Origin of the sequence: Ancylobacter mangrovi, assembly GCF_024752355.1 — a bacterium.
Lineage (GTDB): Bacteria > Pseudomonadota > Alphaproteobacteria > Rhizobiales > Xanthobacteraceae > Ancylobacter > Ancylobacter mangrovi.
Genome location: NZ_JANTHZ010000001.1, coordinates 1 through 450,682 on the forward strand (window position 1 = coordinate 1; position 450,682 = coordinate 450,682).

The 450,682-nt window shown below is 68.8% G+C and carries 412 protein-coding genes, 5 tRNA genes and 2 pseudogenes; 193 read left to right on the forward strand and 226 right to left on the reverse strand.

Annotated features, from left to right (window positions below; translation table 11 throughout):
- From tuf (NVS89_RS00005) to NVS89_RS00110, 22 genes and pseudogenes are all read right to left on the reverse strand, one after another.
- Positions 1-950 (reverse strand): elongation factor Tu (gene tuf / locus NVS89_RS00005; RefSeq protein ID WP_258730395.1); only part of this gene is annotated, 950 nt, incomplete at its 3' end.
- A 55-nt stretch (positions 951-1,005) separates the two neighbouring features.
- Positions 1,006-3,081, reverse strand: a complete 2,076-nt coding sequence (gene fusA, locus NVS89_RS00010) for an elongation factor G (RefSeq protein ID WP_258730396.1) — start codon at positions 3,079-3,081, stop codon at positions 1,006-1,008.
- A gap of 27 nt (positions 3,082-3,108) precedes the next feature.
- Positions 3,109-3,579 carry a 30S ribosomal protein S7 gene (gene rpsG / locus NVS89_RS00015; protein ID WP_258730397.1) on the reverse strand — a complete coding sequence of 157 codons (471 nt, stop codon included), beginning with the start codon at positions 3,577-3,579 and terminating at the stop codon, positions 3,109-3,111.
- 11 nt (positions 3,580-3,590) lie between these two features.
- Complete coding sequence (rpsL, locus tag NVS89_RS00020) at positions 3,591-3,962, reverse strand: 30S ribosomal protein S12 (RefSeq protein WP_018390597.1); 372 nt, start codon at positions 3,960-3,962, stop codon at positions 3,591-3,593.
- A 546-nt stretch (positions 3,963-4,508) separates the two neighbouring features.
- The gene (locus tag NVS89_RS00025; RefSeq protein ID WP_258730398.1) at positions 4,509-4,721 is read right to left on the reverse strand and encodes a hypothetical protein; all 213 of its coding nucleotides are present in this window, start codon (positions 4,719-4,721) and stop codon (positions 4,509-4,511) included.
- A 78-nt stretch (positions 4,722-4,799) separates the two neighbouring features.
- A complete protein-coding gene (locus NVS89_RS00030) occupies positions 4,800-5,096 on the reverse strand; it encodes a hypothetical protein (RefSeq protein WP_258730399.1) in 297 nt (98 codons plus the stop codon).
- Between the two features lie 243 nt (positions 5,097-5,339).
- Positions 5,340-9,530, reverse strand: a complete 4,191-nt coding sequence (gene rpoC / locus NVS89_RS00035; protein ID WP_258730400.1) for a DNA-directed RNA polymerase subunit beta' — start codon at positions 9,528-9,530, stop codon at positions 5,340-5,342.
- A 137-nt stretch (positions 9,531-9,667) separates the two neighbouring features.
- A complete protein-coding gene (gene rpoB, locus NVS89_RS00040; protein WP_258730401.1) occupies positions 9,668-13,798 on the reverse strand; it encodes a DNA-directed RNA polymerase subunit beta in 4,131 nt (1,376 codons plus the stop codon).
- Between the two features lie 257 nt (positions 13,799-14,055).
- A complete protein-coding gene (gene rplL / locus NVS89_RS00045; RefSeq protein ID WP_258730402.1) occupies positions 14,056-14,433 on the reverse strand; it encodes a 50S ribosomal protein L7/L12 in 378 nt (125 codons plus the stop codon).
- 51 nt (positions 14,434-14,484) lie between these two features.
- The gene (gene rplJ, locus NVS89_RS00050) at positions 14,485-15,003 is read right to left on the reverse strand and encodes a 50S ribosomal protein L10 (RefSeq protein ID WP_258730403.1); all 519 of its coding nucleotides are present in this window, start codon (positions 15,001-15,003) and stop codon (positions 14,485-14,487) included.
- A 472-nt stretch (positions 15,004-15,475) separates the two neighbouring features.
- Entirely contained in the window at positions 15,476-16,177 is a 702-nt protein-coding gene (gene rplA / locus NVS89_RS00055) for a 50S ribosomal protein L1 (protein WP_258730404.1), read from the reverse strand.
- Between the two features lie 4 nt (positions 16,178-16,181).
- Positions 16,182-16,631 (reverse strand): 50S ribosomal protein L11, encoded by a 450-nt coding sequence (gene rplK, locus NVS89_RS00060; protein WP_258730405.1) that lies wholly within the window; start codon positions 16,629-16,631, stop codon positions 16,182-16,184.
- A gap of 372 nt (positions 16,632-17,003) precedes the next feature.
- A pseudogene (locus NVS89_RS00065) lies at positions 17,004-17,345 on the reverse strand (ribbon-helix-helix domain-containing protein); the annotation flags it as partial.
- 108 nt (positions 17,346-17,453) lie between these two features.
- Positions 17,454-18,068: a DJ-1/PfpI family protein gene (locus tag NVS89_RS00070; protein WP_258730406.1), complete on the reverse strand. Its 615-nt coding sequence runs from the start codon at positions 18,066-18,068 to the stop codon at positions 17,454-17,456.
- A 181-nt stretch (positions 18,069-18,249) separates the two neighbouring features.
- Complete coding sequence (gene nusG, locus NVS89_RS00075; RefSeq protein ID WP_258730407.1) at positions 18,250-18,780, reverse strand: transcription termination/antitermination protein NusG; 531 nt, start codon at positions 18,778-18,780, stop codon at positions 18,250-18,252.
- Positions 18,781-18,791: 11 nt separating this feature from the next.
- The gene (gene secE, locus NVS89_RS00080; protein ID WP_258730408.1) at positions 18,792-18,989 is read right to left on the reverse strand and encodes a preprotein translocase subunit SecE; all 198 of its coding nucleotides are present in this window, start codon (positions 18,987-18,989) and stop codon (positions 18,792-18,794) included.
- A gap of 176 nt (positions 18,990-19,165) precedes the next feature.
- Positions 19,166-19,242: transfer RNA gene (locus tag NVS89_RS00085), tRNA-Trp, on the reverse strand.
- A 287-nt stretch (positions 19,243-19,529) separates the two neighbouring features.
- Positions 19,530-19,814: an Ada metal-binding domain-containing protein gene (locus NVS89_RS00090; protein ID WP_258730409.1), complete on the reverse strand. Its 285-nt coding sequence runs from the start codon at positions 19,812-19,814 to the stop codon at positions 19,530-19,532.
- A 77-nt stretch (positions 19,815-19,891) separates the two neighbouring features.
- On the reverse strand, positions 19,892-20,194 hold the full coding sequence (locus tag NVS89_RS00095; RefSeq protein ID WP_258730410.1) for a hypothetical protein: 303 nt from the start codon (positions 20,192-20,194) through the stop codon (positions 19,892-19,894).
- A 231-nt stretch (positions 20,195-20,425) separates the two neighbouring features.
- A complete protein-coding gene (gene tuf / locus NVS89_RS00100; RefSeq protein ID WP_258730411.1) occupies positions 20,426-21,616 on the reverse strand; it encodes an elongation factor Tu in 1,191 nt (396 codons plus the stop codon).
- Positions 21,617-21,821: 205 nt separating this feature from the next.
- Positions 21,822-21,895, reverse strand: a tRNA-Gly gene (locus NVS89_RS00105).
- Between the two features lie 27 nt (positions 21,896-21,922).
- Positions 21,923-22,007, reverse strand: a tRNA-Tyr gene (locus NVS89_RS00110).
- 236 nt (positions 22,008-22,243) lie between these two features.
- Between NVS89_RS00110 and NVS89_RS00115 the strand changes: the two genes are divergently transcribed.
- Together NVS89_RS00115 and NVS89_RS00120 are read left to right on the forward strand one after the other, a co-directional pair.
- Positions 22,244-23,086 carry a TrmH family RNA methyltransferase gene (locus NVS89_RS00115; RefSeq protein WP_258730412.1) on the forward strand — a complete coding sequence of 281 codons (843 nt, stop codon included), beginning with the start codon at positions 22,244-22,246 and terminating at the stop codon, positions 23,084-23,086.
- Between the two features lie 322 nt (positions 23,087-23,408).
- The gene (locus NVS89_RS00120) at positions 23,409-25,082 is read left to right on the forward strand and encodes an MFS transporter (RefSeq protein WP_258730413.1); all 1,674 of its coding nucleotides are present in this window, start codon (positions 23,409-23,411) and stop codon (positions 25,080-25,082) included.
- A gap of 107 nt (positions 25,083-25,189) precedes the next feature.
- Here NVS89_RS00120 and NVS89_RS00125 read toward each other — a convergent pair whose 3' ends face one another.
- From NVS89_RS00125 to NVS89_RS00135, 3 genes are all read right to left on the reverse strand, one after another.
- Complete coding sequence (locus tag NVS89_RS00125) at positions 25,190-25,531, reverse strand: RidA family protein (protein WP_258730414.1); 342 nt, start codon at positions 25,529-25,531, stop codon at positions 25,190-25,192.
- Positions 25,532-25,627: 96 nt separating this feature from the next.
- Positions 25,628-26,254: an OmpA family protein gene (locus tag NVS89_RS00130; protein ID WP_258730415.1), complete on the reverse strand. Its 627-nt coding sequence runs from the start codon at positions 26,252-26,254 to the stop codon at positions 25,628-25,630.
- Positions 26,255-26,289: 35 nt separating this feature from the next.
- The gene (locus NVS89_RS00135) at positions 26,290-26,640 is read right to left on the reverse strand and encodes a cysteine rich repeat-containing protein (protein WP_258730416.1); all 351 of its coding nucleotides are present in this window, start codon (positions 26,638-26,640) and stop codon (positions 26,290-26,292) included.
- 451 nt (positions 26,641-27,091) lie between these two features.
- Between NVS89_RS00135 and NVS89_RS00140 the strand changes: the two genes are divergently transcribed.
- Positions 27,092-27,166, forward strand: a tRNA-Thr gene (locus tag NVS89_RS00140).
- A gap of 19 nt (positions 27,167-27,185) precedes the next feature.
- Here the strand turns inward: NVS89_RS00140 and NVS89_RS00145 are convergent.
- Positions 27,186-27,431, reverse strand: coding sequence for a hypothetical protein (locus NVS89_RS00145; protein WP_258730417.1), 246 nt, complete (start codon positions 27,429-27,431; stop codon positions 27,186-27,188).
- A gap of 318 nt (positions 27,432-27,749) precedes the next feature.
- On the opposite strand from NVS89_RS00145, the gene NVS89_RS00150 reads away from it, so the two are divergent.
- Positions 27,750-28,520 (forward strand): hypothetical protein, encoded by a 771-nt coding sequence (locus tag NVS89_RS00150; RefSeq protein WP_258730418.1) that lies wholly within the window; start codon positions 27,750-27,752, stop codon positions 28,518-28,520.
- A gap of 91 nt (positions 28,521-28,611) precedes the next feature.
- Here the strand turns inward: NVS89_RS00150 and NVS89_RS00155 are convergent, their stop codons facing one another.
- Together NVS89_RS00155 and NVS89_RS00160 are read right to left on the reverse strand one after the other, a co-directional pair.
- The gene (locus tag NVS89_RS00155; protein WP_258730420.1) at positions 28,612-29,301 is read right to left on the reverse strand and encodes a sulfite oxidase-like oxidoreductase; all 690 of its coding nucleotides are present in this window, start codon (positions 29,299-29,301) and stop codon (positions 28,612-28,614) included.
- Positions 29,302-29,398: 97 nt separating this feature from the next.
- Positions 29,399-30,130 carry a TerC family protein gene (locus NVS89_RS00160; protein ID WP_258730421.1) on the reverse strand — a complete coding sequence of 244 codons (732 nt, stop codon included), beginning with the start codon at positions 30,128-30,130 and terminating at the stop codon, positions 29,399-29,401.
- 443 nt (positions 30,131-30,573) lie between these two features.
- On the opposite strand from NVS89_RS00160, the gene NVS89_RS00165 reads away from it, so the two are divergent.
- The 7 genes from NVS89_RS00165 to NVS89_RS00195 all read left to right on the forward strand — a co-directional run bounded on the left by NVS89_RS00165 (position 30,574) and on the right by NVS89_RS00195 (position 36,829).
- Positions 30,574-31,701: an extracellular solute-binding protein gene (locus NVS89_RS00165; protein WP_258730422.1), complete on the forward strand. Its 1,128-nt coding sequence runs from the start codon at positions 30,574-30,576 to the stop codon at positions 31,699-31,701.
- 133 nt (positions 31,702-31,834) lie between these two features.
- A complete protein-coding gene (locus NVS89_RS00170; RefSeq protein WP_258731485.1) occupies positions 31,835-32,911 on the forward strand; it encodes an ABC transporter ATP-binding protein in 1,077 nt (358 codons plus the stop codon).
- Positions 32,904-33,941, forward strand: a complete 1,038-nt coding sequence (locus NVS89_RS00175) for an ABC transporter permease (protein WP_258730423.1) — start codon at positions 32,904-32,906, stop codon at positions 33,939-33,941. The genes NVS89_RS00170 and NVS89_RS00175 overlap by 8 nt, the downstream gene beginning before the upstream one ends.
- Positions 33,938-34,738, forward strand: a complete 801-nt coding sequence (locus NVS89_RS00180; RefSeq protein WP_258730424.1) for an ABC transporter permease — start codon at positions 33,938-33,940, stop codon at positions 34,736-34,738. Before NVS89_RS00175 ends, NVS89_RS00180 begins: the two co-directional genes overlap by 4 nt.
- Before the next feature lie 40 nt (positions 34,739-34,778).
- Positions 34,779-35,360, forward strand: coding sequence for a hypothetical protein (locus NVS89_RS00185; protein ID WP_258730425.1), 582 nt, complete (start codon positions 34,779-34,781; stop codon positions 35,358-35,360).
- Between the two features lie 109 nt (positions 35,361-35,469).
- A complete protein-coding gene (locus tag NVS89_RS00190; protein WP_258730427.1) occupies positions 35,470-36,468 on the forward strand; it encodes an MBL fold metallo-hydrolase in 999 nt (332 codons plus the stop codon).
- 100 nt (positions 36,469-36,568) lie between these two features.
- Positions 36,569-36,829, forward strand: coding sequence for a DUF3297 family protein (locus NVS89_RS00195; protein WP_258730428.1), 261 nt, complete (start codon positions 36,569-36,571; stop codon positions 36,827-36,829).
- A 64-nt stretch (positions 36,830-36,893) separates the two neighbouring features.
- On the opposite strand, the gene cutA is transcribed toward NVS89_RS00195, so the two are convergent.
- Entirely contained in the window at positions 36,894-37,202 is a 309-nt protein-coding gene (gene cutA, locus NVS89_RS00200; RefSeq protein ID WP_258730429.1) for a divalent-cation tolerance protein CutA, read from the reverse strand.
- A gap of 58 nt (positions 37,203-37,260) precedes the next feature.
- Here cutA and NVS89_RS00205 point away from each other — a divergent pair, with 58 nt between their 5' ends.
- A complete protein-coding gene (locus NVS89_RS00205) occupies positions 37,261-38,079 on the forward strand; it encodes an NAD kinase (RefSeq protein WP_258730430.1) in 819 nt (272 codons plus the stop codon).
- A 36-nt stretch (positions 38,080-38,115) separates the two neighbouring features.
- Here NVS89_RS00205 and NVS89_RS00210 read toward each other — a convergent pair whose 3' ends face one another.
- Positions 38,116-39,252 carry a DUF2336 domain-containing protein gene (locus tag NVS89_RS00210; protein WP_258730431.1) on the reverse strand — a complete coding sequence of 379 codons (1,137 nt, stop codon included), beginning with the start codon at positions 39,250-39,252 and terminating at the stop codon, positions 38,116-38,118.
- A 103-nt stretch (positions 39,253-39,355) separates the two neighbouring features.
- A complete protein-coding gene (locus NVS89_RS00215; RefSeq protein ID WP_258730432.1) occupies positions 39,356-40,345 on the reverse strand; it encodes an RgsD C-terminal domain-containing protein in 990 nt (329 codons plus the stop codon).
- 220 nt (positions 40,346-40,565) lie between these two features.
- On the opposite strand from NVS89_RS00215, the gene NVS89_RS00220 reads away from it, so the two are divergent.
- The 7 genes from NVS89_RS00220 to NVS89_RS00250 all read left to right on the forward strand — a co-directional run bounded on the left by NVS89_RS00220 (position 40,566) and on the right by NVS89_RS00250 (position 50,376).
- Entirely contained in the window at positions 40,566-41,165 is a 600-nt protein-coding gene (locus NVS89_RS00220; RefSeq protein WP_258730433.1) for a nitroreductase family protein, read from the forward strand.
- A 3-nt stretch (positions 41,166-41,168) separates the two neighbouring features.
- Positions 41,169-41,768 carry a flavin reductase family protein gene (locus NVS89_RS00225; RefSeq protein WP_258730434.1) on the forward strand — a complete coding sequence of 200 codons (600 nt, stop codon included), beginning with the start codon at positions 41,169-41,171 and terminating at the stop codon, positions 41,766-41,768.
- Between the two features lie 123 nt (positions 41,769-41,891).
- Positions 41,892-42,602 (forward strand): L,D-transpeptidase, encoded by a 711-nt coding sequence (locus NVS89_RS00230; RefSeq protein ID WP_258730435.1) that lies wholly within the window; start codon positions 41,892-41,894, stop codon positions 42,600-42,602.
- Between the two features lie 120 nt (positions 42,603-42,722).
- Positions 42,723-43,364, forward strand: a complete 642-nt coding sequence (parA, locus tag NVS89_RS00235) for a ParA family partition ATPase (protein WP_258730436.1) — start codon at positions 42,723-42,725, stop codon at positions 43,362-43,364.
- A gap of 159 nt (positions 43,365-43,523) precedes the next feature.
- On the forward strand, positions 43,524-43,814 hold the full coding sequence (locus NVS89_RS00240) for a hypothetical protein (protein WP_258730437.1): 291 nt from the start codon (positions 43,524-43,526) through the stop codon (positions 43,812-43,814).
- A gap of 317 nt (positions 43,815-44,131) precedes the next feature.
- The gene (locus tag NVS89_RS00245; protein WP_258730439.1) at positions 44,132-46,099 is read left to right on the forward strand and encodes an autotransporter assembly complex protein TamA; all 1,968 of its coding nucleotides are present in this window, start codon (positions 44,132-44,134) and stop codon (positions 46,097-46,099) included.
- Positions 46,099-50,376 (forward strand): translocation/assembly module TamB domain-containing protein, encoded by a 4,278-nt coding sequence (locus tag NVS89_RS00250; protein ID WP_258730440.1) that lies wholly within the window; start codon positions 46,099-46,101, stop codon positions 50,374-50,376. Before NVS89_RS00245 ends, NVS89_RS00250 begins: the two co-directional genes overlap by 1 nt.
- A gap of 28 nt (positions 50,377-50,404) precedes the next feature.
- On the opposite strand, the gene NVS89_RS00255 is transcribed toward NVS89_RS00250, so the two are convergent.
- Positions 50,405-51,220: an SDR family NAD(P)-dependent oxidoreductase gene (locus NVS89_RS00255; protein WP_258730441.1), complete on the reverse strand. Its 816-nt coding sequence runs from the start codon at positions 51,218-51,220 to the stop codon at positions 50,405-50,407.
- 187 nt (positions 51,221-51,407) lie between these two features.
- On the opposite strand from NVS89_RS00255, the gene NVS89_RS00260 reads away from it, so the two are divergent.
- The 4 genes from NVS89_RS00260 to sseA all read left to right on the forward strand — a co-directional run bounded on the left by NVS89_RS00260 (position 51,408) and on the right by sseA (position 55,560).
- Positions 51,408-52,856 carry a cryptochrome/photolyase family protein gene (locus NVS89_RS00260; RefSeq protein WP_258730442.1) on the forward strand — a complete coding sequence of 483 codons (1,449 nt, stop codon included), beginning with the start codon at positions 51,408-51,410 and terminating at the stop codon, positions 52,854-52,856.
- Positions 52,857-52,933: 77 nt separating this feature from the next.
- Positions 52,934-53,965: a cysteine synthase A gene (locus NVS89_RS00265; protein ID WP_258730443.1), complete on the forward strand. Its 1,032-nt coding sequence runs from the start codon at positions 52,934-52,936 to the stop codon at positions 53,963-53,965.
- Entirely contained in the window at positions 53,965-54,681 is a 717-nt protein-coding gene (locus NVS89_RS00270; protein WP_258730444.1) for an alanyl-tRNA editing protein, read from the forward strand. Before NVS89_RS00265 ends, NVS89_RS00270 begins: the two co-directional genes overlap by 1 nt.
- 30 nt (positions 54,682-54,711) lie before the next feature.
- Entirely contained in the window at positions 54,712-55,560 is an 849-nt protein-coding gene (gene sseA, locus NVS89_RS00275) for a 3-mercaptopyruvate sulfurtransferase (RefSeq protein WP_258730445.1), read from the forward strand.
- A gap of 77 nt (positions 55,561-55,637) precedes the next feature.
- On the opposite strand, the gene NVS89_RS00280 is transcribed toward sseA, so the two are convergent.
- From NVS89_RS00280 to NVS89_RS00295, 4 genes are all read right to left on the reverse strand, one after another.
- Positions 55,638-56,435, reverse strand: coding sequence for an amino acid ABC transporter ATP-binding protein (locus NVS89_RS00280; protein ID WP_258730446.1), 798 nt, complete (start codon positions 56,433-56,435; stop codon positions 55,638-55,640).
- Positions 56,436-56,478: 43 nt separating this feature from the next.
- Positions 56,479-57,855 carry an amino acid ABC transporter permease gene (locus NVS89_RS00285; protein WP_258730447.1) on the reverse strand — a complete coding sequence of 459 codons (1,377 nt, stop codon included), beginning with the start codon at positions 57,853-57,855 and terminating at the stop codon, positions 56,479-56,481.
- Positions 57,856-57,865: 10 nt separating this feature from the next.
- Positions 57,866-59,056, reverse strand: a complete 1,191-nt coding sequence (locus NVS89_RS00290; RefSeq protein ID WP_258730448.1) for an amino acid ABC transporter permease — start codon at positions 59,054-59,056, stop codon at positions 57,866-57,868.
- Between the two features lie 113 nt (positions 59,057-59,169).
- Complete coding sequence (locus NVS89_RS00295; RefSeq protein WP_258730449.1) at positions 59,170-60,192, reverse strand: amino acid ABC transporter substrate-binding protein; 1,023 nt, start codon at positions 60,190-60,192, stop codon at positions 59,170-59,172.
- Positions 60,193-60,475: 283 nt separating this feature from the next.
- Here NVS89_RS00295 and metC point away from each other — a divergent pair, with 283 nt between their 5' ends.
- Complete coding sequence (gene metC, locus NVS89_RS00300) at positions 60,476-61,666, forward strand: cystathionine beta-lyase (RefSeq protein WP_258730450.1); 1,191 nt, start codon at positions 60,476-60,478, stop codon at positions 61,664-61,666.
- 51 nt (positions 61,667-61,717) lie between these two features.
- Here metC and NVS89_RS00305 read toward each other — a convergent pair whose 3' ends face one another.
- The 23 genes from NVS89_RS00305 to NVS89_RS00415 all read right to left on the reverse strand — a co-directional run bounded on the left by NVS89_RS00305 (position 61,718) and on the right by NVS89_RS00415 (position 89,947).
- Positions 61,718-63,460 (reverse strand): ArnT family glycosyltransferase, encoded by a 1,743-nt coding sequence (locus tag NVS89_RS00305; RefSeq protein ID WP_258730451.1) that lies wholly within the window; start codon positions 63,458-63,460, stop codon positions 61,718-61,720.
- Positions 63,461-63,533: 73 nt separating this feature from the next.
- Complete coding sequence (locus NVS89_RS00310; RefSeq protein ID WP_258730452.1) at positions 63,534-65,819, reverse strand: putative bifunctional diguanylate cyclase/phosphodiesterase; 2,286 nt, start codon at positions 65,817-65,819, stop codon at positions 63,534-63,536.
- A 169-nt stretch (positions 65,820-65,988) separates the two neighbouring features.
- The gene (ureG, locus tag NVS89_RS00315) at positions 65,989-66,636 is read right to left on the reverse strand and encodes an urease accessory protein UreG (protein ID WP_258730453.1); all 648 of its coding nucleotides are present in this window, start codon (positions 66,634-66,636) and stop codon (positions 65,989-65,991) included.
- A 16-nt stretch (positions 66,637-66,652) separates the two neighbouring features.
- Positions 66,653-67,360, reverse strand: a complete 708-nt coding sequence (locus NVS89_RS00320; protein ID WP_258730454.1) for an urease accessory protein UreF — start codon at positions 67,358-67,360, stop codon at positions 66,653-66,655.
- A gap of 3 nt (positions 67,361-67,363) precedes the next feature.
- Positions 67,364-68,149 carry an urease accessory protein UreE gene (locus tag NVS89_RS00325; RefSeq protein ID WP_258730455.1) on the reverse strand — a complete coding sequence of 262 codons (786 nt, stop codon included), beginning with the start codon at positions 68,147-68,149 and terminating at the stop codon, positions 67,364-67,366.
- 124 nt (positions 68,150-68,273) lie between these two features.
- Positions 68,274-69,986 carry an urease subunit alpha gene (gene ureC / locus NVS89_RS00330; protein WP_258730456.1) on the reverse strand — a complete coding sequence of 571 codons (1,713 nt, stop codon included), beginning with the start codon at positions 69,984-69,986 and terminating at the stop codon, positions 68,274-68,276.
- Positions 69,987-70,049: 63 nt separating this feature from the next.
- The gene (locus tag NVS89_RS00335) at positions 70,050-70,670 is read right to left on the reverse strand and encodes an urease subunit gamma (protein ID WP_258730457.1); all 621 of its coding nucleotides are present in this window, start codon (positions 70,668-70,670) and stop codon (positions 70,050-70,052) included.
- Between the two features lie 82 nt (positions 70,671-70,752).
- Positions 70,753-71,667: an urease accessory protein UreD gene (locus NVS89_RS00340; protein WP_258730458.1), complete on the reverse strand. Its 915-nt coding sequence runs from the start codon at positions 71,665-71,667 to the stop codon at positions 70,753-70,755.
- A complete protein-coding gene (urtE, locus tag NVS89_RS00345) occupies positions 71,642-72,337 on the reverse strand; it encodes an urea ABC transporter ATP-binding subunit UrtE (protein ID WP_258730460.1) in 696 nt (231 codons plus the stop codon). The genes NVS89_RS00340 and urtE (NVS89_RS00345) overlap by 26 nt, the downstream gene beginning before the upstream one ends.
- A 3-nt stretch (positions 72,338-72,340) precedes the next feature.
- A complete protein-coding gene (gene urtD, locus NVS89_RS00350; protein WP_258730461.1) occupies positions 72,341-73,162 on the reverse strand; it encodes an urea ABC transporter ATP-binding protein UrtD in 822 nt (273 codons plus the stop codon).
- Positions 73,163-73,172: 10 nt separating this feature from the next.
- The gene (urtC, locus tag NVS89_RS00355) at positions 73,173-74,327 is read right to left on the reverse strand and encodes an urea ABC transporter permease subunit UrtC (RefSeq protein ID WP_258730462.1); all 1,155 of its coding nucleotides are present in this window, start codon (positions 74,325-74,327) and stop codon (positions 73,173-73,175) included.
- Positions 74,324-75,946 carry an urea ABC transporter permease subunit UrtB gene (gene urtB / locus NVS89_RS00360; RefSeq protein ID WP_258730463.1) on the reverse strand — a complete coding sequence of 541 codons (1,623 nt, stop codon included), beginning with the start codon at positions 75,944-75,946 and terminating at the stop codon, positions 74,324-74,326. Before urtB (NVS89_RS00360) ends, urtC (NVS89_RS00355) begins: the two co-directional genes overlap by 4 nt.
- Positions 75,947-76,099: 153 nt before the next feature.
- On the reverse strand, positions 76,100-77,410 hold the full coding sequence (gene urtA, locus NVS89_RS00365; protein ID WP_258730464.1) for an urea ABC transporter substrate-binding protein: 1,311 nt from the start codon (positions 77,408-77,410) through the stop codon (positions 76,100-76,102).
- Between the two features lie 193 nt (positions 77,411-77,603).
- Positions 77,604-78,791 (reverse strand): aminotransferase, encoded by a 1,188-nt coding sequence (locus NVS89_RS00370; RefSeq protein WP_258730465.1) that lies wholly within the window; start codon positions 78,789-78,791, stop codon positions 77,604-77,606.
- Positions 78,792-78,886: 95 nt separating this feature from the next.
- Positions 78,887-79,999 carry a DUF1513 domain-containing protein gene (locus tag NVS89_RS00375; RefSeq protein ID WP_258730466.1) on the reverse strand — a complete coding sequence of 371 codons (1,113 nt, stop codon included), beginning with the start codon at positions 79,997-79,999 and terminating at the stop codon, positions 78,887-78,889.
- 10 nt (positions 80,000-80,009) lie between these two features.
- Positions 80,010-81,134, reverse strand: a complete 1,125-nt coding sequence (locus tag NVS89_RS00380; RefSeq protein WP_258730467.1) for an imelysin family protein — start codon at positions 81,132-81,134, stop codon at positions 80,010-80,012.
- A 10-nt stretch (positions 81,135-81,144) separates the two neighbouring features.
- Complete coding sequence (locus NVS89_RS00385) at positions 81,145-82,347, reverse strand: di-heme oxidoredictase family protein (RefSeq protein WP_258730468.1); 1,203 nt, start codon at positions 82,345-82,347, stop codon at positions 81,145-81,147.
- Positions 82,348-82,415: 68 nt separating this feature from the next.
- Positions 82,416-83,879 carry a multicopper oxidase family protein gene (locus NVS89_RS00390; protein WP_258730469.1) on the reverse strand — a complete coding sequence of 488 codons (1,464 nt, stop codon included), beginning with the start codon at positions 83,877-83,879 and terminating at the stop codon, positions 82,416-82,418.
- Positions 83,880-83,886: 7 nt separating this feature from the next.
- Positions 83,887-85,176 carry an imelysin family protein gene (locus NVS89_RS00395; protein WP_258730470.1) on the reverse strand — a complete coding sequence of 430 codons (1,290 nt, stop codon included), beginning with the start codon at positions 85,174-85,176 and terminating at the stop codon, positions 83,887-83,889.
- Between the two features lie 175 nt (positions 85,177-85,351).
- Positions 85,352-85,639: a hypothetical protein gene (locus tag NVS89_RS00400; RefSeq protein WP_258730471.1), complete on the reverse strand. Its 288-nt coding sequence runs from the start codon at positions 85,637-85,639 to the stop codon at positions 85,352-85,354.
- Between the two features lie 325 nt (positions 85,640-85,964).
- Positions 85,965-87,269: a TIGR03862 family flavoprotein gene (locus NVS89_RS00405; RefSeq protein ID WP_258730473.1), complete on the reverse strand. Its 1,305-nt coding sequence runs from the start codon at positions 87,267-87,269 to the stop codon at positions 85,965-85,967.
- A 175-nt stretch (positions 87,270-87,444) separates the two neighbouring features.
- Positions 87,445-89,265 (reverse strand): single-stranded-DNA-specific exonuclease RecJ, encoded by a 1,821-nt coding sequence (gene recJ, locus NVS89_RS00410; protein WP_258730477.1) that lies wholly within the window; start codon positions 89,263-89,265, stop codon positions 87,445-87,447.
- 58 nt (positions 89,266-89,323) lie between these two features.
- The gene (locus tag NVS89_RS00415) at positions 89,324-89,947 is read right to left on the reverse strand and encodes a TetR/AcrR family transcriptional regulator (RefSeq protein WP_258730478.1); all 624 of its coding nucleotides are present in this window, start codon (positions 89,945-89,947) and stop codon (positions 89,324-89,326) included.
- 216 nt (positions 89,948-90,163) lie between these two features.
- On the opposite strand from NVS89_RS00415, the gene NVS89_RS00420 reads away from it, so the two are divergent.
- Together NVS89_RS00420 and NVS89_RS00425 are read left to right on the forward strand one after the other, a co-directional pair.
- A complete protein-coding gene (locus NVS89_RS00420) occupies positions 90,164-91,153 on the forward strand; it encodes a homocysteine S-methyltransferase family protein (RefSeq protein WP_258730479.1) in 990 nt (329 codons plus the stop codon).
- A gap of 144 nt (positions 91,154-91,297) precedes the next feature.
- Entirely contained in the window at positions 91,298-92,659 is a 1,362-nt protein-coding gene (locus tag NVS89_RS00425; RefSeq protein ID WP_258730480.1) for an esterase-like activity of phytase family protein, read from the forward strand.
- Positions 92,660-92,741: 82 nt separating this feature from the next.
- Here the strand turns inward: NVS89_RS00425 and NVS89_RS00430 are convergent, their stop codons facing one another.
- A complete protein-coding gene (locus tag NVS89_RS00430; RefSeq protein ID WP_258730481.1) occupies positions 92,742-93,605 on the reverse strand; it encodes a DMT family transporter in 864 nt (287 codons plus the stop codon).
- A 251-nt stretch (positions 93,606-93,856) separates the two neighbouring features.
- Here NVS89_RS00430 and NVS89_RS00435 point away from each other — a divergent pair, with 251 nt between their 5' ends.
- Entirely contained in the window at positions 93,857-94,564 is a 708-nt protein-coding gene (locus NVS89_RS00435; protein ID WP_258730482.1) for an alpha/beta hydrolase, read from the forward strand.
- A gap of 79 nt (positions 94,565-94,643) precedes the next feature.
- On the opposite strand, the gene NVS89_RS00440 is transcribed toward NVS89_RS00435, so the two are convergent.
- The 6 genes from NVS89_RS00440 to NVS89_RS00465 all read right to left on the reverse strand — a co-directional run bounded on the left by NVS89_RS00440 (position 94,644) and on the right by NVS89_RS00465 (position 100,047).
- Positions 94,644-94,985 carry a hypothetical protein gene (locus NVS89_RS00440; protein WP_258730483.1) on the reverse strand — a complete coding sequence of 114 codons (342 nt, stop codon included), beginning with the start codon at positions 94,983-94,985 and terminating at the stop codon, positions 94,644-94,646.
- Positions 94,986-95,198: 213 nt separating this feature from the next.
- The gene (gene glpX, locus NVS89_RS00445) at positions 95,199-96,194 is read right to left on the reverse strand and encodes a class II fructose-bisphosphatase (protein ID WP_258730484.1); all 996 of its coding nucleotides are present in this window, start codon (positions 96,192-96,194) and stop codon (positions 95,199-95,201) included.
- A gap of 14 nt (positions 96,195-96,208) precedes the next feature.
- Positions 96,209-97,528: a homoserine dehydrogenase gene (locus tag NVS89_RS00450; RefSeq protein ID WP_258730485.1), complete on the reverse strand. Its 1,320-nt coding sequence runs from the start codon at positions 97,526-97,528 to the stop codon at positions 96,209-96,211.
- A 54-nt stretch (positions 97,529-97,582) separates the two neighbouring features.
- On the reverse strand, positions 97,583-98,800 hold the full coding sequence (locus tag NVS89_RS00455) for an LL-diaminopimelate aminotransferase (protein ID WP_258730486.1): 1,218 nt from the start codon (positions 98,798-98,800) through the stop codon (positions 97,583-97,585).
- 146 nt (positions 98,801-98,946) lie between these two features.
- Complete coding sequence (locus tag NVS89_RS00460; protein WP_258730488.1) at positions 98,947-99,321, reverse strand: hypothetical protein; 375 nt, start codon at positions 99,319-99,321, stop codon at positions 98,947-98,949.
- 75 nt (positions 99,322-99,396) lie between these two features.
- Positions 99,397-100,047: a hypothetical protein gene (locus tag NVS89_RS00465; protein ID WP_258730491.1), complete on the reverse strand. Its 651-nt coding sequence runs from the start codon at positions 100,045-100,047 to the stop codon at positions 99,397-99,399.
- 73 nt (positions 100,048-100,120) lie between these two features.
- Between NVS89_RS00465 and phaC the strand changes: the two genes are divergently transcribed.
- On the forward strand, positions 100,121-102,202 hold the full coding sequence (gene phaC / locus NVS89_RS00470; RefSeq protein ID WP_258730493.1) for a class I poly(R)-hydroxyalkanoic acid synthase: 2,082 nt from the start codon (positions 100,121-100,123) through the stop codon (positions 102,200-102,202).
- Entirely contained in the window at positions 102,202-103,020 is an 819-nt protein-coding gene (locus tag NVS89_RS00475) for a lysozyme inhibitor LprI family protein (RefSeq protein WP_258730495.1), read from the forward strand. The genes phaC and NVS89_RS00475 overlap by 1 nt, the downstream gene beginning before the upstream one ends.
- Before the next feature lie 142 nt (positions 103,021-103,162).
- On the opposite strand, the gene argC is transcribed toward NVS89_RS00475, so the two are convergent.
- Positions 103,163-104,218 carry an N-acetyl-gamma-glutamyl-phosphate reductase gene (gene argC / locus NVS89_RS00480; protein WP_258730498.1) on the reverse strand — a complete coding sequence of 352 codons (1,056 nt, stop codon included), beginning with the start codon at positions 104,216-104,218 and terminating at the stop codon, positions 103,163-103,165.
- Positions 104,219-104,412: 194 nt separating this feature from the next.
- On the opposite strand from argC, the gene NVS89_RS00485 reads away from it, so the two are divergent.
- A complete protein-coding gene (locus NVS89_RS00485; protein WP_258730499.1) occupies positions 104,413-104,706 on the forward strand; it encodes a hypothetical protein in 294 nt (97 codons plus the stop codon).
- Between the two features lie 101 nt (positions 104,707-104,807).
- Positions 104,808-106,847, forward strand: a complete 2,040-nt coding sequence (gene parE, locus NVS89_RS00490) for a DNA topoisomerase IV subunit B (RefSeq protein ID WP_258730500.1) — start codon at positions 104,808-104,810, stop codon at positions 106,845-106,847.
- Between the two features lie 23 nt (positions 106,848-106,870).
- Here the strand turns inward: parE and NVS89_RS00495 are convergent, their stop codons facing one another.
- The 3 genes from NVS89_RS00495 to NVS89_RS00505 form a co-directional block, all read right to left on the reverse strand.
- A complete protein-coding gene (locus NVS89_RS00495) occupies positions 106,871-107,500 on the reverse strand; it encodes a LysE family translocator (protein WP_258730501.1) in 630 nt (209 codons plus the stop codon).
- Between the two features lie 105 nt (positions 107,501-107,605).
- The gene (locus tag NVS89_RS00500; RefSeq protein WP_258730502.1) at positions 107,606-109,456 is read right to left on the reverse strand and encodes a heavy metal translocating P-type ATPase; all 1,851 of its coding nucleotides are present in this window, start codon (positions 109,454-109,456) and stop codon (positions 107,606-107,608) included.
- Positions 109,457-109,598: 142 nt separating this feature from the next.
- On the reverse strand, positions 109,599-110,093 hold the full coding sequence (locus NVS89_RS00505; protein WP_258730503.1) for a GreA/GreB family elongation factor: 495 nt from the start codon (positions 110,091-110,093) through the stop codon (positions 109,599-109,601).
- A gap of 212 nt (positions 110,094-110,305) precedes the next feature.
- On the opposite strand from NVS89_RS00505, the gene NVS89_RS00510 reads away from it, so the two are divergent.
- Entirely contained in the window at positions 110,306-111,904 is a 1,599-nt protein-coding gene (locus NVS89_RS00510; RefSeq protein WP_258730504.1) for a DEAD/DEAH box helicase, read from the forward strand.
- Between the two features lie 12 nt (positions 111,905-111,916).
- Here the strand turns inward: NVS89_RS00510 and NVS89_RS00515 are convergent, their stop codons facing one another.
- The 10 genes from NVS89_RS00515 to NVS89_RS00560 all read right to left on the reverse strand — a co-directional run bounded on the left by NVS89_RS00515 (position 111,917) and on the right by NVS89_RS00560 (position 120,970).
- On the reverse strand, positions 111,917-112,705 hold the full coding sequence (locus tag NVS89_RS00515; protein WP_258730505.1) for a mechanosensitive ion channel family protein: 789 nt from the start codon (positions 112,703-112,705) through the stop codon (positions 111,917-111,919).
- A 106-nt stretch (positions 112,706-112,811) separates the two neighbouring features.
- Positions 112,812-113,186 (reverse strand): TfoX/Sxy family protein, encoded by a 375-nt coding sequence (locus tag NVS89_RS00520; RefSeq protein ID WP_258730506.1) that lies wholly within the window; start codon positions 113,184-113,186, stop codon positions 112,812-112,814.
- A 33-nt stretch (positions 113,187-113,219) separates the two neighbouring features.
- A complete protein-coding gene (gene sufA, locus NVS89_RS00525) occupies positions 113,220-113,603 on the reverse strand; it encodes a Fe-S cluster assembly scaffold SufA (protein WP_258730507.1) in 384 nt (127 codons plus the stop codon).
- Positions 113,604-113,751: 148 nt separating this feature from the next.
- Positions 113,752-114,165, reverse strand: coding sequence for a VOC family protein (locus tag NVS89_RS00530; protein ID WP_258730508.1), 414 nt, complete (start codon positions 114,163-114,165; stop codon positions 113,752-113,754).
- Positions 114,166-114,188: 23 nt separating this feature from the next.
- Complete coding sequence (locus NVS89_RS00535) at positions 114,189-114,578, reverse strand: SUF system Fe-S cluster assembly protein (RefSeq protein ID WP_258730509.1); 390 nt, start codon at positions 114,576-114,578, stop codon at positions 114,189-114,191.
- Complete coding sequence (locus NVS89_RS00540; protein ID WP_258730510.1) at positions 114,575-115,831, reverse strand: cysteine desulfurase; 1,257 nt, start codon at positions 115,829-115,831, stop codon at positions 114,575-114,577. The genes NVS89_RS00535 and NVS89_RS00540 overlap by 4 nt, the downstream gene beginning before the upstream one ends.
- 150 nt (positions 115,832-115,981) lie before the next feature.
- The gene (sufD, locus tag NVS89_RS00545) at positions 115,982-117,295 is read right to left on the reverse strand and encodes a Fe-S cluster assembly protein SufD (protein ID WP_258730511.1); all 1,314 of its coding nucleotides are present in this window, start codon (positions 117,293-117,295) and stop codon (positions 115,982-115,984) included.
- A 10-nt stretch (positions 117,296-117,305) separates the two neighbouring features.
- The gene (gene sufC / locus NVS89_RS00550; protein WP_258731486.1) at positions 117,306-118,064 is read right to left on the reverse strand and encodes a Fe-S cluster assembly ATPase SufC; all 759 of its coding nucleotides are present in this window, start codon (positions 118,062-118,064) and stop codon (positions 117,306-117,308) included.
- 121 nt (positions 118,065-118,185) lie between these two features.
- Positions 118,186-119,661 carry a Fe-S cluster assembly protein SufB gene (gene sufB / locus NVS89_RS00555; protein ID WP_258730512.1) on the reverse strand — a complete coding sequence of 492 codons (1,476 nt, stop codon included), beginning with the start codon at positions 119,659-119,661 and terminating at the stop codon, positions 118,186-118,188.
- A 139-nt stretch (positions 119,662-119,800) separates the two neighbouring features.
- Positions 119,801-120,970, reverse strand: a complete 1,170-nt coding sequence (locus NVS89_RS00560) for a cysteine desulfurase family protein (protein ID WP_258730513.1) — start codon at positions 120,968-120,970, stop codon at positions 119,801-119,803.
- 334 nt (positions 120,971-121,304) lie between these two features.
- Here NVS89_RS00560 and NVS89_RS00565 point away from each other — a divergent pair, with 334 nt between their 5' ends.
- A complete protein-coding gene (locus NVS89_RS00565) occupies positions 121,305-121,970 on the forward strand; it encodes an alpha/beta hydrolase (protein WP_258730514.1) in 666 nt (221 codons plus the stop codon).
- A 111-nt stretch (positions 121,971-122,081) separates the two neighbouring features.
- Here the strand turns inward: NVS89_RS00565 and NVS89_RS00570 are convergent, their stop codons facing one another.
- Complete coding sequence (locus tag NVS89_RS00570; RefSeq protein WP_258730515.1) at positions 122,082-122,462, reverse strand: hypothetical protein; 381 nt, start codon at positions 122,460-122,462, stop codon at positions 122,082-122,084.
- Between the two features lie 220 nt (positions 122,463-122,682).
- Entirely contained in the window at positions 122,683-123,822 is a 1,140-nt protein-coding gene (locus NVS89_RS00575) for an anhydro-N-acetylmuramic acid kinase (RefSeq protein WP_258730516.1), read from the reverse strand.
- Positions 123,823-123,908: 86 nt separating this feature from the next.
- Here NVS89_RS00575 and tyrS point away from each other — a divergent pair, with 86 nt between their 5' ends.
- On the forward strand, positions 123,909-125,168 hold the full coding sequence (gene tyrS, locus NVS89_RS00580; RefSeq protein ID WP_258730517.1) for a tyrosine--tRNA ligase: 1,260 nt from the start codon (positions 123,909-123,911) through the stop codon (positions 125,166-125,168).
- 62 nt (positions 125,169-125,230) lie between these two features.
- On the opposite strand, the gene NVS89_RS00585 is transcribed toward tyrS, so the two are convergent.
- Positions 125,231-128,812, reverse strand: a complete 3,582-nt coding sequence (locus NVS89_RS00585; protein ID WP_258730518.1) for a DUF3971 domain-containing protein — start codon at positions 128,810-128,812, stop codon at positions 125,231-125,233.
- A 142-nt stretch (positions 128,813-128,954) separates the two neighbouring features.
- On the opposite strand from NVS89_RS00585, the gene NVS89_RS00590 reads away from it, so the two are divergent.
- Positions 128,955-129,422, forward strand: coding sequence for a peroxiredoxin (locus NVS89_RS00590; protein ID WP_258730519.1), 468 nt, complete (start codon positions 128,955-128,957; stop codon positions 129,420-129,422).
- Between the two features lie 42 nt (positions 129,423-129,464).
- Here NVS89_RS00590 and prfB read toward each other — a convergent pair whose 3' ends face one another.
- On the reverse strand, positions 129,465-130,595 hold the full coding sequence (gene prfB, locus NVS89_RS00595; RefSeq protein ID WP_258730520.1) for a peptide chain release factor 2: 1,131 nt from the start codon (positions 130,593-130,595) through the stop codon (positions 129,465-129,467).
- Between the two features lie 241 nt (positions 130,596-130,836).
- Here prfB and NVS89_RS00600 point away from each other — a divergent pair, with 241 nt between their 5' ends.
- Positions 130,837-131,448 carry a glutathione S-transferase gene (locus NVS89_RS00600; RefSeq protein ID WP_258730521.1) on the forward strand — a complete coding sequence of 204 codons (612 nt, stop codon included), beginning with the start codon at positions 130,837-130,839 and terminating at the stop codon, positions 131,446-131,448.
- A gap of 17 nt (positions 131,449-131,465) precedes the next feature.
- On the opposite strand, the gene NVS89_RS00605 is transcribed toward NVS89_RS00600, so the two are convergent.
- A complete protein-coding gene (locus tag NVS89_RS00605; protein ID WP_258730522.1) occupies positions 131,466-133,904 on the reverse strand; it encodes a penicillin-binding protein 1A in 2,439 nt (812 codons plus the stop codon).
- A gap of 94 nt (positions 133,905-133,998) precedes the next feature.
- Positions 133,999-135,429 (reverse strand): N-acetylmuramoyl-L-alanine amidase, encoded by a 1,431-nt coding sequence (locus tag NVS89_RS00610; protein WP_258730525.1) that lies wholly within the window; start codon positions 135,427-135,429, stop codon positions 133,999-134,001.
- A gap of 881 nt (positions 135,430-136,310) precedes the next feature.
- On the opposite strand from NVS89_RS00610, the gene NVS89_RS00615 reads away from it, so the two are divergent.
- Entirely contained in the window at positions 136,311-139,049 is a 2,739-nt protein-coding gene (locus NVS89_RS00615) for an Rne/Rng family ribonuclease (RefSeq protein WP_258730527.1), read from the forward strand.
- Positions 139,050-139,170: 121 nt separating this feature from the next.
- Here the strand turns inward: NVS89_RS00615 and NVS89_RS00620 are convergent, their stop codons facing one another.
- Positions 139,171-140,373: a pyridoxal phosphate-dependent aminotransferase gene (locus NVS89_RS00620; protein ID WP_258730528.1), complete on the reverse strand. Its 1,203-nt coding sequence runs from the start codon at positions 140,371-140,373 to the stop codon at positions 139,171-139,173.
- A 144-nt stretch (positions 140,374-140,517) separates the two neighbouring features.
- On the opposite strand from NVS89_RS00620, the gene NVS89_RS00625 reads away from it, so the two are divergent.
- From NVS89_RS00625 to aat, 6 genes are all read left to right on the forward strand, one after another.
- Positions 140,518-141,993, forward strand: coding sequence for a M48 family metalloprotease (locus NVS89_RS00625; protein ID WP_258730529.1), 1,476 nt, complete (start codon positions 140,518-140,520; stop codon positions 141,991-141,993).
- Between the two features lie 39 nt (positions 141,994-142,032).
- Complete coding sequence (locus NVS89_RS00630; protein WP_258730530.1) at positions 142,033-142,806, forward strand: DsbA family protein; 774 nt, start codon at positions 142,033-142,035, stop codon at positions 142,804-142,806.
- Positions 142,807-142,950: 144 nt separating this feature from the next.
- On the forward strand, positions 142,951-143,388 hold the full coding sequence (aroQ, locus tag NVS89_RS00635) for a type II 3-dehydroquinate dehydratase (protein WP_258730531.1): 438 nt from the start codon (positions 142,951-142,953) through the stop codon (positions 143,386-143,388).
- A gap of 30 nt (positions 143,389-143,418) precedes the next feature.
- Positions 143,419-143,895 (forward strand): acetyl-CoA carboxylase biotin carboxyl carrier protein, encoded by a 477-nt coding sequence (gene accB, locus NVS89_RS00640; RefSeq protein ID WP_258731487.1) that lies wholly within the window; start codon positions 143,419-143,421, stop codon positions 143,893-143,895.
- Positions 143,896-143,905: 10 nt separating this feature from the next.
- On the forward strand, positions 143,906-145,258 hold the full coding sequence (gene accC / locus NVS89_RS00645; RefSeq protein ID WP_258730532.1) for an acetyl-CoA carboxylase biotin carboxylase subunit: 1,353 nt from the start codon (positions 143,906-143,908) through the stop codon (positions 145,256-145,258).
- A 167-nt stretch (positions 145,259-145,425) separates the two neighbouring features.
- Positions 145,426-146,103, forward strand: a complete 678-nt coding sequence (aat, locus tag NVS89_RS00650) for a leucyl/phenylalanyl-tRNA--protein transferase (RefSeq protein WP_258730534.1) — start codon at positions 145,426-145,428, stop codon at positions 146,101-146,103.
- On the opposite strand, the gene NVS89_RS22890 is transcribed toward aat, so the two are convergent.
- The 3 genes from NVS89_RS22890 to NVS89_RS00665 all read right to left on the reverse strand — a co-directional run bounded on the left by NVS89_RS22890 (position 146,034) and on the right by NVS89_RS00665 (position 148,615).
- Positions 146,034-146,735 carry a DUF2155 domain-containing protein gene (locus NVS89_RS22890; RefSeq protein ID WP_309486510.1) on the reverse strand — a complete coding sequence of 234 codons (702 nt, stop codon included), beginning with the start codon at positions 146,733-146,735 and terminating at the stop codon, positions 146,034-146,036. The two genes, aat and NVS89_RS22890, sit on opposite strands and share 70 nt — an antisense overlap.
- A 170-nt stretch (positions 146,736-146,905) precedes the next feature.
- The gene (locus tag NVS89_RS00660) at positions 146,906-147,319 is read right to left on the reverse strand and encodes an NADH:ubiquinone oxidoreductase subunit NDUFA12 (protein ID WP_258730535.1); all 414 of its coding nucleotides are present in this window, start codon (positions 147,317-147,319) and stop codon (positions 146,906-146,908) included.
- A gap of 87 nt (positions 147,320-147,406) precedes the next feature.
- Entirely contained in the window at positions 147,407-148,615 is a 1,209-nt protein-coding gene (locus tag NVS89_RS00665; protein WP_258730536.1) for an MFS transporter, read from the reverse strand.
- Between the two features lie 575 nt (positions 148,616-149,190).
- On the opposite strand from NVS89_RS00665, the gene NVS89_RS00670 reads away from it, so the two are divergent.
- Positions 149,191-152,898 carry a vitamin B12-dependent ribonucleotide reductase gene (locus NVS89_RS00670; RefSeq protein WP_258730537.1) on the forward strand — a complete coding sequence of 1,236 codons (3,708 nt, stop codon included), beginning with the start codon at positions 149,191-149,193 and terminating at the stop codon, positions 152,896-152,898.
- Between the two features lie 312 nt (positions 152,899-153,210).
- Here NVS89_RS00670 and NVS89_RS00675 read toward each other — a convergent pair whose 3' ends face one another.
- From NVS89_RS00675 to NVS89_RS00685, 3 genes are all read right to left on the reverse strand, one after another.
- Positions 153,211-153,426, reverse strand: coding sequence for a cold-shock protein (locus NVS89_RS00675; RefSeq protein ID WP_258730539.1), 216 nt, complete (start codon positions 153,424-153,426; stop codon positions 153,211-153,213).
- Between the two features lie 291 nt (positions 153,427-153,717).
- The gene (locus NVS89_RS00680; protein WP_258730542.1) at positions 153,718-153,930 is read right to left on the reverse strand and encodes a cold-shock protein; all 213 of its coding nucleotides are present in this window, start codon (positions 153,928-153,930) and stop codon (positions 153,718-153,720) included.
- Positions 153,931-154,389: 459 nt separating this feature from the next.
- Positions 154,390-156,669 (reverse strand): NADP-dependent malic enzyme, encoded by a 2,280-nt coding sequence (locus tag NVS89_RS00685; protein ID WP_258730543.1) that lies wholly within the window; start codon positions 156,667-156,669, stop codon positions 154,390-154,392.
- 186 nt (positions 156,670-156,855) lie between these two features.
- Here NVS89_RS00685 and NVS89_RS00690 point away from each other — a divergent pair, with 186 nt between their 5' ends.
- On the forward strand, positions 156,856-158,970 hold the full coding sequence (locus NVS89_RS00690; protein WP_258730545.1) for an aq_1923 C-terminal domain: 2,115 nt from the start codon (positions 156,856-156,858) through the stop codon (positions 158,968-158,970).
- 79 nt (positions 158,971-159,049) lie between these two features.
- On the opposite strand, the gene aspS is transcribed toward NVS89_RS00690, so the two are convergent.
- Complete coding sequence (gene aspS, locus NVS89_RS00695) at positions 159,050-160,822, reverse strand: aspartate--tRNA ligase (protein ID WP_258730546.1); 1,773 nt, start codon at positions 160,820-160,822, stop codon at positions 159,050-159,052.
- Positions 160,823-161,008: 186 nt separating this feature from the next.
- The gene (locus NVS89_RS00700; protein ID WP_258730547.1) at positions 161,009-161,479 is read right to left on the reverse strand and encodes a DUF992 domain-containing protein; all 471 of its coding nucleotides are present in this window, start codon (positions 161,477-161,479) and stop codon (positions 161,009-161,011) included.
- A 141-nt stretch (positions 161,480-161,620) separates the two neighbouring features.
- Here NVS89_RS00700 and rnd point away from each other — a divergent pair, with 141 nt between their 5' ends.
- On the forward strand, positions 161,621-162,778 hold the full coding sequence (gene rnd / locus NVS89_RS00705; RefSeq protein ID WP_258730548.1) for a ribonuclease D: 1,158 nt from the start codon (positions 161,621-161,623) through the stop codon (positions 162,776-162,778).
- 107 nt (positions 162,779-162,885) lie between these two features.
- A complete protein-coding gene (locus tag NVS89_RS00710) occupies positions 162,886-163,578 on the forward strand; it encodes a methyltransferase family protein (protein WP_258730549.1) in 693 nt (230 codons plus the stop codon).
- A 40-nt stretch (positions 163,579-163,618) separates the two neighbouring features.
- Here NVS89_RS00710 and ppx read toward each other — a convergent pair whose 3' ends face one another.
- Genes ppx through NVS89_RS00730 form a run of 4 tightly spaced genes read right to left on the reverse strand, consistent with a single transcriptional unit; the run spans position 163,619 to position 169,315 of the window.
- Complete coding sequence (ppx, locus tag NVS89_RS00715) at positions 163,619-165,142, reverse strand: exopolyphosphatase (protein WP_258730550.1); 1,524 nt, start codon at positions 165,140-165,142, stop codon at positions 163,619-163,621.
- A 4-nt stretch (positions 165,143-165,146) separates the two neighbouring features.
- Positions 165,147-167,441, reverse strand: coding sequence for an RNA degradosome polyphosphate kinase (locus NVS89_RS00720; RefSeq protein WP_258730551.1), 2,295 nt, complete (start codon positions 167,439-167,441; stop codon positions 165,147-165,149).
- Positions 167,442-167,459: 18 nt separating this feature from the next.
- On the reverse strand, positions 167,460-168,185 hold the full coding sequence (locus NVS89_RS00725; protein WP_258730552.1) for a P-loop NTPase family protein: 726 nt from the start codon (positions 168,183-168,185) through the stop codon (positions 167,460-167,462).
- A 2-nt stretch (positions 168,186-168,187) separates the two neighbouring features.
- Positions 168,188-169,315, reverse strand: a complete 1,128-nt coding sequence (locus tag NVS89_RS00730) for an AI-2E family transporter (protein ID WP_258730553.1) — start codon at positions 169,313-169,315, stop codon at positions 168,188-168,190.
- Positions 169,316-169,586: 271 nt separating this feature from the next.
- On the opposite strand from NVS89_RS00730, the gene NVS89_RS00735 reads away from it, so the two are divergent.
- From NVS89_RS00735 to purN, 3 genes are all read left to right on the forward strand, one after another.
- Positions 169,587-170,738 (forward strand): benzoate/H(+) symporter BenE family transporter, encoded by a 1,152-nt coding sequence (locus NVS89_RS00735; protein WP_258730554.1) that lies wholly within the window; start codon positions 169,587-169,589, stop codon positions 170,736-170,738.
- 80 nt (positions 170,739-170,818) lie between these two features.
- Positions 170,819-171,898, forward strand: coding sequence for a phosphoribosylformylglycinamidine cyclo-ligase (gene purM, locus NVS89_RS00740; protein ID WP_258730555.1), 1,080 nt, complete (start codon positions 170,819-170,821; stop codon positions 171,896-171,898).
- Between the two features lie 13 nt (positions 171,899-171,911).
- Positions 171,912-172,565, forward strand: coding sequence for a phosphoribosylglycinamide formyltransferase (gene purN, locus NVS89_RS00745; protein WP_258730556.1), 654 nt, complete (start codon positions 171,912-171,914; stop codon positions 172,563-172,565).
- A gap of 11 nt (positions 172,566-172,576) precedes the next feature.
- On the opposite strand, the gene NVS89_RS00750 is transcribed toward purN, so the two are convergent.
- The 4 genes from NVS89_RS00750 to ndk form a co-directional block, all read right to left on the reverse strand.
- Complete coding sequence (locus NVS89_RS00750) at positions 172,577-174,691, reverse strand: molybdopterin-containing oxidoreductase family protein (protein ID WP_258730557.1); 2,115 nt, start codon at positions 174,689-174,691, stop codon at positions 172,577-172,579.
- Between the two features lie 81 nt (positions 174,692-174,772).
- Positions 174,773-175,522 (reverse strand): TerC family protein, encoded by a 750-nt coding sequence (locus NVS89_RS00755; protein ID WP_258730558.1) that lies wholly within the window; start codon positions 175,520-175,522, stop codon positions 174,773-174,775.
- A 177-nt stretch (positions 175,523-175,699) separates the two neighbouring features.
- Positions 175,700-176,404: a TerC family protein gene (locus NVS89_RS00760; RefSeq protein ID WP_258730559.1), complete on the reverse strand. Its 705-nt coding sequence runs from the start codon at positions 176,402-176,404 to the stop codon at positions 175,700-175,702.
- A gap of 368 nt (positions 176,405-176,772) precedes the next feature.
- Complete coding sequence (gene ndk, locus NVS89_RS00765; protein WP_258730560.1) at positions 176,773-177,195, reverse strand: nucleoside-diphosphate kinase; 423 nt, start codon at positions 177,193-177,195, stop codon at positions 176,773-176,775.
- A 293-nt stretch (positions 177,196-177,488) separates the two neighbouring features.
- Between ndk and NVS89_RS00770 the strand changes: the two genes are divergently transcribed.
- The 4 genes from NVS89_RS00770 to NVS89_RS00785 all read left to right on the forward strand — a co-directional run bounded on the left by NVS89_RS00770 (position 177,489) and on the right by NVS89_RS00785 (position 181,098).
- A complete protein-coding gene (locus tag NVS89_RS00770) occupies positions 177,489-177,695 on the forward strand; it encodes a hypothetical protein (protein WP_258730561.1) in 207 nt (68 codons plus the stop codon).
- A gap of 232 nt (positions 177,696-177,927) precedes the next feature.
- Positions 177,928-178,146, forward strand: coding sequence for a hypothetical protein (locus NVS89_RS00775; RefSeq protein WP_258730562.1), 219 nt, complete (start codon positions 177,928-177,930; stop codon positions 178,144-178,146).
- Positions 178,147-178,572: 426 nt separating this feature from the next.
- Positions 178,573-179,106: a DinB family protein gene (locus tag NVS89_RS00780; RefSeq protein WP_258730564.1), complete on the forward strand. Its 534-nt coding sequence runs from the start codon at positions 178,573-178,575 to the stop codon at positions 179,104-179,106.
- A 114-nt stretch (positions 179,107-179,220) separates the two neighbouring features.
- Positions 179,221-181,098: an ATP-binding cassette domain-containing protein gene (locus NVS89_RS00785; protein WP_258730565.1), complete on the forward strand. Its 1,878-nt coding sequence runs from the start codon at positions 179,221-179,223 to the stop codon at positions 181,096-181,098.
- Positions 181,099-181,795: 697 nt separating this feature from the next.
- Here NVS89_RS00785 and NVS89_RS00790 read toward each other — a convergent pair.
- From NVS89_RS00790 to NVS89_RS00800, 3 genes are all read right to left on the reverse strand, one after another.
- Positions 181,796-183,028: a porin gene (locus tag NVS89_RS00790; protein WP_374114504.1), complete on the reverse strand. Its 1,233-nt coding sequence runs from the start codon at positions 183,026-183,028 to the stop codon at positions 181,796-181,798.
- Between the two features lie 272 nt (positions 183,029-183,300).
- Positions 183,301-183,747 (reverse strand): DNA polymerase III subunit chi, encoded by a 447-nt coding sequence (locus tag NVS89_RS00795; RefSeq protein WP_258730567.1) that lies wholly within the window; start codon positions 183,745-183,747, stop codon positions 183,301-183,303.
- Positions 183,748-183,802: 55 nt separating this feature from the next.
- Complete coding sequence (locus tag NVS89_RS00800; RefSeq protein ID WP_258730568.1) at positions 183,803-185,311, reverse strand: leucyl aminopeptidase; 1,509 nt, start codon at positions 185,309-185,311, stop codon at positions 183,803-183,805.
- Between the two features lie 215 nt (positions 185,312-185,526).
- On the opposite strand from NVS89_RS00800, the gene lptF reads away from it, so the two are divergent.
- The 6 genes from lptF (at position 185,527) to rsmA (ending at position 193,330) form a co-directional block, all read left to right on the forward strand.
- Positions 185,527-186,684 (forward strand): LPS export ABC transporter permease LptF, encoded by a 1,158-nt coding sequence (gene lptF / locus NVS89_RS00805; RefSeq protein ID WP_258730569.1) that lies wholly within the window; start codon positions 185,527-185,529, stop codon positions 186,682-186,684.
- Between the two features lie 40 nt (positions 186,685-186,724).
- Positions 186,725-187,810 carry an LPS export ABC transporter permease LptG gene (lptG, locus tag NVS89_RS00810; RefSeq protein WP_258730570.1) on the forward strand — a complete coding sequence of 362 codons (1,086 nt, stop codon included), beginning with the start codon at positions 186,725-186,727 and terminating at the stop codon, positions 187,808-187,810.
- Complete coding sequence (locus NVS89_RS00815; RefSeq protein WP_258730571.1) at positions 187,807-190,278, forward strand: LPS-assembly protein LptD; 2,472 nt, start codon at positions 187,807-187,809, stop codon at positions 190,276-190,278. Before lptG ends, NVS89_RS00815 begins: the two co-directional genes overlap by 4 nt.
- Before the next feature lie 149 nt (positions 190,279-190,427).
- A complete protein-coding gene (locus tag NVS89_RS00820) occupies positions 190,428-191,372 on the forward strand; it encodes a SurA N-terminal domain-containing protein (protein ID WP_258730572.1) in 945 nt (314 codons plus the stop codon).
- A gap of 6 nt (positions 191,373-191,378) precedes the next feature.
- The gene (gene pdxA, locus NVS89_RS00825) at positions 191,379-192,449 is read left to right on the forward strand and encodes a 4-hydroxythreonine-4-phosphate dehydrogenase PdxA (RefSeq protein WP_258730573.1); all 1,071 of its coding nucleotides are present in this window, start codon (positions 191,379-191,381) and stop codon (positions 192,447-192,449) included.
- The gene (gene rsmA / locus NVS89_RS00830) at positions 192,446-193,330 is read left to right on the forward strand and encodes a 16S rRNA (adenine(1518)-N(6)/adenine(1519)-N(6))-dimethyltransferase RsmA (RefSeq protein ID WP_258730574.1); all 885 of its coding nucleotides are present in this window, start codon (positions 192,446-192,448) and stop codon (positions 193,328-193,330) included. The genes pdxA and rsmA overlap by 4 nt, the downstream gene beginning before the upstream one ends.
- On the opposite strand, the gene gmk is transcribed toward rsmA, so the two are convergent.
- The 7 genes from gmk to fabD all read right to left on the reverse strand — a co-directional run bounded on the left by gmk (position 193,303) and on the right by fabD (position 199,785).
- Entirely contained in the window at positions 193,303-193,968 is a 666-nt protein-coding gene (gene gmk / locus NVS89_RS00835) for a guanylate kinase (RefSeq protein WP_258730575.1), read from the reverse strand. The genes rsmA and gmk overlap by 28 nt on opposite strands.
- A gap of 4 nt (positions 193,969-193,972) precedes the next feature.
- Entirely contained in the window at positions 193,973-194,860 is an 888-nt protein-coding gene (locus NVS89_RS00840) for a YicC/YloC family endoribonuclease (protein ID WP_258730576.1), read from the reverse strand.
- Positions 194,861-194,953: 93 nt separating this feature from the next.
- Positions 194,954-196,153, reverse strand: coding sequence for an endolytic transglycosylase MltG (gene mltG / locus NVS89_RS00845; protein ID WP_309486511.1), 1,200 nt, complete (start codon positions 196,151-196,153; stop codon positions 194,954-194,956).
- Between the two features lie 120 nt (positions 196,154-196,273).
- Positions 196,274-197,536 carry a beta-ketoacyl-ACP synthase II gene (fabF, locus tag NVS89_RS00855; RefSeq protein ID WP_258730577.1) on the reverse strand — a complete coding sequence of 421 codons (1,263 nt, stop codon included), beginning with the start codon at positions 197,534-197,536 and terminating at the stop codon, positions 196,274-196,276.
- Positions 197,537-197,608: 72 nt separating this feature from the next.
- Positions 197,609-197,845 (reverse strand): acyl carrier protein, encoded by a 237-nt coding sequence (locus NVS89_RS00860; RefSeq protein ID WP_013165911.1) that lies wholly within the window; start codon positions 197,843-197,845, stop codon positions 197,609-197,611.
- Positions 197,846-198,077: 232 nt separating this feature from the next.
- Complete coding sequence (gene fabG, locus NVS89_RS00865; RefSeq protein WP_258730579.1) at positions 198,078-198,815, reverse strand: 3-oxoacyl-[acyl-carrier-protein] reductase; 738 nt, start codon at positions 198,813-198,815, stop codon at positions 198,078-198,080.
- 19 nt (positions 198,816-198,834) lie between these two features.
- A complete protein-coding gene (fabD, locus tag NVS89_RS00870) occupies positions 198,835-199,785 on the reverse strand; it encodes an ACP S-malonyltransferase (RefSeq protein ID WP_258730580.1) in 951 nt (316 codons plus the stop codon).
- 136 nt (positions 199,786-199,921) lie between these two features.
- Between fabD and NVS89_RS00875 the strand changes: the two genes are divergently transcribed.
- The 8 genes from NVS89_RS00875 (at position 199,922) to alr (ending at position 207,678) form a co-directional block, all read left to right on the forward strand.
- Entirely contained in the window at positions 199,922-200,758 is an 837-nt protein-coding gene (locus NVS89_RS00875; protein WP_258730581.1) for a GGDEF domain-containing protein, read from the forward strand.
- Positions 200,759-200,969: 211 nt separating this feature from the next.
- Entirely contained in the window at positions 200,970-201,446 is a 477-nt protein-coding gene (gene rpsF, locus NVS89_RS00880; protein WP_258730583.1) for a 30S ribosomal protein S6, read from the forward strand.
- Positions 201,446-201,712, forward strand: a complete 267-nt coding sequence (rpsR, locus tag NVS89_RS00885) for a 30S ribosomal protein S18 (protein ID WP_258730584.1) — start codon at positions 201,446-201,448, stop codon at positions 201,710-201,712. The genes rpsF and rpsR overlap by 1 nt, the downstream gene beginning before the upstream one ends.
- A gap of 145 nt (positions 201,713-201,857) precedes the next feature.
- Entirely contained in the window at positions 201,858-202,814 is a 957-nt protein-coding gene (locus NVS89_RS00890; protein WP_258730585.1) for a DUF2232 domain-containing protein, read from the forward strand.
- 37 nt (positions 202,815-202,851) lie between these two features.
- Positions 202,852-203,445, forward strand: coding sequence for a 50S ribosomal protein L9 (gene rplI, locus NVS89_RS00895; RefSeq protein WP_258730586.1), 594 nt, complete (start codon positions 202,852-202,854; stop codon positions 203,443-203,445).
- A 198-nt stretch (positions 203,446-203,643) separates the two neighbouring features.
- Positions 203,644-204,903, forward strand: a complete 1,260-nt coding sequence (locus NVS89_RS00900; protein WP_258730587.1) for a cyclopropane fatty acid synthase — start codon at positions 203,644-203,646, stop codon at positions 204,901-204,903.
- Between the two features lie 161 nt (positions 204,904-205,064).
- On the forward strand, positions 205,065-206,549 hold the full coding sequence (locus NVS89_RS00905) for a replicative DNA helicase (RefSeq protein WP_258730588.1): 1,485 nt from the start codon (positions 205,065-205,067) through the stop codon (positions 206,547-206,549).
- 10 nt (positions 206,550-206,559) lie between these two features.
- Complete coding sequence (alr, locus tag NVS89_RS00910) at positions 206,560-207,678, forward strand: alanine racemase (RefSeq protein WP_258730589.1); 1,119 nt, start codon at positions 206,560-206,562, stop codon at positions 207,676-207,678.
- On the opposite strand, the gene NVS89_RS00915 is transcribed toward alr, so the two are convergent.
- Positions 207,654-207,998 carry a hypothetical protein gene (locus tag NVS89_RS00915; RefSeq protein ID WP_258730590.1) on the reverse strand — a complete coding sequence of 115 codons (345 nt, stop codon included), beginning with the start codon at positions 207,996-207,998 and terminating at the stop codon, positions 207,654-207,656. The two genes, alr and NVS89_RS00915, sit on opposite strands and share 25 nt — an antisense overlap.
- Before the next feature lie 264 nt (positions 207,999-208,262).
- Between NVS89_RS00915 and radA the strand changes: the two genes are divergently transcribed.
- From radA to NVS89_RS00940, 5 genes are all read left to right on the forward strand, one after another.
- Entirely contained in the window at positions 208,263-209,675 is a 1,413-nt protein-coding gene (gene radA, locus NVS89_RS00920; protein WP_258730591.1) for a DNA repair protein RadA, read from the forward strand.
- 102 nt (positions 209,676-209,777) lie between these two features.
- A complete protein-coding gene (locus tag NVS89_RS00925; RefSeq protein ID WP_258730593.1) occupies positions 209,778-210,365 on the forward strand; it encodes a CvpA family protein in 588 nt (195 codons plus the stop codon).
- A 104-nt stretch (positions 210,366-210,469) separates the two neighbouring features.
- Positions 210,470-211,966, forward strand: a complete 1,497-nt coding sequence (gene purF / locus NVS89_RS00930) for an amidophosphoribosyltransferase (RefSeq protein ID WP_258730594.1) — start codon at positions 210,470-210,472, stop codon at positions 211,964-211,966.
- 31 nt (positions 211,967-211,997) lie between these two features.
- Entirely contained in the window at positions 211,998-212,414 is a 417-nt protein-coding gene (locus NVS89_RS00935; RefSeq protein WP_258730595.1) for a VOC family protein, read from the forward strand.
- 17 nt (positions 212,415-212,431) lie between these two features.
- Positions 212,432-213,199: an SDR family NAD(P)-dependent oxidoreductase gene (locus NVS89_RS00940; RefSeq protein ID WP_258730596.1), complete on the forward strand. Its 768-nt coding sequence runs from the start codon at positions 212,432-212,434 to the stop codon at positions 213,197-213,199.
- Here NVS89_RS00940 and NVS89_RS00945 read toward each other — a convergent pair.
- The 6 genes from NVS89_RS00945 to NVS89_RS00970 form a co-directional block, all read right to left on the reverse strand.
- Positions 213,174-214,106 (reverse strand): DMT family transporter, encoded by a 933-nt coding sequence (locus tag NVS89_RS00945; protein WP_258730597.1) that lies wholly within the window; start codon positions 214,104-214,106, stop codon positions 213,174-213,176. The genes NVS89_RS00940 and NVS89_RS00945 overlap by 26 nt on opposite strands.
- Positions 214,107-214,235: 129 nt before the next feature.
- Positions 214,236-215,570: a ribosome biogenesis GTPase Der gene (gene der, locus NVS89_RS00950; protein ID WP_258730598.1), complete on the reverse strand. Its 1,335-nt coding sequence runs from the start codon at positions 215,568-215,570 to the stop codon at positions 214,236-214,238.
- 18 nt (positions 215,571-215,588) lie between these two features.
- Positions 215,589-215,891, reverse strand: coding sequence for a hypothetical protein (locus NVS89_RS00955; RefSeq protein ID WP_258730599.1), 303 nt, complete (start codon positions 215,889-215,891; stop codon positions 215,589-215,591).
- A gap of 9 nt (positions 215,892-215,900) precedes the next feature.
- Positions 215,901-216,650, reverse strand: coding sequence for a tetratricopeptide repeat protein (locus NVS89_RS00960; protein WP_258730600.1), 750 nt, complete (start codon positions 216,648-216,650; stop codon positions 215,901-215,903).
- Positions 216,651-216,824: 174 nt separating this feature from the next.
- Positions 216,825-217,646: a 3-methyl-2-oxobutanoate hydroxymethyltransferase gene (gene panB, locus NVS89_RS00965; protein WP_258730601.1), complete on the reverse strand. Its 822-nt coding sequence runs from the start codon at positions 217,644-217,646 to the stop codon at positions 216,825-216,827.
- Between the two features lie 35 nt (positions 217,647-217,681).
- On the reverse strand, positions 217,682-218,251 hold the full coding sequence (locus NVS89_RS00970; protein WP_258730602.1) for an NnrU family protein: 570 nt from the start codon (positions 218,249-218,251) through the stop codon (positions 217,682-217,684).
- A 217-nt stretch (positions 218,252-218,468) separates the two neighbouring features.
- On the opposite strand from NVS89_RS00970, the gene NVS89_RS00975 reads away from it, so the two are divergent.
- Positions 218,469-218,894, forward strand: a complete 426-nt coding sequence (locus tag NVS89_RS00975) for a L,D-transpeptidase (RefSeq protein WP_258730603.1) — start codon at positions 218,469-218,471, stop codon at positions 218,892-218,894.
- Between the two features lie 61 nt (positions 218,895-218,955).
- Positions 218,956-220,146 (forward strand): GGDEF domain-containing protein, encoded by a 1,191-nt coding sequence (locus NVS89_RS00980; RefSeq protein ID WP_258730604.1) that lies wholly within the window; start codon positions 218,956-218,958, stop codon positions 220,144-220,146.
- Between the two features lie 44 nt (positions 220,147-220,190).
- Here the strand turns inward: NVS89_RS00980 and NVS89_RS00985 are convergent, their stop codons facing one another.
- A complete protein-coding gene (locus NVS89_RS00985) occupies positions 220,191-221,813 on the reverse strand; it encodes a peptide chain release factor 3 (RefSeq protein ID WP_258730605.1) in 1,623 nt (540 codons plus the stop codon).
- A 135-nt stretch (positions 221,814-221,948) separates the two neighbouring features.
- Between NVS89_RS00985 and NVS89_RS00990 the strand changes: the two genes are divergently transcribed.
- The gene (locus NVS89_RS00990; RefSeq protein WP_258730606.1) at positions 221,949-222,239 is read left to right on the forward strand and encodes a putative quinol monooxygenase; all 291 of its coding nucleotides are present in this window, start codon (positions 221,949-221,951) and stop codon (positions 222,237-222,239) included.
- 10 nt (positions 222,240-222,249) lie between these two features.
- Here NVS89_RS00990 and NVS89_RS00995 read toward each other — a convergent pair whose 3' ends face one another.
- The 4 genes from NVS89_RS00995 to NVS89_RS01010 are packed head-to-tail and all read right to left on the reverse strand — an operon-like array spanning position 222,250 to position 224,433.
- On the reverse strand, positions 222,250-222,597 hold the full coding sequence (locus NVS89_RS00995; RefSeq protein WP_258730607.1) for an ArsC family reductase: 348 nt from the start codon (positions 222,595-222,597) through the stop codon (positions 222,250-222,252).
- An 11-nt stretch (positions 222,598-222,608) separates the two neighbouring features.
- On the reverse strand, positions 222,609-223,415 hold the full coding sequence (locus tag NVS89_RS01000; protein WP_258730608.1) for an FAD binding domain-containing protein: 807 nt from the start codon (positions 223,413-223,415) through the stop codon (positions 222,609-222,611).
- Between the two features lie 18 nt (positions 223,416-223,433).
- The gene (locus NVS89_RS01005; protein ID WP_258730609.1) at positions 223,434-223,922 is read right to left on the reverse strand and encodes a (2Fe-2S)-binding protein; all 489 of its coding nucleotides are present in this window, start codon (positions 223,920-223,922) and stop codon (positions 223,434-223,436) included.
- Between the two features lie 34 nt (positions 223,923-223,956).
- Positions 223,957-224,433, reverse strand: a complete 477-nt coding sequence (locus tag NVS89_RS01010; RefSeq protein WP_258730610.1) for an SRPBCC family protein — start codon at positions 224,431-224,433, stop codon at positions 223,957-223,959.
- A 453-nt stretch (positions 224,434-224,886) separates the two neighbouring features.
- Here NVS89_RS01010 and NVS89_RS01015 point away from each other — a divergent pair, with 453 nt between their 5' ends.
- From NVS89_RS01015 to NVS89_RS01060, 10 genes are all read left to right on the forward strand, one after another.
- Positions 224,887-226,110 carry an amino acid ABC transporter substrate-binding protein gene (locus NVS89_RS01015; protein ID WP_258730611.1) on the forward strand — a complete coding sequence of 408 codons (1,224 nt, stop codon included), beginning with the start codon at positions 224,887-224,889 and terminating at the stop codon, positions 226,108-226,110.
- A 168-nt stretch (positions 226,111-226,278) separates the two neighbouring features.
- Positions 226,279-227,142, forward strand: coding sequence for a branched-chain amino acid ABC transporter permease (locus NVS89_RS01020; protein WP_258730612.1), 864 nt, complete (start codon positions 226,279-226,281; stop codon positions 227,140-227,142).
- Positions 227,139-228,077 (forward strand): branched-chain amino acid ABC transporter permease, encoded by a 939-nt coding sequence (locus NVS89_RS01025; protein WP_258730613.1) that lies wholly within the window; start codon positions 227,139-227,141, stop codon positions 228,075-228,077. The genes NVS89_RS01020 and NVS89_RS01025 overlap by 4 nt, the downstream gene beginning before the upstream one ends.
- The gene (locus NVS89_RS01030) at positions 228,074-228,835 is read left to right on the forward strand and encodes an ABC transporter ATP-binding protein (RefSeq protein ID WP_258730614.1); all 762 of its coding nucleotides are present in this window, start codon (positions 228,074-228,076) and stop codon (positions 228,833-228,835) included. Before NVS89_RS01025 ends, NVS89_RS01030 begins: the two co-directional genes overlap by 4 nt.
- The gene (locus NVS89_RS01035; protein WP_258730615.1) at positions 228,828-229,544 is read left to right on the forward strand and encodes an ABC transporter ATP-binding protein; all 717 of its coding nucleotides are present in this window, start codon (positions 228,828-228,830) and stop codon (positions 229,542-229,544) included. Before NVS89_RS01030 ends, NVS89_RS01035 begins: the two co-directional genes overlap by 8 nt.
- Positions 229,545-229,647: 103 nt before the next feature.
- Positions 229,648-231,144, forward strand: coding sequence for a pyridoxal-phosphate dependent enzyme (locus tag NVS89_RS01040; protein WP_258730616.1), 1,497 nt, complete (start codon positions 229,648-229,650; stop codon positions 231,142-231,144).
- Positions 231,145-231,226: 82 nt separating this feature from the next.
- A complete protein-coding gene (locus NVS89_RS01045) occupies positions 231,227-232,147 on the forward strand; it encodes a CoA transferase subunit A (RefSeq protein ID WP_374114518.1) in 921 nt (306 codons plus the stop codon).
- Positions 232,137-232,943, forward strand: coding sequence for a CoA-transferase subunit beta (locus tag NVS89_RS01050; protein ID WP_258730618.1), 807 nt, complete (start codon positions 232,137-232,139; stop codon positions 232,941-232,943). The genes NVS89_RS01045 and NVS89_RS01050 overlap by 11 nt, the downstream gene beginning before the upstream one ends.
- Before the next feature lie 32 nt (positions 232,944-232,975).
- Positions 232,976-233,920, forward strand: a complete 945-nt coding sequence (locus tag NVS89_RS01055) for an LLM class flavin-dependent oxidoreductase (protein ID WP_258730619.1) — start codon at positions 232,976-232,978, stop codon at positions 233,918-233,920.
- Positions 233,921-234,151: 231 nt separating this feature from the next.
- Complete coding sequence (locus NVS89_RS01060) at positions 234,152-234,544, forward strand: hypothetical protein (RefSeq protein WP_258730620.1); 393 nt, start codon at positions 234,152-234,154, stop codon at positions 234,542-234,544.
- A gap of 60 nt (positions 234,545-234,604) precedes the next feature.
- On the opposite strand, the gene cofH is transcribed toward NVS89_RS01060, so the two are convergent.
- Complete coding sequence (cofH, locus tag NVS89_RS01065; RefSeq protein ID WP_258730621.1) at positions 234,605-237,052, reverse strand: 5-amino-6-(D-ribitylamino)uracil--L-tyrosine 4-hydroxyphenyl transferase CofH; 2,448 nt, start codon at positions 237,050-237,052, stop codon at positions 234,605-234,607.
- Positions 237,053-237,057: 5 nt separating this feature from the next.
- Positions 237,058-237,822, reverse strand: coding sequence for a LamB/YcsF family protein (locus NVS89_RS01070; protein ID WP_258731489.1), 765 nt, complete (start codon positions 237,820-237,822; stop codon positions 237,058-237,060).
- A 155-nt stretch (positions 237,823-237,977) separates the two neighbouring features.
- Between NVS89_RS01070 and pxpB the strand changes: the two genes are divergently transcribed.
- The 3 genes from pxpB (at position 237,978) to NVS89_RS01085 (ending at position 240,625) form a co-directional block, all read left to right on the forward strand.
- On the forward strand, positions 237,978-238,736 hold the full coding sequence (pxpB, locus tag NVS89_RS01075; protein ID WP_258730622.1) for a 5-oxoprolinase subunit PxpB: 759 nt from the start codon (positions 237,978-237,980) through the stop codon (positions 238,734-238,736).
- On the forward strand, positions 238,733-239,773 hold the full coding sequence (locus NVS89_RS01080; RefSeq protein ID WP_258730623.1) for a 5-oxoprolinase subunit C family protein: 1,041 nt from the start codon (positions 238,733-238,735) through the stop codon (positions 239,771-239,773). Before pxpB ends, NVS89_RS01080 begins: the two co-directional genes overlap by 4 nt.
- Positions 239,774-239,872: 99 nt before the next feature.
- Entirely contained in the window at positions 239,873-240,625 is a 753-nt protein-coding gene (locus tag NVS89_RS01085) for a GntR family transcriptional regulator (RefSeq protein ID WP_258730625.1), read from the forward strand.
- 220 nt (positions 240,626-240,845) lie between these two features.
- Here the strand turns inward: NVS89_RS01085 and NVS89_RS01090 are convergent, their stop codons facing one another.
- The 8 genes from NVS89_RS01090 to pdxY all read right to left on the reverse strand — a co-directional run bounded on the left by NVS89_RS01090 (position 240,846) and on the right by pdxY (position 249,598).
- Positions 240,846-242,141: an amidohydrolase family protein gene (locus tag NVS89_RS01090; protein ID WP_258730626.1), complete on the reverse strand. Its 1,296-nt coding sequence runs from the start codon at positions 242,139-242,141 to the stop codon at positions 240,846-240,848.
- On the reverse strand, positions 242,138-243,082 hold the full coding sequence (locus NVS89_RS01095; RefSeq protein ID WP_258730627.1) for an ABC transporter permease: 945 nt from the start codon (positions 243,080-243,082) through the stop codon (positions 242,138-242,140). The genes NVS89_RS01090 and NVS89_RS01095 overlap by 4 nt, the downstream gene beginning before the upstream one ends.
- Positions 243,082-244,149, reverse strand: a complete 1,068-nt coding sequence (locus NVS89_RS01100; protein WP_258730628.1) for an ABC transporter permease — start codon at positions 244,147-244,149, stop codon at positions 243,082-243,084. The genes NVS89_RS01095 and NVS89_RS01100 overlap by 1 nt, the downstream gene beginning before the upstream one ends.
- 37 nt (positions 244,150-244,186) lie before the next feature.
- The gene (locus NVS89_RS01105) at positions 244,187-245,734 is read right to left on the reverse strand and encodes an ABC transporter ATP-binding protein (RefSeq protein WP_258730629.1); all 1,548 of its coding nucleotides are present in this window, start codon (positions 245,732-245,734) and stop codon (positions 244,187-244,189) included.
- Between the two features lie 133 nt (positions 245,735-245,867).
- Entirely contained in the window at positions 245,868-246,902 is a 1,035-nt protein-coding gene (locus tag NVS89_RS01110) for a BMP family protein (protein WP_258730630.1), read from the reverse strand.
- 210 nt (positions 246,903-247,112) lie between these two features.
- A complete protein-coding gene (locus NVS89_RS01115; protein WP_258730631.1) occupies positions 247,113-247,820 on the reverse strand; it encodes an NUDIX domain-containing protein in 708 nt (235 codons plus the stop codon).
- Between the two features lie 27 nt (positions 247,821-247,847).
- A complete protein-coding gene (locus NVS89_RS01120) occupies positions 247,848-248,744 on the reverse strand; it encodes a PhzF family phenazine biosynthesis protein (RefSeq protein ID WP_258730632.1) in 897 nt (298 codons plus the stop codon).
- Positions 248,745-248,749: 5 nt separating this feature from the next.
- On the reverse strand, positions 248,750-249,598 hold the full coding sequence (pdxY, locus tag NVS89_RS01125; protein WP_258730633.1) for a pyridoxal kinase PdxY: 849 nt from the start codon (positions 249,596-249,598) through the stop codon (positions 248,750-248,752).
- Positions 249,599-249,807: 209 nt separating this feature from the next.
- On the opposite strand from pdxY, the gene NVS89_RS01130 reads away from it, so the two are divergent.
- Positions 249,808-251,076 (forward strand): amidase, encoded by a 1,269-nt coding sequence (locus tag NVS89_RS01130; RefSeq protein ID WP_258730634.1) that lies wholly within the window; start codon positions 249,808-249,810, stop codon positions 251,074-251,076.
- 133 nt (positions 251,077-251,209) lie between these two features.
- Positions 251,210-251,986 carry an outer membrane protein gene (locus NVS89_RS01135; protein ID WP_258730635.1) on the forward strand — a complete coding sequence of 259 codons (777 nt, stop codon included), beginning with the start codon at positions 251,210-251,212 and terminating at the stop codon, positions 251,984-251,986.
- A 75-nt stretch (positions 251,987-252,061) separates the two neighbouring features.
- On the opposite strand, the gene NVS89_RS01140 is transcribed toward NVS89_RS01135, so the two are convergent.
- The 4 genes from NVS89_RS01140 to NVS89_RS01155 all read right to left on the reverse strand — a co-directional run bounded on the left by NVS89_RS01140 (position 252,062) and on the right by NVS89_RS01155 (position 258,669).
- Positions 252,062-252,787, reverse strand: coding sequence for an LssY C-terminal domain-containing protein (locus NVS89_RS01140; protein WP_258731490.1), 726 nt, complete (start codon positions 252,785-252,787; stop codon positions 252,062-252,064).
- Positions 252,788-252,892: 105 nt separating this feature from the next.
- A complete protein-coding gene (gene metH, locus NVS89_RS01145; RefSeq protein WP_258730636.1) occupies positions 252,893-256,636 on the reverse strand; it encodes a methionine synthase in 3,744 nt (1,247 codons plus the stop codon).
- A 114-nt stretch (positions 256,637-256,750) separates the two neighbouring features.
- Positions 256,751-257,671 carry a methylenetetrahydrofolate reductase [NAD(P)H] gene (metF, locus tag NVS89_RS01150; protein ID WP_258730637.1) on the reverse strand — a complete coding sequence of 307 codons (921 nt, stop codon included), beginning with the start codon at positions 257,669-257,671 and terminating at the stop codon, positions 256,751-256,753.
- The gene (locus NVS89_RS01155) at positions 257,671-258,669 is read right to left on the reverse strand and encodes an ArsR/SmtB family transcription factor (RefSeq protein WP_258730638.1); all 999 of its coding nucleotides are present in this window, start codon (positions 258,667-258,669) and stop codon (positions 257,671-257,673) included. The genes metF and NVS89_RS01155 overlap by 1 nt, the downstream gene beginning before the upstream one ends.
- Before the next feature lie 85 nt (positions 258,670-258,754).
- Between NVS89_RS01155 and tsaA the strand changes: the two genes are divergently transcribed.
- Together tsaA and NVS89_RS01165 are read left to right on the forward strand one after the other, a co-directional pair.
- On the forward strand, positions 258,755-259,348 hold the full coding sequence (tsaA, locus tag NVS89_RS01160) for a tRNA (N6-threonylcarbamoyladenosine(37)-N6)-methyltransferase TrmO (protein ID WP_258730639.1): 594 nt from the start codon (positions 258,755-258,757) through the stop codon (positions 259,346-259,348).
- Positions 259,349-259,505: 157 nt separating this feature from the next.
- Positions 259,506-260,600, forward strand: coding sequence for a L,D-transpeptidase family protein (locus NVS89_RS01165; RefSeq protein ID WP_258730640.1), 1,095 nt, complete (start codon positions 259,506-259,508; stop codon positions 260,598-260,600).
- A 33-nt stretch (positions 260,601-260,633) separates the two neighbouring features.
- Here NVS89_RS01165 and NVS89_RS01170 read toward each other — a convergent pair whose 3' ends face one another.
- A complete protein-coding gene (locus tag NVS89_RS01170) occupies positions 260,634-261,242 on the reverse strand; it encodes an MOSC domain-containing protein (RefSeq protein ID WP_258730641.1) in 609 nt (202 codons plus the stop codon).
- A gap of 166 nt (positions 261,243-261,408) precedes the next feature.
- Here NVS89_RS01170 and NVS89_RS01175 point away from each other — a divergent pair, with 166 nt between their 5' ends.
- From NVS89_RS01175 to NVS89_RS01190, 4 genes are all read left to right on the forward strand, one after another.
- On the forward strand, positions 261,409-261,996 hold the full coding sequence (locus NVS89_RS01175; protein ID WP_258730642.1) for an HdeD family acid-resistance protein: 588 nt from the start codon (positions 261,409-261,411) through the stop codon (positions 261,994-261,996).
- Positions 261,997-262,072: 76 nt separating this feature from the next.
- Positions 262,073-263,236: an OpgC family protein gene (locus tag NVS89_RS01180; protein ID WP_258730643.1), complete on the forward strand. Its 1,164-nt coding sequence runs from the start codon at positions 262,073-262,075 to the stop codon at positions 263,234-263,236.
- Positions 263,237-263,250: 14 nt separating this feature from the next.
- Positions 263,251-264,174, forward strand: coding sequence for an SGNH/GDSL hydrolase family protein (locus NVS89_RS01185; protein ID WP_258730644.1), 924 nt, complete (start codon positions 263,251-263,253; stop codon positions 264,172-264,174).
- Positions 264,175-264,204: 30 nt separating this feature from the next.
- A complete protein-coding gene (locus NVS89_RS01190; protein WP_258730645.1) occupies positions 264,205-265,092 on the forward strand; it encodes an SGNH/GDSL hydrolase family protein in 888 nt (295 codons plus the stop codon).
- Positions 265,093-265,111: 19 nt separating this feature from the next.
- On the opposite strand, the gene NVS89_RS01195 is transcribed toward NVS89_RS01190, so the two are convergent.
- On the reverse strand, positions 265,112-265,792 hold the full coding sequence (locus NVS89_RS01195) for an O-methyltransferase (RefSeq protein WP_258730646.1): 681 nt from the start codon (positions 265,790-265,792) through the stop codon (positions 265,112-265,114).
- 73 nt (positions 265,793-265,865) lie between these two features.
- The gene (locus tag NVS89_RS01200) at positions 265,866-266,150 is read right to left on the reverse strand and encodes a hypothetical protein (protein WP_258730647.1); all 285 of its coding nucleotides are present in this window, start codon (positions 266,148-266,150) and stop codon (positions 265,866-265,868) included.
- Between the two features lie 157 nt (positions 266,151-266,307).
- On the opposite strand from NVS89_RS01200, the gene prmB reads away from it, so the two are divergent.
- On the forward strand, positions 266,308-267,249 hold the full coding sequence (gene prmB, locus NVS89_RS01205) for a 50S ribosomal protein L3 N(5)-glutamine methyltransferase (RefSeq protein ID WP_258730648.1): 942 nt from the start codon (positions 266,308-266,310) through the stop codon (positions 267,247-267,249).
- 15 nt (positions 267,250-267,264) lie between these two features.
- On the opposite strand, the gene NVS89_RS01210 is transcribed toward prmB, so the two are convergent.
- Positions 267,265-268,476 carry a lytic murein transglycosylase gene (locus NVS89_RS01210; RefSeq protein WP_258730649.1) on the reverse strand — a complete coding sequence of 404 codons (1,212 nt, stop codon included), beginning with the start codon at positions 268,474-268,476 and terminating at the stop codon, positions 267,265-267,267.
- A gap of 285 nt (positions 268,477-268,761) precedes the next feature.
- Here NVS89_RS01210 and NVS89_RS01215 point away from each other — a divergent pair, with 285 nt between their 5' ends.
- Entirely contained in the window at positions 268,762-269,751 is a 990-nt protein-coding gene (locus NVS89_RS01215) for a patatin-like phospholipase family protein (RefSeq protein WP_258730650.1), read from the forward strand.
- A 162-nt stretch (positions 269,752-269,913) separates the two neighbouring features.
- Positions 269,914-270,390: a VOC family protein gene (locus tag NVS89_RS01220; protein WP_258730652.1), complete on the forward strand. Its 477-nt coding sequence runs from the start codon at positions 269,914-269,916 to the stop codon at positions 270,388-270,390.
- A gap of 6 nt (positions 270,391-270,396) precedes the next feature.
- On the opposite strand, the gene tam is transcribed toward NVS89_RS01220, so the two are convergent.
- Both tam and ettA read right to left on the reverse strand, forming a co-directional pair.
- On the reverse strand, positions 270,397-271,173 hold the full coding sequence (gene tam, locus NVS89_RS01225; protein ID WP_258730653.1) for a trans-aconitate 2-methyltransferase: 777 nt from the start codon (positions 271,171-271,173) through the stop codon (positions 270,397-270,399).
- A gap of 193 nt (positions 271,174-271,366) precedes the next feature.
- Entirely contained in the window at positions 271,367-273,022 is a 1,656-nt protein-coding gene (gene ettA, locus NVS89_RS01230; protein ID WP_258730654.1) for an energy-dependent translational throttle protein EttA, read from the reverse strand.
- Between the two features lie 387 nt (positions 273,023-273,409).
- Here ettA and NVS89_RS01235 point away from each other — a divergent pair, with 387 nt between their 5' ends.
- The 5 genes from NVS89_RS01235 to NVS89_RS01255 all read left to right on the forward strand — a co-directional run bounded on the left by NVS89_RS01235 (position 273,410) and on the right by NVS89_RS01255 (position 279,582).
- Entirely contained in the window at positions 273,410-274,387 is a 978-nt protein-coding gene (locus NVS89_RS01235; protein ID WP_258730655.1) for a sensor domain-containing diguanylate cyclase, read from the forward strand.
- A 176-nt stretch (positions 274,388-274,563) separates the two neighbouring features.
- Positions 274,564-275,310, forward strand: coding sequence for a trehalose-phosphatase (otsB, locus tag NVS89_RS01240; protein ID WP_258730656.1), 747 nt, complete (start codon positions 274,564-274,566; stop codon positions 275,308-275,310).
- Positions 275,307-277,103: a glycoside hydrolase family 15 protein gene (locus NVS89_RS01245; protein WP_258730657.1), complete on the forward strand. Its 1,797-nt coding sequence runs from the start codon at positions 275,307-275,309 to the stop codon at positions 277,101-277,103. The genes otsB and NVS89_RS01245 overlap by 4 nt, the downstream gene beginning before the upstream one ends.
- Positions 277,088-278,506, forward strand: a complete 1,419-nt coding sequence (locus NVS89_RS01250) for an alpha,alpha-trehalose-phosphate synthase (UDP-forming) (RefSeq protein WP_258731491.1) — start codon at positions 277,088-277,090, stop codon at positions 278,504-278,506. The genes NVS89_RS01245 and NVS89_RS01250 overlap by 16 nt, the downstream gene beginning before the upstream one ends.
- Before the next feature lie 29 nt (positions 278,507-278,535).
- On the forward strand, positions 278,536-279,582 hold the full coding sequence (locus NVS89_RS01255) for a sensor domain-containing diguanylate cyclase (RefSeq protein WP_258730658.1): 1,047 nt from the start codon (positions 278,536-278,538) through the stop codon (positions 279,580-279,582).
- A 29-nt stretch (positions 279,583-279,611) separates the two neighbouring features.
- Here NVS89_RS01255 and NVS89_RS01260 read toward each other — a convergent pair whose 3' ends face one another.
- The gene (locus NVS89_RS01260; protein WP_309486512.1) at positions 279,612-280,466 is read right to left on the reverse strand and encodes an aldose 1-epimerase family protein; all 855 of its coding nucleotides are present in this window, start codon (positions 280,464-280,466) and stop codon (positions 279,612-279,614) included.
- A 153-nt stretch (positions 280,467-280,619) separates the two neighbouring features.
- On the opposite strand from NVS89_RS01260, the gene NVS89_RS01265 reads away from it, so the two are divergent.
- The 3 genes from NVS89_RS01265 to NVS89_RS01275 all read left to right on the forward strand — a co-directional run bounded on the left by NVS89_RS01265 (position 280,620) and on the right by NVS89_RS01275 (position 282,443).
- Positions 280,620-281,972, forward strand: a complete 1,353-nt coding sequence (locus NVS89_RS01265) for an MFS transporter (protein WP_258730660.1) — start codon at positions 280,620-280,622, stop codon at positions 281,970-281,972.
- An 81-nt stretch (positions 281,973-282,053) separates the two neighbouring features.
- Positions 282,054-282,233: a DUF1328 domain-containing protein gene (locus NVS89_RS01270; protein ID WP_258730661.1), complete on the forward strand. Its 180-nt coding sequence runs from the start codon at positions 282,054-282,056 to the stop codon at positions 282,231-282,233.
- Positions 282,234-282,311: 78 nt separating this feature from the next.
- Positions 282,312-282,443: a hypothetical protein gene (locus tag NVS89_RS01275; protein WP_258730662.1), complete on the forward strand. Its 132-nt coding sequence runs from the start codon at positions 282,312-282,314 to the stop codon at positions 282,441-282,443.
- A gap of 28 nt (positions 282,444-282,471) precedes the next feature.
- Here the strand turns inward: NVS89_RS01275 and mbfA are convergent, their stop codons facing one another.
- Positions 282,472-283,449, reverse strand: coding sequence for an iron exporter MbfA (gene mbfA / locus NVS89_RS01280; protein ID WP_258730663.1), 978 nt, complete (start codon positions 283,447-283,449; stop codon positions 282,472-282,474).
- A gap of 158 nt (positions 283,450-283,607) precedes the next feature.
- Between mbfA and NVS89_RS01285 the strand changes: the two genes are divergently transcribed.
- Positions 283,608-283,952, forward strand: a complete 345-nt coding sequence (locus NVS89_RS01285) for an ArsR/SmtB family transcription factor (protein ID WP_258730664.1) — start codon at positions 283,608-283,610, stop codon at positions 283,950-283,952.
- Positions 283,949-284,431 carry an SRPBCC family protein gene (locus NVS89_RS01290; protein WP_258730665.1) on the forward strand — a complete coding sequence of 161 codons (483 nt, stop codon included), beginning with the start codon at positions 283,949-283,951 and terminating at the stop codon, positions 284,429-284,431. The genes NVS89_RS01285 and NVS89_RS01290 overlap by 4 nt, the downstream gene beginning before the upstream one ends.
- 15 nt (positions 284,432-284,446) lie before the next feature.
- On the opposite strand, the gene NVS89_RS01295 is transcribed toward NVS89_RS01290, so the two are convergent.
- The 5 genes from NVS89_RS01295 to NVS89_RS01315 all read right to left on the reverse strand — a co-directional run bounded on the left by NVS89_RS01295 (position 284,447) and on the right by NVS89_RS01315 (position 290,546).
- Positions 284,447-284,833 carry a hypothetical protein gene (locus NVS89_RS01295; RefSeq protein WP_258730666.1) on the reverse strand — a complete coding sequence of 129 codons (387 nt, stop codon included), beginning with the start codon at positions 284,831-284,833 and terminating at the stop codon, positions 284,447-284,449.
- 87 nt (positions 284,834-284,920) lie between these two features.
- Complete coding sequence (gene rpoD / locus NVS89_RS01300; protein WP_258730667.1) at positions 284,921-286,921, reverse strand: RNA polymerase sigma factor RpoD; 2,001 nt, start codon at positions 286,919-286,921, stop codon at positions 284,921-284,923.
- A gap of 172 nt (positions 286,922-287,093) precedes the next feature.
- Positions 287,094-289,025: a DNA primase gene (dnaG, locus tag NVS89_RS01305; RefSeq protein WP_258730668.1), complete on the reverse strand. Its 1,932-nt coding sequence runs from the start codon at positions 289,023-289,025 to the stop codon at positions 287,094-287,096.
- Between the two features lie 161 nt (positions 289,026-289,186).
- Positions 289,187-289,957: a transporter substrate-binding domain-containing protein gene (locus tag NVS89_RS01310; protein ID WP_258730669.1), complete on the reverse strand. Its 771-nt coding sequence runs from the start codon at positions 289,955-289,957 to the stop codon at positions 289,187-289,189.
- A gap of 133 nt (positions 289,958-290,090) precedes the next feature.
- A complete protein-coding gene (locus tag NVS89_RS01315; RefSeq protein ID WP_374114505.1) occupies positions 290,091-290,546 on the reverse strand; it encodes a GatB/YqeY domain-containing protein in 456 nt (151 codons plus the stop codon).
- Positions 290,547-290,787: 241 nt separating this feature from the next.
- Here NVS89_RS01315 and carA point away from each other — a divergent pair, with 241 nt between their 5' ends.
- The 4 genes from carA (at position 290,788) to NVS89_RS01335 (ending at position 297,283) form a co-directional block, all read left to right on the forward strand.
- Positions 290,788-292,008 carry a glutamine-hydrolyzing carbamoyl-phosphate synthase small subunit gene (gene carA, locus NVS89_RS01320; RefSeq protein ID WP_258730670.1) on the forward strand — a complete coding sequence of 407 codons (1,221 nt, stop codon included), beginning with the start codon at positions 290,788-290,790 and terminating at the stop codon, positions 292,006-292,008.
- A 200-nt stretch (positions 292,009-292,208) separates the two neighbouring features.
- Positions 292,209-295,544 carry a carbamoyl-phosphate synthase large subunit gene (gene carB, locus NVS89_RS01325; RefSeq protein WP_258730671.1) on the forward strand — a complete coding sequence of 1,112 codons (3,336 nt, stop codon included), beginning with the start codon at positions 292,209-292,211 and terminating at the stop codon, positions 295,542-295,544.
- A 134-nt stretch (positions 295,545-295,678) separates the two neighbouring features.
- Positions 295,679-296,152, forward strand: a complete 474-nt coding sequence (gene greA / locus NVS89_RS01330; protein WP_258730672.1) for a transcription elongation factor GreA — start codon at positions 295,679-295,681, stop codon at positions 296,150-296,152.
- A gap of 30 nt (positions 296,153-296,182) precedes the next feature.
- A complete protein-coding gene (locus NVS89_RS01335) occupies positions 296,183-297,283 on the forward strand; it encodes a glycosyltransferase family 4 protein (RefSeq protein ID WP_258730673.1) in 1,101 nt (366 codons plus the stop codon).
- Between the two features lie 18 nt (positions 297,284-297,301).
- Here NVS89_RS01335 and NVS89_RS01340 read toward each other — a convergent pair whose 3' ends face one another.
- Genes NVS89_RS01340 through NVS89_RS01355 form a run of 4 tightly spaced genes read right to left on the reverse strand, consistent with a single transcriptional unit; the run spans position 297,302 to position 300,339 of the window.
- Positions 297,302-298,336 carry an ELM1/GtrOC1 family putative glycosyltransferase gene (locus tag NVS89_RS01340; protein ID WP_258730674.1) on the reverse strand — a complete coding sequence of 345 codons (1,035 nt, stop codon included), beginning with the start codon at positions 298,334-298,336 and terminating at the stop codon, positions 297,302-297,304.
- A complete protein-coding gene (locus NVS89_RS01345; protein ID WP_258730675.1) occupies positions 298,333-298,971 on the reverse strand; it encodes a class I SAM-dependent methyltransferase in 639 nt (212 codons plus the stop codon). Before NVS89_RS01345 ends, NVS89_RS01340 begins: the two co-directional genes overlap by 4 nt.
- Before the next feature lie 4 nt (positions 298,972-298,975).
- Positions 298,976-299,866 carry a glycosyltransferase family 8 protein gene (locus NVS89_RS01350; protein WP_258730676.1) on the reverse strand — a complete coding sequence of 297 codons (891 nt, stop codon included), beginning with the start codon at positions 299,864-299,866 and terminating at the stop codon, positions 298,976-298,978.
- Positions 299,863-300,339, reverse strand: coding sequence for an Lrp/AsnC family transcriptional regulator (locus NVS89_RS01355; protein ID WP_258730677.1), 477 nt, complete (start codon positions 300,337-300,339; stop codon positions 299,863-299,865). The genes NVS89_RS01350 and NVS89_RS01355 overlap by 4 nt, the downstream gene beginning before the upstream one ends.
- A 292-nt stretch (positions 300,340-300,631) precedes the next feature.
- Between NVS89_RS01355 and trxB the strand changes: the two genes are divergently transcribed.
- Positions 300,632-301,618: a thioredoxin-disulfide reductase gene (trxB, locus tag NVS89_RS01360; protein WP_258730678.1), complete on the forward strand. Its 987-nt coding sequence runs from the start codon at positions 300,632-300,634 to the stop codon at positions 301,616-301,618.
- A gap of 41 nt (positions 301,619-301,659) precedes the next feature.
- Positions 301,660-302,553 (forward strand): LysR family transcriptional regulator, encoded by an 894-nt coding sequence (locus NVS89_RS01365; protein ID WP_258731493.1) that lies wholly within the window; start codon positions 301,660-301,662, stop codon positions 302,551-302,553.
- A gap of 1 nt (position 302,554) precedes the next feature.
- Here the strand turns inward: NVS89_RS01365 and NVS89_RS01370 are convergent, their stop codons facing one another.
- From NVS89_RS01370 to NVS89_RS01385, 4 genes are all read right to left on the reverse strand, one after another.
- Positions 302,555-303,079 carry a DUF2380 domain-containing protein gene (locus NVS89_RS01370; RefSeq protein WP_258730679.1) on the reverse strand — a complete coding sequence of 175 codons (525 nt, stop codon included), beginning with the start codon at positions 303,077-303,079 and terminating at the stop codon, positions 302,555-302,557.
- 379 nt (positions 303,080-303,458) lie between these two features.
- Positions 303,459-304,490, reverse strand: a complete 1,032-nt coding sequence (gene msrP, locus NVS89_RS01375; RefSeq protein ID WP_258730680.1) for a protein-methionine-sulfoxide reductase catalytic subunit MsrP — start codon at positions 304,488-304,490, stop codon at positions 303,459-303,461.
- A gap of 147 nt (positions 304,491-304,637) precedes the next feature.
- Complete coding sequence (locus tag NVS89_RS01380) at positions 304,638-305,129, reverse strand: DUF992 domain-containing protein (RefSeq protein ID WP_258730681.1); 492 nt, start codon at positions 305,127-305,129, stop codon at positions 304,638-304,640.
- Between the two features lie 109 nt (positions 305,130-305,238).
- The gene (locus tag NVS89_RS01385; RefSeq protein WP_258730682.1) at positions 305,239-306,441 is read right to left on the reverse strand and encodes a pyridoxal phosphate-dependent aminotransferase; all 1,203 of its coding nucleotides are present in this window, start codon (positions 306,439-306,441) and stop codon (positions 305,239-305,241) included.
- A gap of 145 nt (positions 306,442-306,586) precedes the next feature.
- On the opposite strand from NVS89_RS01385, the gene NVS89_RS01390 reads away from it, so the two are divergent.
- The 3 genes from NVS89_RS01390 to NVS89_RS01400 all read left to right on the forward strand — a co-directional run bounded on the left by NVS89_RS01390 (position 306,587) and on the right by NVS89_RS01400 (position 308,934).
- Entirely contained in the window at positions 306,587-307,228 is a 642-nt protein-coding gene (locus NVS89_RS01390) for a glutathione S-transferase family protein (RefSeq protein WP_258730683.1), read from the forward strand.
- Positions 307,229-307,355: 127 nt separating this feature from the next.
- A complete protein-coding gene (locus NVS89_RS01395) occupies positions 307,356-307,661 on the forward strand; it encodes a hypothetical protein (RefSeq protein ID WP_258730684.1) in 306 nt (101 codons plus the stop codon).
- A gap of 115 nt (positions 307,662-307,776) precedes the next feature.
- The gene (locus NVS89_RS01400; protein WP_374114506.1) at positions 307,777-308,934 is read left to right on the forward strand and encodes a PQQ-dependent sugar dehydrogenase; all 1,158 of its coding nucleotides are present in this window, start codon (positions 307,777-307,779) and stop codon (positions 308,932-308,934) included.
- 4 nt (positions 308,935-308,938) lie between these two features.
- Here NVS89_RS01400 and NVS89_RS01405 read toward each other — a convergent pair whose 3' ends face one another.
- The 3 genes from NVS89_RS01405 to NVS89_RS01415 form a co-directional block, all read right to left on the reverse strand.
- Positions 308,939-309,301, reverse strand: a complete 363-nt coding sequence (locus tag NVS89_RS01405; protein ID WP_258730685.1) for a DMT family protein — start codon at positions 309,299-309,301, stop codon at positions 308,939-308,941.
- 59 nt (positions 309,302-309,360) lie between these two features.
- Positions 309,361-310,044 (reverse strand): Fe2+-dependent dioxygenase, encoded by a 684-nt coding sequence (locus NVS89_RS01410; protein ID WP_258730687.1) that lies wholly within the window; start codon positions 310,042-310,044, stop codon positions 309,361-309,363.
- Between the two features lie 94 nt (positions 310,045-310,138).
- Positions 310,139-312,415 carry a TonB-dependent receptor gene (locus NVS89_RS01415; protein WP_258730688.1) on the reverse strand — a complete coding sequence of 759 codons (2,277 nt, stop codon included), beginning with the start codon at positions 312,413-312,415 and terminating at the stop codon, positions 310,139-310,141.
- Between the two features lie 342 nt (positions 312,416-312,757).
- Between NVS89_RS01415 and NVS89_RS01420 the strand changes: the two genes are divergently transcribed.
- Both NVS89_RS01420 and NVS89_RS01425 read left to right on the forward strand, forming a co-directional pair.
- On the forward strand, positions 312,758-313,708 hold the full coding sequence (locus tag NVS89_RS01420) for a tetratricopeptide repeat protein (protein WP_258730689.1): 951 nt from the start codon (positions 312,758-312,760) through the stop codon (positions 313,706-313,708).
- Positions 313,709-314,066: 358 nt separating this feature from the next.
- Positions 314,067-315,227, forward strand: a complete 1,161-nt coding sequence (locus tag NVS89_RS01425) for a hypothetical protein (protein WP_258730690.1) — start codon at positions 314,067-314,069, stop codon at positions 315,225-315,227.
- 67 nt (positions 315,228-315,294) lie between these two features.
- Here NVS89_RS01425 and NVS89_RS01430 read toward each other — a convergent pair whose 3' ends face one another.
- Positions 315,295-315,663: a hypothetical protein gene (locus NVS89_RS01430; protein WP_258730691.1), complete on the reverse strand. Its 369-nt coding sequence runs from the start codon at positions 315,661-315,663 to the stop codon at positions 315,295-315,297.
- Positions 315,664-315,888: 225 nt separating this feature from the next.
- Here NVS89_RS01430 and NVS89_RS01435 point away from each other — a divergent pair, with 225 nt between their 5' ends.
- Positions 315,889-316,824 (forward strand): diacylglycerol/lipid kinase family protein, encoded by a 936-nt coding sequence (locus NVS89_RS01435; protein WP_258730692.1) that lies wholly within the window; start codon positions 315,889-315,891, stop codon positions 316,822-316,824.
- Here NVS89_RS01435 and NVS89_RS01440 read toward each other — a convergent pair.
- Positions 316,793-317,518 (reverse strand): SIMPL domain-containing protein, encoded by a 726-nt coding sequence (locus tag NVS89_RS01440; RefSeq protein ID WP_258730693.1) that lies wholly within the window; start codon positions 317,516-317,518, stop codon positions 316,793-316,795. The two genes, NVS89_RS01435 and NVS89_RS01440, sit on opposite strands and share 32 nt — an antisense overlap.
- Positions 317,519-317,711: 193 nt before the next feature.
- Here NVS89_RS01440 and NVS89_RS01445 point away from each other — a divergent pair.
- Together NVS89_RS01445 and NVS89_RS01450 are read left to right on the forward strand one after the other, a co-directional pair.
- Positions 317,712-317,787: transfer RNA gene (locus NVS89_RS01445), tRNA-Ile, on the forward strand.
- Positions 317,788-318,163: 376 nt separating this feature from the next.
- Positions 318,164-318,958 carry a DUF8426 domain-containing protein gene (locus NVS89_RS01450; RefSeq protein WP_258730694.1) on the forward strand — a complete coding sequence of 265 codons (795 nt, stop codon included), beginning with the start codon at positions 318,164-318,166 and terminating at the stop codon, positions 318,956-318,958.
- A gap of 100 nt (positions 318,959-319,058) precedes the next feature.
- On the opposite strand, the gene NVS89_RS01455 is transcribed toward NVS89_RS01450, so the two are convergent.
- The 8 genes from NVS89_RS01455 to NVS89_RS01490 form a co-directional block, all read right to left on the reverse strand.
- The gene (locus tag NVS89_RS01455) at positions 319,059-319,430 is read right to left on the reverse strand and encodes a DUF202 domain-containing protein (RefSeq protein WP_258730695.1); all 372 of its coding nucleotides are present in this window, start codon (positions 319,428-319,430) and stop codon (positions 319,059-319,061) included.
- The gene (locus tag NVS89_RS01460) at positions 319,409-319,753 is read right to left on the reverse strand and encodes a YidH family protein (protein WP_258730696.1); all 345 of its coding nucleotides are present in this window, start codon (positions 319,751-319,753) and stop codon (positions 319,409-319,411) included. Before NVS89_RS01460 ends, NVS89_RS01455 begins: the two co-directional genes overlap by 22 nt.
- 143 nt (positions 319,754-319,896) lie before the next feature.
- A complete protein-coding gene (locus NVS89_RS01465) occupies positions 319,897-320,313 on the reverse strand; it encodes an aconitase X swivel domain-containing protein (RefSeq protein ID WP_258730698.1) in 417 nt (138 codons plus the stop codon).
- Positions 320,313-321,557, reverse strand: coding sequence for an aconitase X (locus tag NVS89_RS01470; RefSeq protein WP_258730699.1), 1,245 nt, complete (start codon positions 321,555-321,557; stop codon positions 320,313-320,315). Before NVS89_RS01470 ends, NVS89_RS01465 begins: the two co-directional genes overlap by 1 nt.
- Complete coding sequence (locus NVS89_RS01475; protein WP_258730700.1) at positions 321,554-322,831, reverse strand: TRAP transporter large permease; 1,278 nt, start codon at positions 322,829-322,831, stop codon at positions 321,554-321,556. Before NVS89_RS01475 ends, NVS89_RS01470 begins: the two co-directional genes overlap by 4 nt.
- A complete protein-coding gene (locus tag NVS89_RS01480) occupies positions 322,831-323,316 on the reverse strand; it encodes a TRAP transporter small permease subunit (RefSeq protein WP_258730701.1) in 486 nt (161 codons plus the stop codon). The genes NVS89_RS01475 and NVS89_RS01480 overlap by 1 nt, the downstream gene beginning before the upstream one ends.
- A gap of 33 nt (positions 323,317-323,349) precedes the next feature.
- Positions 323,350-324,348, reverse strand: coding sequence for a TRAP transporter substrate-binding protein DctP (gene dctP / locus NVS89_RS01485; RefSeq protein ID WP_258730702.1), 999 nt, complete (start codon positions 324,346-324,348; stop codon positions 323,350-323,352).
- Between the two features lie 43 nt (positions 324,349-324,391).
- Positions 324,392-325,846, reverse strand: a complete 1,455-nt coding sequence (locus tag NVS89_RS01490) for a sulfatase family protein (protein ID WP_258730703.1) — start codon at positions 325,844-325,846, stop codon at positions 324,392-324,394.
- A 68-nt stretch (positions 325,847-325,914) separates the two neighbouring features.
- On the opposite strand from NVS89_RS01490, the gene NVS89_RS01495 reads away from it, so the two are divergent.
- Positions 325,915-326,709: a GntR family transcriptional regulator gene (locus NVS89_RS01495; protein WP_258730704.1), complete on the forward strand. Its 795-nt coding sequence runs from the start codon at positions 325,915-325,917 to the stop codon at positions 326,707-326,709.
- Between the two features lie 43 nt (positions 326,710-326,752).
- Here the strand turns inward: NVS89_RS01495 and NVS89_RS01500 are convergent, their stop codons facing one another.
- The 3 genes from NVS89_RS01500 to NVS89_RS01510 are packed head-to-tail and all read right to left on the reverse strand — an operon-like array spanning position 326,753 to position 332,845.
- Positions 326,753-328,327 (reverse strand): efflux transporter outer membrane subunit, encoded by a 1,575-nt coding sequence (locus NVS89_RS01500; protein WP_258730705.1) that lies wholly within the window; start codon positions 328,325-328,327, stop codon positions 326,753-326,755.
- 41 nt (positions 328,328-328,368) lie between these two features.
- Positions 328,369-331,545 carry an efflux RND transporter permease subunit gene (locus NVS89_RS01505; protein WP_258730706.1) on the reverse strand — a complete coding sequence of 1,059 codons (3,177 nt, stop codon included), beginning with the start codon at positions 331,543-331,545 and terminating at the stop codon, positions 328,369-328,371.
- A gap of 7 nt (positions 331,546-331,552) precedes the next feature.
- Positions 331,553-332,845: an efflux RND transporter periplasmic adaptor subunit gene (locus NVS89_RS01510; protein ID WP_258730707.1), complete on the reverse strand. Its 1,293-nt coding sequence runs from the start codon at positions 332,843-332,845 to the stop codon at positions 331,553-331,555.
- Between the two features lie 203 nt (positions 332,846-333,048).
- Here NVS89_RS01510 and NVS89_RS01515 point away from each other — a divergent pair, with 203 nt between their 5' ends.
- The gene (locus NVS89_RS01515) at positions 333,049-333,606 is read left to right on the forward strand and encodes a TetR/AcrR family transcriptional regulator (RefSeq protein WP_258730708.1); all 558 of its coding nucleotides are present in this window, start codon (positions 333,049-333,051) and stop codon (positions 333,604-333,606) included.
- 10 nt (positions 333,607-333,616) lie between these two features.
- Here the strand turns inward: NVS89_RS01515 and NVS89_RS01520 are convergent, their stop codons facing one another.
- Positions 333,617-334,690, reverse strand: a complete 1,074-nt coding sequence (locus NVS89_RS01520) for a GlxA family transcriptional regulator (RefSeq protein ID WP_258730709.1) — start codon at positions 334,688-334,690, stop codon at positions 333,617-333,619.
- An 87-nt stretch (positions 334,691-334,777) separates the two neighbouring features.
- On the opposite strand from NVS89_RS01520, the gene NVS89_RS01525 reads away from it, so the two are divergent.
- The 6 genes from NVS89_RS01525 (at position 334,778) to ilvD (ending at position 341,616) form a co-directional block, all read left to right on the forward strand.
- Complete coding sequence (locus NVS89_RS01525; protein ID WP_258730710.1) at positions 334,778-335,818, forward strand: ABC transporter substrate-binding protein; 1,041 nt, start codon at positions 334,778-334,780, stop codon at positions 335,816-335,818.
- 83 nt (positions 335,819-335,901) lie between these two features.
- A complete protein-coding gene (locus NVS89_RS01530; RefSeq protein ID WP_258730711.1) occupies positions 335,902-336,945 on the forward strand; it encodes an ABC transporter ATP-binding protein in 1,044 nt (347 codons plus the stop codon).
- 4 nt (positions 336,946-336,949) lie between these two features.
- On the forward strand, positions 336,950-337,789 hold the full coding sequence (locus NVS89_RS01535; RefSeq protein WP_258730712.1) for an ABC transporter permease: 840 nt from the start codon (positions 336,950-336,952) through the stop codon (positions 337,787-337,789).
- A complete protein-coding gene (locus NVS89_RS01540) occupies positions 337,786-338,580 on the forward strand; it encodes an ABC transporter permease (RefSeq protein WP_258730713.1) in 795 nt (264 codons plus the stop codon). The genes NVS89_RS01535 and NVS89_RS01540 overlap by 4 nt, the downstream gene beginning before the upstream one ends.
- 19 nt (positions 338,581-338,599) lie before the next feature.
- Positions 338,600-339,613 carry a proline racemase family protein gene (locus NVS89_RS01545; RefSeq protein WP_258730714.1) on the forward strand — a complete coding sequence of 338 codons (1,014 nt, stop codon included), beginning with the start codon at positions 338,600-338,602 and terminating at the stop codon, positions 339,611-339,613.
- A gap of 170 nt (positions 339,614-339,783) precedes the next feature.
- Positions 339,784-341,616: a dihydroxy-acid dehydratase gene (ilvD, locus tag NVS89_RS01550; protein ID WP_258730715.1), complete on the forward strand. Its 1,833-nt coding sequence runs from the start codon at positions 339,784-339,786 to the stop codon at positions 341,614-341,616.
- 103 nt (positions 341,617-341,719) lie between these two features.
- Here the strand turns inward: ilvD and NVS89_RS01555 are convergent, their stop codons facing one another.
- Positions 341,720-342,934 (reverse strand): methyltransferase domain-containing protein, encoded by a 1,215-nt coding sequence (locus tag NVS89_RS01555; protein WP_258730716.1) that lies wholly within the window; start codon positions 342,932-342,934, stop codon positions 341,720-341,722.
- A gap of 226 nt (positions 342,935-343,160) precedes the next feature.
- Between NVS89_RS01555 and NVS89_RS01560 the strand changes: the two genes are divergently transcribed.
- Positions 343,161-345,230, forward strand: coding sequence for an ATP-dependent helicase (locus tag NVS89_RS01560; RefSeq protein WP_258731495.1), 2,070 nt, complete (start codon positions 343,161-343,163; stop codon positions 345,228-345,230).
- Between the two features lie 30 nt (positions 345,231-345,260).
- On the opposite strand, the gene NVS89_RS01565 is transcribed toward NVS89_RS01560, so the two are convergent.
- Complete coding sequence (locus NVS89_RS01565) at positions 345,261-345,680, reverse strand: DUF779 domain-containing protein (protein WP_258730717.1); 420 nt, start codon at positions 345,678-345,680, stop codon at positions 345,261-345,263.
- Positions 345,681-345,769: 89 nt separating this feature from the next.
- The gene (gene adh / locus NVS89_RS01570; RefSeq protein ID WP_258730718.1) at positions 345,770-347,287 is read right to left on the reverse strand and encodes an aldehyde dehydrogenase; all 1,518 of its coding nucleotides are present in this window, start codon (positions 347,285-347,287) and stop codon (positions 345,770-345,772) included.
- Between the two features lie 237 nt (positions 347,288-347,524).
- On the opposite strand from adh, the gene NVS89_RS01575 reads away from it, so the two are divergent.
- The gene (locus tag NVS89_RS01575; protein ID WP_258730719.1) at positions 347,525-349,399 is read left to right on the forward strand and encodes a sigma-54-dependent Fis family transcriptional regulator; all 1,875 of its coding nucleotides are present in this window, start codon (positions 347,525-347,527) and stop codon (positions 349,397-349,399) included.
- A gap of 63 nt (positions 349,400-349,462) precedes the next feature.
- Positions 349,463-349,720, forward strand: coding sequence for a hypothetical protein (locus tag NVS89_RS01580; protein WP_258730720.1), 258 nt, complete (start codon positions 349,463-349,465; stop codon positions 349,718-349,720).
- A 6-nt stretch (positions 349,721-349,726) separates the two neighbouring features.
- On the opposite strand, the gene mnhG is transcribed toward NVS89_RS01580, so the two are convergent.
- The 6 genes from mnhG to NVS89_RS01610 are packed head-to-tail and all read right to left on the reverse strand — an operon-like array spanning position 349,727 to position 355,736.
- A complete protein-coding gene (gene mnhG, locus NVS89_RS01585) occupies positions 349,727-350,092 on the reverse strand; it encodes a monovalent cation/H(+) antiporter subunit G (protein WP_258730721.1) in 366 nt (121 codons plus the stop codon).
- The gene (locus NVS89_RS01590; RefSeq protein ID WP_258730722.1) at positions 350,089-350,370 is read right to left on the reverse strand and encodes a K+/H+ antiporter subunit F; all 282 of its coding nucleotides are present in this window, start codon (positions 350,368-350,370) and stop codon (positions 350,089-350,091) included. The genes mnhG and NVS89_RS01590 overlap by 4 nt, the downstream gene beginning before the upstream one ends.
- Entirely contained in the window at positions 350,367-350,864 is a 498-nt protein-coding gene (locus tag NVS89_RS01595; protein ID WP_258730724.1) for a Na+/H+ antiporter subunit E, read from the reverse strand. Before NVS89_RS01595 ends, NVS89_RS01590 begins: the two co-directional genes overlap by 4 nt.
- A complete protein-coding gene (locus NVS89_RS01600) occupies positions 350,861-352,492 on the reverse strand; it encodes a monovalent cation/H+ antiporter subunit D (RefSeq protein ID WP_258731496.1) in 1,632 nt (543 codons plus the stop codon). Before NVS89_RS01600 ends, NVS89_RS01595 begins: the two co-directional genes overlap by 4 nt.
- Positions 352,492-352,833, reverse strand: coding sequence for a Na+/H+ antiporter subunit C (locus NVS89_RS01605; RefSeq protein ID WP_258730725.1), 342 nt, complete (start codon positions 352,831-352,833; stop codon positions 352,492-352,494). Before NVS89_RS01605 ends, NVS89_RS01600 begins: the two co-directional genes overlap by 1 nt.
- Complete coding sequence (locus NVS89_RS01610; protein WP_258730726.1) at positions 352,824-355,736, reverse strand: monovalent cation/H+ antiporter subunit A; 2,913 nt, start codon at positions 355,734-355,736, stop codon at positions 352,824-352,826. The genes NVS89_RS01605 and NVS89_RS01610 overlap by 10 nt, the downstream gene beginning before the upstream one ends.
- A gap of 93 nt (positions 355,737-355,829) precedes the next feature.
- Between NVS89_RS01610 and NVS89_RS01615 the strand changes: the two genes are divergently transcribed.
- Positions 355,830-356,057: a helix-turn-helix domain-containing protein gene (locus tag NVS89_RS01615; RefSeq protein ID WP_258730727.1), complete on the forward strand. Its 228-nt coding sequence runs from the start codon at positions 355,830-355,832 to the stop codon at positions 356,055-356,057.
- Between the two features lie 637 nt (positions 356,058-356,694).
- Here NVS89_RS01615 and NVS89_RS01620 read toward each other — a convergent pair.
- The 3 genes from NVS89_RS01620 to NVS89_RS01630 all read right to left on the reverse strand — a co-directional run bounded on the left by NVS89_RS01620 (position 356,695) and on the right by NVS89_RS01630 (position 361,580).
- Positions 356,695-357,024: a hypothetical protein gene (locus NVS89_RS01620; RefSeq protein WP_258730728.1), complete on the reverse strand. Its 330-nt coding sequence runs from the start codon at positions 357,022-357,024 to the stop codon at positions 356,695-356,697.
- A gap of 241 nt (positions 357,025-357,265) precedes the next feature.
- Entirely contained in the window at positions 357,266-358,198 is a 933-nt protein-coding gene (locus NVS89_RS01625) for a response regulator (RefSeq protein WP_258730729.1), read from the reverse strand.
- Positions 358,188-361,580: a hybrid sensor histidine kinase/response regulator gene (locus tag NVS89_RS01630; RefSeq protein ID WP_258730730.1), complete on the reverse strand. Its 3,393-nt coding sequence runs from the start codon at positions 361,578-361,580 to the stop codon at positions 358,188-358,190. The genes NVS89_RS01625 and NVS89_RS01630 overlap by 11 nt, the downstream gene beginning before the upstream one ends.
- Before the next feature lie 474 nt (positions 361,581-362,054).
- Here NVS89_RS01630 and urtA (NVS89_RS01635) point away from each other — a divergent pair, with 474 nt between their 5' ends.
- From urtA (NVS89_RS01635) to NVS89_RS01665, 7 genes are all read left to right on the forward strand, one after another.
- Entirely contained in the window at positions 362,055-363,338 is a 1,284-nt protein-coding gene (urtA, locus tag NVS89_RS01635) for an urea ABC transporter substrate-binding protein (protein WP_258730731.1), read from the forward strand.
- 98 nt (positions 363,339-363,436) lie between these two features.
- Complete coding sequence (urtB, locus tag NVS89_RS01640) at positions 363,437-364,363, forward strand: urea ABC transporter permease subunit UrtB (RefSeq protein ID WP_258730732.1); 927 nt, start codon at positions 363,437-363,439, stop codon at positions 364,361-364,363.
- Positions 364,364-364,373: 10 nt separating this feature from the next.
- Positions 364,374-365,534: an urea ABC transporter permease subunit UrtC gene (urtC, locus tag NVS89_RS01645; RefSeq protein WP_258730733.1), complete on the forward strand. Its 1,161-nt coding sequence runs from the start codon at positions 364,374-364,376 to the stop codon at positions 365,532-365,534.
- A gap of 12 nt (positions 365,535-365,546) precedes the next feature.
- The gene (gene urtD / locus NVS89_RS01650) at positions 365,547-366,314 is read left to right on the forward strand and encodes an urea ABC transporter ATP-binding protein UrtD (RefSeq protein WP_258730735.1); all 768 of its coding nucleotides are present in this window, start codon (positions 365,547-365,549) and stop codon (positions 366,312-366,314) included.
- A 10-nt stretch (positions 366,315-366,324) separates the two neighbouring features.
- Positions 366,325-367,014 carry an urea ABC transporter ATP-binding subunit UrtE gene (urtE, locus tag NVS89_RS01655; RefSeq protein WP_258730736.1) on the forward strand — a complete coding sequence of 230 codons (690 nt, stop codon included), beginning with the start codon at positions 366,325-366,327 and terminating at the stop codon, positions 367,012-367,014.
- 74 nt (positions 367,015-367,088) lie between these two features.
- Positions 367,089-368,324: a formamidase gene (gene fmdA / locus NVS89_RS01660; protein ID WP_258730737.1), complete on the forward strand. Its 1,236-nt coding sequence runs from the start codon at positions 367,089-367,091 to the stop codon at positions 368,322-368,324.
- Positions 368,325-368,487: 163 nt separating this feature from the next.
- Positions 368,488-368,853: an FmdB family zinc ribbon protein gene (locus tag NVS89_RS01665; RefSeq protein ID WP_258730738.1), complete on the forward strand. Its 366-nt coding sequence runs from the start codon at positions 368,488-368,490 to the stop codon at positions 368,851-368,853.
- Positions 368,854-368,877: 24 nt separating this feature from the next.
- On the opposite strand, the gene ggt is transcribed toward NVS89_RS01665, so the two are convergent.
- Positions 368,878-370,656: a gamma-glutamyltransferase gene (gene ggt / locus NVS89_RS01670; RefSeq protein ID WP_374114507.1), complete on the reverse strand. Its 1,779-nt coding sequence runs from the start codon at positions 370,654-370,656 to the stop codon at positions 368,878-368,880.
- A 383-nt stretch (positions 370,657-371,039) separates the two neighbouring features.
- Between ggt and NVS89_RS01675 the strand changes: the two genes are divergently transcribed.
- Both NVS89_RS01675 and NVS89_RS01680 read left to right on the forward strand, forming a co-directional pair.
- Positions 371,040-371,513, forward strand: coding sequence for a YaiI/YqxD family protein (locus NVS89_RS01675; protein WP_258730739.1), 474 nt, complete (start codon positions 371,040-371,042; stop codon positions 371,511-371,513).
- A gap of 32 nt (positions 371,514-371,545) precedes the next feature.
- Positions 371,546-372,292 (forward strand): 3-keto-5-aminohexanoate cleavage protein, encoded by a 747-nt coding sequence (locus NVS89_RS01680; RefSeq protein WP_258730740.1) that lies wholly within the window; start codon positions 371,546-371,548, stop codon positions 372,290-372,292.
- 3 nt (positions 372,293-372,295) lie between these two features.
- On the opposite strand, the gene ppc is transcribed toward NVS89_RS01680, so the two are convergent.
- The gene (gene ppc / locus NVS89_RS01685; RefSeq protein WP_258730741.1) at positions 372,296-375,109 is read right to left on the reverse strand and encodes a phosphoenolpyruvate carboxylase; all 2,814 of its coding nucleotides are present in this window, start codon (positions 375,107-375,109) and stop codon (positions 372,296-372,298) included.
- A gap of 352 nt (positions 375,110-375,461) precedes the next feature.
- Here ppc and NVS89_RS01690 point away from each other — a divergent pair, with 352 nt between their 5' ends.
- The 3 genes from NVS89_RS01690 to NVS89_RS01700 all read left to right on the forward strand — a co-directional run bounded on the left by NVS89_RS01690 (position 375,462) and on the right by NVS89_RS01700 (position 377,976).
- Positions 375,462-375,638: a hypothetical protein gene (locus tag NVS89_RS01690; protein ID WP_258730742.1), complete on the forward strand. Its 177-nt coding sequence runs from the start codon at positions 375,462-375,464 to the stop codon at positions 375,636-375,638.
- 150 nt (positions 375,639-375,788) lie between these two features.
- Complete coding sequence (locus tag NVS89_RS01695) at positions 375,789-376,766, forward strand: Tim44 domain-containing protein (RefSeq protein WP_258730743.1); 978 nt, start codon at positions 375,789-375,791, stop codon at positions 376,764-376,766.
- Positions 376,767-376,866: 100 nt separating this feature from the next.
- Entirely contained in the window at positions 376,867-377,976 is a 1,110-nt protein-coding gene (locus tag NVS89_RS01700; RefSeq protein WP_258730744.1) for a linear amide C-N hydrolase, read from the forward strand.
- A 16-nt stretch (positions 377,977-377,992) separates the two neighbouring features.
- On the opposite strand, the gene NVS89_RS01705 is transcribed toward NVS89_RS01700, so the two are convergent.
- The 3 genes from NVS89_RS01705 to NVS89_RS01715 all read right to left on the reverse strand — a co-directional run bounded on the left by NVS89_RS01705 (position 377,993) and on the right by NVS89_RS01715 (position 381,382).
- A complete protein-coding gene (locus NVS89_RS01705; RefSeq protein ID WP_258730745.1) occupies positions 377,993-378,415 on the reverse strand; it encodes a DUF805 domain-containing protein in 423 nt (140 codons plus the stop codon).
- Positions 378,416-378,615: 200 nt separating this feature from the next.
- Positions 378,616-381,204, reverse strand: coding sequence for an excinuclease ABC subunit UvrB (uvrB, locus tag NVS89_RS01710; protein ID WP_258730746.1), 2,589 nt, complete (start codon positions 381,202-381,204; stop codon positions 378,616-378,618).
- A gap of 46 nt (positions 381,205-381,250) precedes the next feature.
- Positions 381,251-381,382 (reverse strand): hypothetical protein, encoded by a 132-nt coding sequence (locus tag NVS89_RS01715; RefSeq protein WP_258730747.1) that lies wholly within the window; start codon positions 381,380-381,382, stop codon positions 381,251-381,253.
- Between the two features lie 158 nt (positions 381,383-381,540).
- On the opposite strand from NVS89_RS01715, the gene NVS89_RS01720 reads away from it, so the two are divergent.
- From NVS89_RS01720 to NVS89_RS01765, 10 genes are all read left to right on the forward strand, one after another.
- The gene (locus tag NVS89_RS01720; RefSeq protein WP_258730748.1) at positions 381,541-382,227 is read left to right on the forward strand and encodes a cysteine hydrolase family protein; all 687 of its coding nucleotides are present in this window, start codon (positions 381,541-381,543) and stop codon (positions 382,225-382,227) included.
- A 119-nt stretch (positions 382,228-382,346) separates the two neighbouring features.
- On the forward strand, positions 382,347-383,972 hold the full coding sequence (locus NVS89_RS01725) for a regulator (protein WP_258730749.1): 1,626 nt from the start codon (positions 382,347-382,349) through the stop codon (positions 383,970-383,972).
- Positions 383,973-384,197: 225 nt separating this feature from the next.
- On the forward strand, positions 384,198-384,722 hold the full coding sequence (locus tag NVS89_RS01730) for a peptidoglycan-binding domain-containing protein (protein WP_258730750.1): 525 nt from the start codon (positions 384,198-384,200) through the stop codon (positions 384,720-384,722).
- Positions 384,723-384,780: 58 nt separating this feature from the next.
- Positions 384,781-385,134, forward strand: a complete 354-nt coding sequence (locus NVS89_RS01735; protein WP_258730751.1) for a cupin domain-containing protein — start codon at positions 384,781-384,783, stop codon at positions 385,132-385,134.
- Between the two features lie 111 nt (positions 385,135-385,245).
- The gene (locus tag NVS89_RS01740) at positions 385,246-385,503 is read left to right on the forward strand and encodes a hypothetical protein (RefSeq protein WP_258730752.1); all 258 of its coding nucleotides are present in this window, start codon (positions 385,246-385,248) and stop codon (positions 385,501-385,503) included.
- Positions 385,504-385,601: 98 nt separating this feature from the next.
- Positions 385,602-386,162, forward strand: coding sequence for a hypothetical protein (locus NVS89_RS01745; protein ID WP_258730753.1), 561 nt, complete (start codon positions 385,602-385,604; stop codon positions 386,160-386,162).
- Positions 386,159-386,815, forward strand: a complete 657-nt coding sequence (locus tag NVS89_RS01750) for a ribonuclease T2 family protein (protein WP_258730754.1) — start codon at positions 386,159-386,161, stop codon at positions 386,813-386,815. The genes NVS89_RS01745 and NVS89_RS01750 overlap by 4 nt, the downstream gene beginning before the upstream one ends.
- Positions 386,816-386,832: 17 nt before the next feature.
- Positions 386,833-387,702, forward strand: coding sequence for a 23S rRNA (adenine(2030)-N(6))-methyltransferase RlmJ (locus tag NVS89_RS01755; RefSeq protein ID WP_258730755.1), 870 nt, complete (start codon positions 386,833-386,835; stop codon positions 387,700-387,702).
- 253 nt (positions 387,703-387,955) lie between these two features.
- Positions 387,956-388,171 carry a cold-shock protein gene (locus NVS89_RS01760; protein ID WP_258730756.1) on the forward strand — a complete coding sequence of 72 codons (216 nt, stop codon included), beginning with the start codon at positions 387,956-387,958 and terminating at the stop codon, positions 388,169-388,171.
- A gap of 102 nt (positions 388,172-388,273) precedes the next feature.
- Positions 388,274-388,882 carry a glutathione S-transferase family protein gene (locus tag NVS89_RS01765; RefSeq protein ID WP_258730757.1) on the forward strand — a complete coding sequence of 203 codons (609 nt, stop codon included), beginning with the start codon at positions 388,274-388,276 and terminating at the stop codon, positions 388,880-388,882.
- Between the two features lie 84 nt (positions 388,883-388,966).
- On the opposite strand, the gene NVS89_RS01770 is transcribed toward NVS89_RS01765, so the two are convergent.
- Both NVS89_RS01770 and NVS89_RS01775 read right to left on the reverse strand, forming a co-directional pair.
- Positions 388,967-389,611, reverse strand: coding sequence for an outer membrane protein (locus NVS89_RS01770; RefSeq protein ID WP_258730758.1), 645 nt, complete (start codon positions 389,609-389,611; stop codon positions 388,967-388,969).
- A 357-nt stretch (positions 389,612-389,968) separates the two neighbouring features.
- Complete coding sequence (locus NVS89_RS01775) at positions 389,969-390,580, reverse strand: outer membrane protein (protein ID WP_258730759.1); 612 nt, start codon at positions 390,578-390,580, stop codon at positions 389,969-389,971.
- Positions 390,581-390,971: 391 nt separating this feature from the next.
- On the opposite strand from NVS89_RS01775, the gene NVS89_RS01780 reads away from it, so the two are divergent.
- Positions 390,972-391,754 carry an SDR family oxidoreductase gene (locus NVS89_RS01780; RefSeq protein ID WP_258730760.1) on the forward strand — a complete coding sequence of 261 codons (783 nt, stop codon included), beginning with the start codon at positions 390,972-390,974 and terminating at the stop codon, positions 391,752-391,754.
- Here NVS89_RS01780 and NVS89_RS01785 read toward each other — a convergent pair.
- Both NVS89_RS01785 and NVS89_RS01790 read right to left on the reverse strand, forming a co-directional pair.
- The gene (locus NVS89_RS01785; protein ID WP_258730761.1) at positions 391,751-392,686 is read right to left on the reverse strand and encodes a DMT family transporter; all 936 of its coding nucleotides are present in this window, start codon (positions 392,684-392,686) and stop codon (positions 391,751-391,753) included. The genes NVS89_RS01780 and NVS89_RS01785 overlap by 4 nt on opposite strands.
- Positions 392,687-392,771: 85 nt before the next feature.
- The gene (locus tag NVS89_RS01790) at positions 392,772-393,539 is read right to left on the reverse strand and encodes an FkbM family methyltransferase (protein ID WP_258730762.1); all 768 of its coding nucleotides are present in this window, start codon (positions 393,537-393,539) and stop codon (positions 392,772-392,774) included.
- 190 nt (positions 393,540-393,729) lie between these two features.
- On the opposite strand from NVS89_RS01790, the gene uvrC reads away from it, so the two are divergent.
- The 4 genes from uvrC to NVS89_RS01810 all read left to right on the forward strand — a co-directional run bounded on the left by uvrC (position 393,730) and on the right by NVS89_RS01810 (position 397,327).
- Positions 393,730-395,784 (forward strand): excinuclease ABC subunit UvrC, encoded by a 2,055-nt coding sequence (uvrC, locus tag NVS89_RS01795; RefSeq protein WP_258730763.1) that lies wholly within the window; start codon positions 393,730-393,732, stop codon positions 395,782-395,784.
- Positions 395,785-395,925: 141 nt separating this feature from the next.
- Entirely contained in the window at positions 395,926-396,567 is a 642-nt protein-coding gene (pgsA, locus tag NVS89_RS01800; protein ID WP_374114508.1) for a CDP-diacylglycerol--glycerol-3-phosphate 3-phosphatidyltransferase, read from the forward strand.
- Entirely contained in the window at positions 396,564-396,815 is a 252-nt protein-coding gene (gene moaD / locus NVS89_RS01805) for a molybdopterin converting factor subunit 1 (RefSeq protein ID WP_258730765.1), read from the forward strand. Before pgsA ends, moaD begins: the two co-directional genes overlap by 4 nt.
- Positions 396,816-396,868: 53 nt before the next feature.
- The gene (locus NVS89_RS01810) at positions 396,869-397,327 is read left to right on the forward strand and encodes a molybdenum cofactor biosynthesis protein MoaE (protein ID WP_258730766.1); all 459 of its coding nucleotides are present in this window, start codon (positions 396,869-396,871) and stop codon (positions 397,325-397,327) included.
- Positions 397,328-397,424: 97 nt separating this feature from the next.
- Here the strand turns inward: NVS89_RS01810 and NVS89_RS01815 are convergent, their stop codons facing one another.
- Complete coding sequence (locus tag NVS89_RS01815; RefSeq protein ID WP_258730767.1) at positions 397,425-398,324, reverse strand: branched-chain amino acid aminotransferase; 900 nt, start codon at positions 398,322-398,324, stop codon at positions 397,425-397,427.
- A 243-nt stretch (positions 398,325-398,567) separates the two neighbouring features.
- Here NVS89_RS01815 and NVS89_RS01820 point away from each other — a divergent pair, with 243 nt between their 5' ends.
- The 3 genes from NVS89_RS01820 to NVS89_RS01830 are packed head-to-tail and all read left to right on the forward strand — an operon-like array spanning position 398,568 to position 401,314.
- Positions 398,568-399,152 carry a MarR family winged helix-turn-helix transcriptional regulator gene (locus tag NVS89_RS01820; protein ID WP_258730768.1) on the forward strand — a complete coding sequence of 195 codons (585 nt, stop codon included), beginning with the start codon at positions 398,568-398,570 and terminating at the stop codon, positions 399,150-399,152.
- Between the two features lie 12 nt (positions 399,153-399,164).
- A complete protein-coding gene (locus NVS89_RS01825; protein ID WP_258730769.1) occupies positions 399,165-399,899 on the forward strand; it encodes a response regulator in 735 nt (244 codons plus the stop codon).
- Between the two features lie 26 nt (positions 399,900-399,925).
- Complete coding sequence (locus NVS89_RS01830) at positions 399,926-401,314, forward strand: ATP-binding protein (RefSeq protein WP_374114519.1); 1,389 nt, start codon at positions 399,926-399,928, stop codon at positions 401,312-401,314.
- A gap of 27 nt (positions 401,315-401,341) precedes the next feature.
- Here NVS89_RS01830 and NVS89_RS01835 read toward each other — a convergent pair whose 3' ends face one another.
- The 5 genes from NVS89_RS01835 to NVS89_RS01855 form a co-directional block, all read right to left on the reverse strand.
- Positions 401,342-401,695: a tRNA-binding protein gene (locus NVS89_RS01835; protein WP_258730770.1), complete on the reverse strand. Its 354-nt coding sequence runs from the start codon at positions 401,693-401,695 to the stop codon at positions 401,342-401,344.
- Between the two features lie 50 nt (positions 401,696-401,745).
- Positions 401,746-402,432 (reverse strand): TetR/AcrR family transcriptional regulator, encoded by a 687-nt coding sequence (locus tag NVS89_RS01840; RefSeq protein ID WP_258730771.1) that lies wholly within the window; start codon positions 402,430-402,432, stop codon positions 401,746-401,748.
- A 98-nt stretch (positions 402,433-402,530) separates the two neighbouring features.
- Positions 402,531-403,355 (reverse strand): pyrroline-5-carboxylate reductase, encoded by an 825-nt coding sequence (gene proC, locus NVS89_RS01845; RefSeq protein WP_258730772.1) that lies wholly within the window; start codon positions 403,353-403,355, stop codon positions 402,531-402,533.
- A 213-nt stretch (positions 403,356-403,568) separates the two neighbouring features.
- Positions 403,569-404,066, reverse strand: a complete 498-nt coding sequence (locus tag NVS89_RS01850) for a type III secretion system chaperone family protein (RefSeq protein ID WP_258730774.1) — start codon at positions 404,064-404,066, stop codon at positions 403,569-403,571.
- A 243-nt stretch (positions 404,067-404,309) separates the two neighbouring features.
- Positions 404,310-404,585, reverse strand: a complete 276-nt coding sequence (locus NVS89_RS01855) for an accessory factor UbiK family protein (RefSeq protein WP_258730775.1) — start codon at positions 404,583-404,585, stop codon at positions 404,310-404,312.
- 354 nt (positions 404,586-404,939) lie between these two features.
- On the opposite strand from NVS89_RS01855, the gene lgt reads away from it, so the two are divergent.
- The 14 genes from lgt (at position 404,940) to NVS89_RS01925 (ending at position 417,170) form a co-directional block, all read left to right on the forward strand.
- The gene (gene lgt / locus NVS89_RS01860) at positions 404,940-405,788 is read left to right on the forward strand and encodes a prolipoprotein diacylglyceryl transferase (RefSeq protein WP_258730776.1); all 849 of its coding nucleotides are present in this window, start codon (positions 404,940-404,942) and stop codon (positions 405,786-405,788) included.
- Positions 405,785-406,945, forward strand: coding sequence for a class I SAM-dependent methyltransferase (locus NVS89_RS01865; protein WP_258730777.1), 1,161 nt, complete (start codon positions 405,785-405,787; stop codon positions 406,943-406,945). Before lgt ends, NVS89_RS01865 begins: the two co-directional genes overlap by 4 nt.
- The gene (gene pgeF, locus NVS89_RS01870) at positions 406,942-407,703 is read left to right on the forward strand and encodes a peptidoglycan editing factor PgeF (protein WP_258730778.1); all 762 of its coding nucleotides are present in this window, start codon (positions 406,942-406,944) and stop codon (positions 407,701-407,703) included. The genes NVS89_RS01865 and pgeF overlap by 4 nt, the downstream gene beginning before the upstream one ends.
- Before the next feature lie 3 nt (positions 407,704-407,706).
- Positions 407,707-408,864 carry a M24 family metallopeptidase gene (locus NVS89_RS01875; protein WP_258731499.1) on the forward strand — a complete coding sequence of 386 codons (1,158 nt, stop codon included), beginning with the start codon at positions 407,707-407,709 and terminating at the stop codon, positions 408,862-408,864.
- Between the two features lie 137 nt (positions 408,865-409,001).
- Positions 409,002-409,652 carry a hypothetical protein gene (locus NVS89_RS01880; RefSeq protein ID WP_258730779.1) on the forward strand — a complete coding sequence of 217 codons (651 nt, stop codon included), beginning with the start codon at positions 409,002-409,004 and terminating at the stop codon, positions 409,650-409,652.
- A gap of 125 nt (positions 409,653-409,777) precedes the next feature.
- The gene (locus NVS89_RS01885; RefSeq protein ID WP_258730780.1) at positions 409,778-410,731 is read left to right on the forward strand and encodes a ribose-phosphate pyrophosphokinase; all 954 of its coding nucleotides are present in this window, start codon (positions 409,778-409,780) and stop codon (positions 410,729-410,731) included.
- A 145-nt stretch (positions 410,732-410,876) separates the two neighbouring features.
- Positions 410,877-411,821, forward strand: a complete 945-nt coding sequence (locus NVS89_RS01890) for a hypothetical protein (protein WP_258730781.1) — start codon at positions 410,877-410,879, stop codon at positions 411,819-411,821.
- 203 nt (positions 411,822-412,024) lie between these two features.
- Positions 412,025-412,657 carry a 50S ribosomal protein L25/general stress protein Ctc gene (locus tag NVS89_RS01895; RefSeq protein WP_258730782.1) on the forward strand — a complete coding sequence of 211 codons (633 nt, stop codon included), beginning with the start codon at positions 412,025-412,027 and terminating at the stop codon, positions 412,655-412,657.
- A gap of 112 nt (positions 412,658-412,769) precedes the next feature.
- Complete coding sequence (gene pth / locus NVS89_RS01900) at positions 412,770-413,381, forward strand: aminoacyl-tRNA hydrolase (RefSeq protein WP_258730783.1); 612 nt, start codon at positions 412,770-412,772, stop codon at positions 413,379-413,381.
- 87 nt (positions 413,382-413,468) lie between these two features.
- A complete protein-coding gene (gene ychF / locus NVS89_RS01905; RefSeq protein WP_258730784.1) occupies positions 413,469-414,566 on the forward strand; it encodes a redox-regulated ATPase YchF in 1,098 nt (365 codons plus the stop codon).
- 15 nt (positions 414,567-414,581) lie between these two features.
- Positions 414,582-415,295, forward strand: coding sequence for a sulfotransferase family 2 domain-containing protein (locus tag NVS89_RS01910; RefSeq protein WP_258730785.1), 714 nt, complete (start codon positions 414,582-414,584; stop codon positions 415,293-415,295).
- A gap of 105 nt (positions 415,296-415,400) precedes the next feature.
- A complete protein-coding gene (locus tag NVS89_RS01915; protein WP_258730786.1) occupies positions 415,401-415,859 on the forward strand; it encodes a MaoC family dehydratase in 459 nt (152 codons plus the stop codon).
- 7 nt (positions 415,860-415,866) lie between these two features.
- Entirely contained in the window at positions 415,867-416,343 is a 477-nt protein-coding gene (locus NVS89_RS01920; protein ID WP_258730787.1) for a MaoC/PaaZ C-terminal domain-containing protein, read from the forward strand.
- A 29-nt stretch (positions 416,344-416,372) separates the two neighbouring features.
- Positions 416,373-417,170, forward strand: coding sequence for an outer membrane protein (locus tag NVS89_RS01925; RefSeq protein ID WP_258730788.1), 798 nt, complete (start codon positions 416,373-416,375; stop codon positions 417,168-417,170).
- 138 nt (positions 417,171-417,308) lie between these two features.
- Here NVS89_RS01925 and NVS89_RS01930 read toward each other — a convergent pair.
- The 3 genes and pseudogenes from NVS89_RS01930 to petA all read right to left on the reverse strand — a co-directional run.
- Positions 417,309-418,055 (reverse strand): annotated as a pseudogene (locus tag NVS89_RS01930) (cytochrome c1); the annotation flags it as partial.
- Between the two features lie 112 nt (positions 418,056-418,167).
- Positions 418,168-419,442 carry a cytochrome b gene (locus NVS89_RS01935; RefSeq protein ID WP_258730790.1) on the reverse strand — a complete coding sequence of 425 codons (1,275 nt, stop codon included), beginning with the start codon at positions 419,440-419,442 and terminating at the stop codon, positions 418,168-418,170.
- Positions 419,443-419,466: 24 nt separating this feature from the next.
- Entirely contained in the window at positions 419,467-420,033 is a 567-nt protein-coding gene (gene petA, locus NVS89_RS01940; RefSeq protein ID WP_258730791.1) for a ubiquinol-cytochrome c reductase iron-sulfur subunit, read from the reverse strand.
- Between the two features lie 324 nt (positions 420,034-420,357).
- Between petA and NVS89_RS01945 the strand changes: the two genes are divergently transcribed.
- A complete protein-coding gene (locus NVS89_RS01945) occupies positions 420,358-420,822 on the forward strand; it encodes a tRNA (cytidine(34)-2'-O)-methyltransferase (protein WP_258730792.1) in 465 nt (154 codons plus the stop codon).
- Between the two features lie 21 nt (positions 420,823-420,843).
- Here NVS89_RS01945 and hemF read toward each other — a convergent pair whose 3' ends face one another.
- Complete coding sequence (gene hemF, locus NVS89_RS01950; protein ID WP_258731500.1) at positions 420,844-421,779, reverse strand: oxygen-dependent coproporphyrinogen oxidase; 936 nt, start codon at positions 421,777-421,779, stop codon at positions 420,844-420,846.
- A gap of 212 nt (positions 421,780-421,991) precedes the next feature.
- Here hemF and NVS89_RS01955 point away from each other — a divergent pair, with 212 nt between their 5' ends.
- Positions 421,992-423,854 (forward strand): ABC transporter ATP-binding protein, encoded by a 1,863-nt coding sequence (locus NVS89_RS01955; protein ID WP_309486513.1) that lies wholly within the window; start codon positions 421,992-421,994, stop codon positions 423,852-423,854.
- A 1-nt stretch (position 423,855) separates the two neighbouring features.
- Here the strand turns inward: NVS89_RS01955 and NVS89_RS01960 are convergent, their stop codons facing one another.
- From NVS89_RS01960 to NVS89_RS01975, 4 genes are read right to left on the reverse strand one after another with little or no spacing between them, the layout of a single operon-like run.
- Positions 423,856-425,097, reverse strand: a complete 1,242-nt coding sequence (locus NVS89_RS01960; RefSeq protein WP_258730793.1) for a CCA tRNA nucleotidyltransferase — start codon at positions 425,095-425,097, stop codon at positions 423,856-423,858.
- Positions 425,094-425,357 carry a DUF6111 family protein gene (locus NVS89_RS01965; RefSeq protein WP_258730794.1) on the reverse strand — a complete coding sequence of 88 codons (264 nt, stop codon included), beginning with the start codon at positions 425,355-425,357 and terminating at the stop codon, positions 425,094-425,096. Before NVS89_RS01965 ends, NVS89_RS01960 begins: the two co-directional genes overlap by 4 nt.
- Positions 425,357-426,022, reverse strand: a complete 666-nt coding sequence (locus tag NVS89_RS01970) for a CoA pyrophosphatase (protein ID WP_374114520.1) — start codon at positions 426,020-426,022, stop codon at positions 425,357-425,359. The genes NVS89_RS01965 and NVS89_RS01970 overlap by 1 nt, the downstream gene beginning before the upstream one ends.
- A gap of 26 nt (positions 426,023-426,048) precedes the next feature.
- On the reverse strand, positions 426,049-426,675 hold the full coding sequence (locus NVS89_RS01975) for a DUF1285 domain-containing protein (protein WP_258730797.1): 627 nt from the start codon (positions 426,673-426,675) through the stop codon (positions 426,049-426,051).
- 259 nt (positions 426,676-426,934) lie between these two features.
- On the opposite strand from NVS89_RS01975, the gene NVS89_RS01980 reads away from it, so the two are divergent.
- The 5 genes from NVS89_RS01980 (at position 426,935) to NVS89_RS02000 (ending at position 434,571) form a co-directional block, all read left to right on the forward strand.
- A complete protein-coding gene (locus NVS89_RS01980; protein ID WP_258730798.1) occupies positions 426,935-427,945 on the forward strand; it encodes an AAA family ATPase in 1,011 nt (336 codons plus the stop codon).
- A gap of 96 nt (positions 427,946-428,041) precedes the next feature.
- Complete coding sequence (locus NVS89_RS01985) at positions 428,042-428,971, forward strand: DUF58 domain-containing protein (RefSeq protein ID WP_258730799.1); 930 nt, start codon at positions 428,042-428,044, stop codon at positions 428,969-428,971.
- Positions 428,968-431,841, forward strand: coding sequence for a DUF4159 domain-containing protein (locus NVS89_RS01990; RefSeq protein ID WP_258730800.1), 2,874 nt, complete (start codon positions 428,968-428,970; stop codon positions 431,839-431,841). Before NVS89_RS01985 ends, NVS89_RS01990 begins: the two co-directional genes overlap by 4 nt.
- Before the next feature lie 67 nt (positions 431,842-431,908).
- On the forward strand, positions 431,909-433,981 hold the full coding sequence (locus NVS89_RS01995; RefSeq protein ID WP_258730801.1) for a hypothetical protein: 2,073 nt from the start codon (positions 431,909-431,911) through the stop codon (positions 433,979-433,981).
- A gap of 59 nt (positions 433,982-434,040) precedes the next feature.
- Positions 434,041-434,571 (forward strand): dihydrofolate reductase family protein, encoded by a 531-nt coding sequence (locus NVS89_RS02000; protein WP_258730802.1) that lies wholly within the window; start codon positions 434,041-434,043, stop codon positions 434,569-434,571.
- A gap of 16 nt (positions 434,572-434,587) precedes the next feature.
- Here the strand turns inward: NVS89_RS02000 and NVS89_RS02005 are convergent, their stop codons facing one another.
- Positions 434,588-434,800 carry a hypothetical protein gene (locus tag NVS89_RS02005; RefSeq protein ID WP_258730803.1) on the reverse strand — a complete coding sequence of 71 codons (213 nt, stop codon included), beginning with the start codon at positions 434,798-434,800 and terminating at the stop codon, positions 434,588-434,590.
- Between the two features lie 62 nt (positions 434,801-434,862).
- On the reverse strand, positions 434,863-435,384 hold the full coding sequence (locus NVS89_RS02010) for a GNAT family N-acetyltransferase (RefSeq protein ID WP_258730804.1): 522 nt from the start codon (positions 435,382-435,384) through the stop codon (positions 434,863-434,865).
- Between the two features lie 253 nt (positions 435,385-435,637).
- Between NVS89_RS02010 and NVS89_RS02015 the strand changes: the two genes are divergently transcribed.
- The 5 genes from NVS89_RS02015 (at position 435,638) to NVS89_RS02035 (ending at position 440,715) form a co-directional block, all read left to right on the forward strand.
- On the forward strand, positions 435,638-436,201 hold the full coding sequence (locus NVS89_RS02015; protein WP_258730805.1) for a helix-turn-helix domain-containing protein: 564 nt from the start codon (positions 435,638-435,640) through the stop codon (positions 436,199-436,201).
- Positions 436,202-436,213: 12 nt separating this feature from the next.
- Positions 436,214-436,753 (forward strand): GNAT family N-acetyltransferase, encoded by a 540-nt coding sequence (locus NVS89_RS02020; RefSeq protein ID WP_258730806.1) that lies wholly within the window; start codon positions 436,214-436,216, stop codon positions 436,751-436,753.
- Positions 436,754-436,925: 172 nt separating this feature from the next.
- A complete protein-coding gene (locus tag NVS89_RS02025) occupies positions 436,926-438,122 on the forward strand; it encodes an HD domain-containing phosphohydrolase (protein WP_258730807.1) in 1,197 nt (398 codons plus the stop codon).
- Positions 438,123-438,261: 139 nt separating this feature from the next.
- Positions 438,262-439,230, forward strand: a complete 969-nt coding sequence (locus NVS89_RS02030) for a glutathione S-transferase family protein (RefSeq protein ID WP_258730808.1) — start codon at positions 438,262-438,264, stop codon at positions 439,228-439,230.
- A 111-nt stretch (positions 439,231-439,341) separates the two neighbouring features.
- The gene (locus NVS89_RS02035) at positions 439,342-440,715 is read left to right on the forward strand and encodes a carbohydrate porin (RefSeq protein WP_258730809.1); all 1,374 of its coding nucleotides are present in this window, start codon (positions 439,342-439,344) and stop codon (positions 440,713-440,715) included.
- Between the two features lie 58 nt (positions 440,716-440,773).
- Here NVS89_RS02035 and NVS89_RS02040 read toward each other — a convergent pair whose 3' ends face one another.
- Positions 440,774-441,457, reverse strand: coding sequence for a class I SAM-dependent methyltransferase (locus NVS89_RS02040; protein ID WP_258731502.1), 684 nt, complete (start codon positions 441,455-441,457; stop codon positions 440,774-440,776).
- Positions 441,458-441,539: 82 nt separating this feature from the next.
- Entirely contained in the window at positions 441,540-442,727 is a 1,188-nt protein-coding gene (gene mnmA / locus NVS89_RS02045) for a tRNA 2-thiouridine(34) synthase MnmA (RefSeq protein ID WP_258730810.1), read from the reverse strand.
- A gap of 249 nt (positions 442,728-442,976) precedes the next feature.
- Here mnmA and sciP point away from each other — a divergent pair, with 249 nt between their 5' ends.
- On the forward strand, positions 442,977-443,252 hold the full coding sequence (gene sciP / locus NVS89_RS02050) for a CtrA inhibitor SciP (protein ID WP_258730811.1): 276 nt from the start codon (positions 442,977-442,979) through the stop codon (positions 443,250-443,252).
- 24 nt (positions 443,253-443,276) lie between these two features.
- On the opposite strand, the gene dcd is transcribed toward sciP, so the two are convergent.
- The 10 genes from dcd to phnG all read right to left on the reverse strand — a co-directional run bounded on the left by dcd (position 443,277) and on the right by phnG (position 450,632).
- Complete coding sequence (gene dcd, locus NVS89_RS02055; RefSeq protein WP_258730812.1) at positions 443,277-443,834, reverse strand: dCTP deaminase; 558 nt, start codon at positions 443,832-443,834, stop codon at positions 443,277-443,279.
- The gene (locus NVS89_RS02060; protein ID WP_258730813.1) at positions 443,831-444,085 is read right to left on the reverse strand and encodes a hypothetical protein; all 255 of its coding nucleotides are present in this window, start codon (positions 444,083-444,085) and stop codon (positions 443,831-443,833) included. Before NVS89_RS02060 ends, dcd begins: the two co-directional genes overlap by 4 nt.
- A 225-nt stretch (positions 444,086-444,310) precedes the next feature.
- On the reverse strand, positions 444,311-444,898 hold the full coding sequence (phnN, locus tag NVS89_RS02065) for a phosphonate metabolism protein/1,5-bisphosphokinase (PRPP-forming) PhnN (protein ID WP_258730814.1): 588 nt from the start codon (positions 444,896-444,898) through the stop codon (positions 444,311-444,313).
- Complete coding sequence (locus NVS89_RS02070) at positions 444,895-446,034, reverse strand: alpha-D-ribose 1-methylphosphonate 5-triphosphate diphosphatase (protein WP_258730815.1); 1,140 nt, start codon at positions 446,032-446,034, stop codon at positions 444,895-444,897. Before NVS89_RS02070 ends, phnN begins: the two co-directional genes overlap by 4 nt.
- A 7-nt stretch (positions 446,035-446,041) precedes the next feature.
- Positions 446,042-446,746 carry a phosphonate C-P lyase system protein PhnL gene (phnL, locus tag NVS89_RS02075; protein ID WP_258730816.1) on the reverse strand — a complete coding sequence of 235 codons (705 nt, stop codon included), beginning with the start codon at positions 446,744-446,746 and terminating at the stop codon, positions 446,042-446,044.
- A 4-nt stretch (positions 446,747-446,750) separates the two neighbouring features.
- A complete protein-coding gene (gene phnK, locus NVS89_RS02080) occupies positions 446,751-447,539 on the reverse strand; it encodes a phosphonate C-P lyase system protein PhnK (protein ID WP_258730817.1) in 789 nt (262 codons plus the stop codon).
- Complete coding sequence (locus NVS89_RS02085; protein ID WP_309486514.1) at positions 447,536-448,447, reverse strand: alpha-D-ribose 1-methylphosphonate 5-phosphate C-P-lyase PhnJ; 912 nt, start codon at positions 448,445-448,447, stop codon at positions 447,536-447,538. The genes phnK and NVS89_RS02085 overlap by 4 nt, the downstream gene beginning before the upstream one ends.
- Complete coding sequence (locus tag NVS89_RS02090; protein ID WP_258730818.1) at positions 448,444-449,541, reverse strand: carbon-phosphorus lyase complex subunit; 1,098 nt, start codon at positions 449,539-449,541, stop codon at positions 448,444-448,446. The genes NVS89_RS02085 and NVS89_RS02090 overlap by 4 nt, the downstream gene beginning before the upstream one ends.
- Positions 449,542-449,545: 4 nt before the next feature.
- A complete protein-coding gene (gene phnH, locus NVS89_RS02095) occupies positions 449,546-450,154 on the reverse strand; it encodes a phosphonate C-P lyase system protein PhnH (RefSeq protein WP_258730819.1) in 609 nt (202 codons plus the stop codon).
- A 1-nt stretch (position 450,155) separates the two neighbouring features.
- Positions 450,156-450,632: a phosphonate C-P lyase system protein PhnG gene (gene phnG, locus NVS89_RS02100; RefSeq protein WP_258730820.1), complete on the reverse strand. Its 477-nt coding sequence runs from the start codon at positions 450,630-450,632 to the stop codon at positions 450,156-450,158.
- Between the last annotated feature and the right edge of the window lie 50 nt (positions 450,633-450,682).

The window sequence follows — 450,682 nt, forward strand, 5'->3', positions numbered from 1 at the left end:
TCCTTGGTCAGGATGTACGCCTCGGCCTTGAACTTGGTGTGCGGCTTCACCGAACCCGGCTTGCACACGACCTGGCCGCGCTCCACGTCCTCACGCTTGGTGCCGCGCAGAAGCACGCCGATGTTGTCGCCCGCCTGCCCCTGGTCCAGAAGCTTGCGGAACATCTCCACGCCCGTCACCGTGGTCTTGGTGGTCGGGCGGATGCCGACGATCTCGACTTCCTCGCCCACCTTCACGATGCCGCGCTCCACGCGACCCGTCACCACCGTGCCGCGGCCCGAGATCGAGAACACGTCCTCGATCGGCATCAGGAACGGCTGGTCCACCGGACGCTCCGGCTGCGGGATGTAGGCGTCGACCGCCTCCATCAGCTTCAGCACCGCCTTGGCGCCAAGCTCCGGATCCCCGTTCTCGAGCGCCACCAGCGCCGAGCCGCGGATGATCGGGATGTCGTCGCCCGGGAAGTCGTACTTCGACAGAAGCTCGCGAACCTCGAGCTCCACCAGCTCGAGAAGCTCCTCGTCGTCGACCATGTCGCACTTGTTCAGGAACACCACCAGCGCCGGAACGCCCACCTGGCGCGCCAGAAGGATGTGCTCGCGGGTCTGCGGCATCGGGCCGTCCGCCGCCGACACCACCAGGATCGCGCCGTCCATCTGCGCCGCGCCCGTGATCATGTTCTTCACGTAGTCCGCGTGGCCGGGGCAGTCCACATGCGCGTAGTGGCGGTTCGAGGTCTCGTACTCGACGTGCGCCGTCGAGATCGTGATCCCGCGCGCCTTCTCTTCCGGCGCCTTGTCGATCTGGTCGTACGCCGTGAACGTCGCGCCGCCCGTCTCCGCAAGAACCTTCGTGATCGCCGCCGTCAGCGACGTCTTGCCATGGTCAACATGGCCAATCGTCCCAATGTTGCAGTGGGGCTTCGAACGGTTGAACTTCTCTTTGGCCACGGGGCTCTCCGTCGGTCAGTATTCGATGTTGTTATGACTTCGCTCAGTGAAAGGCTCAGGCGTACTTCGCCTGAACCTCCTGAGCGACGTTCGACGGCACCTGTTCGTAGTGGTCGAACTGCATGGTGAAGGTCGCGCGGCCCTGGCTGAAGGAACGCAGCGTATTGACGTAGCCGAACATGTTCGCGAGCGGCACCATCGCATTGATGACGTTCGCATTGCCGCGCATGTCCTGGCCCTGGATCTGGCCACGGCGGGAGTTGAGGTCGCCGATCACCGAACCCGTGTAGTCTTCCGGCGTCACCACCTCGACCTTCATGATCGGCTCGAGCAACACCGGACCGCCCTTCTGCAGGGCCTCCCGGAACGCCGCACGCGACGCGATTTCGAAGGCGAGAGCCGACGAGTCGACCTCGTGGAAGGCGCCGTCGATCAGGGTGACCTTGACGTCCACCACCGGGAAGCCGGCGAGCACGCCCGCGCCCATGACGCTCTCGAGGCCCTTCTGGACGCCGGGGATGTACTCCTTCGGCACCGCGCCGCCGACGATCGCGCTCTCGAACTCGAAGCCCTTGCCGACTTCGTTCGGCTCGACCACGAACTTCACCCGCGCGAACTGGCCGGTACCACCGGTCTGCTTCTTGTGGGTGTAGTCGACTTCGGTCTTGCGGGTGATCGTCTCGCGATAGGCCACCTGAGGGGCGCCGATGTTGGCGTCGACCTTGTAGGTGCGCTTCAGGATGTCGACCTTGATGTCGAGGTGCAGTTCGCCCATGCCCTTGAGGATGGTCTGGCCGCTCTCGTGGTCGGTCGACACGCGGAAGGACGGGTCCTCGGCGGCGAGCTTGGAGAGCGCGATGCCGAGCTTCTCCTGGTCGGCCTTGGACTTCGGCTCGATCGCGATCTCGATGACCGGCTCGGGGAACTCCATCTTCTCGAGGATCACCGGCTTCACCGGGTCGCACAGCGTGTCGCCGGTGCGCACTTCCTTGAGGCCCGCGAGAGCGACGATGTCGCCCGCATAAGCTTCCTTGATGTCCTCACGATTGTTCGCGTGCATCAGCAGCATGCGGCCGACGCGCTCGCGCTTGTCGCGGGTGGAGTTCAGCAGGCCCTGGCCCGTCTCGATCTTGCCCGAGTAGACGCGGCAGAAGGTGATCGTGCCGACGAACGGGTCGTCCATGATCTTGAACGCGAGCACGGAGGCCGGCTCCGCATCGGACGGCTTGCGGTCGGTCTCTTCCTCGGTGTTGAAGTCGATGCCCTTGATCGCGCCGCGATCGATCGGGCTCGGCAGGAAGTCGACGACCGCGTCGAGGAGCGGCTGCACGCCCTTGTTCTTGAAGGCCGAGCCGCAGAACACGGGGTTGAACACGCGACCGATCACCGCCTTGCGGATCAGGCCCTTCAGCGTCGCCTCGTCGGGCTCGACGCCCTCGAGGTAGTTGGTCAGCGCGTCATCGTCGAGCTCGACGGCCGCCTCGACCAGCTTGCCGCGATACTCGGCGGCCTGGTCGGCGAGTTCCGCCGGGATTTCCTCGTCGTGATACTTCGCGCCGAGCTCCTCATTGTCCCACACGACAGCCTTCATGCGGATCAGGTCGATCACGCCCTTGAAGTTGTTCTCGGAACCGATCGGGAGCTGGCAGCACACCGGCTTGCCGGCGACGCGGTCGATGATCATCTCGACGCAGCGGAAGAAGTCGGCGCCGATCTTGTCCATCTTGTTGACGAACACGATGCGCGGCACGTTGTACTTGTCCGCCTGGCGCCACACCGTCTCGGTCTGCGGCTCCACGCCCTGGTTGCCGTCGAGCACGCACACCGCGCCGTCGAGCACGCGCAGCGAGCGCTCCACCTCAATGGTGAAGTCCACGTGGCCGGGGGTGTCGATGATGTTCAGGCGCTTGCCCTGCCAGAAAGCGGTCGTCGCGGCCGACGTGATCGTGATGCCGCGCTCCTGCTCCTGGGTCATCCAGTCCATGGTGGCGGCGCCGTCATGGACTTCGCCGATCTTGTGGCTCTTGCCGGTATAAAAGAGGATCCGCTCCGTGGTCGTGGTCTTGCCGGCATCGATGTGGGCCATGATGCCGAAGTTGCGGTAGTCCTCGATAGCGTGCGTGCGCGACATATCAGATCCTCGTCCCGGCTCTCGTCATCACCAGCGGTAGTGAGAGAAGGCGCGGTTCGCCTCCGCCATGCGGTGGGTGTCTTCACGTTTCTTCACGGCCGTGCCGCGATTGTTCGAGGCGTCGAGCAGCTCGCCCGACAGACGCTCGACCATGGTCTTCTCGTTGCGGGCACGCGCAGCGATGATCAGCCAGCGGATCGCCAGCGCCTGACGGCGCTCGGGGCGAACCTCGACCGGCACCTGGTAGGTGGCGCCGCCGACGCGGCGGGAGCGCACCTCGATGGCCGGGCTGACATTGTCCAGCGCCTGCGTGAACACGCCGAGCGGCTCGGACTTGGCACGGTTCTCGACGAGGTCGAGCGCGCCGTAGACGATCTTCTCGGCGACCGACTTCTTGCCGTCATACATGACGGCGTTCATGAAGCGGCTCAGCACCTCGCTCCCGAACTTGGGATCGGGGGTAACTTCGCGGCGCTCTGCACGGTGACGACGGGACATCGCTCAGATCCTCACTTCGGCCGCTTGGCGCCGTACTTCGAACGGCGCTGCTTACGATTCTTGACGCCCTGGGTATCGAGCACGCCACGCAGGATGTGGTAGCGCACGCCCGGAAGGTCCTTCACGCGGCCGCCGCGGATCATGACCACGGAGTGCTCCTGAAGGTTGTGACCTTCGCCAGGGATGTAACCGATGACTTCGTAGCCATTGGTCAAACGAACCTTGGCGACCTTACGAAGCGCCGAGTTCGGCTTCTTCGGGGTCGTGGTGTAGACGCGGGTGCAAACGCCGCGCTTCTGCGGGCTGGCCTGGAGTGCCGGAACCTTGTTCCGGGCCTTCTGGGCTTCCCGCGGCTTGCGGATCAGCTGGTTGATCGTCGGCACGTCTCTCGCCTTCGTCTCGCTGCGCCAAGGACGCAAGCGTCCCGCGCTAACCCAATTCCGCGGCCGCAACCGCATTGAACTCTCGACTGGCAGGAACTCATCGCCTGACCGCCGGTCCAGCCGGCTTCCGGGGCACCTAGCGAACGAAAGAAGCGCCGCCGGCCAGAACCTGGCCGAGGGCGCTGCACGTTCAGAGGATCACGCCTGGGCTTTCGCCCCTTGGTGCGCGATCTTGCGCCGGATGTGGTCTCGCTTGCGTCCCAGCAGCGTCTCGGAACTATCCGTCTGGACAAGGTGTCCTAACGCGTCAATTCCGACCTGCCTGCCGTGAAAGTAGGCGCCTTCTACGCGCCGACTCGCGTTCCGTCAAGCCCGAAGCTGCAATTTGGCGGCTCACGGCGGCGTGCGAGCGGTTGAGGACATTAGATTCCGCCCGCGGGGGCCGGCACGCAACAAAGTAAGCCGGATAGTCCGGGCGCGCGACCCGGATCGCGGGCGTGGCTTTCGGCACGGGCCCGCCGAATCCGGCGCGCCGGTGCTGCGTCTTCAACGTTCGAGGAGATTTCGGTACTCCTCGCTCAGGACCTCGATCTCCTTGGCCGAGAACGGCCATGCCCCGTCGATGATCCCTTCCCGGATCTCATTGGCCAGAACAGGCCAGAATCGATCCACTAAGTCGCTCGCCTCCTGATCGTCGAAGCCCTTCGCCTTCAGATCGAGGAGACAGATCTCCCGCGCCGTCTGCTCCGTTCTCTGCACCGCCGCTCCTCGTCGACGTCCTGCCCATCCCCATCGGGCAGTTCTGGTGCATCTATAAGCCGTTAAGGCCGATTTGCGCTAGAGGAAGATGTCGATGGAACGATGCGAATCCGCACGAATCGTGAAGGCGAGGCCGGACGCTGTCAGGTCGCCGATATCGATGCCGACGGAGCGCCCATCCTCGAGGACGAGCACGGCGCGGCGCGCGTGGCGCGCCTCCACCATCGTGCCGACTTCCGCCGTCAGGACACCGTCCGCCGAGGACGCCGCCTCGTCCGCGCCCGACCGTCGTACCGTGATTTCGTAGGACGCCGTGGACGAGCCGAAGCCGAGCGTGCGCAGCCAGCCATCACCTTTGACGATCGTCGCCGTCATCGTGTTCCCCCAGAACTGTCCGCGGGAGCGCCATCCGCAAATTTCCGCCTTCGCGGACGCTCCGCCTGGATGATCACGCGGCGAAAGATCGTTCCGCCGCCTGCATGATCCGTGGTTACGCCGGATTGTTTAATGTCGTCTTTCATCCGGTAGACCGGCGCGCGGTAGTTTCAGCCGGTCCGGAACGAAAAAGGGCCGCTCCCTGCGGAGCGGCCCCTCGATTTTTCGGCTCGGCGGCGCCGGTCACTCGGCGGCGGCGGGGCCTTCGATCTGCGGCACGTCGGAGGCAGCGTTGTCCTGCTCGTTCTGCGCCGCGATCAGGTCGTCGCGGGTGGTGGCGGTGACGCGCAGCTTCGACATCTGCGCGCCGGTACCGGCCGGGATCAGGCGACCGACGATCACGTTCTCCTTCAGGCCGGCGAGGTCGTCGGACTTGCCGTTGACCGCCGCCTCGGTCAGCACCCGCGTCGTCTCCTGGAAGGAGGCGGCGGAGATGAAGGACCGGGTCTGCAGGCTCGCCTTGGTGATGCCGAGCAGGACCGGGTGGCCGGAGGCGGGCTTCTTGCCTTCCGCCAGCAGCACCTCGTTCATCTCGTTCAGCTCGGAGGCGTCGACCTGCTCGTTGGTGAGCAGATCGCTGTCGCCGGCGTCGTCGATCTCGACCTTCTGCAGCATCTGGCGGACGATCACCTCGATGTGCTTGTCGTTGATGAGCACGCCCTGGAGCCGGTAGACCTCCTGGATCTCGTTGACCAGATAGGCGGCGAGTTCCTCGACGCCCTTGATCGCCAGGATGTCGTGCGGAGCGGGGTTGCCGTCGACGATGAAGTCGCCCTTCTCGACGAGGTCGCCATCCTGCAGGTGGATGTGCTTGCCCTTCGGGATCAGGTACTCGGCCGGCGAGTCCGTCGAGTCCTGCGGCTCGATGGAGAGGCGGCGCTTGTTCTTGTAGTCCTTGCCGAAGCGGATGGTGCCCGCGATCTCGGCGATGATCGCCGCATCCTTCGGACGACGCGCCTCGAACAGCTCCGCCACGCGCGGCAGACCGCCCGTGATGTCGCGGGTCTTGGCGCTTTCCATCGGCACGCGCGCCAGGACGTCGCCGGCCTTGATCGGCGAGCCCGGGTCGCAGGACAGGATCGCGTCGACCGGCAGCGTGTAGCGGGCGTCACCGCCGCGCGGCAGCTTCAGCACCTTGCCGTCCTCGCCGCGGATGACGATCGCCGGACGCAGCTCCGAGCCGCGGCCCGTACGCCAGTCGATCACGAGGCGCTTGGCGATGCCGGTCGACTCGTCGACCGTCTCGGTCATGGACGCACCTTCGACCAGGTCCTCGAAGCCCACCGTACCCTGAACCTCGGTCAGGATCGGGCGGGTGTAGGGGTCCCACTCGGCGATGCGCTGGCCGCGCTTGATCGCGTCGCCCTCGTCCACCTTCAGCTTGGCGCCGAACTGGATGCGGTGCGCCGCCTTCTCGCTGCCGTCCTGATCGACGATCAGGACCGAGAGGTTGCGGCTCATCGCGATCAGCTCGCCTTCCGAGTTCCGCACCACGTTGCGGTTGCGGATCTTCACCGTGCCCTCGAAGCTGGCTTCGATGAAGGACTGCTCGGAGAGCTGCGCCGCACCGCCGATGTGGAAGGTGCGCATGGTGAGCTGGGTGCCCGGCTCGCCGATCGACTGCGCCGCGATGACGCCGACCGCCTCGCCGATGTTGACCGGCGTACCACGCGCGAGGTCGCGGCCGTAGCAGGTGCCGCAGACGCCGTTCTTGGCTTCGCAGGTCAGCACGGAGCGGATCTTGATCTCCTGCACGCCGGCCTTGGTGATGCGCTCGACATCGGCCTCGTCGATCATCTGGCCCGCGGCGACCAGGACGTTGCCGGTGCCGCCCTCGATCACGTCCTCCGCCGTGGTGCGGCCGAGCACGCGCGAGCCCAGCGTCGCGACGATCTGGCCGGCGTCGACGATGGCACGCATGGCGATGCCGTTGGTCGTGCCGCAGTCACGCACCGTGATGATGCTGTCCTGCGCCACGTCCACCAGGCGGCGGGTGAGGTAGCCCGAGTTCGCGGTCTTCAGCGCGGTGTCCGCAAGGCCCTTTCGGGCGCCGTGGGTCGAGTTGAAGTACTCGAGAACCGAGAGGCCTTCCTTGAAGTTCGAGATGATCGGCGTCTCGATGATCTCGCCCGAGGGCTTGGCCATCAGGCCGCGCATGGCGGCGAGCTGGCGCATCTGCTCGCGCGAACCGCGGGCGCCCGAATGGGCCATCATGTAGATCGAGTTGATCGGCTTCGCCCTGCCCGTATCGGGGTCGGTCTTCACCGCCGAAATCTCGGCCATCATCTCGTCGGCGAGGCGCGCCGAGCACTTGCCCCACGCGTCGACGACCTTGTTGTACTTTTCGCCCTGGGTGATCAGGCCGTCATTGTACTGCTGCTCGTATTCCTTCGTGAGCGCGCGGGTCTCCTCGACCATGTTCCACTTCTTCGACGGGACGACCATGTCGTCCTTGCCGAAGGAGATGCCGGCGCGGAAGGCGTTGTAAAAACCGAGCGACATGATGCGGTCGCAGAAGATGACCGTCTCCTTCTGACCGCAATGGCGGTAGACGGTGTCGATCATGTTCGAGATTTCCTTCTTGGTCATCAACTTGTTGACGACCTCGAAGGAAGTCTTCGCGTTCCTCGGCAGCAGTTCGCCGAGCTTCATGCGGCCGGGCGTGGTCTCATAGACCTTCGAGACCTCGTTGCCGTCCTCGTCCACGCCGATGTAGCGGCCCTTCACCTTGGTGTGCAGGGTGATGACCTTGTTCGCCAGCGCGTGGTCGATCTCGCCCATATTCGCGAACGCCATGCCCTCGCCGGGCTCGTTGTCGCGCATCATGGTGAGGTAGTAGAGGCCGAGCACGATGTCCTGCGAGGGGACGATGATCGGGGCGCCGTTGGCCGGGTGCAGGATGTTGTTGGTCGACATCATCAGCACGCGCGCTTCGAGCTGCGCCTCGATCGACAGCGGCACGTGCACCGCCATCTGGTCGCCGTCGAAGTCCGCGTTGAAGGCGGCGCAGACCAGCGGGTGAAGCTGGATCGCCTTGCCCTCGATCAGCACCGGCTCGAACGCCTGGATGCCCAGACGGTGCAGCGTCGGCGCGCGGTTCAGCATCACCGGATGCTCGCGGATCACCTCGTCGAGAATGTCCCACACCTCGGGACGCTCCTTCTCGACCAGCTTCTTCGCCTGCTTCACGGTCGCGGACAGGCCCTTCGCGTCGAGACGCGAATAGATGAAGGGCTTGAACAGCTCGAGCGCCATCTTCTTCGGCAGGCCGCACTGGTGCAGCTTGAGCTCGGGACCGACCACGATAACCGAACGGCCGGAATAGTCGACGCGCTTGCCGAGCAGGTTCTGGCGGAACCGGCCCTGCTTGCCCTTCAGCATGTCGGCGAGCGACTTCAGCGGGCGCTTGTTGGCACCCGTGATGACGCGGCCGCGCCGGCCGTTGTCGAACAGCGCATCGACCGCCTCCTGAAGCATGCGCTTCTCGTTGCGGATGATGATGTCCGGCGCCTTCAGCTCGATCAGCCGCTTCAGGCGGTTGTTACGGTTGATGACGCGGCGGTACAGGTCGTTCAGGTCCGAGGTCGCGAAGCGGCCGCCGTCGAGCGGCACCAGCGGACGCAGGTCCGGCGGGATGACCGGGACATGGGTCAGGATCATCCACTCCGGCTTGTTGCCGGAGAGCTGGAACGCCTCGACGATCTTCAGCCGCTTGGCGAGCTTCTTCGGCTTGAGCTCGGTGGTCGCCTCGGCGATCTCCTTGCGCAGGTTGCCGGCGATCTTCTCGAGATCCATGCCGCGCAGCAGCTCGCGGATCGCCTCCGCGCCGATCAGCGCGGTGAACGAATCCTCGCCGTACTCCTCCTGCGCCCGCAGATAGTCCTCTTCCGAGAGGAGCTGACGCTCCTTCAGCGGGGTGAGGCCCGGCTCGATGACGCAGTAATATTCGAAGTACAGGATACGCTCGAGGTCCTTGAGCGTCATGTCGAGCAGCAGGCCGATGCGGCTCGGCAGCGACTTCAGGAACCAGATGTGCGCGACCGGGGCGGCCAGCTCGATATGGCCCATGCGCTCGCGGCGCACGCGCGAGAGGGTGACCTCGACGCCGCACTTCTCGCAGATGATGCCCTTGTACTTCATGCGCTTGTACTTGCCGCACAAGCACTCGTAGTCCTTGATCGGCCCGAAGATGCGCGCGCAGAACAGGCCGTCGCGCTCGGGCTTGAACGTCCGGTAGTTGATCGTCTCCGGCTTCTTGATCTCGCCGAAGGACCACGACAGGATTTTCTCCGGACTCGCGATCGAGATCTTGATCTGATCGAAAGTCGGCGCCGGCGTGGCCGGATTGAAGAGATTCATGACCTCTTGATTCATCGCCGTCTCCTTCGGCTGGACCCTGCCCCCGCCGCCGCGGGTCGCCTGGGTCGCTGAAAAGTCTGATCTGGGACGCGTAGGACGCGGTCGGAGGACGCGGGTGCCGTCAGGGGCTCCCGCGTCCTCGGGTCAATCGGTCATTCGGCCGCCGGCAGGCTCTCTCCGGCGCCGGGCACCGGGCTGTGGGTCTTGGAGTTCATCAGCTCCACGTTCAGACCCAGAGAGCGCATTTCCTTCACGAGCACGTTGAAGCTCTCGGGAATGCCCGCCTCGAAGGTGTCGTCGCCGCGCACGATGGCCTCGTAGACCTTGGTGCGGCCGGCCACGTCGTCCGACTTCACGGTCAGCATCTCCTGCAGCGTGTAGGCGGCACCGTAGGCCTCGAGCGCCCACACCTCCATCTCGCCGAAGCGCTGGCCGCCGAACTGCGCCTTGCCGCCCAGCGGCTGCTGGGTGACGAGCGAGTACGGGCCGATCGAGCGCGCGTGGATCTTGTCGTCCACCAGGTGGTGCAGCTTCAGCATGTAGATGTAGCCGACGGTCACCTTGCGGTCGAACTGCTCGCCGGTGCGCCCGTCGAACAGCGTCGACTGCGCCGACTTGTCCAGCCCGGCCAGATCCAGCATCCGCTCGATGTCGCCTTCGCGCGCACCGTCGAACACCGGGGTGGCGATGGGCACGCCGCGCCGCAGGTTCGATCCCAGCTCGACCAGCCCATCCTCGTCCAGGGACTCGATGGTCTCGTCATCACCGTAGATCTTGCCGAACGCGTCCTTCAGCGGGGCAACGTCATGGGTCGCTCGATAGCTCTCGATCGCCCGGTCGATCACCCGGCCGAGGCCCGCGCAGGCCCAGCCCAGATGCGTCTCCAGGATCTGCCCAACATTCATGCGGCTCGGCACGCCGAGCGGGTTGAGCACCATGTCGACCGGGGTACCGTCCTCAAGGAACGGCATGTCCTCGACCGGGACGATGCGCGAGACCACGCCCTTGTTGCCGTGCCGGCCGGCCATCTTGTCGCCCGGCTGGATCTTGCGCTTCACGGCGATGAAGACCTTGACCATCTTCATCACGCCGGGCGGCAGCTCGTCGCCGCGCTGCAGCTTCTCGACCTTGTCGAGGAAGCGCTGCTCGAGACGCTTCTTGGACTCGTCGTACTGGTTGCGGATCGCCTCCAGCTCGCTCATGAGCTGGTCGTCCGCCACCGCGAACTGCCACCACTGGCTGCGCGGATAGTCGGCCAGCACCGTGCGGCTGAGCACCGTATCCTTCTTGAAGCCCTTGGGGCCGGCGACGCCGGTCTTGCCGTCCAGCATCTCGGCGATGCGGCCGAACACGTTGCGGTCGAGGATCGCCTGCTCGTCGTCGCGGTCCTTGGCGAGACGCTCGATCTCCTCGCGCTCGATGGCCTGCGCACGCTCGTCCTTGTCGACGCCGTGGCGATTGAACACGCGCACTTCGACGATGGTGCCAGTAACGCCCGGCGGGACGCGCAGCGAGGTGTCGCGCACGTCGGCGGCCTTCTCGCCGAAGATGGCGCGGAGGAGCTTCTCCTCCGGCGTCATCGGGCTCTCGCCCTTCGGCGTGATCTTGCCGCAGAGGATGTCGCCGGCCTGCACCTCGGCACCGATATAGACGATGCCCGCCTCGTCCAGGTTCTTCAGCGCCTCTTCCGACACGTTCGGAATGTCGCGCGTGATTTCCTCCGGACCCAGCTTGGTGTCGCGGGCCATCACTTCGAACTCCTCGATGTGGATCGACGAGAAGATGTCGCCCTTCGAGATGTTCTCGGACAGCAGGATCGAGTCCTCGAAGTTGTAGCCGTTCCACGGCATGAACGCGACGAGGATGTTCCGGCCGAGCGCCAGGTCGCCGAGATCGGTCGAGGGACCGTCGGCGATGATGTCGCCCTTCTTGACCCAGTCGCCCACGCGCACCAGCGGACGCTGGTTGATGCAGGTCGACTGGTTCGAACGCTGGAACTTCTGCAGCCGGTAGATGTCGACGCCCGACTTCGACGGATCGTTCTCTTCCGTCGCGCGGATGACGATACGGGTCGCGTCCACCTGGTCGACGATGCCGGTACGGCGAGCGCCGATGGCCGCGCCCGAATCACGGGCGACCACGCTCTCCATGCCGGTGCCGACGAACGGCGCATCGGCGCGGACCAGCGGCACCGCCTGGCGCTGCATGTTCGAGCCCATCAGCGCGCGGTTGGCGTCGTCGTTCTCGAGGAACGGGATCAGCGCCGCGGCGACCGACACGAGCTGCTTCGGCGACACGTCCATGAAGTCGACGCGGTCCGGCGTGACCAGCAGCACGTCGCCGGCGTGGCGGCAGACGATCAGGTCCTCGGTGAAGCGGCCTTCCGCGTCGAGCGGGATGTTGGCCTGCGCGACGTAGTACTTCCCCTCCTCCATGGCGGAGAGATAGACCACCTCGTCCTGGACCTGGCTGTCCTTCACGCGCCGGTAGGGCGCCTCGATGAAGCCGTACTTGTTCACGCGGGCGAAGGTCGCCAGCGAGTTGATCAGGCCGATGTTCGGGCCTTCCGGCGTCTCGATCGGGCAGATGCGGCCGTAATGCGTCGGGTGCACGTCGCGCACCTCGAAGCCGGCACGCTCGCGGGTCAGACCGCCCGGGCCAAGCGCCGAGAGACGACGCTTGTGGGTGATCTCCGAGAGCGGGTTGGTCTGGTCCATGAACTGCGAGAGCTGCGAGGAGCCGAAGAACTCGCGCACCGCCGCCGCCACAGGCTTGGCGTTGATCAGGTCCTGCGGCATCACGGTGTCGATGTCGACGGACGACATGCGCTCCTTGATGGCGCGCTCCATGCGGAGCAGACCGACCCGGTACTGGTTCTCCATGAGCTCGCCGACCGAACGCACACGGCGGTTGCCGAGGTGGTCGATGTCGTCGATCTCGCCCTTGCCGTCGCGCAGCTCGACCAGCGTCTTGATGACCGCGAGGATGTCCTCGCGGCGCAGCACGCGCACCGTGTCCTCGGCGTCGAGGTCGAGGCGCATGTTCATCTTCACGCGGCCGACGGCCGAGAGGTCGTAGCGCTCGGAATCGAAAAACAGCGAGTGGAACATCGCCTGCGCGGAATCGAGCGTGGGCGGCTCGCCCGGGCGCATCACGCGGTAGATGTCGAACAGCGCGTCCTCGCGCGTGACGTTCTTGTCGATCGCCAGCGTGTTGCGGATGTAGGCGCCGATGTTCACATGGTCGATGTCGAGGATCGGCAGCTCGTCATAGCCGAGCTCCTCGAGCTGCTTCAGCATCTTCTCGGTGACTTCCTCGCCGGCTTCGACGTAGATCTCGCCGTTCTGGGGATTCACCAGATCCTGGGCCACGTACTGGCCGATCATCTCCTCGTCGGAGATCTTGAGCGCCTTCAGGCCCTTCTCGGCCAGCAGGCGGGCCTGGCGGACCGTCACCTTCTTGCCGGCCTCGATCACGATCTCGCCGGTGTCGGCGTCGACCAGGTCGGCGACGGCCTTGTAGCCCTTCATGCGCTTGGGATCGAACGGCATGCGCCATCCGCCCGCGGCGCGGGTGAAGGAGATGGTGTCGTAGAAGGTGTTGAGGATCTCCTCGCCGTCGAGGCCGAGGGCGAACAGCAGGCTCGTCACCGGAATCTTGCGGCGGCGGTCGATGCGCGCATACACGATGTCCTTGGCGTCGAACTCGATGTCGAGCCAGGAACCGCGATACGGGATGATGCGGGCGGCGAACAGCAGCTTGCCCGAGGAGTGCGTCTTGCCCTTGTCGTGGTCGAAGAACACGCCCGGGGAACGGTGCATCTGCGAGACGATGACGCGCTCGGTGCCGTTCACGATGAAGGTGCCGTTCGACGTCATGAGCGGGATGTCGCCCATGTAGACGTCCTGCTCCTTGATGTCCTTGACGGACCGGGAGCCGGAATCGGGATCGACATCGAACACGATGAGGCGGAGGGTCACCTTCAGCGGCGCGGCGAAGGTCATGCCGCGCTGGCGGCACTCATCCACGTCATATTTCGGCGGCTCGAACTCGTAGCGAACGAATTCGAGCATGGCCGCGCCCGAAAAGTCCGAGATCGGGAAAACCGACTTGAAAACCGCCTGAATGCCGTCGTCCGCGCGACCGCCCTTCGGCTCGTCGATCTGCAGGAACTGGTCGTAGGACGCCTTCTGAACCTCGATGAGGTTCGGCATCTCTGCGACTTCCTTGATCTTGCCGAAAAACTTGCGGACCCGCTTACGACCGGTGAACGTCTGCGCCATGTCGCTCCTCGCTCCGTCCGAGTACCCGTCCGCGCCGCACCACACGAGGGCGAACCCCTCGCGCAGCGAGACGCATGCTGCCGGAACAATCCGACGAGGATGCGGCATGCCGCTCCCCGCCCTGCTCCGCGCCGACGGCTCGCCTGGAGATCCCGCTCGGGGATCGCCGGGGAAGCCGTCGCGCTTCCCTTCATCGCCGCCGGCAAGCCGACGGCAGAGGCCGCCGGCGTACCGGCGGCCCCGAAATCGTCAGAGGCTCACTTGAGCTCGACCTTGGCGCCGGCCTTCTCGAGCTGGCCCTTGAGCTTCTCGGCCTCGTCCTTGGCAACGCCTTCCTTGACGGGCTTGGGCGCACCCTCGACGAGGTCCTTGGCTTCCTTGAGGCCCAGGCCGGTGATGGCGCGGACTTCCTTGATGACCTCGATCTTCTTGTCGCCGGCCGCGGCCAGGACAACGGTGAACTCGGTCTGCTCCTCGGCGGCCGGAGCGGCAGCGCCGCCGGCCGGAGCGGCGGCCACGGCCACGGCGGCCGCGGCGGAGACGCCCCACTTCTCCTCGAGGAGCTTCGCGAGCTCGGCGGCCTCGAGAACGGTCAGGTTGGAAAGCTCGTCAACGAGCTTCGACAGATCAGCCATTTTACTTAAGTCCTTGGATTTCGGTTCGAACCAGAATTTACCGGTAAAGCCTCACGCGGCTTCGTTCTCGCGGCTGTAGGCCCCGAACACGCGGGCGAGCTTCGCCGCCGGCGCGGTGCTGAGCTGGGCGATCTTGGTCGCCGGGGCCTGGATGAGGCCAACCAGCTTCGCACGCAGTTCATCGAGGGACGGCATGGTGGCCAGAGCCTTCACACCATCCACATCCAGGGCCGTCTTGCCGAAGGCCCCGCCAAGGATGACGAACTTGTCGTTCGCCTTGGCGAAGTCGACGGCAACCTTCGGAGCCGCAACGGGATCGCTCGAATAAGCGATGATGGTCGGCCCCTTCAGCAGGGACGCGACGTGCGCGACGTCCGATCCTTCGAGAGCGATCTTGGCGAGGCGGTTCTTGGCCACCTTCACGGTCGCACCGGACGCCCGCATCTGCCGGCGCAGGGCCGACATCTGGGCGACGGTGAGTCCGGAATAGTGGGCCACGACGACGACAGAGGTGCTCTTGAACACCTCGCCGAGCGACGTGACGAGCTCTTCTTTTTGTGCTCGATCCACTTCACTTGCTCTCCGGTGGCGAGGAAGAGGACTTCCCCGCCTGGTTTGCGCCTTGCCCCCTCCCGCGAGCGGGAGGTGACGGTTAGCATCCTGTCCCCTTGGGACCGGAAAACCGGCCAAGGCGCTGGTTCGAGCCGAAATCCAAGTTCCGGCACGCCGGAACCCTGCACTACGGTCGTACCCCGTCTATGCTGGCCCCGGAGCGGGATTAAGCCACCCCGAAGGGAGGCACCGGCAGTCTCGGACAGGACTTTGGCCGGCAGGGCGAGCCCTACCGGCCTCTCCACCCGGTTTTACGCGGGCGAAAGCCTCGAATCTCATCAGCTCCGCGCTCGACCGGAGTCGAGAGCGAAACCGCCCATATAGAGGGTCGATTGGGATTTGTCACCCCTGATAGCACCCGGGACTTGACAAATCCACCCCTTTAAGTTCACGGCGCCGCGACCCGCAAAGGCGGGCCGCGCAGGGCCGCTCAGTTCGCGGTCAGCACCGAAGCCGGCTCGATCTTCAGGCCGGGGCCCATGGTCGAGGACACGGCGATGCGCTGGACATAGGTGCCCTTGGCGCCGGTCGGCTTGGCCCGGACCACCGCGTCGGCGAAGGCGCGGATGTTCTCGGCGAGCTTGTCGGTCGAGAACGAGATCTTGCCGATGCCGGCGTGGATGATGCCGGCCTTCTCGACGCGGAACTCGACGGCGCCGCCCTTGGCGGCCTCGACCGCGCCCTTCACGTCCATGGTCACGGTGCCGACCTTCGGGTTCGGCATCAGGCCGCGCGGGCCCAGCACCTTACCGAGGCGGCCGACCAGCGGCATCATGTCCGGCGTGGCGATGCAGCGATCGAAGTCGATCGTGCCGCCCTGGACGGTCTCGAGCAGGTCCTCGGCGCCGACGATGTCGGCACCCGCCGCCTTGGCCTCGTCGGCCTTGGCGCCGCGCGCGAACACGGCGACGCGCACCGTGCGGCCCGAGCCGTTCGGGAGCTGGCACACGCCGCGGACCATCTGGTCGGCGTGGCGGGGATCGACGCCGAGATTCAGCGCCACCTCGACGGTCTCGTCGAACTTGGCGGTCGCCTTCTCCTTGAGAATGGCGATCGCCTCATCGAGGCCGTACAGCTTCACGGGATCGACGCCCTCGCGGACGGCACGCATACGCTTGGAGATCTTGGCCATCAGCTCAACCCACCACCTGGAGGCCCATCGAACGGGCGGAGCCCTCGATCATGCGAACCGCCGCTTCGACGGTCTCGCAGTTGAGGTCCTTCATCTTCTTTTCGGCGATCTCGCGCATCTGCTCCTGCGAGACCTTGCCGACGAAGCCGCCCTTGCCCGGGGTCTTGGAGCCCGAGCCGGGCTTCTTCTTGGTGTCGAGGCCGGCGGCCTTCTTCAGGAAGTAGGAGACCGGCGGGGTCTTCAGCTCGAAGGTGAAGGAACGGTCCTGATACGCGGTGATCAGAACCGGGATGGGCATGCCCTTTTCCATCTGGGCGGTCTGCGCGTTGAACGCCTTGCAGAACTCCATGATGTTGAGGCCGCGCTGGCCGAGCGCGGGACCGATCGGCGGGGCGGGATTCGCCGAGCCGGCCGGCACCTGCAGCTTCACGTAGCCGGTGATCTTTTTCGCCATGGGGGACTCCTCGACGTCGCGACTGCCGGTCGCAAACGCCAAAGCACGCCGACGCGACGGCGGGTCGCGGGCGGCGCATATTGAGGATCGCGGTAGCGGCGTGCTTCGTTCCGGCTGGCGAACCGGACACGCCTCCCGCGTATGGATGCATCCGGGGATGCGGCCGCCGCCATACAGCAATTCGGGCGGAATGGAAAGTCCCTGCCGCGAATTGGCCTGCGGCGGGGAGCGTCTTCAGATGGGGATTCAGGCGATCGACGGCAAGCCTTCCCGCCGGACGCCTTCGCGGCGGGTGCCTTCGTGCCGGACGCCCTCACGGCTGGCCCCTTCACGGCGAACGTCGTCCGGCGCCGCCCCCTCCTGCCGGCGCGAACGGCGCGCCTCGCGCGCGAGAATCGCATCGGCGTCGAGGCTGCGGATCGGCGTTCCGAGGTCGCGCGGCACGTCGCCCTCGACCTGCAGGGCGAGGTAGCGCCCGCAGCATACCCGCAGGAAGGAGGCGAAGTTCTCCACCTGCCCGTGGGCGAAGGTCAGCTCCTCGTGCAGTCGGGAGAGGAGCTGCGGCAGGCTCATGCCGTCGCGCCGGGCGATCTCCTCCAGCACCTGCCAATAGAGGTTCTCCAGCCGCACGCTGGTCGAGAAGCCGTGCATGCGCACGGATTTGAGGCGCGTCTGCCACAGGCGCGGATCGGCCTCGACGAAGAGCTTGCACATGGCGCCCTCCCTGGCTGCGGGGCGGACGGCCCCGCCCGCATCATAGCCCCTATCGGTGGGCCCGCGAACCGGCACCGGAGCCTCCCGGTGCCGGCGACGCGGGGAGGCTCAGGCTGCCTTGCGCGTGGCGGTGTTCACCTCGCCATGGACGAGCGAGGTGCCGAGCACGGCGAGGAACTGGCCGATCCAGGCCGGATGCGCCGGCCAGGCGGGGGCGCTGACGAGGTTGCCGTCCGTCACCGCGGCGTCGATGGCGATGTCGGCATAGGTGCCGCCGGCGAGCTCCACCTCGGCCCGGCAGGCGGGATAGGCCGAGCAGGTCCGCCCTTCCAGCACCCGCGCCCCGGCGAGGAGCTGGGCGCCGTGGCAGATGGCGGCGACCGGCTTGTCGGCGGCAAAGAAGTGCTGGACGATCTCGATCGCGCGGGCGTTCATCCGCAGATATTCCGGCGCCCGCCCGCCCGGAATCACCAGCGCGTCGTAGCGCGCCGGGTCGACCTCGGCGAAGGTCGCGTTGAGCGCGAAATTGTGCCCGCGCTTCTCGGAATAGGTCTGTTGGCCCTCGAAATCATGGATCGCGGTGGTGACCGTATCGCCCGCCTTTTTGTCCGGGCACACGGCATGCACCGTATGGCCGACGGCGAGCAGCGCCTGGAACGGCACCATCAGCTCGTAGTCCTCGACGTAGTCGCCGACGACCATCAGGATGCGCTTGGCGGCCATCTCATATCCTCCCATGTCCGGCCTTGTTGGCGGAGGAAGGATAGGCCGGGCGTTCCGGGCACGGGTGTTAACCCGCTAACGCGCCGCGACGGCCCGATGCGATGGCCGCCCGACGAAACGAAAAAGGCGCGGACCCTGCCCGCGCCTTCATGCCTGCATTCCGAAGCTTTCGCCCTGCCGGTCAGGTCTTCTCGACCTGGCCGTATTCGAGTTCCACCGGCGTGGCGCGGCCGAAGATCGACACCGCGACCTTGAGGCGCGAGCGGGCGTCGTCCACTTCCTCGACGATGCCGTTGAACGAGGCGAAGGGGCCGTCCGCCACCTTGACCGTCTCGCCGACCTCGAAGGTGACGGAGGGCTTGGGCCGCTCGATGCCTTCCTGCACCTGCTGAAGGATGCGCATGGCCTCCTTCTCGGAGATCGGCATCGGCTTGTTGTCGGCGCCGAGGAAGCCCGTGACCTTCGGCGTGTTCTTGATGAGGTGGAAGGCCTCGTCGGTGAGGTCCATCTTCACCAGCACGTAGCCCGGGAAGAACTTGCGCTCGGCGTCGACCTTGCGGCCGCGGCGCACCTCGACGACCTTCTCGGTCGGAACCAGCACCTGCTCGAACAGGTCGGAAAGACCACGCTGGCCGGCCTGCTCCTTGATGGAGTCGGCGACCTTCTTCTCGAAGTTCGAATAGGCGTGGACGATGTACCAGCGCATCGGCATCGCGTGTCTCCTCAACGCCCGATCTGGAGGATCTGGCCGATCACGAAGCTCAGGATCTGATCCGCGACCAGGAAGAACAGCGAGGCCAGCACGACCATGACGAAAACCATGGCGGTGGTGATCAGCGTCTCGCGACGGGTCGGCCAGGTCACCTTGCGCGCTTCGGCGCGGACCTGCTGAAAGAACTCGACCGGGTTCGTCTTCGCCATGCTCGTCTCGAAATGCCTCTGTTGCGCGAAAGGATCACGCAGCTGCGGAAACCCGTGCGGCGGCCGGAAGGCTTTCGCATCCTCTTCCGTCCACGCGCACGATGCGGGCGTATAGCCCGCCAAACCGCCTCGCGTCAAAGGACGTCTGCGTTTCGCCTGCCATCCTGCGGAATGGATGGCAGGAGTGGAGGGACTCGAACCCCCAACCCCCGGTTTTGGAGACCGGTGCTCTAACCAGTTGAGCTACACTCCTAGACCGGCGTCCCGAGGCGGGAGACGGACGCTCGCCGGCTTCGGACGACGATCGCGCCGCGACCCGCGAAAACCGGTCCGGCGCATCGGCCGCGTGTGTGTAGTGGTACGCGCGCCGCCTGTAAAGAGGACCCGTACCGGGAACGCCATCTCGCCCCTCCCCGCCCCGCGCAACGCCCTTCACGCCCGCTTCGTGCCCGCGCGCGGAGCATTGAGGTGCGCCCTCGATGCGGCCGGAGGCGGCACTCGCGATTCGCCTTGTCGGCGGACGGCGCCGTGACCATCCGTTCAGCGCCGTGCCGCGCCCTTCTCCGCATCACGGGCATCGCGCCAGCGGCGATAGTCCTGCGGCAGGCAGACCGCGCAGGGCCGAAAGCCGGCCGCGATCGCCGTCGCCTCGTCGGCGAAGAAGACCCGGTGCGGCACATAGCCCCCGCGCGCGAGCGCCCGCAGCGCCGCTGCACAGTCGAGCCGGCCATACACCTTGGTCTGGCGATGGCCGCCATAGGTCCCCGGAACGGCGCTTTCATAGACGCGCCGGTCGGCCCCCATCAGCTTGAACATCTTGCCCATCTTTGCCCCACGTTTCCCCTGCCCGGCAGGATCGGGCGAAACGGCGGGTTCGCAAAGCACACGCTTGCCGGCGCGACTCAGTCCGGGCCGGTGTCCTTCGCACCAGTCGCCTCCTTACCCAGCACGCAGTCGCGGTTGAGGCCGGTGCCGGGCGCGTTCTCGAAACGGCAGCGCGTGGTCGGCGGCGTGCCGCAGACGCGGGTCAGGTTCTTGAAGCCGACGCATCGCCCGTCCGGGCCACGATAGCCCGGCCCGCCCCGGCAGCCGCACCCCTTGCAGGGCGGCCGTTCGGGACACCCCGCGCTGGCGGCGGGTATCGGCAGCAGCAGCGCGAGACAGGCGAGGCACAAGCCGATCGGGCGAAGCACGTCACGAAGCATGACCGCCAGCGTTGCCTCAAACCGGCGCGCGCTCAAGTGCAAAACAACTATTGCGTGTATTCCGCCGTCTGCACGCGAACACACGGCTTCACGCCATTCGCCACGCTGGAGTAGCCGCGCAAAGAAAAAGGGAGCGCGAGAGGCGCTCCCTTTCCGATTCTCTCGACGAGGACCGGCCCTGCCCGCCCGCGGGCGGCGCCGGAAGGGACGCGGCTCGCGCGTCCCTCTCGATCACTCGATGATGGCGGCGACGACGCCGGCACCGACGGTGCGGCCGCCCTCGCGGATGGCGAAGCGCAGCTTCTCTTCCATCGCGATCGGAACGATCAGATGGACGTCGACCGAGATGTTGTCGCCCGGCATCACCATCTCGGTGCCCTCGGGAAGCGTCACCACGCCCGTCACGTCCGTCGTGCGGAAGTAGAACTGCGGACGGTAGTTGGTGAAGAACGGCGTGTGGCGCCCGCCCTCCTCCTTGGTCAGGATGTACGCCTCGGCCTTGAACTTGGTGTGCGGCTTCACCGAACCCGGCTTGCACACGACCTGGCCGCGCTCCACGTCCTCACGCTTGGTGCCGCGCAGAAGCACGCCGATGTTGTCGCCCGCCTGCCCCTGGTCCAGAAGCTTGCGGAACATCTCCACGCCCGTCACCGTGGTCTTGGTGGTCGGGCGGATGCCGACGATCTCGACTTCCTCGCCCACCTTCACGATGCCGCGCTCCACGCGACCCGTCACCACCGTGCCGCGGCCCGAGATCGAGAACACGTCCTCGATCGGCATCAGGAACGGCTGGTCCACCGGACGCTCCGGCTGCGGGATGTAGGCGTCGACCGCCTCCATCAGCTTCAGCACCGCCTTGGCGCCAAGCTCCGGATCCCCGTTCTCGAGCGCCACCAGCGCCGAGCCGCGGATGATCGGGATGTCGTCGCCCGGGAAGTCGTACTTCGACAGAAGCTCGCGAACCTCGAGCTCCACCAGCTCGAGAAGCTCCTCGTCGTCGACCATGTCGCACTTGTTCAGGAACACCACCAGCGCCGGAACGCCCACCTGGCGCGCCAGAAGGATGTGCTCGCGGGTCTGCGGCATCGGGCCGTCCGCCGCCGACACCACCAGGATCGCGCCGTCCATCTGCGCCGCGCCCGTGATCATGTTCTTCACGTAGTCCGCGTGGCCGGGGCAGTCCACATGCGCGTAGTGGCGGTTCGAGGTCTCGTACTCGACGTGCGCCGTCGAGATCGTGATCCCGCGCGCCTTCTCTTCCGGCGCCTTGTCGATCTGGTCGTACGCCGTGAACGTCGCGCCGCCCGTCTCCGCAAGAACCTTCGTGATCGCCGCCGTCAGCGACGTCTTGCCATGGTCAACATGGCCAATCGTCCCAATGTTGCAGTGGGGCTTCGAACGGTTGAACTTCTCTTTGGCCATAACTCTCTTCCCTCAGCGACGTCCGGGGGCCGGAAAAATCGCGGCGTGGGATAGGCGGTTTCCGCCCGATCCGCAAGACCTGCGTGACAACAAGCGCAGGCGCGACAATGCGCGGCGCGCGGTGAAGCGCGTCCCACAGCACGGCAGCGACGACAGCCGCATGACAGTCGGAAGGCGCGGATCAGCCCCCGGGACGCGGCAGAACTGGAGCGGGTGAAGGGAATCGAACCCTCGTCATCAGCTTGGAAGGCTGTTGCTCTACCATTGAGCTACACCCGCGCAGGCGACCGACGGGGGCCGCAGACGTGGTGGGGGAGGTAGGACTCGAACCTACGAAGGCATAGCCAGCGGATTTACAGTCCGCCCCCTTTGCCGCTCGGGACACTCCCCCAAGTCACTTCGAGAAGTCACTTGAACACGTCGACTGGTCGCAACCGCCCACGAGAGGAACCGGCTGGACCGCGCGGGAGGCGCAAGGCGATCTCCCGTGCGGCCGGCTTTATGGTGAGGTGCCCCTGCCCTGTCAACCCCGCTACCCGGCACTGTCCCCGGTGACGGCGCGGCTTGGTGCCGGCCGGAGCGCAGGCGCAAATTGCCAAGCGCCCCGGGGCGTGACAGAAGCGCGCCATGATCGATCGTCCGCGCCACCCTCCGCACCGGCCCCAACGTTCGCCCTCGCCGCGCCCCGGCGGGGCGGGCGGGCGCCATGGCGAGCGCGAGCGTCCGGCCGGACGGCCCTTCGGCGAGTGGCCGGACGACGTCGCCATCCTTTATGGCTGGCACAGCGTCAGCGAGGCGCTGCGCAATCCACACCGGCGCTTCCGCAAGCTGATGGCGACGGAGAACGCGCTCAAGCGGCTCAACGACGAATCGGTGCCGCTGTCCGTCGAGCCCGAGGTCGTCCGCCCCGGCGCCATCGACCGGCTGCTCGACCGCGACGCGGTGCATCAGGGCCTGTTCGCCGAATGCGATCCCCTGCCCGCGCTCAGCCTCAAGGAAGCGGCGCAGAACGATCTCCTGCTGGTGCTCGACCAGATCACCGACCCGCACAATGTCGGCGCCATCGTGCGCTCGGCCGCGGCGCTGAAGGTGGGCGCCATCATCACCACCGCCCGCCACAGCCCCGCCGCCACCGGGGTGCTGGCGAAGAGCGCCAGCGGCGGGCTCGAGCACGTGCCGTTTTGCTTCGTCGGCAACCTCGCCCGGGCGCTGGAGGAGCTGAAGGCGCAGGGCGTTCAGGTGGTCGGGCTGGACAGCGAGGGCGCGGCCGACCTCACCGACACCGCGCTGCGCGCCCCGCTGGCGCTGGTGCTGGGCGCGGAGGGCAAGGGGCTGCGCCAGCTCACGCGCCAGACCTGCGACGTGCTGGCGCGGATCGACCTTCCCGGCGCCATCGTCAGCCTTAACGTCTCGAACGCCGCGGTGCTGGCGCTTCACATCGCCCACCGCGCCATCGGCCGCGCGCGCTGAGAGCCCGGCTCCCCGCCCGGCACGGGTGGCGGAACGGGTTACGACCAATTGCCAATCGTCAAGCTGAAGCGTTTTCGTCAAGCTTTCCTCTAAGGCAGCGACGGAATCGAAGAATTGCGCGCGCCTGTCGTCCGGAGAAGGGCGCTGGTAGAGCGGGCCGTCTCCGGGAGGAAACAGCCCGAGCGTAAGGTGTTCCCCCAGGAACTCCCAAACTCGACCAAGACCAACAGCCGAACTCCCCGACGGAGCTCGTCGGGAAACGTGCGTCGTGCGACGCGCGGCTGGACTTCTGCGCGACATAACTTTGGGGAAGGGAACGATCATGAGCGTCTCAACGGCGGCTCCTGCCGCGAAGCCGGGACGGATGACCGGGGAAGAGAGGAAGGTGATCATCGCCTCCTCCGCCGGCACCGTCTTCGAATGGTACGACTTCTATCTGGCCGGTTCGCTGGCGGCCAACATCGCCGCCACCTTCGTGCCGGGCACCAACGACACGGCGAAGTTCATCTTCGTGCTGTTCGGATTTGCCGCCGGCTTCGCTGTGCGCCCCTTCGGCGCCCTGGTGTTCGGCCGCCTCGGCGACCTCATCGGCCGCAAATACACCTTCCTCGTGACCATGACGCTCATGGGCATATCCACCTTCCTGGTCGGACTGCTGCCGAGCTACGCGGCGATAGGCTACGCCGCCCCGGTCATCTTCATCGCCTGCCGCCTGCTGCAGGGCCTCGCGCTCGGCGGCGAGTACGGCGGCGCGGCGACCTATGTCGCCGAGCACGCCCCGCACGGACGGCGCGGCTTCTACACCTCGTGGATCCAGACCACGGCGACGGTCGGCCTGTTCCTCTCGCTGCTGGTCATCCTGACGCTGCGCCTGTCCATGTCGCCGGAAGACTTCGCGGCCTGGGGCTGGCGCATTCCGTTCCTGCTGTCGATCATCCTGCTCGGCTTCTCGATCTGGATCCGCCTGCAGCTCAACGAATCGCCGGCGTTCCAGAAGATGAAGGCCGAGGGCCTGCGCTCCAAGGCGCCGCTCACCGAGGCCTTCGGCCGCTGGTCCAACGCCAAGATCGCGCTCATCGCGCTGCTCGGTGGCACCGCCGGCCAGGCGGTCGTCTGGTACACGGGCCAGTTCTACGCCCTGTTCTTCCTGACCCAGACGCTGAAGGTCGACGGCACGACGGCGAACCTGCTCATCGCCTTCAGTCTGCTCATCGGCACGCCGTTCTTCATCTTCTTCGGCTGGCTGTCGGACAAGATGGGCCGCAAGCCGATCCTCATCGCGGGCTGCCTGATCGCGGCGGCGACCTACTTCCCGCTGTTCGAGAACATCGCCCGCATCGCCAACCCGAAGCTCATCGCCGCGACCGAGAACGTGAAGATCGACATCACCGCCGATCCCGCGAGCTGCGGCACGCTGTTCGACCCTGTCGGCGTGCGTCAGTTCACCCGGCCCTGCGACGTGTTCCGCCGCACGCTGGCGACCAATTCGATGCACTACCAGCTGATGCCCGGCGCGCCCGGCTCGGGCGTCACCGCGACCGTCAACGGCACCGAGGTGACCATTCCGGAGACCGACAAGACCGGCGCCGCGATCGTCGCGGCCGCGCAGGCGGCGGGCTATCCGGCGGCGGGCGACGCCTCGATCCTGAAGGCGCCGAGCATCGGCGGCGTGCTGTCGGATCCGCGGGCGCTGTCAATCATCGGACTGCTCTTCATCCTCGTCCTCTACGTGACGATGGTGTACGGCCCGATCGCCGCGCTGCTGGTCGAACTGTTCCCGACCCGCATCCGCTACACCGGCATGTCGCTGCCCTACCACATCGGCAATGGCTGGTTCGGCGGCTTCCTGCCGCCCACCGCCTTCGCCATCGTGGCGGCCTCGGGCAACATCTTCTCCGGCCTGTGGTACCCGATCGTGATCGCCCTCATGACGGTGGTCATCGGCCTGCTGTTCCTGCCGGAGACCAAGAACCGCGACCTCGAGAACTGGCACTGAGCCTTACGACCCGCCGCCTTCCGCGGCGGGCTGGTTCCAACAAAACAAAACGGCCCCGTCCTGCGACGGGGCCGTTCTTTTTGTCCGGAGCGGACGGGCGGACCCGGTCAGATCGCGGCGGTGACGACGATCTCGACCTTGTAGTCCGGCGTCGCCAGCGCGGCCTCGACGGTCGCGCGGGCCGGCGTGTTGCCGGGCGAGACCCAGCTTTCCCACGCCGCGTTCATCTCCGCGAAGGTCGCCATGTCGGCGAGGTAGATCGTGGTGGAGAGAAGCTTCGACTTGTCGGTGCCGGCGGCCGCCAGCAGCGCGTCGATCTGCGCCAGCACGGCCTTGGTCTGCGCGCCCACGCCGTCGCCGGCGGCGACCTGTCCGGCCAGATACACGGTGGAGCCGTGCACCACGGCCTGGCTCATGCGCGGGCCGGATTCGATTCGCTTGATGCTCATTGCGAAAAACCCTCTTCGTCAAAGGAAAGGCCGGCCGGCGCATGCGCACCGGCCGGCCCGTGGATACGGCAAGCGGCGACGATGTCGCCCCTCACCTCATTGCGGGTTGGTCGTGCCCTTCGGCATCGGCGCGACGGTGCCGATGTTGTAGATCTGTACGCGCCGATTGATCGGATCGTCCGGCTTGGAGGGCACCTGCAGCGCCTCCTGGCCGAGGCCGAGCGCCTGCAGGCGGTCCGGCGAGATGCGGTAGAGCGTGATCAGCGCCTGAACGATGGCGTCCGCGCGCTTCTGGCTGAGCTCCAGATTGTACTTGCGGGTGCCGGTCGCGTCGGTGTTGCCGACCACGACGAACTTGTAGTTCCACAGGATCGGGTGGTGCATCGCATCGGCGATCGAGCCGAGCGTCGCGTAGGACTCCGGACGGATGACCGCGGAGTTCAGCGCGAACTGGATCTGCACCGTGATCTGCGCCAGCTTGTCGAGCTTCTTGGCGATCTCGGACTTGTTGAGCGAGAGCGGCTGGTTCGCCGCCACGGCGTCCTGCGCCATCTTGCGCAGCAGCTCGACGGTCAGGCTGGGATCGTCATTGGTGACGCTCGACAGCCCCTTCATGATCTGCGCGGCGCTGTCGTCGGTCTGGGCGCTGGCGCTGGTGGCGAGCGGCGCGGCGAGCACCGCGGCGAGGGCGAGTCCCCCGAGAATGCGGGTGAAGCGGGTCATGATCAGTCTCTTTCCCCTGGACGTTGCCGTGGCCGTCAATTCGCCCAACCGGCGTTGAGCAGCGTTTCCTTACACACGGGCCGCACGACCTTGGACGAGGCGAGCAGGCAGTCGAGCAGGTTGGCATCGCCCGGCTGGACGCCGGAGCAGAACTGCTGCGCACTGGCGGCGCAGGCCTTCCACGCGCCCTCCTGGGCGGCGACGCGCTTGGCGATCGAGGCCTGCACGGCCGCGAAGTCGGTGAAGCACTGCGGCGGCACCTTGTCCTTGTTGTCCTGCAGGCACTTCTGCACGTCGCCGGTGCCGATGTTGAACTTCGAGCAGTAGCGCTCGATCGAGGGACCGCAGCTCTTGGCGATGAGCGCGCCCGCCTGGGCGTAGCTCATGGTCTGTGCCGATGCCGGGGCCGCAAGGCCAGCCAGCATGAGGGCACCGAGCGCTAGGATCTTTCCCTTCATTTCCCGCCTCCCGAGAAGGTTGGTCGTCTCCGGCGGCGACTCCGCCGGGGAGGGAAGACGCATCGCTCCTGTCGGCACCCCTTCCCGCTGACTCGTCTCGCAGATGCCGGGCCTCGGCGCAATCGCTTAATCCACCATTCTACCGGCACGGTGGGCCGGCCCCGCCGGGCCGGACGAGGCGCGCGACGAGCGGCGGGCGGACGGCGGGAATGGCGCTGCGCGGCGGTCCGTAACCCCGAAAATGCCGACATGGCGGAGCGGCGGCGCAGTGCCGTGCGCCGTTCAGGCGCTTGACCCATAGGCGCAGTTGGGGGAAGACGGCCGTGTCGAGGCTGGCCGCTGGCGCGGGCCGGCCGAGTTCGGCATCCTGCCGCCAAATGCCGGTTTAGCTCAGCGGTAGAGCAGCGGTTTTGTAAACCGAAGGTCGGGGGTTCGATCCCCTCAACCGGCACCAGCATCGCCTGCGATTCGCCTCAGCCGTCATTGCCGAAGGGCGAGGGATGGTCGCGCAGGGCGGGCGGCGGGTCCAGCGTGGTGATGGCCGGTGCCGGCGCGGGGCCCTCGACGAGGTGCTCGCGCGCGAGGCCGGCGAGCCAAAGCGTCAGCCCGATCAGCGCCGCGATACCGACCCACGCGCCCGGATCGGACCTGCGACGGGCACGCGCGATCGCGGCGGCGATGAAGAGAGATCCGAGCAGAACAACGATCCACGGAGCCATGGCGTTTCCCCGATCGTCTGCGACCCAGCGCGCCGGCCTTCGTGCGCGGAACGCGCATCGCGCCCCCTTGTTCCGGCCCGTGATGCGCCCGTGACCCGCGACATCAAGACTCAGCGTCATTTCTTTCGCGTAAGGCACTGAGATTCCCACGAATCAGCTATATTGATTCAAATTTCCGGGGGATTGGACATGCAAGCTAAGTGGCGTGCGCCTGCGTGCTATGTCGGTGTTGCCGTCATATGTGCCTTGTATCTCTCCATCGTGCCGGGTGTCCGGATCACGGATGTCTGCGCCGGCGCGGGGATCGGTGCCGCAGTGATGTGGGCCATCAACGAGTGGGAGACCGGCAAGTGGAACGTGCCGGTGACCACGCAGACCATGGCGCTCGCCGCACAGGCGGTCGCGATCCCGGTGGCGCAGGCAGCGGTTCCCGCCGGGGCTGTCGCTACGGTGCCGGCAGCCGCACCTCAGGCGGCTCCGCCGCAGCCGGCGACGGACGAAGCCGCCGTCGCCGCGCATGGTCCCGAGCCGCGTCAGCGTGTCGATTCGGGCGTCGCCACAGCGGAAACGCTTGAAAAATGGGACATCGACGAGAACGAGCCGAGCTGGGATCCCTCGGCGCTTGCCGAGACCTGGGCCAAGCTGCGCCGCGAACTCTCGAGCGCCGGTCCCAAGCGTGCCACCGCCGTCGCGGCCGATCTTCCCCGCACCGCCCAGCTTGCCAAGGGGCCGGTCGGCGGGGTTCCCAAATCCGGCCCGGCGCCCAAGTCCGGCTCCGTGCCGAAGTCCGGCTCGGCCGGTATCACGCGCCACCACAATACGCCGCCCGCCAAGCCGATGACGGCCAAAGCCGCAGCCGCGAAGCCGGTGACCGCCATGGCCTCGGCCATGCCGACCCTGTCCTCCCGGCTGGCGGCGAACTCCTACGCGCCCGCCCCGGTCAAGGCGTCCTACGTTCCCGGCGGTTCCTTCAGCGGCTACGGCTCGACCCCGACTCCGCCCGCCGGCACGCTGCGCAAGGCGGCTGGCGCGGGAGAGCCGACCAGCGCGCCCGCCTTCCTGCGGCCCGGCACCAGCCGGCCGCGCTGAGGCCGACCACCCTTAAAGCAAAACGGCCGGGCTGAGCCCGGCCGTTTCGATTCAGAGAGCCGCCGGTCGACGGCCGCCGTTGCAGAAGCGCTCACTCGTCGTCCGAGTAGCGCTCCTCCTTCCAGGGATCGGCGTGGTTGTGATAGCCGCGCTCCTCCCAGAAGCCGCGCTGGTCGCTGGTGCGGAACTCGATCTTCTTCAGCCACTTCGCGCTCTTCCAGAAATAGAGATGCGGCACCATCAGCCGCACCGGCCCGCCATGCTCGAGGGTCAGCGGCTGCCCCTCCCAGCTATGGACCAGCAGCGCATCCTCGGCGGCGAAATCCTCCAGCGGGAGATTGGTGGTGTAGCCGTCATAGGACTGGAGCATGACGTGGCTCGCCTCCGCACGCGGCATGACGATGTCGAGCAGGTCGCGGGTCGAAAGCCCCTCCCAGCGGTTGTCGTAGCGCGACCAGGTGGTGACGCAGTGAATGTCCGTCACCTCGCTCGTCTGCTTCTGCGCGCGGAAGGTCGGCCAGTCCCAGGAGACCGGGGTCTCCACCGCCCCCGTCACGTCGAGCCGCCACGTCTCCAGCGGGATGCGCGGCTGCAGGCCGAGGTCGAGCACCGGCCAGTCGCGCACCAGATGCTGGCCCGGCGGCAGGCGCTCGTTCTCCGACCGCGTCACGCGCCCGGTGAGGAACTTGCCCTCGCGGGCCCAGCGCTGCTTGGTGGTGGTGAGCTTGCTATCCGCGGGCAGCGCGTCGTCGCCGCCCGCCGCCTCGTATTCCTCGGCCATGCCCGGAGCTCCTGCGATTGGTTGCTCCATCATAGCATCGTCCGGCGGCGCGTCCTTTCAAGGGGCACGCCGCCGGAGCGTCTGTCGGCCGCCGCCCTCAGGCCGCGTGGCGGCGGCGCTGGATCATGTTCAGCATCTCGACGCCGGCGGAGAACGCCATCGCCGTGTAGATGTAGCCCTTCGAGACGTGGGCGCCGAAACCCTCGGCGATAAGCGTAGTGCCGATCAGCAGAAGGAAGCCGAGCGCCAGCATCACGATGGAGGGATTGCGGTTGATGAAGTTCGCCAGCGGGCCCGCCGCGAACAGCATGGTGAGCACCGCCACGATGACCGCCACCACCATGATCGGGATGTGGTCGGTCATGCCGACCGCGGTGATGATGCTGTCGACCGAGAACACGAGGTCCAGGATCAGAATCTGCACGATCGCCGCGCCGAAGCCCATAGAAAGCGACCCTCCCTCCATGGCGTCCTGCTCGTCCGGCGGCGCCATGGCGTGATGGATCTCCTTGGTCGCCTTCCACACCAGGAACAGGCCGCCACCGATCAGGATCATGTCCCGCCAGGAGAAGGGCTGGTCGAACAGGGTGAACACCGGCTCCGTGAGCTGGACGATGATCGCCACCGTGCTGAGCAGGCCGAGCCGCATGATGAGCGCCAGCCCGATGCCGATCCGGCGGGCGCGCGGACGGATGTCGGGGGGCAGCTTGTTGGTCAGGATCGAGATGAACAGCAGGTTGTCGATGCCGAGCACGACTTCCATCGCGATCAGCGTCACCAGCGCCGCCCAGGCCGCCGGGCTGACGGCAAGTTCGATCAGATAATCCACCGGATCACTCCCCCCAGGTCGAGACACCGTCCCGCATCGCGCGACGCGGCGCGGGCACGGGATCACGGTACAGGAAACAACGCTTCATGAGCGGACACGACTCCAGCCGGCGCGACATCGGAAAAGCGATCCGACATCACGCGAACGCCGGCTCGGCTCGCGTCAGAGGGGCCCGGATCAACGGGTAGGCGGAATTTAGGCCACCCCTGCCGCAACGCCAGCGAAACCGGACATGACAGATTGTCGCACCCCTATCCACGCACCCCTTGCCGGCACCTGCGGCAATGTTGAACGGAATCGACGCCCCTCTTGTCTTCATCCGACAGCATCCCCTGCCCCTACGCGCGGCGCTTTGTGGGCCCGAAAGCTCGTGTCATCGTCCGTTCATCGCGCCTCACTAGAGCGGACGCGGTTCCGCCCCCCGGGGGCTAAGGGAGGTTCAAATGTCTCGTTTTTCCCGTCGCGACCTGATGAAGGCCAGTGCCTTCGCCCTCGCCGCCCCGGTGGTGCTGCGCGCGCATGACGCGCTCGCCACCTCCGGCTCGGTCGACGTCTATGCGTGGGGTGACTATTTCGACAAGAACACCGTGCTGGCCGACTTCACCAACGCCACCGGCGTCAAGGTGAACCTGTCGACCTACGGCTCGAACGAAGAGGCCGAGAACAAGCTTCGCGCCGCCGGCGGCAAGGGCTTCGACCTGCTCTTCCCCTCGGTCGACACCGGCCCGAACTACTACAAGGACAACCTGCTGCAGCCGATCGACGAGAAGAAGTTCAAGGTCGACCAGGTCATCCCCTCGATCTACCGCAACTCGCTCACGCTCGGCGCCGCCTATCGCGGCAAGCGCTACCTGGTGCCCTTCGACTGGGGCACGGAAGGCGTGACCTGGGATTCGACCAAGTTCCCCGGCAAGAAGTCCGGCGAAATCTCCTATGGCGACATGTGGATGCCGGCCAACCCGAAGCAGACCGCCATCCGCCAGAAGTCGGTGTTCAACGGCGTCGCCCTCTATCTCGACGCCAACGGCACGCTGCCGTCGAACCGCGGCCTCGACCTGTACAAGTCCGAGGCTGACTCCCGCCGCGTCTTCGAGGGCTGCCTGAAGTTCATCGTCGAGCACAAGGGCGACATCGGCGCGTTCTGGAACAACGCCACCGAGGCGACCGCGGCCTTCACCGACGCCGGCTGCACCATCGGCCAGACCTGGGACACCACCGGCATCCTGCTCCACCGCAACGTCGACAAGAAGTGGAGCTACGGCATGCCGAAGGAAGGCGGCCTCGCCTGGACCGACACGCTGGCCATGCCGGCCGGCGCGGCCAATGTCGAGCAGGCCTACGCGCTGGCGAACTTCCTCTACCAGCCGGAGATCGGCGCCAAGTTCTCCAACACCACCGGCTACAATTCCTGCGCCAAGGGCTCCTCGGAGTTCCTCTCCGACGAGGCGCGCTCCGCCTTCGAGGCCGCCTATCCGGGCGACACCATCGACAACCTGTTCTGGTGGCCGATGCAGACGGACTTCTACGCCAAGCTGCGCGGCGAGTACGTCGAGAAGCTGACCAACGCCTGACCGGCGTTCCCTCCAGCCAACGTCATCCCCGGGCGGGTCCCGGGGATCCACGCCAGCTCGGATGGCCCCCGACGACGTGGAAGGCCGGGACATGCCCGGCCTTGGCGGCGAACACGGCGCCGATGGCGATCCCATGCGCGGCAAGGACGTACGTCTCGACAAGGTGTCGATCCGCTTCGGCGAGGCGACAGCGGTTCATCCCACCGACCTGTCCATCCATGCGGGCGAGTTCTTCTCCATCCTCGGGCCGTCCGGCTGCGGCAAGACCACGATCCTGCGCACCATTTCCGGCTTCATCCACCCCACCGAGGGCCGGGTGCTGATCGGCGGCGAGGACATGGCGGGCAAGGAGCCCAATGAGCGCCCCACCGCGCTGATCTTCCAGAACCTCGCGCTGTTCCCCTTGATGAGCGTCGCCGAGAACGTCGCCTTCGGGCTCGAGGCGCGTGGCATCGGCAAGGCCGAGCGGCTGAAGCGCGCGCAGGAGCTGCTGGAGTTGGTGGCGCTCGGCGGGTTCGGCGACAAGAAGCCCGCGGACCTGTCCGGCGGCCAGCGCCAGCGCGTGGCGATCGCCCGCGCGCTCGCGGTCGAGCCCTCCGTGCTGCTGCTCGACGAGCCGCTCTCCGCGCTCGACCTCAAGCTGCGCCAGCACATGCGCACCGAGCTGCGCGCGATCCAGCGGCGGGTCGGCATCACCTTCATCTACATTACCCACGATCAGGGTGAGGCGCTCGCCATGTCCGACCGCGTGGCGGTGATGAGCCGGGGCCGGCTGGAGCAGGTCGCGGAAGCCGACATGCTCTACGCCGATCCCGCCACGCCCTTCGTCGCCACCTTCGTCGGCGAGCAGAACGTGCTGCGCGGCCGGGTCGCGACGCTCGCCGGCGGCGAGGCCGGCGTCGACACGCCGGTCGGCCGGCTGCAGGGCCGGACCAGCGGCACGCTGTCGGTCGGCGACGAGGCGCTGGTCATGGTGCGGCCCGAGCGCATCGCGCTCGCCGGCACCGGCGAGAACAGCTTCCCCGCGCGCCTCGTCTCGCGCAGCCTCGAAGGGCCCTCGGTCAATCTCGACTGCGCCGCCGCCGACCAGCAGTTCATGGTGACGCTGCCCAACGGCCCGGCGATCCGCGAGCTGCCCGAAGAGCTCTCGCTCTCCTTCGGCCGACAGGATGCGCTGGTGTTCCCGGTGGGAGCGCTCGCCAATGGGTAGCCTCGCCCGCGCCTACGGCAAGCCGCTCGCAACGCTGATCGCGCTCATCACCGTCATCTGGATCCTCGCCCTGATCCTCGTGCCGCTCGGCGCGATGGTGCAGCAGTCGCTGTGGTGGCGCGACGCCAAGGGCAGCGTCTCGCTGACCATCGACCGGCTCTACAACGACATCGCGGTGCTGGAGCTCGACCAGGGCAACGCCACCGACCCGGCCAAGAAGGCGGCGATCGAGGCCCAGCTCGCGGCCAAGCAGGCCGAGGTGACCGAGCTCGAGGCGCAGGAGAAGAACCCGCCTAAGACCTACGGCTTCGCCAACTTCACCCGCATGAGCTCGCTGCACTTCTACATCTTCGTGCGCACCATCATCTACGCGCTGATGGTGACGCTGCTGGCGCTCGTCGTGTGCTACCCGGTGGCCTATGTGGTGGCGCTGGCCTCGGGGCCGCGCAAGGCGGTCATCCTGATGGTCTGCCTGATCGTACCCTACGCCATCAACGAATTGCTGCGCGTCTATGCCTGGCTGATGATCCTCGACTATCGCGGGGTCATCAACGGCATCCTCGGCTGGCTCGGCATCGTCGACCTCGACAATCGCGGCTGGATCCCGTTCCTCGAGAATCCCTCCGCCGTGTTCCTGGCGATGATCTACACCTACGTGCTGTTCATGGTGTTCCCGATGGTGAACACGCTGGAGACGCTCGACCGCAACCAGATCGAGGCGGCGCGCGACCTCGGCGCCTCGACCGTGCGCATCCATCGCCGGGTGATTATCCCCCACGCCAAGCCGGGCATCGCGGTCGGCTGCATCATGACCTTCATGCTCTCGGCCGGTTCCTATTCGGTGCCCTCGATCATGACCCGCGGCCAGGGCGGGGACTGGTTCAGCCAGCTCGTCTACCGGCAGTTCTACGAGAGCAACAACTGGAACATGGGCTCGGCCTATGCGGTGTCGCTGCTGGTCGTGTGCACGATCTTCATCCTGATCATGATGCGCCTGTTCGGCGTCGGACTGAGGGACATCGCGAAATGAGCGCCTCCGCCGCCGACAGCCGGTCCGCCCAGCTCGTGCTCAACATCTATGTCGGGCTGTTCGTGCTCTATCTCTTCCTGCCGCTGGCGGTGATGTCGGCGGCGGCGTTCAACTCCTACGACTACCCCTCGGTGACGCAGTGGCGCGGCTTCACGCTGGAATGGTTCGTCGCCCTCGCCCACGACCAGCGCCTGCTGCAGGGGCTGGTGAACTCGGTGCTGGTGGCGCTGGGCGTGATCGTGGTGTCGATCCCCGCCGGCCTGTCGGGTGCGCTCATCCTCACCCGGCTCGGCCAGCGCTCCGGCACGATGCTCTATTCGGTGCTGGTCTCGCCGGTGCTGACGCCGGGCATCATCCTCGGCATTTCCAGCCTGATCTTCTGGCGCCAGTTCGGCGTCGCCGGCGGCCTGTTCGTCGCGGTGATGGCGCAGTCGAGCTTCATCGCCTCCTACGCCATGCTGCTGTTCCTCGCCCGGCTGCAGCGCCAGGACCGCACGCTGGAGGAGGCCGCGCTCGACCTCGGCGCCAGCCATACCATGGTGTTCCGGCGCATCACCCTGCCCTTCCTCGCGCCGACCTGCTTCACCGCCGCGGTCGTCGCTTTCCTGCAATCGTTCGAGAACTACAACACGACCGTCTTCGCCATCGGCGGCGAGTGGACGCTGGTGACCGAGATCGCCTCGCGCATGCGCTTCGGGCTTTCACCTGTCATCAATGTCGTGGGGGTGATCTTCGTCGTGGTGACGCTGCTGGCCGCGACGAGCTATGTGGTGTTGAGGGGCAAGCCGAAGCGCTGACCGCGCGGCGCGCCCTGTCAGGTTCGAGGGGCGTTCCAATATGAAGTCTGCCTATGCCGCCGCGGTCGTGGCCGTTCTGTTCGGGGGACCGGCCTTCGCCGCGGAGAACGAACTCGGCGTGTCGATCACGACCCAGCGCGAGCCGAACGACTTCAACGCCAGCAAGGCGACGGTGACCGGCGTCAGCTACGGGCACACCTTCGACAACAACGTCGTCGCCGCGCTCACGAGCAAATATTACGACATCTCCGGCACCGATGCCTGGGACCTGAAATCCGAGGCCGGGCTCGGCTACAAGTTCGTGCTCTCGGAGGCGTTCTCGATCACCGGCATCGCCGCGCTCGGCAGCAATGTGCAGAGCGCGGGGCCGGACTTTCCCTATTACTCGCTGACGGCTTCCGCGGACTGGAAGGTCACGCCGATCGTCACATGGTCGATCGTCAACCTGCGCTACCGCAACGCCTTCGACACGGCCTACGATTTCGACACGCCCGCGGTCGGCACCTCGCTCGGCTTCCGGATCGACAAGGCCAACTCGGTCTCGGTCGGCTTTACCCGCGAATGGGCCAACGGCAAGGTGTCCGACAACGAGATCGGGCTCGGCTACAAATATCACTTCTAGGCAGCCTCTCACCCGAACGTGAAGCGCGGCGCCGTGACCGGCTGACGTAGCGCCACTAGCCTGCGCCGGCCTGCCCCCTCGGGCGGCTCTTGCAGCCATGGAGCCCGCAATGACGAACCTCTCCCGCCGCCACATCCTCGCCGGGGGCGCCGCCCTGCCGGCCCTTGCCGCCACGCTTCCGCTGGCCTCCGGCGTGCTCGCGCCGAGCCCGGCCGCGGCGCAGACCGGCTCCGGCCAGCAGGTGCCGGGCCTCTACCGCTACAAGGTCGGCGACATCGAGGTCACGGTGGCCAATGACGGCGCCCGCAGCTTCCCGCTCCCGGAGGGCTTCGTGAAGAACGCCAGCCGCGACGAGGTGAACGCGGCGCTGGAAGCCGCCTTCATGCCGAAGGACACGATGACGATCCAGTTCAACCCGCTGCTGCTGAGCACCGGCGGCAAGCTGGTGCTGATCGACACCGGCAACGGCCCGCAGGGCGGCAACGCGCCGGTCGGCAAGCTGCCCGCCAACCTCGCCTGGGCCGGGGTGAAGCCGGCCGATATCGACACCGTGGTCATCTCCCATTTCCACGGCGACCACATCAACGGCCTGCGCGCCACCGACGGCGCCCTGGCCTTCCCCAATGCCGAGATCCTGGTCCCGGCGGCGGAGTGGTCCTACTGGATGGACGACGGCGAGATGAGCCGCGCGCCGGAAGGGCTGCAGGGCAACTTCAAGAACGCCCGCCGCATCTTCAAGGACATCGACAGCCGCGTCACCAGGTATGAATGGGACAAGGAGATCGCGCCCGGCCTCACCTCGGTGGAAGCGGTCGGCCACACGCCCGGCCACACCGCCTTCGTGCTGGCGGACGGCGACGAGAAGCTGTTCATCCAGTCCGACACCACCAACCTGCCGGCGCTGTTCGCGGTGCATCCCGAATGGCAGGTGCAGTTCGACATGGACGGGCCGAAGGCGATCGAGACCCGCAAGCGCATCTACGACATGGTGGCGGCCGACCGGCTGCCGATCACCGGCTATCACTACACCTTCCCCGCCCTCGGCCATGTGCGCCGCAACGACGGCGGCTACGAGCTGGTGCCGGCGATCTGGAATCCGGTGCTCTGAGCCGGTAGCCCTTCCTTTCCCGATCCCATCCGACCCGAACTTGGCAAGGTGCGGGGGCGCGGCTATGTCTCGCCTCCGCATACCAGCCCCGAGGACGACCATGACCGACACCGTGCCCGGCACCCTGCCCGACCGACTCTCCAGCGACCCGAACAGCCCGTTCTATGACGAGGAGCTGCTCGCCCGCGGCGTCGGCATCCGCTTCAAGGGGGTCGAGAAGACCAATGTCGAGGAATACTGCGTCAGCGAGGGCTGGGTCCGGGTCGCCGTCGGCAAGGCGAAGGACCGCGCCGGCAACCCGATGACGGTGAAGCTCAAGGGCGCGGTCGAGCCCTATCTGCAGGACAAGCCGGAAGGCTGAGCAGCCACGGAACCGACGGTGCGGGCGGGCGGCCCGCTCGCCCCGTCGCTTATTCGCCCGTCGTTTATTCGCCGGTCTCCTGCTCGATCCAGTCGAGATAGTCGGTGTCCCCGCCCGTGACGGGCAGGAACAGGATCGCCGGCATGTCGTAGGAATGGCGCGCCCTCACCGCCTGCGCCACCGCGTCGGCGAGGTCCTCTCGGGTCGCGAGGATCATCACCACCTCGTCCGCCCGCTCGATCTCGCCGCGCCAGCGATAGATCGAAACCATGCCCGGCATTATATTGACGCAGGCGGCCAGCCCGTCGGCGACGATGGCGCGACCGGCGGCTTCGGCCTCGACGGCGCTCGGCCAGGTCGTATAGACCATCATGGTGCCAAACTCGTCTTCCGGCGCCACCATATCCACCCCCCTGCCCGGGCTCACATGCATGAACGACGTCGCCCGCCCCACCCCGGAATCACCCGCGGATGCTGACGCTGCGCCAGCATATGGCCGAATCGCCTTTGTCGCGAGCGAGGCACCGGACGCGCTCCACGCGCAGGCCCAGCTCGTCGCCCGCTACGGCAACATCGCGCCGGAGGATGCCGACATCGTCGTCGCGCTCGGCGGCGACGGCTTCATGCTGCAGAGCCTGCACCGCTTCCGCGATACCGGCATCCCGATCTACGGCATGAACCGGGGCTCGGTCGGCTTCCTGATGAACTCGTTCCGCCAGGAGGACCTGCCCGAGCGCATCGCCGCCGCGCAGCGAGTCGTCATCCATCCGCTGATGATGGAAGCGACCGACGTGAATGGGCGCCAGCATCGCGCGCCCGCCATCAACGAGGTGTCGCTGATCCGCCAGTCCTATCAGGCGGCCAAGCTGCGCATCGCCATCGACGGCAAGGTGCGCATGGAAGAGCTGATCTGCGACGGCGTGCTGGTGGCGACCCCGGCCGGCTCAACCGCCTACAACCTCTCCGCCCAGGGGCCGATCCTGCCGATCGGCACGCCACTGCTCGCGGTCACGCCGATCTCGGCGTTCCGGCCGCGGCGCTGGCGCGGCGCGCTGGTGCCGGACCGCGCACGGGTCGACATCGCGGTGCTGGAATTCGAAAAGCGCCCGGTCAACGCCACGGCGGACCATTTCCAGGTGCTGAACGTGGTGGCGGTGCGGGCCAAGCTCGACAACGCCTCGTCGATGACCATGCTGGTCGATCGGGATCATTCGATCGAGGAGCGCATCCTGCGCGAGCAGTTCGGCTGAGGCCGAACCGCCGCCCTTTCCGAGAACGCACCGCCGTCAGGCCGCGAGTTCGCGCTGCTCCCGGCGCTCGCGGGCGTCGCGCACGGCATTTTCCTTCCAGCGCTCCAGCACGCCGACCAGCTTGTTGTCGGTCTCGCCCTGCGATGCGTAGCGGTCCAGCACCGTGTCGACGATGCGCCGCTTGAGGCCCGCCTCCTCCTCGTCCGCCTCGTCGACATAATCCTCACGCTGCAGCACCTCGAGCGCGGTGCGGAAGGCGAGATAGGCGCCGGCGGGCAGGCCGATCCGGTTGTAGAGCACGCGGAAGGCGTCGCCCGAGCGGTCCGCCGCCAGCGCCGCGATGCGGTCGGTCGGCAGGCCGGAGAGCACCGAGACGGTCTCGAGGAACATGCGCACCTGCCCGGAGAGCAGCGAGCGCAGCGCGAGCGCGGGCGTGAGCTCGCCCTGGCTTTTCAGGATCTCGACCAGCGCGCGCACATCGGCACCCTCGCGGCCGGCGGTCTCGACCGCGGCGCTGTCGCAGGCCTCGCGGACCACGCGCGCGGCAACGTCGGGCTCGAGCCACTGGCGCTGGGCGACGAAGCTGGACAGCGTTCCCGCCACCGCGCGGATAACAGCCTGATGCGCCGCCGCCGGCAGATCCGGACGCGCCAGCAGCGCCTCGCGGATGGTGCCGACATGGCCGTGGCGCACCACGATGCGCCCGAGCGCGAAGCCGGGAATGTCGGCCGAGACGTTGCGCACCAGCGCGAGGCACGCCTCGGCGTGGCCGGTCTCGGCGAGCGCCGCGGCGACCGGGGCCGGCAGGCCCTCGCGTGAGGCGATTGCGGCCTGGCGCACGGCGTCGCCGCTCTCGCAGAACTCAATCAGTTCGCGCGTGTTCAGCACCGGGGAGTGGGTGAGCATCACCTCGCCCGCCTCGCCGTCGAGCTCGGCCAGCGTCAGCACGATGTCGACGGGCACCAGCGGGTGGCGGCTCAGCGCGCTCGCCAGAGCGAGCCGGACGTCGGGCGAGGGATCGGCGGCCAGCAGCGGCAGCGCGGTCTCGAGCGCGGCGCGGTCCGCGGCACCGAGATCGGCGCTCGTATAGGCTCGCGCGAGAGCGGAGATCGCCTTGGCCCGCGCCGCGTCCGGCGCCGTCCGGGCCCACAGCAGAAACTGACGCACGATCATCTCAATGCCCTCCGTCTCTAGGGGAGAGGCAATGATGAAGGCGTCTTGATTAAGAAAGCGTTGACCATAATACCGCCGGCCCTTGATGGCGCCGGCGGGCCCGTCAGTCGCCCGAACCCTCTGTCAGGTCGGGCGGGGCGGCCTGCTCGCCGACGACCACCTCGATCGGGCCGTCCTTGCCGGCCTCGACGTTGAAGTCCTTGCTGTAGGTCTTGCCCTCGTAGCGGGCGACGGCGGTGTATTCGCCCTCGGCCAGCGCGAGGGTCGGCGTCGAGCCGATCGATTCCTTGATGGCGTCGCCGCCGGGACTGAGCACCGACCATTGCGTGCCCGGCAGCGGCTCCTGTCCGGCGGCGTTCACCAGCCGAAGCGTCACCTCCGCCGCACGGTGATGCAGCGTCGCCTCGGCCACCTTGCCGGCGACGACCGAGACGTCGACCTGGATGGTAGCGTTGCCGTCGCCATAGGTGGAAACGACGTAGTAGTTGCCGGCCGGCAGCACGACCAGATCGCCCGAATTGGCGCCGCGGAAGAACGGGCGGCTCGACGCCCGCCCCTGCAGGAAGCTTCCCTCGTAGATGTCGTAGGTCACCTTCTGCGCCGGGATCGGCTTGTCGGCGACGTCGCTCTCCAGCCGGATCGCGCCGGCCCTGAGGATGAGCTGCTCGCGGCGCGATTCCTGCCCGACCACGATGCGCCGCGCGACGCTCGCCAGCCCGTAGGAGACGTGCACGACGTAGCCACCCGGCGAGAGGAAGAACACCGGCGCCGGCTCGGCCGCCTCCGCCACCAGCGGGTAAGCGCCGGAAGCCTCGGCGCGGTCGGCGAAGACGCGCCAGACCAGCCCGCGCGGGATCAGCGGCTCCTTGTCGCCGAAGCGCGCGCTCATGCCGATGGCGGCCTTTCCGGGCGGCGGCTGCGGCAGGATCGTGTGCGGGTCGCCATGGGCGGGCGTGCCGGCGGCGGCGGGAGGCACCAGCGGCGGCGCCATGCGGTTGGTGGGCGAAATCGGCTCGTCGCCGACGAAGGGCAGCGCCTTCGGGCCCCCGTTCTGGGCGGGCGCGCCCTGCGCCATCGCCGGCATAGTCCCCATGACGACGACTGCCGCAAGGGCAATCCGCAGGGCGGTAAACGCCGGAGCTCGACGGAAGGCGGGGCGATGGCGGGCGGGCTGGACCATGTGGCACTGGTGACCGCAAACGGCGGCAAATTCAAGTCATCTAGAGCCCTCATCCGCATGGCCCGGCTGCGACGCGCGCTGTTGGTCAGCGGCCGCCCGGCGTGCTACCGGCTAGGGCAGAAGGATGCTCTCCATGACCGCTGCACCTGCCGCCTCCCCCCACGCCCCGGCGAACGCCACCCTCTCCCTCCTCAAGACCCGAAAGAGCCCGAAGGTGCTCGACATGGCCGGCCCCGGGCCGACGCCGGACGAGGTCAACGAAATGCTCGCCATCGCCTCGCGCGTGCCCGACCACGGCAAGCTCGCGCCCTGGCGCTTCATCGTGTTCGAGGGCGAGGCGCGCGAGCGCGCGGGCGAAGCCATCGCCAAGGTCTTCCTCGCCGACAATCCCGATGCCGATGCCGAGCGCGTCGCCATCGAGCGCAGCCGCCTCACTCATGCGCCGGCGGTGATCGCGGTCGTCTCGAAGGCCGGGCCGCATGCGAAGATTCCCGAATGGGAGCAGACCCTCTCGGGTGCCGCCGCCGCGACCCTGCTGGTGGTCGCCGCCCATGCGCTCGGCTATTCCGCCACCTGGCTCACCCAGTGGTTCAGCTATGACGCGCGGGTGCGCAGCGCGCTGGGGCTGGCGGAGGACGAGCGCTTCATCGGCTTCGTGCATATCGGCACCCCTGCGCACCCGCCGGAGGACCGCCCCCGCCCCGCTCTCGCCGACATCGTCACGAGGTTCTGATCCATGTTCTACGAGCCCGCCCGCCGCAATCACGGCCTGCCGCACGACCCGCTCAAGGCCATCGTCGCCCCGCGCCCGATTGGCTGGATCTCGACGCTGGCGGAGGACGGGACCGCCAATCTCGCCCCCTATTCCTTCTTCAACCTGGTGAGCGAGAATCCGAGCATCGTGATGTTCTCCAGCGCCGGCATCAAGGATTCGGCGCGCAACGCCATCGCCAGCGGCGAGTTCGTCTGCAACCTCGCGACGCTGGAGCTGATCGAGCAGGTCAACCTGTCCTCGAAGCCCATTCCCTCGGACGAGAGCGAGTTCGAGCTCACCGGCCTCGCCACCGCGCCCTCGCGCGTGGTCAAGCCGCCGCGCGTCGCCGCCGCGCCCTGCGCGCTGGAATGCGTGGTGACCGAGACGCTGGAGGCCAGGGACCGGCACGGCGCCGCCTCCGGGCGCCACCTGATCTTCGGCGAGATCGTCGGCGTCCACCTCGACGAAGCCTTCATCGAGGACGGCCTGGTGCGCACCGACCGGCTCCACGCCCTCGCCCGCTGCGGCTATTTCGACTTCGCCTGGGTCGAGGATCTGCGCTCCCTGCCGCGGCCGGCCTGACCGCATCCGCGGCACCCGCCGGCCAACACCTGCCGCCCGTGTCCGTCTCACGCGTCTGGCAACAACTTATTCACCATAAGCGCATTATTATGTGCCAAGTTGATCGCTGGAGGGTTGCGGATCATGAAAAGTTTCGATCGTCGCGCTGTGCTCGGCTTCTCGCTCGCCGGAGCCGCGATGGCGCTTGGCGGATGCCAGAGGACCACGACCGCCGGCGCGCCGCTGGAGCCGATTTCCTCGGTGTCGAGCTATGCGAGCATGGGCAACACCGCCGACCATTACGGCGAGGTGCCTGACCGCTTCACGATCGCCGCCTTCGACACGTCGTCCATCAACCCGGTCTATCTGCGCCACGAGGTGCCCTACACCACCAGCCAGCCGCCGGGCACCATCGTCATCGATCCGCGCGAGCACTTCCTCTACTACGTGCAGCCCGGCGGGCGGGCGATCCGCTACGGCGTCGGCGTCGGCAAGGAAGGCTTCGGCTGGTCGGGTACCGCGACCATCAATTCCAAGCAGGAATGGCCGGACTGGTACCCGCCCAAGGAAATGATCGCGCGCCGGCCCGACATCAAGCCGCAGCTCTCCCAGCTGCAGAGCGGCATCGGCGTGCCGGGCGGCCTGTCCAACCCGCTCGGCGCCCGCGCCATGTATCTGTGGCAGAACGGCAAGGACACGCTCTACCGCATCCACGGAACGCTGGAGCCCACCACCATCGGCACCAACGTCTCCTCCGGCTGCATCCGCATGATCAACCAGGACGCCATCGACCTCTACAGCCGGGTCGCGGTGGGCACCAAGGTGGTCGTGCTCGGCTCGCGCGCCGGCGTCTGACGCCGGGAGCCTGACCCGGCGGGGGCTATGCCGCCGGCCGTCGGCAGGGTCGCCCTCCGCGAATAATCGTTGCCGCCCGCCCGCTGCAGTGCAAACCTGCGCCGGCGGGGGGCCAGACCGATGAGCGGCCGAATCATCACCATCGCCCAGCAGAAGGGCGGCTCGGGAAAGACGACGCTGGCCGCGCATCTGGCCGTCGCCCTCGCGCGCGCCGGCGGGCGCGTCGTGCTGGTGGACTGCGACCCCCAGGGCAGCCTCGGCGAATGGTTCGAGGCGCGCGAGCAGACGCTCGGCGAGGACGGCACCGGCCTTTCCTTCCGCACCGCCAGCGGCTGGGGCGCCCGGCGCGAGGCCCGCGCCCTCGGCCGCGACTACGACTTCGTCGTCATCGACACCCCGCCCAAATCCGACATCGAATCCCGTCCCGCGATCGAGGCCGCCAGCCTCGTCGCGGTGCCGGTGCAGCCCACCCCCATCGACCTGTGGGCGACACAGCCGACGCTGGAGATGATCGCCAAGGAGGGCATTCCCAGCCTCCTCGTCATCAACCGCGCGCTGGCGCGGGTGGCACTCACGCAGGAGATCACCGAGGCGATCCGCGCGCTCGGCCACCCGGCCGCCGTCACCCGCCTCGGCAACCGCGTCGCCTTCGCCGCCAGCATGGGCGACGGGCTGACGGTGATGGAGACCGCGCCTGGCAGCAAGGGCGCGGACGAGGTCGACGCGCTGGCGCAGGAGATCCGCGCGCAGATCGCCGACTGACCGCCCTCCCGATCCCCCCTTCCGATCCCCACCACGGCCGATTCCATGGCCCGCCCGTGCGACTCCCGGGGAACCTCTCCCGTCCCAACCCGTTGTTTCAGCAACGCGCGCCGCTGTGGCAGCCTGATTGCCCCGGCGCTTAGAGAAGGGAGACGTGACATGAAGAAGCTCATCATCGCCGCTGCCGCCGCGGGCACGCTGGGTCTTTCCGCCGCCGCCGCCAATGCCGACGTGATCGTCGACAGCTATGGCAATCCGGTCGTGGTCGAACGCCAGATGGTGCCGCAGCACGCCCCGGTCATCATCGAGGGCCGCAACGTCGCGGTGCCGCAGCAGGGCCCGACCGGCACCTATTATCGCGGTTACCCGAATCCGGTGCCGGACTGGTACCGCCCGGGCGTCGAGCCCTATATCGGCAAGCAGATCGAGCAGGACCACAAGGGCGGCTGACGCTGAGGTCCCTCGCGAGAATATCGTCTCCGCTTCGTCGGAGATCGTGACCTTCGAAAGGCGCGGACGGCAACGTCCGCGCCTTTTTTCGCTGTTATCCAGGCCCGTGACCGGTTGACCCAGCGACGGTATCGCGGCAATCAGCTTCTATAATTAGGTTTGGAAAGTGAAAATTCATTGCCGTGGCGATAGGTTCGCGGCTTCATCGTGTCTTCGTGCTGCGGCGTGCGAGGCGCCGGTTCGAACCTGACGTCGGATGAAGAGTATTGAAGGGTGGCGTAGCTAGGGTCCTGGGGGGAATGAGACGCGCTCCGTGCGTGCTCCTTGCGCTCGCCTTCGCCACGCTCGCCGCCCCGCATCCGGGCAGCGCCCAGAGTTCGACCCAGACAACCACCGAGACGGACGTCGAGAAGAAGACGGAGCCGGGTCTTTTCAACGACTTGGCGAACCTTTTTAATCCGCAGCGCCTTGCCGATGCCGGCCCGCCGCCGGCCGACGCCACGCCCTATACGGTCAAGATCGAGGTCCATGGCGACAACGACCTGCGCAAGCAGGTGGAGGCGGCCTCCAATCTCGAGACCCTGAAGGCTCGTCCTCCCTCGGGCGCGGCCGGGCTGGTCCGCCGGGCGCTGTCCGACCAGCGCGACATCAACGCCGCGCTCTATTCGGCCGGCTATTACGCCGGCACGGTGCGCATCCTGATCGCCGGCAACGCGCCCGACGCGCCGAACATCTTCGAGATCGTCGAGGCCGCCCGCAAGCGCGGCCCGGTGCCGGTCATGGTCGACGTCCAGCCCGGCGCCCTGTTCCATTTCGGCACCATCCGCGTGCTGGACGCTTCGAGCGGACGCCCGCTCGCCGACGGCCCGACGCTGAACGAGCTGCGCCTGCGCCCCGGCGAGCCCGCGCTCGCGACCGAGGTGGTGCGCTCCGAAGGCATCATCGTCGACTATTACCGGCTGCATGCGCGCCCCTTCGCGCGCGTCGTCTCGCGCGACGTGGTCGCCGACCACGCCACGCACACGCTCGACGTGACGCTGAAGGTCGATCCCGGCCCGCACGCGGCCTTCGGGCGCTTCACCGTCTCCGGCGCGGACTTCCTCACCCCCGGCTTCGTCGAGCAGCGGATCGAGATCCCGCCCGGCACGCCCTATTCGTCGGACGCGCTGAACCGGCTGCGGCGGCGCCTGCTGACCTATGAATCCATCGGCAGCGTGCGCATCAACGAGGCCTCGAAGCTCGACCCGGACGGCACCCTGCCGATCGACATCGTGGTCTCGCCGCGCAAGCCGCGCTATTTCGGCTTCTCGGCCTCCTATTCCTCGACCGACGGCTCGCTGATCGACGTCTATTGGGGCCACCGCAACCTGTTCGGCGGCGGCGAGACGCTGCGCCTCGACGCGCAGGCCTCCTGGTTCGGCGAGCAGCCCGAGGCCGTGCCCGACGCCGACCCGTTCGGCTACAAGATCTCGGCATCCTTCATGAAGCCGGGCATCTACACCGCGCAGGACGACCTGCTGGCGGACGCGGCGGTGCTGCGCGAGGTGACCAACGCCTATGTGCGCGAGGCCGTGACCTTCGTCGCCGGCGTGCGCCACCGCTTCAACGACCAGCTCAGCCTGCAGGTGAGCCTCGACCTCGAGCAGTCGCAGGTGGAGGACACCACCGGCACGCACGACTACAGCATCGTCGGCGTCCCGTTCTATCTGAAGTACGACACCACCGACAGCGAGCTGGACCCCTCGCGCGGCATCCGCTTCTCCGGCACGGCGGAGCCCTACGCCTATCTCGGCGACGCGGGCGCGGGGCCGACAATGGTGGATGTGGCGTTCTCGACCTACCACGCCTTCGACGAGGAGAAGCGCTTCATCCTCGCCGGGCGGGTGGCCGGCGGCAGCGTCATCGGCGCCAACGACATCTACGACGTCCCGCCGCAACGCCGCTTCTATGTCGGCGGCGGCGGCTCGGTGCGTGGCTACGACTACCAGTCGATCAGCCCGCGCAACGAGGACGGCATCATCATCGGCGGTCTCAGCTATTTCGAGGCCTCGGCGGAAGCGCGCATCCGCGTCACCGACACGATCGGCATCGTGCCGTTCTTCGACATGGGCGCAGCCTTCTCGTCGGCCACACCGGACTTTGATGGGCTGAAATATTCCGCGGGCATCGGCCTGCGTTACTATACGGCGGTCGGCCCGCTGCGGCTCGACCTCGCCTTCCCGATCAACCCGGGGCCCGACGACGGCGATTTCGGGCTCTATGTCAGCTTGGGGCAGGCTTTCTGATGAAGCGATTCCTGAAGGTCCTCGGCATCACCCTGCTCGCCCTCGTGGGCGTGGTGCTGCTCGCCTTCGGCGCGATCCAGACCCCGCCGGGCAAGGCGATGCTGGCGCGCCTCGGCTCCTCGCTCGCCTCTTCGGAAGGGCTGAAGGTCGGCATCAGCGACATTCGCGGCTTCGTGCCCTTCGACATGAGCGTCGGGCGCATCGAGGCCGCCGACGCCAAGGGCACCTTCGCCGAGATCGACAATCTGCGCCTCGCCTGGCGCCCGCTGGAGCTGCTGCGGCGCACGCTCGACGTCACGCGCCTCGAAGCCGACGCGCTGAAGCTCGCGCGCCTGCCCGAGCTGCCACCCGCCGCGCCGTCGGAGAGCTCGGGCGGCACCTCCTTCGCGCTGCCGGTGCGGGTCGCGCGGCTCGCCATCGGCGACATCGACATCGCCGAGCCGGTGCTCGGCCATGCCGCGCGCCTGTCCTTCGAGGCCTCGGCCGACGTCGCCTCGCTGGCCCGCGGCCTGTCGCTCGACTTCGACCTCAAGCGGCTCGACGAGCCGGGCAGCGTGAAGGGCCGGGCCGCCTATGCGCCGGAGACCAGCCGGCTCGAGCTCGACATCGCCGCCAGCGAGCCCGCCGGCGGCCTCATCGCCCGCGCCGCCGGCCTCGACGGCCTGCCCGAGATCGCGGCGACGCTGAAGGGCGCCGGCCCGCTGGACAATTGGGACGGCCGTCTCACCCTGAAGGCCGGCGACGTCGCCGAGGCGGGCGGGGTCGCGGGCATCCGCGCCGTGGGCGACGCCCATCGCATCACCTTCGCGCTCGACGCCGACATCGCGCGGCTGCTGCCCGGCGACATCGCTCCGCTGTTCGAGGGCCGCACCGAGCTTTCCGGCGCCGCCACGGTCGATCCGAACCAGGCGGTCGCGCTGGAGAAGGTGAGCGCGCGCGCCGCCGGCTTCGGGGCCGCGCTCAACGGCACGATCAGCCCGGAGCGCGTGTTCGACCTCGCCTTCGACGTCACCGTGGGCGACGCCGCCCGCTTCTCCGCCCTCGCGCCCGGCGTGAGCTGGCAGAGCATGCGGCTCAACGGCACGCTGGAGGGGACGCAGGCCGCCCCCGCGCTGAACGCCAGCCTCGCCGCTGCCGGCCTTTCGGGCATGGGCTACGGCGCCTCGACGCTCGACGCCACCTTCGCCACCACGCCCGGCACTGGCGGCACCCTCGCCCTCGCCGCCAAGGGCACCGCCGGCGGGCTGAGCGCGGAGGACCCGCAGGTCGCCGGCGCGCTCGGCACCAGCGGCGATTTCAGTCTCGCGGCCACCGTTCCCTCGGGCCCCGATTTCGCCAATGCCGTCCTCACCGACGTCGCGCTGCGCCTCAGCGCGCTGACGGCCCGCTTCGACGGGCGGGCGGACGCGCAGACCATCGCCGGCAAGCTCAATGTCGAGCGGCTCGATCTCGCCGCCTTCGGCCCGCTCGCCGGCCGTCCGCTGGCGGGCGTCGCCACGCTCGACGCGGATGTGGACGGCACCACCGACCTCAGCCGGCTGTCGCTCACCGTGAAGGGCAACGCCGACAAGCTCGCCACCGGGCTCGCCCAGCTCGACGGGCTGATCGGCGGCGGGCTCAGCATCGACGGCGCGCTCGCCCGCGACGGCGAGAACGCGATCTCCGTCAACGAGCTGAAGGTGAATGCGCAGGGCCTCGCCCTCGTCCTCGACGGGCGGGTCGCGACCGACCTCGCCGACCTCAAGGCCAAGCTCACGCTCGACAATCTCGCGCGGCTCGACCCACGCGTCTCCGGCGCGCTCGACGCCGACGCCGCCTTCTCCGGCACGCTGGAGAATCTCGGCGTGACGGCGAAGATCTCGATCCCGGACGGCCGGGCGATGGACCACCCGATCAAGGACCTCGCCCTCGACGTGACCGCCACCGACCTGACCGGCAAGGTCGGCGGCCGCTTCCAGCTTTCGGGCGATGTGGCGGGCAAGCCGGCGACCGGCGCCGGCAGCCTCGAGACGCTCGCCGACGACACGCGCCGCCTCACCGGCCTCGACATCGCCATCGGCTCGGTGACCGCGCGCGGCGACGTGGCGCTGGCGCCGAGCAATCTCGTCACCGGCACGCTCGCGGTGAAGGCGGGCAACCTCGCTGACATCTCGGCACTGACGCTCACCGAGGCGTCGGGGCGGCTCGACGCCGACGTGACGCTCGACGCGGCGGACGGGCGCCAGCGCGTCGCCGTGAAGGCCGACGCCGCCGATGTACGCTTCGCCGGCCAGCGCGTGGGCACGGCGAAGATCGACGCCACCGTCGTCGATCCCGCCCGCGTGCCACTGATCAACGGCACGGTGGACCTCGCTGCCGTGGACGTCTCGGGTGTGGTGATCGAAAGCGCCAAGCTCAACGCCAAGGGCAGCACGGCCGGCACCGACCTGACCCTCGACGCGCAGGCGCAGGGCGTGCGGCTGAACACCGCCGGCCGGCTCGACCCGCTCGACAATAACGGCGCGCGGCTGCGCCTCGACACGCTGAACGCGACGCGCGGCAAGGTCACGATCCGCACCACCCAGCCTGTCACCTTCACGGTCGCCGACGGCTCGGTCAGCATCGACAAGCTGGCGCTGACCGCCGGCAGCGGCAGTGCCACGGTCTCGGGCAAGGCGGGGCAGACGCTCGACCTGTCGGTCGACATCCGCGCCCTGCCGCTTTCGCTGGCCGACATGGCGGTGCCCGGCCTCGGCCTTACCGGCACGCTGGCCGCCACGGCGCGCGTGACCGGCACGGCGAGCGCGCCGACCGGCAACTACCAGGTCACGGTCTCCCGGCTCAGCAGCCCGGACATCGCCAATGCCGGCGCCGGCCCGTTCGACATCGCCGCCAACGGCAACCTCGCCAATGGCCGCGCCAGCATCACCTCCACCATCAGCGGCCGCAATCTGCGCGGCGTCACCGTGAACGGCTCGGTGCCGATCGCGGGCGGCAATCTCGACCTCGCCATCCGCGGGGCCATCGATCTCGCCATCATCAACCCGCTGCTCGGCACCACCGGCGCGCGCCTCACCGGCAACGCCAATATCGACGCCACGCTGCGCGGCACCGCCGCCGCCCCGCGCGCGGGCGGCACGGTGCGCATCAGCGGCGGGCGCTTCGACGACGCGGTCAACGGCGTGTCGCTCGACCGCATCGAGGCGGTGATCACCGGCACCGAGCGCTCGGTCACCCTCACCTCCTTCTCCGCCCGCACCTCCAATGGCGGCACGGTGACCGGGCGCGGCAATGTCGCGCTCGATCCCGCTGCCGGCCTGCCGGGCAAGATCGACCTGACGCTCAGCAACGCGGCGCTGGTCAACAGCGACCTGATGCGCCTCGTCGCCGAGGGGCCGCTCAGCGTCGAGGGCGCGTTCCTGCGCGATCCACGCATCACCGGCCGCATCACGCTGCGCGCGCTCGACATCAGCATCCCGGACCGCTTCCCCGGCGGCGTGCAGGACCTCGACGTGCGTCACGTCAACGCCAGCCAGAAGTACCGGCAGGCGCATCCGGCACGCCCGTCGGAGGCGACCGCCAGCGGCCCGAGCAGCGGCGGCATGCCGCTCGACCTCGTGATCGCCGCGCCCAACAACACCGTGTTCGTGCGCGGCATGGGCGTCGACGCCCAGCTCGGCGGCGAGCTTCGCCTCACCGGCACCAGCCACGCGCCGGTGACCAACGGCGCGTTCGAGATGCGCCGCGGCACCTTCGAACTCGGCTCGCGCCGGCTCACCTTCACCCGCGGGCGCATCACCTTCACCGGCAACACCGACCCCGAGCTCGACTTCGTGGCCGAAACCACGGCGCAGGACATCACCGCCCGCGTGCTCATCTCCGGGCCCGCCTCGCAGCCCGACATCACCTTCACCTCGACGCCCACCCTGCCGCAGGACGAAGTGCTCTCGCGGCTGCTGTTCGGGCGCAATGCCGGCGCGCTCAACGCCAGCCAGGCGATCCAACTCGCGCAGATCGTCGCCCAGTTCTCCGGCGGCGGCACCGTGCTCGACAGCGTGCGGCGCTCGCTCGGGGTCGACAATCTCGACGTCGGCGCCGACTCGACCGGCAGGGGCGGACAGGTCGGTCTCGGCCGCCGGCTGAACGACAACATCTATCTCGGCGTGCGCCAGGGCACCTCGTCGAATTCGAGCCGCGTGACGGTCGACATCGACGTCACCCGCAACATCAAGCTGCAGGGCGCGACCAGCGCCAGCGGCGCGGCCGAGGTCGGCATCGGCGCCCAGTGGGACTACTGAGCGCCGCACCGGCCACCGGTTTGCGCGGCTATTCGGCCGCCTCGGCCTTCAGCCCGTAGCGCGCCGCCGCGTGATCGCGCGACACGTTCGGCAGTATCGCCATGCGGGCGGCGACCAGCGCGTCCCAGGCACCGGCATCCGGCAGCGAGGGGATGGTGATCACCTCGCCCATCTCGAGCCCGGCGAGGGCGGCGGCGACCAGTTCGTCCACCTCCATCATCATCTCCGGCGGATAGGACGCGATATTGAGCCCCGAACGATCGAAGAACTCGGTGCGGGTGAGCCCCGGCAGAACCGCCTGAAGCCGCACCGGGCCGTCCTTCAGCTCGTTGTGCAGCGACTGGGTCAGCGCCAGCACGTAAGCCTTGGTCGCGCTGTAGGCGCCGAGAAGGTTCTCCGGCATCAGCGCCACCACCGAGGCGATGTTGACCAGCGTGCCGCGCCCGCGGGCCGCGAAGGCATTGGCCGCCGCCACCGCCAGCCGGCTCAGCGCCACCACGTTGAGCTGGACCATGGCGTCGATCTTGGCGACATCGGCGCCGATCACCGGGCCCTCCGTGCCGGCGCCGGCATTGTTGACCAGCAGGGTGATGGCCGGGTCGCCGGCGATGCGATCAGCGAGCGCGGTGACGTCCGCCGCGCTTTCGAGATCGGCCACCAGCACTTCGAAGCTGCGGCCGGGCGAAGCGGTTGCGAGTTCGCCCGCCAGCGCCTCCAGCCGCCCGCGATTGCGGGCGACAAGGACGAGATCGTAGCCCTTGCGCGCGAGCTGGGTGGCGTAGCTGCGGCCGATCCCGGACGAGGCGCCGGTGACGACGGCGGTTCCAAGTGACTGGGAATTCATGAGGATCTCCAATGTTCGACGGGCGGCATGCCCAAGATGCTTTTACATTATCATCATCATATAAAAAATGCCATGGGGCCTGCCCTTCTCGACCGGAGGGCACGAACTATCTGCTGCCGGGCGGCGTGATCCGCGCCAGGATCCTGATCGTAAAAGCGGTCTCGTCCGCTTCCACAGAAGGTGCGCGATGAACGCTCCCGCCGCCCGCCCCGCCCTGGTCTGGCTCCGCGACGACCAGCGGCTCGCCGACAATCCCGCCCTCGACGCCGCGCGGCGCAGCGTCCGCCCGCTGGTGTTGCTCCATGTGCTGGAAGAAGGCCCGGACATCCGCCCGCCCGGCGGCGCGGCGCGCTGGTGGCTCGGCCGTTCGCTCGCCGCCCTCGCCCGCGACCTCGCCCGGCACGGCGGCACGCTGACGCTGCGCCGCGGCGATGCGCGCGAGATCCTGCCCGCGCTCGTGCGCGAGACGGGAGCCGGCGCGGTCTACTGGAACCGGCGCTATGACAGCGCCGGGGTCGCGACCGACACGGCGCTGAAGGCCGCCCTTCGCGACGAGGGCATCGAGACCGAGAGCTTCAGCGCCACCCTGCTGCACGAGCCCTGGACGGTGCTGACCCGCGAGGACGGCGTCTATCGCGTCTTCACGCCGTTCTACCGCGCCGCACGGGGTCGCGAGGTGCGCCAGCCGCTCGCCGCGAGCCATGCCCGCTGGCACTGGGCCGAGCCCCCCGCCGGCGACAGGATCGAGGACTGGCGGCTCGAGCCGCGGGCGGCGGACTGGGCCGGCGGGCTGCGCGCCACCTGGACACCGGGCGAGGCCGGCGCCCGCGCCGCGCTGGAACGCTTCCTGGAGGACGGAATCGACGGCTATGCCGCCGGCCGCGACCGGCCCGACCGCGAGAACACCTCGCGGCTCTCGCCCTATCTGCGCGCCGGCAACATCTCGCCGCACCAGATACGCGCCGCGCTCCTGCATGCGGAGGCGAGCGGCGAGGCGCGGTCCGCCGATGTCGAGAAGTTCCTCAGCGAGCTCTACTGGCGCGAATTCTCCTACCACCTGCTGTTCCACAATCCGGACCTCGCGACGCGCAACTTCAACGCCCGCTTCGACGGCTTCGCCTGGCAGAGCGACGCCGCGTTCGAGCGCGCCTGGCAGCGGGGCCTCACCGGCTTTCCGATCGTCGATGCCGGCATGCGCCAACTCTGGCAGACGGGCTGGATGCACAATCGCGTGCGCATGATCGCCGCCTCGCTGCTCATCAAGCAGGGGCTGGTGGACTGGCGGCGCGGCGAGGAATGGTTCTGGGACACGCTGGTCGACGCCGATCCGGCCAACAATCCCGCGAGCTGGCAGTGGGTCGCCGGCAGCGGCGCCGACGCCGCGCCCTATTTCCGCATCTTCAATCCGGTGCTGCAGGGCGAGAAGTTCGACCCGGACGGCGCCTATATCCGCCGTTTCGTGCCCGAGATCGCGGCTCTTCCCGCAAAGGTGATCCACAAGCCGTGGCAGGCGCCGGAAGAGGTGCTGCACAAGGCGGGAATCGTCCTCGGCGAGACCTATCCGCGCCCGGCGCTCGATCTCGACACCGCCCGCCGCCGTGCGCTCGAGCGTTTCCAGCGGCTGGGCAAGGATTGAGGACAGGCGGCGGTTGCCGATCCCCACCGGCGCGACTAACGTCGTGAATCCTTTAAAACGCCACGCGTCGTATTCTCATGAACATCAAGAACGGCCTTGTCGAGGCCATCGGCAACACGCCGCTCATCAAGCTCCAGCGCGCCTCCGAGATGACGGGCTGCACCATTCTCGGCAAGGCCGAGTTCCTCAATCCCGGTCAGTCTGTGAAGGACCGCGCCGCCCTGTACATCATCCAGGACGCGGTCGCGCGGGGCACGCTGCGGCCGGGTGGCGTCGTCGTCGAGGGCACGGCGGGCAATACCGGCATCGGCCTCGCGCTGGTCGGCAATGCGCTCGGCTTCCGCTCGGTGATCGTCATTCCCGAGACCCAGAGCCAGGAAAAGAAGGACATGCTGCGGCTCGCCGGCGCCACGCTGGTGGAGGTGCCCGCGGTCGCCTATGCCAACCCCAACAACTACGTGAAGGTCTCCGGCCGCCTCGCCGAGGCACTCGCCAAGACCGAGCCGAACGGGGCGATCTGGGCCAACCAGTTCGACAACGTTGCCAACCGGCAGGCCCATGTCGAAACCACCGGCCCGGAGATCTGGGACCAGACCGAGGGCGAGGTCGCCGGCTTCGTCGCGGCGGTGGGCACCGGCGGCACGCTGGCGGGCACCGCGATGGCGCTGAAGGAGCGCAACGCCCACATCAAGATCGCGCTCGCCGACCCGTTCGGCGCCGCGCTCTACAGCTACTACACGACCGGCGAGCTGAAGTCGGAGGGCTCCTCCATCACCGAGGGCATCGGCCAGGGGCGCATCACCGAGAACCTCAAGGACGCACCGATCGACCTCGCCTACCGCATCCCGGACTCGGAAGCGGTGCAGATCGTGTTCGATCTCCTCGAGCATGAAGGCCTGTGCCTCGGCGGCTCGTCCGGCATCAACGTCGCCGGCGCGATCCACCTCGCCAAGGAGCTCGGGCCCGGCCACACCATCGTGACCGTGCTTTGCGACTACGGCACCCGCTACCAATCCAAGCTCTTCAACCCCACCTTCCTGCGTGAGAAGGGCCTGCCCGTGCCGGGCTGGCTGGAGCGCAAGATCGAGCTGCCGAACGTTCTGGTGTGATGACGACCGCTCTCCTGTTCCGCGACGACGCCTATCTCGCCGAGACCCCGGCCACCGTGGTCGAAGTGACGCCGGAGGGCGGCATCGTCCTCGACCGCACGGTGTTCTACGCCACCGCCGGCGGCCAGCCGGGCGACCGCGGCGTGCTGGTGCGCGCGGATGGGGCTGAGATCGCCATCGCCACCGCCGTCTACGGGCCGGACAAGGCCAACGTGATCCACGTGCCGGCCTTCACCGACGCGGCGAAGCCCGAGGCCGGCGAGGCCGTGACGCTGCGTCTCGACTGGCCGACCCGCCACAAGCGCATGCGCATGCACACGGCGCTGCATCTTCTCTCCGTCGCCCTGCCCTACCCGGTGACGGGCGGCTCGATCGGCGAGGAGGAGAGCCGGCTCGACTTCGACATCCGCGAGGCCGGGCTCGACAAGGACGAGATCACCGCCCGGGTCAACGAGATGATCGCCACCGGCGCGCAGGTGAGCGAGCGCTGGATCAGCGACGAGGAGCTCATCGCCAATCCCGGCCTCGTCAAGACCATGTCGGTCAAGCCGCCCATGGGCACGGGGCGGGTGCGCCTCGTCGAGATCGCGGGGCTGGACCTGCAGCCCTGCGGCGGCACCCATGTGCGCAGCCTGGCCGAGATCGGGCCGGTGCAGGTCACCAAGATCGAAAAGAAGGGCCAGCAGAACCGCCGCGTGCGGCTGGCCTGGGCGTGAGCCTCACGCCCGAAACCCTGGAGTTCCACCATGTCCAGTGACAGTCACTTTGTCTCCACCGAATGGCTGGCCGCCCATCTGGGCGCACCAAACCTCGTCATCGTCGACGGTTCGTGGCACCTGCCGGCGGCGGGCCGGAAACCGCATGACGAGTACCGTCAGGCGCATATTCCCGGCGCGGTGTTCTTCGACATCGAGGCCATCGCCGATGCGGCCAGCCCGCTGCCGCACATGCTGCCGTCGGAGATCGCCTTCTCGGCGGCGATGGAATCGCTCGGCATCGGCCGGCTGATGAAGATCGTCGTCTACGACACCGAGGGCCTGTTCTCGGCGCCGCGCGTGTGGTGGACGCTGCGCGCCTTCGGCGCCATCGACGTCGTCATCCTCGACGGCGGCTTCCCGAAATGGCAGGCCGAGGGACACCCGGTCGAGAGCGGCGACGTCAAGCACCTGCCCTCGCATTTCGAGGCGAAGCTCGACCGCGCCTGGGTCGCCAGCATGGACGACGTGGCGAAGGCGATCGCCGGCGGCACCGCCCAGGTGCTCGACGCGCGCTCGCCCGACCGTTTCCGCGGCGACACGCCCGAGCTGCGCCCCGGCGTGCGCGCCGGCCATATTCCCGGTTCGCGCAACGTGCCGGCCTCGAAGATGGTGAAGGACGGGCATCTCGTCGATCCGCAGACGGTCCGCGCTGCGGTGGCGGCGGCGGGCATCGATCCCGGCCTGCCGATGATCACGAGCTGCGGCTCCGGCGTGACGGCCGCCATATTGTGGCTGGCGTTGGAGAGCATCGGCGCCCAGCCCAAGGCGCTCTATGACGGCTCCTGGACCGAATGGGGCTCGTCCACCAAGCCGGTCGCCACCGGCCCGGTCTTCTGACGCGCCTTCCCCGCCCCTGACGAAAACGGCCGGCCGCGCTCGCGGACCGGCCGTTTGCTTGTCGGCGCCTCGCCCGCTCAGTGCAGGATCTGGCTGAGGAACAGCTTGGTGCGCTCGTGCTGCGGGTTGGAGAAGAACGCCTCGGGCTCGTTCATCTCGATGATCTGGCCGGCATCCATGAAGATGACCCGGTTCGCGACCTGACGGGCGAAGCCCATCTCATGGGTCACGCACAGCATGGTCATGCCTTCCTCGGCGAGGCTGACCATGGTCTCCAGCACCTCCTTCACCATCTCCGGGTCGAGCGCGGAGGTCGGCTCATCGAACAGCATGATCTTCGGCTTCATGCACAGCGCGCGGGCGATGGCGACGCGCTGCTGCTGGCCGCCGGAGAGCTGGCCGGGATACTTGTTCGCCTGCTCGGGGATCTTCACCTTGGTGAGGAAGTGCATCGCCAGCTCCTCCGCGTCCTTCTTGGGCATCTTGCGGACCCAGATCGGCGCCAGCGTGCAGTTCTCGAGAATGGTGAGGTGCGGGAACAGGTTGAAGTGCTGGAAGCACATGCCGACCTCGCGCCGGATCTCGTCGATCCGCTTGAGGTCGTCGGTCAGCTCGATGCCGTCGACCACGATCGTGCCCTGCTGGTGTTCCTCCAGCCGGTTGATGCAGCGGATCATGGTCGACTTGCCGGAGCCCGACGGCCCGCAGATGACGATGCGCTCGCCGCGCTTCACCTTGAGGTTGATGTCCTTAAGGACATGGAACTCGCCGTACCATTTGTGGACGCCGACCAGCTCGACCGCGACCTCGTGGCCGGGGGCCGTATGCACCGCGTGCAGTTGGGCGTCCGGCACGATGGAGTGGGATTCGCTCATTGGACAGGTTCTCCGTCGTTTAACGCCAGAGGCGTGGTCGGCGTCAGTGCCGGTGGGAGGTGTTCAGCCGCCGCTCCACGAAGAGCGAGTAGCGTGACATGCCGAAGCAGAAGAAGAAATAGATCAGGCCGGCAAAGGCGAAGCCCGTATAGAGCGTCACCGGGCTGGCCCAGTTCGGGTCGGTGAAGGAGGCGCGAAGCTGGCCCAGGAAGTCGAAGATCGACACGATGAGCACCAGCGTCGTGTCCTTGAACAGGCTGATGAAGCTGTTCACGATGCCCGGGATCACCAGCGTCAGCGCCTGCGGGAGGATGATGAGGCGCATCATCTGGCTCCAGGTGAGGCCCATCGCCATGGCGCCCTCATACTGGCCCTTGGGGATGGCCTGGAGCCCGCCGCGCACCACCTCGGCCATGTAGGCGGCCGAGAACAGCGCGACGCCGACCAGCGCGCGCAGCAGCCCGTCCGGGTTGGCACCCGCCGGCAGGAACAGCGGCAGCATGTAGGTGGCGAAGAACAGCACCGTGATCAGCGGCACGCCGCGCCAGAACTCGATGAACACGATGGACAGCAGCCGCACGATCGGCATGGTCGAGCGGCGCCCGAGCGCGAGCGCGATGCCGAGCGGCAGCGAGGCCACGATGCCGGTGACCGCGATCACCAGCGTCACCAGCAGCCCGCCCCACTGGCGCGTCTCCACGTAAGGCAGGCCGAAATCGATGTCCCAGATCAGCACCAGCACGCCGAAGGCGGCGAACACCATCAGCGTGTTACGGGCCGCCGAGGGCGCGCTGCCCCCGATCACGCCGATCACCGCCCCGACCAGCAGCGCCACCACGATCGCGGTCAGGATGTAGTCCACCCAGAAGGCGATGTTGATCCCGGCGATGGTGACGTCGCCGACGATCAGGTGGATCAGCCCGAAGCGCTCGAACAGGAAGGCCGAGGCGTCGATGTTGCCGCCCGTCAGCAGCACGAAGGCGACGATCGGGAAGGCGACGAAGAACAGCAGCGCGTTCAGGCGCTTCATCGGCCAGCTCGGCACCAAGAGCGGCACCAGCAGCAGCGCGCCGAGGGCGAAGACGACGTTCGGGCGCCAGCGCTCCTCGATCGGGTAGAAGCCGTAGATGAGCTGCCCGAACTTCGCGCCGATGAAGGGCCAGCACGCGCCCACATCCGGCCCGAGGCAGGCCTCGCGGCTGTCGCCGGTCCATACCGCGTCGATCACCATGAAGCGGAGGAGCGGCGGCACGATCAGGAGGAACAGGCCGACGCCCACGATGGTGAGGATGGTGTTCAGCACGCTCGAGAACAGGTTCTCGCGCATCCAGCCGATGACGCCGATATTGCGCACCGGTGGCGGCAGGGGGGTCTCCATCTCCGCGCGGATGAAGGTTCCATCGTCGAATGTCAGGCTCATCGCCGCCCCCTCACCGTTCCACGAGCGCGACGCGCTTGTTGTAGGCGTTCATGATGATCGAGGTGATTATCGACAGCAGCAGGTAGACGCCCATGGTGATGGCGATGATCTCGATCGCCTGCCCGGTCTGGTTCAGCGCCGTGCCGGCGAACACCGCGACGAGGTCGGGATAGCCGATGCCGACCGCCAGTGAGGAGTTCTTGGTCAGGTTCAGGTACTGGCTGGTCAGCGGCGGGATGATCACCCGCATCGCCTGGGGAATGACGACGAGGCGCAGCGTCTGGCCGTTGCGCAGGCCCAGCGAATGCGCGGCCTCGGTCTGGCCGTGGCTCACCGCCTGGATGCCCGCGCGCACGTTCTCCGCGATGAACGCCGCCGTGTAGGTCGCCAGCGCCACGGTCAACGCCACGAATTCGGGAATAATGCGGATGCCGCCGGCGAAGTTGAAGCCCTTCAATTCGGGATGGTCGAAGCTGATCGGGAAGCCGGTGACGATCAGCGCCACCAGCGGCAGCCCGATCAGGATCGCGAGCCCGATCCGCAGCATCGGCATGCGCTGGCCGGTCTCTTCCTGGCGCGCACGCGACCAGTAGTTGATCAATACGACGGCAAGTATCGCGGCACCGGTCGCCCACACGACGAGGCCGGAGCCCTCGCCGAACACCGGGCGGGGCGCGAAGATGCCGCGATTGGACAGGAAGAACTCGCCGAACACGCTGATGCTCTGGCGCGGCCCCGGAAGGGCGCTGAGCACGGCGAGGTACCAGAACAGGATCTGGAACAGCGGCGGCAGGTTGCGCAGGATCTCGACATAGACGGTCGAGAGCGCCCGGACCACGAAGTTCTTGGAAAGTCGCCCGACGCCGACCATGAAGCCAATGATAGTGGCAAGGAAGATGCCGACGACGGCGACGAGGATGGTGTTGAGCAGGCCCACCACGAAGGCGCGGCCATAGGTCGAGGTCTCGGTATAGGGGATCAGGGTCTGGTTGATGCCGAAGCCGGCGGTGTTCTCGAGAAAGCCGAAGCCGGTGGCGATCTTCTGGTCGGCGAGGTTCTCGCGCGCATTGTCGATGAACATCCATCCGAGCACGACCACGACGATCAGGGCGATCACCTGAAGGCCGATGCTGCGCACCTTCGGGTCGTTGATGAATAGCGACTTAGATTGCCCTTCGCCGGGCATGGCCATATCCGACATGGTCCCCCTTCGCCTCTTTGCGAGGCCAGATCATTGCCCGGGCCGGACTTGGCGCCAGCTTGGCCGGGAAAGGCGGGCCCCCGGCATAACCAGGGGCCCGTTTCATCGAAACGTCAGCGGATCGGCATGCCGTACTGGATGCCGCCCTTGGTCCACAGCGCGTTGACGCCGCGCGGCAGCTTCAGGGGGGTGTCGGGACCGACGTTGCGGTCATACATCTCGCCGTAATTGCCCACGCTCTTGATGATGTTGTAGGCCCAGGCGTTGTCGATGCCCATGCCCTCGCCGTACTTGCCCTCGAGGCCGAGCAGGCGGCGGATCTCGGGATTGGTCGCGGACTTGAGCTGGTCGTCGACGTTCTTGGAGCTCACGCCGAGCTCCTCGGCGTCGATCTGGGCGTAGAGCACCCACTTCACGATGTCGAACCACTGGTCGTCGCCATGCGAGACCACCGGGCCGAGCGGCTCCTTGGAGATGATCTCCGGCAGCACGATGTGGTCGTCCGGGTTGGTGAGCTTGAGACGCTCGCCGGCGAGGCCGGAACGGTCGGTCGTCAGCACGTCGCAGCGGCCCGCGTCATAGGCCTTGACCACCTCGTCATTGGTGGCGAAGGCGATGACCTCGTAGGTCATGTTGTTGGCGCGGAAGAAGTCGGCGAGGTTCTGCTCGGTGGTGGTGCCGGTCTGGGTGCAGACCGAGGCGCCCGAAAGCTCGAGGGCCGAGTTCACCTTCTTGTCCTTGCGGATCATGAAGCCCTGGCCGTCATAATAGGTGACGCCCGCGAAGTTCAGGCCCAGCGAGGTGTCGCGGGTGATGGTCCAGGTCGTGTTGCGCGAGAGGATGTCGATATCGCCCGACTGCAGCGCGGTGAAGCGGTCCTTCGCCGACAGCGGCGTGAACTTCACCTTGTCAGGGTCGCCGAAGACCGCCGCGGAGACCGCGCGGCAGAAATCCACGTCGAGGCCCGTCCAATGTCCCTGGTCGTCCGGGCTCGAGAAGCCCGGAAGGCCCTGGCTGACGCCACACTGGACGAAGCCCTTGGACTTCACCTGTTCCAGCTTGGTGGCCGCCTGAGCGCTCACGGCCGCGAGGCCGAAAGCACCCGCAAGGGCGAACGTGGAGAGGAGGCGTTTCATGTTTCTAGCCTTCTTTCTTCGGTTTTGACGGAGGCATCAGGTCCAACGGGCGCACCTGACGCTAGCGAAAGTCGAAGCAATTCGTGTGCCGGCCGGCGCATCATTTTCCGCGGGCGCCATCCGTCATTCGTCCAACAGAGCGCAGAGAGACGCTCGTCCTGGCCTGCCGCAGCGGACCTAACGTCATGAGAACGCCGTATTTATGCTTGGTCAAGCGCTTGACGATACTTCGCGGGAAAGACTCAATGGCGTTTCAGTAGCAGGCAAAGGACAGCGAGAGGGCATGGCCAAGCAGGCAAGAACCAAGAATTCACCGGCCTATGCCGTCGAAACGGAACTGGTCATCGGCGGTCGCGACCCCCAACACTCCTACGGCTTTGTGAACGTGCCCGTCGTGCGCGGCTCGACCGTGCTCTCGCCGACCGTCGCCGACCTCGAAGGACATACCGGCCGCTACGCATACGGCCGGCGCGGCAACCCGACCACGGAAGGGCTGGAAGAGGCGCTGACGCGGCTCGAGGGTGGCGAGGGTGTGGTGCTGGCGCCGTCGGGGCTCTCCGCGGTCAGCCTCGCCCTGCTCTCGGTGCTCGACAGCGGCGACCATTTGCTGATGGTCGACACCGCCTATCAGCCGACCCGGCGCGTCTGCAACGTGACGCTCAAGCGCTTCGGCATCGAGACCACCTTCTACGACCCGCTGGTCGGCGGCGACATCGCCGCGCTGTTCCGCCCCAACACCCGCGCGATCTTCATGGAATCGCCGGGCTCGCAGTCGTTCGAGATGCAGGACGTTCCCGCCATCACGGCCGCCGCCGCCGAGCGCGGCATCTTCACGCTGATGGACAACACCTGGGCGACGCCGCTGTTCTTCCGGCCGCACGATGTCGGCGTGGACATCTCCATCCATGCCGGCACCAAATATCTCGGCGGGCATTCGGACCTGAACATCGGCACCGTCTCCGGCAATGCCCGCGCCTTCGGGCGGATCAAGGCGACCCATGGCGACCTCGGCATCACCGTGGCGCCGGAGGACGCGTTCCTCACCGCGCGCGGCATGCGCACGCTCGGCGTGCGGCTCGCCCGGCACCAGCAGTCCGGCCTCGCCATCGCCCGCTGGCTGGCCGAGCGGCCGGAGGTGCTGCGCGTGCTTCATCCGGGCTTGCCGAGCGACCCCGGCCATGCGCTGTGGAAGCGCGACTACACCGGCGCCTCGGGGCTGTTCAGCTTCATCCTCAAGCCGGTGCCGAAGGCGGCGGTGGACGGCTTCCTCGACGAGTTGCAGTTGTTCGGGCTCGGCTTCAGCTGGGGCGGGTTCGAGAGCCTCGCCATCCCGTTCGACTGCTCGGCCTACCGCACGGCGACAAGCTGGCAGCCCGGCGGGCCGGCCATCCGCGTGCATGTCGGGCTGGAGGACACGGACGACCTGATCGCCGACCTGACGCGCGGCTTCGCCCGCCTCGCCTCGCTGAGCTGAGCGGGGACGGGCCGGCCGCGCGAGGCCAGTTCGAGCGGCCGGCAGGCGGCTTCAATCGGCGTTGCGGTAGAGCGAGAGCCGCACCCGGCGCCCGGCCGCGGGATCAAAGCCCGCGACCTCGGCGCCGCGCTCGATGTGCAGGCCGAGCCATTCGGCGCGGCGCCCGAACCGCGCCTCCTGGCGCCGCTCGACGAACACCACCCGGCAGCCGGGCTGGTCGAGGAAGTCGGCCGCCCCCTCCCCGTCGACGAAGCGCACCGGGCCGGGCATGGCGAAGAGCAGGCTCGGCTCGCTGAAGCCGGCCGCCGCCACGATCCGCTCGCCGGAGCCTTCGGCGCAGGGCGTGCGGGACGCGAGCGCGGCGAGGCGCGGCGAAATCCACAGGCTCTGCATCTGCGGCAGCACGAGCTGCACCACGCCGAAGCCGGAGACCAGCATGCCGGCGATGGCGAGCAGCGTCGCCTTCTCGATCCCGTAGTCGCGCACGAAGGAGGCCGCCGTCACCAGCGCGTAGAAGCCCGCGATCAGCAGCGGCCAGGCGAGCAGGCTGGTGGTGCCGTCGAACACCGCGAGCCCCAGTAGCGCCAGCACCGCGATCAGCGCGCCGATCACCGGCCACAGCCAGAGCACCCGCACGAGCCGCGTATTGGAAAGCGCCAGCGCCCCGCGCTCGACCGCCACCGCAATGAGGATCGCCAGCGCCGGAAAGACCGGCATGAGCTGGGCCGGCACCTTGGCCGGCAGCAGCTCGAACAGGATCCAGGCCGGCAGCACCCAGGCCACCAGGAAGCGCATGGCGCGCAGCCGTCGCGCCTTCCAGACGATCGGCACCGCCAGCGCCGCCAGCGGCGCGCCCGGCCAGAACATGCCCCAGAACATCAGCAGATAGGTGCCCGGCAGGGCGCGGAACCCGTCGAACACCGGGCGGACCGCGCCGGTCAGCGCGCGCAGGGCGGGATCGCCGTCCGAGCCGCCGAAATGGCGCAGCACGAACCACAGCGCCCCGACCACGAGGCACAGGCCGAGACCGGCCAGCGGGGCGCTGCCGCGCAGCACGCGCGCCGAGCGATCCACCGCGACCAGCGCGCCGACCGCCAGCGCCGGGTAGAGCGGCGCGATCAGCCCCTTCACCATCAGCGCGAGGGCCAGCGCGCTCCAGAGGATCGCCGGCAGTCGCCAGCCGCCGGCGTCCGCGACCGCGTCACGCATGTAGAGCCGGCCGAGCGCGCCCATCATGGCGGCGATGCAGGCGACGAGCGGCATGTCGGGCAGTGCGAGCCGGCCGGCAACGCCGAACGAGGCGGAGGAGACCAGCAGCGTGGCCGCGAACAGCGCCGCGCGGCGGCTGGTGAAGGCGAGCGCCGCCCAGTAGGTCAGCAGCGCCGCGGCGATGCCGCCGGCGAGCGAGGTGAGCCGGTAGAGGCCGATCGTGCGCGGCGCCTTGGCATAGCCCGCCGCCTCGGCCGCCCTGACGATGCCCGCCTGGATCCAGTGCAGACCCAGCGGGCGGGTATGGCGGGCCTCGAGGCCGACACGGACCTCGGCGAGATCGCCGGTCTCGACCATCTGGCGCGACACATAGGCGAAGCGCGCCTCGTCGCGATCGACCGGCGGGATGGCGAACATGCCCGGCAGCAGCGCGGCGAGGCACAGCAGCACGAGGAACAGCCCCGCCCGGCGATGCGAAGACGCGGCGGCGTCGAACAGCGACATGATCCGCGCGGCGACCTGCCAGCCGTCGCGCCGCAGGTGCGTCGCACCGCGCTCCTGCTCGCGCGCCGTCACTGGCTTCATCGAGTCGGCCCCTGAAGAGAGTTTGAGCATAGCTGGCTGGAGGGAAAGATGAAATTGCGCCTAAGGCTTAGTGTCAGACCGCCCGGTCGAGCGAGGCGGAGGCCTGAAGGGCGACCTCCTTGGCGTTCCAGCCCTTCAGCAGGCCCGGAACGCGCGCGGCCGGCAGCGCTTTCGAATACAGGAATCCCTGCGCGAAGTCGCAGCCATTCGAGCGCAGATAGGCGGCCTGCGCCGGCGTCTCGACGCCCTCCGCCACCGTCTCGATGCCGAGGCTCTGGCCGAGATTGATGACGGCGCGCACGATCGCCGCGTCGTCGATGTCGTGCTCGATGTCGTGCACGAAGGAACGGTCGATCTTGATGCGGTCGACCGGGAACTGCTTGAGATGCGACAGCGAGGCGTAGCCGGTGCCGAAATCGTCGAGCGCGATGAACACGCCCGCCTGGTGCAGCGCCTGGAGGCTCTGGCGCACGGTCTGCGCGGTGCGGCCGAGGAACACCGTCTCGGTCACCTCCACCACCAGCCGCTCCGGCGGCACGCCGGCCGAATCGAGGGCGGAGAGGATGCGCTCGGGAAGCTCGCCGCGGGCGAATTCCGGGGAGCTGACATTCAGCGCCACATGGCCGAAGGAGCAGCCGAGTTCCATCCACGAGGCCATGTCGCGCGTGGTCAGGGCGAGCAGCCGCTCGCCGATGGCGACAGACAGGTCGGCATCCTCGAACACCTGCCCGAACTCCTGCGGACCCAGCAGCCCCTTGCGCGGATGGCGCCAGCGCAGCAGCGCCTCGAAGCCGACGATCGCGCCGGTGTTGAGGCAGACCTTGGGCTGGTAGTAGGGCAGGAACTCGCCGTTCTCCAGCGCCAGCCGCACCCGCGCGGAAAGCTGGATCCGGCTCTCCGTCGCCTGCTGCATCTGCGGGTCGTATTCGACCGCGACGCCGCGCCCGGCGGCCTTGGCGCGGTAGAGCGCGATGTCCGCGTTCTTCAGCAGCGTCGAGGGGTCGGTACCGTGGGCCGGCGCCATGGTCACGCCGATGCTGGCCCGGCAGGACAGCGCGGTGCGGCGGTAGACGAAGGGCGAGCTGAGCGCGGCCAGAATGCGCTGCGCCGCCACCATGCCCTCCTGCGGGCCGTCGATGCCGGTCAGCAGGATGATGAACTCGTCGCCGCCGAGGCGCGCGACCGTGTCGACCTCCCGCACGCAGTTGCTGAGCCGGCGCGCCGCCTCGATCAGCAGCGCGTCCCCGGCATCGTGGCCGAGCGTGTCGTTGACGTCCTTGAACTGGTCGAGATCGGCGAGCAGCACGCCGACATGCTTGCCCGAGCGCCGCGCCCGCCGCAGCGCGGCGTCCAGCTTGTCGCGCATCAGGCCGCGATTGGGCAGGCCGGTCAGCGCGTCATGATTGGCCATGTGCCACATGCGCTGCTCGGCTTCCTTCTGCTCGGTGATGTCCTGCAGGATGCCGAAGGCGCGCACCACCCCGTTGCCGTCGACCTCCAGCTCGCAGGACTTGCGCACCAGCCGGTGGTGGCCGTGCGCGTTCACGAAGGGCAGCTCGATCTCGAACGGCTCGCGCTGGTCCAGCGCCGTTTCGAATTTGCGCAGGAACTGCTGGCGCGCCTCGGGCGGGAAATGGGACAGGGCGATCTCCGTCGTCGTCTCCCGACCGGGCGTCAGCCCGTAGATGCGGTACACGCCGTCGGACCAGGTGAGCCGTTCCGAGGCGACGTCGATCTCCCAGCCGCCGACCTTGGCGAGGCGCTCGGTCTGCGCCAGCAGCGTCTGGCGGCGCCACAGTTCGCGGCTCTGCATCTCCAGCAGGCTCTGCCCGGTGCGCCGGTGCTCGAGCTCGCGCTTGGCCCGGCGCGTCGCCTCGTGCAGGCGGAACTGATCGACGATGATGTTGGACAGGTGCCGGACGACGTCGAGCTGCTCCTCGCTGAACTCCCGCGGCTCGGGATCGAACAGGCACAGCGAGCCGATGTTGAGCCCCGGCCGCAGCGCGATCGGCGCGCCGACATAGAAGCGGATATGCGGCTCGCCGGTGACGAAGGAGTTGGAGACGAAGCGCTCGTCCGCGCGCGTGTCGGGAACCACCAGCACGTCCGAGCCGAGAAGGGTCCAGGTGCTGAAGGAATCCTCGCGCGTCGTCCCCTCCATCTCCTCGAAGCCCGACTGCGCCATGAACCACTGGCGGTCGCGGTCGACGAGGCCGACGCAGGCGAAGCTGAGATTGAGCACCTGCCGCGCCAGCAGGCAGATGCCGTTCAACGCGGCGGACCGGCCGGAATTGAGGACGTCGAGAGCATAGAGCTCCGCCAGCCTCTCCGCCTCGTTCTCCGGCACCGGATAGTTCATCGCGCACCTGACAGGGCAGCAGTCGAACCGACGAACGACCCCTCGCCCGCCAAGTCATCCCGGCGCGACGACGGGATTCGACTATGCCGAATACGGTACGGCCGCCGCGCGCAAACCAAACGGCATTTCAGCGTGTTTTCGCGCGCCCGTCCATAGAATCGCTCCCGTTTCAGGGGTGCGCCGCGCCTATGGAGGCTATTTCGTCCAGCCCGCCGGTCTCGACGATGAAACGGGCCACGTCCTCCACCCCCTGGCCGGAGCGGATATTGGTGAAGACGAAGGGCCGCCGGCCGCGCATGCGGCGCGAATCGCGGTCCATCACCTCCAGCGAGGCGCCGACATAGGGGGCGAGGTCGACCTTGTTGATCACCAGCAGGTCCGAGCGGGTGATGCCCGGCCCGCCCTTGCGGGGAATCTTCTCGCCGGCGGAGACGTCGATCACGTAGATCGTCAGGTCGGCGAGCTCGGGCGAGAAGGTCGCCGCGAGATTGTCGCCGCCCGATTCGATCAGGATGAGGTCGAGCGCGGGAAAGCGTCCGCGCATCTCGGCGATCGCGGCGAGGTTGGCGGAGGCGTCCTCGCGGATGGCGGTGTGCGGGCAGCCGCCGGTCTCGACACCCATGATCCGCTCGGCCGGCAGGGCGCCGGCGCGGGTCAGGATCTCCGCGTCCTCCTTGGTGTAGATGTCGTTGGTGATGGCGCACAGATCGTAGCGCTCGCGCAGATGTCGGCACAGCGCCTCCATCAGCGCCGTCTTGCCCGAGCCGACCGGCCCGCCGATGCCGACCCTGAGCGGGCCCGAACTGTCCTGTGCCATCACCTTCCCCTCGCCTTCAGCTTCGAAATAGCCGCGTATACTGCGTCTCGTGGCGCATCGACGCGATGTCGGAGCGCAGCGCCGCCCCGCCGATCCGCTCCAGCGGCACCTCGCCCGCCTCGGTCGCGGCGAGACGGATGGTCGGCAGCAGCGCCGCCAGCACCCGGTTGCCGTCGCTCTGGCCGAGCGGCACCAGCCGCACGGCGGCGGAAATCAGGTTCGCCGCCACCGCGTTGAGGAAGGCGGCCAGCGTCGCCGGCAGCGGCAGGGCATGCGCGGCGGCGGCCGCGCCGACCGCGACCGGATAGGCGACCCGCCCGTCCCACATTGCCGCCATCCGCTCCAGCGCCGCCGACGGCCAGGCGTGGCGGGTGGCGGCCATGAAGGCGTCGCCCTGGTTCAGCGTCTCCATCTGCCGCTCGCGCGAGGGCGCGAAGGCGGCGGCGAGCTCGAGCACCTCGTGCAGGCCCGCCTCGTCCCCGGCCGCCATGGCGCGCCAGCCATGGGCCAGCAGCACCGCGTCCGAGAACGGGCCGCCATGGAGCAGGAGGTCGCCGACCCAGCCGCGCAGCGACGCCGCGTCGCCGACGTCGCCGGTCTCGACCGCCCATTCGAGCCCGTGCGAATAGGCGAAGGCGCCGACCGGATAGGCGGGCGACAGCCAGACGAACAGCGCCAGAAGGTCCGCCGCGCCGGCTCCCGCCGCGCCGTCGGCGTCGCTCATCGCTCACCCACGGCGGTGGCCATGATCGTGATGGGCATGGTCATGATGGGCGTGATCGTGATCGTCGTGGGCATGATGGTCGTGGGCATGCTTGGCGTGGTCGTGCTTGGCGTGATCGTGCTCGCCATGGCCATGATCGTCGTGGTCGTGGCCGCAGCCGCACGCTTCGCCATGTTCGTGGGAGTGTTCATGCTTCCCGGCGTTCGCCTTATGCCCCTCGTCATGGGCGTGCGCATGCTCGTGATCGTGCCCATGGTCGTGGTGGTGGGCATGGTCGTGGTCGCCATGGTCATGGCCGCAGCCGCAGGCCTCGCCATGCGCATGGTGCTCGTGGCCGTGATGGCCGTGCGCCTCGGCCGCCTCATAAGCGCCGCCCTCCGGCTCGAACGCCGCCTCGACGATCTCGACGCTCGCCCCGAGCCCGCGCGCCATCTCCTCCAGCACGCTGTCGCGGGCGATGCGGATGCGGTCGGCGAGCAGCTCGGCCGGCACGTGGCGGTTGCCGAGGTGCCAGGCCAGCCGGGCGAGGTGGTGCGGGTCGGTGGCGACGATCTCCGCCACCGGCTCCTCGGCCGCGACCACGGCGACGGTGCGCCCGTCGTCCAGCGACAGCCCGTCGCCGTCCTTCAGCCGCATCGCCTCCGGCAGGTCGAGCAGGAAGGCGACGTCGGCCTCGCCGCGCATGGCGATGCGGCGGCGGTGGCGCCCGTCATGGGGCAGGACGACGCGGTCGGCCGCGGTGGCGGGATCCCAGGTGCCGGCGGGCAGCAGCGAACGGGCGTGGATCATGATCGTCTCCTCGAGGGCCTGGCCGGCAACGCTGGCGCCGCATTGCGGCCGGATGAGGCCCTGCATGTCGTGGCCGCGCCGCGGCCGGTCAAGCGCCGGCCGGCTCCGGGCCGTCGATTCATCCTTAGAACAGGAAGTAGCGCTGCGCCATGGGCAGCTCGCTGGCGGGCGCACAGGTCAGCAGCTCGCCATCCGCGCGCACCTCGTAGGTCTCGGGATCGATCTCCAGCACCGGGGTCGCGCCGTTGTGGACCATGGACGCCTTGCCGATGCCGCCGCGCACGTTCTCGATCGCCACCGTCTGCTTGGCGAGGCCGAGCCGCGCGCCGACGCCGAGCTCCACCGCCGCCTTCGAGACGAAGGTGTAGCTGGTCGCCGTGCGCGCCTTCCCGAAGGCGCCGAACATCGGCCGGTAATGCACCGGCTGCGGGGTCGGGATCGAGGCGTTGGGGTCGCCCATCAGCGCGGCGACGATCGCCCCGCCCTTGATCACCATGTCCGGCTTGGTGCCGAAGAAGGCCGGCGACCAGACCACGAGGTCCGCCAGCTTGCCCTTCTCCACCGAGCCGATATGCGTCGACATGCCGTGCGCGATGGCGGGGTTGATGGTGTACTTGGCCACATAGCGCTTGGCGCGGGCGTTGTCGTTGCGCTCGCTGTCGCCCGGCAGCAGGCCGCGCTGCTGCTTCATCTTGTGCGCCGTCTGCCAGGTGCGGGTGATGACCTCGCCGAGCCGGCCCATGGCCTGGCTGTCCGAGCTCATCATCGAGATCGCGCCGAGGTCGTGCAGGATGTCCTCCGCCGCGATCGTCTCCTTGCGGATGCGGCTCTCGGCGAAGGCGAGGTCCTCGGCGATCAGCGGGTCGAGATGGTGGCACACCATGAGCATGTCGAGATGCTCGTCGAGCGTGTTCACGGTGAAGGGCCGGGTCGGGTTGGTGGAGGACGGCAGCACGTTGGGCAGGCCCGCCACCTTCATGATGTCCGGCGCATGCCCGCCGCCCGCGCCCTCGGTGTGGAAGGCGTGGATGGTGCGGCCCTTGAAGGCGGCGATGGTGTCCTCGACGAAGCCGCTCTCGTTGAGCGTGTCGGTATGGATCATCACCTGGATGTCGTAGTCGTCGGCCACCGACAGGCAGTTGTCGATCGCGGCCGGCGTCGTGCCCCAGTCCTCGTGCAGCTTGAGCGCGCAGGCGCCCGCCTCGATCTGCTCGACCAGCGAGTCCGGCAGCGAGGCGTTGCCCTTGCCCGAGAGGGCGAGGTTGACCGGGAAGCTGTCGAAGGCGCGCAGCATCATCTCGATGTGCCAGGCGCCGGGGGTGCAGGTGGTGGCGTTGGTTCCCGCCGCCGGGCCGGTGCCGCCGCCGAGCATGGTCGTGACGCCGCTCATCAGCGCGTGCTCGATCTGCTGCGGACAGATGAAGTGGATGTGGCTGTCGAAGCCGCCGGCGGTGATGATCTTGCCCTCGCCGGCGATCACCTCGGTCGAGGCGCCGATGACGATGTCGACGCCGGGCTGGATGGCCGGGTTGCCGGCCTTGCCGATGCCGGCGATGCGCCCGTCACGGATGCCGATATCGGCCTTCACGATGCCCCAGTGGTCAAGGATCAGCGCGTTGGTGATCACCGTGTCCACCGCGCCGCCGGCGCGCGTCACCTGCGACTGGCCCATGCCGTCGCGGATGGTCTTGCCGCCGCCGAACTTCACCTCCTCGCCATAGACGGTGAGGTCCTTCTCCACCTCGATGACGAGCGAGGTGTCGGCGAGGCGCACGCGGTCGCCAGTGGTGGGGCCGAACATCTCGGCATAGGTGGAGCGGGAAATCTTGATCGACATGGAAAAATCCGTCTCGGGCCAACGGGCGGCGAAGGGCGGCGGAAAACGCGGGCGAACGAAGGGCTAGAGCGGGCCCATGACTTCCTGGCGGAAGCCGTAGACCTCGCGGTCGCCGGCGAGGGCCACCAGCTTCACCTCGCGCGACTGGCCGGGCTCGAAGCGCACCGCCGTGCCCGAGGGGATGGCGAGGCGCATGCCGCGCGCCTTGTCGCGCTCGAAGGCGAGCGCGGGGTTGGTCTCGAAGAAATGGTAGTGGCTGCCGACCTGGATCGGGCGGTCGCCGGTATTGGCGACGGTGAGCGTGACGAAGTCGCGCCCGGCGAGGAGCTCGATCTCGCCCTCCTCCAGGATGAACTCGCCCGGCGCGCCGGAACCGTGATGCCAGGGAATGGGCTCGTGCACGGTGACGAGCTTGGTCCCGTCCGGGAAGGTGGCCTCGACCTGGATCTCGTAGATCATCTCCGGCACGCCCGGCATGACCTGATCGACGGTGAGCACCTGCGCGCCCAGCGCCATCAGCTCGGCCACCGTCCTGCCGTCGCGCGCGCCTTCGATCACGACGTCGGTGATGAGCGCCACCGCCTCGGGGTAGTTGAGCTTGACGCCGCGCTCCAGGCGGCGGCGGGCGACCATCGCCGCCATGGAGACCAGGAGCTTGTCCTTCTCGCGCGGGCTCAAATTCATCGGGCGTCTCCGGATACTGAAAAGCTGAGCTTAAATCGGGCGGGGCGTCGGTGCCGGCGTTCGTGCGTCGGCGATGCTTGCATCATGAATGCCAGATGCGCGGGACCTCCGCCACGCCGAGCGCGGCGATGGCCCGGCGGATGGCGGTCTCGAGCGGCGCGCCGTCGCGCGCGAGCAGGCGGACCGACAGCATGCCGTCCCAGGCGCTGGCCCCGGCCTCGAGCGTTTCCGGGCCGCGACCGGCGGGACCGGGCACGTCCGGCGGCTCGTCGGAGGCGCCGTCCGGCAGGCCGAGCGCGGCGCGCACCGCGGCGAGCCTGCCCTCGGCATCGGGCGCGACAAGAAGCAGCGTGGCGAAGGCCGCCCAGCCGCCGGCAGCGGCGCGGCAGTCGAGCGTGGCGGCGATGTCGCCGTCCAGCACCAGCCCGTCGGCATAGATCAGGCGCCCGTCGCGCCGGACCCGCCAACTGTCATGCAGCCGGCCGGTGGAGAAACGCTCGCCGCGCGCGGTGCGCCCGAGCACGACCGGCTCCACCAGCAGCAGCCGTCCGCCGGGCGCGACCTCGGCGGCGATGGAGCGCTCGACCCGCGCACCGTCGAACACGATGGTCGCCTGCGGCATCCAGTCGAGGCTCGCCCCCTCCCCGGCCGAAAGGTCGACCGAGATGCGTGAGAGCGAGCCGTCGGATCGGTAGATCTTCTCCGCCGCCTGCGTCGTGACCACGAGATGGGCACCCGATGCCGCGCGGATGGACGTGTGCGAGGTGTCGCCGCCGGCGAGCCCGCCGCCGGTGTTGATCAGCACCGCCTCCAGAGCGTGGCCGCGCCGGCCCGACAGGGGAAAGCGCGCGCGGGCGAAGCCCGCTTCCTCGATCCGCCCGCGCACCGTGCGCCCGGCCTGGGCCAGCGCCTCGACCGAGAGCCGCCCGTGCCCCCGCCGCTCGACCGGGATCGAGGCGGGACGGGCCGGCTCACACGGCAATTCGGTTGCGTACATCCGGGTCCTCGAGGGCGGCGCCACCGCCCGACATCACCACCGCGCCGCGCTCCATCACGATGAAATGGTCCGCGAGCTCCTTGGCGAAGTCGAAATACTGCTCGACCAGCACGATGGCCATATCGCCCTTGCTCCGCAAGTAGCGGATCGCATTGCCGATATCCTTGATGATGGAGGGCTGGATGCCCTCGGTCGGCTCGTCCAGCACCAGCACCTTGGGCCGCATGGTCAGCGCCCGGCCGATGGCGAGCTGCTGCTGCTGGCCGCCCGACAGGTCGCCGCCGCGCCGGCGCATCATCGAATCGAGCACCGGGAACAGCGAGAACACGTCGTCGGGGATGGAACGGTCCGAGCGCTTGAGCGGGGCGAAGCCGGTCTGGAGATTTTCCGCGACGGTCAGCAGCGGGAAGATCTCGCGCCCCTGCGGCACGAAGGCGATGCCGCGCCGCGCCCGCTCGGAGGGCGCCATGGTGGTGATGTCCTCGCCGTCGAAACGGATCGAGCCCTTCGCGACCGGCGCCTGGCCGACGATGGCGCGCATCAGGCTGGTCTTGCCCACGCCGTTGCGCCCGAGCACGCAGGTCACCTTGCCCGCTTCGGCCTTGAGCGAGACGCCGCGCAGCGCCTGTGCGGCGCCGTAGAACAGGTTGATGTCGTTGACTTCCAGCATGCGTCAGCGCCCCAGATAGACTTCGATGACGCGCTCATTGGCGCTGACCTGGTCGAGCGTGCCTTCCGCCAGCACCGAGCCCTCGTGCAGGCACAGCACCCGCACGCCGAGGTCGCGCACGAAGGTCATGTCGTGCTCGACCACGACCACCGAATGGCCGTTGGCGTTGATCTCACGCAGCAGCTCGGCGGTCTGCGCGGTCTCGGCGTCGGTCATGCCGGCGACCGGCTCGTCGACCAGCAGGAGCTTGGGGTCCTGCGCCAGCAGCATGCCGATCTCCAGCCACTGCTTCTGCCCATGCGAGAGATTGCCGCCGAGGCGGTCGCGATGCTCGGTCAGCTTGATGGTCTCGAAGATCTCGTCGATGCGCTCGCGTTCGGCCGCCGTCTCCTTGCGGAAGATGTTGGCGAGCGCCGCCCGCTGCCCCTTCAGCGCCAGGCGCAGATTGTCGAGCACGGTGTGGCTCTCGAACACGGTCGGCTTCTGGAACTTGCGGCCGATGCCGAGCGTGACGATCTCGGTCTCGTCGAGCTTGGTGAGGTCGGTCCTGCCCTCGTTGAAGTAGACGTCGCCTTTGTCGGGCCGCGTCTTGCCGGTGATGACGTCCATCATCGTCGTCTTGCCGGCGCCGTTGGGGCCGATGATGGCCCGCATCTCGCCGGGATCGACGGTGAAGGAAAGCTCGTTCAGGGCGCGGAAGCCGTCGAAGGTGACGGTCACGCCGTTGAGGTAGAGCAGCGCCTCGGTGAGGCCCGTCTTGGCCGCGCCCAGCCCTTCGGCGGGGGCGTCGGCGGTTTCGGGAGCCAGCGTTTCGATGTCGCTCATGACGCGTCCCTCACTCGGCGGGCCTGGGTTCGGCAACGGGCTCGTCCGCCTCGCCGGTAGCTGCCTTCCGCCGGTCGCGCCACTCGTAGAAGGTGCCGACGATGCCCTTGGGCAGGAACAGCGTCACCGCGACGAACAGCCCGCCCAGCATGAACAGCCAGTAGGGCGCGAGGAAGCCGGAGGTGAAATAGGTCTTGGCGTAGTTCACCAACACCGCGCCGAGCGCCGCGCCCACCAGCGTGCCGCGCCCGCCGACGGCAACCCAGACGATGATCTCGATCGAGTTGGCGGGCGAGAATTCGGACGGGTTGATGATGCCGACCTGCGGCACGTAGAGCGCGCCGGCGATGCCCGCCAGCGCGGCGGACACCACGAAGGCGACCAGCTTGTAGTTCTCCGCCCTATAGCCGGTGAAGCGCACCCGGGTCTCGGCGTCGCGGATGGCGATCAGCACCTTGCCGAAATGCGAGCGCACCAGGTAGCGGCACAGCACGTAGCCGAGCGCCAGCGCCAGCGCGGAGAGCGCGAACAGCGTCGCGCGCGTGCCGTCGGCCTGGATGTTGAAGCCGAGTATGTCCTTGAAGTCGGTCAGGCCGTTATTGCCGCCGAAGCCCATGTCGTTGCGGAAGAAGGCCAGCAGCAGGGCGAAGGTCATGGCCTGGGTGATGATCGACAGGTAGACGCCGGTCACGCGCGAGCGGAAGGCGAACCAGCCGAACACCAGCGCCAGGATTCCCGGCGCCAGCACCACCATGACGGCGGCGAATGGGAACATGTCGAAGCCGTACCAGAACCAGGGCAGCTCCTTCCAGTTCAGGAACACCATGAAGTCCGGCAGGATCGGGTCGCCATAGACGCCGCGCGTGCCGATCTGGCGCATCAGGTACATGCCCATCGCGTAGCCGCCGAGCGCGAAGAAGGCGCCGTGGCCGAGCGAGAGGATGCCGACATAGCCCCAGATCAGGTCGACCGAGAGCGCCAGCAGCGCATAGGTCAGGTACTTGCCGAGCAGCGAGACGACATAGGTCGGCACGTGCAGGGCCGATCCCGGCGCGGTGAGCAGGTTCAGCACCGGCACCAGTATCGCGGCCGCGACCAGAACCGCGATGAAGATGAGACCGCTCGTGCCCAGCAGGGCGGGCGGGCGCGTATCGCTCGTACTCATGCCTCGATCGACCTCCCCTTGAGCGCGAAGAGGCCACGGGGCCGTTTCTGGATGAACAGGATGATGATGACGAGGAGCGCGATCTTGCCGAGCACGGCGCCCGCATAGGGCTCCAGCAGCTTGTTGGCGACGCCCAGCGACATGGCGCCGACCAGCGTGCCCCACAGATTGCCCACGCCGCCGAACACCACCACCAGGAAGCTGTCGATGATGTAGCCCTGGCCGAGATTGGGCGAGACGTTGTCGATCTGGCTCAGCGCCACCCCTGCCATGCCGGCGATGCCGGAGCCGAGGCCGAAGGTCATGGCGTCGACCCAGTTGGTGCGGATGCCCATGGAGGCGGCCATGCGCCGGTTCTGCGTGACGGCGCGCATCTCCAGCCCGATGCGGGTGAGCCGCAGCACCGCCAGCAGCGCGGCGAAGACCAGCATCGCGAAGATGATGATCCACAGCCGGCCATAGGTGATGGAGAGCTGGCCGATGTCGAACGAGCCGGACATCCAGCTCGGCGCGCCGACCTCGCGGTTGGTGGGCCCGAAGATGGTGCGGATCGCCTGCTGCAGGATCAGCGAGATGCCCCAGGTGGCGAGCAGTGTCTCCAGCGGCCGGCCATACAGGAAGCGGATCACCGTGCGCTCGATGATGACGCCGATCAGCCCGGTGAACAGGAAGGCCAGCGGGATGGCGATGATGAGCGAGGCGTCGAACAGGCCCGGATCGTAGGTGCGGATCGCCTGCTGCACCACGAAGGTGGTGTAGGCGCCGAGCATCACCATCTCGCCATGGGCCATGTTGATGACGCCCATCACGCCGAAGGTGATGGCGAGGCCGATCGCGGCGAGCAGGAGCACCGAGCCGAGCGAGAGGCCGTACCAGACGTTCTGCACCACGTCCCACATGGCGAGGCTGTGCTGGATGCCGGCGATCTCCTTCGCCGCGGCTTCCTTCACCTCGGGCAGCGCGTTGTCGGGCAGGCCGCGCAGCACGGCGAGGGCGTCCTGGTTGCCTTCGGCGCCGACCACCTCGATCGCCTTGATGCGCTCTTCCGGCGGCACGCCGTCCATGCCGATGACGATGGCCGAGCGCGCCAGCGTCATGGCCGACTTCACGTGCCGATCGGTCTCCTTGGCGAGCGCCTTCTCCAGCGCCGGCAGGGCGGCCTCGTCGCGGGTACGCAGCACGGCGCCCGCCGCGGAGAGCCGCGTGGCGGCATCGGGGCTGGTAAGGGAGAGCGTGCCGCTGGCGGCCTCGATGGCGCGGCGGATACGGTTGTTCACGCGCACCGGCTTCACCGGGCCCGGATCGGGCACCGGCTGCATGGTGAGCGGGTCGAGCAGCCCCTTGTCGGTCTCGATGAACACCTTGCGCGGCAACGCATTGCTGAACACCAGCTTGCCGTCCGCGAGCGCCTGGACGATGCCGGCGGCGGCCGGGCTGCCGCTGACCGCGAGCTCGCCCAGCGCCGCTTCCGTGGCGCCGTAATTGCCCTGGGTGAACTGGTCGAGGGCGCCGCTGATGTCCTGGGCCGAGGCCCGGCCGGCGCAGAGGAGCGTGGCAAGAGCCAGCGCGGCGAAGAGAAGCGCGCAGGACAAGCTGCGGCAGCGGGCGGGTGAGGTCATCACAATCCGTCGGTGTAGCGCTGCGGACGGCCGGAATGGCGCCTGCGGCGGCGGAAAGGCGCCGATGCCTTTCCCGGGATGTGGAAGCGGAAGCCGGCCGCCCGGAGGCGACCGGCACAGGTCAGACGAGGACGGGCCCCATGCGCGGGCGGCTCACTGGCCGGCGCCGCCGCACTTGCCGGTCTTGACGTTGAAGTTGCCGCAGTTGAGCGGCTTGCGCCAATCGGCGATCAGGTCCTTGGAGCCCTCGAGATAGGGGGACCATTCCTGCGCGACGATCAGGCCCGGGGTCTGCTCGACGATGTCGAACTGCCCGTCATCCTTCACTTCGCCGATCAGCACCGGCTTGGTGATGTGGTGGTTCGGCATCATGGTCGAGTAGCCGCCCGACAGGTTCGGCACCGAGACGCCGATCAGCGCGTCGATCACCGCGTCCGGGTCGGTGGTGCCGGCCTTCTCGACCGCCTTCACCCACATGTTGAAGCCGATCATGGTGGCTTCCATCGGGTCGTTGGTCACGCGCTTGTCGTTCTTGGTGTAGGCGCGCCACTTCTCGATGAAGTCCTTGTTCTCGGGCGTGTCGACCGACTGGAAGTAGTTCCAGGCCGCGAGGTGGCCGACCAGCGGCTTGGTGTCGATGCCGGCGAGTTCTTCCTCGCCCACCGAGAACGCCACGACCGGGATGTCGGTCGCCTTGATGCCCTGGTTGGCGAGCTCCTTGTAGAACGGCACGTTGGCGTCGCCGTTGATGGTCGACACCACGGCGGTCTTCTTGCCGGCCGAACCGAACTTCTTGATGTCCGCCACGATCGTCTGCCAGTCGGACTGGCCGAACGGCGTGTAGTTGATCATGATGTCCTCGTCCTTGACGCCCTTGGACTTCAGGTAGGCTTCAAGGATCTTGTTGGTCGTGCGCGGATAGACGTAGTCGGTGCCCGCGAGCACCCAGCGCTGCACGCCCTCGTTCTCCATGAGGTAGTCGACGGCGGGAATGGCCTGCTGGTTCGGCGCGGCGCCGGTGTAGAACACGTTGCGCTCGCTCTCCTCGCCCTCGTACTGCACCGGATAGAACAGGATGCTGTCCAGCTCCTTGAACACGGGCAGCACGGACTTGCGGGACACCGAGGTCCAGCAGCCGAACACCACGGCCACCTTGTCCTTGGAGATCAGCTCGCGCGCCTTCTCGGCGAAGAGCGGCCAGTTGGACGCCGGGTCGACGACCACCGCCTCGAGCTTCTTGCCGAGCACGCCGCCCTTGGCGTTCTGCTCCTGAACCATGAACAGCACGGTGTCCTTCAGCGTGGTCTCGCTGATGGCCATGGTGCCGGACAGAGAGTGCAGAACGCCGACCTTGATCGTTTCCTGCGCATGAGCGGGGACGCTGGCCGCAGCCAGTGCCACGGCAGCCGCGCCGACAGCGGCGCGGCCGGCTATGCGCCGCGCCTGGGTGAACAGGTTGAGCATATTCTTTCCCTTCTGGAGTTCGCACGCAGGACCCCCGTCCGCGTGCCAGGGAAAGTTTTGCAATGGCCGTGCCAAAGGCCGCCGGCCGCCAGCCCGCACTACGACGAAGGTCAAAAACGACGATGACCGCCGGGCGCGCCCAAAACTTAGGCGTCGCGCCCGATATCAGGCGAAAATGAGTCCATTCCCGGATTTATGTGTATACATTTTCCGGCGAAAGCCGATCCGATGCCTTTCCCGTCGCCTTTTCCAGCCGCCCCAGAGCGCGGTCGAGCGTGGCGTCGGTCTTGGCGAAGCAGAAGCGGACCACGCTCTCCACCGGCTCCTGGGCATAGAAGGCCGAGACCGGGATCGCCGCCACGCCGTGGCGCCGCACCAGATCGAGGCAGAACGCCTCGTCGCGCGCGGCCGGGTCGAGCGGGGCGAGGTCGACATTGAGGAAATAGGTGCCCGACGATGGCAGCACCGGGAAGCCGCGCGCGCTCAGCCCATCCACCAGCCTGTCGCGCGAGCGCTGCAGCCCGGCGCGCATGGAGACGAACCAGTCCCGCTCCTTGGCGAGGCCGTAGGCGACCGCATATTGCAGCGCGGGCGGGGTGGTGAAGGTGAGGAACTGGTGCGCCTTCGACAGGGTGCGCATCAGCTCCGGCGCGGCACAGACGAAGCCGACCTTCCAGCCGGTCATGCCGAAGATCTTGCCGGCCGAGCCGATCTTCACCGCGCGCTCGCGAAGGCCCGGCAGGTCCAGTGCCGAATGATGGGTCAGCCCGTCGAAAATGACGTGCTCCCACACCTCGTCGCTCACCAGCACCGCGCCCGAGCGGGTGCAGAAGCGGGCGAGCAGCTCCAGTTCCTCGCGCGTGAACACGCGGCCGGTCGGGTTGTGCGGGTTGTTTAACAGGACGAGGCGGGTGCGCGGAGTGAAGGCGCGCTCCAGCGCCTCCTCGGTCAGCCGCCATTCCGGCGGCACCAGCCGCACAAGGCGCGGCACGCCGCCCGCGCGCAGCACCAGCGGCAGATAGGCGTCGTAGAGCGGCTGGAACAGCACCACCTCGTCGCCCGGCTCGATCAGCGCGAACAGCGCGCCGGCCAGCGCCTCGGTGGCGCCGGAGGTGACCATCACCTCCGCCTCCGGGTCGAGATCGAGCCCCTGCCAGTCGCGGTAATGCGCGGCGACGGCGTGGCGCAGCTCCGGCACGCCCATCATCGGCGGGTACTGGTTCCACCCCTCGACCACCGCCTCGGCCGCCTTGCGGCGCACATCCTCCGGCCCGGGATCGTCCGGGAAGCCCTGGCCGAGATTGACCGCCGCATGCTCGCGCGCAAGCCGCGACATGGTCTCGAACACAGTGGTCGGCAGGCCGGCGAAGAGGCTGTTCATTTACAGGCGATCCATGCGGAAAGGCGTGAAAGTCGCGCCACCGCTGTTTTATCCGCCCGCCGCCGGCAAAAGGCAACGCCGTCAAAGCGCCGGGCTCAGCCCGCAGCCAGCACCGCGTGGTTGTCGAAGCGCGGCCCGCCCGAGCGGCGAGCGACGACGCCCACCCCTTCCTCGTCGGCGGCGATCAGCGCCACCTCGCCGAGCCCGCTGGTGGCGAGGAACTGCCCGCCCTGGCGGGTCGGCGCGAGGCCGCATCCGTCGACCAGGGTGAGCGAGCCGAGGAAGCGGCCGTCGCGCTTCCACACCGCGACGCGGTTGCCGCGCGGGCTGGCCGCGGCGACGAAGGCGCCGGAGGCGTCGACCGCGACCGAGCCGACATAGGTGCGCAGCCCGCGCCACTCCTCATCGGGAGCGTCGAAGGCGCGCAGCCCCTCGCCTTCCACCGCGTAGACGAGCGGACGCGCCATGCCGTCGGCGAGCAGGTCCTGCGCGGCGATCACGGTGAGCCCGTCCGGCCCGCTGGCGAGATGGCGCAGCGAGAGCGATTCCAGGTCCTCACCCAGCTCCGCTACCGAGCGCACCTCGCCGGTCTGCGGATCAAGACGCGCAACGCTGGCGCCGGCGACCTCGGCGCCGACCGCTTCGGGCGTGTGCGGCTCGACGCCGCCATTCGCCACCACCAGCGCGCCATCGGCGGGCAGCATGTCGTGCGGGCCGATGCCGGCGGAGGCCCATTCCGCCTCGATGGCGAAGTCGGCCTCGACCACGCGGCGCGTCACCACGCCCTGCCCGCTCGCGCGCTCGATCTCGACCGCGAGGAAGCGGCGCCCGCCCTCGATGAAGCGCCCATGGCCGGAGAAGACCCGTCCCTCGCCCGGCTCGAAAGTCGCGAGCACGGCGCCGGAGCGGCACTCGAACAGCACCGCCATGGTGCCGGGACGGCGGGCGACGGCGATCGCCGTGCGCCCGTCCGGGTTGGGTTCGACCCAGTGCAGGCGCTGCGCACCGGCCTTCACCTGCGTGGCGGCGTAGTCGGCGCCGAGCATGACCGGGGCGAAGCCGCCCTCGACGCCTGCGGTCGCCAGCCATTCGGCGTCGAGCGCGTGGTCGTGGGCGTGGGCCGCGCCGCCGAACAGCACGCGCGGGGCGCGGGCGAGATCGCCGAACCGGCCCATGAGGTTGCGGCGGGAGAGATCGAGAATGCCCATGTCTGCCTCCTCAGTCGCCGTCGAGCGCGTTGAAGCCGAGCGGCACGCCGAGCCCGGACGCCAGCGGATCGGCGACGCTCGCCTGCGCCGCCTTGAACACCGCCATGGCGTCGCCGAGCTGCTTGCGGCCGGCTTCGGTCTCGGCGGCCGCGCCGATGTCGTCGGGAAGCGCCTTCGCCGCCGCGTCGGCATCGGCCATATTCTTGTCGATGGTCGCCTGCGTCGTCGCGTCGAGCCCCTCGGCGAGCCGCCGGCCGAGCGCGTCGGCGCTGGTCACGATGGCGACGATGGTCTCCTTGGAGAGCCCGCTGCGGCGCCGGTCGGCGAGCAGCGGCTTGGCCTGGTCGACATTCTTGCCGAGCACCACCAGCAGGCGCAGGTCGTTGACGCGCTGATAGGCGCCGGCGAGGTCCGTCACCATCTGGCTGAGCAGCGCGTTCGGGTCGGGGAAGTACACCGGGTCCGACTTGCCGGCATAGAGCTGGCCGAGCAGACCGGAGCTGCGGTCGCCCCAGCCCTCGCGCAGTTCGCCCGCCAGCTTGGCGAGATTGCCGGCGATGGCGAGGCCGAGCGCGCAGCGGCGCTTCGACTCGGGGCCGGAGACGAGGTCGGCATCCGCGCCCTCGTCAAAGAGCAGGCGCTCCATCGCCGGCAGGCCCTGCACCGCGGCGCTGAGGCGGAAGAAATGGTCCGGCTGGAGCCGCTCGTCGGTCTCGTCGGCGATGATCTCGGCGACCGAGCGGCCGACCGCGTTGCGCCGTTCCGGGAAGAAATTGAACCGGTCGCCGCGCAGCGACAGCATCACCGGACCGAAGGACACGAACTCGACGCCCGACCAGTCGAGCGAGAGCGCGGTGAAGCTCTCCTTCAGCGTCTTCACCCCCTCGGCGGACGGCGCCTTGCAGAACGCCTCCCAGGCGGCGAGCTGCGTCTTCGCGTCGGTCCGCAGCTTGTCGTAGCGCGGCAGCAGCCACTGTTCGACCACCTCCGGGGCGGACACGGCGGCGGCATGGGCGCGCACCGTGAACATGCCGGTCAGGAAGGTCGCCACCGTGGCCACGGCGGGCACGCCCTGCACGGCCTGGCCGAACTGGCCGGCCAGCGCGAGCGCCAGCGCATAAGGGGAACGTTTCATCATCGCCTCGCTAGAGTGAGGACACAAAATCGACCAGCGTCTGCCGGTCGCGCGCATCGAGCGCTTCGAATCGGGTTCGCGCGCCGGCGGCCTCGCCATCGTGCCAGCGCACCGCCTCGGCGACGTTCGCCGCGCGGCCATCGTGCAGCAGGCCGGCGCCATGCGCCAGCGACCGGGAGAGGCCGGCGAGCGGGGCGGTGCGCCACTCCCCCGCCCCCGCGCCCGGCACGCCAGCGCTGTCCGCGAGCCCCTTGCCGAGATCGTGCAGCAGCACGTCGGTATAGAGCGACACCTGGCCGCCGCCTTCGGTCGGCAGCGAGGGACGATGGCACGCCGCGCACCCCGCCGCCGCGAACAGCGCCGCGCCCTTCGGGTCCGGTGTGGCGGCCCGGGCCTTCAGTCCGCGCAGATAGAGCACGATGCGCCGTACGATCGCGTCGGAGATTTCCGGCTCGCCCTCGGCGTCGCGCCCGTGCGGGGCGTTGCGGCAGGCGGTCTGCGCCTCGGTGCAGTCGCCCCAGGGTTCGAGGCGCTCCGGCGTCGACAGGCCGAGATCGAGCGAGAACGCCTCCGCCGTCTGGCTGGCGATGGTGGCGTGGCTCGCCTTCCAGCCGAAGCGGCCGATCGAGGAGCCGCCTTCCGGCGTCTCCAACCGCCGCGCGCGCCCGCGCACGCCGTCGCCGTCGCGATCGTCGGGGTCCTGAAGGGCGAGGATGGTCGCGTCCGAGACCCGCTCCAGCGCCCCGCGCCCGTGCAGCTCCGGCGCCACGCGCAGCGAGATGTGAGTGGCGGAATCGAGCGGACCGTAGCCGAGAGCGTCGGCATGGGGCACGCGCCGGCCATCAACCACCGAGACGCCGATAGCCCCCTCCGCCGGAACGCCCGGCAGCGTCATCGTCTCCAGCCGGTGGCCGTAGACGGGATCGGGCCCGCCATCGTCGCGGAACAGCGACAGCACCAGCCCGAGCCCTTCGGGTCGCCCGGCGGCATCGAGCGCGGTGGCGCCGTGGCCGGAGCCGGGATGGCAGGACGAGCAGGAGCGCGCGTCGAAGAGCGGGCCGAGACCGTCATTGGCGCGGGTCGAGCTCGGCGCCGGCACCCAGGGGCGCTCGAACAGCGCCTTGCCGATGGCGGCGTCGAGGCGGGTATCGTCCGCCATTGCGGAGGTCGCCAGCGCGAGGCCGAACAGCGGCGTGCCGAGAAAGGCGAGCATGGCGGCGACACCCCGCCCCGCCCGGCGCGGGGCCGGGGCAGCCACAGCCTGCCGGCGGCGCGCGTTCATCATATCACCCGGAACCAGCCCATCATCCCGGTCTCCATATGCTCCAGGATGTGGCAGTGGAACACCCAGTCGCCCTGCGCCGCGACGAAGCCGATCTCGACCGCCTCGTTCGGCTGCACCAGCACGGTGTCGGCGAAATGCTGCGGCAGCCGCCCCTTCGATGAGCTCAGCACCGCGAAGGCATGGCCGTGCAGGTGCATGGGATGGGAAAAGCGGGTCTCGTTCTTGATCTGGATCCGGTAGCTGCGGCCCTCGTTCATCACCGCCAGCGGCGGCGGCAGGCCGAGTCGGTTTCCGGTGGCCCAGGACACCTGCCCGATCGACCAGTACGTCGTCGCGCCGACGCAGAAGCTCGCCACCAGCGCCTTGGACAGCGGATCGTCCGGCGGCAGGCCGAGCTGCTTCACCGCCTGGTCGGTCGCCTGCTGCAGGGTGAAGGAATGGAATTCGGCGGAATCGAGGTCGGGAAAGGGCAGCTCCGCGCGCGGCAGCGCCAGCGGCCCCTCCCCCGGATGCGCCTTGGGCGTGCCGGACGCGGCGAGGCTGGCGAAATAGTAGATGTCCGCCGCCGCGTAGTCGCCGACACGCACCGGTGCGCCGTCGGTCGGCATGCGCAGATGGACGTCGATGCGCTGGGCCGGACCCATGCGCCAGATGCCGTCCGGCAGGTCGTCGAGCAGGATCGGATCGAGCGCGTGGCCGTCGACCGCGATCAGCCATGCCTTCGCGCCCTCGACGCCGATGCCCATGACGCGGCTCGCATCGACGTTGAGGATGCGCAGGCGCACGTCGCCGCCGGCGGGCGCAGTGAGTTCGAGCTGCGGCACGCCGTTGACGCGGCGGGTCTGGCCGAAGGTGCCCGCCTTCGAGGCGCCGGACGGCTCGGTCAGCTCGAGGAAGCTGCCGTCGTCGTCGAGACGCCAGTCCTTGAGGCACAGCACCTCGTCGAGGTCGAAGGGCGGATCGCGCTCGTCCTCGACGATCAGCGTGCCGACCAGACCGCGGCCGGACTGGCCGGTCTCGTCGCAATGGGGATGGAAGAAATAGGTGCCGGGGTCGTCCAGCGGCAGGCGGTGGACGAAGCGCTCGCCCGGCCCGACCAGCGGCTGGGTCAGCGGCGGCACGCCATCATATTCGTTCGGCATGCGGATGCCGTGGAAATGCAGCGAGGAGCCCTCGTCGAGCCCGTTCACATAGGTCGCCTCGAGCCGCGTGCCGCGCGGCATGCGCAGCAGCCTCAGCGGCTGGCCGTCATAGGCGTAGACGCGGGTCGCCGGCTTGTCGGGCCCGAGCAGGTGCAGCTCGGTCTCGCCCGAGGTGAGCGTGAGCGTGCGGGTCGGCACGAAGGGCTCGGGCGTATGGGCCCGGCCCGTGCGCGAGGGGGCTATCGCCGCCATCGCGCCCAGAGCCGCGCCCGCACGAAGGAAGGCGCGGCGCGAGAATCCCGCGCCGCTTCTCGTCATGACGGCCTCACTGGCCGACCTTGGAGGGATCGTCCAGGCTGTCGGAGCCCTCGACCTTGATCTGCAGGCCGAGCGCGGCGACCACGCCCTCGAAGGCGCGGGCCTGGGCGACGAGCGAATCGACGCCCTTCTGCACCAGCGCGTTGCCCTCGACATTGCCCTCGCCGATCATCTGGTCATAGGCCTCCTTGCCGCTGTCGCCCTCGTCCTTGATCGCCTTCAGCGCGGCGAGCGCGGCGTCGACCTTGGTCTTGGCTTCATCGGCCGCCTTCGGCGCCTTGGCCGCGGCATAGCCGGCGACGGACGCACCCTCGACCACCGAACCGTCCACGCGGGTGTACTTGCCGCGATAGATGGAGGCGATGCCCAGCTCGTCATAATAGTGCGAGTTGTAGGTGTTGTCGGAGAAGCAGTCGTGCTCTTCCTCCGGGTCGTGGAGGATGAGGCCGAGCTTCATGCGCTCGCCGGCGAGCTCGCCATAGGAGAGCGAACCGAGGCCGGTGAGGATGGTGCCGAGCGCGGCGTTGTCGTCCTGCTCCATCACCGCGGCGCGGGCCTTGCCGTCCTTGCCCCACCAGTTGTGCATGTCGGTGAGGTCGGAGACCAGCAGGTCGGTCGCGGACTTGAGATAGGCGGCGCGGCGGTCGCAATGGCCGTGCGTGCAGTTCTTGGTGTCGTAGTCGGTCGCCGGCCGCTTGCCCGCGCCCGGACCCGTGCCGTTGAGGTCCTGGCCCCACAGCAGGAACTCGATGGCGTGATAGCCGATGGCCACGTTCGACTCGACGCCGCCCGCTTCCTGCAGGCTGTCGATCACCTCGGGCGTGATCGTGGTCGCGTCGATGGTCGTCTTGCCGACGCGGATCTGCGTGTTGGCGATCACGTTGGCGGTGTAGAGCGGGTTCTCGTCCGAGGAATCGCCGTAGCTCTTGTCGACATAGTCGATCAGCCCCTCGTCGAGCGGCCAGGCGTTCACGCGGCCCTCCCAGTCGTCGACGATGGCGTTGCCGAAGCGGTAGCCCTCGCTCTGCTGGTAGGGAACGCGGGCCGCCTTCCACGCGGCCTTCGCCTTGTCGAGATTGGCCTCGGTCGGCGCGGTGAGGAAGGCGTCGACCGCCGTCTGCAGCGCCTGCGCGGTGGTCAGGCTGTCGCCATACATGGCCTCGGCGATGTCGGCGTAGTTCACGACGATGTCGTGGACCTTCGGCGCATCCTCGGCCCGTACCGGACCGGCGACGACGACGGTGCCCAGCGCGACGGCCGCCAGCAGCGGCGCGGCAAATAATGATCTGGCTCGCATGATATCTCCTCCCAGCCGCCAAAGCGGCGCCCGTGTTGGCGGAGACTCCTACGCCAGCGCATCAAACACTCGCAAGTGTTTGAACTTACTTTAGAATTGTTTTACATCAAAACTCCGGCCGCAACTCCCTCCACTGCATGTAATTCTGCAGTAATACTTGAGATAAAATAAATATTCATGACGCAGCGTCAAGCAGCGGCTGCAAGGCTTCGCGCAAATCGTCGTCATGGACTTCGGACAGCGGCTTGAAGAGTTTCGCCGCTTCGGTGCGACGGCCGGGGCGCATCACCAGCACCACGGTCTCCGCGCCGCCGCAGGCCGGGTCGCCGCAGGCGATCTCGGTGATGGAGATGGTGGTTTCCTCGTCGACCCCGAGCAGCGCCCGCGCCCGCGCGGCCAGCTCGCGTGCCGCGTCCGGCGCCGCTTCGGCGCTCTGCCCGCGGCGGAAAAACAGCCGGGCCATTCCGTCCTCCACTCCTCGCCCGGCATGTCGGCCGGGCGTTCGCCCGCGCTTGCGCGCCCCTAGGAGGTACGCCGCCTGCCGGCGTGTCGCAAGCCGGCGCGGCGACGGCCCGGCTCCAAGTAATCACACGCGCGAATAGTTTAGAACTGTAATAATATTCAAAGATAATCGTTGTCGAATGCAGTGCAGCGGCGTATTTCTCCACGCGAAGTCGCCGGCAGCCCTGCTTACCTTCTTTCGGAACGCAGGTTGATCGGCGCCCGCTTCGCGAGGCCATCTTCCCGGCAGGTCTCGTGAACCGCGCGGGACGACGGCACGCGCTCCCTCAGCCGTCGTCCCGCGCTTTCGTTTCCCCTACATCCGCCGCGCTCCATGCCCCTCGCCAGGGGTCGGGCGGCGCGAGGCCGAGATGGGCGAGCATGCCGCATGCCGCCGTATGGCCGGTGGCGAAACATCCCTGCAGCAGGTAGCCGCCAGTTGGCGCTTCCCAGTCCAGCATCTCGCCGGCCGCGAAATTTCCCGGCCGCGCGCGCAGCATCAGCCCGGCGTCGAGCGCCGAGCGGGAAATGCCGCCGGCGGAGGAGATCGCGCGCTCCAGCCCGCTCATGCCGCTCACTTCCAGCGGCACCGCCTTGATGAGCGCGGCGAGCTTTTCCGCCTCCGCCGGCAGCGCCGCGATCGCCTCGCGCAGCAGCCCCGCGGCGGCGGGCGACAGGCCGGCGGCCTTGCGCAGGCGGTTCGCCATGCTCTCGCCCTTGCGGCTGCGCGACAGCCGCGCCGCCAGCGCCTCAAGGGAGAGGTCCGGGCGCAAATCGACGAGGAGACGCGCCCGCCCCTCCCAGGCCGCCGCCTCGCGCAGCCGCGCCGAGAGGGCGTAGACCGCGCCGCCCTCCAGCCCGGTCTGCGCGATCACCGCTTCGCCGCGCACCGTCGCGCCCTCGGCGGACAGCGCGATGCGCTTGAGCGGCGCACCGGCGAAGCGGGTGCGGAAGATCTCCGACCAGGCGATCAGCGCGCCGCTATTGGCCGGTTGCAGCGGCGCGAGCGCGACGCCCTCCCGCTCCAGCAGCGCGGTCCATCGCCCGTCGCTGCCGAGGCGCGGCCAGCTTGCCCCGCCGAGCGCGAGCAGGGTCGCGTCCGCGCTCACCGCCCTCTCGCCCTCGGGGCTCATGAAGAGCAGGTCGCCACCCGGTCCCCAGCCGCGCCAGTCATGGCGCAGCCGCAGCTCGACGCCGAGCCCGGCGAGCCGCGCCAGCCATGCGCGCAGCAGCGGCGAGGCTTTGAAGGCGCGCGGAAACACCCGCCCGCTCGAGCCGACGAAGGTCGGCTGGCCGAGCCCTTCCGCGAAGGCGCGCAGCCGGCCGGGCGGAAAGGCGTCGATCATCGGCGCCAGCCAGTCGGCGGCGCGCCCATAGCGGGCGAGGAAGGCCTCGCGCGGCTCGGAATGGGTGAGGTTCAGCCCGCCGCGCCCGGCGATCAGGAACTTGCGCGCGGGAGAGGCCATGCGCTCGAACACCGTCACACGGCACCCCGCCTGCGCCAGCGCCTCCGCCGCGATCAGCCCCGCCGGGCCGGCGCCGACGATGGCGATGCGCGGATTTTGCGAGTCGCGCGAGGAAGTTGCACTCACCTGTTCGCGATCCGATTCAGGCCGAACCCGGCGAGAAAAGAACCGCGCCGGCAAACGACTGGCGCGGCCGGCCGAGAAACCGATTCCGCCGGCCACGCGTGCGCCGGCCGTCCTTCACGTGTCGATTCAGGAAGGTCGGAATTCGATTCCGGAAGCCGGCGCATGGTCCTGATTGTCATGGCATTTCCAGCGGCGCAACGTCGGTGATGCGCAGGGAGGGCTGCGAGCGCCCCTGCCAGCTGTCGATCTCCAGCACGCCAGCGGCGTGGACCTGCCGTCCGCGCGCGGCGATCAGCGCCTGGCCGAGCGGGGTCGCCGCCGAGCGGAAGGCGATGGCGGACAGTACCGCCCCGTCGGAACCGCGCAGGCGCACCCGCACATGGTCGCCATTGCCGGCCTCGGCATAGACCACCCGGTGCGCGGGGAACGCGAATACCGGCTGCGGGTTGCCGGCGCCGAACGGGCCCGCCTTCTCCACCAGCTCGATCAGCTCGGTCGTCGCCCCGGCGGCGGAGAGCGCGCCGTCGATCATGGTCTCGTCCACCGCGCGGGCCTCGTCCACGGCGTCGGCCAGCGCCTCCTCCAGATAGGCGCGCAGCGCGCCGAGCTGCTCGCGCTCCACGGTGAGGCCCGCCGCCATGGCGTGCCCACCGCCCTTGACCAGCAGCCCGCGCTCGACCGCGCCGCGCACCGCCCGGCCGACATCGACACCGGGGATGGAGCGCGCCGAGCCCGCGCCATGGGTGCCGGTGAAGGCGACCGCGAAGGCTGGGCGCCCGAACTTCTCCTTCAGCCGCGCCGCCACGAGGCCGACCACGCCCGGATGCCAGCCCTGCCCGCTGGCGAGGATGACGGGCGTCGCCCCCTCGCGGCCGAGCGCGGCTTCGGCTTCCGCCTCGGCCTGGGCGACGATGGTGCGCTCCATCACCTGACGCTCGCCGTTCAGCCGGTCGAGCTCGGCGGCGATCACCTGCGCGTCGATCGGATCCTGGCTGAGCAGCAGCTTGGTGCCGAGCGCCGCATCGCCGATGCGCCCGCCGGCATTGATGCGTGGGCCGAGCAGGAAGCCGAGGTGCCACGCCTTGGGCGGCCCGGAAAGCCGCGCCACGTCCATCAGCGCGGTCAGCCCCGGCCGGTGGCGCTGGCGCAACGCGATCAGCCCCTTGGTGACGAAGGCGCGGTTGAGCCCGACCAGCGGCACCACGTCGGCCACCGTGCCGAGCGCCACAAGATCGAGGCTGGCGAGCAGGTCCGGCTGCGGGCGGGCGCCGGTCCACCAGCCGCGCCGGCGCAGCTCGCGCAGCAGGCCGACCGCGACCACGAAGACGAGGCCGACCGCGCACAGATGGCCGAGGCCGGACAGGTCGTCGGCCCGGTTCGGGTTCACCAGCGCCGCCACCTCGGGCAGTGCCTCGCCGGCCTGGTGATGGTCGATCGTCACCACGTCGAGGCCGAGCTCGCGGGCGCGGGTGAAGGGCTCGAAGCTCATCGTGCCGCAGTCGACGGTGACCAGCAGCGTCGCGCCCTGCGCGGCGAGGGATTCGATGGCGGGCACGTTGGGGCCGTAGCCCTCGAAGATGCGGTCGGGAATGTAGAAGGCGGGGTCGAGCCCGCCCGCGCGCAGCACCTCGACCAGCAGCGCGGTCGAAGTGGCGCCGTCGACATCGTAGTCGCCGAACACCGCGACCTTCTCCCCCGCGGTCACCGCGTCGGCGAGGCGGGCGACGCAGGCCGGCATGTCGGTGAGCGAATCCGGATCCGGCAGCAGGCGCTTCACGGTCGGGTCGAGCCAGGCCTCGGCCTCCTCGATGCCGACGCCGCGGCCGGCGAGCACGCGGGCGAGGATCTCCGGCATGCCGAAGCGCTGCACCATCGTGAGGGTGGCCTGCGCGCCGCGCAGATCGATGCGCTCGCGCCAGAAGCGGCCGCAGGCCGAATGCGCGACGCCGAGGAAGGGCCGCGGCGCGGGCGCGGCGGTGGGCTGAACGAGACTCATGCGGCAAGGATAAGCCCGAAGCCGGCCGCCACGTCGAGGGGGCGGGGCCCGTGCGGGCTCACGGAGCGAAGGTCAGGCGCAGGAAATCGCGGAACAGCAGGATCTGGCGCGGCAGTATGGTCGGGTCCTTCAGCGCCCGGCCCATCACCAGCCCTCCCTCGACCAGCGTCGAGAGCATGTCGGCGAGCGCGTCGAGGTCGACCGGCTGGCGCGGCGGGTAGCTGGCGGCGATCGCCTCCAGCCGGGCCCGGAAGCGGCGGCGCCAGGCCAGCACGCTTTCCGCGTTCAGCGCATGGACGGTGCGGTCGAAAAGCTGGTCCTGGTAGCACAGCGTCGCGGCGAGGCAGCCGGGATGGGCCTGCGGCAGCGCGTCCATCATCTCGGCGAACAGCTTCAGGCCGACCAGGAAGCCGTGCAGCGGATCGTCGTTCAGCTCGTCGGCGCGGCGGAAGATGTCGTCCAGCAGTTCCCGGTCGCGCGCGATGTGGCGCTCCAGCAGCGCGCGGGCGAGCTCGTTCTTGTCCCTGAAATGGTAGAAGAAGCCGCTCTTGGTGATGCCGACGCCGGCGATCAGCTCGTCGATCGAGGTCGACGCGAACCCCTTCGCCAGAATCGCCTGCTCGGCGAGGCCGAGCAGGCGCTCGCGCGTGTCGGTGCGGCGCCGAGGTACCTGTTGCAGCATGACGTAACTGTACCACAGGTACAGTAACCTCGCGCGGCCGCTCCTCCGCGCGCCGGCGCCGAAGCGCCTCCTTCGGCGCAAGCGACTGCAAATGCGGACAAATTTCTTTCCCCCGCCTCACTGGACCACGAGACGGCTAGGTCGCGCGCGCCGTTTCTGGCCATCTAGCGGACGGCCGGCGGGGCTTTCCGCCACCCGGAACGGGAGGACATCATCATGACCCATATCGACAATCGCGGGTTCGGCATGGCCCGTGCCAGGTATCGCGACGATCTCCCGCTGCTCGCCGACCGCCTTTTCCTGATGGATGGCGGCATGGAGACGACGCTCATCTTCCACGAGGGCATCGACCTGCCCCATTTCGCCGCGATCGACCTGATGCGCCGCCAGCGTGGCCGCGAGGCGCTGCGGGCCTACTATGCCCGTTTCCTCGAACTTGCCCGCGAACGGCGCACCGGCTTCGTGATGGACGCACCGAGCTGGCGGGCCAGCGCCGACTGGGCGGCGCCGCTCGGCCTGACGCAGGAGGAGCTGGGCTGGCTCAACCGCAGCAGCATCGGCCTCATGTCGCGCCTACGCGAGCGGTTCGAGACGCCCGCGACGCCGATCGTGCTCTCCGGGGTGGTCGGCCCGCGCGGCGACGGCTACACGCCCGGCGCGCAGATGACGGCCCGGGAGGCGGCGGACTATCATGCCTGGCAGATCGGCATTTTTGCGGACACCTCGGCCGACATGGTGAGCGCCTACACGCTCAACTATGTCGAGGAAGCGATCGGAGTCGCCCTCGCCGCGCGCGAGGCGGGCCTGCCCTCGGCGATCTCCTTCACGCTGGAGACCGACGGCCGGCTGCCGAGCGGGCAGGCGCTGGCGAAGGCTATCGAGCAGGTGGACGAGGCGACCGACGCGGCGCCGGTCTACTTCATGATCAACTGCGCCCACCCGACGCATTTCGAGCACATCCTCGCCGGGGGCGGCGCGTTCCTCGACCGCATCCGCGGGCTCAGGGCGAACGCATCGATGCGCAGCCATGCCGAGCTCGATTCCGCGCCGGACCTCGACGACGGAAACCCGGAGGAGCTCGGCCGCCAGTACCGCGACTTGCGGGGCCACCTGCGCCGGCTCAACGTCGTCGGCGGCTGCTGCGGCACCGACTTCCGCCATGTGGAGCAGATCTGCTTCGCCTGCCAGTCGGTCGACGCGGCGTAAGGTGACGTGACGGGGGATGTCGTGCCGGTGCGGCACGACGTGGCGGGGGATGTCACGCCCCCGTCACCCGTCCGTTACGTCAACTACATGAGCGGAGGTCAGGAAGTTCGGCGGCATTGCTGCCGAACCACTGGAGAACCGCTCATGTCCCGCACCTCGCTGCTCGCGAGCGCCGCGCTGGCGCTCGCCGCGCTCGGCGCCGCTTCCGCCGCCCGCGCCGACGACGCCTTTCCCGCGACGCTCGCCGGCCACGCCGTGCTGCCGGCCGAGAGCTTCATCGCGATGCCCGCCGACGCGCCCGCGGACCTCAGGAACGCCGGCAAGTACACCACCGGCAAGCGCGTCGAGACGCTGGGCTCGGTGGAAGGCACCTCCGCCGGCCGGCCGACCGGCGTGTCCCTGCCCTTCGAGGGCCAGCCCCGGCAGGGCAATTCCGGCATCAAGACCATGCCGGACGGCAGCTTCTGGATCCTCACCGACAACGGCTTCGGCTCGAAGGCCAACAGCCCGGATTCGGCGCTCTACCTCAACCGCTACCGGATCGACTGGAAGGCCGGCACGTTCGAGCCGCTGGAGACCATCTTCCTGCGCGATCCGGACAAGAAGGTGCCGTTCCGCATCGTCCACGAGGACACGGATGCGCGCTACCTCACCGGCTCGGATTTCGACCTCGAGAGCTTCCAGATCATCGGCGACACGCTGTGGATCGGCGAGGAGTTCGGCCCCTTCCTCATCAAGGCCGACATGAGCGGCAAGGTGCTGGCGATCTACGAGACCATGGCCGGCGAGATGCCGGTGCGTTCGCCCGACAACTACCAGGTCGCCTCGCCCTCCGCGCCGGACCAGACCGGAAAGTTCAACGCGCGCCGCTCCAAGGGCTTCGAGGGCATGGCCGCCTCCAAGGACGGGCGGTTCCTCTATCCGCTGCTCGAAGGCCCGCTCTGGGACGCCGACAAGAAGGCCTGGCAGCAGACCGCCGACGGCAAGGACTATCTGCTGATCCTCGAATTCGACGTGGCGAACGAGAAGTGGACCGGGCGCTCCTGGCAGTATGTGCTGGAGCAGAACGGCAACGCCATCGGCGACTTCAACATGATCGACGCCACCACCGGCATGATCATCGAGCGCGACAATGGCGAAGGCACCGCCGACAAGGCGTGCGCGCAGGACACCAAGGGTTCGGACTGCTTCAGCGACATCGCCAAGTTCAAGCGCATCTACAAGATCGAGATGACCGACGCCAACGTCGGCGGCCCGGCGCGCAAGATCGGCCATATCGACCTGATGAAGATCGCCGATCCGGACAAGCTGGCGCGCAAGCCGCTCAATGAGGGCGTGCTCACCTTCCCGTTCTTCACCATCGAGGACGTGGACGTGGTCGACGCCACCCACATCGTGGTCGGCAACGACAACAACCTGCCCTTCTCCTCCAGCCGCGACCCGAACAAGGCAGACGACAACGAGCTGATCCTGCTCGAGGTCGGCGAGTTCCTGAAGGCGAAGTGACGGCGTTTCGACGTCCGCCGGCTTGTTTTAGCCGGCATGCATTGGCAGGGGCCGGGGCGGCAACGCTCCGGCCTTTTCCGCGTCAGGCCGTGTCGGGCAAAGCCGCGTCCCGGCGCCGCAGGATCAGCGCCACGCCGAGCACCATCACCAGCGCGCCGATCATCTTGACCGGGGACGGGTCGTCGCCGATCAGCACGATGCCGAACAGCACCGCCAGCAGCGGGTTCAGCATCGAATAGGGCACGACCGCATTGATGGAGTGCCGCCGCAGCAGCCAGTACCACACGCCATAGCCGACGATGGACGAGCCGATGGCGCTGTAGACCACCGAAAACCAGCCGTTCCAGCCCGCCAGCGGCACCATGCTCCAGCGATCGGATTCGACCAGCCACGAGGCCAGCAGGAGCTGGGGCGTGGCGAACAGCGACGACCATCCCATCATCGCCATCGGCCCGACATCGGGCATCGCCTTGATGATGAGGTTGGTCACCGCCCAGGCGGTTGCGCTGACGACGAGCAGCGCGAAGGGGGCCAGCCCCGGCAGCGTCGGCCCGGCGGCGAGTATGGCGATGCCGAGCACCGAAATGGCGAGCCCCGCGAGGCGCATCGCACCGAGCGGCTCGCGCAGGAACAGGCACGCTAGCAGTGTCGCGATCGGCGCGCCGAGCTGGATGATCACCGCGCTGGTCCCCGCCTCGGCCGACTGCAGCGCCACGAACAGAGCGCCGAAATGCAGCGAGCCGAAGGTGAGCGAGACCAGCAGCACGCCGGGCAGGCGCGCCAGCGGAAAGCGCGTGAACGGCACGACGAGCGCGGAGACCAGGATGAAGCGCAGGGCGCACATCAGCATGGGCGGAATCTCGGCGACGCCCAGCTTGATGACGATCATGTTGAGCGCCCACAGACAGACGACGGCGAGCGCGAGAATCGAGTGCCGGATCGGCATGGCAAACCGGAGATGATGCGAGGATGGCGATTCGCACGGGTTTGGCGGCGCCGACGACACGGCAATAGCCCCGCGGCCGCGTGAAGCAAAGGGGGCGCGCCCTCGCGTCGCGCCGTCTCGGATGCGACTTTGGGAGGATGCGTCCGGAGAGAACGGCCCCGGGGCGCGGCGCCTGTGAAGAACCCATAGCATGGCGCCGCCGAGGGCCCTCCGCCGCCGCTCGCGGCTTTTCGCGGGCCGGTACGCGCATTATGGTGCGCGCCATGCTCGACCTCTCGCTCATGGGCCGGCTCAGCTTCCGGCACGCGCCGCCCACCAGGCCCGCCCTTCCGCCCGGCCGGCACGATCTCGGCCTGTTCGACACCCGCGACTATGTGCTGGTGGTGCCGGAGGGAATCGATCCCGCCGCGCCGACGCCGCTGGTCACGCTGTTCCATGGCGGGGGCGGCAGCGCCGAGAAGATCATGCCGATCCTGCGCACCCACGCGCAGACGCGCGGCTTCCTGCTGCTGGTGCCGCAGTCGCTGTTCCCGACCTGGGATATCGTCATCGCCGGCAACGGGCCGGATCGCGAGCGGCTCGACGTCGGCCTTGCCGAAGTCGCCTCGCGCTTCACCCTCGATCCCGGCCATTTCGCCTTCGCCGGCCATTCGGACGGCGGCAGCTACTCGCTCTCCACCGGGCTCAGCAACGGGCGGATCGTCAGTCATATCCTGGCCTTCTCGGCCGGCTTCATGACCGTGCTGGCGCAGGAGGGGGAGCCGAAGGTGTTCATCGCCCATGGCCAGCGCGACACGCAGACGCCGATCGGCACCGCCGGCCGCTCGCATGCGCGCAAGCTGCGCCGCGCCGGCTACGATCTGACCTATGTCGAGCATCCCGGCCCGCACGCCTCGCAGCCGGCCATGGTGCAGCTCGGCGTCGACTATTTCCTGCGCGACGTCGCCCGGCGGGGCTGACGCAGGGCGACTTTGCTCTGCCCGAAAAAGCAAAAGGCCGGCGCGAAGCCGGCCTTTTTTCATCGGGATGCGAGGTCGCTCAGGCGACCTTCTTCACCGTCTTGGCGATCTCGGCCACCCGGCCCTCGTCGCGGGTCGCGAGCTCGGCGAAGGCGGCGGGGCCTTCGTTCAGCGCCTTCTTAACGTCCTCGGCCCAGGTGATGTGCTGGAGCGTGAAGGTCGAGGTCGCCGACGAGCCGAACTTCTTCGCGAAATGGTCGCCGAGCTTGAACGGCACGGGCTCGGAAGCGAGGAAGCGGGTCGTAGGGTGCTCCTTCACGAAGGCGGCGTAGGCCTCGGCGGCCTCGGTGTACTTGCTGGCCTCGATCAGGGCGGTGAGGTTCTTCAGCAGGCCGGGCAGCTCAGAATGCATAGCGGACATGGGTCGTTCCCTTGTAACTGGTCTTCGGCATTCACGAAGAATGCGCCGTGTCACGCCCTTGGTATACAGCACACAGGACGATCGCCAAAGGGTCGAGGCGCCAAAGCGCGTCGTTTCGCCGGTGAAACGGCCCGGTTGGCCCCTCCGGCGGGCGGAAACGAAAACGGGACGCCGAAGCGCCCCGTCCGTCAAGAACGACCGCTGCGGGCCCGCTCAGCCGAGATGGAACTTCGACAGGTCGCGGTGCTCGGCCTCGATCCAGCGCACCGTGCCGGAAGCCGAGCGCATGACCACCGTGTGGGTCTTCACCACGCCCTTCTCGTACTTCACGCCCTTGAGCAGGTTGCCCGTGGTGACGCCGGTGGCGGCGATGAGGCAGTCGCCGCGCACCATGTCGTAGATGGTGTAGATCTTCTTGGGGTCGGCGACGCCCATCTTCTTGGCGCGCTCGCGCTTCTCCTCGGTGTCGAGGATCAGGCGGGTATACATCTCGCCGCCGATGCAGCGCAGCGCCGCCGCCGCCAGCACGCCCTCGGGCGCGCCGCCGGTGCCGATGTAGATGTCGACGCCGGTCTCGTCCGGGTTGGTGGTGTGGATCACGCCCGCGACGTCGCCGTCGGTGATTAGCTGAACCGCCGCGCCGGTGCCGCGCACGGCGGCGATCAGGCCGGCATGGCGGGGACGGTCGAGGATCAGCGCGGTGATCTCGGACGGCTTCACGCCCTTCGCCTTGGCCAGCGAGTGGATGTTCTCTTCCGGCGAGGCGTCGATGTCGATCGTGCCCTTGGGATAGCCCGGGCCGACCGCGATCTTCTCCATGTAGACGTCCGGCGCGTAGAGCAGCGTGCCGCCCTCGGCCATCGCCATCACGGCGATCGAGCCCGGCATGTTCTTGGCGCAGAGCGTCGTGCCCTCGAGCGGGTCGACCGCGATGTCGACCGCCGGCCCCTTGCCGGTGCCGACCTCCTCGCCGATGAACAGCATCGGCGCCTCGTCGCGCTCGCCCTCGCCGATCACGATCCGGCCGGCGATCGGCAGGCGGTTGAGCTCGCGGCGCATGGCGTCCACCGCCGCCTTGTCCGCCGCCTTCTCGTCGCCGCGACCGCGCAGGCCGGCCGATGAAACTGCCGCGCGCTCGGTAACGCGCACCAGTTCGAGCGTCAGGATGCGCTCGAGAGCCTGGCCAGCCTTGACCGTGATTTCAGCCATATTCGGAGCCCCTCTCAGTCTTTCTCGATCCGTATCACCTGCGGCGGCGAGGCGATGACGCCGTCCGCGTCGATCGCCTCGATCGCCCGGCGAACCGCGTCTTCCGTTGTAGCGTAAGTGATCAGCACCACGGGTGCCGGATCCTCCGCGCTGTCTGCCCGGTCGCCGCCATGCGGACGGCCGCGCCGATGCTGCATTATGGACTCGAGCGAGATGTTCTGCTCGGCCATATGACGGGCAATCGCTGCCGCCGTTCCAGGCCGGTCGACCGCCGCGAGGCGGATATAATACCCACCTTCATGACGCTGGATCGTCGGTTTGCCGGCCGGGCGCAGCGCGTCCACACGCCAGCCGAACGGTGTACCGGCGCGGCCGGCCGCACGGTCGCACAGATCGCCCACCACCGCCGAGGCGGTGGCGTCGCCGCCCGCGCCGGGGCCGACCAGCGTCAGCGCCACCGCGTCGCCGTCGATTGCCACCGCGTTGGTGACGCTCGAGACCTGCGCGATCGGCCAGTGCTTGGGCACCATGGTGGGATGGACGCGAAGCTCCACCGCCTCGCCCGAGCGCGCGGCGACGCCGAGCAGCTTGACGCGGTAGCCGAGCTCGTCGGCGGCCTCGAGGTCGGCCAGCGTGATGGTGCGGATGCCCTCGACGTGGATCGCGTCGGGATCGGGCTGGACCCCGAAGGCGAGCGCGGCCAGCAGCGCCAGCTTGTGGGCGGTGTCGAAGCCGTCGACGTCGAAGGTCGGGTCGGCCTCGGCGTAGCCGAGCTGCTGGGCCTGGTCGAGGCAGATGTCGAAGGACAGCCCCTCCTCCTGCATCCGGGTCAGGATGTAGTTGCAGGTGCCGTTGAGGATGCCCGAGACGCGCGCGATCTCGTTGCCGAGCAGCGCCTCGCGCAGCGCCTTGATGACCGGGATGCCGCCCGCGACGCCGGCCTCGAAATCGATGCCGACGCCCTTGGCCTCGGCCATCTTCGCCAGCGTCATGCCGTGATGGGCGAGCAGCGCCTTGTTGGCGGTGACGACGTCGTGCCCGGCGGCGATGGCGGCCTCGACCGCCGCCTTGGCGGCGCCCTCATGGCCACCGATCAGCTCGACGAAGACGTCGATGTCCGGCGAGGCGGCGAGTTCCTCGGCACTGTCGAACCAGGCGACGCCCGAGAGGTCGCAGTCGCGATTGCGGTTGCGGTCGCGCGCGCTGACGGCCACCACCTCGATGGGCCGGCCGATCCGTGCCGCGATCTCGTCCTTGCGGCGCGCCAGCATGCGAACCACACCCGCGCCGACCGTACCCAGGCCGGCGATGCCAATCTTGAGCGACGGCGCCATCACGTATCCGAACTCGATAGAACTGGAAGCAGCGCCACCCGGGAGGACCGGACGTCAGCGCGCCGCAGCGAGAGGGACGACGTTGTGCAATGTTTCCGCGCCGGTTTCAAGGAAGCGGCGGACATTGCGGGCGGCCTGGCGGATGCGTTGCTCATTCTCCACAAGGGCGATGCGCACATACTCGTCGCCATGCTCGCCGAAGCCGACGCCGGGGGCGACGGCGACGTCCGCCTTCTCGATCAGCAGCTTGGAGAATTCGAGGCTGCCGAGGTGGCGGAACTTCTCCGGAATCGGCGCCCAGGCGAACATCGAGGCCTGCGGGACCGGGATCTCCCAGCCCGCCTTGCCGAAGCTGTCGACCAGCACGTCGCGGCGCTTGCGGTAGATGGAGCGCATCTGCGCGATGCAGTCCTGCGGGCCGTTGAGCGCGGCGGTGGCGGCGACCTGGATCGGCGTGTAGGCGCCGTAGTCGAGATAGGACTTCACCCGCCCCAGCGCCGAGATCAACCGCTCGTTGCCGACCGCGAAGCCCATGCGCCAGCCGGCCATGGAGAAGGTCTTGGACATGGAGGTGAACTCGACCGTCACGTCCATCGCGCCGGGAACCTGCAGCACCGAGGGCGGCGGGTTGTTGTCGAAATAGACCTCCGCATAGGCGAGGTCCGACAGGATGATGAGGTCGTGCTTTTTCGCAAAGGCGACCACGTCCCGGTAGAAATCGAGATCGGCGACGCAGGCGGTCGGGTTCGAGGGATAGCAGAGCACCAGCGCCAGCGGCGAGGGAATGGAGTGCGCCACCGCCCGCTCGAGCGCGTGGAAGAACTCCGGCCCCGGCTCGCACGGCACCGCGCGGATCGCCGCGCCCGCCATCAGGAAGCCGAAGGCGTGGATCGGATAGGACGGGTTCGGCACCAGGATCACGTCGCCGGGGGCGGTGATCGCCTGCGCCATGTTGGCGAAGCCTTCCTTCGAGCCGAGCGTGGCGACGACCTGCGTGTCGGGGTTGAGCTTCACGCCGAAGCGGCGCTCGTAATAGGCCGCCTGGGCGCGGCGCAGGCCCGGAATGCCCTTGGAAGCGGAATAGCGGTCGGTGCGCGGCTTGCCGATGGTCTCCTTGAGCTTCTCGGCGACATGCGTGGGCGCGTCGAGGTCCGGATTTCCCATACCGAGATCCACGATGTCGGCACCAGCGTTGCGGGCGGTGGCCTTCACACGGTTGACCTGCTCGAACACGTAGGGCGGAAGCCGGCGGATACGGTGGAAATCGGTCATGGCTCTCAGGCTCCAAGCCGCCCGTCTCGTCAGGGGCGGCGCAACGGGCGCTTCATATCACTGTTCACGCGAGCGCACAGCGAGGGATGTCAGGCCAAGGTGGCATAAGCGTGGTTAAATCAACCCTTCCGGCGCCATTTCCGGCGCTATTGCGACTGCTCGATATCCTGGAGCATCTTCTGCTCGCGATCCTTGGCGAGGTTTTCGAGATCCGACTGCACCTTCTGGGTCTCTTCCGGCGTCATGACCGGCCGGTCGCCGATCTGCTTCGGCGCCCCGAAGTTCGGATAGGGCAGGTCCTGCGGCGCGCCGGTCATGGCCGGATTCGGATTGTTCGGGTCCTGCTTGGGCGCCGCGCCGATCGCCTGCGCCAGCGTCTCGGCCGGCGCGTCGGACGATTTGTCGCCGATGGCCGCGCAGCCGCCCAGAATCAGGGCGACGCCCAGGAGGGAAAGGCACCCCGCGAGGCGCCCGGCAGCCGCGTTGCGCTGGTCCGGCTTCATATCTGGTTCATCCGCCATGCTCACTCTCGCCCCGGCGCCTTCCGGTCAGTTACGCACTCGCTACGCCCGGGCGGCGCGTCTATGATGTCCCACCTATGAACGCACGTACCCGCGGGGACAAGCGGTGAGCAATCGACGTACCACCCGGACGCCAGCCGACGGCTCCACGACGCCCTCCACCCAGGAACGGATTCCGCCCGCCACGCCAAAGGCTTCGGCGAAAAGAGCGGCCTCCGGGGCGGGCAAGTCGGCATCCACCAAATCCGCGCCGGCCAAAGCGGCTCCCAGCGAGGCGACGGGTTCGAAAACGGCATCGGCCGCGCCGCGCGCCGGCAAGGCCACGGCGGGGACGGCCGCGGCGGCGAAGACGACACCCGCTCGGTCGACGAAGATGAACGCGGTACCGTCAAAGCCGCGTGATGCGAAGACGGCGGCGGGTGGACCCGCCCCGACCGACAAGGCCCGGGCGGCGGCCACGGCCAAGCGTACCGAGCGCGCGCCCGCGAAGACCGAGGCGGCCGGCAAGAAGAGGGGCGCTCCGAAGGCCGCGACCTCAAGGCCGTCTGCCGGCAAGGCGGCATCGGGCACGACGGCGGCGGCGAAGGGCACCAAGCCGATGGCGTCGAAGGCTGCCGGCGGCGGAGCGTCGGCAAAGGCAATCACCGCGAAGTCTTCGGCCTCCAAGTCCTCCGGCCCCAAATCGCCCTCCTCCAAGTCTCCCACCCGCACATCGCCCGCCGCCATCGCCACCCCGCCGTCGACGCGGCGGCCGGGGCTCGCCCGCCCGGCGGCCGCCAAGCGGGTCGCGCGGCAGGCCGTGGCCGCCGGAAAGGGCAGCGAGGCGCCGAATCCGGCCGCGCTCACGCCCGACGAGACGCTCGCCCTGCCCCGCTACGCGGTGCGTCCCTCGCAGCGGCGCAGCGCCCGGGAAGCGGTCGTGGCCGCCCGCGCGACCCCGCCACGCGCGGGCGCCGCTCCGCTCGCCGCGGCCAAGCCGACCTCGGGCACGCGCCCTTCCCGCCCCGCCTCACCCCGCCCCGAGGCGGTGACGGCCTCGCCGCCCCCGTCGGCCGTCCCCTCTGCCAAGCCGGCTGACGATTCCCGGAGTGGCGGGGAGGAGGCACAGGGCTCGCCGATCGACTTCGAGGCCTTCGCGGGCAATCTCGCCCGGCTGGTGGAGGAAGGCGGCAAGGCCATGGCCGCCTATCTGCGCCCGCGCGAGGAAGGGCTGGTCAAGGACGACGTCGCCGACGACATCGCCGACGTGATGAAGACGATCGGCAACGTCGCCGAATACTGGCTCGCCGATCCCCAGCGCACGCTGGAGGCGCAGTCGCAGCTCGTCGGCGGCTACCTGTCGCTGTGGGCGTCGACGCTGAAGCGCCTCAGCGGCGAGAAGTCCCGCCCCGTGGCCGAGCCGGCGGCGCGCGACGCGCGCTTCATCGACCCGGAATGGACCAACAACCCGTTCTTCGATGCCCTGAAGCAGACCTACCTGCTCACGACCAACTGGGCCGAGGACATGGTCGAGAAGGCGGAGATCGACGCCCACACCAAGCACAAGGCGGAGTTCTACGTGCGCCAGATCGCCAGCGCGATCTCGCCCTCCAACTTCGTGCTGACCAATCCCGAGCTGCTGCGCACCACGCTCGCCTCCAACGGCGAGAACCTCGTGCGCGGCATGAAGATGCTGGCCGAGGACATCGAGGCTGGCGGCGGCGACCTGAAGATCCGCCAGACCGACGCCACCAAGTTCCGGGTCGGCGAGAACCTCGCCTCGACGCCGGGCAAGGTGATCTTCCAGAACGAGCTGATGCAGCTCATCCAGTACACGCCGCAGACCGAGAAGGTACTGGCGACGCCGGTGGTCATCGTGCCGCCCTGGATCAACAAGTTCTACGTGCTCGACCTCAGCCCGGAGAAGTCGTTCATCCGCTGGGCGGTGGCGCAGGGGCTGACCGTGTTCGTGGTGTCCTGGGTCAATCCCGGGCCGGAGCTCGCCGGGCGCGGCTTCGACGACTACATGAGCGAGGGCGTGCTGACGGCGATCGACGTCGCCAAGAAGGCCTGCGGCACAAGGCACGTCCATGCGGTGGGCTATTGCGTGGGCGGCACCATGCTGGCGATCACGCTGGCCTGGCTCGCCGCCACGGGCCGCGACGTCGGCATCAAATCGGCCAGCTTCCTGACCACGCAGGTCGACTTCACCTATGCCGGCGACCTGAAGGTGTTCATCGACGAGCAGCAGATCGCCCAGCTCGAGCGCAAGATGCTCGAGGCCGGGGTGATGGAAGGCCGCACCATGGCCAACGCCTTCAACATGCTGCGCGCCAACGACCTGATCTGGCCCTATGTGGTCAACAACTACCTGAAGGGGCAGGCGCCGTTCCCGTTCGACATCCTGTACTGGAACTCGGATTCGACCCGGCTGCCGGCGGCCAACCACTCCTTCTATCTGCGCAACTGCTACCTCGACAACCGGCTGGCGCAGGGCACGCTGTTGCTCGCCGGCAAGCAGCTCGACCTGAAGAAGATCAGCCTGCCGATCTACAATGTGGCGACGCGCGAGGACCACATCGCGCCCGCCCCCTCGGTGTTCTACGGCGCGCAATATTACGGCACACCCGGTCGCTTCGTGCTGGCCGGCTCGGGCCACATCGCCGGGGTGATCAACCCGCCGTCGCGCGGCAAGTACCAGTACTGGACCGGCCCGGCGCCGAAGGGGAAGATCGAGGACTGGCTGAAGGGCGCCGAGATGCACCCCGGCTCCTGGTGGCCGGACTGGTTCGAGTGGATCGCGGCGCAGGAGCACCGCCACGTCGCCGCCCGCGTGCCCGGCACCGGCCCCTACCCGGCGATCGAGGATGCGCCGGGAAGCTATGTGAAGGTGAAGGCGTGATGTCCGCCCGCGCCCACGCAGCCGTCGCGGCCGCCGCACTGGCCGGCGCCGTGCTCGTCGTCGCCGGTGTGGCCGCTTCCCCCGCCTCCGCCGCCAGCTTCGACTGCGGCAAGGCGCGCACGCCGGACGAACGCGCGGTCTGCACCGACCCGGCGCTGTCCGCGCTCGACAGCGAGATGGGCGCGCTGTGGTTCGCCTATAGCCGCATGCCGCTGCTGATGGGCGCGAGCGGGGCGCGGCGCGACGATGCCCGCACCTTCCTGTCGGACCGCGCCGCCTGCGGCGCCAACACCCCGTGCCTCACCGCGCTCTACCACAAGCGCAACGCCACGCTGAAGCAGCATCTCGGCGGCGCCATCGAGACCCTGACGAAAGAGGCGAACGCCGATCCCGCCCCCACGGCCCCGGCGCCCCGGCCGGTGATGGACCAGGTCAGCACGCTGTTCGCGCAGTGCCGCAATCTCGGCGGCGAGCTCAAGGGCAATGCCTGGCCGGAGCTGATGAGCGCCGACATCGACCATGACGGCCAGCCGGACTACGTGCTGAACGCGCAGAACCTGCAATGCGACGGCGCCGCCACCGCCTATTGCGCCAACAACGGCTGCGACATCTGGGTCGACCTGTCGACCGCCGGCTACGCGCCTATGAAGCTGCGCGGCAGCCACCCGACGCTGGTGCAGGGCGTGGAGCTGACGACGCTCGACATCTGGGTCGACAAGAGCCAGTGCGCCGACCTGCCGACTGGCGCGGCCTGCTGGGGCACGTGGAAATGGGACGGCTCTGCGCTTAAGGCGAGCTACGCCCCGCGCCCGGGCTGAACGTCAGGCGGCGCGCGGCGATGAGCCGGCTAAGCGACGGGGCGACCGTCAACCAACTCGAACGACAGGACGGCACGCCGGCCGGAGCCGGGTGCCCAGCCCCGGCCGCCGACGAGGTGACTCCCGCCGGCAAGCCCTCCGCTCAGGGAAAGAGCGCGATCTGTTCGAGCCCCGTCGTCTCGGGGAAGCCGAGCACGAGGTTCATGCTCTGGACCGCCTGGCCGGAGGCACCCTTGACCAGGTTGTCGGTCGTCGAGATGACGATGACGCGGTCGGCGGCGCGGTCCTTGATCACGCCGATGAAGCACATGTTCGAGCCCTTCACGAAGCGCGACTGCGGCACCTGGCCGAGCGGGAGCACGTGCACGAAGGGCTCACCGCGGTAGAAGTCCGCCAGCACCCGGTGCACGCCGTCCACGCCGACCCCGGCGGCGGTCTTCACATAGATGGTGGCGTAGATGCCCCGGCTCATGGGAATGAGATGGGGCGTGAAGCTCGGCACCACGGTACGGCCGGCGGCCTTGGAATATTCCTGGTCGAGCTCGGCCATGTGGCGATGGCTGCCGACGCCATAGGCGTGCATGCCGTCCGTCACCTCGGCATAGAGCAGCGATTCCTTGGCCGAGCGCCCCGCCCCGGTCACGCCGCTCTTGGCGTCGACGACGATCTGGTCGGGCTCGATCGCGCCGGCCTCGATCAGCGGCACCACGGGCAGGATGGCGGTGGTGGTGTAGCAGCCCGGATTGGCGACCAGCCGCGCCTTGCGGATATCGCTCCGGTACAGCTCGACCACGCCGTAGACCGCTTCCTGCTGCAGCTCCAGCGCCTGGTGCGGATGGCCGTACCACTGCTCGTAGACGCCGGGGTCGCGCAGCCGGAAATCGGCCGAGAGGTCCACCATCTTGATATGCGGCGCGGTCTCGAAGACGCGCTTGATCACCTGCTGCGTGGTGCCGTGCGGCAGCGCGCAGAAGGCGAGGTCCACCCCCGACCAGTCCACCTCGTCGATGGTGACGAGCTTCGGCAGCACCAGAGTGGCGAACTGGGGAAACACCTCGGCCATGGCCTGGCCGGCCTTGCGGTCCGCGGTGAGCGCGACGATTTCGACGCGCGGGTGGCGCGCCAGCAGACGCACCAGCTCCGAGCCGGTGTAGCCCGAGGCTCCAAGAATGGCGATCCGTGCCTTGCCTTCGCTCATCGTCGCGATCTCCGTCGCTGGCCGCGCGCGCATCGGCATGCGCCGCGTGGGTGAAGGCGCGCCATTACACCGGATGCATGTCCGGCGGAAGACGCGATGCGCGCATGGCCCCTGCGCCGCGCACGCGCGGAACCCGAAGCCACCCGCCGCACTTTGATTGATGCCGTCCCGGCCCCTCTCCCTGGAAACCCCGCATGCTCCCCTTCACCCTGTTCTCGCTCGGCGTCGGCGTCACCCGCCTCGCGCTCGATTCCCAGCTCGTCATCGCCGAGCGCCTGAGCCGCCTGTCGCGCGGCGATCCCGGCGCCGCGGTCGAGGCCGTGCGCATGGTGGCCGAGAAGACGGTGGCGCTCGGCGAGGCCAATGCCCGCATCGTCTCGGCCGCCGCCACCGGGCGGCTCGACAAGGTCGGGCCGGAGATCGTCGCCCTCTATGGCCGCAAGGTGCGCGCCAACCGCCGGCGGTTGGCGCGGGAGCGCGCGAAATAGCAGGGCTGCGTTCATGGCTTGTTCCTGCTAATGCTGACGGCACCCAATCTGTGCTCTAATCGAATCGACCCTCCACCGTCAGCCGAAGGCCCCCACGCTCGATGTCGAACGCCGACGACCTGTTCGCCTCCCCTTCTCCCGAGCCGCGCCGACCCGCCAAGCCGGCGCCGCGCAGCGCCCCGGCGGCCGGCCTGCCCGGCGAGAACGGCTACACCGCCGCGGACATCGAGGTGCTGGAGGGGCTGGAGCCGGTGCGGCGACGGCCGGGCATGTATATCGGCGGCACCGACGAGAAAGCGCTGCATCACCTGTTCGCCGAGGTGATCGACAATTCGATGGACGAGGCGGTGGCCGGCCATGCCAGCTTCATCGAGGTGGAGCTCGGCGCCGACGGCTTCCTCACCGTGACCGACAACGGGCGCGGCATCCCGATCGAGGAGCACCCGAAATATCCCGGCAAGTCGGCGCTGGAGGTGATCCTCACCACGCTGCACGCCGGCGGCAAGTTCGATTCGAAGGTGTACGAGACCTCGGGCGGCCTGCACGGCGTCGGCGTCTCGGTGGTCAATGCCCTCTCCGACATGCTGGAGGTGGAGGTCGCGCGCGGGCAGACGCTGTTCCGTCAGATCTATTCGCGCGGCCTGCCGCAGGGGCCGATCCAGGAGGTCGGCCGGGTGCTGAACCGGCGCGGGACCCGCGTGCGCTTCCACCCCGACGCGCAGATCTTCGGCGAGGGAGCCCGCTTCAAGCCGGCGCGCGTGTTCAAGATGGCGCGCTCCAAGGCCTATCTGTTCGGCGGGGTCGAGATCCGCTGGAGCTGCGACGCCGAACTGGTCGCCGGGACCGAGATCCCGGAGAAGGCGACCTTCCGCTTTCCCGGCGGCCTGAAGGACTATCTCGCCGCCGACATCGCCGGCCACACGCTGGTGCATCCCGACATCTTCGCCGGCAAGACGTCGCGCCCCGGCGGGCACGGTTCGGCGGAATGGGCGGTGGCCTGGCTTGCCGACGCCGACGGCTCGGTCGCCTCCTACTGCAACACGATCCCCACCGCCGAGGGCGGCACGCATGAGGCGGGGCTGCGCTCGGTGCTGCTGAAGGGCCTGCGCGACCACGCCGAGCGCACCGGCAGCGCCAAGCGCGCCTCCATCGTCACCTCCGACGACATCATGTCCGGCTGCGCCGCCATGCTCTCCGTGTTCGTGCGCGAGCCGGAGTTCCAGGGCCAGACCAAGGAGAAGCTCGCCACCGCCGAGGCGACCCGCATCGTCGAGGCGGCGATGCGCGACGCGTTCGACCACTGGCTCGGCGGCAACCCGAACCAGGCGAGCCGGCTGCTCGACTGGGTGGTGGAGCGCGCCGAGGAGCGCCTGCGCCGCCGGCAGGAGAAGGAGGTCTCGCGCAAGACCGCCGTGCGCAAGCTGCGCCTGCCCGGCAAGCTCGCCGACTGCTCGAACAATTCCGCGGCCGGCTCGGAGCTCTTCATCGTCGAGGGAGACTCGGCCGGCGGCTCGGCCAAGCAGGCGCGCGAGCGCCAGACCCAGGCCGTGCTGCCGCTGCGCGGCAAGATCCTCAACGTCGCCAGCGCCGGGCGCGACAAGCTCGCCCAGAACCAGCAGATCGGCGACCTCGTCCAGGCGCTCGGCTGCGGCACCGGCGCGAACTACCGCGAGGAAGACCTGCGCTACGAGCGCGTGATCATCATGACCGATGCCGATGTCGACGGCGCGCACATCGCCTCGCTGCTAGTCACCTTCTTCTTCCGGCAGATGCCGAGGCTGATCGAGAACGAGCACCTCTTCCTCGCCGTCCCCCCGCTCTACCGCATCACCCAGGGCGCCAAGACGCTCTATGCCCGCGACGAGGCGCACCGCGACGAATTGCTGGCGCGCGAGTTCGCCGGGCGCGGCAAGGTCGAGATCGGCCGCTTCAAGGGGCTGGGCGAGATGATGCCGGCGCAGCTCAAGGAAACCACGATGAGCCGCGCCACCCGCACGCTGCTGCGCGTCACCATCGAGGAGGCCGAGCGCGCCGCGACGGCCGACGCGATCGAGCGGCTGATGGGCAACAAGCCCGAAAGCCGCTTCGCCTTCATCTCCGAGCGCGCCGCCTTCGCGAGCGAGGAACTGCTCGACATCTGACGGCCGGCTCGCTGGCGTAAGGCTTAGCGCTGGTCCAGCGCGATGCGCGCGGCGAGGCCGAGGAAGATCACGCCGGTCAGGCGCTGAAACGCGCGGGCGAGGCTGGCGCGGCCTGCCATCCGCCGGCCGATCACGCCGGCGAAGCCGCCGACCAGCGCGTTGACCAGCGTGCCGCCGCCATTGAGGATCGCCCCCAGCAGCAGGAACTGCAGGAATGGCGAGCCGCGCGACGGGTCGACGAACTGCGGCAGGAAGGCCAGCACGAACACCACGATCTTCGGGTTGGTGAGGCTGACCACCACCGCCTGCCGGAACGCCGCCCCCGGGCTCTCCCTCAGCGCATCCTCCGCACGGAGATCGATGCCCGGCGCGCGGAGCGCCTTCACCGCCAGCCAGACCAGATAGGCGACGCCCGCCCAGCGGATCGCCTCGAAGGCGCCGGGATGGGCCGCGAGCAGCGCCGCGAGGCCGAGCGCAGCGGCGAGCGTGTGGATGACGCCGCCGCAGGTGACGCCGAGGCTGGCGGCGATGCCGGCCTTCGGACCGGACTTCATGCCCTGCCCGAGGCAGAACAGCATGTCGTTGCCCGGCGTCAGGTTGAGCGCCAGCGCGGCGGGGGCGAAGATCAGCAGGGTTTCGGCGGAAAGCAGCATGAAACGGCTCGCATTCAATGCGTCGCTTCTGCCCGCCTTTCCACGCACCCGCAAGGTCGACAATGGACAAGGCCGTCAATGGGCATGGCCGACGACCCGCCGCACCTAGCCCGCCGGCGACTGTCCGCCCAGCGCCCGGAGCGCGTTGAGGATCACCGCGACGTCGATCGCCTCCTGCGCCAGCGCCCCCTGCACCGGGCTCAGCAGGCCGGCGGCGGCGAACCCCATGGCGAGGAAGGACAGGCCGATGCCGGCCAGCACGCTCTGCCGCGCGATGGCGAGCGAGCGGCGGGCGATGCCCATCGCCTCGCCCAGCCGGTCCAGCCGGTCGGTCATCAGCACTGCGTCGGCGGCCTCCGAGGAGGCGGCAGCGCCGCGCGCGCCCATGGAGACGCCGAGCGTCGCGGCGGCGAGCGCGGGCGCGTCGTTGACGCCGTCACCGAGCATCATCACCGGCCCGCGCCTGCGCTCCTCTTCGATAATGGCAACCTTGTCCTGCGGGCGGAGCTCGGCCTTCACCGCGTCCACGCCGAGCGCCGCGCCGATGCGCTCGGCGACGTCACGCCGGTCGCCCGAGGCGAGGACGATGCGGCTCACCCCCTGCCGGCGCCAGGCACCGAGCGCGTCCATCGCCTCGGCGCGCAGCCCGTCCTCCAGCAGCATCAGGCCCCCCGGCCGGCCGTCGACGGCGACCGCCACACGCAGCGTGCCCGGCAGGCGGGAGCCGCCCTCCTCGAAGCCCGCGCTCGCCCGGCGCACATAGGAGACGCCGCCGACGCGTACCCGGTGCCCGTCCACCTCGCCTTCCACGCCCTCGCCGGGCGCTTCCTCCACATGGCTCGGCGGGGTGAGCGCGAGACCGCGCGCCTGCGCCGCGTTCACCAGCGCGGAGGCGACCACGTGCTTCGAGGCCTGGTCGACCGAGGCGGCGAGGCGCAGCACCTCGTCGGCGGATGCTTGGCCGAAGGTCTCGATCCTCACCAGTCCGGCGCGGCCATAGGTCAGGGTGCCGGTCTTGTCGACGACCGCGGTGCGGATGCCGGCCAGCGCCTCCAGCGCGCCGCCGCCCTTCACCAGCACGCCGCGCTTCGCCGCCCGCGAGACGCCGGCGATAAGCGCCACCGGCACGGCGAGGATGAGCGGGCACGGGGTCGCGGTGACCAGCACGGCGAGCGCGCGCACCGGATCGCCGCTGACGAGATAGGCGCCGCCCGCGATCACCAGCACCACGGCGAGGAAGACCAGCGCATAGCGGTCCGCGAGGCGGCCGATCGGCGCCTTGGCATCGCGCGCCGCCTCAACCAGCCGCACGATGCCGGCATAGGTGCTCTCCGCCGCCGGGCGCTCGGCCACGAGATCGAACGGCGCGCCGGCATTGAGCGCGCCGCTCGGCACCTCGCCTCCGACGCCATGCGTCACCGGCAGCGCCTCGCCGGTCAGCGCGGAGAGATCGAGCAGGGCCAGCCCCTCCGCGACCCGGCCGTCGACCGGCACCACCTCGCCCTTGCGCACCAGCACGCGATCACCGGGCACGACCGCCTCGATCGCGACTTCCTGCAGGCCGCCCTCGCCGTATTTCATCGCCGCGCGCGGGGCGCGCTCGAGCAGCGCCTCCATCTCGCGCTGGGCGCGCCGCTCGGCGAAGGCCTCGAGATACTGGCCGCCCGCATACATGAGCGCGACCACCACGCCGGCGAGATATTCGCCGAGCAGCAGCGCGCCGCCCATGGACAGCGCGGCGACGATGTCGAGCCCGGTATCGCCGCGCCGCAGGCTGGTGACGATCTGCGCCAGCAGCGCCCCGACCACGGGCAGCGTCGCCAGCGCCCAGACCGCGCCGGCCGCCGGGCCGTGCCCCGCCGCCAGCAGCGAGAAGCCGGCTATCAGACCAAGGGCGGGAATGAGGACGAGCAGCGGGCGGATCGTGCTCATCCACACGCGGCGCAGGCGAACCATGGCGGCGGACGGTTTCAGCGGACGCGGCCCGCCCGAGGCGCCCGGCGCCATGCCGGGCCCGGCGAGGATACAGATTGGAACAATTGAAAAGAAGAGCCTCGCGGCGCCCGGGCACGGTGCGCGTCCCGCCGCGCGGGAGCGTCTAGTCGGGCGTCGCCTCCGGTGCCGGCTCGGCCGTGCGGTCCACGGCGACGATCTCCATCGTGCCGGCGGGCAGCTCGATCTCGTCGCCGACCCACTTGCCGGTCAGCGCGCGGGCGACCGGCGAGACCCAGGCGATGCGCCCGAGCTTGGGGTCCGCCTCGTCCTCACCGACGATCCGGAAGGTGCGCTGCCGCCCGGCTGCGTCCTCGAGCGTCACGGCCATGCCGAAGGTGATCGCCTCGCCCTCCTGCGGGGGATCGACCGGCTCGGCGCTGGCCCGGCGCGCGCTCCAGTAGCGCAGCTCCCGCGAGGCGGCGGCTACCACGTCACGCTCGCCGCGGGCGCTGGCGGCAGCGAGCGCCGCACGCTGGCGCGCCGCTTCGAGCTCGATCAGCGCAAGGCCGCGGCGGGTGACGAGATTGCGCTCGGCACTGACCGGACGCTCCGGCAGCGCCTCGCCGCCGCCGTCTTCCTTCACGAAAGCGCGGCTCATTGCGCGAGGCTCCCGGAGAAGAGGCGCGCGGCAGACCTGCGAAAACTCTTGACAGGACCGATTTCCATTGACTTTCCGAGCATTGTGCCTATGTTGCGGCGCGTCGTCTAATAAATCCGACCGATGCGTTCCGCGCGACGACATTGCAGCCCGTTCCCGGTTACGGCTCGAGGGCGCTGGCAAGCGGTGCGCTGCCGCAGAATTGATCCTAGATGCCTTTTACCGAACTGGGCCTGAGCGACAAGGTGCTCTCGGCCGTTGCCGACACCGGCTATACCGAGCCCACGCCAATCCAGGCGCAGGCGATCCCGCACGTGCTCGCGCGCCGCGACGTTCTGGGCCTCGCCCAGACCGGCACCGGAAAGACGGCCGCCTTCACGCTGCCCATGCTGACCCTGCTTGAACAGGGTCGCGCCCGGGCGCGCATGCCGCGCACGCTGATTCTCGAGCCGACGCGCGAACTCGCCGCGCAGGTGGAAGAGAACTTCACCCGCTACGGCAAGAATCACAAAGTAAACGTGGCGCTGCTGATCGGCGGCGTCTCCTTCGGCGACCAGGACGCCAAGCTGCTGCGCGGCGTCGACGTGCTGATCGCCACGCCGGGCCGCCTGCTCGACCATGTCGAGCGCGGGCGCCTGCTGCTCTCGGGCATCGAGATCCTCGTCATCGACGAGGCCGACCGCATGCTCGACATGGGCTTCATCCCGGACATCGAGCGCGTCTGCAAGCTGGTGCCGTTCACGCGCCAGACGCTGTTCTTCTCGGCCACCATGCCGCCGGAGATCCAGCGCCTCGTCTCGCAGTTCCTTTCCAATCCGGTGCAGATCGAGGCCTCGCGCCCCTCGTCCACCGCGTCGACCATCACGCAACTTCTGGTCGCCTCCGGCAAGGAGGACTACGAGAAGCGCGAGACGCTGCGCAACCTGATCCAGAACGCCGAGAACCTGCAGAACGGCATCATCTTCTGCAACCGCAAGCGCGATGTCGCGGTGGTGCACAAGTCGCTGCAGCGTCACGGCTTCAAGGTGGTCGCGCTGCATGGCGACATGGACCAGCGCTCGCGCATGCAGGCGCTCGACCAGTTCCGCACCGGCGAGGCCAACCTGCTGGTCGCGTCCGACGTCGCCGCCCGCGGGCTCGACATTCCGGCGGTGAGCCACGTCTTCAACTACGACACGCCGCACCACGCCGAGGACTATGTCCACCGCATCGGCCGCACCGGGCGTGCCGGCCGCGCCGGCGCGGCGTTCACCATCGTCACCCCGGCCGAGGTGAAGTCGGTGGCGGCGATCGAGAAGCTGATCGGCCGCACGATCGACTGGAAGGACGGCGCCGGCCTCGACACGGTGAAGCCCTCCGAGCCGCGCGCGCGTGGAAGCGAGCGTGGCGGAGAACGCGGACGTGGACGCGATGGCGACGGCGAGCGTCGCGGCGCCCGCCCGGCCCGCCGGCGCGACGGTGCCGAGCGTCCGGCTCCCAAGGCCGAGCCCGCCATGGACGAGGTGCAGGAGATCGCCGCCGCCAAGCCCTCGCGCCGCCGCTCAGCCAAATCGGGTGCTGCGTCGGGCGAGGCGTCTGCCGCCAGCGCTCCGGCGGCCAGCGCTCCGGCGGCCAGGGCCCCGGCGGCCAAGGCTCCGGCCTCTGCCGCGAGGCCCGCGAACAAGCCGGCAGCCAGCGCCGCTCCGGCGCGTGCGCCGGTCACCCCGCTGTCGCATCGCCGCAACGAGCGGTCGGCGCCGATGGACGAGCCGGCCGATACTTCGCACCTGCCGGCGTTCCTGCTGCGGCCGGTGCGGATCAAGGCGGGCTGAGGCCCGCCTTCCTCACGAAGGCTTCGATGCGCCGTCCATGATGCGGCTGCGCAGATAGGCGACGAGATCGCCCCGCGCCCCGCCGGCATCCGCCGCCGAGGCCCAGCCGGAAAAGCCGATCTCCACCCGGTCCAGCGCGATCTTCGAGATCGCCGCCGACGGGCCGGGCGCGGCGGCGACGCGGGGATCCGCCTTCAGGAAGGCGAGCCCGTCCGCCATCACCCCTTCGATATCGGCGTCCGGCTTCAGCTCCAGCGAGAAGCTGAAGCTGCGCGCGCCATAGACCGACTTGTTGACGATCGGCCCGCCCCAGACGCGGCTGTTGGGCATCAGCACCTGCACATTGTCGCCCGAGGCAATCTCGGTGGTGAAGAGCGACAGCCCCTTCACCGTCCCCGCCTGCCCGCCGACCTCCACCGCGTCGCCGACCTTGAACGGGCGGAACAGCAGCAGCATCACCCCGGCGGAGACGTTCTGCAGCGTGCCCTGCAGGGCGAGGCCGATGGCGAGGGAGGTCGCGCCCAGCACGGCGATGATGCTGGTGGTTTGGATGCCGAAGCGCTGAAGCACCGCGATGCCGACGAACACCAGCACCGAATAGCGTGCCAGGCTGGCGGCGAAGCCGACTATGGTCGGATCGACGCGGTGCGTCGCGCTCAGGGCGCGCGTCACCAGCCGCTCGATGAGGCTCGCCACCCACCAGCCGACGATCAGCAGCACGACCGCGTAGAACACGTTGAGCCCGTGCAGGATCAGGACCTCGCCGAGGCCGTCGAGTTCGCCGAAATCGCTGAAGTTCATGCCGCCCGCCCTGGCTCGAATCCGCTCCGCAGGCACCAAGGTAGGCATCGCGCGGCGGCGGGAGCAAGCGCGAGGGTTACGCGCGGGCCTTGCGTTCGGCGTCCCTTCAGGCGGGCAGTGTGCCCCGCCGGGCGGCGCCCCGCCCTTTTGCGCGCGGGCGCTTCGCCCCCGCGGCCATGCGCGCGATGCCGAGCGCCGTGCAGGCGAGCTCGGCCGCGTCGTCGGCATCGTCCAGCGCCGCCTCGGGCAGCGACCAGTAGGCGACCGTCACCGCGCGGCCCTTCGCCTCATAGACGAACGGCTCCGCCCCGCGCGCGGCCAGCGCCCGGGCGAAGTCCTCGTCGGTCTTGAGATAGATGCGCCCCTTGATGACGAGCGCGAACATCATCCCGTCGGCATAGACGCCGAGACCGCCGAACAGGCGCCGGCAGCGCACCGGACCGAAGGCTGCGAAGATGTCCGCGACCGCCGCCTCGTCCATGAGATGCGCTCCCGCGCGGCGCTCCGGCCGGGATCAGGCGCCGACCGAGGCCTCCGGCCGGGCCGGCGTGATGGCGACCGATTCGCCGCAGCCGCAGGCCGAGGTCTGGTTCGGGTTGTTGAACACGAACTGGGCGGCGAGCTTGTCGGTGCGGAAATCCATCTCGGTGCCGAGCAGATACAGCACCGCCTTCGGATCGATGAGCACCTTCACGCCCTTGTCCTCGACGACCTCGTCGAAACGCCCGGCCTGCTCGGCGAATTCCATCGTGTATTCCATGCCGGCGCAGCCGCCGTTCTTCACGCCCACGCGCAGGCCGATCACGGGCCTGTCGGAACGCTCGATGATGCTGCGCACGCGCGCCGCCGCGGCGTCGGTGAGACGCATCACGGGCGGACGGGAACGGGTCTCGGTCATTTACGCTCGTCTCCACATCGGCGCCGGTTCAAGGCCGGCGGATCGGTACGCCTAAGATGGGGCACTCCGCGGTCCGGTACAAGTCAGGGCGTCTGCGCAGCGGCCGGGCGCGGGACGCAAGGCTTGCCAGCCTGCGCGGCTTCCGGCGTCAGTAGTTCAGCCACAGGCCGGGCGTGGCGAGTTCGACGAGATTGGCGTCCGGGTCGCGGAAGTAGAGGCTGATGCCGCCCCCACCCCAGTCGACCCGGCTCTCGATCGTCACCCCCTGCCCGGTCAGATGGGCCTGCCACGCCTCTACCGACCCGGCAGGGATCGCCAGCGCGTAGTGCAGCGGCCCGTGGCCGTCATGGGGCGGAATGGTGCCGCCGTCGAGCTCGACCGGCTCCAGCGTGCCGCCGCGCGTGAACAGCAGCAGCACGCTCGCCGGCCCGGCATTGTAGGCGCAGAAGCGGGTGTCGGCGACCATGGGCTCAAGCCCCAGCACGCGCTCATAGAAGTCGCGGGCACGGGCGAGGTCGTCGACATAGAGCCCGGTTTCGAGAACGCCGGTGATCGGAGGCATGCCCGCCCGGCCCGGCATCGAACTCACCAGAGATTGAGCGCCAGCCGCGCCTCTTCCGACATCCGCCCCTGGTCCCAGGGCGGGTCGAAGGTGAGGTTGACGGTGACGCCGGACACCCCGCCCACGCTCGCCACCGCGCCTTCCACCATGCCGGGCAGCTCGGCGGCGGAGGGGCAGTTGGGCGTGGTCAGCGTCATCTCGACCGCGACCTGCCGGTCGTCGGTGATGTCGACCTTGTAGATGAGCCCGAGCTCGTAGATGTCGACCGGGATCTCCGGGTCGTAAACGGTCTTCAGCGCCGAGACGATCTCGTCGGTCAGGCGCTCAAGCTCCTCCTGCGGGATCGCGGAATCGATCTCCGGCGCGTTCGGGCTGTCCGCGGCGGTGGCGCCGCTGGTCTGGGTCTCGCTCATGCGAAAAGATCCTGAGCCTTGATGAGGGCGTCGGCAAGCGCGTCGACTTCCTCATGCGTGTTGTAGAGCGCGAACGACGCCCGGCACGTCGCCGTTACACCATATCGCCCCAGAAGCGGCATCGCGCAATGGGTGCCCGCGCGCACGGCGACGCCGGCGCGGTCGATGATGGTGGCGATGTCGTGCGGATGGGCGCCCTTCACATCGAAGGCGAAGATGGCGCCCTTGCCCGGCGCGTCGCCATAGATCTGGATCGAGTTGATCTGCGACAGCCGTTCCTTGGCATAGGCGGCGAGCGAGGCCTCGTGCGCGGCGATGCGCTCGCGGCCGAGGCTCTCCATGTAGGCCAGCGCCTCGCCGAGCCCGATCGCCTGCACGATCGGCGGCGTGCCGGCCTCGAAGCGGTGCGGCGGCTCGCCATAGGTGACGCCGTCCTCGGTGACGGTGCGGATCATCTCGCCACCGCCCTCGTAAGGCGGCATCTTCTCGAGCAGCTCGCGCCGACCGTACAGCACGCCGATGCCGGTCGGCCCGTAGAGCTTGTGGCCGGTGACGCCGTAGAAATCGACGCCGAGTTCCTGCACGTCGACCGGCATGTGCACCGCCGCCTGCGCGCCGTCGACCACCACCACCGCGCCGACCTCGTGGGCGAGGCGCGCGATCTCCCTGATCGGCGTCACCGTGCCGAGCACGTTCGACATGTGGGTGATGGCGACGATCCTGGTGCGCTCGTTCAGGAGTTCCTTGAACGCGTCGAGATCGAACGCGCCCTCCTCCGTCACCGGCGCCCAGCGGATCACCGCGCCCTTGCGCTCGCGCAGATAGTTCCACGGCACGATGTTGGAGTGGTGCTCCATGATCGAGAGCACGATCTCGTCGCCCTCGCCGATCGACTGGCCGAGCGAGGAGGCGACGAGGTTGAGCGCGCCGGTGACGGAGCGGGTGAAGATCACCTCCTCCACCGTCGGCGCGTTGAGGAAGGCGCGGCAGCGCTCGCGCGCCTCCTCATAGGCCTCGGTCATCGCGTTGGCGAGGAAGTGCAGGCCGCGATGAACGTTGGAGTACTCGTTCTCATAGGCGAAGCGCATGCGGTCCAGCACCTGCACCGGCTTCTGGGCCGAGGCGGCGTTGTCGAGATAGACCAGCGGCTTGCCGTAGACCGTCTTCGACAGGATGGGGAAATCCTGCCGCACGCGGTGGACGTCATAGGTGCCGTTCGCGACGGCGGGATGGATGGTGACCGGCTCGGTCATGGTGCGGCCTCTCCAGAGGGCGTCATCCCGGACGAAGCGAAGCTTCGAGCCGGGATCGCGGGCCGACAGCGGCCCCTATTCCGCGGACGATCCCGGATCGCGGCTCTGCCGCGTCCGGGATGACGACATCAACGGGCGGCGTGGCGGGCCTCAGGCCCGCGCCTTCAGCCAGCCTTCCGCACAGGCGATCAGCGCCTCGCGCAGGCCGTCATGCTCGACGGTCTCGATCGCCTCGCCGACGAAGGCCTGGACGAGCAGGCTCTGCGCCTCCTTGAGCGGGATGCCGCGGGCACGCAGGTAGAACAGCAGCTCGTCGTCGATGGCGCCGCAGGTGGCGCCATGGCCGCACTGCACGTCGTCGGCGAAGATCTCCAGCTCCGGCTTGTTGTCCATCTCGGCGTCGTCGCCGAGCACCAGAGCGCGGCTCATCATCCGCCCGTCGGTCTTCTGCGCCGCCTGGCGGACCACGATCTTGCCCTGGAACACGCCGCGGCTCTGATCGTCGAGCACGGTCTTGAACAGTTCCCGGCTCTCGCAGCCCGGCACCTTGTGGTCCACGAACAGGGTCGAGTCGGAATGCTGGCGGTCCTTCAGCAGCGTGGCGCCGTTGAAGGCGATGTGGCTGTCCTCGCCCGACAGCGTCGCGTAGAGCGAGGTGCGCGCGACGGCGGCGCCCATGGCGAAGGTGAAGGTGTGGAGCTGCGTCCGCCGCCCGACCTCGAACAGCAGGGTCGAGAGATGGATCGCGCTCGCGCTCTCTTCCTGAAGGCGCACCACGTCGAGATGGGTCTCGTCGCCGACATAGAATTCGGTGGCGCTGTTGACCTGGTAGGCGATGCCTGCCGGCCCCTCGAAGCTCTCGACATAGGTGAGCGTCGCCCCCTCGCCGACCACGACCAGCGAGCGGGCAAAGCTCGCCGCCGGCGCGCTGCCGGCGAAGACGTGGACAACGTGGATCGGGCGCTCGATATGCGCGCCGGGCGCGACCTCGAGCACGACGCCATCCTTCGCCAGCGCGGTGTTGAGCGCCAGCGCGGCGTCGTAGCGGCCGGGGACGATGCCGCCGATGCGCGCCGCCACGTCGTCGCCCGAGGCGATCACGTCGGCGAGGCTGCGCAGCGTCAGCCCTTCTTCCAGAGCCGAGAAGTCGGACAGCTCGGGCACCACCGCGCCGTTGGCGACGACGATGCGGCGGGCTTCCACCTCGCGCAGCAGCTTCGCGCGGGCGTCGGCCTCCGCGACGGCGGCGGTGCCGGCGACCGGAACCGCGTCGCGCATCAGCGTGCGCAGGTCGGTGTATTTCCACTCCTCGACGCGCCGGTGCGGCAGGCCGTTCTCCTCGAAGGAGCGGGCGGCGGCGAGGCGCAGATCGCCCAGCCGGTCGTTCACCGAGGGGAGCTGGTCGAGCTCGGCGATGAGCGCCTGCTCGGCCGGCGTCCGGATCGGACGGATGTCAGCGTTCATCATCCTCTCCTCACGCCGCGTCCTGCTGGTACTCGGCATAGCCATTGGCCTCGAGCTCGAGCGCCAGCTCCTTGCCGCCCGAGCGCACGATGCGGCCCTTGTTCATCACATGGACGACGTCGGGGACGATGTGGTTGAGCAGGCGCTGGTAGTGGGTGATGACGATCATCGCGCGGTCCGGCGAGCGCAGCGCGTTCACGCCCTCGGAGACGACCTTGAGCGCGTCGATGTCGAGGCCGGAATCGGTCTCGTCGAGGATGCACAGCTTGGGCTGGAGCACCGCCATCTGCAGGATCTCGGCGCGCTTCTTCTCGCCGCCGGAGAAGCCGACATTGACGCCGCGCTTCAGCATGTCCTGGCTGATGCCGAGCCCGCCCGCGCGCTCGCGGATGAGGCGCAGGAAGTCGGGGGTGGAGATTTCCTCCTCGCCGCGCTTCTTGCGCTGCGCGTTCAGCGCCGAGCGCAGGAAGGTCATGGTAGCGACGCCGGGCACCTCGATCGGGTACTGGAAGGCGAGGAACAGGCCCTTCGCGGCGCGCTCGTCGATCTCCATCTCCAGAAGATCCTCGCCCTCGAAGGTTACGGAGCCGTCGGTGACCTCGTAATCCTCCTTGCCGGCAAGGATGTAGGAGAGGGTCGACTTGCCCGAGCCGTTCGGGCCCATGATGGCGTGCACCTCGCCGGGGTTCACGCTGAGCGTCAGCCCCTTGAGGATTTCCCGGCCCTCCTCGCCTTCGATCTTGGCGTGGAGGTTGTCGATTTCGAGCATGGCCATTTCATCAATTCCGTTCTGGAGCGCATCGTCCCCGCGGTCGGGTGGCGCTGATGTCCGATTGAGGTTCCGGAGCGCGGCCGAGCCGCCTCCGGAACGACGAAGATCGAAAGGGGCGTCAGCCCACCGAGCCTTCCAGGCTGACCGAGATCAGCTTCTGCGCCTCGACCGCGAACTCCATCGGGAGCTGCTGGAGCACGTCCTTGACGAAGCCGTTCACGATCAGCGCGGTCGCCTCCTCGGGATCGAGGCCGCGCTGCTGGCAGTAGAACAACTGGTCCTCGGAGATCTTCGAGGTGGTGGCCTCGTGCTCGAACTGCGCGCTGGAGTTCTTCGACTCGATATAGGGCACGGTGTGCGCCCCGCACTTGTCGCCGATGAGCAGCGAGTCGCAGTTGGTGAAGTTGCGCGCGCCGGTCGCCTTGCGATGCGCCGAGACGAGCCCGCGATAGGTGTTGTCCGAGTGGCCGGCGGCGATGCCCTTGGAGATGATCCGGCTGGTCGTGTTCTTGCCGAGATGGATCATCTTGGTGCCGCTGTCGACCTGCTGGTAGCCGTTCGAGATGGCGATCGAGTAGAACTCGCCGCGGCTCTCGTCGCCGCGCAGGATGCAGCTCGGGTATTTCCAGGTGATCGCCGAGCCGGTCTCGACCTGGGTCCAGGAGATCTTGGAGCGGTCGCCGCGGCAATCGCCGCGCTTGGTGACGAAGTTGTAGATGCCACCCTTGCCCTGGCTGTCGCCCGGGTACCAGTTCTGGACCGTCGAGTACTTGATCTCGGCATCGGCCAGCGCGACCAGCTCGACCACGGCGGCGTGGAGCTGGTTCTCGTCGCGCATCGGCGCGGTGCAGCCTTCGAGATAGCTCACATAGGCGCCCTCGTCGGCGATGATGAGCGTGCGCTCGAACTGGCCGGTGTTGCGCTCGTTGATTCGGAAATAGGTCGACAGTTCCATCGGGCAGCGCACGCCCTTCGGCACGTAGACGAAGGAGCCGTCGGAGAACACCGCCGAGTTCAGCGTGGCGAAGAAGTTGTCGGTGACCGGGACCACCGAGCCGAGATACTTCTTCACCAGCTCGGGATATTCGCGGATCGCCTCGGAGATCGGCATGAAGATCACGCCGGCCTTGGCGAGCTCTTCCTTGAAGGTCGTCGCGACCGAGACCGAATCGAACACCGCGTCGACCGCCACCCGCGAGGCGCCGCTCTCGATGCCGAGCAGCGCGTCGCGCTCGCGCAGCGGGATGCCGAGCTTCTCATAGGTCGCCAGGATCTCCGGGTCGATGTCGTCGATCGACTTCGGCCCGTCCTTCTTCTTCGGAGCGGCGTAGTAGTAGAGCTCCTGGTAGTCGATCGGCGGATAGTTCACCCGCGCCCAGTCCGGCTCGCGCATGGTCTGCCAGCGCCGGAAGGCTTCGAGCCGCCATTCCAGCATCCATTCCGGCTCGTCCTTCTTGGCCGAAATGAAGCGGACGGTCTCCTCGGTGAGACCCTTTGCGGCCTTCTCCGACTCGATATCGGTGAAGAACCCGTACTTGTACTGATCGACGTCGATGGAGCGGACCTGCTCCACTGTCTCCTGTACCGCCGGCATCGTCTCATCTCCTCTCCCGCGCGGGGTCAAGGCCCGCGGGTCAGGTCAACTGGACCCCTTTAAGCTGCTTCGTGCGCGCGAAACCGCAAGGGGAAAGGCACGTTCGGCGCCGTGCCGGGCACGGGCGCCCTTCGCTTCGTCACGCCGCGCGGGCGCGACGCAAAAGACCGGGCCACACACGGCGGAACGCGCCGAGTGCCCGGTCGACATCCTCTTCCCCGCTCGACCAGCCGAAGGACAGGCGGATGGCGGAACGGGCGATCCGCTCCGGCACGCCCATCGCTCCCAGCACGTGCGATGCGGTGACCTTGCCCGACGAGCAGGCGGCACCGGCACTGGCCGCGACCCCTGCCAGGTCGAGCGCGATCACCAAGGTTTCCGCGGGCACGCCCGGAAAGGCGAGGCACGACGTGTTGGGCAGGCGCTCGACGTCGCCGACGAGCAGGACCAGCTCGGGGAACTCGCTTCTTAGAGCGCTTTCAAGCCGTTCGCGCAAGGCGTCGATGCGCGCCATTTCGTCTATGACCGACGCGCCCGCGCGCTCCGCCGCCGCGCCGAAGGCGGCGATGGCGGGAATGTTCTCGCTGCCGGCCCGGCGACCCCTCTCCTGCCCGCCGCCGGCGAACACCGGCGCGGGGCGCAGGTCCGGGTCGGCGGCGACCAGCGCCCCGGCCCCGGGCGCGCCGCCGATCTTGTGTGCCGAGAGCGACAGCAGGTCGACGCCGAGCGCCCCGATCGACACCGGGATGCGGCCGGCCGCCTGCACCGCGTCGGCATGCACCAGCGCGCCGTGGGCATGGGCGCGGCGCGCCACCTCGGCGAGCGGCTGGATCACGCCGGTCTCGTTGTTCGCCAGCATGACCGAGACCAGCGCGCGCCGGCCGGCCTGCGTCGTGCGCTCGAGCGCCGCGTCGAGTTCCTCCAGGATCACGCGCCCGCGCGCGTCGACGGGCAGCAGCTCGACCCGCTCGGTGGGGAACCGATGGCCGCGCAGCACGGCGGCGTGCTCGACGGCACTGGTGAGCAGCACGTCACAGCCGAGCGGCGCCTCGCCGCGGCTGAAATCGGGCGTCAGGGCGAGCGTGTCGGCCTCGGTGCCGCCGGCGGTGAAGATCACCCCGCGCGGGTCCGCGCCGACCATGGCCGCCACGCGGGCCCGCGCGGTTTCGATGGTCGCGCGCGCCCCGCGTCCCTCGCCATGGACCGCCGAGCCGTTACCGGTCGCGTCCAGCGCTTCGATCAGGGCCGCGCGCGCCTCGGGGCGGATCGGGGCGGTGGCGTTATGATCAAGATAGGTTCGTTCGTGCATGATGCTCGTGGGCTCGAATTGCCGGGCTCACGTCCTATATAGGTATTGCCTGCGCGATGCGCCTGCCCTGCACTCGGCGAGCTTGCAAATTGAGTCGCCGTCCGGCATAGCTTCGCATCCGCATCTACGTCGGGCTGGCCAGTAGGCGATTGAGCGCGCAACCGCTGCAACCGGACGTTGAAAGTTAGAATTATTCTAATAAATTAGGATTCATACCCCTTGCCGTCAAGGCGCTCGCGGCAAGATCAGGTCCGGACGGCGTAGGCTCCACGGCCCGCGCCGGGCCCGGAAATCATCGGATCCGCCCGCACCGCACCCCAAGGTTTCGAACTTCATGCCCGAGGTCATCTTTACCGGCGAGAAGGGGCGTCTCGAAGGCCGCTATCAGCCGGCCAAGACGCGCCATGCGCCGATCGCCATCATCCTGCACCCGCACCCGCAGTTCGGGGGCACGATGAACAATCCGGTCGTCTACAACCTCTATTACCAGTTCGTGAATCGCGGATTCTCGACGCTGCGGTTCAACTTCCGCGGCGTCGGCCGCTCGCAGGGCTCGTTCGACCACGGCCAGGGCGAACTGGCGGATGCCGCCGCCGCGCTGGACTGGGCGCAGTCGATCAACCCCGACGCGCGCGCCTGCTGGATCGCCGGCTTCTCCTTCGGCGCCTGGATCGGCATGCAGCTTCTGATGCGCCGGCCCGAGGTGGAGGGCTTCATCTCCATCGCCGCGCCGGCAAATCTCTACGACTTCTCGTTCCTGGCGCCCTGCCCGTCCTCGGGCCTGTTCGTCCATGGCGACAAGGACGCGGTGGTCCCGTTCTCCGCCGTCACCGGCCTGGTCGAGAAGCTGAAGACCCAGAAGGGCATCATCATCGAGCAGCAGACCGTGCCGGAGGCCAACCACTTCTTCGACGGCAAGACCGACGAACTGATGGAAGTGGTGGGCACCTATCTCGACAAGCGCCTGCCCGGCACCGCCAAGAAGACCAGCGCCGCCTGAGCGCCCCACTTGGGGGCGCTAGGCTCCCGTCGCGGCGGGGCCGGCGAAGGACGACATGAAAAAGGCCCGGCGCGTCTCGTGCCGGGCCTTTTTCTTTCCGGCCGCTCCGCGTCAGTTCAGGACGAGGCGGGCCGGATTGGTGACCAGCACGGCGTCGCCGCGGCGGGCGATCTCGACGGTGCGGGTCACGCCGTCGCTGGCGCCGGGGACGGAGAAGCTCACCACCTGCTCGGGCTGAAGCGTGGCGGCGACGCGTACCGGCGCGCCATTGGCCGCGCTCAGCGTGGCGACGACATGGTAGCCGTCGTTCTGGGCGACGTAGTAGGCGATGCCGGTGACGTAGCCGAGTTCGATCTTCTGCGCCGCGCCGGGCTGAAGGCCGGCTTCTGCCACCTTGTGTGCCTCCTCGGCGCGCAGCGGGGCGATGACGGCGACGGCGATGAGGCCCCCGGCAACGGCCAGGGGCAGGATGTCGCGGAAAAGGCTGCGCATCTTCTTTGCTCCAAAGTTCTGTCCAGGCTTGTTTTGCGGAAGCTGCCTGCCTGGCGAGCCGGACTTCCCGGGAGCCCTCAAGATATACTGGATTTTGTGCGCCGCATCATCGAGTTTTGCATCGCACCATTGCATTTCAGGAATACTGCGACAATCGATCCATAAATTCAGTTTTTCTGAAGATAGTCTTCAATTCGGCTTTCGCCGCGTCCACGACGCCTCAGGCGCAGAGAATCCGGCCGCCGGAAAGGGGGCGCGGCGCGCCGGTCGTGGTGGGAAAAGTCAGCGGCAGGCCGCGCACCGCGCGCACGGCGAGGAAGCCGAAGGCCTGCGCCTCCAGGAAGTCGCCGGACCACCCGACCGCGTCGGCCGTGACCAGCTCGATGCCCAGCCGCGCGCGCAGCATGGCGAGCAAGGTCGGGTTGCGCGCCCCGCCGCCGGCCACGATGACGAGGCGCGGGCGCGCCGGCAGAAGCGGCAGGCAGGCCGCCACCGAGGCGGCGGTGAGCGCGGTGAGCGTCGCCGCGCCGTCCTCCAGGCTCATGGCGTCGAGGCCGCCGCGCTGCGCCACCCAGGCACGGAAGTCGTTGCGGTCGAGCGATTTGGGCGGCGCCTTGGCGAAGAAGGGGTGGTCGAGCAGCCGCGCGATCGCGCCCTCGTCGACCGTGCCGCACGCGGCCGCTGCACCGTCGCGATCGCAGGGCGTGCCGGTGCGGGCCTTCATGAAGTCGTCGATCAGCGCGTTTGCCGGGCCGGTGTCGCCGGCCACCGGGTCGCGCTCGCCGTCGATGAAGGTGATGTTGGCGACGCCCCCGAGATTGAGCACCAGCATGGGCCCGGGTGAGGCGAGCCGGCGCGCCAGCGCGCGATGATAGACCGGCACCAGCGGCGCCCCCTGCCCGCCCGCCGCGACGTCGGCGGCGCGCAGGTCATAGGCGAGCACCGGGCCGGGCGACGGCACCATGGCCCGCACCGCGTCCAGCAGCGCCGGCCCGTCGCCGATCTGCACGGTGAGGCGCCGCTCCGGCCGGTGCAGCACCGTTTGGCCGTGGAAGCCGATGACGGAGACGTCGCGATGCTCGGGAAACTCGGTGAAGAATGCGGCCAGCGCCTGCTCGTGGCGCTCGGTCAGGCGTTGCTCCGCCTCCTCGATCACCCCCGGACGCGCCGTCCGGTCGGTGAGGCTGGTCGCCGCCTCCAGCGCCTGTTCGAACAGCGCGCGGTCGGCCGCCTCATAGGGGAAGGTTTGTCCGGGACCTAACGCGTCAACATCTTCGCCGTCGGTCTCGACGAGCGCCACGTCGACGCCGTCGAGCGAGGTTCCGCTCATCAGCCCGATCGCCTTGACAGGCCGGTCCATGCACAAGTCTCCGGGATGCTTTCCCCGCGTGAAGCTGTTACATCACCGGCCCGTTCCTAATATGGCGTTGATGCCGGCAGGCCGAGATGATGAGCTTCCGATCCGATTTCCTCCGCACGCTCGACGAGCGCGGCTTCATCCATCAGATCTCCGATGATGAAGGTCTCGACAAGCTTTTCGCTACGGAAACCGTCACCGCCTATATCGGCTTCGATCCGACCGCGCCGAGCCTCCATGCCGGCTCGCTGATCCAGATCATGATGCTGCATTGGCTGCAGGCGACCGGGCACCGCGCGGTCTCGCTGATGGGCGGCGGCACCGGCATGGTGGGCGACCCCTCCTTCAAGGACGAGGCGCGCCAGCTCATGACGCTGGACACGATCGAGGCCAACATCGCCTCGATCAAGCGGGTGTTCTCGAACTATCTCGACTACGACGCCGGCGCCACCAGCGCGCTGATGATCAACAACGCCGAATGGCTGCGGGGCCTCAACTACCTCGAATTCCTGCGCGACGTCGGCCGGCATTTCTCGGTCAACCGCATGCTGTCCTTCGACAGCGTGAAGATGCGGCTCGAGCGCGAGCAGTCGCTGTCGTTTCTCGAGTTCAACTACATGATCCTGCAGGCCTACGACTTCGTCGAGCTGGCCAAGCGCTACGACTGCCGGCTGCAGATGGGCGGCTCGGACCAGTGGGGCAACATCGTCAACGGCATCGATCTCGGCCACCGCATGGGCACGCCGCAGCTCTATGCGCTCACCTCGCCGCTGCTCACCACCGCCTCCGGCGCCAAGATGGGCAAGTCCGCCAACGGTGCGGTGTGGCTGAACGCCGACATGCTCGGCGCCTACGAGTTCTGGCAGTACTGGCGCAACACTGAGGACGCGGACGTCACGCGCTTCCTCAAGCTCTACACCACGCTGCCGATGTCCGAGATCGCCCGCCTCTCCGCGCTCGGCGGGGCGGAGATCAACGAGGTGAAGAAGATCCTCGCCACCGAGGTCACCGCCATGCTGCACGGCCGCGCGGCGGCCGAGGCGGCAGCGGAGACGGCGCGCAAGACCTTCGAGGAAGGCGCGCTCGCCGCCGACCTGCCGACCGTCGAGCTGGCGGGCGGCACGCTCGGCGCGGACGGGATCGGCGTGCTCTCCGCCTTCTCCGAGGTGGCGGGCCTCGTCGCCTCCAATGGCGAGGCGCGGCGGCAGATCAAGAGCGGGGGGCTGCGGGTCAACGACGTCGTCGTGACCGACGACAAGCGCGTCCTCACCCCGGCCGACCTGACGCCGGAGGGCGTGATCAAGCTCTCCTTCGGCAAGAAGAAGCACGTGCTGCTGAAGCCGGTGTGAGCCGGGCGCGCGCCGCGCGTCATGGCGGAAAACACCCGGCCGCCCGCACGCCCGGCCGCCCGCTAGCGCGTCGGCACCAGCGCCGGCGGGGTCGGGTCCGGCGCCTGCCGGAACTCGAAGATCTTGCGCAGGAAGCCCGGCGCCACCGCCGAGATCGGGTTCACCCGCAAGGTCGGGCCGCTGAGCGGGCCGACGACCTCGTAGGTCACGCCCACCAGCCCCTCATTCGGCCCGCCGCCGAGGAAGAAGCCCAGCACCGGCACCCGGCTGAACAGGTTGTTGAGCCCGAAGGCCGGCACATAGGTGCCGCGCACCGCGACCCGGTCGGCGGCGAAGTCGAGCGTGCCGTCGAAGGTCGAGCCCATGGTCGGGCCCCAGATCGCGCCCTCGCGGATGGTGAGCTGCTCGGCCGAGCGCTGGAAGTCGGCCTGCAGCTTGCGGAAGGCGATCGCCGCGCCCGGCGCCGGCCGGCCGTCCTTGGTCTGGGTCGGGGCGGCGGCGATCAGCCGGTCGAGCCCCGGCTCGCCGCGGATCACGAAGTCGCGCATGTTGACCACGCCGCTCTGCGGCCTGCCGTCGCCGCTCGGCGGGTCGACGTCGATCCACAGGTCGCCGCCATAGATGCGGGTGTAGAGATCGACGAAGCGCAGCAGCGCGCCGGCGTCGCTGGTCGCCACGCGCAGCACGCGCTGGCCGCCCTGCTTGGTCAGTTCGCCCTTCACCCCGCCGTCGCGCCCGACCAGCGCGGCGAGGTCGAAGGCGGTGAGCGTCCCGTTGCGCCGCGACATGCGCAGCACCGCCTGGCGCATGGTCTCGCCATTGTTGCCCGCCACCACGCCGAGATTGACGTCGAGGTCGATGTCGGCCGGCTTGTCGTTCTGACGCCCGGCGACCGGCGCCTCGAGCAGGTTCTTGAGGAAGGCGCGCGCCTCGATCACCTCGCCGCGCACGGTCAGCTTCATCACCCCGTCGACGTTCTCCGCCTTCACGCTCGCCTTGTCGCCGTCCGAGAGCTGGAAGGTCGGCAGGTTGGCGCTCACCAGCGAGGCCTTGGCATCGAGGTCGACCGAGCCGCGTATGTTGACGCCCTGCCCGGTGATGACGAGGTCGTCGAGCTCGGTCTCGGAGTTCGTCACCACCGCCTTGGCGGTAAGCCGCGCCGGGCGGCCGGCGGGCTTCGACCAGCCGGGCACCAGCTCGGCGAGGCGGGCGCCGGTGAGGTCGATGTCGACGTCGGCGGTCTTGCTCTTCGGCCCGATCTTGCCGGAGAGCTTCACCCCCACCGTCCCCGACAGGCTGGCGAGGTCGAGGTTGAGATTGCTCCGTGCCGCATCGTCGAGCGTGGCGGCGACGGCGAAGGTCGCGTCGCCCTTGGCGGGCTTGGTGTAGTCGAAGCTCGCCAGCGCGCCGCCGACCTTGCCCTCGCCGCGCAGCACGGTGGCGGCGGGGGTCACGAAGGCGCGCACGGTGGCGTCGTCGAGCTTCTGGCCGAGCAGGATGTTATCGGCGCTGAAGTCGGACAGATTGGCGTCGAAGGCGTAATCGACATCGGCCGGCGTCATGTGGTCGGACAGGCGGACATTGATCTGCGCCGTGCCCTTGATGGTGCCGCCGACATCGGCCGGGTCCATCTGCTCGGCCGCCGCGCCGCGCAGGGGCGGTGTGCTGCCGAGCTCGACCGCCGCCGCCGCCGAGCCGCTCACGCTCACCTGGATCTTGGCCGGCGGGTTGTCGACCACCACGTCGGGCACGTCGAGCACGCCCTGCGGGAACTCCAGCTTGCGCCCGTCCGGCGTGTTGATACTCGCCTTCGTGGCCTCGACATGGGCGCTGCGGCCGGTGGCGTGGACGCTGATGTCGGCGCCCTCGAAGGGCGGCAGGTCGGGGATCGGGCGGAACACGCCGTTGCTGCCGGTGACAATGATGGAAACGGCGTCGGCCGGCAGCGGGCGCTCCTTGTTGCCGATCGAGCCGAGCGGCGCCGTGAAGGAGATCTCGGCGCTGGTCACGTCGCCGGAGACGACGTGGTCATAGACCCATTTGCGAACCGGCGGCGCGGCCACGATCGGCCACAGCCGCTTGAGCGACGTGGCCGACATCGGCGTCGCGCTGACCGAGAGCGCGAGCGAGGGCTCGACGCCGCCGAGGTCCAGCGCGCCCGTCAGCTTCACCCCGCCCTGCGGCCCCTTCAGGTCGCCCTGGTCGATGACGATGCGCGACTGCGCCGGGTCCATCGAGAGGGCGAGCGCGATGTCGTCGAGCACCAGCGGCGGCTCGTTCTCGGAATATTGGCCACCGCCGCCGAACACCGCGCGCGCGGCGGTCGTGCGCAGCTGCCACTTGCCGCTGCTGTCCGCCGGCCCCTGCACCTCGCCTGTGAGCTGGAGGGCGAACGGGCCGGCATGGATCGACAGCGGCGCCAGCGCCAGCACGCGGCGCGCGGGGTCGTAGCGGAAGGTCAGCGAGGCCTCGTCGACGAGGGTCCGCCCGGCCTTGTCCGGGCCGAGCTGGAACTCGCCCGCCCCCGCCACCAGACGCCCCTCGCTGCCGATCAGCACGCCCTTCCGGTCGATGCGGGCGGAGATATCGACCGAGATGGGCGAGGTCGCCACGAGGTCGGCATCGGCCTTGCCCGCGGCGATCATCAGATCGCGCGGGGCGAGGTCGCGCACCTTCACCGTGAGCGGGCGCGCGCCGTTCCTGAGCCCGCCGATGGTGGCACTGGCCGACCACGGGCCGTCCGTGCCGCCGGCGGTCAGGTCGAAGCTCATGCCCCCTTCCGGCGGGCGCGAGAGCGAGAGGTCGATGTCGTCGAAGGTCCATTGCCGGCCGCTGATGTCGCTGCGCACGACCAGCGTGCCGTCCTTGAGGCCGATTTCCGAGAGGTCGGCGCCGTCGAGACCACCGCGGTCGATGCCGTCGGCGAAGGCGGCGAGGCTGGCAAGGCGCAGTGGTCCCACCGGCGTCGGCGCCGCGCCTGAGGCGGGAACGGCAGCGGTGCCCGTGGAGGCCGGCGCGGCTGGATCGGTGGGCGGCGCGGCCTGCGGCGTCGATGTGTCGCCCACGGTGGCTTCCGGCGCGGCGACGTCCGGATCCGTGTCCTGTGCCGGCGTCTCCAGCGGCTTGCTGCCCTCGGTCGAAATGACGATGCCGCCCTGCGCGTTTACCCGCACCATGAGCTTCACGCCCACGAGGTCGATGCGCCGGGGCCGGGCGATCCAGGGCAGCAGGCCGTCCTGCATCGTGACCTCGGCCTGCGGCGCCACCGCGATGATATCGCCCGCCGCGTCGCGAACGGTAATGTTGCTCGCCCTGAGCTGCATGCCGCCATCGGGCGCGCGCGCCGCGACGATCTCGCCGATCGCCACCTTGCGCCCGCCGCCGAGGCGCGATTCGAGCGCGCTTTCGACATAGGGGCGCGCCATGTCGACGGTCAGGATGCCGGTGTTGAACATGAGGTAGAGGCCGAACGCGGCGGCGAAGCTCAGGCCGACCAGCGTGCCGAACGACCAGCCGCAGACTCGAAGCCAGCGGCGCCCGCGCCGGGAGCGCGCAACGCCCGCCTTCGCGACGCGCCGTGGACGCGGGCGCCTAATGACGCGCTTCGCGCCGGCACCCGCCTTCGGCCTGGTCGGCTGCTTCATGAATGCTTCGAATCTCCGCGACGTGCGCCATAATGCCCGGGCCGCCCCAGCCCCGCGATACCTTTTGCCTCAAAGTTCCCGCCAGCGGAGCGACCGTCTCCTCTTCAGCCGATCACCCCAAAACCCGCCGAAAGGAAGGCAGATGACGCGTATAGACGTCGGCAGCCCCGCCCCCGACTTCACGATTTCCACCGACACCGGCGAGAGCCTGACGCTCGCGGCCTGCCGGGGGCACAAGCTGGTGCTCTACTTCTATCCGAAGGCCGGTACCCAGGGGTGCACGATCGAGGCGCACGACTTCGACCGGCTCGGCCCGCAATTCGCGGCGGCGGATACGCGCGTCATCGGGATCTCGCCCGATTCGGACCGCGCCATCGGGCGCTTCCGCTCCAAGCAGGCGCTCTCGCTGGCGCTCGCCGGCGACGAGGCGCACGCGGTGCTGGAGGCCTATGGCGTGTGGACCGAGAAGAGCATGTACGGGCGCAAGTTCATGGGCGTCGAGCGCACCACGGTGCTGATCGACCGCGAGGGACGCATCGCCCGCATTTGGCCCAAGGTGAAGGTCGCCGGCCACGCCGAGGAGGTGCTGGAGGCGGCGAAGGCGCTGTGACGGATCGAGCCGGCCGGAAGCCCGGCCGGCGGGCGGCCGCCTTTAGTCGACGTCCTCGACGTCGGCCGGGCCGCCGCCATAGGCGCGCTGGGCCAGCGCCGCTTCCATGAACGGGTCGAGGTCGCCGTCCAGCACTTCCTGCGGCGTGCCGGAGGAGACGCCGGTGCGCAGGTCCTTCACCAGCTGGTAGGGCTGCAGCACGTAGGAGCGGATCTGGTGGCCCCAGCCGATGTCGGTCTTGGCGGCCTGCTCGGCGGCGGCCTGTGCCTCGCGCTTCTTCAGCTCCAGCTCGTAGAGCTTGGCGCGCAGCATGTCCCAGGCGGTGGCGCGGTTCTTGTGCTGGGAGCGGTCGCCCTGCGCCACCACGGCGATGCTGGTCGGGATATGGGTGAGGCGCACCGCCGATTCGGTCTTGTTGACGTGCTGGCCGCCCGCGCCGCCCGAGCGCATCGTGTCGACGCGCACGTCCGCTTCCTTGATGTCGACCACGATGCGGTCGTCGATCACCGGGTAGACGTCGATCGAGGCGAAGGAGGTCTGGCGCCGCGCGTTCGAATCGAAGGGCGAGATGCGCACCAGCCGGTGCACGCCGGCCTCGGTCTTCAGCCAGCCATAAGCGTTGTGGCCCTTGATCAGCACGGTCGCGGACTTGAGACCCGCCGCCTCGCCGGGCGAATCCTCGATCAGTTCCACCTTGTAGCCGCGCCGCTCCGCCCAGCGCGTGTACATGCGCAGCAGCATCTCGGCCCAGTCCTGGCTGTCGGTGCCGCCGGCGCCGGCATGAACCTCGAGATAGCTGTCATTGGCGTCCGCCTCGCCCGAGAGCAGCGCCTCGAGCTGGCGGCGGGCGACCTCGGACTTCAGCCGCTCCAGCGCGGCGGCGGCCTCGTCGACGATGCCCTCGTCGCCCTCCATCTCGCCGAGCTCGATCAGCTCGACATTGTCGGCGAGCTCGCGGTTGATGCGCTCGATCGCGCCGAGCCCGTCCTCCAGCGTGCCGCGCTCCTGCATCAGCTTCTGGGCGCGGTCGGGATCGCTCCAGAGATTGGGGTCCTCGGCGAGCGCGTTGAGCTCCGCCAGGCGGGCTTTGGAACGGTCGAAATCGATGTGCTGCCGCAAGAGGCCGGCGGCTTCGCGGATTTCGTCGACGCTCGCGGCGAGCTCGGCGCGCATGGGAACACTCTCAAAAGGACGCGGAAAGGCGGCGGAAAATAGAGGCGTTGGGCAAGGCTGTAAACGGGCGGCGGCGCGCATGGCTGAACAGGCGGCGTTGCGAGCCGAACGGCGGGCGGCGCGGCACCCGGCTCCGTGAGCCGCCCGAAGCTTCGGCCGGCGGCGGCCCGCTGGCGCCCGGCGCGCCAGCCCCTAAGATCGCGGGCGCCCCTGCCCACCGGCACCAAGGAGGAAAGCCCGAATGCGCCTTATCGGCATGCTCGATTCGCCCTATGTCCGCCGCGTCGCGATCTCGCTGACCGCGCTCGACCTGCCCTTCACCCATGAGAGCGTGTCGGTGTTCCGCCACTTCGACGCCTTCGCGGCGATCAACCCGGTGGTGAAGGCGCCGACGCTGGTGACGGATGACGGCGTGGTGCTGATGGATTCGACGCTCATTATCGCCCATGCCGAGCGCCTCGCCGCCCCCGGAATGAGCCTCGAGCCGGCCGGCATCGCCGCCCATGCGCGCAGCCAGCGGCTAATCGGCCTTGCGCTGGCGGCCTGCGAGAAGACGGTGCAGATCGTCTACGAGCACCAGTTGCGCCCGGAAGAAAAGCGCCACCAGCCCTGGCTGGACCGCGTGCAGGGCCAGCTCTTCGCCGCCTACCGGGCGCTGGAGGCTGAGATCGGCGAGGACTGGCTGACGGGCGAGCGGCCGATGCAGGCCGACATCACCACCGCAGTCGCCTTCATCTTCACGCGCAACATGATCCCCGAGGTGGTGCCCGCCGACGCCTTTCCGGCACTGGCGCGCTTCACCGCCCGGGCGGAGGCGCTGCCCGCCTTCCTCGCCATGCCCTATGACGGCTGAGCCGATGCCGGCCGGGCTCAGTAGAGCCCGCCGGTTCCGCTGTTGCCGAGCGCCCGGTCCGCCTCGGGCGACACGCCGATCGGCTTGCCGGAGGCATCGGTCGCGCCGATCACGGAGTAGCTGTCGGGCGGGGCGGTGCCGGGCTTGAACGCCTCGAGGATCGAGGGATCGCCCGGCCCGGCGCGCAGGCCGGTCTTCGGGTTGACGCGCACCAGCTTGATCCCGGGCGGCACGCGGAACGGCACCGCCGGGCGGTCGGCCAGCGCCGCCTGCATGAAGTCGCGCACCACCGGCGCGGCGAGAACGCCGCCGGTCGAGCCATGGCCCATCGGCTTGGGCGTGTCGAAGCCGAGATAGACCGCGACCACCATGTCCGGGGTGAAGCCGACGAACCAGGCGTCCTTCTCCTCGTTGGTGGTGCCGGTCTTGCCCGCCACCGGCTTGCCCAGCGCCTTGAGCGCCGAGCCGGTGCCGCGCTGGACCACGCCTTCCAGCATCGAGGTGATCTGGTAGGCGGTCATCGGATCGAGCACCTGCTCGCGCCGGTCGATCAGCGTCGGCTCGGGCTGGTGCTCCCACTTCTTGGCGTCGCAGCCCCGGCACTCGCGTTCGTCGTGCCGGTAGATGGTCTTGCCGTAGCGGTCCTGGATACGGTCGATCAGGGTCGGCTTGATCTTCTTGCCCCCATTGGCGAATTCCGAATAGCCGGCCGCCATCCGCATCACCGTGGTCTCGCCCGCGCCGAGCGACATGGAGAGCACCGGCAGCAGATTGTCGTAGATGCCGAAGCGCCGCGCATATTCCACGATGGTGGGCATGCCGAGATCGTTGGCGAGCCGCACCGTCATCACGTTGCGCGAGTTCTCGAGGCCGAAGCGCAGCGTCTGCGGCCCGTAGAACTTGCCGGAATAGTTGTTCGGCCGCCACGTGTCCTGGCCCGGCTGGGTCAGCTCGAACGGCGCGTCGAGCACGATGCTGGAGGGCGTGTATCCATTGTCGATCGCCGCGGCGTAGACGAACGGCTTGAAGGAGGAGCCCGGCTGGCGCATCGCCTGGGTGGCGCGGTTGAACTGGCTCTCGTCGAAGGAGAAGCCGCCAGCCATGGCGAGCACGCGCCCGGTCTGCGGGTCCATGGCGACGAGCGCGCCCTCGATCTTCGGCTCCTGGCGCAGCCGCCACTGGTCCGGCTTGCCCTCGATGGCCTCGACATAGATCACGTCGCCCGGCTTCAGCACCGAATCGACGCCGGCCTTCTTGCCGCGGATCGCCCATTTGGCGCCGTCCTGCGTGATCAGCCCGACCTGGCGCTGCTTGGACAGGCTGCCGGAGCGGTCGCGCTGCGGCTGCAGGCCGATGCGGGCCGAATCACCGTCCGCCTCCAGCACCACGGCGAGACGCCAGGGAATGTCGGTGAACGAGCTCACATCGGCGAGCCGCGCGCCCCAGTCGCCCGAAGTCTCGATGCGCGAGACGACGCCGTGCCAGCCGCGCTTCTCGTCATAGCCGGTGAGGCCGTCGATCAGCGCCTTCTTGGCCATGAGCTGGAGCTTGGGATTGAGCGTGGTGCGGACGGAAAGGCCGCCGCCATAGAGCTTGTCCTCGCCATAGCGCTCGAAGATCTCGCGGCGCACCTCCTCGGCGAAATATTCGGCGGAGAAGATGTGCGCGCCGGTCGGGCGCACGGTCACGGCGAGGTCGGTCGCCTTGGCCTTGTCGGCCTGCTCCTGCGTGATGTAGCCGTTCTCGGCCATGCGATCGATCACCCAGTTGCGGCGTTCGACGGCGGCTTCGTGATGGCGGAACGGGTGGTAGTTGTTCGGGCCCTTGGGCAGGGCGGCGAGATAGGCCGCCTCGGCGACGGTCAGCTCGGAGACCGACTTGTCGAAATAGAGCAGCGAGGCGGCGGCGACGCCGTAGGAGCCGATGCCGAGATAGATCTCGTTCAGGTACAGCTCGAGGATCTTGTCCTTCGAATAGGCCTGCTCCATGCGCAGGGCGAGCAGCGCCTCCTTGATCTTGCGGTCGAGCGAGACCTCGTTGGTCAGGAGGAAGTTCTTCGCCACCTGCTGGGTGATGGTGGAGGCGCCCTGCGGGCGGCGGCCGGAGCCGTAATTCTGCAGATAGGCGAAGGCGGCGCGGATGATGCCGGTGATGTCGATGCCGCCATGGCTGTAGAAATTCTTGTCCTCGGCGGAGATGAAGGCCTCCTTCACGAGGTCGGGAATGTTCTGGATCGGCAGATAGAGCCGGCGTTCCTTGGCGTACTCGGCCAGCAGCGAGCCATCCGCGGCGTGGATGCGGGTCATCACCGGGGGCTCGTAGTTCTGCAACTGGCTGTAGTCCGGCAGGTCCTGCGAGAACTTCCAGACGAAAAAGCCGGCGACCCCGCCGCCGATGATGAAAAGAATGGTGCCCAGGGCGAACAGAAAACCCAGGAACCGCAGTAGCAGCCGCATGCGGCCTCGCCCTCTCAGCTGCGACCCCTTCTCCGTCCAGGCGAAAAGAGGTCCGTATCCGATGTCGCCCTAGGGGCACCCCTGTGCGGGGCAACTATGGCCTTATCGCGGCTTCCGGCCGGCTTCCACCCCCGGAATCACCAACCGTCGCATCAAGGCTGGCAGGCATGGCGACCGGAAGCACCTGAGCCGGCTTCTGGGTCGCGAAATAGGCATTGATCGCCACCACCATGGCGTCCGTAACCTTAGACTGCCAATCCTTCGATGTCATGAGTTCGAGGTCCTTGGCGCTCGAAAGATAGCCGAGCTCGAACAGCACCGAGGGCACGTCGGGCGCCTTCAGCACCTTGAATCCCGCCGATTTGAGCGGCGACTTGTGCAGGCGGGCGGTGTCCTCGATGTAGCCCGCGAGCGTGCGGGCGAACTGGGCGGAGAAGTTGCGGGTCTCGCGCTGGGCGAGATCGAACAGGATGCCGGCGACGTCGTTCGGCTCCTCGGAGAGGTCGACGCCGGAGATCATGTCCGCCTTGTTCTCCGAATCGGCGAGGCGCTGGGCTTCCGCGTCCGAGGCGCGGTCGGACAGGGTGTAGATGGTGCCGCCGCGCGCATCGCCCGAATGGCCGGGCAGCGAATCGGCGTGCAGCGAGATGAACAGCCGCGCGCTGCTCTCGCGGGCCACCCGCACGCGCTGGCCGAGCGGCACATAGGTGTCGTCCTCGCGGGTCATCAGCACCCGGTAGCGGCCGGTGGCGTTGAGCTTGTCGCGCAGCTCGAGGCCGACGGCGAGCACGAGCTCCTTCTCGGCGACGCCCGACGAGACGCTCACCGTACCCGGGTCGATGCCGCCATGACCCGGATCGATGACGATGACCGGACGGGTGTCGCCGGCCGCCGCCACGGCGGGCGCGGGCATGGGCGGCTCCTGCATGCGCCGCACCGGCGCCGCGACCATCTTGAGGAAGCTCTTGCGGTCGGTCTTGACGAGATCGACGACGAGGCGCGCCGGCTGCCCGTCCATCGGCTCCAGCACGAACGCCTTGTCGATCTTCACCGGCGCCGACACGTCCATAACGATGCGCGCCTTGCCGGGCGCGAACAGGCCGAAGCGGTAGGCGGTGACGAGCCCCCTGCCCTCCTGCCCAGCGCTGGCCGGCAGGGTGAAGACGACGTCGGGCACGTCGACAACCACGCGGTAGGGATCGGCGAGGGTGAAGGCGCCGAGCGGCACCGAGCGCGACAGGTCGACCACCAGGCGGGTGCGCTCGCCGTCGCCCGCAAGCCGCGCGTCGGTGGCGATCGCCGGGGCGCTGTCCACCACCGCCTTCGGTACCGCGCCTGTGACCGTGCCGGTGGTGGTCGGATCGACCGCGCCGGTGGTTGCGGGGGAAGACGCCTCCGGGGCAGTCTTGTCCGAAGCGTTTGCGTCCGCCGTGCTGGCGGCCTCGGCCGTGGTGCCCTGGCTGGCGGCAATCGGGGCCGACGCCTTCGCACCCGGCTTTGAGGCCGCTCCGGCGTGAGCAGGCATGCCGGCAGGCGCGAGGGCCGCAACCGCCGCGAGCATGACCGCCAAGATCGCCCTGCGCCACTTCATGCCGGGATCCGGCCTCCAAAAATTGCACGCGCGTCGCCGTGCGCTTTCGGCCGTGCATCGGCCGCGTCGTTCCTGTCGCTATTCTCTAACGAAATATAAAGGCTCGGTTAACCGAACGTTGCGGTTGCGCGGCGCGTCTGCGGCACGGCGTGGCGCCATGGCAACGGCAGGGCGGTGGCAACATGATGACGAACCGGCGAAGGGTCGCAGGCGACCGACTGACGGCAATCCTTGCCAAATCGGCACGCATGCCGCTATTAAGGGCATGCATATGGTTCGCATTTCCGGGTCGCTCGACTGACATCCGGCATTCGCGGTCCGGCGGCGACGGGCGCACCAGCGATGGAAGCCTGCATCCGGTCACGATTGGGTCCCTTGTGGGCGCGTGACTGCCGTGAGCGCGGGCCGAGGCCCGCGACGCCAAGGGACAGCGCACCGCCGATGTCGCCACCGGGCTTCCGGACGCGGCAGGGTTTCACGTCCGGCGCCGGACGCGCCCGCGCATTTCGTCACCATATGTCGCGAGTCGGGCCGTGCGCGGTCGCGGCTCACCCTGTTCGGTCGAGAAATGGACGGCACTCAGCGATGACGCGACAGTCGGCAAGTGCGGGAGAGGCGCGGAGCAGCTTGCTTCGTCGCGCCCACAACCGCCGCCGCGCCGCGTCGCCGACCTCCCGTCCGCGCTGCACGTTCGCCGTGCTGCGCCCCGCTCGCCGGTTTTCGGACCCGTTATCGGTCACCGCTTGCAGGCACGGTTCATGCCGTCGGACGTCCCATGCGACGTCGACGCCGCCGTTGCCGGATATGAGAGTTCAATGGCCAACAAGATGCTTATCGACGCCACCCATCCGGAGGAGACCCGGGTGGTCGTGGTGCGCGGCAATCGAGTCGAGGAATTCGACTTCGAGGCCGCCGACCGCAAGCCGCTGCGCGGCAATATCTATCTCGCCAAGGTAACCCGGGTCGAGCCGTCGCTGCAGGCCGCCTTCGTCGAATATGGCGGCAACCGGCATGGCTTCCTCGCCTTCAGCGAGATCCATCCCGACTATTACCAGATCCCGGTCGCCGACCGGCAGGCGCTGCTCGACGAGGAAGAGCGCCAGCAGCGCAAGGAGGCCGAGGACGAGGCCGAGGAGAAGCCGAAGCGCTCGCGCCGCCGCAGCGCGGCGAAGAAGTCCAGCGCCGAGGACACCGTCTCCGAGGACCCCGCCTCCGGCGAGGCCGGCGCGTCCGCCGGCGACGATGAGGTTGCCGAGAAGCCGAGGCGCTCGCGCCGCCGCGCCGCGCCCAGCGACGACGAGCCGGGCGGCGAGGTCGAGGAGATCACCGCCGAGGAGGACGTGGTCGAGCAGGTCGGCTCCGACGACGCGATGGAAGAGGTGCCCGAGCGCCAGGCGCCACGCACCCGCGCCCGCACCTACAAGATCCAGGAAGTGATCAAGCGCCGGCAGATCATGCTGGTGCAGGTCGTGAAGGAGGAACGCGGCAACAAGGGCGCCGCGCTCACCACCTATCTCTCGCTCGCCGGCCGCTATTCGGTGCTGATGCCGAACACCGCGCGCGGCGGCGGCATTTCGCGCAAGATCACCTCCGCCGACGACCGCAAGCGGCTGAAGGAGGTCGCCTCCGACCTCGACGTGCCGGAGGGCATGGGCGTCATCCTGCGCACGGCAGGCGCCAACCGCACCAAGACCGAGATCAAGCGCGACTTCGAGTACCTGCTGCGGCTGTGGGAGAATGTGCGCGAGCTGACCCTGTCCTCGACCGCGCCGTCGCTGGTCTACGAGGAAGGCTCGCTGATCAAGCGCTCGATCCGCGACCTCTACAACAAGGACATCGACGAGGTCCTCGTCTCGGGCGACGACGGCTATCGCGAGGCCAAGGACTTCATGCGCATGCTCATGCCGAGCCATGCCAAGAACGTGAAGCCCTACAAGGAATTGCAGCCGATCTTCACCCGCTTCGGGATAGAGAGCCAGCTCGACGCGATGTTCCTGCCGCAGGTCCAGCTCAGATCCGGCGGCTACCTCGTCATCAATCCGACCGAGGCGCTGGTCTCGATCGACGTGAACTCGGGTCGCTCCACGCGCGAGCACAACATCGAGGACACGGCGCTCAAGACCAACCTCGAAGCGGCCGAGGAAGTCGCCCGCCAGCTGCGCCTGCGCGACCTTGCCGGCCTCGTCGTGATCGATTTCATCGACATGGACGAGAAGCGCAACAACCGGGCGGTCGAGCGCAAGCTGAAGGAATGCCTGAAGAACGACCGCGCGCGCATCCAGCTCGGCCGCATCTCGCATTTCGGCCTGATGGAGATGAGCCGCCAGCGCATCCGCACCGGCGTGCTGGAAAGCTCCACCGAGGTCTGCCCGCATTGCGGCGGCACCGGGCATGTGCGCTCCTCGGCCTCGGTCGCGCTCCAGCTCCTGCGCGCCTGCGAGGACCTGCTGCAGCGCTCGAACACGCACAACCTCATCGTGCGCACCCGCACCGAGAACGCGCTCTATGTGCTGAACCACAAGCGCGCCCATCTGCATGAGCTGGAAGCGCGGTTCGGCGTCATCATCACCATCAGCGCCGACGCCACGCTGACCGGCCTCACCCCCTTCGCCATCGACAAGGGCGAGGCGGTGCTGAACCCGATCCCGATCCCGCGTGCGCCCGAGCTCGTCGTCGAGCCCGAGGACGAGGTGGATATCGAGGAAGAGGAGGTCGAGGAGACCGAAGAGCCCGCCGAGGCTCCGGCCCAGCGCGCGGCCAGTGGCGAGAACGCCGATGGCGGTGGCCGCCGGCGTCGCCGCCGGCGCCGGCGTCGTCGTGGCGGCCAGAACGGCGAGAGCCAGGGACGCGACGATAATGGCGGGTCGGACCTCGACGCCGCCGGAATCGAGTTCGAGGACGACGGCGAAGGCGAGGACTCCGACGACACGCCGGCCGCCGCGGCCGACTCCGCTCCTGCCGATTCGGTGCACGAGGCTCCGGCCGAGGACGCGCCGGTCGCCGAGGCCCCGGTCGTGGGCGACGCCGCCGAGCAGGCGGTCGAGCTCGCCGAGGCCGGCGCGGCCGAAGCCGCGGAAGCGACCGAGGAGCCGGCGGCCGAGAAGGCCCGCCCGCGCCGCGGCCGTCGCGGCGGCCGCCGCACCCGCGCCGAGAAGGCAGAGGAAGAGACGGCTGAGGGCGAGAAGGTCGGGGGCGAGCAGGCTGGGGGCGAAAGCGTCGCGGCCGCCGAGGCACCGGCGGAAGCCGCTGCCGAGCCCGCCGCTGCCGAGCCTGCGGAACCGGCACCCGAGCCGGAAGCCAAGCCCAAGCCGCGCCGTCGCCGCTCCACCGTGCGCGAACGCGCGCCGGTCGCGGACACCGCTGCTGCCGAGACGCCCGCCGAGACGGCGCCGGCCGAGACCGTGACGGCCGAGCTGGCCGCGGAAGCGGCGCCGGAGGCCCCATCCGTCGAAACGGCCGCCGAGGCCGAGCCCGCGCCGGCCGAGAACGCGCCCGTCGAGGAAGAGCGCCCGCGCCGCACCGGCTGGTGGCAGCGCAAGCTGTTCGGCGAATAAGGCCGGCCGGCCCGAAGATCGAAAGGCCCCGCGAGCGCACGCAAGCGGGGCCTTTTCATTTCAGAGCGCCATGGGTGGCCGGGCGCGCATCGGCCCCGCCCTCGTTCAGCCCAGCGCTAGCTCAGCCCCGCGCGAGAAACGCGCCGATCCGCTCCACCGCCTCGCGCATCTCCTCCCGGCTCCCGGCATAGGACAGGCGCAGAAAGTGGTGGCCGCGATGCGGGTCGAAATCGACCCCGGGCGTCGCCGCCACATGCGCCTCGTCGAGCAGCCGCCGCGCGAAGGCGGCGGAATCGTCGGTGAAGCGGGAGATGTCGGCATAGAGGTAGAACGCCCCGTCCACGGGCAGAAACTCGGGCAGCCCCGCGCCCGGCAGTCCGCGGGTGAGGATCAGCCGGTTCTCTTCATAGCCGTGCTTGACCGCCTCCATCTCGGCCGCCCCGTCGAAGGCCGCCTCGGCGGCGACCTGCGAGAGCGTGGGGACGGAGATCATCAGGTTCTGCTGCAGCCGCTCGACCGCGCGCACCAGCGGCGCGGGCATCACCATCCAGCCGACCCGCCAGCCGGTCATGCAGAAATATTTCGAGAAGGAATGGATGATGGTGGCGTTGGGGCTCAGCGCCGCCGCGGTCGTCGCCGGGAAGGCGTAGTCGAGGCCGTGATAGATCTCGTCCGAGATGAAGCGGATGCCGAGCCCCTCGGCGGTGGCCAGAAGCTCGGCCAGCGCCTCGGGCCGCATCATGGTGCCGGTGGGATTGGCCGGGCTCGCCACCAGCACGCCGCTCAGCGGGGCCTGCCGGTGCGCCTCGGCGAGCGCCTCCGGCGTGATGACCCAGCGCGAGGCGGCGTCGGTCTCGATCAGCACCGGCTCGCAGCCGAGCGCGGTGAGGATGTGCCGGTAGGGCGGATAGCCGGGATTGGCGATCGCCACCCGGTCGCCGGGCTCGAACATGGCGAGGAAGGCGAGCAGGAAACCGGCCGAGGAGCCGGTCGTCACCACCACCCGGGCCGGGTCGAGGTCGACGTCGTAGGTCTCGCCATAGTGGCGGGCGATCCGCGCGCGCAGGCTCGGCAGGCCGAGCGCGGTGGTGTAGCCGATCCGTCCATGGTCGAGCGCGCGCCGGGCGGCCTGGCGCGCGCTTGCCGGCGCCGGGGCGGCGGGCTGGCCGACCTCCATGTGGATCACCTGCCCGCCCTGCGCCTCGATGCGGGCGGCGCGCTCCATCACGTCCATCACGATGAAGGGGGCGATCTCGCTGCGGCGCGACGCCTGGAGCAGGAGCGTAGCGGCCGCCGCCTCGCGGGACGCGGAAAGAGGGTTCATGCGATCGGCCCTGCCGGCTATGCCGTAACCGTGCCGCAATCTGCGGCTGCTCTCGGCATACTTCAAACGAAGATGATGTGCACAAGACTTGACCCTGCGTCGATGACAGCGTCAGGTCCCCGCACATTCAGTTCCGCCCGATGGATGATGCGTCTCAACCAGCTTGACAACCCCTCGCTTCGGCCAAGGGGCCCCGAAATCCGCCCGACCCGCCCGCGCCCGGCGCGGCTTCTCGCGCGCGTCGCGGGCCGCACGGCCTATGGCCTCGCCGTGCTCGCCACCGGCATGCTCGCCGCCGGCCCCGCCCGGGCGCAGTCGCGCGGGCCGAACATCATCCGCGACGCCGAGATCGAGACGCTGTTGCGCGACTATACGCGGCCGATCTTCAAGGCGGCGGGCCTGACCCAGCAGAACATCAAGGTGGTGCTGATCGGCGACGATTCGTTCAATGCCTTCGTCGCCGACGGCAAGCGCATCTTCATCAATACCGGCGCGCTCAAGCAGGCGAAGACGCCGAACGAGGTCATCGGCGTCCTGGCGCACGAGACCGGCCACATCGCCGGTGGGCATCTGGCGCGCCAGCGCGAGATGCTCGAATCCGCGCAAACCGCCGCCATCGTCGGCATGCTGCTGGCCGCGGGCGGGGTCGCCGCCGGCGCGGCGAGCGGCACCAATATGGGCGGCGCGGCGGCCGGGGCGATGATGATGCCGCAGGACATGATGCGCCGGACCATCCTCTCCTACCGGCGCGAGCAGGAAATGGCGGCCGACCGGTCCGCCATCAGCTTCCTGAACGCCACCAAGCAGTCCGCCGCCGGCATGCTGACGACCTTCGAGCGGTTCGAGAACGAACAGATGTTCATCAGCCAGCGCGTCGATCCCTACGTGCTGAGCCATCCCATGGCGGCGGACCGCATCGCGCTGCTCTCCAACCTCGCGCACAAGAGCCCGTACTTCAACGCCAAGGACTCGCCGGCCCTGCAGGCGCGGCACGACATGATGCGCGCCAAGCTGGTCGGCTACACGGAAACGCCGGACGCGGTGAACCGCACCTATTCGCCCTCCGACACGTCGCTGCCGGCGCGCTACGCGCGGGCGATCTCGGCCTATCGCTATGGCAGCATTCCCGGCGCGATCAGCCAGATCGACGCGCTGATCGCCACACAGCCGTCCAATCCCTATTTCTACGAGCTGAAGGGCCAGGCGCTGCTGGAAGCCGGCCGGGCGCGCGAGGCGGTGCCGCCGCTGCGCCAGGCGGTGAAGCTGTCGGGCGGCAATCCGCTGATCCGCATGCTGCTCGGCCAGGCGCTGGTCGCCACCGACAACAAGGCGGTGATGGACGAGGCGGTGCGCGAGCTGACCTTCAGCCTGCAGCGCGAGCCCGATTCCCCCGCCGGCTGGCGCTATCTCGCCATGGCCTATGGCGACAAGGGCGACATTCCGAATGCCGACCTCGCCTCGGCCCAGTCCGCCTTCGTCGGCGGCGATTACGCGCTCGCCAAGGAGCTCGCCTCCCGCGCCCGCACGAAATTTCCGCTCGGCTCGCCCGGCTGGCTCAAGGCGGATGATATCGTGAAGTTCACGCCGCCGCCGAGTTCGCGCGCGCAGCGCCGTCCCTGACCGACGACCGACCGAACAACGTCCTTTCCGGAGATGAACATGCCGCCGCTCACCTTTTTCCGCCGTGCCGGGTGCAGTGCGATCGCCGCCTGCCTCCTCCTCGGCATCGGCCTCGCGCCGGCCTCCGCGCTCGACGACAGCCAGCGCAAGGAGTTCGAGGCGGTGATCCACGACTACCTCCTGAAGAATCCCGAGGTGATCCAGGAGGCCATCGTCGAGCTGCAGAAGCGCCAGGCCGCGGCCGAGGCGAACCAGCGCGACCAGGCACTCGCCTCGCTGAAGCCGCTGATCTTCGAATCGCCGCGCGGCGCCGTGGTCGGCAACCCCAATGGCGACGTCACGCTGGTCGAGTTCTTCGACTACAATTGCGGCTATTGCCGCCACGCGCTCGCCGACCTCGTCAAGCTGACCCAGGAAGACCCCAAGCTGAAGGTCATCCTGAAGGAATTCCCCGTGCTTGGCCCGGGCTCGGTCGAAGCCGCGCAGGTGGCGGTGGGCGTGCGCATGGTCGCGCCCGACAAGTACTTCGCCTTCCACCAGAAGCTGCTGGGCGGGCGCGGGCAGGCCAACAAGGACAAGGCTCTGGCCGCGGCCAAGGAGGCGGGCGTCGACATGAGCGCGCTGGCCAAGGCGATGGCCGACCCGGAAGTGAACGCCACGCTGCAGGAGAGCATGAAGATCGCCGACGCGCTCGGCATCGACGGCACGCCGAGCTATGTGGCGGGCGACTCGGTGATCGTCGGCGCGGTCGGCCACGACCAGCTCAAGAGCGCCATCGACTCGGTGCGTTCCTGCGGCAAGACCCAGTGCTGAACCGGAGGCGGGGGCGACCCGCGACCTTGCGTCCGGGGATTAACCCCCGCTCCGGCCGGCTCGGGGCTTGGCGGCGGGCCGGGCATTGCCTATAAACCCGCGGCCCCGGCAAAAGTCGGGCAGCGGCTGATCTTTCGAGGGGCGATGCCCGACACGGTACATGTTCTCAACGGCCCGAACCTGAACCTGCTCGGCACGCGCGAGCCGGAAGTGTACGGCCACGCGACCCTCGGGGACGTCGAGAACGCCTGCCGCGCGGCCTGTGAGCGACACGGGCTGGAGCTCGTGTTCCGCCAGACCAATCACGAAGGCGAGCTGGTAGGCTTCCTGCAGGAGGCCCGCGGCTCGCTCGGCGTCGCGCTCAATGCCGCCGCCTACACGCACACCTCGGTCGCCGTTGCCGACGCTATCAAGGCGGTCGGCCTCAATGTCGTCGAAGTGCACCTGTCCAACGTCTTCGCGCGCGAAGCCTTCCGCCATCACTCCTATGTCTCGTCGGTCGCCCTCGGGGTGATCTGCGGGCTCGGGATCGATGGCTACCGGCTCGCCATCGACGCGCTTGCCGCGCGCCGTGTCAGCTGAGGGAGGCGGGCAGCCCCCCGTCACGGGATGATGATGAAAACCAACAAGCCGAACATCGACCCCGCGCTGGTGCGCGAGATCGCCAACCTTCTCTCCGAGAGCGACCTCACCGAGATCGAGGTGCAGCACGAGGATCTGCGGATCCGCGTCGCGCGCGCCGCGCCGGTCTACGCGCCCGCGCCGGTCGCCATGGCGGCGCCCGCGCCGATGCCGGCCGCCCTGCCCGTGGCCGCCGCGCCGGCCGCCGCCGGGGGCGACGACCTCGCCAAGCACCCCGGCATGGTGCCCTCGCCGATGGTCGGCACCGCCTATCTCGGCCCCGAGCCCGGCGCCAAGCCCTTCATCGGCGTCGGTTCCGTGGTCAAGGAGGGCCAGACCCTGCTGATCGTCGAGGCGATGAAGACGATGAACGCCATCCCCTCCCCGCGGGCGGGAACGGTCACCCGTATCCTTGTGGACAATGCGCAGCCGGTCGAATATGGCGAGCCGCTCCTGATCATCGAGTGAGACACGCCTGATGTTCGGGAAGATCCTCATTGCCAATCGCGGCGAGATCGCGCTGCGGGTCCTTCGGGCCTGCAAGGAGCTCGGCATCGCCACCGTCGCCGTGCACTCCACGGCCGACGCCGACGCGATGCATGTGAAGCTCGCCGACGAGAGCGTGTGCATCGGCCCGCCCGCCGCGCGCGACAGCTACCTCAACATCCCCGCGCTGCTCGCCGCCTGCGAGATCACCGGCGCCGAGGCGGTGCATCCGGGCTACGGCTTCCTCGCCGAGAACGCCCGCTTCGCCGAGATCCTGATCGACCACGGCGTGAAGTTCATCGGGCCCAAGCCCGAGCACATCCGCATCATGGGCGACAAGATCGAGGCGAAGAAGACCGCCAAGAAGCTCGGCATCCCCTGCGTGCCGGGCTCGGACGGCGGGGTCTCGAGCGACGAGGAAGCGGCCAAGGTCGCGAGCGAGATCGGCTTTCCGGTGCTGATCAAGGCCGCCGCCGGCGGTGGCGGGCGCGGCATGAAGGTCGCCCGCTCCGAGCAGGAGCTCTCCTCCGCCCTGTCGACCGCCCGCTCGGAAGCGCGCGCGGCGTTCGGCGACGACGCGGTCTATATCGAGAAATATCTCGGCACGCCGCGCCACATCGAGATCCAGGTGCTGGGCGACGGCCAGGGCAATGCGGTCCATCTGGGCGAGCGCGACTGCTCGCTGCAGCGCCGGCACCAGAAGGTGTGGGAGGAGGCCCCCTCCCCGATCATCACTCCCGAGCAGCGCGCGCGCATCGGCGGGACGGTGGCGCAGGCCATGCGCGACCTGAAATATCTCGGCGCCGGCACGATCGAGTTCCTGTACGAGAACGGCGAGTTCTACTTCATCGAGATGAACACCCGGATCCAGGTGGAGCATCCGGTGACGGAGGCGATCACCGGCATCGACCTGATCAACGAGCAGATCCGCGTCGCCGCCGGCCTGCCGCTCGACATCACGCAGGACGACGTGGTGCTCGAGGGGCACTCGATCGAGTGCCGCATCAATGCCGAGCACCCGCGCACCTTCCGCCCCTCCCCAGGCAAGATCGACTACTGGCACGTGCCGGGCGGGCCGGGCGTGCGCGTCGATTCGGCGGTGTATCAGGGCTATTCGATCCCGCCCTTCTACGACAGTCTCGCCGGCAAGCTGATCGTCCATGCGCGCACGCGCGAGGAATGCCTGCGTCGCCTGCAGCGCGCTCTCGACGAATTCGTGGTCGAGGGCATCGAGACCACGCTGCCGCTGTTCCGCGAGCTCGTCACCAATGACGACATCCGGCGCGGGGCCTACGACATCCACTGGCTTGAGCAGTTCCTCGCCGACGGCGAGCCGGCGAGCTGACCGGCCGCCGGCCGGCGTCGGACAGCGCGCGGTAAGGCGCGCCCAGCCGGCTCCCTGCCGGGCGATGCATCCGGGGTTCCACAGCTGTGATCGCGGGCGGTTGCCGCCCGCCCCGGCGGCGCGCGATTTGCCTTCACAGCGCCGCCCATCTCGGTCATGCTCCCGCCATGTCACACCCGCGCGAGCATCAGGTCGAGATCACGCCCGAGGTCCTGCTGAAGGCCTATGCCTGCGGCATCTTCCCCATGGCCGAGAGCGCGGACGACCCCGGCCTTTACTGGATCGAGCCGGAGCGGCGCGGCGTGATCCCGCTCGGCGAATTCGCGATCACCGACCGCCTCGCCCGCACCGTGCGTTCGGACCGCTTCGAGATCCGCATCGACCATGATTTCGAGGCGGTGATCGACGGTTGCGCGGCTCCCGCCGAAGGGCGTGGCTCGACCTGGATCAACCGGCGCATCCGCAAGCTTTATACCGACCTCCATTCGCGCGGCTTCTGCCACTCGGTCGAGGCGTGGGAAGACGGCGCGCTGGTCGGCGGGCTCTACGGCGTGCGGCTCGGACGCGCCTTCTTCGGCGAGAGCATGTTCCACCGCTCGCGCGACGCCTCGAAGGTCGCGCTGGTGCATCTGGTGGCACGGCTGAAGAAGGGCGGCTTCACCCTGCTCGACACCCAGTTCGTGACCGATCACCTGCGCCGCTTCGGCGCCATCGAGGTCTCGCGGCGCCACTACCACCGCCTGCTCGCGCAGGCGCTGGACGGCGAGGCGGATTTCTACTGCTGGGGCCCGGGCGAGGCGATCACCGGCGCGGTCTGCTTGCAGTCGGTGAGCCAGACGTCATAGATCGGGTGCTCGACGCCGTGCAGGCCGGGGCTGGAGGCGAACATCCAGCCGCCGAACAGCGGCTTGATCTTGCCGTCGAGCGCGATCTCCTGGATTTCCACGAAGCCGGTCGTGTTCTGCTTCTCGGTCGAGGGCCGGGTGTAGCAGGCGCGCGGGGTGATGCGCAGCGCGCCGAACTGCACCGTCTCGTTGACGGCGACGTCGAAGCTGATGATGCGGCCGGTGATCTTGTCGAGGCCGGCGAAGACCGCGGTCTTGTTCTCGATCTTCTCCTCGGGCGGCTGGACGACCTCGATGTCGCCACCCGGCCCGTAGGTCGCCTGGCCGGGAACATCCGGCTGCTCGGGTGCGGGCGTGCGCGGGGCCTCCCCGCCTTCCGGCGGCTCCATGATCGAGGGGACGCCCGGTCCGCCGGGCGGGGAATCGGGGTTCTGCACCTGTCCGCTATCGGGAGCTGCCGGCTGCCCCTGAGGTGCGGGCTGCCCCTGAGGTGCGGGCTGGCCCTGAGGTGCGGGCTGGCCCGGCGGGGGCGCCAGGGGCTGCGATTCGACGCCGCCCTGCCAGCCCTGCTGCGCGGCCAGCGGGCCGCCAAGGGCCAGGAGCGCCACGGCGGCGCAAAGGAAAGAACGCATCGGAACGGCCACACTCGAGAGGGCGCGCGGCGCGCGCATCGGGCTGCCCTTCGCAGCATGCCGGGCAATGCGGCGATGTCGGGGCGCGTCCGGGGTGAAGGAGGCGGATGCCGGGGCGTCGCCCGGCTCGTTCCCCGCTGCCGGCCGGTTCCCTTCCGACGGCGGAAGGCTCACTCCGGCGTCCAGGCCTTGTAGTCGCCCGTCACCGCCGGGCGATGGCCGAAGCCGAGCGTGGAGCCCGGCGGACGATAGGCGGCCGGCGTGCCTGTCGGGTTCGGCCGGTGCGGCTTCTGCCATTCGCGCGGCACGTAGTTTTCCTCGCTCGGCGGCACGTCGGAGCGCTGGTGCATCCAGGCGTGCCAGCCGGGCGGAATGGCCGTCGCCTCGGCCGGGCCGTTGAAGATCACCCAGCGGCGCTGGAAGCCGAGCGTGGGGTCGATCTTGCCGCCCTTGGCGCGATAGTAGCGATTGCCGAACTCATCCTCGCCGACGAGCTCGCCGTAGCGCCAGGTATGGAAACGGGTGCCCATGGTCTGCCCGTTCCACCAGGTGAACATTTCGGTGAGGAAGTCGGAAAAGGTCACGGAAGTCGTCCTGCGCCAGCTCAAGCTTGGCCGGAACATGCCACCCGGGCCGGCCCGTGTCCAGCCGAGGAAAGGCGCCGGCGGCGCCTATGTCGCGGCCGAACGCGGCTCGGTGAAGAAATAGAGCAGCGCCAGCACCAGCGCGGCGATTCCGGCCACCGTCACATATCCCCAGCCGCCCTGCTGGTAGAGCGGGCTCGCCACCGCCGAGCCGACCGCGCCGCCGAAGAAGAACAGCGCAATGAACAGCCCGTTGAGCCGCGAGCGGATCTCCGGCGCCAGCATGAAGATGGCGCGCTGGCCGAACACAAGATTCGCCGTCGCCGCGCAGTCGAGCAGGATCGCGCCCACCGCCAGCACCACCACCGAGCCGGAAGCGACGCCGATCTCGGTGACGCCGAAGCCGAGGATCGCGCACACCAGCGCCCCGCAGGTCGCCGCACGCGAATAGCCGCGATCGGCCAGCCAGCCGGCAAGCGGCGAGATGACGACGCTGGCCGCGCCCGCGAGGGCGAAGATGGCGATTCCCTCCTGGCCGAAGCCGAACACCGGCCCCGCGAGCTCGAGCGGCACCGCGGTCCAGAACAGGGTGAACACGCCGAACATGGCCGACTGGTAGGCCGCGCGCCGGCGCAGCACCGGCTGCGAGCGGAAGAGCGACCAGAGCGAGCCGACCAGCGCGCCATAGGCGGCGCCCCCGCCGGTGGCGGCCGCCTGCGGCCGGCGCACCGGCAGGGCGAGCCTCAGTCCCACGGCGAGGGCGAGGATCATCACCGCCGCGATCGCGAACACCGCCCGCCAGCCGAGGAAATGGGCCACCATCGAGGAGGCGGGCCGCGCCAGCAGGATGCCCGTCATCAGGCCGCTGACGACGCTGCCCACCTTGCGCCCGCGCTCCTCGGGGCGGGCGAGATGGGCGGCGAAGGGCACCGCGATCTGCGCCACCACCGAGCCGACGCCGAAAAGGAGCGCCGCGAGGAGGAAGACCGAGGGCGTCTGCGCGCTGAAGGCGAGGCCGAGCCCCGCCGCCGCGCAGATGAGCACGGCACCGATCAGCCGCCGGTTCTCGACGATGTCGCCGAGCGGCACAACCAGCAGGAGGCCCAATATGTAGCCCGCCTGGCCGATGGTGACGACGAGGCTCGCCAGCGTCTCGTCGAGCCGGATGTCGTCGGCGATCAGCGCGATCAGCGGCTGCGCGTAATAAAGATTGGCCGCACCGAGCCCCGCCGCCAGCGCGAGCAGAAAAAAGGTAAGGGCGCCGGCGGAGGGCCCGGCGGGCGTGTCGGTGCTCATGAAGCGGGACCGCAATGAGAAAGGGCAGGAATGCTGCCCGTCATTTGAGGGGCCGGGACGCCGCTGTCCAGATGCCCAAGGGACAGAGCCGCCTTGCAGGAATGCATTCCGGCAAAAGCGGCGAGTCCCGAGCGCGGCTCGTACCCGTCTTCCCCGTTCTTCACCGGGCAAACCGCGCCCGCACATCAAGGCTGGACTCGGCCCGCGAATCCGCGCTCGATTGCACCCCTTAGGGGTGGAAGGTCGGACCTCGCGTCACCATCTACATTTAGCGTCTCGTTAAAGCTTCCACACTAGAATTTGTGACGAAAGGTTGACGGGCCGGAGTGAGTCAGCCAGTTTGGATCGCGTCGCTCGCAGCGTCGGTTCGCGGGCGGCGACAATCCAGAAAGAGGCAGACTCCAGCGCCGATGGCATCATCGGCGAGTGTTTGTGCGTGCCAAAAACAATCCACACGGGGATGGCAGGATGCCGCCACCGGCGTGGAGAGACAGGCAGGTGCGGACGGAGATCCGGGCCTATTTGATATTCGGCGCGCACCGGGGCAGGTGCGCCACGAACCGGGGACGAAGATCATGCGCATCGAGCGCCGCTATACCAAGGCTGGCCGTTCACCCTATGCGGACATCGCGTTCCGCAAGGCGACGAGCGAAATCCGCAATCCCGACGGATCGGTGGTGTTCCGCCTGGAAGGCATCGATGTGCCCGAACACTTCTCCCAGGTCGCGACCGACATCCTGGCGCAGAAGTATTTCCGCAAGGCCGGCGTGCCCGCGCATCTGAAGAAGGTCGAGGAAGAGACCGTCCCCTCCTTCCTGTGGCGCGGCACGGCCGACGAGAAGGCGCTCGGCGCCCTGCCCGAGAAGGAACGCCTGATCGGCGAGACCGATTCCCGCCAGGTGTTCGACCGTCTCGCCGGCACCTGGACCTATTGGGGCTGGAAGGGCGGCTACTTCGATTCCGAGGAGGACGCGCAGGCCTTCTTCGACGAGCACCGCTACATGCTCGCCATGCAGATGGCCGCGCCCAACTCGCCGCAGTGGTTCAACACCGGCCTGCACTGGGCCTATGGCATCGACGGCCCCGGCCAGGGCCACTTCTATGTCGACTACGCCACCGGCAAGCTGACGCGCTCCAAGTCCTCCTATGAGCATCCCCAGCCGCATGCCTGCTTCATCCAGTCGGTCGGTGACGACCTGGTGAACGAAGGCGGCATCATGGACCTGTGGGTGCGCGAGGCGCGCCTGTTCAAGTACGGCTCGGGCACCGGCTCGAACTTCTCCGCCCTGCGCGGCGAGGGCGAGCGGCTCTCGGGCGGCGGCAAGTCGTCCGGCCTGATGAGCTTCCTCAAGATCGGCGACCGCGCCGCCGGCGCCATCAAGTCGGGCGGCACCACGCGCCGCGCCGCCAAGATGGTGGTGGTCGACGCCGACCATCCCGACATCGAGACCTATGTCGACTGGAAGGTGAAGGAGGAGCAGAAGGTCGCCGCCCTCGTCACCGGCTCGAAGATCGTCGCCAAGCACATGAAGGCGGTGATGAAGGCCTGCGTGAACTGCGAGGGCGAAGGCGAGGACTGCTACGATCCGGCGCTCAACCCGGCGCTGAAGCGCGAGATCCGCGCCGCCAAGAAGGCGCAGGTGCCGGAGAACTACATCCGCCGCGTGATCCAGTTCGCGCGCCAGGGCTACACCGACATCGAATTCCCGATCTACGACACCGACTGGGATTCGGAGGCGTATCTGACCGTCTCGGGCCAGAACTCCAACAATTCGGTGCGGGTCGACGACGCCTTCCTCACCGCGGTCGAGGCCGACGGCGCGTGGAACCTGACCTCGCGCATCACCGGCAAGGTGACCAAGACGCTGAAGGCGCGCGAGCTGTGGGAGAAGATCGGCTACGCGGCCTGGGCCTGCGCCGATCCCGGCATCCAGTTCCACACCACCATCAATGACTGGCACACGAGCCCGGCGGGCGGCCCGATCCGCGCCTCCAACCCGTGCTCGGAATACATGTTCCTCGACGACACGGCGTGCAACCTCGCCTCGCTGAACCTGCTGCAGTTCCGCCAGGAGGACGGCACGTTCGACGTCGAGAGCTACGAGCATGCCTGCCGGCTGTGGACCGTCGTGCTCGAGATCTCGATCCTGATGGCGCAGTTCCCCTCGAAGGAGATCGCCAAGCTCTCCTACGAGTACCGCACGCTCGGCCTCGGCTACGCCAATATCGGCGGCCTGCTGATGACCTCGGGCATCCCTTACGATTCCGACGAGGGCCGCGCCTATTGCGGCGCGTTGACCGCGATCATGACCGGCGTCGCCTACGCCACCTCGGCGGAGATGGCGAAGGAACTCGGCCCCTTCCCCGGCTATCAGCCGAACGCCGCGCACATGCTGCGCGTCATCCGCAACCACCGCCACGCCGCCTATGGCGAGAAGGGCGGCTATGAGGGGCTGAACACCAACCCGGTGCCGCTCGACCATGCCAGCGTGCCGCAGCCGGCGCTGGTCGCCCACGCCAAGGCGGCGTGGGACCGTGCGCTGAGCCTCGGCGAGGAGCACGGCTACCGCAACGCCCAGACCACGCTGCTCGCGCCCACCGGCACGATCGGCCTCGTCATGGACTGCGACACCACCGGCATCGAGCCCGACTTCGCGCTGGTGAAGTTCAAGAAGCTGGCCGGCGGCGGCTACTTCAAGATCATCAACCGCGCCGTGCCGGAGGCGCTGCGTACGCTCGGCTACAGCGAAAGCGAGATCGCCGAGATCGAGGCCTATGCGGTCGGCCACGGCTCGATCACCCAGGCGCCGGCGATCAACCATTCGACGCTGCGCGCCAAGGGCTTCGACGACGCCATGCTGGCGAAGATCGACGCCAGCGTGAAGGCGGCCTTCGACATCAAGTTCGTGTTCAACCGCTGGACGCTCGGCGACGAGGCGCTCGCCAAGCTCGGCGTGCCGGCCGACAAGCTGGCCGACCCCTCCTTCGACCTGCTCACCTTCCTCGGCTTCTCGAAGAAGGACATCGAGGCCGCGAACATCCATGTCTGCGGCGCCATGACCCTCGAGGGTGCGCCGTTCCTCAAGGCCGAGCACTACCCGGTGTTCGACTGCGCCAATCCGTGCGGGCGCATCGGCAAGCGCTACCTCTCCGTCACCAGCCACATCCTGATGATGGCGGCGGCGCAGCCCTTCCTCTCGGGCGCGATCTCCAAGACCATCAACATGCCGAACGAGGCGACGGTCGAGGACTGCAAGGAGGCCTATCTGCTCTCCTGGCGCCTGGCGCTGAAGGCCAATGCGCTCTACCGCGACGGCTCCAAGCTCTCGCAGCCGCTCAACTCGCAGCTCCTCGCCGACGATGACGAGGAAGAGGACGCGATCGAGGCGCTGCTGGAGAAGCCCGCGGCCGCCCGCGCGGCGCAGGTGACCGAGAAGATTGTCGAGAAGATCGTCGAGCGCATCGTCGCCGTGCACGATCGCGAGAAGATGCCCGACCGCCGCAAGGGCTACACCCAGAAGGCGGTGGTGGGCGGCCACAAGGTCTATCTGCGCACCGGCGAATATGATGACGGCCGGCTCGGCGAGATCTTCATCGACATGCACAAGGAAGGCGCGGCGCTGCGCTCCTTCATCAACAACTTCGCCATCTCGGTGTCGCTGGGCCTGCAGTACGGCGTGCCGCTGGAGGAGTATGTCGACGCCTTCACCTTCACCCGCTTCGAGCCCGCCGGCCCGGTGCAGGGCAACGACACCATCAAGTACGCGACCTCGATCCTCGACTATATCTTCCGCGAGCTCGCGGTCTCCTATCTCGGCCGCAACGATCTCGGCCATGTCGATGCCGGCGAGTCGAATTTCGACGCGCTCGGCAAGGGCGTGGACGAAGGCAAGGCGGCGCCCGGCGGCACCCCGGCCTCGCGCATGGTCTCCAAGGGCCTGCTGCGCGGCAAGTCGGTCGGGCTGATGGTGGTGCCGGCGAGCTCGATCACCGCGCCCACGGCCTCGAACGTCACCGCGCTGCGCGGCGGCATCCAGGGCGCGACCGCGCTGAAGGCGGCGCCCGAGGCGGAGGAGGAGGTGGAGACCGGCGACACCGCCGCCCTCCCCTGGGCCGCCCCCGCGCCGGCGGCACCCGGCCCCTCCAAGGCCGAGGCGCGCGCCATCGCGCGCGCCAAGGGCTATGAGGGCGAAGCCTGCCCCGAATGCCAGAACTTCACCATGGTGCGGAACGGCACCTGCCTGAAGTGCGAGACCTGCGGCTCGACCACCGGCTGCAGCTGAGGCATCGCCAAGACATAGGCCCGCTCGCCACCCGGCGAGCGGGCTTTTTTATTGTCGCCGACCGCAAATCGAAGAAGAGATGCGCCCACCGGTATGATCAGGCGCTTCGTCGAGGACGGTTGCGCAGCACAGTCGCCCGGCATGACCGCGCGGCACCTGCTTTATATTTGCAGGAAGACGAGTCCCGCGCAGATGCGTTAAGCCGGCCTTTACCGGACATGCTGCAAGGTCGAGACATAGAAAAACCCGCCGCCTCGGACCGAGACGGCGGGTTCTTTTCTTGCAGCCGACGGGCGCTGGATGCCCGGACGATCAGTCGACGCGCAGGTTGACCGCGGAAGTCTTGCCCGAACGCTGGTCGGTGTAGAGCTCGAAGGAGACCTTCTCGCCGTCGCGCAGGCCCTGCAGGCCCGAACGCTGGACCGCGCTGATATGGACGAACACGTCCTTGCCCGGATTATCCGGCTGGATAAAGCCGTAGCCCTTCTGATCGTTGAACCACTTAACGGTGCCGGTCAGGGTAGACATAAGGGTAGTCTCACGTATCGAGGTTGCACATTCAGCGGGGCACGCTCACCCCGCCGCTGGGTCGAATTTGGAAGAAAAGCTGAACGTGCACCCAGCAACAAGCGAGGTGAAACGGCCCAGAGTCCAGCCAAAGTCTGCGCGGAAGACTACCGCGAATGGCTTTCAATGCAAGAGCCACCAAAGGTAATCGGTGGACTCTCGCAGCAGAAATCCGCCCTTCCCCATGGGGAAAGGCTACATTGTATTCAATCTAATCGGTAAAGACCCGAAAAGCGGCAGTCGAAACGCCGCTCAGAGCGGACGCAGGTTCACCGCCGAGGTCTTTCCGGAGCGCTGGTCGGTCTGGAGCTCGAACGACACCTTCTCGCCGTCGCGCAGGCCCTGCAAGCCCGAACGCTGAACCGCGCTGATGTGGACGAACACGTCCTTCCCGCCGCTATCGGGCTGGATGAACCCGTAGCCCTTCTGATCATTGAACCACTTGACGGTGCCGGTATCAGCCATGACAAAACCTTGAGGAGCAGAAGTGATAGCCGGAGAGCTCGAGGCCTCCCGCCGATCTCGGCCGAACTTCGCAAAACGATCTGACCGCCCAGCGGGCGCCCAGCTCATTCGGCCAAATTCGGGCCGCGCTCAGATTGGTCAGAATTGTGTCTTTTACGCGGCAAAAGATGACGTATTTCAGACATAGTTTCCCGCGCGGCGTGTCATAAGAGCCGGCGGCCAACCCCGCAAAGCTAATGGTGGTGCCGTTTTGCGCCCCTTGCCGCCCACCCGCGAGGCACGCGGGCGCATCGCCTGCGGCGCCGGTAACAATCGTCTTCCGCACGGGCAGGAATGGCGCCGCGACAGGACTGGGGGCCGAATCCCCTCCCCCCGCTACCGCGACGCCGGGGCGTGCCGGCCGCGACGTCCAACGCGATCGGAAGCCGGCGCCGCCCAGAGACGGCGCCGGATCCCGGCTCAGTTGCCCTGCGCCTCGACCACCGCGATCGCGGTCATGTTGACCACGCCGCGCGCCGTCACCGAGGGGGTGAGGATGTGCGCCGGGCGCGCCGTGCCCAGCAGGATCGGCCCCACCGGCAGCGCGTTTCCGAACACCTTCACCATCTGGTAGCTGATGTTCGCCGCATCGAGGTTGGGCATGACGAGGATGTTGGCGACGCCCTGAAGCCGGCCGCCCGGCATCACGCGCTCGCGCATCTCCGGCACCAGCGCGCTGTCGCCCTCCATCTCGCCGTCGACCACCAGGCCGGGCGCGCGCTCGATGATGAGGTCGAGCGTGCGGCGCATCTTGATGGCGCTCTCGTCGTCCCGGCTACCGAAGTCCGAATGCGACAGCAGCGCCACCCGCGGCTCGATGCCGAAGCGGCGCACATGGGCGGCGGCGAGCTGCGCCATCTCGGCGAGGTCGTCGGGCGACGGGTCCGGCGTGACCTGGGTGTCGCACAGGAAGAAGGCGCCCTTCGGCGTCAGCAACATGGAAAGCGCGGCCACGTCGCGCACGCCCGGCGCCAGGCCGATGATGGTGCGGATGTGGCGCAGATGGCGGATGAAGCGCCCCTCGACGCCGCACAGCATGGTGTCGGCATCGCCGCGGATCACCGCCAGGGCCGCGATCACGGTCGGCGTGGTGCGCACCAGCGTGCGGGCGAGCTCGGGCGTCACGCCGCGCCGGCCGGCGCACTCGACATAGGTCTGCACGTAGTCGCGGTAGCGCGGGTCGTCCTCGGGGTTGATCAGGTCGAAATCGACGCCGGGACGGATCGACAGGCCGAAGCGCTCGAGGCGGGTGTCGATCACCGAGGGACGGCCGATCAGGATCGGCCGGGCGAGCCCCTCCTCCACCACCACCTGGGCGGCGCGCAGGATCCGCTCATCCTCGCCCTCGGCGTAGATCACCCGCTTGGGCGCCTGCTTGGCGAGGGTGAAGAGCGGCTTCATGACGAGGCCGGAGCGGAACACGAAGCGGTCGAGCTGCTCGCGATAGCTGTCGAAATCGGCGATCGGCCGCTTGGCGACACCCGAGTCCATCGCCGCCTTCGCCACCGCCGGCGCCACGCGCAGGATCAGGCGCGGGTCGAAGGGCGAGGGAATGAGCGAGGTCGGGCCGAACACCGGCGTCTCGCCGCCATAGGCCCGCGCCACCACGTCCGAGGGCGTGTCCCGCGCCAGCTCGGCGATGGCGTGGACGGCGGCGATCTTCATCTCCTCGTTGATCGTGGTCGCGGCGGCATCGAGCGCGCCGCGGAAGATGAAGGGGAAGCACAGGACGTTGTTGACCTGGTTGGGGAAGTCCGAGCGGCCGGTGCAGATCATCGCGTCGGGCCGGGCCTCGCGGGCGAGGTCGGGCATGATCTCCGGGGTCGGGTTGGCGAGCGCCATGATGAGCGGGCGCTCGGCCATGGCCTTCAGCATCTCCGCCTTCAGCACGCCGCCGGCGGACAGGCCGACGAAGATGTCGGCGCCGGCGATCACCTCGGCGAGGGTGCGCTTGTCGGTCTTCTGCGCGAAGGCCCCCTTATAGGGGTCCATCAGCTTCTCGCGGCCCTCATAGACCACGCCTTCGATGTCCGTGACCCAGATGTTCTCCCGCCGCGCGCCCATGGAGACGAGCAGGTTGAGGGTTGCGATCGCCGCGGCGCCGGCGCCGGAGGTGACGATCTTCACGTCCTCGATCTTCTTGCCGCCGATGTGCAGCGCATTGACGATCGCCGCCGCGACGATGATCGCCGTGCCGTGCTGGTCGTCATGGAAGACCGGAATGTTCATCTTGGCGCGGAGCTGCGTCTCGATCTCGAAGCATTCCGGCGCCTTGATGTCCTCGAGGTTGATGCCGCCGAAGGTTGGCTCGAGCGCCGCGACCACGCTGACCACGTGGTCGACCTCGAGCGCGTTGATCTCGATGTCGAACACGTCGATGCCGGCGAATTTCTTGAACAGGACCGCCTTGCCCTCCATCACCGGCTTGGACGCCTCGGGCCCGATATTGCCGAGGCCCAGCACCGCCGTGCCGTTGGAGACCACGGCGACGAGGTTCTGCTTCGCCGTCAGCTCCGCCACGAGCTGCGTATCCGCGGCGATCGCCTCGCAGACCGCGGCGACGCCCGGCGTATAGGCCAGCGCCAGATCGCGCTGGTTCGCCAACGGCTTGGTCGCCTGGATTTCGAGCTTACCGGGGCGCGGCAGGCGGTGGTAGATCATTGCGCCAGAGCGCAGGTCGTCGGAAATGTACGAGGCCATTGCGTTTCCTTCCCCCGGGGACAGACGGCGAAGATGGAGGGCTTCCCCAATATGCGTATCCGCTTCAGCGGTACATCGGGATTCCGAATTTCTGATGCCCGCCTTTGGGCGGTTCGTTTAAGGTTCTCCTAGGCGAGTCCCGATCCGAGGACCGGGCCGGAACCGTCAATCTCAGGTCACCGCGGCATGCGCAAGACTTTCCTTATTGCCATCATCGCTTTGCCGGTCGTCGTCATCGGCGGCTATCTCGGCCTCAAGGGCTATGTCGCCCATTTCGCCGAAAGGCAGATCGCGGATCTGTTCGGCGAGCTGAAGGCGGTCGGGGTCGAAGCGAGCTACGGCTCGGTGAGCTACGACGTGTTCGAGGGCCGCTTCGAGCTCGACAACGTCTCCTTCGCCGCGCCCGGCGAGGGCACGCTCAAGGTCGGCTCGTTCCTCGCCTTCGGGCTGGAGGAGCGCTCGCCCTCGCGCGTCTTCGCCAAGCGCGTGGAGCTGAACGGCGTCGCCTTCGACGGGCCGCTGCCGCTCGCCCCCGCGACCGACGCCAGCTACCGGGCGCCGCATATCGAGGTCGATGCCTTCGAGGCGCCGGTGGAGCTGAGCTCGCCCGACGCCCTGCCCTGGCAGCTCGCGCTCGCCTTCATCGAGAGTGCCACCGCCGAGCGGATCGCGATCCCGGAATCGACCACGAGCACCTGGACCGGCGAGGACACGGCGCAGACGCAGACCGACATCGTGCATGGCGCGACCACGCTGGAGCAGCTCGCGCAGGGGCGCATCGCCAAGGCGAGCGTCGAGCCCTCGCATTTCAGCGTCAAGAGCGCGGAGGTCGACGCGACCGGAACGGTGGGGCGCATCGACGCCGCCTCGATCGACGTCGCGGCAATGCTCATCCTGCTCGACCCGGACCGGCGCCAGAGCGAGCAGGACTTCCGCACCCTCTACGGCTCGCTCACCATCGACGGCTACCAGCTCGCCTCGCCCTCCGGCATCCAGCAGGGGTGGCACCGGCTGGAGATCAAGGACGTCGAGATCAAACCCTCCGCCATCCCCACCGAGGACCTGATCGCCGCCAGCGAGAAGGCCCGCGACTACGCGATCGCCGGCGAGCGGTTGCCGGAGGAGGACAAGGTCGAGCTGCTGCGCGCCATGGCGGACGTCTATGACGGGCTGCGGATCGGCTCCATAACCTTTTCCGACCTGACCTCGCGCGAACCGGACGGCGGTTCGGGAACGCTGGCGAGCCTCAAGGCCGGCCCGCTTGCCGACGGGCGGCTCGATCACTTCACGCTCGACGACTTCAAGGGCACGGACGGCAAGGGCGCGCCGCTGCGCATCGGCCATATGGCACTGACGGGGCTGCGCCCCGGCGCGGTGATGGAAATGGCGGCCGACAGCATGGACGACCCGGACGGCGTCGCTAGCCTGAGCTGGTTCATGCAGCTTTCCGGGCTGATCGATTCCGTCGATCTCACCGGCGCCGCCGCCCCCTCCGGCGACAAGAGCGACCCGCTCACCATCGACCGGCTGGCCCTGTCCTTCCAGGGCGAGGCGGACACGCTGCCCACGCGCTTCTCCGCCAGCCTGCGCATGTCCGGCCCGACCTCGGCGATCGAGAACGACAAGCCGGTCTTCGCGCTCGTCCCGGACGGCATGAAGCGCGCCAGCGTGGCGGTCGACCTCGCCGGAAACTGGGACGAGGACACGTCCAAGGTGACGCTCGCCCCACTCTATATCGAGGTATCGGACGCCTTCTCGCTGTCGGCCAAGATGGAGCTGTCGGACGTCGACGAGAGCGTGTTCTCGGCGCAGCCGGACGAGGTGATGGCCGGCGCGCTGCAGGCCAACGTCAAGCTGGTGGAGCTGACGGTGCGCGATTCCGGCATCTATGAGCGCAAGCTCCACGAGGCCGCGCGCCAGCAGAACCTCGATCCGGCCTCGATCCGCCAGCTCTTCGCCGGCTTCGCCGAACTGCTGCTCTCCCAGGCGGTGTCCAACCGGCCAGAGCTGGAGCCGGCCGTGCAGTCCTTCATCGGCTTCATCCAGCAGCCGATGAGCACGCTGGCGCTACGCATCACGCCGCGCCGCGAGCCGCTGCCGGTGGAGGACGTGGTGAAGGCGCTGCAGGGCGACGACCCGCTGGCGCTGGTGGACGAGCTGAATTTCGCGGTGATGGACCCGCTCGGCCCGCCCGGCGTGCCGACCGGCCTGCCTCCGGCTTCGTCTCCCTCGGCACCGATGCCGCTCAAGCCGACGCCGCTGAAACCGACCGTGCCCAAGCCGGCCCCGCTCCGACCCTGAGCCGAACGCCTGAAGCGAAAACGCCGCCCCGAGGGGCGGCGCGTCGTTCACCGTGGCTGGAAGCGGGGCGCGGCGCGCCTCACTTCTCCGGCAGGTTGGTGCGGATGTGCAGTTCGCGCAGCTGCTTGGGACTCGCCTCGTTCGGCGCGCCCATGAGCAGGTCGAGGGCCTGCTGGTTCATCGGGAACATCGAGATTTCGCGCAGGTTCGTGGTGCCGCACAGCAGCATCACGATGCGGTCGACACCCGCCGCCATGCCGCCATGGGGCGGCGCGCCGTACTGGAAGGCGCGGTACATGCCGCCAAAGCGCTCCTGCACCGTCGCCTTGTCATAGCCCGCGAGCTCGAACGCCTTCACCATCGCCTCGGGGCGGTGGTTGCGGATGCCGCCGGAGGCGATCTCATAGCCGTTGCAGGCGATGTCGTACTGGAACGCCTTGATGGTGAGCGGGTCCTGCGACTTCAGCGCCTCGAGCCCGCCCTGCGGCATGGAGAAGGGGTTGTGCGAGAAGTCCACCTTCTTCTCGTCCTCGTCCCATTCGTAGAACGGGAAGTCGACGATCCAGGCGAGCTCGAAGCGGTCGAAATCGACCAGCTTCAGCTCCTCCCCCACGCGGGTGCGGGCGAGGCCGGCGAACTTCACGAACTTCGACGGGTCACCGGCGACGAAGAACGCCGCGTCCCCGGCCTTGAGGCCGAGCTGCTGGCGGATCGCCTCGGTGCGCTCGGGGCCGATATTGTTGGCGAGCGGGCCGGCGCCCTCCCCGGTCTCGCGCCACATGATGTAGCCGAGCCCGGGCTGGCCCTCGCCCTGTGCCCACGAGTTCATGCGGTCGCAGAAGGCGCGCGAGCCGCCCGTCGGGCCGGGGATCGCCCAGACCTGGTTCTGCTCGGCCTCCAGCAGCCGCGCGAACACCTTGAAGCCCGAGCCGCGGAAATGCTCGGACACGTCCTGCATTTCGACCGGGTTGCGCAGGTCCGGCTTGTCGGTGCCGTATTTGCGCATCGCCTCGGCATAGGGGATGCGCGGCCAGTTCTTCGTTACCGGCTTGCCGTCGGCGAACTGCTCGAACACGCCGGTGATCACCGGCTCGACCGCGGCGAACACGTCCTCCTGCTCGACGAAGCTCATCTCGAGGTCGAGCTGGTAGAACTCGCCCGGAAGGCGGTCGGCGCGCGGGTCCTCGTCGCGGAAGCAGGGGGCGATCTGGAAGTAGCGGTCGAAGCCGCTCATCATGATGAGCTGCTTGTACTGCTGGGGCGCCTGCGGCAGGGCGTAGAACTTGCCCGGGTGCAGGCGGCTCGGCACCAGGAAGTCACGCGCGCCTTCCGGTGAGGAGGCGGTGAGGATCGGGGTCTGGAACTCGAAAAAGCCCTGCGCCTTCATCTTCGCGCGCATGGCGTCGATGATGGCGCCGCGGGTCATGATGTTCCGATGCAGCTTCTCGCGGCGCAGGTCGAGGAAGCGGTAGCGCAGCCGCGTCTCCTCCGGGTACTCGACATCGCCGAACACCGGCAGCGGCAGCTCGGCGGCCGGGCCGAGCACTTCCATCTCGGTGCAGTAGACCTCGATCTGGCCGGTCGGCAGCTCCGGGTTCTCGGTGCCGGCGGGGCGCGAGCGCACCCGCCCGTCGACGCGGATCACCCATTCCGAGCGCACGGTCTCGGCCAGCTTGAAGGCCGGGCTGTCGGGGTCGACGACGACCTGGGTCAGGCCGTAATGGTCGCGCAGGTCGATGAACAGGACGCCGCCATGATCGCGGATGCGGTGGCACCATCCCGAAATCCGGGCGGTCTCGCCGACATCGCTCGCGCGAAGGGCTCCGCAGGTGTGCGTGCGATAGCGGTGCATCTTGTCATCCCAGGTCTTGGCGCCGCAGCTGTTGGCGGCACGGGTCGTAGCACGTCGTCCCGCCCGTCCGGTCGCGGACGAACGAAAACACCCCTCTCGCGGGGCGCGCGGAGGGGTGCATGCAGGGCTCGGCTTTGTCAAGCGCGGCGCGGGACGCAGCGGCCCCGCGCCTGTCGTAGGAAGGCCTCAGGGCGTATAGCGCAGCGTCAGCCCGGCGACGCCCAGCGCCAGCGAGGCGCCGACATTGCCCTCGACCGAAACCGGGTTCAGCGCGAAGGAATTCTTGCCCCCGATCAGCACGTTGGCGCCGACGCCGACGCCCAGCGCCACATCGCCCGACACGCCGCGATAGGTGCCCGCGAGCGCGCCCACCTCGACGCCCTTGTCGACCGCCGCCACGCCCCACGTCATGACGCCGCCGCCGGTGACGCCGAGATCAAGGCCGATGTTCTTGATGGTGCCGGCATAGTGCTGCACCGGCGTGTTGTCGGAAGGCGTGAAGGTGCACCTGAGCTCCTGCTTGGATTCGATGAGCATGCCGATGCTGGAGCCGGCATTGCACACCAGCACGCCGACCTTCACGCGATCGGCCGCAGCGGCGGGGGTAACCGCGCTCACCAGCGTGACGGCGGCAAGAGCGAGCAGTGTCTTCTTCATGGTCATTCCCTCGATCGGCCGGCGATACCCGGCACTGACGACTGTAGTCGAACACTAATGTCACATGGTTAACGCAGCTGCACCAAATCGCACGATTACGTGTCGTCTCGCGCGCGCGACTCCGCTATGAGAGGTGCCGACATGGACATGATTACGACGACAGACTCTCTTGAAGCCGCCTGCGCACGCCTCGCAGCCCACCGTTTCATCACCGTCGACACCGAGTTCCTGCGTGAATCGACGTTCTGGCCGAAGCTGTGCGTGATCCAGCTCGCCAGCCCCGATGAGGCGGTGGTGATCGACGCCCTGGCGGACGGCATCGACCTCGCCCCGTTCTTCGCTCTGATGGGCAACGAGGCGGTGCTGAAAGTGTTCCACGCCGGACGGCAGGACATCGAGATCATCTGGCACCTCGCCGGCATCATCCCGCACCCGGTGTTCGACACCCAGGTGGCGGCCATGGTGCTCGGCCATGGCGACTCCATCTCCTACGACCAGCTCGTGCAGCGCCTGACCGGGCGCGTGCTCGACAAGTCGCTGCGCTTTACCGACTGGTCGCGCCGCCCGCTCTCCGCCGCGCAGATCGCCTATGCGGAGGCGGACGTCACCCATCTGCGCGAGGTCTTCCTCAAGCTCGACGCGGACCTGCTCAAGCGCGGGCGGGCCGACTGGGTCGGCGAGGAGATGGCGGTGCTCACCTCGCCCGACACCTACCGGCAGGAGCCGGCGCGCGCCTGGGAGCGGCTGCGCACCCGCGCCCGCAAGCCCAAGGACCTCGCCGTGCTGATGGAGGTCGCCGCCTGGCGCGAGCGCGAGGCGCAGTCGCGCGACATTCCGCGTTCGCGCATCCTGAAGGACGAGGTGATCGGCGAGATCGCTACCCAGCATCCCGCCTCGGTCGAGCGCCTCGCCCAGCTCCGCTCGGTGCCGAAGGGGTTCGAGCGGTCGCGCTCGGGCGAGCAGATCGTCGAGGCGGTCAAGGCGGGGCTGGCGCGCGACCCGAAGACCCTGCCGCGCATCGAGCGCGACCGCCCGCTCTCCAACGGCGCCTCGGCCACGGTCGAGCTCCTGAAGGTGCTGCTGCGCATGACCTCGGAGCAGCACGGCGTCGCCGCCAAGGTCATCGCCACGGTGGACGACCTCGAGCGCATCGCCGCCGACGAGGAGCCGGATGTCGCCGCGCTGCGCGGCTGGCGGCGCGAGCTGTTCGGCGACCGCGCCCTGGCCCTCAAGGCCGGCCGGCTGGCGCTCGCCATGCAGAAGGGCCGCGTGATCGCGCTCGACCGCACGGACGACTGAAACGCCGCGCCGGGGCCCGGTACCGGGTTCCGCCACGGAATGCCCCAACGGACGCCCGAATCGTGCGGCTCCCTGCTGACCGTCTTCCACGATGGTCAGGGGTACCCATGTCCTACGCGATCGATTCCCGCGCGCTCGATTCCCGTGCATCCGAAATCCATGCGCTCGATCTTCCCGCCGGGGCGCCCGCTCCGGATCTCGGCCGCGTGCAGCATGCGCGGCGGCGGACGCTGTTCCTGATCGCGCTGCCGGCTCTCGCCGTCTTCCCCTTCATCCGTTCGATATGGGACTGGCAGGGGCCGATGCAGGAAGTCGTGGAGGATGTCGGCTTCGCGCTGGTGCTGGTCGCCGTGCTCGGCCGCTGCTGGTGCTCGCTCTATATCGGCGGGCGCAAGATGAAGAAACTCGTGGTGCGCGGCCCGTTCTCGATGGTGCGCAACCCGCTCTATTTCTTCTCGTTCATCGGCGCCTTCGGCATGGGCGCGTGCAGCGGCAGCGTCGTGCTGGCCACCGCCTTCTTCGCGGTCACTTTCCTCGTCTTCCGCGGCGTGGTGCGGAAGGAGGAGGCCGCGCTGCTCGCCGCCTTCGGCGCGCCCTATGCCGCCTATTGCGGGCGGGTGCCGCGCTTCCTGCCGGAGCCGCGCCTGTGGCACGACGAAGGTACGCTGGAGATCCACCCCGGGCGCGTCGCCCGCACCCTGATCGACGCCCTGCCCTTCATCCTCGCCATGCCGATGTTCGAGCTGATCGGCGCGCTGCAGCTCGACGGCACGCTGCCGGTACTGCTGCTCCTACCCTGACGGCGGTAAAGTTGGCGGCAGCGAGGTCGGGCCGCCGTCCCTAATCCGTCACCACTACCGACTCGCGGCCGATCAGCCGCGAGAGGGTCTTCAGCCGGTTGGCGATGCGCTCGCTGCCGAGCGGCGCCAGGTCGCCCTTGAGCTGGAGCAGCAGCCGGCCCTTGTCGACGGTGAGCGGGGCCAGCGGCAGCGTGCCCGGCATCGCCGCCGAGAGGATGTAGCCAACCCGCATCGCCGCGCCGAGGATGCGGGCCCGGTCGAGCAGGCGCGCGGAGACAAGCTCGCGGATGCGCGGCGACAAATCCTCGTCCACCAGTCCCATGTGCCGGTAGTAGATCGCCAGCGCGAGGAACGCCCGGCCGGGATGGTCGACGCCGATGAAAGCGGCGTGGGCGATGAGGTTGAGGCTCTGCTCGCCGCGATAGTCGGGATGCGCGCGCCAGCTTATGTCCGCGAGCAGGCAGGCGGCATGGCGCAGGTGCATCTCCTCGACCGTCTCATCGATGCCGGAGGAGGCCATGAAGCGGTCGGTCCACTCGATCAGCTCCCAGCCATGGGCGGGCGAGCGGGAGCGGATCTCGTTCAGCTCCGCCGAGGCGGTGATCAGCGGGTCGGCCTGGCGGTGCTCGTCGTCGAGCAGCTCGTAGAGCAATCCCTCGCGCACGCCCTGGGCGGACAGGTAGATGGAGGACGGCTTGCCGATGCGGATGATGGTCTCCAGCACCACCGCGCCATAGGCGAGCAGCGGGCGGCGCGTGTCCGACACCGTCTCGATGCGCGAGAGCGTGTCGACCGGCACGCGGCGCAGCAGCCTCACGAACTCCAGCGCCTCCTTGGCGGGGATGACGTAGCCGTGCATCACATGCAGCGGGTAGCCGCGCTGGAACATGTGCAGCCGCGCCAGCGCGCGCCAGGTGCCGCCAACGGCGTAGAAGGTCCGCCCCTTCAGGTGCTGGAGATGCGGCTCCTTGGCCAGCGTCTCCTTGACGATCTTCTCCGCCTTCTTCAGCGAGCGGCCGGAGGTATCCTGCAAGGCGAGGCCGCCGAGCGGGAAGGTGACGCCCGAGCCGATGCGGTGGCCGTGCACGTCGGCAAGCTCCAGCGAACCGCCGCCAAGGTCGCCGACCACGCCATTGGCCCGGTGCACGCCCGACAGCACGCCGAGCGCGGAAAGCTGCGCCTCCCGCTTGCCCGAGAGCAGCTCGACATCGGTGCGGCAGATGTCGGCGCACGCCTTGACGAATTCCGGCCCGTTGCTGGCGTCGCGCGCCGCCGCGGTGGCCAGCACGTAGAGCTTGCCCACCCCCATGCGGTCGCACAGCACGCGGAAGCGCCGCAGGGTGGTGAGCGCCTTCTCCACCGCGTCGGCGTTCAGCCGGCCGGTCGTCGCCACTTCGCGGCCGAGGCCGCAGGAGGCCTTCTCGTTGAAGATCGGCGTCGGCGAACGCGTCAGCCGCTCATAGACGACGAGGCGCACAGAGTTGGAGCCGATGTCGATGACCGCCACCGGCTCGCCCGTGACCAGGCACGTCGAGGGCACGCCCTCCCCGTGAACGTCACTCATATGGTCACGCGCGATCGCGACGGCGGACAAGCTTGCGCGGAGACGATTCTTTGAGCGACTTGCCACGTCCGGACAGACTCGGATTGGTCATGAAGTACTGCTGGGCGTTGAAGCTTTCCTCGCCCTCGGCCGGCACTATGCGTTGCGAACTGCCATCGGGCAACACGCGCCAGCTCTGTTCGTTGTCCTGCAGGTTGGCGACCATGATCTGGTCGAGGATCTGCATGTGGACGGTCGGGTTGAGGATCGGGCACAGCGATTCGACCCGGCGGTCGAGGTTGCGCGGCATCAGGTCGGCCGAGGAAATGTAGAGCGCCGCTTCGGGATGCGGCAGGCCGTGGCCGTTGGCGAAGGCGTAGATGCGCGGGTGCTCGAGGAAGCGCCCGACGATCGATTTCGCCCGGATGTTGTCGGAAAGGCCCGGCACGCCGGGGCGCAGGCAGCAGATGCCGCGCACCACGATGTCGACCGAGACGCCGTGCTGGCTGGCGCGGTAGAGCGCGTCGATGACGGTCGGGTCGACCAGCGCGTTCATCTTGAGCCAGATCGCGGCCGGCTTGCCGGCCTGGGCGAACTCGATCTCGCGGTCGATGTGGTCGAGGATGCGCTTCTTCAGCGTCAGCGGCGCGATCGCCATCGCCTCGAGCTCGGCCGGCTCGGCATAGCCGGTGATGTAGTTGAAGATGCGCGCGACGTCGTGGCAGATCACCGGGTCGGCGGTGAAGAACGACAGGTCCGTGTAGATGCGGGCCGTGATGGGGTGATAGTTGCCGGTGCCGACGTGGCAGTAGCTGGCGAGCTGGCCGCCCTCGCGGCGCACCACCAGCGAGAGCTTGGCGTGGGTCTTCAGCTCCAGGAAGCCGAACACCACCTGCACGCCCGCGCGCTCGAGGTCGCGCGCCCAGCGGATGTTCGCCTCCTCGTCGAAGCGGGCCTTCAGCTCCACCAGCGCGGTGACCGACTTGCCGGCCTCGGCCGCCTCGGCCAGCGCCTTGACGATCGGGCTGTCGGAGGAGGTGCGGTAGAGCGTCTGCTTGATGGCGACGACGTTGGGGTCGCGCGCCGCCTGGCGCAGGAACTGCACCACCACGTCGAACGATTCATAGGGGTGATGGACCACGAGGTCCTTCTCGCGGATCGCCGCGAAGCAGTCGCCCGCGTGGTCGCGGATGCGCTCGGGAAAGCGCGGATTGTAGGGCTTGAACTTGAGGTCCGGCCGATCGACGCCGACGAGCTGGCTGAACTCGTTCAGCGCCAGCACGCCGTCGACGAGGAAGATCTCGTCGTCGCTGACCCCCAGCTCGCGCGCCACGAAGTTGCGCAGCTCCTCCGGCATCGAGCCGTCGATCTCGAGGCGGATCACCTGCCCGAGGCGCCGGCGCTTCAGCGCCGTCTCGAACTGGCGCATCAGGTCCTCGGCCTCTTCCTCGACTTCGAGGTCGCTGTCGCGGATGACGCGGAAGCCGCCCTGCCCCTTCACCTGGTAGCCGGGAAACAGGCGGCCGATGAACAGGCCGATCATCTGCTCCAGCGTGATGAAGCGCTGCGCGCCGTCCTCGCTGTCGGGCAGGCGGATGAAGCGGTCGACCTTGGCCGGCACGCGGATCAGCGCGTTCATCGCCCGCCCGTCATGGATGCGCGAGAGCTGCAGCCCCAGCGAGAAGCCGAGATTGGGAATGAACGGGAACGGATGCGCCGGGTCGATGGCGAGCGGCGTCAGCACCGGAAAGACGTAGGACAGGAAAAACTCGTCGAGCACGGCCCGGTCGGCCTTGGTCACGTCGGGCCCGTCGACCAGCACGATGGCGTTGGCGATCAGCTGGCCGCGCAGCTCGCGCCAGCGCGCCTGCTGGTCCTCGGCGAGCTCGGCTACCGCCGCGCCGATGAGGGGGAGCTGCTCGGCCGGAGTGAGCCCGTCCGGGCTGCGCCCGCCATAGCCGCCGCGCACCTGCTCCTTCAGGCCGGCGACGCGGACCATGAAGAACTCGTCGAGATTGTTCGCCGAGATGGAGAGGAAGCGCAGTTGCTCCAGCAGCGGATGGGCGCTGTTGGCCGCCTCCTCCAGCACGCGGCGGTTGAACTGCAGCCAGGAGAGCTCGCGGTTGATGAAGCGCTCCGGGGACGCCATGAGGTCGTCGGTCAGCCCCGTCGAGACCGGGACTTCCTCGACCCGGTCGATCAGGACCTCGGTCACCGGCTGCGATTCGGTATTCGCCACGGTCTCCACTCCATCCTTCTTGCGGCTCACACGCCTTTTCCGGCCGGAAGGTCGCCGGGCTTCGTGACGGCGGGATGACATGGACAGACTAACCTATCGTCAAGTCGTTTCGGCACGATCGGATAGCGTGTCGTCATCACTATCCTGCGCCTGGGAACGGGCGCGGAGCAACTCTGAAGCGAGCGCGCGCGTGAGGGGGCGCTTGCGCGCCAGGGCTTCGCGGTCGAGCTGGGCGACCACGTCGCGCAGCGCGCCGATGGAACGGTCGACGCGGGTCAGCAGGTAGGCGAGCAGCCCCTCGTCCGGCGTGATCTGGCGGTCGGCGAACAGCTTGAGGGCCACCGCCGCCAGCAGCGCGTCGTCCGGCACGCCGAGCGTCACCGCCGGCATGGCGCGAAGGCGCGAGGCGAGGTCGCGCGTCGCCACCGTGTCCGCCAGCATCGCCGGCACCCGCGGCGCGGTCACCAGCATGCTGGCGCGGTGCTCCGTGACGAGGTTGAAGAGGTGGAACAGCGCCGCCTCGGGCACCGGCCCGTCGCCGAGATTCTCCAGCACCACCGCGCCGGACGAAACCAGCTTCGGCAGGTCGGCGGCGCCGAGATCGGCGGTGCGTACCGTCGCCGCGCCGCTGCGCTCGGCGAACAGGGCGGCGAGGTGCGACTTGCCCGAGCCGGGCGGGCCGACCAGCGCTACCGAGAGCGCCGGCCAGTCCGGCCAGGCATCGACGAGCGCCAGCGCCGCCTCATTGGCGGGACCGGGCAGGAAATCGTCCCGCGCCCGGCTTTCGACATGGGGCAGGTCGAAGGGAATCTGCTGCTGCGGCATGATCAGGGCGCCTGAATCCGCCGCGGCTGCGGCGCGGCGAGCGTACGGGTGCCCGCCTCGGGCGGACGCTCCTCTTCGCCGGTGTAGAGCGGGCTCTCCAGATAGCGCGAGATGGCGAAGCGCACGATCACGCCGGCCGCCGCCGCCAGCGGCACCGCGAGCAGCAGGCCGAGGAAGCCGAGCAGGTAGCCGAAGGCGAGCAGCGCGAACATCAGCCACACCGGGTGCAGGCCGACGCTGTTGCCCACCAGCTTGGGAGAGAGAATGTAGCCCTCGATGAACTGGCCGAAGATGAAGATGCCGATGACGATGGCGATCATCGTGTAGTCCGGGAAGAACTGGACGATGGCGACGCCGCCCGCCAGCACCAGCCCGGTCAGCGAGCCGACATAGGGGATGAAGGTGATGATCCCCGACACGAAGCCGATGACGAAGCCGAAATTCAGCCCGGTCATGGTGAGGCTGATGGCGTAGAAGCTGCCGAGGATCAGGCACACCATGGACTGGCCGCGCACGAAGCCGGCGATGGCCTTGTCCATCTGCCGGGCGAGGCTGCGGATCACGTCGCGATTGTGCAGCGGCAGCCAGGAATCGACCTTGTCCACCATGTGGTTCCAGTCGTTGAGGATGTAGAAGGCGACCACCGGCGTGATGACCAGCAGGGAGAACACCGAGATCAGCGCCTGCCCGCCGGTCCACAGCCCCTGGATCAGGGTCAGCATGTAGGTGGCGCCCTGCGACACCAGCTCGTTCAGCCCCTGCTGGATGCTCGGCAGTCGGTCGCCGACGAAGTCGCGCAGCCACGTGCCGCCCTCGCCCGCGAGCATGTTCTGCAGCCGCACGATGTAGTCCGGCAGCCGCTGGATGAAGGCGGCGAGCTGGGAGCCGAAGATCGGCAGCACCAGCAGCATCAGCATGATAGCGACCAGCAGCGTCAGCCCGATCGCGGCCAGCGAGCCGACCAGCCGGTTCACGCCCCACCCCTCCAGCCGCGTCGTCACCGGGTTGAGGAAATAGGCCAGGGCGAGACCGGCGACGAACGGCAGCAGCACGCTGCTGAGCAGCCATGCGGCGGCGATCACCACCGCCAGCACGGTCAGCCAGAAGGTCACCTGCTTGTGCCAGGCCATGCGCCGCCTTTTCCTCTCGCGTTGCGGTCTAAACGTAACGTCCTCACCAATAGATACAGAAAAAACACGTCGCCGCGATGTTCGCGTATGCAACATGGCATCCTATCGTCGCTATCCCCACGGATTTTCCCCGCAGCCCGGCGCCGGGGCCCGCCGTTGGACGCGACCGCGGCGGCATGGCACAAGGCGAGGTCGGCTTGACCGCCGACACCCCGCCCCTTCCGCCTGCCCCACCGCCCACCTCCCCTACGTCCGCCTCGCCGGCCCGATCATGCGCACCTCCGTCATCACTTCCGCCGTCGTCGCTGCCCTGGTCGGGTTCGGCGGCACGCTCGCCCTCATCGTCGCGGCGGCGCAGGCGGTCGGCGCCACGCCGGCGCAGACCGCTTCCGGCGTGATCGGGCTGTGCCTGTCCATGGCCGCGACCAGCGCCTGGCTCGGCTGGCGCCACCGCATGCCGATCCTCGCCGCCTGGTCGACGCCCGGCGCCGCGCTGGTGGCCGGCTCGCACGGGCTCACCGCCGGCACGGCAGTCGGGGCCTTCCTCGTCGCCGGCGCGCTGATCCTGGTCACGGCGGCGGTAAAGCCGCTCGGCGCGCTGGTGCAGCGCCTGCCGGTCGCCATCGCCGCCGCCATGCTGGCGGGCGTGCTGTTCCGCTTCTGCACCTCGGTATTCCCCGCCGCGCAGGCGGACCCGCTGCTGGTGCTGCCGCTGATCGCGATCTTCCTGGTGGCGCGGCGCATCAACCCGTTCGGCGCGGTGCTTTCGGTGCTCGTCATCGGCGTCGCGCTCGCCTTCATGCTCGGGCGCGTCGGGCCCCTGCCCGGCCCGCTGCAGGCGCCGGTGGTCGAGCTGATCGTCCCCCGCTTCGACATCGAGGCGCTGGTCGGCGTGGCGGTGCCGCTCTTCATCGTCACCATGGCCTCGCAGAACCTTCCCGGCTTCGCGGTTCTGCAGGCCGCCGGCTACACGCCGCCGACGCAGTCGATCCTCGCCGTCACCGGCCTCGCCTCGCTCGTCACCGCCCCGTTCGGCTCGCTCACCTCCAATCTCGCCGCCATCACCGCCTCGATCTGCACCGGGCCGGACACCCATCCCGATCCGGCGAAACGCTGGCCGGCGAGCCTGTTCTACGCGCTGAGCTATCTCGTGCTGGCGGCGGGCGGTGCTTCGCTGGTGGCGCTGATCGCCGCGCTTCCGCCGGGGCTGGTCGCCACCTTCGCCGGCCTCGCCCTGCTCGCCCCGCTGGTCGGTGCGCTCGGCACCGCGATGGGCGACGTGGCGATGCGCTTTCCCGCCGTACTGACGCTGGCGGTCACCTCCTCGGGCGTGTCGCTGCTCGGCGTCGGCTCGGCATTCTGGGGGCTGATGGCGGGTCTCGCCGCGCTCGGCATCGAGCGGGCCGGCCGGCGCGCGGCGTGACGCTCGCCCGCCCCGCGCACAGCCCGCGCTTGCCGGAGCGGCGATAAGCGGCTAATCCGCCACCGTTCCCGGGGGAAGAGATGAGCGATACGGAAAAGGGCCTGAGCTATCGCGACGCGGGCGTCGACATCGACGCCGGCAACCGGCTTGTCGACCTCATCAAGCCGCTGGTGCGCGCCACCCGCCGCCCCGGCGCCGACGCCGAGATCGGCGGCTTCGGCGGCGTGTTCGATCCGAAAGCCGCGGGCTTCAAGGATCCGCTCATCGTCGCCACCACGGACGGCGTGGGCACCAAGCTGAAGATCGCCATCGAAACCGGCCGCCACGACACGATCGGCGTCGACCTCGTCGCCATGTGCGTCAACGACCTGATCGTGCAGGGCGCCGAGCCGCTGTTCTTCCTCGACTATTTCGCCACCGGCAAGCTGGCGCCGGACGTCGGCGCGGCGATCGTCGCCGGCATCGCCCGCGCCTGCGCGGAAGCGGGCTGCGCGCTGATCGGCGGCGAGACGGCGGAGATGCCCGGCATGTATGCCGAGGGCGACTACGACCTCGCGGGCTTCTCGGTCGGTGCGGTCGAGCGTGGGGCGCTGCTGCCCTCGCCCAATGTGCGCCCCGGCGACGTGCTGCTGGGGCTCGCCTCCTCCGGCGTCCATTCGAACGGCTATTCGCTGGTGCGCCGTATCGTCGAGCGCTCCGGCCTCGGCTGGGACGAGCCCGCCCCCTTCGCCCACGGCAAGACGCTGGGCGAGGCGCTGCTTACCCCGACCCGGCTCTATGTGAAGTCCGCGCTCTCGGCCATCCGCGCGACCGGCAAGGTGAAGGCGCTCGCCCACATCACCGGCGGCGGGCTCACCGAGAACCTGCCCCGCGTGCTGCCCAAGCACACGATCGGGCGCATCGACCTCGCCGTGCTGCCGGTGCCGCCGGTGTTCCGCTGGCTCGCGCAGATGGGCGACGTCGCGGGCGAGGAGATGCTGCGGGCCTTCAATTGCGGGATCGGCATGGTGGTGGTCTGCGCCCCGGAAGACACCGAGACCGTCGCCGACGCGTTTGCCGACGGCGGCGAGGAAGTGGTGCATCTGGGCTGCATCGAGCCCGGCGAGGGCGCCGCCCACACCGTCTATGACGGCATGCTCGACCTCAATTCGCCGCTGTGACGGAGAGCCGGCCGTGAGCAAGCCCCGCGTCGGCGTCCTCATCTCCGGGCGCGGTTCCAATATGATGTCGCTGATCGAGGCCGCCGCCGCGCCGGACTTTCCGGCCGAGATCGGCTGCGTCATCTCCAACCGGCCGGATGCCCACGGCGTGGTCCGGGCGCAGGCCGCGAACATCCCGACCCGCATCGTCGACCACAAGGCCTATGAGGACCGCTCGAGCTTCGACGCCGCGCTCGACGAGGCGCTGACCGAGGAGCAGATCGACGTGGTCTGCCTCGCCGGCTTCATGCGGCTGCTGACCCGGGCCCTCGTGATGAAGTGGACCGGGCGGATGATCAACATCCACCCCGCCCTGCTGCCGAGCTTCAAGGGGCTTAACACCCATGAGCGGGCGCTGGCCGAGGGCGTGAAGATCCACGGCTGCACCGTGCATTTCGTCACCCCGGAGATGGATGTCGGCCCGATCCTCATCCAGGCCGCGGTGCCGGTGCTGGAGGACGACACGCCCGGCTCGCTCGGCGCGCGGGTGCTGGAGCAGGAGCACCTCGTCTATCCGCAGGCGCTGCGCATGGTGTGCGAGGGCCGCGCCCGGCTGGAGAACGGACGGGTGGTGATCGACGGGTTCGAGATGGCCCCGCCGCCGCTGGTGGTGCCCCCGCTGGGCTGAGGCGGGCGGCTTCAGGCGCGGGCGATCCGCACCCGGTTGTCGTGCAGCGCCGCGCCGCCGAAGGGCGCCACCGGGTCCGAGCCGGTGAGGCTGTTGATGCCCTTGCCGCCCTCGTGGGCGCGGTTCGGCCAGATCGATTCCGCCACCACCACGCCGCGCCGCAGGCCGTCGAACAGGCGCGCATGCAGCAGCGTCGCGCCGCGTGCGCTCGCCAGCTCGACGAGATCGCCCTCGGCGAGGCCGAGCCCGACCGCGTCCTCGGGATGGATCATCAGCTCGGGCCGCTTCTCGCGCGCCTGCGAGCCCGGCGTCTCGGTGAAGCTGGAATTGAGGAAGGAGCGCGCCGGCGCGGTGACGAGGCGGAACGGGTACTCCTCGTTCGCCTCCTCGATCACGTCCCAGTGGTCCGGCCATTCCGGCATCGCCTGATGCGGGCCGAACTTCGCCGGCGCCTTGAACGGCACCTTGTTCCATTGCGGGCGCAGCCGGAAGCGGCCGTCCGGCCAGGCGAAGCCCTTCAGGTAATGCGCGGTCTCGAAGTCGGGCTGCACGTCGATGAACCGCCGCTCCTCCAGCTCATCGAGCGTGCCGCGCCCGGAATTGCGCAGCGTCCAGTCGACCAATTCGCGCGGGCTCATGGCGAAGCCGGGGTGCTCCGCCCCGAGCCGGTCCGCGAGCGCGGTGATCACCTCGTGATTGGAGCGGCACTCGCCCGGCGGGTCGACAAGCTTCGGCCCGAGCAGCACATACTGGTTGCCCCCGCCCTGATAGAGATCGTCATGCTCGGTGAACATGGTCGCCGGCAGCACGATGTCGGCCATCTGCGCGGTCTCGGTCATGAACTGCTCATGGACCGCGACGAACAGGTCCTCGCGCGCGAAGCCGCGCCGCACGCGCTCCTGGTCCGGCGCGATCGAGACCGGGTTGGTGTTCTGGATCAGCATGGCGGTGACCGGCGGCCCGCCGGCCAGCGCCTCCTCATCGCCGTCGAGGATCTCGCCGATGCGCGACTGGTCGAGCTGGCGCGCCGCCCCGGCCGGGCCGGTGAGAAGGTCGAGCCCCTCGATCATCCGCTTGTTCCAGCCGAAGATGGCGCCGTTGGTGTGGAAGGCGCCCCCGCCCTCGTGCCGCCAGCTCCCCGCCACCGTGGCAATGCAGGTGACCGCGTGCATGTTCACCGCGCCGTTGCGCGAGCGGGTGAAGCCGTAGCCGGCGCGGATGAAGGTTTTCGGAGTCCGGCCAATGAGTTGCGCGAGTTTCTCGATCTCGTCCGCCGGCATGCCGGTGATGGCTTGCGCCCATTGCGGCCCGCGGTCTTGAAGATGTGATTCAAGACCGGCCGAATCATCAGCGAATTCAGCGAGATAGGCGCGATCGGCAAAGCCGTCCCGGAACAGGACATGCATGATCGCGCAGGCCAGGGCGCCGTCCGTGCCGGGGCGGATGAGCACCGGAACATCGGCCTGCTCCATGGTCGGTGAGCGGTAGACATCGACCACGACGATCTTCGCCCCGCGCTCCTTGCGGGCGCGCACGGCGTGGGTCATCACATTGACCTGCGTCGATACCGGATTGGTGCCCCAGATCACCACGAGGTCCGACTTCGCCATCTCGCGCGGGTCGGGGCCGGCAAGGCGCCCGGGGCCGGCGAGGAAGCCGCTCCAGGCCGGATTGACGCAGATGCTGGAGAAGAAGCGCGAATAGCCCTTTGCATGGGTCAGCCGGTTGATGCCGTCGCGCATCACCAGCCCCATGGTGCCGGCGTAGAAATAGGGCCAGACCGTCTCCGGCCCGTAGCGCCGCTCGGCATCGCGGAAGCGCCCGGCGATCTCGTCCAGCGCCTCGTCCCACGATATCGGCACGAAGCTGCCCGAGCCCTTGGGGCCGGTGCGGCGCAGCGGTTGCGTCAGGCGGTCGGGGTGGTTGGCCCGCTCGGCATAGCGCGCGACCTTGGCGCAGATGACGCCCGCCGTGTAGCTGTTGGCGCGCGAGCCGCGCACCCGGCCGATACGCCCGCCGGAGATGTCGATCTCCAGCGCGCAGGTCGAGGGGCAGTCGTGCGGACAGGCGGAATAGCCGGTGCCGGCGGCGACCGCCGGATGCTTCGGGTCGATGTGCTGGTTCATGAAAGGCGCTCCGCCGCGCAGGATAGCGGAGCGCCTTCCGATTGAACATCACCGGCGGGGCCCGCCGGTGATGATGCGCGCTCAGTGCGAGCCGGCGGCGGCCGCCGAGCGGCGGTTCTTCAGCAACCAGCCGAGGCCGAGCACGAAGGCGATGCCCACGGCGCCGGCCAGATAGTGCGGTACGGCCGCCGCCCTCAGGCCCACCGGGTCCTCCGGGTCCATGACGACGTCGACGAGACCCGCCGAATAGCCCTGCATGAACTCCAGCACCACCTTGTCGCCGACCAGCATCTCGCCGGCGATCCAGCCGAGCAGCGCGGCGCCGAACCAGATCAGGATCGGGAAGCGCGAGATCAGCTTCAGGATGAGCTGCGAGCCGAAGACGATCAGCGGGATGGTCAGCAGCAGGCCGAAGATGAACAGCTCGGCATGGCCGCGCGCCGCCGCCGCGATGGCGACGACGTTATCGAGGCTCATCACCGCATCGGCGATGGCGATGGTGCGCACGGCCTTCCACAGGCTGTCCGAACTCTCGACGTGATGCTCGCCCCCATCCTCGTCCAGCACCAGCTTGATGGCGATCCAGAACAGCAGCGCCGCGCCGACCACCTTGAGGAACGGCACGCCGAGCAGGAACGACACGGCGAGGGCGAAGACGATGCGCAGGCCCACCGCGGCCCCCGCACCGAGCAGGATGCCCCATTTGCGCTGCCGGTCCGGAAGCGACCGGCAGGCGAGCGCGATGACGACCGCATTGTCGCCGGAGAGCAGCAGATCGATCCAGATGATCTGCAGAAGCGAGACCCAGAACACAGGGCTGGTGAAATCCATCGGTTCCTCTCTGGTCGGTAGATCGAGCGTAACCTCCCCCGCGAAACCCTGCCGCCCCTTCTGGCGCCGATCTGGCATACTTTATTATTCGTGCCAGTTTCGACCTCCGGAACGGACGGCGCCCGCGGCCTTTTCAGGTCGCGGGCGCCCCGGCGAGGGAAATCGCGGGCCGGCTCGTCAGGCGTGCGGGTCCGCCGCGTGGGCGGACTGGCGGAACCGCGAGATGATCCAGCCGGCGGCGACGACAAGCACCGCGCCGAGGCCGGCGGCGACATACTCGAAGTGATGGACCGTGGCCTCGCCGAAATATTCGAGGATCTTGATGTCCGAGACGAACATCTCGCCGGCCACCCAGCCGAGCAGTGCCGCGCCGGCCCACACCAGCACCGGGAAGCGGCTGAGCAGGCCCATGATGAGCGCCGCGCCGGCAATGATCATCGGGATGGAGATCACGAGGCCGATGATGATCAGCGTCCAGTTGCCGTCCGCCACGGCCGCGATGGCGACGACGTTGTCGAGGCTCATCACCAGGTCGGCGATGGCGATGGTGCCGACGGCACGCCACAGGCTGTCATGAGCGGTAACGCCGCCCTCCTCGCCCTCAGATTCCGGCAGCACCAGGTCCACGGCGATGTAGAGCAGCGCCAGCGAGCCGACGATGCGCAGCCACGGCAGCCCGAGCAGCACCGCGATGATGGCGGTGAAGACGATACGCATGCCGACCGCGACGCCGGCGCCGAGGATCATGCCGGTGCGCCGCATCTTGTCGGGCAGCGAGCGGCAGGCCATGGCGATGACGACCGCGTTGTCGCCGGAAAGCAGGACGTTGATCCAGATGATCTTCAGGAGTGCAAGCCAGAAGAGCGGCTCAAGGTAGCTCATGATGGTGTTCCCTCACCTTGCCGTCCGCTCCCGAAAAGGGAGATCGAACGTGGTCCTTTGGCGTTGGCGCGCCATTTCAAGGTGAGGCAAGAGGAGGTGACTCCGGCGGGTCCACTCCCGGGCGCTCTTCGGCGCGCCATAATCGGCATCCCCGCTGCGGGCCACTTCTCCAATGGCCGGACCCCCGCAGCGCCCATGGGGCCAACATACATAATAATCTATGCGGCGGCCAAGCCTTCCGGGCAAAATTTCTTGAATCAATGATGCTGCAGACGCACAAATCTACGCTGCCGCGCAAAATGAAAACGCCCCGCCGGTATCCCGACGGGGCGCGAACTCAGCGGAACCTGCCGCAAAGACTATGATCGTCAGCCGACGATCTCATTGCCCGCGAAGAACTGGGCGATCTCGATCGCCGCGTTCTCGAGGCTGTCCGAGCCGTGCGCCGAATTCTCGCCGACCGAGAGGGCGAAGTCCTTGCGGATGGTGCCTTCCGCCGCGTTGGCCGGGTTGGTGGCACCCATCACCTCACGATACTTGGCGACGGCGTTCTCGCCTTCGAGAACCTGCACCACGATCGGCTCGGAGATCATGAAGTCGACGAGCTCGCCGAAGAAGGGGCGCTCCTTGTGCACCGCGTAGAAGGTCTCGGCCTGGGCGCGGGTGAGAAGCATGCGCTTCTGCGCGACGATCCGCAGGCCAGCCTTCTCGATGTAGCTGTTGATGGCGCCAGTCAGGTTGCGCCGGGTCGCGTCCGGCTTGATGATCGAAAAGGTGCGCTCGAGCGCCATGACGTTCGTTCCTTGAAGCCATTTGGGTTGCTGGTTTCGCAGCGGCTTATAGCTGCGCCCCCGGGCGACGACAAGACGAGCCGCACTTGCGAAGAAGAAGTGCCTCCCGAAGCGCTCCTCTAAGCGCCCTTCGACGTCCGCCTGAGCCCCTTCCTTGCCGGAACGACCGGCGCGGCATCCACGCTCGACATGGCGTGCGCATGCGGAAAACGCCGCCCGCGCGCCCTCTATGGTGGAACGCAACGGCGAGCCGGCCGTTCTTGTCCGCAGTGCAGCGCAATGGGGGGCACGACGTGAAGAAGCTCTCACCGATCATGATCGCGGCGACGCTGGCCCTTACGGGCCTTCTCGCCCTTCCCTACGTGTCCGTGGCCGACGCCACCGACAACGGGCAGGCCAAGGTCCCGCAGGGCTACCGGACGTGCTTCATGCAGGAGCGGGCCGTATTCACCGGCACGCCGCGCATGGAGAAAGTGCCCCACTGCGTATTCGCGCGATAAGCGTTATCACGACTTCATGAACGGGTCTTGGAACCTTATCCCCACTACACACGTTAAGACCACGTTAACGGATCACACAGGTCAGCCACGGATGAGTGGAAGCGTATTGCAAACTTCCCTTGGGCCACCCGGAAGGGGCGGCGGCAGGCTTGCGTGCGTATCCGCAGACGAGGAAGGCGCAGTGACGTCATAGCAGGGCCGGTGGCTTCCACCGGCTGGTGGAGGGACCGACATGCTGAAGACGATTGCCATCAGTGCCGTCGCTGCCGTCATGGGTTTCACAGCCCTGTTCGTCGGCGCCGCCTCGGCCACCGGCTATTTCACGCCGAAGCCGAAGGTTGCCACGGTGGAAATTCCGGCCCAGCCGGTTGCTGGTGACTGCGTTATCCAGACGCGCTGGATGAGCGATGCGGGCCGGATGGTCCAGGTCGAGCGCCCCGTCTGCTACTGACACGAGATTTTCAAGGATAGGCTCGCGGCATCCCCACTCCCCCAAGCCCCACGCGAGCCCATACGCCCCGGCTCCTCCCCCCAAGGAGCCGGGGCTCTTTCTTTTCCGGCCCTCCCCGGCCGCTCCCGACACATGAACAGATAGCAACGCGGCGTTCAGCCCGGGTTCCGGCGCATGGCGGCAAGCTCGCGACATCCGGGCCGAGCCCGGACGCCTGACGCGGGGTCGCTGCCGCCGACCTGACCCCGCGCATGCGGCCCCGGTCGGCTGGTGTCCGGCCGGGGCCTTCCCTTTCCCGCGCATCGATTATCCGGCGCAGCCCGGGACCGATCACGCCGATGCGATGGCATCCATCACGGCAGGGAATTGGTGAATCGGCGTGGAACGGCCGATCATGGCCGCTCACCACTGCCGCGAGTGAACGCCATGAACGATCTTGCCGTCGGCCGCTATCGCCAGTTCGCCGGTTACAACGCCTGGGCCAACAGGCGCCTCTACGCCGCCGCCGCGGCCCTCAGCGACGAGCAGTACCGCGCCGAGCGCGGCGCCTTCTTCGGCTCCGTGCACGGCACGCTGAACCACCTGCTGGTGACCGATCGCATATGGATGCGCCGCATCACCGGCAGCGGCGAGGCGCCCGACCGGCTCGACGCCATTCTGTTCGACACGCTGCCGGAACTCGCCACCGCGCGCCATGTGGAGGACGAGCGGATCAGCGCCTTCGTCGACACGCTCAGCGACTGCGTGCTGATGGCGGATCTGCACTATGCCAATATGAGCGGGAAGCCCTTCGTCCAGCCGGTCGCCGGCGTGCTCGACCACCTCTTCAACCACCAGACCCATCATCGGGGGCAGGCGCACTGCCTCATCAGCGGCTTTCTCGGCAATGCCGCGACGCCCTCGCTCGATTTGCTGATGTTCCAGCGCGAGGCCGGCCTCGCCCACGCCGAGCCGAGCTGAGCCCTCACGCCGGCGGGCGGGCGGCGTGGCGCTGATCCGACAGGCGCCGAGTGGGACGAAATGTTCGGCCCGAAGGCTCTTGCCCGCCCGCCGCACGCGCGGCACAAGACGGGCATGATCTCCTTCGACGACATCTCCCTGCGCATCGCCGGCCGCCTGCTGATCGACCACGCCTCGGCCTTCATACCGGACGGGGCGCGGGTCGGCCTCGTCGGCCGCAACGGTGCCGGCAAGACGACGCTGTTCCGCGCCATCACCGGCGAGATGGCGCTGGAGACCGGAAACATCCGCATTCCCCAGGGCATCCGTATCGGCCAGGTGGCGCAGGAGGCCCCGGCCGGGCCGGAGCGGCTGATCGACATCGTGCTCGCCGCCGATGTCGAGCGCGCCCGGCTCATCGACGAGCAGGCGACGGCGAGCGATCCGGCGCGGATCGCCGAGATCGAGCTGCGGCTCGCCGATATCGGCGCGCATGCCGCCCCGGCGCGGGCGGCGCGGATCCTCGCCGGGCTCGGCTTCGACGAGGCGGCGCAGCAGCGCCCCTGCTCCGACTTTTCCGGCGGCTGGCGCATGCGCGTCGCTCTCGCCGCCATCCTGTTCGCCGAGCCGGACCTGCTGCTGCTCGACGAACCGACCAACTATCTCGATCTCGAGGGCACGCTCTGGCTGCAGGACTATCTCGCGCGCTATCCGCACACGGTGCTGATCGTCAGCCATGACCGCGAGCTTCTGAACGCCTCGGTCTCCTCCATCCTCCATCTGGAGAGCGCCAAGCTCACCCTCTGGCGCGGCGGCTATGATTCCTTCGAGCGCCAGCGGGCGGAGAAGCTGGTGCTCGACCAGAAGGCGCGCACCAAGCAGGACGCGCGGCGCAAGCATATGGAATCGTTCGTCGAACGATTCCGTGCCAAGGCATCGAAGGCGCGCCAGGCGCAATCGCGGTTGAAGGCGCTGGCGCGCATGGCACCGATCGCCGAAGCCGTCGGCGAGGCCGCGGCGGCAATCTCGATCCGCCATCCCGCGCGCATTCCCTCCCCGCCCATCCTCGCGCTCGACAATGTGAGCGTCGGCTACCAGTCGGGCCAGCCGGTGCTGCGCAACCTGACATTGCGCATCGACCATGACGACCGGATCGCGCTGCTCGGACCGAACGGCAACGGCAAGTCCACCTTCGCCAAGCTGATCGCCGGGCGGCTGGAGTCGCAGGGCGGCTCGATGGTGCGCGCGGCCGGGCTGGAGATCGCCTATCTCGCCCAGCACCAGCTCGACGAACTGGTGGCCGAGCAGAGCGTCTACGATCACGTGCGCCGGCTGATGCCCGACGCGCCCGAGGCCAAGGTGCGCTCGCGCGCCGCCGAGCTCGGCTTTTCCGGCGGAACGGCGGACACCACGATCGCGGCGCTGTCGGGCGGGGAGAAGGCGCGCCTGCTGCTCGGCCTCGCCGCCTTTCACGGGCCGCATCTGCTGATTCTCGACGAGCCGACCAACCATCTCGACATCGCCGCGCGGCAGGCGCTGATCGAGGCGCTGAACGACTATCCGGGCGCGGTGATCCTGATCAGCCACGACCGCTCCCTGCTCGATGCCAGCGCCGAGCGGCTGTGGCTGGTGGCCGACGGCACGGTGCGCGCGTTCGAGGGCGACCTCGAGGAGTATCAGCGTCTCGTGGTCGGCCGCGGCGCGTCCTCGCAGCGCAAGGAGGCGGCCGGCTCGCGCGCGCAGGAGCGCCGGCAGGCCGCCGAAAAGCGGGCCGAGACCGCGCCGCTGCGCAAGAAGATCAAGGAAACCGAATCACTTATCGCCAAGCTTGAACGCAGTGTGTCAGGGCTCGATGGCCTGCTGGCGGACGAGACTCTCTACAGCCGCGACCCCGCCCGCGCCCAGCGCATCGCGCGCGAACGCGCCGACGCCGCGACCGCCCTCGCCGAGGCCGAGGAGGCGTGGCTGGAACTCGCGACCGCACTCGAGAGCGCCGAAACTGGCGAGGTGTGAATGTCATTCGTTCCCATTCGGTGGGAACGGGAGATTCGGGAAGGCCTTATTCGCGCAGCGCATCCGAGCGGCGGGCATGACCGAAGCTGCCATGAGCATTTGCGCCGTCGCGCGCGCCACGCCGCGGCCGGGTAGACACGCGTCGATCAAGCCGCAGACGACCGATACAACCGCTGACGACCGGACATAATGGCGGGCGGCTGGCGAAAGCGACGCGCTTGCCAGCCTGCCGGAATTTCACTTCAGAAGATTGTCTGGTTCGGCCAGCGACAGGTCTGTCTCGCAACTAATGCCGGCAGCATGTGGATACGCACATGCCTCGCTCCGCCTGCTGACCAGCCTCGACCTCGCGTCAAGCCGTTCGCGGCACGTACAAGGACGGGTGCCCCGAGGCAGGTCTCGCCGAGGACGTTCATGCCGGCACCCATGGCAAGGCACCCCGTGGGTCGACATCCAAGGCCGACACTCATAGGTCGACACTCACACGCTGACGCGACCAACCGAACGTGCGCCCGCATTCGTCCTGTTGATCGGCGCGGATCGCCGCCCAATCAACTGAGCCGGCAAAACAGCCACCTGGACCTAGCTCGCTCCGCGCACCTTTGCCGGCGGACGCGACGGCCGAGCTCACCGGCGTCCAGACAAAAAGAAACCCCGGCACAAGGCCGGGGTTTCCAGAAGGACCGTTCTGATCAGATCAGAAGGTGCGGCGAACCGACAGCAGGACCTGGTTGAAGTCCGAGTTGCTGGTCAGGTTGCCCTTGTAGTCGTAAACCGGCTGGTTGTAGTTCGCCTCGCCGTAGGTGTACTGGGCGACGAACAGCAGGCCCTTGACGGGGCTCCAGTTCAGGCTGGCGCCAACGTTGAAGAGGTCGAAGCTCGACGTGGTGGTGTTGGTCGGGATGTCCGCCTCACCGTAGTTGCCGAACACGACGCCGTAGACGTTCGGCGAGAAGAAGTGGGTCAGCTCGCCAGCGATGGTCCAGCTCTTCGACGACTCGTAGCTGTCGGTCACCGGGTTGTAGTACAGGTCGTAGACCGCGCTGATCGGCGCGTACGAACCGTTGATGCCGGTGTACTCGGAAGCGCCATCAGCGTAGGTGCCTTCGATGTACAGCGTGTCACCTTCGCCGAAGGTCGGCAGGTTGAACTTCACGCCGCCCAGGACGGCCCAACCCACGTCGTCGCCGCTGCTCCAGCCGTAGTAGTCGGAGTCCAGCTGACGGACCATGCCCGAAATCTGGAAGCCGCCCCACTCGCCTTCGTAGTTGATGTTGCCGATGAGGGCCGGGATGTCGGTCTCGGTGTCGCCGTAGATGTCGTAGTCGACGCCGTCAGCGCGCGAGGAGTCGTCCTCGATCGAGATCGTGGCCGTGAAGCCGTTGCCGAAGTCCGCGGTGTAAGCGGCGACGATCGAGTTCTCGTCCGAGGTGATTTCGATCGAGTCGACACCCCAAACGTTGTTGTCGGCGTAGTAGTCGAAGAACGACTGAACCTTACCGAAGGTGAACCCAGCGAACTGGATGTAACCCTTGTCGAGGTTCGAGTTGGTCGACTCCGAGAAGTTCGAACCGCCGCCGCCGTAGGTCAGGCGATACTCGAAGTACGAACGCAGCGTGCCGTACTCGGTCTGGGTGCGGGCGTCGACGCGCAGAGCGCCACGAGCCAGGAAGTAGGAGTCCTGGTACTCGTCCTTCGGCAGGTACGAGAAATCCTGGTAGTAGTAATCGGTCTGCACGAAGCCACCGATCTTCAGGCACGTGTCAGAGCCGGGAATGTAATAGAAGCCCGCACCGTAGGTGGAGCAGATCTTCACGTATTCCGCAGCCTTCGCCTTCACAGGCAGATCGGCCGCCGCAGCAGTCCCGACCATAGCAAGCCCGGCAACAGAGCCGAGCAGCGCGTTCTTGATGACCGTCTTCAACTTCATTCTCCCCCAAATTGGACCAATGTTGGGTTTTCGATTGTCAGGACTCCCCGCGAGGCGCGGCATCCGTGGAGGATATTGTTGGAAACGCCCGGACGGTGCAAAGCCAAAGTGGCCCCAAACGGGCTCTGGCGGCCATTCCGCGACGGAGTGTTGCCGTCCAGACACAATTTGGGCAAGGGGTATGGCGTTACGCGCGACCCTCGCCGATCAAACTAGAAAAGACGTGGTAAATCAACGGTTAACGCCGTGATGCCGGGACGGGCGGCGCAGGCTCAGCGCCGCTGCCAGCGGCCGTCCGGGCCCTGCTGCCAGTAGGCTATGTCATGCCCGGCGGCCTTCGCGGCGCGCCAGCTCTCGCGGGCCTGGTCCACAGCGTCGGGATCCGCGCCGTCGAACAGGTGAATCACCCGCGCATAGGTATCGGGATCGTCGATGACCGCCTGCTCGACCAGGAAACGCACCGTGGCGCCGTTCGGATTGGCCGGATTCGTGGTCAGGAGAATCGGCTGGCGCGCGGCATCGGGCTGGCGATCGGTGCCGTGCGGCAGGAAGGACGCGTCGTCATAGGTCCACAGGAGCTGGTCGAGCGCCGCCACGCGCTCATCCGTGGTCGCCTGCACCGTGCAGCGCCAGCCCCGCTCGAAGCACTTCTCCAGAAGCTGGGGAAGCGCCGATTCGAGCGGGCGATTCGTCAGGTGATAGAAGAACACCTCGGTCATCGGCCGGTCGCTGCCTCCGATTCGTGGAAAGGCGGCCGCCGGCCGTCGCCGGCGCTCACGATTCGTAGTGCTGCGCCACAAGATGGTCGAGCAGGCGCACGCCCCACCCCGACCCCCAGCTCCGGTTGAACTCGCTCGTGGGCGAGTTCAGGCCGGTGCCGGCGATGTCCAGATGCGCCCATGGCACCTCGCCGACGAAGCGCTTCAGGAACTGCGCGGCGGTGATGGAGCCGCCGAACCGGCCGCCGGTGTTCTTCATGTCGGCGAACTTGGAATCGATGAGCTTGTCGTATTCGGGCGCGAGCGGCATGCGCCACACCTTCTCGCCGGTATCGAGCCCGGCCTGGTGCAGGCGGCCCGCCAGCGCGTCGTCATTGCAGAACAGGCCGGCATTCTCGGTGCCCAGCGCCACCAGAATGGCGCCGGTCAGGGTGGCGAGATCCACCATGAACTGCGGCTTGAAGCGCTCTTTCACGTACCAGAGCACGTCGCCCAGCACGAGCCGCCCCTCGGCATCGGTGTTGATGATCTCGATCGTCTGGCCCGACATCGAGGTCACGATGTCGCCCGGGCGCTGGGCGTTGCCGTCCGGCATGTTCTCGACCAGGCCGATGGCGCCGATCGCGTTCACCTTCGCCTTGCGGCTCGCCAGCGCGTGCATCAGCCCCACCACGCAGGCGGCGCCGGCCATGTCGCCCTTCATGTCCTCCATGCCGGCCGCCTGCTTGATCGAGATGCCGCCGGTGTCGAACACCACGCCCTTGCCGATGAAGGCGACCGGCGCGGTGCCGGACTTGCCGCCGTTCCAGCGCATGACGACGACCTGGCTGTCCTGCTTCGAGCCCTGGCCGACGCCGAGCAGCGCGCCCATGCCGAGCTTCTTCATCTCCTTCTCGCCGAGCACCTCGACATCGACGCCGAGCCTGGAGAGGTCGCCGGTGCGCTTGGCGAATTCGGTCGGGGTGAGAACGTTGGCCGGCTCGTTGACGAGGCTGCGGGCGATCATCACGCCGTCGCCGATGCCCTCGCGCTTGCGGAAGGCGCGCTTCGCCGCGCTGTCGTTCTCTATATATAGAGTCACCTTCGGCTTCGCGGTCGCCTCGTCGGGCTTGGGCCGGGTCTTGTAGCGGTCGAAGGAATAGGCGCGCAGGCGCATGCCGAGCGCGAGCTCGGCGGCGGACTGGGGCGTCACCTCGCCTTCGGGCAGCGCCAGCACCACCGAGACCTCCTTCGCCGCGGCGGGGACCTTGCCCATGATGGAGCCGCCCAGCTTCAGCCAGTCGAACGGCTTGAGCGCGGACGGCTTGCCGACGCCGACCACGATGACGCGGCTGGCGTCGAGCCCGGCGGGCGCCACCAGGTCGAGCGTCTTGCCCGACTTCCCTTCAAAGTGATCCGCGCGCGCCGCGCGGGCGAGGAGGTCGCCGGCCGGCGCCATCAGCGCCTCGACGGCGGGCGCAAAGGCCGGGCCTCCCTCGCTTCCACCCTCGGCCGCGAGAAGCACCACAAGGCCATCGAGGGTGGTGGGAAGCCCCGCGAAACTGATTTTTACCGTATCGCCCATCGTCGTTTCCACTTTCGCATCCGGATTGTGGGTCATGTTTAGCCGAATGACGCTGCCACGACGAGGGCCCCGATACGGCCAGATTCGCGGTCCTTATCCACTCGCCGGCACGAGTGAATTGCACCGCGCGCCGTGCCCGCTTATTGATCGCATTCCACCTTGCCGACGCTCGGGGCGGCGGACGTTTCGGAAGGCACGACAGGGAACGCCGCTTGATGACCCGACTTGACCGCTATGTCTTCCGCTCGGCAGCGTTCGCCTTCGTGGGCACGCTCGCGGTCCTCACCGGCATGATCTGGGTGACGCAGGCCCTGCGCCAGCTCGACATTATGACGACGCAGGGCCAGACCATCGTGGCCTTCATCGTCATCACCAGCCTCGCCCTGCCCGCGCTGATCCTCGGCCTCGCGCCAGCGGCGCTGTTCATCGCCGTGTCCCATACCCTGTTCCGTATGAACAGCGATTCGGAAATCGTGGTCGCCAGCGCGGCGGGCATCTCGACCTGGCGCTTCCTGCGGCCGCTGATCATCCTCGCCCTGCTGGTGGCGGCGGGCTGCACCGCCCTGTCGATGGAGCTGGTGCCGGCGGCGATGCGCCAGTTCCGCTATGAAATCTCGCGCGTGCGCGCGGACGTGGTCGCCTTCATCGCCCAGCCCGGACGATTCACCACGCTCGCCGACGGCATCGTGTTCAATGTGCGCGAGCGCAATTCCAGCGGCGTCCTCGGCGGCATCTTCATCAATGACGCGCGCAACCCCAACGAGGTGAACACCTATCTCGCCGACCGCGGCCAGGTGGTGGACACCCAGGAGGGCACGTTCCTCATCCTCGAGGACGGCGCCATCCACCGGCGCACGCCGGGCAAGTCGGACAGCAACGTGGTCGAGTTCCAGCGCTACGCCTTCGACCTGTCGCCCTTCACCTCGGCGGGCGACAACGCGGTCTATCGCGCGCCCGAACGCTCGTTCAGCGAGTTGCTCCACCCCGACCCGAACGATCCCGGCTACCAGCAGGACCCCGGCCGCTACACCGAGGAGATCCATCGCCGCCTGTCGCTGCCGCTCTACGTGCTCGCCTTCTTCGGCATCGCGGTGGCCGCGCTCGCCGAGCCGCGCACGACGCGCGAAGGGCGCGGGCTCGCGCTCGCGGCGACGGCGCCCTACGTGATCGTGCTGCAAGTGGTGAGCTTCGGCCTCATCAATCAGGTGCGCCACGACCCCGACCTGGTGCCGATCGTTTATGTGGTCCCGATCGTCTTCCTCATCGGCTCGGCGCTCTCGCTGAGCGGCCGGTTCAAGCCGCGCATGCCGGAAGCGATGCGGCGCCATATCGACCAGATGGCGCAGCGCGTCGTGCGCGCGACGGTCGATTGAGGCGCGCCATGGTTGCAGCAATCGTCTGCGGGGACCGCCCGTGATCGGACGCACGCTCGGGCTCTATTTCGGCCGCCGCTTCCTCGGCTCGGTGCTCGGCATCTTCGTCGGCTGCGCCGTGCTGATCATGCTGATCGACTTCCTCGAGATGTCGCGGCGCGTGGGCGAGCGCGACGTCGACAGCCTCACCCTGCTGCTGCTGATCATCTACCGCGCGCCCTTCTTCACCGAGCAGCTCCTGCCGTTCGCGGTGCTGTTCGGCGCCATCGGCACCTTCCTCACCCTGTCGCGCCGGCTGGAACTGGTGGTGGCGCGCGCGGCCGGGGTCTCGGCGTGGCAGTTCATCACCCCCGCCTGCATCATCGCCATGCTGCTCGGGGTGGTCTCGACGACGGTCTACAATCCCGTTTCGGCCGAGTTCAAGGAACGCGCGAACCGGATCGAGGCGGAGATCTTCAACCGCCAGACCGGCCTTTTCTCCTCGACCAGCGCCGGTTTCTGGATCCGCCAGCAGAGCGTCGACGGGCAGGCCATCATCCAGGCCGCCGCCAAGACGGACGGCGGGCGGCAGCTTTCCGGGGTGAACGTGTTCCTGTTCGGGCGCGACGGGAAGCTGGAAGAGCGCATCGAGGCGCGCAACGCGACGCTCGAAGACAGTGCATGGCGACTCCATGACGCGCGCGTCTTAACGCCTGGAATAGGTTTGCAGAATTACGATACCTACATGGTCGCGACGAATCTCACCCCGAATCAGGTCCAGGAATCGCTGCAGAGCGAAACCGTGTCCTTCTGGGACCTGCCCGCTGCGGTCGATGCCGCCACGCGGGTCGGCTTCGGCGCGGAACGTTATCGGCTGCAATATCAGAGCCTTCTCGCCCGTCCCATGCTGTTGCTGGCGATGGTGCTTATCGCTGCCTCGCTCAGCCTCCGCGTCTTTCGATTTGGGGGCATCGGGCAGACGATTCTCGGTGGCGTGGCCGCCGGCTTTCTGCTTTATGTTTCGACCAAGCTTGCCGAGGATCTCGGTGAGGTCGGGATTGTGCATCCCGTGATTGCAGCGTGGTTTCCAGCGGTCGTTGGAGCATTGATGGGTATTCTCATCCTGCTTCACCGGGAGGACGGATGAAGGTCGGCAACGTCGACGCCGGCCAGTCCGGGGTGGTGAAGAAGCGGTTCAAGGACCGCCTGCACGCCTCGGCCTGTTGGCTGTTCTTTACGGTAGTTACCAGCACGTTGGGTACGCTTGTCCCGGCGCATCAGGCGCTCGCGCAGGAGCCGGGCGGGGCGGCAATGGCGCGCGACATGCTGAGCAAGCGCCAGTCGGACCCCAACGCCAAGATGCTCGTGACCGCGGATGAGCTCGTCTACGACTACACCCGCAACGAGGTGATCGCGAACGGCAACGTCCAGATCTACTATGACGGGAACGTGCTGGAGGCGAAGCGCGTGGTCTATGACCGCGCCAACAACCGCCTGCGTGCCGAAGGCGGCGTCCGGCTGAAGGATTCCACCGGCCAGATCATCTCCGCCGAGAACCTCGACCTCTCCCAGCAGTTCACCGACGGCTTCGTGAACTCGCTGCGCATCGACACGCCCGACAACATGCATTTCACAGCCGCGCGGGCCGACCGCTCCGGCGGCGACACGACCGTGCTCACCAGCGGCGCCTACACGCCCTGCGAACCTTGTAAGGAACATCCGGAAAAGCCCCCCCTGTGGCAGGTGAAGGCGGCGCGGATCATCCACAAGGAAAAGGAGCAGATGATCTATTTCGAGGACGCCCGGCTGGAGTTCTTCGGCGTCCCGATCGCATGGGTCCCCTACCTGTCCGCTCCCGACCCGACGGTGAAGCGCAAGTCGGGCTTCCTGATGCCGAAATTCATCAACACCAGCGAGATCGGCTACGGCGCGACGATTCCCTATTTCTGGAACATCGCGCCGAACATGGACGTGACCTTCTCGCCGCTGTTCGTCTCCAAGCAGGGCGTGCTGCTGGACGGCGAGTTCCGGCACCGGCTGGATACCGGCGTCTACTCGATCCGCGCCGCCGGCATCGAGCAGCAGGACAAGGACGAATTCCTCGACCAGCCCGGCTACCGCGACCAGCGCGGCATGCTGGAGACGCACGGCCGGTTCAACATCAACGAGCAATGGTACTGGGGCTGGGACGGCTGGCTAACCTCCGATGAAACCTTCATGGAGGACTACAACCTCATCGACGATTCGACGCGCGAGGTGGTCTCCCAGCTCTACCTGATCGGCCAGGGCGACCGCAGCTACTTCGATGCGCGCACGCAGTACTTCACCGGCCTGACCGCCTACGACAACCAGGACCAGCTCCCGGTGATCGCACCGGTGATCGACTACTCGAAGACGCTCGACAAGTCGGTGTTCGGCGGCGAGTTCAGCTACGACTTCAACCTGACCAGCCTCACCCGCGACGAGGTGGACCTGCGCGCCACCTCCGCGGCCTACGCTTCGGCGGTGAGCTATGAGGGTCCGGCCAACGAGTGCGACCTCACCAAGGTCGGTGCCGATCCCGCCGCCCAGCGGTCGGACTGCCTGATGCGCGGCATGGCCGGCACCTATACCCGCCTGTCGGGCCAGGCGGACTGGCGCCGGACCTTCATCGACGATGCCGGGCAGGTGTGGACGCCGTTCCTGAACGTGCGGGTCGACGTCGCCGCGGTCGAGGCCGAGGCCGCCGACGAGCCCTGGCTGTCGAGCGGGGATGAATCGCTCGTGCGCGCCATGCCGGCGGTCGGCCTCGAATATCGCTATCCGTTCATGTCGGTCGAGAGCTGGGGCACCCAGACGCTGGAGCCGATCGCGCAGATCATCGCGCGCCCGGACGAGTCCGACATCGGCAAGTTCCCGAACGAAGACGCCCAGAGCCTGATCTTCGACGACACCAACCTGTTCGAGATCAACAAGTACTCGGGCTATGACCGGGTGGAAGGCGGCGGCCGCGCCAACGTCGGCCTGCAATACATCGCCAACATCAACGGCGCGGGCCAGGTCAACGCCCTGTTCGGCCAGTCCTACCAGCTGTTCGGCAAGAACTCCTACGAATACGAGGACATGGCGAACACCGGCGCCGAGTCCGGCCTCGACCAGGACGTGTCGGACTATGTGGCGCGCGTCTACTACGCGCCGACCAACGACCTGTCGCTGGTCAACCGCTTCCGCTTCTCCGAGGACGACTGGTCGGTGCAGCGCTACGAGCTGGAAGGCCGGGCGGTCGTGAACAAGCTCATGCTCTCGGCGACCTACGGCCTCTACGCCGCGCAGCCCGAACTCGGCTATTACGAGCAGCGCGAGGGCCTGCTGGGCACCGGCCAGTACAAGATCAATCAGAACTGGAGCGTGATGGGCGCGGCGCGCTACAATCTGCGCCAGGACGAGATCGACTACACGCTGTTCGGCATCTCCTACGCCGACGAGTGCTTCGGCCTGACGCTGAGCTACAAGTCGGACTACACGGAGAGCGGGAACCGCGAGCGGGTCGACACGGTGCTGCTGACCGTGAGCCTGCGGACGCTGGGCGCTGCCGGGTTCTCCAGCAACGTCGGCGACTCGTCGAGTTCGAACTGATCGGCAGGACCCGGCGCGCTTTCTGCGCCGGCGTCGTATTGACGCCACAACCGCTGATCAGAACAGCCCGGATCGGATAACCGCCGGGCAGCGGGAGGAAAATGAGGCGCGAAATGGAGAAATTGGCTCGCATAGGGGGCGGACGGCGCGTGAGCGGCTGGTTCCGCGCCGCGCTCTGCGCCCCGGCCCTGCTCGCCGGCCTCCTCGCCGTCGCCGGGACAGCCGCCCTGCCCTCGCCCGCCCAAGCGCAGCAGATCCTGGTGATGGTGCAGGGCCAGCCCATCACCAGCTTCGACGTCAGCCAATGGATCAAGCTGGTGCGCCTGACCGAGCGCCGCAACATCAACAGCAAGCAGGCGCTGGACGAGCTGATAGACCAGCAGCTCAAGATCTTCACCGCCAAGCGCTATGGCGTGAGCGCGGACAAGGAGGAGGTCGACAAGATGTTCGCCTCCATGGCCAGCCGCAACGGGCGCACGCCCGACCAGCTCGCCGCCGGCCTCGCGCAGCAGGGCCTCAGCGCCGCCTCGCTCAAGACCAAGATGCAGGCGGACTACGTCTGGAATTCCTATGTGCGCGGGCGCTTCTCCTCCGTCGCCACCATCCGCGATTCCGACATCTTCGCGGCCATGGAGGACAAGGGCGAGGACCTGACCAAGGCCCAGCGCACCACCGAATACACGGTGCGCCAGATCGTGCTCGTGGTGTCGCGCACCGCGCCCGCCTCGGAACGTTCCAGGCGCATCGGCGAGGCCAATGCGCTGCGCAAGAACTTCACCGACTGCGAGAGCGGCGTCGCCGCCGCGCGCGCCATGCGCGAGACCGTGGTGCGCGAGCCGGTCATCCGCACCTCCGCCGACATGTCCGAGCAGGCGCGCAAGGTCATGAGCGACGTGCCGGTCGGCCACACCACGGCGCCGGAGGTCACCCAGGCCGGGGTCGAGCTCATCGCCGTGTGCGGCCGCCGCGAGATCGTCGGCGAGAGCGTGCGCAAGAAGGAAGTGCGCAACGAGCTGCAGGCCAAGCAGCTCGATTCCCTGTCGAAGAGCCTGCTGGAAGAAGCCCGCAAGCAGGCCATGATCCAGTATCGCTGACCGCCCATGCCACGCTCGTCCACGCCTGCCCTCGCCCTCTCGCTGGGCGAGCCTGCGGGAATCGGCCCCGACATAGCGCTCCTCGCCTGGGAGAGCCGTGCCGAGCTGCGACTGCCGCCCTTCTTCATCACCGGCGACCCGGCGTGCCTGCGCGCGCGCGCCGCGCGGCTCGGCGTGCCCGCCCTGGTGCGTGAATGCGCCCCCGAGGACGCTGCGGAGCTGTTCGCGGACGTGCTTCCCGTGGTGCCGGCCGGGCCGGCGGCCACCGCCACGCCGGGCGTGCCCGACACCAGCAGCGGGCCGGCCGCGAAGGCCGCCATAGACGCCGCCGTGCAGTTCGTGAAGAGCGGCCGGGCGAGCGCGATCGTCACCAACCCGATCTCCAAGGCGGTGCTCTACGACACCGGCTTCCGCTTTCCCGGCCACACCGAATATCTCGCCCATCTCGCCGGCGATCCGCCGCCGCGCCCGGTGATGATGATCTGGTCGCCAGAGCTCGCCGTGATCCCCGCCACCATCCACGTGCCGGTGGCCGATATCGCGCGCACCCTCACCCGCGAACTGCTGGTGGAGACCGGGCGCATCGCCGCCCGCGACCTCGAGCACCGCTTCGGCATCGCCCGCCCGCGCATCGCCTTCTGCGGCCTCAACCCGCATGCCGGCGAGCAGGGCACGATCGGGCGCGAGGACGAGGAGATCACGCGCCCTGCGGTCGAGGAGCTGCGCCGCGAGGGCATCGACGCCCGCGGCCCGTTCCCGGCCGACACGCTGTTCCACCCGGCCGCGCGCAAGGGCTATGACGTCGTCGTCGGCGCCTATCACGACCAGGTGCTGGCGCCGGTGAAGATGCTCGCCTTCGACCGTGCGGTGAACGTGACGCTGGGGCTTCCCTTCGTGCGCACCTCGCCCGACCACGGCACCGCCTTCGATATCGCCGGCACCGGCCGCGCCAACCCGGCGAGCCTCGTCGAGGCGCTGCGCCTCGCGCGCCGGCTCGCCGACCGCGATCGCGAGCTGAGCGAAGCCGCCCCGGTGGGCGAGGACGCGCCGTTGCTCGCCGATGGCCGGCCGGCATGAGCGCCATAGACGACCTGCCGCCGCTGCGCGAGGTCATCCGGGACCATGGCCTCTCGGCCCTGAAATCGCTGGGCCAGAACTTTCTTCTCGACCTCAACCTCACCTCCCGCATCGCCCGCACCGCCGGGCGGCTGGAGGAGATGACGGTGATCGAGGTCGGCCCCGGCCCGGGCGGGCTCACCCGCGCCATTCTCGCGCTGGGGGCGCGCAAGGTCGTCGCCGTCGAGCGCGACGCGCGCTGCATCGCCGCGCTCGGCGAGGTGGCCGCGCGCTATCCCGGCCGGTTGGAAGTGGTGGAAGGCGACGCGCTGGCGATCGACCACACTAGCCTCGTGGTGCCGGGAGAGCGGGCCTGCATCATCGCCAACCTGCCCTACAACATCGCCACGCCGCTTCTCGTCGGCTGGCTGTCGGCCGAGCCCTGGCCGCCCTGGTACGAGAGCCTGACGCTGATGTTCCAGCGCGAGGTGGCCGAGCGCATCGTCGCCGCGCCCGGCACCGCCCATTACGGGCGCCTCGCCGTGCTGGCCGGCTGGCGGGGAGAGGCGCGCATCGCCTTCGACGTGCCGGCCTCGGCCTTCGTGCCGCCGCCCAAGGTCACCTCCTCGGTGGTGCACCTGGTGCCGCGCCCGTCGCCCCTGCCCTGCCCGCGCCCGGCGCTGGAACGGGTCACGGAGGCCGCGTTCGGCCAGCGCCGCAAGATGCTGCGCCAGAGCCTGAAGAGCCTCGGCGTCGACACGGCGGGCCTGCTGGAGCGGGCCGGCATCGCGCCAACGGAGCGCGCCGAGCAGGTGCCGGTCGAGGGCTTCGTCGCCCTCGCCAACATGTGGGTGGCGATGCGCGCGGAAGCCGCTCAGGCGGTCAGCGCCACCAATTCCTGATCCAGCCGCTCGATGATCGGCGTGAGGCCGAGCTGGCGCTCGCGCCGCAGGCGCTCGGCGGCCAGGATATTCATCAGCGCGTGGAAGGTGACGTCGAGGTCCTGGTTCACCAGCACGTAGTCGTATTCCTGCCAGTGCGCGATCTCGGTACGGGCGTTCTTGAGCCGCTTCTCGATCACGCCCGAGGCGTCCTCGGCGCGCCGCTCGAGCCGCGTCTTCAGCTCGAAGGCGGAGGGCGGCAGGATGAACACGCCGACGATGTCGCTGCGCATCTTCTCGTAGAGCTGAAGCGTACCCTGATAGTCGATGTCGAACAGCACGTCCTTGCCGGCCTGCAGCGCCTCCTCCACCGGCTCGCGCGGCGTGCCGTAGAAATTGCCGTGCACCTCGGCCCATTCCAGCAGGTCGCCCGAATCGCGCATGCGCTCGAAGCGCTCGCGGGTCAGGAAGCGGTAGTGGATGCCGTCCACCTCGCTCGGCCGGCGCTCGCGCGTCGTCACCGAGACCGAGAGGTGGATCTCGGGATGCTCCTTAAGCAGAAGCTGGGCGAGCGTCGATTTGCCCGCCCCCGAAGGCGAAGACAGAACCAGCATCAGCCCGCGCCGGGCGATGGCGATCTCGGCGGTGGTCGCGTTCATATCCTCACTCGATGTTCTGCACTTGCTCGCGGAACTGCTCGACCAGCCCCTTCAGCTCCAGGCCGATCGCCGTCAACGAGACGTCGTTGGCCTTGGAGCACAGCGTGTTGGTCTCGCGGTTGAATTCCTGCGCCAGGAAGTCGAGCTTGCGCCCCACCGCCCCGCCTTCGGCCAGCATCGCGCGGGCCGCGGCGACATGGGCGACCAGCCGGTCGAGCTCCTCGCGCACGTCGACCTTGGTGGCGAGCATCAGCGCCTCCTGATGGAGGCGGTCGGGGTCGAAATTCGCCCCCGTGTCCATCAGCGCGCGGATCTGCTCGGCGAGCCGGGCGCGGATCGCCTCGGGCTGGCGGGCCGGATTGGCCTCGGCCTGCGCGGTCAGGGCGGCGATGCCGTCGAGGCGCTCATTGAGCACGAGACCGAGCGCGGCGCCTTCCTGCGCACGCATGGCGGCGAGCTCGCCCAGCGCCTGCTCGAAGCCGGCGATCACCGCCGCCTCCGCAACGCGCCGCTCCTGCGGGCTCTCCTCGGCCTCGGCGACCTCCATCACCCCCTTGATGCCCAGCAGCCCCTCGACCCGGATCGGCGGGGCGTCGAGATCGGCGGCGACACGGCGCAGCGAGGTGGCGATGGTGCGCAGCACATCCTCGTTCACGCGTACGCTCACGGCGGCTTCGGCGCGGGTCATGGAGAGGTTAGCCGAGACGTTGCCGCGGCTGAGGGCGCGCGCGGCGATCGGCTTCAGCACGGGCTCGAGCGCCTCCCAGCCGCCGGGCAGGCGCAGCCGGACGTCGAGCCCCTTGCCGTTGACGGATTTCAGCTCCCAGGCCCAGCCCCACGCACCGGCGGTGCCCTGCGTGCGCGCGAAACCCGTCATGCTGGCCAAAGCCATACTCTACCCCGCCCCTGCGCCGTTCACCGCCGACCGGCTGTCGGCGCGCGGAACATACCGGCGGGGCCGCCCGCCCTCAAGCCGGGCGGGCGATCAATCGATATCCGGCGTCGCGCCCGTGTGGCCGGAGGCGCCGGCGGGTGCGCTGGAAGGGTCGACCTTCTTGTCGCGCTCGATCTCGCGCCACTTGGCGACGTTGCGGTTGTGCTCCTTGAGCGTCTCGGAGAACACATGCCCGCCCGACCCGTCGGCGACGAAATAGAGATGATTCGTCTTCGCCGGGTTGGCCACCGCCTCCATCGAGGCCCGGCCCGGATTGCCGATCGGGCCCGGCGGCAGGCCGCCGATGGTGTAGGTGTTGAACGGCGTGGGCGTGGTGATGTCGTCCTTGGTCAGCGGCCGGTCGAGCCGCCCCTTGCCGCGCACCAGCCCGTAGATGATGGTCGGGTCGGACTGCAGCCGCATCTTCTTGTTGAGGCGGTTCACGAACACGGCGGCGACCATGGGACGCTCATTGGCGACGCCGGTCTCCTTCTCGACGATCGAGGCGAGGATCACCAGTTCGTCCGGCGAGCGCAGCGGCACTTCCGGATCGCGCTTGGCCCAGATCTCCTTGAGCGCGGCCTGCTGGGCGCGCGCCATGCGGCGCAGGAAGTCCTCGCGCGTCATGCCGCGCGTGATCTTGTAGGTCTCGGGCAGCAGGCTGCCCTCGCGCGGGATCTGGCGCACCGTGCCCGACAGTTCGGGCACCTCCATGATGCGCTCGACGATCTGCTCGCTGGTCAGCCCCTCGGGCACGGTGACCTTGTATTCGACCACCTTGCCCGAGACGATGTCGTTGAGGACCTGCCGCGTGGTCGCGCCCTTGGCGAACTCGTACTCGCCCGCCTTCAGTCGGCTCGAGGAGCGGGTGCCGAGCGCCGCGCCGACGAACACCCATTTGTCGGCGATGACGCCCTGCTTCACGAGCAGCTCGGCGATGTCCATCAGGCCGTACTCGCCCGGCACGACCACCGCCTTGTCCTCGGCGAGCGGGCCGGGTGCGTCGTAGCGGGCCTTGCCGATCCACAATGCGCTGCCGCCGATGATGATCGCCACCATGAGCAGGGTGAAGATCATGCTGCCGGCGACGACGAGCGGATGCCCTGCCCGCTTGGAGGCCTTGCTCGGCGTCTTGGTCTTGCGCGCACGCGTGGGTTTCGCCGCCGGGGGCCTCGACGCGGGAGGGGGCGTCGCGCCGGAAGGGGGCGGGGGAGGAGCGGGCGTCGGCTCCGGGGGCGTCTGCTCGTTCATCGGTTTCCTCGCCTGGCTTTGCGGGCCGCTCAAACGCTGTGGCAGCCTAGCGTCAAATATGGCGAAAGCGGGAACCGGAGGGCGGGCGGAGCCGGGTCGGCCCCGGCCCTCCGTCCGCTGTCAGTGCATGTAGCGCTTGAAGACCAGCGACGCGTTGGTGCCGCCGAAGCCGAACGAATTCGACAGCGCGTAGTCGATCTTCCGCTCGCGCGGTGCGTGCGGCACCAGATCGAGCGGGGTCTCGACCGAAGGATTGTCGAGATTGATGGTCGGCGGCGCCACCTGGTCGCGAATCGCGAGCAGCGAGAAGATCGCCTCCACCGAGCCGGCCGCGCCGAGCAGATGGCCGATCGCCGACTTGGTCGAGGACATCGAGGCGTGGCCGACGGCATTGCCGAGCAGGCGCTGGACGGCGCCGAGCTCGATCTCGTCGGCCATGGTCGAGGTGCCGTGGGCGTTGATGTAGTCGACCTCGGAAGCCGAGATGCCCGCCCGCTTCAGCGCCGCGGTCATGCTGCGGAACGCCCCGTCGCCGTCCTCGGACGGCGCGGTGATGTGGTAGGCGTCGCCCGACATGCCGTAGCCGATGATCTCGCCATAGATCTTGGCGCCGCGCGCCAGCGCATGGTCGAGCGCCTCGACCACGACGATGCCGGCGCCCTCGCCCATGACGAAGCCGTCGCGGTCCCTGTCATAGGGGCGCGAGGCCTTCTCGGGCGTGTCGTTGAAGCCTGTCGACAGCGCGCGACAGGCGGCGAAGCCGGCCAGCGCCACCCGGTTGATCGGCGATTCGGTGCCGCCGGCAACCATCACATCCGCATCGCCGAAGGCGATCAGGCGTGCCGCGTCGCCGATGGCGTGAGCCCCGGTCGAGCAGGCGGTGACGACGGCGTGATTCGGTCCCTTCAGGCCATGCTCGATCGAGACATAGCCGCCGGCGAGGTTGATCAGCCGGCCGGGAATGAAGAACGGGGAGACGCGCCGCGGGCCACGATCCCTCAGCAGCAGCGCGGTCTCGGCGATGCCTTGCAGGCCGCCGATGCCCGAGCCGATGAGAACACCGGTGGCGCACTGGTCCTCATAGGAGGCCGGATGCCAGTCGGCATCGTCCAGCGCCTGCCGCGAGGCGGCCATGGCGTAGATGATGAATTCGTCGACCTTGCGCTGCTCCTTCGGCTCCATCCACTGGTCGGGATCGAAGGTGCCGTCGGTGCCGTCACCGCGCGGGATCTGGCAGGCGATCTTGGCCGGCAGATCGGAAACGTCAAAGTTCTCGACACGCCGTGCGCCGCTCTGGCCGGCGAGAAGCCGCTGCCAGGTGACGTCGACGCCGCAACCGAGCGGCGTCACCATGCCGAGGCCGGTAACGACCACACGCCTCATACGATGTCTCCGGGAAAGCACATATCGAAAGGCGCCGCGGCAAACGAGTTGTCGCGGCGCACCGACGCGCCCTCAGGCGGCGTTCTTTTCGAGGAACTTGATCGCGTCGCCGACCGTGAGAATGGTCTCGGCGGCGTCGTCGGGAATCTCGCAGTTGAAGGCCTCTTCGAAGGCCATGACCAGCTCGACGGTGTCGAGGCTGTCCGCGCCGAGATCGTCGATGAAGCTGGCGTTCTCCGTGACCTTCTCCGGCTCGACGCCGAGGTGTTCGGCCACAATCTTCTTCACGCGCTCGGCAATATCGCTCATCGGTTCACCCTCGTCCGTATCCGGAGGTTGCTACGTTGTACCATATGGGCCCCCGCGCCTAGGCGCGGTCTGGCGGCCTGTTTTCTGCCCCGATTACAGGAAGCGCCCGGGCCTTCCGCGGTGGTTCCGCGGCGCCCGCCCCTGTGAGCCGTGGCGGTCGTTAGCACACTTCATCCGGCAAAACCAGCGCCCCTCGCGAGCGCCCGGAAACACCGGATTCCATGGCTTTTTATCAGATCATCGCCATACCGCCATTCACGTGCAGTGTCTGCCCCGTGACGTAGGCGGCTTCGTTTGACGCGAGATACACGGCGGCGGAGGCGATGTCCTCGGGGCTGCCGAGCCGGGCAGCCGGCACGGAAGTGAGAATCGCCTCGCGCTGCTTGTCGTTCAGCACGTCGGTCATCGGCGTCGCGATGAAGCCCGGCGCGATGCAGTTCACGGTCACGCCGCGCGGCGCGACCTCGCGGGCAAGCGACTTCGACATGCCGATCATGCCGGCCTTGGCGGCGGCATAGTTGCCCTGCCCGGCATTGCCCATCACCCCCACCACCGACGTGATGCCGATGATGCGGCCGGCGCGCCGGCGCATCATGTTGCGCGCCGCCGCCCGCATCAGCCGGAACCCGGCCGTCAGGTTGACGGCGATCACCTCGTCCCACGCCTCGTCGCTGATGCGCACGAACAGCGCGTCGCGGGTGATGCCGGCATTATTGACCAGAATGTCGAGCTCGCCCATGGCCTCCTCAACCTGGGGCACGAGCTGCTCGACCTGCCCGCTGTCGGCGAGATTGCAGGGCAGCACGTGCACCCGCTCGCCCAGCTCGCCCGCCAGCGTCTCCAGCACCTCGCGGCGGGTGCCGGAGATGGCGACCGTGGCGCCCTGTGCGTGCAGCGCCACCGCGATCGCCTTGCCGATGCCGCCGGTGGCTCCGGTGACGAGGGCGGTCTTGCCTGTCAGATCGAACACGGCTCTCTCCTGAATTCTCTCAACCCACGGCCTCGACGACCGCGAAGGACGCGACATCGGCCGGCCCGCCGACATTGACCGGGGCCACCTGGCGGGCGATGCGCTTGGTCAGGCCCGAGAGCACCTTGCCGGTGCCGACCTCGACCAGCCGGGTCACGCCCGCCTCGGCCATGAAGGCCACGGATTCGCGCCAGCGCACCGTGCCGGTAACCTGCTTCACCAGCAGCGACTTGATCTCGGCCGGGTCGCTCACCGGGCGCGCCGTGACGTTGGCGACCAGCGGCACCTTCGGGGCGCGCATCTCGACGCCCGCCAGTGCCTCGCGCATCGCCTCGGCGGCGGCGCCGATCAGGCTCGAATGGAACGGGGCGGAAACGGTGAGCGGAATCGCCCGCGCCGCGCCTTCGCGCTTGGCGATCACGCAGGCACGCTCCACGGCTGCCGCATCGCCCGACACCACCACCTGGCCCGGTGCGTTGTCGTTGGCGATGTCGCAGACCTGGCCCTCGGCCGCCTCGGCGGCGACCGCGCGGACCTGGTCGAAGTCGAGGCCGAGGATGGCCGCCATCGCGCCCGCCCCCACTGGGGTCGCCGTCTGCATCGCCGTGCCGCGCAGGCGCAGCAGGCGGGCGGTGTCGGCGATCGACAGGCTGCCGGCGGCCGCGAGGGCCGAATATTCGCCGAGCGAATGGCCGGCGACGAACGCCGCGTCGCGGGCGAGATCGAGGCCCGCCTCGCTCTCCAGCACGCGGATCGCGGCGAGCGACGCGGCCATCAGCGCCGGCTGCGTGTTCGCGGTCAGCGTCAGCGTCTCGATCGGGCCGTCCCACATGATGGCGGACAGCTTCTCTCCAAGGGCGTCGTCGACTTCGGTGAAAACCGCGCGCGCGACGGGGAAGGCATCGGCGAGCGCCTGGCCCATGCCGACAACCTGACTCCCCTGCCCCGGGAAAACGAAAGCATTGCTCATGACGTAACGAAATCCATTCGTTAAGAATTGGCGGCCGCAGGAACACCGCCGGGCGCCCCATGTCAAGCAGCAGCGGGCGAGGCGGTGCCCTGCCGTCAGGGTTCTCCACCCGATTGCCAGCAGGTTCCCTTAAGGCATGCGCAGTCTCGTTCTCCTTGCCGGCCTGCTCGCTGCGATGCTCGCGATCGCCGCCATACGCCATCTCTACGCGCTGACGCGGCTGGCCCGGCACAGCTGGCTGAAACAGGCCTGGACGCTGCTCATGGGCGTGCTCGTCTGCGCCGTCGTGGTCGCGCTCTACGCGCTCATGGCCCAGTTCAACGCGCAGACCGTGACCGAGGTCGAGGCGCTCGACGCCGCCGTCCATCTGCTGGGCGCGGCCTTCATCTACGCCATGGCGCGGCTGTCGCACGACATGGCGCACGACATCCTCCGCTCGGCGGCGCTCGAGACCGCGGCGCTGACCGACGCCCTCACCCAGCTCCCCAACCGGCGCCAGTTCGACACGGTGCTGGCGGAGCAGATCGGCATTTCGCGCCGGCGCCACCAGCCGCTCGCCCTGATGTCGCTCGACATCGATCACTTCAAGCGGGTGAACGATTCCTACGGTCACCTGCGCGGCGACGAGGTGCTGGAGCGTATCGGCGAGGTGCTGCTCACCCGCAAGCGCGCCTCCGACACCGCGTTCCGCGTCGGCGGCGAGGAATTCGCCGTGCTGGCGCCGCGCACGACGATGGAGGAGGCGCACGCCCTCGCCGAGCGGCTGCGGATGGCGGTGGAGACCTCGGTGGTCGAATCCAACGGGCACGCGATCGCCATCACCATCAGCGTCGGCGTGACGGTGCTGCGCTCCGACGACGACGTGCCGAGCCTGCTCGACCGCGCGGACGCCGCGCTTTATGAAGCCAAGCGGGCCGGGCGCAACCGCGTCTGCATCGCCCCGTGCGACGCGACGACGACACTCACGGCTTGATTTTGCAGCGATTGCGCGTATAAGCGCGCGCACTGTTGGTCCCGGCCGGGGGCTGAACGGACGGTCGTGCCTTGTGCGCGGCAGGAAGCAGGTGCTTCCGACGTCCCGTGTCCCCGCCTTCGAGAAGTTTCGAGCCTTTCCGGGGCTCGAAGGGCTCGGCGTCGGGACGACGGCCGCAATAGTGCGGACAATCTTAGGAAAGGCACGAGACATGGCTCTCTACGAGCATGTGTTCCTCGCGCGCCAGGACGTGACGGCGCAGCAGGTCGAGGAACTCACCACCCGGTTCAAGGGTGTCATCGAGGCGAATGGCGGTTCGGTCCAGAAGAACGAATACTGGGGCGTGAAGACGCTTACCTACCGCATTCGCAAGAACCGCAAGGCTCACTTCTCGCTGCTCAACATCGACGCGCCGGCCGCCGCCGTCGCCGAGATGGAGCGCCAGATGCGGATCGACGAGGACGTGCTGCGCTTCCTCACCATCCGCGTCGAGTCGCTCGAGGACGGCCCGTCCGTCATGCTGCAGAAGCGTGACCGCGACGACCGTGGCGATCGCGGCTTCGGCGGCGGGCGCGGCTTCGGCGGCGACCGTGGTGATCGCGGCGACCGTGGGGATCGTGGCGATCGCGGGGATCGTGGCCCGCGCCGCGACCGTGAAGAGACCTCTGCCAACGTGGAGACTGAGTGATGGCTTTCGGTGGCACCGGCGGCTCGGCCGCTTCCTCGGGCGCGCGTCGCCCCTTCTTCCGCCGTCGCAAGACCTGCCCGTTCTCCGGCGCCAATGCGCCGAAGATCGACTACAAGGACGTGCGGCTGCTGCAGCGCTACATTTCCGAGCGCGGCAAGATCGTTCCCTCGCGCATCACGGCCGTCTCGGCCAAGAAGCAGCGCGAGCTGGCTCAGGCGATCAAGCGCGCGCGCTTCCTCGGCCTGCTGCCCTTCGTGATCCGCTGATCGCGTGACGCCTTCGTCCCCGGCCCGTGCCGGGGACGCCTCTGCCTTGACGTGACGGCCGACAGGCCCGCGGGAATGGTCCCGCCGGCCTCTGCTGGGGTGGACCCGATCCATCCCTAACCGCTCGGAGCGGGACAGCTCGTCGATGATGATGACCTGGCTCATAGCCCTCGGCGCCGGTGCGGCGTCCGCCCTCCTGGTCGCGACGGTGGCGACCGGCAGCGCCCTGGCTGTGCCGCTCTTCTACCTTGCTCCCCTGCCCGTCCTCATCGTCGGGCTCGGCTGGTCGCAGCTCGCCGCGCTGGTGGCCGCCTCGGCGGCGGCGGTCGCGATCGGCCTGTTCTTCGGCCTCGAGCTGCTGCTCGCCTATGTCGCCGGCGTCGGCCTGCCGGCCTATGTGCTGGCCTATCTCGCGCTGATGGCGAAGCAGGAGACGCCGGACGGGCCGCTCGAATGGTTTCCCATCGGGCGCGTCGTGCTGGCCTCGGCCGTGCTCGGCTGCATCGCCGTCGCCGCGCTGATCCCGCTGGTGGCCGGCGACGTCGAGGGCTACCAGGCGGCGCTTCGCACGCTGTTCGAGTCGATGCTGCAGCAGCCGGCGGACGGCCCCAGCCCCGACGCGGAGCGGCTGATCGACCTGCTGGTCACGGTGATGCCGCCGGCAGCGGCGGTGGTAACCATGATGACGCAGCTCGCCAATCTCTGGCTGGCGGCCCATGCGGCGCGGGTCTCGGGGCGTCTGATGCGCCCGTGGCCGGACCTCGCGGCCATACAGGTGCCGCTCGCCACCGTGGTGCTGCTGCTGGGCGCCTTTGTCGCCGCGGCGGTGTCGTCCGGCTTCGTCGGCCTGCTCGCCGAGCTGCTGGGCGCCACGCTCATCATGGCCTTCGCGCTGATCGGCCTCGCCGTCATCCACTGGATCACGCGCGGGGCGGCGGGGCGCTCGCTGGTCATCGCCACGGTCTGGATCGCGGCGCTCGCGCTCGGCTGGCCGTTCGGCGTGCTGGCGCTGCTCGGCATCGCCGAGACCCTCTTCGGCCTGCGCGGCCGCTTCCGTCGCCGGAACGGCACGGGCGGGCCGCCGGCCGCGAACGACAGCTAACACAATCGAAGATCGAACGACTGAACGGAGAACTGCAATGGAAGTGATTCTGCTTGAGCGCGTGGCCAAGCTTGGCCAGATGGGTGAAGTGGTCCGCGTGCGCGACGGCTATGCCCGCAATTTCCTGCTGCCGGCCGGCAAGGCGCTGCGCGCCACCAAGGAAAACAAGACCCGCTTCGAATCGATGAAGTCTCAGCTCGAGGCCCGCAACCTCGAGCTCAAGAACGAGGCGTCGAAGGTCGGCGAGAAGCTGGGCGGGCTCGAGGTGGTGCTGGTGCGCCAGGCCGGCGAGACCGGGCAGCTCTACGGCTCGGTGTCGACCCGCGACATCGCCGAGGCGCTGACCGCTGCCGGCTTCACCGTCGCCCGTAATCAGGTGATGCTCAACCACCCGATCAAGACGATCGGCCTGCACGAGATCCCGGTGACGCTGCATCCGGAAGTCGAGGTCGCGGTTCGCGCCAATGTCGCGCGCAGCGCCGAGGAGGCCGAGCGTCAGTCGCGCGGCGAAGACTTGACCCTCAACCGCGACGACTACGACGACGAGGAGGAAGCCTTCGAGGAAGCTCCCGCCGCCGAATCCGAGGGCGAGGCGGAAGTCGAAGCCGAGGCCGATTCCGAACAGGCCTGAGCGTATTACCTTAGGTAATAGGCCAAACTGCGTAGCCCGGCTGTCCGCAGCCGGGCTTTTTGTCGTGCGATTACAACGTCCACCATGTTGCGAGGCAGTTCATGTTGTGATGCAATCCTTTGCATCACTTGAGACATGCCCTGGCTTTGGGCAGGCGGTTCTCCCGAACCAGAACCGCCGGTACCTTGGAGGCGGCCGATGGAGCGCTTGCTGCAGCGCGTTCTCTCGCGCATTGTGCGTCGTGGATCCCTCATCATCACATTTGCATCCGGTCAGGCACTGACCTTCGGCGACGGGACAGGCACCCCGCTCGCGGTGCGATTTACAACGAAGGAATGGCAACGACGCCTTGCGCTCGATCCCGAGATGGAGCTTGGCGAGGCCTATATGGAAGGCGGGCTGGTCGTCGAACAGGGCGACATTGCCGAACTGCTCGCCCTGCTGATGTCGCAAGTCGGCTATCAAGTGCCGAGCATCGCGGCCAAGTCGCTGATGAAGCTGCGCTTCATGGGCCGGCGCCTGGCGCAGTTCAATCCGCGTGAGCGGGCCCAGCGCAACGTCGCCCACCATTACGATCTCGACGGCCGGCTCTATTCCCTCTTCCTCGACGCCGACCGGCAATATTCCTGCGCCTATTTCGAGCATGAGGGCCAGTCGCTCGACGACGCCCAGCTCGCCAAGAAGCGGCACATCGCGGCCAAGCTGCTGTTCGACCGGCCGGAACTCGACGTACTCGACATCGGCTGCGGCTGGGGCGGCATGGGCCTCTACCTCGCCGACAATGCCGGCGCCAACGTCACCGGCGTCACGCTCTCGCAGGAGCAGCACGGCATCGCCAGCGCCCGCGCGCAGGAGCGCGGCCTGTCCGAGCGTGCCCGATTCCTGCTGCAGGACTACCGCGACACGCCGGGCCCGTTCGACCGCATCGTCTCGGTCGGCATGTTCGAGCATGTCGGCATCGGCCATTACGACGAGTATTTCACCAGGGTCGCCGAGCTTCTGAAGGACGACGGCGTGGCGCTGATCCATTCAATCGGCCGCTCCGAGGGGCCGGGGATCACCAATCCGTGGATCGCCAAGTACATCTTCCCGGGCGGCTACATCCCTGCCCTGTCGGAGGTGCTGCCGGCGATCGAGCGCGCCGGGCTGCTGGTGACCGACATCGAGATCCTGCGCCTGCACTATGCCGAGACGCTGAAGGCGTGGCGCGAGCGCTTCCTCGCCCATGAGGAGGAGATCGAGCGCCTGTACGACGCGCGCTTCGTGCGGATGTTCGAGTTCTATCTCGCCTCCTCGGAAATGGCGTTCCGCCACCAGGGGATGATGATCTTCCAGGTGCAGCTCGCCAAGCGCGAGGGCGTGGTGCCGCTGACGCGCACCTATATTCCCGAGGCCGAGGCGACGCTGCGCAAGATGGAGAATCGCAACCGCATCGGGCTGCGGCTGGCGGGCGAGTAGCGGGCGCGCCGGACGAGCCTGACGCGGCGGAATCGCGTCAAGCGCGATTCCGCTTTCCACAGGCCCTCCACAGGACAAAATGGGGCGCTCGTGATTCGCCGCGGACTCGGTCGCCGTGGTGGCGTTAGCTGTTCGCCGACACCAGCGCACCCGGATTGCTCATGCTCGATTCTCCCGCCCGCCCCCCGGCGGACTCCGATGTTGCCTACCGCACGCCGCCCCACAACATCGAGGCGGAGCAGGCGCTGCTGGGCGCCATCCTCGTCAACAACGAGGCGTTCTACCGGGTCTCCGACTTCCTGGAGCCGCGCCACCTGTTCGAGCCGATCCATGTCGCGATCTACGAGACCGCCTCAGCGCTGATCCGCGCCGGCAAGGTGGCCACGCCGGTCACGCTCAAGACCTTCCTGCCGCCGGAGCTCGACGTCGCCGGGCTGACCGGCCCACAATATCTGGCCCGGCTCGCCGCCGAGGCGACGACGATCATCAACGCCGAGGATTACGGGCGCACCATCTACGACCTGTCGGTGCGCCGCGACCTGATCGCCATCGGCGAGGAGATCGTCAACGAGGCCTATGACGCGGCGATCGACGCCACGCCGCAGGACCAGATCGAGGAGGCGGAAAAGCGCCTCTACGAGCTCGCCGAGACCGGCCGCTACGACGGCGGCTTCCTGCGCTTCAACGACGCGCTGAAGGAAGCGGTCGACATGGCGAGCCGCGCCTTCCAGCGCGACGGGCACCTGTCCGGCCTCGCCTCCGGCCTCGACGACCTCGACCACATGATGGGCGGGCTCCAGCCCTCCGACCTCATCATCCTCGCCGGCCGCCCCGGCATGGGCAAGACCGCGCTCGCCACCAACATCGCCTACAACGTCGCCGCCGCCTACCGCTCGGAGACGTTGCCCGACGGCAATATCCGCGCCCTCGACGGCGGCGTGGTCGGCTTCTTCTCGCTGGAGATGTCGGCCGAGCAGCTCGCCACCCGTATCCTTGCCGAGCAGACCGAGATCCCCTCCTACAAGATCCGGCGCGGCGACATCTCGGAGAGCGAGTTCGACAAGCTCGCCGCCGGCGCGCAGATGATGCAGACCATCCCGCTCTATATCGACGACACGGGCGGCATCTCGATCGCCCAGCTTCGCGCCCGCGCGCGCCGGCTGAAGCGCCAGCGCGGGCTGGATTTCATGGTCGTCGACTACCTCCAGTTGCTGTCCGGCTCGTCCAAGAAGGCGTCGGAAGGGCGCGTGCAGGAGATCACCGAGATCACCACCGGCCTCAAGGCGCTGGCGAAGGAGCTCGCCGTGCCGATCATGGCGCTGTCCCAGCTCTCGCGTCAGGTGGAGACGCGCGACGACAAGCGTCCGCAATTGTCCGATCTGCGCGAATCCGGTTCGATCGAGCAGGATGCGGACGTGGTGATGTTCGTCTTCCGCGAGGAATATTACCTCAAGAACAAGGAGCCGAAGGAAGGCACGGAGGAGTGGTTCACGTGGGATTCGGAGATGAAGGCGGCGCAGGGCACCGCCGAGGTCATCATCGGCAAGCAGCGTCACGGACCCACCGGCACGGTGAAGGTGGCCTTCGAGGCCCAGTTCACCCGCTTCTCCTCGCTCGCCCTCGGCGATCGCATGCCGCATCAGTGAGCGTCCCGACGTGAGCGACGACGACATATCGCAGGCCGAGGCCGGCGGCCTCCTGACCATCGACCTCGCGGCGCTGCGGGCCAATTTCGCCGAGATCGCCCAGCGCGTCGCCCCGGCGGCCTGCGCCGCGGTGGTGAAGGGCGACGCCTACGGCACCGGCCTCGTGCCGACCGCCTCGGCACTCTGGGACGCGGGCGCGCGTACCTTCTTCGTCGCCCTGCTGGGCGAGGCGCGCACGCTGCGCGCGGCGCTGCCGGACGCCGAGATTTTCGTGCTCAACGGGCTGTTCCCGGGCACGCAGGAGATCTACCGCGAAGCACGGCTCACGCCGGTGCTCGGCAGCCTGCCGGAAATCGAGGGCTGGCGCGCCTTCTGCGCTGAGGTGGACGAATTGCTGCCGGCAGCGCTGCATGTCGACACCGGCATGAACCGGCTCGGCGTCTCCCCGGCCGAAGCGATCAACCTCGCCGAAGGACGCGAGGAGATCGGCTTCCCGCTGGCGCTCGTCATGAGCCACCTCGCCTGCGCCGACGAGCCCGACCATCCGCTCACCGCCCAGCAGCTCGAGGACTTTCGGGCCATCGCCGCGCTGTTCCCGGACGTGCGCGCCTCGCTGGCGAACTCGGCCGGGGCGATGAGCAGCCCGGCCTTCCGGTTCGACCTGGTGCGGCCGGGAATCGCGGTCTATGGCGGGCGAGCGCGCACCGATGTCGCGCCCCTGCGCCCGACGGTCCGGCTCGACCTGCGCATCGTCCAGGTCCGCCATGTCCATGAAGGCCAGACGATCGGCTATGGCGCGGCGCACACGGCGCGGCGGCCGAGCCGCATCGCGATTCTCTCAGCCGGCTATGCTGACGGCATTCCGCGCCTCGCCGGCGCTTCGGACCTGCGATCCGGCGCGGAAGCCATGGTCGCCGGCCGGCGCTGCCCGCTGGTCGGGCGAATCTCGATGGATCTGCTCGCGGTGGACGTGACCGACGTGCTCGAGGACGACGTCGCGGCCGGAGACTGGGCGACGCTGCTGGGCGACGGACTCACCCTCGGCGATCTGGCTCACCACTCGCAGACGGTCGATTACGAGATCCTCACCTCGCTCGGCCGGCGCTACTGCCGCCGCTGGACGTACTGAACCCGGACCTTCCGCTCCGGCGGCATCGCGTCGCGCATGCCCGCGCGCACGGCCTCGATCACCTGTGTCCCGTTCTCCAGCCAGTTCGGCAGCACCATCCCGCGGCCGCGCTCGAGGACGACATCAAGACGCAACACGGGCTGTTCGATATTGGCATAGCCCTTGCGAGTGACGACGCTGCGCACCTCGGTCCACGGAACGAAGCGGCCTGACCATAAGTAAATGCCGTCGCCGTCGACCTTGTACACAAATGAACGTCGCCAGAACCAAAGCAATATGCACCCCGCGCCCAGAGTCGTCGACACCAGGGCGATCATCAACAGAGAAAATCTGTTATTTGTTCGAGCGACTACAGGTTGCATAGATTTCCAGTTGACCTATCGACAACTCCACCACCCATACGCGATCGAACGTTTGGCGGCCGAAGACCACACAAACTTACCGCTAATTTGGACGTAAATCACGATCTATTACCGACCATGCGGTCGCATCCGCGCACCGATTTTCGGCAGAGGCCGATCGTCACCCCCTCCGCATGAGGCCGGAATGGCGCTAGGACTGCGTTCCGAGTCCTGGATGAACCAATGGCCAAACGCACAACGTCCTTCGTCTGCCAATCCTGCGGCGCCGTGCACATGCGCTGGCAGGGCCGCTGCGATTCCTGCGGCGCCTGGAACAGCATCGCCGAGGAGCAGAGCGGCGGCGCCTCCGTCCCCTCCGCGCAGCGCGGCGGCCGGCGCGGCCGGCTGATCGCGCTGGAGAGTCTTGCGGGCGTGAGCGAGGACGCCCCGCGCATCCGAATCGGCATCAACGAGGCCGACCGCGTCGCCGGCGGCGGGCTCGTGCCCGGCTCGGTGCTGCTGATCGGCGGCGATCCGGGCATCGGCAAGTCGACCCTGCTGATCCAGGCTTCGGCCGCGCTGGCGCGCGAGGGGCACCGCGTCGTCTACGTCTCGGGCGAGGAGGCGTCGGCGCAGGTGCGTCTGCGCGCCGAACGCCTCGGCCTTGCCGGCGCGCCGGTGGAACTCGCGGCCGAGACCAATGTCGAGGACATCGTCGCCACCCTCTCCGAGGGCGGCCGCCCCGCGCTGGTGGTGATCGATTCGATCCAGACCATGTGGACCGACACGGTCGAATCCGCGCCGGGAACCGTCACGCAGGTGCGCTCCTCTGCCCAGATCCTGATCCGCTTCGCCAAGCGCTCGGGCGCCTGCGTCGTCCTTGTCGGCCATGTTACCAAGGACGGGCAGATCGCCGGGCCGCGCGTCGTCGAGCACATGGTGGACGCGGTGCTCTCCTTCGAGGGCGACGGCGCCCACCATTTCCGTATCCTGCGCGCGCAGAAGAATCGCTTCGGCCCCACCGACGAGATTGGCGTGTTCGAGATGACCGGCCTTGGCCTGCGCGAGGTCGCCAACCCCTCCGAGCTGTTCCTGTCGAATCGCGACCATGGCGCGCCCGGCACCGCGGTCTATGCCGGCATGGAGGGCACGCGCCCGGTACTGGTGGAGATCCAGGCGCTGGTGGTGCCCACGAGCCTGGGCACACCGCGCCGCGCGGTGGTAGGCTGGGACCCGAGCCGGCTTTCCATGGTGCTGGCGGTGCTGGAGGCGCGCTGCGGCATCAAGCTCGGCGCGCATGACGTGCATCTCAACGTCGCCGGCGGCTTCCGCATCTCCGAGCCGGCCGCCGACCTTGCGGTCGCGGCCGCGCTGGTGTCCTCGCTCAGCGGTTCCGCCCTGCCCTCGGACGCGGTCTATTTCGGCGAGGTCAGCCTGACCGGGGCCGTGCGCCCGGTGTCCCACACCGGCGCGCGACTGAAGGAAGCGGCCAAGCTCGGATTCGCCAGCGCGGTGGTGCCGCAGGGCAAGTCCGCCGGCACGGAGGCGGGCGAGACCGGCCTGAACGTGGAAACGGCCTCTTCACTTGGGGATATCGTGGCGACGATAGCGGCACGGGGGCCACGTCGGGCTCCCCGCGTGGCGCAAGAGGGATGACGCCATCCGCGCGCCGCGCTATACGTCGCGCGGTCCCGTCGGCATCCGACGGAATGAAGATTCGCCGCCTTTCTTGAACGCCGCGATCACGGTGCGAAACTCTTGACGCTGCTCGACATCATCCTCGTCGCCGTGATGGTGATCTCCGGCCTGCTGGCGATGGTGCGTGGTCTCGTGCGCGAGGTCTTCGCCATCGCCTCGTGGGTCATCGCCGCGGGCGTGACGCTGTACGCCTATCCGCTGGCCCTGCCCTACGCCAAGCAGTACATCGCCAACGACACCTTCGCCATGGCGGCGACGGTGGCGGCGGTGTTCCTCATCACGCTGCTGATCGTGTCGCTCATCACCGTGCGCATCTCCGATCTCGTGCTCGACAGCCGGATCGGCGCGCTGGACCGCACGCTGGGCTTCATCTTCGGGCTGGCGCGCGGATTCCTCATAATGGTTGTGGCCTTCCTGTTCTTCAACTGGCTGGTCCAGAACGAACAGGGCCAGCCGGGCTGGATTCGCGACGCGCGGTCGCGTGTGGTCTTGCAAAACGCGGGTGACTGGCTCATCTCCATTCTGCCGGAAGATCCCGAGAAGCTGATACGCGACATCAAGAACTCACGGGACGTGGAGCCGAGCGAGCCGCCGCCCGAGCCCTTCAATCCGGGGCCGGCGCCTTCGACGACACCTCCGGCGCCATAATTTCTCCGCGCCTTCGGGACAAGCCGTCGCGGCGGCGCGTGGATGGCATTCCAGCGTAGAGAGCGGGCGCAGCCTTGAACTGCGCAGAGCGGAGCGATGGTGAGATGGCGCATATAGCCGGGCACGCGGTGTCGAAATCGGGCGAAGCCGACGATTTCTACGATGATTACGGGGATACGCTGCGCGAGGAGTGCGGCGTATTCGGCATTTACGGGCATCCCGATGCTGCCGCCATCACCGCGCTGGGCCTGCATGCGCTCCAGCATCGCGGCCAGGAAGCGGCAGGCATAACCACTTACGATGGCCAGCGTTTTCACTCCGAGCGCCGCCTCGGACTGGTGAGCGACGCCTTCTCCGACGCCGAGACCATCAAGCGCCTGCCGGGCCAGATCGCGGTCGGCCATGTGCGCTATTCGACCACTGGCGAGACCATCCTGCGCAATGTGCAGCCGCTCTTCGCCGAGCTCGACGGCGGCGGCTTCGCCATCGCCCATAACGGCAATCTCACCAACGGCCTGACGCTGCGCCGCCAGCTCATTCGCGACGGTGCCATCTGTCAGTCGACCTCCGACACCGAGGTGATGCTGCACCTCGTCGCCCGCTCCAAGCGCCCGCGCTTCACCGAGCGCTTCATCGACGCGCTGCGCGCGATCGAGGGCGCCTACGCCTTCGTCGGGCTCACCAACAAGAAGCTGGTGGGCGCGCGCGACCCGCTCGGCATCCGTCCGCTGGTGCTGGGCGAGCTCGACGGGCACCCGATCCTGACCTCGGAGACCTGCGCGCTCGACATAATTGGTGCGCGCCACGTGCGGGACATCGAGCCCGGCGAGGTGATCGTCTTCTCCTCCGACAAGGTCGAGACACTGCGCCCCTTCGGCGCCGTCACGCCGCGCCCCTGCATCTTCGAGTACATCTATTTCGCCCGGCCGGATTCGGTCGTCGGCGGGCGCTCGGTCTACCAGGTGCGCAAGAACATGGGCGTGCAGCTCGCGAGCGAGGCGCCCGCGAATGCCGACGTCGTGGTGCCGGTGCCCGATTCCGGCGTGCCCGCCGCCATCGGCTACGCGCAGGCCGCCGGCATCCCCTACGAGCTCGGCATCATCCGCAACCACTATGTCGGGCGCACCTTCATCCAGCCGACCCAGTCGATCCGCGACCAGGGCGTGCGCATGAAGCACTCGGCCAACCGTTCGGTCGTCGAGGGCAAGAGCATCGTGCTCATCGACGACAGCCTGGTCCGCGGCACCACCTCGGTGAAGATCGTGCGCATGATGCGCGAGGCCGGGGCGCGCGAGGTGCATTTCCGCATCTCCTCGCCGCCGATCACCCACCCGGACTATTACGGCATCGACACGCCGGACCGCGACAAGCTGCTCGCCGCCACCCACGACCTCGAGGGCATGCGCCACTATATCGGCGCCGACAGCCTCGCCTTCCTCTCCATCGACGGCATCTACAAGGCGATGGGCTTCGAGGGCCGCGACCCGATGCGCCCGCAGTTCACCGACCATTGCTTCACCGGCGAATATCCGACCCCGCTCACCGACCGCGTGGGCGAGGTGGCGCCGCGCCAGCTCTCGCTGCTGGCCGAGGCGAGCTGAGGCGGCGCGGGAGAGGGACGAACGAGGCGGCATGGTCGAGCTCAACCAGTGGCATCGCGGCCGCCTCATCGACCACATCCAGCTCGTGGTGCGTGACCTCGAGGCGAGCCGGCGCTTCTATGGTGCGGTGCTCGAGGTGCTCGGCGTGCCTCTCGTCGCCGGCGAAGGCTATTTCTACGCCGACGAACTCTTCGTCTCGCCGGGCGAGCCGCTGACCGGGCGCGCCCACATCGCCTTCCAGGCGCCGGACCACGAGACCGTCCAGCGCTTCTACGCCTCGGCGCTGGCGGCGGGCGGGCGCGACAATGGCGCGCCGGGCCTGCGCAGCTATCATCCGGGTTACTACGCCGCCTTCGTGCTCGATCCCGAAGGCAATAACATCGAGGCCGTCTGCCACGGCCCGGCCACGCGTTCCGCGCCCTCGGTGGTGCTGACGGACGCGTCTTGAATCTCGGGGAAACGTCGATGACCGATACCGCAGCAGAGGGCGCCGCGCGCCCGCTCGAGGGAAGCTACGCGCTTGTCACCGGCGCGACCCGGGGCATCGGCCGGGCGGTCGCGCTCGCCCTCGCCGGCGCGGGCGCCCATGTGGTCGCCGTGGGGCGCACCGCCGGGGCGCTGGAGGAGCTCGACGACGCCATCGTCGCCGCCGGCTCCACCGCGACGCTCGTCCCCCTCGACCTGAAGGACGGACCGGGCATCGACCGGCTCGGCGGCGCGCTCTTCGAGCGCTTCGGCCGGCTCGACGTGTTCGTCGGCAATGCCGGCGTGCTCGGCCCGATGACCCCGCTGGCGCAGGTCGAGCCCAAGGAGTGGGACGACGCCATCGCCGTCAACCTCACCGCCAACTGGCGCCTGGTGCGCTCGCTCGACCCGCTGCTGCGGCTCTCGACCGCCGGCCGCGCGGTGCTGGTCTCCTCGGGCGCCGCCCACAAGGCGCGCGCCTTCTGGGGCACCTATGCCGTCACCAAGGCCGGCGTCGAGGTCCTCGCCCGCACCTGGGCGGCCGAGGTCGCCAACATCTCGCCGCTCGCGGTCAATCTGGTCAATCCGGGGCCGATCCGCACCCGCATGCGGGCCAAGGCGTTCCCGAGCGAGGACCCGCAGACGCTGCCCACGCCGGAAGAACTCGCGAGCGCGATCCTGCCGCTCTGCCTGCCGAGCTTCAACGAGACCGGCAGGCTCTACGACTTCCCCACCCGCTCGCTCAAGGAATTCCCGGTTCCGGCGTGAGCCGGCGCCGGCTGAAGATCGCCACCGCCGCCACCACGCCGACGAGCTGCAGCGCCGCGCCGACCGCCTCCGCCGCACTCGGCCAGCGCTGCTCGAAGGCGAGCCCGTAGCCGAGGCCGAACACCGTCTCGGCAACGATGAGCTGCGCTGACAGGGCCAGCGGCAGGCGTTGCGAGGCGACGACCCAGCCATAGGTGCCGAGCCAGGAGGCGACCACGCCCATGCCGAGCGCCCAGGCGAGGAAACGCGTCGTCACCTCGCGGTCGTGGCCGAGCAGCCCGGCGTCGAGCACGAAGGGCATCAGCGCCACCGCCGCCGCCCCGGCCCCGAGCCCCTGCAGGCCGGTCCAGCGCAGCGCGTCCGGCGCGGCCGCCGCACGCAGCGCGGCGGCATTGGCGAGGCCGTAGAGGATCCAGATTCCCAGCGCCAGCAGCGACAGCGCCGCACCTGCGAGCACCGCATCAGCCTCGTCCGGCGCCGCCGCGCGAAGGTCGTGGGCGTTGACGAGCACCAGCCCGGCGACGATCAGCGCCAGCGGCAGCGCGATCGAACGCCACGCCACCGTGCGCTCACGCAGATTGGCGACCACCGCGAGCAGCACCGGCGCGGTGCCGGTGATGAGCGGCGGCAGCACCGCGCCGGCGAACAGGACGGCGTAGGAGATGGCGAGGAAATAGCCGAAATAGCCGAACGCACCGAGCGCGCCCCCCAGGACGAGCTGGCGGGTGGTCATGCCCGAGGGGCGGAAGCGCGGAGCGGCCATCAGCAACAGGCTGACGAGGCCGAACAGCAGGTAGCGGACGACGGAGAAGTCGAACGCCGACACCGGCGCGATCGCCCGCGGCGCGACGAAGGAAAGCCCCCAGGTCGCGCCCGTCAGGAGGCCGCCGAGAATGCCGATCAACATGCCGGAGAATCCAGGAATCGGGAGGCTGCCAGCATGCCAGCCGGGCGGCGCCGTTTCGAGCCCCGGCGGGCGCCTTCGCCCCGACCGTTATTCCCTGCCCGGCCGGATGGTCCGCCTCGCGGACCGCCCTCAGTCCTTCTCGGCGTAGGGATTGTCTTTCTCGCGCAGCGTCAGCCGGATCGGCACGCCGGGCAGGTCGAAGCTGGTGCGCAGATTGTTGACCAGATAGCGCAGATAGCTCTCCGGCAGCGCGTCGGAGCGCGAGCAGAACAGCACGAAGCTCGGCGGGCGCGCCTTGGGCTGGGTCATGTAGCGCAGCTTGATGCGCCGCCCGGACACCGCCGGTGGCGGATGCTCGCTCGTCATCTCGCCGAGCCAGCGATTGAGCGGGTTGGTCGCCACGCGCCGGTTCCACACCTTGTGCGCCGCCTCGACCGCGCGCACCAGCCGGTCGAGACCGTCGCCGGTGAGGCCCGAGACCAGCACCACCGGCGCGCCCTTCACCTGCGGCAGCCAGTGGTCGGCCTCCTCGCGCATCTTCTTGGCGAAGCCGGCGCGGTCCTGGACGAGATCGGACTTCGACAGCGCGATCACCACCGCCCGGCCCTCGCGCTCGGCGAGGTCGACGATGCGCAGGTCCTGCTCCTCGAACGGGTGGGTGGCGTCCATCAGCACCACCACCACCTCGGCGAAGCGCGCGGCGCGCAGGCCGTCTGCGACGGAGAGCTTCTCCAGCTTGTCGTCGATGCGGGCGCGCTTGCGCATGCCGGCGGTGTCGAACACGCGCAGCGCAACGCCGTGACGCTCGACGTCGACCGAGATCGAATCGCGGGTGATGCCGGCCTCCGGGCCGGTGAGCAGCCGCTCCTCGCCGAGCAGGGCGTTGATCAGCGTCGACTTGCCGGCATTGGGGCGCCCGAGCACGGCGACGCGGATGCGCCGGCCGCCCTCACCCTCGCCGTCCTCCTCGTCCTCGTCCGGCACGAACTCGGCGAGCGCGCGCACGAGGTCGGCCATGCCGTCGCCATGCTCGGCGGAAAGCTCCACCGGGTCGCCGAGGCCGAGCGCGAAGGCGTCGAGCGCGTCGGCGCCCCGCGCCTCGCTCTTGTTCGCGACCAGGATGGTGGGCTTGCCCGAGCGGCGGGTGAGCTCGGCGAAGGAGCGGTCGGTGGGCGTGACGCCGGACTTGGCGTCGATCATGAACAGGATGACGTCGGCGTCGGCGATCGCGGTCTCGGTCTGCGCCCGCATGCGCCCTTCGAGCGATTCCGCCTTGGCCTCCTCCAGCCCGGCGGTGTCGATGACGCGGAAGGACAGGTGCCCGAGCCGCCCGTCGCCCTCGCGGCGGTCGCGCGTCACACCGGGCCGGTCGTCGACCAGCGCGAGGCGCTTGCCGACCAGCCGGTTGAAGAGCGTCGACTTGCCGACATTCGGCCGGCCGACGATGGCGATGGTCATCGTCATGGCGGGAACGCTTCGGCGCTATTCGGGCGGCGGCGAAGCGGCGGGGGCCGTGCCCTGCGCTCCTGCCGGCGGGGCCGTGCTGGGATCGGGCGCAAGTCCGTAGGCCGAATTGGCCGGCTGCGGCGGGGCGGCGTTGTAGTCGACGCCGGGAACGCCCTCCGGGAACACCGGGACGCGCGTACCCGGCAGCTTCTTCTCCTTCTCGGCGAAGGGGTTCAGCTTGTCGAGCGATTCGCAGCCGGCGACGGTGAGCGCCGTGGAGCCAACGAGGGCGACCAGCAGCAGCCGGCGCAGAAGCTGCCGGGAAGAAGTCGAAGCCATACCCGCCTCCTACTGCACGGCCGGCGCGGGCGCGCCCGGCGTTTCGCTCGCCGCCGCGCTCGGAGCCCGCGCGGCCGCCGGCGTCGAGGTAGCCGCTGGCGCCTCGGCGGTGCCGGCCGAAGCGGCCGCGAGCGTGCGCATCAGGTCCGCCCGCTGGTGCAGCCCCGGCGGGGTCTGCGCATCGTTGAGGATCTTGGTGAAGGTGGCCTCGGCGCCCTTGTAGTCGCCGGCCTTGTACTGGGCGAGGCCGATCAGCTCGCGCGCCGAATGGCGGAAGGAGTCGTCCGGCGTGTCGAGCGTGCCCATCCGGCTCTGGATCTCCGACAGCGGCGCGGTGTCGACGAGCAGCGCCGCCGCGCGCACGCGCGCCATGTCGCGCATCAGGAAGGGGATGCCGTCATCGGATGCGAGGGCGTCGAAATCGGCCACCGCCTTCGCCTGGTCGGTGGCGGCGAGCTCGGTAGCGGCGCGGAAGCGCGCCAGCGTGCGGTAGCCGGCCGTGCCGTCCTTCTCGATCGCGGTGAAGGCGGCCTCGGCCTCCTGGTGCTTGCCCTCGGTGCCGAGCTTGAGCGCCGCCTCGAAGCGGGCACCCACGGCCTCCTCCTGCTGGAGCTTCCACCATTCATAGGTGCGCCAGCCGGCGACGCCGAGAACGATCAGCACCGCCAGGGCGATGATGTAGATGCCGAACCGGTTCCAGAGTCGGCTGAACCGTTCGCGACGAATGTCCTCGTCGATCTCGTGGAAGATGTCAGCCATGTCGTGTCCGTGGGCAAAGCATCGAGAAAGCCGGCGCGGCCGCGCCGTGGACGGCAGACCAGCTTGGGAAAAGGCCGCGTAAACTAGCGATGCGGCTTCAACAAGGCAAATCGGGTTACCACCCTGCGCATCGCGCCTTCCGGCGCTCTGCGAAGGGCTTCCGATGCCCCGCGCTCACGCCTTCTTCGGGGCGTAGGTGTGCTCCTCGGCCGGGAAGCTGCGGGCGCGCACCTCGCTGGCATAGGCCTCCACCGCCTCGCCGATCGCGGGGCCGATATTGGCGAACTTCTTGACGAAGCGCGGCACCCGGTCGGACAGGCCGAGCATGTCCTCGAGCACCAGGATCTGCCCGTCGCAGGCAGACGAGCCGCCGATGCCGATGGTCGGCGCCGCCACTTCCTGCGTGATCTGCCGGGCCAGCGGCTCGGAGATCGCCTCCAGCACGATGGCGAAGGCCCCCGCCTCGGAGATCGCGCGGGCGTCGTCGAGGATGATGGCGGCGCTCTCGTCGTCGCGCCCGAGCGCGCGGAACGAGCCGAGCGTGTTGATCGACTGGGGCGTCAGGCCGACATGGCCCATCACCGGCACGCCGCGATCGGCGAGGAAGCGCACCGTCTCGGCCATGCGCCGGCCGCCCTCGAGCTTGATCGCGCCGGCGCCGGTCTCCTTCAGCACCCGCGAGGCGGTGGCGAAGGCCTGCTGCGGCGAGCCCTCATAGGAGCCGAACGGCAGGTCGACCACCACCAGCGCGCGCTTCGAGCCGCGCATCACCGCCTGCCCCTGCAGGATCATCATCTCGACCGTGACGGGGATCGTGGTCTCCAGCCCGTGCATGACGTTGCCCAGCGAATCGCCGACCAGCATGAAGTCCACATGCGGGTCGATGAGGCGCGCCGTATGGGCGTGGTAGGCGGTGAGCGAGACGATCGGCTCGCCGCCCTTCCTCGCGCGGATATCCGGAGCGGTGAGCCGGCGGACAGCGGACTGGACGGACATGGCGGACGTTTTCCTCTTATTCTTCTTGGGCTTGCTCAGCCCATGACAGGCACCCCGACGATGTGGGGGTGGAACCAGAATGCGAGGGCCGCATAAAGCACGACACCGCCGGCGACCGCAATGATGTCCCCGGTCCAGCCGGCGGGGGCGACCGGCAGCGGGTCGCCGCGCCGCTTGGCGCTGATCCGCATCATCACCGCCCAGGCGAGGATCACCACCGCGAGCGTCACCGTCGCCGCGTCGCCATTGGCCAGAAGATGCGCCAGCGCCCAGGTCTTCACCGCGACGAGGAAGGGGAATTTCAGCATCGCCTTGAGGCGGCTCGGCACGAACTGCGCCACCGCGGCGATCGAGGCCAGCAGCATCAGCAGCAGCGCGACGTGCCGCAGCCCGACCGGCGGCGTGTAGAGCTGCGCCGGCCCGGCCGCGCGCCACTCGCCATAGCCGTAGGCGATCATCAGGACGCTGACCAGGGCGAGGATGCCGTGGATCGCCTGATACGGCACCTTGCCGAGCTGGCCGATCGCCGCCGCGCGCAGCGACCGGCGGGCGGAGAACAGGTGGATGGCGACAAACAGCACAAGGCCGGCCAGCATCAGGATCATGACATCGCTCCCAGATGGATTCGGCGCGACGCTAGATCGTTTCCAATCAGCGCGCCATGCGCCTCTCGGCCACGCGCCAGGCGCCTTTGGCCTCTCCAGGCCGGAGGTAGGCCCGGAAGGAAGGGAAACAGCGCGGCGACATAAACCATAGGCTGCATAGGGGCTCCCTCTTCGCCTCCACGTGTGCGACATTTCGTGAAACGGAGGGTAAAGGGGTATGAGGCGCATGTTCGCCGCGCTGGCTCTGCTCGTCGTGACCGCGCTTCCGGTTCCCGCGCTCGCGCAGGCGGTGGTCGCCCGTATCGACCTGTCGTCGCAGCGCATGGAGGTGTGGGTCGACGGCTGGCGCGAATATGTGTGGTCCGTCTCCACCGCGCGCCGGGGCTATCGCACGCCGGTCGGCACCTTCCGTCCCCAGCGCATGTACCGGCGCTACTTCTCGCGCAAATACTACAATTCGCCGATGCCCTACTCGATCTTCTTCCATGGCGGCTACGCGATCCACGGGACGAACGATCTGCGGCGCCTCGGCCGGCCGGCCTCGCACGGGTGCATACGGCTGCGTCCCGGAAATGCCGCGACCCTGTACTCGCTCGTCAACAGCTATGGCCGCAACAACACGTCTATTGTAATCACCCGGTAGTTCAGGCTGTCGCCTGCGTCTGCGTTCCCATCGTCCTCCAACCCGCGACCTCGCAGCTTAGATGCGCGGAGCTCCCGAGATGCTGCTCGACTACGTCACGCTTCTGACCGCCGTCGGCATCTCCGCCGCCTGCCTTTCGATCATGGTGTTCCTCGCCTGGCTGATGGCGCCGCGCGACGCGTTCCTGCTCACCGTCTCGCTGGGCGGGGCGATGTGCGGGCTCGGCCTGCTGCTCTACGGGTTCTACGTCGCCAATCTCCAGCCGATCGTCGCGACGTCCGCCTTTTCCGTCATCTATTGCGGCCTCGCCATGCTGGTCGGCGCCGGCCACCAGTTCCGTACCGACCGGCTGCCGCGCTGGATGGTGGCCAGGCACGCGATCGCCGCCAACGTCATCGGTCTGCCGATGCTCGCGGCCGGCTATACCGGACTCGGCTTCGTCCCGATCAACCTGATGGTGACCTTCCTGCTGCTCGCGGTGATCGTGCAGTACTGGAAGGCCCGGCGGCAGGCCCCGGTGATCATCACCAGCCTGTGCATACTCTACGGGCTGATCGCGGCCAGCTTCCTGCTCTGCGCGTTGGCCATCCTGCGGGACGGGCGCACCGTGCTGCCCGGCGCGCCGGGCAACTGGGCGGAGGACCTGTCGCTGCTCGTGCTGATCGCGGTCGTGCCGGGCATCGGCGCGCTGACGCTGGCGCTCACCCAGGCGCGGCAGGTGCGCCGCCATCGCCAGGACGCGATGACCGATTCACTCACCGGGCTGCTCAACCGGCGCGCCCTGTTCGACATGTTCGGCCTGCGTCCGCTGCCGCGCGAGACCGCCGTCATCGTGTTCGACATCGACCGCTTCAAGAGCATCAACGACCGTCACGGCCATGCCGTGGGTGATCGCGTCATCGCCCTGTTCGCGGCGGCGCTGGAGATGCATCTCGCCGATGGCGGAGCGGCGGCGCGGCTCGGCGGCGAGGAGTTCGCCCTCGTGGTGCCCGCGACCACGGCCGAGGGCTCGCTGCACACCGCCGAAGCCGTGCGCGAGAGCTTCCAGCGTCTGGTGAACCAGCTCGGCCTCGACGGGATGGGCGGCACGGCGAGCGCAGGCATCGCCTTCGGCATGACCCATGGCGCCGCGTTCGAGACCGTGCTCAGCGCGGCCGACAAGGCGCTCTATGCGGCGAAGAACGCCGGCCGCGACTGCGTGATGTCCGCCGAGCCGCAGATCGCCAGCCAGACCCGCTCCAAGCTCGGCTGACCCGAGGCGGCGGGAGCCGAGGCGGCGGGAGCCGAGGGCGGCTGCTAGGCCGCCTTCTTCACGTCCTTGACGTCGGTGAACACGATGCCCGGCCAGCGGTCGCCGGTATAGCCGATCATGAAGGCCGACGGGCTGAGGAAGACGAGGTCGCCGTCGAGATCGTCGGCGGTCGACAGGCGGTTGGCGGCGGCGAACTCCTCGAGCTTCTTCCCGTCCTCGCAGGAGACCCAGCGCGCGAGCTGGAATTCGGAGGTGTCGAAGCCGACATCGAGCCCGTATTCGGCATCGAGGCGGTTCTTCAGCACGTCGAGCTGCAGCGGGCCGACCACGCCGACCAGCGCCGGCGAGCCGTCGGTCGGGCGGAACACCTGGACCACGCCTTCCTCCGCCATCTCCTGCAGCGCCTGCCTGAGCTTCTTCGCCTTCATGGCGTCGGAAAGCTTCACGCGGCGCAGGATTTCCGGCGCGAAGCTCGGCACGCCAACGAAGTTGATCTCCTCGCCCTCGGTCAGCGTGTCGCCGATGCGCAGGTTCCCGTGGTTGGGAATGCCCACCACGTCGCCGGCATAGGCCTCCTCGGCAAGTTGGCGGTCCTGCGCGAAGAAGAACTGCGGCGTCGCGAGGCTCATCGGCTTGCCGGTGCGCACCAGCTTCGCCTTCATGCCGCGGGTCAGCTTGCCCGAGCACAGGCGCGCGAACGCCATGCGGTCGCGGTGGTTCGGGTCCATGTTCGCCTGGATCTTGAAGACGAAGGCGGTCATCCGGCCCTCCTCCGCCTCCACCCGGCGCTTGTCGGCATCCTGCGCGCGCGGCGGCGGGGCGAAGCGGCCGAGGCCTTCCAGCAGGTCGCCGACGCCGAAATTGCGCAGCGCCGAGCCGAAATAGACCGGGGTGAGATGGCCCTCGAGGAAGGAATCGAGGTCGAACGAGTTGCAACCCTCGCGCACCAGCGTCAGTTCGTCATCGAGCGCGCCGGCGTCGAGCGTGACGTTCAGCGCGGCGATCTCGGCCGGCGACATCTTGCGCAGCGGTCCGGTCTTGCCCTCGTCGCCGTCGAGCAGGCGCACGCCGCCGGTGGCGACGTCCACCGTGCCGACGAAGTCGCGCCCGCGCCCCACCGGCCAGGTCATCGGCGTGGTGTCGAGCGCCAGCGTCTTCTCGATCTCATCGAGGATCTCGAACGGATCGCGGCTCTCGCGGTCCATCTTGTTGATGAAGGTGATGATCGGAATGTCGCGCAGCCGGCACACTTCCAGCAGCTTGCGGGTGCGGGACTCGATGCCCTTGGCTGCGTCGATCACCATCACCGCCGCGTCGACCGCGGTCAGCGTGCGGTAGGTGTCCTCCGAGAAGTCCTCATGGCCCGGCGTGTCGAGCAGGTTGAAGACGTGCCCCTCGAACTCGAAGGTCATCACCGAGGTGGCGACCGAGATGCCGCGCTCGCGCTCGATCGCCATCCAGTCCGAGCGGGTGGAGCGGCGGTCGCGCTTGGCGCGCACATGGCCGGCGAGCTGGATCGCGCCGCCGAACAGCAGCAGCTTCTCGGTCAGCGTCGTCTTGCCCGCGTCCGGGTGCGATATGATCGCGAAGGTGCGCCGGCGCGCGACTTCGAGCGCGATGGGCGAAGCGGCCGAATTGGAGGCGGCGGAAGTCGAGATGGCGTTCATGGCGCGGGATGTGGCAGGGAAGGCGCGCCGGATCAAGGGGTGGCGCGTTCGGCGCGGCCATGCAATCGCGTAGGATGGCGTGCCCGGCAGCGCGATCGGTCACCGGGCGGGACGTTCCATGTGGAGGAAAAGCATATGTATGGTCTGATCGGCCGCATGGTTGCCGTCGCCGGCCGGCGGGAGGAACTGCTCGACATCCTGCTCAGCCAGATCTCCGACATGCCGGGCTGCCGGAGCTACGTCATCGCCCGCGATCCCGCGCATGAGGACGGCATCTGGATCAGCGAGGTCTGGGACAGCGCGGAAAGCCACAAGGCCTCGCTCGCGCTTCCCGCCGTGCAGGCAACCATCACGAAGGCGCGCCCGCTCATCGCCGGCTTCGACAACCGGCACGAGACCGAGCCGCTGGGCGGCGTCGGCCTTTAGGTTCGCCGGCTCAGCCGAACTGCTTCTCGTAGATCTCCGGCTTGAAGCCGACCAGCACGGCGCCATTCGCCTCCAGCACCGGCCGCTTGATCAGCGAGGGCTGCGCCTGCATCAGCGCGAAGGCCTTCGCCTGGTCGATATCCGCCTTCTCCGCGTCGGAGAGCTTGCGGAAGGTGGTGCCGGCCCGGTTGAACAGCACTTCCCAGCCGACCTTGCCGGCCCATGCGTTCAGATGGGCGGCGTCGATGCCCGCAGCTTTGTAGTCGTGGAAGCCGTAGGCGACGCCGTGCGCGTCGAGCCAGGCCCGCGCCTTCTTCATCGTGTCGCAGTTCTTGATGCCGTAGATGGTGACTGCCACGCCCGTTTCCCTCAGCCCTGCCCGACGATCCGCGCCACGGCGCGCTTCGTCATAACTCCCGCGAGATGGGCGCGATAGGCACCGGAGCCGTGGATGTCGGCGATCATCGCATCGCCGTCGAGCGCGAGGCCCTCCAGCGCGCGCGGGGTGAAATCGCCGGCGAGCGCCGCCTCGGCCTCGCTCCAGCGGAACACGCCCTCCTGCCCGGCGCCGGTGATGGCGACACGGACCGCACCCTCCCCGCGCCAGACGAAGGAGCCGGCCATGGCGTAGCGCGAAGCCGGGTTGGGGAACTTCTCATAGGCCGCCGCACCGCCGACCGGGAAGGCGACCGACAGGATGATCTCGTCCGGCTCGAGCGCGGTCTCGAACAGGCCGAGGAAGAAGTCGCCCGCCGCGATCCGGCGCCGGTCGGTCACGATGGTGGCGGCGAGGCCGAGGCAGGCGGCCGGATAGTCGGCCGAGGGGTCGTTATTGGCGACCGAGCCGCCGATGGTGCCGCGATTGCGCACCGCCGGGTCGCCGATCAGCTCGGCGAGCTCCGCCAGCGCCGGCAGCGCCTCGCGCACCAGGGGCGCGGCGGCGACGTCCGCATGGCGCGTCATGGCGCCGATCACGAGCGCGTCGCCCCCGCGCGACACGCCGGCCAGGCCCGGCACGCCGGCGAGGTCGACGAGGTCGCTCGGCCCGGCGAGGCGCTGCTTCAGCGTGGCGATGAGGGTCTGGCCGCCGGCGAGAAGCTTCGCCTCCTCATTGGCGGCGACGAGGCCGCGCGCGGCGTCGAGGTCGGCAGGACGGTGATAGGTGAAGGGAAACATCGGTCGCTCCGCCCGTGCTCACTCGGCCGCGGCGGGCAGGGCCGCCATCGCCTGGGCGCCCGCCATGATGGCGAGCACGATATTGTGGTAGCCGGTGCAGCGGCAGATGTTGCCCTCGAGCTCGGCCCGCACGGTCGCCTCGTCGAGATCGGCGCCGTGGCGGCGCACGATGTCGATCCCGGCCATGATCATGCCCGGCGTGCAGAAGCCGCACTGCAGGCCGTGATGCTCGCGGAAGGCCTCCTGCATCGGATGCAGGTGCTCGCTGCTGCCGACGCCCTCGACCGTCGTGACCTCGGCCCCGTCGGCCTGCACGGCGAGCACCGAGCACGCCTTCACCGCCAGTCCGTCGAGATGGACCGTGCAGGCGCCGCACTGGCTGGTGTCGCAGCCCACATGGGTGCCGGTGAGGCGCAGATCGTCACGCAGCAGCTGCACCAGCAGCGTGCGCACGTCGATGGTCGCCGTGACCGGCGCGCCGTTTACGTTGAGTGTGATGGTCTGCATCGGCTTGCTCCCGGTCGCCCAATGCCTCGTTCTACTATTGCGCGGCGGCTTCGTCCGCCTCGGGCGCGGCCTGCGGGGCCACCGCCCGGCCGAAGGCGCCGAAGAACTCGCCGGCCAGCTTCTTGGCGGTGCTGTCGATCAGCCGCGCGCCGAGCTGGGCGATCTTGCCGCCCACCTTGGCCTGCGCCTCGTAGTTGAGGATCGTCGCCGCCTCCTCCTCGACCAGCCACACCTTCGCCCCGCCCTTGGCGAAGCCGGCGACGCCGCCCTGCCCCTCGCCGGTGATGACGCAGCCGCTGGGCGGCTCCAGCTCCGACAGCGTCACCGAGCCGGCGAAGGTCGCCTTCATCGGGCCGATCTTGAGCACCACCTTGGCGGTGAACTCGGTCGGCGAGGCCTGGGTGAGTTCCTGGCAGCCGGGGATGCACTGGCGCAGCACCTCGGGATCGTTCAGCGCGCGCCAGACCTCGTCGCGCGGCGCCTCGATGCGCTGTGAGCCGGTCAGATCCATGATTCCACCCGATCCTTTCTGATCATTCGCCGGCATCTTCCGCCGGCGCAGCCGATGCCGCGAGCCCTGGTCCCGCCCACCGGCGCCAACCCGTTCTTACGCACCGGAAATTGTGGGCCCTTCCCCACATACCGTCCGAGCCGGGGCGGCGCGGGATGCAGCAACGCGCGTGCCAAGCATGACACCACCTGACTTTGCGCCCTCTCCGACCCCCGCGGACGTAGGGAAAGCCGAATGAATGCTTGTATGTCAGGCGTCTCGTGCATAAAATTCACTCAGCCCTAAGTCTCAATCAGTATTGAGCAAAAAGGGGGCATTGGTATGGTCACATAGCACACCATACCTGCCGCAAGTAAACGACGTTCGGCGAGGTTACGGCGGGCGCACCTTCCAAGAAGCCCCTCAACCTGCGGGGGTAACGGTCACAACTGTTCCAGAACAGGGGAAACTGACATGTCCAGACAGGGTTTCTTCCGCTCGGCGCGGCTCGCCTTGATGGCGGGCGGCCTCGCGACGGGAATTTTTGCCTCGGTCCCCGCCGGGGCCCAGGACGCCGACACCATCAAGATCGGCGCGCCGCTCGCGCTCACCGGCGGCCTGGCCGACGAGGGCAAGAAGCAGGACATCGTGTGGAAGATGTGGGTCGAGAAGGTCAATGACGCCGGCGGCTTGCAGGTCGGCGACAAGAAGATGAAGGTCGAGCTGATCGAGTACGACTACCAGTCGGAAGGCCAGCGCGCCGCCCAGCTCGCCGAGAAGCTGATCACCGACGACAAGGTGCAGTTCCTGTTCGCTCCGTTCGGCTCGGGCCACACCAAGATCGTAGCGGGCGTGGGCGAGCGCTACCAGGTGCCGACCATCGCCTGCGTCGCCTCCTCCGAATCCGTCTTCGACCAGAGCTTCTCGCACCTGTTCGGCACGCTCTCGCCCAATGGCGGCATGACCACCGCCATGGTGAAGTTCTTCAAGCAGAAGTTTCCGGACACCAAGACCATCGCCGTGCTCGGGCGTGACGACGTGTTCCCCAAGTCGATGGCCGAGGGCATCGCCAAGGCGGCCGAGGATGGCGGGCTGAAGGTCGTCTACAAGGAGCTCTATCCGGTCGGCACCATGGACCACGCCGCCGCGCTCTCCTCGATCAAGGCGGCCAAGCCGGACTGGATCTACGTCACCGGCTACACGCAGGACCTCATCCTCGCGCGCAAGCAGATGCAGGACCTCGGCGTGACCGCGCCGATCGTCACCATGGTGACGGGCCCCTCCTACAAGGAGTTCACCGAGGGCCTCGGCCCGCTCGCCAACGGCGTGACCTCGTCGAGCTGGTGGCACTACGCCACGAGCTACAAGGGCCAGGGCGTGTGGCCGACCACCGCCGACTTCTACAGCGACTTCAAGGCCAAGACCGGCGGCGACCCGGACTACGTGCACGGTTCCTGCGCCGCCGCCGGCGAGGTGATCGCCGACGCGCTGAAGCGGGCCGGCACGCTCGACAAGGCGAAGGTGCGCGACGCCATCGCCGCCACCGACATCCAGACCTTCTACGGCCCGATCAAGTTCGGCCCGAACGGCATGAACCTCGTGCGCGAGCTGCCGATCATCCAGGTGCAGGACGAGGCCATCAAGGTGCTCGCCCCGGCGGACATCAAGAACGCCGACATGATCGCGATGCCCAAGTGAGCATCTCCTCCGCTTCGTGAAACGGCGCCGGGTGCCGCCCGCGGCATCCGGCCCGCCTTGTTCAGGGAGGGGCTCGTGCGCCCTCCCCCCCCCGCAGCCGGCCGTCATGCGCCGGGACCGGCGACGCCCGGACCCGGCGAGCCCTGAAGCCGAAACGCAAGTGACCCGATGGCCATCTACCTGCAAACCATCGCCAACGGCCTGATGCTGGGCGCGCTCTATGCGTGCCTGGCGGTCGGCTTCTCGCTGGTCTGGGGCGTGTTGAACGTGATCAACATGCTGCACGGCTCGTTCATCATCCTCGGCGGCTACCTCACCTATTTCGCCTGGCACTATTACGGCATCCATCCCATCGTGATGCTGCCCGTGGTCGCCCTGCTCATGTTCGCCCTCGGCTTCGTCCTGCAGCGCGGCGCGATCAACCGCGTCGTCAGCGCGCCGGTGCTGACAACACTGACGCTGACCTTCGGGCTGGACATGATCCTCTACAACCTCATGACCTACTGGTTCACCGCCACGCCGCGGCGCATCACGCTCGATCTCGGCGCGGCGAACCTCGGCCCGGTGGTGCTGCCGGTGGACCGGCTGCTCGGCACCGGGCTGGCGCTGCTGCTGACCTTCCTGCTCTACGCGGTGATGCGTGGCTCCAACATCGGGCGCGCCATCGTCGCGGTGCGCATGGACCGCACCGCCGCCGAGCTGATGGGCATCCGCACCGACCGCATCTACGCCATCACCTTCGGCATCGGCACGCTGATGGCGGGCGCCGCCGGCGTGGTGTTCGCGCTGGTGTTTCCGATCACCACCAACGTCTCCGGCACCTGGCTCGGCAAGGCTTTCGTGGTCTGCGTCGTCGGCGGGCTGGGCTCTGTGCCCGGCGCGCTGGTGGGCGGGCTGGTGCTCGGCCTTGTGGAGAGCTTCGCGGGGTTCTGGTTCGGGCCGCAGAACGCCATCACCGCCGGCTTCGTGCTGATGCTGGTGCTGCTGCTGACCCGCCCCACCGGGCTCATGGGCGTGAAGGGCTACGAATGAAACCGCTCGCGCAATATGCCGCCATCATCGTCGGCCTCGTCCTGCTCGGCACCACACCGCTCTATGCCGACAACTACATCCTGCGCACCGCGGCGACGGTGGCGATGTACGGGGCGCTCGCCACATCCTGGAACTTCATCGGCGGCTTCACCGGCTATCCGTCCTTCTCCACCGCCGCCTTCTTCGGCCTCGGGGCCTATGTCGGCACGATCTGCCAGCGCAACGGCATTCCGATGGGCGTCGCCTGGACGATCGCCACCGTCAGCGTCGCCGCCTTCGCCGCGCTGCTGGGCGGCATCATCCTGCGCCTGCGCGGGCATTACTTCGCCATCGGCTCCATCGCCATCGTCGAATTGTGCCGGCTCATCGTCTCCTCCTGGTCCGATCTCACCGGCGGCGGCGACGGGCTCAACGTGCCGCTGATCCATGCGAGCCCGGACGCGGTGACGCGGCTGTTCCTGTTCGTGATGCTGGGCATCCTCGCCGCCAGCCTCGTGGTGACCATCATCGTCGACCGCTCCCGGCTCGGCTTCGGCCTGCGCTGCATCCACCAGAACGAGGATGCCGCCGCCATGGTCGGCATCAACACCACCGCCTACAAGATCGCCGCCTACACGCTCTCCGCCGTGTTCTGTGCCACGGTCGGGGCCGCCTACGCCTCCTGGACCGGCTATATCGACCCGACCGACTCGTTCCAGATCGTGATGACGGTGAAGGTCGCGGTGATGGCGATCCTCGGCGGGGCCGGCACGGTGGTCGGCCCGGCGCTCGGCGCAGCCGCCTTCGTGCTGCTCGAGGAGGTGTTCTGGGCCAACTTCATCGACTGGAACCGCGCCATTCTCGGCGTCGTCATCGTGCTGCTGATCTTCTTCCTGCCCGGCGGCCTTCTGAGCCTGCGCGCGCGCCTGCGCCGCGCGTCGGGAGGTGCCGCATGAGCCGCGAGCCGATCCTGCGCCTCGAAGGCGTCTCCAAGACCTTCGGCGGCCTCAAGGCGCTGACCGATGTCTCCTTCTCGCTCGACGAGGGCGAGGTGGTCGGTCTCATCGGGCCAAACGGAGCCGGCAAGACCACGCTGGTGAACGTCGTCACCGGAAATCTGCGCCGCTCCTCGGGGCGCGTCCTGTTCGAGAGCGAGGACGTCGGCACCCAGAAACCCTATGAGGCGGCGCGGCGCGGACTGGCGCGCACCTTCCAGATCGTCCAGCCCTTCCCGGCCATGACGGTGCTGGAGAACGTCACCGCCGGCGCGCTGTTCGGCGGCGGCGCGGACTCGCTCGCCGACGCGCGCGACAAGGCGCGCGAGAGCCTGGAATTCGTCGGCCTCGCCGGCTTCGCCGACCGGCCGGCGGCCAATCTCGCCCTCGCCGCCCGCAAGCGGCTGGAGCTCGCCAAGAGCCTCGCCATGAACCCCAAGGTGCTGATGCTCGACGAGGTGAATGCCGGGCTCAACTCCTCGGAGATCGACGGCGCGCTGAATCTGATCCGCCAGATCGCCGATCGCGGCGTAACGGTGCTGATCATCGAGCACCTGATGAAGGTGGTGCTCTCGCTCTCGAAGCGCCTGCTCGTGCTCCATCACGGCCAGCTCATCGCCGACGGGCCGAGCGCCGAGATCGTCGCCGACGAGCGCGTCGTCGAGGCCTATCTCGGGCAGAAATTCGCAGCACGGCTCAAGGAGATGCACCATGGCTGACCCGATGCTGTCGCTCGAGGGCGTCACCGCCGGCTATGGCCAGATCCAGGTGCTGTGGGGCATGGACCTCGTGGTGCATCCGGGCGAGGTGGTCGCGCTCGTCGGCTCCAACGGCGCGGGCAAGAGCACGCTGCTGCGCACCATCTCCGGCCTGCTGCGCCCGAATGCGGGCACCATCAGCTTCGAGGGCGCCGAGATCGGCGGCGCCAAGCCGGACGCGGTGCTGAAGGCTGGCATCGCCCATGTGCCGGAAGGCCGGCGCCTGTTCCGCGGCCTCACCGTGCGTGACAATCTCATGCTCGGCGCCTATCTGCGCGCGGACCGGGAGGCGATCGCCCGCGACCTCGAAACGGTGTTCGACCTGTTTCCCATCCTGCGCGAGCGCCAGCGGCAGGACGCGACCACGCTTTCTGGCGGCGAACAGCAGATGTGCGCGGTCGGTCGCGGGATCATGTCGCGCCCGCGCCTGCTGATGATCGACGAGCTCTCGCTCGGCCTGTCGCCGCGCATGGTGGAGCATCTGGGCGAGGCGCTGGCGGCACTGAACAAGGCCGGGCAGACCATCCTGCTGGTGGAGCAGGACGTGATGACCGCCTTCGACCTCTCGCACCGGGCCTATATCATCGAGAACGGGCGGGTCGCGCGCGGTGGCGCCTCGGCCGAGCTCGCCCGGGACCCGACGGTCAGCGAGGCCTACCTGTCGATTTAAGACCGCTTTTATGAATAAGAATTTGCACAAGTGGTTCTATCATTAGTATCATAGAAAATCGCTGACGCGTCCCGCACCGCCCGCTGTCCGGAAAGCTGCCTGCATGAATCCGTTCGACCTGCCCATCCACGTCGCCGACGAAGGCGTCCACGCGCGCACCGTCGCGCATCTGCGCGAGCGCGGCATCGTGCTGCCGACCTTCGCCCAGCTCGCCGCGCCGCAGACCATTCCGGCCGGCACGCGGGCGATGGCCGATGCGGCCGACAAGGACGCCCCGGACCCGCGCAACCTGTTCGGCGTGCACTGGTTCAACAATGCGATGACGGTGAGCGGGCAGACGGTTCCTTCCTTCATCGAGCTGCCGAGCTCGGTCACGGGCGTTGCCGCGCGCATCGTGGTGATGCAGGGCCGCCACTTCCCGATGATCCACGCCCACAAGGTGCTGGCGGCCTATGCCTGCCTCGCCCCGCGCCTCGTGACCGGCATGTTCGACCCGACCCGCCACCGCGCGGTGTGGCCCTCCACCGGCAATTACTGCCGCGGCGGCGTCGCCATCTCGCGCATCCTCGGCTGCCGGGGCGTGGCGGTGCTGCCGGGCGGCATGAGCGCGGAGCGCTTCAACTGGCTGGAGAAGTGGGTCACCGACCCGGCGGACATCGTGCGCACGCCCGGCACCGAGTCCAACGTGAAGGAGATCTACGACGCCTGCGCCGAGATGGCGAAGGACGAGGCCAACTTCATCCTCAACCAGTTCTCCGAGTTCCCGAACTACCTCGCCCATTACGCCATGACCGGCGCGGCCGCGGGCACGCTGTTCGAGGCGCTGGCGCAGACCGCCCCGGGGCTGCGGCTCGCCGCCTTCGTCGCCGGCACCGGCTCGGCCGGCACGCTCGGCGCGGGCGACCGGCTGAAGGAGGCCTATGGGGCGCGCATCGTCGCCATGGAGCCGGTGGAATGCCCCACCCTGCTCTATAACGGCTTCGGCGAGCACAACATCCAGGGCATCGGCGACAAGCACGTCCCGCTGATCCACAACGTCACCAACACCGACATCGTCGCCGGCGTGTCGGACGCGGCGACGGACGACCTCGCGCTGCTGTTCGGCTCCGAGGCCGGGCGCAGCTACCTCGCCGGCCGGCGCGGCATCGACGCCGCCACCATCGAGGGTCTCGCCCAGCTCGGCCTGTCCGGCATCGGCAACGTGCTGGCCGCGATCAAGACCGCGCGCCGGCTCGACCTCGACGAGAACGACGTCGTCATGACCGTCGCCACCGACGGCGCGGCACTCTACGAGAGCGAGCGGGCCGAGCATCTCGGCCGCAAGGGCAATGTCTACGACCAGGTCGATGCCGGCGAGGCGTTCGGCCAGCACCTGCTCGGCGCGGGCGCGGACCATGTGCTGGAGCTCGACCACCGCGACCGCCAGCGCGTGTTCAACCTCGGCTACTACACCTGGGTCGAGCAGCAGGGCATCTCGGTCGAGGACTTCGACCGCCGCCGCCGCCAGGAGTTCTGGCGCGGGCTGCGCGACAGCCTGCCGATCTTCGACGAACTGATCGTCCGCATGAACCGCGATGTCGGCATCGCGCAGGCGGCGTGAGGAGACGCGCGTGACCCCCTTGGCCTATTCGGACCTCCGCCAGCGTACCCGCGAACGCGACCGCAGCCTGCGCGAGAAGGTGATGTCGCTCGAAGAAGCGGCGAAGCTGGTGAGCGACGGCGACCACCTCGCCGTCGGCGGCTGCACCGCCTCGCGCACCCCGTTCGCGATGATCTGGGCGCTGGTGCGGGCGAGCAAGCGCGACCTCACCGTGTCGCGCTCCATCATGTCGACCGAAGGCGACATCTTCTACGCCTCGGGGCTCTCCACCCACCTCATCACGAGCTGGTTCAGCCAGGGCATCGTGTGGGGCGTGTCGAAGGTGATGCGCGCCTACACCGAGAGCAAGCGCGCGCGCTTCGAGGAATGGAGCCACATGGCGATGGGCCTGCGCTACCGCGCGGGCGCGATGGGCGTGCCGTTCCTGCCGATGCGCTCCATGCTCGGCTCGGACGTGCTCGGCATGGTGAGCGGCGACGGCGAAGGGCCGGCCGACGCCTCCTTCGCCGCGGCGAAGACCATGGAATGCCCCTTCACCGGCGAGACGCTGCTGGCGGTGCCCGCGCTCAACCCGGATGTCGCCATCATCCACGTCCAGCGCTGCGACGCCTATGGCAACGCCCAGCTCGACGGGCTGACCTTCATGGACATCGACATCGCGATGGCCGCCAACCGGGTGATCCTCACCACCGAGCGCGTGGTCTCAAACGAGCAGATCCGCCGGCACCCGGACCAGACCAAGATCGGCTTCTTCACCGTCGACGCGGTGGTCGAGGTGCCGTTCGGCTGCGCGCCGCACGAGTGCTACGGCCTCTACGAGCCGTTCTATAGCCACATGGACATGTATGCCGAGATGACCGCCCGCGACCCGGAGGCGGGCGCGCGCGCCTATCTCGAGCGTTTCTATCACGAGCCGAAGGACTGGGCCGACTACCTCAGCCGCATCGGTATGGCCGAGCTGCTGGACGCACAGCGCCGCGGGAGTGGCATCTATGACGATTGAAGCGACACGCATGAGCCTCGCCGGCACCCTCGCTCCGCAGGACTACACCGCGTCGGAGCTGCTGGGCGTGATGAGCGCGCGCCTGCTGAAGGACGGCCAGACCGTGTTCGCCGGCGTCGGCATTCCCCTGCTCGCCGCCATCCTGGCGCAGAAGACCCATGCGCCGGGCCTGACCATCCTGTTCGAGGGCGGGGTGATCGGCCCGTTCGTGGAGGCCGGCAAGCTGCCGCCCTCCACCAATGAGCAGCGCTGCACCCGGCGCGCCAACATGCTGGTGTCGATCACCGAGGTGCTGCTGATGCTGCAGCGCGGCTATGTCGATGTCGGCTTCATGGGCGGGGCGCAGATCGACCGCTACGGCAACCTCAACTCCTCCTACATCGGCGACGCGCGCAACCCGAAGATCCGCCTGCCGGGCACGGGCGGGGGCAACGACATCGCCAGCCTCGCCGACATGATCGTCGCCATGAAGCACGAGAAGCGCCGCTTCGTGGAGAAGGTCGACTTCATCACCAGCCCGGGCTTCATCAATGGCGGGCAGACCCGCGCCGCGGCCGGACTGCCGGCGGGCGGCATGTTCCGCGTGGTGACGGATCTCGGCATCCTCGGCTTCGATGCCGAGACCCGGCAGATGATGGTGGTCGCGCTCCACCCCGGCGTCACGGCGGCGGACATCAAGGCGAATACCGGCTTCGAGCTGCCGGTGCCGGCAGACGTGACGACCACCGAGCCCCCGACCCCGGAGGAGCTCGCCATCCTGCGCGAGCTCGACCCCGAGCAGCTCTACACGGCCTGAACGGCCATCCTTAACGTGCAGCGGAGACGATCATGAGTGCCCCGGCCTACGGCGTGGCGATGCGCAACTTCACCCGTTTTCCCGAAATGCCGGACGCGGGAGCGCTGATCGACTACGGCGTGCGGATGGAAGATCTCGGCTTCGAGTCGCTCTGGGTCTGGGACCATATCCTGCTCGGCACCGACCCGAACTTCCCCATCATCGACTCGCTGTCGCTGCTCACCGCGGTCGCCGCCCGCACCAAGACCATCAAGATCGGCACCGGCGTGCTGGTGCTGCCGCTTCGCAACCCGGTGACGCTCGCCAAGCAGCTCTCCTCGATCGACCTGATCTCGAACGGGCGCCTCATGCTCGGCGCGGCGGTCGGCTGGTACAAGCGCGAGTTCGACGCGGTCGGCATTCCCTATGAGCGCCGCGGCAAGATCATGGACCGCAACCTCGACATCCTGAAGAAGCTCTGGACCGAGGACAGCGTCACCGGCGAGTGGGACGAGCTGAACCTGCGCAACGCGGTGATGTTCCCCAAGCCGGTGCAGAAGCCGCACCCGCCAATCCTCATCGGCGGCTATGTCGACGTGGTGCTGAAGCGCGTCGCCAAGCGCGGCGATGGCTGGCTCACCTATTTCTACACGCCGGAAGGCTACAACGAGGCCTGGGCCAAGATCTCCGCCTATGCCGAGGAGGAAGGCCGCGACCCGGCCTCGCTCTACAGCCTCAACCAGCTCCCGATCTATGTCGGCCCGCGTGACGTCGGCGTGCCGAAGATGAATGAGTGGCTGAACGCGGAGTGGGACCTGTCCAAGGGCTCGCTCTCGACCTTCGACAGCGCCATCGTCGGCACCCCGGCCGAGTGCGCCGAGCAGATCGCCAGGCACATCGAGACCGGCGTGAAGAAGATCGTCTTCGTGCCGTGGCGCTACGAGAAGGAGCAGGTCGACCTGCTCGCCCACGAGGTGCTGCCGCTGCTGCGCAAGTGAGCGGCGCGACCACCGCGAGACGTCAGGACGCCGGCCGCAAGGCCGGCGTTTTTCGTTCCGGGAACAGTTCACGCGGCGCGCCGGGCGCGCGGGCGGAAACCCTGCGGCATCCCGCTGCCGTTTACCGTGCGGACGGATGTTACGCCCCGGCGGGCCATTACGGCTCGACTCCCGCGCCTCTGCCGTTACCGTAGAACCGCCGGGAAGCTACGCCCCTTCAGGAGAACAGCCGTGAAACTGCCTTCCATCGCCGCTCTGGCGCTCGTCAGCCTCGCCGTCGCGGGTTGCGTCACCGAGACCGAGAACAAGGAAAACATGCTGTCCGCCGCGGGCTTCCAGGTACGCATGGCCGACACGCCGACCAAGGTGGCCTCGCTCAAGTCGCTGCCCCCGCACCAGTTCATCGTGCAGAACAAGGACGGCCAGCCGGTGTACATCTACGCCGACCCGACCGTGTGCGGCTGCATCTATTACGGCAACCAGTCGAACTTCCAGTCCTACCAGCAGATGGTGTTCCAGCAGCAGATCGTCAGCCAGGAACAGATGACGGCGATGATCAACCAGCAGGCCGCCTTCGACTTCGGCGCCTGGGGCCCGATGGTCGTGCCGGTGGACGTCTACTGACATCGGCCTGAGCCATCCTGCCCGGCCGCCGGCCGCTCGGGTGGCGGCCGGTGTCCGGCTTCAGCCCCGCCGCGCGGCGAGGCTGCCGACCTTCGCGAACTTGCCCGCCGCCGGCTCCACGCGCGGGGTCAGCGCCGCCGCCGCATAGGAGCGCTGCTTCTGCCGCGAGGGTGCCTCGGCGTAGAGCGTGGTGCGCTGGCGGGCGAGCCGGCCGGCGACACGGATCGCCGCCTCCATGCGGTCGGGCGGGAATTCCTGCCCGTGGGCACCGCCTGCGGCGCGGCTGATCGATTCGTCCATCAGCGTGCCGCCGATGTCGTTCGCGCCCGCGCGCAGCGCCGCGACGATGCCGCCCTCCCCGAGCTTCACCCAGCTTGCCTGCACGTTCGGGATCAGCGGGTGGAGCGCCAGCCGCCCGACGGCGTGCATCAGCAGCGCCTCGCGCCGGCTCGGCCCCTGCCGCGTGCCGCCCTTCAGATAGAGCGGCGCCTCCATGTGCAGGAAGGGCAGCGGCACCAGCTCGGTGATGCCGCCGGTCTCGGCCTGCAGGTGGCGCAGGCGCAGCAGGTGCCGCGCCCAGTGCCGGTAATGGTCGACATGGCCGAACATGATGGTGGAAGTGGTCTTCAGCCCGACCCGGTGCGCGGCGCCGACCGTCTCCAGCCATTCGGCCGTGTTCAGCTTGTCCGGGCAGATGATCGCGCGCACCTCGTCGTCGAGGATCTCCGCCGCCGTGCCGGGCAACGTGCCAAGACCCGCCTCCTTCAGCCGCAGCAGGAACTCGGGCACCGGAAGGCCCAGCGTCGCCGCCCCGTGCCGCACCTCCAGCGCGGAGAAGGCGTGGACGTGCATATCGGGCACCGCCGCCTTCACCGCGCGGATGATGGCGAGGTAGGTCTCGCCGGAGAAGTCCGGGTGGATGCCTCCCTGCATGCACACCTCGGTCGCCCCGCGCTCCCACGCCTCCAGCGCGCGGCGCTGGATCTCGCCGAGATCGAGCTCATAAGGCTTGCCGCGCAGGTGCTCGTTCTGCCGGCCCTTGGAGAAGGCGCAGAAGCCGCAGCGATAGGCGCAGACATTGGTGTAGTTGATGTTGCGGGTGACGACGTAGGACACCGTCTCGCCCACCGTCTCCCGCCGCAGCGCGTCCGCCGCAGCGCAGACGCGGCTGGCCTCGTCGCCACGCGCCTCGAACAGGCGGACGATCTCGGCCTCGGACAGCTCGTGCCCGTCGAACGCCTTGTCGAACAGCCGGTCGAGCCGACCGCCCTCGCCCGCGATCGCCGGGCTCACCGGCCATTCGACCACCGTGTCGTCGAAATCCTCGCCCGCGCCGACCCGCCAGCCGCTCTCATGGGCGAGCCCACCCGCATCCGCCCGGCGCAGAACATGGGGTGCCACCGCCTTGTCGAGCCAGCGCGGCGCGTCGTGGAGATAGGCCGGGTAGACCGCGAGGCGCGGCGCCAGCACCTTGCCGGCCCTTGCGGTCGCGTTGGCGAGCGCGGCGAGCGCGGGCCAGGGTGCCTCCGGGTTCACATGGTCGGGCGTGACCGGCGAGACGCCGCCCCAATCGTTGATGCCGGCGTCGATCAGCGCCTTCAGCCCCTCCGGCTGGAGGTTGGGCGGCGCCTGCAGCGAAATGTCGGTGCCGAGGATCAGCCGCGCGACGGCGACGGTCCACAGATGGTCGTCCAGCGTCGGCTCCGGCGCGTTCGCCATCCGGGTCCCGGCCTTGGCGCGGAAGTTCTGGATGATGACTTCCTGCACATGGCCGTGACGCTCATGGCTGTCGCGGATAGCGAGCAGCGCCTCGATCCGCTCGGCGCGGGTCTCGCCGATGCCGATCAGCAGGCCGGTGGTGAAGGGCACGCCGGCCCGTCCCGCCGCCTCCAGCGTCTCGAGCCGCGCCGCGGGCGCCTTGTCGGGCGAGCCGAAATGCGGGCCGCCGCGCGCGGAAAGGCGCGCGGAAGTGGTCTCGATCATCATGCCCTGCGAGGCGGAGACGGCGCGCAGCCGGCGCAGGTCGTCCTCGCCCATCACCCCGGCATTGAGATGGGGCAGCAGGCCGGTCTCCTTCATGACCAGCGCGGCCATGGCGGCGAGGTAGTCGAGCGTCGAGGCGTAGCCCAGCGCCTCCAGTTCCTCGCGCACCACCCGGTAGCGCAGCTCCGGCTTGTCGCCGAGCGTGAACAGCGCCTCGTCGCAGCCGACCCCCGCGCCGGCGCGGGCGATGTCGAGCACCTCGTCCGGCGTCAGCAAGGCGCGCTGCCCTTTCCGGGGCGGATGGGCGAAGGTGCAGTAGTGGCAGACGTCGCGACAGAGCTGGGTGAGCGGGATGAACACCTTGCGCGACACGGTGACGGCGGCGCCGAAGGCCGCGTCGCGCCGCGCCGCCGCCTCGCGCATGAGGGCGGGCAGGTCGTCCCGACCCGCCAGCTCGGTATCGGCCAGCGCCATGGCCTCGGCGGCCTCGAGCCGCCTGCCGGCCGGCACCTCATCCCGCCGCATCGGCCTCAGCCCTTCATCATCTCGGGAAGCGTCACCAGCTCGACGCCGGCGTCGCGCAGCGCCTTGCAGCAGGCCTCGGCCACCGCGATGGCGGTCGGCTCGTCGCCATGGATGCACAGCGAGTCGAACTTGGTCGGCATCTTCTTGCCGTTGACCGAGATGATCTCGCCGTCGAGCACCATGCGAACGGTGCGCTCGGCGGCGACCTTCGGGTCGCGGATCATGGCGTCGGCATTGGTGCGCAGGCGCAGATTGCCGTCATCCTCGTAGAGGCGGTCGATGAAGGCCTCGCGCGCCAGCGGCAGGTCGAGGTCCAGCGCCGCCTTCTCCATCTCCGTGCCCGCCAGGGCGAGATAATAGAGCGAGGGGTCGACCGTCTTGATCGCGCGGCCGATGGCGAGCGCGTAGTCCTTGTCGATGGCGCACATGTTGTTCAGCGCGCCGTGCGGCTTCACATGCGTGACCTTCACCCCCGCATAGGCCGCCATGCCGGCGAGCGCGCCGAGCTGGTAGGCGACGAGGTATTCGAGGTCGTTCGGGTTCATGCGGATCTGCCGGCGGCCGAAGCCCCACACGTCGTTGAAGCCGGGATGGGCGCCGACCGAGACGCCGCGCTCCTTCGACTTCAGGCAGACCTCGCGCATCACGCCCGGATCACCACCATGCTGGCCGCAGGCGACGTTGACGCTCTGCACCAGATGCAGGATCGCGTCGTCATTGCCGATGTTGTAGTGCCCGTAGCCCTCGCCCATATCGGCGTTGATGTTCATGCGCACTGCCACGGGCCTTCTCCTTCTGACTGAATGGGTTCGATATTAACACATTAAATAATAATGGAATTCAAGCTCAAACATACTAACATTAGTACGATTGCCGCAACGGCCGGTTCCGGGGCGGCCGACGGGCGTTGCCACGGGGAGGAAGCATGGGCGAACCGCACGAGCGGGCGGACGGGCGCATCGGCGCGCTGGCGCGCTTCCTGCCGGTAGGCGACACCGCCTTCGCGGTGGAGTTCGGCGCGCGCATCGCGCCCAATATCAATGCCCACGTCCATCGCGCCGCCGCCGTGCTCGCCGAAGCGGCGCCGGCCGGGCTGGTCGAGACCGTGCCGACCTTCCGCTCGCTGCTGGTGCATTACGACCCGACCCTGACCAGCGCCGCCGCGCTGCAGGACATCGTCGGCGCGCTCGACCTCGGCGAGGCGACGCATGGCGCGCTGGCGCGAATCTGGCGGATCCCGGTGCTCTATGGCGGCGAGGCCGGCCCCGATCTCGACGACGTCGCCGGCGTCACCGGCCTCTCGCCGGAGGAGGTGGTCGTCCGCCATGCCGGCGAGGTCTACCGCGTCTATGTCCAAGGCTTCCTGCCCGGCTTCGCCTATATGGGCGACCTGGTGCCCGAGCTCGACCTGCCGCGCCTCTCGACCCCGCGCGTGCGGGTGCCGCCGGGCTCGGTCGCCATCGCCCAGCGCATGACCGGCATCTACCCCGTCGCCTCGCCGGGCGGCTGGCGGCTGCTCGGCAACACGCCGGTGCGCCTGTTCGACCCCTCGCACAGCCCGCCGACGCTGTTCGCGCCCGGGGACGGGGTGCGCTTCGTCCCGGTCGACGCGGACACCCACGCGGACGTGTGCCGTCAGGTCGCCGACAGCGCCTATCTGCCCGACTGCGAGGTGCCGGCATGAGCGCGCGCCTGCATGTCACCCAGCCCGGCCCGCAGATGACGGTGCAGGACCGCGGCCGCATCGGCTTCCAGGCGTTCGGCGTGCCGGTGTGCGGCGCGCTCGACATGGTCGCACTGCGGCTCGCCAATGCGCTGGTCGGCAACGCGCCGGATGCGGCCGCGCTGGAGTGCCGGCTGGCCGGGCCGGCCTTCACCGTGGAAGGCGGGCCGGCACGCCTCGCGCTGGCCGGCGCGAGCGCGACCATCGAGGTCACGACCGAGGGCGACACGCAGCGCTTCCCCGCGTGGCGGGCGGTCGACGTGCCGGCCGGCGCGCGGGTGCGCATCGGCGCGCTGGGCGGCAGCGGCTGCGCGGTGCTCGCAGTCGCGGGCGGGATCGACGTGCCGCTCGTGCTTGGCTCGCGCGCCACCGACCTGAAGGGCGGCTTCGGCGGGCTGGAGGGGCGCCCCGTCGCGCCGGGCGACGTGCTGCCGCTCGGCCCGGCGCCGGCGGCGGGGCCGCCGCTCGAACTGCCGCGCCCGCCCGCCCTCGCCCCGGAGGGGCCGCTGCGGGTGGTGCTGGGCCCGCAGGCCGACGCCTTCACCGAGGACGGCCTCGCCACCTTCCTCGGCACGCCCTACCGAGTCTCGCGCGAGGCGGACCGAATGGGCATGCGGCTCGAGGGCGCGCCGCTCGCCTTCCGGGAGAGCGCCGACATCGTCTCGGACGGCATTGCCGGCGGCTCGATCCAGGTGCCGGGCTCGGGCCTGCCGATCGTGCTGCTGGCGGACCACCAGACCATCGGCGGCTACGCCAAGATCGCCACGCTCATCTCCGCCGACCTGCCCGCCGCCGGGCGCCTGCTGCCGGGCGCCGAGCTGCGCTTCGCCGCGGTGTCGGTCGCCGAGGCGGAGGAGGCGCGGCGCCGGCTCGAAACCGAGATCGGCCGCCTGCTCGCCTCGCTCACGCCGGTACGGGAGGGTGCGCGCATCGATGAAGCGGCCCTGTTCGGCGAGAATCTCATCTCCGGCGTTGTATCCGCCTTCGAAAGCGAGTAACGGCGCCGAGCGCCGGATAGGATTGCATGATACTGAAGATAGGACGACCTGACTGATTCCGGCGCCAATGCAAGGCCGCCCTGGGAAACGACACTGCCGATGCTCAAGGATTCCGCGGCCGCTCTGGCCAATCCCGACTACCGCCGCAGCCCGGTGCCGCGCTATCTGCAGATCGCGGGCGTCATCCGCCGCCGGATCGAAGACGGCGTGTGGAAGCCGAACGAGAAGATCTCCACGCTGCAGGAGCTCGAGGCGGAGTTCCGGGTCGCCCGAGTCACCGTCCGGCAGGCGGTCGAGGTGCTGCAGAGCGAGGGGCTGGTACGCCGCATCCAGGGCAAGGGCACCTTCGTCTCCGGCTCGGTCGAGGAGAAGCGCTGGCTCAAGCTGGACCTGAAATGGCACTCGCTGGCGGGCACGATCGGCGCCAACGTGCCGCGCTTCCTGCCGGTGACGACCAACCCGCCCCCGCCGCCGATCCGCCCCGAGGACGGCACCCCGGCCCCGCACTACCGCTATCTGGAGAGCGTGCAGTCGCGGCGCGGCCAGCCCTATTCCTTCGCCAAGGTCTATTTCGACGAGCGCATCTACGCGCTCGCGCCCGAGCGCTTCGACCGCGAGCCGACCATCAGCGTCATCGCCACGCTGGACGGCCTCAAGGTGAAGCGGGCGCAGCAGAGCTTCATCGTCGGCACGGTGGAGCCGCGCGTCGCCAACCTGCTCGCCACCGGCATCGGCTTCCCGACTGTCGAGGCGCATCTCGTGGTCGAGGACGAGAACGACGTCGTGGTCTATGTCGCCGATATCATCTATCGCGGCGACTGCGTGCAGCTCGACGTCGACCTGCTGCGTTGACGCGGGAAAAACGAGACGGAACAGGCGCTTGCGGCCTGTTCCGCACAAGGTGATTCATTCACCCCGCCGGCTTCGCGGCGCCGGCCCTTCCGTGCGGCCCCTCTTGCCGATCCGATTCAACGGCGCCGGATATGTGCTGTCTTTTCAATCGGTTGGCCGCAGGGGGCGCGCAATCCGACTCCGCGCCCCGTTCACAAACCGATTCAACCGCCGCCTCGCCTCATTCCGCCTCGTGCGGCGCGTAGGCGGCGGGGTCCACCACCTGCGGGCGGCCCGGCAGGTCGAGCACCGAGGCGCGCGGCGTGCCCTCGGCGATCACCCGCCCGCGGCGCACGACGAACAGCCGCGTCGCCTTGAGCCGGATCGCCTCGATCGGGTCGGCGGCCTGCATCACGACGAGGTCGGCGTTGCAGCCCGGCGCGATGCCGTAGCCTTCCAGCCCCATGATGCGGGCGGGGTTGGTCGTCACCGCCTCGAAGCACCAGGTCATCGCCTCGCGCGAGGTCATCTGACCGACATGCAGCGCCATGTGCGCCACTTCCAGCATGTCGCCCGAGCCGAGCGAGTACCAGGGGTCCATCACGCAGTCATGGCCGAAGGCGACGTTGATCCCCGCCGCCCGCAGCTCCGGCACGCGGGTCATGCCGCGCCGCTTCGGGTAGGTGTCGTGGCGGCCCTGCAGGGTGATGTTGATCAGCGGATTGGCGATGGCGTGCACGCCCGCCTCGGCCATCAGCGGGATCAGCTTGGAGACGTAGTAATTGTCCATGGAGTGCATGGAGGTGAGGTGCGAGCCCGCCACTCTGCCCTGAAGGCCGAGCCGCTGCGTCTCGTAGCTCAGCGCCTCAATGTGGCGCGACATCGGGTCGTCGGTCTCGTCGCAATGGATGTCGACGCGCAGCCCGCGCGCGGCGGCGATCTCGCACAGCGCTTTGAGCGAGGCGGCGCCGTCCGCCATGGTGCGCTCGAAATGGGGAATGCCGCCGACGACGTCGACGCCCATGTCGAGCGCGCGCTCGAGATTGCGCGCGGCGGTCGGCGAGCGGTAGTAGCCGTCCTGCGGGAAGGCGACGAGCTGGAGGTCGATATAGTCCTTCACCCGCTCCCTGACGTCGAGCAGCGCCTCGACCGCCAGCAGCCGGTCGTCGCAGATGTCGACATGGGAGCGGATGGCGAGCAGGCCCTGGCTCACCGCGAGGTCGCAATAGGCGAGCGCGCGCTCGATCACCGCCTCATGGGTGAGGAGCGGCTTCAACTCGCCCCACAGCGCGATGCCCTCCAGCAGCGTGCCGGAGCGGTTCATCCGCGGCAGGCCGAGCGAGAGCGTCGCGTCCATATGGAAATGAACGTCGACGAAGGGCGGCGCGACGAGCTGGCCGGCGGCGTCGATCACGCGGGCCGCCTCGGTCTCGATACCCGCTTCCACCGCGACGATGCGCCCGTTCGCGCAGGCGATGTCGACGCCCATCCGGCCGTCGGGCAGGCGGGCATTGCGTATCAGGAGATCGAGGCTCATCGCTGACCTTTGAAATAGGGCTTCATGAGAGCGCGCGGATAGTCGGCGCGGCGGGCCACCAGCACTAGCGCGGCGATGGAGAAAATATAGGGCAGCATGAGGAAGATCTGGCTCGGCACCGCCCCGCCGGTGATGGTTTGCAGCCGGAGCTGGTAGGCATCGAGCGCGCCGAACAGCAGCGCGCCGACGAGCGCCTTGCCCGGCCGCCACGAGGCAAACACGGTGAGCGCGATGCACACCCAGCCGCGCCCGTTGATCATGCCGAAATAGAAGGCGTTGAAGGCGGACAGGGTGAGGAAGGCGCCGCCCAGCGCCATCAGCGCCGAGCCGGCCATCACCGCGCCCATGCGCAGCCCGACCACGGAAAGCCCCTGCGCCTCCACCGCCTCGGGATTGTCGCCCACCGCCCGCAGCGCGAGGCCGAGCGGCGTGCGCGCCAGCACGAAGGCGACGAGGATGACGCAGGCGAAGGCGAGCACGGTGAAGGCGGTCTGCTGTCCCACGATCGGGCCGATGAAGGGAAGATTCCCGATGACCGGCACGTCGAGCGGGGGGAAGGGCTCGATGCGCGGCGGCGTGCCGACATTCGGGAAGGCGACGCGATAACCGAAATAGGCAGCCGAGGTCGCGAGCAGCGTCACCCCGATGCCGGTGACGTGCTGCGACAGGCCGAGCGGCACGGTGAGCACGCCATGGACGAGGCCGAAGCCGGCGCCCACCAGCGCGGCCACCAGCACGCCGCCCCAGAGCGGCAGGCCGAGATAGACCGCCAGCCAGCCCGACATGGCGCCGGCGACGAAGATGCCCTCGATGCCGAGATTGAGCACGCCCGCCCGCTCGCACAGCAACGCGCCGAGCACGCCGAAGATCAGCGGCGTGGCGATGCGGATGGTCGCGGCCCAGAAATTGGCCTGCAGCAGGATGTCCAGCGCGTCGAGCATCAGGCGGCCTCCCGGCGGACGAGGACGAGGCGGAAGCGCGTCAGCAGGCCGCCGATCAGCACGCTCAGCAGCGCGAAGGCGACGACGAGGTCGGCGAGATAGTTGGAGACGCCGATCGCCCGGCTCATGCTGTCCGCGCCGACGAAGACGGCAGCGATGAAGATCGCCGAGGGGACGACGCCGAGCGGCGAGAGATTGGCCAGCGTCGCCACCACGATGCCGGCATAACCGAAGCCGGGCGAGAGGTCTGAGGTGAGGTAGCCCTTCAGCCCCGCCACCTCGCTCGCCCCGGCAAGGCCGGCGAGCCCGCCCGACAGCAGGCCGACCAGCGCCAGCGAGCGGCCCACGGGCAGGCCCGCATAGCGGGCGGCGCGGGCGTTCTCGCCCACCGCGCGGATGCGGAAGCCCCACACGGTGCGCGAGATCAGCACGTGCAGCAGCACGGCGGCGGCGACGGCGATGACGAGGCCCCAGTGGAGCCTGAGCCCGGTGAAGAGCTTGGGCAGCGTCGCCTCGTCGAGCACGGGGGCGGATTGCGGCCAGCCGAGCGCCATCTCGTCCTTCATCGGGCCCTCGATCATCATCTGCACGAACAGCAGCACGATGAAGTTCATCAGCAGCGTGACGACCACCTCGTCGGCGCCGAAGCGCGACTTGAACAGCACCGGCACGAGCAGCAGCGCGGCGCCGGCCAGCGCGCCGGCGAGCAGCACCAGCGGCAGCAGCACATAGGCGGGCGCCTCGATCAGCCCGGCGCCGAGCGCGACGGTCGCCAGCGCCCCGGCATAGAGCTGGCCCTCGGCGCCGATGTTCCAAAGTTTGGCGCGGAACGCGACCGCCGCCGCCAGCCCGGTGAAGATCAGCGGCGTGGCGCGGGTCAGCGTCTCGGCGAGCGCGAAGCCGCTGCCGGCCGCGCCGAGCGCCATCAGCCGGAATGCGTCGAGGATCGGCGCGCCGGAGAGCGCCAGCGGGAGGGCGGTGAGCAGCAGCGCGGCGAGGCCCGAGCCGACCGGCACGGCGATGGTGAGCCAGAGCGGCGTGCGCTCGCGCGGCACGAAACGGATCATCGCGCGCCCCTCCGGCTTCTGTGCGTCGGGCGAACCATCACGCGGCCTCCCCGGGCATGTGGCCGGCCATCATCAGCCCGACCGTGCGCACGTCGAGCCCTTCTGCCACCATGGCCGGCGACAGGTGCCCGGCATGGACCACGGCGATGCGGTCGGACAGCGCGAACAGCTCGTCGAGATCCTCGGAGATCAGAAGCACCCCCGCCCCGCGCCCGCGCGCGGCGATCAGGCGCCGATGCACCTCGGTGGTGGCGCCGATGTCGAGGCCGCGCGTGGGCTGATGGGCGAGGATGAGGCGCGGCGCGCGCTCCAGCACCCGGGCCAGCACCACCTTCTGCATGTTGCCGCCGGACAGGGCGCGGATCGCCGCGTCGGGCCCGGGGCAGCGAATGTCATAGGCCCTGATGGCCTCCCCCGTGCGCGCCCGGATGCCGGCGCGGCGAAGGAAGCCGAAGGCCTGGTTGCCGGCCTCGGAAACGGTCTCCAGCACGTAGTTCTCGGCGACGCTGAGCGCGCCGATGGTGCCGTCGCGATGGCGGTCCTCGGGAATGCGCCCGACCCCGGCGGCGATCCGGCCGGCGGGGTCGGCCTCGCCCGCCGGCGCGCCGGCGATCGTCACCTCGCCCGAGCGGGCGGCCGCGAGCCCGGCGACGAGCGCGGCCAGCGCGCCCTGCCCGTTGCCCGACACGCCGGCGATGCCGACGATCTCGCCGGCGCGCAGCACCAGATCGGCCGCCTCCAACCGGTCGCGCTGGCCGGGCTTGCCGACGCTCGCCGCCCGCAGCTCCAGCACCGACGCGCCGGGCGTGGTGGGCGGGCGCTCGCGCGCGGGGATGGCGCGGCCGACCATCAGCTCGGCCAGCGTCGCCCGGTCGGCGCCGGCGGTCGGCCGGTCCGCCACCTTGGCGCCGCCGCGCAGCACCACGACGCGCTCGCACAGGGCCAGCACCTCGTGCAGCTTGTGGCTGATGAAGATGACGGCGAGACCCCTCCCCGCCAGCCGGCGCACGGTGGCGGCGAGCCCGTCCGCCTCCTGCGGCGTCAGCACGGCGGTCGGCTCGTCGAGGATGAGCACGCGCACGTCGCGATAGAGGGCCTTCAGAATCTCGATGCGCTGCTGCTCGCCGACCGAGAGCCGCGCCACCGGCACGTCGAGGTCGGCGGCCAGCCCGCTTTCCTCGATCAGGCGCTCGACCCGCGCCCGCGCCTCGCGGCGCTTCAGCCGGGTGCTCCACAGCGACTGGGTGCCGAGCACGATGTTCTCGAAGCCGGTGAGGTTCTCGGCCAGCGCGAAATGCTGGTGCACCATGCCGATGCCCGCCTCCAGCGCCGCCTCGGCCGAGCCGCCCGGCAGGGGCGCGAGCTGCCCGCCCGTGCCGGCGACGTTCACCGTCCCCTCGTCGGCGACGTAGTGGCCGAACAGGATGCTCATCAGCGTGGTCTTGCCGGCGCCGTTCTCGCCGAGCAGGGCGACGATCTCGCCCGCGCGCACGTCGAGGTCGATGCGGTCATTGGCCGTCAGCGGACCGAAGCGCTTGGTGATGCCGGTCAGCGAGAGCACGAGGGGTCGGGGATCGGGATGCATGAGCTGGAGCCGCAACCGGTTGCCTTGTCTGGACCCTCGTCCCGGCCGGGACAGGTCGGCCGCGTCGCGGCCGGACGAGGGAAGCACGCTCCCCCCGTCCTCGCGCTCTCCCGCGAAGGGAGAGGCGCGGCCCTCACATGGTGGATTTGGGCTCGGCGTCGTTCACGTTGACCCGGAACAGGCCGTCCTTGATCTCCTTCTCCTTGAGCAGGACGAGGTCGATCACCTCCGGCGGCACGAGCTTGGGGTCGAGCGTGGCGAGGCTGGCGCCGCCCTGGGCCATGTAGCTGAACGGGCCGTAATCCTCTGCGGTGAAGGTGCCGTCCATCACCGCCTTGATGGCGCGGTCGACGGTCGGCTCCATGTGCCACAGGGCGGAGGCGACCACCGTGCCGGGATAGTCGCCGGCGGTGTCGATGACGTTGCCGATCGCCTTGATGCCGCGCTCCTTGGCGGCGTCCGAGACGCCGAAGCGCTCGGCGTAGAGAATGTCCGCGCCCTTGTCGATCTGGGCGAAAGCCGCCTCCTTGGCCTTGGGCGGGTCGTACCAGCTGTTGATGAAGGTCACGAGGAACTTCACGTCCGGGTTCACCGAGACCGCGCCCTCCATGAAGGCCTGCATCAGCCGGTTGACCTCCGGGATGGCGTAGCCGCCAACCAGGCCGATGATGTTCGACTTGGTCAGCTTGCCGGCCACCATGCCGGTGAGAAAGGACGGCTCGTGGATGAAATTGTCGAACACCGAGAAATTGGGCTTGGTCGGACCGAAGGACGAGCCCATCAAATAGGCAGTATCGGGATAGTCCGCCGCAACCTTGCGCGCCGGGCGCTCCACCGCGAAGACTTCGCCGACGACGAGGTCGGCGCCTTCCTGCGAATACTGGCGCATGACGCGCTCGTAGTCGGTGTTGGCGACGTTCTCGGAGAACTTGTAGGTGATGTCGCCGCGCGCCTCGGCGGCCTTGAGCGCCTTGTGGATGCGCGAGACCCACTGCTGCTCGACCGGCACCGTGAAGATCGCGGCGACCTTGATCGGCTTTTCCTTGGCGGCCAGAGCCGCACCGCTGAACGTGCTGAAGGCGAGCGCCCCCGCGCCGAGCGCGAGCAGCCGCCGCCGGTCAATCTGGCCTGACGAGAAGAGCGGCAGGCTTTCGGACGTGTCGACCATCTTAACTTCTCCCGAGCAAAGGGGCGGCGGCGCGCTGAATTGCGGACCGCTTGGACCGAATTCCATGCGATTGCCATGCCAATTTCGAACTGTTCAGTCCGAAAAGTCACGAGCCTTTTTCGGATCGTCCCCAACGTCAAGCCGGTTGCGCCGCGCCGGAGGCCGGGCGGCGTGTCGGACGGGATGCCGGAAGGGTGTCGGCGGGGTGCGCTAGGCCCAGACGGCGCGCAGGTAGCGGATGATGAAATCGGGCATGGCCGGCCCGAGATCGGCCTCGCTGCGGGCGATGACGACCTCGTCCACCTCGGGCCGGTCCTCACGGGCGATGAAGCCGCGGATGCGGGCGGCCAGCATCTCCGCGCTCACCGGCGCGACGAGCTCGCGCATCAGCACGATGCGCCGCGCGTCGCGCAGCGCGACCCAGCCGCTTGCCGACGCGAAATCGGCCGCCCTGAGGCCGGTCTCCTCGGCGAGTTCGCGCCACATGCCGGCTTCGAGGTCCACCCGCCCGTCTGACGTGACGTCGGAGGGATCAGGCGTGCCGGTGGCGAAGTAGACGCGCCCGGCATTGAAGGTCCATGGCGCCTGGCGCGCCAGCACGAAGCCGCCATCCGAGCCGCGCAGCGCGGCGGCGGCGAAGCAGTTGCGCAGATCGGGCACGGCGTCCTCGCGCAGCAGCCAGAGCAGCGTCGCGTAGTCGGTCTCGACGCAGTGCCCGCGCAGCGTGCGGCCGGCGATGGCGCCCTCGCCCAAGAGCAGCACGCGCCCGTTCCACAGTTCCGGGCGTTCGCGCAGCAGCCGCGCGAAATGGGCGTCGATCGCCGCCCGATGGCGCTGCGAATAGGCGCAGGGCCCGGAATCGAGATGGAGATCGAGCCGGTCGAGCTCGATCATGTCGATGGCGGAGGCGTCCGTCACGCGCCGCCCGCGGTCCCGCTGCGGCCCTCAGACATGGATGACGCCCTCGGAGACGATGACCGCGCCGCCGCCGATGGTCACCGCGACCAGCTCGCCCTGCTCGACCTCCAGCCCCAGCCGCACCAGGCTGGGCCGTCCCATCTCGACCCCCTGCAGGATGTCGAAGGCGTGGAAGCCATCCTCCGGCTTCTCGCCGGCCATCAGCACCGCCGCCAGCGAGGCGGCCGCCGAGCCCGTGGCCGGGTCCTCGTCGATGCCCATATTGGCGGCGAACATGCGCGCGCGCAGGTCGCCCTCCCCGTCCTCGTCGCGGCAGAACACATAGACCGAGTCCGCCTCGCCGCCGAAGGTGCCGATCAGCCGGCCGGCGCTGGGGCTGATGCGGGCCAGCGCCGAGCGCGAGGCGAGCGGGATGCACACGAAGGGCACCCCGGCCGAGGCGACGACCGGCTGATAGTCGTCGAAGCCGATGTCGTCGAGGTCGAGGCCCAGCGCCTGGGCGCAGGCCTCACGGCTCATCGGCTCGACATCCACGATCTCCGGCACCCGCGGCACGGTGAAGGTGGCCGAGCCCGCGCGTTCGCCGCGCACGTTCACATGGCAGGGAATGACCCCGACATTCTCCTCCAGCGCGAAATCGGTGCTGGTCTCCACCTCGTCGCGCAGCGCCAGCAGCACCGAGGTGCCCACCGTGGGATGGCCGGCGAAGGGAAGCTCGTGATTGACGGTGAAGATGCGCAGCCGCGCGCGGCTCGCCTCCTCCTCGGGCTTCAGCACGAACACCGTCTCGGAGAGGTTGAACTCGCGGGCGATGGCCTGCATCTGGTTTCCGTCCAGCCCGTCCGCGTCGAGCACGACGGCGAGCGGGTTGCCCGAAAGGATCCGGTCCGTAAAGACGTCGAGAATGACGAAACGGCGTGCCATGGCGCTCAAAGCTTCTCCGGTGTGAAGACGCGCGAGGGCGTCACGAATTCGTCCTGCGCCGCCACGGTCAGGATCTCCCGCGAACCGGCGGCCGCGGTGCGGGCAAGCAAGCCATAGGCCGAGGAGGCGGCCTTGGAGAGCGCCTCGGCGGTGGAATGGGTGCTCTTCCAGTGCACGAAGAACAGCGCGGCGATGGCGTCGCCCGCACCGTTGACCGAGATGTCAAGCTTGGGCGTGCGCACGCGGAAGGCCCCGTCCGGGCCGGACGCCATCAGGTCGATCGCGTCGGCCGGGGTATCCTCCGTGTGCAGGCTGGTCACCATGATGACGCGCGGCCCCGTGGCGTGCACCGCCGCGCAGGCGGCCCGCGCATCGGCCAGCGTGGTCGTCGTCTGGCCGGAGAGATAGTCGAGTTCGAACTGGTTCGGCGTGATCAGGTCCGCCGCCGGCACCGCCCGCTCGCGCATGAATTCGGGGATGCCGGGCCGCACGAAGATGCCGCGCCCGACGTCGCCGATCACCGGGTCGCAGCAGTAATGCGCGGCGGCGTTGGCCGCCTTCACCCGCCCGACCGTGTCGAGGATGGCGTCGCCGATATCGGCCGCGCCCATGTAGCCCGAGAGCACGCCGTCGCAGCGCGGCAGCACGTTCCGGTCCTCCATGCCGCCGACCAGCTCGCGGATCAGCTCGCCGCCGAACACCTCGCCGCGCCAGGCGCCGTAGCCGGGGTGGTTCGAGAACTGCACGGTGTGGATGCCCCACACCTCGTGGCCGAGCCGCTGCATGGGGAACATGGCGGAGGCGTTGCCGACATGACCATAGGCAACCCAGCTCTGTATCGACAGGATGTTCATATGCGCGCGCCCCGACCGGTTGGAACGATCCGCGCTTATCGTGCGCGACGCAAGGGCTCAAACGAAAATCGGTGAGCAAACCCATAATGTTGACGCATGTGTCCCCGCTGCCCGCGCCGCATCCGGCCGGTTCGCCGCCAGCGCGCGCTCCTGCGCCCCTTGCCCGGCACCCCTTGCCCGGCGTCCCGGCCCATGCCACAGGCAGGGCCATGACCGAGATGCTCTCCGCCGCCGCCCTCGCCCACGCCGTGCGCGCCGGGCGCCTCACCCCCGCCGACATCGCCGAACGCTGCGCCGAGACGATCCGCGCGCAGGAGCCGCAGGTGCGCGCCTTCGCCACGCTCGACCTCGACGGCATGCTCGCCCGCTCGCGCGAGGCGGGGCTCGCCGAGCGCCCGCTCGCCGGCCTGCCAATCGGCATCAAGGATGTGCTCGACACGGCCGCGCTGCCGACCGAGCGGGGCTCGCCGCTCTATGCCGGCTACCTCCCGGCCACCGACGCGGCGGTCGTGCGCATGGCGCTGCGGGCCGGCGCGGTGATGGCGGGCAAGATGGCGACCACCGAATTCGCCTTCATGAAGCCGGCTGCCACGCGCAACCCGCGCCGCCACGCCCACACGCCGGGAGGCTCCTCGGCGGGATCGGCGGCGGCGGTCGCGGCGGGCATGCTGCCGCTCGCACTCGGCACGCAGACCGCCGGCTCGGTGATCCGCCCGGCCTCCTTCTGTGGGGTCACCGGCTACAAGCCGTCCTTCAAGCTGATCCCGGTGCTGGGCCTCAAGGTGTTTGCCTGGTCGCTCGACACGATCGGCCTGTTCGGCGCCCATGTCGGCGACGTCGCCTTCGCGGCCGCGGCGATGACCGGGCGCGACCTGCAGCCGGACGAGGAGAGCGAGGCGCCCCATTTCGCGCTGGCGAAGACCGCGCGCGCCGACCAGGCCTCGCCCGACGCCCACGCCGCGCTGGAGGCCGCCGCCGAGGCGGCGCGCAAGGCGGGCGCGCGCGTCACCGAGATCGAGCTGCCGCCGGAGATCGAGGCGAGCGACGAGGCGCAGGGCGTGATCCAGTCCTACGAGGCCGCTCTGGCCTTCGCGGACGAATGGGACCGGCATCGCGAGCAGCTCTCGGACATGCTCGCCGCCTATCTCGCCGACGGGATGACCATCGCGCCGGAAACCTACGACGCCGCCCGCCGCACCGCCCGGCGCGGGCGCCACGCGCTGGCGGACCTGTTCGCCGGGTATGACGCGCTCCTCACCTTCTCCGCTCCGGGCGAAGCACCGGAAGGCCACGCCAGCACCGGCTCGCCGATGTTCAACAGGCTGTGGACGCTGAGCGGCGCTCCTTGCGTGAACGTCGCCGGCCTCACCGGGGCGAGCGGGCTGCCGATGGGCGTCCAGGTTGTAGGCCGCTTCGGTCGCGACAAGGCGACGCTTGGCGCCGCGCGGTTTCTGGAGCGGGCGATTGCCGCTGCGTGACGCAGTAACGTTCCCAACGAATACAGATAAAGACGTAAGGTAATACCAATTTCATCTCCTCCCTTGACTAGCGACAATTTACTAAGGATTGTCGTCGAATAGTTGGGCGTTTTCCTTTGGGGGAGAGAGCCAGATGAGCCTCAAGTCGCTTCTGCTAGGCAGCGTGGCCGGTGCTGCGCTTGCCGTTCCGGCCTTCGCGGCCGATATGTCCTACCCCGTCAAGGCTCCGCCGCCGATCGTGGCCGTTCCGGTGTTCACCTGGACCGGCTTCTATCTCGGCGCGAACGTCGGTTACGGGTGGGGTGACGGTTCCGCGCCCTGGGACCGTTACTTCAATTATTACTACGGGGGCTGGGACGGTTACAGCTACACGGGTGGCGTCGATCCGGAAGGTTGGTTCGGCGGCTTCCAGCTCGGCTACAACTACCAGTTCATCAACAACGTCGTGCTGGGCGTCGAGGCCGATTTCGATTTCGGCTCGCTCGACGACAAGCTGAACTATTACGCCTACGCCACCGCACCCGGCGTTCTCGCCGAGAGCTACGGGTCGGTCCGGACCAAGATCGAGGCCTTCGGCACCATCCGTGCCCGCCTCGGCTACGCGATGGACCGCTTCCTGCCCTACGTCACCGGCGGTCTCGCCTGGGGCAACGTCAAAGCCTCCGGGGATGTGAGCAACTACATCAACGGCGTCTACCAGCCGGGTCTGTCGGGTTCCGCGTCCAGCAGCGACACGCTGTGGGGCTGGACGGTGGGTGCCGGCCTCGAATACGCCTTCACCGACAACTGGACGGCGAAGATCGAATATCTCTACGCCGACCTGGGCGACATCACCTGGGACGGCTCGTCCAGCACGGACATCGACGCCAAGCTGCAGACCATCAAGGTCGGCGTGAACTACAAGTTCTGAGCCGGCGCTGCGGCGTCACGCGAACGGGAGAGCGGGTGACGGCGGCTTCGCCGGCCCGCTCGTCCTTTCGGCGTCTCACTCGACGCCGACAAGATCGGCGACCGCGCTCCATATGGCGTCCTTCGCGCCCACGGAGGGCGGCGGCGCGATGATGGTCGCGGGCTTCGGGTTCTTCTCGCCATCGGGCATGAGGCGGGCGAACCAGATCTCGCCATCGGTGTAATAGGGATCGCCGCCGCCATTGCGGCCGAACAGGGTCGGGCCGAGCCCGGTCACCTGATAGACGACGCGCACCACGCCGGCAGCCTTCAGGTCGTCGATCAGCAGGTCGCGCACGGCGTCGACATCCGGACCGATATGATGCGTAACCGCGCCGGTGTCGTGGCTGAGCCCGACGCCGCGATCATAGGTCGCCGAGCCGAGCCAGACCGGATCGCCCTCCTCGCCCCGCTCCAGCACCTTCCAGAACCGCACATGGTCGCGCCGGTCGGCGCTGCGGCCGACCTCCTTCTCGAAGGCGAGGTCCTGCTTGCGCCCGTCATAGAAGAGCGGGCTCACCGGCGCCTGCGGGTCCGGGCGGTCGAGCAGCACCGAGCCGACGATGTCAATGCTCGACTTGAGCGTCACCGGATCGGCCGGGCGCCATCCGGCCGCGATCATGGCCTGGATCACGTCCTGCTGCCGGCCGACCAGGCCGACGTCGATCGGATCGCCCGGAATGCCCTGCTTGGTCTCGGTCACCATCGGCAGGTGACGGATGCCGGGCTGGTCCTCGTAATGCGTCCACAGCCGCGGCAGCATCACATAGGCCGCCGCCGCCCAGACCAGGAACGCGGCCAGGACCCAGTGCCAGATCCGCCGTCTCGTGCCGTGCCGGCTCGTCACCGCCCTGCTCCCCGCGCGGCGTCACTCCGCCGCGACAGACTTATAGCCCACCGGATCGTAGTTGAGCACCGGCGCCAGCCAGCGCTCGGCCTCCTCCACGCTCATCCCCTTGCGGGCCGCGTAGTCCTCGACCTGGTCGCGCTCGATCCGGCCGACGCCGAAATAGGAGGCGTCGGGATGGGCGAAATAGAGCCCCGACACCGCCGCGCCCGGCCACATGGCGAAGCTCTCGGTCAGTTCGACCCCGATCGTCGCCGTCACGTCGAGCAGGCGGAACAGCGTCGCCTTCTCGGTGTGGTCGGGCTGGGCCGGATAACCCGGCGCCGGGCGGATGCCCTGATAGGCTTCCTTGATCAGCGCCTCGTTGTCGAGCGCCTCGTCCTTCGCATAGGCCCAGAACTCGCGGCGCACGCGCTCGTGCATCCGCTCGGCGAAGGCCTCCGCCAGCCGGTCCGCCAGCGCCTTCAGGAGAATGGCCGAATAGTCGTCATGCGCGGCCTTGAAGGCCTCCGAGCGCTCATGCTCGCCGAAGCCGGTCGAGACGCAGAAGCCGCCCACATAGTCCGGCACGCCGGTGCTCTTCGGCGCGACGAAGTCGGCCAGCGCCAGGTTGGTGCGGCCCTCGCGCTTGGCCATCTGCTGGCGCAGCGTGTGCAGCGTGGCGAGCTCGCGCTCGCGCGCCTCGTCCTCGAACAGCACGATGTCGTCGCCGACCGTGTTGGCCGGCCAGAAGCCGACCACGGCGCGCCCGGTGAGCCACTTCTCGGCGACGATGCGCTCCAGCATCCGGCGCGCGTCGTCATAGAGCGCGCGGGCGGCGGGGCCCACCTTTGCGTCGTCGAGGATGGCAGGGAAATGGCCGGTCAGCTCCCAGGACTGGAAGAAGGGCGTCCAGTCGATATAGGGCACCAGCTCGCCGAGATCGTAGGTCTCGAACACGCGGGTGCCGAGGAAGGCCGGCGCCGGCGCCTCGTAGCCGTCGAAGTCGAGCGCGAGACGGTTGGCGCGCGCATCCTCCAGCCGCACCCGGACCTTGTTGCGGTCGCTGCGGGCATGGGCCTCGGCGAGCTTGGCGTATTCGGCGCGCACATTCGCCGCGTAGCCGGCGCGGGTGTTCTCGTTCAGAAGGCTCGAGACCACGCCCACCGCGCGGCTGGCGTCGGTGACGTAGACCGCCTGCCCGTTCAGATATTGCGGGGCGATCTTCACCGCCGTATGGGCGCGCGAAGTCGTCGCCCCGCCGATCAGCAGCGGCAGGTCGAAGCCTTCGCGCTCCATTTCGGCGGCGACATGCACCATCTCGTCGAGCGAGGGGGTGATGAGGCCGGAGAGCCCGATCACGTCGACCTTACGCTCCCTCGCGGTCTCGAGGATCTTGGCGGTCGGCACCATGACGCCGAGGTCGATCACCTCGTAATTGTTGCACTGGAGCACGACGCCGACGATGTTCTTGCCGATGTCGTGGACGTCGCCCTTCACCGTCGCCATCAGCACCTTGCCGGCGGCGGGGACGTCCTCCAGACCCATCTCCTTCTTCTCCTGCTCCATGAAGGGCATGAGATAGGCGACCGCCTGCTTCATCACGCGGGCGGACTTCACCACCTGCGGCAGGAACATCTTGCCGGCGCCGAACAGGTCGCCGACCACGTTCATGCCGGCCATCAGTGGGCCCTCGATGACGTGCAGCGGGCGCTCGACGTTCTGGCGCGCCTCCTCGGTGTCGGCCCCGACGAATTCGGTGATGCCGTTGATCAGCGCGTGCTCGAGCCGCTTCTCGACCGGCAGGGTGCGCCAGGTGAGGTCGGCCTCCTTCTTCTCGCGCCCGCCGCCGCGGAAGCGCTCGGCGATCGCCAGCAGGCGCTCGGTCGCGTCCTCGCGGCGATTGAGCACCACGTCCTCGCAGGCCTCGCGCAGCTCCGGCTCGATCTCGCTATAGGGCGCGAGCTGGCCGGCATTGACGATGCCCATGTCCATCCCCGCCGCGATGGCGTGGTAGAGGAACACGGCATGCATCGCCTCGCGCACCGGCTCGTTGCCGCGGAACGAGAACGACAGGTTCGACACGCCGCCCGAAATGTGGGCGTGGGGAAGCCGCTGGCGGATGGCGCGGGTCGCGTCGATGAAGGCGACTCCGTAGCCCGAGTGCTCCTCGATGCCGGTCGCGACCGCGAAGATGTTCGGGTCGAAGATGATGTCCTCGGGCGGGAAGCCGACCTCGTCGACGAGGATGCGGTAGGCGCGCGAGCATATCTCGACCTTGCGCTCATAGGTGTCGGCCTGGCCCTTCTCGTCGAAGGCCATGACCACCACCGCTGCGCCATAGGCACGCACCAGCCGGGCATGATGGCGGAATGCGTCCTCGCCCTCCTTCATGGAGATCGAGTTGACGATGCCCTTGCCCTGGATGCACTTCAGCCCGGCCTCGATCACGCTCCACTTGGACGAGTCGACCATCACCGGCACGCGGGCAATGTCCGGCTCGGCGGCGAGCAGGTTGAGGAAGGTCACCATCGCCTTCTCGGAATCGAGCAGGCCCTCGTCCATGTTGATGTCGATGACCTGCGCGCCGTTCTCCACCTGGTCGCGGGCGACCGCGAGCGCGGCGGCATAGTCGCCATTGGTGATCAGCTTGCGGAAGCGCGCCGAGCCGGTGACGTTGGTACGCTCGCCGACATTCACGAACGGGATCTGCGGCGTCAGCTCGAACGGCTCGAGGCCGGACAGGCGCAGGCGCGGCTCGATCTCCGGCACGGTGCGCGGCGCGTGCGGCGCGACGGCCTGCGCCAGCGCGCGGATATGGTCCGGCGTGGTGCCGCAGCAGCCGCCGACGATGTTGACGAGCCCCGAAGCGGCGAACTCGCCGACGAGCTTGGCCATCGCCTCCGGGCTCTCGTCATAGAGGCCGAACTCGTTGGGCAGGCCCGCATTGGGATAGGCGCAGACGAAGGTGTCGGCGATGCGCGAGAGCTCGTCGATATGGGCGCGCATCTCCTTGGCGCCGAGCGCGCAGTTGAGGCCGATGGAGAAGGGCCGGGCGTGGCTCAGCGAGTTCCAGAACGCCTCCGGCGTCTGGCCGGACAGCGTGCGGCCGGACAGATCGGTGATGGTGCCGGAGATCATCACCGGCACGCGGATGCCACGCTCGGCGAACAGCCGCTCGACGGCGAAGATCGCCGCCTTGGCGTTCAGCGTGTCGAAGATGGTCTCGATCAGAAGCAGGTCGGCGCCGCCGTCGACCAGCGCGGCAGCCTGCTCGCCATAGGCGGTCGCCAGCTCGTCGAACGAGGTCGCGCGGAAGCCGGGGTCGTTCACGTCCGGCGAGATCGAGGCGGTGCGGTTGGTCGGGCCGATGGCTCCGGCGACGAAGCGGCGGCGGCCGTCCTTCGCCTCCGCCAGCTTCGCCGCCTCCTTGGCGAGGCGCGCGCCCTCGAAATTGAGCTCGTAGACGAGGCTCTCCATGCCGTAGTCGGCCATGGCGATGGTTGTGCCGGAGAAGGTGTTGGTCTCGACGATGTCGGCGCCGGCCATGAAGTAGGCGAGATGGATGTCGCGCACCGCCTCGGGCCGCGTCAGGTTGAGCAGGTCATTATTGCCCTTGAGGTCGCGATTCCAGCTCGCGAAGCGCTCGCCGCGATAGCCGGCCTCGTCCAGCTTGAGCTGCTGGATCATCGTCCCCATCGCCCCGTCGAGCACGAGGATGCGCTGCGCGGCGGCCTCCCGGAGGGCAGCGAGGGTATCGACGGTCGGGTTCGGTGCGTCAGCCATGACGGAGCACTTTCTTCTCCCTCCCCCGAGGGGGGAAGGGTTGGGGTGAGGGGCGCCTGCGCGCATCGCGTCGGCGATGCTTAGCAGAACACCATCCGGTTTCGTCAGCAGGTTTTACGCCGCCGCCTGCCCGGCACCCGCCTCCCGCGGCGGGCGCAGGCCCAGCAGGTGGCAGATCGCGTAGACGAGGTCGGCGCGGTTGAGCGTATAGAAATGGAATTCGGTGACGCCCCGATCAAGCAGGTCGAACACCTGCTCGGCCGCCACCGCCGCGGCGATGAGCTTGCGGGTCTCGGGGTCGTTGTCGAGCCCCTCGAACCGCCCCGCCAGCCAGGACGGCATGTAGGTGCCGGTCTTGGTGGCGAAGTTCACCGCCTGCTTGAAGTTGGTCACCGGCAGGATGCCCGGCACGACCGGCACGTCGATGCCGCGTGCCTGCACCTTGTCGAGGAAGCTGAAGTACAAGTCGTTATCGAAGAAGCACTGGGTGATGGCGCGGGTGGCGCCGGCATCCACCTTGGCGGCGAGGATGTCGAGATCGGTCTCGAACGACGCGCTCTCGGGGTGCTTTTCCGGATAGGCCGACACCGAGACCTCGAAATTGGCGACGCGTCGCACGCCGGCGACGAGCTCGGCCGAGCTCGCATAGCCCTGCGGATGCGGCTCGTAGGCCTGGCCGACGCCGCCCGGCGGGTCGCCGCGCAGCGCCACGATGTGGCGCACGCCCGCCGCCCAGTAGCCGCGCACGACCTCGTCGACCTCGTCCCGCGAGGCGGAGACGCAGGTCAGATGCGCCGCCGGGGCGAGACGGGTCTCCTTGACGATGCGCTCCACCGTGGCGTGGGTGCGCTCGCGGGTGGAGCCGCCCGCGCCATAGGTGACGGAGACGAATTTCGGCGCCAGCGGCTCGAGGCGGGTGATGGAGTTCCACAGCGTGGCCTCCATCTCCGGCGTCTTGGGCGGGAAGAACTCGAACGAGACCGAAATCGGCCGTCCGCCGGCGCGGCGGCTGCGGCGCTCGATATCCGACGACATCAGGCGACCTCCTTGTTCTGTTGGGCCTGCGCCGTGGCGACGCGCGGGTCGCGGGCAAGCCAGAGGGAAACGGTGAGCTTTCCGTCGGCCCGCGGGGCCAGCGAGCGGTGGGACTGCGGCACGAGGCCGGCCTGGGACAGCCAGCTGTCCATGATCTCGGGCGCGAAGCCGAGCCGGCGATGGGCGTGCTGCTCGCGCAGGAATTCGAGCTCGTGCGGGTCGAAATCGACCACCAGCAGCCGGCCGCCGGGCCTCAGCACCCGGGCCGCCTCCTTGAGCGCGCGCGGCGCGTCCTCGAGGAAGTGGAGCACCTGGTGGATGATGACCACGTCGAAGGCATCACGCGGCAGAGCGAGATTGTAGATGTCGCCCTGCCGGACGGTGGCGTTGCGCACGCCCGCGCGCTCCAGATTGGCGCGGGCGACGGCGAGCATGTCGGCGGACAGGTCTATGCCCACCCCGCGCCCGATGCGCGGCGCGAACAGTTCGAGGATGCGCCCCGTACCTGTCCCAAGGTCAAGAAGCGACGAAATGTCAGCTTCTTGCAGCGAATCCTTGATAGCCTGCTCCACCTCAACCTCGGGCGCGTGCAGGCGCCTGATGGCGTCCCATTCATGGGCATGGGCGCGGAAATAGTCCTGCGCATGGGCGGCGCGGGCGGCGCGTACCGCCTCCAGCCGCTCGTGGTCGCGCAGCAATATGTCGTCGTCCGGCGCCATCAGCGCCAGCAGCGCCTCGGCCAGCGGCGCGCCCGGCGCCTCGACGGCGCGGCGGTAGAACACCCAGCTCGCCTCGCGGAAACGCTCGACCAGCCCGGCCTCGGCAAGGAGCTTGAGATGGCGGGAAATGCGGGGCTGCGACTGGCCCAGGATCTCGGTAAGCTCGGACACGGTCAGTTCCCCCTCGCCGAGCAGGGCGAGCAGGCGCAGCCGCGTGTCCTCGCCGGCCGCCTTGAGGCCGTCGAGCAGACGCGCGAAACTGAGCGAGGAAACCGACATTCCGCCTCCAGGAGAGATATAAAGATATCTTTATGTCTATTCCGGACGCAGCGCAAGCCGGGCGGCGAAGATCGTGGCGCTGAAGATGAGGACGAACATGGAGCATGGCAGCGACGCGGCCGGCGGCAACCGCCCGGAAGGCGCGACGGACACGCCCTCGGCTGGCATAGGCGCATCCGAGTTCGGCGTGCGCCCCGGCGAGATCACCCGCGCCCTGCCCGAACGGCCGGACGCCGGGCTTTACTTCATCGGCCGGCTGCGTACGCCCTGGACCGACCGCGCGAGCTGCCCCAAGAACGGGCGCGAGAGCGAGGAGGTCTGCACGGTCGAGCTCGACCCCGACCTCGTTCCCGCGCTCGACGGGCTCGAGGGCACGACGCATCTGTGGCTGCTCTACTGGATGGACCGCGCCCCGCGCGACCTGCTGGTGCAGGTGCCGCGCCAATATGGCCGCGGCCGTGGCACTTTCGCGCTACGCAGCCCCGCCCGTCCGAACCCGATCGCCATGAGCGCGGTGCGTCTCGTCGGCATGGAAGGGAACCGACTGAGCGTCATCGGACTTGATTGCCTCGATGGGACGCCGCTTCTCGATATCAAGCCCTACTTCGCCTCGACGGATTGCCATCCGGAGGCCGTGGTGGGCTGGCATTGCGAACGGCGTGAATCTTTCGTTAAGTGAAGTGTGGCACTGATGCATCTCGACCGCTCGGAACGCAGATTCGCGGGGGCATATGCCCGATGAGGTCCAAGTCTGGTCTTGAACCTGCCTTGATCCTGCGTCATCTCCTCGCGGAAACGCACTCGCGCCAACCGTTCCTGCTTGAAGCTAAGGCAAGATGATGGTCGTTCGCCTAAGTCTCGTTCCCGCCGTCGCGCTCACCGTCCTCGGTTCGGTCGGAGCCGCCAGCGCCCAGTATTATCCGGTGCAGCAGGAGCAGCCAGGATACGACGCGTCCGGCAATCCCGCGCCCGTCGAGGACGCGCAGGTGCCGGCCGCTTTCGATCCCTACGGCTCGTCCGGCAGCGCCCAGTCGCCGCAGCCGCTGCAGCAGGGGCAGGCCAATTACGCGCAGCCCGGCTATTCCCAGCCGCCGGCTGCCGGCGCCGCCCCCTCGGCCGCGCCCAGCACGGTCGCCAATGCGCCCTATGCCAATCCGTCGACGCAGCCGGCCGGCTATCCGCCGGGCGCCTATTCCGGCCAGCCGCCGGCGGGCATGGCCTCGCCCTATGGCGGGTCGCTCAGCGTGCGCACGGATTCGACCGCGCAGCAGCAGGCCGCCTACGGCCAGCCCGCCACCACCGGCTCGGTGCCGCCCGCGGATGTGAGCAACAATTACGGCGCCAACGGTTCCAGCGTCGCCATGCTGCCGCCCGAGGACCAGCCCGAGGAAGGGCCGCCGAAGGCGCTGCCAGACTATCTGAAGCGCCAGGTGGTGGACTACGCGACCACGCAGGCGCCCGGCACCATCGTCATCGATACGCCGAACACCTACCTCTATTACGTGCTGCCCGGCGGCAAGGCCGAGCGCTACGGCATCGGTGTCGGCCGCGAGGGCTTCACCTGGTCGGGCACGCAGAAGATCTCGGCCAAGAAGGAATGGGCCGACTGGCGTCCGCCGCCGGAGATGATCGAGCGCCAGCCCTACCTGCCGCGCTTTATGGCCGGCGGCCCGGGCAACCCGCTCGGCTCGCGCACCATGTATCTCGGCGCCACGGAATACCGCATCCACGGCACCAACCAGCCCTCGACCATCGGCAAGTTCATGTCCTCCGGCTGCATCCGCATGCTCAACGAGGATGTGCAGGACCTGTATGAGCGGGTGAAGGTCGGCACCAAGGTGGTCGTCCTGCCGGGCAACGCGCCGGCCAAGACCGCCGAGGCCCCGGCCGAGGCCACCACGGCCAGCGCGCAGGGCGTCGCCGTCCGCTGACCTCTGTAGAGCTTCGCTGAGGCGCCGCGCGCCTCAGCGCCTCCAGAGCCGCTGCGTGGGGACGCGCAGCTCGACATCGGTGCCGGCGGCGATCTCGCCGGCCCGCTCCACCCAGGCGACCAGCCCGCGCAGCCCGGCGGCCGCCTTGACGAAGGCCAGATCGAGCCCGGCCACGCCGGGACAGGCCCTCGCCACCGCCGCCCCCGCATGGCGGCACGGCGCATTCTCCCCCTCGACAGCCAGCGCCGCCCCGCCGGGGAAATGAAGCCGCGTGCCCGGCGGCAGCCATGTCAGGCGCCCCACTCCCTCCACCACCAGATTGGCGCCGATCCATTCCGGCCGGACCTCGGGAACCCCGAGGCGGCGCGCAATGGCGTCGAGCTCGTCCGGCGCCACCAGGGTGAGCTGGCGCGCATTGCGGATCGGGGTCCCGCGCGGGTACCAGGGAACGCGCGAATCAGCGGGCCGCGCATGGCCGGCATGGCGATCGCCCGGCACGCCCTCGAGCGTGAGCGGGAGGCGGGGCGCGTCGCGCGTCGCGAAGCCCTCGCCGTCGGCGATCAGCGTGCGCGCGAGCCGGGCCCGGAACCGTTGGGCGGGAAGGGTGTCCGGCTCGGCGAACAGGTCTGTGGAAGAGGACATGGCGGCGTTATCCCGGGTGAAGTTTTGCCCATAGGGCAATTGCGACTGTGCGGCGGCGGCGGTGGCGTTAAAGTACCTCGTCTCCATCGGCTCCACCGGAACCTGGACAAGGCAAAGAGCGTTGTGCTCGGCCGGCGTGGCGCCAGTCAGATTGAGGTCGACACCGATGTCCACTCCCAGCGATTCCGTCCCCCAGACGCCGGCCGGCTCCTTCGCGAGTCATCTGAAGGAACTCCACGCCAAATGGGGGTGGTTCGTCGCCCTCGGCATCATCATGATCATTGCCGGTGTCATCGCGCTCGGCAGCTCCTACGGGCTCCTGCTCGGCACCCTCATCTCCGTCTACTATATCGGCGCGATGATGGTGGTCGGCGGCGTCGCGCAGATCTTCCACGCCTTCTCGGTCAAGGGCTGGGGCGGCTTCCTGTTCTGGCTGCTCGACGGCATCCTCTATCTCGCCGCCGGCGCCCTCGCCTTCGCCCAGCCGGATCTCGCCGCCACCGTGCTCACCCTGCTGCTGGGCGTGGCGCTGATCGTAGGCGGCATCTTCCGCCTGATCGCCGCGTTCCAGATGCGCCCGGCGCCCGGCTGGGGCTGGATCCTGTTCTCGGCGGTGATCGCCATCCTGCTCGGCATCGAGATCACCGTGCAGTGGCCGATCAATTCCATGTGGATTCTGGGCCTGTTCCTCGGCGTCGATCTTCTTTTCAACGGATTTACGGTGCTGATGCTGGGGCTGGGCCTGAAGAGATGAGCGAGACATCGTGAGGCAGGGCGTCGTTCCCCGATCGATCCCTTTTGAAAAGCCGGCCGAACCCTCTCCGGGAGGGTTGCGGCCGGCGGCACCGTCGACTTTTGGCCGCTCGCCCTCCGGGGCGAGCGGTCGGGACCTGCGCCTCGACCTGTTCCGGGGGCTGGCGCTGTGGTTCATCTTCCTGAACCACATCCCGAACAACGTGGTGAACTGGATCACCAACCGGAATTTCGGCTTCTCCGACGCCACCGAGATCTTCGTCTTCATCTCCGGCTACACCGCCGCCATGGTGTATGGCCGTGAGCTGGAGCGCTCGGGCATGATCGTCACCTCGGCGCGTATCCTGCGGCGGGCCTGGCAGCTCTACGTCGCCTTCCTGCTGCTGTTCGTCATCTACCTCGCCGAGATTTCCTACGTCGTCGGCAGCTTCTCCAACCCGCTCTATGCGGAGGAGATGGGCGCGCTGCAGTTCCTAGCCGAGCCGAACGTGGCGCTGGTCGAGGCGCTGATGCTGAAGTTCCGCCCGGCCAACATGGACGTGCTGCCGCTCTACATCGTGCTGCTGGCCACCTTCCCCGCCGTGCTGTGGGCGCTGAAGCGCCGACCCGACCTCACGCTCGGCGCCTCGTTCCTGCTCTGGCTGGCGGCGGGGCACTGGGGCATCAACCTGCCGGCCTATCCGGACGACCGGATGTGGTTCTTCAATCCCTTCGCCTGGCAGTTCCTGTTCACCTTCGGCGGCTGGTGCGGGCTCGGCGGCAGCGACCGGCTCGCGGGGCTGGTGCATTCGCGCGTCGTGCTGGCGCTGGCGACGGTCTATCTGCTGGTTTCGCTGCTTGTGGTGGTGAGCTGGTGGTGGTCGCCGCTCGAAGGGCTGGTGCCGGAATCGGTCGGCGAAATCATCTATCCGATCAGCAAGACCGACCTCGCGCCGCTGCGCCTGCTGCATTTCCTCGCCCTCGCCGTGGTGGTGGTGAAGCTGGTGCCGGTCGACCTGCCGGCGCTGCGCTCGATCTGGCTGCGGCCGATGATCCTGTGCGGCCAGCACTCGCTGGAGATCTTCTGCTTCGGCGTGTTCCTGTCCTTCGCGGCGCATTTCGTGCTCAACGAGGTCACCGGGACGCTCGCCATGCAGTTCGCGCTCAGCGGAATCGGCATCGTTCTAATGATTTCTCTTTCCGCGATGCTGTCGTGGTATGGTCGCATCGAGCGCGAGATTGCCGCGCGGAGACATCGCTGAACGCGCGGTTCACTGTGAAACGCTGGAAGCTGGGTGGAGTTCTCGCGCTGAGCCTGACCCTGACGGGCGGCTCGGTCGCGTATGCGGCCAAGGAGAAGGTCTGCGCGGCGCCCTCTGCGCTGACCCAGGCCGGGTTCGCCCTGCCGCGTCTCGCCAAGGCTCTCAGCGGCAAGCTGCCCGCCGGCGCCGACAAGACCGTGAGCGCGGACAAGTCGCTCGTCGCCGACAAGGCGTCCGCCGGCGCCTCCCTCGACGGCAAATCTCTCTCCGAAAAGCCGCTCGCCGAAAAGGCGCTGGCGGAAAAAGCGCTTGCCGAAGGTCCGCCGACCTCGATCCTGGTGCTCAACAGCGCCACCCCGAAGAAGAAGGCGTCCAAGCCGGGCGCCGAGAAGGACACGACGCCGCGCAGCTTCCCGAGCTTCATCGAGGAGCGGCTGCGCGAGCGCTATCCCGACCGCAACATCGTGCTCACCACGCAGAACCGGCCCCGCGCCACCGCGCAGGCGATCCTCGCCGGGCTGCCCAAGCTGCTCGAGCAGACGCGCCCCGCACTGATGATCTGGCAGACCGGCACCTATGACGCCATCCTCGGCGCCGACACCGCCGAATTCTCGACGGCGGTGGAGACCGGCATCGCGCTCGCCCACGCCGCGGGAGCGGACGTGCTGATCGTCAGCCCGCAATACTCGCCGCGCACCGCCTTCGCCTTCGACGTCGCGCCCTACAACAACGCCCTGCGCTGGGCGACGCGCACGGCCCGCGTGCCGTTCTTCGACCGCTACGACGTGATGCAGTTCTGGGACGAGGAAGGCATTTTCGACTTCGACCTGTCGCGCCCCTCGCCCTCGATGTTCGAGGACGTGCATCGCTGCATCGGACGGCTTATGGTGGGCATGATCGTCGACGGCGTCGGCATGCGAACGCTCGGCGCCCGCTGAGCCCGACGGAAGGAGGCACGGACCGACCACATGCGCCGCTCCCGCCTCCCCGCCCCCGCCCGACATCCCGCTCCCGTCATCCGCCTCGCCGCCGGCCTCGCGCTCGGCCTGGGGCTGCTGGGCACGCCGGCGCGCGCCGCCGGCCCGCTGCCGATCGCCTGCCCGGCGGTCGGCACCCACATGAAGCTCGCCTCCCCGCTCGCCCGCACCGCCGCCCGGCTGCGCGCCGGCGAGCCGGTGGTGATCGTCGCCTTCGGCTCCTCGTCCACCGCCGGCGCCGGGGCCACCTCGCCTGAGGCGAGCTATCCGAGCCGGCTGCAGGCGACGCTGCGCGAGCGCTTCCCGCAGGCGCGCATCGCGGTCCTCAACCGCGGCGTCAACGGGCAGGACCTGCCGGAGATGCTGAAGCGCTTCGACCGCGACGTCGCGCCGCTCAAGCCGACGCTGGTGCTGTGGCAGGCCGGGGTCAACGCGCTGTTCCGCGCCAACGGCCTCGCCAATGCGGACGCCCAATGGCACGAGGCGATCGCCCGGGTGCGGGCCATCGACGCCGACCTCGTGCTGATCGACCCACAATATGCCCCGCGCGTGCTCGGCGACGCCGATAGCGGGCCGATGGTGAAGCTGATCGACGACATCGCCCGCGAGGAAGGGGTGGACGTCTATCACCGCTTCGCGCTGATGCGCGGCTGGCACGAGAGCGCCGGCATGGCGTTCGACGCCTTCCTGTGGAAGGACAAGTTCCACATGAACGACTGGGGCTACAACTGCTTCGCCCAGGATCTCGGCGAGGCGATGGTCGCCAATATCGACGCCCAGCAGCGCTCGGCCGACGTTTCGCCGGGCGTGACCGTGCCCGTCACCCTGTCGCATCCCGCCACGACGAACGCGCTGCTCGGGGCCGACCCGCGGCCCTGACACGTCAAGCCCTGATGCTTCAGGACGTCACCAGCGCCAGCGCGAAGCCGTCATAGCCCTTGACCCCCACGGTCTGCAGGGCGGTCGCGTCGACGCGCGGCTCGCCGGCGAGCCATTCGAAGGTCGCGCGCGCGCCCTTCACCCGCGGATCGTCATTGCCCGCCTCGATGACCGCGCCGTCGCGCACCACATTGTCGGCGACGATCACCGTGCCCACCCGCGCGAGGCGCAGCGCCGCCTTGAGGTAGTTCACGTTGTTCGGCTTGTCGGCGTCGATGAAGACGAAGTCGAACGGCGCCACGCGCTCGGCCTGCAGCTCGGCGAGGCTGTCGAGCGCGGCCCCGACGCGCAGCTCGACCTGCCGGCCGAAACCCGCATCGTCGAGGTTCCTGCGCGCCACCTCGGCATGGGCGCGGTCATATTCGAGCGTGACGAGACGCCCGTCCTTCGGCAGCGCGCGGGCCAGCCAGATGGTCGAGTAGCCGCCCAGCGTGCCGATCTCGAGGATGCGCCGGGCGCCCATCATGCGCGCGAGCAGCATGAGCAGCTTGCCCTGATTGGGCGCGACGTTGATCGGCGGCAGGCCGGAGATCTCGCTCACCGCCAGCGCACCGTCGAGCGCGCGGTCGGCAGGCACGAGATGGCTGTCGATATAGGCGTCGACCGCCTGCCACAGGGCCGGATCGGAGGATGTCGCCATGGCGCGAAGCCCCATTCTTCGGCGTGTCGTGCGGGTCGCCGACCCTCATCGGCCGGCGCTCACGCAGGCCGGTTCACGCGTCGCCCTTGCCGGAGAAGGCGCCGCCGAAGCGGCGGATCACCGCTTCGCGGGCGGCGATCACCCGGCGCTCGTAATCTTCCGCCATCGGCTCGGTGAGCACGCTCTCGAGCCCGGCGAGCAGCGCCCAGAGCGCGGGAATCTCCGCCTCGTCCTCGACGAAGTCGGCGAGCGTCTCGCCATCCGCGTCGTCGACGTTGCGCGAGAGAAACTCAAAAAGGACGACCGCCACCGAACGGTCGATCACCAGAGTGACTTCGTCGTTTGCCGGCCCGGTCATATCCGCGTCCCCTTTATGCGCCGCTTTTCCATCCTATCGATCCATGTCGCCCTGAACACAAGCGCCCCGTGGGTGCGCCGTGAACAGGGGGAAGGATACGGGGTTGCAATCGCGCCGGAGGCATGCTGTCGCTCGGGCGTTCAGGGGGAGATGCGACATGGCGGCAGCGGACGAACTGAAAACCGTGCGGGACTTCGTGCGCTACGCGGTCAGCCGCTTCAGCGCGGCGGACCTTGCCTTCGGCCACGGCACGACCAACGCGCTCGACGAGGCCGCCTTCATGGTGCTGGAAGCGCTGCACCTGCCGGTGGACGACCTCACGCCATGGCTCGACGCGCGGCTGACGGGCGAGGAGCGCGCGAATATCGCCGGCCTCATCGAGCGCCGCTGCGAGAGCCGCGAGCCGGCGGCCTATCTGCTCGGCAAGACCTATATACGCGGCGTGCCGTTCAGGAGCGACCGGCGGGCCATCGTGCCGCGCTCCTTCATCGGCGAGCTGATGGCGAGCGAGCTGTTCGGCGGCGCGGGCTTCTCGCTGATCGAGGACCCGGATGCGATCGGCCGGGTGCTGGACCTGTGCACCGGCTCGGGCTGCCTCGCCATCCTGGCGGCAATGACCTTCCCCGACGCGCAGGTCGAGGCCGTTGACATCTCGCCCGAAGCGCTCTCGCTCGCGGCGGAGAACGTCGCCATGCACGAGATGGGCGAGCGCGTCAGCCTGATCGAGGGCGACCTGTTCGCCCCGCTGACCGGGCGGCTCTACGACCTCGTCATCACCAACCCGCCCTATGTGGACGCGCAGGCGATGGCCGAGCTGCCGGCCGAATACCGCCACGAGCCGAGCCTCGCCTTCGCCGGCGGGCCGGACGGGCTCGACATCGTGCGCCGCATCCTGAAGGAAGCGCCGGCCTATCTCTCCCCGCGCGGCGGGCTGATCTGCGAGATCGGTACGGGCAAGGAAATCCTCGAGGCGGAATACCCGACGCTGCCCTTCCTGTGGCTCGACACCGAGGACAGCGAGGGCGAGGTGTTCTGGCTTTCCGCCCGCGACCTCGGCGTCGGCAAGGATCTGAGGGTGATCAGCCGCATGCCGCGGTGACGCGCCGCTGCGCCCCTACCCCTTGCGCATGTGCTCCAGCACATCGGCATCCGGCCAGCAGTCCAGCTTGAGCCGGTTGGCCTTCTGGTAGGCGCCCAGCGCCGAGCGGGTCTTCATGCCCGCCTTGCCGTCGATCTTGTCGGTGTAGAGCCCCTTCCGGGCCAACACCTTCTGCATGTATTCGAGGTCGCGCGTCTTCACGAGGCTGATGTCCTGCCAGTCGCGCACGAACGGCTTGTCGTCCTCGATGCGGTCGGCGAGGTGGCCGACATAGAGCACGTAAAGGTCGGCGAAGTTGTAGCTCTTCAGCACGAAATAGTTGGCGGGCGTGAGGAACACCGGGCCGTAGGGCCCGGCCGGCATGATGATCGAAGCCTTGTCGCGCATCGCCGAGGACGGGACGCGGCGCCCGTCGATCACCTTCACCCCGCTCTTCAGCCAGTCGCCGATCGGCCGCGCCGCGTCGGGCTCGGCCAGCGTGCAGTCGAAGCCCGACGGGACGCTGACCTCGTAGGCCCAGCGCTTGCCGGCCTGCCAGCCCTCATGGCGCAGCAGGTTGGCGGTCGCGGCCAGCGCCTCGGGCACCGAGGTCCAGATATTGGCGGTGCCGTCGCCGTCGAGGTCGACGCCATAGGTCAGGTAGCCGGTGGGCATGAACTGGGTGAGGCCCATGGCGCCGGCCCAGGAGCTCTTCATCTGCGCCCGGCCGACATGGCCCTCGTCGAGGATCTTCAGCGCGGCGAGGAACTCGGCGAAGAACTCGTCCTTGCGCCGGCCGACATAGGCCTGCGTCGCCACCACCCGCAGCGCGTCATAGTTGAGCTTGGCCGCGCCGTAGGAGGTCTCGCGCGCCCAGATGGCGAGCATGATCTCGGGCGGCACGCCGAAGCGCTTCTCGATGGTCGCGAGCTGCCCGCGATACTGCGCGGCGAGCTTGCGCCCGCGCGCGGCATAGCTGGCGATCGCCTTGTCGGAGAGGTAGTCCGCCGGTGTCTGCACGAACTCCGCCTGCTTGCCCGGCGGCTGCGGCTTGCCGGGAATGGCGAGGTCGGGCAGCGAATAATCGGGCTCCAGCCCCTTCGTCTCGCGCTCATAGGTGGCGCGCGAGATGCCCATGGCCTGCGCGGCCGGCCATTGCGCGGCCAGCCAGCGGTCGAAGCCGGCATCGGCGAAGGCGGGAGAACCGGCCATTAGGAGCAGGCCGAGACCGAAAAGGGTGCGCCGCATCTTCATGCCTCCGGGATAGCGGAATCGGTCCGCCCTGTGAACCGGAAGCCCGGCCGCCAGCCTCCGCGATAGCCGTTACGTGATGACGCAAAGGAAGACATCGGAGCCCGGAAAGCCGCCGACGGGTTGCCTCGGGGCGCCGGGGATGGCTCTATTCCGATACCTGTCAACGAGGTGGGGGGCCTCGCCGTCATGCTCAAACGCCGTGATCTGCTCATTACCGGCGCCGCCGGTGCTTTGCTTCATCCGCTCGCTGCACGGGCGCAGACGGTGGGAGACGGCACGATGCCCGCTCCCGCGCCTGCGGCCGCGACCAGCGGCGAGGCATGGGACGACGGCCTCGCTCATCCCATTCCCTATACGCCGCCGCTCGGAACGGGAAAGGAGCGCGGCCTCGTGCTGGGCGGAGGCGGCGCCTATCTCGCCTCGTGGATGGTCGGCTATTTCCGCGCGCTGCACGACAAGGGCGTGGACCTTGCGCTGGCCGACATCGTGGTCGGCACCTCCGCGGGCTCGTTCCTCGGCGCGGTGCTAACGGGCGGGCATCTGTGGCGGTTCGGCGAGGAGCTGGAATTCTTCGGCAAGTTCCCGAAGGCGTTCGCCGAGCTGATCCCGACCATGGCGCCCAATGAAAGCCAGCTTCGCGCCCGCCATATCGCCAACACGGCGGTCGAGGCCGACCCGGCGACCATCCAGGCCATCGGTCGCGGCGCGATGGCGGCGCGCAATGCGGCGGGGCCGGACAGCTATTTCGACTCGGTGAAGCACCTGATCGGCGAGGAAGCCTGGCCCTCGCCCAAACTCCATACCACCGCGAATGACTGTTACACCGGCGAGCGGCTCATCGTCTCCCAGGATTCCGGGATCGAGGTGAACCACGCCTGCGCCGCGAGCTCCTCGCTGCCCGGCTCCATGGGGCCGACCTGGCTCAAGAACCGGCTGTGCATGGATGGCGGCATCTGCCAGACCAGCACCCATTGCGACGTGGTAACCGGCGTAAAGAAGGCGCTGGTGATCTCGCTGACCGACGGCGACGCCTCGGCCTCGAAGGTGGGACTGCGCACCTCCAGCCTGCCCAACACGCTGCAGCAGGAGATCGCCGACCTCAAGGCCGGCGGCACGCAGGTGGTGCTGAAGGTGGCGGGGCTGCTGCCCGGCGTCACCCATGTCGACAGCATCATGGACCCGAAATGGATCTCGCCCTGCATCGCCAACGGCCATGAGCGCGGTCTCGCCGATGCCGCAGAGCTGAAGGATTTCTGGGGTACGGCCTGATCCTTAGCGGGACGCCTCCGGCTCCGAAACGCTGCCCCGAGATACGGGGCCCGGATACGCGGGTCCCGGCAAAATTCCTTCACGGTCCTGTCGGATCGGCGCCGCCGCGAACGTCCTCGGGAGGCGCCGGCATCGGGGCCGGCCGACAGCAGGAGGCCCGACATGGGATTGCAGCAGAAGATCACCCCCTATCTGTGGTTCGACGGCACGGCCAAGGAGGCGGCCGATTTCTACGTCTCGATCTTCCCCAATTCGCGCATCATCACCGTCGGTCACCACACCGAGGACACGCCCGGGCAGACCGGCAGCGTGCTGGTGGTGTTGTTCGAGCTCGACGGGGTACAGTTCGGCGCCATCAATGGCGGGCCGATGTTCAAGCTGAGCGAGGCGTCGTCCTACCTGATTGACTGCGCCACGCAGGAGGAGATCGACTTCTACTGGGACAGGCTCGGCGCCGGCGGCCAGTACCAGGCCTGCGGCTGGTTGAAGGACCGCTTCGGCCTTTCCTGGCAGGTCAACAGCAGCGAACTGGTCGAGAAGGCGCATTCGGACCCCGCCGCCGGCGCCCGGGTGATGAAGGCCATGATGGACATGGTGAAGATCGACCTCGCCGCGCTGCAGCAGGCGATGGAGGGGTGAGCCCCCTCACCGCACGGCGAGGATGAACAGGCGGGGGAAGCGCAGCAGCACCTTGCCGTCGACCCGCGCCGGATAGGCCTCGGCGAGGCGCTCGACATAGGCGGCGAGGAAGGCGGCCCGTTCCTCCTCGTCGAGCGGGGAGAGGAAGGGGCGCAGCGCCGTCGAGCGGAACCATTCGGCGATGGCGGGCGCGCCGTCCATCGCGTGGTTGTAGTCGGTGTGCCAGATCTCGACCTGCCGCGCGGCGGGCTTGAGCAGGTCATAATACTCGCCGACCAAGGGCAGCACGTCGCGCGCCGCGCCGGCGAGCTTTTCCGCCCACGGGCCGTGCGCGGCGGTCTCGGCCATCAGGCGGTGCGAGGGCTCGTTCACATTGTCCGGCATCTGCACGGCGAGCACGCCGCCCTCGGGCAGCGCGTCCAGAAGGCGGCGCAGCACGGCCGGGTGGTCCGGCACCCACTGGAACACGGCGTTGCCGAAGATGAGGTCCGTGCCCAGCTCCGGCGTCCAGCTCGCGACGTCCGCGACCTCGAAGCGGGCGACCGGCAGGCGCTCGGCGGCCTGCTCCACCATGGCGGGCGAGGTGTCGATGCCGAGCACGTCCGCATCCGGCCAGCGGCCGGCAAGCAGCTCGGTGGAATTGCCCGGACCGCAGCCGATATCGACAACGTTGCGCGGGGTCTCGAGGGGAACCTGGGCGAGGAGATCGCGCGAGGGGCGGGTTCGCTCGTCGGCGAATTTGAGATAGAGGTTCGGGTTCCAGTCTTCGGTGGTGCGGCGCATTAGGTCCCTCCCCGGATCGGGCGCGACCATGGGCCAAGACGGCCCCGCTGCCAAGCGACCTGCCAAAGGGGAGCGCGACGCGGCGGGCGAGGCGGGCGCCGGGTGGTGGCTCCCCGGCACGAAAAGGCCGGCGCGGATCGCTCCGGCCGGCCTTGCCTTGGCATACCCCGCCGGAGCGGGATGTCCCCTGCCCTCAGCGCGTGAACTTCTTGTACTTCAGGCGGTGCGGGATGATCGAATCCGTGCCGAGGCGGCGCTTCTTGTCCTCCTCGTAATCGGCGAAGTTGCCCTCGAACCATTCCACATGGCTCTCGCCCTCGAAGGCGAGGATGTGGGTGGCGATGCGGTCGAGGAAGAAGCGGTCATGCGAGATGATGACCGCGCAGCCGGCGAAATCCTCCAGCGCCTCTTCCAGCGCGCGCAGCGTCTCGACGTCGAGGTCGTTGGTCGGCTCGTCGAGCAGCAGCACGTTGGCGCCCTGCTGCAGGATACGGGCGAGGTGCACGCGGTTGCGCTCGCCGCCCGAGAGCATGCCGACCTTCTTCTGCTGGTCGCCGCCCTTGAAGTTGAAGGCCGAGCAGTAGGCGCGCGAATTGATCTCGCGCTTGCCCAGATACAGGATGTCGTTGCCGCCCGAGACTTCCTCCCAGACGGTCTTCTTGTCGTCGAGCGCGTCGCGGCTCTGGTCGACATAGCCGAGCTGCACGCTGTCGCCGACCGTGATGGAACCGGCATCGGGCTTCTCGGCGCCGGTGATCATGCGGAACAGCGTGGTCTTGCCCGCGCCGTTGGGCCCGATCACGCCGACGATGCCGCCGGGCGGCAGCTTGAAGGTGAGGTCGTCGATCAGCAGCCGGTCGCCGAAGGCCTTGGACAGGTCCTGGAAGTCGATGACGTTGTTGCCGAGCCGCTCGGCCACCGGGATGACGATCTGCGCGGTGGTGGGCGCCTTCTCGGACGCCTTGCGCACGAGATCCTCGTAGCGCTGGATGCGGGCCTTGTTCTTGGCCTGGCGCGCCTTGGGCGAGGCGGAGATCCATTCCTGCTCGGAGGCCAGCGCCCGCTGGCGCGCTTCCTCCTCGCGACCCTCCTGCTGCATGCGCTTCTGCTTCTGCGACAGCCAGGACGAGTAGTTGCCCTCGTAGGGAATGCCGCGGCCGCGGTCGAGCTCGAGGATCCAGCCGGTCACGTTGTCGAGGAAGTAGCGGTCATGGGTGACGATCAGGATCGCCCCCGGATAGGTGCGCAGGTGCCCTTCCAGCCAGTTCACCGTCTCGGCGTCGAGATGGTTGGTGGGCTCGTCGAGCAGCAGCAGCTCGGGCTGCTCCAGCAGCAGGCGGCACAGCGCGACGCGGCGACGCTCGCCGCCCGAGAGCTTCGACACGTCGGCGTCGTCGGACGGGCAGTTGAGCGCGTCCATCGCCTGGTCGACCTTGCTGTCGAGGTCCCACAGGCCCTGCGCCTCGATCTCGTCCTGGAGGCTGGTCATCTCGTCCGCCGTCTCGTCCGAGTAGTTCATGGCGAGCTCGTTGTAGCGGTCGAGGATCGCCTTCTGCTTGGCGACGCCTTCCATGACGTTCTCGCGCACCGACTTGGAGGCGTCGAGCTGCGGCTCCTGCGGCAGGTAGCCGACGCGCGCGCCTTCCGCGACCCAGGCCTCGCCGCTGAAGTCCTTGTCCATGCCGGCCATGATCTTCAGCAGCGTCGACTTGCCCGAGCCGTTGGGGCCGAGCACGCCGATCTTGGCGTCCGGGTAGAAGGAGAGGTGGATGTTCTCCAGCACCTTCTTGCCGCCGGGATAGGCCTTGGTCATGCCGTGCATGTGATAGACGTACTGATAGGAAGCCATATCCAGTTCCTGCGCGTTCGGGCGATGCCGAGAACGGGCCGCCATCCGAGGCCGCGATCGGGAAAAAACCGACCTGGGCTGCTCCGCTTGGGGCCGTCAAGTCCGGCCTTGATTGCCGATGAGAGGTCGGGCGCTATGTAGACCGCCCTCCCGGCAGCGGCAAGGCCGGAGCGCGCGAAGCCTCCCCATGGACACCCGCGCTACGCCCGTCGCGCCGGCCGGCTCGGAATTGGAGCGATCGCGATTGAGCCGCACGCGACTTTCCTCATGTCGGCTTGCCCTATGTCAACGTGGCGGGCGGGGTGCGTCTTTATACCTCCGCCGAATGCGGAGCGCGCACGGGGTCCGCACGATCGGATCCACCAGAGGACATGACTGCCCGCTCCGATGCCGTCGATCACGCCCGAGGACCTGCTGCACATCTGCCTGAACTTCCCCATCGCCGCCTGCCTCGTCGGCAGGGACGGACGCCTCCTCGCGGCCAATTATCGCTGCGCCGAGCTGGTCGACGTGCCGCATGAGAACATGGCGGGGCGGCGTGTGGCGGATCTGCTCGGGCCGGCCGTCCACGCGAAGATCATGCAGGACTTCTGCGCCTTCGACGCCGGCGAGCCGGTGCGCGATCACGAGACGCTGATGAGGGGGCGGACCTATCTCGTCGCGGTGCAGCCGATCCGCCCCTCCCGCGGGATCCCCCGGCGCGCTTCGGCGCTCTGCGCCGCCTTCGCCGACATCACCGACCAGAAGACGCTCGAGGCGCGGCTGGAGCTCGCCAACCACCAGCTCAGCAACGTCAACGCGAAGCTCCGGGAGACGGCAAGCACCGATGCGCTCACCGGCCTGCTGAACCGGCACGCGCTGGAGGAACTGCTGCCGCGCGAGATCGCCCGCAGCCGGCGCGAGGGCACGCCGCTCTCGGTGCTGATGATCGATGTCGACTATTTCAAGCGATACAATGACCGCTACGGCCATCTCGCCGGCGACGAGGTACTGGGCGCGGTGGCCCGGGCCATGGCGCGGGCGCTCCACCGGCCGAGCGACTTCGTCGCGCGCTTCGGCGGCGAGGAATTCGTCGCCATCCTTCCCGCCACCGGCCCGTCCGAGGCGATCACCGTCGCCATGCGGATGCAGCAGGCGATCTCGGCGCTGGAGATCGAGCACGCCAACTCGCCGGCGGGCCGGCTGACGGCCAGCATCGGCGGGGCGAGCCGGTCGAGCATTCCGGTCGGGCTGTCGACCGCCGAGGTCCGCACCGATCTCATCGAGCGCGCGGACCGGGCGCTCTACGCCGCCAAGACGCAGGGCTTCGGCGGCATCAACCTTTCCGCGCAGCCCGGCGCCGGGCCCCAGTCGGCGGCGATCTGAGCGCCCTCCCCGCGGGACGCCGGGCCTCAAGGAAAGCGACAGCGGTAGCGGAACGCCCGCCGCCTAGCCGCATTATCATCAGCAAGACGGTACAAGCTACTATATTACCTCAGCGGTTCGAGAGAACGCCTTTAAGTCTTTCAATGGCGAGAGCAAGGACAGCACCAGGAACAGGCATGCAACCTCTCCCCAGAGCTGATTGGGCACTATTTCTCGACATTGACGGCACCCTGATCGAACACGCCGATCATCCCGAAGGGGTCGAAATCCCCGAATACCTCCCGGACCTGCTCACCGTGCTGCAGACGTCGCTCGGCGGCGCGGTGGCGCTGGTGTCCGGCCGCAGCATCGACTGGATGGACCACCGGCTCGCGCCGGCCCGCCTCCCCGCCGCCGGCCAGCACGGCGCAGAGATACGGCTCGCGCCGGACGCGCCCTCGGTGCCGATCCCGACGCCGAAATGGCGCAAGCCGCTCGAACAGACGCTCGAGCGCGAGATGGCGGCCTGGCCGGGCGTCTATATCGAGCACAAGCCGCTGTCGCTGGCCGTGCACTACCGCGCCGTGCCGGAATCCGGCGACGAGATCATGGCCAAGGTGGTGGAGGCGAGCGCGCGCATCGGCGGCGAGGTGGAATTCCTCAAGGGCCGCTTCGTGGTCGAGCTGCGCCAGAGCGGCCACGACAAGGGCACCGCCGTCGATACGCTGATGGGCAGCGCGATCTTCACCGGCCGCAAGCCGGTTTTCCTGGGCGACGACGTCACCGACGAAGACGGGTTCCGCGCCGCTCGTGCGGTGGGCGGCCTCGCCATCGCGGTGGGACCGCGCCCGACCACGCAAGCCGATTTCCGCCTCGCCACTCCAGAGGACGTGCGCAAATGGCTCGGCGACATCCCTCAAGCCCTGGAGCGTGTGCCCTCGTGAGCCAGAACCTCAATCTCGCCGCCATCGGCAACGGGACCATCGCAGCGCTGATCGACACAAAGGGGCGCCTGAGCTGGTGCTGCTGGCCCCGGATCGACGGCGACCCGATCTTCTCTGCCCTGCTCGGCGGGGAGGAGCCGGAGGCCGGCTTCTTCGACGTGCTGCTCGACGGGCAGGTCGCGAGCTCGCGCAGCTATCGGCGCAACACCGCGATCATCGAGACCATTCTCGAGAACGCGGATGGGGCGAAGCTGCGCATCATCGACTTCGCGCCGCGCTTCAAGCTCTATGACCGCATCTACCGGCCGGCCACGCTGGTGCGTCGGATCCAGCCGATCTCCGGCACCTGCCGCATCACGATCCGCCTGCGGCCGCACTTCCACTGGGGCGAGCAGCGGCCGAAGGCGGTGCGCGGCTCCAACCACATGCGCTTCGCCGGCGACGACTTCACCCTGCGCGCCACCACCGACCTTCCGATCGTCTATGTGATGGAGGAGCGCCCCTTCGTCCTCAGCCAGACGGCGACGATCGTGCTGGGGCCGGACGAGCCGTTCGCCTCCAGCCTGACCGACACCGCGCACAATTTCGAGGAACGCACCTGCGACTACTGGTGGGAATGGGTGCGCTACCTCTCGATCCCGTTCGAATGGCAGGACGCGGTGGTGCGCGCCGCCATCTCGCTCAAGCTGTGCGCCTTCGAGGAGACCGGCGGCATCGTCGCCGCGCTCACCACCTCGATCCCCGAGGCGCCGAACACGGTGCGCAACTGGGACTACCGGCACTGCTGGCTGCGCGATTCCTACTTCACCGTGCGCGCGCTCAACCAGCTCGGCGCCACGCGCACCATGGAAGACTACATTCGCTACCTCACCACGGTGATCGCCTCCGAGCCCACGGGGCGGCTCGCGCCGGTCTATTCCATCGTGCCCGGCACGCATCTGGAGGAGCGCTTCGCCCCTGCCCTGCCCGGCTTCCGCGGCATGGGGCCGGTGCGGGTCGGCAATCAGGCGGCCGAGCAGGTGCAGAACGACGGATACGGCCATGTCGTGCTGGCGGCGGCGCAGATGTTCTTCGACGACCGGCTGCCCAAGCGCGGCGACAAGGCGCTGTTCAACCTGCTGGAAGGGGTCGGCGCGCGCGCGGCGGAATTCGCCTTCGAGCCCGATGCCGGCCTGTGGGAGCTGCGCGGACGGCGGCGCGTCCACACCTTCTCGGCGGTGATGGGCTGGGCCGCCTGCGACCGGCTGGCGCGCATCGCCCGCGTGCTCGACCTGCCCGACCGGGTCACCTACTGGTCCGACCACGCCAACGAGATCCGCAAGCGCACGCTCGCCTTTGCCTGGAACGAGGAGAAGGGCAGCTTCGTCGACGCCGATGTCGACGGCCAGCTCGACGCCTCCCTGCTGCTGCTCGCCGAGCTCGGCTTCGTGCGGCCGGACGACCCGCGCTACGTCGCCACGGTCGAGGCCATCGGCCGCGACCTGAAGCGCAACGGCTATCTGATGCGCTATGCCAACGAGGACGATTTCGGCCTGCCGGAGAGCTCGTTCACCATCTGCTCGTTCTGGTACGCCTGCGCGCTCGACCTGATCGGCCATCGCGACGAGGCGCGCGAGATGTTCACCAGCCTGCTTGCCCGGCGCAACGAGGCTGGTCTGCTGTCGGAAGACATCGACAACCAGTCGCTGGAGCTGTGGGGCAACATCCCCCAGACCTACTCCATGGTCGGCCTGATCGACACGGCGATGCGGCTGTCGAAGACGTGGGAGGAAGCGTTCTGGCGAGGCTCGTAGTCGTTTCAAACCGGGTCGCATCACCCAAGGAGCGGGCCGCCAAGGCCGGCGGGCTGGCGGTCGCGCTGCGCGAAGCGCTCAGCAAGCGCGGCGGCCTGTGGTTCGGCTGGAGCGGGGAGACCGAGGTCGGCGCCCCGCCCGAGCCGAAGATCTTCCGCTCCGGGCGCATCACCTACGGCCTGCTCACCCTCGATCCGGAGGATCAGCGCGCGCACTATGCCGGCTATGCCAACGGCACGCTCTGGCCGCTCTGTCACTACCGGCTGGGCCTGCTGGCCTTCCGCCGCGCCGACTGGGAGGGCTACCGGCGGGTCAACGAGCATTTCGCCCGCGCGCTGCTGCCGCTGCTGAAGCCGGACGACATCATCTGGGTCCACGACTACCACTTCATTCCGCTGGCGGCGGAACTGCGCAAGCTCGGCTTCGAGGGGCGCGTGGGCTATTTCCACCACATACCGTGGCCGGCGACGGCGGTGTTCCTCTCCCTGCCCTCGCACGCCGCGCTGGTGCGCGACCTGTCGCATTACGACCTCGTCGGGCTGCAGACCGAGAACGACGTGCGCGCGCTGCTCACCTACATCTCGTCGGAATCGCGCGGCTGGCTGGCGCCGGGAGGCGTGGTCAATCTGCGCGAACGCACCTTCCGGGTCGCCGCCTACCCGATCGGCATCGACGCCGAGGCCTTCGTGCAGGACGCCAAGGACGCGGTCGGCAGCGACGAGATGAAGCGCCTGCGCGCCAGCCTCGCCGGCAAGGCGCTGGCGGTCGGCGTCGACCGGCTCGACTATTCCAAGGGCCTGCCGAACAAGTTCGCCGCCTTCGGTGAACTGTTGAAGAACTGGCCCGAGCACCGCTCCAAGGTCACCATGATGCAGATTGCCCCGCTGAGCCGGGGCGAGGTGGCCGAATATCGCGCGTTGCGCCGTGAGCTGGAGGAGCTGGCGGGCTCGATCAACGGCGAATATGCCGAGTTCGACTGGGTGCCGCTGCGCTATCTCAACCGCCCGTTCCAGCGCGCCACCCTCGCCGCCATCTACCGCACCGCGCGGATCGGCGTGGTGACGCCGCTGCGCGACGGGATGAACCTCGTCGCCAAGGAATATGTCGCCGCGCAGAATCCGCGGGACCCGGGCGTCCTGATGCTCTCGCGCTTCGCCGGCGCCGTCGACGAGATGACCGGCGCGCTGATCGTCAATCCCTACGACGTCGAGGGCATGGGCGAGGCGCTGCACACCGCGCTGGTCATGCCGCTGGAGGAGCGCCGCGAACGCTGGCGCACCAACATGAAAAACGTCGAGACCAACACCATCCACCACTGGTGCGAGCGCTTCATTGCCGAGCTATCCTCGTCCCAGGAGGCGCTGCCCGACCCGCTCACTGCCGAGCACCAGGCGCATCGCTGAAGCCCTGCATCCTCGCGACCGGAAGCACCATGTGGCAGATTCCGATACATCCGGCCAACGAGGCCTCCCGGCTTCAGGCACTTACGGCGTGCGACATCATGGACACGCCGCGCGAGGCGGCGTTCGACCGGCTCACCTGGCTGGCGCAGAGCTTCTATGATGCCGACGTCGCCTTCATGGGTTTCATCGACGACGCCTACCAGTGGATGAAGTCGGTCACCTCGAGCGCCATCGGCAACTCGATCACACGCAACCGCTCGGTGTGCCAGGTCATGGTCGCGACCGGCGAGCCGCTCGTCGTCGGCGACCTGCGCACCGACCCGCGCTTCGCCGGCCATCCGGTGGCGCCCCAGCTTCCGCTGCGCTTCTATGCCGGCGTGCCGCTGCGCGTGCCGCCCGACCTCGTCATCGGCTCCCTATGCATCATGCGCCGGCGCGAGGGGCTGGAGCCGGACTTCGACGTCGCCCCGCTGGAGGCGCTGGCGGCGATCGCCGTCGACGAGCTGGAGCTGCGCCGCCTCAACCGCGAGCTGACGCGGCTGAACCGCGTCGACGCGCTGACCGGCCTCGCCAACCGGCGCGCCTTCGACGAGGAGCTGGTACGCGCGGGCCTGCGCTGCCAGCGCACCGGCGAGACGCTGTCGGTGATGCTGATGGACATCGACCACTTCAAGTCGCTCAACGACAGCAGCGGCCACAGCGCCGGCGACGACGCGCTGCGCCGGATCGGGGCCGCGCTGGGCACCACCGCCCTGCGGCAGGAGGACACGATGGCGCGCTATGGCGGCGAGGAGTTCGCCGCCATCCTGGTCGGCAGCGGCACGACCGGGGCCCGCCTCGTCGCCGACCGCGTCCGCGCGGCGGTGAGCGAAGCCTCCATCCTCCACCCGCTGACCGGCGTCCTGACGCTGAGCATCGGCATCGCCACCCGCTCCGCCGACGGGCTGCACCCGTCCGGCGCCGGTCTCGACGAACTCGCCCTGCGCATGCTGGTCAACGAGGCCGACACCGCGCTCTACGCCGCCAAGCGTGGCGGCCGCAACACCGTCGTCAGCCACGGCGGGCCGGCGGAGTAGAACCCTGCCGCCGTGCCGCCGGCGGGCGCCTACCGGCCGGAATCCGACAGCCAGCGCACCGACATGGCGAAGCTCTTCGAGCCGCCCGGCGGGATGAGCGAGATCCCGGGCTTCTGCGTGAACTCGGTCGGCCCCTCCTGCGGGCTCGCATAGCCTGACCACGGCTCGATGCACAGGAACGGCGCGCCGGGCTTCGACCAGACGCCGAGCTGCGGCATGCCGGGAAAGGCGATCTCCAGCCCGGGCTCGCCCGGCACGCCGTAGCGCACATGGTGCGAGCGCACATGCAGGAAAATGAGCGCGTCGCGCTCGAACATGGCGTCGGTCAGCTCCATGGCCGCCTCCACCGCCGGGTTCGGCTCGGTGGCGGTCGAGAGCAGCCCGCCGACGGGCCGGTGGATCGGCTCGACCTCGGCCTTCTCGAAGACGAGGTGGTGCTCGGCACGGGTGCCCATATAGGGCAACGGCCAGCGGAACGCGGGATGGAAGCCGAAGCTCGCCGGCAGCGGCTCGGCACCGGGATTGGCGACCTCGGCCTCGATGGTGAGGGTGGCCTCCTCCAGCGTGTAGGTGACGGTGAGCAGGAACTCGAACGGGTACTGTCTGCGGGTCTCCTCGTCCGGCTCCAGCACGAAGCGCGCCGAATGGTCGGTCCGGCTAGCCACCACGAACGGGCGGCGGCGGGCGAAGCCATGCTGCGACATCGGATAGGCGACGCCCTTGTGCACGAGTTGGTCGCCGGGCAGCCGGCCAACGATGGGAAACAGCAGCGGCGCATGCCCGGTCCAGAAGGCGGGATCGCCGTTCCAGAGCAGATCGAGCCCCTCCGCGTCGGTGAGCCTCACCAGCTCGGCGCCGAGCGGCGCGATCTCCGCACTGAACATGCTCGATTTCAGTTTGACTGGCCCGTCACTCATTAGCTTCCCCGTCTCGACATCGCCGGTTTTCAGGGCTACCGACACAGCGCGGGTGCATGCATCCGCTGAGCCGCATCCACCTCACCCGTCGCGCATCCTCGCGCCCCGTCCGGTTCCATCATGGCCCAGACTCTCGGCCCTGTCGCCGCGCTCCTGCTCGGCGTGTTCTTCCTTGTCACCGGCAGCGGCCTGCAGAACACACTGCTTCCGCTGCGCGGCGCGTTCGAGGGCTTCAGTGCCATCGATCTCGGCATATTGGGGTCGAGCTACTATCTGGGCTTCGTGCTGGGCTGCCTGCTGGTGCCGCATCTGGTGCGGCGCTCGGGCCATATCCGCGCCTTCGCCGCGCTCACCTCCGGGGTGGTGGCGACGATGCTGGCGCACCCTCTGCTGGTCGACCCCTATGTCTGGTTCGGCCTACGCGCCGTCACCGGATTCTGCTTCGCCGGGCTCTATCTCGTGATCGAGAGCTGGCTCAACGACCGCGCCACCAACCAGACGCGCGGCTTCGTCATGGGCTCCTACGTCATGGTCGACTATGCGGCGCTGACCGCCGGCCAGATGATGATCACGCTGTTCCCGGTCAGCGGCTTCCAGCTCTTCGCCATCGCCACCATCCTGTTCGCGCTGGCGACGCTGCCGGTGGTGATGACCACTAGCAAGCAGCCCGCGCCGATCGAGACCGCGCGGATCCGCATCCTGCACCTGTTCCGCGCCGCACCGGTGGCGCTGGTGGGCTGCTTCATCATCGGTCTCACCAACGGCTCGCTGTGGAGCCTCGGGCCGATCTTCGCCATCGGACGCGGTCTGACCGCGGACGGGGCGGCGACCTTCATGAGCGCGGTCGTCGTCGCCGGCGCCATCGCGCAGTGGCCGGTCGGCTACCTGTCCGACCGCATGGACCGCCGGCGCATCCTCGCCGCGCTCATGGTCGGCGCGATGCTGGCCGGGCTCGCGCTCGGCGCCCTGCATTTCACCCTCTCCGGCCTCAGCGTGCTCGGCCTCATCTTCGGCGCGCTGGCGCTGCCGGCCTATTCGCTGGCGGCCGCGCACGCCTATGACCGCACCTCGCCCTCGGAATCCGTTGAGACGGCGGCCGGGCTCCTGCTCATTTACGGCATCGGCTCGGTGCTGGGCCCGTCCGTCGCCTCCTTCGGCATGGCGCATTACGGGCCCGGCGCGCTGTTCTACTTCACCGCCGCGGCGCACACGCTGCTGCTGCTGTTCGTCGTGTGGCGGCTGAGCCACCGGCCGGCGGCGGAGCGCTTCGTCAGCGACACCATCGCCTCGGCGCCGACCGGCACCGTTCCGATGCCGGATGCCGAGCCGGACCCGACCGCCGGCATGGACGACCCGGAACCGGCCGCCCCCGCGCCGGGCGCCGACCCGCAGCCGGGCGCGGCTTCCGCCGCCGGCGCTCCCGGCGAGGAGCCCTTCCCCCAGTCCCAGGAGGGCCGCTCGGACGGCGCCTGAGCCTTCCCGCCCCGGGCGGCGCAAAGGCCGGGAACCGGAACGCGCCTGTGCCGTTGACGGCGCAACACTGCGGGGTTGGCCATGTTAAAATACGCCGTCATCTTCCTCGTCATCTCGCTCGTCGCCGGCGCCATCGGCTTCACCGGCATCTCCGCTGCGGCGCGGCGCATCTCGATGATCCTGTTCGGGCTGTTCTTCCTCGGCTTCCTGCTGCTGGTCGGCCTCGCCATGCTGGTGGACCAGGCGATGACGACGCCCTGAGCGCCGCGCGGGGCTTGACCTATCGCAAGGTAAGAAGGTGCCGGCAGGCCTAGGCTTCGTCCATCAATGGAGGAAGCCATGCCCACCGAAACCCTTTATTTCCTGATCTTTACGCTGATCGCCTTCGGCGGCTTCGCGGTGACGCTCGCCTATGTGGACGCCTCCACCAAGCGGACGCGCCGGCACAATCACCCGCTGCCGGGCGAATGATCGCCGGTCGAGCGGACGCCAGTTGAGGCTAGGTGCCGCCGATCAGAATGCCGGTGGCCAGCACCAGCAGGCCGCCGATCACCACCTGCACCGCCGCGCGCAGGAACGGCGTTTCCATGTAGCGGTTCTGGATCCAGGTGATCGCCCACAATTCGGCGAAGACGACGACGATGGCGATGCCCGTCGCCGTCCAGAAGTCCGGGATCAGATAGGGCAGCGCATGGCCGAGGCCGCCGACGGCCGTCATGATCCCCGAGGCGAGGCCGCGCTTGACCGGCGAGCCACGGCCCGAGATCACCCCGTCATCATGCGCGGCTTCGGTGAAGCCCATCGAGATGCCCGCGCCGAGCGCCGCCGCGAGGCCGACCTGCAGCGTCGTCCATGAATTCTGCGTGGCGAAGGCGGTGGCGAAGATCGGCGCCAGCGTCGACACCGACCCGTCCATCAGCCCGGCGAGGCCCGGCTGCACCCAGGTGAGCACGAACTGGCGCCGCGCGCGGTCGTCCTCCTCCTGCCGCGCGTCGCTCGTCCGATGCGCCGCCTCCATGTGCTCGGCGAGGTCGTAGTGCTTGCGCTCCTCCATGGCGAGGTCGCCGAGCAGCTTGCGGGTCGCGGGATCGGTGCTCGCCTGAGCCGCCCGGGTGTAGAAGGCGGCGGCATCGTCCTCCATCCGCGCGGCCTCCTCGCGGATGCGATCGATGCCGAGATTCTCCACCAGCCAGACCGGCCGGCGCGAATAATAGCCGGCGACGTGCTCCCGGCGGATGAGCGGGATCACCCGGCCGAAACTCCGCTGGAACTGGTCGACGAGGCGGGCGCGATGGCCGTCCTCCTCCTTCGCCATTTCGTCGAAGGTGGCGGCGGTATCGGGAAAATCATGGCGCAGCTTCTCGGCATAGGTGGCGTAGATGCGCCCGTCATCCTCTTCCGAGGAGATGGCGAGCGCGAGCACCTCCGCCTCCGACAGGTCGGAGAAGCGACGACGATTGGCGAAGCTGGCGAACATGGGTCACCTTATTAGAACAATTCTAATATAGTGACTTATGCCGCACCGCGGGAGGGAGGGCAATGGGGCAGCCGGCCTCCCCTCGCCAGTCCTGTCGTATAGGCATGGCAAAATAATTAGGTATTGACCTAACTATTGGTGTGCCGTAGCGTCATGTCATGAGCTTGAATCCCGCCCCTCTCGACGACGCGTTCCGCGCCCTTGCCGATCCCACCCGGCGGGCCGTGGTGGAAGCGCTGGCGCGCGGGCCGGCGACGGTGAGCGAGCTCGCCCGACCTTTCGACATGGCCATGCCGAGCTTCCTTCAGCATCTCAAGGTGTTGGAGGAAGGCGGGCTGGTGGCGACCAGCAAGAAGGGGCGCGTGCGCACCTGCGCGCTGCGTCCGGAACCGCTCGCCGCGGTCGGCGGCTGGCTCGACGCGCAGCGCGCGCTCTGGACCCAGCGGCTCGACCAGCTCGACCGCCTGCTTCTCTCCCTTAAGAACGATGAGGAACGCCGATGACCGCCAAGCCGCATGTCCTGTTCGATCCCGCGCTCGATCTCGAATTGAGGCGGGAGGTCGACGTCTCCCCGCAGCTCGTCTGGCGCGCCTGGACGGAGCCCGAGCTGCTGATGAAGTGGTTCACGCCCGCTCCCTGGCGCACCACGGCCTGCGAGCTCGACCTGCGGCCGGGCGGCAGGTTCCGCACCCGCATGGAGGGACCGGAAGGCGAGGTGCACGACAGCACCGGCTGCGTGCTCGCGCTGGTGCCGGGAAGCTACCTGCTTTTCACCGACGCGCTCGGCCCCGGCTTCCGGCCGCTCGGCTCGGGCTTCATGACCGCCTCGGTCGAGATCACGCCCACGGACGGCGGCACGCTTTACGTGGCTCGCGCCGTCCACAAGGATGCCGAGGACAAGGCCAGGCACGAGGCCATGGGCTTCCATCAGGGCTGGAGCACCGCGTTCGACCAGCTCGTGGCGATGGTGCGCAGCCTCTGAGCCGCGTGATCGAGCTTAGTTCGAGGCGTCCGGCCGGCCGTCATCGTCCATATCCGCATGGAAGACGTGCAGCACATGGTGGACGATCGGCGACAGGACGACGCCGGTGGCGAGCACGATGACGAGGCCGGAGAAGATGGCGTAGGAGCCGGCGAAGATCTTGCCGGCTTCGCTGTGCAGTTCGCCCACCGGACCCATGCCGGAGAGGATCATCGCCGCGTTGAGATAGGCATCGGTGAGGTCCATGCCCTCGAAGCCGGCATAGCCGGCGATGCCGATGCCGAGCCCGAACAGCATGATGGCGAACCAGATGGCGACCGCCGTGCCGAGGCGGCCGAAGAAGACGCGGCGGGTGGTGTAGGGCCGCCCCACCCGGCTCCAGAACGACAAGGGCGGCGCCACCGGTGCTTTCCGGGGGGACGCCGCCCTCTTGGTCGTCTTGTTCGCCGTTCCGCGCACCATGGCGCCCGACCTTTGCGGCCGGCTCCCTCAGTTGTCGAGGAAGCTGCGCAGCTTGCGCGAGCGGCTCGGGTGCTTGAGCTTGCGCAGCGCCTTGGCCTCGATCTGACGGATGCGCTCGCGCGTCACCGAGAACTGCTGGCCCACTTCCTCCAGCGTGTGGTCGGTGTTCATGCCGATGCCGAAGCGCATGCGCAGCACGCGCTCCTCACGCGGCGTGAGCGAGGCGAGGACCCGCGTCGTGGTCTCGCGCAGATTGCTCTGAATCGCCGCGTCGATCGGCAGGATCGCGTTCTTGTCCTCGATGAAGTCGCCGAGGTGGCTGTCTTCCTCGTCGCCGATCGGCGTCTCGAGGCTGATCGGCTCCTTGGCGATCTTCAGGACCTTGCGCACCTTCTCCAGCGGCATGCCGAGCTTCTCGGCCAGCTCCTCCGGGGTCGGCTCGCGGCCGATCTCGTGCAGCATCTGGCGCGAGGTGCGCACGATCTTGTTGATCGTCTCGATCATGTGCACCGGGATGCGGATGGTGCGCGCCTGGTCGGCGATCGAGCGGGTGATCGCCTGGCGGATCCACCACGTCGCATAGGTCGAGAACTTGTAGCCGCGCCGGTACTCGAACTTGTCGACCGCCTTCATCAGGCCGATGTTGCCCTCCTGGATCAGGTCCAGGAACTGCAGGCCGCGGTTCGTATACTTCTTGGCGATGGAGATGACGAGGCGCAGGTTCGCCTCCACCATTTCCTTCTTCGCCTGGCGGGCTTCCTTCTCGCCCTTCTGCACCATCTGCACGATCTTGCGGAACTCGGAGATCTCCAGCCCCGTCTCGGTGGCGAGGGCATGGATTTCCGAGCGCAGGTCGCGGATGCCGTCGAGCTCCTGGCCGACAAAGCCCTTCCAGCCGCGCGAGGTCAGGTTCTTCACCCGGTTGATCCACTTCGGATCGAGCTCGGAGCCCTGATACTGCTTGAGGAAGTCCTCGCGGGCGACGCCGAAGCTCTCGGCGAGGCGCATCAGCCGGCCCTCGAGCGAAACGAGGCGCTTGTTGATGTCGTAGAGCTGCTCCACGAGGTTGTCGATGCGCGCCTGGTTGAGCGACAGCGACTTCACGTCGAGGATCAGGTCTTCCTTGAGCTTCTTGTACTTGCGGTCCTGCGCCGGCGAGAGGCTCTCGTTCTTGAGCTTCGACTCGACGTTCTGGTCCTGCAGGCGGCGCAGCTTCTTGTAGAAGTCGGCGATGCGGTCGAAGGTCTCGAGAACCTTCGGCTTGATCTCGGCCTCCATCGCGGCGAGCGACAGGGAGTTCTCCATGTCGTCGTCGTCGTCATTGGCGATGGTCTCGCCAATGGTCGGCTCGCGTTCCTCGGTGTTCTCGGGCGCGATCGAGCCGCCCTCGACGATCGGGCCGTTCTTCGCCTCGGGACCCGCATAGGTCGCTTCGAGGTCGATGATGTCGCGCAGGAGGACCTTGCCCTCCACCAGCTCGTCGCGCCAGATGATGATGGCCTGGAAGGTCAGCGGGCTCTCGCAGAGGCCCGCGATCATCGCCTCGCGGCCGGCCTCGATGCGCTTGGCGATCGCGATCTCGCCCTCGCGCGAGAGCAGCTCGACCGAGCCCATCTCGCGCAGATACATGCGGACCGGATCGTCGGTGCGCTCGCCCGGCTCGGACTTGGTCTCGGAGCGGACGACCGCGCGCGGGGCCGCCTCGGCGAGCTCGCCGCCGGACTCCTCTTCCTCCTCGCCGGCCTCAGCCGCGCCTTCCTCGGTCTCGCCCTCGGCGTCGGCGTCCTCGGCCTCGACGACGTTGATGCCCATCTCGTTGAGCATGGCGTAAATATCCTCGATCTGGTCCGAGGATACCTCGTTGGAGGGGAGGACCTCGTTCAGCTCGTCATAGGTGACATAGCCCCGCTTCTTGGCGAGCTTGATCATCTTCCGGACGGCAGCGTCCGAAAGGTCGAGCAACGGGCTGTCCGGGGTGTCACCGTCCTTCTCAGGGGCTTCCGTCGCTTCCGCTGCCTGCTTCGCCATGCGTGTGCTCCTCAAGCGCCGAGCGGCGTCCCGCTCCGGCGACCACGGACGCCGCTCCCCGGCGCCCGCCCCTCGACATATTCTCCGCCCCGCCCGCAACACGCGAACCGCGACGCAAATAGGGCCTTCCGCTCCGCGACGCCCTAGGCGTGCGGACGGGCGACCCGGATTCCTACATCGACCGCATCGGTCGTCCCGACGCGGCGCCGAACCCCTCTACCAAAGCTTCGGTGCCGTCAAGTGCCGCCAGCTGTCTTTGTACATCGAGAAACCGTGCCCAGTTCATTTCGGTGGGCTCCTCCGCGAGGCGTTTCTCGGCTTCCTTCAGGTCTCTAGATAGGGCGTGGCTTCGGCGGTGCAAGCCCAGCCGCTGATGCCACCACAACTCGACGTCGCTGCGCGCGGCGTCCGCATAGGCGGGCCAGTCGTGCCGCGGCACCGCGAGCTGGGCGAGGCGCGCGACGAGCGGGGCGAGACCCGCCGCCTCCAGCCGGGCGGCGACGTGCGCGGCGTCCTCCGCCTCGCCCTCCATATGGGCGTCGAGCAGGGCGTGGCGCAGTTCCCCCATCTCCTTGTTGAGGAACGCCATGGCGGCGAGCTCCTCGGCGAACTGGTCCAGCAGCCAGGGATGGTTCATCGCCGCGAACAGCAGCAGCGCCTCGTTGCGCGGGATCTGCACCGCCGCGCCGCGCAGCAGGGCGGAGCGGCGCATCGCCTCGCCCGCCACCGCGGCAGGCGGCCGCCGGCCGGGGAAATTGCCCCGTCCCGCCCCGCGCCCCGCACCCCGCCCGCCCGGCGCGGCGTCGCGCCGGCCGCTCCCGCCCTGCACCACCACGGGCTGGAACAGGCGGCGGAAGCGCTCCATCAGGTCGCTGCGATAATGCTTGCGCACGGTCTCGTCGGCGATCACCCGCACGATCTCGCCGATGCGCGCCTCGAGCGCGGCGCGCCGCTCGGGCGTGTCGACGCTGGCGCTCTCCATCTCGCGCGTCCACAGCACCTCGGCGAGCGGCTGGGCCGAGCCGAGCACGGCGTCGACCGCCTCGCGCCCGCCGGCACGCACCAGATCGTCCGGGTCCTGCCCGTCGGGCAGCGTGCCGAAGGTGAGGCTCATGCCGGGCTTGAGATGCGGCAGGGCGAGGTCGAGCGCGCGATAGGCCGCGCGCCGTCCCGCCTTGTCGCCGTCGAACAGCAGCACCGGCTCGGGCGCCATCTTCCACAGCAGGGCGAGCTGTTCCTCGGTGAGCGCGGTGCCGAGCGGGGCGACCGCGCCGGCGAAGCCCGCCTCGACGAGGGCGATCACGTCGACATAGCCTTCCACCGCGATCACCGGCGCGCCCTTGTGGGCGGCGGCGCGGGCGTTGAAGCCGTTGTAGAGCAGCGAGCCCTTGTGAAAGAGCGAGGTCTCGGGCGAGTTCAGGTACTTGGCCGGGACATCCTTCTCCAGCGCCCGCCCGCCGAAGGCGACCACGCGCCCGCGGAGGTCCGTGATGGGGAACATCACCCGGTCGCGGAAGCGGTCATAGGGAACGGGCACGTCCTCGGCGGCGATCAGCAGGCCGGCCTCGACCATGTCCTCCACCGGCACGCCGCGCGCGCCGAGCGCCTCCTTCAGCGCAAACCGCTCGGGCAGCGCGTAGCCGAGGCGAAAGCGCGCCTGCGTCGCCGGGCCGAGCCCGCGATCGGCGAGATAGCCGCGCCCTTTCGCGCCGGCGCGGCCCTGAAGCGTCGCCTCGAAATAGCGGGCAGCGAGGTCCATCACCTCATGCAGCGTCTTGCGGCGGCTCTCGCGGACCTCCTCCTCGCGCGACTGCACCGGCATGGGCAGGCCGGCCATGGAGGCGAGGCGCTCCACCGCCTCCGGGAAGGGCAGTCCCTCCACCTCCATCAGGAAGTCGAACTGGTCGCCATGCTTGCCGGAGGAGAAGCAGTGATAGAAGCCCTTCTGGTCGTTGACGTAGAAGGACGGCGTCTTCTCGGGATTGAAGGGCGAGAGGCCGCGCCACTCGCGGCCCTGCTTCTTCAGCTGGACACGCTTTCCCACCACCTCCGACACCGGGAGGCGGGCACGGATCTCGTCGAGGAACGAGGGCGGGAAGCGCATGGCGGCAGCGGGTCTTTCGTCGGGCAGCCCGAATCAGCAGGCAAAAGCCGGGCCGCATCGGCCCATTAGGCATCCATGGTGGCGCTTAAGTGGCGCCCGCGCCGAGCGCCATCTGTCCGCTATCCCCGGAATTCACCGGGCCGACGCGCGCACAAGCGCCCTCAGGCGGCGGGCGCGACCGTCAGCCGTCCCTGGACGCCGCGCCGGTCGATCAGTTCCTCGACCAGCCCGCTGCGCTTGGCCGCCTCGACGAAATGGCTGATCGTCTCGAGCGCGGCGTGCTTCGCGCGCGGCGTGCCGATGGCCTGGCGCACCGCCGTGTAGCCGCCCGGCAGCACCCGCGAGCCGGTGATATCGGCGGCATCGCCCAGCAGGCCCGGCCGCAGCCCGGCCAGCGCATCGAGCTTCTCGCCGACGAAGGCGGCCAGCGTCTCCTTGCCGGATTCGAACTGCACCAGTATGGCGCGCGAGATGTTGCGCTCCAGCCAGAGGCCGTAGGCGGTGCGCCGGGTGACGGCGATCCGCACGCCCGCCGCATCCACCTCGTCGACGGAGGAAAAGGGCGAGCCGTCGGGGACGAGATAGGTCGCCTCGATCTCGCAATAGGCGGGCGCGAAGCTGATAAACTCGGCACGCTGCGGCTCGGCGCCGATCAGCGCGATATCCCACTCGTCGCTCCCGGCCGCGTCGGCGATCAGGCCGGGCGAGGAATAGGGCACCAGGGCGAGCCCGACGCCGAGATAGTCGGCGAAGGCGCGCGCCATGTCGGGCGACACGCCCACCGGATCGCCGTCGGGCGTGCGGTCGGTGACGAGCAGGAAGTTCGAGAGGTTTATCCCGGCGCGCATCACGCCGCCCGGCGCCAGCAGGTCGCGGATGTCGGGCGATGGAGGGGCGAGGCCGAGGCGCGAGGACGACGCTGACGGATTCATGTTCCCTCCATGCCCTCTCGGCACAAGATGCCCTATCGGCACAAACCTTCGGCGCCGCCGGCGCCCTGCCCCGCCCGCCGACGCGCCGTCCGCGAGCGGGACGGCGCCGGCTAGCGGGGATCACCCTGCCCGTTCAGGCCGTCAGCAGCGCCTTCACCGTGCCGCTCGCCTTGCCGAAGTCCATCACGCCGGTATAGCGCTCCTTCAGCGCCGCCATGGTGCGGCCCATGTCCTTCAGCCCGTGGGCGCCGATCTCCTGGATCACCGCGGCGATGGCGGCCTGCGATTCGGCCTCGGTCATCTGCTTGGGCAGGAAGGTCTGGATGACCGCCGTCTCGTCCCGCTCCTGGGTGGCGAGGTCGACGCGGCCCGCCTCTTCATAGACCTTCGCCGATTCCTCGCGCTGCTTGATCATCTTGGTCAGCAGCGCCATCACCTCGTCGTCGGCGAGCGGATCGCGGCCATGGCCGCGCGCCTCGATGTCGCGGTCCTTGATGGCCGCGTTCACCAGCCGCAGCGTCCCAAGGCGCGTCTTGTCCCCGGCCTTCATGGCCTCTTTCAGGGAACTGTTGATTTCATCCCGCAGCACTTCTCAGCCTCTTCAAATGCGCGGGCCGGTCGTGCGGTGCTGTTCCGCGCCCTACCGTCATCCGCGTTCATATTGTTGATACGCCCCGACGCCCCATGCACCGTCGACCGCTGTCACCGTCCGCAGCGGATGGCATTCCCGCAGCCATCCGCCCGCCGAAGGACAGATGCGCAACCACAAGGCTGGCGTCCGGCGCGGCGACCGACTAATTAGGACACACGACGACAGGGAACAAGACACGATGAACGGAAGCGCTGGACAGCCCTCCGACGACGAAGTGTGGGTCGAGGACGCCTGGGCCGAGCCGGTGCCGACGGCACTGCTGGTGCTGGCGGACGGCACGGTGCTCGAAGGCTTCGGCCTCGGCGCCACGGGCCACGCGGTCGGCGAGGTATGTTTCAATACCGCCATGACCGGCTACCAGGAGGTGCTCACCGACCCCTCCTATGCCGGGCAGATCATCACCTTCACCTTCCCGCATATCGGGAATGTCGGCACCAATGAGGAGGACATCGAGACCATCTCGATGGCCGGCGCCTCGGGCGTGCGTGGCGTGGTGCTGCACTCGGCGATCACCGACCCTTCGAACTACCGGGCGACGCGCCATTTCGACCAGTGGCTGAAGGCGCGCAACATCATCGCCATCTCCGGGGTCGACACCCGCGCGCTGACCGCGCTGATCCGCGACGGCGGCATGCCCAATGCGGTGATCGCCCACGCGCCGGACGGGGTGTTCGACGTCGAGGCGCTGAAGAAGGAGGCGGCCGAATGGCCGGGCCTCGTCGGCATGGACCTCGTGCCGATGGTCACCTCCGCCCAGCGCTTCACCTGGGACGAGACGCCCTGGACCTGGCCCGAGGGCTACGGCCACCAGAGCGCGCCCGCGCACCATGTCGTAGCCGTCGACTACGGCATCAAGCGCAACATCCTGCGCCTGCTGGCCCGCGCCGGCTGCAAGGTGACCGTGGTGCCCGCCACCACCACGACCGACGAGATCATGGCGCTGAAGCCGGACGGGGTGTTCCTCTCCAACGGCCCGGGCGACCCGGCCGCGACCGGGGAATATGCCGTGCCGGTGATCCGCGACATCATTGCCGCGGGCGTGCCGACCTTCGGCATCTGCCTCGGCCACCAGATGATCGGCCTCGCGGTCGGCGGGCGCACGATGAAGATGCATCAGGGCCACCACGGCGCGAACCATCCGGTGAAGGACAGGACCACCGGCAAGGTCGAGATCACCTCGATGAATCACGGCTTCGCGGTCGACCGCGACAGCCTGCCGGCGAGCGCCGAGGAGACCCATGTCTCGCTGTTCGACGGCTCGAATGCGGGCATCCAGCTCACCGACAGGCCGGTGTTCTCGGTCCAGTACCACCCCGAGGCCAGCCCGGGGCCGCAGGACAGCCACTACCTGTTCGACCGCTTCGTCGAGATGATCGCGAAAAACAAGAAGGCGGCCTGAAGCCGCCTTCCGCGTCGGGCGCGCATGACGCGCCCGCGCCGCCTGCCCTTCCCCCCCGCCAGAATCTGGTTTAAGGGAAGCGCCCAATCCGCGGGGGAATGCCTCGCCAAGAAAGTCCGATCCGGGTTCGGCCAAGGACGCGTTGCCCGACGCGTCCTTTTTCGTGTGCCCGGACAAATGCGCGAGCCGCACGGGATCCGATGCCGAAACGCACAGATATCTCCACCATCCTCATCGTCGGCGCCGGACCTATCGTCATTGGTCAGGCCTGCGAGTTCGACTATTCCGGCACCCAGGCGTGCAAGACCCTCAAGGCCGAGGGCTACCGCGTGGTGCTGGTGAACTCCAATCCGGCGACCATCATGACGGACCCGGACCTCGCGGACGCCACCTATATCGAGCCGATCACGCCGGAGATCGTCGCCAAGATCATCGCCCGGGAGCGCCATGCCATCCCCGGCGGCTTCGCCCTGCTGCCGACCATGGGCGGGCAGACCGCGCTCAACTGCGCGCTCTCGCTGCGCAAGATGGGCGTGCTCGACGAGTACGACGTCGAGATGATCGGCGCCACGGCGGAAGCGATCGACAAGGCCGAGGACCGCGAGCTGTTCCGCGACGCGATGACCAAGATCGGCCTCGACACGCCGCGCTCGCGCCAGATCAAGACCTTGCCGCAGGCTCTTGAAGCTCTGGATGAGATCGGCCTGCCGGCCATCATCCGCCCGTCCTTCACCATGGGCGGCCAGGGCGGCGGCATCGCCTACAACAAGAGCGAATATATCGAGATCATCGAGCGCGGCATCGACGCCTCCCCCACCAACGAGGTGCTGGTCGAGGAAAGCGTGCTCGGCTGGAAAGAATACGAGATGGAGGTCGTCCGCGACAAGGCGGACAACTGCATCATCGTCTGCTCCATCGAGAATATCGACCCGATGGGCGTGCACACCGGCGATTCGATCACCGTCGCCCCGGCGCTGACGCTGACCGACAAGGAATATCAGCGCATGCGCGACGCCTCGCTCGCCGTGCTGCGCGAGATCGGCGTGGAGACCGGCGGCTCCAACGTGCAGTTCGCGATCGACCCGGAGACGGGCCGCATGATCGTGATCGAGATGAATCCGCGCGTGTCGCGCTCCTCCGCGCTGGCCTCCAAGGCGACCGGCTTCCCGATCGCCAAGGTCGCCGCGCGCCTCGCGGTCGGCTACACGCTGGACGAGATCGCCAACGACATCACCGGCGGCGCCACCCCGGCCTCGTTCGAGCCGACCATCGACTACGTCGTCACCAAGATCCCGCGCTTCGCCTTCGAGAAGTTCCCCGGCGCCGACCCGGTGCTCACCACCTCGATGAAGTCGGTGGGCGAGGCGATGGCGATCGGGCGCACCTTCCAGGAGAGCCTGCAGAAGGCGCTGCGCTCGCTGGAGACCGGCCTCACCGGGCTCGACGAGATCGAGATCGAGGGCCTCGGCCTCGGCGACGACAAGAACGCCATCCGCGCCGCCATCGGCACGCCCACGCCCGACCGGCTGCTCAAGGTCGCGCAGGCGATGCGGCTCGGCCTCGACGACGAGGCGATCCACGCCGGCTGCAAGATCGACCCGTGGTTCCTCGCGCAGATCCGCGAGATCGTCGACATGGAAGCCAAGGTGCGCACGCACGGCCTGCCGCGCACCGCGGGCGCCTTCCGTCGCCTCAAGGCGATGGGCTTCTCGGATTCGCGCCTCGCCGGCCTCGCCCGGCTGACCGAGGCCGAGGTCTCCGCGCGCCGCCGCGGGCTCGACGTACGCCCGGTCTACAAGCGCATCGACACCTGCGCCGCCGAGTTCGCCTCGCCCACGGCCTATATGTACTCGACCTACGAGACCCCGTTCGCCGGCGACATGGTGGACGAGGCGCGCCCCTCGAACGCCAAGAAGGTCGCCATTCTCGGCGGCGGCCCGAACCGCATCGGCCAGGGCATCGAGTTCGACTATTGCTGCTGCCACGCCGCCTTCGCGCTGAAGGACGCCGGGTACGAGACCATCATGGTCAACTGCAACCCGGAGACCGTCTCGACCGACTACGACACGTCGGACCGGCTCTATTTCGAGCCGCTGACGGCGGAGGACGTGATCGAGATCCTCGACCGCGAGCGCTCCAACGGCGTGCTGCACGGCGCCATCGTGCAGTTCGGCGGCCAGACGCCCCTCAAGCTCGCCCGCGCGCTCGAGGAAGCCGACATCCCGATCCTCGGCACCTCTCCGGAAGCGATCGATCTCGCCGAGGACCGCGACCGCTTCAAGACGCTGCTCGACAAGCTGAAGCTGCGCCAGCCCTCCAACGGCATCGCCTATTCGGTGGAGCAGGCCCGGCTGGTGGCCGCCGACCTCGGCTATCCGATGGTCGTGCGCCCCTCCTACGTGCTAGGCGGGCGGGCGATGCAGATCATCCGCGAGGACAGCCAGCTCGGCGACTACCTGCTCGGCACGCTGCCCGGGCTGGTGCCGAACGACATCAAGGCGCGCTACCCGAACGACAAGACCGGCCAGATCAACACGCTGCTGGGCAAGAACCCGCTGCTGTTCGACCGCTACCTGTCGGATGCGATCGAGGTCGACGTCGACTGCCTCGCCGACGGCAAGGACACCTTCGTGTGCGGCATCATGGAGCACATCGAGGAGGCCGGCATCCATTCGGGCGATTCGGCCTGCTCGCTGCCGCCCTACTCGCTGTCGCCGCAGATGATCGCGGAGCTCGAGGCCGAGACCCGCAAGCTGGCGCTGGCGCTTCAGGTCGGTGGCCTGATGAACGTGCAGTACGCCATCAAGGACGGCACGATCTACGTGCTGGAGGTCAATCCGCGTGCCTCGCGCACCGTGCCCTTCGTCGCCAAGGTGATCGGCCAGCCGATCGCCAAGATCGCCTCGCGCATCATGGCCGGCGAGACGCTCGCCTCCTTCGGGCTGACGCCCTTCACCGGCGGCCACGTCGCGGTGAAGGAGGCGGTGTTCCCCTTCGCCCGCTTCCCCGGCGTCGACACGGTGCTGGGGCCGGAGATGCGCTCCACCGGCGAGGTGATGGGGCTCGACGGGTCCTTCCCGGTGGCCTTCGCCAAGAGCCAGCTCGGCGGCGGCACCAAGGTGCCGACCTCCGGGACGGTGTTCATCTCGCTGCGCGACGACGACAAGCCGCGCATCCTGGAGACGGCGCGGCTGCTGGTCGCGCTCGGCTTCAAGATCATCGCCACCTCCGGCACGCAGCGTTTCCTGGCCGAGAACGGCATCCACGCAGACAAGATCAACAAGGTACTGGAAGGCCGCCCGCACATCGTGGACGTGATCAAGAACGGGGGCGTGCAGCTCGTGTTCAACACGACCGAGGGCGCGCAGGCGCTGGCGGATTCGCGATCACTGCGCCGTGCGGCCCTCTTGCACAAAGTGCCATATTACACCACGCTATCAGGTGCCATCGCAGCGGCGCGAGGGGTCAAGGCCTATATTGGCGGCGATCTGGAAGTGCGCGCCCTGCAGGATTACTTCAGCTCCGGCCCTCAATGACATCGCTCGCGGCGATGCTGGATGGCCGCGACAGACTTACATGACCGGCCGTCGCGGATGCGCCTTCAGCCCAAGGGGGTCGAAGGTCGCCGCGCAGGGCTGCATTTGCATTTTGGGAGGTCAAGAAAAGACCTATGGAAAAGATTCCGATGACCGCCGGCGGCCACGCCGCCCTCGAGAGCGAGCTCAAGCAGCGCCAGCAGGTCGATCGCCAGCGTATCATCGCGGCGATCTCCGAAGCCCGCGCCCATGGTGACCTGTCCGAGAACGCCGAGTACCACGCGGCCAAGGAACAGCAGGCGCTGAACGAGGGCCGCATCGCCGACCTCGAGGACAAGCTGTCGCGCGCCGAGATCATCGATGTCGCCAAGCTGTCCGGCGACACGGTGAAGTTCGGCGCCACGGTCACGCTCATCGACGAGGACACCGAAGAGGAGAAGAGCTGGCAGATCGTCGGCGACATGGAAGCCGACGCCAAGGCTGGCCGCATCTCCATCTCCTCGCCCATGGCCCGCGCGCTGATCGGCAAGAAGCTCGGCACCTCGGTGGAGGTCGTCACCCCGAAGGGCGCGCGCTCCTACGAGATCGCCGACGTCCGCTTCGCCTGACGTCCTCCCCGCGACATGCCGGCCCTCTCCATGCCCCGTGAGGAGACGCCCGCGGCGACGAGCCCCGCGGCCGTCGACGTCGCACGGCTGGAGGTGGTGGCGCCGAACTTCAAGCGCCGCCTCTCCGGCGTCACGGCGACGCTGGAGCGGGTGCTGCCGTTCCAGGCACGCGAGGTCCACATCGCCGCGCTCGGCCCCGGCCTCGCGCAGGAGGTGCCGCATATCGGCTATGCCGACCTGCTGCGCTTCTGGCGCGCGCCGGCGCGGCGACGCGCGCGCATCTGGCACGCCCGGCGCAATGTCGAGATGCTGGCTGGCGTGCTGCTGCGCGACGTGCTGCGGATGCGGCTTCTGCTGGTGTTCACCTCGGCCTCGCAGCGCTGGCACACGCGCTGGACCCGGTTCCTGATCGGGCGCATGGACGGCGTCATCTCCACCTCGGAGAAGACGGCGTCCTATCTCGAACGCCCCTCGAGCGTGATCCATCACGGTATCGACATCGCCCAGTTCGTCCCGCCCGCCGACAAGGCAGCGGTGCGGGCGGGGCTCGGCCTGCCGGCGCTGAAGCTGGTCGGGTGCTTCGGGCGCATCCGCGCGCAGAAGGGCACCGACGTGTTCGTCGACGCGCTGATCCGCACCCTGCCCGACCATCCCGGCTGGGGCGGCGTGGTGCTCGGCCGGGCGACGGCCGCGCACAAGGACTTCTTCGCCGAGCAGAAGGCGAAGGTCGAGAAGGCCGGCCTTGCCGACCGCATCCTGTTCCCCGGCGAGGTCGCGACCTCGCAGACACCCGCCTGGTACGGCGCGCTCGACCTCTATGTCGCCCCCCAGCGCTGGGAGGGCTTCGGCGTGACGCCGCTGGAGGCGATGGCCTGCGGCGTGCCGGTGGTGGCGACCACGGTCGGCGCCTTCGACGAGCTGGTGATCGAGGGCGAGACTGGCAATCTCGTGCCGCCCGGCGACGTCGACGCCATGGCACAGGCCGTCGGCGCCTTCATGGCGCTCGACGAGGCGGACCGCGCGGCCAAGGCGGAAACCGCGCGGCGCCATATCGAGATGACGCATTCGATCGAGATCGAGGCGCAGAAGATCAACGCGGTCTACGAGGCGGTCTGGGCCGCGAAGGGCTGAGCGGCCTTTCCGCGCCCTCTACCGGCCGTCGAGGCCGAGCACCGGCGCGATCAGCTTCGACAGCTCCGCCCGCTGGTCCTGCTGCGGCGGCTCCAGCCGCGTCAGCGTCGCCGCAAACTGCTCGCCGGTGACGGTGCCCAGCGGCAATATGGCGAGGCTCTGTCCGGCGACGCCCCAGCGCGCGGTGCACCAGGAGGCGATGGCCTCGCTCGCATAGCCGTCATGGACCTTGGCCGAGCGCAGGCCGATGACCGGGCGCTTGGCTGTGATCCCCTCGGCCAGCATGCTCATGGAATCCTCGGTGACGACCACCGCGTCGGCGCCGAACAGCGCCCTCACCGAGCCCGGCCCGGCGCTGCGATAGTCGACGAACTCGGCCAGCACGCCCTCGGCGGCGAGCGCGGCGAACATGGCACCGACCTCGTCCGGCGTGCGGCGCGAGGTGGAGACGCGCCAGCGCACGCCATAGTCGCGGGCCGTCTCGCGCACCAGACGGATCAGCGCCTCCCACTCGTTCTGCGGCCATTCCTTGCGGTAGGCGGTGCCGCCGACCAGCAAGGCTAGCTCGGCGCCGCGGAGGTCGGCCGGCGCGGCGAGGCGGCGCGGGGGCGCATAGGCGTCGGGATCGATGGTCGAGGGGATCAGCGCCCAGGCGCAGCGCGGATTGCCGGCCGCGCGCGGCGAGGCGACGACCATGAGGCTCACCTCGCGCGTGTCGTAGCCGCCGATGCCGCCCGAATAGAGGAAGGGCAGCCCGCCGAAGGCGCGGCTGAGAAGGATGCCGGCGGCGATGGTCGGCCGCCCCGAGCCGATGATGACGTCCGGCCGCTCCAGCGCGTCCGCCTCGATATGGTACATGCGGCGCAGCCAGGCGCGCGCATCGCGTCCGTAGCGGCGCATGATGAGCTTGCGCACGTCGTCATGGGCGAACCAGGAGGGGCGGACGTCGATCCGCGCGACCTCGGTCTCGCCGAGCCGGCCCACCGCCAGCGCGACGCCTTCCGCCTGGTTGAAATGGCCGGGCTTCTTGTCGCGCAGGACCAGCAGCTTCACCGCGAGGCCCCGCGATTGCCGGCGCCGAACAGCTTGCGATGCGCCGAGCGGGCGAGCTTCTGCGTGCGGTAGATCGCCCTCTCCCGCGCCCTCACGCCGAGCCCGACGAGGCCGCCGACCTCTCCATCCCAGGTTTTGAAGGCGACGCGGTTGCGGCGGCGGATCGGCATTTCCCGGATCGCGGGAAAGTGCGGCTTCAGCCGCGCCAGCCACCACATCGCGTCGTGCTGGGAGACATGGGCGTTGCGCCCGTCGGAGAGCAGGATCTTGGCCGGGCCGGTGTCGATGACGAACAGCGCATGGGTCGCCACCGCCGCGATGCTGGCGAGCACGGCGTCGATCTCCTCGTCGGGAATGTGCTCCATCACGTCGACATTCACGGCGAGCTCGACCCGCCCGGACGGCAGGACGGAAAGCTCGGGAATCGCGGGATCGTAGCGGTGGAACGTGCCGATGCCCGCCTTGGCGGCGATCAGCATGGCGAGATTGCTCTGCCCGCAGCCGAAATCGATCAGCGAGGCGGGCTTCAGCGCGAGGATATGGGGCAGCATGTCGGCCAGCGCGTGCCGGGCCGTGGCCCCGTAGCGATGGCGCGAATGGAGCTTCGCATACTCGTCGACGAGGCTGTACTCCATGGCGCTAGCTCCCGAACGCCCGTCTGACCCGGCCGAAGAGACGTTTCAGCCGGCGCACCCGCTTCTCAACCTTCCGGCCCAGCTTGGTCTTCACCGGGGCGTTGGCAAAGGGCGTGCGGGCGCGATGCTCGAAATAGAGCGTGCGGGCCGGGTGGCCGCAATCGGAATAATTCGGCTTGATCTGGCCGATGAAGTGGATGATCCGCGCGTCCTGCCAAATCGACGGGTCGTCGACATAGCGGCCCTTCTTCAGGCGGCGGTGCATGTTCCAGCGCTCGTCGAGCGCCAGCCAGTCGCCGCGCAGCGTGCCGTTCAGCGCGTCCTGGTCCATCATCGGCAGCTCGGGATGGGCGTCGACGAACTCGATGACGCGCTCGGACACGCGCTGGCGGCGCCATTCCTCGAGGTCGATCAGCAGCACGCCGCTGTTGAAATAGCGCATGTCCGCCGGCATGCCGATGTCGAGGTTGCGCTTGGCGTGGCGCTCGGGAACCTGGATCGCGATGTCGTCGACCGCCGCCAGCGCGTGGCCCTGCATGTCGATCTCGGCCAGCGGGGCGAGCGAGCCGTTCACCAGCGTGTCGCAGTCGATATAGAGCAGCCGGCCGGTGACGTCGGCCAGTGTCAGCGGCATCAGGATCCGCGCATAGGCGGTGCGCGAGAGGTGGTGGTTGACCGGCCGGGCGGAGAAGGCGCCCATCGCGTCGGTGAGGTCGATGAATGCGAGGCCCTCTCGGCCATAGCTGAGCCGCAGCCGCTCCTTGTTGGCGGGGCTGACACCGTCGCAGAACACGTAGACCGCATCGATGCCCGGCCCGGCCTGTTCGGCCAGGGAGGCAAGCAGCACGGCGGTCAGTTCCACATAGGCGGTATCGGTCGCGGTAGCGACGATCAAGGAAGCTCCCCCTCCATCGGCACCACCGCGGCATCCTTGGTCTGCTTGAGCGTGAGGGCGGTCTTGACGTTGCGCACGTTGGGCGCGCCGGTCAGCTCCAGCACGAAGCTCTGGAACGTCCGCAGGTCCGGGGCGACGCAGAGCAGGATGAAGTCGGTCTCGCCCGAGAGCATCCAGCAGGCGCGCACCAGCGGCCAGCGCTCGACCTGCCCGGCGAAGGCGTTGAGGTCGGCCTCGGCCTGGCTGACGAGATGCACCATGGCGAAGGCCATGAGCTCGAAGCCGAGCTGCTTCTCGTCGAGCAGGGCGCGGTAGCCCTTGATGATGCCCTCCTCCTCCAGCGCGCGCACGCGCCTGAGGCAGGGCGGAGCGGAGATGCCGACGCGCTGCGACAGCTCCACATTGGTGATGCGGCCGTCGCCCTGGAGCTCGCGCAGGATGCTCAGGTCGATCGCGTCGATACGGCGTGGCAAGCCGGCAGCTCCTGTCGGGTCGGCGGAAATCGCAATTCCGGCCGCGACCATAGAGCAGCGGCCCGCCAGAGCAATTATCTTTCGCGGCGCCCGCGCGCAATCTTCCCTCTGGAAAACTAAAGGCCAATCATTGCGCGACTTGCAGAGCGGCGGGCCAGCTCTTACATTTTCGCATGGCTGACCTCTGCGGCACTTGCGGACCGCGCATGAGTCGCCCAATTGGCCGGGGTCGTGTCCCGTGGGCCTGCCGCCCGCCGGGTATGATCCCTCTGGTCCGCAACAGGTGAATCGAATGTCGCCGGCCCTGATTTCGAGTGCGTCGCCCCACCACGTCAAGGTGGTGATCATCGGCTCCGGCCCGGCGGGCTACACCGCGGCCGTCTATGCGGCGCGCGCCATGCTCGAGCCGGTGCTGATCCAGGGCATCCAGCCCGGCGGGCAGCTCACCATCACCACCGACGTCGAGAACTATCCGGGCTTCGCCGACCCGATCCAGGGCCCGTGGCTGATGGAGCAGATGCAGGTCCAGGCCGAGAAGATGGGCACCCGCATCGTCAACGACATCGTCACCAAGGCCGACTTCTCCTCCCGCCCGTTCCGGCTGGAGACCGATTCCGGGCAGGTCTGGATCGCCGAGACGGTGATCCTCGCCACCGGCGCGCAGGCGCGCTGGCTCGAGCTGCCCTCCGAGCAGGCCTATCGCGGCTTCGGCGTCTCCGCCTGCGCGACCTGCGACGGCTTCTTCTACCGCGGCAAGGAAGTGTTCGTGATCGGCGGCGGCAACACCGCGGTGGAAGAGGCGCTGTTCCTCACCAACTTCGCCTCCAAGGTCACGGTCGTGCACCGGCGCGACGGCTTCCGCGCCGAGCGCATCCTGCAGGAGCGCCTGTTCGCCCACCCCAAGGTCGAGGTGATCTGGAACGCGGTGGTGGACGAGGTGAAGGGCGAGGAAGGCCCGACCAAGGTCACCGGCATCGTGCTGAAGAACGTCGATACCGGCGCCCTCACCGAATACCGGACCGACGGCGTGTTCGTCGCCATCGGCCATGCGCCGGCGACCGATCTCGTCGCGGGGCAGCTCAAGCTCAAGCCCTCGGGCTATGTCTGGACCGATTCCCATTCCACCCAGACCTCGGTGGAAGGCGTGTTCGCCGCCGGCGACGTGGCCGACGATGTCTTCCGCCAGGCCGTGACCGCGGCCGGCATGGGCTGCATGGCAGCGCTGGAGGCCGAGCGCTTCCTCGCCGCCCACGAGCCCCTCGCCGAAGCCGCCGAGTGAGCAGCTGAGCCATGGAAAACAAGGCCAACCGTGCCCGCGACATGGACTGGGACAAGCTGAAGGTCTTCCACGTCGCCGCGGAGGCCGGCTCCTTCACCCATGCCGGCGAGGCGCTTGGCCTCTCCCAGTCGGCGGTCAGCCGGCAGGTCTCGGCGCTGGAGCAGGAACTCAACATCCCCCTGTTCCACCGCCATGCGCGCGGCCTGATCCTGACCGAACAGGGCGACCTGCTCTACCGCACCGCGCACGAAGTGTTCATGAAGCTGGAGGCGGCCCGCGCCAAGCTGACCGACTCGCGCGAGAAGCCGAACGGCGAGCTGCGCGTGACCACCACCATGGGCCTCGGCACCCACTGGCTGACGGCGCGCATCGGCGAGTTCCTCGAGCTCTATCCCGACATCCGCATCACGCTGATCCTGACCGACGACGAGCTCGACCTCGCCATGCGCGAGGCGGACGTCGCCATCCGCCTGCGCCAGCCGGTGCAGCCGGACCTGATCCAGCGCAAGCTGTTCACCGTGCACTTCCACGCCTTTGCCTCGGCCGAGTACCTCAAGCGAAACGGCCACCCGCGCACACTCGACGAGCTGGAGAAGCACCGCATCATCCTGCTCGGCGGCCCGATCCCGAGCTATTTCCAGGGCCTGAACTGGCTGGAGCGGGCCGGGCTCGACGAGGAGGAGCCGGGACGGGTCCCCTCGCTCTCGGTCAACAACGTGCTCGGCCTCAAGCGGGCGGTGGAGCGGGGCGTGGGCATCGGCATCGTGCCGGACTACCTGCTCGAGGATTCCGCCACGCTGGTGCAGCTCTTCCAGGAACGGCCGACGCCGACCCTGGAAGCCTATTTCGTCTACCCGCAGGAAATGCGGTCGGTGGCGCGCATCCAGGTGTTCCGCGACTTCCTCGTCGCCAAGGCGCAGCGCTGGAACTTCTGAGCTATTTCGCCTCGCCGGCGAAGCTGTCGGCGACCTCGCGCGCGACATAGGCGCCGGCATGGCGCCAGCCCTCGTCATTGTCGCTGCGGAAGCTGAGCAGGCGCTCCAGCACGAGCTTGCCGCTCGACGTGTCGAGCACGGCGAAGCGCATCGACATCACCAGCGTGCTCATCTTGTGCACCTTCCCTACCAGCAGGAACTCGGCGCCTTCGGCCCGGGCGCGCTGGCGCAGCTTCTCCACGCCCTCGGCGTCGAGCGGGCACGGCTCGGTGCAGGCGAGCGGCAGGCTCGCCAGATCCGCCTCGGCGCCGAGTTCGGTGACCAGACCCTTCGTCAGCGCCTGACGCCGGGCATCGTGCTCGGCCTGTTGGTTGCGCGCCTCGCCGGACGAATCGCTGAAGCCGATCTCGGGAATGGCGATGACGGACCGCGCGGCCTCCACGGAGGGCGCGGCCTTCAGGGCGGGGATGGCGAGAGACAGCGCGGCGGCGGCGAGCAGCGGCACGGCGAACGGGCGAAGCAGCATGGCGATCCTCCTGAAACGGGCATTCTCACGGCCCTTGGGCGCTATTCTAGCGCGGGAGGGGGCAGGACTCACCTACCGTCAAAACGCTTAAACAAGGGGCAAAATCAAACTATCGGGCGGTCAATGCAATAACGCATGCCTGCCATGCGGGCATTTTTCATTGAAAGATGCCCTCTCGTTGATCATATGGGTCGTGACGCCGAGGCGATGCTTCGGCTGTTCCCCTCTGGAAGGTTCGCCGCCTCGGCGGCGAGACTTAGCCGGGCTCGCAAGAGCCCGGCTTTTTTCTTGTCCGGTGGGATGCCGGGGGAAGGCCCGTCGGCGCAAGGGTTCCGAGCGGCCGATGGGCGGGCGTCAGGCGGCCCGCCCGGCGCGCCGGTCACATGAACAGATTCTCGCCCTTGATCCCGGCATAGAGGCCGGCGACCTGCTCGCCATAGCCGTTGTAGATCTCGGTCGGGCGTCGCTCGCCGGTGCCGATGTCGCGCTCGCTCGCCTGGCTCCAGCGCGGATGCGGGACGGCGGGGTTCACATTGGCCCAGAAGCCGTATTCGCGGCCCTGGATCTGCTCCCAGAGCCCCACAGGGCGCTCCTCCACGAAGGAGATGCGCACGATCGACTTCACCGACTTGAAGCCGTACTTCCACGGCACGGCGAGGCGCAGCGGCGCGCCGAACTGGTTGGGCGCCGGCTTGCCATAGATGCCGGTGACGAAGAAGGCGAGGTCGTTGGTCGCCTCGGCCATGGTCAGGCCGTCGACATAGGGCCACGGATAGGTGAAGCGCCGCTGGCCGGCCGCCACGTCCGGGTTGAGGAAGGTTTCCATGCGCATGTATTTCGCGCTGGAGAGCGGGCGCGCCCAGGAGACGAAGTCCTTCACCGGGAAGCCGGTCCACGGCACCGCCATCGACCACGCCTCGACGCAGCGGTGGCGGTAGAGCCGCTCCTCCAGCGCCATGGCGCGGATCAGGTCGTCGATGCCGACCTCGCGCTCCTTCTCGACCAGCCCGTCGATCTTCACCGTCCAGGGCCGGCGCGGCATCTGCGCGCAGACGTCCGCCACCTGGTAGTAGGAGCGGTCGGAGCCGAACTCGTAGAAATTGTTGTAGTTGGCCGAGATGTCCTCGGGCGTGACCGGCCGGTCGAGGGTGAAGGCGTCATTGTGCCGGGCCGGATAGAGGTCCTTGGTCGGGTCGTTGGCGGGATCGCCGGGCGCGGGGCCCTTCGGCGCCTTGTCGCCGCCCGACAGGCCGAGACTGTCCAGGAACCCCGCCTGCGCCCCGCCCGGCAGGCCGAGCGCCCCGATGAGGCCGGCGCCCCCGCCCAGCAGCGTGCGGCGAGAGAGATAGACGGATTCCGGCGTCGCCGCGCTTTCGGGCAGCTCCCAGGATGGCCGATGGCGGATATGCATGACGTTCTCCTCGAGGATGACGAAGAGAATACGCCGCGACGGGGCCGACTATTTCAGGCCGGACTTCAACTAAGCGTGCAATTCGCAAAAAAAGCGGCCGGTGGCGCGCGAACCCGTCGCCGCCGGCCGCCTTCGATCAGATCAGGCTCACTTCGAGGTCAGGCGCAGATTGCCGACGCCGACCGCGACGTTGACGCCGGTCTGGGCCTCGACGCTGAAGGGCTGCAGGGCGATCGTGTCGCGCGAGCCGCCGACCAGCACGTTGCCGCCGACGCCGACGCCGAGCGCCACGCTGCCGGACACGCCGGCATAGTCGCCGTCGAGATCGCCCGAGTGCACGCCCCGCGAGGGCGCCAGCACCGTCCACAGCAGCGTGTTGCGGCCGGTCACGCCGACATCGAGGCCCCAGCGGCGGATCGTGCCCTCATAGCGGTAGGAGGTGCCGCGGCGGCTCTTGAAGGTGCAGTCGAGGGTACGCTTGGAGCCGATGATGAAGCTCACGGACTTGCTGCCCTGGCAGGCCAGCGTGCCGACCTCGACGCGCTTGGTCTGGGCCGAGGCCGGAGCTGCGACGAGCACGCCGGCACCAACGACGAGCGCGGCGGCCAGAAGCCCGCGCGAGGCAACGTAACGGATCATGGATAACACTCCCTGGGGAACGCGCGGCCGGTTCGGGCGAACCGGCGATGGAGGCGCGCAACGATGTCCGGCCGGGGTGGATTCCCGGCCGGACGTCCAGGATATTACCTCAGCGCAGCGAACCGCAGAAGCGCTGGATTCGCAGGCAGGCCTCTTCCACGTCCTTGGTCGCGGTGGCGTAGGAGATGCGGAAGGCGGGGCCGAGGCCGAAGGCCGAGCCATGCACCACCGCCACGCCCTCGGCCTCGAGCAACTCGGTCGCGAAGACCTCATCGTTCTCGATCACCTTGCCCGCGGGCGTCGACTTGCCGATCAGCCCGGCGCAGGACGGGTAGACGTAGAACGCGCCTTCCGGCTTCGGGCAGGTGAGGCCCGCCGCCTGGTTGAGCATGGAGACGGCAAGGTCGCGCCGTTCCTTGAACACCTTGTTGTTGGCGGCGATGAAGTCCTGCGGGCCGTTCAGCGCCTCCACGGCCGCCCACTGGGCGATCGAGTTCGGGTTTGAGGTCGACTGCGACTGCAGCGTGCCGATGGCCTTGATCAGCACCTCCGGCCCCGCCGCGTAGCCGATACGCCAGCCGGTCATGCAATAGGCCTTGGAGACCCCGTTCATGGTCAGCGTGCGCTCGTAGAGCGAGGGCTCCACCTGCGCGGGGGTGACGAACTCGAAGTCGTCATAGACGAGGTGCTCATACATGTCGTCGGTGAGCACCCACACATGCGGATGGCGCACCAGCACGTCGGTGAGCGCCTTCATCTCGGCGCGGCTGTAGGCGGCGCCGGTCGGGTTCGAGGGCGAGTTGAAGATCAGCCACTTGGTCTTGGGCGTGATCGCGGCCTCGAGATCGGCGGGCTGGAGCTTGAAGTTGTCCTCGAGCTTGGTCTCGACCGGCACGGGGGTGCCGCCGGCGAACTGCACGATGTCGGGATAGCTGACCCAGTACGGGGCGGGAATGACCACCTCGTCGCCGACGTCGAGCGTCGCCACCAGCGCGTTGAACAGCACCTGCTTGCCGCCGGTGCCGACCGTCACCTGGCTCGGCTTGTAGTCGAGGCCGTTCTCGCGCTTGAACTTGGCGACGATCGCCGCCTTCAGCTCGGGAATGCCGTCGACCGCCGTGTAGCGGGTCTGGTTGTCGCGGATCGCCTTGATCGCGGCTTCCTTGACGTTCTCGGGCGTGTCGAAGTCCGGCTCGCCGGCCGCAAGCGCGATCACGTCCCGGCCCGACGCTTTCAGCTCCCGCGCCTTGTTGGAAATGGCGATGGTCTGGGAGGGATTGATGCGCTTGAGGGCGGAGGAAATGAGGCTCATGGCCGGTCTCCTTAAGTTTGATGCGCGCGACAACTAGTCGAGCCCTTGCGTGCCCGCAAGCGATTCCCCACCTGCTCCCGGACCGGACGATGCGTTACTCTGACGCCCTGGCCGGATTTCGTTCGGGGATGACGGGACGTCGCGCGTGCTCAAGCTCCATTCCATGCAGAATTCCGGCAACTGCTACAAGGTGCGGCTGCTGCTGGCGAAGCTCGGCGTGCCCTTCACGCTGGTGGACGTCGACATCCTCCGGGGCGAGAATCGCACGCCCGAATTCCTGATGCGCAACCCGGAAGGGCGCGTGCCGCTGCTGGAGCTGCCCGGCGGGCATTTCCTCGCCGAGTCCAACGCGATCCTGTTCTATCTCGCCAGCGGCACCCGCTTCCTCGCCGACGGGCCGCTGGCGCGGGCCGAGGTGCTGCGCTGGATGTTCTTCGAGCAGCACAGCCACGAGCCCGCCATCGCCGCCGCCCGGTTCTGGCTCAAGCTGGTGCGCGGCGGGCGGGACCTGCGCACCCACGACATCGACCGCTGGCTCGAGGAAGGCTACGCGGCGCTGGGGGTGATGGAGCGCCATCTCGGCCGCCGCGCCTTCTTCGCCGACGACACCTTCTCCATAGCCGACATCGCGCTCTACGCGCACACGCATGTCGCGGGCGAAGGCGAGTTCGACCTCGAGCCCTTCCCCGCGGTCCGGCGCTGGCTGCAGCGGGTCGCCGCCGACCCCGGCCATGTCGCCATGGAGTGGCGGCCGGAGACGGTACCCGAGAAGGTAAACAGCATTTAACCAATTGCCGCGAAAACGCCCCGAAATGGCGCCGCCTCGCGCAAAGTGGCGCCGAAGCCGGGCCGGGATCGGCTGCGAACCTGCCTTCCGTCAGACAGACGAACCGCCCCACGGAAGGGATTTCGCCATGCCGCGTCACCACGTCGGACCTGCCGAGCCGAGCCGCACCGCCGGCCGCCGCTTTCGCCGCGCGCTGCTGGAAGCCGGCGTCGTGCTCTCGCTGACCCTCGCCATCGTCGCCGTGCTCTGCATGTTCAGCCTGCAGCGCGCGGTCGCGCTCGAAATCCACCCCGCCATGGCAAGCGACGGGCGCATCGCCATGGGCGCGGTGCTGCTCACCGGCTTCATCGGCCTGTGCGGCCTTTCCAGCTTCATGCTGCGCAACACGCTGCAGCCGGCGCGCTCGTCCTCCTCCGGCCGGCGCGAGGGCTGAGGACCCGCGCTTCCCCCTCCCCGGCCGCTTCACGGGCTTGTCAGGCCCTGCGCATTGGCGTTTGCCCGCACCGTGATCTAACCATGCGCGTCCCGACCTTCTGCGGAGCGCTGCCTTGAGGACGATCACCGGGCTTTCCCTCCTCGCCGGCATCCTCGCCCTGTTCGCCAGCGCCGCGCCGCTATCGGCGCAGGAAAGCGTGACCGTCGACAGCTCCGCCGGCCGGATGACGGTCGAGACCGTGGCCGGCGGCCTCGATCATCCCTGGTCCCTCGCCTTCCTGCCGGACGGGCGGATGCTGGTGACCGAGCGCGCCGGCCGGCTGCGGATCGTCAGCCGCAGCGGCACCGTCTCCGAACCCGTCGCCGGCCTGCCGCCGGTCTATGCGCGCGGCCAGGGCGGGCTGCTCGACGTCGTGCTCGCGCCAGACTTCGACTCGAGCCGGATGGTCTACTTCTCCTATGCGGAGCCGCGCGAGGGCGCCTCCGGCACCAGCGTGGCGCGCGGCAAGCTGGTGGAGGACGCGGGCGGCGCGCGGCTCGACAATGTCGAGGTGATCTTCCGCCAGCAGCCCTCCGTCGGCGGCAGCTCGCATTACGGCTCGCGCCTCGTCTTCGCCCGCGACGGCACGCTGTTCGTCACGCTGGGCGAGCGCTATTCGGAACGCGACCAGGCGCAGCGGCTCTCGAGCCATCTCGGCAAGATCGTGCGCATCCGCCCCGACGGGCAGGCGCCGGACGACAACCCGTTCGTCAAGCTGCAGGGCGCGCGGCCAGAAATCTGGAGCTTCGGGCATCGCAACGTGCAGGGCGCCGCGCTCGATCCGCAGACCGGGCGGCTGTGGACGGTCGAGCACGGCGCGCGCGGCGGCGACGAGCTCAACCATCCCGAGGCCGGCAAGAACTATGGCTGGCCGGTCATCACCTATGGGCGCGACTACAACGGAGCGACCATCGGCGAAGGCACGCGCAAGGACGGGATGGAGCAGCCGGTCAAGTACTGGGACCCGTCCATCGCCCCTTCCGGCCTCACCTTCTATACCGGCGACCTGATCGCGGCGTGGAAGGGCGACCTGTTCACCGGCGCCCTCGCCGGCATGAAGCTGGTGCGGCTGCGGCTCGACCCGGACCGCCAGCGCGTGGTCGAGGAGGAGGACCTGCTCACGGATTTCGGCGCCCGCATCCGCGACGTGCGACAGGGCCCGGACGGAGCGCTGTGGCTGCTCACCGACGAGGACCCGGGCCGCCTGCTGCGCCTCGCGCCCGCCGACTGACGCCTCACCAGCGGTGGAAGATGAAATAGGCGCCGGCGGCGATGAAGGCGAAGCCGACCAGGTGGTTCCAGTGCAGCGGCTCCTTCAGCCACAGCACCGAGAAGCCGGCGAACACGATGAGGGTGATGACCTCCTGCATCGTCTTGAGCTGCGCCGTCGAATAGACTGCCGAGCCGTAGCGGTTGGCCGGCACGGCGAGGCAGTACTCGAACAGCGCGATGCTCCAGCTCGCCAGTATGGCGATCAGCAGCGGCGTGGACTTGTGCTTGAGGTGCCCGTACCAGGCGAAGGTCATGAAGACGTTGGAGGCGAAGAGCAGCACGATCGGCAGCAGGGCGGGCGGCAGCAGCGAGGTCAAAGGGGGCATGATGGCGGTCCAGCGGGAGGCGGACGAAGCTCCACCGCCGGCAGGCCCGCGTCAATGCCTCACAGCTCGGCCCAGTGCCGCACGAGGTTGTGGTAGACATTGGCCAGCGACAGCACGGCGGGATCGTCGTCCGGCAGCCGGGCGCGCGTCGCCATGATCGCCATGTCGAGGTCGTACAGCATCGCCCGCCGGCCATTGTCGCGGATCATCGACTGCGACCAGAAGAACGAGCCCCAGCGCGAGCCGCGGGTGATCTCGTTGACCGAATGCAGGCTGGTGGCCGGATAGACCACGGCGTGGCCCGCCGGCAGCTTCACCTCCTGAAGCCCGTAGGCGTCCTCGATCACCAGCTCGCCGCCGTCATATTCCGACGGGTCGGTGAGGAAGATGGTGGTGGAGACGTCCGCGCGCATGCGCTGCGCGGTGCCGGGAATGGAGCGGATCGAGCCGTCCACATGGGCGCCGAACTTCATGCCGACATCGTAGCGGTTGAACATGGGCGGCAACACCCTGAGCGGCATCGCCGCGGAATTGAAGATCGGGTTCCGGCCGAGCGCCCGCAGCACGATGTCGCCGAGTTCCTGCGCCTCGCGCGATTCCACCGGGATCTGCAGGTTGAGCTTTGAGCGCGCCGCCTGCTGGCCGGCGGTGACGCGTCCATCGACCCAGGGCGAGGCCTCGAGCACGCGCCGGCAATGCGCCACCTCGTCGGGCGTGAGGATGTCGGGGATCTGGATCAGCATCGAGCACTTCCCAAACGAAAAAGTGGGGAAAGCAGGCGTTGCACCTGCCTTCCCCCAAATTGAGACGGTCGATCGGAAACGGCAGGCCGCTCGATCAGAAAGTCGCACCCACCGTGAGCGTGAAGGTGCGGCCCGAAGCGGGAATGGCGCGATTGCCCCAGCCCGCCGCGTAGTTCAACTCGTCGGTCAGGTTGTAGGCGTTGAGCGCGACCCGGTAATTGTCCTTCTGGTAGGAGATGAGCGCGTCCAGCGAGAAGGTCTCTGGGATGATCGCGCTGTTGGCCGTGTTCGTATAGTAATCATCGGCATAGGTGATGCCGGCGCCGACCAGAAGATCACCCGGAATCTGGTGCCAGGTCTTGCTGAGATTGTAGGTCGTCCAGAGCGTGAAGTTGTTCGGCGAGACGAAGGGCACCTCGTTGCCGACATACTCGTTCGTCGTCGAGGTCATGATCTCGCTGTCGTAATAGGCGTAGGAGGCCTGGATCGACCACGCTTCGGTGATGTTGCCCGTCAGCCCGAGCTCGACGCCCTGCACGCGCTGGTTCTCGCCGGTCTCCACCGTGTCGCCGGTCACCGGGTCGGTGTAGAAGGCATTGCTCTTGTCGGTGCGGAAGATCGCGCCCGTCACGCCGAGCTTTCCTTCCAGGAACGACACCTTTAAGCCTGCTTCCCAGGTTTCGTTGTCTTCCGGCTCGAGATCCTGCTGGTCCGCATTGACGACGGTGATGTCGTTGGTCGGGAACGCGCCCTGCGGGGTGAAGGACTTGGCCCAGCTCACATAATAGGTCTGCTCCTTCGTCGGCTCCCAGATCAGGCTGATCTTGGGGCTCCAGAAGGTCGTGTGCGTGTCGGCCTGAATCCATCCGCCACCATCTGAGGTGCTCCAGTAGGAGTAGTCGGAAGAGTAGCTGTCGTACCGCGCGCCGGCGAGGAGCGAGATGGCATCCGTGAACCAGATGCGGTCACTGACGAAGACGCCGAAATCGTTGGCCGTCGAATCCCGCTGGCCGTTGTTTCCGTAAGGGTTCGAATAGAGATAGTAGCCGGTCGTGTTATCGAATACCGGGTCCCAGATCGTCGACGTGCCCTTGTCGCCCGCGACCGAGACCAGCGTGCGCTCGCTGCTGACCGTGTTGACGTCCACGCCCGCAACCACTTCGTGACGCAGCGCGCCGGTGTGGAAGTTCGCGATCATCGTCGTGATGTTCTGGGCGCTGTAGCTCTCCTGGTAATATCCGGGATTGCCGCCGCCAAAGCTGATGTCCGGGTTGCCGCCGGCAAAGAACTGGCCGGTGCAGCTCGCATAATACTGAGCCGGCGTCGGCGTGCTTCCCCGGCTGCCGCCAGTGGAACAGCCCGGCACCGTCGTCGCGAAATCGCGCGTGTAGTAGCCGAACCGGGTGTCGTTGGTGACCGTCAGCCAGTCATTGACCTCCTTGCGGAAGTTGACCGTCAGCATGTTGACGTCGGTGACATCCTGATCGGTCACCTTGCCGTAGAAGGTGTCGCGCGGGATGCCGAACTCCGTCACCGGCTGGCCCATGGCACCGAAGCGCGCGACGTCGCCGAACATCGGCGTGACGACGGGCACGCCGTAGTCGGGCGTGCGCTCACCGTGCTGGTAGAGGTAGTTGACGTGCAGCGTCTGGTCGGTGCCGAGGCCGAAGCCGACATCGGCCATGACGCCGTAGCGGTTCGATTCGACATTGTTGCGGTCGGCGACGTCCTGCTCGTTCACCATGCCGACGATGCGGATGGCGCTCGTCCCGTCGAACTGCTTGTTGATGTCGAACACACCGCGATAGAGCGGGCCGGTGCCGAACTGCCCCTCGATGTCATACTTGTCGCCGAGATGAGCGGCCTTGAGCGTGGAGTTGATCGCGCCGCCCGTGGTGCCGACGCCGAAGCTCTCCGAGGTCGAGCCCTTGAACACCTCGACATTCTCATAGGCGAAGCTGTCGCGCACATAGACGCCGAAGTCGCGCAGGCCGTTGATGTAGATGTCGCCCTTGGCCTGGAAACCGCGGATGCGGAACTGGTCGCCGTTCATGCCGCCGCCACCTTCGCCGATGCCCGAGGTGACGCCGGGAACGTTGCGCAACGCCTGCTCGAGCGTGGTGACGCCCTGCTGCTGCATGGTCTGCTGGGTGATGACCTGAACCGTCTGCGGCGTGTCCTGCACCGTGCCCGGCAGGCGCGAGAGCCCGGTGGACGCCTCGAGCGTGTTCACCGGCGAGCCATCACCCTCGACCGTGATGGTGGAGAGCTCCTCGCCGACCGCCGCACCCGTCGCGGTGCCCGCGGCTTCCTGCGCCGCCGCGCCGAACATCGGAATCGCCGACATGGTGACGGCAAGACCGGCGGTCACGGCAACATTCGGCATTGGCGATCGTAGCGTTCTCAAGGTCTTCATCTAGCCCAACCCCTTATTGCTGTATTTTTCGGTCTCCTATCTTCGAATCCAACCTGCTTCAAACATTATGTTTTTTAGATATTCCAAGAATGTTTTGCGGGATTTCGACGTGAAATCTCACTTTCGAATTATTAAAAACTAAAACTGTACGTGCTCTCTTGTTTGTTTCCGAACGTAGACCTTATGTGACTCAACGAAAATTCGATTGTCGGCTCGCGGAACCTGCGCCCGCTTTCCGCACGGAGAACGCATCCCCCCATGGCTGACCGATGGATTTCCTATTCGGAACTCGAACGAATGGGCGCGGATGTGTTGCGCGCGCGCATCAGTGAGGGACCCGAGCAGGCCGCGCTCTGGGTGCGCGCGGCGGCGCTAAACGGGCTGATCAACGCCCAGCTTGCCTGGGGGCAGATGCTGGTGGACGGGCACGGCGTGCCGCGCGACCCGACGGCGGGGCTGCGCTGGTTTCGAATCGCCGCCGAGGCGGGCAGCGCCGAGGGCCGCAACATGGTCGGGCGCTGCCATGAACTCGGCTGGGGCGTGGAAGCGGACGCCGGCGAGGCGGCGCGGCACTATCGCGAGGCCGCGGGCAAGGGCGAGCCCTGGGCGCAGTTCAACCTCGCCCGGCTGCTGCTGGAGGGAAACGGCGTGCCCCCGGATCGCCGGGAGGCGCTTCACTGGTACGCGCGCGCCGCGCGCGCCGGCCATGTGAAGTCGGCGACCCTGGTCGGGCGCTATCTGGAGCATGGCTGGGATCGCCCTCCCCGGCCGGCGGCCGCGCTGCGCTGGTATCGGCGCGGCGCCGAGGGCGGCGATTATCGCGGCCAGTTCGACTACGCCCGGCTCCTGCTGGAGCGCACCGGCCGGCTCGACCTCGCGCAGCCCTGGTTCGAGCGGTCGGTCGAGGCCGGCGTGCCGCTGTTCTGCCGCGAGGTCGGCGAAGGGCTGCGCCACGCCCCTCATGCCGAGCTGAGGAAAATCGCGCTGCGGGCGCTGGAGCGGGCCTGCGCGACCGGCAAGGCCGGCGACCTGCGGCGCTATGCGAGCGCGCTTTCCGAGGGTCTCGGCGGCCAACCGGACCCGGAAGCAGCGCGAATCGCGTTCACAGATGCGCGAGCGCTCGAGATTTCAGACCCCACTACCGGCCATGCCGCTGCCCGGCACCACTCTCGGATTTATCGCGTACGACGCATCGGAGGTGCCATAAGGTGGCTCAAACGGTTCTATAGGACCATTAAGCTGGGATAATGCATTAAATAGCCGATGACCCTGAGGAAATTTGACACCTAATATAACAAAATCCAAAATAAGTTTGTCAGCTCACCAACGAATACAATGGATATTGAAACAAATACGTTGGTTTCGGACTTATGGATAAAGACATCATGTAGACGGCTAGCGACGTGATGTCTGGAATTTCACAGGGAGCGTGAACATGAGGCACTTTGAAAAAGCAGGGCGCCGATATGGCGCCGCCAGTGTGAGTATCGGCGCAATAGTCGCATGTCTTCTTATGAACCCGGTTACAGCGGACGCCAGAGGAGCCGGGTCGAAGGATGGTGGAGGCGGGGGGCTTGGTGGCGCGGTGTCGCGGGTGGGCGGCGCCGTGGACCGGACCGTCTCGGCGGCCGGTGATGCGGTCGGAGGCACCGTTTCCAGCGTGGGCAACTCGCTCGCGGACAATGGCGGTGTGGTCGGCGGCGTCGGCAACACGGTGAGCCGCGTCGGCGGTGCCGTGACCAACACGACATCAACCGTCGGCGACGCCGTGTCCGGCCTGACATCGGGCCTCGGCGGCGCCATTTCCGGCACCACCAGCTCGGTGACGGGCGGAACGGCGGACAGCACCGGCACGACCGGCAGCAGCTCCACCGCGAGTAGCAGCTCCACCGCGAGTTCCGCGACCGGCAGCGCCGGCCGCTCCGCTCGCTCCAGCGGTGCCCAGACCGCCAGCTCCGGTGACAGTTCGAGCAGCGGAACCTCCTCGCGGGGCGCGACCGCCAGCCTGTTCGGCCTGGACCTCAACGTGTTCCGCCTGAGGCCGCTGATCACGCGTAACACCGAAGGCAACATCGCTTCGGTGGATGCCCAGGCGCTCGGCCCGAACGGCGTGGATGCCAACGCCGTCGTGGGCAGCAGCGCGCAGCGTCGCGTCGGCGTCGACGCCACGGTCAGTGCACTCGGCCCGAGAGGCGCCGACGCGCAGGCCAGCGCGACCGTCGGCGATCGCCGCTCGCCGTCCAAGGCGCTCGCCGACGCGCTGTTCGGCGCCAGCCTGCTCGGCTCGAACGGGGTAAACGCGACGGGTGACGCGACCGTCCTCGGCCGCGGTCAGGTGGCCGACGTGAACGCAACCGCCACGGTCGGCGGCAGCAACGGCCTCGTGACCGACGCCGACGTCGATGTCGGCGGCAGCTCCGGCCTCGCCTCGATCGGGCTGAGCATCGGCCGTGCCCTGTCCGGCGGCACGCCGGGCGATGACGACGGCGGCACCGGCACCCCCGGCGGCGGCGACGTCGGCATGAACCCGGGCGGCGGCAGCTCCGGCAGCTCCGGCAGCGGCGGCTCGGCCAGCAATGGCGGCAGCTCGGCCGGCAATGGCGGTTCGTCCAGCGGCGGCGGCGCCGTGGCGCGCTCGCGCGACCGCTCCAGCACCAGCAGTTCGAGCATGGCCGTGAAGAAGACCCGCTGCCAGGGCGTGCTCTCCGAGCCGCGCGCCTATGATTCGGGCATCGTGGCCCTCTGCCGCGAGCTCGTCGGCGGCTGACCGACAGCACGGCCGCCCGGACCGGTTCCGGGCGGCCGCCTCTTCGTTCCGACCATCGATCCCGAGATCAGTTCCGGCTGTTGGCCCAAGCACGCACCTCGGCCACGAGGTGGCGGAAATCCCAGAACGCCGCGGCCAGGATCACCGCCGGCACCAGCGCCAGAAGCAGCGCCCACCCCTGCGACCAGTCCACCGGCCCGCGCGCGAAATCATACGCCGTGTAGGCGCCGAACAGGGTGACGAGCGCCGCGATGCCGAAATAGGCGACCCGGTCCAGCCGCGTCACGATGAAGGCGATGAGCACGGCGACGACCACGCCGATGAGCGCCGCCCATATCCAGCCGAGGGAAAACAGCGCCGCCGTCCAGCGCCCCGCGCTCAACGAGATGAAGACGAGCGCCGCCAGCACCAGGATGCCGGCCCTCAGGCGCACCATCCCCTCTTTTCCGCCCATATCCGCCATAAGCACGCCCTCGCCGCGAGCCCGCGATGGACCCCCGCGGCGAACGTGCCCCAATGCCTTTGGCGGCGCAATATGCTAGCCCTAGCGATGCCCTGACCTTGCCGGAGCCTGCCGCCGGTACGGCGGGACCGCCGATATGCCCGTCGCTCCGCCTTCCTCGACCGCCCGCTTCAACCGCCCTCCTCAGACGCTCCCAGCATGCGCCACGTCATCGCCATTCTGAATGCCGAGGCCGGCACCCTGCTCGACCGCAACGGCGAGGAGGTCCGGGCGCTCGTCGAGCGCGGGCTCGGCCGCGACGGGCGCAAGGTCGAGGTGCAGCTTCTGCGCGGCAAGAACTTCCTGCGCGCCATCACGGAATCGGGCAGCGGCCCTCATGACGCAGTGATCGTCGGCGGCGGCGACGGCAGCGTCAGCCTCGCGGTGCGGCACCTGCACGGAACGGGCAAGGCGCTCGGCATCCTTCCGCTCGGCACGCTCAACCTGCTGGCGCGCGACATCGGCATGCCGACCGATCTCGAACAGGCGGTGGCCGTGCTCGGCGCGGCGGAGCCGGGGATGGTGGACATCGCCACGCTGAACGACCGGCTGTTCCACACCATCTCCGGCATGGGCTTCTTCAGCCAGATGGCTCGCGCGCGGGAGATGGCGCGCAAGCTGAAGCTCTGGCGCTTCCTGGCGGTGGCGCTTGCCGCCATCTACGCGCTGCGGCGCTCGGGCCGGTTCGAGCTCGACGTGACGGTGGACGGGAAGACCCGCCGCTTCGACGCGCTCGCCGTGCTCGTCTCGGTGAACCGGTTCTCAGGGCCCGGCTGGCATCGCGGCCGGCTCGACGAGGGCGTGCTCGAGGTCCACATCACCGAGGAGCGCGGCGCGCTGGCGCGGCTCAAGGCCGGTGCCGACATGGTCACCGATACGTGGCGCGACAATCCGGGCATCACCAGCCTGGTCGGGCGGGAGATCGTGCTCGCGCGGCCCAATCGCAGCCGGTCCTGGGTGTCGACCGACGGCGAGTTGGAGCGCGAGACGATGCCGCTCACCTACCGGGTCGTGCCGGCCGCTCTCTCCCTGCTGATGCCGGCGCGGCAGGAGCAGGCGCCGCTCACAGAGGCTCGATCTCATAAACGATGGTGACGCTGGACCGGATCTCGGTCTCGCCGGCCTCGACCGGCACCGAATCCGCCTTCATCATCATCGGCGCCGCGGCCATGCGCGGCATGGGCGGCATCCCGCCTTCGCTGTTGAGCGAGACGATGCGCACCAGCCGCAGGCCGGCGGCGGCGGCCACCGTCTCGGCGCGGTGGCGGGCATCGTTCACCGCGCCGACGCGGGCGGCGTCCTCCAGCGCGGTCGGGTCGGCGATGCTGAAGGCGATGCCGGTGATCTGGTTCGCGCCGGAGGTCACCACCTGGTCGAGCAGGTCGCCGAGCTTCGACAGGTCGCGCAGGCGCACCGTCACCATGTTGCGCACCTCGTAGCCGGTGATGCGGGCCGCCTCGTCGCCGTCCTTCTTCACCGCCCGGTATTGCGGCTGGATCGAGAAGCCGGACGTCGCGATGTCGCGGCTCTCGACGCCCGCCGACTTGATGGCGGCGATCATCTGCGACACCGACGCGCTGTTGGCGTCGAGCGCCTCGCGCGCGGTCTTGGCCTCGCTCACCACCGCGCTGGAGAAGGTCGCCATGTCCGGCGCTCCGGCCGCCTTGCCCTCGCCGGTGACGGTGAGCGTCGGCCGGCGGGCGGCGGCGGGGGATAGGTCCTGTGCGGCCACGGGAGCGAGGCTCCCCAGCAGCGTCGCGGCGATCAGGCAGGCGGGCAGAAACTTCATGGTCCACTTTCCTCGGACGGAGGGTCGGGTGACGAAGCGGCAGAGCACTGCGTGATCGCGGCGGCAATGCGGCGACGCCTTCCCGAGCGGCGGAAGGGTGGACAACCCTGCCGCAGGGAGCGTGGCGGCGGAACCCCGGTTGGCGTCGCATCGCGCTTTTGCTAGTTTCCGCCGCGCCTGGTGGCGCTTGGCCGGGCCTGTAGCTCAATGGTTAGAGCCGACCGCTCATAACGGTCTGGTTGCAGGTTCGAGTCCTGCCGGGCCCACCAGCATTCTCAACAGCTTAGCTCTGAAATGCGGTCTACTCTTAGGTCGCGTCGAACCCTCCACAGCACCCCGGCAAGCCCCTGCCCTCACCCTCAGCTCGAGTCCGTTCGCCCCTGCACCCACTTCGTCGGGTTCCAAGGCGATGAGTACCTGTCCGCTATCCGCGTGTTCGCGGCCTGATTTAGTCCAACGAAATGACCACGATTGACGCAGGAATAACCATGGTCACTGATACCCTCTCTCACGGGCGTTGCGTCCCGTATCGGCCGATTCATGGCTGTGGCAGACGCCGGATAAGGGGCGAGGGTCACGCCACCTCCTTGCCTCCGGCAGCGCCATCCCCCTACCATAATGGGGGAAGTCGGGTTTGGTGACCATATGAGGCAAGGCTGGGTAGTGCGCGCTGAGCGCGGCGGGCGGCTCTATGACGCGTTCAAGGACAATTCCGTCATCGCCATAGGTTGGCGTGAGATCGGTCCGCTAACGGAGCTGAAGACGCGTGCGAAGATCGCCGCTCGAGTGACCACCACCTGGCCGGAATGGAAGCCGCAAGCCGTGGCCATGTCGGCCGGCCAGCTTCACCGCTTCCGCAGCGAGATGAAGATCGGCGATCCTATCGTCACCTACGACCCGGGCCGCCGCGTCTATCTCGTCGGCGAGATCGCCGGCGACTATCGCTGGGATTCGAGCATCGAGATCGGCTATCCGAATGTCCGATCTGTGGCATGGCAGGGCGAAGTCTCCCGCGATCTCCTCTCCGTGCGCAGCCGCAACAGCCTTGGCGCGATCTCGACGCTCTTCCAGCTGTCGGCCGACGTGATCGAGGATCTCCTCCGGGCACTCAAGTCGCACCAGCCGGCGAAAGTCGACCTCGCCGCCTCCGTCGAGATCGCGGAGGAGGACGTATTCAAGAACATCCAGGAGAAGGCGATCGAATTCACAAAGGACCGTGTCCATGCGCTGGACTGGTCCGACCTGCAGGAGCTTGTCGCCGGCCTGCTTCGCGCCATGGGCTACAAGACGCGCGTGTCCCCGGCCGGCCCTGATCGGGGCAAGGACATCGTCGCCTCGCCTGACGGTTTCGGGTTTGAGGCGCCGCGCATCGTCGTCGAGGTCAAGCGCCGGAAGGAAGCCATCGGCTCGATATCGAGACCCAACAGCTTCTGCCGCTGAAGCGCATCTACTGGCCCGCGTGACTCTGGACCCGAAAACCACTGAAAGATGAGATCTTTTGGTGGCTACCAGCGACCTCCCCAAAGCAACACGGCCGACACTACCCCCCGATCATTGCCGCGATGCGCAGGCAGCACTCCAGCACCTGAAGGCCGGCGATCGTCGCGATGCCGAGGCCGACGAACAGCATCGTCCGCTGCCGCCCGGCGACATCGTCGCGCTCTTCATGTCCGGCGAGCGGGATGCTGAAGCCGCGATAGAGGAACAGTCCCGCCATCGGCGCGAGGATGAGGGTCAGGGCCAGTTCGATCGCGTCCGCCGCAGAGGTGCCGGCGCGTCCCAGCAGGGCCGTCACCAGCAGGGCGAGGAAGCCGGTTCGCGACCAGGAAAGCGCGGTGCGCTCGGGCTGGAGGCCGCGATCCTTCAATTCGCCATCTCCCGCCATGGATTTCAGCTCGTGATCACGAGCCACGCCAGCGCGATCGCAAGCAATGCCGTGATCGTGGCGAGGATGGGCAGCAGCAGGCTGCGCGGGAGATCGGCCTCGTGCCGCATCGCGTTCTCGGCGCGGGCCCAGCGCGCATAGGCCACCGCGCCGAGCGCCCCGCCGACGCAGAACAGCACCAGCGCCAGCGACAGCCGCGTCAGCGGCGAGCCGAGATGCGAGGCGAACTGGTCGACGCCGACCGCGCCGGCGATGAGGGCGAGCGCCGTGCGTATCCAGGCGAGGAAGGTCCGCTCATTGGCAAGGGAAAACCGGTAGTCGGGCCGGGTGCCCGTCTGCCACCATTTCATTCGCAATCACCTGTTCGTTCGTCCGGCCGGCTTTGAGGGACCGCCCGGACACTCCGCGTGCTCCTCGCGCCCGCGCGCCGCGCCGGCGAGGCGCGTCGATCCGCCCCTCGCCGGCTCACATCCGCCGGTCGGCTAGCGCCCCGCTAGGGGCGGTCGAGCAGGATGACCTGCCCTTCGCTCGGCCGAACCCGGATCCGCTCGCCGTTGCGGATCAGCTGAGTGACGTCGCCGTCTTCGAAGCGGTCGACCAGCGACAGCGCGGCGAGCGCGGCCCCCTGGGCGAGGATCGGATTGACGCGGTTGAACACGAACGCCGCCGGCTTGACGTCGCGCGAGGCCATCTCGTTCAGCATCCAAGCCGAGGCCACGCCGCCCTTCACGTTGTTCAGCACCAGGATCCGCTCGCGGTAGTCCTGGCCGAAGAGCTTGTGCGCCGGGCGCGAGAACACGCCCTTGATGCGGTCGAGATCGTAGCGCGCGCTGAAATCGTCGGAAGCGACGAGGGCGATGCCCTCGACATCCGGCCCGATGCCGGGGTGGCAGAGGAGTGTCTGGGCCATCACAGCACCTTTCCGGCGACGGCGCTGTCGACGCAGCGCTCCATGGTGGCGAGCGTCGGCTTGTAGCCGTAGCCGCCGATGATGTTGACGAGCTTGGCGGAGTTCGACATGAGGCGGCTCCAGCCGTTGGCCTCGGCCATCTCGCGCGCATAGCTCTGGTAGAAGCACACGCCCGAGAGGACGATCCCGCCCGCCCCCTCGATCCGGCGGGTGAGGCCCATCCGGTCGGCGGCGAACTTGATCTCGGGCGAGGTGGCGGCGATCAGAGTGGTGCCGGCATGGACCTGCCGGCCATCCAGCAGGTTTGCCACCTTCTCGAGCTCGATCAGCGAAAGCTGCGGCGCCGAGAAGACCACCACGTCGACCTTGTCGCCGCGCGCCGCATAGCCCTCATAGACGCTGGCGATGTCCTCCGACGTGATCGTCGAGGCGGGTGGCGGCGGGCCGTCGAACGCGTCGGCCAGCGTCGGGGCGTCGGGGGTGATGCCGGGCATGTGGAACATGGCCACCGAGCCGAAGCTCGCCAGCGCCGCGCCGAAATGCTTCAGGTCGTCCGAGGACGGGGCGCTCTCGATGCCGGTGATCACCGGCACCGACCAGTAGCTGCCCGAGCGCTTGCCGACCACCGCGCCGAGCGCGCCCCATTCGCTGAAGTCCTTCGGCTGGTGGCGCAGCTCGAACAGCTTGGTGCCGAGCCGGTTCCTGTCGAGATGATAGCCGTAGCGCGGCGTGCGCCCGGTCAGGCCGGCGGCGATGGCGGACGGGCCGCCCTCGAAGTTCGAGCGGGCGCCGAATACGGCGTTGGAATAGATGACCACGCCGGTGTCGCCGAACGCCACGTGCTCGCCCCGCACCGGCGGCAGGATGGTCTGGTAGTTGATGCACGTATTGGTCATCAGCACGCCCATGGCTTCGAAGGCGCGGATCGCGCGCTCCTCGAGGCTCGCCATGTCGTCGGTCTGGTGCAGCCGCTTGTAGGCCGCGAAGTCGACGCCGCGCGGGTCGGTGATGGTGGGAATGCGCACGCGCCGCTCGGATTCCGGCATCGCCGCGATGTCGGAGAGCCAGCGCACCCCGGCCTCGCCCAGGCTCTCCGGGTCGGCCATGACGTGGGCCTGGTCGACCGGGACCATGTCCTCGGCATCGAAAAACTTGCCGACTTCGATCTGGTGGCGGATCGCCCACTGGCGGGCACGGCCGCCCTCGCCTGCAAGCAGGGCGCGTTCTTCTTCGTTGAGCTTCATTTCATCTGTCCTGGAAGCCAGAGGATTATCTGGGGCAAAAAGAAAATCAGGTAGAGAAAGGCGATCTGGATGCCGATGAAGGGCAGCACCCCGCGCGCGAGCCTTTCCAGCGGAATCCGGCTGATGCCGTGGATGGTGAAGAGGTTGATGCCGACCGGCGGCGAGATCTGCGCGATCTCCATCGCCATGATGGCGAAGATGCCGAAGGTCAGCGGGTCCATGCCGATCGTCGCCGCGACCGGAAAGAAGATCGGCACCGAGATCAGCAGCATGGCTGCGGATTCGAGGAACATGCCGAGCAGCAGGTAGACGAGGACGATCAGCGTGATCGTCACCAGCGAGCCGCCCGGAACCTGGGTGATGCTCTGGGCGATGATCTGCGGCACCTGCTCGTAGGTCAGGTAGTGGGCGAAATACTGCCCGAACACGATCAGCATCATCAGCATGACCGTGGTGCGGGTCGCGGCCAGCACCGCGGCCACCAGCTTTCCGACGTCGAGGCGCCGCTGCAGCAGGCCGAGCCCGACGACATAAACCACCGCCAGCGCGCCCACCTCGGTCGGCGTGAACAGGCCGAGATAGATGGCGCCGATGATGACCGGCGGCAGCAGCAGCACGCCGATGCTGCCCCTCAGCAGCGGCCAGCGTTCGCTGCCGTCGCCCGCGGCGGCGACCACCTCCGGCCGCGACCACAGCGCATAGCCGGTGAAGGCGGCCATCATCAGGATGCCCGGCACGATGCCGGCGATGAAGAGCTGGCCGATCGAGGTGTCGGTGATGATGCCGTAGAGGATGAGGGGAATGGAGGGCGGGATCAGGATGCCGAGCGTGCCGCCCGCGGCGACGAAGCCGCCCGCCCTCGCCTCGCCATAGCCCTGCTCGCGCAGCGCCGGCACGGCGACGAGGCCGACCGTGGCGGCGGTGGCGATGGAGGAGCCGCAGATGGCCGCGAAGATGCCGCAGGCCATGATGGTGGCGATGCCGGTGGCGTTGCGCAGCCGGCCGGCGAAGGCGTTGACCACCGCGAAGAGATCGCGGCCCGCGCCGCTCTGCTGCATCACCGTCCCGGTCAGGATGAACAGGGGGATGGCGATGAGCTCGTAGACGTGGGTGGCCTGCCAGACCGTCTCGGTGAAGCCGTAGAGCGCCCCGTCGAGACCCTTGGACAGCACGAAGCCGAGGAAGCCCGCCACGGCCATGGCCACGAAGACCGGCAGGCTGGCGACCATGAGCAGCAGGAAGAGGAGTGTGATGGCGATTCCGCTTGTCATCATCAGCCCTCGAGCACGTCGGGATAGTCGTCGAGGAGGAGGCGGCGCAGCGCCTCCACCGCCAGCGACAGCCCGCCCAGCGGCATCGCGAGCTGGGGGATCCACAGCGGCGCGTCGAACAGCGTGCCGGAGGTGAAGCCCATCTCGTAGTTCTCGGCGACGTAGCCCGCCGACAGCCACGCCATCGCAAGCGCGAACAGGAAGGTGACGAGGAAGGCGAAGCGGTCCGCCCAGTGCCGCACCTTCGGACCCGCCATGTCGACGAACATCATCATGCGGAAATGGGAGCCGCAGCGAAGCGCATAGGCATTGCCCAGGAACGCCGCGGCGATCATCAGGTAGAGCGAGACGTCGAAGACCCACACGCTCGGATGGCGCAGCGACCGGCTGATCGCGTCATAGGCGACCGGCACTGCGAGGATGGCGACGATCGTGGCGCTCGCCGTCGTCAAGACGCGCGCAACGATATCGAGTAGTCGGCTGATCATCGGTCCAGCTCCACCTCTTCGGATTTGCCGGGATCAGTGAACGGAGGTGACGAGAGACACCGTGTCCGCCGGGAACTCGCCCTTGATCTTCTCGCGATAGTCCTTGAGCGCCGCCTCCCAGGCGGCCCGCTCCGGCGTGCCGGGCTTCAGCTCGGAAACCTCGAGGCCGTGCTTGCGGGTATCGTCGAGATAGCGCTGGTAGCTCTCGGCCAGTTCCTTGTTGGTGACGTCGAGCGCGACCTGGGTGGATTCCAGCACCGCCTTCTTGACGTCGTCCGGCAGGCGCTCGAAGGAGCGGCGGTTCATCACATAGCCGTTGATCAGCGCGCCGAGCACGCCGCCGGTGCCGAGCGCGTACTGCGTGACCTCGTAGTGCTTGAGGCCATAGGCGCCCTGCAGGCCGCCGAGCGCGCCGTCGATCGCGCCGCGCTGGAGCGCGGAATAGACGTCGGCGACGCCCATGGTCACGGGCGCGGCGCCGAGCGCCTGCAGGCTCTGCGAGGCACCCTTCGAATAGGCGCGCAGCGTGTGGCCTTTCAGGGAAGCGGGATCGCGGGCGTCGAACTTGGAGAACAGCGCCGGAGCGCCGATGTCGAACAGCGACAGCAGCTTGGTGTTCTGCTTGGCGAGCAGCTGCTCGAAATGCTGGAACAGCGGCTTGCCGGGCTGCAGCTCGGCCTGCGCCTGGTCCATGGTCAGCGTCCAGAGCGGGCTCGCCGTGATGGCGACCTGCGGGACGCGGCCGACCCAGTTGTCGAGCGTGGTGAGCGAGATGTCCACCTGGCCGCCGGGAATGGCGCTCGGCACGAAGGCCTGCTTCACCATCGTGTCGTCCGGAAAGTACTTCCATTCGACCTTGCCGTTGGTGCGCTTGACGACCTCGTCCATGAACACCTTGGCGTAGGTCTTCACCTGCGGGTGCGAGGACGCGCCCCAGGTGGCGAGGCTGAGCGTGATCTTGTCCTGCGCGAGCGCAGGCGTGACGAAGAGCGTCGCCGCGAGTGCGACGGCGAGCTTGACGGTCGATTTCATTGATTTTCCTCCCGGATCTGAAATGCCCCTCTTCGTGGGGGCCTCACAGGTTGAAGTCTGGCGAGAACCCTGGCGGTGGCGAAAAGCCGAGATCTCCCCGTGCGATGACGGCCTCGCGTCCGCCGGCGAGGCGGAGCTGCTCGCGTTGGCGCGCCTTGGCGCGCCGGTCGGTATCGTCGGGATCGCAGATGGCGTAGAGCTCGGCGCGCAGCCGCGCGAGCACGTGCGAATGGGCGGGGTCGCCCGCGAGGTCGTTCAGTTCCTGAGGGTCGGCCTCGAGGTCGAACAGCTGCGCGGGATGATCGACGTAGTGGACATATTTGTACCGGCCGTCGCGCAGCATGTAGAAGCCGGCCTTCGAGCCCATGCCGTGATACTCGGAAAAGGTGACCCGCCCCTCGGGCCGCGCCCTCGCCACCTGCGCGAGATCCTCGCCCGGCCAGTCGGCCGGCCGGTCCTCGCCGGCCCACGACAGGATGCTCGCCGAGAGGTCGACGAGAGACACCGGCGCCTTCACCCGCTCGCCGGCCCCGAGGCCGGGGCCCGCCGCGATCAGCGGCACCGAGACCGCCTCCTCATACATGGTCGACTTGCCCCAGAGGCCGCGCGCGCCGAGATTGTCGCCATGGTCGGACACGTAGACGACGCGGGTGGTCTCCGACAGGCCGATCGCATCGAGCATTTTCAGCAGCTTGCCGATGTTCTCGTCGAGAAAGCCGACCAGCCCGTAATAACCGGCGAGCGCGCGGCGCACGTCGTCGCGCGAGGCGAAATGCTCGTCATAGGCGAAGCATTCGGCATATTCGCGCAGATAGGGATGGGCCGGACGGGCCTCTTCCTCGTAGAGCTTGGGCCATTCGAGGTTGGGATCGTCGTAGTAGCGGTAATAGTGCTCGGGCGGCGCGGTGAGCGGGAAATGCGGCGCCACGAAAGAGACGAACAGCACCCAGGGCTTTTCGTGAGGGCGGGCCGCCGCCTCGCGCAGCCAGGTCTGGGCGCGGGCGGCGATGTCGCGGTCGTAGAAGGTGTAGCTCGACTCCCCCGGCCCCGCGAGCCGGGCCATCTTCCACGAGCCCTTGCGCTTGGGCAGCTCGTCGCGCACCAGGCCGAGAAGGTCGCCCTTCTCTTCGACCACATGCATGGGAATGAGGCTCTGCGTGAAACCGTAATCGTCGGCGGCACTGCGGAAATGCAGCTTGCCGATCGAGCTCACCTCATGGCCGCCGGCGCGAAGGATGTGATGCCAGCTCGGCCGCGTGCCGTCATAGGGATCGGCGTTGTCCCAGTGCCCGATGTCGTGGACGTAGCGCCCGCAGGCGAAGGAGGCGCGCGCGGGCACGCAGACCGGGCAGTTGGTATAGGCGGCCTCGAAGAGCGTTCCCCGGGCCGCGAGCGCGTCGATGTTCGGCGTCGCGACAACCCGGTTACCATAGCACCCGGCGATCGCCTTATTGTGCTCGTCCGACATAATGATGAGGACGTTCGAGGCGGCGGGCATTGGCGTTCGCTCCTCATTATTCTATTTCTAATGCTACAATGCTATATAGCAATGCGGACGCCGTGACAATGCCCGTTTCCACCGCCGAACATAGCCTTCCGCTCGAAGCGATCCGCGACCTCGCTCACCGCGACGTCTCGGGAAGGGCCAAATATGCTGTGTTCACCGAGTGCCTGCGCACCATGATCCTGGGCGGCAGCCTGCCCGCCGGCGCCCGCCTGCCGACCGAGCGCGAGCTCGCCACGCTGAGCGGGCTGAGCCTCGGCACGGTGCAGCGCTCGCTGCGCAGCCTGGTGGAGGAAGGCTACCTCACCCGCGCCCCGAAGGTCGGCAGCTTCGTCACCGAGCGCACGCAGATCCGCCAGCCCTGGCACTGCCGCTTCCTCAGCGACGACGGCAAGACCGTGCTGCCGGTGTCGCCCACCACCCGGCGCCGGCTGGTGACGAACGAGGTCGGCCCGTGGACAAAGCACCTCGGCCCGGCGGCGGGCGGCTATCTCTATATCGAGCGCAATTTCGATGTGGCCGGTGAGTTCTCGGTCGACAGCCGCTTCTGGGGCGACGCCAACCGCCTGTCGGCGCTAAGGCTCGGCCATATGGCGCAGCTCGACGGCGAGAACCTGAAGCATCTGATCGCCAGCAAGTGCCACCTTCCGGTGACCCGCGTCGTCCACAAGCTTCGCTACGCCATCAGGGAGCGCGAGCCGGCGAGCCTCATCCTCACCGCGCTGACATGGAGCCACGGCGCGCCGCTCTACTATCAGGAGTTCCGGATCCCGCCCAACGGCCGGGAGCTGCTGGTCAGCGACGAGCTCGACCAGCATTTCGGCTTCGGCGGTGAAAACCCGCCGCATGAGGGCTGAGCTGGCGCCCGCGCCCCGCTGAAGGCGCCATCCGCCGGCGGGATCAGGGGCCGCCGTCGGACTGGACGAATTCCTTCGCCCAGTCGGCCCGCACGAAATGCGGCGCCATCTCGTCGGTCACCTCCGGCGTGCGGCTGTCAACAAAGCCTGTCCACCCCCCGCCCAGCGCCTTGTTGAGCGACACGTAGTCGGTCGTGATCGCGACCTCGCTCTGGAGATAGGAATCCTCCGCCGAATAGAGCGAGCGCTCGGCGTCGAGCACGTCGAGGAAACTGCTGGAGCCCGACTGGTAGAGGGCGCGCGCGAGCGAGGCGGCCTTGCGGTAGGAGGTCGCCGAGGTCGCGAGGCTGCGGCTCTTGCGGCGCTCATGCTGCAGGGCGACGCTGGCGTTCTCCACGTCCTGCAGCGCCGTCAGCACCGCGGAGCGATAGGCGATGAAATATTCGTCGCGCTCGGCCTGTGCGTATTCCACCGCGGCCTTGAGCTGGCCCGCATTGAAGATCGGGACGCTGAGGCTCGGGCCGAAGCTCCAGCTGATGGTGGAGTTCTTGCCGAGATCGCCGACATTGGTCGCCGAGGTCGAGACGTCGCCGACGAGGCTCACATCGGGATAGCGCGCCGCCTCGGCCTGGCCGACCTTGGCCGTGTACTGCGCGAGCTCTCGCTCGGCGAGCCGCACGTCCGGCCGCGCGAGCAGCACGTTGGCCGGCACGCTCTTCGGGATCGGCAGGCGCGGTTTCGGGATCGGCCGGCTGCGCTTCATCAGCTCGTTCAGCGAGGACGGCGGCTGGCCGAGCAGGATGGCGAGCTGGTGCAGGGTCTGCTGATAGGACGATTGCAACCCGGGGATATCGGCCTCGGTGCTCGCGGCCTGGCCCTCGGCATTGGCGACGTCCAGCGCCGTCGCGGTGCCGGCCTCCAGCTTGGTGCGCGTCAGGGCCGCGGTCTCGCGCTGGGAAGCGGCGGTGCGCTGGGCCAGCGCGATCCGCGCCTGATAGCCGCGCGCCTCGACATAATAGGTCGCGACGTCGCCGATCAGCACCAGCAGCGTGTTGCGCAGGTTCTCTTCGGCCGCGTCGAGGCCGTAGGTCGCCGCCTCGGCGCTGCGGCGGTTGGCGCCGAACAGGTCCAGCTCCCAGCTCGCGCCGAGCCCGAGATCGAAGGAATCGAACGGACCGGAGACGGTGATGTCGCCGCTCTGCGCGGAAACATTGCTGCCATTGTCGGCGCGGGTATAGGAGCCGTCGCCGGTCACCACCGGCGCCAGCGCCGCGAGGGCCTGCCGGCGCGTCGCCCGCGCCTCGCGCACCCGTGCCTTGGCGGTCGCCACGTCGAGATTGCCGGCCACCGCCCGCTCGACGAGGCCGTCGAGCGTCTTGTCGTTCAGCCGCTCCCACCAGCGCGCGAGATCGGGGGGGAGATTGTCCGGCTCGGTCCCGTTGGCGCTGACCGTGGGATGGGCCGCGCCCCATTTCGCCGGGAACTGCAAGGACGGCGCCTGGTAGTCCGGCCCCACGGCGCAGCCGCCGAGCAGGCCGGCGAGGAACAGAAGCGCGACGAGGCGGGGCGCCGGAAGGCGCCACCCGTCCCGGGCGGGCGGGCGAGGCGGAATCCCCATGAGCGCACCTGTGCAGCGGGATGGAATGAGGGCGGATCGGTTCAACGGGGCGGCTCCGGCGTTGCGTCGGTCGCGGGGGGATGCGGGGGAACAAGGCCCTGCCCTTCGGACCCGGTCCGGTCGGCCTTCTTGCGGAACACGCGGCTGACGGCGACGAACAGCAGCGGCACGAAGAAGATGCCGAGCACCGTCGCCGCGATCATGCCGCCCATCACGCCGATGCCGATGGCGTTCTGCGCCCCCGAGCCCGCCCCGCTGGCGATGGCGAGCGGCGTCACGCCGAGGATGAAGGCGAAGGAGGTCATCAGGATCGGGCGCAGGCGCTGGCGCGCGGCGTCGAGCGTGGCCTCGACCAGCCCGAGGCCATGGGCCTGCCGCTCGATGGCGAACTCGACGATCAGGATCGCGTTCTTCGCCGCCAACCCTATCGTCGTGAGCAGGCCGACCTTGAAATAGACGTCGTTGGTCTGGCCGAAGAGATGGGCGGCGAGCAGCGCCCCGAAGATGCCGATCGGCACCGAGAGCATCACCGCGAACGGGATCGACCAGCTCTCGTACAGTGCCGCGAGGCACAGGAACACGACCAGCACCGAGATCGCATAGAGCGCGGTCGCCTGGTTGGAGGACAGCCGCTCCTGGTTCGACAGGCCGGTCCATTCATGGCCGTAGCCGGCCGGTAGTGCGGCGACGATCTCGTCGATGGCGTCCATCGCGTCGCCCGAGCTCACGCCCTGCGCCGCCTGCCCCTGGATCTCCACCGCCGAGGAACCGTTGAACCGCTCCAGCCGCGGCGAGCCGTAGGTCCAGCGGCTCGAGGCGAAGGAGGAGAACGGCACCATGTCGCCGGCCGAGTTGCGCACATGCCACTTGCCGAGGTCGGCCGGCTGCATGCGGAAATCGGCGGCGGACTGGAGGTAGACCTTCTTCACCCGCCCGCGGTCGATGAAGTCGTTGACGTATTCGCTGCCCCAGGCGATCGACAGCGTGTCGTTGATGTCGGAGAGCGAGACGCCGAGCGCGCTCGCCTTCTCCTGGTCGATGTCGATGACGAATTGCGGCTCGTCCTCCTGCCCGTTCGGGCGGGTATTGGCGAGGCGCGAATCGGATGCCGCCTTGGCGAGCAGCGCATCACGGGTGGCGATCAGCTTCTCGTGGCCGGCGCCGTTGATGTCCTGAAGGTAGAAGCTGAAGCCGTTGGTGTTGCCCATGCCCTGGATGGCGGGCGGCGCGAGGGCGAACACCTGGGCGTCGCGGATCTTGGAGAAGGCCGCCATCGCCCGGCCGGCCACGGCGGTGGCCGAGAGATTGGCGGACTTGCGCTCGTCGAAGGGACGCAGCCGCGCGAAGGCGATGCCGACATTCTGCCCCTGCCCGCCGAAGCCGAAGCCGGCGACGGTCATGATGCCTTCGACCGCGTCCTTCTCGTCCTCCAGATAGTGCCGCGTGACTTGGTCGAGCACCTGCTGGGTCCGGTCGGCGGTGGCGCCGACGGGCAGTTGCACGCTGGTGAGCAGGATGCCCTGGTCCTCCTGCGGCAGGAACGACGAGGGAAGCTTGGTGAACATCCACCCCATGGCGATCGTGATGGCGAGGAAGACGACGAGGAAGCGCCCCGAACGGGCGAGGATCCCGGCCGTGCCACGGCGATAGGCGCCGGTTCCGCGCTCGAAGCCGCGGTTGAAGGCGCCGAAGATGCCGCGCTTCTCGCTGCCGTGCCCGGGCGCGCGCAGGATCGAGGCGCAAAGCGCCGGGGTGAGGATCAACGCCACCAGCACCGACAGCACCATGGCGGTGACGATGGTCACCGAGAACTGGCGGTAGATCACCCCGACCGAGCCGCCGAAAAACGCCATCGGCACGAACACCGCCGACAGCACGGTGGCGATGCCGACCAGCGCGCCGGTGATCTCGTCCATCGACTTGCGCGTCGCCTCCTTGGGCGACAGGCCCTCCTCCTCCATCACGCGCTCGACGTTCTCGACCACGACGATGGCGTCGTCGACCAAAAGGCCGATGGCGAGCACCATGGCGAACATGGTGAGCGTGTTGATCGAGTAGCCGAGCGCGGCGAGCACGCCGAAGGTGCCGAGCAGCACGACGGGGACCGCGATGGTTGGGATCAGCGTGGCGCGGATGTTCTGCAGGAACACGAACATCACCACGAAGACCAGCGCGATCGCCTCGAACAGGGTGCGCACTACCTCCTCGATGGAGAGCACCACGAAGGGTGTCGTGTCGTAGGGGTAGACGACCTCCACCCCCTCCGGGAACGTGCCGGAGAGGCGCTGGATGGTCGACTTCACCGCCTCGGCGGTCGAAATCGCGTTGGCGCCGGTCGCGAGGTTGATGGCGAGGCCCGCTGCCGGCTTGCCGTTGTAGTGCGAGGAGGTGGTGTAGCTCTCCGCGCCGAGTTCCACGGTCGCGACGTCGTTCAGCCGCACCAGCGAGCCGTCGGTCGTGCTCTTGAGGATGATGTTGCGGAACTGCTCGGCGGTCTGGAGGCGGCTGCGCGCGGTGACGGTGGCGTTGAGCTCCTGGCCCTTGCGCTGGGGCAGCCCGCCGAGCTGGCCGGCGGAGACCTGCGTGTTCTGCGCCTCGATCGCCGTGGCGACGTCGCCGGGCATGAGCTGGTACTTGGCCAGCTTGTCCGGGTCGAGCCAGATGCGCATCGCGTAGCCGGCGCCGAACAGTCGGGTGGAGCCGACGCCCTCGACCCGCTTGAGCGTGTCGTTCAACGTGGAATCGACATAGTCGGCGAGGTCGACCGAGGACATCTTGCCGTCGGACGAGACGAAGCCGATCACCATCAGGAAGCCGTCGGAGGCCTTGTCGACCTCGATCCCGCTGGTCTGGACGATGGTGGGAAGCTGCGAGGTGACGAGCTGCAGCTTGTTCTGCACCTGCATCTGCGCGACGTCGGGATCGGCGGCGCTGGTGAAGGTGAGCGTGAGGCTGGCCTCGCCGGTGGAGGTCGAGGTGGCCGACATGTAGTCGAGATTGTCGATGCCGGTCATGCCCTGCTCGATGATCTTGGTCACCGAGTTCTCGACCGTCTGGGCGTCCGCACCCGGATAGGACGCAGTGATGCGCACCGTGGTCGGGGCGATCTGCGGGTATTGCGCGATCGGCAGGCTGCGCAGCGCCAGAAGGCCGCCCAGCATGATCAGGATGGCGATGACCCAGGCGAAGACCGGGCGGTCGATGAAGAACCGGGACATGGCGACCTCAGTTCTCGGCCGAGGTCGACGTGCCGGCGGCCCCGCCGGCCGTGGCGCCCCCGCCTGCCGCCTCCTTCTTCGCCGCCTCCTCCTTCGCCGGCGCGGCCGTCGAGCGCTGGCCGCGATCGCTGACCTCGCCCGTCGTGTCGTCCACCACAACGCTGACCGGCGTGACCTGCAGCCCGGGCTTGGCGAACTGGCTGCCCTCGACGATGACGCGGTCGCCGTCGGCGACGCCGCTCTCCACCAGCCAGCTGTTGCCCACATTGCGGCTGATGGTGAGCACGCGCTGCTCGACCTTGTCGTCGGCGTCGACGACGAGCGCGACCGGCTCGCCCTTGGTGTTGCGGGTCACACCGCGCTGCGGCACCAGGAAGCTGTTGGGCGCGACGCCTTCCTCGACGATGGCGTGCACATACATGCCGGGCAGCAGCAGGCGGTCGGGATTGGGAAACCGGGCGCGGACCAGATAGGTGCCGGTGGTCTCGTCGACATTGGCGGAGGAGAATTCCAGCGTCCCCGCATGGGAATAGAGCGTGCCGTTGTCGAGCTTCAGGCGCACCTGCACGTTGTCGCCGCTGATCTTGATGCGCCCGTCGCGGATCGCCTGGCGCAGGTTCAGGAGGTTGGTGCTCGACTGGGTGACGTCCACATTGATCGGATCGAGCGTCCGGATGGTGGTCAGCGCGGTATCCTGGCTCGCCGTCACCAGCGCCCCCGGCGTGAGCGAGGACTTGTCGATGCGCCCGCTGATGGGCGCGGTGATGCGGGTGAAGTCGAGATTGATGCGCGCGGTGTCGACCGCGGCCCTGTTGACCGCGACGTCCGCCTTGGCCTGGGCCAGCGAGGCGACGGCGTCGTCATAGTCCTGCTTGCTGACCGCGTTCTGCTTGATCAGGTTCTGGTAGCGGTCGACCTTGGACTGCGCGCTGGGAACCAGCGCCTCCGCCTTCTGCAGGCTCGCGACCGCGCTGTCATAGGAGGCCTGATAGCTCGCCGGATCGATCTGGTAGAGCGGATCGCCGGCCTTGACCTCGCTGCCCTCCTGGAAGAGCCGCTCCTTGATGATGCCCGCGACCTGCGGGCGCACCTCCGCGACCAGCGAGGCCGTGGTGCGGCCCGGCAGTTCGGCGGTGATCGCGACCGACTGGGGATGCACCGTCACGACGCCGACCTGCGGGCGCTGCTGCCCCCCGCCCTGCTGCTGGCCCGAGGTCTCCCGGCCGTCACACCCGCCAAGGACAAGAAATGCGAGGCAGGCGGCCGCCACGAGGGCCGGCCGCATCCTGGGGGTGGACATTTGCGCGTTTGATCCAAATATTGATACTATCAGTACCCATATTCTTCTATCGCGGGCTCTGTCAATTGTCCGCAAGAGGCAGGCAGGCCTCCGGGGGGCAGATCATGCTGGACGAACTGGCTCACAGCCGGGACGCTTCGCCGCGCAGGCGCGGGCGTCCGAAGCAGGCGCCGGACGAGGAGCGCCGCGCCGGAATCGTGGCCATGGCCTACGCCATGTTCCGCGAGCTGGGCTATGCGCAGCTCACCACTGATGCGGTCGCGGCGCGCTGCCACATCTCGAAGCGCACGCTCTACCGGCTTTTCCCCAACAAGGGAGCGCTGGTCGCGGCCATCATCGACACCCATCGCCGGCAGTTGATCGCCCTGCCCGGCGACTATGACGATCTCTCGCCGATCGAGGCGCTGGAGCGCATCTTCGTGAACGAGGTGGAGGACGAGCACGACCGCGAGCGGTTCGCCTTCCTCAAGCTATTGTTCATCGAGGCGGCGCAGAACCCCGAGCTGGACCAGATTGTGCGCCTGCACGGGCGGGACGTGGCGCTGGGCCTGCTGGAGGACTGGATCGCCCGCGAGGTCGAGCTCGGCCGCCTCCGGGTGCCCGACGCGCACGGCGCCGCGCGCATGCTGATGGATCTGGTGGCCGGCGCGACCATGCCGGCCCGCACGGGTCCGGTGGAGTGGCCCGGCAGCGCCGCGCGGCGGGCCTATGTCAGCGAGTGCATCCGGCTGTTCGTCAACGGCGCCGCCCCGCGCCACTGACCCTGCCGCTTCAGGCCGGCAAGGGTGCGGGCGCGCCGCGCGAAGCGACGCATCTCGCCCGGTACTGGCGCGGCGAAAGGCCGAACGCGTTGCGGAACTCGCGCGAGAAATGCGCCGCGTCGGAAAAGCCGCAGTCGAAGGCGATCTCGGTGATCGAGCGCGGGCTGTTCTCCAGCATCCAGCAGGCATAGTCCTTGCGGAGCTGGCGCTGGAAGGAGGCCGGCGAGGCGCCGAGCGCGGCGCTGAAGGCCCGTTCGAGCTGGCGCGCGGAACAGCCGACATAGCGGGCGACGGCGTCCATCGAGGGCGGATCGTCCAGCCGCTGCTCCATGAAATGGACCGCCTGATGCACCCGCGAATCCGCGACGCCGGACAGGTCCGCGAAGAAATGCGGCTGCGGCAGCGAGGAGGGACGCATGCCCTGCAGCATCATGTGGCGCACCGCCTGGTTGGCCTTGGCCGACCCGCAATGGCGCGAGATCAGATAGAGGCCGAGGTCGATCGCGGCGGTGGAGCCGGCGCAGGAGAGAAGGTCGCCCTCGTCGACGAAGAGCTTGTCGGTGACCGCGTCGAGCGTGGGGAACTGGGCATGAAACGCCTCGAGCACGTTCCAGTGCACGCAGACCGTGCGCTTCTGCGCGAGGCCGGCCTGGGCGATGGCGAAGGTGCCCGTGCACACGCCGATCAGCCTCACCTTGCGCGCGGCGGCGAGCCGCAGATAGTCGAGCAGCGCGGCGGGCTGGCGCTCGTTGAGATAGTCGTTGCCCCCGCACACCGCGACATAGTCGAACTGCGCGGGATCGAGCAGCGGCGAACTGTCGGAGATCACCACCCCGCAGCTCGCCCGGCGCGGCGTGCTGTCGAGGCTCATCACCTTCCACGAGGCATGGATCTGCCGGCTGCGCCCGCCATGGTCGGCGGCAAGGCGCAGCGCGTCGATCAGCCCGCCGAAAGCGGCGAGCGTGAACTGGTCGAGCAGCACGAAGCCCACGCGCAACGGCGAGACGCGCGCCGGACCGGGCCGGAAGCCGGGCCTCTCGGCAGGGACGCTCGGGTAAGGTGGGGCCTGCAGCATGTCGCCCATATCAAAGTTTCTGGCCTGATACTGCAAGCCGCCGCTGCTTCAGGGGACAATTATCCGGTCGCCTGTACATGGAGGGGAGAAAACAACATGGCACGCATGCATGGTCTCGTTACCGCGTCCGCGCTCGCGCTGGCCGCCACGATCGCGCCGGCTTCGGCCCAGGACGCTCTGCACGTCGCCTGGTACGGCGGCAACTGGGGCGACGCCTTCAAGTCCTGCGTCGCCGATCCCTTCACCAAGGCGACCGGCGTCACGGTGGTACCGGAGGTCGGCACCTCCACCGTCACCCTCGCCAAGCTGCAGCAGCAGAAGGACGCGCCGACCCTCGACGTCGCCTGGATGGATGGAGGCGTCAGCGAACTCGCCGAGGCGGACGGCGTGCTGGAGCCGCTGACCGAGGCCGGCGTGCCGAACCTCGCCAACACCCTGCCGCAGGCGATCTACAAGAACGACAACGGCATCTATGCCGTCGGCACCGGCTACTACTCGCTCGGCCTGACCTACAACACCAAGGAGATCAAGGAGCCGCCGGCCTCCTGGAACGACCTGTGGAAGCCCGAATACGCCGACGCGGTGACGATCCCCTCGCCGGCCAATTCCTCGGGCGTGCCCTTCCTGTTCTTCCTGCACAAGATCCTGAACGCCCCGGCCGGCGACTTCGCCCCGGTCTTCGCCAGGATCAAGGAGCTCAAGGCCGCGCTGTTCTTCGATTCCTCGGGAGCGGCGTCCAACGCCTTCCAGAGCGGCGAGGTGGTGATCGGCGCGCACTTCAACGTCGGCGCCTTCGACCTGATGGCCAAGGGGCTGCCGATCGGCTTCACCGTGCCGAAGGAAGGCGTGTGGGCGACCGATGCGCGCCTGCATCTGGTGAAGAACGCGCCGCACAAGGAGATGGCGCAGAAGTTCATCGACACGGCCCTCACCCCGGAAGCCTCCAAGTGCCTCGCCGAGAAGCTCTTCCTCGGCCCGTCGGTGAAGGGCGTCACGGTCTCCGCCGAGACCGCCCGCAAGCTGCCCTGGGGCGAGAAGGGCTCGGTGGATAATCTCTACCTGCTGAACTGGACCGAGGTGAACGCCAAGCGCGCCGAGCTGGTCGACACCTGGAACCGCGAGATCGCTCACAAGTGAGCCGCGGCCAGCAGGCCTGACCCTCCAACCCGCCGGTCGGTCGCTATCAGGTGGCCGGCCGGCCCCGAAACCGGGACCGACACGTGCAGCCACTCCTTTCCCTTGAAGCGGTCTCCAAGCATTTCGCCGGCCATCAGGCGCTGCGGGATGTGGAGCTCGGCGTCAGCGCGGGCGAGTTCGTCGCCCTGCTCGGGCCGAGCGGCTGCGGCAAGACCACGCTGCTGCGCTGCATCGCCGGCTTCCTGATCCCCGAGAGCGGGCGCATCCGCATCGAGGGCGAGGACATCACCGCCGCCCCGCCCTATCGCCGCCCACTCAACACCGTGTTCCAGAGCTACGCGCTGTTTCCCCATATGAGCGTCGCCGACAACGTGGCCTACGGGCCGCGGCGCGCGGGTGCCTCGCGGCGCGAGGCACAGGGGCGGGCGCGCGAGGCGCTGGCGCTGGTGGGCCTCGGCGAGATGGGCGCGCGCCTGCCGCGTGCGCTGTCCGGCGGCCAGCAGCAGCGCGTGGCGCTGGCCCGCGCCATCGTCAATCGGCCGAAGCTGCTGCTGCTCGATGAGCCGCTCTCCGCGCTCGACCTGAAGCTGCGCCGGCGCATGCAGATCGAGCTCAAGCACATCCAGGAGAAGCTCGGCATCGCCTTCATCTTCGTCACCCACGATCAGGAGGAGGCCATGGCGATGGCCGACCGGATCGTGGTGATGCATGCCGGGCGCATCGAGCAGGTCGGCGCGCCGGCCGACATCTACCGCGCGCCGGCGACCCGCTTCGTCGCCGAGTTCGTCGGCGAGCCCAACCTCATTCCCGCGACGCCCGCAGGCCCCGGCCGCGCCCGGCTCGCCTTCGCCGGGCTGGAGCTGGCGGTGCCGGAGGGCACGAGCTGCGCCATGGTCCGGCCGGAGGACGTGGTCCTCGTCGAGGGCGCCGCCGCACCGGACCTCGCCACCGCGACCGGCGTGGTCGAGGATGTGGTGGCCATCGGCTCGGTCACCACGGTGTTCGTGCGCTGCGGCGACCTCGTGCTGAAGGTGGCGCGGCTCGGCATGTCCGGCGCCGATCTCGAGCCCGGCGCCACGGTCGCGGTGGGGCTGCGCCCCGCCGGCCTCCACTTCATCGCGGGCTAGGGCCATGGCCGCCTCGCGAACCGCCCTGGCGCTGCTGCTCTTCGCGCCCCTCGCCTTCTTCGCCGCCTTCTTCCTGGCGCCGATGGCGGTGGTGGCGATCTCGAGCGTCACCACGGACGGCGACACGCTCACCTTCGCCCATTACGCCCGCATCCTCCTCGACGAGTATCACTGGGACGTGCTGTGGGTGACGTTCCGCATCGCGCTGATGACGACGCTGATCTGCATGCTCGTGGGCTTCCCGCTCGCCTGGTACCTGGTGCGGATCGTGCGCTGGCGGACCTGGCGGCGGATCTGCGTGATCCTCGTCATCGTGCCGCTCTTCACCTCCAACATCGTGCGCTCCTTCGGCTGGATGGTGCTGCTGGGCCGGACCGGCCTCGTCAACCAGGCGCTGATGACGCTCGGCCTGACCGAGCGACCGATCCGCTTCCTCGGCACCGAGACCGGCATCCTGATCGGCCTCGTCTACATCCTCGTGCCGTTCGTGGTGCTGGCGGTCGGGAACGCTCTGGCGACGATCGACAATTCCTATGAGGAAGCCTCGGCCGATCTCGGCGTCGGCCCGGCGCGCACCTTCTGGTTCGTCACCCTGCCGCTCTGCCTGCCGGGCGCGGTGTCCGGCGCCATCATCGTGTTCGCGCTGGCGGTGAGCGCCTATGTGACGCCGGCGCTGCTGTCGGGCGGGCAGATCACCGTCTTCTCCATGCTGATCTTCCAGCAATATTCCTCGGTGTTCGACTTCCACTACGGCGCGGCGCTGAGCATCACCCTGCTGGTGCTGACGCTGGTGCTCGTCGGCATCGCCGGCCGCATCGGCGATGCCGGACGGAGGGCGGCATGATCGCGCGGCTCCTCATCCGCATCGTGGCGCTGGCGGCGCTCGCCTATCTGGTCCTGCCGCTGGTGGTCATCACCGGCACCTCGCTGACGCAGACCAGCTACCTCGCCTTCCCGCCCGACGGGCTGACCCTCAAATGGTTCGGCGTGCTGCTCGACGACCCGTCCTACGTGTCCGCCTTCGTCACCTCGACCCTGCTCGCCCTGGCGGCGACCGCGGTGTCGGTCGTCCTCGCGGTGCCGGCGAGCCTCGCGCTGGCCCGCTATGCCTTCGCCGGCCGGGCGCTGGTCTCCTCGCTGTTCCTGTCGCCTCTGGTGCTGCCCTATGTCGTGCTCGGCGCTGCGCTGCTGCAGTTCGGCTCGGCGATCGGCATGGCGCGTTCCTTCGAGGCGCTGCTGGTCGGGCACGTCGTCATCGTCATGCCCTTCGTGCTGCGCTCGGTGCTGCCCCTGCTCACCCCGGAGCAGCGCGCGCTCGAGGAAGCCTCGATGGACCTCGGCGCCAACCCGGTGACCACCTTCTTCCTGGTGGTCCTGCCGCAGATCCGCGGCGGCATCGTCTCGGGCGGGCTGCTCGCCTTCATCTCGTCCTGGATCAACGTGGAGCTGTCGATCTTCAACACGACGGCCACCCTCAACACCATCCCGGTGAAGATGTTCAACTACGTGCAGTACACGATCGACCCGACCATCGCGGCCGTGTCCGCGATCACGATCGTCGCCGCCGCACTCGTCATCATCCTCCTCGATCTGCTGATGGGGCTCGACATGCTGTCCGAGCGCCATCGGTCGTAATTCCAACGGAGCCTTCACGATGCGCAAGCAGGATAGTTTCGACGTCATCTACACGCATACCGAGGGTGAACCGCTCTGCATCATCCACAGCGGCATTCCCTACCCGGCCGGGTCGTCGATCCTCGAGAAGCGCGCCTTCCTGGAAGCGAACTACGACTGGGTGCGCACCTCGCTGATGCGCGAGCCGCGCGGCCACCGCGACATGTTCGGCGTGTTCCTCACCCCGCCCTCCTCGCCCGACTACGATGCCGGCCTGATCTACATCGACGGCACGCAGTACTCCCACATGTGCGGCCACGGCACGATCGCCGTCGCCATGGCGATGGTGGCGCACGGCATGGTGCGGCGCTCGGACGACGGCATCACCCGCATCCGCTTCGAGACCACCGCCGGGCTCGTGCAGGCGGAAGTCGCCAGCGAGGGCGACGAGGTGCTGTGGACCCGCTTCGAGAACGTGCCCGCCTATGTGGCGGCGCAGGACATCGCCTTCGACCTGCCGGGCGTCGGGCCGCTCAAGGCGGACGTGGTCTGGGGCGGCAACTATTTCGGCATCATCGACCTGCGCGGCACCTCGCTGCGGATCGGGCCGGAAAACGGCTCGGAGCTGTCGCGCCTCGGCATCATGGCGCGCGAGGCGATCCGCGAGAAGGTGAAGATCCAGCACCCGACCGCCGGCCACATCAACAATTTCAACTTCGTCACCTTCTGGCACGAGCCGACCATCGAGGGCGCGCTCTACAAGAACGTGCACGTGTTCAGCGCCGGCCAGCTCGACCGCTCGCCCGGCGGCACCGGTACCAGCGCCATGATGGCTATGTTCGAGGCGCGCGGCGTGATCGGTCTCAACCAGCCGATCAGGTCGGAGGGCCTGCTCGGCACCGGCACTTTCGAGGGCTGCCTCGTCGGCGAGACCCGGCTCAACGACGTGCGCGCCGTGCGCCCGACGGTGAAGGGCACCGCCGGCCTGCTCGGCACCGCGCGCTGGGTGATCGACCGCAACGACCCGGTCGGTACCGGCTTCCTGGTCGCCTGAGGATCGCCCGCCACCAGCTCCCGTAGCCGCGTTCGAAGCGGCCGCGGGGTCGCTCCAAAGGTATTCCGCCCGGGTGCCCGCCCTGCGCGGGGCGCTTGTCCGAATGCGACAAAGCTTGCGCCCGCCGGGCCTCGGGCGCATAAGCGCGGCAACAAGATTGGAGGAGTTCCATGCCGCCTTATCGCTCCCGAACCACCACCCACGGCCGCAACATGGCTGGCGCGCGCGGTCTCTGGCGCGCCACGGGCATGAAGGATGGCGATTTCGGCAAACCCATTATCGCGGTAGTGAACTCCTTCACGCAGTTCGTGCCCGGCCACGTCCACCTGAAGGATCTCGGCCAGCTCGTCGCGCGCGAGATCGAGGCCGCGGGCGGCGTCGCCAAGGAGATGAACACGATCGCGGTCGATGACGGCATCGCGATGGGCCATGACGGCATGCTCTACTCGCTGCCCTCGCGCGAGCTCATCGCCGACAGCGTCGAGTACATGGTCAACGCGCACTGCGCCGACGCCATGGTCTGCATTTCCAATTGCGACAAGATCACCCCCGGCATGCTGATGGCGTCGATGCGCCTCAACATCCCGACCGTGTTCGTCTCCGGTGGCCCGATGGAGGCCGGCAAGGTGGTGCTGGGCGGCAAGACCAAGTCGCTCGACCTGATCGACGCCATGGTCGCCGCCGCCGACGACCGGGTGGCCGAAGCCGACGTGGAGGTGATCGAGCGCTCCGCCTGCCCGACCTGCGGCTCCTGCTCGGGCATGTTCACCGCCAATTCGATGAACTGCCTCACCGAGGCGATGGGCCTCGCCTTGCCGGGCAACGGCTCGACGCTCGCCACCCATGCGGACCGCAAGCGTCTGTTCGTCGAGGCCGGCCACACCGTCGTTGACCTCGCCCGCCGCTACTACGAGCAGGACGACGAGAGCGTGCTGCCGCGCGCCGTCGCCAGCTTCGCGGCGTTCGAGAACGCGATGACGCTCGACATCGCCATGGGCGGCTCGACCAACACGGTGCTGCACCTGCTCGCCGCCGCCAATGAGGGCGAGGTGCCCTTCACCATGGCCGACATCGACCGGCTGTCGCGCCGCGTGCCGGTACTGTGCAAGGTCGCCCCGGCCGTCGCCGACGTCCATGTGGAGGACGTCCACCATGCCGGCGGCATCATGGGCATCCTCGGCGAGCTCGACCGCGCCGGGCTTCTCGACACCTCGGTCAGCACCATCCACGCCCCCACGCTCGGCGCGGCGCTCGATCACTGGGACGTCAAGCGCAACTCCAGCGACGCCGTGCACGAGTTCTACCGCGCTGCGCCCGGCGGCGTGCCGACCCAGGTCGCCTTCAGCCAGGCCGCGCGCTACGACGAGGTCGACCTCGACCGCGAGAAGGGCGTGATCCGCGACGCCGAGCACGCCTTCTCCAAGGATGGCGGCCTCGCCGTGCTCTACGGCAACCTCGCCGAGGACGGCTGCATCGTGAAGACGGCCGGCGTCGACGAGAGCATCCTGAAGTTCACCGGCACCGCGACAGTGTTCGAGAGCCAGGACGACGCCGTCTCCGGCATCCTCGGCAACCGGGTGAAGCCGGGCCAGATCGTGCTCATCCGCTATGAGGGGCCGCGCGGCGGGCCGGGCATGCAGGAGATGCTCTATCCGACCAGCTACCTGAAGTCGAAGGGCCTCGGGAAGCAGTGCGCGCTCATCACCGACGGGCGCTTCTCGGGCGGCTCCTCGGGCCTGTCGATCGGCCATGTCTCGCCGGAAGCGGCGGAGGGCGGCACGATCGGGCTCGTGCGCGAGGGCGACACGATCGAGATCGACATCCCTAACCGGCGCATCCACCTCGCCGTCGACAATGCCGAGCTCGCGGCCCGGCGCGAGGAGCAGGAAGAGAAGGGCTGGAAGCCCGCCGCTCCGCGCAAGCGAAACGTCTCGACCGCGCTGAAGGCCTACGCCGCCTTCGCCACCAGCGCCGCCAAGGGCGCGGTGCGCCAGCTTCCCTGATGCGCGCCCTCACATAAACGATGACGGAAAATGCCGGGCCACCGCCCGGCATTTTTCTTGGACGCACCAATGCCCTGTCCCTGATTGCCAAGCGTCCGCTGGCTCATGCCCGACGTGTCGGCCCGCTTCCTCGCGCCTGCTGCAGAGAGGCGATCTGCCGGCGCAGCCATTTCGGCAGGCTCTTCTTCAGCGGAATGAGCTCCTTCTCCAGCGCGGCGACGCGTGCCTGTGCGTCGGCGAGCTGGGCGGAGAGGCGCAGTTGCGCATCCGAGAGCTGCGCCGCGCGAGCCTGCGCGTCGGCAAGCCGGGTCTCGTAGGAGCGTATCAGGGCCACTCGTTCAGCCTTGGCGTGAGCCTCGGCGTGAGCCTGCCCCTGCACGCGGGCCTGCTCGCGCTCCTGGTCCTTCGCCGCGTGCTGGGCCTCCAGCTCCCGCACCCTCGCGGTCGCGATCGAGAGCGGGCTGTCGGCGATCTGCCGCGACTGCTCCGCGAGGTCGATGACGATCTCGTCCATCAGGGCGCGGCGTCGGTCGGCCAGCGCTTCGGGGGAAAGCTCCTCCGCTCCCTTGCGCAGCCAGGCATAGAACTCCGTCGCCGGCGCCTCGTCCACCGCCTCGACGCGCAGATCGAGGAAGCCCAGCGCGCCCAGCTCCAGTATCATCAGCTTGAAGCTCGCCGGGGTGAACACCCATTGATGGGCATCCACATAGGAGGTCGCGTTGGCGGCCCGTTCCCAGGCCGGCAGCAGCTCGCTGATCGCCACGCGCAGGGTCTTGGGCTCGGGGTCGTCGATTGACCAGCCGGGCGGAAACCCCTTCATGGCGTAGAAGGCGCCGAAGTCGAAATAGATCTCCGGCTTGTGCCGCGCGCGCTTTTCCCGATACGCCGCGATGGCCGCGCCCGTCGTGGAGAACGGCCGATAGAAATCGAAGCACTTGCGCTTGTCCGGCACCGCGAGGATGACCACCCCGTCGGGCTTCAGCAGCCTCTGCGCGGCTTCGAGAAAAGTCACGACGTCGGTCGTGTGCTCGATCACGTGGCTGGCGATGAAGGCATCGAACGTCCCGTGGTCGGCAACGGGTATGGCGTCGGCGATCGACCCGCCACGCCATATGTGATCGACCTCCTCGATGCGTTCGACATCGGCAACATAGGGGTCGTTGACGTATTTGGCCTTGAGAGCCTCGCGGCTGTCATGGTCGACGATGAAAGTGTTCCAGCCGTCCCGCTTCGGCGCCAGCGGCGCGAAGCTCGGCCCGATTTCGATAACCTTGCTGCTCTTGTCGAGCCTTCTCAGGATAATCTCTTCCCGAGTCATCCCATGCCCCCTTATGCGTACTGCCCGCATGCAGGGTACATATCTTCCGGATCGGCCGACAATGACTATGATCTACTACCCAATTCGGTACCGTCATTCAGCAATAGATTATTGATGTCGGGGTGGGCCTTTTCAACAGCCCGCCTCATCCCAGCAAACCGCATTGCGAACAAAACGGGAAACGTGCTTGCGTAGCAAGCTGATTCCCGCAGAGATTCGCCCGCCCATGCACGCCGCCGCCTATCTCGAGAAGCTGAACCCGCAGCAGCGGCGGGCGGTCGAGCATGGCGTGAGCGGGCCGGACGAGGCGCGCAAGGGTCCGCTTCTCGTCATCGCCGGCGCCGGTTCGGGCAAGACCAACACCCTCGCCCACCGCGTCGCCCATCTCATCGTCAATGGCGCCGATCCGCGCCGCATCCTGCTGCTCACCTTCTCGCGCCGCGCGGCCGCGGAGATGACGCGCCGCGTCGGGCGCATCGCCTCGCACGTGCTTGGCCCGGACGCCGCCGTGCTGACCGAGGGGCTGAGCTGGGCCGGCACGTTCCACGGCATCGGCGCGCGGCTGCTGCGCGACTACGCGCCCCAGATCGGGCTCGACCCCAACTTCACCATCCACGACCGCGAGGACAGCGCGGACCAGATGAACCTGGTCCGCCACGAGCTCGGCTTCTCCCGCACCGAGAAGCGCTTCCCCACCAAGGGCACGCTGATCGCCATCTATTCGCGTGCGGTCAATGCGGAGCTGCCGCTCGAGGAGGTGGTCGGCCGCTTCTTCCCCTGGTGCGCCGGCTGGGGTGCGGAGCTGAAGGCGATCTTCGGCGGCTATGTCGAAGCCAAGCAGGCGCAGGGCGTGCTCGATTATGACGACCTGCTGCTCTACTGGGCGCAGATGGCACAGGAGCCGGCGCTGGCGGCCGAGATGGGCGGGCGCTTCGACCATGTGCTGGTCGACGAATATCAGGACACCAACCGGCTGCAGGCCTCCATCCTGGTCGGGCTGAAGCCGGAGGGGCGCGGCCTCACCGTGGTCGGCGACGACGCGCAGTCGATCTATTCCTTCCGCGCCGCCACGGTGCGCAACATCCTCGACTTCCCCGGCCATTTCTCGCCGCGGGCCGAGACCATCATGCTGGAGCAGAACTACCGCTCCACCCAGCCCATCCTCGGCGCCGCCAATGCGGTGATCGACTTCGCCTCCGAACGCTATGCCAAGAACCTGTGGTCCGAGCGGGTCTCGAGCGAGCGGCCGGTGCTGGTGAGCGTGCGCGACGAGATCGAGCAGGCCGGCTTCGTCGCCTCCCAGGTACTGGAGAACCGGGAGGCCGGCATTGCGCTGAAGCAGCAGGCGGTGCTGTTCCGCGCTTCCCATCACAGCGGACCGCTGGAGGTGGAGCTGACCCGCCGCAACATTCCGTTCGTGAAGTTCGGCGGGCTGAAATTCCTCGATTCCGCCCATGTGAAGGACGTGCTCGCCGTGCTCCGCTTCACCGAGAACCCGCGCGACCGCGTCGCCGGCTTCCGCGTGCTGCGGCTGATGAACGGCATGGGCCCCGCTACCGCCGGCAAGGTGCTGGACGCGCTCGCCACCGGCCCGCTGCTGCCGACGCTCGAATGCTACGCGCCGCCGCCGCGGGTGAGCGGCGACTGGCAGGACTTCGTCGCCCTCGCCCGCGACCTGAAGGGCGGCTCGGCCGGCTGGCCCGGCGAACTCGACCGGGTGCGGCAGTGGTACGAGCCGCATCTGGAGCGCATCCACGAGGACGCGCCCACCCGGCAGGCCGACCTCGTCCAGCTCGCCCAGATCGCCAGCGCCTATCCCTCGCGCGAGCGCTTCCTGACCGAGCTCACGCTCGACCCGCCGGACGCCACCAGCGCGGAGGCCGGCCGGCCCCATCTCGACGAGGACTATCTGATCCTCTCGACCATCCATTCCGCCAAGGGGCAGGAGTGGAAGTCGGTGTTCGTGCTCAACACGGTGGACGGGTGCATCCCGATCGACCTCGGCGCCGGCACGCGCGACGAGATCGAGGAGGAGCGGCGGCTGCTCTACGTCGCGATGACGCGGGCGAAGGACAGCCTGTCGCTGGTCGTGCCGCAGCGCTTCTTCGTGCACGGCCAGGCCGCGCGCGGCGACCGGCACGTCTATGCCGCGCGCACGCGCTTCATCCCGCCGCGCATCCTCGGCCATTTCGCGCAGGCCGCCTGGCCGCCGGCCACGCCCGAGGCACCCTCCCCGGCGGCGAACGACACGGTGCGCATCGACCTCTCCGCCCGGATGCGCGGCATGTGGCGGTAGGCTCCCCGCATTCGGCGACGCCGGCGCGCCCTATTCGCCCGGCCCCTCCGAGGTCGGCGCCAGGCGCTCCAGTTCGTCGTCGGTAAACAGGCGCGAGCGGGTGAGGAAGCGCAGGTCCCGGCCGTTCTCAAGGCTGAACATGCCCCCGCGCCCGGGCACCACGTCGATGACGAGCTGGGTGTGCTTCCAGTAGTCGAACTGCGAGGGGCTCATATAGAACGGCGCGCCGCCGATCTCGCCCATCTTCACGTCGCGGTCGGCGATCATGTACTCGCCCTGCGGGTAGCACATGGGCGAGGAGCCGTCGCAGCAGCCGCCGGACTGGTGGAACAGCACCGGCCCGTATTCGGCGGTGAGCGTGGCGATCAGCTTCAGCGCGGCGGGCGTCGCCAGCACGCGCGGCACCAGGGTGTCGGCGCTGCCGGTCGCGGTGGAGGTTGCGGCATCCATGGCGTCTCCTCCCGAAAGAATGCGTTCCCCCCGAAAGAAACGCCATCCCGGCGGGAAACCGGGATGGCGTGGAGGTCCTTGGGGGGAAATCAGAAGAAGCCGAGCTTCTTCGGGCTGTAGCTCACCAGCATGTTCTTGGTCTGCTGGTAGTGGTCGAGCATCATCTTGTGGTTCTCGCGCCCGATGCCGGACTGCTTGTAGCCGCCGAAGGCCGCGTGGGCGGGATAGGCGTGGTAGCAGTTGGTCCACACGCGCCCGGCCTGGATGGCGCGGCCGAAGCGGTAGGCGCGGTTGCCGTCGCGGGTCCACACGCCGGCGCCGAGGCCGTACAGCGTGTCGTTGGCGATGGAGAGCGCCTCGTCCTCATCCTTGAAGGTGGTCACGGACACGACCGGCCCGAAGATCTCCTCCTGGAAGATGCGCATCTTGTTGTGGCCCTTGAACACGGTCGGCTTCACGTAGTAGCCGCCCGCGAGGTCGCCGCCGAGATTGTTGCGCTCGCCGCCGGTGAGCACCTCGGCGCCCTCCTGCTTGCCGATGTCGATATAGGACATGATCTTTTCGAGCTGCTCGGAGGAGGCCTGCGCGCCGACCATGGTCGCGGGGTCGAGCGGCGAGCCCTGCACGATCGCCTCCACGCGCTTGAGGGCGCGCTCCATGAAGCGGTCGTAGATGCTCTCCTGCACCAGGGCGCGGCTCGGGCAGGTGCAGACCTCGCCCTGGTTCAGCGCGAACATGACGAAGCCTTCGATCGCCTTGTCGAAGAAGTCGTCGTCCTCGGCCACCACGTCCTTGAAGAAGATGTTGGGCGACTTGCCGCCGAGTTCCAGCGTGACCGGGATCAGGTTCTGGCTGGCATACTGCATGATCAGCCGGCCCGTCGTGGTCTCGCCGGTGAAGGCGATCTTGGCGATGCGCGGCGAGGAGGCGAGCGGCTTGCCCGCCTCGAGGCCGAAGCCGTTGACGACGTTCAGCACACCCGGCGGCAGCAGGTCGGCGATCATCTCGACCAGCACCAGAATGCCCGCCGGGGTCTGCTCGGCCGGTTTCAGCACCACGCAGTTGCCCGCCGCAAGGGCCGGGGCGAGCTTCCACACCGCCATCAGGATCGGGAAGTTCCACGGGATGATCTGGCCGACCACGCCGAGCGGCTCGTGGAAATGATAGGCGATGGTGTCGTGATCGATCTCGCTGATTCCGCCCTCCTGCGCCCGTACGGCGCCGGCGAAGTAGCGGAAATGGTCGATGGCGAGCGGGATGTCGGCCGCGGTGGTCTCGCGGATCGGCTTGCCGTTGTCCCAGGTCTCGGCGAGCGCCAGCGTATCGAGGTTCTCCTCCATCCGGTCGGCGATCTTGTTGAGGATCAGGGCGCGCTCGGCGGCCGAGGTCTTGCCCCAGGCGTCCTTGGCGGCATGTGCGGCGTCGAGCGCCTTCTCGATGTCGTCCTTGTCGGAGCGGGCCACTTCACAGATCTTGCCGCCGGTGATCGGCGAGGTGTTGTCGAAGTAGCGGCCGGCCACCGGCTCGACGAAGGCGCCGCCGATGAAGTTGCCGTAGCGGGCCTTGAACGGGGACTGCCTGGTAATCGCGATTTCTGGCTTGTTCATTGGATCCTCCCAAGGGTGGTGCGGGGAGGATTGCACCGCTTGTGCCAAAGCTGTGCGGCAGCGCACAAAATCGTTAGTGCGAAGCGGGAAAATATTGAAACTGCTCGTATTAGCGCAGAACTCGCCTATGGTTGAGGAAATCACCGATAGACGCCTGACGAAAACTTGCTAAAAACTGTCGGAGAAAACAACAAGACCTGCAACAGGTGTTGCTTTTTGCAACAGCGGGAGGTGCGCATGAGGACGGAGGCATCCCCACGGGCCGTGCTCGCGGCCCGGCGGCAATTCTTCCATGATGGCCGGCCGGAGGGCCCGCTGGTCGCCTCTCTGCTGCCCGAACCGATCCTGCGCTCCTGGCGCCGCTGCGCCGAGCGCGGCCTCGACAGCGCCGCCCTGCCCCGGCTGGAGCCGATGACGGCGCAGGAGCTGCGTGAGGTGGCCGAGCGCCACGACAAGCTGCGCCGCCTGTGCCGGCCGGAGATCGAGAGCCTCTATGCCGACGCGATGCAGACCGGCTGCGTCGTCGTGCTCACCGACGCGTCCGGCCTGATCCTCGACGCGCTCGGCAACGCCGATTTCGCCGCCCGTGCGGCGCGTGTCGCCCTGCGACCCGGCGTGGAATGGGGCGAGGGCACGACCGGCACCAACGCGGTCGGCACCGCCATCGTCGAGGGCCGGCCGATCACCGTGCACGGCGCCGAGCATTATTACGACCCGCACGGCATATTGAGCTGCTCGGCGGCGCCGATCCTCGATCCGTTCGGCCAGACCGTGGGCGCGCTCGACCTCTCGGGCCCCGCCGCGGTCGACCACCGCCACGCACTCGGGCTGGTGCGCCTCGCGGTCGAGCAGATCGAGCACCGCTTCTTCGACGAGGACTTCCAGGGCCGCCGCGTGCTGCGCTTCCAGAGCGAGCGCGAGCTGCTGGGCACGGCGCGCGAGGGCATCCTCGTCTTCGAGGACGACCGTCTGGTGGCGGCCAACCGGGTCGGCCTCGGCCTCGTCGGCGCCGACTGGTCCGCGCTCGGCCTGCGGCGCGCGGGCGAGCTGTTCGGCGAGATGCCGCGCGCGGACGGCACCGCGCATCTCATGCATACTCTAGCGGGCGGCAGCCTGTTCGGACGCTTCGACGGCGTGTCCTCCCCGATGTCCCGCCTGACCCGCCCGGCGGGCGGCCCGCGCCCGGGCGCCGGCCCGCTGCTGCGCCCCTCCGACCGCGAGGCGGTCTCGCGCGCGGTGCGCATGGTGGAGGCGGACGTGCCGGTGCTGATCCGCGGCGAGACCGGCACCGGCAAGGAGATGGTGGCGCACGAGATCCACCGCCTGAGCGAGCGCGCCGCCGGCCCCTTCGTCGCGGTGAACTGCGCGGCCATTCCCGAGACGCTGATCGAATCCGAGCTGTTCGGCTATGAGGACGGCGCCTTCACCGGCGCGCGTCGCCACGGCCACAAGGGGCTGCTGCGCCAGGCCGAGGGCGGGGTGCTGTTCCTCGACGAGATCGGCGACATGCCGCTCGGCCTGCAGTCGCGCCTGCTGCGGGTGTTGCAGGAGCGCGAGGTCGCCCCGCTCGGCGGCGGGCGGCCGGTGCATGTGGATTTCGCGCTGATCTGCGCCACTCATCGCGACCTGCGCGCGCTGGTGGAGGCCGGCACCTTCCGCTCCGACCTCTATTTCCGCATCGCCCACTACACGCTGGAGCTGCCGGCGCTGCGCGATCTCGAGGACCGGCTCGAAACGGTGCGCGCATTGTGGCGGCGGCTCGTCGAGGACGAGCGGCTGAGCCTGTCGGAGCGCTGCGAGGCGCGGCTCGCGGCCTATCGCTGGCCGGGCAATTTCCGTCAGCTCGTCGGCACGCTGCGCGCCCTCGCCGCTCTCGCCGAGCCCCATCGGCCGGTCGAAGCGGAACTGCTCCCGCCGGAATTGAGCGAGATGGCCACGACGCGGCCGCCGCAGCTTCCCGTGGCGGGCGCGATGAGCGATGCCACGCTCGACGTGCTGACGGTGGAGGCGATGCGGCGGGCTCTGGAGGCGTGCGGCGGCAATGTCTCGCGCGCCGCGCGCCAGCTCGGCATCAACCGCTCGACCCTCTACCGCCGCCTGTTCAACGCCTGAGGCGGGGAACCGATCGCCGTCGCCATCCGTTGCCCCCGAGATTTCATCAAGGGAGGCAAGCAGATGGTTCGTGATCCGCGCCGTCTCGACCAGAACCCCGTCGTCACCGACCCGGCCAATGTCGACGCCGTGCTGGAGGATCGGGCGACCGACGTCTCCAACCCGCTCAAGCCGCCGCTGGACGAGGTTCACAACGACAACGACCCGAAGGACGGCAAGCGCGCCGCGCGCTCCGGCGGCCGCTTCGCGCCCAAGACCCTGCAGACGGTGGACGGTTCGAACGACGGCACACCGCAGGAGCCGGACGATCCCAAGCGCTGAACGCGCTCAGCGCAGCTCGGTCGGCTCGGGGTCGGTTTCCGGCGCCGAGCCGGTGCGCTCCACCCGGTCGCGGTAGAGCGCGGCGCGGGCGAGCAGCATCAGCGTCACCGGCGTGGTGATGGTCACGAAGGTGGCGATCAGCAGCTCGTGCACGAGGAAGCGGCTCTGCAGCACGCTGAAGGTGATCATCGAGCCGACGAGGATGCAGCCGACCCCGAGCGTCGCGCCGAGCGAAGGCGCATGGGTGCGGGAATAGAAATCGGGCAGCCTGAGCAGGCCGACCGCGCCGATCAGCGTGATGACCGCGCCTGCGAGCACCAGGAACGAGACCAGCAGCGCCGCCCATAGCGGCAGTTCGGGCGCTCCGCTCATTCGATCACCTCCCCGCGCATGAGGAACTTGGCGAGCGCCACGGTGGCGACGAAGCCGAGCAGGCCGATGACCAGCGCCGCCTCGAAATAGAGCGTGCGCCCGCTGCCGATGCCGATGGTCAGGAACAGCAGCATGGCGTTGATGTAGAAGGTGTCCATGCCGAGGATGCGGTCCTGCGCGCGCGGCCCGATGGTGAAGCGCACGGCCGCGCACGCCATGGCGAGGCCGAGAAGGATCTGCGCGATGGTCAGCGACCAGGCGAGGATCATCGCGCTCATTCGAAGATCTCCAGCAGAAGCGTCTCGTAGCGCAGCTTGATCAGGCGCACCCATTCGCTCTCGTCGACGAGGTCCAGCACGTGCAGCAGCAGCGTGCGCCGCATCGGGTCGTAATGCACCCAGAGCGTGCCGGGCGTGCAGGTCATCACGATGGCCAGCACCGCGAGGCCGTAGCGGTTGGTCAGTTCCAGCCGCAGCGTCATGAAGCCGGAATGGGTGCGCCGGTGCTCACCGCCGAGGACGATGGTGCCGACCGCGAGGTTCGAGCGGAACACGTCGACGAACACCCGGCCCGCAAGCCGCACCGCCGCGCCGATCCGGCGGATCCGCGCCGGCTGCGGGCTCAGCGCCACCATCGCCCAGCAGCCGCCGAGCGCCACCAGCGCGCCGAAGATCAGCGTGCCCGGCGCCACGCTCTGCTGCAGCAGCAGCCACATGGCGAGCAGTGCCAGGAACAGCAGCGGATAGGGAACGACCCGGCGCAGCGCGCTCATTCGTGGCCCCCATCCGTCGGCGGGCGCGGCGGCAGCGAGCCCAGCACGTCCTGCGCATAGATTTGCGGCCAGTAGAGCAGTTGCGCCGTCGCCTCCATGTAGCGCATGGCCGGACCGCCCATCACCGTCATCGCCGCGCACAGGAACAGCAGCACCGCGACCGGCATCGCCTCGATCGCCCGCACGCGGGGAATGGCGATCTCGTCCGGTCCCCACAGCGTGCGGATGCCGGTGCGGGTCATGGCGATCAGCGTGGCGAGGCCGGAGAGGACCAGCAGGATCACCAGCGCCCAGTGCGAGGGCGGGATGTCGCCGGCCTCGTTGATCAGCGCCGAGAGCATGGCGAACTTGGCGATGAAGCCGGAGAGCGGCGGCATGCCGGCGAGCAGCGCCGTGCAGGCGAGGAAGCCGCCGCCCAGCACGGCGATGGCGGCGGGAATGGCGACGCCGACCTCGTCCTCCTCGTCCTCGATGTCCTCCTCCGGATCGCCGAACACCTCCATCGTCACCGCCAGCACGTCGGCGCCGGCCTGCCGGCCGCGCTCGATCAGCTCCACCAGCAGGAAATAGGCGCCGATGGTGAAGGTCGAGCTGACGAGATAGAACAGCGCGCCCGAGATCACCGCGCTGTTGGTGGTGCCGATCGCCGCCAGAAGCGTGCCGGAGGAGACCAGCACGCTGTAGCCGCCGAGCCGCGGCATCGATTGCGAGGCGAGCACGCCGATGCCGCCGAAGGCGATGGTGGCCATGCCGCCATAATAGAGCCACTCGGCGCCGAAATCGGCCGAGGCACCGGCCCCGTCGCCGAAGCACAGCAGGAACAGGCGCAGGATCACGTAGATCCCGACCTTGGTCATGATCGCGAACATCGCCGCGACCGGCGCGCAGGAGGCGGCATAGGTGGTCGGCAGCCAGAAGCTGAGCGGCCACATGCCGGCCTTCACCAGGAAGGCGACGCCCAGCACCGCCGCGCCGGCCTCGAACAGCACGCGCGAATCGTCCGGCAGGTCCGGCACCAACCGCGCCAGATCCGCCATGTTGAGCGTGCCGGTGACGCCGTAGATCAGGCTGACGCCAATGAGGAAGAGCGAGGAGGCGACGAGGTTGATCGGGATGTAGTGCAGCCCGGCCTTCACCCGCGCCGTGCCCGAGCCGTGCAGCACCAGCCCGTAGGACGCGGCCAGCAGGATCTCGAAGAACACGAACAGGTTGAACACGTCGCCGGTAAGGAAGGCGCCGTTCAGCCCCGTCAGCAAGAGCAGGAACAGCGTGTAGAAGCGCGGCCCCGCCCGATGCCAGCGCGCCATGGCGAAGAGCAGCGTCGCCGCGCCGAGCACGGCGGTCACCAGCACCATCAGCGCCGACAGCCGGTCCGCCACCAGCACGATGCCGAAGGGCGGGCGCCAGTTGCCGAGCGGATAGACGATGAGCGAGGACCAGCGGTCGCCCGAGGGCGTGTCGACATAGACCACCAGCGCCACCGCGATGACCAGCAGCGCACCCACCGTGCCGAGGCTGAGCGTCATCTTCATGGTCCGGCGGCGGTCGTCGAACATCAGCAGGAAGGCGCCGACCGCCAGCGGCAGCAGGACCGGGGCGATGACCAGATGGCGCATGACGTCGCCCATCATTCCGCCTCCCGCCCGTCGACATGGTCGGTGCCGGTGCGCCCGCGCGCGGCGAGCAGCACCACCAGGAACAGCGCGGTCATGGCGAAGCCGATGACGATCGCCGTCAGCACCAGCGCCTGCGGCACCGGGTCGGCCAGCACCGCCGGGTCGGCGGCCGTGCCAGGGGTCAGCACCGGGGGCGCATCCATCTTGATGCGGCCCATGCTGAAGATGAACATGTTCACCGCATAGGACAGCAGCGCCAGGCCGATGATGACCTGATAGGTGCGCGGGCGCAGCAGCAGCCACACGCCGGAGGCGGCGAACACGCCGATGCCGATGGCGAGCATCATCTCCATCGCTCGGCCTCCGAGCTCTGCGACGAGCGCGACGAGCGCAGCGACTGGTGGGCCAGGGCGATGAGGATCAGCACCGTCGCGCCCACCACCAGCGCGAACACGCCGAGGTCGAACAGCAGCGCGCTCGCCACCGGAATCTTCCCCACCACCGGCAGCACCGCATACTGGAAATACGAGGTGAGGAAGGGATAGCCGAAGAACCAGGAGCCGAGCCCGGTCGCCACCGCGGTCAGCAGGCCGAGCCCCATCCAGCGCAGCGGCAGCACGCGCAGATGGTCCTCCACCCAGCGGGTGCCGTTGGCCATGTATTGCACCACGAAGGCGATGGAGAGCGTGATGCCGGCCGCGAAGCCACCGCCCGGCAGGTCGTGGCCGCGCATGAACAGGTACACCGCCGCCACGCCGATCACCGGGAACAGCCAGTTCATGATGAGGCGCGGGATCATCAGATAGTCGGTCAGTGTGTCGCCCGGCGCGCGCGTGGGTTCCGCATCGTCGAAGGCGTCCTGGATGCGCTGCTGCTCGGGGCTTTCGATGCTCTCCGGCGCCGGCCGGAAGCGGCGCAGCAGCCCGAACACGGTGAGCGCGGCAAGGCACAGGACCACGATCTCGCCCATCGTGTCGAAGCCGCGGAAGTCGACCAGGATCACGTTGACGATGTTGGTGCCGCCACCCTCGCTATAGGCGTTCTCGACGAAGAAGCGCGATACGGCGGAGGCGTGCGGGCGCGTCATCAGGCTGTAGGAGAGGAACGCCATGACCGCACCGAGCCCGCAGGCGATGGTGAAATCGATGTAGCGGCGCACCAGCACGCTGAGCGGCGGGCGGGTGCCGTAAACGTCCTCGATCCGTTTGGGCAGCCAGCGCAGTCCCAGCAGCAGCAGCACGGTGGTGACGATCTCGACCAGGAGCTGGGTCAGCGCGAGGTCCGGCGCGGAGAGCCAGATGAAGGTGACGCAGGTCACCAGCCCCGCCCCGCCGACGAGCACCAGCGCCGCGAAGCGGTGGTACTTGGCCTGATAGGCAGCGCCGATGGCGCAGGCGATGCCGATCGCCCACACCACCACGAAGGCAGGCTCCATCGGCGCGCCGGGGAGCATGCCGGTCCCGACCACATGCCCGACCAGCGGCACCACCGCCGCGATGACGGCGAGCGCCAGCACGAGCCGCATCTGCGGCTGCAGGCGCCGCGTGCCCAGCACAGCCTCGGCCGCGCGCGCCCATTGCCAGGAGATGGTGACGAGCACCTTGTCGAAGATGCGCTGGCCCTTCAGCTCGCGGATCAGCGGCGGGCCCTCGATGCCGCTCATCAGATAGCGGCGCAGCGCGTAGTACAGCACGATGCCGCCGATGAGGGCGATGAAGCTCATCAGCAGCGGCAGCGTGAAGCCATGCCACAGCGCGAGGCTGTAGGCCGGCAGGCCGGTGCCGATGACAGAGCGGATCGCGGTCGCCAGCAGCGGGCCCACCGTGAAGCCGGGCACGATGCCGATGGTCAGGCACAGCAGCACCAGCAGCTCGATCGGGAACCGCATCCAGCGCTCGGGCTCGTGCGGGCGCCGCGGCAGGTCGATCGGCGGCGGGCCGAAGAACACGCCGAGGATGAAGCGCATCGAATAGGTGACGCTGAACACGCCGGCCAGCGTCGCCCAGTAGGGAAGGCTGTCGTCGAGCAGCGAGCCGGTGTGGTTGGCCACCGCCTCGGCGAAGAACATCTCCTTGGAGATGAAGCCGTTGAGCAGCGGCACGCCGGCCATGGAGGCGGCGGCCACCATGGCCAGCGTCGCGGTGAAGGGCATGTAGCGGGCGAGGCCGCTGAGGCGGCGCATGTCGCGCGTGCCGGTCTCGTGGTCGATGATGCCGGCGGCCATGAACAGCGACGCCTTGAAGATGGCGTGGTTCAGCGTGTGGAAGATCGCGGCGACCGCCGCCAGCGGGCTGCCGAGGCCGAGCAGCAGCGTGATCAGCCCCAGATGGCTGATGGTGGAATAGGCGAGCAGCCCCTTCAGGTCCTGCTGGAAGATCGCCGCGAAGGCGCCGAGCAGCAGCGTCGTCAGCCCCACCGGCACGACGACGTAGAACCACTCGTCGGTGCCCGCCATCACCGGCCAGAGCCGGATCATCAGGAAGATGCCGGCCTTCACCATGGTGGCGGAGTGCAGATAGGACGACACCGGCGTCGGCGCCGACATAGCGTGCGGCAGCCAGAAATGGAACGGGAACTGCGCGCTCTTGGTGAAGGCGCCGAGCAGGATCAACGCCAGCGCCGGCATGTAGAGGTCGCTGTTGCGGATCAGGTTGCCGGAATTGAGCACCTCGTCGACGTCGTAGCTGCCGACGATGCGCCCGATCAGCATCACGCCGACGAACAGGCACAGCCCGCCGCTCGCGGTGATGATGAGCGCCATGCGCGCGCCCTCGCGCGCCGGGGCGGAATGGTGCCAGTAGCCGATCAGCAGGAAGGAGAAGAGGCTGGTGAGCTCCCAGAAGAAGACGAGCTGCACCAGGTTGCCCGAGATCACCACGCCGAGCATGGAGCCCTGGAAGGCGAGCAGGAACGAGAAGAAGCGCGGCACCGGGTCTTCCGGCGACATGTAGTAGCGCGCATAGAGCGCGACCAGCGCGCCGATGCCGGAGATCAGCGTCGCGAACAGCCAGGACAGGCCGTCGAGCCGCAGCGTGAAGTCCAGCCCCAGCGTCGGCAGCCAGTCCAGCGCGAAGCGCACCGGCTCCTCGTCGGCGACGTCGAGATACAGCCAGACCAGCATGAGGCTGCCGACGACCCCGATGCTTCCGGCCAGCGTCGCGGCGGTGTTGCGCGCATTGGTCGGAAGAAACCCCGCCACGAGGCTGCCCGCGAATGGCAGGAGCAGCATGACGAGGAGAAGTGGGCCGGGCTGCATGGGTCGGGCGATCCTCCCGCGCTGGTACCCTGAGAACTTGCGTGATCTCGCCCATAATGGTTGATTTGCATGTCACTAGGCAAGGCATGAGCGATGCAATTGTCGCCCGAGCAGTGCCGCGCCGCACGCGGCCTCCTGGATTGGACGCAAGAGAGCCTGGCCGCGCGCGCGGGCGTCTCGCGCAGCACCGTGCGCGATTTCGAGCGGCACCGCCACGCGCTGCATCGCGGCACCGAATCGCTGCTGATCCGCACGCTGCAGGATGCCGGAATCATATTGCTGCCGGCCGACGAGCACGGCCCCGGCGTGCGCATCCGTTAGCGACGCGGGAGGCGGGCGTCGGGGGCTCGAAGCCCCCTCCCCGATCCGCGCGGCGGGCGCTCGGTCGCGGGGGCCGAGTCATCGGGGTTAAGGCCCCGGCGCGTGCATCCGCTAACGGGGCGGGAGCGCGGACGTCAGATGCCACGAAGCACTCTTCCCGATCGAAGCGGCGGGCGGCAGGTCGCCGGACGGGAGCCCCGGCGTGCGCATCCGCGGGTGGCGCGGGAGACCGGGCGCCGGCAGTCCGACGCGCCCTCCCCGATCCATGCGGTGAGCGCTCGGTAGCAGGGGCCGGGTCATCGGTAATTATCGTCTGGTTTTGTTGGCTGCCGCTGCTCGGCTGGCTCGTGACGGGTCGCCGGCAAGGACGGCGCGGCGCAGCCGGATCGCACGGAGCCGGACATGGTGGGCCGGCAACTTACCGGAGAATGCGTCGGCGTGGCCGGTGAAGGAGTGCGTTCGGCCTATGCGCCGCGAGCGAAGCGCGCCTCTGCGGGACGCCGAGGCCGGGCGCGTTCACGTCTTCGCACGCCAAGGCGATCCGCGTGGCGGATGTGCGGGGATTATCGGGCGTCGGAGTCAGCTTCCCGCGCCGCCGGGGGCGGTACGGGGTCGATCGTCGGGGCGCGCCGGGCGCCTACTGGCAGAGCAGGATGTCCTGCTCGCGGGTCAACTGGTAGTTGGGCGAGAGCTTCACCACGTAGCGCACGTCGCCGCTGCTGTTCAGGCAGTAGTCGTACATGCGACCGTCGCCCCAGCTGATCCGGACCGCGCGCGGGTTGTAGCAGAGGTTCTGCAGCTCGATCCGCTGGGCGTCGGCCGACGAGCGGATCTCGATGATGCAGGTCCGCTCGACCGCCCTCTGCAGGGCCTGTCCGGCGGCGTTCTGCTGCGCCAGCGCCGGGCTGCCCACGGCGCCGAGCGCCATGAGAGCGGCACTTGCGGCCACGGCAACTCCACGTCTCATTCCATCCTCCCCGGGAAAGAACCGGATAAGTCCGTGAATTTACACCACGTTACCTACGACGCAACAAATCCGTTTCCAATTTCGTACTGATTTAATCAAAATTTCAAAATTTATGGCCATTTCGCGTCATTGTGCCGCATGTTTGCATGCGCACGATCCGCTCCGGCGGCGGGCTTCCGCTCCGTCCGGGCCCCTCGAGTACTGAGTGACCTTAGGGCAGCCAACAGCTTCGGAAGGCTGACTATTTCGGCGTCAGGGCGGTTACCGCGAGTGCCGTTGCGGCAGCCCGGTTCTCGACACCGATCTTGGAGTAGATCTGCTCCAAGTGTTTGTTAACCGTACGCGGCGAAAGCCCGAGGATCTCGCCGATGTCGCGGTTCGCCTTGCCCCGGGCCAGCCACATCAGCACCTCGGCCTCGCGGATGGTGAGGTTGAGCCGTGCGCGTAGGACCTGCTCGGGCGCCAGCCCGTCGTCCTCGACGATGCGCAGCAGCAGTTCCTCCGGCCCGATCTGCCCGACATAGGAGATGCGCAGGCGGCGCGGCGAGCCGTCCACCGGCAGGTCGAGCGCGCTCGGCTCCACGCCGCTCGCCTCGCTGCGGCGCTCGGCCAGCCAGCGGCGCACGGGTTCGGGCAGCATCAGGCTGTCGCCAGGCACCGATGCCGTGATCGCCGTCAGCAGCGTGGTCGCCTGCGGCGTGCTCCACAGCACCCGCCCGTCGCGGGTGGCGGAGAGCAGGAACCGGCCGGCGGCGTCCAGCGCCGCGCGGGCGCTGTGGGTCTGGCGGGCATTGGCGAGGTGCACGCGGATGCGCGCGATCAGCTCGTCCGGCGAGATCGGCTTGGTCACGTAGTCGACCCCGCCCGCCTCCAGCCCCTTCACGATCTGCTCGGTCTCCGACAGGCCGGTCATGAAGATGACCGGCACATGGGCGACCGACTTGTTGCGCTTGAGCCGGCGGCAGGTCTCGAATCCGTCCATGCCCGGCATCACCGCGTCGAGCAGGATCACGTCGGGCGTGATGCGCTCGACCAGCGCCAGCGCGTTGGCGCCCTCCACGGCGACCAGCACGGTCGCCCCGGCCGCCTCCAGCGCGTCGGTGAGCAGGCTCAGGGTTTCGGGGGAATCATCCACCACCAGGATGATGTCGCGGCGCTCCACGCTATGCATCATTGCTGCGCAACGCCTCCAGAACAGCCATGTATTGCTTCAGGTCGAAGGTTTCCATCAGATCGCGCATGTGCGAGACGAAGGCCTCGTTCTCGGGCGAGGCGCTCTCGATCTCCTTGAGCTTGGCCTGGATGCCGCGCACATAGCCGATCTCGCCGAGCTTCATCAGGTCCTCGAGATGCAGCCCGCCCGGCGCCTGCAGCACGCCGGCGGCGCGCAGCTCGACCGCCCGCGCCGCCGCCTCGCCCTCGCCGATCCATTCGAGGTCGAGCAGCTTTTCCATCTTCTCCAGCAGGCCGCGCAGCTGCACCGGCTTGACCATGTGGTCGTCGTGCTGGCTGGCCTCGAGCCCGTTGCCGTGGATCTCGCCGACATTGGCGGAGATGATGATGATGCGCAGCCGGGTGAAGCCCTCGTCGCGCACCTGCCGCACCACCTCCCAGCCATTCAGCCCGGGCATGGCGAGGTCGAGCAGCAGCAGGTCGGGGTCCCACTGGCGCACCATGTCGAGCGCGGCGACGCCGTCCGCCGCCGACAGCACGGTGAAGCCGAGCGGCACCAGCAATTCGTGCATCAGGTCGCGATGGGCCGAATCGTCGTCCGCCACCAGCACGGTGCGACGCGGCCCGGTATAGCCCGCGACGCGCCGGTGCTGGATCGGACCCGGGCGGGTCGGGTTGGCGACCTCCGACAGCATCATCTTGACGCGGAAGGTGCTGCCCTTGCCCGGCTTCGAGGTGAGGGAAATCTCACCGCCCATGATCTCGGTGAGCAGCTTTGTGATGGTCAGCCCGAGGCCGATGCCGCTGGTCGAGTAGGTGCCCGCCCGCTCGCCGCGCTCGAACGGCTCGAAGATGCGCGTGTGGTCGGCGGCGGGAATGCCGATGCCGGTATCCTCGACCTCGAACTCGGCGACCTGGTTGCGATAGGCGACGCGCAGCGCCACCCGCCCCTGGGCGGTGAACTTGATGGCATTGGAGAGCAGGTTGATGAGGATCTGCCGCAGCCGCTTCTCGTCGGTGTAGACGACAGCGGGAAGCCGCTCGGGCCGCACATAGACGAAGTCGATGCCCTTGGCGGTCGCCTGCAGGCGGAACATGTCGACGAGCTGGTCGAGGAATTCGGCGATCCGCACCTCGTCGCGGGTGAGGTGGAGCCGGCCGGCCTCGATCTTCGAGATGTCGAGCAGGCCGTCGATCAGGCCGGACAGGTGCTCGGCCGAGCGCCGCACCACGCGGATCGCGTCGCGCCGGTGCGGGGGGATCGAGGTGTCGCGCTCGAGGAGCTGCGCGTAGCCGAGAATGGCGTTGAGCGGGGTGCGCAGCTCGTGGCTGATGCCGACGACGTAGCGGCTCTTGGCGAGGTTGGCGGCCTCGGCCACTTCCTTCGCCTTCTGCAGCTTGGCGTCGGTGCGCTTGTGCGCCTCGATCTCGCGCATCAGCAGCGCGGTCTGGCGGTTGCTCTCCTCCTGCGCGACGCGCCGGCTCTCCTGCGCCAGCACGAACAGCCAGGCCGCGACGCCGGCGATGATGAGCAGGATGAAGTAGAGCGTGAAGAGCACGCTGCCGATCGCCTCGCGCCGCATCGGCGGCCCGAGCGTGGCCTGGAAATAGATGATGCCGAGGATGGCGCCGATCACCAGCGCCAGCAGCGACAGCACGCCGATATAGTGGCCGATGCGCGAATTGATCTGCGCCACCATCCAGCTTGGCAAGGTCGCGCGCAGCGCGCCGAGGATCTGGTCCGGGAAGCGCGCATCCTCCTTGCAGCGGTCGTGGCAGCGCGCGTCGAGCGAGCAGCACAGCGAGCAGATCGGGCCGGCATAGACCGGGCAGTGCGCCATGTCCTCCGGCTCGAACTTGTGCTCGCAGATGCAGCACTTGAGCGTGTGGCGATGTTCCCAGTTCTTGGTGGTGCGGCGGGCGATGTAGTAGCGCCCCCTGGTCGCGAAGGCGATGCCGGCGGCGGCGGCGAAGGACACCACCAGCGCCACGAAGGGCGCGAATACCTGCAGCGTCGGGCCGAAGAACCCGGCGAAGGCGGCGATCGCCACCAGCGTGCCGATCAGCACCGCGCCGACGCCCACCGGGTTGATGTCGTAGAGATGCGCCCGCTTGAACTCGATGCCCGGCGGGCTCCAGCCCATCGGCTTGTTCACCACCAGATCGGCCACCAGCGCTGCGACCCACGAGACCGCGACGATGGCGTAGAGGCCGAGGATCTGCTCCAGCACCTTGTAGATGCCGAGCGCCATCAGCATCAGCGCGATGGTGACGTTGAACACCAGCCAGACCACCCGCCCGGGATGGCTGTGGGTGAGCCGCGAGAAGAAGTTCGACCAGGCGATCGAGCCCGCATAGGAGTTCGTCACGTTGATCTTGAGCTGGGCGAGGATGACGAAGAAGCCGGTGAAGGCCAGAGCCATTTCCGGGCTCAGCATGATCTTGAAGGCCGACAGGTACATCTGCGTCGGCTCGGCGGCGTGGACGAAGGGCACGCCCTGGGTCAGCGCGAAATAGGCCAGGAACGAGCCCGCCAGCATCTTGATCATGCCGGGGATGATCCAGCCCGGCCCGGCCGAGAGCAGCGAGAGCCACCACACCGTGTTGCGCACCGCCGCGCTGCCGCCCGGCACGCGGCGCGGCAGGAAGCGCAGGAAGTCCACCTGCTCGCCGATCTGCGCCACGAGGGCGAACACCACGGTCGAGGCGGCGCCGAACAGCAGCGGGTCGAACGAGCCGTCCAGCGCGCCGAGCCGGCCGGTATAGGAGGTCCAGCCGGCGATGGCGTGGCCGTGGACGAAGAAGATGAAGACGAAGGGTATGAGGTTCAGCAGCAGCCAGAAGGGCTGGGTCCAGAGCTGGAACCGGCTGATGAAGGTGATGCCGTGCGTCACCAGCGGGATCACCACCAGCGCGCTGATGAAATAGCCGACCATCAGCGGCACGCCGAAGCACAGCTCCAGCGCCAGCGCCATGATCGCCGCCTCGATGGCGAAGAACAGGTAGGTGAAGGAGGCGTAGATCAGCGAGGTGACGGTCGAGCCGATATAGCCGAAGCCGGCGCCGCGCGTGAGCAGGTCGATGTCGACCCCGAACTTGGCGGCGTAGTAGCTGATCGGAAGCCCGGTGGCGAAGATGATGATGCTGACGACCAGGATCGCCGCGACCGCGTTGGGGAAGCCGTAGGCCAGCGTGATCGAGCCGCCGATCGCCTCCAGCGCGAGGAACGAGACTGCCCCGAGCGCGGTGTTGGCGACGCGCAGCGCCGACCAGCGGCGGGCGCCCTTCGCCGTGAAACGCAGCGCGTAGTCCTCCAGCGTCTCGTTGACGACCCATTGATTGTACTGGCGTCGAACACGAACGATCTTCTGTTCCGCCGCCATAGGGTTTCGCCTCGCCGTTTCGACGCTCGACATCCGCTTGCGCTTATCCTCCCCGGCACTCTTTTCGTTGCTGCACTGCCCGAAACCCGCCGGTCACGCCGACCGGCACCGCTTCCCTAGCATATTTCGTTCCACCCAAGTCGACAGAGACAAAAAGATTTCGCACGCCATCGGCGTCAAGACTTTTTGCCGCACCTCGGTGTTTAGGAGAGAAACTGAATGCAATAAACACACGAACAACTGGCGTCGATTTCACTATTGGCAAGAATACCCGTCACACGCGCGCGCGAAAACTGGAAGCGCACGGCGGGCACCTGTATCCCCAACCTATAGCCCAGTGTGTCCCGGCGGCACCGGATCACCTATACGTCAATCGACGTATTGCTGCGGCGCGGCATCGGCCCCCACGATCCTCACAATGCAAGCACATCGAGAAGCTTGTTGAGGCCACGTCAAACCCGTGGAGGGGATCGTATGTCTTCGAACAATGATAATTCCAGCAGGTTTTCGGCCACCCGCCGAAAGCTTCTGATGGGCATGGCGGCGCTTCCCGCCGTACCTCTTCTTGCCCAGACCGGCCTCTTGACTACGCCGGCCCACGCCCAGGCGCCGGCGACGGCCGACGTCAACACGACGGGACTTGCGGTCACCGACGACGAAGTGACGGTCGGCATCCTGCATTCCGTCACCGGTACCATGGCGATCTCGGAGACCGGCTCGGTGCAGGCCGAGAAGCTCGCCATCGACCAGATCAACGCCGCGGGCGGCGTGCTCGGCCGCAAGATCAAGTACATCCAGGAGGACGGCGCGTCCGACTGGCCGACCTTCGCCGAGAAGGCCAAGAAGCTGCTGGTGCAGGACAAGGTCGCGGCGATCTTCGGCTGCTGGACCTCGGCCTCGCGCAAGGCGGTGCTGCCGGTCGTCGAGCAGTATAACGGCATGCTCTACTACCCGACCTTCTATGAAGGCCTCGAGCAGTCCAAGAACGTCATCTACACCGGCCAGGAGGCCACCCAACAGATCCTCGCCGGCCTCGACTGGGTGCAGGAGACCAAGGGCGGCAAGACTTTCTACCTGATCGGCTCCGACTACATCTGGCCGCGCACCTCGATGAAGATCGCGCGCAAGCACATCGAGGGCCACCTGAAGGACTCGAAGGTCGTCGGCGAGGAGTACTTCCCGCTCGGCCACACCCAGTTCAACTCGGTGATCAACAAGATCAAGCTGAAGAAGCCGGACGTGATCTACGCCGCGGTCGTCGGCGGCTCGAACGTCGCCTTCTACAAGCAGCTCAAGGCCGCGGGCATCGACCTGTCGAAGCAGACCCTGCTCACCATCTCGGTGACCGAGGACGAGATCGACGGCATCGGCGGCGAGAACATCGCTGGCGCCTACAGCTGCATGAAGTACTTCCAGTCGCTCGACAACCCGAACAACAAGGAATTCGTCGCCGCGTTCAAGAAGATGTGGGGCGAGAAGACCGTGATCGGCGACGTGACCCAGGCCGCCTATCTCGGTCCCTGGCTGTGGAAGATGACGGTCGAGAAGGCCGGCAGCTTCGACATCGACAAGATCGCCGAGGCCTCGCCCGGCATCGAGTTCACCAAGGCGCCGGAAGGCTATGTGAAGATCCACAAGAACCATCACCTGTGGTCGAAGACCCGGGTCGGCCAGGCGCAGGTCGACGGCCAGTTCAAGGTGGTCTTCGAGACCCCGGACCTCATCGAGCCCAACCCGTTCCCCGAGGGCTACCAGTGAGCGCTTGAGCGCCACCCGGAGAGGGCGTTCGCGCCCTCTCCGGGGCCTTTTCCATTGAACGGAGACCGCGCCGCAGGGCGCACGCCGGGGGATTCGTGATGTTCTCAGACTATTCGCTGGCCGAACTCGGCTCGATTTTCGTGATGCAGGGCTTCGCCGGCCTCATCCTGTTTTCGGTTTTCGTGCTCATGGCGCTCGGCCTGGCCATCATCTTCGGCCAGATGGGCGTCATCAACATGGCGCATGGCGAGTTCATGATCCTCGGCGCCTATGTGACCTATTTCACATCGCAGTTCTTCCTCAATTTCATCCCGTCTCTGTTCAACATCTACTTCTTCGTCGCCATGATATTGGCGTTCTTCGCCTCCGGCGCCCTCGGCATGTTCATCGAATGGGCGATGATCCGGCGGCTCTACAAACGCCCGCTCGACACGCTGCTCGCCACCTGGGGCCTCAGCCTGATCCTTCAGCAGGTCTACCGCTCGGTGTTCGGCCCGCGCGAGGTCGGCGTCGAGCTGCCGGAATGGATGATGGGCTCGCTGCCCGTCACCGACATGGTCGAGGTGCAGATCAACGGCCTGTTCGTGATGGGCCTCACCATCGCCATCACCGTCGCGGTCGCCGTGCTCATGTACAAGTCGAACTGGGGCAAGCAGGTGCGCGCAGTGGTGCAGAACCGCGTCATGGCGGGCGCCGTCGGCATCAACACCGAGAAGGTGGACCGCTACACCTTCGGCCTCGGCTGCGGCATCGCCGGCGTTGCCGGCTCGGCCTTCACCATGATCGGCTCGACCGGGCCGACCTCCGGCCAGCTCTACATCGTCGACACCTTCCTGGTCGTCGTCTTCGGCGGCGCGCAGAGCCTGCTCGGCACCATCGCCTCCGCCTTCACCATCTCCCAGGCCCAGTCGACGATGGAGTTCTTCCTGTCCGGCTCGACGGCCAAGGTCCTCACGCTGCTCAGCGTGGTCATCATCCTGATGCTGCGGCCCCAGGGCCTGTTCGTCATCAAGGTCCGTCGCTGAGGAGGCGCACATGACAAAGACCGGCCGCACCTTCTTCCTGCGCCCGCAGGACATGATCGGGATCGCGATCCTCGCCATCCTCCTCCTCGTGGTCCTGCCGCTGACGCTGGACAATTTCCGCCTCCAGTTCGTCGGCAAGTACCTCACCTACGCCTTCGTCGCGCTCGGCCTGGTGCTGTGCTGGGGCTATGCGGGCATTCTCTCGCTCGGCCAGGGCGTGTTCTTCGGCCTCGGCGGCTACTGCATGGCCATGTTCCTCAAGCTGGAAGCCTCCAGCGTGGAGAACACCAAGATCCAGACCACGCCGGGCATTCCCGACTTCATGGACTGGAACCAGATCACGCAGCTTCCCTGGTTCTGGGAGCCGTTCCACCATCTCGGCTTCACCATCATCGCGGTGCTCGTGGTGCCGGCGATCTTCGCCTTCGTCGTCGGCTTCGCCATGTTCAAGCGGCGCGTGGGCGGCGTGTACTTCGCCATCATCACCCAGGCGCTGGCGGCGATCCTCACCATCCTGATCGTCGGCCAGCAGGGCTATACGGGCGGCATCAACGGCATCACCGACCTGCGCACGCTGAACGGCTGGGACATCCGCACCGACAGCGCCAAGACGATCCTCTACTTCGTCTGCGTCGGCCTGCTGCTGGCCTCCATCCTGCTCGCCTATTTCGTGAAGTCGTCCAAGCTCGGGCGCATCCTCGTCGCCATGCGCGACAAGGAGGACCGCGTCCGCTTCTCCGGCTACGACGTCTCGAACTTCAAGGTGTTCGTGTTCTGCCTGGCGGCCTCGCTGTCGGCCATCGGCGGGGCGATGTTCACCCTGCAGGTCGGCTTCATGTCGCCGTCCTTCGTCGGCATCGTGCCCTCGATCGAGATGGTCATCTACACCGCGGTCGGCGGGCGCCTGTCGATCCTCGGCGCCATCTACGGCACGCTGCTGGTGAACTGGGCCAAGACCTCGTTCTCGGAGAGCTTCCCCGAGCTCTGGCTGTTCGGCCTCGGCGGCCTGTTCATCGCCGTGGTGCTCACCTTCCCGAACGGCATCGCCGGTCTTTACCAGACCTATGTCGCCCCCCGTCTCGGGCCCCTGTTCGGCGGCGCGGCCAAGCGCAGCGACGCGACCCCGCCCGCGCCGCCGAGCTCCGGCCACGCCCCGGCCGCCGCCGAGTAAGGAGCAGGTCCCATGAACACTCCTGTCATCACCGACACCATGAACAAGGACTTCGTCCTCGCGGTTGAAGGGCTCACCGTCTCGTTCGACGGGTTCAAGGCGGTCAACGACCTCTCCTTCTACGTCGACGAGAACGAGATCCGCGTCATCATCGGCCCCAACGGGGCCGGCAAGACGACGGTGCTCGACCTCATCTGCGGCCGCACCAAGGCGACCACCGGGTCCATCAAGTTCAAGGACCAGGAGCTGACCCGGATGAAGGAGCACGAGATCGTGCGCGCCGGGGTCGGGCGCAAGTTCCAGAACCCGTCGATCTACGAGGACCTCACCGTCTTCGAGAACCTCGAGATCTCCTATCCCAAGGGCCGCTCCGTGGTGGGCGCCCTCACCTTCCGCCGCGACGCGCCGGTGAAGGAGCGGGTGCAGGAGATCGCCGAGATGATCTTCCTCGCCGACCAGCTCGACCAGCGCGCCGAGTATCTCTCCCACGGCCAGAAGCAGTGGCTCGAGATCGGCATGCTGCTGATCCAGGACCCCGAGCTGCTGATGCTGGACGAGCCGGTCGCCGGCATGAGCGTGTCGGAGCGCAAGAAGACCGCCGAGCTCCTGCACACGATCATCAAGAACCGTTCGGTGATCGTGATCGAGCACGACATGAAGTTCGTCGAGGACATCGCCCACAAGGTCACGGTCCTGCACCAGGGCAAGATCCTGTCGGAAGGCCCGATGGCCAAGGTCCAGGCGGACCCGAAGGTCATCGAAGTCTATCTCGGCCATTGAGGGGCGGAACATGCTGAACGTCGAGAAACTTCACGTCTCCTACGGCGAGAGCGAGGTTCTCCACGGGCTCGACTTCAAGGTCGCGCCCAACGAGATCATCGCCATCATGGGCCGCAACGGCATGGGCAAGACCACGCTCATGAAATCGCTCATGGGCATCGTGCCGACCAAGAGCGGCGCGGTCTCGGTCGGCGAGACCGACATCACCCGGCTGAAGAGCTACGAGCGCGTCGCCAAGGGCATCGCCTACGTGCCGCAGGGCCGCATGATCTTCTCCACCATGACGGTGCAGGAGAACATCGAGACCGGGCTGATCCCGCGCGGCGAAAGCAAGGTGCCGACGGACATCTACGAGCTGTTCCCGGTGCTGCTGGAGATGAAGGGCCGGCGCGGGGGCAACCTCTCCGGCGGCCAGCAGCAGCAGCTCGCCATCGCCCGCGCGCTCGCCACCGCGCCCAAGGTGCTGCTGCTCGACGAGCCGACCGAGGGCATCCAGCCCTCGATCATCCGCGAGATGGCCCGCACGCTGAAGCGCATCCGCGACGAGCGCGGCCTGTCCATCATCGTCTCCGAGCAGGTGCTCTCCTTCGCCCTCGACATCGCCGACCGGGTGCTCGTCATCGAGAACGGCGAGATCGTCCACGAGAACGAGCGCTCCGAGGTCGACGAGGCCGCGGTCGCCCGCTTCCTGTCCGTCTGACGTACCGGCGGCCGGGCCGACCCGCGGCCGCCACCCAGTATTTCGCATGCAGCCCAAGGGGAACGGAGTGTGCCATGCCTGAAACTTTGATCTCGGTCGATCTGTCCAAGCCGGCCACGGAGAACGAATATCTGCACAATCGCTGGCACCCGGACATTCCGATCGCCACCTGGGTCGAGCCCGGTGCCGACTTCATCGTCGAGACCGTCGACTGGACCGGCGGCGCCATCGCCAACAATGACAGCGCCGACGACATCCGCGACGTCGACCTGTCGACCGTGCACTATCTGTCCGGCCCGATCGGCATCAAAGGCGCGGCGCCGGGCGACCTGCTCGTCGTCGACATCCTCGACGCGGGCACGCTCAAGGGCCACGAATGGGGCTTCAACGGCTTCTTCTCGAAGAAGAACGGCGGCGGCTTCCTCACCGATCACTTCCCGCTCGCCCAGAAGTCGATCTGGCACTATGAGGGCATGTTCACCCGCTCGCGGCATGTGCCGGGCGTCGGCTTCGCCGGCCTCATCCATCCCGGCCTGATCGGCACCCTGCCCTCGCAGAGCCTGCTCGACACCTGGAACGCGCGCGAGCAGGCGCTGATCGACACCAACCCGACCCGCGTGCCCCCGCTCGCCAACCCGCCCGCGCCCAAGACCGCGCATCTGGGCAAGCTCGGCAAGGGCGACGCCTGGGACAAGGTGGCCTCGGAAGGCGCGCGCACCGTGCCGCCGCGCGAGCATGGCGGCAATTGCGACATCAAGGACCTGTCGCGCGGCTCGAAGATCTACTTCCCCGTCTATGTCGACGGCGCCGGCCTCTCCATGGGCGACATGCACTTCTCCCAGGGCGACGGCGAGATCACCTTCTGCGGCGCGATCGAGATGTTCGGCGCGTGGCTGCACATCAAGGTCGACCTGATCAAGAACGGCATGGCGATGTACGGGATCAAGAACCCGATCTTCAAGCCGTCGCCAATCACGCCGAACTACAAGGACTACCTGATCTTCGAAGGCATCTCGGTCGACGAGAGCGGCACGCAGCACTATCTCGACGCCAACGTCGCCTACCGCCAGGCCTGCCTCAACGCGATCGAGTACCTGACCAAGTTCGGCTACTCGCCCGCGCAGGCGCACTCGATCCTCGGCGTCGCGCCGGTGCAGGGGCATTTCTCGGGCGTCGTCGACATCCCGAACTCCTGCGCCACGCTGTGGCTGCCGACCGAGATCTTCGACTTCGACATCAAGCCTTCGGCTGCCGGCCCGACCAAGTTCATCGACGGTTCGGTCGACATGCCGATCTCGCCGGACCTGTGACCCCCGCTTGGGTCCGGCAATGGGGCGGTGCCCGGCATCGCCCCATCCTGTCCGGCAGGGCCGTGGCGAGACCATGCTCGCCATCCCTGCCGTAAGCCATCGGTCGGCGGTGCCCGTCACCGCCTTCCCTTCTGGAACGAGGAAACGCCCAAGGAACCGGCCGATGCCCGTCTACGAATATCTTTGCGACGAATGCGGCGACTTCACCACGCTGCGCCCGATGAGCGAGTATCAGGCCCCGCAACCCTGCCCCGACTGCGGCGCCATGGCGCCGCGGGTCATGCTCACCGCGCCCCACTTCTCGTCCGTCTCGCGCGCGAGCCTCGTTGCCCACGCCACCAACGAGCAGGCCCGCCACGAACCGATGAGCGTCGACGGCTACAAGGCGAAGCAGGAGCGCGCCCGTCACGGCTCCGGCTGCTCGTGCTGCTCCGGCATGAAGAGCCGCAGCAAGAAGTCGAAGACCGCGACCAGCCCGAACGGCGCCAAGAGTTTCCCCTCGGCCCGCCCGTGGATGATCAGCCACTGAGGCGGCTGTAGGCGCCAAGCCGCCTCACTCGCCGATCGCCACCCCCTCGCGGCGCGGATCGGCCGCGCCGGTCAGCCCGTCCGGGCCGATCTCGACCGCCTGCACGCCCGAGGTCATCGGCATCGCACGCACCTCGAAGCCGAGCCCGCGCAGGGCCGGCTCCAGCGCCTGCGCGCCACTTCCCTCCTCGATCTCGACCGCATTGAATCGCGCCAGCACGTTCGGCGCCGCGATCGCCTCGGCGATCGGCATGCCCCAGTCGAAGCGGGCGATCAGCGTCTTCGCCACATAGCCGATGATCTGGCTGCCGCCGGGCGAGCCGAGCGCGAGCAGCGGCTTGCCGTCCTTCAGCACGATGGTCGGCGACATGGAGGAGCGCGGCCGCTTGCCGGGCTCGACCCGGTTCGCCACCGGCACGCCGTCCTTCTGCGAGCGGAAGGAGAAGTCGGTCAGCTCATTGTTGAGCAGGAAGCCGCCCACCATCAGCCGCGAGCCGAACCCCGCCTCGATGGTGGAGGTCATCGAGACGACATTGCCCTCGGCGTCGACGATGGTGATCTGCGTGGTGCAGGGCAGCTCCGGCGCATTGCCGTCGGCCCGGGCCGGCGCGGCCATGGCGTGGTCCCATGTCGGCGTGCCGGGCGCCACCTCCGGCAGGGCGTCGTCGCCGGCGAGGAGGCGGGCGCGCGCAGCGAGATAGTCGCGCGCCAGCAGGCCGCGGGTTGGCATCGGCACATAGTCCTCGTCGGCCATGTAGCGTTCGCGGTCGGCGAAGGCGAGGCGCGAGGCGTCGGCGATCAGACGCCACGCCTCCGGCGATTGCGGGCCGAGCGCCGTGAGGTCGTAGGCGTCCAGCATGCCGAGGATCTGGCCGATGGTGAGCGCACCCGAGCTCGGCGGCCCCATGCCGCAGACCTCGAGCCCGCGATAGCTGCCACACACCGGCGTGCGCTCCTTCACCCGGTAGTCGCGCAAATCCTCGGTCGCGAGCAGGCCGGGATTGGCCGCCTCATGCACCTTGCGCACGATCTCGCCCGCCAGCGGGCCGCGATAGAAGGCATCCGCACCGCCTTCGCTCAACGCCTGCAGGGTCCGGGCATAGGCCGGATTGCGCAGAACCGTGCCGGCCTTGAGCGGCGCACCGTCGGCGTCGAGGAAATAGGCCCGCGCCGCGCCGTCGCGCTTCAGCGTCTCGACGTCGCCCGCGATCAGCTCCTCGAGCCGCGGCGAGACGGCGAAGCCCTCCTGCGCCAGGCGGATCGCCGGGCGGAACAGCCGCGACCAGGCGAGCCGGCCATAGCGGCGATGCACGGTCTCGAGCAGGCGCGGCGTGCCGGGGGTGCCGACCGAACGCCCGCCGATCACCGCGTCCATGAAGGCGAGCGGCGCGCCGGCGGCGTCCTGGAACAGGGTCGGCGTCGCCGCGCGCGGGGCGGTCTCGCGCCCGTCGAAGGTGGTGAGGCGGCTCTGCTCCGCGTCCCAGTAGACGAGGAAGGCCCCGCCCCCGAGGCCGGAGGACTGCGGCTCGACCAGCCCCAGCACGAGCTGGGTGGCCACCAGCGCGTCGATGGCGCTGCCGCCCTCGCGCAGCACCTGCGCGCCCGCCTCGGCGGCGAGCGGGTTGGCCGCGGTCACCATCCAGTGTTTCCCGGTGGCCGATTTCGCGCCGGCGATGCGCGCGCTCGCCGCCTCGGGCGGCCGGGTATCGGAGCTCTGCTGGGCCTGAAGCGGGCCGGCGAGAACCACCAGCGCCACCAGCATCCCGCAACCGAGCCATCCACCTCGCTGCCAAGCTCGCCGCATCACCTGCCCTCTTTTCGCGCATGCACAAAGATGATTGCTCACCGTAACGCGATGTGAAGGGGAAATCCGCATCGCGCTGGCCGGGGGGAAGTGACGACCCGGCGAATCGGGTTAAGCTTCAAGGGTCGTCAACAATTGAAAGGAGGTGATCCAGTGTCTGATCGTCTTGATCTGCGGTCGTCGGTGAACGTGACCTGGACGCTTGCCTCTTGTGAGGTCCGTGCCGCGTGAAGCGACATTTCGCGCCGCCTGATCGGCGCTCACCGGGCCGGACCGCGGTCTGACATGGGAAGGGCTGCTCGCAAGGGCAGCCCTTCTTTCTTGGCCTCCGATTTCCTGATTTCCGATATCTCCGCCTGCCGACCGAGGAACTGCGCGAAAACGTGGCGAAACCGATCTTCATCTATATCGACGCCGACGCCTGCCCGGTGAAGGACGAGACCTACCGCGTCGCCGCGCGGCATCGCATCAAGGTGTTCCTGGTCGCCAACAGCTACATCGCCGTTCCCCGCGACGTGGAGGTGGAGCGCGTCGTCGTTCCCTCCGGGCTCGACGTGGCCGATGACTGGATCGCCGAGCGGGTGGAGGAAGGCGATCTCGTCGTCACGGCCGACGTGCCGCTCGCCGCGCGGGTGGTGGCCAAGGGCGCGGAAGCCATCGGGCCGACCGGAAAGCCCTTCACCACCGCCTCCATCGGCATGCAGCTCGCCACCCGCAACCTGATGCAGGACCTGCGCGAGGCGGGCGAGATCACCCGCGGGCCCCGCCCCTTTTCGCCGCGCGACCGCTCGGAATTTCTGCAGGCGCTCGACCGTGCCGTAAATCGGCTGAAACGAAAGGGCTTCCTGGCGGGTTGAAGAGCTGACATTCGCCGCCGAAGGAGATGCCAATGCTGCAGGCCTGCCTCAATGGCTCGCGCACGCGGGATTTTCACCGCCTCACGCCGCTGAGCGCCGCCGACCTTGCCGCCGACGCAGTGGCCGCGCTCGCCGCCGGCGCCAGCGAGCTCCACATCCATGTGCGCGGCGCGGACGGCGCCGAGACGCTCGCCCCCGATATGGTCGCGCAGGTGCTGGACGAGGTCCGCGCCCGCGTCCCGGGAACGCCGATCGGCCTGTCGACCCATGGACGCATCGCCCCCGGCGCGGAGCGGCTCGATGCCGTGGCGCACTGGAGCGTGCTGCCGGACTACGTCTCGGTGAACCTGATCGAGCCCGAGGCGCCGGAGATGATCCGCCTCGCCCTGTCGCGCGGCATCGGGGTCGAGGCCGGGCTCTGGTCGGCCGACGACGCCGAGCGCTTCGTCGCGCTGCCGGAAGCGCGGCAGGTGCTGCGCATCCTCATCGAGATCAACGAGCAGGACGAGGCCGAGGGGCTGGCGGCGGCGGCCGCGATCCGCAAGGTGCTGGCCCGCGCCAGCCTCGACGTGCCCGCGCTCCAGCATGGGCTCGATGCGACGATGTGGCCGCTCTACCGCGACGCGCTGATGCGCGGCATGGACGGGCGCATCGGGCTGGAGGACGGCAAGCTGCTGCCCTCCGGCGAGGAGGCCGAGGACAACGCCGCCCTCATCAAGGCGGCGCTGGAGATCGCCCGCGTGCCGCCCAATCCGGTCGCGGCGACCGGCACCGGCTGAGCCTCACCCCGAGTTCCGCAGGCCCGCCGAGATGCCGTTGATGGTGATCTGGATGCCTTGGAGCACCTTCTCGTCGGTGTCGTTGGCGCGGTACTTCCTCAGGAGTCCGACCTGCACGTGGTTCAGCGGGTCGATATAGGGGAAGCGGGCGCGGATCGAGCGGTCGAGCAGCGGGTTGGAGCCGAGCAGCCGGGGCTGTTCGGAAATCGACAGCAGCGCGTCGATCGCCGCCTGATGCTCGGTGCGGATACGCCCGAAGATGCTCTCGCGCAGCTCCACGTCCTCGACCAGCTGCGCGTAGCGCGAGGCGATGGCGATGGAGCTCTTGGAAAGCACCATGTCCATGTTGGAGAGCTGGGTGCGGAAGAACGGCCACTCCCGGTACATCTCCTGCAGCAGGCCGAGCCCGTCCGGGTGCAGCTCCAGCCACTGGCGCACCGCGGTGCCGAAGCCGTACCAGCCCGGCAGCATGAGCCGGCACTGCGCCCAGGAGAACACCCAGGGAATGGCACGCAGATCCTCGATCCGCCGCGTCTTCTTGCGCGAGGCCGGACGCGAGCCGATGTTCAGCGTCGCGATCTCGTTGATGACGGTGGATTCCCAGAAATAATCCTCGAAGCGCGGGGTCTCGTAGACCAGCGCGCGATAGGCCCGGAACGCCGCCTCCGACAGGTCCTCCATCACGGTGAGATATTCGTCACGCGGCGCCTTGGCGTCTCCCGAGAGCAGCGTCGCCTCCAGCGTCGCGGCGGTGAGGATCTCGAGATTGCCGCGCCCGACCGCCGGGTTCGAATATTTGGAGGAGATGATCTCGCCCTGCTCGGTGATGCGGATCTGCCCCTGCACCGCCCCGCCCGGCTGGGCGAGGATGGCGTCGTAGCTCGGCCCGCCGCCGCGGCCGACCGAGCCGCCCCGGCCGTGAAACAGGCGCAGCCGCACGCCGTGGCGCCTGAACACCTCGATCAGCTCGATCTCAGCCTTGTAGAGCTCCCAGCCGGAGGTGACGAAGCCGCCATCCTTGTTGCTGTCGGAATAGCCGAGCATCACCTCCTGCACGCCGCCGCGGCTGTCCACCAGCCGGCGATATTCCGGCAGGCGGAACATCTGCTCCATCACCTTCGGCGCGTTGCGCAGATCCTCGATGGTCTCGAACAGCGGCACGATGTGCATCGCCGAGGTGCCCGCCGGGTCGACCAGGCCGACCTCCTTCAGCAGCAGGGCGAGCTCCAGCATGTCGGAGACGCCTTCCGCCTTGGAGATGATGGCGGTCTGCATCGCCTCGGACCCGTAGATCCGGTGGATGCGGGCGCAGGTGCGCAGCATCTCCAATTCGCCCTCGGTCTCGTCCGAATAGTCGATGAAGGGCGAGGTCAGCGGGCGCGCCGTGGTCAGCTCGCGCAGCAGCAGCGCGACGCGCGTGCCCTCGGGCAGCGCCTTGTAGTTGGTGCCCGGCGAGGCGACCTCGAACAGCTCGGTCACGCAGCGCTCATGCACGTCGGAGTTCTGGCGCGAATCGAGGATGGCGAGATGGAAGCCGAAGCAGTCCACCGCCCGGCGCAGCGCCCTCAGCTTGCCGCGCGCGACGGCGGCCGAGCCGTGCGCCTTGAGCGAACGGTCGAGCACGTCGAGGTCGGCGCGCAGCTCCGCCGCCGAACCATAGGGGGCGGCGTCCGGCTTCTCGGTGACGCCGGCGAGGTCGGCCACCTCGAGCCGGAAGGCGGTGGCGCGCAGCCGCGTCGCGATGGCGCCCATGGCGAGGCGGTAGGGTTCGTGGCGCCGGTGCGGCGAGGTCTCGCCGGGCGCGGTGTCGATCAGCGCCATCAGCTCGTCCGAGACCTTCACCCGGATGGTGCTGATGGACAGCTCTCCGCCGAGCTCGTGCAGCTCGCTGAGATAGAAGCTCACCGCCAGCGCGCTCTGCATGCGCATGGTCTCGCTCGTCACGTCGGCGGTGACGAAGGGATTGCCGTCGCGGTCGCCGCCGATCCAGCTTCCGACGCGGAAGAAAGAGGCGAGCTCGGGCGGCGGCAGCAGCGCGCCGCTCTCCGCCGCGTCGCTCTCCATCGCCGCCAGCCGGTCCTCCACCGCCGCGTAGAGCGTGGGGAGCTGGCGCAGGAAAGTGTAGTCGTAATAGGCGAGACCGTTCGCCACCTCGTCGAGCACGGTGAGCTTGGTCTTGCGCAGGAGGTTGGTCTGCCAGAGCGTCAATACGCGCCGGCGCAGTTCGTCGTCGGCGAGCTGCTGCTCCTCGGGCGTCGGCTCGGTGCGGGCGCGGTCGGCCAATAGCTCGGCGATGCGCATCTCGTGCGTCAGGGTGGAGCGGCGACGCACCTCGGTCGGGTGGGCGGTCAGCACCGGGCTCGCCAGCGCCGTGGCGAAGAAATTGCGCAGCTCGGCGACGGTGATACCCGCCTTGCGCGCACGCTCCAGCGCCCCGACCACCGTCGCCGGCCCGGCACCATGCCCGCTCGCCGCCGCCGCCCGCATGCGGCGGATGACGTTCTGATCCTCGGCGATGTTGGCGAGGTGCGAGAAATAGCTGAAGGCGCGCACGATGCTGATCGTGTCGTCCGCGTCGAGGTCGCTGAGCATCGCCTCCAGCTCGTGCCGGGCGCCCTCGTCCTCCTCGCGGTGGAAGCGCGTCGAGACCCGCCGGATGTTCTCCACCAGATCGAAGATCGGCTCGCCTTCCTGGTCGCGCAGCGTGTCGCCGAGCACGCGGCCCAGCATGCGGATGTCCTCGCGCAGCGACAGGTCGAGCTCGCCGTCCGGATCGATATCGGCATCGGGCAGCGCGATGGTGAGGGCAACGGACATGGCGATACTCCCTGAGACCCGTGGGACTTAGCAATTAGCATGCCGGGCATGACACCCCGATGCGGCCCTTTTCCCCACCCGGGGAAGGCAGCCGCCCGATACCAGTGCGACCTTGGCGCAACAGCTTCGGATTCTCGTGCGAACTGGCAACAATTGCCCTATGTCCGCCGCGATTGTGAACGAAATGACTGTACATATGAACGAAACGCTCAGCTGGGGTTCAGCGTTAGCCGTTCATAACGGTGTTCGTGAAAGGATCAGCGCCGGAAGAAAAACGGTGTTGATTCAGCAGGAAGCCGGCAGTCGGCCGGCAGTGTGACATATGCGTGTGCGTAACAGGAAGGACGTTGAAATGCCCCCCGTCTTGAATCGCGCCGAGGGCCAGACCCCCGCCGCGCTTCGTCCGGCAAAGACCCCGCTCGCCGCCGATCCGCGTCAGACCGCCAGTTCCACCGACAAGAAGGCCGGCAACACGGCCGCAGCGCCGGTGGGATCGATCGCGGCCATCGAGTCTCTGCTCGGCTTTTGACCGTTACGGACCCGCGCCTGCTCGGCCTTTTGGCGACGGCGCGCGGATGTGATCGCGGCAGAGGGTGACAAAGCCTGCCCCGCCCCCCATATGGATGACGTAGCGGCATGTGCCGCCATCCTGTTGTCGAGCGAGAAAGGCCCGCCACCCGTGCGTAAACTGCGACTGAGCTCCGCCGCCCTGCGCGTTGCGCTGGCGTCTGTCATCGTCGCTGTCGGCGTCGTTGCCGCGAGCGACTTCGCCGAAGCCCGGCTCGGGCGGAGCGGAAGCTTCGGCAGCCGTGGCATGCGGACCTGGTCGACGCCCGCGCCGACCCCGACCTCCCCCTATGCCCAGCCGATGCAGCGTTCGACCACGCCGCAGAGTCAGCTGGGGCAGAGCGCCACGCGCCCGCCGATGGCCCAGCCGGGCGGCCTGTTCGGCCGTGGCGGTTTCATGGGCGGCCTGATGGGCGGCCTTCTCGGCGCCGGGCTGTTCGGCCTGCTGATGGGCGGCGGCTTCTTCTCCGGCATCGGCAGCATGGCCGGCTTCTTCGGCCTCCTCCTCCAGATCGCCCTGATCGTGATCGTGGTGCGGCTCGTCATGGGCTGGCTGCGCACGCGCAACCAGCCGTCCTATGCCGGCGCGCGGCCCGATCCGCTGCGCCGCTCCGGCCTCGACGAGGCCGGCGGCGGCACGGACGCGCCGGTGCGGCCCGGCTTCGGCTCCGCGCCGCGCGGGCGGCCGCTGAAGCTGGAGGGCACCGATTTCGACAGCTTCGAGCGCCTTCTCGGCGAGGTCCAGAACGCCTATGGCCGGCAGGACCGTGCCGAGCTGGCGCGCCGGCTGACGCCGGAGATGATGGGCTATATCGGCGAGGAGCTCGACGATCTCGTCCGCAACGGCCTTGAGAACCGGCTGTCCGACGTGAGGCTGCTCCAGGGCGACCTCTCGGAAGCGTGGAGCGAGGGCGATCGCGACTACGCCACGGTCGCCATGCGCTACGAGCTGAAGGACGTCACCGTGGAGAGCGCCACCGGCCGCGTCGTCCAGGGCGACCCGGACCGCCCGGCGCAGGTGACCGAGTTCTGGACCTTCGTGCGCAGCCCCGGCGGCGAGTGGACGCTGAGCGCAATTCAGCAAGGTTAACGCCGTTTTCCTTACGGAAAGCTGAGACAGTCATCGAACGATAGGGAATTCGATCCCAGGATAGCCCTCCCTCAACCAATAGAGGCAAGGGAGGCTCTCCATGTTCCGTTCATTCGTTCGACAGGGAATCGTTGCTGCGGCGTCGTTTTCCATGGCGGCGGCGCCGGTCGCCGCCAACGCCTGCACCTCCTTCGTCCTGGCGGCACAGGACGGCTCCTACGTGTATGGCCGCACCATGGAGTTCAGCATGCCGCTGCACTCGCAGCTCATGGTGATCCCCCGCAACCATGCGTTCACCGGCACCGGGCCTGACGGCACGGCCGGCGCCGGCCTCTCCTGGACCTCCAAATACGGCGCTGCCGGCGCCAACGCGCTCGGCCTGAACATCCTCGTCGACGGCATGAACGAGAAGGGCCTGGGCGGCGGCATGCTCTACCTGCCGAACTATGCCGAGTTCCAGGACGTCGCACCCGGCGAGGCCAAGAACTCCATCGCCTCGATCGAGCTGCTGACCTGGATCCTGACCAACTTCGCCACGATCGACGAGGTGAAGGAGAACCTGCCCAAGATCAAGGTGAACAAGGCGCCGCAGGAAACCTTCAAGATGCCGGTGCCGCTGCACGTCACGCTGCACGATCTTCAGGGCAAGAGCCTCGTCATCGAATATGTCGGCGGCAAGCTGAACATGTACGACAACCCGATCGGCACGCTGACCAACGCGCCGGAATTCCCCTGGCACCTCGCCAATCTCGGCCTCTACGGCAATCTGTCGCCGAACGAGCCCCCGGCCCGCAAGATCGGTGGCGAAAGCTTCGCCGGCCCCTCGACCGGCGCGGGCATGCACGGCATTCCCGGCGACTTCCTGTCGCCCTCGCGCTTCATCCGCGCCACCATGTTCGCCGACAGCCTGCCGCCGCTCGCCACCGGCCTCGACGCGATGGACGCCGCCCGGCACATCCTCGACAATTTCGACATCCCGCCCGGCGCGATCCGCACCGAGGCCGGCTCGGATGTGGGCGGCGGCGTCGCCGGCTGGGAGACGACCGAATGGTCGGCGGTCGCCGACCTCAAGCGCGGCATCTACGCCATCTGGGACTACAAGAACCCCAACCCGCGCGCGCTCATCTTCTCCGAGCTCGATCTCGACGCGAAGGATATCCGCACCGTGTCCTTCGAGGTGAAGGCGGACTTCGTCAACCTGTCGAAGTGAGCCGCGCCGCCGTCAGCTAGACGGGGCGGCGGTCGAGGGGGTCCCGGCCGTAACGGTTGGGGCCCTCATCGCCGCGTGCCATGAACCAGAAGAAGATGACGAAGGCTCCGATGCCGGTGAGCCCGATCAGCAGCCACCAGGCGCTGCGGCCCATGTCGTGAAAGCGCCGCGCGCCGACCGCAAGGCTCGGCAGCAGCATGGCGAGACCGGCGAGGCTGGACAGCGGGGTGAACCCGCGCGCGCCGTGATGCGCGATGAGGCCGTAATTGTCGAACAGGGCGGCGTCGAGAATGCCGGTCGCGGCCTGCACCAGAATCGTGAACAGGACCCACCACCAGTATTCCGAACGCGGCGCGCGTCCGTGGAACGTGGCGTACTTGCTCAGAACACTCGAAATCGATTCACCGAACTCGAGTCGCTGCCCATAACTCGTCTTCATCTGCCTGACCGACTTAACTCCCCCGGGAAGCGGAACATACGACGGAGGGTATTAACCCTATATTGATACCTCTGCCGAAAGGGCCGCGATGCCCGTGACGGCAGAGATTACGTGAAGATCCGCGCCGCGCACAACCCTGGATTACGATCGGGGAAGGTCTCGACCCGGGCAGGCCCGTACCGCCGGATTCAGGATCGGCCTCACCGCCCCTTGCGCCGCCCGCCCTTGCGATAGCCCTTGGTCATAGGGTCCGGGCGCTCGGGACGGGTCCAGCCGTCCGGCCCCAGCGGCTCCACCCGGTCGGTGCCCGGGCCCATGTCGTCCAGCGAGGGCCGGATCACGCGGGAGGCCGAGCCGCCGGCATCATAGACCGCCTGCGCTTCATCGGCCCGCGCATCGGCACCGGAGGAGACATGGCCGGGCGAGGAGCGCGGCCCGCCCCGGCCCGCCTTCGCGCCGCCCTTGCCCTTCTTCTCCGGCAGGTTGCCGGCGCGGCCATATTTGCGCTCGCCGCGATAGCCGCCGGTGCGGTCGTCCACGCTGTCCTGGCGCGCCAGCGGATCGTCGGAGATGGCGAGTTCGGTCGCCTGCAGCCGCTTGATCTCGTCGCGCAGCCGCGCGGCCTGCTCGAAATCGAGGTCGGCCGCCGCCGCGCGCATGCGCTTCTCAAGGTCGGCGATCACCGCGGCAAGGTTGTTGCCATAGGTCGCGGCGCCCTCGGCGAGGCCGGAATCGACGGTGACGTGGTCGCGCTCATAGACGCTTTCGAGGATGTCGCCGATCGCCTTCTTCACGCTCTCCGGCGTGATGCCGTGCTCGGTGTTCCACGCAACCTGCTTGATGCGGCGGCGCTCGGTCTCCGCCATCGCCCGCTCCATCGAGCCGGTGATGGTGTCGGCATAGAGCAGCACCCGGCCGTCGACGTTGCGCGCAGCGCGGCCGATGGTCTGGATCAGCGAGGTCTCCGAGCGCAGGAAGCCTTCCTTGTCGGCGTCGAGGATCGCCACCAGCCCGCATTCGGGAATGTCGAGCCCCTCGCGCAGCAGGTTGATGCCGATCAGCACGTCAAAGGCGCCGAGCCGCAGGTCGCGGATGATCTCGATGCGCTCGATGGTGTCGATGTCCGAATGCATGTAGCGCACGCGGATGCCGTTCTCGTGCAGATATTCGGTCAGGTCCTCGGCCATGCGCTTGGTCAGCGTCGTCACCAGCGTGCGGTAGCCCTTCGCCGCCACCTGCCGCACCTCGCCCAAGAGGTCGTCGACCTGGGTCCGGGCGGGACGCACCTCGACCTCGGGGTCGACCAGGCCGGTCGGGCGGATGACCTGCTCGACGAACACGCCGCCGGTCTTCTCCATCTCCCATTTGCCGGGGGTGGCAGAGACATGCACCGTCTGCGGGCGCATCGCCTCCCACTCCTCGAAGCGCAGCGGCCGGTTGTCCATGCAGCTCGGCAGGCGGAAGCCGTATTCGGCCAGCGTCGCCTTGCGGCGGAAGTCGCCGCGGTACATGGCGCCGATCTGCGGCACGGTGACGTGGCTCTCGTCGACGAAGATGAGGGCGTTGTCGGGCACGTATTCGAACAGGGTCGGCGGCGGCTCGCCGGGCCGGCGGCCGGTGAGCCAGCGCGAATAGTTCTCGATGCCGGCGCAGCTTCCCGTCGCCTCCATCATCTCTAGGTCGAAGGTGCAGCGCTGCTCCAGCCGCTGGGCCTCGAGATAGCGGCCCATGGCGTTGAGTTCCTCGAGCCGGTGCTTGAGCTCGGCCTTGATGCCCTGGATCGCCTGGATCAGCGTCGGGCGCGGCGTCACATAGTGCGAGTTGGCGTAGAGCTTGATGAACTTGAGATCCTGCGACTTCTGCCCGGTCAGCGGGTCGAATTCCTGGATGCTCTCCACCTCGTCGCCGAACAGCGAGACACGCCAGGCGCGATCCTCGTAATGCGCGGGGAAGATCTCGATCACATCGCCCCGCACCCGGAAGGTGCCGCGGCCGAAATCGCCCTGGGTGCGCTTGTACTGGAGGGCGACAAGGTCGGCGAGGAGCTGACGCTGGTCGATCCGCTCGCCGATCTCGACCTTGAAGGTCATAGACGCGTAGGTCTCGACCGAGCCGATGCCGTAGATGCAGGACACCGAGGCGACGATGATGACGTCGTCGCGCTCAAGCAGCGCGCGCGTCGCCGAATGGCGCATGCGGTCGATCTGCTCGTTGATGGACGACTCCTTCTCGATGAAGGTGTCGGTGCGCGGCACATAGGCTTCCGGCTGGTAGTAGTCGTAATAGGAGACGAAATACTCGACCGCGTTGTCGGGGAAGAAGCTCTTGAATTCGCCATAGAGCTGCGCCGCGAGCGTCTTGTTCGGCGCCAGTACCAGCGCCGGGCGCTGCACGCGCTGGATGACGTTGGCCATGGTGAAGGTCTTGCCCGAGCCGGTCACGCCGAGCAGCACCTGGTCGCGCTCGCCCTGGTCCGCCGCCTCGACCAGCTCGGTGATCGCCTGCGGCTGGTCGCCATTGGGCGTGTAGTCCGACTTCAGCTCGAAGCGGACGCCGCCTTCCGACTTTTCCGGACGCGCCGGGCGATGTGGCGCCCAGACCTGTTTGTCGACCTCGGCGCGCCCGCCCTCGATCAGCGCCGACAGGGCGGCGACGGTGGCGGAGGCGCCCGAGGTCGGCGCCACGCCGAGTTTCTCGGCGAGCGCGGGATCGAGCGTGGAAACTTGCGCGGGTTCGAAGGCGCGCTGCGAGCGCTCTCCGAATCCGCCGGGACGTGCAGCTTTCGGCATGGCGTCAATATGGGGTCGGCGGGCGGTGGAGAAAAGGGTCCACCGATCACGGGGCGACGACACCCCACTCCTTTCCCGATCCCACCCCGCCGCGGGCGTCCGCGTCGGCAAGATCGGCGAACGTCGCGGCGATCACATCGGCGGCATCTGCCGCCCGCAGTGGCAGAAGAAGCGGCATCCCGCCACGCCGCCACGTAGATCGCTCTGCAGAATTATCCTATTATATCAATGTAGTAGGATATAGTTTGCCTTAAATTTAATCATTGGCATGGCATATGCATACTTCAATGTATGCAACACGGACGCGCATCGCCGTGGACGAATGCGGAGCCTGCCATGCCCGAATCCCTCCTCGCCGCCGAGCCGGCGCCGATCGCCTTCGACCCGAAGCGCACGGCGATGGTCATCATCGACATGCAGCGCGACTTTCTGGAGCCCGGCGGCTTCGGCGAGACGCTCGGCAACGACGTGTCGCTGCTGCAGGCGGCCGTCGGGCCGTGCCAGGCCGCCCTCGCCGCCGCCCGCGCCGCCGGCATGCTGGTGATCCACACCCGCGAGGGCCATCGCCCGGACATGATGGACGCCCCGCCCGCCAAGGTGGAGCGCGGCGAGCCCACGGCGCGCATCGGCTGCGCCGGGCCGATGGGCCGCATCCTCATCCGCGGCGAGCCGGGCCACGACATCATCGCCGAGCTCGCCCCCGCCGAGGGCGAGCCGGTGCTCGACAAGCCCGGCAAGGGCGCCTTCTACCAGACCGACCTCGAGCTGATGCTGAAGAACCGCGGCATCGACACGCTGCTGGTGTGCGGCGTCACCACCGAGGTCTGCGTCCACACCACCATTCGCGAGGGCAACGACCGCGGCTACCGCTGCGTGGCGCTGGCCGATTGCTGCGCCTCCTATTTCCCGGAATTCCACCGCGTCGGCCTCGAGATGATCAAGGCGCAGGGCGGGATCTTCGGCTGGGTGTCCTCCTCTTCCGGCCTCGTCGCCGCCCTCGGCAACAAGGCGCAGGCCGCGTGAGCGCCCGCCCGCCGACGAGCTGACGCCACGGAGGCGACGCCGCCCGCGCCGCCGCCCCGACGAAAGTGATCCGTGCCTGACGCCTGCGCGACCACCGTCTTTCCATGGGGATCAGCTTCATGTCCGCGAACGAGATGACACCGATATCGCCCGCCCGCATCGGCATGCGTCCGACGTTGTGGACGCGGGGCGACTGGAATGCCCTGTTCGGCTTCGGCACCAACATCCTCGTCAACATGCTGGTGCTGACGGGCCTGCTGCAGTTCGTGCTGAAGATGCCGCCGGAGATCGTGTTCGGGCGCATCCTGCCGGCGGTCGGGCTGATGATGTTCCTGTCGACGGCCTATTACGCCTTTCTCGGCTACCAGCTCGCCAGGAAGACCGGGCGCGACGACGTCTGCGCCCTGCCCTCGGGCATCAGCGTGCCGCACATGTTCGTCGTCACCTTCGTGATCATGCTGCCGATCGGTGCCTCGACCGGCGACCCGATCCAGGGCTGGGAGGCGGGCCTCGTCTGGGTGTTCTTCCAGAGCTTTATCCTGATGATCGGCGGCTTCGTCGCCCCCTATATCCGGCGCATCACGCCGCGCGCCGCACTGCTCGGCACGCTGGCGGGCGTGTCCATCGCCTTCATCTCCATGCGCCCCGCCTTCGAGATCTTCGCCACGCCGGTGATCGGCCTCACCTGCTTCGCCGTCATCATGGTGAGCTGGTTCGGCGGGGTGAAGTACCCGAAGGGCATCCCCGCCGGCCTCGTCGCCATCGCGGTCGGCATGGTCATCGCCTGGGGGTCGAACATCTTCGGGCTCGGCTATGGCGGCATGAGCCTCGCCAATGTCGGCGACGCGGTGGCGAATTTCGGCTTCGAGATCCCGCTGCCGGCCCTCGACCACGTCTTCCACGGCTTCCGCTATCTCGGCGTCATCCTCGTCACTGCGATCCCGTTCGGCATCTACGACCTCGTCGAGGCGATGGACAATGTGGAGAGCGCCGAGGCGGCGGGCGACCACTACCCGACCACGCGGGTGTTGACCGCCGACGGCGTGGTCAGCCTGATCGGCTGCCTGATGGGCAACCCGTTCATCAACGCGGTCTATATCGGCCACCCGGGCTGGAAGTCGATGGGCGGGCGCATCGGCTATTCCGCCGCCACCGGGCTGATGGTGATCGTCCTCGCCTGGTTCGGCGTCATCGCGCTGCTGCTGGCGCTGATCCCGGTGGTCGCGATCTCGCCGATCCTGCTCTACATCGGCATGCTCATCGGCGCGCAGGCGTTCCAGACCACGCCGAGCCGCCACGCGCCCGCCGTCGTGCTGGCGCTCAGCCCCCACCTCGCCGCCTGGGCGAAGCTGCTGATCGACAACTCGCTCGGCCTCGCCGGCACCTCGGCCGCCGCCATCGGCTTCGACAAGCTCGGCTCGGTCGGCGTACTCTATCACGGGCTGGAGGTGATGGGCGGCGGCGCGATCCTGGTCGGGCTGGTGCTCGGCGCCATCGCCGTGTTCGTCATCGAGCGTAAGTTCGTCCACGCCTCCGCCTTCGCGCTTGCGGGCGCGGTGCTCACCTTCTTCGGCTTCATGCATGGCGAGATGGTGGGCATCGCGGTCACGCCGGGCGTCTCGCTCGCCTATGTCATGGTCGCCGGCCTGCTGTTCGCCTGCTCCCGCTACGCCGTGCCCGAGAGCCTGCCGGCGGAAGCGCGCGGCGCCGAGCCCGAGGGCGCGCAGCCCGCGCCGGCGGAATAGGCGCGGCATCGGCTCTTGCGCTTCGGCCGGGGGGCACGGAGCGACTTGAGGCGGCGCGGGTCATCTCCCTGGATGGCCCGCGCCACTTCCGCCTGCGGAGTGCCCCTTCGTAACTTTCATTCTGCTGAGGGCCGAGCTGTGCTCTGCTGTCCTCGCCGGCGGGCGCACCCTGCCGGCCGGGGCCGCTGCGCGGCCGCGTCCACACTGGCTTGAAAGGCTTTGATCATGTCGATCTTGAAAAAGGGACTTGCCGGCACGCCGGTGAAGATTCTCCAGGAGAAGCTTGGTGTCCCGGCCGATGGCCGGTTCGGGCCCCAGACGGAGGAGGCGCTCAAGGCGTATCAGAAGGAGCACGGGCTGGGCACCGACGGCATCGCCGGTCCCGACACCTTCGCCTCGCTCGGCCTTTACGAGCTCGTCCTGCTGAAGGTGGGCTCCTCGGGCGAGACGGTGAAGAAGCTTCAATCGGCCCTCGGCATCGCCACCGACGGCAAGTTCGGCGCCGGCACCGCCAAGGCGGTGAAGACCTACCAGGCCGCCAACGGGCTCGAGGCGGACGGCTTCGCCGGCCCCGCGACGCTCGCCAAGCTGGCCGTTTTCACGGAAATCACCCCGGCGGTGATTTCGAAATCGCAGATCGACCCCGGCGCGGCGCCGGCGCCGCAGGCGCCGGACGAGACGCCGGTGGCGGAGGCCGCCGAGGCGCCGCCGAAGAGCATCTGGGCGACCATCAAAGGTTTCTTCAGCTGACGGGCCGGCCATCGGATGCCATCATCCGGTGGCCTTCCCTCCTCCTGTCGAGACATCCATGTCCCTGCTGCTCAAGTTCGACCTCGAAACCTTCGGCGAGCCTGAAGAGACCGCGCCGCTGCCCGAGCGCATCGTCGCCGGCAATCCGCGCCATCTCACCTGGAACTTCGAGACGCTGCCGGACGGCGCGCTGTTCGCCGGGGTGTGGGAATCCTCGCCCGGCGCCTGGCGGGTCGACTACGAGGAATGGGAGTTCTGCACCCTGACCGCCGGCGTCTCGATCCTGCACGAGGACGGCGCCGCCCCGGTGCGGCTGCAGGCGGGCGACAGCTTCGTCATCCGGCCCGGTTTCAAGGGCATCTGGGAAGTCGTCGAGACGACGCGCAAACTTTACGTCATCCGCCTGATCTGAGAAACTTCGTATTGCGTGCGCCTCAACACGGAAGGTGTCGATATGCAGTACGATCGCATACGCAGCGCATCCTCCCTTTCCTTGCAACATCTTGCCCTGCCGCATCTTGCGTTGCCGTCTCTTGCCACGGCCGCCGTTCTGCTGCTGGCGACCGCCGGCAGCGCGGCGGCGGACTGCACCTGCCGCGCGGGCGGGCGCGACTACCAGCTCGGCCAGCGCGTATGCCTCTCGGGCCCCTCCGGCCCGCGCATGGCGGTGTGCGGCATGAACGAGAACGTCTCGAGCTGGATCTTCGCCAAGGAGCCGTGCAACGTCTCCCTGCGGCGCGCCCCGCTGCGCCTCGCCGCGAGCTCCGTTCCGCTGCACTGACCGCAGGGCGCGGATTTTGCGCCCGATGTTGCGCGCTCGTCCTTGACCGGTGGCGGGGTGGGATGCATCGTCCGGCCAACGCATGGGAGAGGGCTGTCATGGTCAAGGATCGGAGCCGGGGTTTGGGCGCCGCGACACGTTGGGCGACGGGGCTGCTGGCGAGCGCGGCGCTGCTGGTCGGGTCCGCCGGCACGGGGCACGCGGCAAGCTTCCTCGAGAAGAACTTCTGGCTTTCCGGCCCGAACTACAGCGGCAACGTGCCGTCCTGCGACCTGCCGGCCGCGCTCTCGCGAATCCAGAAGCACTTCGCCGAGACCGAATCGAAGTACTGGAACTCGTCGCTGCAGATCGATTCTTTCGACCGCATCCACCAGATCGCCTTCCGGCCCTGGGGCGAGGAGTACATTCCGCGCCGCTATTGCGCCGCCGATGTCGTCATCTCCGGCGAGACCACGGCCGCGACGCCCTACGCCACCAGCCAGTATGTCGGCGGCAAGGTCGGCGCGCCGCCGGTGATGCACGGCACCCGCCACCGCATCTACTACTCGCTGGTCGAGGATGGCGGCTTCCTGGGCTTCTCCTGGGGCGTCGAATGGTGCATCGACGGGCTCGACCGTTCCTGGACCTACGCGCCGCACTGCCGCATGGCGCTGCCGTGAGTCCAGCCGAGGTGGCGCGGCGCCTCGGCGCCGCGTTTCTTCTGCTCGCCGCCCTGTCGGCCTCGGCCCGGGCGGAAGGCGAACCGGGCCGGTTCGATCACTACGTCCTCTCCCTTTCCTGGTCGCCGACCTATTGCCAGACGGCGCAGGCCGAGCCCGCGCAGTGCGACCGTGCGCGCCCCTTCGCCTTCGTGGTGCACGGGCTGTGGCCGCAATATGCGCGCGGCTGGCCCGAGTTCTGCCAGCGCCCTGCGCCCTATGTTCCCGAGCCGGTGCTGCGCGGCGTGCTCGACATCATGCCCAGCCGCAACCTCGCCCTGCATGAGTGGCGCCGGCACGGCACCTGTTCCGGGCTCGACGCCACCGCCTATTTCACCACGCTGCGCCGCGCCTTCGGCGAGGTGACGATCCCCGCGCAGTTCCGCCATCTCGACACCTATCGCACCGTCACGCCGGGCGAGGTGGAGAGCGCGTTCCGCGCCGCCAATCCGGGGCTCGCCGCCGACATGATCGCGGTCGACTGCGACGGACGGCGCCTGACCGAGGTGCAGATCTGCCTCGACCGCTCGCTCGGCTTCACCTCCTGCACCGAGGTCGACCGCCGTGCCTGCCGCGCCGCGCGCATCGTCATGCCGCCGACGCGCGGCGGCTGAACCGCCGGACCCATGCCATGAACTACCGCCACGCCTTCCATGCCGGCAATTTCGCCGATGTCGTCAAGCATGTCGCTCTGGCGCGCATCCTTGCCTATCTCGGGCGCAAGGATGCGCCCTATCGCGTCATCGACATCCATGCCGGCGCCGGCTTCTACGATCTCGCGGGCGAGGAAGCCGGGCGCACCGGGGAATGGCGCGGGGGCATCGGCGCCGTGCTCGGGGCGACGTTCACCCCCGAGGTCGCCGCCCTGCTGGCGCCATGGCTCGACGCGGTGCGGGCGCTCAATCCGGCCGGACCGGACACGGCCCCCGGGGCGCTGCGCTTCTATCCCGGCTCGCCGCTGATCGCCCTCGCGCTGACCCGGCCGCAGGACCGGCTGCTGTTCTGCGAGACCGTGCCCGAGGTGCGCGGCGCGCTGGAGGCGGCGGTCGGCCGCGAGCCGCGCGCCAAGGTGCTGGCCGTCGACGGGTGGCAGGCGCTCCACGCCTATCTGCCGCCGAAGGAGCGGCGCGGCGTAGTGCTGGTCGACCCGCCCTTCGAGGACCCGCACGAGTTTCCACGCATGGCCGACGCCCTCGTCGAGGCGCACCGGCGCTGGTCGGGCGGGATCTACGCGCTCTGGTACCCGATCAAGGACGTGCGCGCGGTGGATGCCTTCCGCCGGGCGATCGAGCGGGCGCGCATCCCGAAGACGCTGAACATCCAGTTCGACCTGCGGGCGGTGCGGCAGGCCGATGCGCTTTCCGGCTGCGGCCTCGTCATCGTCAACCCGCCCTTCACGCTGGCGGACGAGCTCCGACTGGTGCTCGGCGCCCTCGCCCGCGTGCTCGCCACCGACGGCACCGGACGGGTGCGCGTCGGCTGGCTCACCCCGGAGCGCTGACGCCGAAGCGCTGACGCCGGTGTTGCTGACGCAAAAGCGCCGGCGTCGGTCGCCCGTCATCTCCCCGTCCTAGATTCCCCTTCCGCAACGCCTCGACACCCTGATCGCGCCCCCGCTCACGCGCGCCCAGGGCGCGGGCGGGCGTTCGCGATCCGGCTCCCGCATGCGTCCGGCATCGGTCTTGCTTGATGGACAGGGGCTAGGAGATCCGGCGAATGGCAGGAGTCCATTCGGGGATGAGGAGAGCAGGCGAATGGCGACGACGGGTACCGTCAAGTTCTTCAACACCGAGAAGGGATACGGCTTCATCCGTCCGGACGACGGAGGAAGGGATGTGTTCGTGCACGTTTCAGCCGTCACGCGCTCGGGCCTCGGCACGCTGGCGGAAGGACAGCGGGTGAGCTTCGAGGTCGAGCCGGACAAGCGGGGCAAGGGGCCCAAGGCCATCGACCTGCAGCTCGCCGACTGATACGCCTCGCACGAAGCTGCGGCATACCGCCGTCGGCCGGCAGAGCGGCATGCCGATGACGACCAACGGCGACGCCGTCCCGCCTCGCTTGCGATGCATCCCATGAAGCTACGTTCGTCACCCGCCTCGCCCTTCGGCCGCAAGGCCAAGATCGGGGCGGCCCTGTGCGGGATCGCCCTCGAGATCGAGCCCGCCGACACCACGGATCCCAAGGATTCGGTGCGCGCGCAGAACCCGCTCGGCAAGATTCCCGTGCTGCTGCGCGACGATGCGGCGCCGCTGTTCGATTCCCGGGTCATCCTCGACTATCTCGACGCCGAGGCCGGCGGCGGGTGCATCGTGCCGGCGGGCGGCGAGCCGCGCTTCGCGGCCCTCACCGCGCAGGCGCTGGCCGACGGGCTGATGGATGCCGCGCTGCTGCAGGTCTACGAGGTGCGCTTCCGGCCCGAGCAGATCCGCAGCCCCGACTGGCTCGCCACCCAGGCGGGCAAGGTGGAGCGGGCGCTGGCGGCGTTCGAGGCCGCGCCGCCGGCCGCGGGGAACGTCTCCGCGCCGGCCCATGTCGGGGAGATCGCCCTCGCCTGCGCGCTCGGCTATCTCGACCTGCGCTTCGAAGGCGCCTGGCGCGCCGGCCACCCCGCGCTGGTGAGCTGGCTGAACAGCTTCGCTGCACGCGTGCCCGCTTTCGAGGCAACGCGCTTCCACGGCTGACGCGCCGCGCAAACGAAAAACCCCGGGCGTCGCCGCCCGGGGTCTTCGAGATCGGATCGATCGACGGCCGCGAGGGCCGGCGGATCAGAACTTGTAGTTGATGCCGGCGCGCACGACGTTGGCGGTCAGGCCGCTCTTCACGCCGATGCTGTCGTAGTAGTCCTCGCCGAGATCCATGTAGAGGTACTCGGCCTTGACGGTCCAGTTGTTCGTCAGGCCGTACTCGACGCCGCCACCGACGGTCCAGCCGACGGCGGTGTTATCCGAGGACAGGCCGAGGTTGGAGTTCTTGACCTCGTTATGACCCCAGGCGAGACCGCCGGTCACGTAGGGCAGCACGTTGTCGAACGCGTAGCCGAGGCGGGCGCGCACGGTGCCGAAATAGTCCATCTTGGACTCGTAGCCATAGGCGTCGTCCTTGATGTCCGAACCCTGGAAGTCGGCCTCGGCGCCCAGCACGACATTGTTGCCGAACTGGTAGTTCACGCCGATCTGGCCGCCGCCGAGGAAGCCGTCGGGGTCGAGGCCGAGCGTGGAAGCCCCGCCCTCGCCCGAACCCCAGGCGTAGCCGGCGTTGGCACCGAGATAGAAACCGGTCCAGGTAAAGGCGGGCTCGGCCACAACCACCGGGGCCTTGGTCGGATAAGCCTGCGGCAGGTCGGCAGCGAAGGCCGGCGCCGCGACGAGAAGGGCAGCGGCGGCCATGCCCGAGCGGATGATCGTGTTCATAAATACTCTCCGAACGACAACGAAACTGGCATTCAGCCAAGCTCGGATCGGAGATAGGCGCCCAGATAGGCATGTCGAGGGCTGGATTGCGGCAGAAACCGCCAAATTCGGGCACCGATACCACCGCCGATGCGTGTCTGCGAGCCCGCAACCCCGCATGAATGCTGATTCTTCGGCGAAATATTCCGCTGCGTCAAACTCGCAAAAGACGCAACAATTTTGCCATTATCTGCAATCGAATGTAGGTCGCTGTTGCGAAAACAACACAAAAATCGTCATGCAGCCAAATGAAAACGGCCGCGGAACCCGGTACTCCCGGGCCCCGCGGCCGTCTGTCGAAAAGGAAGGCGCGGCGGATCAGAATTTGTAGTTGATGCCCGCGCGCAGCATGTTGGTGGTCAGGCCGACATCGGCCGGGCCGGCGACCGTGTTGTAGGTCTCCGAGCCCATGTCGAGATAGAGGTACTCGGCCCGCAGGGTGATGTTGTTGCTCAGCGCGTATTCACCGCCGAAGCCGAGCGCCCAGCCGGTGTGGGTGTTGTCGTCCTTCAGGCCGCCGACCTCATAGGTGCCGCTGCCATAGGCGAAGCCGCCGGTGCCGTAGACCAGGAACTGGTCCATGGCGAAGCCCGCGCGGGCGCGGATGGTGCCGAAATAGTCCAGCGTGAACACCGAGCTCTCGACATTCGAGTACTGCAGGTCGGTCTCGATGCCGAGGACCAGCGGGCCGGCGCCCTGCCAGTTGTAGCCGGCCTGGATGCCGCCGATGAAGCCGTCCGTGTCCGGCGACCAGTCGGCGGTGCCCCAGCCATAGCCGGCATTGGCGCCGATGTAGAAGCCGGTCCAGGTGAACGGCATCACCGCCTCATAGGCGGGCGCTGCCGGGGCCGGGTAACCGAGATCGGCCGCCGCGGCGGGCGCGGAAATCAGGGCCACGAGGCCGAGACCCGCAAGAATGCTGCGTTTCATGTTGCTCTCCTGAGTGTCGCGCGGGCGCACGGCCGGGCCCGCCCCCGTAAATTCGGATGGCTGACACTCCCATAAATGTATGAGCAGAATCTTAGGGCATTTCGTAAGGATAGAGTATGCTTAACATCCGGTTTAACGCGCAATTTGAGAATTAATATTCAGAGATCGTAAAGATTTCCGCCGCGCCAGCGACGAAATACGCAGGCAGACGTGCAATATTCTTCATTTCATAGTTATCGGAAGGTAAATTCCGCCCGCCACCCGCCCGTCCGCGCGGCGTGCCTTCACGCAAGGAGGTGGCTGGCGCGGATCGACGGGCGGCGGGAAATTCCCCATATGATGGCGCCACTTCCGATCCGCCTCACCCGCCTGCCAGCGAGTTTGCCTGCCCATGCCCGTCTCCGCGCCCATCACTCCCGCTTGCCCTCGCCCGGTCGCGCTGGTGACCGGCGGCGCGGTGCGGATCGGCCGCACCATCTGCCTGGCGCTGGCGCGGGCGGGCTATGACGTCGCCGTGCATGTGCGGCATGAGGGCGAAGCGGGCGATGCCGCGCGGGCGGCGATCGAGGCGGAGGGCGCGCGGGCGGTCGTGCTCGCCGCGGAGCTGACCGACCCAGAGGCCATGGCCCGGCTGGTGCCCGCCGCGGTGGAGGCGCTGGGGCCGGTGAGCCTCCTCGTCAACAATGCCTCGGAGTTCCAGCCGGACGGCGTCGGCGATCTCGACCTCGCTCGGTGGGAACGCCATTTCGCCGCCAATCTGCGCGCGCCGGTGTTCCTCGCTGAGGCCTTCGCGCGTGCCCTGCCGCCGGATCGGCACGGGGCGGTCGTCAATATCATCGACCAGCGCGTACTCAAGCCAACGCCGAACTATCTCTCCTACAGCCTCGCCAAGAACGGGTTGTGGTCGGCGACGCGCATGCTCGCCCAGGCGCTCGCGCCGCGCATCCGGGTCAACGGCATCGGCCCCGGCCCGACGCTCGCCAGCGTGCACCAGGACGGAGAGGATTTCGCGCGCCAGTGTGCGGCGCTGCCGCTGGGCCGCGGGCCGGCGCCGGAGGAGATCGCCGAGGCGGTGCTGTTCCTCGCCCGCGCGCGCAGCATCACCGGGCAGATGATCGCGGTCGACGGCGGCCAGCACCTTGCCTGGCGCACGCCGGACACCGAGACCGACTAGCGCCGGCGCGCATCCGCGAAGGTGAAGGCGCCGATGCCGCCCATCACCAGCACCGAGCCCACCAGCTCGACGAGCGAGACCGTCTCGCCCAGGAACACGAAGGCGAGCCCCATCGTCGCCACCGGGCTCACCGTGCTGATCATCGAGTTGGCCGAGGGCGAAATCCGCTTCAGCGCCGCATTGAGGAAGAAGGTCGGCAGTACCGTCGCGCCGATGGCGATCATCAGCGCCAGCACCAGCAGGTGGCCGGACACGAACAGCCCGTCGATCGGCCGGAACAGGGCGAACTGCACCAGCGAGGCCACGGCCGCCGAGGTCATGGCGATGCAGGTGAACAGCGCCGAGCCGATGCTGCGCAGCAGCCCGCCGGCGAGGAGCTGGTAGAGCGCGAAGCTGATCGCCGACATCGCCACGAAGGCGACACCGCGCAGCGTGTCGTTCCCGCTCGCCGCGAAGTTCTGCATGAAGATGATCGCGAGGCCCGAATAGGCGACGGCGAAGGCCAGCAGCGCCCGCGCCCGGATCGGCTGGCGGAAGAACAGCGCGCCGAGCAGCACCACGAACAGCGGGTAGGTGAACAGGATCAGCCGCTCGAACGAGGCGGAGATGTATTCAAGCCCGATGAAGTCCATGTAGCTCGCGAACCAGTAGCCGAGCGCGCCCACCAGCACCGTGCGCCCTACCACGCTCAGCGACGGCATCGCCTCGCCATGCGCGCGCATCCGGACGATCGCGATCGCCCCGATGACGAGGTAGAAGGGAAGCGCGAACACCATGCGCAGCGCCAGCACGGTCTCGGGATCGAGCCCCTGCGCATAGGCGAGCTTGATGATGATGCCCTTCGAGGCGAACAGGATCGCACCGGTCGCACCAAAGACGTAACCGGTCAGCGGGACGGCGGGCTTTGCGCCCGTTTCAGCGAGGCTGGACATTGTCGTTTCGATCCGATGGCCGCGGCGCGGCCGGACCGAGCCCTTAAAGGGTCGGCGAGGTCCGCGCAATGGACTTGGCGCCCGCTCACGGCAGCAGGCGGCGCGGCGTCCAGCCCTGGAGCCGGTCCATGACGTTGGGTCGCGCAACGAAGATCAGGTTGTTGACGTAGCTGTAAGGCTCGCGGGCGGAACCGCCCTGCCCGTCGAGCGCTTCCGGGCGCTGGTGGCGTGCCGGATCGAAGGTCTCGACCGGATGCAGCCCGTCCGCCAGCGCGTAGAAGCCGCGATAGCCCATCGGCTCCAGCGTCGCCCGCACGGAAGCGACGGCGCCGGCGCGGTGGCGCTCCTCGGCCTCGATCAGCAGCGAGGGCCGGCTGGCGCCGATCAGCCGCCGGGCGCCGTCGAGCACGTTCTGCTCGTGCCCCTCGACGTCGATCTTGATGAAGGCGACATCGCCCTCGATGCAGTCGTCGAGGCGGCGGCAATACACCATCAGCTCGTCGACCAGCCTCGCGCCCGACACCGACCCGTTGAGGTCGATCGCCGCCATCGGCGAGTGGCCGACCGGGATGTGGAGCTCGGCGATGCGGTTCTCGTCGCTCGCCGCGCATTCGAACAGCGTCAGACGGCCGTCCTTCAGCGCCGGCCCGAAGCGGCTGCGGATCACGCGTCCCATGGCGGGGTTGGGCTCGAAGGCCAGCACATGCGCGCCGAGCCGCAGCATCCAGTAGGTGTAAAGGCCGTGATTGGCCCCGACGTCGCAGGCCGTCTCGCCCTGCCCGACGAGAAGGGGAAGGAATTGCAGCTCGCTGTTCGGATTTCGGGCGGCCTTCAGGTCCGCCCACCGACTCAACAACCCGACGGCACGCGGCAGGCGGTTCTCACCTGCCGTTCTCAGAATTTCCAGCACGCCCAGCCCTCGGCCCCCTGCGAGGAGACCCCCCAAAGCAACTCCTTAGCACATCGGCGCGATTTCCGAGCGGTATGGCGAAGGCGCGTCCGCCCCCCTGTTCCAGCCGGGTGTGAATCCGTATCTAGAGGGCATGACGCGACCGAACCCAGACCTGCCCGAGCCCGAAGACGACGAGGACGCTACTGCGGCTGCGGAGCAGGAAGCGAGCCTGCCGATCGAGGAGCCCGAGGAGGCCGAGCCCGCGCCGGGCTCGGTGGCGACGGGCCGCGCCGCGATCCAGCGCGCCATCAAGCACGCCCCGAACGGCCCGGGCGTCTACCGCATGCTGGGGCCGGACGGCACCGTGCTCTATGTCGGCAAGGCCAAGAGCATCCGCAAGCGCATCGTCGCCTACACACGCCCGGCGGGCCTCACCGCGCGCATCATGCGCATGGTGGCGGCCACCGCCGAGATGGAGTTCGTCTCGACCCAGACCGAGACCGAGGCGCTGCTGCTGGAAGCGAATCTCATCAAGCAGCTTCGCCCGCGCTTCAACGTGCTGCTGCGCGACGACAAGTCGTTCCCCTACATCCTCATCACCCGCGACCATGACGCGCCGCAGATCACCAAGCATCGCGGCGCGCGCAACAGGCCGGGCGACTATTACGGCCCCTTCGCCTCGGTCTGGGCGGTGAACCGCACCATCAACGCGCTGCAGAAGGCGTTCCTGGTGCGCTCCTGCTCGGACAGCTTCTACGAATCGCGCACCCGCCCGTGCCTGCTGTTCCAGATCAAGCGCTGCGCCGGGCCCTGCACCGGCGAGGTCAGCCACGAGCAGTATGCCGACTATGTGCGCGAGGCGCGCGACTTCCTCTCCGGCAAGAGCCGGGCGGTGAAGGAGCAGCTCGCGCACGAGATGGAGGACGCCTCCGAGGCTTTGGAATTCGAGCGCGCCGCCGCGCTGCGCGACCGCCTCGCGGCGCTGTCCGCCGTGCAGGGCACGCAGGGCATCAACCCGCGCTCTGTGGAGGAGGCCGACGTGTTCGCCCTGCACCAGGAAGGCGGGGCGACCTGCGTTCAGGTGTTCTTCTTCCGCACCGGCCAGAACTGGGGCAACCACGCGCTCTACCCGCGCGCCGACCGCACGCTCGGCCCGGCCGAGGTGCTGGAGTCGTTCCTCGCCCAGTTCTACGAGGACAAGCCCTGCCCGCGCCTCATCCTGCTCAGCCACGACGTCGCCGAGCGCGAGCTGCTGGAGGAGGCGCTCGCCACCCGCGCCGGCCACCGGGTGGAGATTTCCGTGCCTAGGCGCGGCGAGAAGCGCGAGCTGGTCGAGCACGCGCTGCAGAACGCGCGCGAGGCGCTGGGCCGCAAGCTGGCCGAGAGCGCCAGCCAGGCGCGGCTGCTGGGCGAGCTCGCGCGCGCCTTCGAGCTGAAGCAGGCGCCGGGCCGCATCGAGGTCTACGACAACAGCCACATCATGGGCACGAACGCGGTCGGCGGCATGATCGTGGCTGGACCGGAAGGCTTCGCCAAGAGCCAGTACCGCAAATTCAACATCAAGTCCGCCGACCTCGCCCCCGGCGACGATTACGGCATGATGCGCGAGGTGCTGACGCGCCGCTTCTCGCGGCTGCTGCGGGAGAATCCGCGCGCCGAGCCCGCGCCGGTCGCTGCCGACGGCGACGGCGCGGGCGCGGGCGCGGCCCTCGCCGAGCGGGAGGAAGGCGTCGCCGAGGCCGCCTCCACCGCCTGGCCGGACCTGCTGCTGATCGACGGAGGTCCGGGCCAGCTCAAGGCGGCGAGCGAGACGCTGGCCGCGCTCGGCATCACCGACGTGCCGCTGGTGGGCGTCGCCAAGGGACCGGACCGCGACGCCGGGCGCGAGACCTTCTACCGCGAGGGGCACGAGCCGTTCCGGCTGGAGCCGCGCGACCCGGTGCTCTATTTCGTGCAGCGCCTGCGCGACGAGGCGCACCGCTTCGCCATCGGCTCGCACCGGGCGCGCCGCACGCGCGAGATCGGCCGCTCCGGGCTGCAGGAGATCGCCGGCGTGGGGCCGACCCGCAAGCGCGCGCTGCTGCATCATTTCGGAACTCTGAAGGCCATCGAGCGCGCCTCGCTCGCCGATCTCGAGGCCGTGCCGGGCGTCAACGCGGCCACCGCGCGGGCGGTCTACGATTTCTTTCACGCCAAACCCGGCTGAGGCCCTTGAGACCGCCGGCTGCCACGGGAAGGTCACAGCCTCGATTCATGCTGATGAAGGGCATTTGACGAGCAGCGGCGGCGCGGTGCGATTGACGTTGCCCGCCTGCGTCATTACCTCGGTCCAACGGGAGCCGGCAGCATGGTCGATGTCACCTCCAGCCACGAGACAATCACGGAGCCTGGAAAGGTGAAACGCGGACACGCGCTCGCGCTGCCCAACCTCCTCACCTATGGCCGGTGCGTCGCCGTGCCGATGGTGGCGGCCTGCCTGTTCTGGGCCGACATACTGGAAGGCGGGCTGTGGCTGCGCTGGCTGGCGCTCGGCATCTACATCGTCGCCGCCATCACCGATTTCTTCGACGGCTACCTGGCGCGCGTCTGGTCGCAGCAATCGGCGATCGGCCGCATGCTGGACCCGATCGCCGACAAGCTGCTGGTCTCCACCTCGCTGCTGATGCTCGCCTCCGACGGCACCATCCGCGGCTGGTCGCTGTGGGCGGCGGTGGTGATCCTGTGCCGCGAGATCCTGGTCTCGGGCCTGCGCGAATTCCTCGCCGAGCTGCGCGTGAGCGTGCCGGTGACGCGGCTCGCCAAATGGAAGACCACCGCGCAGCTCGTCGCCGTCGCCGTGCTGCTGGCCGGCCCCGCGGGCGACAAGCTGGTGCCCGGCATCACCCTGGTCGGCATCGTGCTGCTGTGGATCGCGGCGCTGCTGACGCTCTATACCGGCTGGGACTATTTCCGGGCCGGGGCGCGCCATCTCATCGAGGACGACGTGTGAAGATTCTTTATTTCGCCTGGGTGCGCGAGCGCATCGGCCTTGCCGGCGAGGAGATCGCGGTGCCCGAGACGGTCCGCACCGTGGCCGAGCTCGCCGGCTGGCTGGCCGCGCGCGGCGAGGGCTATGCCCGCGCCTTTGAGAACCCGCGCGTGGTGCGCGCCGCGCTCGACCGGCGCCACGCCAAGCCGGACACCGCCCTCGCCGGCGCCAGCGAGATCGCCTTCTTCCCGCCGATGACCGGCGGCTGAGCCGGGCCGGCGAACGAGGCGGCGGGCGGGACCGCCGAGCGGGAGATCAAGCCATGTTCACGGTGCGTATCCAGTCCGGGGATTTCGATGCCGCGGCGGAGGCCGCGCGGCTGACGCAGGGCCGCACGGATATCGGGGCGGTCGTCACCTTCGCCGGGCTCTGCCGCGACGACGACGCGGCCGGCGGCGCCCCGCTGGTGGCGCTGACGCTGGAGCATTATCCGGGCATGGCGGAGGAGGAGATCACCCGCCTCGTCGGCGAGGCCCGCGCCCGCTGGCCACTGCTCGGCGCCACGGTGATCCACCGCTACGGGCGGATCGTGCCCGGCGACAACATCGTGCTCGTGGTCACCGCCTCGCCCCATCGCGGCGCCGCCTTCGCCGCGGCCGAGTTCCTGATGGACTGGCTGAAGACCCGCGCCCCGTTCTGGAAGCTGGAAGAGCGCGAGGACACCAACGACTGGGTCGCCGCCAAGGATTCCGACGACGAGGCGGCCGGGCGCTGGGAATAGGACGCCGAGGTTAGGCGCCGGGACTGCCCCTGACGCAAGAAGGCCGCCCTTGCGGGGCGGCCCTCCCTGTCTGATCCGAGCGATCGAGCGGTGCGCGTCAGGCCGCCGCGTCGGCGGTGGCCTTCTTCGGCTGCACTTCGGCCATGTAGTCCTCGAACAGCGTCTTGGTCACCGGGCCCGGCTGGTAGTGGCGGCCGGCGATCTCCGACACCGGCGTCACCTCGGCGGCGGTGCCGGTGATGAAGCACTCGTCGAAGCTCTCCAGCTCCTCCGGCTGGATCGCCCGCTCGACCACCTCGATGCCGTGGCGCCGGGCGAGGTCGATCACCGTCCGGCGGGTGATGCCGTTCAGGAACGCGTCGGCGAGCGGGGTGTGGATCACCCCGTCCTTCACGAAGAAGATGTTGGCGCCGGTGCATTCCGCCACCAGGCCGCGCCAGTCGAGCATCAGCGCGTCGGCATAGCCCTCGCGCTCGGCGGCGTGCTTGGAGATGGTGCAGATCATGTAGAGACCCGCCGCCTTCGAGGTCGAGGGCGCGGTCTGCGGGTCCGGCCGGCGATACTTCGCCATGCCGATGCGGATGCCCTTCAGCCGCTCGGCCGGGTCGAAATAGCTCGGCCATTCCCACGCCGCGATGGCGAGGTGGATCTGGTTGGCCTGCGCCGACACGCCCATCATGTCCGAGCCGCGCCAGGCGACCGGGCGCAGATAGGCGTCGGACAGCTTCTGCTTGGCCAGAAGCTCGCGGCAGGCCGCGTTGATCTCGGCCTCGCTGTAGGGAATCTCGAAGTCGAGCAGCCGCGCGCTTTCCTTCAGGCGCGTGGTATGCTCGTCGAGCTTGAAAATCTCGCCGCCATAGGCGCGCTCGCCCTCGAATACGCAGCTTCCATAATGCAGACCGTGGGTCAGCACGTGGACCTGGGCGTCCTGCCACGGCACGAAGGCGCCGTCATACCAGATCCAGCCGGTGCGCTTGTCGAAAGGTTCGCTTGCCATGGTTGTATCTCCCGAACAGGTCGCCGGCGCCCATGGTGGCGTCGCGGCCCTCTTGTCCTTCAGCATGGCGGCTTCGGCCTGCGCGAGACGCTATATTTTGCCTCGCAGTCGAAGTCCCGTTATCTTTCGCCGCCTCGTAGGCAGCCAGTCTACATCCCGCTCCGGACCGGGTCGAACGGCAATCCGAACGATCCTTTCGCCAAGCGGGAGTTCTCGGTAACGATCATAACGAAAAAAGTCAACATGGCTGACATAAATGTCTCGCTGCCGTCGCGGCCGGCCAAGGCCGATCCAGCTTCCCCTGCCCGCCTCGCGCCGGCGCAGGACGCGGAGCCCATGGTCGATCTGATCGAGCTGTTCTTCTTCGCCTACCGCAATTTCGTGAGCGATCCCGACGAGGTCCTGCAGGGCTTCGGCTTCGGCCGGGCGCATCACCGCGTGCTGCATTTCGTCAACCGCCATCCCGGCATGCGCGTCACCGACCTGCTCGACATCCTGCGCATCACCAAGCAGAGCCTCGGGCGCGTGCTGCGCGAGTTGATCGACCAGGGCTTCGTCGACAGCCGCGCCGGCTCCTCCGACCGGCGCCAGCGGCTGCTCTTCCTCACGCCCAAGGGCGAGGCGCTGGCGCAGCAGTTCGTCGCGCTGCAGTCCCAGCGCATCGCCCGTGCGCTCGCCGAGTGCGGGCCGGACTCGCGCGAGATGGCACGCCGCTTTCTTGTCGCCATGATCGATCCCGAAGATCGCAGCCCGATCGAGAAGCTCATTGCCCGTGCCGACCAGGCGGCGGAAGCGAGGACCGCTCCGCGCACCCGGCCGGCCGGCTGAGAGACGCATGTGATGCTTGACGCCGAGAGCCCGGAAAAGGCGAGGGTTAGCCGCACGATGCCCGCCGACGATGCCGTCCATCTCATGATCGTCGACGACGACCGGCGCATCCGCGACCTGCTCTCGCGATTCCTCACCGAGCACGGCTACCGCGTCACCACCGCCGAATCCGCCGCCGACGCCCGCGCCCGCATGAGCGGGCTCACCTTCGACCTGCTCATCCTCGACGTGATGATGCCGGGCGAGAGCGGATTCGAGCTCGCCCGCGCCGTGCGCGCCGAGTCCGAGGTGCCGATCCTCATGCTCACCGCCCGCTCGGAGCCGGGCGACCGCATCGAGGGGCTGGAGATCGGCGCCGACGACTACCTCGCCAAGCCGTTCGAGCCGCGCGAGCTGCTGCTGCGCATCGGCAACGTCATCAAGCGCGCGGCCACCCCGACCACGCAGGCGATCGAAGCCGTGCGCTTCGGCCCGTTCGTTTTCCATCTCGAGCGCGGCGAGCTGACGCGCGAGGGCGAGCCGGTGCGCCTCACCGACCGCGAGCGCGACATGCTGCGCGTGCTCGGCGCCCGCCCGGGCGACACCGTGCCCCGCCAGGCGCTGGTCGCCCCCGGCGTCGCCGCCGGCGACCGCGCGGTCGACGTGCAGGTGAACCGCCTGCGCCGCAAGATCGAGCGCGACCCGGCCAACCCGACCTATGTCCAGACCGTGCGGGGGGTGGGCTACCGGCTGGTGGTCGCGCCTTGAACCGCGTGAACCTGCTCGACAACCAGATGATGGGCGCCGCCCGCGAGCGGCTGCGCCTCACCCAGGCGCGCATGCGCGAGAACAATGCCCGCTTCGGGGCGTGGTTCAACCGCGTCATGCCAAAGGGGCTCTATGCCCGCTCGCTCATCATCATCGTCACGCCGATGGTGATCCTGCAGTCGGTGCTGGCCTTCGTCTTCATGGAGCGGCACTACAACGCGGTGACGCGCCGGCTCTCCGCCGCCGTCTCGCAGGACATCACGGCGCTGACCGACCTCAGCGCCGGGTTCCCGACCCAGGCCGACCGCGACCGGATCAAGCAGATCGCGCAGTCGGCGATGGGGCTCACGGTCGACTTCCTGCCCGGCGAGCGGCTGCCCCCGCCCGGTCCCAAGCCGTTCTTCTCCATCCTCGACTCGCATTTCACCAGCGAGCTCGGCAAGCGGCTGAAGCGGCCGTTCTGGACCGACACGGTCGGCAACTCGAACCTGATCGAGGTGCGCGTCCAGTTCGACGATATGGTGATGCGCATCTTCGCCCGCCGCTCGCAGGCGTATCTGTCCAATTCGCACATCTTCCTGGTGTGGATGGTGGGCACGGCTGTGCTGCTGCTGGCGGTCGCGATCCTGTTCCTGCGCAACCAGATCAAGCCGATCGAGGCGTTGGCGGACGCCGCCATCGCCTTCGGCAAGGGGCGCGACGTCACCGGCTTCCGGCCGCGCGGCGCGCGCGAGGTGCGCGGGGCGGCGCTCGCCTTCCTCGAGATGAAGCGGCGCATCGAGCGGCAGATCGAGCAGCGCACCACCATGCTCGCGGGCGTCTCCCACGACATGCGCACCATCCTCACCCGCTTCAAGCTGGAGCTGGCGCTGATCGGCGACACCGACGAGACCGAGGCGCTGCGCAACGACGTGGACGAGCTCCAGCGCATGCTGGAGGCCTATCTCGCCTTCGCCCGCGACGACACGACGGGCGAGGCGCCGATCATGGCCGACATCGCGCGCATCATCGACGACACCCGCCACAATGCCGAGCGCCAGGGCGCGGACGTGAGCGCCCGCTTCGTCGGCGACGATACGCTGGTGATGATCCGTCCGGACGCGTTCCGGCGCTGCCTCGCCAATCTCGTCGGCAATGCGCGGCGCCATGCCAAGCGGATCGAGATCACCGGCACGCGCGACGAGCGCTGGCTCACCGTGACGGTCGACGACGACGGCCCGGGCATCCCGCCGTCGCGGCGCGACGACGTGTTCCGCCCGTTCGTGCGGCTCGATGATGCGCGCAACCAGGACGCCGGCGGCTCGGGCCTCGGCCTCACCATCGCCCGCGACGCCGCCCGCGCCCATGGCGGCGACGTCATGCTGGGCGACAGTCCGCTGGGCGGGCTGCGGGCGACGGTGCGGATTCCGGTCTGAGGCGGTCCCGGCGGCCGCAGGCGGCCGTCAGAACAGCCGCGCGCCGTTCGGCACCTCGTTATCGGGCCGGAACAGCACCACCGCGCCGTCCTCGTCCGGGAAGCCGAGCGTCAGAACCTCCGACATCATCGGGCCGATCTGGCGCGGCGGGAAGTTCACCACCGCCGCCACCTGCCGGCCGATCAGATCCTCCGGCGCGTAGTGCACGGTGATCTGCGCCGACGATTTGCGGCAGCCAATGTGCGGGCCGAAATCGATCACCAGCCTGATCGCCGGGTTGCGCGCCTCGGGAAACGGCTCGGCCTGGATGATCGTGCCGACGCGGATGTCGACCTTAAGGAAATCCGCGATCGAAATCTGCTCCAACGGGGCAAGGCTCACTTTCCACTCCTCACATGCAACGGGGCCTCATCCCGACGCGGCGCCGCCCGTCAGGCGGCGGCGGGCGCCTCGGGTTCGGGAGCGGGAGCGGGCCGCTCGCGGCGTCGCCCGCCGCAGGTCGCGAGGACGCAGAAGCTGTCCAGCAGCCCCAGCGCCCGCTCGCCCTTGGAGAGCTCGCGGTCGATGGTCGACATGGTCTTGGCGAGGCCCGGGTCGTCGTCGTGCAGGAAGGTCCTGAGCGTGCGGCCATAGACCAGCGCCAGCCCCTGGGCGCGCGCCGCGCCCTTGAGCCCGGCGGTGTCGATCTTCGCCGCCGCCAGCATCCACTGCGCCGAGCGCACCGCAAGCTTGTTGAGCGTGAGGGCGAAGAACGGGTTGCCCCGCGCCGAGCCCGCCAGCGAGCCGAGCGCCGCCTTGTGCGGCGCCAGCACGTCCATCCGGCGCATCAGCACGTCGAACAGGCGGTCGCGGGCGGGCTGCTCGGCCATCGCCTCGTCGCCCTCGCTCGCGACGCCGGCGAGCACCTTGCGGTCGACGTCGCGGATGAAGGTGGAGAGCATGTCGAAGGTCGAGCCGAAGGCCGCGCGCAGCTCGACCAGCGAGACGTCCGCGCGCGTCGCCACGTCATTGAGGCCGATGCGCTCGAAGGGGCGTTCGGCGAGCAGCGCGAGGAAGCTGTCGAGGATCCTGCCGCGCGGATCCTGCGCGGCGGCTGTCGTTCCGGAAGTGTCCGTCATCGTGACCTCCTGAGCTGAACATGGCCCCACTCCAACTTAGGACTCGCAGCGGGCGAGGAGAAGGCCTTCCGGCGCAACGGCGTGTGCCGTGGCGCCACCTATCCCGCAAGCTCGCGTGAGCGCCGGGCGGCCGCGGCGACGGCATCGGCGAGCAGCGGGCCGAAACCGCGCTCCTCGTCCATCAGCACCGCCAGCGCCGCCGCCGTGGTGCCGTTCGGCGAGGTCACGTTGCGCCGGAGCTGGGCCGGTTCGATCCCCGAGCGCAGCATCAGCTCGCCCGCGCCGGACACGGTGGCCCGCGCCAGCCGGTCGGCCATGTCCGGGGAGAGCCCGGCCTGCACACCCGCCGCCGCCAGCGCCTCGGCCAGCAGGAACACATAGGCCGGTCCGGAGCCGGAGACGGCGGTGGCGACGTCGATCAGCGCCTCGTCATCCACCCATTCGACCCCGCCGGTGGCACGCAGCAGCGCATCGGCGATGCTCGCCTGCCCCTCGGTGACCGCGTCGTTCGGCACCGCGACGGTGATGCCGCGCCCGATCGCCGCCGGGGTGTTGGGGATGGAGCGCACCACCGGCTGGCCGGGGGCGAAGGCGGCCTCGAGGAAGCCGAGCGTGCGCCCGGCCATCACCGAAACTACCAGCGTATCCGGCCCGGCGAGCGGCGCCGCGCGGGCGAGCACCTCGGGCGCCGCCTGCGGCTTCACTGCCAGCACCATGACCGCCGGCGGGCCGCCATTGAGCGGGTTCAGCGCGACGCCGTTGGCCTCCAGCAGAGCGGCCACCTCGGGCGGCGGCGAGGGATCGATGACGGCGGCAAGGGCCGGATCGAGGCCGAGGCCGAGCCAGCCTTCCAGCATCGCCCCGCCCATCTTGCCCGCGCCCACCAGCAGCACCCGCCCGGGGATGTCGGAAAGTGTGGCCATGATCGTCACTCCTCAACCGGCGCGCCGCGACGGCGCCGTCGCCCATCATGCCCGACTTGTGACGGGCACCCGCAGCTTTGGCAATGGGCGGAGGATCGGGAACGGGGAGCTATGGCGGGGGGCGTCTGTCGCCGGCGGGCCGGCCCGGCCGGTCGGCGCGAGAAAGGGACGGCCGCCGCTACGCGGCGCCGGCCGTCCGATGCGCGGCGGGGCTCAGGCCTCGCCGATGGTCTCGAACAGGGTGGCGTCCATCGCCTCGCGGGCGCTCTTGCCGGCCCAGACGACGAACTGGAAGGCGGGGAAATAGCGCTCGACCGCCTCGACCGCGCATTCCATCAGCACCTCGCACTGGCGGTCGGTCGCTTCCGCGCCGGCCAGCAGCAGGGCGTGGCGGAACATGATCACGCCCTCCTTCGACCACAGGTCGAAATGGCCGATCCACATCTGCTCGTTGATCAGCGAGAGCAGGCGCAGCACCTCGGTCTTGCGCTTCTCCGGCACCTTGAGGTCGAAGGCGCAGGCGACGTGCAGCGCCTCCACCTCGTCCATCCACTGGAACGAGACGTGGCAGTCGGTCCACCGCCCCTCGAGGGAAATGGTGATCTCGTCCTCCGCCGACCGCTCGAACGCCCACTCGTTGAGCGCCGCCATCCGCTCGATCTGGTCGAGCGGGTTGAGGCGGGTGTCGGTTTCGAAATCGGTATAGGTCATGCTGGACCTCGCAAGAATGGGCGCGAAACGGATCGACGCGTCAGGACGATGAAGCGCTGCATGGGATAGCTGGCAACCGGCGCCATGCATCGGATCATGCGTTCGATCCTGACCGTATCGTGCCCCTCGGGCGCTGCCGGACCGGCCTTCCGGCTGGAAGGCCGTGTCGTCAAGGTGTCTGGATTCGCGCCGTCGCCGCAAGGGCCGAAACGCGCGCGGGGCGATGAGTCCACAAGGGCCGGTTCAGCCGAGCGAATCCGGCGGCTCGGCGGTGCCGAGTTTGGCCTCCAGCGCCGCGATGCGGGCGGCAAGGCGCTCGTTCTCCTCGCGCGCGGCGGCGGCCAGCTCCTTCACGGTTTCGAATTCCTCACGCGTCACCACGTCGAGCTCGCGCAGGATACGCTCGGCCTGGGCGCGCATCACGGTCTCGGCCTCGCGCCGCACGCCGGTGGCGACGCCGGCGGCGTCGTTCATGAGCCGGGCGAAATCGTCGAAGATGCGGCTGGTGGTCTGGGTCATGGTTTTCTCCGGCTCGGGCGCACACTATGGCACGCCTCTTGGGGAAGAATGGGGCGGGGGGGCAACCTCCGCAAGGGGCGTGGGCGCAGGTGCGACGTTGCGCGGAGGGCATGCGGGCGCTCCAAACGCCTTGATCCCGTCACTCCGGGAAGGCAAGTGAGGCGGTGCGCCCCGGTCCTGCCGAGTCGCACCGGCCGCCCCGCGCCACCTCCTCCCGGGCGGGCGCGCACAGACGGGCCACACCATGCCGAGACCTTCGCACCGCCCGCCGAACCCCTGCCTGCCGCCCCACTGCCCGCCGCAACCCTGCCCGCCGAGCCACCGCACGTCGAGCCCCTGCGCAGAGACCCCGTAATGCTCTTCACCCCTCCGCTGTTCGCGCTGCCCTTTCCGAACATCGATCCGATCCTGATCGAGTTCGGCCCGTTCGCGATCCGCTGGTACGCGCTCGCCTATGTTGGCGGCCTGCTCATCGGCTGGTGGCTCGCCAAGAAGCTGTGCGCCAGCCCGGCGCTGTGGGGCGGCAAGTCGCCGATCGAGCCGGAGGAGTTCGACGACGCCATCGTCTGGGTCGCCTTCGGCGTCATCCTCGGCGGGCGCATCGGCTATGTGCTGTTCTATAACCTGCCCTACTATGCGGGGCATCCGCTCGAGGCACTCACCGTCTGGCACGGCGGCATGTCGTTCCATGGCGGGTTCATGGGCTCGATCCTCGCCATGTACCTGTTCACGCGGCGGCGCAGCCTGTCCTTCGTCTCGATGCTGGACATCGCCGCCTCGGTGGTGCCGGTCGGGCTGTTCCTCGGCCGCATCGCCAACTTCATCAATGGCGAGCTGTGGGGCCGCCCGTCGGACGTGCCATGGGCAATCGTGTTCCCCCATGGCGGGCCGCTGCCGCGCCATCCCAGCCAGCTCTACGAGGCGGGGCTGGAGGGCCTCACCATCTTCATCGTGCTGCAGATCGCCATCCGCATGGGCGCGCTGAGGCGGCCGGGCACGGTCGCCGGCCTGTTCGTGCTGCTCTATGGCTGCTCGCGCATCTTCGTCGAGTTCTTCCGCGAGCCGGATCCGCAGCTCGGCTATCTCGCCGGCGGCTTCGTCACCATGGGCATGGTGCTCTCGCTGCCGATGCTGGCGCTGGGCGGCTGGCTGATCTGGCGTGCCCGGCGGCGCCCGGCGCTGAATGCCGGCCAGCCCGCATGAGCGCGCCCGCGGCCCGGAGCCCGGCTGGCACCACCGCGCTCGGCGAGGAGATCGCCCGGCAGATCGCCCAGACCGGGCCGATCACCGTCGCCGACTATATGGAGCGCTGTCTGCTCCATCCGCGTCTCGGCTACTACACGACGCATGAGCCGTTCGGCGCGGCCGGCGACTTCGTCACCGCCCCCGAGATCAGCCAGATGTTCGGCGAGCTGATCGGGCTGTGGGCGGCCGACACATGGATGCGGCTCGGCTCGCCCGCCTCCTTCGTGCTCGCCGAGCTCGGGCCCGGGCGCGGCACCATGATGGCCGACGCGCTGCGCGCCACCGCGATCGTGCCTGGCTTCCACGAGGCCGCCCATGTGGTGCTGGTGGAGGCCTCGGCGCGGCTGCGGGCAAAGCAGGCGGACACGCTGCAGCGCTTCGACGTGAGCTGGGCCGCCTCCTTCGACGACCTGCCCGCCGGCCCGCTGATCCTGCTCGCCAACGAATTCTTCGACGCGCTGCCGATCCGGCAGTTCCTGCGCACCCCGGAGGGCTTCGCCGAGCGCATGGTCGGCCTCGGCGGGGACGGCGCGCTCGCCTTCGGTCTGCGGCCGGCCGCGCGGCTCGACGCGCATGCCGAGGCCGTGCTGCGCCAGGCGCCGGCCGGCGCGCTGCTGGAGATCTGCCCTGCGGGGCTCGCCATTGCCGAGCGGCTCGGGGGCCGGCTCGCCGCCTCGGGCGGGGCGGCGCTCCTCATCGACTATGGCCATGCCGGCGGCTTCGGCGATACGCTGCAGGCGCTGCGCGAGCATGCCTTCGACGACGCCCTCGCGCATCCGGGAGAAGCGGACCTGACCGCCCATGTCGACTTCGGCGCGCTCGCCCGCGCCGCGCAGGCGAACGGCGCGCGGGCCTTCGGCCCGGTGATGCAGGGCGCGCTGCTCGAGCGGCTCGGGCTGGAGACGCGGGCCGAGCGGCTGAAGCGCGACGCGGACCAGACGGTGCGCGCCGCCATCGACGCCGCCCGGACGCGCCTCGCGGGCAGTGGCGAGGGACAGATGGGCGCGCTCTTCAAGGCGCTGGCGCTGGTCGATCCCGCGTTCGGCATACCGACCGGCTTCGCGCCGGACGAGGCGTTCCCGGAAGGCTCCACAGGCACGGAAGGCTCCACATGAAGGTCGAATCCTCTGCCCTCGCGGCGCTCCCCGGCATCCGCCACGCCTTCTTCACCCGCAAGGGCGGCGTGTCGCAGGGCATCTATGCCGGGCTCAACGGCGGCACGGGCTCACGCGACGAGCCCGGGCACGTGGCGCAGAACCGCGCCCGCATGGAGAGCGCGCTCGGCGTGCCGGCGGGGCACCTGCTCACCTGCTGGCAGATCCACTCGCCGGACTGCGTGGTGGTCGAGCGCCCGTGGGAGGAGCGCCCCAAGGCCGATGCGGTCGCTACCGCCACCCCCGGCGTCGCGGCGGGCGTCGCCATCGCCGATTGCGGCCCGGTGCTGCTTGCCGACGGCGAGGCGCGCGTCGTCGCCGCCGCCCATTCGGGCTGGAAGGGCGCGGTCGGCGGCGTGCTGGAATCGACGCTCGCCCGCATGGAGGAGCTCGGCGCCCGGCGCGAGCGCGTGGTCGCCGCCATCGGCCCGCTGATCCGGCAGGAGAGCTACGAGGTCGGGCCGGATTTCGTCACCCGGCTGACCGCGATCGACCCCGAAAACGACCGCTTCCTCGTGCCCTCCTCCCGCGCGCACCACGCGATGTTCGACCTGCCGGGCTACATCGCCATGCGGCTAAAGGCGGCGGGCGTCGGCACGGTGGAGGACCTCGGCCTCGACACCTATGCGGACGAGGCGCGCTTCTTTAGCTACCGTCGGGCCACCCATCGCGGCGAGCCCGACTACGGACGTCTCGTCGCGGCCATCACGCTGGTCTGAGCCATCATGCTGCACTTCACCGCGCCCGAATTCGCCCGCCGCAAGGAGCGCCTGCTCACCGAGATGGCGGCGCACCGGCTCGATGGACTGCTGATGTTCCAGCAGGAATCGATGTACTGGCTGACCGGCTACGACACGTTCGGCTTCTGCTTCTTCCAGGCGCTCTGGCTCGGCGCCGACGGGCGGCTCGCCCTGCTCACCCGCTCGGCGGATCTCAGGCAGGCGCAGCACACCTCGCTGATCGAGGACATCCGGGTCTGGACCGACCGCGCGGACGCCACGCCCCAGGGCCAGCTTCGCGACATGGTCGCCTCGCTCGGCGGCGCGGGCGGGCGCATCGGCGTCGAATATGACAGCTACGGCCTCACCGCCGCCAATGGCCGCAAGCTCGACACCGCCTTCGACGGCGTCGCCACGCTCCACGACGCCTCCGGCCTCGTCGACCGGCTGCGGGCGATCAAGTCGCCGGCCGAGATCATCTATGTCCGCCAGGCGGCCAAGCTCGCGCTGGCCGCGCGCGACGCGGCGATCGCCACCATCGGCGAGGGCGTCGACGAGGGCGAGGTACTCGCCGCCATGCAGGGGGCGGTGTTCCGCGGCGGCGGCGACTATCCGGGCAACGAGTTCATCATCGGCTCGGGCCGCGACGCGTTGCTGTGCCGCTACAAGGCCGGCCGGCGGCAGCTCGATTCGGAAGACCAGATCACGCTCGAATGGGCGGGCGCCTACCGCCACTACCACGCCGCGATGATGGAGACGGTCGTCGTCGGTCCGCCGCGCGGGCGCCATCTCGAGCTGTTCGCCGCCGCCAGGCAGGCGATGGAGGCCTGCGCCCACGCCATCGCCCCCGGCCGCACGGCGGGCGAGGTGTTCACCGCCCATGCCCATGTGATGGACGGGCACGGCCTCGCCGAGCACCGGCTCGCCGCCTGCGGCTATTCGCTGGGGGCGAAATTCACCCCCTCCTGGATGGACCCGCCCATGTTCTACGCCGGCAACAACTGGCTGCTGGAGCCGGGCATGGTGATGTTCGCGCACATGATTCTGATGGACAGCGCGAGCGAGACCGCCATGTGCCTGGGCCGGACCTTCCTGGTGACGGTTAACGGTAATGAGTGCCTGACCGACGCGCCTCTGGACCTCATCGTTAATTCCCTTTAACCATTTCCCCCGGAACGTCGGCGACAGCCGCGGCGCCGCCCGACCCGGGCGACGACAAGCGGCGCGACCGGCTCTCAGGGGATGCTTCGATGATCGGTCGCCTCCGTCGGTGTGCCCGCTCGCGTCTGAGTCGCCAGATGCCGGTCGGCGTTGCGCTGCTCGCGGCTCTCGCGCTCGGCGCGTGCCAGACCAATGACGGAAGCCATCCGGTCGCGCGCGCCGACATCACGACAGGCACCAAGCCGATCGCCTTCGAATCGATCGACGGCCCGCCGGAAGCCGTGTTCGACAAGCTGGTCGCGAGCCTCGGCACCGAGGCGAATGCGCGCAAGATTCAGGTCGTCTCGCGCGAGGGCGACGCCGCCTACCGCGTGCGCGGCTATCTCGCCGCCAGCGTCGAGGGCGGCAAGGGCTCGGTCGACTGGGTGTGGGACGTGTTCGACGCCGACCACGAGCGGGTGCTGCGGGTCGCGGGCGTGGAAGAGCTTGGCAAGGGCAAGGACGTCTGGAGCGAGCTCGACGACGCCGCGGTCGAGCGGATCGCCTCGCAGAGCCTCGACGAGATTTCCACCAAGCTCGCCCAGGGCCTGCCGCCCAAGCCCGCCGAAGCGGTGCCCGACGCCGCGCCCGAGCCGGCCGAAGCCCCTGCCGTGCGCATGGACAACGGCCCGCCGATCGCCAGTGCCGAGCCGGCCGACGGGCAGGACGGCGAGACCGGGCCCGGCACGGCGCTCGCCGAAGAGGCGAGCGCGCCCTCGCAGACACTCTCCTTCGCGGCCCGCCCGTAAGGCTTGCCAGGGCCCCGATTCATCTGTTCACGGCCGCTTTACAGCGCGGGCCGGCCCGCCTATCAGGTCTGCGCGACGGCTTGAAGACGGTCGCGCGGGATGTGCACGGTGGGAGCGCGCCGGTAATGTCGAACAACAACAGTTCCATCAAGCTCGTCGCGGGCAATGCCAACCGGCCGCTTGCCGAGGCGATCGGCGCGTATCTGGCGACGCCGCTGACGCGCGCGGTGGTGCGGCGCTTCGCCGACATGGAGATCTTCGTCGAGATCCAGGAGAACGTGCGCGGCAAGGACGTGTTCGTCCTCCAGTCCACCTCCTTCCCGACCAACGACCACCTGATGGAGCTGCTCATCATTATCGATGCGCTGCGCCGCTCCTCCGCCAAGCGCATTACCGCCGTGCTGCCCTATTTCGGCTATGCGCGCCAGGACCGGCGCTCCTCCGGCCGCACCCCGATCTCGGCCAAGCTGGTCGCCAACCTGATCACCCATGCCGGCGCCGACCGCGTGCTGACGGTCGACCTGCATGCCGGGCAGATCCAGGGCTTCTTCGACATCCCGACCGACAACCTGTTCGCCGCGCCGGTGATGGTGCAGGACGTCAAGTCCCGCTTCGATCTCGGCAACATCACCGTGGTCTCGCCGGACGTCGGCGGCGTGGTGCGCGCCCGGGCGCTGGCCAAGCGCATCGACGCCCAGCTCGCCATCGTCGACAAGCGCCGCGAGCGGCCGGGCGAGAGCGAGGTGATGAACGTGATCGGCGACGTCGAGGGCAAGCGCTGCATCCTCGTCGACGACATCATCGATTCCGGCGGCACGCTGGTGAATGCGGCCGACGCGCTGCTGGAGCGCGGCGCCACCGAGGTGCACGCCTACATCACCCATGGCGTGCTCTCGGGCGGCGCGGTGGCACGCGTCACCGCCTCGAACCTCAAGGAGCTGGTGATCACCGATTCGATCCAGCCGACCGAGGCGGTGCGGGTGGCCCGCAACATCCGCGTGGTCTCGATCGCCAGCCTGCTCGCCGAGGCCATCGGACGCACCGCGCATGAGGAAAGCGTGTCGAGCCTGTTCGACTGAGGTAACAGGGCGCCGCAGGCGCCGTGCCGGGGTACCGACACACGTTTTCCTAATAATAAATTGGCGCCCATGCTGCGGTGCGCCACGATCGTTCCACACTTCTCCCGCAGCCTTCCCGCTCGCATATTCGGAACGGGACGACGACATGACGTGCATCCTTCTGCGCTCGGCGCCGGCGGCATTGAAGAGCCGCGGCAGGCACCGGAGCACCAGGCTGCCGGGCGCGCCGTGGCGGGCCCTTGCGCGGCCCCCTCGCACCGCCGCGCAGCTTGCGGCAGTCCCCGCCCTCGCGCTGTGCCTGTCCGGCCCCGCCGCCGCCCAGAGCGTGGACGCCACGTCGCCCGCCGCGGGCGACAATCCGTGGAGCGGCATCGAGATCACCGTGCGGCCGCTGCCGACCAGCCCGCCCTCCCCCTATGAGCAGGCGATCTCCGAGGCGCAGACCCCCGAGCAGCCGGTCGTGCCGAGCGAGCCCTCGGGTCCGCTCACGGGCACGCTGATCGACCCGCTCGGCCCGGCGCCGAAGGCCTCGGTCTGGTCCTCGCTGCGCGAGAGCGCGGCCCCGAAGCTGCCCGACGGGACGCCCTCGCCCTACAAGCAGCTCACCAGCCGCACCAAGAAGCCCAAGGCCAAGTCCGCCAGCCTGCCCACCAACATGGAGCTGAAGCAGGGCCCGGCGAGCGTCTCGGTCTCGACCACCGCCAGCGCCTCGGCGCCGCAATCGGGCGCGCTCACCACCAGCGAGGGCGGCGGCTCGGGCGAGATCAAGGGCCGGATCGGCTACGAGCAGGACAATCTCGCGGTCTACAGCACCGGCTCGGTCGGCGCCTCGGCCTCGACCGGCATGCCCTCGCTCTACGACAACCTCGCGGTCGGCAGCACCTACAGCGTGCCGCTCTCCCCGCTCGGGCTCGACGGCGACAAGCTCGGCGCCAGCGTCGAGATGAACAACTCGGCCGCCGTGACCACCGGGGTCGAGCTGCGCGGCAAGCTCGGCACCTATCAGCGCTACATCTCGGTCCAGCGTTCGATCAATCCGGACTCGGCGGCGAGCGACATCGTCAAGGCCGGCGTGCTCGGCAAGTTCTGAGCGCGCGCCCGCGGGCCGGAGCCGGCCATCGGCCGCCCCGCGCGCGGCGCCACACATTGCCCCGCAACGCGTCTTCTGCTATGAGCCGGCCCGTCCGCGGCCTTTCCGCACCCCTGGAGGCGCGCCGCGGGCATACCGGACCAGACTGAAGGATCGGGCCGCGTCAGCGGCCTTCTCCTTTTGCAACCATTTGAGGACAAGCCATGACCGCCATCAAGGAACTGAAGGCGCGGGCGCGCACGAAGGTCGGCAAGGGGGCCGCTCGTGCCGAACGCCGCGCCGGTCGCGTACCCGCCGTCATCTATGGCGACGGGAAAGCCCCCGTCGGCATCACGCTCGACCACATCGAGATCAACAAGATCATCTATGCCGGCCACTTCCTGACCACGCTGTTCAACATCGAGGTCGAGGGCGAGCAGCACCGGGTGATCCCGCGCGACTACCAGCTCGACCCGGTCAAGGACTACCCGCTCCATGTCGACTTCCTGCGCGTGCAGGTCGGCGCCACGCTGAGCGTCGAGGTGCCGGTGCACTTCCTCAACGCCGAGACCGCGCCCGCCATCAAGCAGGGTGGCACGCTGAACATCGTCAGCCACACGGTCGAGCTGAACGTCCCCGCCGACGCCATTCCCGACGCGGTCGAGGTCGATCTCACCAACTACCATTTCGGCGACTCGATCCACCTGTCGGCGATCAAGCTGCCCGAGGGCGTGACCTGGGCCGGGCATGGCGACGACACGCTGGCCTCCATCACCGCCCCGTCGGGCCTGAAGGAAGCCGAGGCCGAGGAAGCCGCCGCCGCCGAGGCCGCCGCTGCCGAGGCCCCCAAGGCCTGATCCGGCCCCGCCGGTCGCGCTTTGCCGACCGATCCCGCCAGGGAACCAACGAGACCCGAGCCGGAAGCCCGCTTCCGGCTCTTCTCATTTCCGGAGCGAGTGGAGACGCACGGTGTTTCTCTTCGCCGGGCTCGGAAACCCCGGGTCGAAATATGCCGGCAACCGGCACAATATCGGCTTCATGGCGGTGGACGCGATCGTGCGCCGCCACCGTTTCACCCCGTGGCGCCGCCGCTTCCAGGGCGCGGCCTGCGAGGGCGAGATCGAAGGCCAGAAGGTGCTCGCGGTGCTGCCCGAGACCTTCATGAACGAGAGCGGCCGGGCGGTCTCCGAAGCGCAGCGCTTCTACAAGATCGCGCTCGGCGACATCTTCGTGTTCCATGACGAGCTCGACCTCGCCCCGGCCAAGGTGCGGGCCAAGTTTGGCGGCGGCAATGCCGGCCATAACGGGCTGCGCTCCGTCACCGCCCATTGCGGCAACGACTATGGCCGCGTGCGGCTCGGCATCGGCCATCCCGGCGACAAGGCGCTGGTGATGCCGTTCGTGCTCGCCGACTTCGCCAAGGCCGAGCGGCCCTGGGTGGAGGCGGTGTGCGACGGCTGCGCCGAGCTGGCCGGCCTGCTCGTCACGCGACGGCTCGACGAGTTCCAGAGCCGGATGCACCTCTATCTCGAAGGCCGCGGCATCGGCGTGCCCAAGACACCCGGCGCGGCGGCAAAATAGCCTCCGCCGGGCGGGCACGCTTGCACTCGCGCCTCCCCTTGCCTACCACGGCGACAACCAGACCAGAGCCATTACGAGCATCGCACCATGGGCTTCAAATGCGGCATCGTCGGCCTGCCGAATGTCGGCAAGTCGACCCTCTTCAACGCGCTGACGCAGACCGCGGCGGCCCAGGCGGCGAACTACCCGTTCTGCACCATCGAGCCGAATGTCGGCGACGTCGCCGTGCCCGATCCGCGCCTCGCCACGCTGGCCGACATCGCCGGCTCGGCGCAGATCATCCCGACCCGGCTGACCTTCGTCGACATCGCCGGGCTGGTACGGGGCGCGTCCAAGGGCGAGGGCCTCGGCAACCAGTTCCTCGCCAATATCCGCGAATGCGACGCCATCGCCCATGTGGTGCGCTGCTTCGAGGATGGCGACGTCACCCATGTCGACGGCAAGATCGCGCCGCTGAGCGACATCGACACCATCGAGACCGAGCTCATGCTGGCCGACCTCGACAGCCTCGAGAAGCGCGTGACGGCGCTGGAGAAGAAGGCCAAGGGCGGCGACAAGGAATCGAAGGAATGCCTCGACCTCATCACCCGCGCGCTGGCCCTGCTGCGCGAGGGCAAGCCGGCGCGCCTCGTCGAGGTGAAGCCGGAGGAGGAGAAGGCGTTCCGCATGCTGGGCCTGCTCTCCTCCAAGCCGGTGCTCTATGTCTGCAATGTCGAGGAAGCCTCGGCCAAGGACGGCAACTCGCTCTCCGCGCAGGTGTTCGAGCAGGCGGCGAAGGAAGGCGCCAGGGCGGTGGTCGTCTCGGCCAAGATCGAAAGCGAGATCGCGGTGCTGCCGCCCGAGGAGCAGGCCGAGTATCTTGAGGCGATCGGCCTCGACGAGCCGGGCCTGAACCGCGTGATCCGCGCCGGCTACGACCTGCTCCGGCTGGTGACCTATTTCACCGTCGGGCCGAAGGAGGCGCGCGCCTGGACCATCACCGCCGGCACGCGGGCGCCAGGCGCGGCGGGTGTGATCCACACCGATTTCGAGAAGGGCTTCATCCGTGCCGAAACCATCTCCTATGACGACTACGTCAAGGGCAAGGGCGAGGCCGGGGCGCGCGACGCGGGCCGCCTCCGGCTCGAGGGCAAGGAATATGTCGTCGCCGATGGCGACGTGCTCCACTTCCGCTTCGCCAACTGAGGGGGCGCGGCGGCGATGATCCTCTCCCATCGCCACCGCTTCGTGCTGTTCGCGCCCTGGAAGACGGCGAGCTCGACGGCGCATCTGCGCCTGCAGCCGCTCAACGAGAGCCCCTACAGCCGCTTCTTCGACTTCCAGCCGGCGCTGAACCGGGTGGTGCACCAGCACATCACCTGCGCCGATTTCAACGCCCTGCCGGAGGCACGCCTCGACTACCGGCGCGCCTCCTTCGTGCGCAATCCCTATGACCGGGTCTGCTCGGGCTTCGTCCAGCTCCAGCGCGACATCGCCACCCAGATGGACGTGCCCTTTCCCCAGCCCTGGATCCGCGAGCTGGTGCGCGAGCAGCTCGACGAGAACCGGCGTCAGCTCGAGGCGGCGGGCTACGACCTCAATGCCTGGATCGCCACGATCACCGAGCGGCAGGTCTACGAGACCGGCCGCAATACCAATTTCTCGCTCCATCCGGCGCATTACTGGACCCATCTGGCGGGCGAGCCCTATGTCGGCTTCGTCGGCCGGGTCGAACGGTTCGAGCCCGAATTCGAGCGGCTCTGCGGCTTTCTCGGCATTCCCGTGCCGCCGCGCGCGGACGAGAACGTCACCGACGCCGCCATGCTGGGATCGGACGCCTATCGCTATGCCGACCGGCTGGATCGGGCCTCGATCGAGCGGATCAACGCGCTGTTCGCGCGCGACTTCGAGCTGTTCGACTATGCCCGCCTGTGAGGCGCGGACATCGCCGACGAGTTGACCGGCCGGCCATTGTCGCCTGAGATCGCCTGCCGCCCCGGCGGCGGAGCATCGGAACGTCGGAAGGGCATCGCACGCTCAATGCAGTTCTGGGAAGATTTCAACGAGGGGCACGTGGCGACCTGCGGGCGCTACGTGGTGGGGCGCGAGGAGATCATTTCCTTCGCCCGCGACTACGATCCCGCCCCGATCCATCTCGACGATTCCGCCGCCGAGGCGACGCGGCTCGGCGGGCTTTCGGCCTCGGGCTGGCACCTGTGCTGCATCTTCATGCGCCTCGCCGCCGACGGCTTCCTCAATGACAGCGCCTGCCTCGGCTCGCCGGGCGTCGACGAGGTGCGCTTCCTCAAGCCGGTGCATCCCGGCACGGTGCTGAGCCTGCGCCGCGAGGTGCTGGAGACGCGGACCTCCAAGAGCCGGCCGGAGATCGGACTGGTGAAGTTCCGCTTCGAGCTGATCGACGCCCAGCAGAGCGTCATGACGGATCTGGTCGGCACCATCATGTTCGGCCGGCGCAATCCCGGCTACCGGCCGGTGTGAGGACCCCATGCTGTTCTTCGAGGATATAGAAGTCGGCGAGGTGACCCGGCTCGGCTCGCACACCTTCCGTGCCGAGGCGATGATCGCCTTCGCCCGCGCCTGGGACCCGCAGCCCTTCCATCTCGCCGCCGCCGCCGGCGCGCGCACCCATTTCGGCGGGCTCGCCGCCTCGGGCTGGTACACCGCCGCCATCGCCGCGCGGCTGCGCGCGCAGGCGCAGGCCCATCTGCACGAGACGCTGCGCCGCGAGGGCAAGCGGGTGCCGCGCATCGGCCCCTCCCCCGGCTTCAAGGACCTGAAATGGCTGCGCCCGGTGATCGCCGGCGACACGCTCTCCTTCCAGAGCGAGGTGATCGCCAAGAAGCCGAGCGCCAACCGGCCCGAATGGGGGCTCGTCTTCACCCGCGAAAGCGCGCGCGACATGCAGGGCCGGCCGACCTTCGAGGTCACGAACTGCGTGTTCGTGGAGCGGATGGAAGCCTAGCGGGAACGGGGCAAGGGGGGCACAAGGATATGGGCACGTTCAGGAACGCCTGCACGGCGCTTGTCGCCGGACTGACGGTGACGGCCGGCACGGCGGCGCAGGCGGGCGGGGTTGCGGGCGGCGTGGCAGGCGGTTTGGCGGCATCGGCCCGGCCGGCGCCGGACTGGTCCGGCTTCTATGCCGGCGCGCAGGCCGGCCAGGCGTTCAGCATCATCGAGAAGAACGCCTTCGTCGACGCCTTCGAGGCGCCGCTCGACAGCTATGGCTGCACCGGCAGCCTGTGCGACGGCAAGCGTGACGCCGCGATCGGCGGGCTCACCGTCGGCTACAACTGGCACTATGCCGACGGTTCACTGATCGGCGTCGAGGCGGACGTCGCCTATAGCGGTCTCGACGGCGCGTTCGACTTCGACGGCACCACTGCCCTCAGCCCGGTGCAGCGGCTCATCTCCTCGGGCCATGTGCGCCTGCACACGCCGTTCATCGGCACGGCGCGGCTGCGTCTCGGCTACGCCGTCGGCCCGCTCCTGCCCTTCGTCACGGCCGGGCTCGCGGTGACCTACTCCACCGCCGAGGTGAGCGGCGACGCGACGCTGGAGGCCCAGCTCGCGTCCGGCGCCTGGGTGCCGGTGGGCGGCCAGCCGGCGAGCCACCGCGAGAGCGCCTTCACCGCCGGATGGACCGCCGGCGGCGGGGTCGAATACGCGCTGTCGGACGAGTGGAGCGCGAAGGTCGACTATCTCTATGTCGACCTCATCACCTCGGATCTCGGCGAGGAGCCGCCCCAGCTCCACCTCTGGCGGGCCGGGCTGAACTACCGCTTCTGAGCCCGGCCGCAGGCGTGGTCATCGCCCGAGAAGGCGCGGCGTGCCGCCCTTTCTCCGCGAGACGCGCCATAGAGCCGCCGGCATGAAAAAGGGCCCCGTGCGGGGCCCTTTCGATTCTCCGGTGCCGGCGAGCCGCGCTCAGTGCTCGACGTTGCGCCACACCTTCTTCTTGGTGAAATAGAGCAGCCCGCCGAAGATGATGAGGAAGATCATCACCTGGAAGCCGAGCCGCTTGCGCGCCTCGAGATGCGGCTCGGACAGCCACATCATGAAGCTGATCACGTCGCGCGAATACTGGTCGACCGTCTCCGGCGTGCCGTCCGAATAGGTCACCTGCCCGTCCGAGAGCGGCTTCGGCATCTTGATGGCGTGGCCGGGGAAGAACTCGTTGTAGTGCGCGCCTTCCGGCAGGGTGAAGCCTTCCGGCGGCTCGTCGTGATAGCCGTTCAGCAGGGCGTGGATGTAGTCCGGCCCCTGCTCCTGGTACTGGGTGACGATGTCGATCAGGAAGCCGGGAAAGCCGACCTCATAGGTGCGCGCCTTGGCCAGCGTCGAGAAGTCCGGCGGGTAGGCGCCGCCATTCGAGGCGCGGGCGGCCTGCTCGTTCGGGAACGGCGAGGGCCAGTGGTCGGACAGGCGGCCCGGACGCTCGAACATGTCGCCGGCGTCGTTCGGCCCGTCCTCGATCTGGTACTGCTCGGCCACCGCCTTGGCCTGCGCCTCGGTGAAGCCGGGGCCGCCCTCCTGCGCGAGGTTGCGGAAGGCGAACAGATGTGCGGAGTGGCAGGAGGAGCAGACCTCCTTGAACACCTGGAAGCCGCGCTGGAGCTGGGCCCGGTCGAAATGGCCGAACGGGCCGGCGAAGCTCCACTCCTCGCGGGGTGGCTTGGGCGCGCCGTGCTCCTGGGCCACGGCCGGGCCGGCGAGCATCAGCACGGCCGCGAGCGAGCCGAGGGCGATCGAGCGGAAGGACATGGTGTTGCTCATGATGTTCCGCTCAGCCCTTGGTCTGCGGCGCCTGGGCGCCGGTCGAGGCCGGTGCCGCGCCCTTGTTCTTGCCCAGCACCGCCTCGGTGATCGAGGCCGGCACCGCCTTCGGCTTCTCGAACAGGCCGAGCAGCGGCAGGATGACGAGGAAGTGCACGAAGTACCACACGGTCAGGATGCGGCCGGCGATCACGTAGCCGCCTTCCGCCGGCTTCGAGCCGAGCCAGCCGAGCCCGATGCACACCGCCAGCCAGATCCAGAAGAACTGCTTGAACAGCGGCCGGTAGGCGCCCGAGCGGACCTTCGAGGTGTCCAGCCACGGCACGAAGAACAGCACCGCGATCGCGCCGAACATGGTGAGCACGCCGCCGAGCTTGTCCGGCACCGAGCGCAGCATGGCGTAGAACGGCAGGTAGTACCATTCGGGCACGATGTGCGCCGGCGTCACCAGCGGGTTGGCCGGGATGTAGTTGTCGGCGTGGCCGAGATAGTTCGGGATGTAGAACAGGAACCACGAGAAGAAGATGAGGAAGCACACCATGCCGAACGCGTCCTTGATGGTCGCGTAGGGCGTGAAGGGAACGGTGTCCTTCTCCGACTTCGGCTCGACGCCGGTCGGGTTGTTCTGACCGACCACATGCAGCGCCCACACGTGCAGGACGACGACGCCCGCGATCATGAAGGGCAGCAGGTAGTGCAGCGAGAAGAAGCGGTTCAGCGTCGCGTTGTCGACCGAGAAGCCGCCCCACAGCCACTGCACGATGGTCGGGCCGACCACCGGAATGGCCGAGAACAGGTTGGTGATGACGGTGGCGCCCCAGAAGCTCATCTGCCCCCAGGGGAGCACGTAGCCCATGAAGCCGGTCGCCATCATCAGCAGGTAGATGATGCAGCCGAGGATCCACAGCACCTCGCGCGGGTTCTTGTAGGACCCGTAATAGAGGCCGCGGAACATGTGGATGTAGACCGCGATGAAGAACATCGACGCGCCGTTGGCGTGCATGTAGCGCAGCAGCCAGCCATAGGAAACGTCGCGCATGATGTGCTCGACCGAGTCGAAGGCGAGCGTCGCATGCGGGGTGTAGTGCATCACCAGCACCACGCCCGTCAGGATCTGGCAGACCAGCATCAGCGACAGGATGCCGCCGAAGGTCCACCAGTAGTTCAGGTTGCGCGGGGTCGGGTAGGCGATGAAGGAGGAATGGATCAGCCCGACCAGGGGCAGCCGGCTTTCAAACCACTTCAGGGCCGGATTCTTCGGCTCGAACGTCGCGTGTCCGCTCATCTGTCTGTTTCCCGGGTCGTCGGCTCAGCCGATGGAAATCTTCGTGTCGGACACGAACTGATAGGGCGGGACGGCCAGGTTCTCCGGCGCCGGGCCGCGACGCACGCGACCGGCCGAATCGTATTCCGAGCCGTGGCAGGGGCAGAACCAGCCGTCGAACTCGCCGGCATGACCGATGGGGACGCAGCCCAGATGCGTGCAGATGCCGACCACGACCAGCCACTTCTCGCGGCCGTCGCCCTCGGCGGCGCGGTTGGCGTCGGTCGCCGGCGCGTCGGCGGCGAGGTTGGCGTTGCGCGCGACCGGGTCGATCAGCGACGCCACCGGCACGTCCTTGGCCTTGGTGACGTCCTCGGCGGTGCGGTTCCACACGAAGACCGGCTTGCCGCGCCACTTGACGGTGACGATCTGGCCTTCCTCGATCAGCGACAGGTCGACCTCGGTCGACGACAGCGCCAGCACCGACGCATCGGGCTGCAACTGCGAAACGAACGGCCATACCAGAGCAGCGGCGCCGACCGCGCCCATGGCGCCGGTCGCAATATAGAGGAAGTCGCGGCGCGTGGTTTCCGCCGTGCCGGTTGTTGCCACGATGGTTTCCTTTCCCCTCAAGCCCTTGACCTTTAGATCCGGCTCTCCCCGCCGGGCCTCCCGTGCCCGAACCCGGCGGCACCTAGGCCCATGATCTATGGTCAACCTACCTTCGAGTGCCTCTAATTGCATCCGAGCCGCCCCTTGTCCAGATGAACACAGTGCGGCAGTCCGTCCTGCCCCCCGCCCCGTCCGTGCGCCCCTACCGCCGCTCGCGCTGCCGGCTATCCTTTGCCTTCAAGGGGCTGCGGGGCAAAGCCAGCCGGGGCGCGGCTCCGCAGGGCCCCGCCGCCACCTCTAGGTAATCTCCGAGTATAGGCCGCCATGACTCTCGCCCTCGCCCTGTTCCAGCCCGATATCGCGCCGAATGCGGGCACGCTGGCGCGCACCGCCGCCTGCCTCGGGCTGTCGCTGCACATCATCGAGCCGGCGGGATTCCCGGTCGGCGACGCGGGTTTCCGGCGGGCGGGCATGGACTATCTCGACCGCGCCGCGATCCTCCGCCATGCGAGCTTCGCCGCCTTCGAGGACTGGCGCCGCGCGGAAGGCCGGCGGCTGGTGCTCGCCACCACGCGCGGCGCCCTGCCCTATGCCGGCTTCGCCTTCTCGCCGTCGGACGTGCTGCTGCTCGGGCGCGAGAGCGTGGGCGTGCCGCAGGAGGTTCACGCGGCGGCCGAGGCGCGAATCATCATCCCGCTGGTGGCGGGCGCGCGTTCGCTCAACGTAGCGGTGGCGGGAGCGATGATCCTCGGCGAGGCGCTGCGCCAGACCGACGGCTTCCCGTGCTGACCTCTCCGCCGATCTTCGCCCTCACGGCCACTTCACCACCGGCGGCATGGAGGAGAGGATCGAATCGACATTGCCGCCGGTCTTCAGCCCGAACACGGTGCCGCGGTCGTAGAGCAGGTTGAACTCGACATAGCGCCCGCGGCGCACGAGCTGCTCCTCGCGCTCGGCCTCGCTCCAGGGCCGGGCGAAGTTGGCGCGCACCAGCGCGGGGTAGATATCGAGGAAGGCGAGCCCGACGGCGCGGGTGAAATGGAAGTCGGCCGCCCAGTCGCCCGAATCCAGCCAGTCGTAGAAGATGCCGCCGATGCCGCGCGGCTCGCCCCGGTGCGGCAGGAAGAAATACTCGTCGCACCACGCCTTGTAGCGCCCGTAATCGACGTTCGGCCGGCCCTCGCAGGCCCCGCGCAGGGCAGCGTGGAAGGCGATCGCGTCCGGGTCCTCCTGCGTACGGCGGGCACCGAGCACCGGGGTCAGGTCCGCCCCGCCGCCGAACCACGCCTTCGAGGTGACGACGAAGCGCGTGTTCATGTGCACCGCCGGCACATGCGGGTTCGTCATGTGAGCGATCAGCGAGATGCCGGTGGCGTGGAACCGCGGGTTCTCCTCGGCGCCGGGGATCTGCTGGCGGAACTCGGGGGCGAACTCGCCATGCACGGTCGAGCAATGCACCCCCACCTTCTCGAACAGCCGCCCGTGCATCAGCGCCATCACCCCGCCCCCGCCGGGGGTGCCGGTGTGGTCGGCGCGGTTCCAGGGCGTGCGCTCGAAGCGGCCGGGCGCGCCGGGATAGAGCTCGTCCGGCGCCTCGTCCTCGAGCTTCTCGAACGCCGCGCAGATGCGGTTGCGCAGATCCTCGAACCAGGCTTGCGCCTCCTCCTTGCGCGGGCCGATGGTCGCCGGATCGATCGGCGTGCCGGGCGCGTTGCGGTCGGCGGCGACGGAGGTCGCGGCGGACATCTCGGCGGGTGTATCGGCAGGTGTTTCGGCGGGTGTTTCGGCGGACATGGCGTCTTCTCCCTGAGCGGCCGCTTCTAGCCGCTTCGCCGGCCGGGTGGAAAGCCGGACAACGCCGGGTGGGTGGCGCGGGTGCCGCGACTCGGCGATGTTCCTGTTTGGTTCACACGCCTCCCGACATACTGGTGCCGCATCGCTGCGGCAGAAAGCCCGCCATGTTCATGCGCGTCCTCACCTGGTTCGAGAACCTCGTCGACCCGTTCCGCCCCGCGCCCATCGTGCGCCCGCCGGAGGGGCTGATCGCCTTCTACTGGCACTTCGTGCGCCAGAGCGGCTGGATCTTCGTCGCCGCGCTCGGCGCCGCCTTCCTGGTGGCGATCGTCGAGGTGTCGCTGTTCCGCTACATCGGCCAGATCGTCGACCTTTTGCAGTCCTCGACCCCGGCGACGCTGTTCGCCGATCACGGCGGGCTGATGGCCTGGATGGCGTTCGTGGTGGTGATCGCCCGCCCGGCCTGCAACGCGCTGCACGACCTGCTGGTGCGCCAGTCGGTGACCGCGAACGTCGGCAGCCTGGTGCGCTGGCAGTCCTATCGCTGGGTTGTGCGCCAGAGCCTTTCCTATTTCCAGAGCGACTTCGCCGGCCGCATCGCCCAGCGCGTGCTGCAGTCCGGCCCGGCGCTGCGCGGCTCGGTGGTCGAGGTCATCGACGCGCTCTGGTACGTCGCGGTCTATGCGGTGAGCGCGGTGGTGCTGTTCGCCGAGGCGGACATGCGACTCGCCGTGCCGATCGTCGTCTGGATCGCGCTCTACGTGCTCGCGCTCTCGAAGTTCGTGCCGCGCGTGCGCCAGCTCTCCAAGACCACCTCGGAGGCCAACTCGCTGCTCTCCGGCCGCATCGTCGACAGCTACACCAACATGATGACGGTGAAGCTGTTCGCCCATGGCGACCGTGAGGACAGCTATGTGCGCGAGGCGCTGGAACGGCACAACGCCGCCTTCAAGGACCAGCAGCGCCAGATCACCCGCATGGCGCTGTCCATCAGCGTGCTCAACAGCGTGATGCTGGGCTCGATCGGCGGGCTCGGCGTGTGGCTGTGGTCGATCGACGCCATCAATCTCGGCGCCATCGCGCTCTCCACCGGCCTCGCCATCCGCATCACCAACATGTCCGGCTGGATCATGTGGGTGGTCACCGGCGTGTTCGAGAATGTAGGCACGGTGCAGGAGGCAATCCTCACCATCGCCCGCCCGCATACGGTGATCGACCGTGCCGACGCGCCGGCGCTCGCCGTGCGCGCAGGCGAGATCCGCTTCGACGACGTGACCTTCCATTATGGCAAGGGCGCAGGCGTGATCGACCATCTCGACCTCGTCATCGCGCCGGGCGAGCGGGTCGGGCTGGTCGGCCCGTCGGGGGCGGGCAAGTCGACGCTGATGAACCTTCTGCTGCGCTTCTACGACGTGGAGGGCGGGCGCATCCTCGTCGACGGGCAGGACGTGAAGGAGATCTCGCAGGAATCGCTGCGGGCGCGGATCGGCGTCGTCACGCAGGACACCTCGCTGATGCACCGCTCGGTGCGCGACAACGTCCGCTACGGGCGTCCCGAGGCCGGCGAGGAGGCGATCATGGAGGCGGCGCGCCGCGCCCATGCGGCCGAGTTCATCGACACGCTGGCCGACCCGCAGGGCCGCACCGGGCTCGACGCCCATGTCGGCGAGCGCGGGGTGAAGCTCTCCGGCGGGCAGCGCCAGCGTATCGCCATCGCCCGCGTGCTGCTGAAGGACGCGCCGATCCTGGTGCTGGACGAGGCCACCTCGGCACTCGATTCGGAGGTGGAGGCCGCGATCCAGACCAATCTCGACGCGCTGATGGCCGGCAAGACGGTGATCGCGATCGCCCACCGGCTCTCCACCATCGCCCGCATGGACCGGCTGGTGGTGATGGATCACGGCCGCATCGTCGAGGTCGGCACCCATGCCGAGCTGGTGGCGCAGGGCGGGCTCTATGCCCGGCTGTGGCAGCGCCAGTCGGGCGGCTTCATCGACGCCGAGGAAGTCAGCGCGGCGGCGGAATAGCTTAGCGCGGCGGCGGCACGAGGCTCGGCGCGGCCTCCACCGCCTTCGCGAGCACGTCGTCGAGCGCCGCCCGCTCGAGCGGAAAGCCGGCCTCGATCCAGATCTCCTCGGCCCGCGCCAGCGCGGCGCCGAGGGCGGGACCGGGCCTGAGCCCGCGGGCGATCAGGTCCGCCGCCTTGAGCGGAAAGCGCGGTGCCTGCCAGTCGGCGGCAAGCGTGACCAGTTCGCGCCAGCCCTCCTCGTCGAGCGGCGCGCCCGAGCGCGCGAAGCCGATGAGCGCCCGGTCGAGATAGGCCTGCCGCCCCAGCCGGTAGATGAATGCCTTCTGCCCCTTCTCGCACATGGCCGGCGCCGGCGTCGGACCGGCCAGCGCCTCCAGCCGCGCGGTCTCGGCATTGGAGAGGCGCAGAGCCTCGCGCAGGCTGGCGACGTCCTCCTCGCCGCGCACGGCGAGCGCGCCGAGCCGGCGCACCGCGTCGGGCCCGAAGCCGGTCGCCGCCTCGATGAGGACGAGGCGGGAAAAGGCGGGCACGTCCCCCGCCCGCCCCAGCACCGCCGACAGCAGACCCGCCTGCTCCATCTCCGCCAGCGTCTGCGCGGCGCGCGCGGCGACCAGCAGCTTCATCGTCTCCGCCCGCACCCGCTCGCGCGAGAGAAGGGCGAGGCCGGCGCGATTTCGGATCGCCGCCGCCAGCGCCGCCGCGTCGAGCGGGCCGCGCCCAAAGGCGGCGTGGAAGCGGAACAGGCGCAGGATGCGCAGATAGTCCTCGCGGATGCGCGTGTCCGCGTCGCCGATGAAGCGCACCCGGCCCTCCACCGCGTCCGCTTCCCCGCCGACCAGGTCGACGAGCTCGCCGGCGCGCGTGAGGTAAAGCGCGTTCATGGTGAAGTCGCGCCGGGCCGCGTCATGCGCCCAGTTCCGGCCGAACACGACCCGCGCTCGGCGGCCGTCGGTCTCGACGTCCTCGCGCAGCGTCGTCACCTCATAGGGCTCGCCCTCGGCGATTACCGTCACCGTGCCGTGCTCGATGCCGGTCGGCACCGGCTTCAGCCCGGCCGCCCGCGCGCGGCGCGTCACCTCCTCCGGCAGGGCGGTGGTGGCGATGTCGATGTCCGAGCGCACGCCGCGCCCGATCAACCAGTCGCGCACCGCACCTCCGACGATGCGGGCCTCCTCGCCCTCGCCGTCGAGCACGGCGAGCACGCGCGCCAGGCCCGGCCGGTGGGCGAAGAGCGGGTTCATTCGATATGGCCGGGGGTCAGCACGCCGTCCTTCCAGGTCGGCGGCACATAGGCGCCCTTGGTGGGGCCGCGCCCCTGCGCCTCGAACAGGAACAGGCTGGCCGCGACAAGCACCACCGCGACCGCGGTGCAGGCGACCAGCGCCGTGCTCGACCAGCCCTCGAGCATGCTGTCCACGCGTCGCCCGAAGCGCAGATACAGGGCGAAGGCGGCGAAAGGCAGCAGGAACAGCAGGATATTGATGATCGCGACACGCAGCATCAGCCATAGACCCGTTCATAGAGGCTGCGCAGGATACCTGCGGTAACGCCCCAGATGCGCCGACGGTCATACGTCATCGCGTGGAAGGTACGCAAAAGCCCCTGCGATTCGCGGGTCTCGCGCTGGTGATTGTCCGGGCTCATGAGGAAGTCGAGCGGCACCTCGAACGCCTCGTCCACCTCGTCGGGATTGAGCGTCAGCCCGAAATCGGGCCGCACTACCCCCACCACCGGCACGATGCGGAAGCCCGTGCGGGTGAGGTAGGGGTCGAGATAGCCGAGCGGGGTCACCCGGTCGCGGGCGAGCCCGACCTCCTCCTCGGCCTCGCGCAGCGCCGCGTCGAGCGGGCCGGCGTCCTGCGGGTCGATGCGCCCGCCGGGAAAGGCGATCTGGCCGGGATGATTGTTGAGATGCGCCGAGCGCAAGGTCAGCAGGATGCTCGGCTGCCGGCGGGCGACGACGGGAATCAGCACCGCCGCCGCCCGCATCGGAATGGTGTCCAGCAGCGCGCGGAAATGCGGGGTGAGCTCATGGTCGCCGCGGGCGGGGTCGCCGTCGAGGTCCGGCTCGGGCAGCAGGCGGGTGCGGGCACGGGCGAGGAAGTCGGCGAGCGGCAGCGGCGCGTCGGGCGTGGCGGCAACAATGTCGTCCGGGGGCTCCGGCATGCCGGCGCCCAGCCGTGTTCCTTCGCTCATCTCGTTCCTTCGCCCGTCTGCGCGGGCGCCTCGTCTTCCAGCGCGTCTGCTGGCATCATCGCGAAAAAGGACGACCCGGAGGCGACACCGATCATCTCGCGCCCGTCGACCGTCCGCGTCTGCGCCCGCTCGGCGAGGTCGAGATAGATCGGCCGCGTCAGCCGCGCCCACAGGCCCCGCCTGACATATATATAGGGCCGCGGCCCGGCACCGCCCGGCTGCTCGTCGAATCGAAGCGGGTGGTCGGCGTCGCAGGTCACGACGTCGTCGAGATTGGTGCGGAACACCAGCACCTCGCCGGCTGGCGAGGGCGCCGCCTGCATCTCGACCGCCAGCAGCGGCGCGTCCTCGACCCGGATGCCGAGCTTCTCCGCCGGGGTGACGAGCTCGTAGCGCCCGCCGGCCTCCCCGCCATGGCGCAGCACCGAGGCGAACAGCTTCACCAGCGCCGGACGGTGGATCGGCCGGCCCTCATGGTGCCAGACGCCCTCGCGGTCGATGCGGATGTCGATTTCGCCACAATCGGGCGGATTCCAGCGCTCGATCGGCGGCAGCGAGGGCGCCTCGCCTGCGGCGAGCGAGCGCACCAAATCGTCAAGTCGCCCCGAAGCTCCTGAAGCCATGGCCAAATCCCTGTCACACGGTCGTAATCGCGCAGTCGTGATCCACCGCCCGATAGTCGACGCGGTTCCAAGATAGCGTAAGCTTGCCCTTCCGAAAGCCGCGCCGGCCCGGTCGGCATACCACCTGTCGCGTCCCGCGAGACACCGCAGTCCGCCACCGGAGGTATTCCTTTCGTGCATTGCAATAAATTTTATTGCAATGCACCATGACGATGGGGCGGCGCGATCGGGGTCGAGAGCGGGGTTGAAGGAGCACGGCATGACGTCTGCCACCGGCGAGAATTTCGAGTCCCTCGATGACATGATCATCCGCTCGGCCGAGAGCACGGCCGCCAATGTGCGGGCCGCCAAGGCCGGCATCGGCGCGATCATCTTCGGCCAGGAAGCGGTGGTCGAGCGCACGCTCATCACCATCCTGTCCGGCGGCCACGGCCTTCTGGTCGGCGTGCCGGGCCTTGCCAAGACCAAGCTGGTCGAGACGCTGGGCACCGTGCTCGGCCTCGACGCGCGGCGCGTGCAGTTCACCCCCGACCTCATGCCCTCCGACATTCTCGGCGCCGAGGTGCTGGAGGAGAGCGCGGGCGGGCGGCGCTCCTTCCGCTTCATTCCCGGCCCTGTCTTCGCCCAGCTCCTGATGGCGGACGAGATCAACCGCGCCTCGCCGCGCACCCAGTCCGCGCTGCTGCAATCGATGCAGGAAGGCCATGTGACGGTCGCCGGCGTGCGCCACGACCTGCCCAAGCCGTTCCACGTGCTCGCCACCCAGAACCCGCTGGAGCAGGAAGGCACCTACCCGCTGCCCGAAGCCCAGCTCGACCGCTTCCTCATGGAGATCGACGTCGACTATCCCGACCGCGACGCCGAGCGGAAGATCCTGTTCGACACCACCAGCGCCGAGGAGACCAAGCCGCGCGCGGTGATGACCGCGGACGACCTCACCGCCGCGCAGCGCCTCGTGCGCCGCCTGCCGGTGGGCGAATCGGTGGTGGAGGCGATCCTCACTCTGGTGCGTTCCGCCCGCCCGGGACCGGATTCGGGCGAGCTCGGCAAGTTCATCGCCTGGGGCCCCGGCCCGCGCGCCTCGCAGTCGCTGATGCTGGCCGTGCGCGCCCGCGCCCTGCTCGACGGGCGCTACGCGCCGTCGGTCGACGACGTGATCGGGCTCGCCGAGCCGGTGCTCAAGCATCGCATGGCGCTGACCTTCGCCGCCCGCGCCGACGGCGAGACCGTGCCCGGCATCATTGCCAAGCTGACGCGCAAGATCGGCTGAGGCCGACCGAGGCGGGGGCACGCCCCGCCGCGAGGATGAGAGGCGGGGGCGCCTCGGGGCGACGCCCCGCACTGGTACTGACGGAGACGTTTTCGGGTGGAGTTCGACGCCGATACCGCGGTGAGAAGTGCAGCCCAGGATGCCGCCGGCCTCGTGAGCGCGATGCCGCGTCTCGTGCTGGAGGCACGCAGGATCGCCGCAAGCGTCTATCACGGCCTGCATGGGCGCCGGCGCGCCGGCACGGGCGAGAACTTCTGGCAGTACCGCCGCTTCATGGACGGCGAGCCCTCCTCGCGCGTCGACTGGCGCCGCTCCGCGCGCGACGACCATCTCTATGTGCGCGAGCGCGAATGGGAGGCCGCCCACACAGTGTGGATCTGGGCCGACCTGTCCGCCTCCATGGTGTTCGCCTCCCCGCTGGTGTGGGAGACCAAGCGCGACCGCGCGCTGGTCGTCGCCTTCGCGCTGGCCGAGTTGCTGGTGAAGGGCGGCGAGCGCGTGGGCATTCCCGGCGTGATGCGCCCGTCCGCCTCCCGGCGCATCGTCGAGAAGATGGCGGAATCGCTGGTGCACGCCCATTCGCTGCCGGACAGCCTGCCGCCCGCCTTCTCGCCCTCGCCGCTGGCCGAGGTGGTGCTGCTCGGCGATTTCTGGAGCCCGACCGCCGAGGTGGTTGCGAGCCTCGCCGGCCTCGCCGCTTCCGGCGCGCGCGGCCATGTGGTGCAGGTCTGCGATCCGGCGGAAGAGACCTTCCCCTTCTCCGGTCGCGTCGAGTTCCGCGAGCCGGAAACCGGCACCCAGCTCACCATCGGCCGCGCCGAGACGGTGCGGGCCGAATATGTGGAGCGCGTCGCCGCCCACCGCGCGACGCTGCGCCATGAGGCCGAGCGGCGGATGTGGAGCTTCATCGTCCACCGCACCGACCGGCCGGCGAGCGAATTGCTGCTCGGCCTGCATGCGCGCATGAGCAATGCCGACGCCACCTTCACGCCCGCGGCCGGCACGGACGAGGGAGCGGCGGCATGAGCGGACTTCTCGGCCTGCCCCTCGCCTTCACCACGCCGCTGATCCTGAGCGCGCTCGCCGTGCTGCCGGTGCTGTGGTTCCTGCTGCGGCTGGTACCGCCGCGCCCGCGCCGCATCGCCTTCGCGCCGACCCGGCTGCTGCTCGACATCCCGCCGAAGGAGGAGACCCCGGCCCGCACGCCGTGGTGGCTCACCGCGCTGCGCCTGCTGCTGGCGGCGCTGGTCATCTTCGCCGCCGCCGGGCCGGTGTGGGACCCGCCCGTGGCCGGGCCTGCCGCCTCCGGACCGGTGGTGCTGCTGATCGATTCCGGCTGGCCCGCCGCTTCCGCCTGGGAGGCGCGCCGCGCCAGCGCCGAGGGCGTTGTCTCCGATGCCGACCTCGAAGGGCGCGGCGTCGTGCTGATCCCCACCGGCGATCCCCCGCTCGACCCGCAGGTGCTCTCGCCGACCGAGGCGCGCGAGCGGCTGCGCACCCTGTCGCCGGTCGGCCACGTGCCGGACCGCGGACCGGCGCTCGCCAGCCTGCGCAAGGCGCTGGCGGGCGCGCCGCAGGCCTCGGTGATCTACCTCTCCGACGGCGTCGCGCTGGACGGCACCGAGCGCGTCCCGGCCGAGATCGCCACCGCCGTGGGCGATCGCCCGCTGACCACGCTTGCGGGCGGCGTCGACGAGCCGCTGGCGCTGACCGGCGCCGACAATGCGGTGGATGCGCTGACGGTGAAGGTGATCCGCGCCGACCGCGACACGCTCCCGCGCAACGGCACGGTGCGCGCGCTCGACATGAAGGGCCTGCCGCTCGGCGAGGGCGGCTTCAGCTTCGAGCCGGGCGCGAAGGAAACCGAGGCGCGCTTCGACCTGCCGGTCGAGATCCGCAACGAGGTCGCGCGCCTCGAGATCGTCGACGAGCATTCGGCCGGCGCGGTGCAGCTTCTCGACAAGCGCTGGCGCCGGCGCACGGTCGGGCTGGTCTCGGGCGCCAATGTCGACCAGCGCCAGCCGCTGCTCGCCCCTTCCTATTATCTCACCCGCGCGCTCAGCCCCTTCGCCGACATCCGCACCGCCGAGGGCGAGGGCACCACCGAGGCGATCGACCATTTCATCGACCAGCGCCTGCCGGTGATCATCCTGTCCGATGTCGGCACGCTGCTGCCGCAGACCGCCGACCGCCTGATGCGCTGGATCGAGGGCGGCGGCGTGCTGGTGCGCTTCGCCGGCCCGCACCTCGCCAACGGCTCGGACAATCTGGTGCCGGTCGTGCTGCGGCGCGGCGGGCGGGTGCTGGGCGGCTCGCTCTCCTGGGAGCAGCCGCAGTCGCTTGGCGGCTTCTCGCCCGACGGCCCGTTCCGCGACGTGCCGGTGCCGAACGATGTGAGCGTCGAGCGCCAGGTCCTCGCCGAGCCGGACGGGCTGCTCGCCTCGCGCACCTGGGCGACGCTGTCCGACGGCACGCCCCTCGTCACCGGCGAGCGGCGCGGCGCGGGCACGCTGGTGCTGTTCCACGTCACCGCCGACACCTCCTGGTCGAACCTGCCCATGTCCGGCGCCTTCGTCGACATGCTGCGCCGGGTGGTGGCGCTCGGCGGGTCGACCGCGGTCGAGGCCGATTCCGGTGCCGGCGCCACGGCGCCGACCGGCGAGACGCTGGCGCCGACCCGCCTGCTCGACGGCTTCGGCGCCTTCCAGCCCTCCACCCCGACCGCGCGGGCGATCCCGGTCGGCTACAATGGCCGCGCCACCGACGACCACCCGCCGGGCTTCTACGGCCCGCCCGAGGGCATGGTCGCGGTCAACGCGCTGCTGCCGCGCGACCGGCTGGTGGCGCTCGACCTGTCCGGCCTCGGCCGCATCGAACCCTATCGCGACGCCACGCCGCGCGACCTGCGCGCGCCGCTCCTCCTGGCGCTGCTCGGCCTGCTCCTGATCGACGCCATGATCGTGTTCCTGCTCGCCGGCGGCCTCAGCCGGCTGACCGCGCGGCGCGCCGCCACCGCCTCGATCATCGCCCTCGCCGCCGTGCTGGCGGGCGCGCCCGGCGGCCGGGCGCTGGCCCAGACCGCGCCGGCCAACCCGCCTGCCGCCAACGAAGCCCCCGCCAGCAAGCCGATGACGCCGGAGCAGATCGACTTCGCGATCAAGGCCACCAGCGCCACCCACCTCGCCTATGTGGTCACCGGCGATGCCGAGACCGACGAAGTGAGCCGCGTCGGCCTCGGCGGGCTGACGCGCTTCCTCGCCCAGCGCACCGCGCTCGAGGCCGGCGAGCCGATGGGCGTCGACATCTCCCGCGACGAGCTGTCCTTCTTCCCGCTGCTCTACTGGCCGATCGTGCCCGGCACGCCGCGCCCGGCACCGGAGACGCTGGCGCGCATCGACGCCTTCATGAAGCAGGGCGGCACCGTCGTGTTCGACACGCGCGACGCGGAAAGCGTGCTGCCCGGCTCCAACGGCTCCGGCACGCCCGCCAACGACACGCTTCGCACCATCCTCTCCGGGCTCGACATTCCCGAGCTGGAGCCGGTGCCGCGCGACCACGTGCTCACCAAGGCGTTCTACCTGCTGCACGACTTCCCCGGCCGCTTCACCGGCGGCACCACCTGGGTCGAGGCGCTGCCGGCGACCGAGGAAGGGGTCGAGCGGCCCGCCCGCGCGGGCGATGGCGTCTCGCCGGTCATCATCACCTCCAACGACCTTGCCGGTGCCTGGGCGGTGAGCGAGGACGGCCAGCCGATGCTGCCGACTTCCGGCACCGAGCCGCGCCAGCGCGAGTTCGCGTTCCGCGCCGGGACCAACCTCGTGATGTACGTGCTCACCGGCAACTACAAGGCGGACCAGGTCCATGTGCCGGCTCTGCTGGAAAGGCTCGGCCAGTGAACGCACGCCCCTTCCCGCGCCTCGCCTTGCCCGCCCGGCCCGCCGCCATGGCTGAGGGAGGCCGCGCATGAATCTCGGCCTCGCCTTCGATCCGCTGGTCTCGCTGCCGCTGCTGATCGCCGCCGGCGCCGTGGCCGGCGTGGTGGCGCTGCTGCTCATCTTCGCGCGCACCCGCGGCGCCTGGCTGCGCTCGCTGGCGCTCGCCCTCGCCGTGCTGGCGCTCGCCAACCCCTCGCTCACCCGTGAGGAGCGCGAGCCGCTGCCGACCGTGGTCGCGGTGGTGGTCGACAAGAGCACCAGCCAGCAGTTCGGCGACCGCACGCAGATGACCGAGGCCGCCCGCGCCGAGCTCGAGAAGCGGCTCGACAAGCTGAAGGAGCAGGGTGCCGAGATCCGCTTCATCGACGCCGGGGCCGGCGCCGGCGAGGTGGACGGCACGCGTCTGTTCACCGCGCTCTCCGCCGGCCTCGCCGACGTGCCGCCCGAGCGGGTGGCGGGCGCGATCTTCCTCACCGACGGGCGGGTGCACGACATTCCCGCCACCATGGCGGCGCTCGGCTTCCATGCGCCGGTGCACGCCATCATCTCCGGCCATGAGGGCGAGCGCGATCGGCGCGTGGCGCTGACCTCGACGCCGCGCTTCGGCATCGTCGGCCAGCGCCAGACCATCGGCTACCGGGTCGAGGACGAGGGCGCGCCCGCCGGCGCGCGGGTTCCTGTCACCGTGCGGCGCGACGGCGCGGTGGTGGCGCGGCCGGTCGTCACCGCCGGCCAGCCGGCCGAGATCGACGTCGAGATCACCCATGCCGGCGCCAACATCGTCGAGATCGAGGCCGCCGGGCTCGATGGCGAGCTGACGCCGGTGAACAACCGCGCCGCGGTCTCGATCGACGGCGTGCGCGACAAGCTGCGGGTGCTTCTGGTCTCGGGCGAGCCGAATGTGGGCGAGCGCACCTGGCGCAACCTCTTGAAGTCCGACGCCAATGTCGACCTCGTCCACTTCACCATCCTGCGCCCGCCGGAGAAGCAGGACGGCACGCCGATCAACGAATTGTCGCTCATCGCCTTCCCCACGCGCGAGCTGTTCCAGCAGAAGATCAAGGATTTCGACCTCATCATCTTCGACCGCTACGCCCAGACCGGCGTGCTACCGATGATCTATTTCGACAACATCGTGCGCTATGTGGAGGAAGGCGGCGCGCTGCTGGTGGCCGCCGGCGCCGACTACACGTCGGAAGGCTCGGTGTTCAACACGCCGCTGGAATCGATCCTGCCGGCCGGCCCCACAGGGCACCTGACCGAGGAGCCGTTCCGCGCCAAGCTCACCTCGGCCGGCGAGCGCCACCCTGTGACCCGCGCCCTGCCCGGCTCGCAGAACGACCCGCCCTCCTGGGCGCGCTTCTTCCGCGTCATCGACAGCCGTGGCGTGCGCGGCACCAGCGTCATGGACGGGCCGAACAAGGAGCCGATCCTGCTGCTCGACCGCATCGGCCAGGGCCGCGTGGCGCTGCTGCTGTCCGACCAGTTCTGGCTGTGGGCGCGCGGCTTCGAGGGCGGCGGGCCCTATATCGACCTGCTGCGCCGGCTCTCGCACTGGCTGATGAAGGAGCCCGAGCTCGAGGAAGAGCGCCTCAGCATGGTGGCGCGCGGGCCCGACATCGTGGTCGAGCGCCAGACCATGGGCGACAGCGTGCCCCCGGTCGTCATCACCACGCCCACCGGCGCCACCCGCACCTTGGATCTCACCGCCGCCGAGCCGGGCCTGTTCCGCGCCACCTTCCCGGCCGACACGCTCGGCCTGTGGCGGGCGGCCAATGGCGACCTGACGGCGCTGGTCAATGTCGGCCCGCTCAACCCGCGCGAATTCGCCGAGGTGACCTCGACCACGCAGACGCTGCGCGCGCCGCTGGCCGAGACCGGCGGTGGAGTGTGGCGCATGGCCGATCTTCCCGGCGGCGTGCCGCGCGTGGTGGCGGTGCGCTCCAGCGACCGCTTCGCCGGCGAGGACTGGCTTGGCCTGTCGATGCGCGAGGTCTCGGTGGTGCGCGGGCTCGGCCTGTTCCGGCTGTTCGCCGGCCTGTCCGGCCTTCTGATCCTCATGGCCGGCATCGCCGCCGCCTGGGCGCGCGAGGGGCGCTAGGGAAGTCTCCGCCGCGGACTATGCTGGCGCGACAGATTCGCGCCACGCGGGAGTTCGCAATGACGATCCACGGCTACATGGCCGCCAGCCTCGACGGCTATATCGCCGACAGGGACGGCGGCATCGGCTGGCTGGCGCCGTTCGACGAGGTCGATGCCGGCTATGCCGGCTTCATCGCCGGGATCGACACGGTGGTGATGGGCCGGACGACCTACGACCAGGTTCTGCTCATGGGTCGAGAGAGCGGCGCGGGCTGGTTCTATGGGGGCAAGCACGCCCTTATCCTCTCCTCGCGCCCGCTCGGAGACGCGCCCGCCGGCGTCTCGGCCTGGACGGACGACGTCCCGCGACTGATCGCGCATCTGCGCGCGCGGGAGGGGAACAGCTGGATCGTGGGCGGCGCCGCGCTTCAGGCGGCCTTCATCGAAGCCGGCGCGCTCGACCGGCTCGATCTCTTCATCATTCCGGTCCTGCTGGGGGACGGCGTGCCCCTGTTCCCGAAAAGCGATCGGCCGCCGCGCAGCCTCGCGCTGGAGAGCAGCGCCGCTCTCGGAAAGGGGATGGTGCATCTGGCGTACCGGCCCGGCTGAAATCCGGGCGGTCCCGTCACCCCGTGAACGGCACGATCTGCTTCTCGAAGATCTGCACGCCGAAGCCGGGCTTGCTGATGCACTGATATTGCCGCGCGATCTCGTCCACCAGCGCGGCGCGCGCGGCGTTGGTCCCGGCGATGTGCTTGTCGATCCACTCGTCCGGCACGGTGAGGGCCATGCCCGGCGCCATCCGGCACAGGATCAGTCTGAGTTCGTCGCCGTTCAAGCGGACCTCCTCGCGTCGCGGCTCATCCGCTCATCCCCTATAGGGCGGCGGGGACGGCGCGTTCAAGCCGGCGCGAAGCCTTTCCGCACCGGGCCCTCGACCGTCTCCACCGGCACGCCGTCGAGCGGGCAGACCAGCACGCGGCGGGGATCGACCGGGCCGGGCAGGCTCACCCTGCCGGGGGAGACGCGCTGGAAGCCCATGCGCCCGTAATAGGGCTCGTCGCCCACCAGCATGACGAGGCGCGCGGCGTCGGGCGCGGATTCGGCCCGCGCCGCCTCGAGCGAGCGCTCCACCAGCCGCCGGCCGATGCCGTGCGAGCGGAAGGGCGGCTCCACCGTGAGCGGGCCGAGCAGCAGCGCCTTCGCCTCGCCGACGACGATCGGGGTCAGGCGCACCGAGCCCACCAGCATGGTGCCGATATAGGCGGTGAAGGACAGGTCGCGCCGGTGCGGGTTGCCCTCGCGCAGCCGGTAGGCGGTGCGCGCGAAGCGGCCGGGGCCGAAGGTGCGGGCCACCAGCCGCTCGATCGCGGCATCGTCGGCGGGGTTCTCGGGCAGGATGGTGATGGACAGCTCGGTCATCGGGGCTCTCGGACGCTCGGGGCTCGGCACGTCGCCGCGCCGAGCGGGCGCGTCACGGCCGCCGGCGGGCAGAGGAGAAAAGGCGCGCGCGCACGGCGGCGCGGCGGCTGCGCGCGTCTCGTCGTCGCTGGGCGGGCGTCCGGAGCATGGGTCCATCCTCTGAGGGCTGGCCCGGATAGCACAGCGCGGCGGGCAGGTCGAGGGATTCGCCGCGCCGATTGCCGCCGACCGCCTCATCCACTATAGGAGACATATGGATCATATAGTGGATGGTACCGGCCTCCGGCTCGCGCGGCGCCTGCGCGTGGAGCGCGACGCGCGCGGCTGGTCGCTCGCCGATCTCGCGGCGCGCTCGGGCGTGTCCAAGGCGATGATCAGCAAGATCGAGCGCGGCACGGCAAGCCCGACCGCCGTGGTGCTGGTGCGTCTCGCCGGGGCATTCGACCTCACCCTCGCCGGGCTGCTGCTGCGCGCCGAGGGGGGCGAGCGGCTGGTGCGGGCGGCCGAACAGCCGGTCTGGACCGACCCGGAGACCGGCTATGTGCGCCGCCAGCTCTTCGCGCGGCCGGACCATCCGGTGGAGCTGGTGGAGGTGGAGCTGCCGCCGGGCCGGCGCGTCGCCCTGCCCGCCTCCTCCTTCGCCCATATCCGCCAGCTCGTGCAGGTCCGCGCCGGAACGCTGACGCTCCACGAGGGCGGCGCGGTCCACCGGCTGGAGCCGGGCGACTGCCTCGGCTTCGGCCCGCCGGGCGACACCGTCTTCGCCAACGAGACCGGCGCGCCCTGCCGCTATCTCGTCGCCCTCTCACGCATCTGACCGGCGGCGCCCATGATCGACCTTCGCATTCGCCCCCTCGGCCCCGACCCGGCGAGCATCGACGCGCTCGCCGGGCTGCTGGTCGAGACCGTGGCGGCGGGCGGCTCGGTGAGCTTCATGCACCCGCTCGACACGGACCGGGCGCGCGCCTTCTGCGCCGGCGCGCTGGAGGCCGCCGCGCGCGGCGAGCGGATCGTGCTGGGCGCCTTCCTCGACGGCCCCGACGACGAAGGGCTCGCCGGCACCGTCACGCTCCAGCTCGCCTTGCCGGAGAACCAGCCGCACCGCGCCGAGATCGCCAAGATGATGACGCGGCCGGCCCATCGCGGACGCGGCATCGCCAGCGCCCTGCTCGCCGAGGCCGAACGTCTCGCCGCCGCGCACGGGCGCACGCTGCTGGTGTTGGACACGGCGAAGGATGGCGGCGCGGCAGGCCTCTACGAGAAGCACGGCTTCGTGCGCGCCGGCGAGATCCCCGATTTCGCGCTGAAGCCGCATGGCGGGCTCACCGCCACCCTGCTCTACTGGAAACGTCTTGTGTACACTTCTTGACATAACGGGCGCAGAACTGGCCTTTGCTGAACCTGTTTCAAGATTCCGTTAATCTACCCGCGCCGACTGTACATTCTCGACTTTGATTCAACAGTCGCCGATTGATTCATGTCAAGGAAGGTTCCGGCAGCGTTGGTCTTAATTCGCTTTCGGCTTCAATCGGCGAGAGCTTATGCCACGTTCCCTCGCGCGCTGGATCGCGCTGCTCAATATTGACGAGGCGACGACGGCGACGCTGCGCGCGATGGCCCCGCTCATCAAGGCCCATGGCGACGAGGTGATCGGCGCCGCCCTCTCGCCCCTCACCGCGCCGGGCCCTGCCCCGATCGCCTTCGCCGAGCCGGCCTCGATCGAGCGGGCGCGCGAGGCGATGCGCCGGCACTGGCTCGACTATGTCTTCGCCGGCCGCTTCGACGGCGAATATCTCGCCGCCGCGCGCGCGCTCGGCACCGTGCATTTCCGGCTCGGCATCGACCCGCTGCAGTTCTCGGCGACCTACAGCCTGCTGGTGAGCGGCATCGTCGATCTCGTCTGCCGGCACTTCGCCGGCGACGTTCAAAGGCAGTCTTCGAACATCGCGGCGATCAACCGCGTCGCCTTCCTCGATCTCGGCCTCGCCTCCGCGGTCTATTACGACGCCTGCCTCGGCGAGATCGACGATCTGACCTACGAGCTCAACATGAGCCTCGCCCGGGTCGGCGAGTACCGCGACTATGAGGGCGGCCACCACCTCATCCGCGTCAGCCGCATGTGCCATGCGCTCGCCCTCGCCGCCGGGCAGAGCCCCGCCTGGGCCAACGCGCTGCAGATGGCGAGCCCGCTGCACGACATCGGCAAGATCGGCGTGCCGGACGACATCCTGCTCAAGCCGGCGCCGCTGACCGAGGCCGAGCGCATGGTGATGCAGCGCCACACAGAGATCGGCGCCGAGATCATTCCCGACCATCCCTCGCCGGTGATCCACATGGCCCGCCTGGTGGCGCTGCGCCACCACGAGCGGTGGGACGGGCGCGGCTATCCCGGCGGGCTCCGCGGCGAGGATATCCCGCTGGAGGCCCGCATCGTCGCCATATGCGACGTCTACGACGCCCTGCTCGCGAGCCGCCCCTACAAGAAGGCGTGGAGCCGCAAATCGGCGCGCGACTACATCGCCGCCAACCGGGGCATCATGTTCGACCCGCGTCTCGTGGACGTGTTCCTGCTGATCCAGCCGAGCATGGAGCGGATACAGGACGCCTTCGCCGATCCCGAGAGCGACATCTCGCCCGCGACCGTGCCCGACATGCTGCGGGCCATGCGAAGCGAGTTCCGCCCGCTGCGCGAGCCGCCCCGCGTCGCGCTCCCCGCGCGGGAGATGCGCGCGCCCTGAACGCGCGGCCGCCGGCCCGGGCCACGCGCATGAGCGTGCGTTTTCACCCTGAATTCAAGCTCTTGCGCAAAAGAACGGACGCGGCCCGCTTCGATCCGGCCCGTTTGTACTCTAGCATGGCGGCAAAGGGAGAGCCGCCATGGGACTGCTCGTCGAGGGCAAATGGGTTGACCAGTGGTACGACACCAAGAGCACGGGCGGGCGCTTCGTGCGCACCGTCACCCGCTTCCGCGACTGGGTGACGGCGGACGGCGCGCCGGGGTCTTCCGGCGGCGGCGGCTTCCGCGCCGAGGCGGGGCGCTACCACCTCTATGTCTCCTATGCCTGCCCCTGGGCGCACCGCACGCTGATCGTCCGGGCGCTGAAGAAGCTGGAGCCGGTGATCCCGGTCTCGGTGGTCGACCCGTTCATGGGGTCGGAGGGCTGGGTGTTCGCCGACCACGCCACGACGCCCACCGAGGGCGCGACGACGGACGGCGTGCTCGGCAAGCAGCGGCTCTACGAGGTCTATCTCGCCGCCGACCCCGCCTATTCCGGCCGCGTTACCGTGCCGGTGCTGTGGGACCGCGAGCGGGAGACCATCGTCAACAACGAGTCGGCGGAGATCATCCGCATGCTCAACGACGCCTTCGCGGCCTTCACCGACGACGACCACGACTACTATCCCGCGCCGCTGCGCGAGGAGATCGACGCCCTCAACGCGCGGGTCTACGACGCGGTCAACAACGGCGTCTACAAGGCCGGCTTCGCCACCACGCAGGAGGCCTATGAGGAGGCGGTGCGCGCGCTGTTCGCCATGCTCGACGAGCTGGAGGCGCGGCTCGAAGGGCGCGCCTGGCTGATGAGCGAGGCGCTGACCGAGGCCGACATCCGCCTCTTCACCACGCTGATCCGCTTCGACCCGGTCTATGTCGGCCACTTCAAGTGCAACATCCGCCAGATCCGGGAGTACCCGAACCTCCGGCGCTTCGTGCGCGCGCTCTACGCGCTGCCGGGCGTGGCGGGCACGGTGAACATGCCGCACATCAAGCGGCACTACTACCAGAGCCACAAGACCATCAACCCGACCGGCATCGTGCCCGTCGGGCCGGAGGTCTGGTGGAGCTGACGCGCCCGGTGACGGCCCCCCGCTCGGGTCCGGCCATAACGGGGCGCGATTCATCCGGGCGCGCTTCATTCGGGCACGCCGTGCCAGCGGATCGGGAAGATTATCGAGGCCATGCGCAGCACAGCGTTCCGTCACCCGAGCCGGCCGCCCGGCGCCGCGCGGCTGCGCGCCCTCGCCTGCGCGGCGGCCTCGTTCATCGCGCTGCCCGCCCTCGCCGACCCTGCCGGCGCGCCCGCATCCGACTGGCTGACCCGCGACACGCTCACCGGCGACTGGGGCGGCACCCGCACCGCGCTCGCCGACAAGGGCATCACCGTTACCTCGAACTGGATCGTCGACGCGCTCGGCAATGCCAGCGGCGGCATCCGCCAGGGCGCGGCGATGGACGGCCAGCACGAGCTGGAGGTCGCCCTCGATCTCGACAAGCTCGCCGGCTGGAAGGGCGCCAGCGTCGTCGCCAGCCTCTACTGGCTGCAGGGCTCCAACCTCTCGGACGATGTCGGCAACCTGCTCACCCTCACCAACATTGCGGGCGATGCCGGCGCGCGGCTCGGCGAGCTCTATCTCGAGAACCATTTCGCCGATGATCGGCTCACCACCCGCATTGGCCAGATCGCGATCGACGAGGAATTCGCCGTCAGCGACACGGCGGGCCTGTTCGTCAACTCGGCCTTCGGCTGGCCGGGCATCTATGGCGTCGATTTGCCCGGCGGCGGGCCGGCCGATCCGCTGCCCACGCCGGGCGCCTGGGTGAGATGGGCGCCGGACGACGCCTTCTCCGTGCAGGCCGCCGCCTTCAACGGCAACCCGCTGGGCGGTGCCGGCGGCAATGCGGACGGGCTCGACTTCCCGCTCGACGACGGCGTCCTCGCCATCGTCGAGGCGAGCTATGTCCACAAGGGCGCGAACGGGCTCATCGGCACGTTCCGCCTCGGCGCCTGGTACAATTCCGAGACCTTCGACGATCTTTCGGTCGCCGCCAACGGGCTCTCGCTGGCCGATCCCGCGGCCGACGGGCCGCTGGCCCATCAGGGCGACTATTCGCTCTACGCCATCGCCGACCAGCAGCTCTGGGCCTCGTCGACGGCGCGCCTGTCCGGCTTCGTGCGCGTCGCCTGGGCCCCGGAGGACCGCAACGAGGTCAGCTTCTACGTCGACACCGGCCTCGCGCTGACGGGTCCCCTGCCCGGCCGGCCCAACGACGTCGCAGGCATCGGCCTCGCCTATGCGAAGATCAGCCCTGCCCTCGCCCGGCTCGACCGCACGAGCAACGCGCTGAGCGGCACGGACGGCCCGGTGCAGGACTACGAGGCGGTGCTGGAGATCGACTACCAGGCCGCCGTGACGCCCTGGCTCAGCGTGCAGCCCTTCTTCCAGTACGTCTTCCACCCCGGCGGCAACGTGCCGGACCCGAACGGCAGCAACCCGACGCAAGCGCTGAGAGACGCGGCGGTGTTCGGGGTGCGGAGCACGGTGACGTTTTGAAGGGGGTGGGCGATCACCGCGTCGCGGCGTCGAGGGGGCCGGGCGGGCGCGGGCGAATTCACCCCGCCAGAGCCACCGGCTCCTCGGCGGCGGTGATCTCGGCCTCGGTGCGCTTGCGGAAGCGGACCATCGTGTACATGCCGAGCGCCACGTCGCGCTTGATCGGCATGTCCACCGTGCCGTTGCGCAGCGCCCAGTCGCGCAGACGGGCGAACTGGAATTCCGGGCGCCAGCCGAGCTTGCGGGCGCGGCGCGCGAACCAGCGTTCGAAGGAGGCGCGCGGGCCGTCCTCGGCGCCGAGATGGTTCACCAGGATGATCTCGCCGCCCGGGCGCAGCACGCGGGCCATCTCGTCCAGCGTCTCCTCGGGGTGCGGCACCACGGTGATGACGAACTGGGCGATGACGACGTCGAAGCTGGCATCGGCGAAGCCCATATGGGCGCCGTCCATCAGGCACAGCCCCTCGACATGGGTGAGCCGCTCCCGCGCCACCCGCTCGCGGGCCTTCTGCAGCATCGGCTCGGAGATGTCCACGCCGACCAGGCGGTTGGTGCGGCGATAGGCCGGCAGGGCGAAGCCGGTGCCGACGCCGAATTCGAGGATCCGCCCGCCGATGCTCTCCGCAACCTTCATCGCCGCCTTGCGGCCGGGCTCGAACACGGCGCCGAACACGACGTCGTAGATCGGCGCCCAGCGGGCATAGGCCTCCTCGACGGTGTTGCGGTCGAGATCGGTCGTCATGTCGTCCCCCAGCTTCTCGCCGCAGCGCGGCACACCAGCCATTCCTCGCCGCGTGGCGCGCGGCCCGCCCTGACCGGCCGACTCACGCCGATCGTGCCATCATCCCGGCTTCACGTGTCAGCGCGGTGAAGCCCTTCTGCGCGCGGCGGATCACGCCGCCGCCGAGCAGCCGCGCGCCCGCGCCGCCGTCGGCGTAGAAAACGCAGGCCTGGCCCGGGGCCACGCCCTCCTCGGCGACGTCGAGCAGCACGTCGATCCCGCCATCGGCGCCGCGGGCGAGCGCCCCCGGCACCGGTGCGCGCGCCGAACGCACCTTGACGTAGACGGCGCGTCCGCTCGCGGCCGCCTCATCCAACGTTTCGTCGCCCAGCCAGTTCACTTCGTCGATGCGGATCGCCGCCACGCCCAGCGCATCACGCGGGCCGACCACGACGCGGCGCCGGCCGGCGTCGATGCCGACCACGTAGAGCGGCTCGGAGGCGGCGATGCCCAGTCCCTTGCGCTGGCCGATCGTGTAGCGCATCACCCCCGCGTGCCGGCCCAGCACCCGCCCGTCGAGATGGACGATCTCGCCCGGCTCGGCGGCCTCGGGGCGCAGCTTCTCGACGATGGCGGTGTAGTGCCCGTTCGGCACGAAGCAGATGTCCTGGCTGTCCGGCTTGTCGGCAACCTTCAGCCCGGCCGCCTCGGCGAGCGCGCGCACCTCCGGCTTGGTGGTCTCGCCGAGCGGGAAGCGCAGCATCCCGATCTGCTCGGCCGTGGTGGCATAGAGGAAGTAGCTCTGGTCCCGGCTCTCGTCGAGCGGGCGGAACAGGGCGCGCCGCCCGTCCGGCAGCGCCCGGCTGGTGACGTAATGGCCGGTGGCGAGGATGTCGGCGCCGAGGTCGCGCGCGGTCTCGAGCAGGTCGCGGAACTTCACCGTGCGATTGCAGTCGACGCAGGGAATGGGGGTCTCCCCGGCCGCATAGGCGTCGGCGAAGCGCTCGATCACCGCGTGGCGGAAGCGGCTCTCATAGTCGAGCACGTAATGGGGAATGCCGAGCTTCTCGGCCACCGTGCGGGCATCGTAGATGTCCTGGCCGGCGCAGCAGGCGCCGGGCCGGTGATGCATCGCCTCGCCATGGTCGTAGAGCTGGAGGGTGACGCCGACAACGTCGTAACCCGCCTGCGCGTAGAGCGCAGCCACCACCGAGGAATCGACGCCGCCCGACATCGCCACGACCACGCGGGTCTGGCTCGGGAGGCGGGAGGTATCGTCGAGGCGGATCATGGATGCGGGACGGGTGCTCAGGGACGCTCCTTCTATATAGGACACCGTGGCCTTTCTATGAACCCTGCCGGCGCATCCGCCCGCCGCCGTGGTCCCGGCGCCACGCCGGGAAAGTAAACAAAGTCCTTCTCAAATATTAACGAAGCGGAAACCAGCTCATCTTCACCGGACCGTGATTCGCTTAGGGAAATATTTAAAGCTCAGGCGCTACCATCCTGCCATTGATTGTGGGTATTCAGTGAGCGTACCATGACTGACGCCTATCGCCCGAGGGTGAAATATGTAATCGGGCCGGACGGAAGTCCGCTGACCATTGCCGACTTGCCCCCGCCAAACACCCGGCGGTGGGTTATCCGCCGCAAGGCGGAAGTCGTCGCCGCCGTTCGTGGCGGGCTCCTCAGTCTCGAGGAAGCCTGCAAGCGCTATACTTTGACCACCGAGGAATTTCTTTCCTGGCAGGCATCGATCGACCGCCACGGCCTCGCAGGGCTACGCACCACGCGCATCCAGCAGTACCGGCAGTAGATAAGCACATTGGCCCAGAGAGAATTAGGAGGTCTGACCGGCGAATTGGCCACCATACCCTTTTGCCGGAGTGCCAAGCGTTGTTTCAAAAATAAGCTGACAAACTCTGAGACCTGGCTTCAGTATAATGGGAAGAGGTCCAAAATTTACGATCTCCAGCTGTATGTTTCCTTTGAAACCTGCATGAATTGTCGGGGCGGTCATATGAACGCACAACCCCAGCCGTGCAAGTGAGCTCTTACCTTCGACGCGAGCCGCGACCCGACTCTCATCGGGAAGACGGACATACTCCTTGGTCCAGCCAAGTACGAGCTTTTGCGGAGCAAGCGTATATCCGTCTTGAGCGTCAATAACGACGTTGGACGTCAAGCCGCGAAGAACCTCATTAATTCGGTGCGCTGGATCGGAAGGATCAATCATCATTCTGATTGAAGGCAGCCGCTCCTCCTGAAACACCCTAAGGTTTTCGTCCAGACGAAGGTCGAGGCTAGTAGAGCTGAAAGCGACTTCTTCTGGCGACGGATCAATAATGATCTGCTTCTTTAATATAGCCAGATGAATTTCACGATCAGTGAGTATCACGCCAAGATGCTCTCTCTGTTCCGAACTTGATCTCTACGTACCCATACGCGCCATTGCCCAGACTCGGTTTCACGAGGCAACTCGACGAGCAATTTATCACCCTGCTCACGAATCAGTCCAACCTCAATATAATTTTGAACGATTGATTTTTTCGAAACAACTAGAGGTCTCGCGCCGTCAACAGTTTCAACCGCGACCATCGCTTCGCTTGGATGCAAGCCTTCCCCTTCCAGACGAACGTGCAGTTCCATCGCCATCTCCCTTATTTTGCGAATCGCGAACCCAGTTTGGATTGTGGCCTACCAACCGCGCGATCCCGTAATGTTCCATGAGCACCTAAACAGGAACATAACACGAACAAATAAATTCGGTTGGCTGCAGCTCGATCACATTTTGAGAGATTTTATATCCATCTTGGCTCACAAATTCCGAAGCGGCTTTCGACGGACAAGGCTCTACCTGCCTAGCGGGCTGCGTCACAGTCCGCTCAGGAACGCGGCCAGCCTCTCGCCGGCCGCATCGACCGCGTCGACGTTGAGGATGCGCAGGTCCGGGGTCTGGTCGAGCGCCGGCTCGCGGCGCAGGCGCTCCAGCACCGCCTCGTGCGCCTCGCGCCCGCGCGCGGCGAGCCGCGCCGCCAGCACCTCCAGCGGCGCCGTCACATGCACCACCCGCACCCGGGCGAAACGGGCCCGTGCCCTGCCGAGCACGGCGCGCGAGCCGTTGGCGACGACGATGCGCCCGGCGACGATCTCGCCGGTGATCTCCGGGCCGAGCGCGTAGCTCAGCCCGTTGGCCTGCCAGTGGAGCGGGAAGTCGCCCATCGCCACGCCATGGGCGAAGGCGCGTTCGTCGAGCGCGATGTGGTTCTCGGTCGCGTCCGCCGGGCGGGTGATGCGCCGGCGCGCGAAGCTGATGTCGGCGCGCCCGGTGAGACGCTCGCGGGCATAGGCGATCAGCGTGTCCTTGCCGGCGCCCGAGGGGCCGACCACGAGCACGAGCTGGCCCGGCCCCAGCCGGCCCTCGCCGGAAAGGTCGGAACTCTCCACCGCCACTCCGCTCACGCGATCCGCTCCCCCTCGCGCCACACCATGCGCGCCACCGGCGCCGGGCCCGCATCGGCGACCCGCAGGAAATCCGCCCGCCGCCCCGGTGCGAGCCGGCCGCGATCGGCGAGCCCGGCCGCGTCGGCGGGATTCGCGCTCACCATCGCCACCGCCTCGGGCAGGGAGATGGCGGGCGCCATGCGCGGCAGCGCGAAGGCGGCCAGCAGCAGGCTGCCGGGCACATAATCCGAGGAGAGGATGTCGAGCACGCCAGCGCGGGCGAGATCGCCGGCGGCGACGTTGCCGGTGTGCGAGCCGCCGCGCACCACGTTCGGCGCGCCCATCAGCACCCGGATGCCGGCGCCGTGCGAGCCGGCGGCGGCGCCCGTGGTGGTCGGGAACTCGGCGATCGCCACTCCGTCCTCGATCGCCTCGGCGACATGGGCGTCGGTGGCGTCGTCATGGCTCGCCAGCACGATGCCGCGCGTGCGGGCGAGCGCGACGAGGCGCGCCCGGTTGGGACGGGCATGGTTGGCGTGGGCGTTCAGCCGGTCGGCGACGATGACGTCCATCTCGGCATCTGTCATGCCGGACTTCTTCTTGTAGTAGGAGCGGAACTTCTCCTCAGTCAGGAACTGGCGCTGGCCGGGCGTGTGGTCCATCAGCGAGACGAGGCGCACATCGATGGTCTCCATCAGCGCCTGCGCATCCTCCACCACGCCGTCGGCCGCCACCTCGCAGCGCAGGTGAACGTGGTGCTCGGCCCGCATCAGCCCCGAGCGCGACGCCTGCGCGATCGTCTCGGCGAGCAGCGGCGCGTCGCCATCCATGCCCACCGCCCGCTTGTCGGGCCAAACCCTGAGCGAGTCGAACACGGTGGTGATGCCCGAGGCGGCGATCTGCGCGTCATAGGCGGTCACCGCCGCGAAGGCGTTCCACTGCACGTGCGGGCGCGGATAAAGATGGCCCTCGACATGGTCGGTGTGCAGCTCGACAAGGCCGGGCAGCAGGTAGTCGCCCGCCATGTCGAGCGCCGAGCGCGGCGCCCGACCCTCGCCGATCTCGGCGATCCGCCCGTCGCGCACCACCAGATGGCCCTGCCGGACCTCGTCGGGCAGCACCAGCCGGGCATGGGCGTAGACCGTCTCGTTCATCGCATCCTCACGCCGCTTTCGCGAATTCCGTCACGTCGATCACCCGGTCGCACACCGTCTCGCGCACCTGCGCATCGTGGAAGATGCCGAGGATGGCGACGCCCGCGCGCTTCTTCTCGCCGATCAGCTCCACCACGACGCGGCTGTTGGCGGCGTCGAGCGAGGCGGTCGGCTCGTCCATCAGCAGGAGCGGGCGATGGGCGATGAGCCCGCGGGCGATGTTCACCCGCTGCTGCTCGCCGCCGGAGAAGGTGGCGGGCGGCAGCGGCCACAGCCGCTCGGGCAGGTTCAGCCAGGCGAGCAGCGCGCCGGCCCGCTCCAGAGCCTGCTCGCGCGCGACGCCGTCGCCGACCAGCGGCTCGGCCACCACCTCGAGCGTCGAGACGCGCGGGATCACGCGCAGGAACTGGCTGACATAGCCCATGGTGGAGGCCCGCAGGCGCAGCAGCCGGCGCGGATCGGCGCTCGCCACGTCCACGAAGTCGCCATCCCCGCGCACCCGGATCGTGCCGGAATCGATGCGGTAATTGCCATAGACCATCTTCAAGAGCGAGCTCTTGCCCGCGCCGGAAGGCCCGCCCAGCGCCACGCATTCGCCCGGACGCAGCTCGAAGGCGGCGCCCGAAACCACCGGCAGCCGAGCCCCGCCGCGAAGGTGCAGCAGGAAGGTCTTGGCGACGCCGTCGACGGAAAGGATGGGTTCGCTCGTCATCGCCTCACGCCGCCAGAACCGAGGACACAAGGAGCTGCGTATAGGGCTCGCGCGGGTCGTCGAGCACCTGGTCGGTCAGCCCGGTCTCGATCACCCGCCCGTGCCGCATCACCACCATGCGGTGCGAGAGCAGCCGCGCCACGGCAAGGTCGTGGGTGACGATCACCACCGCCAGCCCGAGCTCGGCGACCAGCGAGCGGATCAGGTCCAGCAGGCGCGCCTGCACGGAGACGTCGAGCCCGCCGGTCGGCTCGTCCATGAAGACGAGGCGCGGCCGGGTGACGAGGTTGCGGGCGATCTGCAGGCGCTGGCGCATGCCGCCGGAAAAGGCGCGCGGGTCGTCATCGATACGGTCGGCGGCGATCTCGACCCGGCCGAGCCAGTCGGTCGCCTCGGCGCGGATCCTGGCGTAGTTGCGCCAGCCCACCGCCATCAGCCGCTCGCCGACATTGCCGCCGGCGGAAACCGTCATGCGCAGGCCGTCGGCCGCGTTCTGGCGCACGAAACCCCAGTCGGTGCGCATTAGCAGCCGCTTTTCCGCCGCGCCGAGGCCGGCGAGGTCGGCGAGCCGCCCGTCGCGCAGCCGGTAGCGCACGCGCCCCGCATCCGGCGCCAGCTCGGTGGAGAGCAGGCCGAGCAGCGTCGACTTGCCCGAGCCGCTCTCGCCCACCACCGCCAGCACCTCGCCGGGGAAGATCTTGAGCGAGACGTCGCGGCAGCCGATGCGCGCGCCATAATCCTTCGACAGCCCCTCGGCGACGAGGAGCGGGAGGTCGGCCACGCGCGCGCTCATGCCGCGTCCTCCTGCGCATCGCGCGCCGGCGGGGACATCTCGCCGCGATGCCCCTCCTCCTGCCGCGTGGTGCAGTAGTCGGTGTCCGAGCACACGAACATGCGCCCGCCGCGGTCGTCGAGGAGCACCTCGTCGAGATAGACGCCCGTCGCGCCGCACAGCGCGCAGGGCCTGGCGAAGCGCTGCACCCGGAACGGATGGTCCTCGAAGTCGAGCGAGCGCACCGTGGTGTGGGGCGGGATGGCGTAGATGCGCTTCTCGCGCCCCGCGCCGAAGAGCTGCAGCGCCGGGCAGTCGTCCATCTTCGGGTTGTCGAATTTCGGGATCGGCGAAGGGTCCATCACGTAACGCCCCGCCACCTCCACCGGATAGGCGTAGGTGGTGGCGATGTGGCCGTGCCGGGCGATGTCCTCGTAGAGCTTCACATGCATCAGCCCGTATTCGCTGAGCGCGTGGAGCTGGCGGGTCTCGGTCTCGCGCGGCTCGAGGAAGCGCAGCGGCTCGGGGATCGGCACCTGATAGACGAGGATCTGGTCGTCGCGCAGCCTGGTCTCGGGAATGCGGTGCCGGGTCTGGATGATACTGGCCTCGGTGGTCGAGGTGGTGGTCGCGACCTTTGCGGTCTTCTCGAAGAAGCCGCGGATCGCCACCGCGTTCGTCGTGTCGTCCGCGCCCTGGTCAATCACCTTCAGCACGTCGTCCGGGCCGAGCACGGCCGCCGTCACCTGCACGCCTCCCGTGCCCCAGCCATAGGGCATCGGCATCTCGCGGGCGGCGAAGGGCACCTGATAGCCGGGAATGGCGATCGCCTTCAGGATCGCGCGCCGGATCATGCGCTTGGTCTGCTCGTCGAGATAGGCGAAGTTGTAGCTGATGTCGGGCATGCTGCCGACCTGCGGGGCGCTCATTCGGCCGCCTCCTTGCGCTCGGCGGCGATCTCCGCCCGCATCCGTCGCACGAGGTCGAGCTCGGCCTGGAAGTCGACATAGTGCGGCAGCTTCAGGTGCTCGACGAAGCCGGTCGCCTGCACGTTGTCGCAGTGGGAGAGCACGAACTCCTCGTCCTGCGCCGGGGCGCCGGGCTCCTCGCCCAGCTCCTGCCAGCGCAGCGCCCGCTCGACCAGCGCCATCGACATGGCCTTGCGCTCACACTGGCCGAAGACGAGGCCGTAGCCGCGCGTGAACTGCGGCGGCACCTGCGCCGAGCCCTTGAACTGGTTCACCATCTGGCACTCCGTCACCTCGACCTCGCCGATCGAGACCTCGAAGCCGAGCTCGGGAATGTCCAGCACCACCTCGACCTCGCCGAAGCGGATCTCGCCGACAAAGGGGTGCGAGCGGGCATAGCCGCGCTGGGTCGAATAGCCGAGCGCCAGCAGATAGCCCTCGTCGCCGCGCGCCAGCGTCTGCAGCCGGGTCGCGCGGTCGACCGGATAGCTCACCGGCGCGCGGGTGATGTCGAACGGCTCGGCGCCGTCGTCCCGCGGCGAGGGCTCGATCAGCCCCTCGGCGCCGATCAGGTCGGTGACGCGCGGCATCGGCGGCGCCGGTTCGGCGACGGGTGGCGGCGCGCCCTCCTCCGCGCCGCCGGCGTCGGCCTCGGCGAGCGAGGTGTCGAGCAGGCGGTGCGTGTAGTCGAAGGTGGGGCCGAGAAGTTGGCCGCCCGGCAGGTCCTTGAACGTGGCCGAAACCCGCCGGCGCACCAGCATCGCCCCCGTGTCGAGCGGCCGGGCGCTGCCGAAGCGCGGCAGGGTGGTGCGGAAGGCGCGGATGAGGAAGATCGCCTCGATCAGGTCGCCGCGCGCCTGCTTGATCGCCAGCGCCGCCAGCGCCGTGTCGTAGAGCGAGCCTTCCGCCATCACCCGGTCCACCGCGAGGGTGAGCTGGGAGGCGATCTGCTCCAGCGTGACCGCCGGCAAGGTGCGGTCGCCGCGCCGGCGCCGGGCCAGCAGCTCATGTGCGTTGCGGATCGCCTTCTCGCCGCCCTTGGCCGCGACATACATGGCGCTAGCCCTCCCCGACCGTGACCGAGCGCGGCAGGCCGGCGACATGGCCGGCGCCCGCCAGCAGCAGGTCGACCCCGCGCGGGAACAGCGCCCGGTTTGCCGCCATGCGCGCCACGAAATCCGCCGGCAGCGGCGCGGCGCCGAAGCGGACGCTCCCCTCGATGCCCGGTCCTTCGAGCATGAAGCCGCCGTCGGTAAAGTGCTCGTCGGTAAAGCCCTCGATCTGCACGATCAGCGTCGCCGAGGCATCGGGAAATTCCGGCGTGCCCTGCGCGAACGCCTCGAAGCCCGGCATCGCGCGCGGATCGGCGATCAGCGCGAAGCGGGCCTCGCCCGGCTCGCCGACGAGCGGCGCGCCGGCGTGGAAGCGCAGGAACGCCGCCACCTCCGGCACCGCCGAAAGCGGCGCGTCGAGCCAGAGCGGGGTCTCATAGTCGCACAGCGCCAGCACCAGCGCGGCCGCCTCCGGGGCGAGCGGTGCGGGCGGGGCGAGCGCAACGTCCAGCGGGCACGGCGTGCCCGGCCGCGCCAGCGCCCACATCGCGGCGCGGAAGCTCGCCTGCGCGTCGAACACCGGATCGCGGAAGCCGAGGGCGAGAGCGGCCGGCATGTCAGTCCTCCCCGCGCACGAGGGTGAAGAAGTCGACCTTGGTGGCGGCGGTCTCGGCCTCCACGCCGGCGCGACGCAAAGCGAGCCGGGTGCGCACCGGGGCCAGTGCCGCCTCCACCGCCGGGCGGCGGCCCTCGTCCTGCCAGAGCGCATCGACGATGGCGGCCCGGCGCGCGGACTGCGCGTCGCGCCCGAGCCGGTAGGCGAAGCCGGTCGCGCCGCCCTCGAGGCGGATCGCCGCCCGGGCGAGGCTCGCCTCGCCGAGATTGAAGGGCGCGCCGTCGCCTCCCGTGCGCCCGCGCAGCATGACCAGCCCGACCTCGGGCGTGCGCAGGTCGGTCGCCGCCGGCACCGGGGCGAGCGTGGCGAGAATCGCGTCGAGCTCGTCCGGCTCGGCGCGGGCGAGCAGCCCCATGGCGCTCTGGCGCGCAGCACGAAACGCGCCGGCATCACTGGATTTTGGCTCGGGAAAGGTCATCGGCATCCGGAACGCACTTGGAGAGAGGCGTTTACTTGTCGACCTATTTG

Excerpts from the sequence above, each read along its gene's own strand:
- NVS89_RS01435 (WP_258730692.1), top strand. The coding sequence starts at position 315,889 with ATGCGCCACGTCATCGCCATTCTGAATGCCGAGGCCGGCACCCTGCTC.
- aat (WP_258730534.1), top strand. The coding sequence starts at position 145,426 with ATGTCACACCCGCGCGAGCATCAGGTCGAGATCACGCCCGAGGTCCTG.
- NVS89_RS01855 (WP_258730775.1), bottom strand. The coding sequence starts at position 404,585 with ATGACCCAGACCACCAGCCGCATCTTCGACGATTTCGCCCGGCTCATG.
- NVS89_RS00560 (WP_258730513.1), bottom strand. The coding sequence starts at position 120,970 with ATGCACGAACGAACCTATCTTGATCATAACGCCACCGCCCCGATCCGC.
- NVS89_RS00370 (WP_258730465.1), bottom strand. The coding sequence starts at position 78,791 with ATGAACAGCCTCTTCGCCGGCCTGCCGACCACTGTGTTCGAGACCATG.
- NVS89_RS00675 (WP_258730539.1), bottom strand. The coding sequence starts at position 153,426 with ATGTCTACCCTGACCGGCACCGTTAAGTGGTTCAACGATCAGAAGGGC.
- NVS89_RS01005 (WP_258730609.1), bottom strand. The coding sequence starts at position 223,922 with ATGCAGACCATCACACTCAACGTAAACGGCGCGCCGGTCACGGCGACC.
- NVS89_RS01720 (WP_258730748.1), top strand. The coding sequence starts at position 381,541 with ATGCCCGAATCCCTCCTCGCCGCCGAGCCGGCGCCGATCGCCTTCGAC.
- NVS89_RS01195 (WP_258730646.1), bottom strand. The coding sequence starts at position 265,792 with ATGGCGACATCCTCCGATCCGGCCCTGTGGCAGGCGGTCGACGCCTAT.
- NVS89_RS01030 (WP_258730614.1), top strand. The coding sequence starts at position 228,074 with ATGAGCCGCGAGCCGATCCTGCGCCTCGAAGGCGTCTCCAAGACCTTC.
- adh (WP_258730718.1), bottom strand. The coding sequence starts at position 347,287 with ATGAACAAGCCAGAAATCGCGATTACCAGGCAGTCCCCGTTCAAGGCC.
- NVS89_RS01610 (WP_258730726.1), bottom strand. The coding sequence starts at position 355,736 with ATGCAGCCCGGCCCACTTCTCCTCGTCATGCTGCTCCTGCCATTCGCG.
- phnH (WP_258730819.1), bottom strand. The coding sequence starts at position 450,154 with ATGCCGGCCGCTCTCGCCCTCGGCTTCCGCGATCCGGTGTTCGACGCG.
- NVS89_RS01100 (WP_258730628.1), bottom strand. The coding sequence starts at position 244,149 with ATGATCCGTTTCGTGCCGCGCGAGCGCACGCCGCTCTGGCTCACCATC.
- NVS89_RS01615 (WP_258730727.1), top strand. The coding sequence starts at position 355,830 with ATGCAATTGTCGCCCGAGCAGTGCCGCGCCGCACGCGGCCTCCTGGAT.
- NVS89_RS00725 (WP_258730552.1), bottom strand. The coding sequence starts at position 168,185 with ATGCCGCAGCAGCAGATTCCCTTCGACCTGCCCCATGTCGAAAGCCGG.
- NVS89_RS00280 (WP_258730446.1), bottom strand. The coding sequence starts at position 56,435 with ATGAGCGAATCCCACTCCATCGTGCCGGACGCCCAACTGCACGCGGTG.
- NVS89_RS01620 (WP_258730728.1), bottom strand. The coding sequence starts at position 357,024 with ATGAGACGTGGAGTTGCCGTGGCCGCAAGTGCCGCTCTCATGGCGCTC.
- NVS89_RS01155 (WP_258730638.1), bottom strand. The coding sequence starts at position 258,669 with ATGTCGGTTTCCTCGCTCAGTTTCGCGCGTCTGCTCGACGGCCTCAAG.
- pgeF (WP_258730778.1), top strand. The coding sequence starts at position 406,942 with ATGAAGGTCGAATCCTCTGCCCTCGCGGCGCTCCCCGGCATCCGCCAC.
- ureG (WP_258730453.1), bottom strand. The coding sequence starts at position 66,636 with ATGGCACAGGACAGTTCGGGCCCGCTCAGGGTCGGCATCGGCGGGCCG.
- trxB (WP_258730678.1), top strand. The coding sequence starts at position 300,632 with ATGTCGCCGGCCCTGATTTCGAGTGCGTCGCCCCACCACGTCAAGGTG.
- NVS89_RS01175 (WP_258730642.1), top strand. The coding sequence starts at position 261,409 with ATGTCCACTCCCAGCGATTCCGTCCCCCAGACGCCGGCCGGCTCCTTC.
- aroQ (WP_258730531.1), top strand. The coding sequence starts at position 142,951 with ATGCCCGACACGGTACATGTTCTCAACGGCCCGAACCTGAACCTGCTC.
- NVS89_RS00985 (WP_258730605.1), bottom strand. The coding sequence starts at position 221,813 with ATGAACGCCATCTCGACTTCCGCCGCCTCCAATTCGGCCGCTTCGCCC.
- cofH (WP_258730621.1), bottom strand. The coding sequence starts at position 237,052 with ATGCGGCGGGATGAGGTGCCGGCCGGCAGGCGGCTCGAGGCCGCCGAG.
- NVS89_RS00260 (WP_258730442.1), top strand. The coding sequence starts at position 51,408 with ATGAACGCTCCCGCCGCCCGCCCCGCCCTGGTCTGGCTCCGCGACGAC.
- NVS89_RS01310 (WP_258730669.1), bottom strand. The coding sequence starts at position 289,957 with ATGAATCCGTCAGCGTCGTCCTCGCGCCTCGGCCTCGCCCCTCCATCG.
- NVS89_RS00800 (WP_258730568.1), bottom strand. The coding sequence starts at position 185,311 with ATGGGCGATACGGTAAAAATCAGTTTCGCGGGGCTTCCCACCACCCTC.
- NVS89_RS01090 (WP_258730626.1), bottom strand. The coding sequence starts at position 242,141 with ATGAGCCTCGATCTCCTGATACGCAATGCCCGCCTGCCCGACGGCCGG.
- gmk (WP_258730575.1), bottom strand. The coding sequence starts at position 193,968 with ATGAACGCGACCACCGCCGAGATCGCCATCGCCCGGCGCGGGCTGATG.
- urtC (WP_258730733.1), top strand. The coding sequence starts at position 364,374 with ATGACAAAGACCGGCCGCACCTTCTTCCTGCGCCCGCAGGACATGATC.
- NVS89_RS01410 (WP_258730687.1), bottom strand. The coding sequence starts at position 310,044 with ATGCTGATCCAGATCCCCGACATCCTCACGCCCGACGAGGTGGCGCAT.
- rpsG (WP_258730397.1), bottom strand. The coding sequence starts at position 3,579 with ATGTCCCGTCGTCACCGTGCAGAGCGCCGCGAAGTTACCCCCGATCCC.
- NVS89_RS00860 (WP_013165911.1), bottom strand. The coding sequence starts at position 197,845 with ATGAGCGATATTGCCGAGCGCGTGAAGAAGATTGTGGCCGAACACCTC.
- fabD (WP_258730580.1), bottom strand. The coding sequence starts at position 199,785 with ATGAGCAATGCTTTCGTTTTCCCGGGGCAGGGGAGTCAGGTTGTCGGC.
- NVS89_RS01960 (WP_258730793.1), bottom strand. The coding sequence starts at position 425,097 with ATGAACCCGCTCTTCGCCCACCGGCCGGGCCTGGCGCGCGTGCTCGCC.
- NVS89_RS00125 (WP_258730414.1), bottom strand. The coding sequence starts at position 25,531 with ATGAGCATCAAGCGAATCGAATCCGGCCCGCGCATGAGCCAGGCCGTG.
- NVS89_RS01110 (WP_258730630.1), bottom strand. The coding sequence starts at position 246,902 with ATGGTCGACACGTCCGAAAGCCTGCCGCTCTTCTCGTCAGGCCAGATT.
- NVS89_RS00375 (WP_258730466.1), bottom strand. The coding sequence starts at position 79,999 with ATGGGCATTCTCGATCTCTCCCGCCGCAACCTCATGGGCCGGTTCGGC.
- NVS89_RS00380 (WP_258730467.1), bottom strand. The coding sequence starts at position 81,134 with ATGAAACGTTCCCCTTATGCGCTGGCGCTCGCGCTGGCCGGCCAGTTC.
- NVS89_RS01050 (WP_258730618.1), top strand. The coding sequence starts at position 232,137 with ATGACGATTGAAGCGACACGCATGAGCCTCGCCGGCACCCTCGCTCCG.
- NVS89_RS01045 (WP_374114518.1), top strand. The coding sequence starts at position 231,227 with ATGTCGCTCGAAGAAGCGGCGAAGCTGGTGAGCGACGGCGACCACCTC.
- recJ (WP_258730477.1), bottom strand. The coding sequence starts at position 89,265 with ATGAGTCTCGTTCAGCCCACCGCCGCGCCCGCGCCGCGGCCCTTCCTC.
- NVS89_RS00690 (WP_258730545.1), top strand. The coding sequence starts at position 156,856 with ATGCGCAAGACTTTCCTTATTGCCATCATCGCTTTGCCGGTCGTCGTC.
- NVS89_RS00320 (WP_258730454.1), bottom strand. The coding sequence starts at position 67,360 with ATGAGCGACGCCGACGGCGCGGCGGGAGCCGGCGCGGCGGACCTTCTG.
- prmB (WP_258730648.1), top strand. The coding sequence starts at position 266,308 with ATGGCGGCAGCGGACGAACTGAAAACCGTGCGGGACTTCGTGCGCTAC.
- hemF (WP_258731500.1), bottom strand. The coding sequence starts at position 421,779 with ATGTCCGCCGCGACCTCCGTCGCCGCCGACCGCAACGCGCCCGGCACG.
- rpsR (WP_258730584.1), top strand. The coding sequence starts at position 201,446 with ATGGCTTTCGGTGGCACCGGCGGCTCGGCCGCTTCCTCGGGCGCGCGT.
- rpoC (WP_258730400.1), bottom strand. The coding sequence starts at position 9,530 with ATGAATCAAGAGGTCATGAATCTCTTCAATCCGGCCACGCCGGCGCCG.
- NVS89_RS00265 (WP_258730443.1), top strand. The coding sequence starts at position 52,934 with ATGAACATCAAGAACGGCCTTGTCGAGGCCATCGGCAACACGCCGCTC.
- NVS89_RS00815 (WP_258730571.1), top strand. The coding sequence starts at position 187,807 with ATGAAGGTCGGCAACGTCGACGCCGGCCAGTCCGGGGTGGTGAAGAAG.
- NVS89_RS01460 (WP_258730696.1), bottom strand. The coding sequence starts at position 319,753 with ATGAAATGGTGGCAGACGGGCACCCGGCCCGACTACCGGTTTTCCCTT.
- NVS89_RS01080 (WP_258730623.1), top strand. The coding sequence starts at position 238,733 with ATGAGCGCGCGCCTGCATGTCACCCAGCCCGGCCCGCAGATGACGGTG.
- NVS89_RS01995 (WP_258730801.1), top strand. The coding sequence starts at position 431,909 with ATGAATCTCGGCCTCGCCTTCGATCCGCTGGTCTCGCTGCCGCTGCTG.
- NVS89_RS01665 (WP_258730738.1), top strand. The coding sequence starts at position 368,488 with ATGCCCGTCTACGAATATCTTTGCGACGAATGCGGCGACTTCACCACG.
- NVS89_RS01255 (WP_258730658.1), top strand. The coding sequence starts at position 278,536 with ATGTGGCAGATTCCGATACATCCGGCCAACGAGGCCTCCCGGCTTCAG.
- NVS89_RS00485 (WP_258730499.1), top strand. The coding sequence starts at position 104,413 with ATGCTCCCCTTCACCCTGTTCTCGCTCGGCGTCGGCGTCACCCGCCTC.
- metC (WP_258730450.1), top strand. The coding sequence starts at position 60,476 with ATGGCCAAGCAGGCAAGAACCAAGAATTCACCGGCCTATGCCGTCGAA.
- uvrC (WP_258730763.1), top strand. The coding sequence starts at position 393,730 with ATGACGCGACCGAACCCAGACCTGCCCGAGCCCGAAGACGACGAGGAC.
- NVS89_RS01630 (WP_258730730.1), bottom strand. The coding sequence starts at position 361,580 with ATGGCGGCGGAACAGAAGATCGTTCGTGTTCGACGCCAGTACAATCAA.
- NVS89_RS01020 (WP_258730612.1), top strand. The coding sequence starts at position 226,279 with ATGGCCATCTACCTGCAAACCATCGCCAACGGCCTGATGCTGGGCGCG.
- NVS89_RS01600 (WP_258731496.1), bottom strand. The coding sequence starts at position 352,492 with ATGGGCGACGTCATGCGCCATCTGGTCATCGCCCCGGTCCTGCTGCCG.
- NVS89_RS00455 (WP_258730486.1), bottom strand. The coding sequence starts at position 98,800 with ATGACCGATTTCCACCGTATCCGCCGGCTTCCGCCCTACGTGTTCGAG.
- NVS89_RS01840 (WP_258730771.1), bottom strand. The coding sequence starts at position 402,432 with ATGACGGACACTTCCGGAACGACAGCCGCCGCGCAGGATCCGCGCGGC.
- NVS89_RS00570 (WP_258730515.1), bottom strand. The coding sequence starts at position 122,462 with ATGCGCAGCCTTTTCCGCGACATCCTGCCCCTGGCCGTTGCCGGGGGC.
- NVS89_RS00175 (WP_258730423.1), top strand. The coding sequence starts at position 32,904 with ATGGGTAGCCTCGCCCGCGCCTACGGCAAGCCGCTCGCAACGCTGATC.
- NVS89_RS01895 (WP_258730782.1), top strand. The coding sequence starts at position 412,025 with ATGACCGCCATCAAGGAACTGAAGGCGCGGGCGCGCACGAAGGTCGGC.
- metF (WP_258730637.1), bottom strand. The coding sequence starts at position 257,671 with ATGTCGTCGGATATCGAGCGCCGCAGCCGCCGCGCCGGCGGACGGCCG.
- uvrB (WP_258730746.1), bottom strand. The coding sequence starts at position 381,204 with ATGCCGAAAGCTGCACGTCCCGGCGGATTCGGAGAGCGCTCGCAGCGC.
- NVS89_RS01865 (WP_258730777.1), top strand. The coding sequence starts at position 405,785 with ATGAGCGCGCCCGCGGCCCGGAGCCCGGCTGGCACCACCGCGCTCGGC.
- NVS89_RS00225 (WP_258730434.1), top strand. The coding sequence starts at position 41,169 with ATGTTCTACGAGCCCGCCCGCCGCAATCACGGCCTGCCGCACGACCCG.
- argC (WP_258730498.1), bottom strand. The coding sequence starts at position 104,218 with ATGAGCGAAGGCAAGGCACGGATCGCCATTCTTGGAGCCTCGGGCTAC.
- NVS89_RS01735 (WP_258730751.1), top strand. The coding sequence starts at position 384,781 with ATGTCCCTGCTGCTCAAGTTCGACCTCGAAACCTTCGGCGAGCCTGAA.
- NVS89_RS01885 (WP_258730780.1), top strand. The coding sequence starts at position 409,778 with ATGTCGAACAACAACAGTTCCATCAAGCTCGTCGCGGGCAATGCCAAC.
- NVS89_RS01270 (WP_258730661.1), top strand. The coding sequence starts at position 282,054 with ATGTTAAAATACGCCGTCATCTTCCTCGTCATCTCGCTCGTCGCCGGC.
- NVS89_RS01925 (WP_258730788.1), top strand. The coding sequence starts at position 416,373 with ATGGGCACGTTCAGGAACGCCTGCACGGCGCTTGTCGCCGGACTGACG.
- NVS89_RS00240 (WP_258730437.1), top strand. The coding sequence starts at position 43,524 with ATGAAGAAGCTCATCATCGCCGCTGCCGCCGCGGGCACGCTGGGTCTT.
- NVS89_RS00510 (WP_258730504.1), top strand. The coding sequence starts at position 110,306 with ATGCCTTTTACCGAACTGGGCCTGAGCGACAAGGTGCTCTCGGCCGTT.
- NVS89_RS00530 (WP_258730508.1), bottom strand. The coding sequence starts at position 114,165 with ATGCCTCCGATCACCGGCGTTCTCGAAACCGGGCTCTATGTCGACGAC.
- dctP (WP_258730702.1), bottom strand. The coding sequence starts at position 324,348 with ATGAAATCGACCGTCAAGCTCGCCGTCGCACTCGCGGCGACGCTCTTC.
- NVS89_RS01275 (WP_258730662.1), top strand. The coding sequence starts at position 282,312 with ATGCCCACCGAAACCCTTTATTTCCTGATCTTTACGCTGATCGCCTTC.
- NVS89_RS00215 (WP_258730432.1), bottom strand. The coding sequence starts at position 40,345 with ATGGGGACTATGCCGGCGATGGCGCAGGGCGCGCCCGCCCAGAACGGG.
- NVS89_RS02015 (WP_258730805.1), top strand. The coding sequence starts at position 435,638 with ATGGATCATATAGTGGATGGTACCGGCCTCCGGCTCGCGCGGCGCCTG.
- NVS89_RS01975 (WP_258730797.1), bottom strand. The coding sequence starts at position 426,675 with ATGGCTTCAGGAGCTTCGGGGCGACTTGACGATTTGGTGCGCTCGCTC.
- NVS89_RS01165 (WP_258730640.1), top strand. The coding sequence starts at position 259,506 with ATGATGGTCGTTCGCCTAAGTCTCGTTCCCGCCGTCGCGCTCACCGTC.
- carA (WP_258730670.1), top strand. The coding sequence starts at position 290,788 with ATGAACGGAAGCGCTGGACAGCCCTCCGACGACGAAGTGTGGGTCGAG.
- NVS89_RS00520 (WP_258730506.1), bottom strand. The coding sequence starts at position 113,186 with ATGGACGAGGCGGCGGTCGCGGACATCTTCGCAGCCTTCGGTCCGGTG.
- glpX (WP_258730484.1), bottom strand. The coding sequence starts at position 96,194 with ATGGCTGAAATCACGGTCAAGGCTGGCCAGGCTCTCGAGCGCATCCTG.
- NVS89_RS00190 (WP_258730427.1), top strand. The coding sequence starts at position 35,470 with ATGACGAACCTCTCCCGCCGCCACATCCTCGCCGGGGGCGCCGCCCTG.
- NVS89_RS02020 (WP_258730806.1), top strand. The coding sequence starts at position 436,214 with ATGATCGACCTTCGCATTCGCCCCCTCGGCCCCGACCCGGCGAGCATC.
- NVS89_RS00600 (WP_258730521.1), top strand. The coding sequence starts at position 130,837 with ATGCGCCTTATCGGCATGCTCGATTCGCCCTATGTCCGCCGCGTCGCG.
- NVS89_RS01915 (WP_258730786.1), top strand. The coding sequence starts at position 415,401 with ATGCAGTTCTGGGAAGATTTCAACGAGGGGCACGTGGCGACCTGCGGG.
- NVS89_RS00935 (WP_258730595.1), top strand. The coding sequence starts at position 211,998 with ATGGTCGAGCTCAACCAGTGGCATCGCGGCCGCCTCATCGACCACATC.
- urtD (WP_258730461.1), bottom strand. The coding sequence starts at position 73,162 with ATGAGCGACATCGAAACGCTGGCTCCCGAAACCGCCGACGCCCCCGCC.
- NVS89_RS00150 (WP_258730418.1), top strand. The coding sequence starts at position 27,750 with ATGTGGGCCATCAACGAGTGGGAGACCGGCAAGTGGAACGTGCCGGTG.
- NVS89_RS02090 (WP_258730818.1), bottom strand. The coding sequence starts at position 449,541 with ATGTATGTCGCGGCCAAGGGCGGCGAGAAGGCGATCCGCAACGCACAT.
- lptF (WP_258730569.1), top strand. The coding sequence starts at position 185,527 with ATGACCCGACTTGACCGCTATGTCTTCCGCTCGGCAGCGTTCGCCTTC.
- pdxA (WP_258730573.1), top strand. The coding sequence starts at position 191,379 with ATGCCACGCTCGTCCACGCCTGCCCTCGCCCTCTCGCTGGGCGAGCCT.
- NVS89_RS00710 (WP_258730549.1), top strand. The coding sequence starts at position 162,886 with ATGTCCTACGCGATCGATTCCCGCGCGCTCGATTCCCGTGCATCCGAA.
- NVS89_RS00250 (WP_258730440.1), top strand. The coding sequence starts at position 46,099 with ATGAAGCGATTCCTGAAGGTCCTCGGCATCACCCTGCTCGCCCTCGTG.
- NVS89_RS01545 (WP_258730714.1), top strand. The coding sequence starts at position 338,600 with ATGCGCAAGCAGGATAGTTTCGACGTCATCTACACGCATACCGAGGGT.
- NVS89_RS00115 (WP_258730412.1), top strand. The coding sequence starts at position 22,244 with ATGATCGATCGTCCGCGCCACCCTCCGCACCGGCCCCAACGTTCGCCC.
- NVS89_RS00415 (WP_258730478.1), bottom strand. The coding sequence starts at position 89,947 with ATGCTGCAACAGGTACCTCGGCGCCGCACCGACACGCGCGAGCGCCTG.
- NVS89_RS01395 (WP_258730684.1), top strand. The coding sequence starts at position 307,356 with ATGCCGCGTCACCACGTCGGACCTGCCGAGCCGAGCCGCACCGCCGGC.
- NVS89_RS01760 (WP_258730756.1), top strand. The coding sequence starts at position 387,956 with ATGGCGACGACGGGTACCGTCAAGTTCTTCAACACCGAGAAGGGATAC.
- NVS89_RS00095 (WP_258730410.1), bottom strand. The coding sequence starts at position 20,194 with ATGCTTCGTGACGTGCTTCGCCCGATCGGCTTGTGCCTCGCCTGTCTC.
- NVS89_RS00475 (WP_258730495.1), top strand. The coding sequence starts at position 102,202 with ATGTCCGCCCGCGCCCACGCAGCCGTCGCGGCCGCCGCACTGGCCGGC.
- NVS89_RS00620 (WP_258730528.1), bottom strand. The coding sequence starts at position 140,373 with ATGAACCCTCTTTCCGCGTCCCGCGAGGCGGCGGCCGCTACGCTCCTG.
- phnK (WP_258730817.1), bottom strand. The coding sequence starts at position 447,539 with ATGAGCGCGCGCGTGGCCGACCTCCCGCTCCTCGTCGCCGAGGGGCTG.
- NVS89_RS01025 (WP_258730613.1), top strand. The coding sequence starts at position 227,139 with ATGAAACCGCTCGCGCAATATGCCGCCATCATCGTCGGCCTCGTCCTG.
- NVS89_RS01430 (WP_258730691.1), bottom strand. The coding sequence starts at position 315,663 with ATGGTGCGCCTGAGGGCCGGCATCCTGGTGCTGGCGGCGCTCGTCTTC.
- ppx (WP_258730550.1), bottom strand. The coding sequence starts at position 165,142 with ATGAGTGACGTTCACGGGGAGGGCGTGCCCTCGACGTGCCTGGTCACG.
- NVS89_RS00460 (WP_258730488.1), bottom strand. The coding sequence starts at position 99,321 with ATGGCGGATGAACCAGATATGAAGCCGGACCAGCGCAACGCGGCTGCC.
- NVS89_RS00790 (WP_374114504.1), bottom strand. The coding sequence starts at position 183,028 with ATGAAGTTGAAGACGGTCATCAAGAACGCGCTGCTCGGCTCTGTTGCC.
- urtE (WP_258730460.1), bottom strand. The coding sequence starts at position 72,337 with ATGCTGGAAGTCAACGACATCAACCTGTTCTACGGCGCCGCACAGGCG.
- NVS89_RS01965 (WP_258730794.1), bottom strand. The coding sequence starts at position 425,357 with ATGCTGCGTGTCGCGATCATCAATATCCTGCTGTTCCTGCTGCCTTTC.
- NVS89_RS01210 (WP_258730649.1), bottom strand. The coding sequence starts at position 268,476 with ATGCGGCGCACCCTTTTCGGTCTCGGCCTGCTCCTAATGGCCGGTTCT.
- urtC (WP_258730462.1), bottom strand. The coding sequence starts at position 74,327 with ATGAGTACGAGCGATACGCGCCCGCCCGCCCTGCTGGGCACGAGCGGT.
- NVS89_RS01540 (WP_258730713.1), top strand. The coding sequence starts at position 337,786 with ATGATCGCGCGGCTCCTCATCCGCATCGTGGCGCTGGCGGCGCTCGCC.
- fusA (WP_258730396.1), bottom strand. The coding sequence starts at position 3,081 with ATGTCGCGCACGCACGCTATCGAGGACTACCGCAACTTCGGCATCATG.
- NVS89_RS00165 (WP_258730422.1), top strand. The coding sequence starts at position 30,574 with ATGTCTCGTTTTTCCCGTCGCGACCTGATGAAGGCCAGTGCCTTCGCC.
- NVS89_RS01580 (WP_258730720.1), top strand. The coding sequence starts at position 349,463 with ATGGTTCGTGATCCGCGCCGTCTCGACCAGAACCCCGTCGTCACCGAC.
- NVS89_RS00840 (WP_258730576.1), bottom strand. The coding sequence starts at position 194,860 with ATGGCTTTGGCCAGCATGACGGGTTTCGCGCGCACGCAGGGCACCGCC.
- radA (WP_258730591.1), top strand. The coding sequence starts at position 208,263 with ATGGCCAAACGCACAACGTCCTTCGTCTGCCAATCCTGCGGCGCCGTG.
- urtB (WP_258730463.1), bottom strand. The coding sequence starts at position 75,946 with ATGACCTCACCCGCCCGCTGCCGCAGCTTGTCCTGCGCGCTTCTCTTC.
- NVS89_RS02025 (WP_258730807.1), top strand. The coding sequence starts at position 436,926 with ATGCCACGTTCCCTCGCGCGCTGGATCGCGCTGCTCAATATTGACGAG.
- NVS89_RS00680 (WP_258730542.1), bottom strand. The coding sequence starts at position 153,930 with ATGGCTGATACCGGCACCGTCAAGTGGTTCAATGATCAGAAGGGCTAC.
- NVS89_RS00500 (WP_258730502.1), bottom strand. The coding sequence starts at position 109,456 with ATGGTTCGCCTGCGCCGCGTGTGGATGAGCACGATCCGCCCGCTGCTC.
- nusG (WP_258730407.1), bottom strand. The coding sequence starts at position 18,780 with ATGCCGATGCGCTGGTACATCGTCCACGCCTATTCGAACTTCGAGAAG.
- NVS89_RS01575 (WP_258730719.1), top strand. The coding sequence starts at position 347,525 with ATGAGGACGGAGGCATCCCCACGGGCCGTGCTCGCGGCCCGGCGGCAA.
- NVS89_RS01765 (WP_258730757.1), top strand. The coding sequence starts at position 388,274 with ATGAAGCTACGTTCGTCACCCGCCTCGCCCTTCGGCCGCAAGGCCAAG.
- NVS89_RS00495 (WP_258730501.1), bottom strand. The coding sequence starts at position 107,500 with ATGCTGCTTTCCGCCGAAACCCTGCTGATCTTCGCCCCCGCCGCGCTG.
- NVS89_RS01480 (WP_258730701.1), bottom strand. The coding sequence starts at position 323,316 with ATGATCAGCCGACTACTCGATATCGTTGCGCGCGTCTTGACGACGGCG.
- NVS89_RS00450 (WP_258730485.1), bottom strand. The coding sequence starts at position 97,528 with ATGGCGCCGTCGCTCAAGATTGGCATCGCCGGCCTGGGTACGGTCGGC.
- NVS89_RS02085 (WP_309486514.1), bottom strand. The coding sequence starts at position 448,447 with ATGAGCGCCCCGCAGGTCGGCAGCATGCCCGACATCAGCTACAACTTC.
- NVS89_RS00135 (WP_258730416.1), bottom strand. The coding sequence starts at position 26,640 with ATGAGCTACGCCCAGGCGGGCGCGCTCATCGCCAAGAGCTGCGGTCCC.
- NVS89_RS02035 (WP_258730809.1), top strand. The coding sequence starts at position 439,342 with ATGCGCAGCACAGCGTTCCGTCACCCGAGCCGGCCGCCCGGCGCCGCG.
- ilvD (WP_258730715.1), top strand. The coding sequence starts at position 339,784 with ATGCCGCCTTATCGCTCCCGAACCACCACCCACGGCCGCAACATGGCT.
- NVS89_RS01365 (WP_258731493.1), top strand. The coding sequence starts at position 301,660 with ATGGACTGGGACAAGCTGAAGGTCTTCCACGTCGCCGCGGAGGCCGGC.
- NVS89_RS01525 (WP_258730710.1), top strand. The coding sequence starts at position 334,778 with ATGGCACGCATGCATGGTCTCGTTACCGCGTCCGCGCTCGCGCTGGCC.
- NVS89_RS01055 (WP_258730619.1), top strand. The coding sequence starts at position 232,976 with ATGAGTGCCCCGGCCTACGGCGTGGCGATGCGCAACTTCACCCGTTTT.
- NVS89_RS00940 (WP_258730596.1), top strand. The coding sequence starts at position 212,432 with ATGACCGATACCGCAGCAGAGGGCGCCGCGCGCCCGCTCGAGGGAAGC.
- NVS89_RS00890 (WP_258730585.1), top strand. The coding sequence starts at position 201,858 with ATGATGATGACCTGGCTCATAGCCCTCGGCGCCGGTGCGGCGTCCGCC.
- NVS89_RS00145 (WP_258730417.1), bottom strand. The coding sequence starts at position 27,431 with ATGGCTCCGTGGATCGTTGTTCTGCTCGGATCTCTCTTCATCGCCGCC.
- NVS89_RS00605 (WP_258730522.1), bottom strand. The coding sequence starts at position 133,904 with ATGCGGCTGCTACTGCGGTTCCTGGGTTTTCTGTTCGCCCTGGGCACC.
- NVS89_RS01945 (WP_258730792.1), top strand. The coding sequence starts at position 420,358 with ATGACTCTCGCCCTCGCCCTGTTCCAGCCCGATATCGCGCCGAATGCG.
- NVS89_RS02060 (WP_258730813.1), bottom strand. The coding sequence starts at position 444,085 with ATGGAACTGCACGTTCGTCTGGAAGGGGAAGGCTTGCATCCAAGCGAA.
- NVS89_RS01715 (WP_258730747.1), bottom strand. The coding sequence starts at position 381,382 with ATGCCGCTTCTTCTGCCACTGCGGGCGGCAGATGCCGCCGATGTGATC.
- NVS89_RS00505 (WP_258730503.1), bottom strand. The coding sequence starts at position 110,093 with ATGAGCCGCGCTTTCGTGAAGGAAGACGGCGGCGGCGAGGCGCTGCCG.
- NVS89_RS01490 (WP_258730703.1), bottom strand. The coding sequence starts at position 325,846 with ATGCCCGCCGCCTCGAACGTCCTCATCATTATGTCGGACGAGCACAAT.
- NVS89_RS00980 (WP_258730604.1), top strand. The coding sequence starts at position 218,956 with ATGCGCGGAGCTCCCGAGATGCTGCTCGACTACGTCACGCTTCTGACC.
- NVS89_RS01955 (WP_309486513.1), top strand. The coding sequence starts at position 421,992 with ATGTTCATGCGCGTCCTCACCTGGTTCGAGAACCTCGTCGACCCGTTC.
- NVS89_RS01700 (WP_258730744.1), top strand. The coding sequence starts at position 376,867 with ATGTTCCGTTCATTCGTTCGACAGGGAATCGTTGCTGCGGCGTCGTTT.
- NVS89_RS01285 (WP_258730664.1), top strand. The coding sequence starts at position 283,608 with ATGAGCTTGAATCCCGCCCCTCTCGACGACGCGTTCCGCGCCCTTGCC.
- prfB (WP_258730520.1), bottom strand. The coding sequence starts at position 130,595 with ATGCGCGCCGAGCTCGCCGCGAGCGTCGACGAAATCCGCGAAGCCGCC.
- NVS89_RS01475 (WP_258730700.1), bottom strand. The coding sequence starts at position 322,831 with ATGATGACAAGCGGAATCGCCATCACACTCCTCTTCCTGCTGCTCATG.
- NVS89_RS01605 (WP_258730725.1), bottom strand. The coding sequence starts at position 352,833 with ATGGAGATGATGCTCGCCATCGGCATCGGCGTGTTCGCCGCCTCCGGC.
- ndk (WP_258730560.1), bottom strand. The coding sequence starts at position 177,195 with ATGGCGCTCGAGCGCACCTTTTCGATCATCAAGCCGGACGCGACCCGG.
- NVS89_RS01215 (WP_258730650.1), top strand. The coding sequence starts at position 268,762 with ATGCCCGCTCCCGCGCCTGCGGCCGCGACCAGCGGCGAGGCATGGGAC.
- NVS89_RS01235 (WP_258730655.1), top strand. The coding sequence starts at position 273,410 with ATGCCGTCGATCACGCCCGAGGACCTGCTGCACATCTGCCTGAACTTC.
- NVS89_RS00290 (WP_258730448.1), bottom strand. The coding sequence starts at position 59,056 with ATGTCGGATATGGCCATGCCCGGCGAAGGGCAATCTAAGTCGCTATTC.
- NVS89_RS01170 (WP_258730641.1), bottom strand. The coding sequence starts at position 261,242 with ATGTCCTCTTCCACAGACCTGTTCGCCGAGCCGGACACCCTTCCCGCC.
- NVS89_RS00255 (WP_258730441.1), bottom strand. The coding sequence starts at position 51,220 with ATGAATTCCCAGTCACTTGGAACCGCCGTCGTCACCGGCGCCTCGTCC.
- NVS89_RS00430 (WP_258730481.1), bottom strand. The coding sequence starts at position 93,605 with ATGCCGATCCGGCACTCGATTCTCGCGCTCGCCGTCGTCTGTCTGTGG.
- NVS89_RS01780 (WP_258730760.1), top strand. The coding sequence starts at position 390,972 with ATGCCCGTCTCCGCGCCCATCACTCCCGCTTGCCCTCGCCCGGTCGCG.
- NVS89_RS00955 (WP_258730599.1), bottom strand. The coding sequence starts at position 215,891 with ATGGCTTCGACTTCTTCCCGGCAGCTTCTGCGCCGGCTGCTGCTGGTC.
- NVS89_RS01920 (WP_258730787.1), top strand. The coding sequence starts at position 415,867 with ATGCTGTTCTTCGAGGATATAGAAGTCGGCGAGGTGACCCGGCTCGGC.
- rplK (WP_258730405.1), bottom strand. The coding sequence starts at position 16,631 with ATGGCGAAAAAGATCACCGGCTACGTGAAGCTGCAGGTGCCGGCCGGC.
- NVS89_RS00310 (WP_258730452.1), bottom strand. The coding sequence starts at position 65,819 with ATGAACTATCCGGTGCCGGAGAACGAGGCGGAGAGGCTGGCGGAGCTC.
- rsmA (WP_258730574.1), top strand. The coding sequence starts at position 192,446 with ATGAGCGCCATAGACGACCTGCCGCCGCTGCGCGAGGTCATCCGGGAC.
- NVS89_RS00465 (WP_258730491.1), bottom strand. The coding sequence starts at position 100,047 with ATGGCGGCGGGCGATGTGCGGGTGGGAGACTTGGAGGAGGGCGATTTG.
- NVS89_RS01970 (WP_374114520.1), bottom strand. The coding sequence starts at position 426,022 with ATGCCGGAGCCCCCGGACGACATTGTTGCCGCCACGCCCGACGCGCCG.
- NVS89_RS02000 (WP_258730802.1), top strand. The coding sequence starts at position 434,041 with ATGACGATCCACGGCTACATGGCCGCCAGCCTCGACGGCTATATCGCC.
- NVS89_RS00515 (WP_258730505.1), bottom strand. The coding sequence starts at position 112,705 with ATGAACTTCAGCGATTTCGGCGAACTCGACGGCCTCGGCGAGGTCCTG.
- NVS89_RS01040 (WP_258730616.1), top strand. The coding sequence starts at position 229,648 with ATGAATCCGTTCGACCTGCCCATCCACGTCGCCGACGAAGGCGTCCAC.
- NVS89_RS00540 (WP_258730510.1), bottom strand. The coding sequence starts at position 115,831 with ATGACCGAGCCGGTCACCATCCATCCCGCCGTCGCGAACGGCACCTAT.
- NVS89_RS00610 (WP_258730525.1), bottom strand. The coding sequence starts at position 135,429 with ATGCCTGCTCACGCCGGAGCGGCCTCAAAGCCGGGTGCGAAGGCGTCG.
- urtA (WP_258730464.1), bottom strand. The coding sequence starts at position 77,410 with ATGCTCAACCTGTTCACCCAGGCGCGGCGCATAGCCGGCCGCGCCGCT.
- greA (WP_258730672.1), top strand. The coding sequence starts at position 295,679 with ATGGAAAAGATTCCGATGACCGCCGGCGGCCACGCCGCCCTCGAGAGC.
- NVS89_RS00670 (WP_258730537.1), top strand. The coding sequence starts at position 149,191 with ATGCGCATCGAGCGCCGCTATACCAAGGCTGGCCGTTCACCCTATGCG.
- tuf (WP_258730411.1), bottom strand. The coding sequence starts at position 21,616 with ATGGCCAAAGAGAAGTTCAACCGTTCGAAGCCCCACTGCAACATTGGG.
- NVS89_RS01500 (WP_258730705.1), bottom strand. The coding sequence starts at position 328,327 with ATGGGGATTCCGCCTCGCCCGCCCGCCCGGGACGGGTGGCGCCTTCCG.
- NVS89_RS01120 (WP_258730632.1), bottom strand. The coding sequence starts at position 248,744 with ATGGCACGCCGTTTCGTCATTCTCGACGTCTTTACGGACCGGATCCTT.
- NVS89_RS01190 (WP_258730645.1), top strand. The coding sequence starts at position 264,205 with ATGCGCCGCTCCCGCCTCCCCGCCCCCGCCCGACATCCCGCTCCCGTC.
- rpoD (WP_258730667.1), bottom strand. The coding sequence starts at position 286,921 with ATGGCGAAGCAGGCAGCGGAAGCGACGGAAGCCCCTGAGAAGGACGGT.
- NVS89_RS00785 (WP_258730565.1), top strand. The coding sequence starts at position 179,221 with ATGATCTCCTTCGACGACATCTCCCTGCGCATCGCCGGCCGCCTGCTG.
- tyrS (WP_258730517.1), top strand. The coding sequence starts at position 123,909 with ATGATGAGCTTCCGATCCGATTTCCTCCGCACGCTCGACGAGCGCGGC.
- NVS89_RS01910 (WP_258730785.1), top strand. The coding sequence starts at position 414,582 with ATGATCCTCTCCCATCGCCACCGCTTCGTGCTGTTCGCGCCCTGGAAG.
- NVS89_RS00700 (WP_258730547.1), bottom strand. The coding sequence starts at position 161,479 with ATGAAGAAGACACTGCTCGCTCTTGCCGCCGTCACGCTGGTGAGCGCG.
- NVS89_RS01200 (WP_258730647.1), bottom strand. The coding sequence starts at position 266,150 with ATGACCGGGCCGGCAAACGACGAAGTCACTCTGGTGATCGACCGTTCG.
- NVS89_RS00420 (WP_258730479.1), top strand. The coding sequence starts at position 90,164 with ATGACCCATATCGACAATCGCGGGTTCGGCATGGCCCGTGCCAGGTAT.
- NVS89_RS01810 (WP_258730766.1), top strand. The coding sequence starts at position 396,869 with ATGTTCACGGTGCGTATCCAGTCCGGGGATTTCGATGCCGCGGCGGAG.
- NVS89_RS01385 (WP_258730682.1), bottom strand. The coding sequence starts at position 306,441 with ATGAGCCTCATTTCCTCCGCCCTCAAGCGCATCAATCCCTCCCAGACC.
- NVS89_RS00625 (WP_258730529.1), top strand. The coding sequence starts at position 140,518 with ATGATGCGTCTCAACCAGCTTGACAACCCCTCGCTTCGGCCAAGGGGC.
- NVS89_RS00130 (WP_258730415.1), bottom strand. The coding sequence starts at position 26,254 with ATGACCCGCTTCACCCGCATTCTCGGGGGACTCGCCCTCGCCGCGGTG.
- NVS89_RS00270 (WP_258730444.1), top strand. The coding sequence starts at position 53,965 with ATGACGACCGCTCTCCTGTTCCGCGACGACGCCTATCTCGCCGAGACC.
- NVS89_RS00385 (WP_258730468.1), bottom strand. The coding sequence starts at position 82,347 with ATGCTCGCCTTTCTCGGCACGCCGCTGTTCGGCCTCGCGCTGGCGACC.
- NVS89_RS00425 (WP_258730480.1), top strand. The coding sequence starts at position 91,298 with ATGTCCCGCACCTCGCTGCTCGCGAGCGCCGCGCTGGCGCTCGCCGCG.
- NVS89_RS00070 (WP_258730406.1), bottom strand. The coding sequence starts at position 18,068 with ATGGCCGCCAAGCGCATCCTGATGGTCGTCGGCGACTACGTCGAGGAC.
- pdxY (WP_258730633.1), bottom strand. The coding sequence starts at position 249,598 with ATGAACATCCTGTCGATACAGAGCTGGGTTGCCTATGGTCATGTCGGC.
- NVS89_RS00285 (WP_258730447.1), bottom strand. The coding sequence starts at position 57,855 with ATGAGCCTGACATTCGACGATGGAACCTTCATCCGCGCGGAGATGGAG.
- NVS89_RS00205 (WP_258730430.1), top strand. The coding sequence starts at position 37,261 with ATGAACGACGTCGCCCGCCCCACCCCGGAATCACCCGCGGATGCTGAC.
- NVS89_RS00535 (WP_258730509.1), bottom strand. The coding sequence starts at position 114,578 with ATGAGCGAGACCCAGACCAGCGGCGCCACCGCCGCGGACAGCCCGAAC.
- NVS89_RS01220 (WP_258730652.1), top strand. The coding sequence starts at position 269,914 with ATGGGATTGCAGCAGAAGATCACCCCCTATCTGTGGTTCGACGGCACG.
- mnhG (WP_258730721.1), bottom strand. The coding sequence starts at position 350,092 with ATGAGCGGAGCGCCCGAACTGCCGCTATGGGCGGCGCTGCTGGTCTCG.
- ggt (WP_374114507.1), bottom strand. The coding sequence starts at position 370,656 with ATGCGGCGAGCTTGGCAGCGAGGTGGATGGCTCGGTTGCGGGATGCTG.
- sufD (WP_258730511.1), bottom strand. The coding sequence starts at position 117,295 with ATGAACGCTGACATCCGTCCGATCCGGACGCCGGCCGAGCAGGCGCTC.
- NVS89_RS00970 (WP_258730602.1), bottom strand. The coding sequence starts at position 218,251 with ATGATCCTGATGCTGGCCGGCCTTGTGCTGTTTGTCGCCATCCACCTG.
- NVS89_RS00760 (WP_258730559.1), bottom strand. The coding sequence starts at position 176,404 with ATGAGCTACCTTGAGCCGCTCTTCTGGCTTGCACTCCTGAAGATCATC.
- NVS89_RS01495 (WP_258730704.1), top strand. The coding sequence starts at position 325,915 with ATGCCCGTTTCCACCGCCGAACATAGCCTTCCGCTCGAAGCGATCCGC.
- NVS89_RS00335 (WP_258730457.1), bottom strand. The coding sequence starts at position 70,670 with ATGAATTTGAGCCCGCGCGAGAAGGACAAGCTCCTGGTCTCCATGGCG.
- rpoB (WP_258730401.1), bottom strand. The coding sequence starts at position 13,798 with ATGGCGCAGACGTTCACCGGTCGTAAGCGGGTCCGCAAGTTTTTCGGC.
- NVS89_RS00750 (WP_258730557.1), bottom strand. The coding sequence starts at position 174,691 with ATGAACCAGCACATCGACCCGAAGCATCCGGCGGTCGCCGCCGGCACC.
- NVS89_RS01015 (WP_258730611.1), top strand. The coding sequence starts at position 224,887 with ATGTCCAGACAGGGTTTCTTCCGCTCGGCGCGGCTCGCCTTGATGGCG.
- NVS89_RS01825 (WP_258730769.1), top strand. The coding sequence starts at position 399,165 with ATGCTTGACGCCGAGAGCCCGGAAAAGGCGAGGGTTAGCCGCACGATG.
- NVS89_RS01095 (WP_258730627.1), bottom strand. The coding sequence starts at position 243,082 with ATGCTCGACGCGCTGGACATCCTGCTGCAGGCCAATTTCTGGGCCGCG.
- NVS89_RS01850 (WP_258730774.1), bottom strand. The coding sequence starts at position 404,066 with ATGACCTATACCGATTTCGAAACCGACACCCGCCTCAACCCGCTCGAC.
- NVS89_RS00615 (WP_258730527.1), top strand. The coding sequence starts at position 136,311 with ATGGCCAACAAGATGCTTATCGACGCCACCCATCCGGAGGAGACCCGG.
- NVS89_RS00090 (WP_258730409.1), bottom strand. The coding sequence starts at position 19,814 with ATGGGCAAGATGTTCAAGCTGATGGGGGCCGACCGGCGCGTCTATGAA.
- NVS89_RS02040 (WP_258731502.1), bottom strand. The coding sequence starts at position 441,457 with ATGACGACCGATCTCGACCGCAACACCGTCGAGGAGGCCTATGCCCGC.
- NVS89_RS00440 (WP_258730483.1), bottom strand. The coding sequence starts at position 94,985 with ATGTCCGCTATGCATTCTGAGCTGCCCGGCCTGCTGAAGAACCTCACC.
- sufA (WP_258730507.1), bottom strand. The coding sequence starts at position 113,603 with ATGACCGAGACCCGTTCCCGTCCGCCCGTGATGCGTCTCACCGACGCC.
- NVS89_RS01990 (WP_258730800.1), top strand. The coding sequence starts at position 428,968 with ATGAGCGGACTTCTCGGCCTGCCCCTCGCCTTCACCACGCCGCTGATC.
- mltG (WP_309486511.1), bottom strand. The coding sequence starts at position 196,153 with ATGAACGAGCAGACGCCCCCGGAGCCGACGCCCGCTCCTCCCCCGCCC.
- NVS89_RS01690 (WP_258730742.1), top strand. The coding sequence starts at position 375,462 with ATGCCCCCCGTCTTGAATCGCGCCGAGGGCCAGACCCCCGCCGCGCTT.
- NVS89_RS01730 (WP_258730750.1), top strand. The coding sequence starts at position 384,198 with ATGTCGATCTTGAAAAAGGGACTTGCCGGCACGCCGGTGAAGATTCTC.
- fabF (WP_258730577.1), bottom strand. The coding sequence starts at position 197,536 with ATGAGGCGTGTGGTCGTTACCGGCCTCGGCATGGTGACGCCGCTCGGT.
- NVS89_RS02030 (WP_258730808.1), top strand. The coding sequence starts at position 438,262 with ATGGGACTGCTCGTCGAGGGCAAATGGGTTGACCAGTGGTACGACACC.
- NVS89_RS01555 (WP_258730716.1), bottom strand. The coding sequence starts at position 342,934 with ATGACTCGGGAAGAGATTATCCTGAGAAGGCTCGACAAGAGCAGCAAG.
- mnmA (WP_258730810.1), bottom strand. The coding sequence starts at position 442,727 with ATGATCCGCCTCGACGATACCTCCCGCCTCCCGAGCCAGACCCGCGTG.
- NVS89_RS02070 (WP_258730815.1), bottom strand. The coding sequence starts at position 446,034 with ATGAACGAGACGGTCTACGCCCATGCCCGGCTGGTGCTGCCCGACGAG.
- phnG (WP_258730820.1), bottom strand. The coding sequence starts at position 450,632 with ATGACCTTTCCCGAGCCAAAATCCAGTGATGCCGGCGCGTTTCGTGCT.
- NVS89_RS01590 (WP_258730722.1), bottom strand. The coding sequence starts at position 350,370 with ATGAGCGCGATGATCCTCGCCTGGTCGCTGACCATCGCGCAGATCCTT.
- NVS89_RS00795 (WP_258730567.1), bottom strand. The coding sequence starts at position 183,747 with ATGACCGAGGTGTTCTTCTATCACCTGACGAATCGCCCGCTCGAATCG.
- urtA (WP_258730731.1), top strand. The coding sequence starts at position 362,055 with ATGTCTTCGAACAATGATAATTCCAGCAGGTTTTCGGCCACCCGCCGA.
- NVS89_RS00685 (WP_258730543.1), bottom strand. The coding sequence starts at position 156,669 with ATGGCCTCGTACATTTCCGACGACCTGCGCTCTGGCGCAATGATCTAC.
- NVS89_RS00195 (WP_258730428.1), top strand. The coding sequence starts at position 36,569 with ATGACCGACACCGTGCCCGGCACCCTGCCCGACCGACTCTCCAGCGAC.
- NVS89_RS00185 (WP_258730425.1), top strand. The coding sequence starts at position 34,779 with ATGAAGTCTGCCTATGCCGCCGCGGTCGTGGCCGTTCTGTTCGGGGGA.
- msrP (WP_258730680.1), bottom strand. The coding sequence starts at position 304,490 with ATGCATATCCGCCATCGGCCATCCTGGGAGCTGCCCGAAAGCGCGGCG.
- NVS89_RS01535 (WP_258730712.1), top strand. The coding sequence starts at position 336,950 with ATGGCCGCCTCGCGAACCGCCCTGGCGCTGCTGCTCTTCGCGCCCCTC.
- sseA (WP_258730445.1), top strand. The coding sequence starts at position 54,712 with ATGTCCAGTGACAGTCACTTTGTCTCCACCGAATGGCTGGCCGCCCAT.
- aspS (WP_258730546.1), bottom strand. The coding sequence starts at position 160,822 with ATGCACCGCTATCGCACGCACACCTGCGGAGCCCTTCGCGCGAGCGAT.
- metH (WP_258730636.1), bottom strand. The coding sequence starts at position 256,636 with ATGGCTGACGCACCGAACCCGACCGTCGATACCCTCGCTGCCCTCCGG.
- rnd (WP_258730548.1), top strand. The coding sequence starts at position 161,621 with ATGGACATGATTACGACGACAGACTCTCTTGAAGCCGCCTGCGCACGC.
- NVS89_RS01000 (WP_258730608.1), bottom strand. The coding sequence starts at position 223,415 with ATGTTTCCCTTCACCTATCACCGTCCTGCCGACCTCGACGCCGCGCGC.
- NVS89_RS00030 (WP_258730399.1), bottom strand. The coding sequence starts at position 5,096 with ATGACGGCGACGATCGTCAAAGGTGATGGCTGGCTGCGCACGCTCGGC.
- NVS89_RS00170 (WP_258731485.1), top strand. The coding sequence starts at position 31,835 with ATGCGCGGCAAGGACGTACGTCTCGACAAGGTGTCGATCCGCTTCGGC.
- ettA (WP_258730654.1), bottom strand. The coding sequence starts at position 273,022 with ATGGCTTCCTATCAGTACGTCTATCACATGCACGGCATGACCAAGGCC.
- carB (WP_258730671.1), top strand. The coding sequence starts at position 292,209 with ATGCCGAAACGCACAGATATCTCCACCATCCTCATCGTCGGCGCCGGA.
- sciP (WP_258730811.1), top strand. The coding sequence starts at position 442,977 with ATGACTGACGCCTATCGCCCGAGGGTGAAATATGTAATCGGGCCGGAC.
- NVS89_RS01440 (WP_258730693.1), bottom strand. The coding sequence starts at position 317,518 with ATGAAGTTTCTGCCCGCCTGCCTGATCGCCGCGACGCTGCTGGGGAGC.
- sufC (WP_258731486.1), bottom strand. The coding sequence starts at position 118,064 with ATGCTCGAAATCGACAACCTCCACGCCAAGATCGAAGGCGAGGAGGGC.
- NVS89_RS01520 (WP_258730709.1), bottom strand. The coding sequence starts at position 334,690 with ATGGGCGACATGCTGCAGGCCCCACCTTACCCGAGCGTCCCTGCCGAG.
- fmdA (WP_258730737.1), top strand. The coding sequence starts at position 367,089 with ATGCCTGAAACTTTGATCTCGGTCGATCTGTCCAAGCCGGCCACGGAG.
- purF (WP_258730594.1), top strand. The coding sequence starts at position 210,470 with ATGGCGCATATAGCCGGGCACGCGGTGTCGAAATCGGGCGAAGCCGAC.
- ychF (WP_258730784.1), top strand. The coding sequence starts at position 413,469 with ATGGGCTTCAAATGCGGCATCGTCGGCCTGCCGAATGTCGGCAAGTCG.
- rpsF (WP_258730583.1), top strand. The coding sequence starts at position 200,970 with ATGGCTCTCTACGAGCATGTGTTCCTCGCGCGCCAGGACGTGACGGCG.
- NVS89_RS00585 (WP_258730518.1), bottom strand. The coding sequence starts at position 128,812 with ATGAAGCAGCCGACCAGGCCGAAGGCGGGTGCCGGCGCGAAGCGCGTC.
- NVS89_RS01510 (WP_258730707.1), bottom strand. The coding sequence starts at position 332,845 with ATGTCCACCCCCAGGATGCGGCCGGCCCTCGTGGCGGCCGCCTGCCTC.
- NVS89_RS00780 (WP_258730564.1), top strand. The coding sequence starts at position 178,573 with ATGAACGATCTTGCCGTCGGCCGCTATCGCCAGTTCGCCGGTTACAAC.
- urtE (WP_258730736.1), top strand. The coding sequence starts at position 366,325 with ATGCTGAACGTCGAGAAACTTCACGTCTCCTACGGCGAGAGCGAGGTT.
- NVS89_RS01505 (WP_258730706.1), bottom strand. The coding sequence starts at position 331,545 with ATGTCCCGGTTCTTCATCGACCGCCCGGTCTTCGCCTGGGTCATCGCC.
- NVS89_RS01935 (WP_258730790.1), bottom strand. The coding sequence starts at position 419,442 with ATGAGCGGACACGCGACGTTCGAGCCGAAGAATCCGGCCCTGAAGTGG.
- NVS89_RS01705 (WP_258730745.1), bottom strand. The coding sequence starts at position 378,415 with ATGAAGACGAGTTATGGGCAGCGACTCGAGTTCGGTGAATCGATTTCG.
- NVS89_RS01980 (WP_258730798.1), top strand. The coding sequence starts at position 426,935 with ATGACGTCTGCCACCGGCGAGAATTTCGAGTCCCTCGATGACATGATC.
- mbfA (WP_258730663.1), bottom strand. The coding sequence starts at position 283,449 with ATGTTCGCCAGCTTCGCCAATCGTCGTCGCTTCTCCGACCTGTCGGAG.
- NVS89_RS01680 (WP_258730740.1), top strand. The coding sequence starts at position 371,546 with ATGCTGCAGGCCTGCCTCAATGGCTCGCGCACGCGGGATTTTCACCGC.
- accC (WP_258730532.1), top strand. The coding sequence starts at position 143,906 with ATGTTCGGGAAGATCCTCATTGCCAATCGCGGCGAGATCGCGCTGCGG.
- NVS89_RS01515 (WP_258730708.1), top strand. The coding sequence starts at position 333,049 with ATGGCCTACGCCATGTTCCGCGAGCTGGGCTATGCGCAGCTCACCACT.
- NVS89_RS01595 (WP_258730724.1), bottom strand. The coding sequence starts at position 350,864 with ATGAGCGCGCTGCGCCGGGTCGTTCCCTATCCGCTGCTGTTCCTGGCA.
- NVS89_RS01105 (WP_258730629.1), bottom strand. The coding sequence starts at position 245,734 with ATGCATCCCGATCCCCGACCCCTCGTGCTCTCGCTGACCGGCATCACC.
- NVS89_RS01880 (WP_258730779.1), top strand. The coding sequence starts at position 409,002 with ATGCCGGTCGGCGTTGCGCTGCTCGCGGCTCTCGCGCTCGGCGCGTGC.
- phnL (WP_258730816.1), bottom strand. The coding sequence starts at position 446,746 with ATGACGAGCGAACCCATCCTTTCCGTCGACGGCGTCGCCAAGACCTTC.
- purM (WP_258730555.1), top strand. The coding sequence starts at position 170,819 with ATGAGCGATACGGAAAAGGGCCTGAGCTATCGCGACGCGGGCGTCGAC.
- NVS89_RS01820 (WP_258730768.1), top strand. The coding sequence starts at position 398,568 with ATGGCTGACATAAATGTCTCGCTGCCGTCGCGGCCGGCCAAGGCCGAT.
- NVS89_RS01290 (WP_258730665.1), top strand. The coding sequence starts at position 283,949 with ATGACCGCCAAGCCGCATGTCCTGTTCGATCCCGCGCTCGATCTCGAA.
- NVS89_RS00875 (WP_258730581.1), top strand. The coding sequence starts at position 199,922 with ATGCGCAGTCTCGTTCTCCTTGCCGGCCTGCTCGCTGCGATGCTCGCG.
- NVS89_RS01770 (WP_258730758.1), bottom strand. The coding sequence starts at position 389,611 with ATGAACACGATCATCCGCTCGGGCATGGCCGCCGCTGCCCTTCTCGTC.
- NVS89_RS01470 (WP_258730699.1), bottom strand. The coding sequence starts at position 321,557 with ATGAAGCTCAACGAAGAAGAACGCGCCCTGCTTGCAGGCGAGGGCGGC.
- panB (WP_258730601.1), bottom strand. The coding sequence starts at position 217,646 with ATGTCCGTCCAGTCCGCTGTCCGCCGGCTCACCGCTCCGGATATCCGC.
- NVS89_RS01775 (WP_258730759.1), bottom strand. The coding sequence starts at position 390,580 with ATGAAACGCAGCATTCTTGCGGGTCTCGGCCTCGTGGCCCTGATTTCC.
- NVS89_RS01335 (WP_258730673.1), top strand. The coding sequence starts at position 296,183 with ATGCCCCGTGAGGAGACGCCCGCGGCGACGAGCCCCGCGGCCGTCGAC.
- NVS89_RS00590 (WP_258730519.1), top strand. The coding sequence starts at position 128,955 with ATGACGCGTATAGACGTCGGCAGCCCCGCCCCCGACTTCACGATTTCC.
- NVS89_RS01465 (WP_258730698.1), bottom strand. The coding sequence starts at position 320,313 with ATGGCCCAGACACTCCTCTGCCACCCCGGCATCGGGCCGGATGTCGAG.
- ureC (WP_258730456.1), bottom strand. The coding sequence starts at position 69,986 with ATGTCGATCAAGATTTCCCGCTCCACCTATGCCGAGATGTTCGGCCCC.
- pgsA (WP_374114508.1), top strand. The coding sequence starts at position 395,926 with ATGGTCGATGTCACCTCCAGCCACGAGACAATCACGGAGCCTGGAAAG.
- NVS89_RS00325 (WP_258730455.1), bottom strand. The coding sequence starts at position 68,149 with ATGATCCACGCCCGTTCGCTGCTGCCCGCCGGCACCTGGGATCCCGCC.
- ppc (WP_258730741.1), bottom strand. The coding sequence starts at position 375,109 with ATGTCCGTTGCCCTCACCATCGCGCTGCCCGATGCCGATATCGATCCG.
- NVS89_RS01450 (WP_258730694.1), top strand. The coding sequence starts at position 318,164 with ATGAGGCAAGGCTGGGTAGTGCGCGCTGAGCGCGGCGGGCGGCTCTAT.
- accB (WP_258731487.1), top strand. The coding sequence starts at position 143,419 with ATGATGAAAACCAACAAGCCGAACATCGACCCCGCGCTGGTGCGCGAG.
- secE (WP_258730408.1), bottom strand. The coding sequence starts at position 18,989 with ATGGCGAAGACGAACCCGGTCGAGTTCTTTCAGCAGGTCCGCGCCGAA.
- NVS89_RS00180 (WP_258730424.1), top strand. The coding sequence starts at position 33,938 with ATGAGCGCCTCCGCCGCCGACAGCCGGTCCGCCCAGCTCGTGCTCAAC.
- NVS89_RS00400 (WP_258730471.1), bottom strand. The coding sequence starts at position 85,639 with ATGGCCCGGCTGTTTTTCCGCCGCGGGCAGAGCGCCGAAGCGGCGCCG.
- urtD (WP_258730735.1), top strand. The coding sequence starts at position 365,547 with ATGAACACTCCTGTCATCACCGACACCATGAACAAGGACTTCGTCCTC.
- NVS89_RS00230 (WP_258730435.1), top strand. The coding sequence starts at position 41,892 with ATGAAAAGTTTCGATCGTCGCGCTGTGCTCGGCTTCTCGCTCGCCGGA.
- tsaA (WP_258730639.1), top strand. The coding sequence starts at position 258,755 with ATGAGGACGAACATGGAGCATGGCAGCGACGCGGCCGGCGGCAACCGC.
- NVS89_RS22890 (WP_309486510.1), bottom strand. The coding sequence starts at position 146,735 with ATGCGTTCTTTCCTTTGCGCCGCCGTGGCGCTCCTGGCCCTTGGCGGC.
- NVS89_RS00210 (WP_258730431.1), bottom strand. The coding sequence starts at position 39,252 with ATGATCGTGCGTCAGTTTCTGCTGTGGGCCCGGACGGCGCCGGACGCG.
- NVS89_RS01010 (WP_258730610.1), bottom strand. The coding sequence starts at position 224,433 with ATGGATCTGACCGGCTCACAGCGCATCGAGGCGCCGCGCGACGAGGTC.
- proC (WP_258730772.1), bottom strand. The coding sequence starts at position 403,355 with ATGGCCACACTTTCCGACATCCCCGGGCGGGTGCTGCTGGTGGGCGCG.
- NVS89_RS01405 (WP_258730685.1), bottom strand. The coding sequence starts at position 309,301 with ATGCCCCCTTTGACCTCGCTGCTGCCGCCCGCCCTGCTGCCGATCGTG.
- NVS89_RS01755 (WP_258730755.1), top strand. The coding sequence starts at position 386,833 with ATGAACTACCGCCACGCCTTCCATGCCGGCAATTTCGCCGATGTCGTC.
- NVS89_RS01890 (WP_258730781.1), top strand. The coding sequence starts at position 410,877 with ATGACGTGCATCCTTCTGCGCTCGGCGCCGGCGGCATTGAAGAGCCGC.
- NVS89_RS00665 (WP_258730536.1), bottom strand. The coding sequence starts at position 148,615 with ATGAGCACCGACACGCCCGCCGGGCCCTCCGCCGGCGCCCTTACCTTT.
- NVS89_RS01380 (WP_258730681.1), bottom strand. The coding sequence starts at position 305,129 with ATGATCCGTTACGTTGCCTCGCGCGGGCTTCTGGCCGCCGCGCTCGTC.
- NVS89_RS00120 (WP_258730413.1), top strand. The coding sequence starts at position 23,409 with ATGAGCGTCTCAACGGCGGCTCCTGCCGCGAAGCCGGGACGGATGACC.
- tam (WP_258730653.1), bottom strand. The coding sequence starts at position 271,173 with ATGCGCCGCACCACCGAAGACTGGAACCCGAACCTCTATCTCAAATTC.
- parE (WP_258730500.1), top strand. The coding sequence starts at position 104,808 with ATGTCGAACGCCGACGACCTGTTCGCCTCCCCTTCTCCCGAGCCGCGC.
- NVS89_RS00395 (WP_258730470.1), bottom strand. The coding sequence starts at position 85,176 with ATGCGAGCCAGATCATTATTTGCCGCGCCGCTGCTGGCGGCCGTCGCG.
- NVS89_RS01370 (WP_258730679.1), bottom strand. The coding sequence starts at position 303,079 with ATGCTGCTTCGCCCGTTCGCCGTGCCGCTGCTCGCCGCCGCCGCGCTG.
- NVS89_RS01625 (WP_258730729.1), bottom strand. The coding sequence starts at position 358,198 with ATGATGCATAGCGTGGAGCGCCGCGACATCATCCTGGTGGTGGATGAT.
- parA (WP_258730436.1), top strand. The coding sequence starts at position 42,723 with ATGAGCGGCCGAATCATCACCATCGCCCAGCAGAAGGGCGGCTCGGGA.
- NVS89_RS00735 (WP_258730554.1), top strand. The coding sequence starts at position 169,587 with ATGCGCACCTCCGTCATCACTTCCGCCGTCGTCGCTGCCCTGGTCGGG.
- NVS89_RS01565 (WP_258730717.1), bottom strand. The coding sequence starts at position 345,680 with ATGGATGCCGCAACCTCCACCGCGACCGGCAGCGCCGACACCCTGGTG.
- NVS89_RS00960 (WP_258730600.1), bottom strand. The coding sequence starts at position 216,650 with ATGGCTGACATCTTCCACGAGATCGACGAGGACATTCGTCGCGAACGG.
- NVS89_RS00630 (WP_258730530.1), top strand. The coding sequence starts at position 142,033 with ATGCCGCCGCTCACCTTTTTCCGCCGTGCCGGGTGCAGTGCGATCGCC.
- NVS89_RS01785 (WP_258730761.1), bottom strand. The coding sequence starts at position 392,686 with ATGTCCAGCCTCGCTGAAACGGGCGCAAAGCCCGCCGTCCCGCTGACC.
- NVS89_RS00435 (WP_258730482.1), top strand. The coding sequence starts at position 93,857 with ATGGTGCGCGCCATGCTCGACCTCTCGCTCATGGGCCGGCTCAGCTTC.
- urtB (WP_258730732.1), top strand. The coding sequence starts at position 363,437 with ATGTTCTCAGACTATTCGCTGGCCGAACTCGGCTCGATTTTCGTGATG.
- NVS89_RS00220 (WP_258730433.1), top strand. The coding sequence starts at position 40,566 with ATGACCGCTGCACCTGCCGCCTCCCCCCACGCCCCGGCGAACGCCACC.
- sufB (WP_258730512.1), bottom strand. The coding sequence starts at position 119,661 with ATGCCGGCGGTACAGGAGACAGTGGAGCAGGTCCGCTCCATCGACGTC.
- NVS89_RS00575 (WP_258730516.1), bottom strand. The coding sequence starts at position 123,822 with ATGGACCGGCCTGTCAAGGCGATCGGGCTGATGAGCGGAACCTCGCTC.
- NVS89_RS01085 (WP_258730625.1), top strand. The coding sequence starts at position 239,873 with ATGCTCAAGGATTCCGCGGCCGCTCTGGCCAATCCCGACTACCGCCGC.
- NVS89_RS01135 (WP_258730635.1), top strand. The coding sequence starts at position 251,210 with ATGAGCCTCAAGTCGCTTCTGCTAGGCAGCGTGGCCGGTGCTGCGCTT.
- rplL (WP_258730402.1), bottom strand. The coding sequence starts at position 14,433 with ATGGCTGATCTGTCGAAGCTCGTTGACGAGCTTTCCAACCTGACCGTT.
- NVS89_RS00730 (WP_258730553.1), bottom strand. The coding sequence starts at position 169,315 with ATGGCCTGGCACAAGCAGGTGACCTTCTGGCTGACCGTGCTGGCGGTG.
- cutA (WP_258730429.1), bottom strand. The coding sequence starts at position 37,202 with ATGATGGTCTATACGACCTGGCCGAGCGCCGTCGAGGCCGAAGCCGCC.
- NVS89_RS00565 (WP_258730514.1), top strand. The coding sequence starts at position 121,305 with ATGCCCGAGGTCATCTTTACCGGCGAGAAGGGGCGTCTCGAAGGCCGC.
- NVS89_RS01345 (WP_258730675.1), bottom strand. The coding sequence starts at position 298,971 with ATGGAGTACAGCCTCGTCGACGAGTATGCGAAGCTCCATTCGCGCCAT.
- NVS89_RS00905 (WP_258730588.1), top strand. The coding sequence starts at position 205,065 with ATGCTCGATTCTCCCGCCCGCCCCCCGGCGGACTCCGATGTTGCCTAC.
- NVS89_RS01560 (WP_258731495.1), top strand. The coding sequence starts at position 343,161 with ATGCACGCCGCCGCCTATCTCGAGAAGCTGAACCCGCAGCAGCGGCGG.
- NVS89_RS00305 (WP_258730451.1), bottom strand. The coding sequence starts at position 63,460 with ATGAAGCCAGTGACGGCGCGCGAGCAGGAGCGCGGTGCGACGCACCTG.
- lgt (WP_258730776.1), top strand. The coding sequence starts at position 404,940 with ATGCTCTTCACCCCTCCGCTGTTCGCGCTGCCCTTTCCGAACATCGAT.
- NVS89_RS00295 (WP_258730449.1), bottom strand. The coding sequence starts at position 60,192 with ATGAAACGCCTCCTCTCCACGTTCGCCCTTGCGGGTGCTTTCGGCCTC.
- NVS89_RS00720 (WP_258730551.1), bottom strand. The coding sequence starts at position 167,441 with ATGTCATCCCGCCGTCACGAAGCCCGGCGACCTTCCGGCCGGAAAAGG.
- der (WP_258730598.1), bottom strand. The coding sequence starts at position 215,570 with ATGACGATGACCATCGCCATCGTCGGCCGGCCGAATGTCGGCAAGTCG.
- NVS89_RS01265 (WP_258730660.1), top strand. The coding sequence starts at position 280,620 with ATGGCCCAGACTCTCGGCCCTGTCGCCGCGCTCCTGCTCGGCGTGTTC.
- NVS89_RS00755 (WP_258730558.1), bottom strand. The coding sequence starts at position 175,522 with ATGGATTTCACCAGCCCTGTGTTCTGGGTCTCGCTTCTGCAGATCATC.
- NVS89_RS01815 (WP_258730767.1), bottom strand. The coding sequence starts at position 398,324 with ATGGCAAGCGAACCTTTCGACAAGCGCACCGGCTGGATCTGGTATGAC.
- pxpB (WP_258730622.1), top strand. The coding sequence starts at position 237,978 with ATGGGCGAACCGCACGAGCGGGCGGACGGGCGCATCGGCGCGCTGGCG.
- NVS89_RS01070 (WP_258731489.1), bottom strand. The coding sequence starts at position 237,822 with ATGAACATCAACGCCGATATGGGCGAGGGCTACGGGCACTACAACATC.
- NVS89_RS01140 (WP_258731490.1), bottom strand. The coding sequence starts at position 252,787 with ATGCTGCCGCGGCTGTGGACGCATTACGAGGACCAGCCCGGCATCCGT.
- NVS89_RS00775 (WP_258730562.1), top strand. The coding sequence starts at position 177,928 with ATGCTGAAGACGATTGCCATCAGTGCCGTCGCTGCCGTCATGGGTTTC.
- NVS89_RS01035 (WP_258730615.1), top strand. The coding sequence starts at position 228,828 with ATGGCTGACCCGATGCTGTCGCTCGAGGGCGTCACCGCCGGCTATGGC.
- NVS89_RS02010 (WP_258730804.1), bottom strand. The coding sequence starts at position 435,384 with ATGACCGAGCTGTCCATCACCATCCTGCCCGAGAACCCCGCCGACGAT.
- NVS89_RS01745 (WP_258730753.1), top strand. The coding sequence starts at position 385,602 with ATGGTCAAGGATCGGAGCCGGGGTTTGGGCGCCGCGACACGTTGGGCG.
- dnaG (WP_258730668.1), bottom strand. The coding sequence starts at position 289,025 with ATGCGCTTCCCGCCCTCGTTCCTCGACGAGATCCGTGCCCGCCTCCCG.
- NVS89_RS01130 (WP_258730634.1), top strand. The coding sequence starts at position 249,808 with ATGACCGAGATGCTCTCCGCCGCCGCCCTCGCCCACGCCGTGCGCGCC.
- otsB (WP_258730656.1), top strand. The coding sequence starts at position 274,564 with ATGCAACCTCTCCCCAGAGCTGATTGGGCACTATTTCTCGACATTGAC.
- NVS89_RS00155 (WP_258730420.1), bottom strand. The coding sequence starts at position 29,301 with ATGGCCGAGGAATACGAGGCGGCGGGCGGCGACGACGCGCTGCCCGCG.
- NVS89_RS01830 (WP_374114519.1), top strand. The coding sequence starts at position 399,926 with ATGATGGGCGCCGCCCGCGAGCGGCTGCGCCTCACCCAGGCGCGCATG.
- NVS89_RS00975 (WP_258730603.1), top strand. The coding sequence starts at position 218,469 with ATGAGGCGCATGTTCGCCGCGCTGGCTCTGCTCGTCGTGACCGCGCTT.
- NVS89_RS01725 (WP_258730749.1), top strand. The coding sequence starts at position 382,347 with ATGTCCGCGAACGAGATGACACCGATATCGCCCGCCCGCATCGGCATG.
- NVS89_RS01260 (WP_309486512.1), bottom strand. The coding sequence starts at position 280,466 with ATGTTCAGTGCGGAGATCGCGCCGCTCGGCGCCGAGCTGGTGAGGCTC.
- NVS89_RS00990 (WP_258730606.1), top strand. The coding sequence starts at position 221,949 with ATGTATGGTCTGATCGGCCGCATGGTTGCCGTCGCCGGCCGGCGGGAG.
- NVS89_RS00390 (WP_258730469.1), bottom strand. The coding sequence starts at position 83,879 with ATGACGAGAAGCGGCGCGGGATTCTCGCGCCGCGCCTTCCTTCGTGCG.
- NVS89_RS00340 (WP_258730458.1), bottom strand. The coding sequence starts at position 71,667 with ATGTACGCAACCGAATTGCCGTGTGAGCCGGCCCGTCCCGCCTCGATC.
- rplA (WP_258730404.1), bottom strand. The coding sequence starts at position 16,177 with ATGGCCAAGATCTCCAAGCGTATGCGTGCCGTCCGCGAGGGCGTCGAT.
- rplI (WP_258730586.1), top strand. The coding sequence starts at position 202,852 with ATGGAAGTGATTCTGCTTGAGCGCGTGGCCAAGCTTGGCCAGATGGGT.
- NVS89_RS00900 (WP_258730587.1), top strand. The coding sequence starts at position 203,644 with ATGGAGCGCTTGCTGCAGCGCGTTCTCTCGCGCATTGTGCGTCGTGGA.
- NVS89_RS01420 (WP_258730689.1), top strand. The coding sequence starts at position 312,758 with ATGGGCGCGGATGTGTTGCGCGCGCGCATCAGTGAGGGACCCGAGCAG.
- NVS89_RS00945 (WP_258730597.1), bottom strand. The coding sequence starts at position 214,106 with ATGTTGATCGGCATTCTCGGCGGCCTCCTGACGGGCGCGACCTGGGGG.